This window comes from Citrobacter sp. Marseille-Q5395, assembly GCF_947057495.1.
GTDB classification, from domain to species: domain Bacteria; phylum Pseudomonadota; class Gammaproteobacteria; order Enterobacterales; family Enterobacteriaceae; genus Citrobacter; species Citrobacter murliniae.
Window position 1 is genome coordinate 57672 of the sequence record NZ_CAMSEL010000001.1, and the last position, 461373, is coordinate 519044.

Annotated in this window: 412 protein-coding genes, 10 tRNA genes, 1 other RNA gene and 4 pseudogenes (2 of these 427 running past the window's edge); 190 read left to right on the forward strand and 237 right to left on the reverse strand. The window is 50.4% G+C overall.

What is annotated here, in order from left to right:
• From OH663_RS00220 to OH663_RS00235, 4 genes are all read left to right on the forward strand, one after another.
• On the forward strand, nucleotides 1–492 hold the 3' portion of the coding sequence (locus OH663_RS00220; protein ID WP_097337717.1) for a relaxase/mobilization nuclease domain-containing protein. The gene continues 738 nt to the left of window position 1, outside the view; the window shows 492 of its 1230 coding nt (coding positions 739–1230); its start codon lies off the left edge, out of view; it ends in the stop codon at nucleotides 490–492.
• A gap of 188 nt (nucleotides 493–680) precedes the next feature.
• Complete coding sequence (locus OH663_RS00225; protein WP_000377562.1) at nucleotides 681–953, forward strand: hypothetical protein; 273 nt, start codon at nucleotides 681–683, stop codon at nucleotides 951–953.
• A gap of 49 nt (nucleotides 954–1002) precedes the next feature.
• Nucleotides 1003–1389, forward strand: a complete 387-nt coding sequence (locus tag OH663_RS00230; RefSeq protein WP_016239769.1) for a hypothetical protein — start codon at nucleotides 1003–1005, stop codon at nucleotides 1387–1389.
• Nucleotides 1390–1415: 26 nt separating this feature from the next.
• Nucleotides 1416–1736, forward strand: coding sequence for a hypothetical protein (locus tag OH663_RS00235; protein ID WP_016239768.1), 321 nt, complete (start codon nucleotides 1416–1418; stop codon nucleotides 1734–1736).
• 136 nt (nucleotides 1737–1872) lie between these two features.
• Here OH663_RS00235 and OH663_RS00240 read toward each other — a convergent pair whose 3' ends face one another.
• Nucleotides 1873–2298, reverse strand: a complete 426-nt coding sequence (locus OH663_RS00240; protein ID WP_022646896.1) for a hypothetical protein — start codon at nucleotides 2296–2298, stop codon at nucleotides 1873–1875.
• 992 nt (nucleotides 2299–3290) lie between these two features.
• On the opposite strand from OH663_RS00240, the gene OH663_RS00245 reads away from it, so the two are divergent.
• Nucleotides 3291–3854 carry a helix-turn-helix domain-containing protein gene (locus OH663_RS00245; RefSeq protein ID WP_000072653.1) on the forward strand — a complete coding sequence of 188 codons (564 nt, stop codon included), beginning with the start codon at nucleotides 3291–3293 and terminating at the stop codon, nucleotides 3852–3854.
• A gap of 69 nt (nucleotides 3855–3923) precedes the next feature.
• Complete coding sequence (locus OH663_RS00250) at nucleotides 3924–4229, forward strand: hypothetical protein (RefSeq protein ID WP_200012302.1); 306 nt, start codon at nucleotides 3924–3926, stop codon at nucleotides 4227–4229.
• Between the two features lie 173 nt (nucleotides 4230–4402).
• Here OH663_RS00250 and OH663_RS00255 read toward each other — a convergent pair whose 3' ends face one another.
• The 3 genes from OH663_RS00255 to OH663_RS00265 form a co-directional block, all read right to left on the reverse strand.
• Nucleotides 4403–4678, reverse strand: a complete 276-nt coding sequence (locus tag OH663_RS00255; RefSeq protein WP_001065761.1) for a hypothetical protein — start codon at nucleotides 4676–4678, stop codon at nucleotides 4403–4405.
• Between the two features lie 204 nt (nucleotides 4679–4882).
• A complete protein-coding gene (locus OH663_RS00260) occupies nucleotides 4883–5089 on the reverse strand; it encodes a helix-turn-helix transcriptional regulator (protein ID WP_001064738.1) in 207 nt (68 codons plus the stop codon).
• Nucleotides 5090–5211: 122 nt separating this feature from the next.
• Nucleotides 5212–6066, reverse strand: coding sequence for a DUF6387 family protein (locus tag OH663_RS00265; protein ID WP_000800614.1), 855 nt, complete (start codon nucleotides 6064–6066; stop codon nucleotides 5212–5214).
• 240 nt (nucleotides 6067–6306) lie between these two features.
• On the opposite strand from OH663_RS00265, the pseudogene OH663_RS00270 reads away from it, so the two are divergent.
• Nucleotides 6307–6435 (forward strand): annotated as a pseudogene (locus OH663_RS00270) (IS3 family transposase); the annotation flags it as partial.
• Between the two features lie 66 nt (nucleotides 6436–6501).
• On the opposite strand, the pseudogene OH663_RS00275 reads toward OH663_RS00270, so the two are convergent.
• A pseudogene (locus tag OH663_RS00275) lies at nucleotides 6502–6649 on the reverse strand (ATP-binding protein); the annotation flags it as partial.
• Between the two features lie 174 nt (nucleotides 6650–6823).
• Here OH663_RS00275 and OH663_RS00280 point away from each other — a divergent pair.
• From OH663_RS00280 to OH663_RS00300, 5 genes and pseudogenes are all read left to right on the forward strand, one after another.
• A complete protein-coding gene (locus OH663_RS00280; RefSeq protein ID WP_063849397.1) occupies nucleotides 6824–7816 on the forward strand; it encodes an ankyrin repeat domain-containing protein in 993 nt (330 codons plus the stop codon).
• 888 nt (nucleotides 7817–8704) lie between these two features.
• Nucleotides 8705–10057, forward strand: coding sequence for an SIR2 family NAD-dependent protein deacylase (locus OH663_RS00285; protein ID WP_023317204.1), 1353 nt, complete (start codon nucleotides 8705–8707; stop codon nucleotides 10055–10057).
• Between the two features lie 800 nt (nucleotides 10058–10857).
• Nucleotides 10858–10974 (forward strand): annotated as a pseudogene (locus tag OH663_RS26030) (hypothetical protein); the annotation flags it as partial.
• Nucleotides 10970–11125 (forward strand): annotated as a pseudogene (locus OH663_RS00295) (IS3 family transposase); the annotation flags it as partial. The pseudogenes OH663_RS26030 and OH663_RS00295, both read left to right, overlap by 5 nt.
• Nucleotides 11126–11268: 143 nt before the next feature.
• Entirely contained in the window at nucleotides 11269–11625 is a 357-nt protein-coding gene (locus tag OH663_RS00300) for a Rap1a/Tai family immunity protein (RefSeq protein ID WP_045446450.1), read from the forward strand.
• Nucleotides 11626–11713: 88 nt separating this feature from the next.
• Here the strand turns inward: OH663_RS00300 and OH663_RS00305 are convergent, their stop codons facing one another.
• Nucleotides 11714–12718: an acyltransferase family protein gene (locus OH663_RS00305; RefSeq protein WP_200012305.1), complete on the reverse strand. Its 1005-nt coding sequence runs from the start codon at nucleotides 12716–12718 to the stop codon at nucleotides 11714–11716.
• 410 nt (nucleotides 12719–13128) lie between these two features.
• Complete coding sequence (locus OH663_RS00310) at nucleotides 13129–14325, reverse strand: SEL1-like repeat protein (RefSeq protein WP_200012307.1); 1197 nt, start codon at nucleotides 14323–14325, stop codon at nucleotides 13129–13131.
• Nucleotides 14326–14856: 531 nt separating this feature from the next.
• Between OH663_RS00310 and melR the strand changes: the two genes are divergently transcribed.
• The 6 genes from melR (at nucleotide 14857) to galE (ending at nucleotide 21805) form a co-directional block, all read left to right on the forward strand.
• On the forward strand, nucleotides 14857–15795 hold the full coding sequence (gene melR / locus OH663_RS00315) for a transcriptional regulator MelR (RefSeq protein WP_045446456.1): 939 nt from the start codon (nucleotides 14857–14859) through the stop codon (nucleotides 15793–15795).
• Between the two features lie 194 nt (nucleotides 15796–15989).
• Nucleotides 15990–17459: a Na+/H+ antiporter NhaC gene (nhaC, locus tag OH663_RS00320; protein ID WP_200012308.1), complete on the forward strand. Its 1470-nt coding sequence runs from the start codon at nucleotides 15990–15992 to the stop codon at nucleotides 17457–17459.
• A gap of 134 nt (nucleotides 17460–17593) precedes the next feature.
• Nucleotides 17594–18766: a MalY/PatB family protein gene (locus OH663_RS00325; RefSeq protein ID WP_045446459.1), complete on the forward strand. Its 1173-nt coding sequence runs from the start codon at nucleotides 17594–17596 to the stop codon at nucleotides 18764–18766.
• A 220-nt stretch (nucleotides 18767–18986) separates the two neighbouring features.
• Nucleotides 18987–19622: a carbonic anhydrase gene (locus OH663_RS00330; protein WP_045446462.1), complete on the forward strand. Its 636-nt coding sequence runs from the start codon at nucleotides 18987–18989 to the stop codon at nucleotides 19620–19622.
• Nucleotides 19623–19782: 160 nt separating this feature from the next.
• Nucleotides 19783–20721 carry a glucosamine inositolphosphorylceramide transferase family protein gene (locus OH663_RS00335; protein ID WP_200012309.1) on the forward strand — a complete coding sequence of 313 codons (939 nt, stop codon included), beginning with the start codon at nucleotides 19783–19785 and terminating at the stop codon, nucleotides 20719–20721.
• Between the two features lie 67 nt (nucleotides 20722–20788).
• Nucleotides 20789–21805 (forward strand): UDP-glucose 4-epimerase GalE, encoded by a 1017-nt coding sequence (gene galE, locus OH663_RS00340; RefSeq protein WP_200012310.1) that lies wholly within the window; start codon nucleotides 20789–20791, stop codon nucleotides 21803–21805.
• Nucleotides 21806–21853: 48 nt separating this feature from the next.
• Here the strand turns inward: galE and OH663_RS00345 are convergent, their stop codons facing one another.
• The 13 genes from OH663_RS00345 to tctD form a co-directional block, all read right to left on the reverse strand.
• Nucleotides 21854–23245 carry a DUF4832 domain-containing protein gene (locus OH663_RS00345; protein ID WP_200012311.1) on the reverse strand — a complete coding sequence of 464 codons (1392 nt, stop codon included), beginning with the start codon at nucleotides 23243–23245 and terminating at the stop codon, nucleotides 21854–21856.
• A 30-nt stretch (nucleotides 23246–23275) separates the two neighbouring features.
• Nucleotides 23276–23683 (reverse strand): hypothetical protein, encoded by a 408-nt coding sequence (locus OH663_RS00350; protein WP_045446474.1) that lies wholly within the window; start codon nucleotides 23681–23683, stop codon nucleotides 23276–23278.
• A 2-nt stretch (nucleotides 23684–23685) separates the two neighbouring features.
• Nucleotides 23686–24798, reverse strand: coding sequence for a glycosyltransferase family 4 protein (locus OH663_RS00355; RefSeq protein ID WP_200012312.1), 1113 nt, complete (start codon nucleotides 24796–24798; stop codon nucleotides 23686–23688).
• A gap of 1 nt (nucleotide 24799) precedes the next feature.
• Nucleotides 24800–26011 (reverse strand): glycosyltransferase family 4 protein, encoded by a 1212-nt coding sequence (locus OH663_RS00360; protein WP_200012313.1) that lies wholly within the window; start codon nucleotides 26009–26011, stop codon nucleotides 24800–24802.
• A gap of 14 nt (nucleotides 26012–26025) precedes the next feature.
• Nucleotides 26026–27015 carry a glycosyltransferase family 2 protein gene (locus OH663_RS00365; protein WP_200012316.1) on the reverse strand — a complete coding sequence of 330 codons (990 nt, stop codon included), beginning with the start codon at nucleotides 27013–27015 and terminating at the stop codon, nucleotides 26026–26028.
• Nucleotides 27005–28390, reverse strand: a complete 1386-nt coding sequence (locus OH663_RS00370; RefSeq protein ID WP_045446486.1) for a hypothetical protein — start codon at nucleotides 28388–28390, stop codon at nucleotides 27005–27007. Before OH663_RS00370 ends, OH663_RS00365 begins: the two co-directional genes overlap by 11 nt.
• Complete coding sequence (locus OH663_RS00375) at nucleotides 28387–29598, reverse strand: lipopolysaccharide biosynthesis protein (protein ID WP_200012319.1); 1212 nt, start codon at nucleotides 29596–29598, stop codon at nucleotides 28387–28389. The genes OH663_RS00370 and OH663_RS00375 overlap by 4 nt, the downstream gene beginning before the upstream one ends.
• Nucleotides 29595–31724 (reverse strand): GumC family protein, encoded by a 2130-nt coding sequence (locus OH663_RS00380; RefSeq protein WP_048220717.1) that lies wholly within the window; start codon nucleotides 31722–31724, stop codon nucleotides 29595–29597. Before OH663_RS00380 ends, OH663_RS00375 begins: the two co-directional genes overlap by 4 nt.
• A gap of 2 nt (nucleotides 31725–31726) precedes the next feature.
• Nucleotides 31727–32284 carry a polysaccharide biosynthesis/export family protein gene (locus OH663_RS00385; RefSeq protein ID WP_045446495.1) on the reverse strand — a complete coding sequence of 186 codons (558 nt, stop codon included), beginning with the start codon at nucleotides 32282–32284 and terminating at the stop codon, nucleotides 31727–31729.
• Nucleotide 32285: 1 nt separating this feature from the next.
• Nucleotides 32286–33572: an outer membrane beta-barrel protein gene (locus tag OH663_RS00390; protein ID WP_045446498.1), complete on the reverse strand. Its 1287-nt coding sequence runs from the start codon at nucleotides 33570–33572 to the stop codon at nucleotides 32286–32288.
• Nucleotides 33562–34977 (reverse strand): undecaprenyl-phosphate glucose phosphotransferase, encoded by a 1416-nt coding sequence (locus OH663_RS00395; protein ID WP_045446501.1) that lies wholly within the window; start codon nucleotides 34975–34977, stop codon nucleotides 33562–33564. The genes OH663_RS00390 and OH663_RS00395 overlap by 11 nt, the downstream gene beginning before the upstream one ends.
• A gap of 528 nt (nucleotides 34978–35505) precedes the next feature.
• Complete coding sequence (locus tag OH663_RS00400; RefSeq protein WP_045446504.1) at nucleotides 35506–36918, reverse strand: sensor histidine kinase; 1413 nt, start codon at nucleotides 36916–36918, stop codon at nucleotides 35506–35508.
• Nucleotides 36905–37579, reverse strand: coding sequence for a transcriptional regulator TctD (gene tctD, locus OH663_RS00405; protein WP_045446507.1), 675 nt, complete (start codon nucleotides 37577–37579; stop codon nucleotides 36905–36907). The genes OH663_RS00400 and tctD overlap by 14 nt, the downstream gene beginning before the upstream one ends.
• Before the next feature lie 153 nt (nucleotides 37580–37732).
• Between tctD and OH663_RS00410 the strand changes: the two genes are divergently transcribed.
• The 3 genes from OH663_RS00410 to OH663_RS00420 are packed head-to-tail and all read left to right on the forward strand — an operon-like array spanning nucleotide 37733 to nucleotide 40684.
• Entirely contained in the window at nucleotides 37733–38710 is a 978-nt protein-coding gene (locus OH663_RS00410; RefSeq protein WP_200012332.1) for a Bug family tripartite tricarboxylate transporter substrate binding protein, read from the forward strand.
• Between the two features lie 14 nt (nucleotides 38711–38724).
• Nucleotides 38725–39159: a tripartite tricarboxylate transporter TctB family protein gene (locus OH663_RS00415; RefSeq protein WP_200012333.1), complete on the forward strand. Its 435-nt coding sequence runs from the start codon at nucleotides 38725–38727 to the stop codon at nucleotides 39157–39159.
• A gap of 10 nt (nucleotides 39160–39169) precedes the next feature.
• Nucleotides 39170–40684, forward strand: a complete 1515-nt coding sequence (locus OH663_RS00420) for a tripartite tricarboxylate transporter permease (RefSeq protein ID WP_045446512.1) — start codon at nucleotides 39170–39172, stop codon at nucleotides 40682–40684.
• Between the two features lie 75 nt (nucleotides 40685–40759).
• On the opposite strand, the gene OH663_RS00425 is transcribed toward OH663_RS00420, so the two are convergent.
• A complete protein-coding gene (locus OH663_RS00425; protein WP_200012334.1) occupies nucleotides 40760–41656 on the reverse strand; it encodes a LysR family transcriptional regulator in 897 nt (298 codons plus the stop codon).
• Nucleotides 41657–41754: 98 nt separating this feature from the next.
• Here OH663_RS00425 and OH663_RS00430 point away from each other — a divergent pair, with 98 nt between their 5' ends.
• The 7 genes from OH663_RS00430 to csiR all read left to right on the forward strand — a co-directional run bounded on the left by OH663_RS00430 (nucleotide 41755) and on the right by csiR (nucleotide 49976).
• Nucleotides 41755–42357: a short chain dehydrogenase gene (locus OH663_RS00430; protein ID WP_045446515.1), complete on the forward strand. Its 603-nt coding sequence runs from the start codon at nucleotides 41755–41757 to the stop codon at nucleotides 42355–42357.
• A gap of 261 nt (nucleotides 42358–42618) precedes the next feature.
• Entirely contained in the window at nucleotides 42619–43596 is a 978-nt protein-coding gene (gene glaH, locus OH663_RS00435) for a glutarate dioxygenase GlaH (protein ID WP_045446517.1), read from the forward strand.
• 19 nt (nucleotides 43597–43615) lie between these two features.
• Nucleotides 43616–44884, forward strand: a complete 1269-nt coding sequence (lhgO, locus tag OH663_RS00440) for an L-2-hydroxyglutarate oxidase (RefSeq protein ID WP_200012335.1) — start codon at nucleotides 43616–43618, stop codon at nucleotides 44882–44884.
• Nucleotides 44885–44907: 23 nt separating this feature from the next.
• Entirely contained in the window at nucleotides 44908–46356 is a 1449-nt protein-coding gene (gabD, locus tag OH663_RS00445; protein ID WP_048220711.1) for an NADP-dependent succinate-semialdehyde dehydrogenase, read from the forward strand.
• Between the two features lie 25 nt (nucleotides 46357–46381).
• Complete coding sequence (gene gabT, locus OH663_RS00450) at nucleotides 46382–47665, forward strand: 4-aminobutyrate--2-oxoglutarate transaminase (protein WP_200012336.1); 1284 nt, start codon at nucleotides 46382–46384, stop codon at nucleotides 47663–47665.
• Nucleotides 47666–47843: 178 nt separating this feature from the next.
• Entirely contained in the window at nucleotides 47844–49244 is a 1401-nt protein-coding gene (gene gabP, locus OH663_RS00455; RefSeq protein ID WP_045446526.1) for a GABA permease, read from the forward strand.
• A gap of 45 nt (nucleotides 49245–49289) precedes the next feature.
• A complete protein-coding gene (gene csiR / locus OH663_RS00460) occupies nucleotides 49290–49976 on the forward strand; it encodes a DNA-binding transcriptional regulator CsiR (protein ID WP_045446529.1) in 687 nt (228 codons plus the stop codon).
• A gap of 12 nt (nucleotides 49977–49988) precedes the next feature.
• Here the strand turns inward: csiR and lysM are convergent, their stop codons facing one another.
• Together lysM and OH663_RS00470 are read right to left on the reverse strand one after the other, a co-directional pair.
• Nucleotides 49989–50438 carry a peptidoglycan-binding protein LysM gene (gene lysM, locus OH663_RS00465; RefSeq protein ID WP_045446532.1) on the reverse strand — a complete coding sequence of 150 codons (450 nt, stop codon included), beginning with the start codon at nucleotides 50436–50438 and terminating at the stop codon, nucleotides 49989–49991.
• Between the two features lie 97 nt (nucleotides 50439–50535).
• A complete protein-coding gene (locus tag OH663_RS00470; RefSeq protein ID WP_045446535.1) occupies nucleotides 50536–50694 on the reverse strand; it encodes a YqaE/Pmp3 family membrane protein in 159 nt (52 codons plus the stop codon).
• Between the two features lie 384 nt (nucleotides 50695–51078).
• Between OH663_RS00470 and OH663_RS00475 the strand changes: the two genes are divergently transcribed.
• The 3 genes from OH663_RS00475 (at nucleotide 51079) to OH663_RS00485 (ending at nucleotide 52175) form a co-directional block, all read left to right on the forward strand.
• The gene (locus tag OH663_RS00475; RefSeq protein ID WP_048220707.1) at nucleotides 51079–51378 is read left to right on the forward strand and encodes an ArsR/SmtB family transcription factor; all 300 of its coding nucleotides are present in this window, start codon (nucleotides 51079–51081) and stop codon (nucleotides 51376–51378) included.
• Nucleotides 51379–51387: 9 nt separating this feature from the next.
• The gene (locus OH663_RS00480) at nucleotides 51388–51915 is read left to right on the forward strand and encodes a rhodanese family protein (RefSeq protein ID WP_200012337.1); all 528 of its coding nucleotides are present in this window, start codon (nucleotides 51388–51390) and stop codon (nucleotides 51913–51915) included.
• A gap of 80 nt (nucleotides 51916–51995) precedes the next feature.
• Nucleotides 51996–52175, forward strand: a complete 180-nt coding sequence (locus OH663_RS00485) for a hypothetical protein (RefSeq protein ID WP_045446544.1) — start codon at nucleotides 51996–51998, stop codon at nucleotides 52173–52175.
• Nucleotides 52176–52209: 34 nt separating this feature from the next.
• On the opposite strand, the gene stpA is transcribed toward OH663_RS00485, so the two are convergent.
• Nucleotides 52210–52611 (reverse strand): DNA-binding protein StpA, encoded by a 402-nt coding sequence (gene stpA / locus OH663_RS00490; RefSeq protein ID WP_045446547.1) that lies wholly within the window; start codon nucleotides 52609–52611, stop codon nucleotides 52210–52212.
• 554 nt (nucleotides 52612–53165) lie between these two features.
• Here stpA and alaE point away from each other — a divergent pair.
• Nucleotides 53166–53615: an L-alanine exporter AlaE gene (gene alaE, locus OH663_RS00495; protein ID WP_045446551.1), complete on the forward strand. Its 450-nt coding sequence runs from the start codon at nucleotides 53166–53168 to the stop codon at nucleotides 53613–53615.
• Between the two features lie 38 nt (nucleotides 53616–53653).
• Here alaE and OH663_RS00500 read toward each other — a convergent pair whose 3' ends face one another.
• The gene (locus tag OH663_RS00500; RefSeq protein WP_045446554.1) at nucleotides 53654–54004 is read right to left on the reverse strand and encodes a DUF2002 family protein; all 351 of its coding nucleotides are present in this window, start codon (nucleotides 54002–54004) and stop codon (nucleotides 53654–53656) included.
• A 123-nt stretch (nucleotides 54005–54127) separates the two neighbouring features.
• Entirely contained in the window at nucleotides 54128–55462 is a 1335-nt protein-coding gene (pdxR, locus tag OH663_RS00505; protein ID WP_200012339.1) for a MocR-like pyridoxine biosynthesis transcription factor PdxR, read from the reverse strand.
• Between the two features lie 90 nt (nucleotides 55463–55552).
• On the opposite strand from pdxR, the gene OH663_RS00510 reads away from it, so the two are divergent.
• From OH663_RS00510 to emrB, 14 genes are all read left to right on the forward strand, one after another.
• A complete protein-coding gene (locus OH663_RS00510) occupies nucleotides 55553–55984 on the forward strand; it encodes a carboxymuconolactone decarboxylase family protein (RefSeq protein WP_048220704.1) in 432 nt (143 codons plus the stop codon).
• Nucleotides 55985–56248: 264 nt separating this feature from the next.
• Nucleotides 56249–56494 carry a glutaredoxin-like protein NrdH gene (nrdH, locus tag OH663_RS00515; protein WP_048220703.1) on the forward strand — a complete coding sequence of 82 codons (246 nt, stop codon included), beginning with the start codon at nucleotides 56249–56251 and terminating at the stop codon, nucleotides 56492–56494.
• On the forward strand, nucleotides 56491–56901 hold the full coding sequence (gene nrdI, locus OH663_RS00520; RefSeq protein WP_045446567.1) for a class Ib ribonucleoside-diphosphate reductase assembly flavoprotein NrdI: 411 nt from the start codon (nucleotides 56491–56493) through the stop codon (nucleotides 56899–56901). Before nrdH ends, nrdI begins: the two co-directional genes overlap by 4 nt.
• On the forward strand, nucleotides 56874–59018 hold the full coding sequence (gene nrdE, locus OH663_RS00525; protein WP_200012343.1) for a class 1b ribonucleoside-diphosphate reductase subunit alpha: 2145 nt from the start codon (nucleotides 56874–56876) through the stop codon (nucleotides 59016–59018). The genes nrdI and nrdE overlap by 28 nt, the downstream gene beginning before the upstream one ends.
• Before the next feature lie 10 nt (nucleotides 59019–59028).
• Nucleotides 59029–59988: a class 1b ribonucleoside-diphosphate reductase subunit beta gene (gene nrdF, locus OH663_RS00530; RefSeq protein ID WP_045446572.1), complete on the forward strand. Its 960-nt coding sequence runs from the start codon at nucleotides 59029–59031 to the stop codon at nucleotides 59986–59988.
• A gap of 344 nt (nucleotides 59989–60332) precedes the next feature.
• Entirely contained in the window at nucleotides 60333–61535 is a 1203-nt protein-coding gene (proV, locus tag OH663_RS00535) for a glycine betaine/L-proline ABC transporter ATP-binding protein ProV (RefSeq protein WP_045446575.1), read from the forward strand.
• Nucleotides 61528–62592, forward strand: coding sequence for a glycine betaine/L-proline ABC transporter permease ProW (gene proW, locus OH663_RS00540; protein ID WP_045446578.1), 1065 nt, complete (start codon nucleotides 61528–61530; stop codon nucleotides 62590–62592). The genes proV and proW overlap by 8 nt, the downstream gene beginning before the upstream one ends.
• A 187-nt stretch (nucleotides 62593–62779) precedes the next feature.
• Nucleotides 62780–63775: a glycine betaine/L-proline ABC transporter substrate-binding protein ProX gene (proX, locus tag OH663_RS00545; RefSeq protein WP_200012345.1), complete on the forward strand. Its 996-nt coding sequence runs from the start codon at nucleotides 62780–62782 to the stop codon at nucleotides 63773–63775.
• A 164-nt stretch (nucleotides 63776–63939) separates the two neighbouring features.
• Nucleotides 63940–65124 carry an MFS transporter gene (locus OH663_RS00550; protein WP_045446584.1) on the forward strand — a complete coding sequence of 395 codons (1185 nt, stop codon included), beginning with the start codon at nucleotides 63940–63942 and terminating at the stop codon, nucleotides 65122–65124.
• Nucleotides 65125–65246: 122 nt separating this feature from the next.
• On the forward strand, nucleotides 65247–65984 hold the full coding sequence (locus OH663_RS00555; protein ID WP_200012347.1) for an AzlC family ABC transporter permease: 738 nt from the start codon (nucleotides 65247–65249) through the stop codon (nucleotides 65982–65984).
• Nucleotides 65974–66309: an L-valine transporter subunit YgaH gene (ygaH, locus tag OH663_RS00560; protein WP_045446590.1), complete on the forward strand. Its 336-nt coding sequence runs from the start codon at nucleotides 65974–65976 to the stop codon at nucleotides 66307–66309. The genes OH663_RS00555 and ygaH overlap by 11 nt, the downstream gene beginning before the upstream one ends.
• A 90-nt stretch (nucleotides 66310–66399) precedes the next feature.
• Nucleotides 66400–66930, forward strand: coding sequence for a transcriptional repressor MprA (mprA, locus tag OH663_RS00565; protein WP_045446593.1), 531 nt, complete (start codon nucleotides 66400–66402; stop codon nucleotides 66928–66930).
• A gap of 129 nt (nucleotides 66931–67059) precedes the next feature.
• Complete coding sequence (emrA, locus tag OH663_RS00570) at nucleotides 67060–68232, forward strand: multidrug efflux MFS transporter periplasmic adaptor subunit EmrA (protein ID WP_263525670.1); 1173 nt, start codon at nucleotides 67060–67062, stop codon at nucleotides 68230–68232.
• Between the two features lie 16 nt (nucleotides 68233–68248).
• Nucleotides 68249–69787, forward strand: coding sequence for a multidrug efflux MFS transporter permease subunit EmrB (emrB, locus tag OH663_RS00575; protein WP_045446599.1), 1539 nt, complete (start codon nucleotides 68249–68251; stop codon nucleotides 69785–69787).
• Between the two features lie 128 nt (nucleotides 69788–69915).
• On the opposite strand, the gene luxS is transcribed toward emrB, so the two are convergent.
• The 15 genes from luxS to mltB all read right to left on the reverse strand — a co-directional run bounded on the left by luxS (nucleotide 69916) and on the right by mltB (nucleotide 81216).
• Nucleotides 69916–70431 carry an S-ribosylhomocysteine lyase gene (luxS, locus tag OH663_RS00580; RefSeq protein ID WP_016154160.1) on the reverse strand — a complete coding sequence of 172 codons (516 nt, stop codon included), beginning with the start codon at nucleotides 70429–70431 and terminating at the stop codon, nucleotides 69916–69918.
• A 149-nt stretch (nucleotides 70432–70580) separates the two neighbouring features.
• Entirely contained in the window at nucleotides 70581–72137 is a 1557-nt protein-coding gene (gshA, locus tag OH663_RS00585) for a glutamate--cysteine ligase (RefSeq protein WP_045446602.1), read from the reverse strand.
• A 76-nt stretch (nucleotides 72138–72213) separates the two neighbouring features.
• Entirely contained in the window at nucleotides 72214–72642 is a 429-nt protein-coding gene (locus OH663_RS00590; RefSeq protein WP_045446605.1) for a YqaA family protein, read from the reverse strand.
• On the reverse strand, nucleotides 72639–73205 hold the full coding sequence (gene yqaB / locus OH663_RS00595) for a fructose-1-phosphate/6-phosphogluconate phosphatase (RefSeq protein ID WP_200012354.1): 567 nt from the start codon (nucleotides 73203–73205) through the stop codon (nucleotides 72639–72641). The genes OH663_RS00590 and yqaB overlap by 4 nt, the downstream gene beginning before the upstream one ends.
• A gap of 306 nt (nucleotides 73206–73511) precedes the next feature.
• A tRNA-Arg gene (locus OH663_RS00600) sits at nucleotides 73512–73588 on the reverse strand.
• A gap of 195 nt (nucleotides 73589–73783) precedes the next feature.
• Nucleotides 73784–73860 (reverse strand) — tRNA-Arg (locus OH663_RS00605).
• A 63-nt stretch (nucleotides 73861–73923) separates the two neighbouring features.
• Nucleotides 73924–74000, reverse strand: a tRNA-Arg gene (locus OH663_RS00610).
• A 60-nt stretch (nucleotides 74001–74060) separates the two neighbouring features.
• Nucleotides 74061–74137, reverse strand: a tRNA-Arg gene (locus OH663_RS00615).
• A gap of 3 nt (nucleotides 74138–74140) precedes the next feature.
• A tRNA-Ser gene (locus tag OH663_RS00620) sits at nucleotides 74141–74233 on the reverse strand.
• A 337-nt stretch (nucleotides 74234–74570) separates the two neighbouring features.
• Nucleotides 74571–74756, reverse strand: coding sequence for a carbon storage regulator CsrA (gene csrA, locus OH663_RS00625; RefSeq protein ID WP_000906486.1), 186 nt, complete (start codon nucleotides 74754–74756; stop codon nucleotides 74571–74573).
• A gap of 237 nt (nucleotides 74757–74993) precedes the next feature.
• Entirely contained in the window at nucleotides 74994–77621 is a 2628-nt protein-coding gene (gene alaS / locus OH663_RS00630) for an alanine--tRNA ligase (RefSeq protein WP_045446613.1), read from the reverse strand.
• A gap of 128 nt (nucleotides 77622–77749) precedes the next feature.
• Nucleotides 77750–78250, reverse strand: a complete 501-nt coding sequence (gene recX, locus OH663_RS00635) for a recombination regulator RecX (RefSeq protein WP_045446616.1) — start codon at nucleotides 78248–78250, stop codon at nucleotides 77750–77752.
• A gap of 69 nt (nucleotides 78251–78319) precedes the next feature.
• Nucleotides 78320–79384: a recombinase RecA gene (recA, locus tag OH663_RS00640; protein WP_016154166.1), complete on the reverse strand. Its 1065-nt coding sequence runs from the start codon at nucleotides 79382–79384 to the stop codon at nucleotides 78320–78322.
• Between the two features lie 92 nt (nucleotides 79385–79476).
• Entirely contained in the window at nucleotides 79477–79974 is a 498-nt protein-coding gene (pncC, locus tag OH663_RS00645; protein ID WP_045446621.1) for a nicotinamide-nucleotide amidase, read from the reverse strand.
• Between the two features lie 162 nt (nucleotides 79975–80136).
• Nucleotides 80137–81216, reverse strand: coding sequence for a lytic murein transglycosylase B (gene mltB, locus OH663_RS00650; RefSeq protein WP_200012357.1), 1080 nt, complete (start codon nucleotides 81214–81216; stop codon nucleotides 80137–80139).
• 242 nt (nucleotides 81217–81458) lie between these two features.
• On the opposite strand from mltB, the gene srlA reads away from it, so the two are divergent.
• From srlA to gutQ, 7 genes are all read left to right on the forward strand, one after another.
• A complete protein-coding gene (gene srlA / locus OH663_RS00655; RefSeq protein ID WP_045446627.1) occupies nucleotides 81459–82022 on the forward strand; it encodes a PTS glucitol/sorbitol transporter subunit IIC in 564 nt (187 codons plus the stop codon).
• On the forward strand, nucleotides 82019–82990 hold the full coding sequence (gene srlE / locus OH663_RS00660; protein ID WP_045446629.1) for a PTS glucitol/sorbitol transporter subunit IIB: 972 nt from the start codon (nucleotides 82019–82021) through the stop codon (nucleotides 82988–82990). Before srlA ends, srlE begins: the two co-directional genes overlap by 4 nt.
• 12 nt (nucleotides 82991–83002) lie before the next feature.
• A complete protein-coding gene (gene srlB, locus OH663_RS00665) occupies nucleotides 83003–83365 on the forward strand; it encodes a PTS glucitol/sorbitol transporter subunit IIA (RefSeq protein ID WP_045446632.1) in 363 nt (120 codons plus the stop codon).
• A 17-nt stretch (nucleotides 83366–83382) separates the two neighbouring features.
• Nucleotides 83383–84162, forward strand: a complete 780-nt coding sequence (srlD, locus tag OH663_RS00670; RefSeq protein WP_200012360.1) for a sorbitol-6-phosphate dehydrogenase — start codon at nucleotides 83383–83385, stop codon at nucleotides 84160–84162.
• Nucleotides 84163–84263: 101 nt separating this feature from the next.
• Nucleotides 84264–84623 carry a transcriptional regulator GutM gene (gene gutM, locus OH663_RS00675; RefSeq protein ID WP_200012363.1) on the forward strand — a complete coding sequence of 120 codons (360 nt, stop codon included), beginning with the start codon at nucleotides 84264–84266 and terminating at the stop codon, nucleotides 84621–84623.
• A gap of 66 nt (nucleotides 84624–84689) precedes the next feature.
• Complete coding sequence (gene srlR, locus OH663_RS00680; protein ID WP_045449764.1) at nucleotides 84690–85463, forward strand: glucitol operon DNA-binding transcriptional repressor SrlR; 774 nt, start codon at nucleotides 84690–84692, stop codon at nucleotides 85461–85463.
• Nucleotides 85456–86421 (forward strand): arabinose-5-phosphate isomerase GutQ, encoded by a 966-nt coding sequence (gene gutQ, locus OH663_RS00685; protein WP_045446641.1) that lies wholly within the window; start codon nucleotides 85456–85458, stop codon nucleotides 86419–86421. Before srlR ends, gutQ begins: the two co-directional genes overlap by 8 nt.
• On the opposite strand, the gene norR is transcribed toward gutQ, so the two are convergent.
• Nucleotides 86418–87935 carry a nitric oxide reductase transcriptional regulator NorR gene (gene norR, locus OH663_RS00690; protein WP_048220695.1) on the reverse strand — a complete coding sequence of 506 codons (1518 nt, stop codon included), beginning with the start codon at nucleotides 87933–87935 and terminating at the stop codon, nucleotides 86418–86420. The genes gutQ and norR overlap by 4 nt on opposite strands.
• A gap of 186 nt (nucleotides 87936–88121) precedes the next feature.
• Here norR and norV point away from each other — a divergent pair, with 186 nt between their 5' ends.
• Both norV and norW read left to right on the forward strand, forming a co-directional pair.
• Nucleotides 88122–89570 carry an anaerobic nitric oxide reductase flavorubredoxin gene (norV, locus tag OH663_RS00695; RefSeq protein WP_200012366.1) on the forward strand — a complete coding sequence of 483 codons (1449 nt, stop codon included), beginning with the start codon at nucleotides 88122–88124 and terminating at the stop codon, nucleotides 89568–89570.
• The gene (norW, locus tag OH663_RS00700; RefSeq protein ID WP_200012369.1) at nucleotides 89567–90700 is read left to right on the forward strand and encodes an NADH:flavorubredoxin reductase NorW; all 1134 of its coding nucleotides are present in this window, start codon (nucleotides 89567–89569) and stop codon (nucleotides 90698–90700) included. The genes norV and norW overlap by 4 nt, the downstream gene beginning before the upstream one ends.
• Nucleotides 90701–90811: 111 nt before the next feature.
• Here the strand turns inward: norW and hypF are convergent, their stop codons facing one another.
• The 3 genes from hypF to OH663_RS00715 form a co-directional block, all read right to left on the reverse strand.
• Nucleotides 90812–93052: a carbamoyltransferase HypF gene (gene hypF, locus OH663_RS00705; RefSeq protein WP_200012373.1), complete on the reverse strand. Its 2241-nt coding sequence runs from the start codon at nucleotides 93050–93052 to the stop codon at nucleotides 90812–90814.
• 102 nt (nucleotides 93053–93154) lie between these two features.
• Complete coding sequence (hydN, locus tag OH663_RS00710) at nucleotides 93155–93700, reverse strand: electron transport protein HydN (protein ID WP_003037366.1); 546 nt, start codon at nucleotides 93698–93700, stop codon at nucleotides 93155–93157.
• Between the two features lie 145 nt (nucleotides 93701–93845).
• Nucleotides 93846–94859 carry a LacI family DNA-binding transcriptional regulator gene (locus OH663_RS00715; RefSeq protein WP_045446651.1) on the reverse strand — a complete coding sequence of 338 codons (1014 nt, stop codon included), beginning with the start codon at nucleotides 94857–94859 and terminating at the stop codon, nucleotides 93846–93848.
• A gap of 263 nt (nucleotides 94860–95122) precedes the next feature.
• Between OH663_RS00715 and ascF the strand changes: the two genes are divergently transcribed.
• From ascF to OH663_RS00730, 3 genes are all read left to right on the forward strand, one after another.
• The gene (gene ascF / locus OH663_RS00720) at nucleotides 95123–96577 is read left to right on the forward strand and encodes a PTS cellobiose/arbutin/salicin transporter subunit IIBC (RefSeq protein WP_200012377.1); all 1455 of its coding nucleotides are present in this window, start codon (nucleotides 95123–95125) and stop codon (nucleotides 96575–96577) included.
• A 22-nt stretch (nucleotides 96578–96599) separates the two neighbouring features.
• Nucleotides 96600–98024 carry a 6-phospho-beta-glucosidase gene (locus OH663_RS00725; RefSeq protein ID WP_200012380.1) on the forward strand — a complete coding sequence of 475 codons (1425 nt, stop codon included), beginning with the start codon at nucleotides 96600–96602 and terminating at the stop codon, nucleotides 98022–98024.
• 172 nt (nucleotides 98025–98196) lie between these two features.
• Nucleotides 98197–98436 (forward strand): SymE family type I addiction module toxin, encoded by a 240-nt coding sequence (locus OH663_RS00730; protein ID WP_045446659.1) that lies wholly within the window; start codon nucleotides 98197–98199, stop codon nucleotides 98434–98436.
• Between the two features lie 59 nt (nucleotides 98437–98495).
• Here the strand turns inward: OH663_RS00730 and hycI are convergent, their stop codons facing one another.
• The 9 genes from hycI to hycA form a co-directional block, all read right to left on the reverse strand.
• On the reverse strand, nucleotides 98496–98966 hold the full coding sequence (hycI, locus tag OH663_RS00735) for a hydrogenase maturation peptidase HycI (protein ID WP_045446662.1): 471 nt from the start codon (nucleotides 98964–98966) through the stop codon (nucleotides 98496–98498).
• On the reverse strand, nucleotides 98959–99369 hold the full coding sequence (locus OH663_RS00740; RefSeq protein WP_003037385.1) for a formate hydrogenlyase maturation HycH family protein: 411 nt from the start codon (nucleotides 99367–99369) through the stop codon (nucleotides 98959–98961). The genes hycI and OH663_RS00740 overlap by 8 nt, the downstream gene beginning before the upstream one ends.
• Complete coding sequence (gene hycG / locus OH663_RS00745) at nucleotides 99366–100133, reverse strand: formate hydrogenlyase subunit HycG (protein ID WP_045446665.1); 768 nt, start codon at nucleotides 100131–100133, stop codon at nucleotides 99366–99368. The genes OH663_RS00740 and hycG overlap by 4 nt, the downstream gene beginning before the upstream one ends.
• Entirely contained in the window at nucleotides 100133–100675 is a 543-nt protein-coding gene (gene hycF / locus OH663_RS00750; RefSeq protein WP_045446668.1) for a formate hydrogenlyase subunit HycF, read from the reverse strand. Before hycF ends, hycG begins: the two co-directional genes overlap by 1 nt.
• 9 nt (nucleotides 100676–100684) lie before the next feature.
• Nucleotides 100685–102394 carry a formate hydrogenlyase subunit HycE gene (hycE, locus tag OH663_RS00755; protein ID WP_045446672.1) on the reverse strand — a complete coding sequence of 570 codons (1710 nt, stop codon included), beginning with the start codon at nucleotides 102392–102394 and terminating at the stop codon, nucleotides 100685–100687.
• A gap of 17 nt (nucleotides 102395–102411) precedes the next feature.
• Nucleotides 102412–103335, reverse strand: coding sequence for a respiratory chain complex I subunit 1 family protein (locus OH663_RS00760; protein ID WP_200012383.1), 924 nt, complete (start codon nucleotides 103333–103335; stop codon nucleotides 102412–102414).
• 2 nt (nucleotides 103336–103337) lie between these two features.
• A complete protein-coding gene (gene hycC / locus OH663_RS00765) occupies nucleotides 103338–105164 on the reverse strand; it encodes a formate hydrogenlyase subunit 3 (RefSeq protein ID WP_045446678.1) in 1827 nt (608 codons plus the stop codon).
• Nucleotides 105161–105772, reverse strand: a complete 612-nt coding sequence (gene hycB, locus OH663_RS00770; protein ID WP_045446680.1) for a formate hydrogenlyase subunit HycB — start codon at nucleotides 105770–105772, stop codon at nucleotides 105161–105163. The genes hycC and hycB overlap by 4 nt, the downstream gene beginning before the upstream one ends.
• A 145-nt stretch (nucleotides 105773–105917) precedes the next feature.
• Nucleotides 105918–106376, reverse strand: a complete 459-nt coding sequence (hycA, locus tag OH663_RS00775) for a formate hydrogenlyase regulator HycA (RefSeq protein WP_045446683.1) — start codon at nucleotides 106374–106376, stop codon at nucleotides 105918–105920.
• Between the two features lie 198 nt (nucleotides 106377–106574).
• Between hycA and hypA (OH663_RS00780) the strand changes: the two genes are divergently transcribed.
• From hypA (OH663_RS00780) to OH663_RS00810, 7 genes are all read left to right on the forward strand, one after another.
• On the forward strand, nucleotides 106575–106946 hold the full coding sequence (hypA, locus tag OH663_RS00780) for a hydrogenase maturation nickel metallochaperone HypA (RefSeq protein ID WP_045446686.1): 372 nt from the start codon (nucleotides 106575–106577) through the stop codon (nucleotides 106944–106946).
• 102 nt (nucleotides 106947–107048) lie between these two features.
• Nucleotides 107049–107921, forward strand: a complete 873-nt coding sequence (hypB, locus tag OH663_RS00785) for a hydrogenase nickel incorporation protein HypB (protein WP_045446689.1) — start codon at nucleotides 107049–107051, stop codon at nucleotides 107919–107921.
• The gene (gene hypC, locus OH663_RS00790; RefSeq protein ID WP_045446692.1) at nucleotides 107912–108184 is read left to right on the forward strand and encodes a hydrogenase 3 maturation protein HypC; all 273 of its coding nucleotides are present in this window, start codon (nucleotides 107912–107914) and stop codon (nucleotides 108182–108184) included. The genes hypB and hypC overlap by 10 nt, the downstream gene beginning before the upstream one ends.
• Nucleotides 108184–109305 (forward strand): hydrogenase formation protein HypD, encoded by a 1122-nt coding sequence (hypD, locus tag OH663_RS00795; RefSeq protein WP_045446696.1) that lies wholly within the window; start codon nucleotides 108184–108186, stop codon nucleotides 109303–109305. Before hypC ends, hypD begins: the two co-directional genes overlap by 1 nt.
• Nucleotides 109302–110312: a hydrogenase maturation carbamoyl dehydratase HypE gene (hypE, locus tag OH663_RS00800; RefSeq protein WP_045446699.1), complete on the forward strand. Its 1011-nt coding sequence runs from the start codon at nucleotides 109302–109304 to the stop codon at nucleotides 110310–110312. The genes hypD and hypE overlap by 4 nt, the downstream gene beginning before the upstream one ends.
• Nucleotides 110313–110469: 157 nt before the next feature.
• Nucleotides 110470–112548 (forward strand): formate hydrogenlyase transcriptional activator FlhA, encoded by a 2079-nt coding sequence (flhA, locus tag OH663_RS00805; protein WP_200012386.1) that lies wholly within the window; start codon nucleotides 110470–110472, stop codon nucleotides 112546–112548.
• A gap of 44 nt (nucleotides 112549–112592) precedes the next feature.
• Nucleotides 112593–113021: a TOBE domain-containing protein gene (locus OH663_RS00810; RefSeq protein ID WP_003037421.1), complete on the forward strand. Its 429-nt coding sequence runs from the start codon at nucleotides 112593–112595 to the stop codon at nucleotides 113019–113021.
• 62 nt (nucleotides 113022–113083) lie between these two features.
• Here OH663_RS00810 and OH663_RS00815 read toward each other — a convergent pair whose 3' ends face one another.
• A complete protein-coding gene (locus OH663_RS00815) occupies nucleotides 113084–113428 on the reverse strand; it encodes a nitrous oxide-stimulated promoter family protein (RefSeq protein ID WP_048220686.1) in 345 nt (114 codons plus the stop codon).
• Nucleotides 113429–113615: 187 nt separating this feature from the next.
• Here OH663_RS00815 and sitA point away from each other — a divergent pair, with 187 nt between their 5' ends.
• Genes sitA through sitD form a run of 4 tightly spaced genes read left to right on the forward strand, consistent with a single transcriptional unit; the run spans nucleotide 113616 to nucleotide 117053 of the window.
• Entirely contained in the window at nucleotides 113616–114533 is a 918-nt protein-coding gene (gene sitA, locus OH663_RS00820) for an iron/manganese ABC transporter substrate-binding protein SitA (protein ID WP_045446707.1), read from the forward strand.
• Complete coding sequence (gene sitB / locus OH663_RS00825) at nucleotides 114530–115345, forward strand: iron/manganese ABC transporter ATP-binding protein SitB (protein ID WP_045446710.1); 816 nt, start codon at nucleotides 114530–114532, stop codon at nucleotides 115343–115345. The genes sitA and sitB overlap by 4 nt, the downstream gene beginning before the upstream one ends.
• 2 nt (nucleotides 115346–115347) lie before the next feature.
• Entirely contained in the window at nucleotides 115348–116211 is an 864-nt protein-coding gene (gene sitC, locus OH663_RS00830) for an iron/manganese ABC transporter permease subunit SitC (protein ID WP_045446713.1), read from the forward strand.
• On the forward strand, nucleotides 116202–117053 hold the full coding sequence (gene sitD / locus OH663_RS00835; RefSeq protein ID WP_200012404.1) for an iron/manganese ABC transporter permease subunit SitD: 852 nt from the start codon (nucleotides 116202–116204) through the stop codon (nucleotides 117051–117053). The genes sitC and sitD overlap by 10 nt, the downstream gene beginning before the upstream one ends.
• 49 nt (nucleotides 117054–117102) lie before the next feature.
• On the opposite strand, the gene OH663_RS00840 is transcribed toward sitD, so the two are convergent.
• The 12 genes from OH663_RS00840 to OH663_RS00895 all read right to left on the reverse strand — a co-directional run bounded on the left by OH663_RS00840 (nucleotide 117103) and on the right by OH663_RS00895 (nucleotide 131388).
• Complete coding sequence (locus tag OH663_RS00840) at nucleotides 117103–118215, reverse strand: M20 family metallopeptidase (protein ID WP_200012407.1); 1113 nt, start codon at nucleotides 118213–118215, stop codon at nucleotides 117103–117105.
• Nucleotides 118216–118227: 12 nt separating this feature from the next.
• The gene (locus OH663_RS00845; protein ID WP_045446722.1) at nucleotides 118228–118692 is read right to left on the reverse strand and encodes a YjiG family protein; all 465 of its coding nucleotides are present in this window, start codon (nucleotides 118690–118692) and stop codon (nucleotides 118228–118230) included.
• A complete protein-coding gene (locus tag OH663_RS00850; protein WP_045446725.1) occupies nucleotides 118689–119408 on the reverse strand; it encodes a nucleoside recognition domain-containing protein in 720 nt (239 codons plus the stop codon). The genes OH663_RS00845 and OH663_RS00850 overlap by 4 nt, the downstream gene beginning before the upstream one ends.
• Before the next feature lie 291 nt (nucleotides 119409–119699).
• Nucleotides 119700–120059, reverse strand: a complete 360-nt coding sequence (locus OH663_RS00855) for a hypothetical protein (protein ID WP_045446728.1) — start codon at nucleotides 120057–120059, stop codon at nucleotides 119700–119702.
• Nucleotides 120043–120567: a chemotaxis protein CheW gene (locus OH663_RS00860; RefSeq protein WP_200012410.1), complete on the reverse strand. Its 525-nt coding sequence runs from the start codon at nucleotides 120565–120567 to the stop codon at nucleotides 120043–120045. Before OH663_RS00860 ends, OH663_RS00855 begins: the two co-directional genes overlap by 17 nt.
• On the reverse strand, nucleotides 120564–122255 hold the full coding sequence (locus OH663_RS00865) for a diguanylate cyclase (protein ID WP_263525671.1): 1692 nt from the start codon (nucleotides 122253–122255) through the stop codon (nucleotides 120564–120566). The genes OH663_RS00860 and OH663_RS00865 overlap by 4 nt, the downstream gene beginning before the upstream one ends.
• 14 nt (nucleotides 122256–122269) lie before the next feature.
• Nucleotides 122270–122632, reverse strand: coding sequence for a response regulator (locus OH663_RS00870; protein WP_045446737.1), 363 nt, complete (start codon nucleotides 122630–122632; stop codon nucleotides 122270–122272).
• A gap of 22 nt (nucleotides 122633–122654) precedes the next feature.
• Complete coding sequence (locus tag OH663_RS00875; RefSeq protein WP_200012412.1) at nucleotides 122655–124781, reverse strand: hybrid sensor histidine kinase/response regulator; 2127 nt, start codon at nucleotides 124779–124781, stop codon at nucleotides 122655–122657.
• An 11-nt stretch (nucleotides 124782–124792) separates the two neighbouring features.
• A complete protein-coding gene (locus OH663_RS00880) occupies nucleotides 124793–126205 on the reverse strand; it encodes a CheR family methyltransferase (RefSeq protein ID WP_200012414.1) in 1413 nt (470 codons plus the stop codon).
• The gene (locus OH663_RS00885) at nucleotides 126202–127269 is read right to left on the reverse strand and encodes a chemotaxis protein CheB (RefSeq protein ID WP_045446745.1); all 1068 of its coding nucleotides are present in this window, start codon (nucleotides 127267–127269) and stop codon (nucleotides 126202–126204) included. The genes OH663_RS00880 and OH663_RS00885 overlap by 4 nt, the downstream gene beginning before the upstream one ends.
• Complete coding sequence (locus tag OH663_RS00890; RefSeq protein WP_048220677.1) at nucleotides 127266–129356, reverse strand: methyl-accepting chemotaxis protein; 2091 nt, start codon at nucleotides 129354–129356, stop codon at nucleotides 127266–127268. Before OH663_RS00890 ends, OH663_RS00885 begins: the two co-directional genes overlap by 4 nt.
• Entirely contained in the window at nucleotides 129349–131388 is a 2040-nt protein-coding gene (locus tag OH663_RS00895) for a sensor domain-containing phosphodiesterase (protein ID WP_413814476.1), read from the reverse strand. The genes OH663_RS00890 and OH663_RS00895 overlap by 8 nt, the downstream gene beginning before the upstream one ends.
• 1026 nt (nucleotides 131389–132414) lie before the next feature.
• On the opposite strand from OH663_RS00895, the gene OH663_RS00900 reads away from it, so the two are divergent.
• Genes OH663_RS00900 through lapD form a run of 5 tightly spaced genes read left to right on the forward strand, consistent with a single transcriptional unit; the run spans nucleotide 132415 to nucleotide 139048 of the window.
• Nucleotides 132415–134607: a putative bifunctional diguanylate cyclase/phosphodiesterase gene (locus OH663_RS00900; RefSeq protein WP_200012418.1), complete on the forward strand. Its 2193-nt coding sequence runs from the start codon at nucleotides 132415–132417 to the stop codon at nucleotides 134605–134607.
• Nucleotides 134573–135532, forward strand: coding sequence for an amino acid ABC transporter substrate-binding protein (locus tag OH663_RS00905; RefSeq protein ID WP_263525685.1), 960 nt, complete (start codon nucleotides 134573–134575; stop codon nucleotides 135530–135532). The genes OH663_RS00900 and OH663_RS00905 overlap by 35 nt, the downstream gene beginning before the upstream one ends.
• 13 nt (nucleotides 135533–135545) lie before the next feature.
• Entirely contained in the window at nucleotides 135546–136409 is an 864-nt protein-coding gene (locus OH663_RS00910; RefSeq protein WP_233633553.1) for a transporter substrate-binding domain-containing protein, read from the forward strand.
• 32 nt (nucleotides 136410–136441) lie between these two features.
• Entirely contained in the window at nucleotides 136442–137104 is a 663-nt protein-coding gene (lapG, locus tag OH663_RS00915; RefSeq protein WP_417643400.1) for a cysteine protease LapG, read from the forward strand.
• Nucleotides 137105–137113: 9 nt separating this feature from the next.
• Nucleotides 137114–139048, forward strand: coding sequence for a cyclic di-GMP receptor LapD (gene lapD / locus OH663_RS00920; protein WP_048220671.1), 1935 nt, complete (start codon nucleotides 137114–137116; stop codon nucleotides 139046–139048).
• A gap of 37 nt (nucleotides 139049–139085) precedes the next feature.
• On the opposite strand, the gene OH663_RS00925 is transcribed toward lapD, so the two are convergent.
• Nucleotides 139086–139340, reverse strand: a complete 255-nt coding sequence (locus OH663_RS00925; RefSeq protein ID WP_413814475.1) for a hypothetical protein — start codon at nucleotides 139338–139340, stop codon at nucleotides 139086–139088.
• A 505-nt stretch (nucleotides 139341–139845) separates the two neighbouring features.
• Between OH663_RS00925 and OH663_RS00930 the strand changes: the two genes are divergently transcribed.
• The 3 genes from OH663_RS00930 (at nucleotide 139846) to OH663_RS00940 (ending at nucleotide 144828) form a co-directional block, all read left to right on the forward strand.
• Nucleotides 139846–141189 carry a TolC family outer membrane protein gene (locus OH663_RS00930; RefSeq protein ID WP_200009905.1) on the forward strand — a complete coding sequence of 448 codons (1344 nt, stop codon included), beginning with the start codon at nucleotides 139846–139848 and terminating at the stop codon, nucleotides 141187–141189.
• A gap of 86 nt (nucleotides 141190–141275) precedes the next feature.
• Nucleotides 141276–143468 carry a type I secretion system permease/ATPase gene (locus OH663_RS00935; RefSeq protein ID WP_223307008.1) on the forward strand — a complete coding sequence of 731 codons (2193 nt, stop codon included), beginning with the start codon at nucleotides 141276–141278 and terminating at the stop codon, nucleotides 143466–143468.
• The gene (locus tag OH663_RS00940) at nucleotides 143455–144828 is read left to right on the forward strand and encodes an HlyD family type I secretion periplasmic adaptor subunit (protein WP_045446770.1); all 1374 of its coding nucleotides are present in this window, start codon (nucleotides 143455–143457) and stop codon (nucleotides 144826–144828) included. Before OH663_RS00935 ends, OH663_RS00940 begins: the two co-directional genes overlap by 14 nt.
• Before the next feature lie 42 nt (nucleotides 144829–144870).
• Here OH663_RS00940 and OH663_RS00945 read toward each other — a convergent pair whose 3' ends face one another.
• Complete coding sequence (locus OH663_RS00945) at nucleotides 144871–145476, reverse strand: helix-turn-helix domain-containing protein (RefSeq protein ID WP_045449769.1); 606 nt, start codon at nucleotides 145474–145476, stop codon at nucleotides 144871–144873.
• Between the two features lie 502 nt (nucleotides 145477–145978).
• On the opposite strand from OH663_RS00945, the gene OH663_RS00950 reads away from it, so the two are divergent.
• From OH663_RS00950 to mutS, 3 genes are all read left to right on the forward strand, one after another.
• Nucleotides 145979–146764 carry a winged helix-turn-helix domain-containing protein gene (locus OH663_RS00950; protein WP_200009906.1) on the forward strand — a complete coding sequence of 262 codons (786 nt, stop codon included), beginning with the start codon at nucleotides 145979–145981 and terminating at the stop codon, nucleotides 146762–146764.
• A complete protein-coding gene (locus tag OH663_RS00955; protein ID WP_045446774.1) occupies nucleotides 146764–147282 on the forward strand; it encodes a hypothetical protein in 519 nt (172 codons plus the stop codon). Before OH663_RS00950 ends, OH663_RS00955 begins: the two co-directional genes overlap by 1 nt.
• A gap of 273 nt (nucleotides 147283–147555) precedes the next feature.
• Nucleotides 147556–150123: a DNA mismatch repair protein MutS gene (gene mutS / locus OH663_RS00960; RefSeq protein WP_045446776.1), complete on the forward strand. Its 2568-nt coding sequence runs from the start codon at nucleotides 147556–147558 to the stop codon at nucleotides 150121–150123.
• Nucleotides 150124–150248: 125 nt separating this feature from the next.
• On the opposite strand, the gene rpoS is transcribed toward mutS, so the two are convergent.
• The 12 genes from rpoS to cysD all read right to left on the reverse strand — a co-directional run bounded on the left by rpoS (nucleotide 150249) and on the right by cysD (nucleotide 160040).
• Nucleotides 150249–151241: an RNA polymerase sigma factor RpoS gene (gene rpoS / locus OH663_RS00965; RefSeq protein WP_000081498.1), complete on the reverse strand. Its 993-nt coding sequence runs from the start codon at nucleotides 151239–151241 to the stop codon at nucleotides 150249–150251.
• A gap of 61 nt (nucleotides 151242–151302) precedes the next feature.
• A complete protein-coding gene (nlpD, locus tag OH663_RS00970) occupies nucleotides 151303–152385 on the reverse strand; it encodes a murein hydrolase activator NlpD (RefSeq protein WP_223307009.1) in 1083 nt (360 codons plus the stop codon).
• 185 nt (nucleotides 152386–152570) lie between these two features.
• Nucleotides 152571–153197, reverse strand: coding sequence for a protein-L-isoaspartate O-methyltransferase (gene pcm / locus OH663_RS00975; RefSeq protein ID WP_045446783.1), 627 nt, complete (start codon nucleotides 153195–153197; stop codon nucleotides 152571–152573).
• Nucleotides 153191–153952 (reverse strand): 5'/3'-nucleotidase SurE, encoded by a 762-nt coding sequence (surE, locus tag OH663_RS00980; protein WP_045446786.1) that lies wholly within the window; start codon nucleotides 153950–153952, stop codon nucleotides 153191–153193. The genes pcm and surE overlap by 7 nt, the downstream gene beginning before the upstream one ends.
• Nucleotides 153933–154982, reverse strand: coding sequence for a tRNA pseudouridine(13) synthase TruD (gene truD, locus OH663_RS00985; protein WP_200009907.1), 1050 nt, complete (start codon nucleotides 154980–154982; stop codon nucleotides 153933–153935). The genes surE and truD overlap by 20 nt, the downstream gene beginning before the upstream one ends.
• A complete protein-coding gene (ispF, locus tag OH663_RS00990) occupies nucleotides 154979–155458 on the reverse strand; it encodes a 2-C-methyl-D-erythritol 2,4-cyclodiphosphate synthase (RefSeq protein WP_003034167.1) in 480 nt (159 codons plus the stop codon). Before ispF ends, truD begins: the two co-directional genes overlap by 4 nt.
• The gene (ispD, locus tag OH663_RS00995) at nucleotides 155458–156168 is read right to left on the reverse strand and encodes a 2-C-methyl-D-erythritol 4-phosphate cytidylyltransferase (protein ID WP_200009908.1); all 711 of its coding nucleotides are present in this window, start codon (nucleotides 156166–156168) and stop codon (nucleotides 155458–155460) included. The genes ispF and ispD overlap by 1 nt, the downstream gene beginning before the upstream one ends.
• An 18-nt stretch (nucleotides 156169–156186) precedes the next feature.
• Complete coding sequence (gene ftsB / locus OH663_RS01000) at nucleotides 156187–156498, reverse strand: cell division protein FtsB (protein WP_003034163.1); 312 nt, start codon at nucleotides 156496–156498, stop codon at nucleotides 156187–156189.
• A gap of 218 nt (nucleotides 156499–156716) precedes the next feature.
• Nucleotides 156717–157040 carry a DUF3561 family protein gene (locus OH663_RS01005; protein ID WP_045446796.1) on the reverse strand — a complete coding sequence of 108 codons (324 nt, stop codon included), beginning with the start codon at nucleotides 157038–157040 and terminating at the stop codon, nucleotides 156717–156719.
• A 49-nt stretch (nucleotides 157041–157089) separates the two neighbouring features.
• The gene (cysC, locus tag OH663_RS01010) at nucleotides 157090–157695 is read right to left on the reverse strand and encodes an adenylyl-sulfate kinase (RefSeq protein ID WP_045446799.1); all 606 of its coding nucleotides are present in this window, start codon (nucleotides 157693–157695) and stop codon (nucleotides 157090–157092) included.
• Nucleotides 157695–159122: a sulfate adenylyltransferase subunit CysN gene (cysN, locus tag OH663_RS01015; protein WP_263525672.1), complete on the reverse strand. Its 1428-nt coding sequence runs from the start codon at nucleotides 159120–159122 to the stop codon at nucleotides 157695–157697. The genes cysC and cysN overlap by 1 nt, the downstream gene beginning before the upstream one ends.
• Nucleotides 159123–159131: 9 nt before the next feature.
• Complete coding sequence (gene cysD, locus OH663_RS01020) at nucleotides 159132–160040, reverse strand: sulfate adenylyltransferase subunit CysD (protein WP_003034152.1); 909 nt, start codon at nucleotides 160038–160040, stop codon at nucleotides 159132–159134.
• Between the two features lie 254 nt (nucleotides 160041–160294).
• Between cysD and OH663_RS01025 the strand changes: the two genes are divergently transcribed.
• Nucleotides 160295–161332, forward strand: a complete 1038-nt coding sequence (locus OH663_RS01025) for an aminopeptidase (RefSeq protein ID WP_045446805.1) — start codon at nucleotides 160295–160297, stop codon at nucleotides 161330–161332.
• Nucleotides 161333–161385: 53 nt separating this feature from the next.
• Here the strand turns inward: OH663_RS01025 and cysH are convergent, their stop codons facing one another.
• From cysH to cysJ, 3 genes are all read right to left on the reverse strand, one after another.
• Nucleotides 161386–162120, reverse strand: a complete 735-nt coding sequence (gene cysH / locus OH663_RS01030) for a phosphoadenosine phosphosulfate reductase (RefSeq protein ID WP_048220666.1) — start codon at nucleotides 162118–162120, stop codon at nucleotides 161386–161388.
• A 99-nt stretch (nucleotides 162121–162219) separates the two neighbouring features.
• Nucleotides 162220–163932 (reverse strand): assimilatory sulfite reductase (NADPH) hemoprotein subunit, encoded by a 1713-nt coding sequence (gene cysI, locus OH663_RS01035; RefSeq protein ID WP_048220665.1) that lies wholly within the window; start codon nucleotides 163930–163932, stop codon nucleotides 162220–162222.
• Nucleotides 163932–165731, reverse strand: coding sequence for an NADPH-dependent assimilatory sulfite reductase flavoprotein subunit (gene cysJ, locus OH663_RS01040; RefSeq protein ID WP_200009910.1), 1800 nt, complete (start codon nucleotides 165729–165731; stop codon nucleotides 163932–163934). Before cysJ ends, cysI begins: the two co-directional genes overlap by 1 nt.
• Nucleotides 165732–166036: 305 nt before the next feature.
• Between cysJ and queD the strand changes: the two genes are divergently transcribed.
• On the forward strand, nucleotides 166037–166399 hold the full coding sequence (queD, locus tag OH663_RS01045) for a 6-carboxytetrahydropterin synthase QueD (protein ID WP_045446818.1): 363 nt from the start codon (nucleotides 166037–166039) through the stop codon (nucleotides 166397–166399).
• A gap of 86 nt (nucleotides 166400–166485) precedes the next feature.
• Here queD and queE read toward each other — a convergent pair whose 3' ends face one another.
• The 3 genes from queE to OH663_RS01060 all read right to left on the reverse strand — a co-directional run bounded on the left by queE (nucleotide 166486) and on the right by OH663_RS01060 (nucleotide 169474).
• On the reverse strand, nucleotides 166486–167157 hold the full coding sequence (gene queE / locus OH663_RS01050; protein ID WP_045446849.1) for a 7-carboxy-7-deazaguanine synthase QueE: 672 nt from the start codon (nucleotides 167155–167157) through the stop codon (nucleotides 166486–166488).
• A gap of 71 nt (nucleotides 167158–167228) precedes the next feature.
• Entirely contained in the window at nucleotides 167229–167918 is a 690-nt protein-coding gene (locus OH663_RS01055) for an N-acetylmannosamine-6-phosphate 2-epimerase (protein ID WP_200009911.1), read from the reverse strand.
• Nucleotides 167918–169474 carry a PTS transporter subunit EIIC gene (locus tag OH663_RS01060; RefSeq protein WP_045446856.1) on the reverse strand — a complete coding sequence of 519 codons (1557 nt, stop codon included), beginning with the start codon at nucleotides 169472–169474 and terminating at the stop codon, nucleotides 167918–167920. Before OH663_RS01060 ends, OH663_RS01055 begins: the two co-directional genes overlap by 1 nt.
• Nucleotides 169475–169639: 165 nt before the next feature.
• Between OH663_RS01060 and OH663_RS01065 the strand changes: the two genes are divergently transcribed.
• Complete coding sequence (locus tag OH663_RS01065; protein WP_045446859.1) at nucleotides 169640–170464, forward strand: MurR/RpiR family transcriptional regulator; 825 nt, start codon at nucleotides 169640–169642, stop codon at nucleotides 170462–170464.
• Between the two features lie 54 nt (nucleotides 170465–170518).
• Here the strand turns inward: OH663_RS01065 and eno are convergent, their stop codons facing one another.
• The 5 genes from eno to rlmD form a co-directional block, all read right to left on the reverse strand.
• Nucleotides 170519–171817: a phosphopyruvate hydratase gene (gene eno / locus OH663_RS01070; RefSeq protein WP_045446862.1), complete on the reverse strand. Its 1299-nt coding sequence runs from the start codon at nucleotides 171815–171817 to the stop codon at nucleotides 170519–170521.
• Between the two features lie 87 nt (nucleotides 171818–171904).
• Nucleotides 171905–173542 carry a glutamine hydrolyzing CTP synthase gene (pyrG, locus tag OH663_RS01075; RefSeq protein ID WP_045446865.1) on the reverse strand — a complete coding sequence of 546 codons (1638 nt, stop codon included), beginning with the start codon at nucleotides 173540–173542 and terminating at the stop codon, nucleotides 171905–171907.
• A gap of 224 nt (nucleotides 173543–173766) precedes the next feature.
• A complete protein-coding gene (gene mazG, locus OH663_RS01080; protein WP_200009912.1) occupies nucleotides 173767–174558 on the reverse strand; it encodes a nucleoside triphosphate pyrophosphohydrolase in 792 nt (263 codons plus the stop codon).
• A gap of 117 nt (nucleotides 174559–174675) precedes the next feature.
• The gene (gene relA, locus OH663_RS01085) at nucleotides 174676–176910 is read right to left on the reverse strand and encodes a GTP diphosphokinase (RefSeq protein ID WP_045446871.1); all 2235 of its coding nucleotides are present in this window, start codon (nucleotides 176908–176910) and stop codon (nucleotides 174676–174678) included.
• A 125-nt stretch (nucleotides 176911–177035) separates the two neighbouring features.
• Nucleotides 177036–178334 carry a 23S rRNA (uracil(1939)-C(5))-methyltransferase RlmD gene (gene rlmD, locus OH663_RS01090; RefSeq protein WP_200009913.1) on the reverse strand — a complete coding sequence of 433 codons (1299 nt, stop codon included), beginning with the start codon at nucleotides 178332–178334 and terminating at the stop codon, nucleotides 177036–177038.
• Nucleotides 178335–178391: 57 nt separating this feature from the next.
• Between rlmD and barA the strand changes: the two genes are divergently transcribed.
• A complete protein-coding gene (gene barA / locus OH663_RS01095; protein WP_045446877.1) occupies nucleotides 178392–181148 on the forward strand; it encodes a two-component sensor histidine kinase BarA in 2757 nt (918 codons plus the stop codon).
• Nucleotides 181149–181228: 80 nt separating this feature from the next.
• Here barA and OH663_RS01100 read toward each other — a convergent pair whose 3' ends face one another.
• From OH663_RS01100 to syd, 8 genes are all read right to left on the reverse strand, one after another.
• Complete coding sequence (locus OH663_RS01100) at nucleotides 181229–182371, reverse strand: glycerate kinase (protein ID WP_200009914.1); 1143 nt, start codon at nucleotides 182369–182371, stop codon at nucleotides 181229–181231.
• A 78-nt stretch (nucleotides 182372–182449) separates the two neighbouring features.
• Nucleotides 182450–183790, reverse strand: coding sequence for a glucarate dehydratase (gudD, locus tag OH663_RS01105; RefSeq protein WP_048220655.1), 1341 nt, complete (start codon nucleotides 183788–183790; stop codon nucleotides 182450–182452).
• Nucleotides 183791–183810: 20 nt separating this feature from the next.
• Entirely contained in the window at nucleotides 183811–185151 is a 1341-nt protein-coding gene (locus OH663_RS01110) for an enolase C-terminal domain-like protein (protein WP_048220654.1), read from the reverse strand.
• A 2-nt stretch (nucleotides 185152–185153) separates the two neighbouring features.
• Nucleotides 185154–186506, reverse strand: a complete 1353-nt coding sequence (gene gudP, locus OH663_RS01115; protein WP_045446889.1) for a galactarate/glucarate/glycerate transporter GudP — start codon at nucleotides 186504–186506, stop codon at nucleotides 185154–185156.
• A 480-nt stretch (nucleotides 186507–186986) separates the two neighbouring features.
• A complete protein-coding gene (locus tag OH663_RS01120) occupies nucleotides 186987–187436 on the reverse strand; it encodes a flavodoxin (RefSeq protein ID WP_200009915.1) in 450 nt (149 codons plus the stop codon).
• 18 nt (nucleotides 187437–187454) lie between these two features.
• Entirely contained in the window at nucleotides 187455–188237 is a 783-nt protein-coding gene (gene truC / locus OH663_RS01125; RefSeq protein WP_045446895.1) for a tRNA pseudouridine(65) synthase TruC, read from the reverse strand.
• Nucleotides 188237–188566, reverse strand: coding sequence for a YqcC family protein (locus OH663_RS01130; RefSeq protein WP_200009916.1), 330 nt, complete (start codon nucleotides 188564–188566; stop codon nucleotides 188237–188239). The genes truC and OH663_RS01130 overlap by 1 nt, the downstream gene beginning before the upstream one ends.
• Before the next feature lie 632 nt (nucleotides 188567–189198).
• Nucleotides 189199–189744, reverse strand: a complete 546-nt coding sequence (syd, locus tag OH663_RS01135) for a SecY-interacting protein (RefSeq protein ID WP_045446901.1) — start codon at nucleotides 189742–189744, stop codon at nucleotides 189199–189201.
• A gap of 68 nt (nucleotides 189745–189812) precedes the next feature.
• On the opposite strand from syd, the gene queF reads away from it, so the two are divergent.
• The 5 genes from queF to xni all read left to right on the forward strand — a co-directional run bounded on the left by queF (nucleotide 189813) and on the right by xni (nucleotide 196282).
• Nucleotides 189813–190661, forward strand: a complete 849-nt coding sequence (queF, locus tag OH663_RS01140; RefSeq protein ID WP_045446904.1) for an NADPH-dependent 7-cyano-7-deazaguanine reductase QueF — start codon at nucleotides 189813–189815, stop codon at nucleotides 190659–190661.
• A gap of 113 nt (nucleotides 190662–190774) precedes the next feature.
• Nucleotides 190775–192139, forward strand: a complete 1365-nt coding sequence (ppnN, locus tag OH663_RS01145; RefSeq protein WP_045446906.1) for a nucleotide 5'-monophosphate nucleosidase PpnN — start codon at nucleotides 190775–190777, stop codon at nucleotides 192137–192139.
• 562 nt (nucleotides 192140–192701) lie between these two features.
• On the forward strand, nucleotides 192702–193991 hold the full coding sequence (locus tag OH663_RS01150; protein WP_045446909.1) for an HAAAP family serine/threonine permease: 1290 nt from the start codon (nucleotides 192702–192704) through the stop codon (nucleotides 193989–193991).
• Between the two features lie 50 nt (nucleotides 193992–194041).
• Nucleotides 194042–195409: an L-serine ammonia-lyase gene (locus OH663_RS01155; RefSeq protein WP_045446912.1), complete on the forward strand. Its 1368-nt coding sequence runs from the start codon at nucleotides 194042–194044 to the stop codon at nucleotides 195407–195409.
• Between the two features lie 117 nt (nucleotides 195410–195526).
• Nucleotides 195527–196282, forward strand: coding sequence for a flap endonuclease Xni (gene xni / locus OH663_RS01160; protein ID WP_200009917.1), 756 nt, complete (start codon nucleotides 195527–195529; stop codon nucleotides 196280–196282).
• 76 nt (nucleotides 196283–196358) lie between these two features.
• On the opposite strand, the gene fucO is transcribed toward xni, so the two are convergent.
• The 7 genes from fucO to OH663_RS01195 form a co-directional block, all read right to left on the reverse strand.
• Nucleotides 196359–197507, reverse strand: a complete 1149-nt coding sequence (fucO, locus tag OH663_RS01165; RefSeq protein ID WP_200009918.1) for a lactaldehyde reductase — start codon at nucleotides 197505–197507, stop codon at nucleotides 196359–196361.
• Between the two features lie 26 nt (nucleotides 197508–197533).
• Nucleotides 197534–198181: an L-fuculose-phosphate aldolase gene (gene fucA, locus OH663_RS01170; RefSeq protein WP_045446921.1), complete on the reverse strand. Its 648-nt coding sequence runs from the start codon at nucleotides 198179–198181 to the stop codon at nucleotides 197534–197536.
• A gap of 232 nt (nucleotides 198182–198413) precedes the next feature.
• Complete coding sequence (locus OH663_RS01175) at nucleotides 198414–199412, reverse strand: LacI family DNA-binding transcriptional regulator (protein WP_045446924.1); 999 nt, start codon at nucleotides 199410–199412, stop codon at nucleotides 198414–198416.
• A 65-nt stretch (nucleotides 199413–199477) separates the two neighbouring features.
• Nucleotides 199478–201058, reverse strand: coding sequence for an FGGY-family carbohydrate kinase (locus OH663_RS01180; RefSeq protein ID WP_045446927.1), 1581 nt, complete (start codon nucleotides 201056–201058; stop codon nucleotides 199478–199480).
• 53 nt (nucleotides 201059–201111) lie between these two features.
• The gene (locus tag OH663_RS01185; RefSeq protein ID WP_045446930.1) at nucleotides 201112–202062 is read right to left on the reverse strand and encodes an ABC transporter substrate-binding protein; all 951 of its coding nucleotides are present in this window, start codon (nucleotides 202060–202062) and stop codon (nucleotides 201112–201114) included.
• A 73-nt stretch (nucleotides 202063–202135) separates the two neighbouring features.
• Nucleotides 202136–203119, reverse strand: coding sequence for an ABC transporter permease (locus OH663_RS01190; RefSeq protein ID WP_045446933.1), 984 nt, complete (start codon nucleotides 203117–203119; stop codon nucleotides 202136–202138).
• 3 nt (nucleotides 203120–203122) lie between these two features.
• Nucleotides 203123–204622, reverse strand: coding sequence for a sugar ABC transporter ATP-binding protein (locus OH663_RS01195; RefSeq protein ID WP_200009919.1), 1500 nt, complete (start codon nucleotides 204620–204622; stop codon nucleotides 203123–203125).
• A gap of 464 nt (nucleotides 204623–205086) precedes the next feature.
• Here OH663_RS01195 and fucI point away from each other — a divergent pair, with 464 nt between their 5' ends.
• From fucI to fucR, 4 genes are all read left to right on the forward strand, one after another.
• Nucleotides 205087–206862: an L-fucose isomerase gene (fucI, locus tag OH663_RS01200; protein ID WP_045446939.1), complete on the forward strand. Its 1776-nt coding sequence runs from the start codon at nucleotides 205087–205089 to the stop codon at nucleotides 206860–206862.
• 118 nt (nucleotides 206863–206980) lie between these two features.
• Entirely contained in the window at nucleotides 206981–208399 is a 1419-nt protein-coding gene (gene fucK, locus OH663_RS01205; RefSeq protein ID WP_045446941.1) for an L-fuculokinase, read from the forward strand.
• 1 nt (nucleotide 208400) lies between these two features.
• Entirely contained in the window at nucleotides 208401–208823 is a 423-nt protein-coding gene (gene fucU / locus OH663_RS01210; RefSeq protein ID WP_045446943.1) for an L-fucose mutarotase, read from the forward strand.
• Nucleotides 208824–208881: 58 nt separating this feature from the next.
• On the forward strand, nucleotides 208882–209613 hold the full coding sequence (fucR, locus tag OH663_RS01215; RefSeq protein ID WP_200010102.1) for an L-fucose operon activator: 732 nt from the start codon (nucleotides 208882–208884) through the stop codon (nucleotides 209611–209613).
• 35 nt (nucleotides 209614–209648) lie between these two features.
• On the opposite strand, the gene rlmM is transcribed toward fucR, so the two are convergent.
• The 4 genes from rlmM to OH663_RS01235 form a co-directional block, all read right to left on the reverse strand.
• Nucleotides 209649–210749 carry a 23S rRNA (cytidine(2498)-2'-O)-methyltransferase RlmM gene (gene rlmM / locus OH663_RS01220; RefSeq protein ID WP_200009920.1) on the reverse strand — a complete coding sequence of 367 codons (1101 nt, stop codon included), beginning with the start codon at nucleotides 210747–210749 and terminating at the stop codon, nucleotides 209649–209651.
• Nucleotides 210742–211137 (reverse strand): DUF423 domain-containing protein, encoded by a 396-nt coding sequence (locus OH663_RS01225; protein WP_045446951.1) that lies wholly within the window; start codon nucleotides 211135–211137, stop codon nucleotides 210742–210744. The genes rlmM and OH663_RS01225 overlap by 8 nt, the downstream gene beginning before the upstream one ends.
• 18 nt (nucleotides 211138–211155) lie before the next feature.
• On the reverse strand, nucleotides 211156–212073 hold the full coding sequence (gene gcvA, locus OH663_RS01230) for a glycine cleavage system transcriptional regulator GcvA (protein ID WP_005130970.1): 918 nt from the start codon (nucleotides 212071–212073) through the stop codon (nucleotides 211156–211158).
• 363 nt (nucleotides 212074–212436) lie between these two features.
• Nucleotides 212437–212664: a YgdI/YgdR family lipoprotein gene (locus OH663_RS01235; protein WP_045446955.1), complete on the reverse strand. Its 228-nt coding sequence runs from the start codon at nucleotides 212662–212664 to the stop codon at nucleotides 212437–212439.
• Nucleotides 212665–212855: 191 nt separating this feature from the next.
• On the opposite strand from OH663_RS01235, the gene csdA reads away from it, so the two are divergent.
• A complete protein-coding gene (gene csdA, locus OH663_RS01240; RefSeq protein WP_200009921.1) occupies nucleotides 212856–214061 on the forward strand; it encodes a cysteine desulfurase CsdA in 1206 nt (401 codons plus the stop codon).
• A complete protein-coding gene (csdE, locus tag OH663_RS01245) occupies nucleotides 214061–214507 on the forward strand; it encodes a cysteine desulfurase sulfur acceptor subunit CsdE (RefSeq protein WP_045446961.1) in 447 nt (148 codons plus the stop codon). The genes csdA and csdE overlap by 1 nt, the downstream gene beginning before the upstream one ends.
• Nucleotides 214508–214552: 45 nt before the next feature.
• Here the strand turns inward: csdE and tcdA are convergent, their stop codons facing one another.
• Both tcdA and mltA read right to left on the reverse strand, forming a co-directional pair.
• On the reverse strand, nucleotides 214553–215359 hold the full coding sequence (tcdA, locus tag OH663_RS01250; protein ID WP_200009922.1) for a tRNA cyclic N6-threonylcarbamoyladenosine(37) synthase TcdA: 807 nt from the start codon (nucleotides 215357–215359) through the stop codon (nucleotides 214553–214555).
• A 129-nt stretch (nucleotides 215360–215488) separates the two neighbouring features.
• A complete protein-coding gene (gene mltA / locus OH663_RS01255; RefSeq protein ID WP_048220641.1) occupies nucleotides 215489–216586 on the reverse strand; it encodes a murein transglycosylase A in 1098 nt (365 codons plus the stop codon).
• A gap of 205 nt (nucleotides 216587–216791) precedes the next feature.
• Here mltA and OH663_RS01260 point away from each other — a divergent pair.
• The 3 genes from OH663_RS01260 to OH663_RS01270 all read left to right on the forward strand — a co-directional run bounded on the left by OH663_RS01260 (nucleotide 216792) and on the right by OH663_RS01270 (nucleotide 217191).
• A tRNA-Met gene (locus tag OH663_RS01260) sits at nucleotides 216792–216868 on the forward strand.
• An 80-nt stretch (nucleotides 216869–216948) separates the two neighbouring features.
• A tRNA-Met gene (locus tag OH663_RS01265) sits at nucleotides 216949–217025 on the forward strand.
• An 89-nt stretch (nucleotides 217026–217114) separates the two neighbouring features.
• Nucleotides 217115–217191 (forward strand) — tRNA-Met (locus tag OH663_RS01270).
• 74 nt (nucleotides 217192–217265) lie between these two features.
• Here the strand turns inward: OH663_RS01270 and amiC are convergent.
• Nucleotides 217266–218519 (reverse strand): N-acetylmuramoyl-L-alanine amidase AmiC, encoded by a 1254-nt coding sequence (gene amiC / locus OH663_RS01275; protein ID WP_045446970.1) that lies wholly within the window; start codon nucleotides 218517–218519, stop codon nucleotides 217266–217268.
• Between the two features lie 234 nt (nucleotides 218520–218753).
• On the opposite strand from amiC, the gene argA reads away from it, so the two are divergent.
• Nucleotides 218754–220085, forward strand: coding sequence for an amino-acid N-acetyltransferase (gene argA, locus OH663_RS01280; protein WP_263525673.1), 1332 nt, complete (start codon nucleotides 218754–218756; stop codon nucleotides 220083–220085).
• 44 nt (nucleotides 220086–220129) lie between these two features.
• Here the strand turns inward: argA and recD are convergent, their stop codons facing one another.
• From recD to rppH, 12 genes are all read right to left on the reverse strand, one after another.
• Complete coding sequence (gene recD / locus OH663_RS01285; RefSeq protein WP_200009923.1) at nucleotides 220130–221962, reverse strand: exodeoxyribonuclease V subunit alpha; 1833 nt, start codon at nucleotides 221960–221962, stop codon at nucleotides 220130–220132.
• Complete coding sequence (gene recB, locus OH663_RS01290; protein ID WP_200009924.1) at nucleotides 221959–225504, reverse strand: exodeoxyribonuclease V subunit beta; 3546 nt, start codon at nucleotides 225502–225504, stop codon at nucleotides 221959–221961. Before recB ends, recD begins: the two co-directional genes overlap by 4 nt.
• The gene (gene ptrA, locus OH663_RS01295) at nucleotides 225497–228385 is read right to left on the reverse strand and encodes a pitrilysin (protein ID WP_200009925.1); all 2889 of its coding nucleotides are present in this window, start codon (nucleotides 228383–228385) and stop codon (nucleotides 225497–225499) included. Before ptrA ends, recB begins: the two co-directional genes overlap by 8 nt.
• A 176-nt stretch (nucleotides 228386–228561) precedes the next feature.
• Nucleotides 228562–231930 (reverse strand): exodeoxyribonuclease V subunit gamma, encoded by a 3369-nt coding sequence (gene recC, locus OH663_RS01300; protein WP_200009926.1) that lies wholly within the window; start codon nucleotides 231928–231930, stop codon nucleotides 228562–228564.
• A gap of 12 nt (nucleotides 231931–231942) precedes the next feature.
• The gene (locus tag OH663_RS01305; RefSeq protein WP_048220636.1) at nucleotides 231943–232266 is read right to left on the reverse strand and encodes a prepilin-type N-terminal cleavage/methylation domain-containing protein; all 324 of its coding nucleotides are present in this window, start codon (nucleotides 232264–232266) and stop codon (nucleotides 231943–231945) included.
• Nucleotides 232251–232658, reverse strand: coding sequence for a DUF2509 family protein (locus OH663_RS01310; RefSeq protein WP_045446992.1), 408 nt, complete (start codon nucleotides 232656–232658; stop codon nucleotides 232251–232253). Before OH663_RS01310 ends, OH663_RS01305 begins: the two co-directional genes overlap by 16 nt.
• Nucleotides 232655–233218 (reverse strand): prepilin peptidase-dependent protein, encoded by a 564-nt coding sequence (locus OH663_RS01315; RefSeq protein WP_200009927.1) that lies wholly within the window; start codon nucleotides 233216–233218, stop codon nucleotides 232655–232657. The genes OH663_RS01310 and OH663_RS01315 overlap by 4 nt, the downstream gene beginning before the upstream one ends.
• Entirely contained in the window at nucleotides 233209–233679 is a 471-nt protein-coding gene (locus OH663_RS01320; RefSeq protein WP_045446998.1) for a prepilin peptidase-dependent protein, read from the reverse strand. The genes OH663_RS01315 and OH663_RS01320 overlap by 10 nt, the downstream gene beginning before the upstream one ends.
• 186 nt (nucleotides 233680–233865) lie before the next feature.
• On the reverse strand, nucleotides 233866–234660 hold the full coding sequence (gene thyA, locus OH663_RS01325; protein WP_045447002.1) for a thymidylate synthase: 795 nt from the start codon (nucleotides 234658–234660) through the stop codon (nucleotides 233866–233868).
• 6 nt (nucleotides 234661–234666) lie between these two features.
• Entirely contained in the window at nucleotides 234667–235542 is an 876-nt protein-coding gene (gene lgt, locus OH663_RS01330; protein WP_045447005.1) for a prolipoprotein diacylglyceryl transferase, read from the reverse strand.
• A 298-nt stretch (nucleotides 235543–235840) separates the two neighbouring features.
• On the reverse strand, nucleotides 235841–238087 hold the full coding sequence (gene ptsP / locus OH663_RS01335; protein ID WP_045447008.1) for a phosphoenolpyruvate--protein phosphotransferase: 2247 nt from the start codon (nucleotides 238085–238087) through the stop codon (nucleotides 235841–235843).
• Between the two features lie 12 nt (nucleotides 238088–238099).
• Entirely contained in the window at nucleotides 238100–238630 is a 531-nt protein-coding gene (gene rppH / locus OH663_RS01340; protein ID WP_045447012.1) for an RNA pyrophosphohydrolase, read from the reverse strand.
• Nucleotides 238631–239314: 684 nt separating this feature from the next.
• On the opposite strand from rppH, the gene mutH reads away from it, so the two are divergent.
• The 4 genes from mutH to OH663_RS01360 all read left to right on the forward strand — a co-directional run bounded on the left by mutH (nucleotide 239315) and on the right by OH663_RS01360 (nucleotide 242311).
• On the forward strand, nucleotides 239315–240007 hold the full coding sequence (mutH, locus tag OH663_RS01345) for a DNA mismatch repair endonuclease MutH (protein WP_045447015.1): 693 nt from the start codon (nucleotides 239315–239317) through the stop codon (nucleotides 240005–240007).
• Between the two features lie 78 nt (nucleotides 240008–240085).
• Nucleotides 240086–240799 (forward strand): TerC family protein, encoded by a 714-nt coding sequence (locus OH663_RS01350; RefSeq protein ID WP_045447018.1) that lies wholly within the window; start codon nucleotides 240086–240088, stop codon nucleotides 240797–240799.
• A gap of 144 nt (nucleotides 240800–240943) precedes the next feature.
• On the forward strand, nucleotides 240944–241162 hold the full coding sequence (ygdR, locus tag OH663_RS01355) for a lipoprotein YgdR (RefSeq protein WP_000758660.1): 219 nt from the start codon (nucleotides 240944–240946) through the stop codon (nucleotides 241160–241162).
• A gap of 108 nt (nucleotides 241163–241270) precedes the next feature.
• A complete protein-coding gene (locus tag OH663_RS01360) occupies nucleotides 241271–242311 on the forward strand; it encodes an NADP(H)-dependent aldo-keto reductase (protein ID WP_045447022.1) in 1041 nt (346 codons plus the stop codon).
• Nucleotides 242312–242361: 50 nt separating this feature from the next.
• On the opposite strand, the gene lplT is transcribed toward OH663_RS01360, so the two are convergent.
• Together lplT and aas are read right to left on the reverse strand one after the other, a co-directional pair.
• The gene (lplT, locus tag OH663_RS01365; protein WP_045447032.1) at nucleotides 242362–243555 is read right to left on the reverse strand and encodes a lysophospholipid transporter LplT; all 1194 of its coding nucleotides are present in this window, start codon (nucleotides 243553–243555) and stop codon (nucleotides 242362–242364) included.
• Nucleotides 243548–245707 carry a bifunctional acyl-ACP--phospholipid O-acyltransferase/long-chain-fatty-acid--ACP ligase gene (gene aas, locus OH663_RS01370; RefSeq protein WP_045447034.1) on the reverse strand — a complete coding sequence of 720 codons (2160 nt, stop codon included), beginning with the start codon at nucleotides 245705–245707 and terminating at the stop codon, nucleotides 243548–243550. The genes lplT and aas overlap by 8 nt, the downstream gene beginning before the upstream one ends.
• A 590-nt stretch (nucleotides 245708–246297) precedes the next feature.
• Between aas and galR the strand changes: the two genes are divergently transcribed.
• Entirely contained in the window at nucleotides 246298–247326 is a 1029-nt protein-coding gene (gene galR / locus OH663_RS01375) for an HTH-type transcriptional regulator GalR (RefSeq protein WP_045447037.1), read from the forward strand.
• Nucleotides 247327–247337: 11 nt separating this feature from the next.
• Here the strand turns inward: galR and lysA are convergent, their stop codons facing one another.
• Nucleotides 247338–248591, reverse strand: a complete 1254-nt coding sequence (gene lysA / locus OH663_RS01380; RefSeq protein WP_045447040.1) for a diaminopimelate decarboxylase — start codon at nucleotides 248589–248591, stop codon at nucleotides 247338–247340.
• 118 nt (nucleotides 248592–248709) lie between these two features.
• Here lysA and OH663_RS01385 point away from each other — a divergent pair, with 118 nt between their 5' ends.
• Complete coding sequence (locus tag OH663_RS01385; protein ID WP_200009928.1) at nucleotides 248710–249645, forward strand: LysR family transcriptional regulator; 936 nt, start codon at nucleotides 248710–248712, stop codon at nucleotides 249643–249645.
• Here OH663_RS01385 and OH663_RS01390 read toward each other — a convergent pair.
• Nucleotides 249632–250324 (reverse strand): aspartate/glutamate racemase, encoded by a 693-nt coding sequence (locus tag OH663_RS01390; protein WP_263525674.1) that lies wholly within the window; start codon nucleotides 250322–250324, stop codon nucleotides 249632–249634. The genes OH663_RS01385 and OH663_RS01390 overlap by 14 nt on opposite strands.
• 142 nt (nucleotides 250325–250466) lie before the next feature.
• Here OH663_RS01390 and OH663_RS01395 point away from each other — a divergent pair, with 142 nt between their 5' ends.
• Nucleotides 250467–250793 carry a cupin domain-containing protein gene (locus tag OH663_RS01395; RefSeq protein WP_045447048.1) on the forward strand — a complete coding sequence of 109 codons (327 nt, stop codon included), beginning with the start codon at nucleotides 250467–250469 and terminating at the stop codon, nucleotides 250791–250793.
• Nucleotides 250794–250907: 114 nt separating this feature from the next.
• Here the strand turns inward: OH663_RS01395 and kduD are convergent, their stop codons facing one another.
• The 4 genes from kduD to OH663_RS01415 form a co-directional block, all read right to left on the reverse strand.
• Nucleotides 250908–251669, reverse strand: a complete 762-nt coding sequence (gene kduD / locus OH663_RS01400; RefSeq protein WP_045447052.1) for a 2-dehydro-3-deoxy-D-gluconate 5-dehydrogenase KduD — start codon at nucleotides 251667–251669, stop codon at nucleotides 250908–250910.
• 57 nt (nucleotides 251670–251726) lie between these two features.
• Complete coding sequence (gene kduI, locus OH663_RS01405) at nucleotides 251727–252563, reverse strand: 5-dehydro-4-deoxy-D-glucuronate isomerase (protein ID WP_045447055.1); 837 nt, start codon at nucleotides 252561–252563, stop codon at nucleotides 251727–251729.
• A 690-nt stretch (nucleotides 252564–253253) separates the two neighbouring features.
• Nucleotides 253254–254432: an acetyl-CoA C-acetyltransferase gene (locus OH663_RS01410; RefSeq protein WP_045447057.1), complete on the reverse strand. Its 1179-nt coding sequence runs from the start codon at nucleotides 254430–254432 to the stop codon at nucleotides 253254–253256.
• 102 nt (nucleotides 254433–254534) lie between these two features.
• Nucleotides 254535–255419 carry a LysR family transcriptional regulator gene (locus tag OH663_RS01415; RefSeq protein WP_045447059.1) on the reverse strand — a complete coding sequence of 295 codons (885 nt, stop codon included), beginning with the start codon at nucleotides 255417–255419 and terminating at the stop codon, nucleotides 254535–254537.
• Nucleotides 255420–255520: 101 nt separating this feature from the next.
• Between OH663_RS01415 and OH663_RS01420 the strand changes: the two genes are divergently transcribed.
• Together OH663_RS01420 and OH663_RS01425 are read left to right on the forward strand one after the other, a co-directional pair.
• Nucleotides 255521–255976 carry a multidrug/biocide efflux PACE transporter gene (locus OH663_RS01420; RefSeq protein ID WP_045447061.1) on the forward strand — a complete coding sequence of 152 codons (456 nt, stop codon included), beginning with the start codon at nucleotides 255521–255523 and terminating at the stop codon, nucleotides 255974–255976.
• 142 nt (nucleotides 255977–256118) lie between these two features.
• Entirely contained in the window at nucleotides 256119–257348 is a 1230-nt protein-coding gene (locus OH663_RS01425; protein WP_045447063.1) for an amino acid permease, read from the forward strand.
• 52 nt (nucleotides 257349–257400) lie between these two features.
• Here OH663_RS01425 and rcnR read toward each other — a convergent pair whose 3' ends face one another.
• A complete protein-coding gene (gene rcnR, locus OH663_RS01430) occupies nucleotides 257401–257673 on the reverse strand; it encodes a Ni(II)/Co(II)-binding transcriptional repressor RcnR (RefSeq protein WP_016154292.1) in 273 nt (90 codons plus the stop codon).
• Nucleotides 257674–257792: 119 nt separating this feature from the next.
• On the opposite strand from rcnR, the gene OH663_RS01435 reads away from it, so the two are divergent.
• Nucleotides 257793–258737, forward strand: a complete 945-nt coding sequence (locus OH663_RS01435) for a nickel/cobalt efflux protein RcnA (RefSeq protein ID WP_200009929.1) — start codon at nucleotides 257793–257795, stop codon at nucleotides 258735–258737.
• Between the two features lie 55 nt (nucleotides 258738–258792).
• Here the strand turns inward: OH663_RS01435 and OH663_RS01440 are convergent, their stop codons facing one another.
• The 7 genes from OH663_RS01440 to OH663_RS01470 form a co-directional block, all read right to left on the reverse strand.
• Nucleotides 258793–260175, reverse strand: a complete 1383-nt coding sequence (locus tag OH663_RS01440) for an amidohydrolase family protein (RefSeq protein ID WP_200009930.1) — start codon at nucleotides 260173–260175, stop codon at nucleotides 258793–258795.
• A 12-nt stretch (nucleotides 260176–260187) separates the two neighbouring features.
• Nucleotides 260188–261138, reverse strand: coding sequence for a carbamate kinase family protein (locus OH663_RS01445; protein ID WP_045447073.1), 951 nt, complete (start codon nucleotides 261136–261138; stop codon nucleotides 260188–260190).
• 26 nt (nucleotides 261139–261164) lie between these two features.
• Nucleotides 261165–262715: a hypothetical protein gene (locus OH663_RS01450; RefSeq protein ID WP_048220624.1), complete on the reverse strand. Its 1551-nt coding sequence runs from the start codon at nucleotides 262713–262715 to the stop codon at nucleotides 261165–261167.
• A gap of 120 nt (nucleotides 262716–262835) precedes the next feature.
• Nucleotides 262836–264251 (reverse strand): YlbE family protein, encoded by a 1416-nt coding sequence (locus OH663_RS01455; protein WP_200009931.1) that lies wholly within the window; start codon nucleotides 264249–264251, stop codon nucleotides 262836–262838.
• Nucleotides 264251–265798 carry an acyl-CoA synthetase FdrA gene (gene fdrA / locus OH663_RS01460; RefSeq protein WP_048220622.1) on the reverse strand — a complete coding sequence of 516 codons (1548 nt, stop codon included), beginning with the start codon at nucleotides 265796–265798 and terminating at the stop codon, nucleotides 264251–264253. Before fdrA ends, OH663_RS01455 begins: the two co-directional genes overlap by 1 nt.
• A complete protein-coding gene (locus OH663_RS01465) occupies nucleotides 265776–266651 on the reverse strand; it encodes an oxamate carbamoyltransferase subunit AllH family protein (RefSeq protein WP_200009932.1) in 876 nt (291 codons plus the stop codon). The genes fdrA and OH663_RS01465 overlap by 23 nt, the downstream gene beginning before the upstream one ends.
• A 39-nt stretch (nucleotides 266652–266690) precedes the next feature.
• On the reverse strand, nucleotides 266691–267296 hold the full coding sequence (locus OH663_RS01470; protein WP_045447086.1) for an ankyrin repeat domain-containing protein: 606 nt from the start codon (nucleotides 267294–267296) through the stop codon (nucleotides 266691–266693).
• A 385-nt stretch (nucleotides 267297–267681) separates the two neighbouring features.
• On the opposite strand from OH663_RS01470, the gene OH663_RS01475 reads away from it, so the two are divergent.
• A complete protein-coding gene (locus OH663_RS01475; protein ID WP_045447089.1) occupies nucleotides 267682–268611 on the forward strand; it encodes a LysR substrate-binding domain-containing protein in 930 nt (309 codons plus the stop codon).
• A 69-nt stretch (nucleotides 268612–268680) separates the two neighbouring features.
• On the opposite strand, the gene OH663_RS01480 is transcribed toward OH663_RS01475, so the two are convergent.
• From OH663_RS01480 to pgaA, 6 genes are all read right to left on the reverse strand, one after another.
• The gene (locus OH663_RS01480) at nucleotides 268681–268953 is read right to left on the reverse strand and encodes a GNAT family N-acetyltransferase (RefSeq protein ID WP_045447092.1); all 273 of its coding nucleotides are present in this window, start codon (nucleotides 268951–268953) and stop codon (nucleotides 268681–268683) included.
• An 11-nt stretch (nucleotides 268954–268964) separates the two neighbouring features.
• Nucleotides 268965–269195, reverse strand: a complete 231-nt coding sequence (yjdI, locus tag OH663_RS01485; RefSeq protein WP_045447095.1) for a 4Fe-4S mono-cluster protein YjdI — start codon at nucleotides 269193–269195, stop codon at nucleotides 268965–268967.
• Between the two features lie 190 nt (nucleotides 269196–269385).
• Nucleotides 269386–269892 carry a poly-beta-1,6-N-acetyl-D-glucosamine biosynthesis protein PgaD gene (gene pgaD / locus OH663_RS01490; RefSeq protein ID WP_045447097.1) on the reverse strand — a complete coding sequence of 169 codons (507 nt, stop codon included), beginning with the start codon at nucleotides 269890–269892 and terminating at the stop codon, nucleotides 269386–269388.
• Nucleotides 269889–271223, reverse strand: coding sequence for a poly-beta-1,6-N-acetyl-D-glucosamine synthase (gene pgaC, locus OH663_RS01495; RefSeq protein ID WP_045447099.1), 1335 nt, complete (start codon nucleotides 271221–271223; stop codon nucleotides 269889–269891). The genes pgaD and pgaC overlap by 4 nt, the downstream gene beginning before the upstream one ends.
• A complete protein-coding gene (gene pgaB / locus OH663_RS01500) occupies nucleotides 271220–273241 on the reverse strand; it encodes a poly-beta-1,6-N-acetyl-D-glucosamine N-deacetylase PgaB (RefSeq protein ID WP_200009933.1) in 2022 nt (673 codons plus the stop codon). The genes pgaC and pgaB overlap by 4 nt, the downstream gene beginning before the upstream one ends.
• 9 nt (nucleotides 273242–273250) lie before the next feature.
• Nucleotides 273251–275713, reverse strand: a complete 2463-nt coding sequence (gene pgaA, locus OH663_RS01505) for a poly-beta-1,6 N-acetyl-D-glucosamine export porin PgaA (RefSeq protein WP_045447104.1) — start codon at nucleotides 275711–275713, stop codon at nucleotides 273251–273253.
• A gap of 1126 nt (nucleotides 275714–276839) precedes the next feature.
• Here pgaA and OH663_RS01510 point away from each other — a divergent pair.
• From OH663_RS01510 to OH663_RS01530, 5 genes are all read left to right on the forward strand, one after another.
• A complete protein-coding gene (locus OH663_RS01510) occupies nucleotides 276840–278324 on the forward strand; it encodes an EAL domain-containing protein (protein WP_263525675.1) in 1485 nt (494 codons plus the stop codon).
• 89 nt (nucleotides 278325–278413) lie between these two features.
• Complete coding sequence (locus OH663_RS01515) at nucleotides 278414–278776, forward strand: helix-turn-helix transcriptional regulator (protein ID WP_045447111.1); 363 nt, start codon at nucleotides 278414–278416, stop codon at nucleotides 278774–278776.
• A 558-nt stretch (nucleotides 278777–279334) separates the two neighbouring features.
• Complete coding sequence (locus OH663_RS01520) at nucleotides 279335–279676, forward strand: DUF3302 domain-containing protein (RefSeq protein ID WP_200009935.1); 342 nt, start codon at nucleotides 279335–279337, stop codon at nucleotides 279674–279676.
• A gap of 2 nt (nucleotides 279677–279678) precedes the next feature.
• Nucleotides 279679–280815, forward strand: a complete 1137-nt coding sequence (locus tag OH663_RS01525; RefSeq protein WP_045447118.1) for an HlyD family secretion protein — start codon at nucleotides 279679–279681, stop codon at nucleotides 280813–280815.
• Between the two features lie 91 nt (nucleotides 280816–280906).
• On the forward strand, nucleotides 280907–281827 hold the full coding sequence (locus OH663_RS01530) for a LysR family transcriptional regulator (RefSeq protein ID WP_200009936.1): 921 nt from the start codon (nucleotides 280907–280909) through the stop codon (nucleotides 281825–281827).
• A gap of 41 nt (nucleotides 281828–281868) precedes the next feature.
• Here OH663_RS01530 and OH663_RS01535 read toward each other — a convergent pair whose 3' ends face one another.
• From OH663_RS01535 to OH663_RS01555, 6 genes are all read right to left on the reverse strand, one after another.
• Nucleotides 281869–282177, reverse strand: coding sequence for a LysR family transcriptional regulator (locus OH663_RS01535; protein WP_045447124.1), 309 nt, complete (start codon nucleotides 282175–282177; stop codon nucleotides 281869–281871).
• 455 nt (nucleotides 282178–282632) lie between these two features.
• Nucleotides 282633–283157 (reverse strand): transporter, encoded by a 525-nt coding sequence (locus OH663_RS01540; RefSeq protein WP_263525676.1) that lies wholly within the window; start codon nucleotides 283155–283157, stop codon nucleotides 282633–282635.
• Nucleotides 283158–283253: 96 nt separating this feature from the next.
• A complete protein-coding gene (gene tnaB / locus OH663_RS01545; RefSeq protein WP_200009938.1) occupies nucleotides 283254–284504 on the reverse strand; it encodes a low affinity tryptophan permease TnaB in 1251 nt (416 codons plus the stop codon).
• A 110-nt stretch (nucleotides 284505–284614) separates the two neighbouring features.
• Entirely contained in the window at nucleotides 284615–286030 is a 1416-nt protein-coding gene (gene tnaA, locus OH663_RS01550) for a tryptophanase (RefSeq protein ID WP_263525677.1), read from the reverse strand.
• A gap of 272 nt (nucleotides 286031–286302) precedes the next feature.
• A complete protein-coding gene (gene tnaC, locus OH663_RS26035; RefSeq protein WP_197086135.1) occupies nucleotides 286303–286380 on the reverse strand; it encodes a tryptophanase leader peptide in 78 nt (25 codons plus the stop codon).
• A gap of 909 nt (nucleotides 286381–287289) precedes the next feature.
• On the reverse strand, nucleotides 287290–287451 hold the full coding sequence (locus OH663_RS01555; RefSeq protein WP_164846954.1) for a hypothetical protein: 162 nt from the start codon (nucleotides 287449–287451) through the stop codon (nucleotides 287290–287292).
• A gap of 11 nt (nucleotides 287452–287462) precedes the next feature.
• On the opposite strand from OH663_RS01555, the gene OH663_RS01560 reads away from it, so the two are divergent.
• The 4 genes from OH663_RS01560 (at nucleotide 287463) to OH663_RS01575 (ending at nucleotide 289277) form a co-directional block, all read left to right on the forward strand.
• Nucleotides 287463–287816 (forward strand): hypothetical protein, encoded by a 354-nt coding sequence (locus OH663_RS01560; RefSeq protein WP_057063221.1) that lies wholly within the window; start codon nucleotides 287463–287465, stop codon nucleotides 287814–287816.
• Nucleotides 287817–287954: 138 nt separating this feature from the next.
• Nucleotides 287955–288203 (forward strand): helix-turn-helix transcriptional regulator, encoded by a 249-nt coding sequence (locus OH663_RS01565; protein WP_057063222.1) that lies wholly within the window; start codon nucleotides 287955–287957, stop codon nucleotides 288201–288203.
• Between the two features lie 230 nt (nucleotides 288204–288433).
• Nucleotides 288434–288775, forward strand: a complete 342-nt coding sequence (locus tag OH663_RS01570; RefSeq protein ID WP_176350092.1) for a hypothetical protein — start codon at nucleotides 288434–288436, stop codon at nucleotides 288773–288775.
• Nucleotides 288762–289277, forward strand: coding sequence for a type II toxin-antitoxin system YafO family toxin (locus OH663_RS01575; protein ID WP_200009941.1), 516 nt, complete (start codon nucleotides 288762–288764; stop codon nucleotides 289275–289277). The genes OH663_RS01570 and OH663_RS01575 overlap by 14 nt, the downstream gene beginning before the upstream one ends.
• A gap of 73 nt (nucleotides 289278–289350) precedes the next feature.
• On the opposite strand, the gene OH663_RS01580 is transcribed toward OH663_RS01575, so the two are convergent.
• From OH663_RS01580 to OH663_RS01605, 6 genes are all read right to left on the reverse strand, one after another.
• On the reverse strand, nucleotides 289351–289707 hold the full coding sequence (locus OH663_RS01580) for a Rap1a/Tai family immunity protein (protein WP_057063225.1): 357 nt from the start codon (nucleotides 289705–289707) through the stop codon (nucleotides 289351–289353).
• A gap of 2 nt (nucleotides 289708–289709) precedes the next feature.
• A complete protein-coding gene (locus tag OH663_RS01585; protein WP_057063226.1) occupies nucleotides 289710–292256 on the reverse strand; it encodes a hypothetical protein in 2547 nt (848 codons plus the stop codon).
• Nucleotides 292256–293962: a coiled-coil domain-containing protein gene (locus OH663_RS01590; protein WP_200009942.1), complete on the reverse strand. Its 1707-nt coding sequence runs from the start codon at nucleotides 293960–293962 to the stop codon at nucleotides 292256–292258. The genes OH663_RS01585 and OH663_RS01590 overlap by 1 nt, the downstream gene beginning before the upstream one ends.
• A gap of 1 nt (nucleotide 293963) precedes the next feature.
• A complete protein-coding gene (locus tag OH663_RS01595) occupies nucleotides 293964–296585 on the reverse strand; it encodes a transglycosylase SLT domain-containing protein (RefSeq protein WP_200009943.1) in 2622 nt (873 codons plus the stop codon).
• Between the two features lie 12 nt (nucleotides 296586–296597).
• Complete coding sequence (locus OH663_RS01600) at nucleotides 296598–296798, reverse strand: hypothetical protein (RefSeq protein WP_200009944.1); 201 nt, start codon at nucleotides 296796–296798, stop codon at nucleotides 296598–296600.
• An 88-nt stretch (nucleotides 296799–296886) separates the two neighbouring features.
• On the reverse strand, nucleotides 296887–297054 hold the full coding sequence (locus OH663_RS01605; protein ID WP_040224012.1) for a hypothetical protein: 168 nt from the start codon (nucleotides 297052–297054) through the stop codon (nucleotides 296887–296889).
• 465 nt (nucleotides 297055–297519) lie between these two features.
• Between OH663_RS01605 and OH663_RS01610 the strand changes: the two genes are divergently transcribed.
• Together OH663_RS01610 and OH663_RS01615 are read left to right on the forward strand one after the other, a co-directional pair.
• Complete coding sequence (locus tag OH663_RS01610; protein ID WP_320338367.1) at nucleotides 297520–298281, forward strand: HipA family kinase; 762 nt, start codon at nucleotides 297520–297522, stop codon at nucleotides 298279–298281.
• Complete coding sequence (locus OH663_RS01615) at nucleotides 298278–299150, forward strand: hypothetical protein (RefSeq protein WP_263525678.1); 873 nt, start codon at nucleotides 298278–298280, stop codon at nucleotides 299148–299150. The genes OH663_RS01610 and OH663_RS01615 overlap by 4 nt, the downstream gene beginning before the upstream one ends.
• Nucleotides 299151–299199: 49 nt before the next feature.
• Here OH663_RS01615 and OH663_RS01620 read toward each other — a convergent pair whose 3' ends face one another.
• The 10 genes from OH663_RS01620 to actS form a co-directional block, all read right to left on the reverse strand.
• Nucleotides 299200–299643, reverse strand: coding sequence for a single-stranded DNA-binding protein (locus OH663_RS01620; RefSeq protein ID WP_200009947.1), 444 nt, complete (start codon nucleotides 299641–299643; stop codon nucleotides 299200–299202).
• A gap of 179 nt (nucleotides 299644–299822) precedes the next feature.
• A complete protein-coding gene (locus OH663_RS01625) occupies nucleotides 299823–302579 on the reverse strand; it encodes a TOPRIM and DUF927 domain-containing protein (RefSeq protein ID WP_200010104.1) in 2757 nt (918 codons plus the stop codon).
• 2 nt (nucleotides 302580–302581) lie between these two features.
• Nucleotides 302582–302791, reverse strand: coding sequence for a hypothetical protein (locus OH663_RS01630; protein ID WP_003838297.1), 210 nt, complete (start codon nucleotides 302789–302791; stop codon nucleotides 302582–302584).
• Entirely contained in the window at nucleotides 302781–303347 is a 567-nt protein-coding gene (locus tag OH663_RS01635) for a host cell division inhibitor Icd-like protein (RefSeq protein WP_233633498.1), read from the reverse strand. Before OH663_RS01635 ends, OH663_RS01630 begins: the two co-directional genes overlap by 11 nt.
• On the reverse strand, nucleotides 303340–304059 hold the full coding sequence (locus OH663_RS01640) for a Rha family transcriptional regulator (RefSeq protein WP_200009949.1): 720 nt from the start codon (nucleotides 304057–304059) through the stop codon (nucleotides 303340–303342). Before OH663_RS01640 ends, OH663_RS01635 begins: the two co-directional genes overlap by 8 nt.
• Nucleotides 304060–304213: 154 nt before the next feature.
• Nucleotides 304214–304411, reverse strand: a complete 198-nt coding sequence (locus OH663_RS01645; protein WP_003838291.1) for a helix-turn-helix transcriptional regulator — start codon at nucleotides 304409–304411, stop codon at nucleotides 304214–304216.
• Nucleotides 304412–304587: 176 nt separating this feature from the next.
• A complete protein-coding gene (locus OH663_RS01650; protein ID WP_176350082.1) occupies nucleotides 304588–305601 on the reverse strand; it encodes a hypothetical protein in 1014 nt (337 codons plus the stop codon).
• Nucleotides 305602–305664: 63 nt separating this feature from the next.
• The gene (locus OH663_RS01655; RefSeq protein ID WP_176350081.1) at nucleotides 305665–306879 is read right to left on the reverse strand and encodes a tyrosine-type recombinase/integrase; all 1215 of its coding nucleotides are present in this window, start codon (nucleotides 306877–306879) and stop codon (nucleotides 305665–305667) included.
• 164 nt (nucleotides 306880–307043) lie between these two features.
• Nucleotides 307044–307117, reverse strand: a tRNA-Gly gene (locus OH663_RS01660).
• 79 nt (nucleotides 307118–307196) lie between these two features.
• Nucleotides 307197–307955, reverse strand: a complete 759-nt coding sequence (actS, locus tag OH663_RS01665; RefSeq protein ID WP_045447133.1) for an amidase activator ActS — start codon at nucleotides 307953–307955, stop codon at nucleotides 307197–307199.
• Nucleotides 307956–308336: 381 nt separating this feature from the next.
• Here actS and xdhA point away from each other — a divergent pair, with 381 nt between their 5' ends.
• Genes xdhA through xdhC form a run of 3 tightly spaced genes read left to right on the forward strand, consistent with a single transcriptional unit; the run spans nucleotide 308337 to nucleotide 311999 of the window.
• Nucleotides 308337–310634: a xanthine dehydrogenase molybdenum-binding subunit XdhA gene (xdhA, locus tag OH663_RS01670; RefSeq protein ID WP_200009950.1), complete on the forward strand. Its 2298-nt coding sequence runs from the start codon at nucleotides 308337–308339 to the stop codon at nucleotides 310632–310634.
• A gap of 10 nt (nucleotides 310635–310644) precedes the next feature.
• Nucleotides 310645–311520: a xanthine dehydrogenase FAD-binding subunit XdhB gene (gene xdhB, locus OH663_RS01675; RefSeq protein ID WP_045447138.1), complete on the forward strand. Its 876-nt coding sequence runs from the start codon at nucleotides 310645–310647 to the stop codon at nucleotides 311518–311520.
• On the forward strand, nucleotides 311520–311999 hold the full coding sequence (gene xdhC / locus OH663_RS01680; RefSeq protein ID WP_045447167.1) for a xanthine dehydrogenase iron sulfur-binding subunit XdhC: 480 nt from the start codon (nucleotides 311520–311522) through the stop codon (nucleotides 311997–311999). The genes xdhB and xdhC overlap by 1 nt, the downstream gene beginning before the upstream one ends.
• Before the next feature lie 39 nt (nucleotides 312000–312038).
• Here the strand turns inward: xdhC and OH663_RS01685 are convergent, their stop codons facing one another.
• A complete protein-coding gene (locus OH663_RS01685) occupies nucleotides 312039–313817 on the reverse strand; it encodes a sigma-54 interaction domain-containing protein (RefSeq protein ID WP_048220611.1) in 1779 nt (592 codons plus the stop codon).
• Nucleotides 313818–314293: 476 nt separating this feature from the next.
• Between OH663_RS01685 and ygeW the strand changes: the two genes are divergently transcribed.
• Genes ygeW through arcC form a run of 5 tightly spaced genes read left to right on the forward strand, consistent with a single transcriptional unit; the run spans nucleotide 314294 to nucleotide 320420 of the window.
• Complete coding sequence (ygeW, locus tag OH663_RS01690) at nucleotides 314294–315481, forward strand: knotted carbamoyltransferase YgeW (protein WP_045447173.1); 1188 nt, start codon at nucleotides 314294–314296, stop codon at nucleotides 315479–315481.
• Between the two features lie 56 nt (nucleotides 315482–315537).
• Nucleotides 315538–316734, forward strand: a complete 1197-nt coding sequence (gene dpaL, locus OH663_RS01695) for a diaminopropionate ammonia-lyase (RefSeq protein ID WP_045447176.1) — start codon at nucleotides 315538–315540, stop codon at nucleotides 316732–316734.
• A 56-nt stretch (nucleotides 316735–316790) separates the two neighbouring features.
• Nucleotides 316791–318002, forward strand: a complete 1212-nt coding sequence (locus OH663_RS01700) for a YgeY family selenium metabolism-linked hydrolase (RefSeq protein ID WP_048220609.1) — start codon at nucleotides 316791–316793, stop codon at nucleotides 318000–318002.
• A gap of 52 nt (nucleotides 318003–318054) precedes the next feature.
• Nucleotides 318055–319440, forward strand: a complete 1386-nt coding sequence (gene hyuA / locus OH663_RS01705; RefSeq protein ID WP_200009951.1) for a D-phenylhydantoinase — start codon at nucleotides 318055–318057, stop codon at nucleotides 319438–319440.
• 47 nt (nucleotides 319441–319487) lie between these two features.
• Entirely contained in the window at nucleotides 319488–320420 is a 933-nt protein-coding gene (gene arcC, locus OH663_RS01710) for a carbamate kinase (protein WP_200009952.1), read from the forward strand.
• Nucleotides 320421–320458: 38 nt separating this feature from the next.
• Here the strand turns inward: arcC and yqeB are convergent, their stop codons facing one another.
• Together yqeB and yqeC are read right to left on the reverse strand one after the other, a co-directional pair.
• The gene (yqeB, locus tag OH663_RS01715) at nucleotides 320459–322084 is read right to left on the reverse strand and encodes a selenium-dependent molybdenum cofactor biosynthesis protein YqeB (protein WP_200009953.1); all 1626 of its coding nucleotides are present in this window, start codon (nucleotides 322082–322084) and stop codon (nucleotides 320459–320461) included.
• Nucleotides 322085–322131: 47 nt separating this feature from the next.
• Entirely contained in the window at nucleotides 322132–322902 is a 771-nt protein-coding gene (gene yqeC, locus OH663_RS01720) for a selenium cofactor biosynthesis protein YqeC (protein WP_200009954.1), read from the reverse strand.
• Between the two features lie 103 nt (nucleotides 322903–323005).
• On the opposite strand from yqeC, the gene mocA reads away from it, so the two are divergent.
• The 8 genes from mocA to ghxQ all read left to right on the forward strand — a co-directional run bounded on the left by mocA (nucleotide 323006) and on the right by ghxQ (nucleotide 336334).
• Nucleotides 323006–323596 carry a molybdenum cofactor cytidylyltransferase gene (gene mocA, locus OH663_RS01725; protein ID WP_200009955.1) on the forward strand — a complete coding sequence of 197 codons (591 nt, stop codon included), beginning with the start codon at nucleotides 323006–323008 and terminating at the stop codon, nucleotides 323594–323596.
• 309 nt (nucleotides 323597–323905) lie between these two features.
• Complete coding sequence (ygfK, locus tag OH663_RS01730) at nucleotides 323906–327004, forward strand: putative selenate reductase subunit YgfK (RefSeq protein WP_200009956.1); 3099 nt, start codon at nucleotides 323906–323908, stop codon at nucleotides 327002–327004.
• A gap of 2 nt (nucleotides 327005–327006) precedes the next feature.
• On the forward strand, nucleotides 327007–328335 hold the full coding sequence (gene ssnA, locus OH663_RS01735; RefSeq protein ID WP_048220603.1) for a putative aminohydrolase SsnA: 1329 nt from the start codon (nucleotides 327007–327009) through the stop codon (nucleotides 328333–328335).
• A gap of 50 nt (nucleotides 328336–328385) precedes the next feature.
• Complete coding sequence (gene ygfM, locus OH663_RS01740; RefSeq protein WP_045447207.1) at nucleotides 328386–329165, forward strand: molybdopterin-dependent oxidoreductase FAD-binding subunit; 780 nt, start codon at nucleotides 328386–328388, stop codon at nucleotides 329163–329165.
• Nucleotides 329162–332032: a molybdopterin-dependent oxidoreductase Mo/Fe-S-binding subunit gene (locus OH663_RS01745; protein WP_200009957.1), complete on the forward strand. Its 2871-nt coding sequence runs from the start codon at nucleotides 329162–329164 to the stop codon at nucleotides 332030–332032. The genes ygfM and OH663_RS01745 overlap by 4 nt, the downstream gene beginning before the upstream one ends.
• Before the next feature lie 164 nt (nucleotides 332033–332196).
• Nucleotides 332197–333597: a xanthine/proton symporter XanQ gene (gene xanQ / locus OH663_RS01750; RefSeq protein WP_200009958.1), complete on the forward strand. Its 1401-nt coding sequence runs from the start codon at nucleotides 332197–332199 to the stop codon at nucleotides 333595–333597.
• A 17-nt stretch (nucleotides 333598–333614) separates the two neighbouring features.
• Nucleotides 333615–334931 carry a guanine deaminase gene (guaD, locus tag OH663_RS01755; protein WP_045447218.1) on the forward strand — a complete coding sequence of 439 codons (1317 nt, stop codon included), beginning with the start codon at nucleotides 333615–333617 and terminating at the stop codon, nucleotides 334929–334931.
• A gap of 35 nt (nucleotides 334932–334966) precedes the next feature.
• Nucleotides 334967–336334 carry a guanine/hypoxanthine transporter GhxQ gene (gene ghxQ / locus OH663_RS01760; RefSeq protein WP_045447221.1) on the forward strand — a complete coding sequence of 456 codons (1368 nt, stop codon included), beginning with the start codon at nucleotides 334967–334969 and terminating at the stop codon, nucleotides 336332–336334.
• A gap of 35 nt (nucleotides 336335–336369) precedes the next feature.
• On the opposite strand, the gene OH663_RS01765 is transcribed toward ghxQ, so the two are convergent.
• A complete protein-coding gene (locus OH663_RS01765) occupies nucleotides 336370–336858 on the reverse strand; it encodes a 4Fe-4S dicluster domain-containing protein (RefSeq protein WP_200009959.1) in 489 nt (162 codons plus the stop codon).
• Complete coding sequence (gene ygfT, locus OH663_RS01770) at nucleotides 336855–338777, reverse strand: formate-dependent uric acid utilization protein YgfT (RefSeq protein WP_200009960.1); 1923 nt, start codon at nucleotides 338775–338777, stop codon at nucleotides 336855–336857. The genes OH663_RS01765 and ygfT overlap by 4 nt, the downstream gene beginning before the upstream one ends.
• Nucleotides 338778–339211: 434 nt before the next feature.
• On the opposite strand from ygfT, the gene uacT reads away from it, so the two are divergent.
• The 3 genes from uacT to idi all read left to right on the forward strand — a co-directional run bounded on the left by uacT (nucleotide 339212) and on the right by idi (nucleotide 341458).
• Complete coding sequence (gene uacT, locus OH663_RS01775; RefSeq protein WP_045447229.1) at nucleotides 339212–340660, forward strand: urate/proton symporter UacT; 1449 nt, start codon at nucleotides 339212–339214, stop codon at nucleotides 340658–340660.
• 1 nt (nucleotide 340661) lies between these two features.
• Nucleotides 340662–340787, forward strand: a complete 126-nt coding sequence (yqfG, locus tag OH663_RS01780; protein WP_136345252.1) for a protein YqfG — start codon at nucleotides 340662–340664, stop codon at nucleotides 340785–340787.
• A 122-nt stretch (nucleotides 340788–340909) separates the two neighbouring features.
• The gene (idi, locus tag OH663_RS01785) at nucleotides 340910–341458 is read left to right on the forward strand and encodes an isopentenyl-diphosphate Delta-isomerase (protein WP_200009961.1); all 549 of its coding nucleotides are present in this window, start codon (nucleotides 340910–340912) and stop codon (nucleotides 341456–341458) included.
• Between the two features lie 43 nt (nucleotides 341459–341501).
• Here the strand turns inward: idi and lysS are convergent, their stop codons facing one another.
• From lysS to xerD, 5 genes are all read right to left on the reverse strand, one after another.
• A complete protein-coding gene (lysS, locus tag OH663_RS01790; protein ID WP_045447234.1) occupies nucleotides 341502–343019 on the reverse strand; it encodes a lysine--tRNA ligase in 1518 nt (505 codons plus the stop codon).
• A 9-nt stretch (nucleotides 343020–343028) separates the two neighbouring features.
• Nucleotides 343029–344127 (reverse strand): peptide chain release factor 2 gene (prfB, locus tag OH663_RS01795; protein WP_136345251.1). Its coding sequence is split into 2 segments (ribosomal slippage): nucleotides 343029–344051 and nucleotides 344053–344127, totalling 1098 coding nucleotides; the frame shifts between segments, so codons are not numbered across the junction.
• Nucleotides 344128–344217: 90 nt separating this feature from the next.
• The gene (recJ, locus tag OH663_RS01800; RefSeq protein ID WP_200009962.1) at nucleotides 344218–345951 is read right to left on the reverse strand and encodes a single-stranded-DNA-specific exonuclease RecJ; all 1734 of its coding nucleotides are present in this window, start codon (nucleotides 345949–345951) and stop codon (nucleotides 344218–344220) included.
• Between the two features lie 5 nt (nucleotides 345952–345956).
• The gene (gene dsbC, locus OH663_RS01805; protein ID WP_045447244.1) at nucleotides 345957–346670 is read right to left on the reverse strand and encodes a bifunctional protein-disulfide isomerase/oxidoreductase DsbC; all 714 of its coding nucleotides are present in this window, start codon (nucleotides 346668–346670) and stop codon (nucleotides 345957–345959) included.
• Between the two features lie 23 nt (nucleotides 346671–346693).
• Nucleotides 346694–347590 carry a site-specific tyrosine recombinase XerD gene (xerD, locus tag OH663_RS01810; RefSeq protein WP_045447247.1) on the reverse strand — a complete coding sequence of 299 codons (897 nt, stop codon included), beginning with the start codon at nucleotides 347588–347590 and terminating at the stop codon, nucleotides 346694–346696.
• A gap of 113 nt (nucleotides 347591–347703) precedes the next feature.
• Between xerD and fldB the strand changes: the two genes are divergently transcribed.
• Entirely contained in the window at nucleotides 347704–348225 is a 522-nt protein-coding gene (fldB, locus tag OH663_RS01815; protein ID WP_045447250.1) for a flavodoxin FldB, read from the forward strand.
• A 45-nt stretch (nucleotides 348226–348270) separates the two neighbouring features.
• On the opposite strand, the gene OH663_RS01820 is transcribed toward fldB, so the two are convergent.
• Nucleotides 348271–348678 (reverse strand): protein YgfX, encoded by a 408-nt coding sequence (locus tag OH663_RS01820; protein WP_045447253.1) that lies wholly within the window; start codon nucleotides 348676–348678, stop codon nucleotides 348271–348273.
• Entirely contained in the window at nucleotides 348659–348925 is a 267-nt protein-coding gene (sdhE, locus tag OH663_RS01825; RefSeq protein ID WP_045447256.1) for an FAD assembly factor SdhE, read from the reverse strand. The genes OH663_RS01820 and sdhE overlap by 20 nt, the downstream gene beginning before the upstream one ends.
• Before the next feature lie 256 nt (nucleotides 348926–349181).
• On the opposite strand from sdhE, the gene ygfZ reads away from it, so the two are divergent.
• A complete protein-coding gene (gene ygfZ / locus OH663_RS01830; protein ID WP_045447259.1) occupies nucleotides 349182–350162 on the forward strand; it encodes a tRNA-modifying protein YgfZ in 981 nt (326 codons plus the stop codon).
• A 78-nt stretch (nucleotides 350163–350240) separates the two neighbouring features.
• Here the strand turns inward: ygfZ and trhA are convergent, their stop codons facing one another.
• Both trhA and yqfB read right to left on the reverse strand, forming a co-directional pair.
• Entirely contained in the window at nucleotides 350241–350900 is a 660-nt protein-coding gene (gene trhA, locus OH663_RS01835; RefSeq protein ID WP_045447262.1) for a PAQR family membrane homeostasis protein TrhA, read from the reverse strand.
• A 163-nt stretch (nucleotides 350901–351063) separates the two neighbouring features.
• Nucleotides 351064–351375: a N(4)-acetylcytidine aminohydrolase gene (gene yqfB / locus OH663_RS01840; protein ID WP_045447266.1), complete on the reverse strand. Its 312-nt coding sequence runs from the start codon at nucleotides 351373–351375 to the stop codon at nucleotides 351064–351066.
• A gap of 51 nt (nucleotides 351376–351426) precedes the next feature.
• Between yqfB and OH663_RS01845 the strand changes: the two genes are divergently transcribed.
• On the forward strand, nucleotides 351427–352155 hold the full coding sequence (locus OH663_RS01845; protein ID WP_045449772.1) for a MurR/RpiR family transcriptional regulator: 729 nt from the start codon (nucleotides 351427–351429) through the stop codon (nucleotides 352153–352155).
• 120 nt (nucleotides 352156–352275) lie between these two features.
• Nucleotides 352276–353709: a 6-phospho-beta-glucosidase BglA gene (gene bglA / locus OH663_RS01850; protein WP_200009963.1), complete on the forward strand. Its 1434-nt coding sequence runs from the start codon at nucleotides 352276–352278 to the stop codon at nucleotides 353707–353709.
• A 59-nt stretch (nucleotides 353710–353768) separates the two neighbouring features.
• On the opposite strand, the gene OH663_RS01855 is transcribed toward bglA, so the two are convergent.
• From OH663_RS01855 to OH663_RS01895, 9 genes are all read right to left on the reverse strand, one after another.
• Nucleotides 353769–354671 (reverse strand): transporter, encoded by a 903-nt coding sequence (locus tag OH663_RS01855; protein WP_200010106.1) that lies wholly within the window; start codon nucleotides 354669–354671, stop codon nucleotides 353769–353771.
• A gap of 407 nt (nucleotides 354672–355078) precedes the next feature.
• Nucleotides 355079–355822: an SDR family oxidoreductase gene (locus OH663_RS01860; RefSeq protein WP_045447275.1), complete on the reverse strand. Its 744-nt coding sequence runs from the start codon at nucleotides 355820–355822 to the stop codon at nucleotides 355079–355081.
• A gap of 72 nt (nucleotides 355823–355894) precedes the next feature.
• Nucleotides 355895–358768: an aminomethyl-transferring glycine dehydrogenase gene (gene gcvP / locus OH663_RS01865; protein ID WP_200009964.1), complete on the reverse strand. Its 2874-nt coding sequence runs from the start codon at nucleotides 358766–358768 to the stop codon at nucleotides 355895–355897.
• A 117-nt stretch (nucleotides 358769–358885) separates the two neighbouring features.
• Nucleotides 358886–359275, reverse strand: a complete 390-nt coding sequence (gcvH, locus tag OH663_RS01870) for a glycine cleavage system protein GcvH (RefSeq protein ID WP_200009965.1) — start codon at nucleotides 359273–359275, stop codon at nucleotides 358886–358888.
• Nucleotides 359276–359299: 24 nt separating this feature from the next.
• Nucleotides 359300–360394: a glycine cleavage system aminomethyltransferase GcvT gene (gene gcvT / locus OH663_RS01875; RefSeq protein ID WP_048220594.1), complete on the reverse strand. Its 1095-nt coding sequence runs from the start codon at nucleotides 360392–360394 to the stop codon at nucleotides 359300–359302.
• A gap of 452 nt (nucleotides 360395–360846) precedes the next feature.
• Entirely contained in the window at nucleotides 360847–362049 is a 1203-nt protein-coding gene (gene ubiI / locus OH663_RS01880) for an FAD-dependent 2-octaprenylphenol hydroxylase (protein ID WP_045447288.1), read from the reverse strand.
• A gap of 70 nt (nucleotides 362050–362119) precedes the next feature.
• Nucleotides 362120–363298 (reverse strand): 2-octaprenyl-6-methoxyphenyl hydroxylase, encoded by a 1179-nt coding sequence (ubiH, locus tag OH663_RS01885; protein ID WP_200009966.1) that lies wholly within the window; start codon nucleotides 363296–363298, stop codon nucleotides 362120–362122.
• Nucleotides 363295–364611 carry a Xaa-Pro aminopeptidase gene (gene pepP / locus OH663_RS01890; RefSeq protein ID WP_045447294.1) on the reverse strand — a complete coding sequence of 439 codons (1317 nt, stop codon included), beginning with the start codon at nucleotides 364609–364611 and terminating at the stop codon, nucleotides 363295–363297. The genes ubiH and pepP overlap by 4 nt, the downstream gene beginning before the upstream one ends.
• Nucleotides 364612–364635: 24 nt before the next feature.
• Nucleotides 364636–365214, reverse strand: coding sequence for a YecA/YgfB family protein (locus OH663_RS01895; RefSeq protein ID WP_136345249.1), 579 nt, complete (start codon nucleotides 365212–365214; stop codon nucleotides 364636–364638).
• A gap of 166 nt (nucleotides 365215–365380) precedes the next feature.
• On the opposite strand from OH663_RS01895, the gene zapA reads away from it, so the two are divergent.
• From zapA to OH663_RS01910, 3 genes are all read left to right on the forward strand, one after another.
• On the forward strand, nucleotides 365381–365710 hold the full coding sequence (gene zapA, locus OH663_RS01900) for a cell division protein ZapA (protein ID WP_045447299.1): 330 nt from the start codon (nucleotides 365381–365383) through the stop codon (nucleotides 365708–365710).
• Nucleotides 365711–365751: 41 nt separating this feature from the next.
• Nucleotides 365752–365935: non-coding RNA, 6S RNA (gene ssrS / locus OH663_RS01905), on the forward strand.
• Between the two features lie 19 nt (nucleotides 365936–365954).
• Nucleotides 365955–366551 (forward strand): 5-formyltetrahydrofolate cyclo-ligase, encoded by a 597-nt coding sequence (locus OH663_RS01910; protein ID WP_045447302.1) that lies wholly within the window; start codon nucleotides 365955–365957, stop codon nucleotides 366549–366551.
• Between the two features lie 101 nt (nucleotides 366552–366652).
• On the opposite strand, the gene OH663_RS01915 is transcribed toward OH663_RS01910, so the two are convergent.
• The 3 genes from OH663_RS01915 to rpiA form a co-directional block, all read right to left on the reverse strand.
• Nucleotides 366653–366712, reverse strand: coding sequence for a type I toxin-antitoxin system Ibs family toxin (locus OH663_RS01915; RefSeq protein ID WP_136345268.1), 60 nt, complete (start codon nucleotides 366710–366712; stop codon nucleotides 366653–366655).
• Nucleotides 366713–367034: 322 nt separating this feature from the next.
• Nucleotides 367035–368267, reverse strand: a complete 1233-nt coding sequence (serA, locus tag OH663_RS01920; protein WP_045447305.1) for a phosphoglycerate dehydrogenase — start codon at nucleotides 368265–368267, stop codon at nucleotides 367035–367037.
• Between the two features lie 270 nt (nucleotides 368268–368537).
• Nucleotides 368538–369197 (reverse strand): ribose-5-phosphate isomerase RpiA, encoded by a 660-nt coding sequence (gene rpiA, locus OH663_RS01925; protein ID WP_136345248.1) that lies wholly within the window; start codon nucleotides 369195–369197, stop codon nucleotides 368538–368540.
• 159 nt (nucleotides 369198–369356) lie between these two features.
• On the opposite strand from rpiA, the gene argP reads away from it, so the two are divergent.
• From argP to OH663_RS01950, 5 genes are all read left to right on the forward strand, one after another.
• Nucleotides 369357–370250: a DNA-binding transcriptional regulator ArgP gene (gene argP / locus OH663_RS01930; protein ID WP_003825477.1), complete on the forward strand. Its 894-nt coding sequence runs from the start codon at nucleotides 369357–369359 to the stop codon at nucleotides 370248–370250.
• A 212-nt stretch (nucleotides 370251–370462) separates the two neighbouring features.
• Nucleotides 370463–372607: a methylmalonyl-CoA mutase gene (gene scpA / locus OH663_RS01935; RefSeq protein ID WP_048220589.1), complete on the forward strand. Its 2145-nt coding sequence runs from the start codon at nucleotides 370463–370465 to the stop codon at nucleotides 372605–372607.
• Nucleotides 372600–373595, forward strand: coding sequence for a methylmalonyl Co-A mutase-associated GTPase MeaB (gene meaB, locus OH663_RS01940; protein ID WP_200009967.1), 996 nt, complete (start codon nucleotides 372600–372602; stop codon nucleotides 373593–373595). Before scpA ends, meaB begins: the two co-directional genes overlap by 8 nt.
• A 10-nt stretch (nucleotides 373596–373605) precedes the next feature.
• Nucleotides 373606–374391, forward strand: coding sequence for a methylmalonyl-CoA decarboxylase (scpB, locus tag OH663_RS01945; RefSeq protein WP_045447321.1), 786 nt, complete (start codon nucleotides 373606–373608; stop codon nucleotides 374389–374391).
• Nucleotides 374392–374415: 24 nt separating this feature from the next.
• Nucleotides 374416–375882: an acetyl-CoA hydrolase/transferase family protein gene (locus OH663_RS01950; protein WP_200009968.1), complete on the forward strand. Its 1467-nt coding sequence runs from the start codon at nucleotides 374416–374418 to the stop codon at nucleotides 375880–375882.
• Here the strand turns inward: OH663_RS01950 and srsR are convergent.
• From srsR to epd, 7 genes are all read right to left on the reverse strand, one after another.
• Nucleotides 375879–376775 (reverse strand): LysR family transcriptional regulator SrsR, encoded by an 897-nt coding sequence (gene srsR, locus OH663_RS01955; protein ID WP_045447326.1) that lies wholly within the window; start codon nucleotides 376773–376775, stop codon nucleotides 375879–375881. The genes OH663_RS01950 and srsR overlap by 4 nt on opposite strands.
• Before the next feature lie 121 nt (nucleotides 376776–376896).
• A complete protein-coding gene (locus OH663_RS01960; protein ID WP_045447329.1) occupies nucleotides 376897–377643 on the reverse strand; it encodes an oxidative stress defense protein in 747 nt (248 codons plus the stop codon).
• 240 nt (nucleotides 377644–377883) lie between these two features.
• Nucleotides 377884–378519, reverse strand: coding sequence for an arginine exporter ArgO (gene argO, locus OH663_RS01965; protein WP_045449774.1), 636 nt, complete (start codon nucleotides 378517–378519; stop codon nucleotides 377884–377886).
• Between the two features lie 141 nt (nucleotides 378520–378660).
• A complete protein-coding gene (locus tag OH663_RS01970) occupies nucleotides 378661–379521 on the reverse strand; it encodes a small-conductance mechanosensitive channel MscS (protein WP_200009969.1) in 861 nt (286 codons plus the stop codon).
• Nucleotides 379522–379709: 188 nt separating this feature from the next.
• On the reverse strand, nucleotides 379710–380789 hold the full coding sequence (gene fbaA / locus OH663_RS01975) for a class II fructose-bisphosphate aldolase (RefSeq protein ID WP_003027029.1): 1080 nt from the start codon (nucleotides 380787–380789) through the stop codon (nucleotides 379710–379712).
• Between the two features lie 90 nt (nucleotides 380790–380879).
• Nucleotides 380880–382043 carry a phosphoglycerate kinase gene (gene pgk / locus OH663_RS01980; RefSeq protein ID WP_200009970.1) on the reverse strand — a complete coding sequence of 388 codons (1164 nt, stop codon included), beginning with the start codon at nucleotides 382041–382043 and terminating at the stop codon, nucleotides 380880–380882.
• A gap of 48 nt (nucleotides 382044–382091) precedes the next feature.
• The gene (gene epd / locus OH663_RS01985; protein WP_200009971.1) at nucleotides 382092–383111 is read right to left on the reverse strand and encodes an erythrose-4-phosphate dehydrogenase; all 1020 of its coding nucleotides are present in this window, start codon (nucleotides 383109–383111) and stop codon (nucleotides 382092–382094) included.
• 374 nt (nucleotides 383112–383485) lie between these two features.
• Between epd and OH663_RS01990 the strand changes: the two genes are divergently transcribed.
• The 5 genes from OH663_RS01990 to OH663_RS02010 are packed head-to-tail and all read left to right on the forward strand — an operon-like array spanning nucleotide 383486 to nucleotide 386540.
• Nucleotides 383486–383911: a PPC domain-containing DNA-binding protein gene (locus tag OH663_RS01990; RefSeq protein WP_045447341.1), complete on the forward strand. Its 426-nt coding sequence runs from the start codon at nucleotides 383486–383488 to the stop codon at nucleotides 383909–383911.
• Between the two features lie 24 nt (nucleotides 383912–383935).
• The gene (locus tag OH663_RS01995; protein ID WP_045447343.1) at nucleotides 383936–384514 is read left to right on the forward strand and encodes an ECF transporter S component; all 579 of its coding nucleotides are present in this window, start codon (nucleotides 383936–383938) and stop codon (nucleotides 384512–384514) included.
• Complete coding sequence (locus OH663_RS02000) at nucleotides 384515–385222, forward strand: energy-coupling factor transporter transmembrane component T (protein WP_200009972.1); 708 nt, start codon at nucleotides 384515–384517, stop codon at nucleotides 385220–385222.
• Nucleotides 385210–385887 (forward strand): ABC transporter ATP-binding protein, encoded by a 678-nt coding sequence (locus OH663_RS02005; RefSeq protein WP_200009973.1) that lies wholly within the window; start codon nucleotides 385210–385212, stop codon nucleotides 385885–385887. The genes OH663_RS02000 and OH663_RS02005 overlap by 13 nt, the downstream gene beginning before the upstream one ends.
• Nucleotides 385881–386540, forward strand: a complete 660-nt coding sequence (locus tag OH663_RS02010; RefSeq protein ID WP_200009974.1) for an ABC transporter ATP-binding protein — start codon at nucleotides 385881–385883, stop codon at nucleotides 386538–386540. The genes OH663_RS02005 and OH663_RS02010 overlap by 7 nt, the downstream gene beginning before the upstream one ends.
• Nucleotides 386541–386593: 53 nt before the next feature.
• Here OH663_RS02010 and tkt read toward each other — a convergent pair whose 3' ends face one another.
• Nucleotides 386594–388585: a transketolase gene (gene tkt / locus OH663_RS02015; protein ID WP_200009975.1), complete on the reverse strand. Its 1992-nt coding sequence runs from the start codon at nucleotides 388583–388585 to the stop codon at nucleotides 386594–386596.
• A 279-nt stretch (nucleotides 388586–388864) separates the two neighbouring features.
• Here tkt and loiP point away from each other — a divergent pair, with 279 nt between their 5' ends.
• Nucleotides 388865–389623, forward strand: a complete 759-nt coding sequence (loiP, locus tag OH663_RS02020) for a metalloprotease LoiP (RefSeq protein ID WP_045447355.1) — start codon at nucleotides 388865–388867, stop codon at nucleotides 389621–389623.
• Nucleotides 389624–389773: 150 nt separating this feature from the next.
• On the opposite strand, the gene speB is transcribed toward loiP, so the two are convergent.
• The 4 genes from speB to OH663_RS26040 form a co-directional block, all read right to left on the reverse strand.
• On the reverse strand, nucleotides 389774–390694 hold the full coding sequence (speB, locus tag OH663_RS02025; RefSeq protein ID WP_003027056.1) for an agmatinase: 921 nt from the start codon (nucleotides 390692–390694) through the stop codon (nucleotides 389774–389776).
• Nucleotides 390695–390836: 142 nt separating this feature from the next.
• On the reverse strand, nucleotides 390837–392813 hold the full coding sequence (speA, locus tag OH663_RS02030) for a biosynthetic arginine decarboxylase (protein WP_071829027.1): 1977 nt from the start codon (nucleotides 392811–392813) through the stop codon (nucleotides 390837–390839).
• An 8-nt stretch (nucleotides 392814–392821) separates the two neighbouring features.
• Complete coding sequence (gene yqgB, locus OH663_RS02035) at nucleotides 392822–392953, reverse strand: acid stress response protein YqgB (RefSeq protein ID WP_071829029.1); 132 nt, start codon at nucleotides 392951–392953, stop codon at nucleotides 392822–392824.
• A 92-nt stretch (nucleotides 392954–393045) separates the two neighbouring features.
• The gene (locus OH663_RS26040) at nucleotides 393046–393183 is read right to left on the reverse strand and encodes a hypothetical protein (RefSeq protein WP_269429419.1); all 138 of its coding nucleotides are present in this window, start codon (nucleotides 393181–393183) and stop codon (nucleotides 393046–393048) included.
• A 482-nt stretch (nucleotides 393184–393665) separates the two neighbouring features.
• Here OH663_RS26040 and metK point away from each other — a divergent pair, with 482 nt between their 5' ends.
• From metK to ruvX, 8 genes are all read left to right on the forward strand, one after another.
• Nucleotides 393666–394820: a methionine adenosyltransferase gene (gene metK, locus OH663_RS02040; RefSeq protein ID WP_048220579.1), complete on the forward strand. Its 1155-nt coding sequence runs from the start codon at nucleotides 393666–393668 to the stop codon at nucleotides 394818–394820.
• A 400-nt stretch (nucleotides 394821–395220) separates the two neighbouring features.
• Nucleotides 395221–396615: a galactose/proton symporter gene (galP, locus tag OH663_RS02045; RefSeq protein WP_200009976.1), complete on the forward strand. Its 1395-nt coding sequence runs from the start codon at nucleotides 395221–395223 to the stop codon at nucleotides 396613–396615.
• A gap of 77 nt (nucleotides 396616–396692) precedes the next feature.
• Nucleotides 396693–397190, forward strand: a complete 498-nt coding sequence (locus OH663_RS02050) for a SprT family zinc-dependent metalloprotease (protein ID WP_045447367.1) — start codon at nucleotides 396693–396695, stop codon at nucleotides 397188–397190.
• A 94-nt stretch (nucleotides 397191–397284) separates the two neighbouring features.
• Nucleotides 397285–397992 (forward strand): deoxyribonuclease I, encoded by a 708-nt coding sequence (gene endA, locus OH663_RS02055; protein WP_200009977.1) that lies wholly within the window; start codon nucleotides 397285–397287, stop codon nucleotides 397990–397992.
• A gap of 76 nt (nucleotides 397993–398068) precedes the next feature.
• Complete coding sequence (gene rsmE / locus OH663_RS02060; protein WP_045447373.1) at nucleotides 398069–398800, forward strand: 16S rRNA (uracil(1498)-N(3))-methyltransferase; 732 nt, start codon at nucleotides 398069–398071, stop codon at nucleotides 398798–398800.
• A 158-nt stretch (nucleotides 398801–398958) separates the two neighbouring features.
• Nucleotides 398959–399906 (forward strand): glutathione synthase, encoded by a 948-nt coding sequence (gshB, locus tag OH663_RS02065; protein WP_045447375.1) that lies wholly within the window; start codon nucleotides 398959–398961, stop codon nucleotides 399904–399906.
• Between the two features lie 179 nt (nucleotides 399907–400085).
• Nucleotides 400086–400649 (forward strand): YqgE/AlgH family protein, encoded by a 564-nt coding sequence (locus OH663_RS02070; protein WP_045447378.1) that lies wholly within the window; start codon nucleotides 400086–400088, stop codon nucleotides 400647–400649.
• On the forward strand, nucleotides 400649–401065 hold the full coding sequence (gene ruvX, locus OH663_RS02075) for a Holliday junction resolvase RuvX (RefSeq protein WP_045447381.1): 417 nt from the start codon (nucleotides 400649–400651) through the stop codon (nucleotides 401063–401065). The genes OH663_RS02070 and ruvX overlap by 1 nt, the downstream gene beginning before the upstream one ends.
• Nucleotides 401066–401108: 43 nt before the next feature.
• Here ruvX and OH663_RS02080 read toward each other — a convergent pair whose 3' ends face one another.
• Complete coding sequence (locus OH663_RS02080; protein ID WP_045447384.1) at nucleotides 401109–402089, reverse strand: type IV pilus twitching motility protein PilT; 981 nt, start codon at nucleotides 402087–402089, stop codon at nucleotides 401109–401111.
• Nucleotides 402090–402106: 17 nt separating this feature from the next.
• Here OH663_RS02080 and OH663_RS02085 point away from each other — a divergent pair, with 17 nt between their 5' ends.
• The 5 genes from OH663_RS02085 to hemW are packed head-to-tail and all read left to right on the forward strand — an operon-like array spanning nucleotide 402107 to nucleotide 405413.
• Complete coding sequence (locus tag OH663_RS02085; RefSeq protein WP_200009978.1) at nucleotides 402107–402811, forward strand: YggS family pyridoxal phosphate-dependent enzyme; 705 nt, start codon at nucleotides 402107–402109, stop codon at nucleotides 402809–402811.
• Nucleotides 402812–402829: 18 nt separating this feature from the next.
• Entirely contained in the window at nucleotides 402830–403396 is a 567-nt protein-coding gene (locus OH663_RS02090) for a YggT family protein (RefSeq protein ID WP_045447391.1), read from the forward strand.
• Nucleotides 403393–403683, forward strand: a complete 291-nt coding sequence (gene yggU / locus OH663_RS02095; protein ID WP_003027101.1) for a DUF167 family protein YggU — start codon at nucleotides 403393–403395, stop codon at nucleotides 403681–403683. The genes OH663_RS02090 and yggU overlap by 4 nt, the downstream gene beginning before the upstream one ends.
• A 7-nt stretch (nucleotides 403684–403690) precedes the next feature.
• Complete coding sequence (locus OH663_RS02100) at nucleotides 403691–404284, forward strand: XTP/dITP diphosphatase (protein WP_045447394.1); 594 nt, start codon at nucleotides 403691–403693, stop codon at nucleotides 404282–404284.
• Entirely contained in the window at nucleotides 404277–405413 is a 1137-nt protein-coding gene (gene hemW / locus OH663_RS02105) for a radical SAM family heme chaperone HemW (RefSeq protein WP_045447397.1), read from the forward strand. Before OH663_RS02100 ends, hemW begins: the two co-directional genes overlap by 8 nt.
• Nucleotides 405414–405495: 82 nt before the next feature.
• Here the strand turns inward: hemW and ansB are convergent, their stop codons facing one another.
• The 4 genes from ansB to trmB form a co-directional block, all read right to left on the reverse strand.
• On the reverse strand, nucleotides 405496–406542 hold the full coding sequence (gene ansB / locus OH663_RS02110) for an L-asparaginase 2 (RefSeq protein ID WP_200009979.1): 1047 nt from the start codon (nucleotides 406540–406542) through the stop codon (nucleotides 405496–405498).
• A gap of 188 nt (nucleotides 406543–406730) precedes the next feature.
• Complete coding sequence (locus tag OH663_RS02115; protein WP_045447403.1) at nucleotides 406731–407450, reverse strand: YggN family protein; 720 nt, start codon at nucleotides 407448–407450, stop codon at nucleotides 406731–406733.
• A gap of 49 nt (nucleotides 407451–407499) precedes the next feature.
• Complete coding sequence (locus OH663_RS02120; protein WP_045447406.1) at nucleotides 407500–407826, reverse strand: YggL family protein; 327 nt, start codon at nucleotides 407824–407826, stop codon at nucleotides 407500–407502.
• Nucleotides 407826–408545: a tRNA (guanosine(46)-N7)-methyltransferase TrmB gene (gene trmB / locus OH663_RS02125; protein WP_045447409.1), complete on the reverse strand. Its 720-nt coding sequence runs from the start codon at nucleotides 408543–408545 to the stop codon at nucleotides 407826–407828. The genes OH663_RS02120 and trmB overlap by 1 nt, the downstream gene beginning before the upstream one ends.
• A gap of 160 nt (nucleotides 408546–408705) precedes the next feature.
• On the opposite strand from trmB, the gene mutY reads away from it, so the two are divergent.
• From mutY to OH663_RS02145, 4 genes are all read left to right on the forward strand, one after another.
• The gene (mutY, locus tag OH663_RS02130; RefSeq protein ID WP_200009980.1) at nucleotides 408706–409758 is read left to right on the forward strand and encodes an A/G-specific adenine glycosylase; all 1053 of its coding nucleotides are present in this window, start codon (nucleotides 408706–408708) and stop codon (nucleotides 409756–409758) included.
• A 27-nt stretch (nucleotides 409759–409785) separates the two neighbouring features.
• Nucleotides 409786–410061 (forward strand): oxidative damage protection protein, encoded by a 276-nt coding sequence (locus tag OH663_RS02135; RefSeq protein WP_045447415.1) that lies wholly within the window; start codon nucleotides 409786–409788, stop codon nucleotides 410059–410061.
• 94 nt (nucleotides 410062–410155) lie between these two features.
• The gene (gene mltC / locus OH663_RS02140; protein ID WP_136345243.1) at nucleotides 410156–411241 is read left to right on the forward strand and encodes a membrane-bound lytic murein transglycosylase MltC; all 1086 of its coding nucleotides are present in this window, start codon (nucleotides 410156–410158) and stop codon (nucleotides 411239–411241) included.
• 212 nt (nucleotides 411242–411453) lie between these two features.
• Nucleotides 411454–412710: a nucleoside permease gene (locus tag OH663_RS02145; protein ID WP_045447421.1), complete on the forward strand. Its 1257-nt coding sequence runs from the start codon at nucleotides 411454–411456 to the stop codon at nucleotides 412708–412710.
• A 56-nt stretch (nucleotides 412711–412766) separates the two neighbouring features.
• Here OH663_RS02145 and OH663_RS02150 read toward each other — a convergent pair whose 3' ends face one another.
• Nucleotides 412767–414902, reverse strand: coding sequence for an ornithine decarboxylase (locus tag OH663_RS02150; protein ID WP_200009981.1), 2136 nt, complete (start codon nucleotides 414900–414902; stop codon nucleotides 412767–412769).
• A 469-nt stretch (nucleotides 414903–415371) separates the two neighbouring features.
• Between OH663_RS02150 and OH663_RS02155 the strand changes: the two genes are divergently transcribed.
• Nucleotides 415372–416079: a DUF554 domain-containing protein gene (locus OH663_RS02155; protein WP_200009982.1), complete on the forward strand. Its 708-nt coding sequence runs from the start codon at nucleotides 415372–415374 to the stop codon at nucleotides 416077–416079.
• A 105-nt stretch (nucleotides 416080–416184) separates the two neighbouring features.
• Nucleotides 416185–416260: transfer RNA gene (locus OH663_RS02160), tRNA-Phe, on the forward strand.
• Between the two features lie 276 nt (nucleotides 416261–416536).
• On the opposite strand, the gene OH663_RS02165 is transcribed toward OH663_RS02160, so the two are convergent.
• Entirely contained in the window at nucleotides 416537–417256 is a 720-nt protein-coding gene (locus OH663_RS02165; protein ID WP_200009983.1) for a hypothetical protein, read from the reverse strand.
• Between the two features lie 344 nt (nucleotides 417257–417600).
• The gene (locus OH663_RS02170; protein ID WP_263525679.1) at nucleotides 417601–424518 is read right to left on the reverse strand and encodes an autotransporter outer membrane beta-barrel domain-containing protein; all 6918 of its coding nucleotides are present in this window, start codon (nucleotides 424516–424518) and stop codon (nucleotides 417601–417603) included.
• A gap of 1271 nt (nucleotides 424519–425789) precedes the next feature.
• Between OH663_RS02170 and OH663_RS02175 the strand changes: the two genes are divergently transcribed.
• The 3 genes from OH663_RS02175 (at nucleotide 425790) to OH663_RS02185 (ending at nucleotide 427982) form a co-directional block, all read left to right on the forward strand.
• Entirely contained in the window at nucleotides 425790–426560 is a 771-nt protein-coding gene (locus tag OH663_RS02175; protein ID WP_200009985.1) for a winged helix-turn-helix domain-containing protein, read from the forward strand.
• Nucleotides 426550–427068: a hypothetical protein gene (locus OH663_RS02180; RefSeq protein ID WP_048220566.1), complete on the forward strand. Its 519-nt coding sequence runs from the start codon at nucleotides 426550–426552 to the stop codon at nucleotides 427066–427068. Before OH663_RS02175 ends, OH663_RS02180 begins: the two co-directional genes overlap by 11 nt.
• Before the next feature lie 377 nt (nucleotides 427069–427445).
• Nucleotides 427446–427982, forward strand: a complete 537-nt coding sequence (locus OH663_RS02185) for a redoxin domain-containing protein (protein ID WP_045447490.1) — start codon at nucleotides 427446–427448, stop codon at nucleotides 427980–427982.
• Nucleotides 427983–428109: 127 nt separating this feature from the next.
• Here the strand turns inward: OH663_RS02185 and gss are convergent, their stop codons facing one another.
• Both gss and OH663_RS02195 read right to left on the reverse strand, forming a co-directional pair.
• Entirely contained in the window at nucleotides 428110–429969 is a 1860-nt protein-coding gene (gene gss, locus OH663_RS02190; protein ID WP_200041821.1) for a bifunctional glutathionylspermidine amidase/synthase, read from the reverse strand.
• A gap of 151 nt (nucleotides 429970–430120) precedes the next feature.
• Complete coding sequence (locus OH663_RS02195) at nucleotides 430121–432409, reverse strand: FdhF/YdeP family oxidoreductase (RefSeq protein ID WP_200009990.1); 2289 nt, start codon at nucleotides 432407–432409, stop codon at nucleotides 430121–430123.
• Between the two features lie 218 nt (nucleotides 432410–432627).
• Between OH663_RS02195 and yghU the strand changes: the two genes are divergently transcribed.
• On the forward strand, nucleotides 432628–433494 hold the full coding sequence (gene yghU / locus OH663_RS02200; RefSeq protein ID WP_045447499.1) for a glutathione-dependent disulfide-bond oxidoreductase: 867 nt from the start codon (nucleotides 432628–432630) through the stop codon (nucleotides 433492–433494).
• A 49-nt stretch (nucleotides 433495–433543) separates the two neighbouring features.
• Here the strand turns inward: yghU and hybG are convergent, their stop codons facing one another.
• From hybG to yghX, 11 genes are all read right to left on the reverse strand, one after another.
• On the reverse strand, nucleotides 433544–433792 hold the full coding sequence (gene hybG / locus OH663_RS02205) for a hydrogenase maturation factor HybG (protein WP_003024459.1): 249 nt from the start codon (nucleotides 433790–433792) through the stop codon (nucleotides 433544–433546).
• A gap of 30 nt (nucleotides 433793–433822) precedes the next feature.
• The gene (gene hypA / locus OH663_RS02210) at nucleotides 433823–434164 is read right to left on the reverse strand and encodes a hydrogenase maturation nickel metallochaperone HypA (protein ID WP_045447504.1); all 342 of its coding nucleotides are present in this window, start codon (nucleotides 434162–434164) and stop codon (nucleotides 433823–433825) included.
• A complete protein-coding gene (gene hybE, locus OH663_RS02215) occupies nucleotides 434157–434645 on the reverse strand; it encodes a hydrogenase-2 assembly chaperone (RefSeq protein ID WP_200009991.1) in 489 nt (162 codons plus the stop codon). The genes hypA (OH663_RS02210) and hybE overlap by 8 nt, the downstream gene beginning before the upstream one ends.
• On the reverse strand, nucleotides 434638–435132 hold the full coding sequence (locus OH663_RS02220) for a HyaD/HybD family hydrogenase maturation endopeptidase (protein WP_200009999.1): 495 nt from the start codon (nucleotides 435130–435132) through the stop codon (nucleotides 434638–434640). The genes hybE and OH663_RS02220 overlap by 8 nt, the downstream gene beginning before the upstream one ends.
• Complete coding sequence (gene hybC, locus OH663_RS02225) at nucleotides 435132–436835, reverse strand: hydrogenase 2 large subunit (protein ID WP_045447513.1); 1704 nt, start codon at nucleotides 436833–436835, stop codon at nucleotides 435132–435134. The genes OH663_RS02220 and hybC overlap by 1 nt, the downstream gene beginning before the upstream one ends.
• Nucleotides 436832–438010, reverse strand: coding sequence for a Ni/Fe-hydrogenase cytochrome b subunit (hybB, locus tag OH663_RS02230; RefSeq protein ID WP_048220555.1), 1179 nt, complete (start codon nucleotides 438008–438010; stop codon nucleotides 436832–436834). Before hybB ends, hybC begins: the two co-directional genes overlap by 4 nt.
• On the reverse strand, nucleotides 438000–438986 hold the full coding sequence (gene hybA / locus OH663_RS02235; protein ID WP_045447519.1) for a hydrogenase 2 operon protein HybA: 987 nt from the start codon (nucleotides 438984–438986) through the stop codon (nucleotides 438000–438002). The genes hybB and hybA overlap by 11 nt, the downstream gene beginning before the upstream one ends.
• Nucleotides 438987–438988: 2 nt before the next feature.
• On the reverse strand, nucleotides 438989–440107 hold the full coding sequence (hybO, locus tag OH663_RS02240) for a hydrogenase 2 small subunit (protein ID WP_045447522.1): 1119 nt from the start codon (nucleotides 440105–440107) through the stop codon (nucleotides 438989–438991).
• Between the two features lie 190 nt (nucleotides 440108–440297).
• Nucleotides 440298–440585 carry a DUF2623 family protein gene (locus OH663_RS02245; protein ID WP_045447525.1) on the reverse strand — a complete coding sequence of 96 codons (288 nt, stop codon included), beginning with the start codon at nucleotides 440583–440585 and terminating at the stop codon, nucleotides 440298–440300.
• An 85-nt stretch (nucleotides 440586–440670) separates the two neighbouring features.
• Complete coding sequence (locus OH663_RS02250; RefSeq protein ID WP_048220552.1) at nucleotides 440671–442311, reverse strand: methyl-accepting chemotaxis protein; 1641 nt, start codon at nucleotides 442309–442311, stop codon at nucleotides 440671–440673.
• A 215-nt stretch (nucleotides 442312–442526) separates the two neighbouring features.
• Entirely contained in the window at nucleotides 442527–443414 is an 888-nt protein-coding gene (gene yghX / locus OH663_RS02255) for a YghX family hydrolase (protein WP_045447530.1), read from the reverse strand.
• A 154-nt stretch (nucleotides 443415–443568) separates the two neighbouring features.
• On the opposite strand from yghX, the gene OH663_RS02260 reads away from it, so the two are divergent.
• Complete coding sequence (locus OH663_RS02260; protein WP_200010002.1) at nucleotides 443569–444609, forward strand: aldo/keto reductase; 1041 nt, start codon at nucleotides 443569–443571, stop codon at nucleotides 444607–444609.
• Nucleotides 444610–444758: 149 nt separating this feature from the next.
• Here OH663_RS02260 and OH663_RS02265 read toward each other — a convergent pair whose 3' ends face one another.
• Nucleotides 444759–445262, reverse strand: coding sequence for an ESA_00282 family adhesion-associated protein (locus OH663_RS02265; protein ID WP_200010003.1), 504 nt, complete (start codon nucleotides 445260–445262; stop codon nucleotides 444759–444761).
• Nucleotides 445263–445366: 104 nt separating this feature from the next.
• Between OH663_RS02265 and OH663_RS02270 the strand changes: the two genes are divergently transcribed.
• Both OH663_RS02270 and OH663_RS02275 read left to right on the forward strand, forming a co-directional pair.
• Nucleotides 445367–445771 carry a hypothetical protein gene (locus OH663_RS02270; protein WP_200010004.1) on the forward strand — a complete coding sequence of 135 codons (405 nt, stop codon included), beginning with the start codon at nucleotides 445367–445369 and terminating at the stop codon, nucleotides 445769–445771.
• 1 nt (nucleotide 445772) lies between these two features.
• The gene (locus OH663_RS02275; protein WP_045447542.1) at nucleotides 445773–446180 is read left to right on the forward strand and encodes a hypothetical protein; all 408 of its coding nucleotides are present in this window, start codon (nucleotides 445773–445775) and stop codon (nucleotides 446178–446180) included.
• A gap of 79 nt (nucleotides 446181–446259) precedes the next feature.
• On the opposite strand, the gene exbD is transcribed toward OH663_RS02275, so the two are convergent.
• Together exbD and exbB are read right to left on the reverse strand one after the other, a co-directional pair.
• The gene (gene exbD, locus OH663_RS02280; protein ID WP_045447545.1) at nucleotides 446260–446685 is read right to left on the reverse strand and encodes a TonB system transport protein ExbD; all 426 of its coding nucleotides are present in this window, start codon (nucleotides 446683–446685) and stop codon (nucleotides 446260–446262) included.
• 6 nt (nucleotides 446686–446691) lie between these two features.
• Entirely contained in the window at nucleotides 446692–447426 is a 735-nt protein-coding gene (gene exbB, locus OH663_RS02285) for a tol-pal system-associated acyl-CoA thioesterase (RefSeq protein WP_045447548.1), read from the reverse strand.
• Nucleotides 447427–447676: 250 nt separating this feature from the next.
• On the opposite strand from exbB, the gene metC reads away from it, so the two are divergent.
• Complete coding sequence (gene metC, locus OH663_RS02290) at nucleotides 447677–448864, forward strand: cystathionine beta-lyase (RefSeq protein ID WP_048220546.1); 1188 nt, start codon at nucleotides 447677–447679, stop codon at nucleotides 448862–448864.
• Between the two features lie 131 nt (nucleotides 448865–448995).
• Nucleotides 448996–449655, forward strand: a complete 660-nt coding sequence (gene yghB / locus OH663_RS02295; protein ID WP_045447552.1) for a DedA family general envelope maintenance protein YghB — start codon at nucleotides 448996–448998, stop codon at nucleotides 449653–449655.
• A gap of 60 nt (nucleotides 449656–449715) precedes the next feature.
• Here yghB and OH663_RS02300 read toward each other — a convergent pair whose 3' ends face one another.
• Complete coding sequence (locus OH663_RS02300; protein WP_045447565.1) at nucleotides 449716–450615, reverse strand: AraC family transcriptional regulator; 900 nt, start codon at nucleotides 450613–450615, stop codon at nucleotides 449716–449718.
• 193 nt (nucleotides 450616–450808) lie between these two features.
• Here OH663_RS02300 and yqhD point away from each other — a divergent pair, with 193 nt between their 5' ends.
• The 3 genes from yqhD (at nucleotide 450809) to OH663_RS02315 (ending at nucleotide 454669) form a co-directional block, all read left to right on the forward strand.
• Nucleotides 450809–451972, forward strand: coding sequence for an alcohol dehydrogenase (gene yqhD, locus OH663_RS02305; RefSeq protein ID WP_200010005.1), 1164 nt, complete (start codon nucleotides 450809–450811; stop codon nucleotides 451970–451972).
• A 225-nt stretch (nucleotides 451973–452197) separates the two neighbouring features.
• The gene (dkgA, locus tag OH663_RS02310) at nucleotides 452198–453025 is read left to right on the forward strand and encodes a 2,5-didehydrogluconate reductase DkgA (RefSeq protein ID WP_045449780.1); all 828 of its coding nucleotides are present in this window, start codon (nucleotides 452198–452200) and stop codon (nucleotides 453023–453025) included.
• Between the two features lie 189 nt (nucleotides 453026–453214).
• Nucleotides 453215–454669, forward strand: coding sequence for a DASS family sodium-coupled anion symporter (locus OH663_RS02315; protein WP_045447571.1), 1455 nt, complete (start codon nucleotides 453215–453217; stop codon nucleotides 454667–454669).
• A gap of 48 nt (nucleotides 454670–454717) precedes the next feature.
• Here OH663_RS02315 and OH663_RS02320 read toward each other — a convergent pair whose 3' ends face one another.
• Complete coding sequence (locus OH663_RS02320; protein WP_045447574.1) at nucleotides 454718–456889, reverse strand: YgiQ family radical SAM protein; 2172 nt, start codon at nucleotides 456887–456889, stop codon at nucleotides 454718–454720.
• 199 nt (nucleotides 456890–457088) lie between these two features.
• Here OH663_RS02320 and OH663_RS02325 point away from each other — a divergent pair, with 199 nt between their 5' ends.
• Nucleotides 457089–458564, forward strand: coding sequence for a TrkH family potassium uptake protein (locus OH663_RS02325; protein ID WP_048220544.1), 1476 nt, complete (start codon nucleotides 457089–457091; stop codon nucleotides 458562–458564).
• 16 nt (nucleotides 458565–458580) lie between these two features.
• Here the strand turns inward: OH663_RS02325 and ftsP are convergent, their stop codons facing one another.
• The 3 genes from ftsP to parC all read right to left on the reverse strand — a co-directional run.
• The gene (gene ftsP, locus OH663_RS02330; RefSeq protein WP_045447580.1) at nucleotides 458581–459993 is read right to left on the reverse strand and encodes a cell division protein FtsP; all 1413 of its coding nucleotides are present in this window, start codon (nucleotides 459991–459993) and stop codon (nucleotides 458581–458583) included.
• 71 nt (nucleotides 459994–460064) lie between these two features.
• The gene (plsC, locus tag OH663_RS02335) at nucleotides 460065–460802 is read right to left on the reverse strand and encodes a 1-acylglycerol-3-phosphate O-acyltransferase (protein ID WP_045447583.1); all 738 of its coding nucleotides are present in this window, start codon (nucleotides 460800–460802) and stop codon (nucleotides 460065–460067) included.
• Nucleotides 460803–460997: 195 nt separating this feature from the next.
• Nucleotides 460998–461373 carry the end of a DNA topoisomerase IV subunit A gene (gene parC / locus OH663_RS02340; RefSeq protein ID WP_048220542.1) on the reverse strand. Its footprint extends 1883 nt past the window's final position, so 376 of the gene's 2259 nt are visible here — the last part of the coding sequence; the start codon falls outside the window, past its right edge; the stop codon is at nucleotides 460998–461000.

Below are 461373 nucleotides of genomic sequence, written 5' to 3' on the forward strand. Positions count from 1 at the left end.
TATGGCTGGTCTTCTCTGCAAACACAGATTGATTTTACACCAGAGCACCTGGCTTTACTGAAAAAAGAGCAACAGCAGACTGTGCCAGTGCCAGTGCCAGTGCCAGTGCCAGTGCCAGTGCCAGTGCCAGTGCCATCATGCGAGCCTGAAGAACAGGCTGCAAACCGGGAAACGATTCTGGAGAAAATCCTTCAGCTTGAAGAAAAAATTCGTCTGGAAAGACAACAGGAAACAGTGGGTGTCATTCAACTCAGGAGCAAACTGCACAATACAGCTCGTCAGATACCCCGCCAGCGTCGTCTGCATTCGTGGCTTGTATTGCTCGGCCATATTGTGGCACTTCTCAGGCGCAGGGGCATGTCTCTGTTACATGCCACTGCACATCCTTTCCACCAAATCCTGCACCTGCATCTTCTGACACCCTGTCATTCCATGACAACAAATCCCATTAAAGAACAATTAGTTAAATACAACCCCCATCCTGCACCATAAGTTAAACAGTCCATACTTTAGTAATAGTCAACAAAATATTGATCGTTTATATAGATCGATAAACTAGTTATGATAGTTACAACCTATCAACCAAGATCCATCGATCGGTACAAGCAATTTTACTAAAGCGGATCATTCATCGAAAATGTTCAAAAATACATCACCTTAAATCAGGCCACGGAGTCATGATGGATAGTAAAACGATTAGCTGCCCCTTCTGCTTTACACAAAGCCCGCACGGCGTGCGGATTTGCAAAGGTTGCCATGCAAAAGTGGCCTATGGTGAAAGTCCGCTCAGTGTGGCATTCCTGTTTCAATTCGTGGCATTCGGTCTCGCCTGGTTAGTATTTTCATTGACCGGTAGCACTCCTGTCTCAGTCATTACATTTTTTGCCAGCGTCATTATTCTTATCTGCATAATTAAAAAGAAATATGCAGACAGAGTTGTTTTTATACGGTGATATTAATTTCGCACCACCGCAAACATAAAAAATTAATATGGGAGAACTTATGAACAGATTCATGATTTCTGTTTTTTTTATTTCTGCATTCCTTATTTCTGGTTGTTCAATATCAGGCAACCAGCATCTAAAAAAAGAAACATCACAAAGTCTGCAGTCGAAGATTATCAAAAATAAAACAACGAAATCAGAAATCATTACCGCATTAGGTGAGCCGGAAACCAAAACTACACTTGATAGTGGCAATGAAGAATGGACTTATTCCATGGATAACAATCAGTTTGATGCCACCACATTTATTCCCGTGATTGGACTGCTGACAGGGGGGTCACAGACGCAGGCCAAAACGCTGGAAATCGAATTTAAAGGCGAAACGGTCAGCAAGTGGACGTTCTCTGAAAACAACAGCAAGATGAAAACCGGTCTTATTCAATAACGTACTCTACAGTCTGGGATTATTTTATGAAAACATATGCATTTACCACACTCATTGCGTCCATTTTTTTGCTGAGCGGCTGTACCGGTGAACCGTCTGAGCAGGATATTTACACTGCGATGAATAAGGTCGTGGAGCAGACGAATGCCATCGTTAAATCCATAGCAGGTAAAGATGTCCCGAAAGACGCACTGCGGGAATTAAAATCTGTCAAAAAGCATGACTGCGTGAAAGTATCGGATAAAAGCTATAAATGCAATGTAACAGCTGTTGTCGATAACGAAAAACGCACAGCGGCAGTCACGCTGGTCAAAACGGATGATGGCTGGCAGGTCGTTGACAAGTAAGACCACAGTAAAACAATCCCGCCAGGCAGGACACCAAACCGGTGGCTCCTGCCTTTTTAATGCCCGGTAATGTCTTGCGGGAAACGACTGCTTTTATGTCACTCTGCCATCCCCTGTCCAGTACGTATCCGCTGCCTCACAGCCTTTTCCTGACCACGGATCCTGGTGGTGTATAAGCCAGAGAACGTGCAATGCGTTTCTTTTCATACTGTGCCAGTAAATCAGCATAAATGTGCTCTGCTTCATCCAGATTGCCTGAAATATAATTCACGAGCGAATTCAGGCAATGCAGTAATGTGTCACTGTTTGCGAGTTGCCTGAGCAGAGGGGCCTTTAGGGTAGAAACGACACCCATAAACATCTGCATGATATTATCAACGTGATAACACGAATTGCGATATTGCGCCCGTGAATAAAAATACTTCAGATGGTATCCAGCGAAAAGCACATAAAGTTTTCTGTAAAAATTATTGTTATTAACACTGTCGCGATGGTGTGTTATATATTTATCAACAACAAATATAAACTTTTCTTCCTGAGATGAAACACAAATATTACTCATAACCCTCTCCTTTTTTGTTTTTATAATTAAGTACTATCAGCTTTAAAATTTAAATCAATACAAAATTGAAAATATTTTATTTTAAAATGACAACTATTTATTCTTTTAATACTGGAAACAGCTTTCGCTGTAGCAATGTTGAGTCCGATCGATTGCATTACCACTTCCTTTTTTCAAAAGCCAGGTAGTTTCCAGATTTCAGATAAAACCCCTTCAGGAATTTTTTTGAGAGAGTGCTACGCACCGGCTCACGCCCCCGACGACAGATATATGTAGATTATTTTTACCCGTCAGATGAAAACCCAACATTTAATCCCTCTTGCAGCGCCGCTGAGTGCCCACAGCACTCACTCGCTGAAGCAGAAAGGATTTTTCCGAATGGGTTCCGGCGTGGGCCGTATTAAGTTAACGGGTAAATCATGTAGTCGGGTCCACTCTATCGCTAAACTCAGCAGTCTGAATCTCTGCGCGAAGCGTATTTGTGCTGAGAGCTAAACCCAACTGTCTGAACTCCTGCGCGAAGCGTATTTCTACTGACAGTTAAACACTATAGCAATGTTCTGAAGCCCAGTGGCGCAACACACAGGTGCGCGGGCTTCACTTAAGGAATAATATTACGAAGGAAAATCAGCAATAGCAGTGTTTATCAAACTGTGTACAATGGAATTTTGTGTCAGTCTAAAGCTAAATTTCGGTTTCTTGTTTCTTTATCACTCTTTTATCTTGCAAATACAAAAAGAAAATTAATAAATTACATCAACAAGTTAAGATAGAATATTGGTTGTATCTTTCAGAACCAAAAATTATTAATAACATAACAGGTGATGGTGAAATTTAACACCCTTCGTAATAACTCTGACAACCCTTAATATTTCACTAAAAAATAATCACAGAGCAATAAATATAATATTTTTAAACTTTATTACTAATAATATTGACAAACAAATTTAATATGCCATATCTGTTATCACAATAATAAAAAAGGAGCCATTATGTCAAACACAAGTGTTATGTTAACTAAAGAACAAAAAGCAATTATTGCAGAAGCATTAGATGTTATGCCCGAAGATCTGGAAGAAATAAAAGTTAAAGCAAGTGCCTGTAAAAAGACATCCTTTCGTGACGATTTTTCGATGGTCTTTAAAGATAATACGGCCACGCTCGCCAGAATGGATCTGACACCAACGGCATTCAGAATTGTTATTTATCTCTTCTCAGTCATTGATTATGGAAATATTATCCCTGACTTTTCACAGTCACGTACCGCCAGAGAGTTAGGACTGAATAAATCGAATGTTTCACGTGCATTCAGGGAATTATTTGAGAGGAAAATACTGATCCGTAATGCTGAAGATGGTCAGGTTTACCTGAATTCTAATTTATGCGTAAAAGGTATTCCTCATCGTTTCAATGAAGATCTGATGGATAAATTCAGTAAATCCAGACTTGAGACTGAAGATTTTGCCACTTCATTCAACTTTTATCGCGCAGGGCGCAAAACAAAGCCTGTAAAAAAATCCAGAAACAGATATCCAACTGACGGCATTCCCTTTTAAAAGACATAACAGCGCGGTGATTTTACGCCCCACACCAGCGAAAAACTTAACAAAATAAAGGATATCTTTATGAAGCAAAGACTCCCTGCTTACCTTTACCAGAATAAATTATCAGATGAACAACGCAATCTGAACAATACTGCTCACAATGTGTTTTGGCTTCTCACATTAATCGCTTCATACACACCAGATAAAAACACTGTTTACCTGAACTTTCACCGTGCAACATCCATCGCACAACAGGAAGATATACATATTACGCCAGCCCGATTTTATCAGGCCATCGATAAACTGATTGATACAAATGTTATTATTTGTACTGAGTTTAAATACCAGTATCGTTTAAACCCTGTATTTTTCAGTTATCTTAAATAAAACAAAGGGCAGAGAATGAAAGTTTAGGATATTCCTATCCTGCAATGCTTACTATAGCAAAACCACATGACCGCTATCAAAAGCACATAATTTTTATATATCATTACCAGTAGGATTAAAATAAGAAGGTACAGACTTGTGCTGTCTGTACCCATGATAATTTATTACAGACTTTACACCTTTTTACCTGCGTTATTCTTTCTGATAATATTTTTTTCATTGACAAGGTGCTCAATACACATTCGTACTTCATCATTAATGGTAACATCTGTAGCACCTTCGACCAGTATAGAACACAACAAATAAAGAAGGACGTGCTCAAACTCTATCTCTTCGACTGGATCTACATAATTACGATAGGTTTCAATAGCCTCATACAAGCTATCCGGTGAAGTCACAAATGCACATACAAAATCTTTATCTTCCGGTACTCTGATTGAATTATTCATTTTAAATCTCCTGTACTTATTAATTTATAATGTCACAGTAAAAATGCCATCATAATTTCCACCAATGACTATTGTTATTACTTCTTAATACAAAAGCCTAACCTAATACTACTTATAAAATATCAGGCGGCCCTCGACTCATTGTTGAATAGCACCATTTATTTTTACACACCAAATTTAATACACTCATCATTAACCCCGTAATCAGGCTGCATTTTTACGTGAACGTTCAATTGCAGATGCGATCCATTCATCAACTTCGCTTTCGACAAATGCAATTGCACGCGAACCAATTTTTATTGGTTGTGGAAATAAACCTTCGTTGATTAGACGATAAATCCAGGCCTTGCCATAGCCGGTTCTGTTCATAACTTCTGGCAAGCGAATTAGGCGGGTATTTTGATTGTTCATTTTGTTTTCCCTTTGTCGTTGTGATGGGATCACTATACGAACAGTTGGGAAAAGAAAGGAGCGAGCTTCCTAACTGCAGGGTTACGGTCTGCCCTGCAGTAGTAGACTTCGGGAATTCGAGATCAGTTAGAATCAGAGAGTTTCATCACATCTGAAACTCTCATGTTTTTCAGGTGGGGATTTCGGTTCATGAAAAAATTGAACTGCCTAATGAAGTCTATCGTTGCAGCTTTCATCGCAAGCGGACGATCTGAGTCTTTAATGTGATACCCTAAACGGGTAGTTGTTTCTTCATCTTCATCAGTATAAAGAAGCCGGGAGAGGCGATCATCTGAGATTCTTAGTTCTTTCCTTTTTGCCCAAAGTAAGATGTCCAGCATCGCAACCAACCTGTAATTTATGATTTTTTTAATGGTTCCATAGCCGAAACGAACGATACCGGTTTCATTAACTTCCACTCCTTTTACCGATCTCCATTGTGGCAGGGCCGCTTTTATCGATTCGGCTATTTCATCGTCAGTACCACTACCAAGATCGATTTCAAGCAACACCGTTTTCTCACATAAGGGGGACAAGAGTTGTGACACATAAGCTTCGTGATGAGGCGCATTAACACAATATTCATCGTTTCCTTCCTCCCAGGTGAAAAGATTCACACTAAGAGCCATCACACTAAGTTCAGCAAGCCTGGTGATATCCGTGATAAAAATGTGTGGAGGACTGTAGAGAGTATCGTTAACTGTTGGATAATCGAGATGCTTCCCTTTGAAAAGATGGGGGTTCCCACTGAAAATTTCAGTCATGTACACCCATAGCCCTTTCTTTTCTTCGTCAGTAGGCCCAGGCTTGTACAGAAGTGCTCTTGCCCAAAGTTCGTGATACAAGGCATTTAAACTGATGTCTTCGAGCTTGCGATAGTTATCTATGTCAAGCCAAGCTTTGATTTCTTTAGTATGCTCTGGTGACCAGTTTTTCAAAATTCAAATCTCCTGCCTTCTTAAAGATTTAAGTCATACGAATAGAGTTCAGTTAGTTTGAAAAAACTACCGTATTCACTAATCGATGAAAAGCAGTTCCTGCTTGCAAGTTAACCTAGCCAGAAGGAAGTTGAACTGAGAAATTTGTTATCTTTTGATGCAACTTGCCAGGGTCTACGTCCTGTCAGGAAAGGAGAGGCAGGGACATGGACCGACTACGCCCTGCCTCTTACTTTACTCTGGGCGTATCTTGTCGTTGTTCTCGACCTGTTCGCCAGAAAACCCGGAGGGGTGGGCAATGAAATTCAATTCTCACCTGACAACAAACTTACCATCAGAGCACTGGAAATGGTTTGGGAGCGCCAGGGGTCAACAACGGGTAAAAAGTGATCCGCATACCGCCACCACCGACGGTCTAATGTTGATCCACCTTGTTTACTCAGGATTAGCTTCAGCGATAACCCCGGCTTTCCGTTTTTGCTTCAGTCGATAGCCTTCTCCTTTTATTTGTACGACGTGTGTGATGTAAAATCCGGTTCAACATTGCCGATGTAATGGTAGCATCTCCCGCGAAGGTTTGGTCCTATAGTCCGGACGGCAGGTTACAGGCGTAAATTTACTGCAGGTGTTTCTGATGTATCCACGGGTGGTTTGTGGAAATTTTTATTCCGCACATCATGAACACCTTTCCCCAGCTGTTGCATTTCACAGAATTTCTGATATCTAATGACTTAAACATTTTTTCATGGGGGTGTTTATGGAATTAGTCATGTCCTTATTACAAAAGGGATTATTAGAAAAGGCATTAGACCTTGCCATTTCTGAATCATTCTTCAATGCAAGATCACCTGATGATATAAAGAAAGCTTTAAAAATAGGCTATGACATTAATGCTGTTAACAGTAACGGCAACAATGCCATTTTTGCCTGCAGAACCCTGGAAGCCATGGATTGCCTGCTCAGTTATGGAATTAATATACACCATATCAACGGACATGGGCAAAATGCGCTCTTTCATCAAAAAAATCCAGAAATACTGAAGAAACTGATTGAACTGGGTTTAGACACCTCGCATACGGATACTAATGGCTACACATGCATTTTTGAACATTACAGGAATGCTGAAGGATTGACAGAATTAATTAATGCTGGTTGTGATATAAATCACATCGATAAAAAAGGAATGAATATTCTCTTCCTGCCCCTTTCCCCGGAAGTTTTATCCGTAGCAATAGATGCTGGATGCAATGTCAATCAAATTGATCATTCAGGGAAAGGATTTATTGAAAATGTATATGATTATGAATTACATGATATCATTCTCTCGCATATTGATAAATTTGACAGAAGAACGCTGCATGTAGATTTTTGTGATCTCGACTCAGCCTTTTTCTTGTATTACCTTTCTGAACATGGATTCAAAATAGAACTTAATAAAGACCATTTCACCATTAACAGTTACATTGGTGATTATAAAGAAATCTTATCCATACTTGATTTCATCAGTGAAATTCATGATATTCACTTCTATAAATATAAAGGCGGCCCTCTCTATAAAGATATCGACAAGCGAATTGTAAAGTGGATGATAAGAAATAATCTCTTGGTTGATTTATCAAAAATAAATAAACACAAGGATTATGAAGAAATTAATTCATACAAAATCCGTCGAGAACAGAAAGAAATCTCCAGGCATTTAAAACCTGCTAAAAGTATATCTGCAACAGTCAAAAACGGCGGAAGATTGTGAGAGCTTATATGTGTGATTCATTCTCATTGTTTCAATATACTGCCTCAACATGAACAAAGAAATTCAGCATCAACTATATTGGGAATTACTCTATGAATCGTATGGTGCTAAGGGTCTGACGCCTCTGCCTGGTGATGTGGAAGCTGCAGGCAATTTTAAAATATCTGCTCGTTGTTTAGTGAACTTGTCAATCATTACCCAAGTGATATTGATTATCAGCACTCGTGCTGGATCACGGCACTTCTGGAAATAAAACTTAATGAGGTAAATGATTGTCAGATGTATTCGAGAACTGCCCATCGCTGATAGCCAGTATCAATGTCAAATCAGGTTCTGATCTCCTAATCGTGCTCTCGCGATCAGTTTTCATAGAAACAGTATCCTTTATGCTCGGAAAGGCATATACCCCTAAAGCAGCTCAGGTTTATCTGGCTGAGGCTATGACGCGAAACCATTAGGGAATCTAAAAAAAGTAAAGACTGTGTGATTTGTGAGCTTGATTGAATGCACTGAGAGCTCACGCCGCTGGCGATATTGCTTAAACACAACCGGCAAATAGATCGATAGTCCCCACGGAGGAACGAGGGCATATGCCAGCTTACGTTGTTCGGGAACTTCTGCTTAGTGCCAGGAGCGGACATTTTGTCTCTCGATTCAGGCGGCCAAATTCAGTAAACCACTTCATACTCACTGATCAGCCGCGATGTGTGCGCTGTGTTGCCGTTATTGCAATCACATCCTAAGAAGATTTCTGAGAAACGCAATTAACTTTAATGATATTATATACAAAGGAAACGCTGGGAAACCGGGGTAAAGTTTGGGTGTCACAAAGCCCCGAACCGTTTCGCGGTGCATCACATAGCAATCACCTATCCCTGAGGTAACTATATGGACTTTACGGAATATCAAGAAGAAATAATCGAAGATGTTAAATCTTGCCTTGAAAACTTACAAGTCCAACCCATTTTATTCATGGGTGCAGGTATTTCACAACGATATATAAAAGCGCCTGACTGGGAAGGTCTATTAAAGCAACTAGCGGAAATATGCCCCTTGATCAAACGCCCTTATGGTTACTACAGCCAAACAAAGGGTGATAACAAACCTCTGATTGCTAGCGATTTTTGTGACTTCTATGCTGAATGGGCTTGGGATGATGGCAAGGATCGCTATCCAGAGACATACTTTGAAGGAACGACTCCAAAAGATATTTATATTAAGCATGAAATTGCATCCATTCTGAATGAATTATCAAACTCCGTTGATTTCTCGAACATGGAATATACAGAGGAAGTTCAGAAATTAAGGAAAGTAAAACCTCATGCAATAATCACAACAAATTATGACGACACATTAGAAAAAATATTTGACAATTATCAGGCAATAGTTGGTCATAACGTTGTTAAAGTGAATTATTCATCTTATGGCGAAATCATGAAAATTCATGGTAGCAGTCATGAAGTTGAAAGTATTGTTATTACAAATGAAGATTATGTTGATTTCTATAAACGTAAGAAATATATCAGTGCTAAGTTGCTAACATATTTTGCTGAACACCCCTTGTTTTTCTTTGGGTACAGTATCAATGATGAAAACATAAAGGCAATTCTCTCTGATATAGATGAAATCATCGCTCCCAATAATGCATTGATTCCAAATATTTATCTTGTCTCCTTCAGTAAGGACTGCGAGGCCACTGGTTCTCATCAAAAGGAATTGCTAATCGGTGTTGGTGAGAATAAAAGCGTTCGAATCAAGGTGATATACGCAAATAATTTTGGTTGGATTTTTGATGCGTTATCATCTAATACACCGGAAATTAGCGTTAATCCAAAACTTGTGCGTGCATTTCTAGCCAGAACGTACACATTCGCATCAGAATCCCTTGTTAAACAAGAACTTCCATACGATTTTGAGATGTTCCGCAATATTGCAGAGCATGATGATGCATTAGCAAAAATGTATGGTATCGCTGAACTCAATAATGGGCAGGCACTAAATGCTAGTTTCCCATATACAATGTCTGATCTGGCAAGGATTCTCGACATGGGATCGTGGCACTATGTTAATCAAGAATTCGAAAAATTAAGAAAACTAACCGACTTCAACATTAAAGCATCAGACAACAATTATCATGTTTTCATTAAATCTGGGAAAAGTGGTGTCGGAAAATACTCATCTGAGGCACTTGACTTATTGCGAAAATTAATAAACGGGGAACAGTTTGAGTTAAACCCATAATTAAAGATGATGCACACAATGACGTTATATTAAAGAGGCCGCTGCGAGAGACTTTTTTGCAGCAGCCTTTTCAACATATGGGCATTTCTAACGAACCAGTGATTAGACATTTTCACTGAATCTTGACATGTCTGCCTGAGTTAAATAGTTTTTTACAGTTGTTTTACGTCCGATCCTCGCTCATAGCAGACATGAATACTCTGCTAATTGGCCACTCCGGGCCTGAACGGACGAGATACACCATCGACTCAAGCGGACAAGTTTATGGGCCACTACAGTATTTGAGATAGAGCAGTTTTTATTGACCCTCTCAGTAATCAGACGCTAAATATCCAGCCACACTTACATTTAGTATGCCATAGAGCGTGTTATTTTGAAGTCGCTAGGCATGTTGGAACCATGCGAGGTTCTGTGGTTCTACTTTATGGTTCCTTTTTGGAACCCATAACGAAATTAATTTAAACAAAAATATTAAATATCAATACACTATAATTAAAAGCACAGGGACGCCAGCCCAAAATTCTCCATCGGTGATTACCAGAGTCATCCGATGAAGTCCTAAGAGCCCGCACGGCGCAAGCCCTGCGGGCTTTTTTGTGCCCTCAATTTGTCCCGCGAAGTCCGAAGAGAACTAATTAAATCCGAACCTTTTAGGCACCTTGTTAGGCACCTCATAAAGCTATATTGTTTTTGAGGTGCCTAAAACTACGGAAACCCGGCAATGGTCAGACAAATCACTCTCCGTAAAAGAAATCGAATCTGCCTGATTCGGGGAAACGAATCACGTTTTCTACGATGGCGATGCGCGGGGCTTTCGGGCGGAGTCCAGCACTTTTCTGGCGAAACAAATTGATCAGCAAGAACAACTCCGCTGTTCGTTAGAAGCCAAAATCAATACTTTCCAACTTGCACCTGAAATCACATAGGCTGGAAGGCTACATCAGTCGCCGTTTTAGCTGTTATGGCAACAGAGTTGCGAAAAACTTATTCTTGTTACTGAAGCGTGAACGGATACATAAAATGATCTACGGAACGCGAGAAGAGACCCGGAGCGATATTTTAAATTTCAACAACCAAAAATCCAAAATAAGATTCATTCTTTTCTGGACTCGCAATTAATCGGCATGTTACTTTAAAATGAATTGATTAATTCCTAACCGTTTCACTGCATCGTGCTGAGATGAGTGTCATTTTTTAAGAAAAGTAACCACATGAACACTGTCACCAGGCTTATTCTGGCATTCAATTTATTTATACCATTAGTGTCTCACGCTGAAATTCCTGACAAATTTAATAGCAGTTATCTTCTCGAGGGTTATCAGCTTTATAAAAAGGATCATAACACTATTTACCAACAATCCGCTCCAGCCGCATTTTCAGGATATGTAAGAGGAATAGCAACAGTTCTGACGGCTGAGAAAGAGATTTGTATTTCGGATACATTCGATATAAACCAGGTTTTCGATACCGTAGGCAACTGGCTTAAAAACAAACCAGAAGAAAGAAATAATCCCCCAGCAATGATAGTTGCTGAGGCATTGGTTGAAAAATACCCCTGTTCTTCTTAACTCATCAAAAGGCGGGTTTATACGTTGACGCCAGGTTTATAAACCAGTCGTTCGTTTTTAATGAGCGACTGCTAATCTATATCTCATATTATCTGACCCTTGACTTTAACTGCAAAAACCGCCTTTCTACTAAATACCACGACCCACTTGCCACAAAAAAAGTCAGTATCAATGACAACCCGAATGATAAATATGGATGCGTGTTATATAACCCTAAAGAATAAAGGAGCTGGATTACAGGGAAGTTATACAGATAGATACCATATGAAAAATCCCCTATTTTTTCAAAATTGAATCCCAAAGGGATATTCAAACAACAAAAAAGCACAGAGGATACAACAAGAAAATATTCACTCAAAAACCTCAACTCTTTCCCTTCCGCGAGCATATAACAAACAGCAGAAACAACTGCAATTGGTGGAATGAGTTTTATAAAATTTTTAACAATAGCAAACAGTGCGCCGCCGAAAAAATATGCCGCCATACCGACAAACTGTAACGACATCATCCTGGCATTAGGTGAATCACTGATACACCGGAAGTACAACAGCCACGGGACAGAAACCAAACAGACCAAAGTAAAAGCGAGCATCTTATTCCGCACGTATATATAAAAAAAGATCGGCACAGATAAGTACAGGATGATTTCCGTTTTAAGCGTCCACAATGAACCATTGACAGCAGTTAATGGATTATCGACAAATATACCGGGCAAAGCCGGATGCAGAAAGTTCATAAATACTGCATTTGCCAAAATATATTTTAATAAATCAAGGTTGAAAAAATGTTCTCCGACACTATACATCGCAACTACACAGGCACAAAAAACAATAAAAGAAAGACAAAAATAATATGCAGGAAGTAATCTTAGAGCACGCCTGTAGAAAAAACCACGCTGATTCCTCATGTAGCTTTTTACTATCAGATAGCCGCTTATCACAAAGAAGCACTCAACAATCACATCACCACTAAGGTAAGACAGGATCGGCTTTAACACATCTGAATTTGTAATACCTCCATTATGTACAAGTAGTACACCAACAGCCAGAACCAACCTGATTAGGGTAAAATTATCACTGCATTTAACATTCATTTCATTATAACCTCCTGATTTTTTCTCTAAAATATTTTACTTTACATTTAAATAAACTCACCTTCATATATGAAACAAAAAAACACAACAGAAATATATTTATAGGCATCATTAATCAGCCAATAAACATAATAAAAATGAATAATAAACCCAGGACACACAACTTTTCTCGTCGCATCAATACCCTGTTTATTTACGCCTATGTGAATTTGACCGATTGCCATAATACGGCCTTAATCAGTCATTACATCGGCAGTTCTGGCTTCATTGCCCGTCCCGTCGATCGCATTTCCGTTCTTGAGAAATTATCGCCACGCTATAGGAGAGTTAAGCTCTACGGTTTGTGAATCCGCGATCCAAACTCTTTATAAAAGCCCGTGCTCTACGGGCTTTTGTTAATCCAGATTGGGCTACATTTTCGGCTGATATCGATACTGCTCGAAATATTTCCTCGCCTTCGAGTCCGCTTCCTTTAGAGCTGTTGGAGTCAGGTTCTCCCGAGTAATATCAAGCCCGGTCTGCGCATCAAAGTTCCCGTTAGCTACGGCCACAGCATTCCAGATATAGGCTTGCGCATAGTCTTTATCGACGCCTTTCCCCTCGAGGTACATCCTTCCCAGCATTCCCTGCGCTTCCGCGTTGCCCTTTCTGGCTGCCTGATCAAATTGTTCAACAGCTTTCTTGTCATCCTGGGCAACACCTTTACCTTCTAAGTACATCAACCCAAGCTCCTTGTAAGAGCCAGCATCTCCCTGTGCGGCGGCCTGTTCATACCACTCGACGGCTTTCTTATCGTCCTGTGCCGTTCCCTCACCCTTTGAATACATCATGCCGAGCATACCCTGAGCCAGCACATCACCGTGGGGAGCTGCTTGATTAAATAACTCAAACGCTTTCTTGTGATCCTGCGCCACACCGACACCTTCACCAAGGTAATACATGGCCCCCAGCATGCTCTGAGCCAGAGTATCTCCGTGGCTGGCAGCCTGATTAAACAATGCGAAAGCTTTGTTGTTATCCATACCCACGCCATCACCTTCCAGGTATTTTCGACCGAGCAGGCCCTGTGCCCTGGCATCCCCTTGCTCAGCCGCTTTGCTCAATGACTGAACTGTGTTGTAGCCATCTAACAGTGACTTCTTACTTTCAAGAAAATGCTGCGCGTCAGGATTCCCTTTCTCAACAGCCCGGTGTAACCACTCTATCGCATGATAGTTTCCCCGTTCGGCAGCAATACTTAGCCACTCAACCGCCTTCTTATTTCCTTGTTCGGCCTGTTTGTTAAACCAGTCGATAACCGTTTCGTCATACCAGCGCCTCCCTTCGCCATCAAAATAGACTAAGGCAAGAAAATAGCGCGCATCGAAGTTCCCTTGCTCAGCTGCGCGGGTAAGCCACTCAACGGCTTGCTTATCATCCCGGGCAACCCCCTGACCTTCGAAATACCGTATTCCGAGACAGTACTGCGCATCTACATCCCCCTCCCCGGCGCCCTGCTGTAATACCGCTACAGGCTCCTTTTCCCACTCTTTTGCTTGTCCTTGTGATGTTCCCACGCCCCATAACAGGCCAATGAAAGTTAAGGCGAGGAGAGGCCGACTGTTCATAAAACGTAATCCTTGTTAAGAAAATGCACATAATGGAGATGACACTTGCACAATCCAACCGGTTTGACTGGCGGTTGTGATCCCTATCAGAACTATTAGACATCGGCTGGACAAAGCAGGAAAAATAACTTCCTGATAATTCAGGTGATTCTGACAATCATATTTTCAGCGACATAACAATTATTGCGCCAAATGAAAAACATATCTCATCACACATCGTGACCTTTTGTCTTCAGACTGTTATTGAATGTTAATCAAACACATCATTAATACCTGGGATAATATGGAAGCAGATTCAACATAGAGGTACAGGAGGGAGTGGCTTTCCCCGCGCAGATCATTTGCAATATTGCCAGGTTAAATTCTGCGATTCCCGATAACTCAGATCTTCGAGTAACAGACTGAGGATCTGAGTTTTTGGGAATAACTTCGCGAAAACGGAGAGAAAACGGTGTTTTTTTTCAGTTAAGCTATGTTCATGCTTTGGCGCTACTACTCGGTCAGTCTCACAATCCAGGAACGCAACCTATAATGGCAAAAAGTATCCCGCAGCTGCCACATGACCCTCACATGTGCCGCAGTTATGAAAAAAAGACTCGCAGCCCACTGGCTCTCTATTCAGAGTATCAGCGGATGGATGTCGAGTTGCGGGCACCGCTGGCGATGACCTACAGCCACTGGCATGGTCAGGTTGAGGTCAATGTGCCATTTGATGGCGATGTGGAATACCTGTTTAATGACGAAGTGGTACGCAGCAAACAGGGTTATATCACGCTATTCTGGGCCTGTACGCCTCATCAACTCACAGATGCCGGGCACTGTAAGCAAATGGCAATCTTCAATTTACCCATGCATCTGTTTTTATCCTGGCCTCTGGATCGTGAACTGATTAACCATGTGACACACGGGATGGTTATTACCTCGTTAGCCTCACAGCAACTCAGCGCTTTTGAAGTTCAGCGCTGGCAGAACGAACTCAACAGCGATAACGAGCAGATTCGCCAGTTGGCCATTGATGAAATTGCCCTAATGCTCAAGCGCTTTAGTCTTTCAGGCTGGAAGCCTGTACTGGGTCATAAAACATCACGAACCCAGAAGAACAGTATTTCGCGGCATTCACAGTTTTACGTCAGCCAGATGCTTGAATTTATCGCCGCCAACTGTGACAAACTGCTCACAGTCGATGCCATAGCCGAGCACGTTAAACTCAATCCAAACTACGCGATGGGTATATTTCATCGGGTGATGCAACTAACCATGAAACAGTATATTACCGCGATGCGCATCAACCACGTGCGAGCGTTACTCAGTGATACTGATAAGACAATACTCGATATTGCCATGCTTGCGGGTTTTCGCTCCAGCAGTCGTTTTTACAGCTCATTTCATAAATATGTCGGTATGCCGCCGCAACAGTACCGTAAACTCAGCCAACAACGGCGAAATCATCAACCCTATGTGGAGGGATAATTTATTAGCAAAACCGCCGCTTATATTACTACCGGGATATGAACAGCAGAGTCACGATCAAATTAGAGAACCCGATACAGTTAATAAAAATAGCGTTTTTCCGGAAACACTAGCCACTATGTCACTCAATAATTGAATGACCTGTAGCAGGTATTTATTTGATTCGTTCAGCCATTAACGATTGGGATGGAATTATGCAACAGAATAGCTGTACCTCACACAACAGAAAACCATTATCTTTCTTATGGTCAGTATTACCAATGGTGGTAATGCTGAGCGGAATTAGTATCGGGTATTTTATATTTGGTATTCGCGCAGAACCTATGATCCTGATGGGGACAGCGACCGCCTCATTTATTGCTATCGCTCATGGCTACACCTGGGATGACATTCTAAAATCCATTTGTAATAAAATATCGGAAGCGCTACCTGTAATATTGATTGTCGCCAGTATTGGTTTTTTAATTGGCTCATGGATGGTGTCAGGAACTATCCCCATGATGATCTATTACGGTCTGAAGTGGATTAATCCGCAATATTTCTATATTTCCGCTTTTATGCTGGGAGCACTGATCTCTGTCTGCACCGGTACGTCCTGGGGATCTATCGGTACCGTAGGGATTGCCATGATTGGCGTGGCGATCGGCCTCAATGTTTCACTCCCGGTTGCTGCCGGAGCCATTGTTTCGGGGTGCTGGTTCGGCGATAAACTCTCGCCGGTTTCTGATTCAACCAATATGGCGGCACTGGCTGCCGGTGTAAACCTGTACTCACATATCGGCCATCTGCTATGGACCACAGGACCTGGATTTATTATCTGCTGTGTCGTTTACAGTTATATGGGGATGGGTATTGATGCAACCAGCAGCGCTCCAGAAAATATCACTAATTTAATGAGCTCTATCGGCCAGATTTATCACTTTAATATTCTGTTGCTGCTACCGCCGATTATTGTTTTATACGGTTCATTATCAAAGAAACCACCTATTCCCATGTTATTTCTGTCGACCTTAGTCTCGATGATTCTGGCATTAGTCTTTCAGGCATTCACGGCATCCTCTGTCGGTGAATCCGTAGTCAGCGGCTTTAAGCTCGCTATGCTCACAGGAGATGCCCTTCCGGCACTATCATCTGATGTCTCTCGCTTGCTGGAGAGAGGTGGCGCAATTTCTATGTTTAGTAGCTTTGTGACCGTTTTCAGCGCCTTTAGTTTTGCCGGTGCCATGAGCGCAACAGGTTCTCTGCATACCGTGATTAACGCACTGACAAAAGGCGTTAAATCCACATTCCGTCTGGTTGCCACCACTATTGTTACGACATTCACCATCTGTGCCTGCACGGCAAATGGTACCTTACCGCTGCTGTTATGTGGCGATGCATTTAAAGACGAGTATAAAAAACGGGGACTTGCCGCAAAGAATCTTTCGCGAACCACCGAGGATGCCGGGACGGTCGTCGAACCTATTATTCCGTGGTCTGCTTCCGGCGTTTATTGTGCAACTATGCTCGGAGTCGCCACCCTCGATTATTTGCCGTGGGCAATCTTATGCTACAGCGGCGTCATCTTCGCACTACTGTGGGCGGCGACAGGTATCGGTATTGCTAAATACGAGCCAGACAATGTCGCGGAGAATATGGTCGAACAAAAATCACCGGCTAATTAAAAACTCAATATCAATTTTCACCAGGGTTAACTATTTGATATTTAACTGACATGCAGATTATATGCATATAAATATTCTGCATTGATATTTCATTGTTTAAATAATAATTTATAGAGACTGACCAGGAGTTAACAATGTCTTTGTTTGACGATATTGTCATAAGGGATGATAGTTGCCGTAAATACGGGCAATTACAACAGATGTTTGGCACTCATGATGTATTGCCGCTATGGATTGCAGATATGGATTTTGTCACTCCAGAGCCGATTATGAATACGCTACATGCTGTGGTTGAACAACCCGTTCAGGGATATAACCTGGATTATCCGCACTGGAAGGAAGCGGTTATCCACTGGTATGCGAAACAGTATGACACCGACATCAAACAGCACTGGGTGCATTTTGTCCCAGGGGTCATTAAAACGATTGTGTTATCTCTGATGGCGCTCACCCGTTTGGGCGATAATATATTGACCTGTACCCCAATATATGACCCTTATCCAAATCTTGTAAAGACCAGCGGCAGAAACCTGATCCAGACACGCCTGGTCGAGATGAATGGGGGCTATAAATTTGACTGGCATGATTTCCGTGAGAAGCTAAAACAGTGCAAAATGTTTCTTTTTCCTTCACCACATAATCCCGGCGGGATGATATGGAGCCGGGAAACGCTTGAGAAAATTAGCCTCTATTGCCAGGAGGCTGGCGTTATCGTTGTATCGGATGAAGTCCACGGTGATTTAACCTTACCGGGTAAGCAACATTACCCGTTTTTTACCATTGATGAAGGTCTCAACGCTAAATCAATCGTATTGACTTCGATCAGCAAGACCTTCAATACCGCGGCAATCCAGGGCGGGATAGCAATTATTAAAAATGATGAGCTGCGCAGTCAGTTTTATGGTTTTCTCGATAATTGTTATCTTGCAGAGACAAATTCATTACAGCAGGCAGCCATTTATAGCGCCTATACTCACTGCGCTAACTGGCACCAAAATTTATTAACTTATCTGTCTGATAACGTCGCGTTTGTAAAAAGCGAAATAGAGAAAAACTGTCCTTTAATATCAGTTACCTATGGTGGTGCATCCTATCTGCTTTTTCTTAATGCTGAAAAAATGGAACTCAGCGATAAGCAGCTCGCTTCATTTTTTGTTCATGAAGCCCGACTGGGTCTTTCTCCTGGCGCACAGTATGGCCCAGGCGGAGAGGGACACATGCGATTAAACGTTGGCTGCCCACGCGCCGTTCTGGTGGAAGCGATGAACAGGCTAAAAGCGGCTTACCAAAGGCGCTACGCAAGCTAATCTTGAGCTTATCAGCGTACTTTTTCGCTGTCCGCTATCGATATTATGTTGCCCTGCAGCGATGGGGCAACCATTGGCCTTACAAGGTAAATACCTGCCATTTATTACCCAAAGATATTGGTTTAACGGCTATAAAGTCTTTCTCTTCTGTCTGCTGGTGTTAAACTGGAAAGTGTGATCTTCATCATAACCTGCTTAAACAGAGAAAAGAGACACTGCTATGCAACATATCATTGAGGGCTTCCTCAACTTCCAAAAAGAGATTTTCCCTCAACGTAAGGAACTCTTCCGCAGCCTGGCATCCAGCCAGAATCCTAAAGCGCTTTTCATCTCCTGCTCAGACAGTCGCCTGGTACCAGAACTCGTCACACAGCAAGAGCCAGGGCAGCTTTTTGTTATCCGCAACGCCGGTAATATCGTGCCTTCCTTTGGCCCGGAGCCAGGTGGGGTATCTGCGACTATCGAATACGCGGTTGTCGCATTAGGCGTGACGGATATCGTTATCTGTGGCCACTCCAATTGCGGCGCGATGAAAGCCATTGCCGAAAGTCAGTGCCTGGATCCGATGCCTGCGGTCGCCCACTGGCTGCACTATGCCGATGCCGCTAAAGCGGTGGTCGATAAAAAAACCTGGGATAACGAAACCGATAAAGTTAACGCGATGGTAGAAGAGAACGTTATCGCCCAGTTGAACAATATTAAAACGCATCCTTCCGTTGCTGTTGGGCTACGTAATAATGCACTGCGTCTGCACGGCTGGGTGTACGACATTGAAAGCGGCGAAATCCGTACTCTGGATAAAAACAGCAAAGCCTTTGTTTCGCTGGCAGATAATCCGCAGGTACATTTCGAATAAATCCTCAACTGGAGCAGGGATGCTCTGGCAACGTCATACCTCCCCCCACTATCTCTGCTAGTGGACAAAAATCACTGTTGCTACTAGCTTTTACACTGGCGATGAGTGTAGCCGTATTGGAACCAGCAGCAAATTAAGCGATAAAAAGGAGCAGTTGCGAATGCGAACGAAAAATAACAGACTTATTAATATGTTATTCTTTCATGAGTCGTGGGACACTGTGATCATTAAAAATGACGGCCCTCATACATTCCCCACCAATACGCTGGACATCCTTACTAACACCAAGGGACAACAACTCAAAAAAAAATATACCTTCCAGGCCGATCCTTTCATTATTGAAAGGGACAATAAAGTATATGTTTTTTATGAAGCATTAAGTTTTCGTAATTCTAAAGGAATATTACGATGTCGCATACTTGATGCTAATTTGGTTGAGCTTGATGATGTAAAACTCAAAGGTTTTGATAACCTAAAGTGTCATTTATCATTCCCTTTTTTATTTTACAGTCATGATCAACTCTTCATGATCCCTGAGTCCTCCGAAAGAAAAGAAGTTATCTTATTCCAGTCCATAGATTTCCCCGTACGCTGGCAGCAAGTAAAAGTATTACTGTCTGACATCGCATTAACAGATAATGTTCTTTGTTCGCACAATGGGAATCTCTATCTTTTATCCACCACGATGGATGATGAGTTAACGATTCATACAGCCGCGGCGGTAAATGGGCCATGGCAGAAAATAACGCCAGCATTACACGTATGTAATCAACACCATCGGGGAGCGGGTTCGCCACACTGTATAAATAATAAAATGTACATCCTCACCCAGGAGTGTACGCCAGAGACTTATGGAAAGTCAGTCTATATCAAAGAGTTAAACACTCTTGACGCTGCCACATTTGATGAGAGTCTGGTTGTACAAATAAACGCCAACATCAACCAAAGCGAAGGGGTACATACATTAAATTTCACCGACAACTATATTGTTTATGATACCAAGATAAACCGGTTTAGCTTTTTAGCCATACTTAAAAAAATATCATATAAGTGCATGGTGAAATACAGGAATTTTTACCTTACCAGACGCCACCAATAGCGTTTTATTTATGGCATTGGCATTGGTAAATCAATGGTCGTTTGCATAAAATTTATCTGGAGACTGTATGGCAATTCTAGTCACAGGTGGCGCTGGTTATATTGGTTCACATACCGTGCTAACCCTTCTGGAGAGAGGAGATGACGTCATCGTCATCGATAATCTCTCGAATGCCTCTCAAACATCACTGAACAGAGTCGCAGAACTCACCGGAAAAGAACCCGTCGTTTACATTGCTGACATCCTGGATCGGGATACTTTGAAAACAATTTTTTCCCGTCATAACATCACCGACGTTATTCATTTTGCGGGACTAAAATCGGTTTCAGAGTCAATAAAAGAACCTCTCGCCTACTATGAAAACAATGTCACAGGAACGCTGGTTTTGCTTTCTGAGATGTTAACCGCAGGAGTTAAGAACTTTATATTCAGTTCTTCCGCAACGGTATATGGCGAACCGGAAAACGTGCCGCTAAGTGAAAAGTCACGTACAGGCGGTACAACTAATCCGTATGGCACATCCAAATTTATGGTCGAGCAAATTCTGGCGGATTTTTCGCGCGCACAACCCGAGTTTCGCATCACCTGCCTACGCTATTTTAACCCCGTTGGCGCTCATCCTTCAGGCCGGATTGGTGAAGATCCTAATGGGATACCTAACAACCTGGTACCCTACATTTCACAGGTTGCGATTGGCAAACTTGAAACCGTGTCTGTATTCGGTAATGACTATCCGACCCCTGACGGAACAGGCGTGCGTGATTACATCCATGTTATGGATCTGGCAACAGGTCATTTAGCGGCACTGGATTGCCAGGATAAAGGCGAGTCATTCAAAGTTATCAATCTGGGTACCGGAGTCGGTTATTCCGTCATTGATCTCATTGAAGCCTTCGAAAAAGCGGCGCAAACAAAAATCAATTATAAGATTGTAGCGAGAAGACCCGGTGATATCGCCGAATGTTGGTCGGACCCGTCGTTAGCACGAGCAGAGCTAGGCTGGCAGGCCATCTACGGACTTGATGAAATGATGCGTGATACGTGGAACTGGCAAAAAAACAATCCTGACGGATATCACGAGTAATATTTAACCCGCAATGCGCCTTACTATTGGGCGCATTGCGGCTGCAGGCTAACGTGCGGTAATCGACGACACTCGATACCAACCGCTGCTCTGTTTTCCTTCATTGGCAAAGCTAATTCTGGCCATGCCAGACTTGTCCACAATAGCAACCTCAAGATGGTACATCCCTTCCGGCAACGCACCTGGCATTGGCAACTGATAATTCAGCAGATGTTTTCCGGGCAACCAGCGACGAATATCTTCCGGCACATTCCCTTGTGCAATAACTTTATTGGCATCATTAATAATGCGAAATGACAGGGTGTAAGGAAGATAAATAGGCGCGATACCATCGTTATACCATGTGCTGGTCAGTGCCAGGCTTTGTCCATTTTGCCATACTGACTCGTGGCTCAGGGAGGCTAAACGAAACCGGTAGCCCAGCTTTGTCAGCGCATCATCGACAATCGGCCGATATTCACTGGGGACCGCTCTCGATTTCAGGTTGATCGTACTGGCGTGCTGCTTCACCGCCCAGTCAAAAATCCCCTGCACTTCAGCCCGCGTATAATGGTAGGTCTTCTTCCATTCCGGCATATATGAACACATTTCCAGACTCACTGGCGCTTTCTTCCAGGCATCATTAAATCCTGAAAAACTTGTCTGCGCCGCCAGCAATCGTTGTGGATAATCATCGTGCATATGATTCCAGGTATCGGAAAACACGCGCAGGTCGCCCCAGCAGTCCGCGCGCCATCCAGCCCCTCGCGCCACCGCATTCGCCAGGCTTTGACCGCCACTCATCAACATAATTTTCGGGGTAACAGGAAAAGCAGAAAAATGCATGGCGACGTAACGCTCCAACTGAGCCGTCGTGTACCTCTCCAGCAGTGGTTTCAGCGTCGGAAAGTTGCTGTTATGCCACTCTCCCCATGCCCCTACCATGCCAATATCCACAAAAGCCAGATTCTCATTACCATCGTAACGCTTACCAAAGGCATTCAGCAGTCGCTGACTGTATTCAATAAACAGGGGATCATCTAAATCAGGGGCGAAGGTTTTATGATCGGGCGTCCATGTTCCTTTCACTCCTTTTTTAATCAACCAGTCAGGTATTTGCGGACCACTTTCCGGTTCTGCAAGCGCCATAAACCGCAGCCCTACATTCATCGCAGGCCGATGTGCGGCTGCGTATTTGAAAGCATCATCAACAAGTGCAAAATTGTACTGACCTTCGACGGGCTCCAGTTCTCGCCAGTAAAAACGCTCATATTCAAATCCGGTATCAGGGTAATCAGCCAGGCCCAGCTTTTCGCCATATCCCTGATGAAAACTGGCAACCCCAATACCAGGATTCGTCAAAGGGCCGGTCAGTGCTTGGGGCGTTACGGTCGTTAATGCGGCCATTGCCGCCAGCGGAAAGAACAAACACAACAGTGCAGAAACCCATTTACACTTCATCGCAGCAACGCCCTCAGCAGTCTGTTAACGCTAGCGGTCTTTCAGGCTTAACCACCAGTCCCAAATACCAACGTGGAAATTGTGGAAAATATCGATACCCAATGCAGATTTGATCATATACAGCGTCAGCAATATACAGCTGGTGACAAACAGCACGGCAATCAGCAGCAAAAAAGTGAGCAAGATTCGCGACAACGTCGACTCCTGGCGATGCTGCTGACGTAAATCTCTGCCAAGCAAAAAAACCAGATAAAAACGTTTACCGAAAAAAGGGAAACTTCTGCGGATATCAACCTTGTGCCTTGCGCCCAGGGTAATGGCGAGGACCGCTTTCTCTACCCCCGCTTTTTGTTCCGGAGTTAACTCTTCCGATATCTGCGGATCAAGCTGAGCATAAAATCTCTCGATAGCGGGGGGACGTGTTTGAGGACTGGTCAAAATTAACCTATATCTTTATCGATTGAGTGATAGACATTGACTGTTTTTCTGGCGATTTCGTGCCAGTTATAATTTTGCAAATATACACTATAGTCAACGCTATTAGCTGCTGCCCACACAGCCATTTTCTCAGCCAGATTAGTCAGATTCCCCACCTTAAAATACGCATCTGGAGGCAATTTGACCTCGAGGTTAGCAGGAATATCGCTCACCACAGCTGGCAGGGAGAATGACATAGCTTCCAATAACGCTATCGGCAATCCTTCATGGTACGAAGGCATCACGAACAGTTTTGCCTGCGAAAACACCGCCTGCAGCTCATCACCTCTTAAAAACCCAGTCATTACTACGCCAGGGGTATCGGCAGCAAGCTGCTTGAGTCGAATGCTGTATTCGGTCGGATGATCCGCATCACCAATTAATACTAATGGCAGTTGCAAACCGCTTTGTTGATAAGCGGAAATAGCATCATGCATCCCTTTTTCTTCAACGAATCGTCCAACCACAACTAAATAGTTTTTCGCTTCGAGTCCGAAGCGGGAAAGCGTGGTGTGAAGAGTGTTATCTGATAATAACCGGGGTTCATTGACACCGTTGTAAATCAAATGTGCATCATAGCGGCCATGTTTTTTCTGGATCAGTTGGTTAATAACCTCAGAAATAACAATCACCTCGCTGGCATATTTCACCGCCCAGCGCTCACCGAGCAGCAATATTTTTTTGGCGACATATCCCCATTTCTGCCGATCGTAGTCAGGCCCATGATGGGTGAAAACTACCTTCTTACCTAACAAACGCAATAAAGGAATAACTAGTCCAGGACCAATAGCATGTACGTGCACAATATCCGAGCGGTCTATGCAGGTTCTGAACGCCGCTAAAACGGAATGGACAATCGCTTCCAGCGAGCGTTTTTTAGGTGCCCACAATGCATAAGTTTCAACTTTCTTATAGGAAGACCGTTTGTAATTCACATACGGCGAGCGGGCGATGACACAAATATCAACATCAAACTGCTGTTTAATAGCAGGATAAAGATTCTGGCAATGCGTTTCCACACCGCCCAATACATCTGGGATCCCACGAGTACCAAACACCGTTATTTTTTTGCTCATCTTATGGCCTGCTTAAAAGTTCTTTATATAACGTCTGTAGCGTCTCCATATGCTTGTCGAGAGCATATTTTTCACTTAGACGTTCACGGCCATGTAAGCCCATCACCCGAGCTTTCTCAGGATCCTCTACAAGGGTATCCATCGCCCCCGCCAGCTCCTGTGCATTGCCCGGCTCAAATAAGATCCCTTCAATACCATCGCGAATTTGTTCTGGAATGCCGCCAATGCGCGACCCAATCACCGGCTTCGCAAATGCCATCGCCTCTAACACCGCCATCGAGCAGTTTTCATAACATTCAGAAGGGAGGATTACCACCCTGGCTCGTTTAATCAGATTATCCAGCGCCTCTCCCTGCTGCACGTAACCTAAAAATTCAACATCCGGGTATTTAGCAACCAACTCGTCATACAGCGGACCGTGACCGACAATTTTCAGTGTGGCTTTGTTACGCATTTTTTGATGAGCCTGCAGCAACGTTGCCACCCCTTTCTCACGACTCAAGCGACCAAAGTACAGCACGTAACCCTCATCGTTTATCTCACCGACAGGCTGGCTGTCATCAACGCCATTGACGATCACATCAATACGGGAATTCGGCAGGGTACGCAGCAAAATACCGCGCAAGAACTTACTGGGTGACACGATCACATCCAGTGCCTGATAGTTTTGCGCAATATATTGCCAGGTAGCCTCTAAAGAGAGCAGTAAACTCTTCGAGGCAGAGCCTTCCTGGCAGCGATATCTGAAAGCATTAAAAACTGTCCCGGTGATACAGGCATCACAAACCTGACCCTCACGTAACATTGAATACGAGGGACAAACAATCTTATAGTCGTGCGCAGTCAACACCGTTTTACAGCCAAAATTGCGCGCCACTTTAATCAATGCCGGCGTCAACTGGTGGTAGATATTATGAAAGTGGACGATATCCGGGCGTTCTTTTTGTAATAACGCCAGCATTTTTTTACAGGCTTCAGCGTTATGAATAAAGCTAACTGCCGTTTTGATACCGCCCAGCAGACTACTGTCTTTATGATAATCCACATTACCGACGAAAAAATCCGCATAATCAGAAGGGAAATTCTTTTCATGCTGCATGGAAAAATCAATCACCTGCACGCCAGCTTTTTTCAGCATGCTTCGTTCCTGAAAATAAACCGTTTCCGCCCCACCCTTAATGAAGAAAAACTTGTTAACCAATAAAATTTTCATCACATCTGCCCTGTTTATTCATGAATGATTTTACTGTTGGGCGGAGTCAGCGGATCGCGTACCGGATAAATACACCCTTTGAGCAACCCCGCTGAACGAACAACCATATTTATTACGCTTTGTAACCCATCGGTTAGCGAGCGGTTTTTCACTATTTTCAACAGGGTAAATACCAGTAATGGCAGAAGTGCAACCGCCATGACTTTACCGTTAAGAGTGAGCAGTGCAGCGAACAACAAAATAAGATAGAGGGCAAATACGGCCTCATTCCTGACTATTTTTAGTGCCCCCATAAACCAGGGTTTCCCCCAGCTACAGCGCAACAGCTCGCCTGGCGCCTGGTAATACCTTGTTTTCCACCGATGCATCAGCATCTTAAACGTCGGCATGGTATGTGAAGTATGGCTAAAATACGGAATATCCAGACGACGCAGTTTGTAACCTGCGCCAGTAATGCGCAGACCCAACTCAGCCTCTTCATAAGCATGTAAATTCCGGTTTGTCAGATAGCCTATTTTTTCTATCGCAGAACGGCGATACAACCCACCGCCACCTAAATGATCGCAATCCCCAATGGGATAAATTTGATTAATTCGTTGCTTACGGGATTTAAATTCATAGTTAACGGCATCATCCATTTCTACGGTCCCGGCAACACCCGCATATTCCGGTTCAGCCTGTAAAAATGCGATGGCCCGATCGATAAATCCTTCTTCCAGCTCCATATCGCCATCCATCAGCAACAGGTAATCTCCTTCACTAAAAAGATAACCCAGTTGATGCCCCACACCGCAGCAGCGATCGCCAGGATCGGTTAATGACACCACCGTCACCCCTTTATTTACCGCCAGTTGCTGGGTGTTATCGGTCGACAGGCTGTCGGCAACAATAATTTTATGTGGGTAGCCTACGAGCTGTCGCCGGATACTATCGATCGTTTTCTCAATACCTTTTGATTCGTTGAGAGTCTTAATACTCACTGAAATAAATGGTTTATTGTCCATCCCATCCCCCTGCGCTGCGAAGAACGGTTCGACGAATCACTAAGCTTGAGCCTAGTGATAAATAAAAAAGGAACTGTAACATCGGCGTTATCATCAGTATTTGGCTGTAAGGTAAGCTGATTAAACAACTAATAGCAAAAGCGTTGAACGCAGGCGCGAAGCTCAACAACTGGAGATCCTGCTTGTCCAGTTGCTCAAGCACCAGCAATGGTTTTGGCTGGCACACTTTCAGAATATAAATAAACAGACTAATAAAAAGCAGTGTGCCGATGACACCAATTTCCCAAAGAAGCATACTCAGAGAAGTGGAATCGAGAATTAAGTTATAAACAATATTCAAAAACCCAGGGGAGACTGTACTTCCGCTGTTTGTCGCATTAAGTCCGTAGCCAAATAACGTGCCCGACAGCCCCCACAGATCGTTATTTTTTAGCCAGAACAGAAACGTCGTAAAGCGCCCCAACTCACCGGTAGACATGACGTAGTTTGGGTCAAAAATATAGCTCAGAGAATCGATGAAAATGCTCAATGAGCTTTTCGTTGGGTCGGCGCCAAAAGCCGAAGTATAGTACCAGGCAAGAATCACAACCGACAGGCAGATAAGCAATAGCATACCCGCTACGATCAAAATCAACGTCTTGAAGTTAATCTTACTGACGTCTTTAACATAGCTCGGGGAGAGCCATACCCATACCAGGAATAGAGGTGAAAGCAGGATGACAAACTTCACTTCACCAATGATGCATAACCCTAGCCCGAGCACAATATGCAGCGCCATAGATTTAAACGTCGTCAGCCCGTGCTTATACTCCGAGAGTTTTAGCAACATGATTAACAGGCAAAACAACCCCATTGCTGCTGTATTCCCGCCGCCCATTGGGTCGCCGCCAAATGTACCCACTACGGAGTCCCATTTTTCATCTTCACCACGCTGAGCAACGCGCTGAGGAACCACCAGTAACACCTGATATATCATTACCGGAATTTGTACGTAAAACACCCAATACAAATATCGCGTGGCCCGATAAATCTGCGATTCCCGGCAAAATCCCAGTAGCAAACAGATCATCACCAGCGACAACGCAATTTCGTTTTTAAACGCGACAATCGCGACGGTTACTCCCCCCTGGAGCAGAGTTGAGGCCCCGGCCAGCACCAGAAAAGAGAAATACAGTGCCAGGATTATGGTTTCCTGCGCATCCAGTTGCAGCGGGGCATCCCGTGTCTGCATGACCATTAATCCGACCATCAGCAGCGTCAGAAAAAATGGGATCCACAGCACCGACTGCATACCAGTGAAATACTGCACCAGACCACACAGTATCAACGTAATAAAGGTATAGGCCTGTAAATAATATCCGGTATTCAATGTCATAATATCACCGGCTTGTCTTTCAGGAGATTGGCACGTTTGTTCATTTTGAGATAAATGAACGCATAACGAATAAAGGTCAGTGAAGAAAATAATATTACTGACGCTGCATAGTCATGATAAAAATAAGGCGTCACAACAAAAGCAATCAACACAATGGCCAGCTGTTCAAGCTGGATCCTGAGAAAATAGCGATGGGAACCAAATATCAGCTCAATCACCGTCAAAGGGCTGATCGCCAGCGCCGGAAACAAATAGGGCAACATGTAGCGCGAAGTCTCAATAGAGTTAATCCAGTCTTCGCTAAAACCAAGCCGCATCACAATCGGATAGAAAATAAACACCCCGAGAGTGCAAACAACCCCAAGAACCAAAAGCAGCATCCTTACCTTAGTATACTCTTGATAATTAAAGGTGTTGTTCCGGAAATCCATAGACCACTTTGAGAAAATCGTATTGCGTACTGCATTACCGATGATCACGACGGGTGCCAGACAGAACCGACTGACGACTGAAAAATAGCCCGCTGTCAGCGCCGAGAACCAGAAGTTAATTAACATGATCGGCAAGTTGCTGCTTGCCATCGCCAACACCTCGGCACTCCCGACCTTAGTGATATGGTGAATATGCTGTTTAAAAAATAGCAGGTTACTGGATGGGCGCAGATGCTTAACAGTCACTGAACGAATATCAAACGAATGTAAAATGCAGCTCGTCGTCAGCAGCATCATCGCACATGCCCACGACCAGTAGAACATCTGTACATGATGAGTGAGCAGCACTGAGAGCACCACTACCACTGAGACAGAAATTCGCTGAAATATCAGAAAAGAAAAATTTGCCGTCCGCAGTGACAAATTCTCTGATATTAAAACCCACGCATTTGAAAGCGACAGCAAATAGAGAAACAGGACGTTCTGATGAAATAACCATGCTGTTAATGCGGCATACGGCAGCGCAATTACCGCACTTTGCAGCAGACAAAACACCACATTTTGCGCCAGGTCCTCATCCTGCTGTTTAGGAATCAACAGCTGTGAGGCAAAGGTACACACCTGTGCCCCAACCACCGCAATGCTGTAGTTGAGCGCATAAAGCCCAACCTCAGCCATATCATACTTGTGTGAGATCAACCAGATAGACAGCGCACCAATCAACTGCGAGATGACTGATGAACCAGCTATCGTGGAAGCACTCTTCAGTAGACTCATACACGACCTGGCGTAGTCATCAGTTGGTCAGTATTAAAGTTCAGTGAACGCAGTCCCTCTTGCGTTTCAAGATTCTTTTCCTCGACCGCATTTAATACCGCGCCAATCACAACGCCCTGATTATCTTCAATCTTATCCAGCGCGCTGGCAATTGTCTCCGCTGAACCACTCCCGGCTTTCACGATGAAAACAACGCCGTCAACCGCCCGTTTAAGCAGTTGGATATCCTGGCTCTGATTCACCGCGGCAACATCAATAATAATGCGCTGGTATTGCGACTTGAGTTCGCGCATTAAGGGTTCAACACGTTCAGACGACAGCATCAATAAAGAGGAGATCGTGGCCTTGCCGTGCGGAATAAAATCAAGATTCTCATTAATCTTAATACGCGTATTTTCCAGTACGGCTTCACCCCGCAGTAGTTCCGCCATGCCAGCCGATGCTGGGGTAGCAAGCTCAGTAGACAGACCATCATGATTAAAGAAGTCCGCATCAATAAGCAGTGTTTTCTGATCGAAGCTAAATGAACTCGCCAGCAGATTAGCTAACAGAGAGCGCCCTTCACCATGCTCCGCCGATGCCATCGCGACCGTCTGTAACGCGCGGTTATCTAACATTATCCGCGTGCGAATACCGTGAATAATATCGGCGTTCAACGGGTTCTTCAGGATCAGGTCGCGAACCTGTGCTCGCCCCGTTATACCGATGAAACGACGGATCTCACCCAAGGGTTCGATATTAAGGCGTTTTTTCATCCGGCTAAGGGTGCTAATCGAATTATCCATTGCCGCTTTAACGATGAAATACATAATGCTGAAAACGACCACCAGCATAACAATCATCACCAGCAGTAACGACTTATTCGGCTTAGCAGGCTTTAGCGGAGGAACTGCAGGATCATACAGCACCGCGTCAGCATTTACGCCGGAAAGCGACAACTCCTGAGTACGCTGGTAAAGCGTTTTATACAGATCTTCCATTTTATCCAGTGACAGTTTTTGGCTGTTGTAGATATCCCGTTTTGACGCCATTTTCTGGAATATCTCTTTCTGCTGCGCCAACTGCTGCCGGTAGTTATTTTCATCTGTCACCGCAGCCAGATATTGCTGACGTAACCCAGCTTTCAGTTCACCCAGTACCCGCTGCGTTTGATTTTGAATCGACTGAACGTCGGCTTCTGCTTTTAAGATGGTTGCGTGCTTAGGCCCATACAATTTTCTCTGTTCAGACAGCACGCGCTGTGCCTGAATCAGTGCAATACGTAAATCCTGAATCTGTGCATGGTCAGAAACAGAGGGCAGAGAAATGATATCCCCGGAAGACTTTCCGCGACCATTCACTTCGTTATAAACAGATTCCGCGGCGACACGACGTTGAGTCGCATCTGCCAGACGATTGGTTACAATACTTAATTGCTCTGTTTCAAAACCATCAATACCGCGGAACGTTAATAGCCCCGCATTTTTCAGGTAGTCATCCATCTCCGCTTTTTGTTTAGCAATTGACTTCTGCACCTCTTCCATCTTTGCAGCATTTAACTCTTTCGCTTTCTCTGCTTTCTCGCGCTTTTGCTCAACGGTGTAGTTGATAAAAGCCTGAGCCACGCCATTGGCTATCTCAGCCGAAAGCTGCGGAGAGGTAGATTCATAGGAAATGGACGCCAGATTAGTCGTGCGAATGCCGACGATCTTCAGGTCTTTCGACAACGTCTTCAGCGCCTGTTCGACCCTCAACTGCCGACTCTCACTGCTGTCAGCCCCGCCAGTACCCGATTTCTCACCATTGAAGTCCGGATTTTCATCCAACTTCAGATCGCGCACAGCCTGCTCCAGAATGATTCGTGACTGCATCAGAGCATATTGGGTTTCGTAGTAGCCACTGCGCGTTGAATCAAAACCATCAACCTGTGGAAACGGCGAAACATTATCAGCCTGGGCCTTAATCAGCACAGTCGCCGTCGAAACATACTTTGATGACATCATGCTAATTAATGGATAGGCCACCGCCCCCGCAACGATACCGGCAAGTGCGATTTTCCAGGCATTCTTTTTAAGTTCTTTGGCAAAGCGTGAGAAATCGACTGAGTTCTCTCTTTTCTTGCCGTTTTCCACTATAGATAGTTTCATCGTTAGAAGAACCCCATGCCAATAATCACGACGTCCCCAGGACGAACAGAGTGCGTTAAATCGACATTCTCAAGGAGCTGATTGCTACCAGCCAGTCGAATGTTGATATCTTTGCGGTCTGCACGGTCAGTAAATCCCCCCGCCTGGGCAATAGCTTTTTCTACGGTAAGTCCCGGCTCATAAGCGAATGCATTCGGGCTTTTCACTTCACCTGAAACGTAGAATTTACGGAATTCAGCAATGCTTACGGTCACCATAGGATTAACCATATAACCATTGCGTAAACGTTGAGATAATTCCGCACTCACCTGTTCAGGCGTTTTGTCTTTCAATGCGAGTACGCCAATATAGGGGAAATTTATTGAGCCACTCTTATCCACAATAAACTTCATCGTCATCTCCGGTTCCCCGTAAACAACGATATTGACAGTATCCCCGGCACCAAGTCGGTAATCCTCTGAGGTGACAGCAGGATCGTCCGTTAATGGTGGTCTGGACGTTGCGCATCCGACCAACAGGATACTGAATAGAAAAAACGCGCACAGTTCTATTATTTTCATTTTAGATCTGAACCTTAGCTTTAAGCATAATCATCGAATTATCATAACCTAACGTTCTTATGACTTCCTGATTGTCATTGGGACCGATAAAGAACGAGTCAGTATCCTTATTCGAATTTAATGTATCTAACTGATATTTAATCTCAAAATTAACAGACGGTGTGTAGTCATAGCTCATGGTTACACTGAAGACACCATTTTTATCATGTCGGTCCTTGTTTTGTTTCTTATAGTCTTCCATGGTGTAGGCATAGTCGAGAATGGTTGAAAAGCGTTCACCTAACCAAAAATGCTGGTAAGAAACCCCATACTCAGTCACTAAAATATACCCCCCAACTTCCGATGGGTCTTTAATGCTTTGCGCGGTACGAGCGGTAAAAACAGACTGTTTTAACGGTTTCCACTCTCCCTTAATATCCCAGTTTAGACCATTAAAATCATGCGAGTTTGGGCTGTTTTCAAATGTTTTGTACAACCAGGCGATATTCATATCGACATTGGTTTTCCCCGTCAGCTGCGATTTCAGACCGTAAAGCAAATAATATTCATTACTGTCTTTTTCTGAGTTGTTATCATAGTGACGTTGGTTAGTAATAAAACTATAGCGAAAACGCGTTCTGGATGTGTATTGATCAAAAATCTCTGCAACCAGGCTATTTTCATGCCATTCCTGATCAAGGATGTAATTGTAAAAATCCTCACTGGTATCTTGCGTATCCTGCGTGTTACCGAAAGTCAGTTTTTTATATAACAACGCCAACTCCGCTTTACCACGTCCATCTGGCGCACCGTAGCTATAGCGTAATTCACTGTTGATAAAATTTGTCGTCAGCGGAGATGTAATTCCGTACTGCCGAAACTGGCCCGGCAGAAAACCTTCGGTGATATCACGACCACGATTTTCATGCCCAAGAGAATCTTCCAGATTGAGAGTTAAACCGTGCATTTGCCCATAACGCCAGGCACCGTTAAAACGGAAAAAATGATCGTTGTAGTTATCAGCGGAATCGCTTGAATAGTTACGGTAATCGCCGGAATACATCAGTAAATACTTATCCTGACCGCGCTCTCCGATCATACTCAGCACTGGCGCTGCGCTCTGAAATGAGGAACCAATAGCATCACTGTTATGTGGCTGATAAGTCACGTTATCATCATAACCGTAGTCCACAGCAACCTTGCCCTGGAAGTCGATCCCGGCAAAGCCAATGTGTGATTTCGGTGTTAAATCAGCCCATGCGGACTGCGATATCACGATTCCGGTAATAACTATTAATTTAGTATGCATTCTTACCGACAAATCCTTTGAAAATAGTTTTAATAATAATTTTTATATCCAGCCATAACGACCAGTTTTGAATGTATTCGATATCATACTGAACGCGTTTTTCCATCTTGTAGAGCGCATCAATTTCCCCACGAAACCCGTTAATTTGCGCGAGGCCAGTGATCCCAGGCTTAACTTTATGGCGGATCATGTAATTTTCTACCTGCTTACGGTATTGCTCATTATGCGTAACCGCATGCGGTCTTGGACCCACAATCGACATGCTGCCTTGCAACACATTAATAAACTGAGGTAACTCATCAAGCGACGTTCGACGCAAAAAACTACCAAATTTCGTCACTCGGGGATCGTTCTTCGTGGCCTGAATCACCGTGTCGGAATTCTCCATTACCCGCATAGAGCGAAACTTCCAGACTTTAATTTTTTGCCCACTCAAACCATAGCGGTCTTGTTTAAAAAATACTGGCCCACGTGAAGTGAGTTTGATACCAATAGCGATCGCTAACATTAGCGAAGAGATCATCACCATAATAATGCTGCCCAGCACCAAATCCTCAGCCCGCTTAATAAACGATCCGGCCCCTTCAAACGGGGAACTAAAGATACCGATAGTTTGCAGATTATGGATAGATCTCAACTTAGACATATTGTTACTGTAAGTATAAAAATCAGGCACAATATAGGTATCAACCGTGGTATCAGACATCATGGCCAAAAAATGACGAATACGTTGTAGCGCCACCATCGGCAACGCAATATAGATTTCATCTATATTTCCCAGTTTAGCCTCTTCAACCAGGTTGATCACCGGCCCTCTAAAGGGGCTTTTAATTCTGTTAACAAAATCACCGCAGCGGGATAAGCTGCGTTCATCATAAAAGGCCAAATCTAATTGGATATTGGAATATTCATTCATCAATGCATTTTCTGCAGCGAGGCCATTATCGGTAAGACCAATAATCGCTACGCGAACATTTTTCTTGGTTGAATATTTAAAAATGAAAAAACGAATGTAATATAAAAAAGGTAAGGGAAAGAGATACCAAAAAATAATAGCTGAACAAACTGGGTTGTCCAGTTTACTTAAGTATCCTAATGTCTGAGGTTCAGCCACCGCAACGCTGACTATCTCAATAGAAATAATCGCCAGCAAGGTACAAGAAAGCAGTCGTTTTTGATTACGTAAGCCAATGGTCTTTATTTTTTGCTGATACATTTTAGTATATTCAGCAAACAGCAGAAAAAAGGTAGAAAAAAGAACACTCAAAATAGCAACTGTCTTAAATGGCGCCATATTCAACAGATGTGCGCTAACAATCAACGTTAAGTTGATAACAATAAAATCGACCAGTTTTATAAATACTGGGTATCCTTGACTGCTAATCTTTAGCGAATTTTTCAGCATATCCCAGCCTATTATCTATTGATCTTTAATTGTTTTTTGCTCTTTTCATGTTGCTAATTATATCACAAGTCAAAAAAACGCAATGGTACATTGTCAGTAAATGTAAAAAATAATGCTACACAATGTGACTCTGGCTCCATTTGGCGTATGTATTTATATGATTTTTAAGGTTATTAAAAATATCAGCACTTGATTATCATTATCAAAAAAAATGATTATTAGCAACAAAGCGACTATTGACAGATAACAATCCATAGACTATGGAATACCCACTTATGTATGATAAATATCATCTGTTTTTCCTTTTTTGCCCACCATTACTGCTAAGTTAATGCTCAACACAGAGAGAGTTATAAAAAATATTCTCCACACACCCATCCAATAAATAACAAAATGAAACCATTAAAATTCTAATTAATAATAAAGTTAATTAATTGGAATTATATACCCAATAGATTTCGAGTGCATTGAGGCAGCTTGAAAGACCAGGGGTACAGACAGACGATAAACAGCATCTGTATCTCTTTCTTAGCACGATACGCTCAAAAACCGTACCCGTACGCTCAACCCTCCTAACGTCTCACTGCGAGACAGGTGTGGACGCGTATGGTGCAAACGCGCGATGTCATTCACCAGCGCCAGACCGATACCCGCTCCGGGAACATTGCCGACATTATCCAGGCGATGAAACGGCAACAGCGCCTGATGCATCCGATCATCATCAATACCGGGACCGCTGTCTTCAACCACCAGCACCACCGCTTCCCCTTCTCGTAGTAGTCTGGCAGTGACTATTTCCTGCGCTGGCGTATATTTCAGCGCGTTATCCAGTAGATTCCCGCACAGCTCACCAAGCAGAACCTCATCTCCTTCAATCCATACCGCGTCCTGTTCACCTTCATAACCCAGATCGATGGCTTTACTGCGCGCCTGCGCCAGACGAGTAAAACAGCTGGTTTGCACGACCTCATACAGATTGACCGGTGAAAAATGTCTTTCCCCCTGCTCCTTACGCTTTACCGCGGAAAGCTGCAGTAGCCTTTCTGTCAGTTGAATGGTGCTATCCAGCGTCGAACTCATCGCTTGTAAACTCTCATACCACTGCTGCGGCTGTGGGCTGGCGAGGGCTACCGCCGCCTGGGTTTTAAGCACTGCCAGCGGAGTTTTGAGCTGATGAGATGCATCTGCGCTAAAGCGTTCCTGACGCGAAATAAGCGCGCGTAGCCGGTCGATATAGCGGTTGAATGCCACAATCAGCAGACGGGTTTCCGACCATGGCAGCAGCTCCGGCAACGGCGTCAACAGCCCCGGTTCACGGCGCACCATCAATGATGACAGCTGGCGCATGGGACGTAATACCCGACGAAGCAGCCAGCCGACCAGCACCAGCGTCAGTAACACCAGCAACCCTTGAGAAACCCATGAGGAAAAGAGCAGTTGCCCCGCCAGATAGCGCCGCGATTGCAGCGTTTCAGCGACATAAATCTCCGCCATACCAACGATTCCCCCTTCGTTCACCGGCTGGAGAAGACGCGCCACGCGGATAGCCTCCCCGCGATACTCAGTGTGATAAAACCACGCCAGCGCCGGATAAAGCCGGGTGCGCGATGTAGCTGGCGGCATCGCAGGTAAATCGTCATAGCCGGAAATCACCTTCCCCGCCGGATCAACCACTTTGTAATACAGCCTGTCATTCATGTTCAGTTCAAAGCTGTCCAGCACCACCCATGGCACATTGACTTCGAGCTGTTTATTACGAACCACAAGTCGCTCAGACACCGTTCTGGCCGATGAGAGCAGCGTCCGGTCATACGCCTGCGTCGCTGCCTGTAGAGCGCTAACGTAGCTGTTAAACGCCGATAGTCCCCACAGCAGCAACAGCGGCAAGCCAAGAAACATTAATAACTGCAGGTACAGCGACTGGGGCTTAACCCACTTCATCACAGCACTCCAGCACATAACCCAGGCCGCGCAACGTCGCGATCCTCACATCGCTCCCCTGCAGTTTTTTACGCAGGCGATGGATATACAGTTCAATGCTTTCAGGGCTGACCTCATCGCTCAGACTGAAGACCTGTTCAAACAGTTGCTGGCGCGAAACCGGGCGTAATCGCCGGTACATCAGCACCGTCAGCAGCGCCTGTTCACGCGGCGTGAGCGCCAGCGGCTGCCCCTGCAACAGAAAATAGCCTTCATCATGAAATGCCAGTTCCCCCAGTTGCTGTATACCTTGCACCTGGCCTGCGCTGCGTCGCAGCAGTGCCCGCAGCCGCGCATCAAGTTCTTCAATTTCAAACGGCTTCGCCAGATAATCATCGGCCCCGACGTTCAGCCCCTTCACTCTGTCAGCCACTGCGCTACGCGCCGTCAGCAGCAGAACCGGGAGCGTCTGCCCGCGTTTGCGCAGTCGCTGAACGACTTCCAGACCATCCAGCCCCGGCATATTGATGTCCAGAACCGCCAACGCATACGTTTCGCTATGCAAGAGATGATCGGCGGCCTGCCCATCAAAGACGCAATCGACAGCAAAACCGTTTTGTACCAGCGCTTTCTCCAGCCAGTGAGCCAATTCACGGTTATCTTCCGCTAATAAGAGACGCATATCACATCCTGTAAAGTTTCTGCCGCATTGAAAGGGAATTGAAAGGTTAATGTTTTAACAATCATGCAACCGAACTGCTACACATCGGCTCACATAATCACAAAAATCTTCTTTCGTACCCGAAACTCCGGTCGCCCGGCGCGAGGATAAATAATGAAAAAACAATTACTTCGTACCCTTACTGCAAGCATGTTACTGATGAGTACCGCTGTTCTGGCTGAACAAGCCCCCTCACGCACTGAATGTATCGCTCCGGCGAAACCCGGCGGGGGATTCGACCTCACCTGTAAGCTGATTCAGGTGAGCATGATGGAAACGGGTGCTATCGAAAAACCGATGCGCGTGACCTACATGCCCGGCGGGGTGGGCGCGGTAGCCTATAACGCCATCGTCGCGCAACGCCCTGCCGAGGCGGGAACCGTGGTGGCCTTCTCTGGCGGCTCGCTGCTGAACCTGTCGCAGGGCAAGTTTGGTCGCTATGGCGTCGATGATGTGCGCTGGCTGGCAAGCGTGGGAACTGATTACGGCATGATTGCCGTACGCAACGACTCACCGTGGAAAACGCTGAAAGATCTGCTGACGGCCATGGAGAAAGATCCCAACAGCGTGGTGATTGGTGCTGGTGCTTCTATCGGCAGTCAGGACTGGATGAAGTCAGCGCTGCTGGCACAAAAAGCCAACGTCGATCCGCACAAGATGCGTTACGTGGCGTTTGAAGGCGGCGGCGAGCCGGTGACTGCGCTGATGGGAAATCATGTGCAGGTAGTTTCTGGGGATCTCAGCGAAATGGTGCCCTATCTCAGCGGCGACAAGATCCGTGTGCTGGCAGTGTTCTCTGACGAACGTCTGCCTGGCCAACTGGCAAATGTCCCTACAGCTAAAGAGCAGGGCTATGACCTCGTGTGGCCGATCATCCGTGGCTTCTACGTCGGACCAAAAGTCAGCGATGCTGAATATCAGTGGTGGGTTGAAGCATTTAACAAGCTCCAGCAGACCGATGAGTTTAAAAAGCAGCGCGAACTGCGCGGTCTGTTCGAATTCAACATGAGCGGCAAGCAGCTCGACGATTACGTGAAGAAGCAGGTCACCGATTATCGTGAGCAGGCGAAAGCCTTCGGCCTGGCTAAATAACCGCAGGGACATTGATGATGAGCGATCGTATTTTTGCGGGTATCTGGCTGTTGCTCTGTATCGCCGGGCTGTTCATAGCCTGGCAAATCAGCAGCGAATACAGTTATGAACCGGTTGGGCCGCGTCCCTTTCCACTTGGCATTATCAGCCTGATGCTCTTGTGCGCCGTGGCGCTGCTGTTGCGTCACCCGGACACCATCAGTTGGCCTCGCCGCCACGTGCTGCAAAAACTGCTCACGATGGTGATTGTTCTGTTGATGTACGCCTGGGGGTTTGAATGGCTGGGCTTTCCGATCGCCACCGCCATTCTCACCGTGGTGATTGGCATGTTGTTCGGTGCCACCATTCCGGCTGCGGGTATTTCAGGCTCTGTCCTCGGCATTCTTCTGTGGTATGCCTTCGATCGGCTGCTTGACGTCACCTTACCACTCGGCGCCTGGCTGAGTTAACGGAGAAACGATGGATACCTGGATATATCTTTCTCAGGGCTTTGCGGTGGCGATGACGCCGGAAAACCTGGTTATCGCCTTGATCGGCTGTTTTGTTGGCACCATCGTTGGGCTGCTGCCGGGCCTCGGGCCCATCAACGGCGTGGCGATATTGTTGCCGCTGGCCTTCGCATTGCATCTGCCAGCAGAGTCTGCGCTGATCCTGCTGGCCACTGTTTATATCGGCTGTGAATACGGCGGGCGCATCTCCTCGATTCTGCTCAATGTTCCCGGCGATGCAGCCGCCATTATGACCGCGCTTGACGGCTATCCGATGGCGCAGCAAGGGCGCGGCGGCGTGGCGCTCTCTATCTCGGCGGTCAGCTCCTTTTTCGGCTCACTTATCGCTATCGGTGGCATCATTCTGTTTGCCCCGGCGTTAGCGCAATGGTCGCTGGCTTTCGGTCCGGCAGAATACTTTGCCTTAATGGTCTTCGCCATTGCCTGCCTCGGCAGCATGATGGCTCAAAACCCACTGAAATCATTTCTGGCAGCGCTAATCGGTCTCGGCCTTGCGACCGTCGGCGTAGATGCCAACACCGGGGTCTATCGCTTCACCTTTGACAGTGTCCATCTCTCCGACGGCGTGCAGTTTATCGTGGTGGTGATTGGGTTGTTCTCTGTCTCAGAAATACTGTTAATGCTGGAACATACCAGCAGTGGCCAGACGCTGGTGCGTAAAACAGGCCGCATGTTGTTTAACGCCAAAGAAGGTATGCAGTGTGTGGGCGCGACACTTCGCTCGTCGGTGATTGGCTTTTTTGTCGGTGTGCTACCAGGCGCCGGGGCGACCATCGCCAGCGCAATCACCTACATGACTGAGAAAAAACTCAGCGGTAACAGCGACAGCTTTGGTAAAGGGGATATTCGTGGCGTCGCCGCACCAGAAGCGGCGAACAACGCCTCGGCCTGCGGATCCTTTATTCCGATGTTGACGCTCGGTGTGCCTGGCTCCGGTACCACAGCGGTGATGATGGGTGCGCTGACGCTGTACAACATCACGCCAGGCCCGGCCATGTTCACCGAGCAACCAGATATCGTCTGGGGGCTGATTGCAGCGCTGCTGATTGCTAACGTGATGCTGCTGGTGATGAACATTCCGCTGATAGGTTTGTTTACCCGCATGCTAACCATTCCGCTGTGGTTCCTGGTTCCGGCCATTGCCGCAGTCTCCGCAGTAGGCGTTTATGCAGTCCACAGTACCACTTTCGATCTGGTGCTGATGGTCGCCCTCGGCGTACTGGGCTACATACTGCGAAAAATGCACTTCCCGATGTCACCGTTGATTCTCGGGTTTGTACTGGGGGAAATGCTGGAGCAGAATCTGCGTCGCGCGCTGTCTATCAGTAATGGCAACATAGATATTCTGTGGGCAAGCGGGGTGGCAAAAGTACTGCTGGTACTGGCAGTAATGGTTATCGTGATCCCACCCGTGCTGCGTCTGATCCGTAAGCGCCACAACAAGCCGCAGGTGGACATCGGTTAGTAAAATGACGCGCCTTATCCGGCCTACGATTGATCGCCACTGTAGGCCGGATAAGCGCAGCGCCATCCGACATTTTTATTTTGAGCGTAAACCCTGAGTTCCTGCCAGGACATGCTCGACAAACTGCGTCAGCTTTGGCAGCGGGCGTAAATCCTGCCGCCACAGCAGATGTATCGGGCGCGGTTCAGGTGTAAAGCCCTCCAGTACCCGAACCAACCTGCCACTTGTGAGTTCTTCGGCCAGTAAAACCTCGGGCTGCAACAGCAGACCCGCCCCTGCGACCGCCGCCATACGCAGGCCGTGGCCATCATTACAACGCAGGATCGCATCGCGTTTCCATCTGACCTCCCCCTCCACGCCCGGAAGCTTCCATTCGTTGCGGGCCGTCCACACCGTGTGGGATAAACACAAATGATCCACCAGATCTGCCGGCGTTCGGGGCGTACCGTGACGGGCCAGATACTCCGGTGAGGCGCAGATCGCCATACGGTACGGACACAGGTATTTCGCCACTACATCAGTCTGATGAATATCACCAATCCGGATCGCCAGATCCACACCCTCATCTACCAGATCAACCATCCGGTTAGTCAGATCCAGTTCAAGACGTACCTCCGGCCAGGTCTGTAAAAAAGCAGCAGCCAACGGCGATACCACACATGCGCCAAATGAGGTTGGTGCGCTGATGCGCAGCGTGCCAGCAGGTACCAGCCGCAAGCGCTCTACCGAGCTTTCAGCTATTGCCACCTGCTCCAATACTCGTCTGGCTTCTTCAAAGTAAACCCGCCCGGCATCGGTCAAACTCTGGCGACGGGTATTACGCTCCAGCAGACGCGTACCGAGCTGAACTTCAAGCTGGGCGATATATTTCCCCACCATTACCGCCGACATCTCCAGTAGCGTTGCCGCGCCGGTAAAGCTACCGCTCTCCACCACGGCGATAAATGTTTCCATGCCGCGCAACTTGTCCATATTACAAACCTCTGGTTAGTAATCATCTAACTTTTAACCAGTTTATCTGATTTCATTTTCATTAAAGAATGGTGGCTCACACTATTCAGGAGGTGGTTATGAAAATCGTCGTTATTGGTGCCAGCGGCACAGTCGGTCGCGCAGTCACAGAAGTATTGAGCCGTACACATGACGTTGTTCGCGTGGGCCGCACACAGGGTGATTACCTGGTTGATATCACTTCTCAGGAGAGCGTGCAGGCGTTGTTTGAAAAAATCGGTCGGGTAGATGCGATCGTGTCCGCCACCGGCAACCTGTTCTTTGGCCCGTTGTCGACAATGACCGACAACGAATTTAATCAGGGGTTGCAGGATAAGCTGTTAGGTCAGGTGCGGCTGGCATTAACCGGGCAACACTATCTGAATGATGGCGGTTCAATTACGCTTATCAGCGGCATCATCGCTCATGAGCCGATTGCGCAAGGGGCAAGCGCTGCAACCGTCAATGCCGGGCTGGAAGGTTTTGTTCGCGCTGCTGCCTGCGAATTAGAGCGCGGAATTCGCATTAATCTGATCAGTCCCACCGTGCTGAGCGAATCCGCCGACGCTTACGATAGTTTCTTCCCTGGTTTTGAAAGCGTGCCCGCCGCTACGGTGGCAAATGCTTTTCGCCGCAGCGTGGAAGGCATACAAACTGGTCGCGTCTATAAAGTCGGCTACTGATATTTTGCTGCCGCTGCATCCTTTATCAGCGGCAGCATTATTAACTCATTGTTTTAAAACATTCCCTTCTTGATTTTCTTCCCTGCATCACACTTACCCTCACCTTTTATATTGTTAAATAATTGTTGCTTTTGATCACAAATAATAAACAAAGCAGTCCATTTTGTGCGCACTTTTCAAAAATGTAGATATTTTTAATTTATGGCTACGAAACGAGCATCGCCATGTCTCCCTGACAATCTACTGAGAGGATCGATTCTGATGAACGCACTGACTGCCGTAAAACCGAACGCTGAAGATCCAGCCCAGCACTACAGCGGTTTCACGCTGAAACCATCAGCCCAGTCTCCACGCCTGCTGGAACTGACTTTCTCCGCCGAGACTACGGAGCAATTTCTGCAAGCTGTGGCACAGTGGCCGGTGCAGGCACTGGAATACAAATCTTTCTTGCGATTTAAAGTGAGCAAAATCCTCGACGATTTGTGCGGTAATCAGTTGCAGCCTCTGCTGCTGAAAACGCTGCTGGATCGTGCTGAAGGCGCACTACTGATCAACGCCGTGGGTGTTGATGACGTGGCGCAAGCAGAAGAGATGGTCAAGCTGGCAACGGCAGTCGCACATCTTATCGGACGCTCCAATTTTGATGCGATGAGCGGTCAGTACTATGCGCGTTTTGTGGTTAAAAACGTTGATAACTCAGACAGCTATCTGCGCCAGCCGCACCGTGTAATGGAGTTGCATAACGACGGAACCTACCTCGAAGAAATCACCGACTACGTGTTGATGATGAAGATCGACGAGCAGAACATGACCGGCGGTAACTCGCTGCTGCTGCACCTTGACGACTGGGAACATCTGGATCAGTACTTCACCCATCCGCTGGCACGCCGCGCTATGCGCTTCGCCGCACCACCAAGCAAAAACGTCAGCCAGGACGTGTTTCATCCGGTGTTTGACGTCGACCAACAGGGTCGCCCGGTGATGCGCTACATCGACCAGTTCGTCCAGCCAAAAGACTATGAAGAAGGTGTCTGGCTGAGCGATCTCTCAGACGCGCTGGAAACCAGCAAAAGCATCCTGTCTGTTCCGGTTTCAGTCGGCAAATTCCTGCTGATCAACAACCTGTTCTGGCTGCACGGTCGCGATCGTTTTACGTCGCATCCTGATCTGCGCCGTGAACTGATGCGCCAGCGTGGTTACTTTGCTTACTCCACCAACCACTACCAGACCCATCAGTAAGCGCGAAGGAAAATAGCGGATGTATGATTTTGTGATTATTGGCGGCGGCATTATCGGCATGTCGACCGCCATGCAGCTGATTGATGTCTATCCGGACGCCAGAATTGCGCTGCTGGAAAAAGAGTCCGGCCCGGCCTGTCACCAGACGGGCCACAATAGCGGCGTGATCCATGCCGGGGTTTATTACACCCCCGGCAGCCTGAAGGCACAGTTTTGCCTGGCCGGAAATCGTGCTACCAAAGCCTTTTGCGACCAAAACGACATCCGCTATGACGTCTGCGGAAAAATGCTGGTTGCCACCTCTGAACTGGAAATGGAGCGGATGCGCGCCTTATGGGATCGCACCGCCGCCAACGGATTAGAACGCGAGTGGCTGAACGCTGAAGAACTGCGTGAGCGTGAGCCGAACATAACCGGACTGGGCGGTATTTTTGTCCCGTCGAGCGGGATTGTCAGCTACCGTGAAGTGACGGCTGCAATAGCGAAAATCTTTCAGGCCAGAGGCGGTGAGATTATTTACAACGCCGAAGTCAGCGCGCTGAAAGAACACGCTACAGGTGTAATCGTGCATACCCGCCAGGGTCAGGAATATGAGGGCGCGACGCTGATTACCTGCTCCGGCCTGATGGCTGACCGACTGGTGAAAATGCTTGGCGTCGACCCCGGCTTTATCATCTGCCCGTTTCGCGGTGAATACTTCCGTCTGGCGCCAGAGCATAACCAGATAGTCAACCATCTGATCTACCCCATTCCCGACCCGGCGATGCCGTTTCTTGGCGTTCATCTCACCCGCATGATTGACGGCAGCGTAACGGTAGGTCCTAACGCAGTACTGGCGTTTAAACGTGAAGGTTATCGCAAACGCGATATTTCCCTCAGCGACACGCTGGAGATATTAGGTTCCTCCGGCATCCGCCGGGTGCTGCAAAATAACCTGCGTTCCGGCCTTAGTGAGATGAAAAACTCACTGTGCAAAAGCGGCTATCTGCGGCTGGTACAAAAGTACTGCCCGAGCCTGACGCAAAAAGATCTGCAGCCGTGGCCCGCGGGCGTACGTGCGCAGGCGGTATCGCCTGACGGTAAGTTGATCGACGACTTTCTGTTTGTCACCACGCCACGTTCAATTCATACCTGCAACGCCCCCTCTCCGGCGGCGACGTCGGCAATCCCTATCGGCGCACATATCGTCAGCAAGGTTCATGCGCTGCTGGAAAACCAGAGCAATCCCGGACGCACGCTGCGTGCGGCACGTAGCGTGGAAACATTACACGCCGCATTCACTCGTTAAACATTTTATGACAGGAAGCAATCATGCAACTTAACGATCCAACCTTGTTTCGCCAGCAGGCATTGATCAACGGCCACTGGCGTGACGCCAACAGCGGCGAGACCATCGCGGTGACCAACCCCGCAAATGGTCAGCAGTTAGGTAGCGTACCGAAAATGGGTGCGGATGAAACCCGCGAGGCCATTGAAGCCGCTAACCGTGCACTGCCCGCATGGCGGACGCTGACCGCCAAAGAGCGGGCGAATATTCTGCGCCGCTGGTTTAACCTGATGATTGAACATCAGGACGATCTCGCCCGTCTGATGACCCTCGAACAGGGGAAACCGCTGGCGGAAGCGAAAGGTGAAATCATTTATGCCGCCTCCTTTATTGAGTGGTTTGCCGAAGAGGGCAAACGTATCTACGGCGACACCATCCCAGGTCATCAGGCCGATAAGCGCCTGATCGTCATTAAGCAACCTATCGGCGTGACCGCCGCGATTACGCCGTGGAACTTCCCTTCGGCGATGATCACCCGCAAAGCCGGTCCGGCGCTGGCGGCAGGCTGCACGATGGTACTCAAACCGGCCAGCCAGACGCCTTACTCAGCGCTGGCGCTGGCGGAGCTGGCCAATCGCGCCGGGATCCCGGCGGGCGTATTCAGCGTCGTCACCGGCTCGGCTGGCGCAGTTGGCAACGAGCTGACCAGCAACCCGCTGGTACGCAAGCTGTCGTTTACCGGCTCTACCGAGATTGGTCGTCAGCTCATGCAGCAATGCGCTAAAGACATCAAAAAGGTGTCGCTGGAACTGGGCGGCAATGCGCCGTTTATCGTCTTTGACGATGCCGATCTCGATAAAGCGGTGGAAGGCGCGCTGGCATCGAAGTTTCGTAACGCCGGGCAGACCTGCGTCTGCGCCAACCGTCTGTATGTTCAGGACGGCGTGTATGAACGTTTTGCTGAGAAACTCCAGCAGGCCGTGAGCAAGCTGCACCTCGGCGACGGCCTGGAGCCCAACGTCACCACCGGGCCGCTGATTGATGAGAAAGCGGTTGCCAAAGTGCAGGAGCACATCGCAGATGCGCTGGAGAAAGGCGCTCGGGTTATCACGGGTGGCAAGGCGCATGCGCTGGGCGGCAACTTCTTCCAGCCCACCATTCTGGTGGAAGTACCTGACAACGCAAAGGTCGCCAAAGAAGAGACCTTCGGCCCGCTGGCTCCGCTATTTCGTTTTAAAGATGAGGCTGACGTCATCGCACAAGCCAACGATACCGAGTTTGGTCTGGCGGCTTACTTCTACGCCCGCGATTTAAGCCGCGTTTTCCGCGTCGGCGAAGCGCTGGAGTACGGCATCGTCGGGATTAACACCGGCATCATCTCCAACGAAGTCGCCCCATTCGGCGGAATTAAAGCTTCTGGCCTTGGTCGTGAAGGCTCTAAATACGGCATCGAAGATTACTTAGAAATCAAATATATGTGCATTGGCCTTTAATAAAACAAATACTGGAGAACACCTGATGAGCACCAATAAAGAACTTATGCAACGTCGCAGCAATGCCGTTCCTCGTGGCGTAGGACAGATCCACCCTATTTTTGCCGAACGCGCAGAAAACTGCCGGGTCTGGGACGTTGAAGGCCGCGAGTTCCTCGACTTTGCTGGCGGTATCGCGGTGCTGAATACCGGTCACCTGCATCCACAAATTGTCTCTGCGGTAGAAGCTCAGCTAAAAAAGCTGTCGCATACCTGCTTCCAGGTGCTGGCTTATGAGCCGTACCTGGAACTTTGCGAAATCATGAACAAGAAGGTGCCGGGCGATTTTGCTAAGAAAACGCTGCTGGTCACTACCGGCTCTGAAGCGGTGGAAAACGCGGTGAAAATTGCCCGAGCCGCCACCAAACGAACCGGCACCATCGCCTTTAGCGGCGCCTATCACGGTCGTACCCACTACACCCTGTCATTAACCGGGAAAGTCAATCCGTACTCTGCCGGAATGGGACTAATGCCGGGCCACGTTTATCGCGCACTGTATCCTTGCACTCTGCACGGTATCAGCGAAGACGATGCTATCGCCAGCATCCATCGAATCTTTAAAAACGACGCCGCCCCGGAAGATGTCGCCGCCATCGTGATTGAGCCGGTACAGGGCGAAGGCGGTTTTTACGCCGCTTCCCCCGCCTTTATGCAACGCCTGCGCGCAATTTGTGATGAACACGGGATCATGCTGATTGCCGATGAAGTGCAAAGCGGCGCGGGCCGTACCGGCACGCTGTTTGCCATGGAGCAGATGGGCGTCGCGCCAGATATCACCACCTTCGCTAAATCCATCGCCGGTGGCTTCCCGCTGGCAGGTGTTACCGGACGCGCCGAAGTGATGGACGCCATCCCCCCAGGCGGTCTGGGTGGCACTTATGCCGGTAACCCGATTGCCTGTGCCGCTGCGCTGGCGGTGCTGAACATTTTCGAGCAGGAAAACCTGCTGCAAAAAGCCAATGAGCTGGGCAAGACCCTGCGTGATGGGCTGCTGGCAATCGCCGAAACACATCGCGAAATCGGTGATGTTCGCGGCCTGGGAGCGATGATTGCCATCGAACTGTTCGAAGACGGCGACCACAACAAGCCAGATGCCAAACTGACTGCTGAGATCGTTGCCCGGGCCCGTGATAAAGGGCTGATCCTGCTCTCCTGTGGGCCGTACTACAACGTACTGCGTATCCTCGTGCCACTCACCATCGAAGATGCGCAAATCCGCCAGGGGCTGGACATTATCGCCCAGTGTTTTGATGAGGCGAAGCAGCACTAATTGCCGGATGGCGCAATCTGTAGGTCGGATAAGGCCTTTACGCCGCCATCCGACAAACAAGCAAAACAAAACGGATAAGGCCGTCCGGTAAAAATATCCAATAACAATTATACGCGTGCCCCGGCGCGGGAATGCCGGGGTGCTCTCCCAAGTGAAATACTTTCGAGAGGTTTAAAAGATGGGGCAAGTGTCACAATCACATGATTTAGGGGGCGGGCTGAAATCACGCCACGTCACCATGTTATCTATTGCCGGGGTTATCGGTGCAAGTCTGTTTGTAGGTTCAAGCGTAGCCATTGCAGAAGCAGGACCTGCGGTATTGCTGGCCTATCTGTTCGCCGGATTACTGGTGGTGATGATTATGCGCATGCTGGCCGAAATGGCCGTTGCCACCCCTGATACCGGTTCCTTTTCTACTTACGCCGACAAGGCTATCGGGCCGTGGGCTGGTTATACCATCGGCTGGCTGTACTGGTGGTTCTGGGTATTAGTGATCCCACTGGAAGCTAATATTGCCGCCATAATACTGCACTCATGGATCCCGGGCATTCCTGTCTGGCTGTTCTCGCTGGTTATCACGCTGGCGTTAACCGGCAGTAATTTGCTGAGCGTCAAAAATTACGGTGAGTTCGAGTTCTGGCTGGCGCTGTGCAAAGTGATTGCCATTCTGGCATTTATCGCCCTGGGCGCGGCAGCGATTAGCGGTTTCTATCCCTACGCTGAGGTCAGTGGAATTTCACGGCTGTGGGATCACGGCGGCTTTATGCCTAACGGTTTTGGCGCGGTGCTCAGCGCGATGCTGATAACCATGTTCTCCTTTATGGGCGCGGAGATTGTTACCATTGCCGCCGCGGAGTCCGACACCCCGGATAAACACATCGTGCGCGCCACGAACTCGGTTATCTGGCGAATCTCTATTTTCTATCTGTGCTCAATTTTCGTGGTGGTGGCATTGATCCCGTGGAACATGCCGGGGCTTAAAGAGGTTGGCTCTTACCGCTCGGTGCTGGAATTACTGCACATCCCGCACGCGAAACTGATCATGGACTGCGTCATTTTACTGTCGGTAACCAGTTGTTTGAACTCTGCGCTGTATACGGCATCCAGGATGCTCTACTCCCTGAGCCGTCGTGGAGATGCCCCAGCTTTTATGGGCAAAACTAACCGTAGCAAAACACCTTATGTCGCGGTGCTGCTGTCGACTGGGGCCGCTTTCCTCACCGTGATCGTCAACTATTACGCGCCAGCAAAAGTGTTTAAGTTTCTGATCGACAGCTCTGGCGCCATCGCGCTGCTGGTCTATCTGGTGATTGCTATTTCCCAGCTCCGGATGCGCAAGATCCTGCTGGCACAAGGCGGGGAAATTAAGCTGAGAATGTGGCTCTATCCGTGGCTGACCTGGCTGGTCATCGCCTTTATTATCTTTGTATTAGTGGTGATGCTCTTTCGCCCGGCGCAACAGCTGGAGGTTATCTCAACCGGGCTGCTCGCCATCGGGATTATTTGCACCGTGCCAATTATGTCACGCTGGAAAAAACTGCTATCGTGGCAAAAAGCACCCTTGCAAAATACGCATTAAATCCGTTCCCGGCACAGGCCGGGAAACCTTTTCAGGAGTATGACCATGACCGCCATTTCCCAACCGACGGCCATTGATGGGTACCGCTGGCTCAAAAACGACATCATCCGTGGTGTGTATCAGCCTGATGAAAAACTGCGAATGAGCCTGCTGACCTCGCGCTATGAACTGGGAGTCGGGCCGTTGCGCGAGGCGCTTTCGCAACTGGTAGCAGAACAGCTGGTCACGGTGGTCAATCAGAAAGGGTATCGTGTGGCATCGATGTCAGAGCAGGAGCTGCTCGATATTTTTGACGCCCGCGCTAATACGGAGGCGATGCTGGTGAGTCTGGCAATTGAGCGCGGCGACGACGCCTGGGAAGCAGAGATTCTGGCGCGGGCACATATGCTGAGCAAGCTTGAAGCTGTTGACGCCAGCGAGCAGATGCTGGATGAGTGGGATCAGCGACATCAGGCGTTTCACACGGCAATTGTTGCCGGGTGCGGTTCACACTATTTGCTGCAAATGCGCGAACGGCTGTTCGATCTCGCAGCACGCTACCGGTTTATCTGGCTGCGTAAAACGGTGCTATCCGTTGAAATGCTTGAAGATAAACACGATCAGCATCAGACGCTTACCGAAGCAATTATGGCGCGCGATGCAGAGCGCGCCAGCGAATTAATGCGCCAGCACCTGCTGACGCCAATTCCTATTATTCAGCAGGCCATGTCCGGAAAACTTCTGACGGAATAAACCTGTTCTTCTTTACTCTTCCGGAATACGTAAAACCTGCCCGGGATAGATTTTATCCGGGCTTTTCAGCATCGGTTTATTCGCCTCGAATATCTTATTGTACAGGTTAGCATTACCATAAACCTGTTTCGAAATAGCGCTCAGCGTGTCACCGGACTTCACCGTATAAAACTGACTTTCATTCGCCGGCGCAGAAGTTTTGACCTGGTCATCCACACTACCAATACCGGAGATATTACCGATCGCGATCAGAATTTTTTCTTTCGCTTCCTGGCTTAACCCATCTCCAGAAACGGTCGCCTTACCTTCGGCAATTTGGACGTTCACTTTATCTGCATCTGGAATACCGGTTTTACTCAGGTGTTCCTGCACCTTTTTCGCCAGTTCGTCACCACCATGATTTCCTGTGACCGCATCCCAGAGTTTTTCACCCGCATCTTTCACAAAATTGAAGAGACCCATATTCACCTCGGTTATTAACAATCAACACCAAGAAGTGTAGCAGAGGGGAAGGATCGATCAGGAAAGCGGCGCAGATGCGCCGCAATAGTGGAAAAGATTAGTTACGCGTCTGTACCCAGAATGCATGAATAAGACCGGGGATGTAACCCAGCAGTGTCAGTACGATATTGAGGATAAACGCCCAGCCAAATCCTTTCCCCAGCAGTACACCAAGAGGAGGCAAAATAATAGTTAAAACAATTCTCCAGAAACCCATACACACTCCATACAAGCAAAAAATTAATCATTGTGTATACCCAAAATAATTTGAGTTGCAGCCAGGCGGCAAAAGAGTGAGTCCCGATGAGCTTGCTCTTGCAAGTGATTCGGGTGAGCGACAAATCTGTCAGAAACAGATTTGAGCGCTACGGAACAACCGCCCGTAAGGCGAGACTCATGGATGAGTCGTGTAACTCGTAGCCAACGCGCATGCAACTTAAGTATGACGGGTATAAAAAGAGATTTCGTCTCTAAGCATAACCAGTGTACTCAACTCTGCCAGCCCTCCCCTGCGGTTTTACCCTCCTTTACTCTCTTTACGCTGGCGTACGATGATTGTTTATTTTAGAATGTACTTAATTTAGAACTCACTTAAATAACTATGACTGAACTTGAACAACTCCAGGCCAGCGCTGAAAAAGCGGCCGCCCTGCTCAAAGCGATGAGCAATCCGAAACGGTTGCTGATTTTGTGCATGCTCTGCGGTTCACCGGGTACGAGCGCGGGTGAATTAGCCCGCATTACCGGCTTGAGTCCTTCCGCGACCTCCCAACATCTGGCGCGAATGCGCGAGGAAGGTCTGATAGAAAGCCAGCGAGATGCTCAGCGCATCCTCTATTTCATTAAAAATGCGGCGGTGAATTCACTTATCGCCACATTAAAAACACTGTATTGCCCATAAGGAACCATCATGACCATTGGGATAATTTCCCCGCGCGAAGCACAGGCGCTCCTGGCACAAGGGGCAAAACTGATTGATATCCGTGATGCAGATGAGTATCTGTACGAGCATATCCCAGAGGCGCAACTGGCCCCGCTATCCACCCTGGAACAGAACTCACTACCCACAAATTTGCGGGCCGAGCGCATTATTTTTCACTGCCAGTCGGGCAAGCGCACACAAAACGCCGCAGCCAAATTGCATGCCACCGCCGCGCCTGCACAGGTCTGGCTGCTTGAGGGCGGAATCGACGGCTGGAAAGCTGCAGGTTTGCCGGTAACAAAAGATAACTCACAGCCGTTGCCGCTGATGCGTCAGGTGCAGATTGCGGCTGGTAGCCTTGCCTTACTCGGCGTCGTTCTCGGTTACACGGTCAACAGTGGCTTCTTCTTACTCAGCGGTTTTGTCGGCGCAGGTCTGGTTCTTGCTGGCGTTACCGGCTTTTGTGGCATGGCACGGATACTGGATAAAATGCCGTGGAACCGACGTACTCATTAAGCGGTAATAACCGAAACAGCGCTGTACCCGCCAATTGACGTGCTCTATGGTGGGCCATGTGATAAAGAAAGGAGCGCAGTATGTTTAAACCTGGCGATTTGGTGCAACCGCGTATGGGCGGACCAAAACTGAAAGTTGTCGAAGTGAATGGCGATCAGATTGTGGCCGTACAAGCCAGTAACGAAAGCGGTGAGAAATTCACACTGAAAGCTGCTGATGTTACGCGATATTCCGAAGACGGTGATTTCGGCGTTTGCTGAAATAAGCGGTGAGGATCTCCTCACCGCATTGCTATCAGATTAAAAAATCGTCGAGAGATTTACCAGCAGCCAGTGCCTGAGCAATGGGCTTCGGTGTACGTCCTTGTCCGGTCCATGTTTTCGTTTCACCATTGGTATCAGTAAAATGATATTTCGCCGGACGCGGTTGGCGTTTTTTTCCGCCCCGTGACGTGGTTGGCACCATACTCAGCAACTCTTCTGGATTAATTCCATCAGCTTGCATCAGCGCCAACAACGTATTAATTTTTTCCTGCTGCTCTGCACGCTGACGCTGTAGCTTTTCTTCTTCATCGCGTCTTTCTTTGGTAACTACCCTGAATTTTTCCAACATATCTTCAAGAACCTCGATGGGAAATTCACGGGCCATAGAACGCAGTGTGCGGATATTATTTAAGTTTTTTAACATTAAGCTCATATTAATAAAACCTCTTTAACGCAGAAATCAAAAACAGTAATACGGCAGGAAGTGTATTCGATTGTTTTTTCTATTTCCAGTATATTTTGTCGCAAAGTATTAAGCTAACAACGTTTCTTATTATTTACCTGTTGGTACGGGTGAGTCGATTTTCCGATATTTTATATAACGTGAGTATTAAAATAAATATGGCTAACGGCCTCTTAAATCATATACCCACAATACAGAAAATCACAACGTACAGTCTGGTCTGGCAGACATACCCAACATCAATTCACATTCAGAAAGGAGCTCAAAAAATTCAGAAAAACAAGTCAAAATAAGATATTGATTTAAAAGAGTTTTAACCAATACAGCAACGAAAATGCCAAAACGAACAAAAAACGAACCAACACAGAGCATTTTATCGACAAAAAGACAATAAATAAAAATTTTAAGCTAGTTGCCAGTTATTATGTAGCCATATATCCTATTAAAACGCGAAAGCAGCAAGATAAAACACTAGTTAAAAGGTATTCAAAACCTTTTCTTCCCTTTTTACAAGGAGCATTAACATGTTCTCTCCGCAGTCACGCTTGCGTCATGCTGTAGCAGACACGTTCGCGATGGTTGTTTATTGTTCTGTCGTGAACATGTTGATCGAAGTATTCCTCTCTGGAATGACCTTTGAACAATCGCTTTCTTCCAGACTGGTGGCTATCCCTGTTAACATTCTGATCGCCTGGCCCTATGGTATGTACCGTGATTTATTCATGCGCGCGGCGCGTAAAGCCACGTCAGCCGGATGGGCTAAAAATCTGGCAGATGTGCTGGCGTATGTAACGTTCCAGTCTCCGGTATATGTCGTTATTCTGTTGACGGTTGGCGCTGACTGGCACCAGATTACAGCTGCAGTAAGTTCAAACATCGTGGTATCAATGCTGATGGGGGCTGTGTATGGCTACTTCCTTGATTATTGCCGCCGCCTGTTTAAAGTCAGCAGCTATCACCAGGCTAAAGCCTAAATACATCTTCTTCGCGACTGGCATCGCCAGTCGCGCCTTTAGTTCGAACTCACGTCACCAAACAACCCATTTAAATAACGCTCAAGCGCAACACGCGAGCTAAAGCCGTGCGGAATACCATAATGTTCATGGGTTTCTCCCGCTAAATAAAGCGGAAATTGCTGATAGTGATCGCAGGTTTTAATATCTGTTGCGGGATCAGCCAGCGATGAACTGCGCTCTTTTAGCGTGGGATGGATAACTAAAGCGGTACGTCCCATGCGTGCTTCCCGGTTAACGTACACATAATTTTCACCACGTCGATAGCCATAAGCTTTCTGTGTGACTACATCGACGGTAAAGCCCACTTTTTCAAGTACGCGCGCCACCTCATCTGGTCGTAAATACATATTATTTTCCTCGTTATCTTTTACTGCGGGCTTACCTTACCTGATTCAGCATTAGCAACGCTTTCAGAAAAGTCCATAAAGAAGTGAATATGACGGGATAAATATCTACAGAACGACTGACAATCAGGCCATTGCCAGCCGAAGTTGATATGCGGCCTGCTGCGCCATTTCCACAGATCTAATATTGGTAAATGACAGCAGTATTCCGCCCTTTCCTGTCGATGTTATTCGCCAATCAGTTAAAGCCTGAACTGCCAGACCCGCGAGGTTAGCTTTACGTACTAATACTGTGTCCTCTCCGCTAACCGACATCACCAGTTGGATCCCGCCGTCCTGAGGAACTACGGTAAATCCTTGCTCTGTCAGCGCAGTTTCCATCCATTGACGTCGTTGAGCGTAATGTTGTCGCATCTTCTTCAGATGCCGCCAGAAATAACCTCCGTGGATAAAATCAGCCAGCGTTTGTTGCCATAAAACCGGAACACTACAGGCCGTTAGCGCCGCTTGCTGGCGGAACCGCGACACCTGAGTCAGGGGGACCACCAGCCATGCCGTGCGCAGTGCAGGAAACAGCGATTTACTGAACGTTCCGGCATAAATAACCCGCTGTGGCGCATCCAGGCTTTTTAGCGGTGGCAACGGTTTTCCGTGGTAGCGAAATTCACTGTCGTAGTCATCTTCAATGATCCATGCCTGCGCACGGGCGGCCCACTCCAGCAACTGATGTCGACGGGCTAACGAAAGCGATACCCCCAGCGGACTTTGGTGAGCTGGCGTGAGGAGCGCAAAGCGCGCATGTGGATAGTCACGGATCCCGACGTACACATCCAGTCCCTCTTCATCGACCGGAACAGGCATCATTTCAACCCTTTCCTGCGCCACTACTGGCCTGATTAACGGAAAACCCGGATCCTCTACCCACATTCCCTCACCAGGTTTTGCCAGAGCGCGCAGGATTAATGTCATCGATGCCGCATATCCAGAAGTAATAAACACCTGCTCCGGCAGGCACTCAATGCTGCGTGAAACGCGCAGATAATCGACAATAGCCTGGCGTAACGTCAGTTCACCGCAAACATCTCCCAGCGCAAGGTCAAAACGCGTCTGTGTGCGCAAACGCCGCCCCATTACCCGCGCCCAGGTTTCCCGGGGGAAAAGATCGAGAGCGGGCAGCCCCATCTGAAACAACTGCGGCGTTGGACTTTCTCCGGCGTATACAACAGGGGCAGCAGACGTTGTATCCAGCCGCAGTTGTCCACTCACAAACGTTCCGGCCTGGCCACGTCGCACAAGCCAGCCCTGAGCCACCAGCTCAGCGTATGCATTTTCCACCGTCGAACGTGACACGCCCAGCTCCTGAGACCATGTACGGCTGGAGGGTAATCTTGCGCCAGGCTTAAGTTCACCTTTCTCAATAGCGGTTTTTAACTGGCGGGCGATTTGCTGGTAGCGTGGCATTTATGGTCTGCTTTTTTAGTGAAAATATGGCTCTCTTTTGCAGACCATTATAGTGCTACATTGCTGGTCATCCAAACGAGGAGAAATACCATGACTATGTTACGCCAGCCCTACTATGAACTCAGCCCTGAAGTCTATAACGCCCTGGTTCAGGCCAGCAAAGCGCTGGAAAACTGCGCTCTGGACACCACGCTGACGGAACTGATTTATCTGCGCATTTCACAAATTAACGGCTGTGCATTTTGTCTGGAAATGCACAGTAAAGCGCTGCGCAAATCTGGCGTTGAACAAACCAAGCTGGACGCACTGGCGGGATGGCGTGTAAGTCATCATTTCAGTGAGCAGGAACGTGCGGCACTGGCGTGGGCCGAGTCTGTCACACACATCGTCACAACTCATGCCGAAGATGATGTTTATCTGCCGCTGCTTGACCATTTTAGCGCCAAAGAGATTAGCGACCTGACATTCGCAATTAGCCTGATGAATTGCTTTAACCGCCTGGCGGTAAGCATGCGTATGTAATTGCGGGCTGCCCGATAAACCGCCTTATCGGGCCTCTCCATGCTTGTCAGTAAGCCCGAGAAGCGTAGGCATCGGGCAATTTATACGTCACTCATCCTCTTCCCCCGCTCCGCTCGTTACTCTGAACACTTTCAATCTAAAATTCCCATATCTTGTATGGTTGAATCTTTTTAAAACTACATCTAGTATCTTCTGTATTAAGACACACACAACCCGACGCCTGTTATCGCGCCGTTCTTTTATTTTTAGATGGAAATACGAATCATGCGCATTATTATTTATACTCGCAACAACTGTGTTCAGTGCCATGCCACTAAGCGGGCAATGGAAAACCGCGGATTTGATTTTGAAATGGTGAATGTCGATCTGATGCCTGACATGGCAGACACGCTGCGTGAACAAGGTTTTCGTCAGTTACCGGTGGTAGTCGCAGGTGAAACCAGCTGGTCAGGATTCCGCCCGGATATGATTAACCGCCTGCGCCCGCAACCCCATGTGGCCAGCGCATGAATACCCTCGTCTACTTCTCCAGCAGCTCCGAAAATACCCATCGCTTTATGCAGCGTCTGGAGATGCCCGCTATTCGTATCCCACTTAATGAGCGCGAACGAATCCGGGTAGACGAACCTTACATTTTAGTCGTGCCGTCTTACGGCGGCGGCGGTACGGCTGGTGCGGTCCCACGGCAGGTGATCCGCTTTTTAAACGATACGCACAACCGGGCATTAATACGCGGCGTGATCGCCTCCGGCAATCGCAATTTCGGCGAAGCCTATGGCCGCGCGGGTGAGGTTATCTCACAAAAATGCGGCGTGCCGTGGCTCTATCGCTTTGAGCTGATGGGAACGCAAAGCGATATCGACAATGTCCGAAAAGGAGTGAGTGAATTTTGGCAACGACAACCGCAGAACGCGTAATCCCGCAAACGCTGGACTACCACGCCCTTAACGCCATGCTGAATCTGTACGATAAAGCCGGGCGGATTCAATTCGATAAAGACCATCAGGCGGTGGACGCTTTTATTGCTTCCCACGTCCGGCCCAACTCGGTGGTGTTTGCCAGCCAGGATGAGCGTCTGAATACGCTCATCCGTGACGGTTATTACGACGAAAGCGTTTTAACTCGCTACGATCGCGCTTTCGTGGTGAGGCTTTTTGACCACGCCCACGCCAGAGGATTCCGCTTCCAGACCTTCCTCGGCGCATGGAAGTACTACACCAGCTATACGCTAAAAACATTTGACGGTAAGCGCTACCTTGAAGATTTTGCGGATCGTGTGACGATGGTGGCGTTAACGCTGGCGCAGGGTGACGAAACGCTTGCCATGCAGCTTACCGATGAGATGCTCTCCGGGCGCTTTCAGCCTGCTACACCGACATTTTTGAACTGCGGTAAACAACAGCGCGGTGAACTGGTCTCCTGCTTCCTGTTGCGAATTGAAGACAACATGGAGTCAATTGGACGGGCGGTAAACTCCGCGTTGCAACTCTCCAAACGCGGCGGTGGCGTGGCGTTTTTGCTCTCTAACCTGCGGGAAGCTGGTGCACCTATTAAGCGCATTGAAAATCAGTCTTCCGGTGTGATCCCGGTAATGAAAATGCTGGAGGACGCATTTTCTTATGCTAATCAACTGGGCGCACGTCAGGGTGCGGGGGCCGTGTATTTGCATGCACATCACCCGGATATTCTGCGTTTTCTCGATACCAAACGCGAAAACGCCGATGAAAAAATTCGCATCAAAACGCTCTCTCTCGGCGTGGTGATCCCGGATGTCACCTTCCGACTGGCCAAAGAAAATGCGCAGATGGCGCTGTTTTCCCCTTATGACGTGGAGCGCATTTACGGCAAACCGTTTGGTGATATCGCCGTCAGTGAACACTATGACGAACTGGTTGCTGATGTGCGCGTGCGCAAAAGCTACATTAATGCCCGCGATTTCTTCCAGCGGCTGGCGGAAATCCAGTTTGAGTCAGGCTACCCGTACATCATGTTTGAAGACACGGTGAATCGTGCCAATCCGATTGCCGGACGCATCAATATGAGCAACCTGTGCTCCGAGATTTTGCAGGTCAATAGTGCCTCGACGTACGACGAAAATCTTGACTATGTGCAGATCGGACACGATATCTCCTGCAACCTCGGCTCGCTCAACATCGCTCACACTATGGATTCACCGGACTTTGGTCGCACGGTTGAAACAGCGGTTCGCGGCTTAACCGCGGTCTCTGATATGAGCCATATCCGCAGCGTGCCGTCTGTTGAAGCCGGAAACAACGCCTCACATGCCATTGGCCTCGGACAGATGAATCTGCATGGTTATCTGGCGCGAGAAGGCATTGCCTACGGTTCACCTGAAGGGCTGGATTTTACTAATCTCTATTTTTACACCATCACCTGGCATGCGCTGAACACATCGATGAAACTAGCCCGCGAACGCGGTAAAACCTTTGCCGGATTCAAACAATCCCGTTACGCCAGCGGCGAATACTTTACGCAATATCTGCAGGGTGACTGGCAACCGAAAACCGAGAAAGTCCGCGCGTTATTTGCCCACAGCGGCATTACATTACCGACGCGCGAAATGTGGTCACAACTGCGTGACGATGTGATGCGCTACGGCATCTATAACCAGAATTTACAGGCCGTTCCACCGACCGGCTCTATCTCCTACATCAATCATGCGACCTCAAGTATCCACCCGATTGTGTCGAAGGTGGAGATCCGTAAAGAGGGTAAAACCGGGCGCGTTTACTATCCGGCCCCGTTTATGACCAACGACAATCTGGACATGTACCAGGATGCTTACGAAATCGGTCCGCAAAAAATCATTGATACCTACGCCGAAGCGACACGGCATGTCGATCAAGGGCTCTCACTGACGCTATTTTTCCCTGATACCGCCACCACCCGCGATATCAATAAAGCGCAGATCTATGCCTGGAAAAAAGGGATCAAATCGCTGTACTACATCCGACTACGCCAGCTGGCGCTGGAAGGCACTGAAATCGAAGGCTGCGTGTCATGCGCACTGTAAGGAGAGCAGGATGAGATTAAATCGCATAAGTGCCATCAACTGGAATAAGATCCAGGATGATAAAGATCTCGAGGTATGGAACCGCCTGACCAGTAACTTCTGGCTGCCGGAAAAAGTCCCGCTGTCGAATGATATCCCTGCCTGGCAGACGCTGAATGCGGCCGAGCAGCAACTGACCATTCGCGTATTTACCGGGCTGACGCTACTCGACACCATTCAGAATATTGCGGGTGCGCCAACGTTAATGCAGGATGCACTAACCCCGCATGAAGAAGCCGTGTTGTCGAATATCAGCTTTATGGAGGCGGTACACGCCCGGTCATACAGCTCTATTTTCTCCACTTTATGCCAGACCCAGGATGTGGATGCGGCCTATGCCTGGAGTGAGGAAAATGCCCCTCTCCAGCGCAAAGCACAAATCATTCTTGAACATTACGCCAGCCATGATCCGCTGAAGAAGAAAATTGCCAGCGTATTTCTGGAATCTTTCCTGTTCTATTCCGGTTTCTGGTTACCAATGTATTTCTCCAGCCGTGGCAAGCTGACCAATACTGCTGATTTAATCCGTCTGATTATTCGTGACGAAGCGGTACATGGTTATTACATCGGTTATAAGTATCAAAAAGGTCTGGAAGCCATTACAGAATCGGCACGCGAAGAACTGAAGAATTTTGCGCTCGATCTGTTAATGGAGTTGTACGATAACGAAGCACGCTATACGGAAGAGCTCTACGCAGAAACGGATTGGGTGGAGGACGTCAAAGCATTCCTTTGTTACAACGCCAATAAAGCGTTAATGAACCTGGGTTATGAGGCGTTATTCCCGGCTGAAATGGCGGATGTAAATCCGGCGATCCTCGCCGCACTGTCACCTAATGCCGACGAAAACCACGATTTCTTCTCCGGTTCGGGGTCGTCCTATGTAATGGGAAAAGCCGTCGAAACCGAAGACGACGACTGGAACTTTTAACACACATTATTGCGGAGAATATCCGACTGTTTTCCGCAATAATATTTTAACTGCATCACACAATTATGCATATGTGATCTACACTCAATCTCAGTCACATTATTCGTCTGCATTTCAACAATTCAGACGTCTTTTCGGTGTTCCTTACAAAAAATATCATCTTGCTGTTATCAGCGCTCAGCCCTTATATCATGGGAAATCCCGCCTCCTGGCCTTCGGCAATATTCATGCCATTAACAAATTCAGGGTTGTCTCAGATTCTCAGTATGTTAGGGTAGAAAAAGGTAACTATTTCCATCAGGTAATATATCGATATAAACAAATAACAGGAATCATTCTATTGCATGGCAATTAAATTAGAAGTTAAAAACCTCTATAAGATATTTGGCGAGCATCCACAGAGAGCGTTCAAATATATTGAAAAAGGACTTTCAAAAGAGCAAATTCTGGATAAAACAGGGCTATCGCTTGGCGTTAAAGACGCCAGTCTGGCCATTGAAGAAGGCGAGATATTTGTCATCATGGGATTATCCGGCTCGGGTAAATCCACAATGGTACGCCTTCTCAATCGCCTGATTGAACCCACCCGCGGACAGGTACTGATTGATGGCGTAGATATTGCCAAAATATCAGATGCCGAGCTTCGCGAGGTGCGCAGAAAAAAGATTGCGATGGTTTTCCAGTCCTTTGCATTGATGCCGCACATGACGGTACTGGACAATACAGCATTCGGTATGGAATTAGCCGGTATTGCCGCAGATGCTCGTCGTGAAAAAGCGCTGGATGCGCTACGCCAGGTCGGATTAGAGAATTACGCTCACGGTTATCCGGATGAGCTTTCCGGTGGTATGCGCCAGCGTGTTGGCCTTGCCCGTGCATTAGCCATTAACCCTGACATCTTATTAATGGATGAAGCTTTCTCAGCGCTCGATCCGTTAATTCGAACTGAGATGCAGGATGAACTGGTAAAACTGCAGGCGAAACATCAGCGTACCGTGGTCTTTATTTCCCATGATCTTGATGAAGCTATGCGCATTGGCGACAGAATTGCCATTATGCAAAATGGCGAGGTGGTACAGGTCGGTACACCGGATGAGATCCTGAATAATCCGGCAAATGATTATGTGCGCACTTTCTTCCGTGGTGTTGATATAAGCCAGGTATTCAGCGCGAAAGATATTTCACGCCGTAGCCCTGAGGGCTTAATTCGTAAAACACCAGGCGTAGGTCCACGATCGGCCCTGCAATTATTGCAGGATAAAGATCGTGAATATGGTTACGTAATTGAACGCGGTAATAAATTCATTGGCGTCGTCTCCATCGACTCATTAAAAGCAGCCTTAAGCCAGTCACAAGGTATTGAAGCAGCTTTAATTGATGAACCGTTAGCTGTAGATGCACAAACCCCTCTGAGCGAGTTGCTTTCTCATGTTGGTCAGGCGCCATGCGCCGTACCGGTTGTCGATGAGGAACAGCAGTATGTGGGCATTATTTCAAAACGCATGCTGTTACAGGCTTTAGATCGCGAGGGGGCAAACAATGGCTGATCAAACGAATCCGTGGGATACCACACCAGCGGCCGATAGCGCCGCACAATCCGCTGATGCCTGGAGTACGCCGTCTGGTGCGCCTGCCGACGGAGGCAGCGCAGACTGGCTGACCAGCGCACCCGCACCAGCGCCTGAACATTTCAACATTATGGATCCCTTCCATAAAACGCTGATCCCGCTGGATAGCTGGGTTACCGAAGGGATTGACTGGGTAGTAACCCATTTCCGTCCTGTCTTCCAGGGCATTCGTGTTCCGGTAGATTACATCCTTAATGGCTTCCAGCAGCTGCTGCTGGGTATGCCTGCACCTGTAGCGATTGTTCTTTTTGCACTGATCGCATGGCAGATTTCCGGCGTCGGGATGGGTGTTGCCACCTTAATCTCATTGATTGCTATTGGCGCAATTGGCGCATGGTCGCAGGCGATGATAACCCTGGCACTGGTACTGACCGCGCTGCTGTTTTGCGTGGTGATCGGCCTGCCAATGGGAATATGGCTGGCGCGTAGTCCCCGAGCGGCAAAAATTGTTCGTCCCCTGCTGGATGCAATGCAAACCACGCCTGCGTTCGTCTATCTGGTGCCGATTGTTATGCTGTTCGGTATCGGCAACGTACCGGGGGTAGTCGTGACGATTATCTTCGCCCTGCCGCCAATCGTGCGTCTGACCATTCTGGGGATTAACCAGGTGCCAGCCGATCTGATTGAGGCCTCGCGCTCATTTGGCGCCAGTCCGCGTCAGATGCTGTTTAAAGTACAGCTGCCGCTGGCGATGCCGACCATCATGGCGGGGGTTAATCAGACACTGATGCTCGCCCTTTCCATGGTCGTTATCGCTTCGATGATAGCGGTCGGTGGGCTTGGTCAGATGGTCCTGCGTGGTATCGGTCGTCTGGATATGGGACTGGCTACCGTCGGTGGGGTCGGGATTGTTATCCTCGCCATTATTCTGGATCGTCTGACACAGGCTGTCGGTCGCGACTCGCGTAGCCGCGGTAACCGTCGCTGGTACACCACCGGACCTGTCGGGCTTTTCACCCGTCCTTTCATTAAGTAATTCACCCATTGCCCGGTGGCATTGCGCTCGCCGGGCCTGAAACTCATAAACTTTGCACAAAATCATTTAAGTTGCACCGCGGCAGCAAACGAATGTATCCCGGAAGCGTACAAACAGTATGTGACGAGTACATAAGTGCAGCCAACAAAGAGTCAGCTTGAAAGATGAAGTGTAATAAGGAACAACGATGCGACAGAATATAATCCTTGCCACAACGTTTGCCACCCTTGTCTCTACCAGCGCTTTCGCTGCCGACCTGCCGGGCAAAGGCATCACTGTACAACCTATCCAGAGCACCATCTCTGAAGAGTCCTTCCAGACGCAACTGGTCAGCCGCGCGCTGGAAAAACTGGGGTATACCGTCAACAAAGCGAGTGAAGTTGACTACAACGTCGGCTACACCTCCATTGCCTCTGGCGATGCGACTTTTACCGCCGTGAACTGGCAGCCGCTGCATGATGATATGTATGCCGCAGCAGGCGGAAATAAAAAGTTTTATCGCGAGGGGGTATTCGTAACAGGTGCGGCGCAGGGGTATCTGATCGACAAGAAAACCGCTGAGCAGTACAAAATCACCAATATCGCCCAACTGAAAGATCCGAAGATTGCCAAAATTTTTGATACCAATGGCGACGGTAAAGCCGACATGATGGGCTGTTCACCAGGCTGGGGCTGTGAAGCCGTTATCAACCACCAGAACAAAGCATTCGATCTGGAAAAAACGGTCGATGTCAGTCACGGTAACTACGCGGCGATGATGGCCGATACCATTACCCGCTTTAAGGAAGGCAAACCGATCCTCTACTACACCTGGACACCGTACTGGGTGAGCGACGTAATGAAGCCGGGCAAAGATGTGGTCTGGTTGCAGGTACCGTTCTCTTCCCTTCCGGGTGAGCAGAAAGATATTGATACCAAACTGCCAAACGGCGCTAACTACGGCTTCCCGGTAAACACTATGCATATCGTTGCTAACAAGGCGTGGGCCGAAAAAAACCCGGCGGCGGCAAAACTGTTCGCGCTGATGAAGCTGCCGCTGGCAGATATCAACGCGCAGAACGCGATGATGCATGACGGTAAATCTTCTGAAGCAGACGTACAGGGCCACGTTGATGGTTGGATTAAAGCCCACCAGCAGCAGTTTGACGGTTGGGTGAAAGAAGCGCTGGCCGCGCAGAAGTAATTCCCCTTTATGCCGGATGGCGGCGCGACGCCACCATCCGGCCTGGTAATCAGCGCACTTCTCTCCCTTCCCCATAACCGCACAATCTATCACCTAACAAATCTGCAACATGTAGCTGCTTCCGTTATGATTGTTTTCTGAAACCCATTATTCAGTTGAAAACAATGACTAAAACCACTCATGGACTTAGCCCCTCGCTGATCCTTTTAATGTCCATCGCAACCGGTCTGGCCGTCGCCAGTAACTACTACGCGCAACCGCTACTCGACACCATTGCGCGTAACTTTTCGTTGTCGGCCAGTACTGCGGGCTTTATCGTCACCGCCGCGCAGCTTGGTTATGCTGCAGGCCTGCTGTTTCTGGTGCCGCTTGGCGATATGTTTGAACGTCGGATGCTCATTGTCTCCATGACGCTATTAGCGGCTGGCGGCATGTTAATTACCGCCAGCAGTCAGTCATTGACAATGCTGATCCTCGGTACGGCGCTGACCGGACTCTTTTCCGTGGTGGCACAAATTCTGGTTCCGCTGGCGGCAACGCTCGCCACGCCGGACAAGCGCGGCAAAGTCGTTGGCACAATTATGAGTGGTCTGTTGCTGGGCATTCTGCTGGCGCGTACCGTCGCCGGATTACTGGCCAATCTGGGCGGCTGGCGCACTGTGTTTTGGGTGGCGTCGGTACTGATGGCGCTGATGGCTATCGCGCTGTGGCGCGGCCTGCCGAAGATGAAATCTGAAACCCATCTCAACTATCCGCAACTGTTAGGTTCCGTCTTCAGCCTGTTTATCCACGACAAGCTGCTGCGTACCCGTGCGATGTTGGGCTGCCTGACCTTTGCCAACTTCAGTATTCTCTGGACATCAATGGCCTTTTTGCTCGCCGCGCCGCCATTTAACTATTCAGAAGGCATGATCGGTCTGTTTGGTCTGGCTGGTGCTGCCGGTGCGTTAGGCGCTCGCCCTGCTGGGGGATTTGCCGATAAGGGTAAATCACATCTCACGACCACCATCGGTCTGTTATTACTGTTATTCTCCTGGCTGGCTATCTGGTTCGGGCATACATCAGTGCCAATGCTGATTATCGGAATCCTGGTGCTGGATCTCACCGTGCAGGGTGTTCATATCACCAACCAGACGGTTATTTATCGCATCCATCCGGATGCGCGTAATCGGCTGACTGCCGGATACATGACCAGCTATTTTATTGGCGGAGCGGCAGGTTCGCTGATTTCTGCTTCTGCCTGGCAGCATGCCGGCTGGGCTGGCGTTTGCCTGGCGGGTATGACCGTTGCCGTACTCAACCTGCTGGTCTGGTGGCGAGGTTTTCACCGCCAGGAAGCCGTAAATTAAGCGGATACAGCTCGTTTATCTCTGATTAAGCTCCTCAGGGTGTTAAGGAGCTCATCAGTCTGCTAAGGTTATAACTCATTGAGCCAGGTTATTTTAATTTCGGTAATGAAGCCTATAATCTTATGGAAAGCCCTGTTCCCCAGTCTGACCCCAGCCCGGCAACGTTAACGGAAGGGGTCAAAGACAGCCTGCCGATAGTCATCAGTTATATTCCGGTCGCATTTGCATTTGGTCTCAATGCAACTCGCCTGGGATTTACTCCCGTTGAAAGCCTCTTTTTCTCCTGCATTATTTACGCGGGAGCCAGTCAGTTTGTCATCACCACCATGCTCGCCGCAGGAAGCTCACTGTGGGTCGCCGCGCTTACCGTGATGGCAATGGATGTTCGCCACGTTCTGTATGGCCCTTCCCTGCGTAGCCGTATCGCCCGACGACTCAGCAAACCCAAAAGCGCGCTGTGGGCCTTTGGCCTCACCGATGAAGTGTTCGCTGCTGCAACGGCAAAGCTGGTACGGGATAACCGGCGCTGGAGTGAAAACTGGATGATCGGCATTGCGCTGTGCTCATGGATTTCCTGGGTATTCGGCACGATTATTGGCGCATTTTCTGGCAGTGGTTTACTGAAGGACTTTCCGGCGGTCGAAGCGGCTCTCGGATTTATGCTCCCGGCTCTGTTTATGAGCTTTCTGCTCGCCTCTTTCCAGCGTACACAGGCGCTATGCGTCACTGCGGCATTAGCCGGAGCGCTGACGGGGGTAATATTGTTTTCTATCCCCGTCGCGATCCTGGCAGGCATTGTCTGCGGATGCCTGACGGCGCTCATCCAGTCATTCTGGCAAGGGGGTCCTGATGAGCTATGAGGTTCTGCTGCTCGGCCTGTTGGTCGGTGGCGTCAATTACTGTTTTCGCTATTTGCCACTCCGTCTGGGGATGGGAAATGTTCGCCCGACTAAACGCGGCGCGACAGGCATACTACTCGACACTATCGGCATTGCATCAATTTGCGCCCTGCTGGTGGTGTCTACCGCACCAGAAGTGATGCACGACGCCCGTCGGTTTGTGCCTACACTGGTGGGGTTTATTGTACTGGGCGCAAGTTTCTATAAAACCCGAAGCATCATCATTCCGACATTGTTGAGTGCTCTGTGCTATGGATTAGCATGGAAAATGCTGGTTGTTTTATAGATAAAAATAATCATTTTAATTAAATAATACATTTACTTTATTTGTCACTGTCGTTACTATATCGGCTGAAATTAATGAGGTTATACCCAAATGGATAGTTCGTTTACGCCCATTGAACAAATGCTAAAATTTCGCGCCAGCCGCTACGAAGAGTTCCCTTATCAGGAAGTTCTTCTCACTCGTCTTTGCATGCATATGCAGGGCAAGCTGCTGGAAAACCGCAATAAAATGCTGAAAGCTCAAGGGATTAACGAGACATTGTTTATGGCGTTGATTACGCTGGAGTCTCAGGAAAACCACAGTATTCAGCCTTCTGAACTGAGTTGCGCGCTTGGCTCGTCGCGGACTAACGCCACCCGCATCGCGGATGAGTTAGAAAAACGTGGCTGGATCGAACGTCGCGAAAGCGATAACGATCGCCGCTGTCTGCATCTGCAATTGACCGAGAAAGGCCATGCATTTTTGCAGGAAGTATTACCGCCTCAGCATAGCTGCCTGCATCAACTCTGGTCCTCTCTCAGCGCCACCGAAAAAGATCAGCTTGAGCAAATCACTCGTAAGCTTCTGACCCGTCTTGATCAGATGGAACAAGATGGCACGGTATTAGAAGCGCTGCGCTAATGCGCTGACTCGCTCAAAAATCCAGATTTATAAATGAAAAACCGACAGGCCAGCACGTCATACTGCTGGCCTTTCTGATAAACAGGTCGGCTCAGCCGATGTGAAAAAAATAAGATCGTGGAGAACAACATGAGCGCAAATGCGGAGACTCAAACCCCGCAGCAACCGGTCAATAAGAATGGCAAACGTAAAAGTGCGCTGCTCCTTCTGAGCTTGCTCTTTATTATCATTGCCGTGGCATATGGGATTTATTGGTTTTTAGTACTGCGTCATATCGAAGAGACTGACGATGCCTACGTGGCAGGGAACCAGGTTCAAATCATGGCTCAGGTATCAGGCAGCGTGACGAAAGTCTGGGCTGATAACACTGACTATGTCAAACAAGGCGATGTGCTGGTCACACTCGACCAGACGGATGCTAAGCAGGCATTTGAAAAAGCCAAAACTGCGTTGGCCTCCAGCGTGCGCCAGACGCATCAGCTGATGATCAACAGCAAACAGCTACAGGCCAGCATTGAAGTGCAAAAAACGGCACTGGCCCAGGCCCAGAGCGACTTTAATCGCCGGGTTCCACTGGGTAATGCCAACCTGATTGGTCGCGAAGAGCTGCAACATGCCCGCGATGCCGTCGCCAGTGCTCAGGCTCAGCTTGATGTCGCAATCCAACAATATAATGCGAACCAGGCAATGATCCTCGGAAGCCGACTGGAAGATCAGCCTGCCGTACAACAGGCAGCCACCGAAGTGCGTAATGCCTGGTTGGCGCTTGAACGTACCAAAATCGTCAGCCCGATGACCGGTTATGTTTCCCGCCGTGCCGTGCAGCCTGGCGCGCAGATTAGCCCGACCACGCCGCTGATGGCGGTCGTACCAGCCACTAACCTGTGGGTTGATGCAAACTTTAAAGAAACGCAATTAGCCCATATGCGTATCGGCCAACCAGCTACGGTTATCAGTGATATTTACGGCGATGACGTTAAATACACTGGTAAAGTTGTCGGCCTGGATATGGGGACAGGCAGCGCCTTCTCCCTGTTACCTGCACAAAACGCGACCGGTAACTGGATCAAAGTGGTACAGCGCCTGCCGGTTCGCATCGAGCTGGATGCGCAGCAACTGGCGCAGCATCCACTGCGTATTGGTTTATCTACGCTGGTTACGGTAGATACCTCAAATCGTGACGGACAGATTCTGGCAAGCCAGGTCCGTACGACACCGGTAGCTGAAAGTAATGCACGTGAAATCAACCTTGATCCGGTCAATAAGATGATCGAAGAGATCGTGCGGGCCAACGCGGGTTAATTCAAAGGTGCGTGTGATGCAACAGCAAAAACCGCTGGAAGGCGCGCAGCTCGTCATCATGACGATCGCGCTTTCCCTGGCGACATTCATGCAGGTGCTGGACTCCACCATTGCGAACGTGGCGATCCCCACTATCGCCGGGAACCTGGGCTCTTCGCTGAGCCAGGGGACCTGGGTGATCACCTCTTTCGGTGTGGCGAATGCTATCTCCATCCCGATCACCGGCTGGCTGGCAAAGCGCTTTGGCGAAGTCAGACTCTTCATGTGGTCTACCATTGCCTTCGTTATTGCGTCATGGGCATGTGGGATGTCCAACAGCCTGACCATGCTGATTTTCTTCCGTGTGATTCAGGGGATTGTCGCCGGCCCGTTAATTCCACTGTCACAAAGCCTGTTACTGAATAACTATCCTCCTGCCAAGCGGTCTATCGCCCTGGCACTTTGGTCGATGACGGTGATTGTCGCGCCTATTTGTGGCCCGATTCTCGGAGGCTACATCAGCGACAACTATCACTGGGGCTGGATATTCTTCATTAACGTGCCGATCGGCGTTGTGGTGGTGTTGATGACGCTGCAAACCCTGCGTGGTCGGGAAACTCGTACCGAACAGCGGCGCATTGACGCGATTGGTCTGGCACTGCTGGTTATCGGTATCGGTAGTTTGCAGATCATGCTCGACCGCGGCAAAGAGCTGGACTGGTTTGCCTCGCAGGAGATTATCATCCTGACGGTAGTCGCCGTAGTGGCCATCAGCTTCCTGATTGTCTGGGAGCTCACCGACGATAACCCAATTGTCGACCTCTCCTTGTTTAAGTCGCGAAACTTTACCATCGGCTGTTTGTGTATCAGCCTGGCCTATATGCTCTACTTCGGTGCAATCGTCCTGTTGCCACAGCTGTTGCAGGAAGTCTACGGATATACTGCGACCTGGGCGGGTCTGGCATCCGCACCGGTTGGGGTGATTCCTGTGCTCCTGTCGCCGATTATTGGTCGCTTCGCGCACAAGCTGGATATGCGTCGACTGGTTACGTTCAGCTTTATTATGTACGCCGTCTGTTTTTACTGGCGTGCATGGACGTTCGAACCTGGTATGGATTTTGGCGCGTCAGCCTGGCCGCAGTTTATTCAAGGGTTCGCCGTGGCCTGCTTCTTTATGCCACTAACCACTATCACGCTGTCAGGTTTACCACCTGAGCGTCTGGCGGCGGCATCAAGCTTGTCTAACTTTACGCGAACACTGGCAGGTTCTATCGGAACGTCGATTACAACGACAATGTGGACTAACCGTGAATCGCTCCATCACGCGCAGTTGACGGAGTCAGTCAACCCATACAACCCCAACGCACAGGCTATGTATGACCAGTTGCAGGGGCTGGGGATGACCCAGCAGCAGGCTTCCGGCTGGCTGGCGCAGCAAATTACTAACCAGGGCCTGATTATTTCTGCTAACGAAATCTTCTGGATGTCGGCGGGGATTTTCCTGGTGCTGCTCGGGCTGGTCTGGTTTGCCAAACCGCCATTTGGCGCGGGCGGTGGTGGTGGCGGTGCGCACTAACAGAACGTAAAAAGGGCCCGTGTGGGCCCTTTTTTATTGCCCGGTAGTTCGTTGCTTACCGGGCCTGCACTCAGCACAATTCTGTAGGGCCAGATAAGGTGCGTAGGCACCATCCTCCGGCGCGATAACTAGATATGCAGTTCCTGCAGCTTCTCTTTCGGCAACGCCAGCTCTTCATTGCTGTTGACGCGCACATCATGCTCAAGAATATGGCGTGCAATATCCTGCGCCTCACTGAGGGAGTGCATCTGATACGTACCGCACTGGTACACGTTAAGTTCCGGGATCTGATTCTGATCCTGCACTTTCAGCACATCAGCCATCGCTGCTTTCCAGGCATCAGCCACGCGCTGCTCGTCAGGCGTACCAATCAGACTCATATAGAAACCGGTACGACATCCCATTGGAGAAATATCGATAATCTCGACACCATTACCGTTGAGGTGGTTACGCATAAAACCGGCAAACAGGTGTTCCAGAGTGTGGATACCTTTCTCAGGCATCACCTCTTTGTTTGGAATACAGAAACGCAGATCAAACACGGTGATTGCGTCGCCATGCGGGGTGTTCATCGTTTTTGCGACCCGGACTGCAGGAGCTTCCATCCGGGTATGATCGACAGTAAAACTATCTAACAACGGCATTTAGCCACCTCCGATAAATTTTTTAAAAATAATCTGAACTCTTTGTTCCGGGGCGAGTCTCAGTATATGAAAGACGCGCATTTGTTATCATCATCCCTGTTTTCAGAGATGAAATTTTGGCCACTCCCGAGTGGCCTTTTTCTTTTGTATCAGGCGTGCTTTTCCAGCCACACGTCAAACGACTCAGTATCGGCCGCTTCAATTTCCTGCTGACGACGCTTTGATGCCTCGGTTTCAGCAATAAACTCTTCTTCCTGCAACATTTCCAGCGGCTCTTCACGCAGCAGATTACGGTAAGCCTCTCCCAGCGCTTTGCCAGTGCCGCCAATGCCTGTATCAATCATAGACCGCAGGATCCGGGCTGAAAATGTCAGTTCAGGATTGTCAAAGCACGCGACCAGCTCATCACAGACTTTTTGATATTCCTCTCCGCCGTGGATGCTGTCCAGCGTTTGTGCTACGCGTTTCAGATCACGGAACAGATCTTTGCCCACTTTAGGCAGTGGGAACTGGGCAGTTTCGCAGCCAATGCCTAACGTCAGGCCCGGCTTACGTCCTTCCAGAATCACACGGTTCCAGTTAGTACGAGTGCATAACAGCTCATCGCTACTCATCTCCGGCGCATCAGCCAGTACGCACCAAACCATAAACAGATCGAGGAAACGCACCTGCTGCTCATCCACGCCAATGGGTGAGAATGGGTTAATATCCAGCGAACGCACTTCAATGTACTCAATGCCGCCGCGCAGAAGCGCATCAGACGGCGATTCACCACTGCGAGTAACGCGTTTCGGGCGAATAGGTGCATACAATTCGTTTTCAATCTGCAGCACGTTGCTATTGATTTGCAGCCGCTTACCGTCTTTCTCCAGACCGATCGCCGCGTACTCCTCGGAAGGGGTTTTAATCGCGCGCTTCAATCCTGCCACATACTCATGCAGATCGTTAAACGTAATTCCGAGATTGCTTTGCGACTTATTGGTATAACCCAGGTCACTCAGGCGCAGAGACGTTGCATATGGCAGGTAATACATACCACAGTCGGTTTTTTCAAACGGCAGGGTCGTTGGTTTTCCTTGCAAGAAGGAGGAACAAATTGCCGGAGAGGCACCAAACAGATACGGGATCACCCAACCAAAACGGTAGTAATTACGGATCAGACGGAAGTAGCCTGCGGAGACTTTCTCTTTGGCGTCATCATCGCTCGTTACGCCGCACTTTGCCTGCCAGAATGCCATTGGCAGAGAAAAATTGTAATGTACGCCGGAGATGGTTTGCATCAACGCGCCGTAACGGTTCTTGAGGCCTTCACGGTAGAGCGTTTTCAGACGACCAATATTTGAAGTACCGTACTGCGCCAGTTCAATATCCTGACCTTCGGCAATATAACAAGGCATGCTCAACGGCCACATACGCTCATCGCCAAGGTTTCTGGCGGTATAGCGATGCAGATCGCGCATGAATGTAAGCATTTTCTGAATGTCGTCGCCAGGAGGAGTAATAAACTCCAGCAGCGTTTCGGCAAAATCGGTGGTTATCCATTTATGCGTAAGCGCTGAGCCTAATACATCAGGATGTCCCGTCGTTGCCAATGAGCCATCAGCATTAACGCGCAGCGTTTCACGCTCCAGCCCACGTTGAATCCCCTTTAACGCCTGGGGATTTTTTTCCAGCCAGGCCAGCGCCTGTGATACGTCCGGGATCAAATTGACCTCCCGCCTGTCAAAATCGTTTTAATTAGCATAATGGTATTGGTTACCCTACAGGCTATCCACAACACAATTAGTGCCACCACATAATGCCTTGCGTCGTAACCGCTGCCACCACAACGTAGCGCAGCGCTTTGCCAAGACATAAAAAAAACATCACCGGGCCCCACGAGATACGCATCCATCCCGCTAACAGGCACAGTAAATCACCCACAACTGGCATCCAGCTTAATAATAGTGTGACAGCGCCATAGCGCTTCAACCAGCCAGTGGCTTTCTCTTGCCAGCGTGATGTTTTACGCAACGGAAAGAAACGCCCAAGGATAACGTTAGTTAACCCTCCAAGGCTATTACCCATTGTTGCTGTTAAGACTAAGACCCAGGGATGACTTACCCCAGAGACCAGCAAAGCCACTAAAACAACTTCAGAATTACCAGGTAATAGCGTGGCGCTGAGAAAACTGCTGGCAAACAGTGACAGGAGCGACAGTCCATCACTCACAATAACCGGACATCCACGGCATCCATTCCGGCAGCGTATGCCGCCTGCAGTCCAAAATCGGCATCTTCAAATACTACGCAGCGAGTTGGCTCCACCCCCATACGCTCGGCACACAGTAAGAACGTATCAGGAGCAGGCTTGTGGCGTTGCACGTGGTCTGCAGCAACGACAGTATCAAAATAATGACGCAGCCCGAGATGAGCGAGCAGAGCTTCAGCAATCGCACTTTCGCTCCCGGTACCTACCGACATTGGCCGACGACCATGCCAGGCTTTCACCACATCGACTAACGGCAAAGGCTGGACACTGTCCAGCAGCATGCTTTTAACTTTATCGGTTTTTTCGCGAGCCAGTGCATGAGGATCCAGATCGGCCTGATTCAGTTCAATAACCGATTGGGCAATACGCCATGTTGGGGAGCCGTTGAGTGCAACCATGGCCTGCTCATCAAAACGTAGTCCATAGCGCTCTAATACTTCACGCCACGCTTTACGGTGCGTCGGTTCAGTATCCAGGATGGTGCCATCCATATCAAAAATCAAACCCGCATAACGTTCGTACATCGTCTTCTCACAAGCCGAATGACCAGACGTTATTTTATCGTAATTGATTGATTTTGTCGCTGACTGAGAATTGAGGATTGTTCAGATAGAAGGAAAATGACTAAGGAGGAGAATAGAAACTTGCGATTATCTTGCAGATGATGAAACAACAGAATCGCTGTTATCTCGGAGAAGATGGTGCATCCGGGAGGATGACTCACTGACGTTCGCCCTACGGGCCGTTGCTGAAGCAACGTTATCCTCCCTGGTTCTAGCGACTATCTCGCAGACCATGAAACAACAATCCAGCTGTTATTTTGGAGAAGATGGTGCATCCGGGAGGATTCGAACCTCCGACCGCTCGGTTCGTAGCCGAGTACTCTATCCAGCTGAGCTACGGATGCATCAGGGAAACTTATTTTACTGCCGATACTGAAATCGCTATAAAAACGGTTTCAAGTAAGAGATGGTGCATCCGGGAGGATTACTCGGCTGCGCCTTGCCCTACGGGTCGTTGCTGAAGCAACGCTATCCTCCCTGGTGCTCGCGATTATTTCGCAGACCATGAAACAACAGCTTAGCTGTTATCTCGGAGAAGATGGTGCATCCGGGAGGATTCGAACCTCCGACCGCTCGGTTCGTAGCCGAGTACTCTATCCAGCTGAGCTACGGATGCATCACGGAAACTTATTTTACTGCCGATACTGAAATCGCTATAAAAACGGTTTCAAGTAAGAGATGGTGCATCCGGGAGGATTCGAACCTCCGACCGCTCGGTTCGTAGCCGAGTACTCTATCCAGCTGAGCTACGGATGCATCAGGGAAACTTACTTTACTGCAGATTTGACATCGCTGCTAAAGCAACATCAGATAATATGGTGCATCCGGGAGGATTCGAACCTCCGACCGCTCGGTTCGTAGCCGAGTACTCTATCCAGCTGAGCTACGGATGCAAATGGCGGTGAGGCGGGGATTCGAACCCCGGATGCAGCTTTTGACCGCATACTCCCTTAGCAGGGGAGCGCCTTCAGCCTCTCGGCCACCTCACCAACAACGCCTCTTGCGAGTGCTTCGAAGAACTTGTTTCTGCTCATCGTCGCTGCGTGGCGCACATATTACTTTCTGGGACTTATAAGTCAAACAATTTTTCCAGTGCTTTTATCGTTTGCACATTTCACGCGCAATTAGTCTGCAAAAACGGCAAAGAGAGTGTTTTATCAACAGATAAATTGGCATTTTATCCAGACGATGAACAAACAGAAAAATCGTAGAGAAAGGGAATAAGAGGATAGAAGTAGAGAAACAGGAGAGAAATGAACAACAGGAGAGAAAAAGAAACCAACTAAATCAGGTTGCGCCTCACCTGAAAGGTGAGACGCGAAAACCTTAGTAACTGGACTGCTGGGATTTTTCAGCCTGGATACGCTGGTAGATCTCTTCACGATGGACAGATACTTCTTTCGGGGCGTTGACGCCAATGCGCACCTGGTTGCCCTTCACCCCTAAAACTGTCACGGTGACCTCATCGCCTATCATGAGGGTCTCACCAACTCGACGAGTCAGAATCAGCATTCTTTGCTCCTTGAAAGATTAAAAGAGTCGGGTCTCTCTGTATCCCGGCATTATCCATCATATAACGCCAAAAAGTAAGCGATGACAAACACCTAAGTGTAAGCAGTCACGGCATCACATTCTGTTAAACCTAAGTTTAGCCGATATACACAACTTCAACCTGACTTTATCATTGTCGATAGCATTGATTCGCATGCCGTAACCCAAGGCTACAGCATGCGCTAATGCTTATAGTTATTACAGTTTCGCGCTGACCCAGCCTTTCACACTGGCTAACGCTGCAGGCAGAGCCGCGGCATCCGTACCACCGGCTTGCGCCATGTCCGGACGACCACCACCCTTGCCGCCTACCTGCTGAGCGACCATCCCAATCAGCTCCCCTGCTTTCACGCGGTCTGTCACATCCTTAGACACGCCCGCAATCAGAGAAACCTTACCTTCTACTACCGTTGCCAGAACGACAACCGTAGATCCCAGTTGATTTTTCAGATCATCAACCATAGTACGCAACATTTTAGGTTCAACGTCCGTCAGCTCACTAACCAGCAGCTTCACGCCGTTGATATCAATCGCTTTACTGGAGAGATTTGCACTTTCCTGCGCCGCGGCCTGTTCCTTCAATTGCTGCAATTCTTTCTCGAGTTGACGTGTACGCTCCAGTACCGAACGCACTTTGTCACCCAGATTCTGGCTATCACCTTTTAGCAGCTGTGCAATATCGCTTAAGCGATCGCTCTCAGCATGCACGGTATTGATAGCGCCTTCACCGGTTACGGCTTCGATACGACGAACGCCCGCAGCAGTGCCGGATTCAGACACAATACGGAACAGACCGATATCACCGGTACGACTGGCGTGAGTACCGCCACACAATTCGGTTGAGAAATCGCCCATGCTCAGAACGCGTACATGGTCATCATACTTCTCACCAAACAGCGCCATTGCTCCTTTGGCTTTTGCCGCCTCAAGATCCATGACATTCGTTTCAATCGGCAGGTTGCGACGAATTTGCGCATTCACCAGATCTTCAACAGCACGAATTTCCGCCGGTTTCATCGCTTCAGTGTGAGAGAAGTCGAAACGCAGAACTTTATCGTTAACCAGTGAGCCTTTCTGTGACACGTGCGTGCCCAGGATCTGGCGTAACGCCGCATGCATCAGGTGTGTTGCGGAGTGGTTCAGACGAATACGCGCACGACGCGCTTCATCCACATCAGCCTGTACCGCATCGCCCACTTTCAGTGAACCCGCTGACAGCTTGCCAATGTGACCAATTGCCTGGCCATACTTTTGCGTGTCGCCCACTGCGAACGTAAAGCCAGCGCCTTTCAGCTCGCCTTTATCGCCAACCTGGCCACCGGATTCCGCATAGAACGGCGTCTGGTCCAGAACAACGACGGCATCCTGACCTGCGTTAATCGCATCTACCGCTTTACCATCCACAAACAGGGCGGTCACTTTGCCGTTCAGTTCCAGATGATCGTAGCCTTTAAATTCAGATGCACCATCAACGCGAATCATCGCGTTGTAATCTGCACCAAAACCGCTGGCTTCACGTGCACGACGGCGCTGCTCTTCCATCGCGGCTTCAAAACCAGCTTCGTCAACTTTGATGTTGCGCTCACGGCAAACGTCCGCCGTCAGGTCAACCGGGAAGCCGTAGGTGTCATACAGGCGGAATGCGGTTTCACCATCCAGCGTATCACCAGACAGTTTAGCCAGTTCTTCATCCAGCAGTGCCAGACCACGCTCCAGCGTACGAGCAAACTGCTCTTCTTCCGTCTTCAGAACCTGCTCAACCAGCGCCTGCTGACGTTTCAGCTCTTCACCCGCAGAGCCCATCACCTCTACCAGCGGACCAACCAGCTTGTAGAAGAAGGTATCTTTCGCACCGAGCATGTTGCCATGGCGTACCGCGCGACGAATGATACGACGCAGCACATAACCACGGTTTTCATTCGACGGAACAACGCCATCGGCGATCAGGAATGCGCAGGAACGGATATGGTCGGCTATTACGCGCAGTGATTTGTTGCTCAGATCGGTTGCACCGGTCACTTTCGCCACGGACTCAATCAGCGAGCGGAACAGGTCAATCTCGTAGTTGGAGTTAACATGTTGCAGCACTGCCGCAATACGCTCCAGACCCATCCCCGTATCCACGGACGGTTTAGGCAGCGGTTCCATAGTACCGTCAGCCTGACGGTTGAACTGCATGAAGACGATGTTCCAGATCTCAATATAGCGATCGCCATCTTCTTCAGCACTTCCCGGAGGGCCACCCCAAATGTGGTCGCCGTGATCGTAGAAAATTTCGGTACACGGACCACACGGACCGGTGTCGCCCATCTGCCAGAAGTTATCGGAAGCATATGCCGCACCTTTGTTATCACCAATACGGATGATACGTTCGCGCGGAATCCCGACTTCTTTTTCCCAGATTTCATAGGCTTCATCGTCAGTTTCATAGACGGTTACCCACAGACGCTCTTTCGGCAGGGCAAACCAGTTTTCACCGGTCAGCAGTTCCCATGCATATTGAATAGCATCGTGTTTAAAGTAGTCGCCGAAGCTGAAGTTACCCAGCATTTCGAAGAAGGTATGGTGACGTGCAGTGTAACCGACGTTTTCCAGGTCATTGTGTTTACCGCCCGCGCGTACGCAACGCTGCGAGGTGGTTGCGCGGGAATAATTACGCTTATCGAGGCCAAGGAATACATCCTTGAACTGGTTCATCCCGGCGTTGGTAAACAACAAAGTAGGGTCATTGTTTGGTACCAGGGAGCTGCTGGCAACTACCTGATGTCCTTTACTATGGAAAAAATCGAGAAACGCCTGACGGATCTCAGCGGTGCTCTTGCTCATAATTATCCTGAAGAAATCAAGCTAACGAAATGTCATTACCAGCATCGGCACGCGATCTGCGCCTCTGGCAATCGAAAAGTGGGAATAAGATAAGTTTTCTTTACTGGGAAGTAAAATCCCGTATGCGCTCAATCGTCAAAATTTCGCCATATCGCCTGAATATCTTCCATCAGATAACCACGATAGAGCAAAAAACGCTGAACCTTTACCTTTTCTGAAAAAGCCACAGGCAAAGGCTCACCGTATTTTCTGATTGCCTGTTCTCGCGCAAGCTGCGCCCAGTCAATTTCACATTCACGCATTGCGCGCTCAATGGATTCACGTTGGATCCCTTTTTGCCCCAGCTCCTGGCGCACACGCGCGGGGCCATAGCCTTTGCGGCTGCGGCTGGCGATAAACTGCCGAACGAATCGGTCATCATCCAGGTAGCGGCTTTCAATACACCAGGCAATAACCTTGTCGTAATCCTCAGGCGTAGCATCAATTTCTTCCGGTCCATTTTTCCCCATGACCGGAGCAGCCAGTTTTCGTCTTAGCTCCTGCTCACTGTGATCGCGCATGGCAAGAATACGAACAGCGCGGTCAAGTAGTCGGGACCAGGCGGAACGGCGAGGAGTTGAATCTGTCATAGTGAGCCTTCAGAAATGGAAAAGGGCTGCATGATATGCAGCCCTTCTATGTGCGATAACGTCAGATTATCAGAAATCTTCGTTCGTTTCTTTTACATCTTCACCGCTGTCATCAACAGAGAAGTCTGGTTTTGAATCCGGGTTATTGAGCAGTAACTCGCGTACTTTCTTCTCAATTTCCTTCGCAGTTGCCGGGTTTTCCTTCAGCCAGTTAGTGGCATTCGCTTTACCCTGACCAATTTTCTCACCGTTGTAGCTGTACCATGCACCGGCTTTTTCAATCAGCTTCTCTTTAACGCCCAGATCAACCAGTTCGCCGTAGAAGTTGATACCTTCACCGTACAGGATCTGGAATTCAGCTTGTTTAAATGGCGCTGCAATTTTGTTTTTCACGACCTTAACGCGGGTTTCACTACCCACCACGTTATCGCCCTCTTTTACCGCGCCAATACGACGGATATCCAGACGGACAGAGGCGTAGAATTTCAGTGCGTTACCACCGGTGGTAGTTTCCGGGTTACCGAACATGACGCCAATTTTCATACGGATCTGGTTGATAAAAATCAGCAGCGTATTGGACTGTTTCAGGTTACCTGCCAGCTTACGCATTGCCTGGCTCATCATACGCGCCGCGAGGCCCATGTGAGAGTCACCGATCTCGCCTTCGATTTCAGCTTTTGGTGTCAGTGCAGCAACGGAATCGACAACGATAACATCGACTGCACCGGAACGCGCCAGCGCGTCACAGATTTCCAGCGCTTGTTCACCGGTATCCGGCTGAGAACAAAGCAGGTTGTCGATATCAACACCAAGTTTACGAGCATAGACAGGATCAAGCGCGTGCTCTGCATCGATGAACGCACAAGTTTTACCTTCACGCTGTGCGGCAGCAATAACCTGCAGTGTCAGGGTCGTTTTACCGGAGGATTCTGGCCCGTAGATTTCGACGATACGCCCCATCGGCAAACCGCCCGCACCCAATGCGATATCCAGAGAAAGCGAACCGGTGGAGATGGTTTCTACGTCCATAGAACGGTCTTCACCCAGGCGCATGATGGAGCCTTTACCGAATTGCTTTTCGATCTGGCCCAGCGCTGCCGCCAACGCTTTCTGTTTGTTTTCGTCGATAGCCATTAATTACTCCTGTCATGCCGCTTTCGGGTTAAACCGCGAAACGTGAAAGATGATGTTCTGTTGTCGCAATTATACTGTATGCTCATACAGTATCAAGTATTTTGTAGAAATTGTTGCCACAGGGTCTGTAACGCATAGGCGGTCGCCTGCCGACGTACTGCATCGCGGTTACCACTGAAGCATTCCCGACGGGTAACCCCCTCGCCGCTTGCGCTGGCAAAAGCAAACCACACGGTGCCGACGGGCTTATCTTCACTCCCGCCATCTGGCCCTGCAATACCGCTGATCGAGACAGCGAAATGCGCACGAGCAGCTTTCAGCGCACCAATCGCCATTTCGACGACTACCGGTTCACTCACCGCGCCATGCTGTACCAGCGTTTCTTCTCGCACACCGATCATCTGTGATTTAGCTTCATTACTGTAAGTCACAAACCCGCGTTCAAACCAGGCGGAGCTTCCGGCAATATCGGTAATGGCTTTCGCTACCCAACCGCCGGTACAGGATTCTGCGGTAGTCACCGTCGCACCGCGCGCTTTCAACGCCAGCCCAACCCGCTCACTTAACTGCATCAGTTCACTGTCAGTCATTTCAGCCTCTGTCAGTAAAAAAAATATGCCGGACAAGATAGCACTTTCATAACAAAGATGGGGATGAAGAGAGTAATTTACGAGGGGGATTCAGAAAATAGATAAGCTGACTTAAAAATAGAGCCGGATACGATGCCTGCACATCGTATCCGGCAAGAATGATTATTGCACCCGTGCCAGCGCCACCGCCTGACCTAGCTGCCAGACAGCCATCGCGTAATGCGTGCTGTGGTTATAGCGGGTAATGGTGTAGAAGTTCGGCAGTCCATACCAGTACTGATAACCGGTGCCGATATCCAGACGCAGCAAACTAGCCTGCTGGTGATTCCCTAACGGCTGCTGTGGCGTCAGACCTGCAGCAGCAAGCTGAGAAATGCTGTACTGGGTTTTAAAACCGTTCGCCAGCCCCGGTGCCTGGCCGTTTGCCGGGACAGCCACCATATCTCCTTTCACCCAGCCGTGGCCTTTGAAGTAATTCGCCACGCTACCGATGGCATCAACCGGATCCCACAGATTGATATGCCCATCGCCATTAAAATCGACAGCATATTCTTTGTAAGAGGACGGCATGAACTGCCCGTACCCCATTGCACCAGCGAAGGAACCTTTCAGATCCAGCGGGTCATCGCTTTCATCCCGTGCCATCAGCAGGAAAGTTTCCAGTTCACCGGAAAAGTATTCTGCCCGGCGCGGATAGTTAAATGACAGGGTCGCCAGCGCATCCAGAATACGCGTTTTACCCATCACGCGGCCCCAGCGAGTTTCCACCCCAATAATACCTACGATAATTTCCGGCGGCACGCCGTAAACCTGCCATGCACGCTTCAGAGCATCTTCATGCTGATTCCAGAATGCCACGCCGTTTTGCACGTTATCCGGGGTAATGAACTGCTTGCGATAGCGCAGCCAGGCTCCGTTAGGTCCGGCTGGCGGCTGGGTAGTCGGTGCCTGGCGGTCCATCAGACGCAGAACATAATCCAGACGCTTGGCCTGCGACAGGATCTCCTGCAACTGTTGACGGTCAAAACCGTGCTTGCTCACCATCTTCTCGATGAACTGCTGTGCGTTCGGATTATTGGCAAAGTCACCACCCGACAGCATGACATTGTGTTGCGGCTCAAGCAGGAAGCCGCCGGATGGCGTTCCCGTGGTCGTTTGAGTCTCTGAAGGTTTCGGTTTGCTGCTACAGGCAGCAAGCAACACACAAAGGGGAAGTAATGCTACATAACGACGCTTGAACATGGGACATCCATTAAACAGATTCAGCCTGGGAGAAGTATGGTAAAGCATCCCCCGCCAAACAAGGAAGCAGTCCTCACAGAATAAATACCATTCCCACTCATCTCATCAATCCCCTTCCTACAAACTTTCAAAATAAAATATTTATCTTTCATTTTGCGATCAAAATAACACTTTAAATTCTTTCATTGTGATTAAAATGAATCACCTTTTGGAAAGGTAACTAACCCCTACAGGAGAGAATAATGATCGAAACCATCACCCTGGGCGCAGAGTGGTTCATTGGGCTGTTCCAGAAAGGCGGAGAAGTATTCACCAGTATGGTGACCGGTATTCTTCCGCTCTTGATTAGTCTACTGGTCATCATGAACGCGCTGATTAACTTCATTGGCCAGCAGCGCATTGAGCGATTTGCTCAGCGCTGTGCCGGAAATCCGTTATCCCGCTATCTGCTGCTACCTTGCATCGGTACTTTTGTATTTTGTAACCCCATGACCCTGAGCCTGGGTCGTTTTATGCCTGAAAGATACAAACCCAGCTACTACGCTGCAGCTTCTTATAGCTGCCACTCAATGAACGGATTATTCCCTCATATCAACCCCGGTGAGCTGTTTGTCTATCTGGGCATTGCCAGCGGCCTGACGACGCTTGGTCTCCCCCTCGGCCCGCTCGCGGTGAGCTATTTGCTGGTCGGTCTGGTCACGAACTTTTTCCGCGGCTGGGTAACCGACCTCACCACCTCCATCTTTGAGAAAAAAATGGGCATCCAACTTGAACAGAAAGTCCGTCTGTCTGGAGCGACATCATGATGCGTATTCGTATTGAAAAAGGCACTGGCGGTTGGGGTGGCCCACTCGAACTGGAGGCGACGCCTGGGAAGAAAATTGTCTATATCACTGCCGGAACACGCCCCGCGATTGTCGACAAATTGGCACAGTTAACCGGCTGGCAGGCGGTAGATGGGTTTAAAGAAGGCGAGCCACCTGAAGAGGAAATTGGTGCTGCGATCATTGACTGCGGCGGCACACTGCGCTGCGGGATCTATCCGAAGCGGCGCATACCAACGCTGAACATTCATGCCACGGGTAAATCCGGTCCGCTGGCCCAGTACATTGTCGAAGATATCTATGTCTCTGGCGTAAAAGAAGAAAACATTACCGTTGTCGGTGAAACATCTGCCGCACCTCAGTCCACAAACACCACTGCGGGCCGCGATTACGACACCAGCAAAAAGATTACCGAGCAGAGCGATGGCCTGCTGGCGAAAGTGGGTATGGGAATGGGATCCGCCGTAGCAGTGCTGTTCCAGTCCGGACGAGACACGATTGATACCGTGTTGAAAACCATTCTGCCCTTTATGGCATTCGTCTCGGCGCTGATCGGCATCATCATGGCTTCCGGTCTGGGCGACTGGATAGCTCACGGCCTCGCACCGCTGGCCAGCCATCCGTTAGGGCTGGTAACGCTGGCGCTGATCTGTTCTTTCCCACTGTTGTCCCCTTTCCTCGGCCCTGGCGCCGTAATCGCCCAGGTTATCGGAGTACTGATAGGTGTACAGATTGGTCTGGGTAACATCCCGCCGCATCTGGCACTGCCTGCCTTATTCGCAATTAACGCCCAGGCGGCCTGCGACTTTATCCCGGTGGGTTTATCGCTGGCGGAAGCCCGTCAGGATACCGTGCGCGTTGGCGTACCATCGGTGCTGGTGAGCCGCTTCCTGACCGGCGCACCAACCGTTCTCATTGCCTGGTTTGTTTCCGGCTTTATTTACCAATAAGAGGTTCCGAAGATGACCGTGATTTATCAGACCACCATCACCCGTATTGGCCAGAGCGCGCCGGATGCACTTTGCGATCAAATGCTGATTACCTTTCGTGAAGGCGCACCTGCGGATATCGAAGAATTTTGCTTCATTCATTGCCATGGAGAGCTGAACGGCTCTCTGCAAGCCGGCGTCCAGTTCGAGCTGGGACAGCATCACTATCCGGTCACGGCCGTTGGCAGCGTTGCGGAACAAAACTTACGTGAGCTGGGGCATATCACCCTGCGTTTTGACGGACTGAGTGAAGCGGAATTCCCCGGCACTGTACACGTTGCGGGACCAGTACCAGACGGTATCGCACCGGGCTGTATTTTGAAGTTTGTTGCTTAAGATTGAAGGAGATAAAAATGAATCAAGTTGCCGTTGTCATTGGTGGAGGCCAGACTCTGGGTGCATTCCTTTGCCGTGGGCTTGCTACAGAAGGATACCGCGTTGCGGTGGTGGATATTCAAAGCGATAAAGCAGCGAATGTGGCACAGGAGATTAATGCGGAGCTTGGTGAGGGTACCGCTTACGGCTTTGGTGCCGACGCCACCAGCGAACAGAGCGTACTGGCGTTATCACGCGGAGTGGATGAAATATTCGGCCGCGCTGATCTGCTGGTTTACAGCGCGGGCATCGCCAAAGCAGCGTTCATCAGTGACTTTGAGCTTGGAGATTTTGATCGCTCTTTACAGGTGAACCTGGTCGGTTACTTCCTTTGTGCACGTGAATTCTCACGTCTGATGATCCGTGACGGCATTCAGGGCCGCATTATCCAGATCAACTCAAAATCAGGCAAAGTAGGCAGTAAACACAACTCCGGTTACAGCGCCGCTAAATTTGGCGGCGTGGGTTTAACCCAGTCGCTGGCGCTGGATCTGGCGGAATATGGTATTACCGTACATTCACTGATGCTTGGTAACTTGTTGAAATCACCGATGTTCCAGTCTTTATTACCGCAATATGCGACCAAACTCGGCCTCAAGCCGGATGAAGTGGAGCAGTATTACATTGATAAGGTTCCCCTCAAGCGCGGCTGCGATTATCAGGATGTGCTGAATATGCTGCTGTTTTATGCCAGCCCGAAAGCGTCTTACTGCACCGGGCAGTCCATTAATGTGACCGGTGGCCAGGTGATGTTTTAATGTTGAATTGCCGGATGGCGGTTCCACCTTATCCGGCCTACGCCCTCCCTGTAGGCCGGGTAAGCCCAGCGACTCCCGGCACATAAGCAAGGAGCAATAACATGGTTTCTGCACTGATAACTGTCGCCGCCATCGCCTGGTGCCTGCAGCTGGTGCTAGGGGGTTGGCAAATATCCCGCTTTAATCGCGCGTTCGATAAGCTCTGTCAGCAGGGACGAGTCGGCGTAGGTCGTTCCGGCGGGCGCTTTAAACCGCGTGTAGTTGTCGCCATTGCGCTGGATGAGCAACAACGGGTAACCGATACTTTATTTATGAAAGGACTTACCGTATTCGCTAAGCCAATAAAAATTGCCACGATAATGGGTAAACATCTTGATGAATTACAGCCTGATGTGATCTTTCCCCATGATCCGCTCTCGCAGAATGCACTATCATTGGCGCTTAAACTGAAACATGGATAATTTCGTTGTGAATGCTAATAGCTTGCGAAATTATCATTTCGCAACCTATACAGGGTGATCATGCCTATGAAACCTCGTCAGCGTCAGGCTGCAATACTGGAGCATCTGCAAAAACAGGGGAAATGCTCGGTTGAAGAACTGGCACAATACTTTGACACTACCGGCACGACCATTCGCAAAGACCTGGTCATTCTGGAAAATGCCGGAACCGTCATTCGTACCTATGGCGGTGTAGTATTAAACAAAGACGAATCCGACCCGCCTATCGATCACAAAACGCTAATCAACACGCATAAGAAAGAGCAAATTGCCGAAGCCGCCGTACGATATATTCACGATGGCGACTCTATCATTCTTGATGCAGGCAGCACCGTTTTACAGATGGTGCCAATGCTCACCCGCTTTAGCAATATCACCGTCATGACCAACAGTCTGCACATTGTTAACGCCCTTTCGGAGCTGGACAATGAGCAAACCATCCTGATGCCAGGCGGTACGTTTCGCAAAAAATCTGCGTCATTTCACGGTCAGTTGGCAGAAAACGCCTTTGAGCAGTTCAGCTTTGATAAACTCTTCATGGGTACCGATGGCATTGACCTTAATGCCGGAGTGACCACCTTTAATGAGGTCTACACCGTCAGTAAAGCGATGTGCAATGCCGCTCGCGAAGTGATTCTGATGGCGGACTCATCAAAATTCGGGCGTAAAAGCCCCAATGTTGTGTGCAGTCTGGAAAGCGTCGACAAGCTGATTACCGATGCAGGCATCGATCCTGTATTTCGTCAGGCGCTGGAAGCAAAAGGGATTGAAGTGATCATAACCGGAGAAACCAATGAGTGATGCACTACTGAACGCGGGCCGCCAGACGTTAATGCTGGAACTACAGGAAGCCAGCCGACTGCCAGAACGTCTGGGCGATGATTTTGTCCGCGCCGCCAATACCATTATCCACTGCGAAGGCAAAGTCATTGTTTCCGGTATTGGCAAGTCTGGTCATATTGGCAAAAAAATCGCGGCGACTCTCGCCAGCACCGGCACCCCGGCCTTTTTTGTGCATCCTGCGGAAGCGCTGCACGGCGACTTAGGGATGATTGAAAGTCGCGATGTGATGCTGTTCATCTCTTACTCCGGTGGTGCAAAAGAGTTGGATCTCATTATTCCGCGCCTGGAGGACAAATCCGTCGCCCTGCTGGCGATGACAGGAAAACCGACCTCACCGTTGGGCCTGGCGGCAAAAGCCGTACTGGATATTTCGGTGGAGCGCGAAGCCTGCCCGATGCGCCTGGCGCCGACATCCAGCACCGTCAACACCCTGATGATGGGCGATGCGCTGGCAATTGCCGTGATGCAGGCGCGTGGTTTTAACGAAGAAGATTTTGCCCGTTCCCATCCGGCCGGTGCGTTGGGTGCACGTTTGTTAAATAAGGTGCACCACCTGATGCGTCGCGACGATGCCGTACCACAGGTCACGCTCACCACCAGCGTCATGGATGCCATGCTGGAACTGAGCCGTACCGGTCTGGGCCTGGTGGCGGTCTGCGACGAACAAGCGTTAGTGAAAGGCGTATTTACCGACGGTGACCTGCGCCGCTGGCTGGTCGGTGGCGGCGCGCTCACTACTCAGGTTAGCGAAGCGATGACCCCCAATGGCATTACGCTGCAGGCGCAAAGCCGCGCAATTGATGCCAAAGAGATCCTGATGAAGCGCAAAATTACCGCCGCACCGGTGGTGGACGAAAACGGCAAACTCACCGGCGCTATCAACCTGCAGGATTTCTACCAGGCAGGAATTATCTAATCCTTCAGTCCCAGACGTTTCGCCAACCGGTGCAGGTTGGCGACGTCGGTTTCCAGCGCTCGCGCGCTTGCCGCCCAGCTGTGGTTATTCTGCGCCAGTGCCCGGCGGATCATCTCCCGCTGAAATGATTCTGTTGCCTCACGCAGGTTATGAGCCTGCGGCATCTCTGCGATGACTTCGGCCTGCGGCGAATGAACATCTTCCTGTAAAGCAAAATGCTGTGCTTCCAGTACCACTTCATCCCCTGCCCTTGTCGCCCTTGCCAGCACCACTGCACGATGAATAGCATGCTCGAGTTCACGGACGTTTCCGGGCCAGCCGTAGTTCAGCAGATGAGTTCGTGCCCCAGGGCTGAGCACCACACGAGAAAGCCCCAGTCTTAGCCGACACTGTTCGCAAAAATACCCTGCCAGCAACACGACATCGTCACCGCGCTCACGCAGCGGCGGTACGGAAAGCGGGAAGACGCTCAGGCGATGGAACAAATCGGCACGGAAATTTCCGGCCAGCACTTCTTCACGTAAATCACGGTTAGTGGCCGCCAGCACACGGACATCCACACGCAGACTGCGATCGTCCCCGACGCGTTGAATATCCCCATACTGCAACACGCGCAGCAGCTTGGCCTGTAGCGCCAGTGACAGCTCGCCAATCTCATCCAGAAACAGCGTGCCGTTGTCTGCCATTTCAAACTTGCCGCTACGATTGCTGATGGCTCCGGTAAATGCCCCCTTCACGTGACCAAACAGCTCGCTTTCCGCCACACTTTCCGGCAACGCGGCACAGTTCAGATACACCAGCGGATTCACCGCTCGCGGTGAGCCTTCATGGATGGCTTTCGCCACCAGCTCTTTGCCTGTCCCTGTTTCACCGCTGATAAGCACGTTGAGATCAGAGCCTGCCACAATCTCAATTTCTTTTTTCAACTGCATCATATTGGGCGACAGACCAATCATCTGCGTTTCAGTGACCTGCTCAAAGGCAGTCGACGAACCCGGCAGCATATTCTGGCTTTCCAGTTGTTCAATCAACAATGCATTGCTCAGCGCGCCCGCCGCCAGAGCGGCAATCAGGCGTAGTTCTTCATCGCTGAACACATCGAACTGGTCAGGTTCCATACCATCAAGCGTCAGCGCGCCTATCAGATTTTGTCCGGCAAACAGCGGCAACCCGATGCAGGCATGAACCTTCAGGCTTTCCTGACCCGGAATCAGCCCGTCGTATGGGTCGGGTAAATCGCTGTCGGCAGGAAAGCGCACGACATCGCCTGCACGGGCGATCGCTTCCAGGCGCGGATGGCCCTCCAGCGTAAAACGCCTGCCGAGGACATCCTGTGCCAGCCCGTCAATTGCCAGGGGAATGAACTGTCGGGACTCGTAGCGCAGCAGCGCCGAAGCATCACACTCCAACACCTGGCGCAGGGTGGTAATCAGACGTTGAAAACGATCCTGATGCCCAATACCGCTTTGTAATTCAATGGCGATGCCCGCCAGGACATCAACTGAAAAGCTCATGACTACCTCATTGTCATTTTGACAATTCATATTGTCATATTGACAATAAATTAAATAGTCATTTTGACTACCATTTTTGGGGTATGAAAATTAAAACTTTATAAATCAAATAAATAAAAAACTGGCACGCAATCTGCAATAAGCAAAACATCTTTTTTGAAAAACGCTGAATTAATTGAGGTTGCTATGTCTATTCTGGTTAAAAATAACATTCATTGGGTTGGCCAACGTGACTGGGAAGTTCGTGATTTCCACGGAACCGAATACAAAACGCTGCGCGGCAGCAGCTACAACAGCTATCTCATCCGTGAAGAAAAAAATGTCCTGATCGATACAGTAGACCACAAGTTTAGCCGTGAATTCGTGCAAAATCTGCGCAGTGAAATTGACCTGGCGGATATTGACTACATCATCATTAACCATGCAGAAGAAGATCATGCCGGTGCGCTGACCGAACTGATGTCCTGCATTCCGGATACCCCGATTTACTGTACCAATAACGCCATTGATTCCATTACCGGACATCATCATCACCCGGAATGGAACTTCAACGTGGTTAAAACCGGCGACTCACTGGATATTGGTAACGGTAAGCAGTTGATCTTCGTAGAAACCCCGATGCTGCACTGGCCTGACAGCATGATGACCTACATGACCGGCGACGCCGTCCTGTTCAGTAACGACGCCTTCGGTCAGCATTACTGTGACGAACGTCTGTTTAACGACGAAGTGGACCAGACTGAACTGTTCGAACAGTGCCAACGCTACTATGCCAACATCCTGACGCCATTCAGCCGTCTGGTGACACCGAAAATCACCGAGATCCTCGGCTTTAATTTGCCGGTCGATATGATTGCCACCTCTCACGGTGTGGTATGGCGTGACAACCCAACACAGATCGTTGAACTGTATCTGAAATGGGCGGCAGATTATCAGGAAGATCGCATCACGATTTTCTACGACACCATGTCCAACAACACTCGCATGATGGCAGATGCTATTGCGCAAGGGATCAACGAAGTTGACCCAAATGTGGCGGTCAAAATCTTTAACGTCGCCCGTAGCGATAAGAACGAAATCCTGACCAACGTCTTCCGCTCCAAAGGCGTGCTGGTCGGTACATCTACCATGAACAACGTGATGATGCCGAAAATCGCGGGTCTGGTTGAAGAGATGACAGGTCTGCGTTTTCGTAACAAACGCGCCAGCGCCTTTGGTTCACACGGCTGGAGCGGCGGCGCGGTAGACCGTCTGTCTACCCGTCTGCAGGACGCTGGTTTCGAAATGTCTCTGAGCCTGAAAGCGAAATGGCGTCCGGACCTGGATGCGCTGGAGCTGTGCCGTCAGCACGGTCGTGAAATTGCACGTCAGTGGGCGCTTGCTCCGCTGCCGGAAACCAATGTGAAAGCAACAACTAAAGAAGAAGAGTGCGCCTGTGCCGCCGCCGCTGCCGCCGATCTCGGACCTTGCATGCAGTGCAGCGTCTGCCAGTGGATCTACGATCCCGCTAAAGGCGAACCTTTACAGGATGTCGCGCCGGGTACTCCGTGGAGCGACGTGCCGGATAACTTCCTGTGCCCGGAATGTTCATTAGGTAAAGATGTCTTCGACGTACTGGCAACGGAGGCAAAATGAGCCACGGAATTGTCATCATTGGTTCGGGCTTCGCCGCCCGCCAGTTAGTCAAAAATATCCGTAAACAGGATGCTACAGTCCCGCTGACGCTGATTGCCGCTGACAGCATGGACGAGTACAACAAACCCGATCTCAGCCACGTTATCAGCCAGGCACAACGTGCCGATGACCTCACCCGCCAGTCGGCGGGGGAGTTCGCCGAACAGTTTACATTACGCTTATTCCCGCACACCTGGGTTACCGATATTGATGCCGACGCCCACGTAGTGAAAAGCCAGGACAAACAGTGGCAGTATGACAAACTGGTGCTGGCAACCGGGGCGTCAGCCTTTGTACCTCCGGTTACCGGACGTGAGTTAATGCTTACTCTTAACAGCCAACAGGAGTATCGCGCCTGTGAAACACAACTTCGTGACGCCCGGCGTGTTCTGATTGTCGGCGGTGGCTTAATTGGCAGCGAACTGGCAATGGATTTCTGTCGCGCCGGTAAAGCGGTGACGCTTATCGATAACGCCGCCAGTATTCTGGCTTCGTTAATGCCGCCGGAAGTGAGCAGCCGCTTGCAGCATCGCCTGACCGACATGGGTGTGCATTTGCTGCTGAAATCGCAATTAATGGAGCTGGAGAAAACCAGCACCGGTATTCGCGCCACGCTCGATCGTCACCGTAGCGTAGAAGTTGATGCGGTGATTGCGGCAACAGGTTTACGTCCTGAAACGGCGCTGGCGCGACGTGCTGGATTAACCATCAACCGTGGTGTTTGCGTCGACAGCTACCTGCAAACCAGTCATCCGGATATTTACGCCCTTGGCGACTGTGCGGAAATCAATGGTCAGGTGTTGCCGTTCCTGCAACCCATTCAGCTTAGCGCGATGTATCTGGCGAAAAATCTGCTCGGCGGCAACGCCCCGCTGAAACTGCCAGCCATGCTGGTAAAAATCAAAACGCCGGAGCTGCCATTACATCTGGCAGGGGAAACCCAGCGCCGGGATCTGAACTGGCACATTGCAGCGGAAGCACAAGGTATGGTCGCCAGAGGAACGAACAGCGAAGGCCAGTTATGCGCCTTCGTGGTCAGTGAGGACAGAATGAAGGAGGCTTTCGCTCTGTTGAAAACGCTGCCCGTGTAAACAATGTAGTGCCATCGCTTGATTTATTAACCTCACGCACACGGATGTGCGCTGCCACTTGTCGGTATGCCCCGACCTGTTTTTCTTGCCCCGCCAGTCCCGGGGCTTTTTTTATTTTTGTGTAAGCACCCGCGCCGCAGCAATTACGCCTTGTCCCAGCGATAATCCCCCATCTCCTGCCGGTAAACGCTGCGGAAACAGTAACGTAAAATCGGCCAGATAAAATGCCAGCCGCGACGACAGTAATCGGTTATGCATCACACCACCGCTGAATGCCAGCGTATTAATACCGCGAGATACCGCCTGCTCGCGCATCAGCGTGGCAAACCCACGCGCCAGTGCATCATGGAAGGCCCAGGCGCGTTCCGGCGCTGTCGCCTGCCAGTTCAGCCACTGCTGCCAAAAAACAGCCAAATCGAGTTGATTAGCACTTACTGGAATCTTCACCGGATGCTCAACGCCCGCGCATTGTGAGGCCAGCGCCTCCAGCGTACAGGCGGCCTCACCTTCATAACTCAGCGATTCCGGCGCGCAATGGAGCGCTGCCGCAACGGCATCAAACAACCGCCCGCATGATGACGCCAGCGGAGCATTAATTCCCCGCTCAATGGCACGTGCCAGCACGCTCCAGTTTTGTTGTTGCAGTAACGCCGTTTCCGGGTAACGTTGCCAGTCAGGAACAAAACGCAGACACTGCGCCAACAGATTACGCCACGGCTGTTTAGCCGCGAGATCGCCACCAACCAGCGCTACGGGAGGCAAACCGCCGAGGTGTTCGCACTCACGATAATTGACCCGCAGACACTCACCTCCCCACAACGCACCGTTTTCGCCCATACCGATACCATCCAGTGTCAGGGCAATAACATCCCCTCCATCCAGCGGCCAGCCGTGCTCGGCAAGACTTGCAGCGGCGTGAGCATGATGATGCAGTACCGTTTCGGTTGGCAGGTTCATCTCACTGCCCCACTGGCTGGAAACGTAGCCAGGGTGCGCATCGCAGACGATACGCTGTGGCGTGAAATCATAAATGTTCTGGATCAGGTGCAGCGCATCACGCCACTGGTTTTGAATGCCATCATCGCTGAGATCTCCCAGATGCTGGCTGATAACCGCCTGTTCGCCTCGCACCAGGCAGAAGGTATTTTTCAGATCAGCGCCTAAGCACAGTATGGGTGGCACATCGCGAAAACCTGGCGGTAGCGCCACAGCATCCGGTACGTAACCCCTGGAACGGCGCAGCATTTCCCCGCTATCACGCACGACGGAATCATCCATACGCTGGACGATTTCACGGTTATGCAGCAGAAAACCATCGGCAATCTCGCGCAAATCTTCCAGCGCTTGCGCATTGGTAATCGCAGGTGGTCTGCCGCTGAGGTTGCCGGAGGTCATCACCAGCGGGCCATTCATTTCCTGTAAAAGCAAATGCTGTAGCGGGTTGGCTGGCAGCATAACGCCGACTTCCATCAGCCCTGGCGCAATCCCCTCGCTCAGCGAAACCACATATTGCTTATTCACCAGCACTATTGGCGCTGCGGGGGTGGCCAGTAAACGACGCGCAGACTCTGGTAGTCCATCATCACCAGGCAGCATTACTGCCAGCGGTTTGGCCGGGCGGTGTTTGCGCGTCCTGAGCATCGCCACCGCCTTGTCGTTGCGCGCGTCGCAAACCAGATGGAATCCACCAATCCCTTTGACGGCCACAATGCCACCTGCTTTCAGCAGTGTCACTGCCGACTGCAACGCGTCTTCTTTTTCCGCCCGAAAGCCTGCGCTCAACCACTCAAGATGTGGACCGCACGCCGGACAGGCAACCGGCTGTGCATGGAAGCGGCGGTCATAGGGATCGCGGTATTCTTTATCGCACTGGAGACAAAGCGGAAATGACGCCATCACGGTAAATGGACGATCATATGGCATTGCACGAATAATCGTAAAACGCGGGCCGCAGTGGGTACAGTTGATAAAGGGGTAGCGATAGCGGCGTTCGCCGGGCGTATTCATTTCAACAAGACAGGCCGGACAAGTTGCGGCATCGGGCACGATTTGCGTATTCATCGTCCCGCCTGCGCTTTGACGTATCGAGAAATCAGCAGGCTGCTGCGGCCAGGCAAACGGCTCGCTCTCAACGCTGTCAATGCGAGCCAGCGGCGGGCAGTGTTGGTGCAGTTGGGCAATAAATACCGCCGGATCTTCCAGCATTCGCACCACCACACCATCACCGTCGTTACAGACGTCGCCATGCAATTCTAGCCGCTGCGCCAGTTGCCAGACAAAGGGACGAAATCCAACGCCCTGTACCTTACCGCGAATACGTAGCTGTACGCCGGAGTGGTGGTTTATTGTCATGATGAATTCCCGCGGTCATGTTTCCCTGAAATGCCCGTTTGCCGGATAAGCGAAACGCTATCCGGCAAAAATATCGCCTTATTTTACGCGGATTTTCGGGGATCAGAACAGCAAAGATGCGGTGGAATCCAGCGCCGCACGACGGCGTTTTTCTGCACTCAGTTGTTCAAGCTTATTGCGATCCACATAAATCAGGGCGTGAGTCGGGCAAACTTCCATACAGGCGGGGCCAGCTTCGCGATGGTGGCACAGGTCGCACTTGTTGGCTTCGGCTTTCTCTGCACGTACGTTCAGACCCGCGCCGCTGTTGCGAACAACGGGACGAACAACGACTTCCATTGCGCCGTAAGGACAGGCCACTACGCAAGTTTTGCAACCAATGCAGCGTTCCTGCATTACGTGGACAAAACCTTTATCGCGGCTGATTGCACCGTTCGGGCAGACGTTAGCGCACGGCGCATCTTCACACTGACGGCACAGCGTCGCAGTGGAGACGTTAACGCCTTTGATCACGTGAATACGCGGTAAAAAGGTTTCAGGGGTCAGCGATGCGCAGTCCTGGTTATCCTGATGGGATACCACGCAGGCCACTTCACAGGTACGGCAACCAATGCATTTATTGGCGTCTGCAATGATGAAACGGTTCATCAATTTCTCCAGCAATGACAGAATATCAGCCGAAGCATTCACAAATCGTGCCAGATTTTAATGCATTGTTATAAAAGGATTTTTATTTCCCAGTACGTGAAGGATATGTGTCATCGTCACTAGTGACGATGACTAACGACAGCGATCAACGCAAAACTGACGGCGCAACAGAGTCGCGAGGAATCAGCTCACCGGTGAAGGTTTTCGGTGGCGCAAAGTCCCCGCCGTCCAGCATAAAGATGAGGCGTCCAATCGTCTCCTGGATCATCTCAGTTACCGGTATTTTGACACTGGAAAGAGCCGGGATCGTGTATGGCGCAAGAGCGATATCATCAAAGCCGATAACCGACACCTGCGCAGGAACGTTAACACCCTGCTCGTGTAGTTGCTTCATGGCACCGATTGCCATGTCATCATTACTGGCCACCAGCGCGGTAAAATTCACGTTGCGTGAAAGCAAAGTATCTACCCCTGCAGCACCGCAAGCTGGAGTCCATTTTCCTTTAACAATCAGATCATTATTTAAGGAAATACCATGATGCGCCAGTGCGTCTTTGTAGCCTGAAAGACGCTCCACGCCGGTGGGAGAATCCATTGAACCAGTAATAAAACCAATTTCCTTATGCCCGGCGGCGATAAGCTGCGTTACGGCATTAAAGCTGGTTTGCTTTTGATCGCACCAGACACAGTGGCTGCTGTTTTTGCGCAGTCGTCGGTTAAGCACCATAATCGGCTGCGAGTGCGCATCAATAATATCGTCAATTTCATCGACGCTGAGAAAACGTGGGTAGATCATAATCGCATCACAACGCAGGTCGAGCAGGTACTGAATCGCCTGACGCTCTTCTTCAGCACTGTGTTTACCATCGGCAAGCAAAAGCTGGCGTCCCCTGTCCTCTGCCATCCGTGCGGTGTGAAACAACAATTCGCTAAAATAAACGCCATGATACAGGGTGTTGGTCACCACCAGCCCCAGCGTCTGAGTACTTTTCGCCGCCAGGTTTCGCGCCAGCAAATTGGGGCGATAACCGCTTTCTTCAATGGCCTGAAACACGCGATCTTTGGTCTCCTGGCTGACGTAGCCGTTCCCTGAAAGCACCCGGGAAACCGTCGCTTTCGACACGCCGGCACGCTTCGCCACCTCCAGCATCGTGGTCATATTACTCATCCCTTATCACTCAATGTGACGCAGTGTACTGCACCGTTTGGCTACTGTCCCCGCTGCTCAACCGCAGTACCCCATATCTGGTGATCGTAATCACATTTATAATAACCGATCAAAATTAAATCTTGCTCATATTACAAAAAATAAACATGCTTTTATGAAACCGGTTTCCTAACACTGTTTCACCGACACAGAAATGAGACCAGAGTAAACGGCAAGACATAACGTACCCTACTGATAAAACAGGATTAAATTCGATGTCTAAGAATTATGCAGCGCTGGCGCGCTCCGTTGTGACGGCTCTGGGCGGCGTCGGGAATATCACCGCAGTGACGCACTGCATGACCCGATTACGTTTCGTTCTCAAAGATGACTCACTGGTCGACAGCGCCACACTGAAAACACTCCCTGGCGTACTCGGTGTGGTGCGTAACGACAATCAATGTCAGGTGATCATTGGTAACACCGTTTCGCAAGCGTACCGCGAAGTCGTCAACCTGCTGCCTGGTGATATGCAACCTGCCGAGTCGGAAGTAAAACCTAAGCTGAGCCTGAAGCGTATTGGCGCAGGGATCCTCGATGCGCTGATCGGTACCATGTCGCCGCTGATCCCGGCGATTATTGGTGGATCGATGCTGAAATTGCTGGCGATGATCCTTGAGATGACCGGCATTCTGGAAAAAGGCTCCTCAACGCTGACCATCCTGACGGTGATAGGTGACGGCGCATTCTTCTTCCTGCCGCTGATGGTCGCTGCCTCGGCAGCCATTAAATTCAAAACCAATATGTCGCTGGCCATCGCCATTGCGGGCGTACTGGTGCATCCAAGCTTTATCGAGCTGATGGCTAAGGCCGCACAGGGTGAACACGTTGAGTTTGCGCTGATCCCTGTCACTGCGGTGAAATATACGTATACGGTGATCCCGGCGCTGGTCATGACCTGGTGCCTGTCGTATATCGAGCGTTGGGTGGATCGCATCACTCCGGCGGTGACGAAAAACTTCCTTAAACCGATGCTGATCGTTCTGATCGCCGCCCCACTCGCCATCGTACTCATTGGCCCGATCGGGATCTGGATCGGCAGCGCGATTTCGGCTCTGGTTTACACCATTCACGGTTATCTGGGCTGGCTCTCAGTCGCCATTATGGGTGCGCTGTGGCCGTTGCTGGTAATGACCGGCATGCATCGCGTCTTTACACCAACCATTATTCAGACCATCGCCGAGACCGGTAAAGAAGGCATGGTCATGCCATCTGAAATCGGCGCCAACCTGTCGCTTGGCGGCTCATCTTTAGCTGTGGCATGGAAAACCAAAAACCCTGAGCTGCGCCAGACGGCGCTGGCGGCGGCAGCCTCCGCGATTATGGCGGGCATTTCCGAACCCGCGCTGTACGGTGTGGCAGTACGCCTGAAACGTCCACTGATTGCGAGTCTTATCAGTGGCTTTATCTGTGGAGCCGTTGCCGGAATGGCCGGGCTGGCAAGCCACTCGATGGCAGCACCAGGGCTATTCACCAGTGTACAGTTTTTCGATCCGGCCAATCCAATGACTATCGTCTGGGTATTTGGCGTAATGGCGCTGGCAGTTGTGCTGTCCTTTGTATTAACGCTACTTCTCGGCTTTGAGGATATTCCCGTCGAAGATGCAGCCGCACAGGCCAGAAAAAACCAGGCTGCGCAACCGGGCAATATCAATGGAGCCAGCATCTGACTGGCCATAACTGAGGTTTACTATGTCTGTTTTTCCGCAAGGATTTTTATGGGGCGGCGCACTGGCCGCCAACCAGTCTGAAGGGGCATATCGGGAAGGCGGCAAAGGGCTGACTACCGTGGATATGATCCCACACGGCGCGCACCGGATGCCCGTCAAACTGGGTCAGGAAAAGCGCTTTCAGCTGCGGGATGACGAGTTTTATCCCAGCCATGATGCGATAGATTTCTATCATCGTTATCAGGAAGATATCGCCCTGATGGCGGAAATGGGATTTACGGTTTTTCGCACCTCAATTGCATGGAGCCGCCTCTATCCGAATGGGGACGAACTCACGCCGAATGAAGAAGGTATCGCTTTTTATCGCGCGGTATTCGCTGAATGCAAAAAATACGGTATTGAACCATTAGTTACCCTGTGTCACTTCGATGTACCAATGCACCTGGTAACCGAGTACGGCTCCTGGCGTAACCGCAAAATGGTGGAGTTCTTTACCCGTTACGCCCGTACCTGCTTCGAAGCCTTCGACGGTCTGGTGAAATACTGGCTGACGTTTAATGAAATCAACATCATGTTACACAGCCCTTTCTCAGGCGCGGGACTGGTGTTTGAAGACGGTGAAAATCAGGATCAGGTGAAATATCAGTCCGCGCACCACGAACTGATTGCCAGTGCACTGGCAACCAAAATTGCTCATGAAATCAACCCGCACAACCAGGTTGGTTGCATGCTGGCTGGCGGAAATTTTTATCCTTATTCATGCAAACCGGAAGATGTGTGGACCGCGCTGGAAAAAGACCGCGAAAACCTGTTTTTCATTGATGTCCAGGCGCGCGGGGCTTATCCCGCTTATTCAGCCCGGGTGTTTCGTGAAAAAGGCGTAGTGATAGAGAAAGCCCCGGAAGATGACGAGATCCTGAAAAATACCGTCGATTTTGTCTCTTTCAGCTATTACGCATCACGTTGCGCTTCGGCGGAAATGAATGCCGGCAATACCAGCGCCGCCAACGTAGTGAAATCGCTACGCAATCCCTACATTGAGGCCAGCGAATGGGGCTGGGGCATAGACCCGCTGGGTCTGCGTATCACCATGAACATGATGTATGACCGCTACCAGAAACCGCTATTTCTGGTGGAGAACGGGCTTGGGGCAAAAGATGAGATGGATGCCAGTGGCAACATCAATGATGACTATCGCATAAGCTATTTACGCGAACATATTCGCGCCATGTCTGACGCTATTGAAGATGGCGTACCGCTAATGGGTTATACCACCTGGGGGTGTATCGATCTGGTCTCCGCCTCAACCGGCGAGATGAGCAAACGCTACGGTTTTGTCTATGTGGACCGGGATGATGCAGGTAACGGGACGCTCGCACGGACACGTAAGAAGTCATTCTGGTGGTACAAAAAGGTCATAGCCAGCAATGGGGCAGACCTGGAGTAATCTACCTGCCGGAGGGTTCTGCCACCTTCCGGCATTGCTTTACATCTTCATTTCATTCATTGCATTTCAAATGTGGAATCACCCTTCCAGTTTCAGGTTTGCCCCCGCGCTTTTTTACTGTCATTTTATTCAGTAGTTTTTAATCTTAACCCTCCGCCACAAGGAATGGCTCATGTCTGATGAAAATGGCAAAACAGCAGTGGTTATCACCAAACCCGTACGTCGTTTAAAAGTAGGTTATGTCAGAAAGCGGTACGAGGATCGTCACACCGGGTTCACGCTACGTATCAGCAGGCATGCCTCATTAACGCTGAACGGTGACTGGCTTGAACAGGCAGGGTTCCCTACCGGCACAGCGGTAAATGTTTCGGTAATGCAGGGGAAATTAATTATTGAGCAGGCAACGGAGTAACAACCGGCGCAGGCGAGATAAACAGGCCGGATGCGGCAAACATCCGGCACTGATACGGTTTACTCTTCAGGTGCTTCTAACTCCGAAAATCCACCATGGCCTTCCCACCCGGCTAATCGTTGATAGACGGTTTCAACCGCCTCTTTGATCGGCTGCGTCATCGGGTAATAAAAGCCAACGATGTCCGGCTGAATACCGAGGAAAATCACCTCGCCGACATCCTCTTTCAGTTGATCAACCAGGTAGTTCAGCGGCATGTTGTGCGTGGTCATCATGAACATCTCGGCAATATCATCAGGATCGATAATGCGGATTTCACCAGGATTCAGCCCCATATCGGTAGCATCGACAATCAGCAAACGCGCCGGGCGCAGCTCGCGGATTGCCACAATATCATTCTCCGGGGCACTGCCACCGTCGATAACCACCCAGTTACCTTTAGGTTCCGCAGCACACATTTCCGCCAGCAGCGGACCCGCGCCATCATCCCCCATCATGCTATTACCGACACACAATAAAACGTCAGTCACGGTGTCTCCTCACCATCAGATAGATGGCGCTTTCCTGATGAATATCATGGAGCATACTGAGCATGAGCTTGCTCCATTCCTGCTGCTGTGGAGTTTGTACGGCGCGCGCGTCATCAAACGCACGCGCCAGCATCTGTACATGGTTAAAATCGATGACGATCTCGCCGTACTTCGGCACGCCTTCCATTTTGCGGCGGGCTTCGCTTCCTTCGGCAAGCGTCGCAATCCACGCCAGATACTCATCCCACGGACAGGTTAACGCCGCTTCCAGGCAATCGATGATGCCTAAGTGATGGCCAATCGCCAGGCTGTAATAGACAACCTGCTGCGCCTCGGCGGGCGTCGCATCGTTCTCATCAATAAACTTACGGCTCAGTTGACTGAACACCACCGTTTCACTCATCGGATACGCGCCTCTTCAACTACATGGTTAAGATGAGTAACGATCTCGGTCAGACGCGGATCGTTTTCCGCTTCCAGCCAGCGCGCCACCTGATTTTCGCCCTGCCCTAACTGCGTCATATAATCATCGGCAATCTGGCGACCATAGCGATAACCCGCCAGACGACGCGCTTCACGATCCACCTTCACACGCAGAGGCTGTATCATATCCGGGTGCAGAATTTCAGCTGGTTGTTCGTCCAGTTCACCCGGTGCACGCGCGTGAATTTTCTGCTCCAGCAGGCCCAGCGCCATCGCAAAGCCGTACAGCGTCGCCGCAGGCGTCGGCGGACAACCAGGGATGTAAACATCCACTGGTACGATTTTGTCGGTGCCGCCCCATACGCAGTATAAGTCGTGGAAGATGCCACCACTGTTACCGCAGGCTCCGTAAGAGATACAGATTTTCGGATCTGGCGCTGATTGCCAGGCACGCAGCGCCGGAGAGCGCATCGCGCGAGTTACCGCGCCGGTAAACAACAGGATATCCGCATGGCGCGGTGACGGAACAACTTTGATACCGAAACGTTCGGCATCAAACAGCGGGGACAAGGTAGCAAAAATTTCGATTTCGCAACCGTTGCAGCCACCGCAGTCAACACGATAGACGTAAGCAGAACGCTTGATGCTTTTCAGCAGCGACGCTTTCATGCTGGCGATAGATTCATCTACCGTCATCGGTACCGGAATACCGTTGGCATCACGTGGGCCTAATAAATTGCTCATCAGCTGGCCTCTTTCATATGGCGAGTCAGTTCAATACGGTCAGACGGCACCAGGCATTTCTGGCGTTTACAGTCCGGGCAGGTCTCAAAGCTTTCACGGTGATTTTCCGCACGGCTATCACCGTTATGCTTCAGCAGTGCAATGGCGTAATCAATCTCTTTTTGCACCGCAAAAGGACGGTTACATACGCGGCAATTGCACAGCGCAAAGCGAGACTGCTGCAGGAAATCTTCTTTCTTCCACACCGCCAGCTCATATTCCTGAGACAGTTTGATCGCCGCCGTCGGGCAGACTTCTTCACAACGGCCACAGAAGATGCAGCGACCGAGGTTGAATTGCCAGGCCAGTTCATTGGTGACCAGATCGGTTTCAACCGTCAGCGCGTTTGACGGGCACGCATTTACACAGGCTGCGCAGCCAATACACTGCTGCGGATTATGCTCCGGCTTACCACGGAAGTTTTTATCGACCGCGATCGGCTCCAGCGGATACGACGACGTCGGTGCACCGGTTTTGATGACTTTTTTGATAAAGGTAAACATGGCGATTCCTTATTTCAGCGGCGAGTTTTTACGCTCGATGCTGTAGCGCTCAAGTTCTTTGTACGGCACGACTTTGCTTTTCTTCTTACGCACATCAACCACGGTCATACGGTCAGTACATGAGTAGCAAGGATCGAGGCTACCGATAATCAGCGGGGCATCGGAAACAGTGTTACCACGCAGCATATAACGCAGCGTCGGCCAGTTAGCGTAGGTGGCCGCACGGCAACGCCAGCGGTACAGTTTCTGGTTGTCGCCGGTCATGCTCCAGTGGATATCATCCCCACGAGGCGCTTCCGCAAAGCCCAGCGCGAAACGGTGTGGAATATAGGTAAAGCCTTCCACCATCAGCGGACCGCCAGGCAGGTTATCCAGACCAAAGTCGATCATATTCAGCGCGGTATAGACTTCATTGATGCGGACTTTCAGACGAGAAATGACGTCACAGCCCTGCTCGCTGTGAACTTCCATCGGCAGCAGGCCGTAACCCACAAACGGGTGATCTGCGCGGGTATCACGCGCGTGACCGCTGGCGCGAACCATCGGGCCAACGTTACTGAAGTCACGGGCAATTTCCGGATCCAGACGGCCAATCCCGACGGTACGCTGTTCCATGTTCGGCGTACTCAACAGCATATCAACCAGTTCCTGCACGTCACGACGCATCTGTTGCGCCAGTTGACGAGTCTGGATCATGTCCTCTTTCAGCAGGTCGCGACGGATCCCTCCGATCAGGTTCAGACCGTAAGTTTTACGCGCACCGGTGAGGATCTCTGCCATTTTCATTGACGTTTCACGTACGCGGAAGAACTGCATAAAGCCGGAGTCGAAACCGGTGAAGTGGCACGCCAGCCCCAGGTTCAGCAGGTGAGAGTGCAGACGCTCAACTTCCAACAGAATAGCGCGGATCATCTGCGCACGCTCCGGTACTACGATACCCATCGCATTCTCAACGGAGGTGGTGTACGCGGTGCTGTGGGCAAAACCACAGATGCCGCACACGCGATCCGACAGGAAAGTCACTTCGTTATAACCCATGCGGGTTTCTGCCAGTTTTTCCATGCCACGGTGGACATAGAACAAGCGGTAGTCGGCGTCGATAATGTTTTCGCCGTCAACGAACAGACGGAAGTGACCCGGTTCATCGGAGGTCACGTGCAGCGGGCCAATAGGCACTACATTATTTTTCTTGTCGCCCAGTTCGTTGATGAACTCATAGGTTTCAGCATCGGTAGTCGGCGCCGGACGTTGACGGTAATCCATGCTGTCTTTACGCAGCGGATAGAGTTCATCCGGCCAGTCATCCGGTAGCACCAGACGACGTTCGTCCGGCAGCCCCACCGGGATCAAACCGTACATGTCACGCACTTCACGTTCGCCCCAGACGGCAGCCGGTACGCGTGGCGTGACAGACGGGAATTCCAGTTTATTGGCGTCAACTTCTACGCGAACAGTTATCCAGCATTTAGTGCCCTGCTCCATCGACAAGACATAATACACAGCGTAATGGCCGCACAGCTGGCGTTCATCGTTACCAAACAACACGGACAACCATCCGCCCTGTTTGTAATAAAGGAACTCCACCACTTCCGGCAGGTAGTTTACCTTCACGGTGATGGTCAGCTGATCTTTGGTCTGCCAGGCTTCGTCCAGTACGACGCCAGGGAAAGCCTGGTGCAGTGCAGCAAGGTATTGTTGACCTAATTTTTCTTCAGACATGCTCAAACTCTCTTAAATCACGCCACCAGCAAGGAGACGAACGCTAAAAACGCAAACCCAAAACCGGCCCAGGTCACGCGTGAAGTGGCGCAAAAACGCAGACGCGCCATGCTGTTTTCAAACAGGGCGATGACCAGCACGCCGAGGATCAGCTTGACGACGGCTATCACCAGTGCCAGCAGCAGTCCACCCGCAGTAAAGGTTTCCATCTGTCCCCACGGCAGGAACACGCCGACAAACATTTGCAAAACGACCAGTTGTTTGAGGCTGATACCCCATTTCAGCACCGCAAAACCGCTGCCGCTGTATTCAGTCAGCGGACCTTCCTGTAGCTCCTGCTCGGCTTCTGCCAGGTCGAACGGCAGTTTGCCCATTTCGATAAAGGTGGCGAAAGCACAGGCGCACAGCGCCAGAATCAGCGGGATGCTGCGCGCCGCAGGCCAGTGATAAACGGTGTCAGCGATATTGCTGATATGGGTTGAACCGGCAACCTGCGCTGCGACCCACAAGCCCAGCAGCAGAATCGGCTCAACCAGTACGCCGAGCATCGCTTCACGGCTGGCGCCGATCGCGGTGAACGGGCTACCGGTATCCAGCCCCGCAATAGAGAAGAAGAAACGGGCGATGGCGAACAAGTAAATTAACGTGATCAAATCACCCAGTTGCGGCAGCGGAGAACCTACCGTCACTACCGGCAATGCGGTAGCGATAGTCAGCATGACGCCGACCATCACAAATGGTGTCAGGCGAAAGACCCAACTGGAATCCGCAGGCGCAATGCTCTGACGCCCCAGCAGTTTGATAATGTCACGGTACTCCTGCAAAACACCCGGACCACGGCGATTGTGCAAACGTGCACGCGCCACGCGGGTAATGCCGGACAGCAGCGGCGCAACGGCAAACAGCACCAGCGCCTGAACTAACGGATATAAAACACTCATTCTCAGGCTCCTCGTGAAACCACAATCACCACCAGCACCGCCAGCTCAATCAATGCCAGGCGACGGAACAGAACCGGTGCAGCCGCATTCTGCCAGCCCGGAACCAGTGACACCGGGTTAAGCCATTTACGCAGTTTCAGTACCGGAGCAAAGGCTTCTTTAACCGGCATAGCAAAGCCATGCGCGGTGATCACCATTGACTGCTCATGATCGTAACCACATACCCAGGCGGAACCGCGCGAACGCGACGGCAGACGGTTGCCTTTGAAAATCGCCATGATAATGAACGGCAGCAGCGGACAGGCAATCAGCAACAGGGTGATCATTGGTTGGGAAACGGTCGTGTTCGCGGTTTCCAGCGGCAGTGGCACAGCTGAAGAGATAAGTGGCAGCAACCATGGTGCGGCAACGCCGCCAATCACACAGCAGACTGCCAGCGCAACCACGCTCACCCCCATCAGGATCGGTGCGCAACAGGCGTTTTCAGCTTCCTTCGTACGCGGTGCGCCAAGGAACGTTACGCCATAGACTTTCGCCATACACATCACAGCCAGCGCGCCGGTAATCGCCAGCCCGACCGCCAGCAACGGACCTAACAGACGGCCGATAAACGCTCCGCTGTTACCCAGCTTGAAGAAGGATTGATAGATAACCCATTCACCGGCAAACCCGTTCAGTGGCGGCAGCGCGGCCATCGCCATCAGACCAACCAGCATCGCCAGGGAAATCACCGGCATGCGCTTACCGATACCGCCCAGTTTTTCGATATCACGATGACCAGTACGGAACCAGATGCTGCCAGCCCCCAGGAACAGGACGCTTTTGAACAGACTGTGGTTCACCAGATGATACAAACCGCCGGTCAGACCAAGTGCAATCAGCGCCGGTTGATTAAGGGAAATGCCGGTCACGCCGGCACCCAGCCCCAGCAGAATAATGCCGATGTTTTCCAGCGTGTGGTACGCCAGCAGACGTTGAATGTTGTGCTCCATCAACGCATACAGACCGCCAACAAATGCAGTGATCATCCCCAGTACCAACAGGGTAATGCCCCACCACAGCGGTGCATTACCGCCCAGCAGCGACAGGGACAGAATGCCCAACAGGCCAACCTTCATTACCACGGTAGAGAACAGCGCCGCAGCAGGTGCGCTGGCGTTGGCATGTGCCTGTGGCACCCAACCGTGCAGCGGGATAATCCCGGCCAGCAAACCAAAACCGGCAACGCCCAGCAGCCAGATGTCAGAGCCGAGCGGCAATTCCTGGGTGCGAAGGTCGAGCAGACGCAGTTCGAGCGTGCCGTAGCGTTGCCATACCAGATAGCAAGCGACCGCCAGCAGCAGCGTACCGATTCGGCCCAGAGCAAACCACAGTTTGCCCTCTTTACTGCAACCGGTCAGGAACACCGCACACAACGCCATGATTTCAGCCATCACCACTAGCGTACCGAGGTTGCTGGCAACCACTGCACACACGGCCGCAGCCATCAGCAGATTCACCAACAAACCGTTGGCTTTAACCTGTGGATGACGATGCCAGTCGATGTTGTACAGGCTGACAAACAGGCCGCACAGACCCAGTGTGATAAGCCAGATTGCGTTCAGTGGAGTTATTTGCATGCTGTGACCGATAAACGGTATCACGCTGCTGACCGCCAGCGCATTGGTCAGCACGGTGAAACCCGCTGCCGCCGTACACAGGCTGCCGACTGCTCCACCAACGCCGGCAATCCAGCCGCTTAGCGCTTTATGAAATGAAAACAGAAATGCCAGAACCGCCGCAGCCGTAAACCAGGCCACGCCGCTGTTAATCAGTGAAATTGCGCTCATTTTGCATCCCCACTCTGAGCCTGCTGAAACAAGGTGAGATCGCCGAAATCGGTATTAAAAGTCAGCTCACGCTTACGTTTGCTGGCGCGAGCGATATCTGTATTGCTCACCAGGTGCAGGGCTTTCGTCGGGCACATACGTACACAAGCCGGACCTTGTTCATCAAAGCTACACAGGTCGCATTTCACCGCAATGGCACGAATACCTGGAACCCAGTCCAGCAGCGTGCTGACGCGAGCCGGTGCTGGTGGAGCCGGAGGGGCTTTTGAGGTATTCGCGTTCGCCGGGATGTGCAGCGGACGACTGCCGGAAAACTCAATGGCGCCAAACGGACAGGCGATCCCACACAATTTGCAGCTTACGCACAGGCTTTCATTTAGCTGTACGGCGCCGTCGACACGGTTAATCGCATTGACCGGGCAAACGGTGGCACAAGGTGCATCTTCACAATGGTGGCAAAGCTGCGGTGCAGATTCTTTTTCATTTAGCATCACTTTCAGGCGCGGCATTGACTGCAGGCCATGCTGGCGATGCGTCTCTGAGCAGGCGGCTTCACAGGTGTGGCAGCCAATACAAAGAGTGGAGTCAGCAATTACAAAACGATTCACCAGGCATTCCTCAGGTGATAGTCATTTTTGACGAAAACATGTTTATCAAATGTCATTTTCGACATTTTTCGACATGTCCATTCCCTAAAATGTCGTGATACAGCGTAAAAATCTCATCACGACTCAAGCGAGCATCACCCGAGGCTTATGCCGGGTTATGTCCTTCTACCAGTTGGCTTAAATTTACCGGCATATTGTTTTCAACCGCGGTGTACAGGCTGTCGTAGACTCTGGCGATTTTTTCGAGATAGTGCTCCAGCACCTGCTCGCGATCGCGGTTGCTAATGCGGTCATCAACTTTGCCGTCAATGGTCAACTGTGCCTGTGCAATCAGTTGCTTATCATCACCGTCTTTGGTTTCAACGTAGTACTCGATGGTATGGCTGTTAAAGCCGTCCGCCAGCGTGACGTAGATAGTGAAGTGTTCAAAAAGGACAAAGCACAGATCTTTGTCCGGCGCACAGCTCATTGCATGATGCAAACGCGCTTTCGACAGGGTGATCCCCTGTACCAGCGAGTTGCAGTAAATACGCCACTGGTCCTGTAGGCGACGGTGCCGTTCAGCGATGTAATCGGCTTTTTCGCTTATTTCCCAAATAGTCATGTCAGGTTACCCGTTTAGCAGAGACTAACTGCCTTAAGCATATTTCATGCCAACATTAAAATTCTTTATTTTCATTAAGATACAAAAACAAGCATGCATGACGACATGTCATTTCGTCATCGTCGTCATTGTCACGAGAGGAAAAATTCAACCTGGCATGTTTATTGCTTTTGAAACGACAACAACATGGGAGGCGATATGCACGAAATAACCCTCTGCCAACGGGCACTGGAATTGATTGAACAACAGGCCGCACAGCACGGTGCTCACCGGGTAACTGGGGTCTGGCTCAAAATTGGCGCATTTTCTTGCGTAGAAACCAGCGCTCTCGCCTTTTGTTTTGATCTGGTATGCCGTGGCACCCTTGCAGAAGGTTGTAAACTCCACCTCGAAGAACAAGAAGCCGAATGTTGGTGCGAGTCCTGTCAGCAATACGTCACGTTACTGACACAACGCGTTCGTCGCTGTCCACAATGCAATAGCGACATGCTGAGAATTGTGGCCGATGACGGGTTACAGATTCGACGAATAGAAATAGACCAGACTCCAGCGCCGGATGGCGACGCTTAAGCCTCTTATCCAGTCTACAGAAAGAGCACGTTTGTAGGTCGGAAAAGGCGAGATGCTGTCCGGCAACAGATTTACCGAAAGTGAAAAGATCAGGAGTGAGCGATGTGTACGACATGTGGTTGCGCGGAAGGCAACCTTTATATAGAGGGTGATGAACATAACCCCCACTCAGCGTTTCGCAGCGCGCCATTTGCTCCGGCGGCTCGTCCGGCGCTAAACATTACCGGTGTGAAGACCTCCAGTTTCACGCCGAGCCAGACCGCAGAAGGCGATTTACATTACGGTCACGGCGAAGCAGGTACCCATGCTCCAGGCATGAGCCAGCGCCGTATGCTGGAAGTGGAAATTGACGTGCTGGACAAAAACAACCGTCTGGCCGAGCGCAATCGCGCCCGCTTCGCTGCCCGCCAGCATCTGGTACTCAATCTCGTATCAAGTCCAGGTTCCGGTAAAACGACGCTGCTGACCGAAACACTGATGAAGCTGAAAGACAGCGTGCCGTGCGCGGTCATTGAAGGCGACCAGCAGACGGTCAACGATGCAGCGCGTATTCGCGCCACCGGAACACCAGCAATCCAGGTTAATACGGGTAAAGGCTGCCACCTTGATGCGCAAATGATTGCCGATGCAGCACCACGCCTGCCTTTAGCCGATAACGGTATTTTGTTTATCGAAAACGTCGGTAACCTGGTTTGCCCGGCAAGCTTCGACCTCGGCGAACGTCATAAAGTGGCGGTGCTTTCCGTCACCGAAGGCGAAGACAAGCCGCTGAAATATCCCCATATGTTTGCTGCTGCATCGCTGATGCTGCTCAACAAAGTGGATCTGCTGCCGTATCTCAATTTTGATGTTGAAAAGTGCATCGCCAGCGCCCGGGAAGTAAACCCGGAAATTGAGATAATCCTGATTTCCGCCACCAGCGGCGAAGGGATGGATCAATGGCTGTCGTGGCTGGAGAATCAGCGATGTGCATAGGTGTTCCGGGTCAAATCCGCACCATTGATGGTAACCAGGCTAAGGTCGATGTTTGCGGTATTCAGCGCGACGTCGACCTGACGCTGGTCGGTAGCTGTGATGAAAATGGTCAACCGCGTCTGGGCCAGTGGGTACTGGTCCACGTAGGTTTTGCCATGAGCATCATTAACGAAGCCGAAGCGCGCGACACACTCGAGGCGCTGCAAAATATGTTTGACGTTGAGCCGGATGTCGGCGCGTTACTGTATGGCGAGGAGAAATAATGCGTTTTGTTGACGAATATCGGGCACCGGAACAGGTGATGCAGTTGATAGACCACCTGTGTGAACGTGCCGCTCACCTCCCCTACACCGCTGAACGCCCACTGCGCATTATGGAAGTTTGTGGAGGCCACACCCACGCAATCTTCAAATTCGGCCTTGACCAGTTGCTGCCCGAAAACGTGGAGTTTATTCACGGTCCAGGCTGCCCGGTTTGCGTTCTGCCGATGGGCAGAATTGACAGTTGTGTGGAAATTGCCAGCCATCCGGAAGTGATTTTTTGTACCTTCGGCGACGCCATGCGCGTGCCAGGTAAACAGGGTTCACTGCTGCAGGCCAAAGCACGCGGCGCGGATATCCGCATTGTCTATTCTCCGATGGATGCGCTGAAGCTGGCGCAGGAAAATCCAACCCGTAAGGTCGTGTTCTTTGGTCTGGGTTTTGAAACCACCATGCCGACGACCGCCATCACTCTCCAGCAGGCAAAACAACGCGATGTGCAGAATTTTTACTTTTTCTGCCAGCACATCACGCTTATCCCAACGCTGCGTAGCCTGTTGGAACAACCGGACAACGGTATCGACGCATTTTTGGCACCAGGCCATGTCAGTATGGTTATAGGCACCGATGCCTATAATTTTATCGCCTCTGATTTTCATCGCCCGCTGGTGGTCGCTGGTTTCGAACCGCTTGATCTACTGCAAGGCGTCGTGATGCTAATCGAGCAGAAAATAGCGGCCCACAGCCAGGTGGAGAACCAGTATCGCCGCGTAGTGCCGGATGCCGGTAACACACTGGCGCAACAGGCGATTGCCGACGTGTTCTGCGTCAATGGCGACAGTGAATGGCGCGGTCTGGGCGTTATCGAATCCTCCGGCGTTCACCTGACGCCTGAGTATCAGCGTTTTGATGCAGAAGCGCATTTCAAACCAGCGCCGCAGCAGGTGTATGACGATCCGCGCGCGCGCTGCGGAGAAGTACTGACCGGCAGATGTAAGCCGCATCAGTGCCCATTGTTTGGTAAAACCTGTAACCCGGAGACCGCATTTGGCGCCTTAATGGTCTCCTCCGAAGGCGCATGTGCCGCCTGGTATCAGTATCGTCAGCAGGAGTGTGAAGCATGAACAGCGTACAACTCGCCCACGGTAGCGGCGGTCAGGCTATGCAGCAGTTGATCAACAGTCTGTTTATGGAAGCTTTTGCTAATCCGTGGCTGGCAGAACAGGAAGATCAGGCCCGACTGGACCTGGCGCAACTGGTCGCCGAAGGCGATCGTCTGGCGTTTTCGACCGACAGCTACGTTATCGATCCGCTGTTTTTCCCCGGCGGTAATATTGGCAAGCTGGCAATCTGCGGCACAGCCAACGACGTTGCGGTCAGTGGCGCTATCCCTCGCTACCTCTCCTGCGGTTTTATCCTCGAAGAGGGCCTGCCGATGGAAACGCTGAAAAGCGTCGTCAACAGCATGGCAGCAACAGCTCGCGAAGCGGGAATTGCTATCGTGACCGGCGACACCAAGGTTGTACAGCGTGGCGCAGCGGACAAACTGTTCATTAACACCGCCGGAATGGGCGCGATCCCCGCCAATATTCACTGGGGCGCACAGACTCTGGGCGTGGGCGATGTGCTGCTGGTTAGCGGTACGCTTGGCGATCACGGTGCAACCATCCTTAACCTGCGTGAGCAACTGGGACTGGACGGTGAACTGATCAGCGACTGCGCAGTGTTAACACCGCTGATCCAGACGCTACGCGACATTCCTGGCGTGAAGGCGCTGCGCGATGCCACCCGTGGCGGCGTGAATGCGGTGACGCATGAGTTCGCCGCGGCATGTGGCTATGGCATTGAGTTATCTGAAGCAGCCCTGCCTGTGAAGCCCGCAGTGCGTGGTGTCTGTGAACTTCTGGGTCTGGATGCGCTCAATTTTGCCAACGAAGGAAAACTGGTCATTGCCGTTGAACGTCAGGCCGCTGAAGCCGTACTCGCCGCACTGCGCGCACATCCGTTAGGGTGCGATGCAGCGCTGATTGGCGAAGTGGTCGAACGTAAAGGCGTTCGCCTTGCCGGACTTTACGGCGTGAAACGAACTCTTGATTTACCACACGCAGAGCCGCTGCCGCGGATATGCTGATATATTGCCCGGTACGCTACGCTTACCGGGCCTACAGTCAATGAATTACCCGTAGACCGGATAAGGTGAAACCGCCACCCGGCAATAATTTACAACTTATACCTATAATTCATTTACCGTTTTTGCACCGCGCTACGGTGCTTCCTGGAAAAGCAATATGTCGTATACACCGATGAGCGACCTCGGACAGCAAGGCCTGTTCGATATCACTCGTACATTATTACAGCAGCCCGATCTTCAGTCTCTCAGTGAGGCGCTTTCGCAGTTGGTCAAGCGTTCGGCGCTGGCCGATTGCGCGGCTATTGTGTTATGGCAGGCGCAGACGCAGCGTGCGCGTTATTTCGCGACACGTGAAAATGGTAAACCCATCGATTATGAAGACGAAACAGTGCTGGCTCACGGACCGGTGCGCCGCATTCTGTCTCGTCCCGATGCGCTGCACTGCAACTACCATGAGTTCACAGAAACCTGGCCGCAGTTAGCATCCGGTGCGCTGTACTCAGAATTTGGACATTACTGCCTGCTGCCGCTGGCGGCTGATGGACGGATCTTTGGCGGCTGTGAATTTATCCGCAACGAAGACCGTCCGTGGAGTGAAAAAGAGTACAACCGCCTGCAGACCTTCACCCAGATAGTCGGCGTCGTCGCCGAGCAAATTCAGAGCCGGGTCAGCAATAATGTCGATTACGACCTCTTGTGTCGCGAGCGTGACAACTTCCGTATCCTTGTCGCCATCACCAATGCGGTGCTCTCCCGTCTGGATATTGATGAGCTGGTCAGCGAAGTCGCCAAAGAAATCCACCATTACTTCAATATCGATGACATCAGCATCGTACTGCGCAGCGATCGCAAAAATAAGCTGAGCATATACTCCACTCACTATCTGGATGAACACCATCCGGCGCACGAACAGAGTGAAGTGGATGAAGCAGGTACGCTCTCTGAACGGGTATTCAAAAGCAAAGAGATGCTGCTGATTAACCTGAACGAACGCGATGCCCTTGCACCTTATGAACGCATGCTGTTCGAGACCTGGGGCAACCAGATACAAACCCTGTGCCTGCTACCACTAATGTCAGGCAATACGATGCTTGGCGTCCTCAAGCTGGCGCAGTGTGAAGAGAAAGTCTTCACGACCGCAAACCTCAAACTGTTACGCCAGATTGCCGAGCGCGTGGCGATTGCTGTTGATAACGCTCTCGCCTATCAGGAAATCCACCGCCTGAAAGAACGTCTGGTCGATGAGAACCTGGCACTGACCGAACAGCTCAACAATGTGGACAGCGAGTTTGGTGAAATCATTGGCCGCAGTGAAGCAATGTACAGCGTACTCAAGCAGGTCGAGATGGTGGCGCAAAGCGACAGCACTGTTCTGATTCTGGGTGAGACAGGTACGGGCAAAGAGTTGATCGCCAGAGCGATTCATAATCTGAGTGGACGCAATGCCCGCCGGATGGTGAAGATGAACTGCGCGGCAATGCCTGCCGGGTTGCTGGAAAGCGATCTGTTTGGTCATGAACGCGGTGCGTTTACCGGAGCCAGCACACAGCGCATTGGTCGCTTCGAACTGGCAGATAAAAGCTCGTTATTCCTCGACGAAGTCGGCGACATGCCGCTGGAGCTACAGCCGAAACTGCTGCGCGTCCTCCAGGAGCAAGAGTTTGAACGCCTGGGCAGTAATAAGCTGATCCAGACCGATGTCCGCCTGATCGCCGCCACCAACCGCGATCTAAAAAAAATGGTGGCCGATCGCGAGTTCCGTAACGATCTGTACTATCGACTGAATGTCTTCCCGATCCATCTTCCCCCACTGCGCGAGCGTCCGGAAGATATTCCGCTGCTGGTCAAGGCCTTCACCTTTAAAATTGCCCGTCGGATGGGGCGCAATATTGACAGTATCCCCGCTGAGGCGCTGCGCACTCTGAGCAACATGGAGTGGCCGGGCAACGTGCGTGAGCTGGAAAACGTGGTCGAACGCGCGGTTCTGCTGACCCGGGGCAATGTACTGCAACTGTCCCTGCCAGATGTCACTACGCTGCCCCTTTCCACACCGCCAGTGGCGACAGAAGTTGCGCAGGATGGAGAAGATGAATATCAGCTGATTATGCGCGTACTGAAAGAGACTAACGGCGTCGTAGCCGGTCCTAAGGGAGCTGCGCAACGGCTGGGTCTGAAACGCACCACCTTGCTCTCACGTATGAAGCGTTTAGGCATTGATAAGGATGCGTTGGTTTAGCCATTGTGGCTATACTGGGTGATAACTCAACGAAAGGAGGCAGTATGGCGGTATCAGCACGTAATCAATTAACCGGTACAGTAAGTGCAGTTGCAACTGGCGCCGTGAATGATGAAGTTGAACTGACGCTGGCAGGCGGCGCAAAGCTGGTCGCTATTGTGACTCATAGCAGCCAGCAGGCGCTGGGGCTGGCGAAAGGAAAAGAAGCAATTGCCCTGATCAAAGCCCCTTGGGTCACGCTGGCGACAGAAGACTGCGGCCTGAAATTCTCCGCCCGCAACCAGTTTGCCGGTAGCGTTTCACAGGTAACCGAAGGCGCGGTCAACGCCACGGTGCATATCAAAACTGACGCTGGTTTTGACATAGTTGCCGTCGTGACTAACGAAAGTCAGCAAGAGATGAAGCTAAGCCAGGGAAGTCGTGTCATTGCGCTGATCAAGGCCTCAGCAATTCTGATTGCCACCAAAGCGTAATTTATTGCCCGACGGAGCTTTGCCTGTCGGGCCAGTATCGCCGCCGCTATCCGGCAAAAAATCTATTTCTTCCGCTGGTATTTTTCGGGTAATTCCGGGACCGGGCGTTTATCGTCAATCAGGTGGCGCACTGTCAGGATCGGATGACGCCAGAGCATTCTTGGTCCAGCCCAGCGCATGATTTGCTTCATCTCTTCACGCTTTGCGGGTTGATAACAGTGCACCGGACACTGTTTGCAAGCCGGTTTTTCCTCACCAAAGACGCACTTATCCAGCCGCTTTTGCGCATAGGCAAACAGCGCATCGTAATGCCCCTGTTCGTTCGAAGCCTGTGGACACTGGCTCTCGTACAGCGAGATCATTTTCTGGATCGTCATTTTTTCACGTGCAATACGCTTGCCGGACATAATGCCTCCGTATTTAAGGTGCATATATAATATACCTTAACCATACACAGGACTATTACCTGAAGGTGATACATCCTTAGCATCCTACGCAAATAAGAATTATTTTCATTTATCTATGCCATGTGCTATATAACATAGCAAAGGCTATATTCGATGATAAATTAACCACTTTCTTGTGAGGGATACTATGCCGCACCTGCCCCGTCTGAAGTCGTTTCTCCTTGCCAGCGTTCTTACGGCACTTACACTTTCGCCGGCCTGGGCAAAAGAGAAGTTTAAGGTGATTACCACCTTTACAGTTATTGCCGATATGGCGAGCAACGTGGCGGGTGACGCGGCGGAGGTCAGCTCAATAACTAAACCCGGCGCAGAAATTCATGAATACCAGCCCACTCCAGGGGATATTAAACGGGCGCAGGGCGCGCAGCTTATTCTCTCCAACGGCCTTAACCTGGAACTGTGGTTTGCCCGTTTCTACCAAAACTTATCCGGCGTACCTGAAGTAATGGTCTCAGACGGAGTAAAACCGATGGGCATCAGCGAAGGCCCCTATAACGGAAAACCGAATCCACATGCCTGGATGTCGGCAGAGAACGCGCTTATCTACGTAGATAATATTCGCGATGCATTGAGCAAGTACGATCCGGACAATGCCGCCACCTACCAGAAAAACGCCGAGAGCTATAAAACGAAAATTCGTCAGACTCTCGATCCCCTGCGCGCGGCGCTGGCCAAAATCCCTGCCGATAAACGCTGGCTGGTCACCAGTGAAGGCGCCTTCTCCTATCTGGCCCGCGATAACGATCTGAAAGAGCTGTATCTGTGGCCAATCAATGCCGATCAGCAGGGCACGCCGAAACAGGTGCGCAAAGTGATCGACGCGATAAGAGAACATCAGATCCCAACAGTATTCAGTGAAAGCACGGTTTCTGACAAACCTGCGCGACAGGTGGCACGTGAGTCCGGCGCACATTACGGCGGTGTATTGTACGTCGATTCCCTGAGTGCAGCCGACGGGCCGGTACCAACCTACCTGGATCTGCTGCGCGTCACGACCGAAACCATCGTCAGCGGTATCAACGACGGTCTGAGGAGCCAAAAATGAGTCAATCTGCGATTACCGTGAATCAGGTTACGGTGACGTATCGCAACGGTCACACCGCTCTGCGGGATGCCACTTTTCAGATCCCCGGCGGCTCTATTGCCGCCTTGGTGGGGGTGAATGGTTCAGGAAAATCAACGCTCTTTAAAGCACTTATGGGTTTTGTCCGCCTGGCGCAGGGAGACATATCCATCCTGCAACAGCCAGTCAGCAAAGCGCTGAAGCAGAATCTGATTTCTTATGTTCCGCAATCGGAAGAGGTGGACTGGTCATTTCCGGTGCTGGTGGAAGATGTAGTGATGATGGGGCGCTATGGTCATATGGGCTGGCTGCGTCGGCCAAAAGCACGTGACTATGAATGCGTCGATGCGGCGCTGGCACGGGTCGACATGCTGGAATACCGCCACCGTCAGATCGGCGAACTCTCCGGTGGACAGAAAAAACGTGTCTTTCTGGCAAGGGCTATCGCGCAGGACGGACAGGTCATTTTACTGGATGAACCCTTCACAGGCGTAGACGTAAAAACCGAGGCCCGCATCATCGACCTGCTGCGCGAACTGCGCGATGAGGGGCGAACCATGCTGGTCTCCACTCATAATCTGGGTTCAGTCACCGAGTTTTGTGATTACACCGTGATGATTAAAGGCACCGTACTGGCGAGCGGTCCGACCGAAACGACATTTACCGCGGAGAATCTCGAGCTGGCCTTCAGCGGCGTCTTGCGCCATGTCGCGCTAAGCGGCGGTGAGCAGCATGTTATTACCGACGATGAGCGCCCATTTATTTCGCGACGCACGGTTAACGAGGGGGAATAATCATGAACTGGCTGACAGAACCGTTTGGCTACCAGTACATGCTCAACGCCATGTGGGTCTCCGCGATGGTCGGCGGGCTGTGTGCGTTCCTCTCATGCTATTTGATGCTCAAAGGCTGGTCGTTAATTGGTGATGCGCTGTCGCACTCCATCGTGCCGGGCGTTGCCGGTGCCTGGATGTTAGGGCTTCCTTTCGCGCTCGGCGCATTTCTTTCCGGGGGGCTGGCTGCGGGCAGTATGCTGTTTCTTAACCAGCGTTCGCGCCTGAAAGAAGATGCGATCATTGGACTGATTTTTTCTTCTTTCTTCGGTATCGGGCTGTTTATGGTGTCGCTTAACCCGATGTCAGTAAACATTCAAACCATTATTCTCGGTAACGTACTGGCGATTGCCCCGGAAGATATTCTGCAACTGGCGATTATTGGTGTGATCTCGCTGACCATTTTGCTGCTGAAGTGGAAAGATCTGATGGTGGTGTTTTTCGATGAAAATCACGCGCGCTCGATTGGTCTGAATCCGGGCCGTCTGAAGCTACTGTTCTTCACACTGCTCTCGGTTTCCACAGTTGCAGCGCTACAAACCGTTGGCGCATTTTTGGTTATTTGCCTGGTAGTAACGCCTGGCGCTACCGCGTGGTTATTAACCGATCGCTTTCCCCGCCTGCTGACCATCGCCGTAGCCATCGGCAGCCTGACCAGCTTTTTTGGCGCCTGGCTAAGTTACTGGCTGGACGGTGCGACCGGCGGGATTATTGTCGTCCTGCAAACGCTGTTGTTCCTGCTGGCATTTGTCTTCGCTCCTAAGCACGGTCTGTTAGCGAATCGCCGCCGCGCCCGTCAGGTGAACAAGGAGTCCACATGCTCTTAACCACGTTGCTGGAACCCTTTCAGTTCAGCTTTATGGTCAATGCACTGACCATCTCCACTGTTGTCGCCATACCCTGCGCGTTGCTGTCGGTGTTTTTGGTGCTTAAAGGCTGGGCGCTGATGGGCGACGCCATGAGTCATGCCGTGTTTCCGGGGATAGTACTGGCTTACATTGCGGGCATTCCTCTGGCGATTGGTGCGTTTGTCGCCGGGCTGTTCTGTGCGGTGGCTACCGGGTATCTCGATGATAACAGTCGTATCAAGCGCGACACCCTGATGGGCATTGTTTTCTCTGGGATGTTTGGCGCGGGGCTGGTGTTGTATGTTTCGATCCAGTCTGAAATCCATCTGGATCATATTTTGTTCGGTGACATGCTGGGCGTATCACCTGGCGATATCGCGCAGACGGCAGCGATTGCGCTGGGGATCGCGCTTATCATCGGGTTAAAGTGGAAAGATCTTCTGCTGCATGCGTTTGATCCGCATCAGGCAAAAGCCAGCGGGCTGAACACCACGCTATTGCACTACGGTCTGCTGTGTATGATCGCCCTGACCATTGTGGCCACGCTAAAATCGGTAGGCATTATTTTGTCGATCTCACTCTTAATTGCCCCCGGCGCTATTGCGATATTAATTACGCGAAAGTTTTCCCATGCGTTGTTACTGGCTGTCGTCATGTCACTTGTGACCTCGTTTATGGGAGTGTACCTGTCATTTTTCATCGACAGTGCACCCGCGCCAACGATTGTCGTCTTATTTTCCCTGCTATTTGTTATCACTTTTATTTATTCAACGCTACGCGATCGCCGTTTAGAACGGCGACGTCAGCAATATGATATATAAGAGATACTAAATAATATAGCCTCGCACGCGAGGCTATATTAATTGATGATTACAACATGGTAATGATGCGTTTTAATAAACGAATCCGTGGTTCGATTGAGGCAATATCCAGCCATTCATCCGAACTGTGGAAGCCTGCGCCGATCGGACCCAATCCGTCCAGCGTAGGAATACCTAACGCTGCCGTGTGGTTTGCGTCGCTTCCTCCTCCCACAGCCTGCCATGTCACCGTAATCCCCTCTTCCAGACCCGCGCGCTCGACCAGCGCCATCAGCCGTTGAGTCTCTTCGCTCGCCGCCATTGCAGGTTTATGGCTTACACGGGTGAGCGTGGTGGTCACACCATCCAGGAAACCTTGCTGGCAGAGCGACTCCAGCGCGTGATGAACACGTTCATATTCCTCGTTTTCCCAGAACCGTACATCCACTTCCGCGTGCAGCTTTGCCGCTACCACGTTCGCCGCACTTCCGCCCTGCACCACGCCGACATTAAGTGTGGTGCCCCGCGCCACGTCGGTTAACGCGTTAATCGCCAGTACGCTATTGGCAAATGCGGTAATAGCGGACCGCCCTTTTTCCGGCTCATTACCAGCATGTGCAGCAACACCGTCAAACGTCAGCTGATACCCGCCTACGCCTTTTCGCGCTTTTACCAGCGAGCCGTCAGCCCGGGCAGCCTCACATACCAGTACGTAGCGTGATTGCTTCGCCAGTTCCCCAATCCACTGGCTGGAGTGAACACTACCGGTCTCTTCATCCGGGTTCATTGCCACTGCGATAGATAAGCGATCCAGATGCTCCGCTGGCAATGTACGCATTGCCCAGACAATATTCAGTAAGCCACTTTTCATATCGGAGACACCCGGTCCGTACAGACGACTGGCATCACGGCTCATCGGGCGTTCAGCCACCGTCCCCTGTGGAAATACCGTGTCCAGATGCCCAATCAGCAGCACATCGTAATGTGTCGCTGCAGGTTTATTGGTCGCCAGCAACGCCGGACCTACCGCACTGCCTAAATCGACCTGTTCCGTGTGCCAGCCTTCCTGCTGCCAGAGTTCGCGCATCACCTCAGCCACCCTGGCAACGCCATCTAACGTCTGCGTACCGCAATCCACGTTGACCAGCGTTTGCAGTTCATCAATATACTTTTCCAAATCCATGGTAATTCCTTATCAGAGAATAACGCGCATCAGCAGCATCGCTAAAAAAGCGTTCAGAACGGAGATAACAATCATCAGGGGAATACGTTTCGCACTGGTGCCAATAACCCCTAGAATGCGGCCAAGATACTGCACTTGAGAGCCCATCAGATAAATTGCCGGAGCGAGGATAGCCAGGTGCTCTCCCGTCAGGATGCCTTTGTCGAACAGGCCAATCGCCACGCCGATACCCCCACCCATCGACATCCAGCCGCCAATGAGTACTGCGGCAGCTTCGCCAGGCAAACCAAACAGCCCCATTAGCGGGGCAAATATCATGCCCAGCCCTTTCAGCGCACCGGTAATCTCCAGCGCTTTGATGATGACAAAAGCCATGACCACGTTTGGCAGAGTGCTGGTTGTCGCAATGTTCCAGCCTTTACGGGCACCTTCTACAAAGACATCGGTAATAACTGGATTAGAGGTTGGCGCGCTCATGATGCTTCTCCCGGTACAGTTGATTCGGCTTTTTTATTGGTAAAGGTCAGAATCAGGCGCATCACGTTGGCGCCAACAATTTTCATAATGAACATCACAGCAACGCATGCACCAATGGATGCAGGCACCGCCGGTGTGCCATCAACCGCCATCAGGGTGAACAAGATTGCACCAGAGGAGAAGAAATTGGTGATCATAGCCCCAGCGGAAAACTGGAACATGGCAAAGATATCTTTCTCATTTTCAGTGATTTCGCCCTCATCAGCCAGGTTACGCGTCAGAGATGCGCCGACGTCTGTACTCTGCAAACTGCCGATGAGCGCGAGGCCGGTATTCCCCGGGATCCCCATCAGCGGACGCAGCAAAGGCGTTAACAAACGACGCGCCGCACGCAGGGCACCGTAGTGCTCCAGCACGTTAATCATTCCCAACGCAAACATAACCGCGGGAATCAACCCTAACGCGAAGAGGAAACCATCCATCGCCCCGTGACCACCGGTACCGCGAAACGCGCTGGTCGCCGTTGTCAGCGTATCGCCGTCAAGGCTCGCTTTACTGACTACTTTGCCAAAAGCACCATTCAGGGTGGTGAAATCAAATACGCCGTACCACTCTTTTCCCCCGAGTAATCCGGAGAAAAATACGGCGGCGAATGCCAGGGCAAAATAAGCCCCCGGCCCAACCTTATTATCCTGGGAAGGTAAACTCATATCCATTTCCTTGTTAACGTAGAGAGTCACCAAACCATTTTGAGTAAATAAAGAATAAATAAAGTGATTTAAATCATCCCGAAAGCGCTGACCACCCTGAAAAATTTAAAAATGTGACGCACCTGATATTACGACCGAAATAAAGTCATCATGTAGACATTTAAACTAATCATTATTTATGTAATGAACGGTAAATAAGACGCCAGGAAAGTGAGCGACTTTAAAAATAAAAAACAAAATGATTTACAGGTAAAATAAATCATGCATATGAAAACGTTCTTGCAACCATATATAAGATCAGCGCCAGCTTAACAGTGGGCTAAACGTTTCGCTGCCTACCAATGCACGAAGGGCAGGCAGGCGACAACCGCGAGCCAGAAGTGGGGGAACCGCAAATATCGTATCACTGGATAGCATTACGTTTTCCAGTTGCCCCCATAAGTACCACCCGCACTCAACACCACTATCCGGGACAAACAGATGTAAATGGCTTCCCTCTTGCGGTTCATCTGCAATACCAAGCCACTGGCTAAAACGCGGGATCTCCGGCAAAACTTGCTCTACCCGCGCACAGCGCTTTACCTGGTTTGCCGGAATGTAAAAATCCTGCACGCCCAGCGTCACGCGCACCGCATCCAGATTAATGAGAGACTTCATAGCCGCTGGTCTCCTGATAGCGGCCAAAGACCAGATCCAGATCGAGCAGGGTGAACCAGGTTTCTGCCACGTTGACCACCCCTGCCGCGATGGTTTGTAGCACCGGAGGAAGAGAATCACCTGGCTGATGAATCTGACTTTCTGCCACTTCAAGAACATCAATCAGCTTATCGATCAGGATGCCACTTTGCATTTTCTCACCGCAGCCGATCAGGATCGTACGTTTTCCCGCCGGGTTAGCTACGGGTTTATCAATGAGACTATCCAGCCTCATCACCGACTCGACCCGCCCGCGATAGTTGATCACCCCTTCCAGCATTGGCGCACAGCACGGTACCCAGGAGATAGGACGTTCCGCGAGGATCTCTTTGATCTGAGCGCCATAGAACGCAAAATTATTCTCTGCCAGTTGAAATAACACCAGCGTACGCTGCGGCTCATCAACACTTTCGCACTCAGGCTTTTCACCATGATTCAGCGCGAGAATTTGCTCCAGTTGTTGGCTCATACTCTCTCCTTTTCTTCTGCAATACAGTAGGTATTGCGACCCTTTTGCTTCGCGGCATACAGCGCCTGATCGGAACGTTCGCGGAGTACTTCAATACGATCGCCAAATTGCCACTGCGCAATACCTGCGCTAAAGGTACTGTGAAAACGGGTGTCATTGACGGAGAAAACAACCTGCTCGTAATCCTTGCGTAATCGCTCCACCACCAGCGCGGCGGTTTCGCTTTTAGTATTAGGCATAATGATGGCGAACTCCTCTCCGCCATAGCGGCCCACAATATCTGTGCTGCGCAGGCGATGGGAAAACAGTTGCGAGATCCCCACAATGACCTGATCGCCGACTACATGACCGTAGGTATCGTTAATGCTTTTAAAGCGATCCAGATCGACCATCACCAGACAGAACGGTTTACCGCTGTAGTTTGCTTCAGCGATAGCGCTTTTAAGAAAATGGGTTGTCGTCGAGTGGTTATATAAACCGCTCAGGCTGTCCTGCGACATGCGGGCGCGCAAGGCGCGCATTCTTTCCGCCCGGATAGATACCGCGTGAATGAGCTCCTGAGGATCTGCCTGCTTGAGAATAAAATCCTCCGCACCGATGCGCATTGCGCCAAGCTGCGCCGTCTTGTTGGTCTCGCTGGAGAGATAGGCAATCGGCAGACCAATATGCTGCGGTATTTGGCGGATCAGCTTAGTCAGTTCCTCACCGCTAAACTCGGGCATATGGTAGTCCATCAGGACAAGGTCGACAGGATGGGAATTCAGAACATGCAGTAAATACTGGGGTTTCTCCAGAACATGCACCTCCATTCCCGCCATACGCAGCATTTCCGCATTGTATTCCGCGACCGCTGGCTCATCATCAATCAGCAACACCTGATAGGGCTTTTTCAGCGACGGCTGGGTCAAACGATGGAGCTCCTGCACTAAGTCAGTAATGGAAGCCGGTTTGACATAATAGCCGTCACAACCTGATTTAATGGCGTTAATCCGCGCCTTAAAGTCGCTATGGCACGAGAGGAACAGTACCGGAAAAGCCGTTCCAACCTTATTCTTCAGATCTGACATGGTCAGCGGACCGCCGTAGGCGTTATCCGGAAAACTGACATCCATGATCACCACCGAAGGCGGCTGCGACAGCACGGCCTGAGAAAAATCATCTGTGTTGGCGAAAACATGGCAGGTAAAACCAAAACAGCGCAACTGAGTAGCAAGCAGTTCAACCTGGTCGACATCATCATCACACAGATAGATCGGTTTGCTGGTCCGACGGACGAATCCTTCATTTGTGCGTGATGAGGCGATCGGTAATTTGAAATCCGTATCGCTGATACGATGTTCAAGATTGAGTTGCTCTTGCGTCAGGGTATACAGCCACCTGATTATTCGACGTAGCTCGTCGGAATGCAGTTTGCTTTGCTCCAGCACCGGATCTGCAAGTAAACGCTCACCTTCAGCAGAGGCATTCGCCAGAGGGGTAAAACCAAACGAGCCAGCCGAACCATGGATACTGTGTAGTAGAATGTGCAACTGTTTCCGACAACCTTCACTGGGTTCTTCGACCAGTTGAATCAATAACCTTTCCGCTTGAGCCAGCATGTCGGGGATACGGCGCAAAAACCCCTGCCGCAGACGCGATATCTTTTCCTGTGCAGCCGCCATGGCAATGTGCTTATTATCTTGTTTCATCGTAAGGTTATGGCTTATTCAGTAACAGCAGCAGGCTGCAGTAACGCATTAACCGCAGCGCCCAGATTTTCCGCCAGGTTTTCATCTTTCTTCACCCAACGGTCATACGGTACGTCACTTCCAGTGACTTCATTTGCACTCAGCAAAATGAAGGGTTTAGGCCAATCCTGAGCGCGCAGAAGCGCCAGCAGATCCAGTCCGCTAATTTCAGGCATATGCAGATCGCTAATGACCAGATCGATATTTTTTTCTGAATCAAGACACGCTAAGGCGGAGATTGCACTTTCCACAATCACCACATCGTAGCCGTCCATTTCCAGGAAAACAGACGCCAGTTCAGCCGCAAAGAGATCATCATCAACTAATAAAATTCGCATCTTCTCTCTCGATTTTGCGCCATCAGCACAAAAGCATTTTTAATGTTTTTATCAGGCTGTCCTGCTCAAAATCGCCCTTCGCGATGTAAGCATCCGCCCCCACCTGAATTCCCCGACGACGGTCTTCTTCCTTCGCACGGGAGGTCACGATAATGATCGGTGTGTGTTGGTAGTTCTTCTCCCCACGCAACGATTTCGTGAAGGTAAAACCGTCCATAAACGGCATTTCCACATCGGTAAGCACGGCATCAAACTGGGTCAGCTTTGCTTTTTGCAACCCGGACAACCCATCCTCCGCCAGCGTGACCTGATAACCGTGAGCTTCCAGCACATTTTTCTCTATCTCTCGGGTATTCAGTGAGTCATCGACCACCAGCACATGCCATGCATTTTGTACGGCGTTAACCGGCTGAACGACCGGGCTGGTTTGTCGCGATTGTTGCGCCATCGCCATCAGAGCGGGGACTTGCAGAATGCTGACCAGTTGGTTATCCGGCGTCTGAACCATTCCGGACACCAGCGACTGCTGTTGCATATGCTTTGGTAACGGTTTGATCATCATCTTGCGTTCATCGAGCAGCTTATCTACCCGCAGCGCCATCTTGCTGTACTGGTTCTGCACGATGATTAAACGTTGCCCTGTCGATGGCAAACTCCCCTGGCGCTCCTGAATCCTCAGCAGAGCACCTGCGCAGACCACCGGAATAAACTCGTTATGCAAAATAATGGCCGGGCGTCCGGCAATATCGCTAATACTCTCGGGAGTACACTCCACCACCTCAACCACATACTGAGCCGCCAACCCGAACAGATGGCCTTGCTCTTCAAATTGCAGGATGCGCATCATCGTCAGTGAGACCGGTAAACGCAGAGTGAAGCTCGTTCCTACCCCCTGTCGGCTATAAACCTGCAGATCCCCCTGCAGATCGGTGACCACCGTTTTACGCACGACATCAAGACCTACACCGCGACCTGAAAGCTCAGAAACAATCTGGCTGGTAGAAAATCCGGGATGAAAAATAAGCTCGTTACACTCCTGTTCCGAGAGCTGTCCGGCCATGGAGGCAGGCACCAATCCTTTACTCACCGCTTTTGCGCTGATTGCCGGGTAATTCAGACCACGACCATCATCCTCCACGCGCAATAATATTCCGCTGCCATCTTGCTGCGTGGTAATGGTAATCGTGCCGCGCGTGGATTTACCGAGCGCCAGTCGCTCATCGATTTCCCCAATGCCGTGATCGACCGCATTACGCAGTAAATGCGTCAGTGACTCTGACAGTCGGTCAATTAGCTGACGGTCAATTTCCACTTCTCCCCCGACAAAGCGGCAAACCACCTGCTTGTTCAGGGTGGAGGCCAGTTCACTGACCTGGAGGGAGATCGGCTCAAATAAGGTTGAAAGCGGGAGCATACGGATCCGTGCCGCCACGTCGTACAGTTCGAACATTTGCAAATGCTGGACCTGAACGCTCTCCTTCAACTGGGCACTGAAATCGCGGATTTGCTGACGAAGCTGCTCTGCGCTCAGTCCTAACAGTCGCGGAACAAGCTGACTCAGGTTTTGTATCTGCTGTTCGAGGCGGTCATGGCCAGCGACAACTTCCCCCAGAATATCTATCAGACTGTCCAGTTTATTCAGTTTTACACGAACAAAATCAGCTTGTTTAATGCCGCCGTCCACAGCGATCGAGCCCGTCGAAGCCGCATTTTTTTCTGATTGCCCGCTTGCTTCCACCACCAACGAGACACTTTCTCCGCGGCTCGCACAGGCAAGTCGTTCACACAACCCCGAATCTGCTGGCGGCAGTTGGTTATCCCCCTCACTGACAAAGAGCTGGGTCAGTTGGTTTGAAAGATACTCCACGGACTCATGAATCAGGTTGCCAAGCCCCCTGTCAGGCGTCAGTTTTTTATCCCGCAGCTCGCTCAGAACGTCCTCAAGATGATGGGTGACATCTGCGATGCTCTGCAGTTTCAACATCCGTGCGCCCCCCTTCAGGGTATGCGCGGCCCGAAACATCTCACCGATTAAAGCATCGGTATGTTCATCAGCAGAGAGCAGAAATGCCCCCTCACTGATCGTCTGCAAATGACCTCTCCCTTCATCAATAAAACGCAGCACGAATTTTTTCAGATCGATAGCCATAATCGTTCTTGTTACCCGCTTTGATGGGCGAATTGCGCCAGTTGATGTTCGCAAAGAAAACGAAACGTATTGCCAGGAAAGACCATAGGTAAACGCAGACGACAAACCGTAGAAGGATTCTTCATTTCATCGTTGAGCAATTGCATCACCACGCGATACGTGCGCTGTGCGGGTTGCCGCAGCTCGCTTTGTCGATACATTTCGGCCAGATAATAGTGGGCGGGCCAATATCCAGGCTCCTGATAGACGACCTGTTTGAACCATGCGATTGCCTGCTGTGTCTGGTGCTGCCACATCATTGCCAGGCCGAGCAGCATTTTGGCTTCCGCTGACCACTCATCCTGCGCGAGGATCTGTTGCGCATTACCGGCGGTCTGAGAAAACTCGCACTGCTCGAGGGCAATCACCCCCTGAATAATCAGCGCATCCTGATTACATGGATCATTACGCAATACGCAGGCAATACATTCCTCAGCCTCAGAAAAGCATTTTTCATCGAGGCAGACGCGTGCCTTTTTCAGCCAGTCATCAGACTTAAGAGCCGTTGGCGCAGGTGGTTCGATAACAACGGGAGGTGCTGTAAGGGGCGTTCGTACCGCAACCCTGGGCGTGGGTACGACCCGGAGAGATTCGCTATGGTGGCAAAAATAGAAGATACCGTCTTCTTGCTCCAGCTTAAGGATGTCGAAATTGTTGGCCAGCGTTTCCGCATTACCAAAGAACAACGCTCCCCATGGCTGCAGCATCTTCAGCAAATTACCGTGCAGTTCGCGGCGTGTTGGCGTGTCGAAGTAGATAGACACATTGCGCAGCAAAATGATGTCAATCTCTGGCAGGAATTGCTCTTTTATAATGTTAGCGCGGTGAAACGTGACTTTTTCACGGATCGCATCATGCAGACGGTACTGATTGCCTGTACGGGTAAAGTAGCGCTGCTGGATAAGCGGTTCGACACCACGAAACGAGTAGCTGGAATAATTGCCATTTCTGGCTTTGGCCAGGATCGCCGGGTCAATGTCACAACCGTAGATTTCGACCCGCCCCGCCATGTCATCGTGGTATTTTTCATGCAACTTGATCGCCAGCGAGTAAGCTTCTTCCCCTGATGAACATCCTGCGCTCAGGATGCGTACCGGTCCGCTACGTTGCTGCAGGAGACGAGGCACCCATTTGTCACAGATTAAATCCAGCGTATCGCTTTCGCGAAAAAAATAGGTTTCGTTAATCGTAATCAGCGTAATGAAACTATCGAACTCATCCTGAGAAAGGCGGAGTTGCTCATAGTATTCATAATAATTACTGATAGCCCGCTCAGCCATTCGTCGACTCAGCGCCGATTTCAGCAGTGCTTCCATCGCATTATCAAAGTGCAAACCAACCCGGTCCTTTATCAACCGGGCATAATCAGGGAGATTGGGTATCATGGCAATTGGCTCTCGAAATGCCCGTGAAAAGCCATCGACAGCAGGACCTTTGCGAGACCATCCAGCGGGATCGTGCGATGTATCAGTTGCTTGTCGATAGCGTTCTTGTTCATACCAAAAACAACAGAACTTTCTTCATCCTGCGCCAGCGTTCTGCCTCCACGCTGGAAAATGAGTTCAATGCCACGACAGCCGTCGCTCCCCATCCCGGTCATAATCAACCCGACAGCTTTTTCACCGAACACTTCTGCGACCGACTCCAGTAGCAGATTACAGCTCGGGTGATAAACATCACTGTCCTGTCGCGGGATCGCTGCCAGACGTTGATCGCTTTTAACAATCAAATGTTGCTCAGGCGGTAATACATACACATACCCCGCTTCCACCCGATCATCTTCCTGCGCCAGTCGCACCTTCAGATCGGTCACGCTGTCCAGCCAGTGCACCATATTTTTCGCAAAACCATCGGCAATATGTTGGGCAATGAGTACCGGACAGGGGAACGTACCGGGTAAATCCTGCAGTAGCTTGCTTAGCGCCTGCGGCCCTCCGGTCGAGCAGGCTATCGCCAGCACAAAGGGCCAGTCTGCTGTAGTCTTTATCGCATCCATCACCGGGTGAATGACCGGGATTATCGGCTCTGTAGGATGGCGTAATCCCTTGATATGACGGATCACTTTCACCCCCACCAGCAGTTCCACTTTGCGATGTAGCGCGTTTGTCGATAAAGGCGCATCGCTGCGTTGGTGCAATACCGCCAGCGCCCCGCGGGAAATGTAATCCTCATCCCCGTTATTTTCAGCCCCAAAGCGCATGACCAGTATGGGAATAGCTCTGGTCGCCATAATGGTCTCAACGACCTCGACGTTATCGGCGGTCGAGTTTTCCAGCGTCAGGATCAGCAGGTCAGGCATCAGTTGTTGCAACAGTCGAATCGCCTGTCGACGATGGGCGGATTGCCCCACGACCTTAATATGCGGGTGATCTTCCAGTTGCTTAACCAGGTCATTGCGCGAGACGCTGCCCAGGTCGAGGATCAGTACCCGAATGTTGTCGCTGTTCATGCATCCATATCCGTCAGGGTAAATGACGTCGAGGCCTCTTTCAGCGCCTTCGACAACTGCGTCATATCCTGACTTACGATCAGAATGTCTTTGATGGACTGCGAGGTATAGTTACTGGCGACGACAATTTCGCGTAGCGCCATCACCACTTGATTACTTGCCGTTTTCTGCTGCTGTGTTGACAGTGAAATTTGTAGCGCAGCCGTAGACGTTTGTTCTGCGGTAACAACGATATCGTTCAGATGTTCAGCGCTCACTTTACAGGCTCTGGCTCCTGCTTTGATGCTCTCACCGCCTTTTTCCGCATTCAGCACCAGGCGGTTGATCGCATTTTGTATTTCGCTGATCTTATTCTCGATCTCAACTGTCGACTCGGTTACCGAATCGGCCAGGCGACGGATCTCAGCCGCCACAACAGAAAAACGTTTTCCAGCTTCTCCGGCACTGGCCGCTTCCAGCGCCGCATTGAAGGCAATCAGTTTAGTTTGATCCGCGACGCTATTAATAATCACCATTACGCGACTGATTTCCGTCGACTTGTTGCCGAGCATCATGATTTCTCGCATGTTTTGCTGATTATCGTTGTCGATATCCGTCATACGCATCAGCAATTGCGACATGGAATCTGAGCCTTTGTTGCAATCTTCCAGCGTCTGATTTGCAATATCGACGACCGCGCGCGAATGCTCGGCTATCTGGGTGGAGGAGGCTGACAGCTCCTCCATCGTAGAGGTGATTTCCGCTACCGAAGATGACGTCTCCACGCTGGTTGATGCCTGCCCATCTACAGCTTCAGTAATATGCAGCGATGCCTGATGTACCGAATTGGCGTGAGAGACCATATCCCCCACCAGCGAGTGCAGGCGCTGACGCATCATTTCTACCGCGCCAAGCAGTTCGCCAATCTCGTCGTGGTGGTCAACCTGGACATCAACTGTTAAATCACCTTCCGCGATGGTCTGGGCAATTCTCAGCACCCGATTTAAACGGCGTGAAATAAGGAAACGGCTGGCAACGGCAATAAGCAGTAAAATGACTGGCAACAGCAGAGCGGTAAACAGCAATAAACCATTGCGAACAAGGTTGCTGCTCCTGGCAACATCATCCACATAGCTGGTCGTGGCAATGATCCAATTGATCCCTTCAATATATTCATAGACAGCGACTTTGGTCTTGGGAGCAGCACCATAACCGCTCACCCAGTTGTAATAGGTGATCCCATTTTTATGTTCGAGGATATCGGCAAAGAGCTTATAACCATTGGCGTCAGTAATATTGATAGCCTGTTGGTTACTTAGCGAAGGATGCGCCAGCATAAGTCCCGGTTCGAATCCGGCATCCAGCACGTAAGCGTAACCATTTTTACCAATATGCACATCCAGCAGTTGCCTGATAATCGGTTGCAGGGTTTGTTTGACATCAAAACCCACCGCAACAGCGCCAACAACCTGACCGTATTTATCGGCAATTGGCTCATAGTGGCTAATAAACTGCTTTCCAAATAGCGTGACAACGCCAGAAAAAGGTTTGTTTTTCAGCAAGAGCGGTAATGCAGGGTTATCGTGTCCCAATGCTGTCGCCGTCGCCGTGTTACCAGAACTCGCCAGTAACGTACTGCTAACACGAACAAACTGCTCACCTTGCAAAACAAAAGTACTGGCGAATACGCTGGTTAACTCGGTGAAATGCGCGTTGGTATTTGGGTTGCTCAGAACCGCTTTTAATTCAGCTGCATCCATATAGCGCAGCGGTTTTCCTGCGACGTTTTGGTAGTTGTTAATATAAACATTGCTGTAATGCTCAGCATCTCTGGTGACCCTCTGAAACTCATTAGAAATACTGTTATGGAAAATGCGCGTATTGGTCTTAATCATTTCCAGCGCATTGACCTGCAATTCTTTGGACAGATAAGACGATAAAATAAAAGAGGCACCAATCAATAGCGTGGCGATGCACACAACCAGAATCATTCCGAGCTTCATCGCAACACCAGGATGAATATCGCGCAATGAGGATAATAAGCGTGTCCCCGGCCCACCTCGTGATACGGTAACCGAACGTTCTTTTACTTTAATAATGTCACTCATAATTTTTGTTCTCTACCTGAGAAGAAACTGCTCTTTTTTGAGTCATAATTGCGTTAGCGCTACGCTCTTCCAGCGTGAGCAGCGGCGTCGGCTTGCCGATGTGATATCCCTGTAACCACCCCACATTCATTTTTTCCAGGCATGCCTGAATATTGGCGTTTTCAACAAACTCAGCCACCACCTGCATATTCTTCATTTCGGCGACGCGGCAGAATGACTCAACGATGTAGTAGCTGATTTCACTTTCAGTGATCCGTCGAATAAATGAGCCATCTATTTTCAAAATATCTGCTTCGATATTCATCAGACGTGCATGACTGGCGAACCCGGTACCGAAATCATCAATCGCTACGCGGCATCCCAGCTTGCGAATTAAACATAGCGTTTCAACGGTTTGTTCTTTATCTGACAGCGTATCGGCTTCGGTTATCTCAAAAATAACCCGCTGGGGATCCACCGCGTAATCCTGTAAGAGTTTTGTGATCTGCGAGACAATGTTTGAACGGCATACCGTCACCGGGGCCAGATTAATAGAGAAACAACGTTTGGGGTGGCTCGACATCGCTTTCAGAGTATTTTCTATTACCCATAAGTCGATTTCTGGTGCCAATCCAGCCTCATGCGCAACCGGCAGAAAACTATTTGGTGGAATAAATTCCCCCTTATCATTCAGCATGCGGATCAATATTTCATGATACGGATCTTCACCATTGGTACTGACTATTGGCTGAGCCATCAGTACAAATGCATTGTTATCCAGTGCATTTTGTAATGCCGTGCGAATATCCGTTTTATCGACAATGTGGTTACCGAGGATCCGACTATGCTGCGCTTCAAGATTTTCAGGTCGGCCATTGGTCAGCGATAAACCCGCAGCCATGCCCAGTTTGCCAACCAATTGATAGATGTCATCGCTAATATCATTAATCAGGCAATAACCCAGGCCACTACGAAACCCCAGCCGCTGGTTGTTATGAAAGAGGCGAAAACTGTTGGCGGCCTGATACAAATCGCATAATCGCTCGTACGTACAATTTTCAAGCCTGATCAGCAGATCATAACCGGCGTGATAATAAACTTTCTCACTTTCAACTAAATATCGCTGCAGATGTTCAGCCAGAATCTTCTGGTAGCGCGCGCGAAAATGAAAACCATAGCGGCGGGAAAAGAGTTCCAGCTCAGGCAACTGAATCAGGCAGACCGTTGCGTGATCGGTAGTAAATAACTCTGTCTTCAGCGCCCGTAAATTCGCCATTCCCGTCATCGGGTCAGTCAGCCCCAACAACAAGGCCTGGCTAAACCGCTGACGGGTAAATTTAGCCAATGCTCCCATGACAACAATAGTGAGAGAAAAGATAATGATAAGCGTTGAAACCAGCGCCTGATGCAGCATAAAACTTTCGTCGCTGGCGATATAAGTGTCGGTATGCTTACCTAAAATAATTAACACGATTGTCCACACCAACATGGTAAACGAGTGGCCAATCTTTATGGCTCCCCACAGCATTAACGGGAACAGTAGAATCAGGCAATAGAACGAGAAAAAAATATTCGTAATATTCGGTGATGTTAAACATAACATCAGACAAACCAGCAGCGTCCACCATGTAATAACACCGTATGCGCTGACATCACTTTTACCCTGATAGCCAGGGGACTTCTTAAATGTAAACAGATACGACGGGCGACGCAGGATCCGAAAGACTTTGTAGAAAAAGGGAATTCCCGTCAGACAACCGCTGGTGATCCCCTGGATGCGCACCAGCATTTCCAGACTTAATACATGTAAATTAGCCACATCCGGGCGCAGGTTATGATGAAAAAATACGGCCAATATTTTACTTAAAACTAGGTACAGTAAAATATTGAAGCCACATAACCAGACTATGCGATTTAGGCTGATTTTGATGCGACCAAAGCTGGCGCGGCTACGCTTGCCCGTTATTTTGCGGTAAATTGCATAGCTCAATGTTGATGCCATCGTCAGGCATAGCGCATCCACCCATCCATCTTGTGGACCAACCAGAAACATTACCGTCAAAAACAGAATAAATCCTGGTAGTACCCGAAAACCAAAAAGTACCAACGCGGCGGAAAAAACGGCCAACTTGAGATCGTAAACTGTTAAAATATTATTATTGAAAATACAGTAACCGTTAAGATATTGTGCCAGCAGATAAAAAAGTCCAGGCAAGGCTAGTGGCAGGCACCATTCCTGAATACTTTTGACAGAATTTGTCTTTATTATTGCGTCCAAATCAATTTATCCGCTATACACCATGCTCTGGGTAATTCGAGTTGCAGGGCAAGAGTGGCTGCCGACGAGCTTACTGTAGTAAGTGATTCGGATGAATAAACGCAGCCAATGCTTATACAACTTAAAGTATGACGAGCATATACCAACAGGACTTTAATCCCGGCTTTAATGTTACAAACAAATCCATTTGGCTCAGTAGATTAACTATCGTGAAGTTTTTAACATTGAACGCGCACTGAGAAAATAAAGTAAGGTTCTGTAATGAAGAAACCATCTTATTCAGTTCGAATCAGAAAATAAACCATCAGTTATAGATAAAAATGGACATTGCACGAGAGAAGAAATGCTCTTTAGCCTCATAAAAAGGCGCCTAATTCATTGACGCGCCTCAAGTTATAAGTTTCACGCCCACTCATTCCCGGCACATCTTACCAGTGCGCGCAAATTTAATTCCCAGACAGTATTAATGTCAACTTTAATATAATGAAGGAATGATGATAGAAAATATATTTTAATGTACAGTTTTGCCTGTTGACGAAATGGACAGCGTTACCTATATTCGTAACCCGTTATTTTTTCATTACCCTATCTGATCACCTGTAAATCACTTGTGGTGACAGAGGGATTTCATACCTTTCATCTATTGTAAACGGTTGAATACGGTTAGCGCGTAACAACCGGAGCACACATGTAGCGCTGCGCAGTTTCAATATAGTAAGCGAAATAGCCTAATGAGACAGGCTCTGAGCAGTAAAAAGTCTATTCAGCATATATTAGTATTATCAGGAATTAACGAAATCCGTGGCAAAGTCTCTGTTTTCCCTTAAAGCAGTTAAGGGGTGGCAACATTCAATCACCGGCAAAATAACTCAGTTTTTGCTGGCGGGGATCATCATCGCTTTTAGCGCGGGGGCCTTTACCAGTTGGAGTTTGATAGACAACTTTTCCTATCAGCAGTGGGTGCAGAGAGCTGAGGCGAATGCCCAGATCATGACCTACATTATTCGCAGCGTATATACCAACGTTTCAGTTGAAACCAGCGACGCAGGGCAGATATCCCGTATCGTATCGGACAGGCAACTTGGTGATACTGACTCTATTCTCCAGACCGGTTATAACCCTGTAGATGTTCTGGCTCTGGCATCAGTACAAACACATAACCCTACCTGGCTGTTCCTCTATACGCCAGATAAGGGATTTGTAGGCATCAACAATAAATCAGAAGAGGGAGACGGGATAATCTCCTTCGCCGATCGTCGCCCCCATGACGTACTGGTCAATTACTATATCGGGTTCGCCCAAATTAACGGCGAAGAGTGCTTCATCAGTGCTGTGCCTATTCTGACGCCGTCAGGTGAAATCCTCGGTAGTCTGATCAGCAGCATCGGTAAGAAAAGCGATCTGTACGCTGCCTACGATGCGATGCTGAAAAAAAGCGGTGTCATTTTCGTATTAATTTTACTGGTGACGCTGGCGCTGGTAACAATGTTCATGCGTCGCTTATTCCGCCCGGTTCCGCTACTGATTAACTCCCTTACCCGCATTGCCAGGGAAGAAACCGACTGCGTAACCCCTTATCTCGATCAGGACGATGAGATTGGGCATCTGGCAGGCGCTATTGAAAAATTACGGGTTGCCATGAAAGAACGCGGCTATCTGCAGCGCATGCATGAAATGTCGCAAAAGATGGAACATATGGCCCATCATGACTCGCTGACTGGCTTACCAAACCGTGTCTCTTTTGGTCTGGCGCTGGATAAGCGTGTCAGTGAAATCCATCAGGAAGGAAAGCAGTTCAACCTGCTGTTGATTGACCTCGACAACTTCAAGCCAGTGAATGATACCTTCGGCCACAAAGCGGGCGATGAAGTGTTAGTCAACGTTGCCCAGCGTCTGCAGTTACTGCTGGGACCGGATGATATGGCGGCCCGTCTGGGCGGCGATGAATTTGCTATTTTGCAACAGGTCAGCGATAACGCCGTCAAAGAAGCTAATCGCCTGTCAAAGCGCATCATCCGTGCGCTGAGCACACCATTTAGCTCAAGCTCCCACACCTTTTCTATTAGTTGCAGCATTGGCATCACCACCGCACCTTATCAGGGCAATAACACCTCGACATTGATGATCAACGCTGACCTTGCCATGTATGCGTCTAAACATCATGGCCGCGGTTGCTTCCATTTCTTCGAAGATGGCATGGTCATGAAACAAACACACAGCCTGTTCATTAACCAGGAAATTATTGATGGAATTGATAACGAGGAGTTCGAACTGCACTATCAGCCCATCGTTAATCTGGAAGATGAAAGTATCTGCGGATATGAATCACTGATTCGCTGGAATCACCCGACCAAGGGACTGATTTATCCTGATTATTTTATCAATATTGCCGAAAGCTCTGGTCTGATTGTGCGCTTAGGCGAATGGATTATTCGCCAGTCCTGCGAAGCGGCCGCCAAATGGCCGGAACGAATCCGCATTGCTGTCAACGTATCAGCCTACCAGTTGCACAGCCCCGGGCTGGTCGACGTCATCAAAGATGCATTACGCACCAGCCATCTTTCGGCTGACCGCCTTGAAATAGAGATCACCGAATCCGAAAAACTGGATAAATCTATTGCGCTACCCGTTCTGCAAGAGATTCGCTCAATGGGGATCGACATCGCGATGGACGATCTGGGGACAGGATATGCGGCACTGGATTATTTGCTGATCTACCCTTTCACGCGGATCAAGATTGCCCGAACGCTTATCGATAAGCTCGAGCAGGATAATGCCAGTCAGTATTTGATTGTGATGCTGATCCAGTTTGCTCACAAATACAATATCTCAGTCACTGCGGAAGGCGTGGAAACACCGCTCCAGCGCGACATCCTGCGTGATATAAAGTGCAAAAATGTTCAGGGGTACTTCTTTAGCTATCCGCTTCGCGAACGCGAGGTACTGTCTGCTTTTGCCGATGTCCTTATCGAAGAAGAGCCAGCCCATGCCTGAGATATTACGTTTGACGAAGCAAATGCTGCTCGTCGTTTCTTTGTTAATCTCTCTCTCAGCGCACTGCGCAACGAGCCTTCCGCAGGGGATGAACACACTTGAGCAGATTGCCAGTAAGAATACGATCAGCCTCGGTTACCAGGATGATGCGTTTCCGTTCTCTTATCTGGAGGGGAAATCTCCCACTGGCTATTCCATTGATATTTGCAAAAATATCGTCAGCGCACTCAAAACCAAGCTCCAGCTTAAAAATCTGAGAATTGAGTGGGTAAAAGCAAATTCGGCATCACAGTTTGTGCTGATTAAAAAACACATGGCAGATATCATGTGCATTCCTGCTTTTTATTCAAAAAGTCGACACAACCTCAGTGAGTTCTCACTGCCGTTTTACTTTTCCAGTACCCGCTATATGATGCGGAAAAATGAATACAACAACGCTCTGGAAGAACTGTCCGGACACAGCGTCCTGGTAAAAAGCGGAACGGTATACGTAGACCAATTACAAAAAATCAATGCGGCAAATGCCCTGAATATTAACATTGAACTTGATACCAACAACACTATCGCCTTCCATGAGATCCAGAGCGGTGAATATTCTGCGCTTATTTCCAGCACCGTATTACTTAAGGGTATGATTGCACAAGCTGAAAATCCTGAGGACTATAAGTTATCCAATATTGCGCTCAGCGATCCTCTTCCCGCTGGGCTACTAATCCCTTTACACGATAAAGAATTTAAAGAGTTTGTTGATAGCACATTATCCTCACTGATAACCAGCAATGAGTTCACCGTCCTCTACACTAAATGGTTTCAGTCTCCGATACCACCAAAAGCCATCAATTTAAACATCCCCATGTCAGACAATCTGAAAGCATTAACGGCGGCTAAAAAGAAGATCAGTTTTGATTATGAAAAGTATAATTAATAATGAGATGACAATGGTGAAACGCGCCATGCACTGGTTGATCTTACTGGTTGGCATTATCGTGTCCCCTGTACTGATGGCACAGCAGGATGCCTCGACGCTTGAGCATATTCAGAACAACAGCGTACTGAACGTCGGTTATCGTCAGCTCCCTCCCTTCTCCTTTACCGACCACAACGGTAAAGTTACAGGTTATACTATTGCGGTATGTAACATCATTGCGGATAAATTACGCCTGTATTTGAAGCTCGATACCTTGACCATTCATTATATTCCGGTGAATTTTGCTGAGCGATTTTCAGCGTTAAAAAATCGTAAAATAGATATGGACTGTAGTGTAAATGCTAATGCGCCAGAACGTATTTCCAGTGTTTCATTTTCTGTCGATTACTATATCGCAAAAATGCGCATCATCTCTTTACGTAGAAATAATATACATACGATTGAAGATCTAAAAGGAAGAACGGTAAGTCTGCCAGGCAGCTCGAAAGATTTACTGGAATTCAATAAGACCAACAGAGAGAGACATCTCAATATTTCAACGATGACTTCCACAACGATAAACGGTGCATTTAATAAAATGGCGCAGAATGAATCCGCGGCATTCTTTATTGATGATATCCTGGCCTATCCTTTGATTAATCATAGTGAACATCCTGAAATATTCAGTATATCCGCAGAAACAATCGGCACTGATATGCACTATGCGATTATGATGAGGAAAAACGACCCACGGTTTGTGGCGTTTGTAGACAGTACCCTGAAGACTATTTTTGCCTCACAGACAGACGTACAGTTGCGCAAAAAATGGCTGATGCCCTATTCCTGCCAAAATATGAAAAATCAGCCACCAATCGGTTGTCCACAGCGCAATTGAACATTATCAGCGTCTGTTCACTCCCTCGATTATTGCGCCTCTGGAAGCTTCCCGGGGCGCTATTACTGCTATTAGCGGTCAATTCGTTACGTGCAGCATGGGATTTCGCCACGATCATGCAGAAGACCGATGCACTCTATGGACCAGCCAATGCAGTCGCTCAACAGCGTATCAACGCCTGGCAACAGCTTTTAATTCAATTACGTAATGCAGACGAAAAAACGCAATTACGCGAGGTAAACCGGTTTTTTAATATTCAATTACGCTACGCCGAAGATAGCGACATCTGGCATAGCGTGGACTATTGGGCAACACCCGTGGAGTCCCTGCGCAAAGGTGAAGCGGACTGTGAAGACTACGCCATCGCGAAGTATTTCACTCTCCGACAGTTGGGCGTTGCTGACGATAAACTGCGCATCACCTACGTTAAAGCCCTGCGCTATAACAGGGCGCACATGGTGTTGACCTGGTATGCCACGCCTGGCGCCATTCCTCTGGTACTCGATAGCCTGACAAACACCCTTTCACCTGCCACGCAGCGTATGGATTTATTACCTGTTTACTCCTTTAACGAGAGTGGTCTCTGGCTGCCTGGCAATCAGAACAATAAACGTATTGGGGACAGCAAGAGACTTTCTCGCTGGCAGCAAGTATTCACAAAAATGCGGGAAGAAGGCTTCCCAATGGATAAATAGGAATCGTCAGTGTCTCTTTTTAAACAGTTACTATTGGCAATCTCTCTCTTTATGATGATTGTGTTCAGCGGCAGCTTTATCGTGACGCTGGAGAGTTCTCGCAATCAGTACAGCAACCAGCTTCTTGCACATGCCCAGGACGCGGCAACGGCTCTGGGCGTTTCGCTCACACCAAACATCGACGATCCGGCAATGATTGAGCTGATGGTAAGCTCAATTTTTGATAGCGGCTATTACCAAAAAATCCGCATTGTTGATCTGACAAACGGAACAACGATGCTTGAACGGCACGCTGCGGCGTCAATACCGAATGTTCCCGGCTGGTTTGTTGATCTGGTGGATGTGGCACCACAAACAGGCCACGCGACAATCATGCGGGGCTGGCAACAAGGCGCACGCGTGGACGTCACCAGCGATCCTATCTTTGCGGTTCAGCGTCTGTGGAGCAGCACATTAGGTAATCTTATCTGGATGCTTTCCTGCAGCCTCGCCTGCCTGCTCGCAGGCATTCTGCTGTTGCGTAAACTGCTGCGCCCGCTCAATTATCTGGCGAAACAATCGGAAGCCATTACACGTCGCGAATTTTTGACGTTGCAAGAACTGCCTAAAACACCGGAACTACGGCGCGTCGTCGGAGCCATGAATTTGATGGCCACTAAACTCAAATCATTATTTGAAGAACAAGCCATCAACAGCGAGCGCCTGCACAATGAAGCTTATCTCGACAGCCAGACCGGTATTGCAAATCGTCGGGCGTTCGATATGCAGTTACAGGCGCGCCTGAGTGATACCGATACCGCACCAGGATATTTGATGTTGATCCGCGTTCAGGATTTAGGGGGGCTGAACCAGCGGTTTGGTGGGCCACATACCGATAAACTTTTGCTCAACATTGCCAACCTGCTGAATACGCATAAAGCAAAGTATGCTCCCCTCGACAGCACACTCGCCCGTATTCGTGGTGGCGAGTTCGCCCTGATCTGCCCAGGTGTCACACAGGGTGAAATGCTGGAACTGCGCCATTCACTCACGCAAAAGCTGACCTCATTTTATGCCACTGGAATGTCAGACCAGCAGCCGGTCGCCTACTCAAGCATGGTGCCATTCAGCGCTGGAGATAACGCGCAATCGCTGCTGATTCAGGCCGACCGCCAGTTGGTGGAAGCAGAAACGCACACCGACCATCAGGGCGTAACCGCCATCGGGGTGGCAACGGTGAACGAAGATCAGCATTTGTGGTTTGTTCGCCTGGAACAGGCGCTGGAGAACCAGCAATTTCAGTTGGTTTATCAGCCCGTTGTGGATTGTCATCAGCCGGATAAGATCCTGCATTACAAGGTACTGTCGCGCATTGTTGATGAACAGGGTAATACCATTAATGCGGGTCGATTCCTGCCGTGGATCCACCGCTTTGGCTGGAGTCATCGCCTTGACAAGGTAATGTTAAAACTGACCTTAAATCAGCTAAAAATCGCCCCCGGAATGTTAGCATTGAGTATTTCTGGCAGCTCGCTAGCCAGTGCCAGCGCTATTTCCGAGCTCTTAAATCCACTGAGATACTCCCCTAAGCTTGCCAGTCAGTTGATCCTTGAACTGGATGAAAGCCAGTTGCCAGGGCCGGGCCAGATGGCGATGTTTGTTAAAGCAGTGAGTCAGCTTCGCTGCTCGCTGGGCCTGCAACACTTCGGTAGCCGCTTCGATATGATTGGGCATCTTTCGCAATGGGGACTTGCCTGGCTGAAAATCGACAGCAGTTACATCCGCAATATCGATAAAGAAAAAGATAAGCAGTTGTTTATTGAAGTGTTGTGCAACGCCACACGCAGTATTGATTTACCGCTGATTGCTGAGCGTGTTGAAACAGAAGGTGAACTAAAAGTACTACAGGCATTGGGGGTTGACGGTGCAATGGGGCAGCTTTTGGGTGAACCCGCTCCACGTTGAAAAACAGGCAGGCTGCGTAGTAGTCTGCCTGTTGAGATTAAAAAATGCGATCATCGCCGCCAAGTAATTGCTCTAACCCGCCAAGTTCCTGACGGGCGTTCGCACGATTCATCAGTTTAACCTGCGCCTTCGGCGGGAGATCCGTAATGGCAATAACACCTTTACGGATCAACAGGTAAATCAGATCGTCCAGCACGCGTACCATTTCCAGGTCACTCTTTTGCAGCATGGCGAGGAACTGTTGGTTATCAATTTCAACGCTTTTGCTGTCGTTTTCACTCGCGGACTGCATGTTTGTATCAGGTGGTAGCGAATTCATGTTATTGCCTTGTATGTGATGTGACGCGGCTGCCCTGTCCCATAGAGAAGTAATTATTGTTTGGTGAATATGTTTTTTTGGCTATCGGTGAAAACGGCGTACCGTGAACAGCACTCGGCGTTAAGCACCTCGAGTAATTTCCTGACCATAACCTTACTCAACTCTCATCATTATTTTTATAACCCTATTAATAAACTCACAAACAAATATCACATTAAATTAATGTAAACATTAAACACTCAATATGGAAAAATACACATTTTTAAAAACGTATTTATATGAGACTTGACTGACAAATGAATATAATAAAAAATAACTAAAATTAAAACACGATATGACAGAACATGTTTCTGAATAGCCGCATGCAATATTCGATCTGGATAATTCATGTTTGTTAATTAATATCACGCATTTGTAAAAATAGATGATGGTGAAGACATATGGATGTCATAACCGTGAGATACAGGGCATTCATGTTATGAAGATATTTTTAGTTTTTCTGCTTTCGTTGTTTTCAATAAATTCAGCCTCTGCAGAAGACTTACGCAACACCGTTAAAGATGCATTAGCTAATCATCCAGAAGTTAATGCGGCGATAAATAGTCGTTACTCTTCAGAACAAGATCTTCGTGCCGCACAAGGTGGGTATTTACCGTCGCTGAATTTGAATGCGGAGGCTGGACGCAAAAATATTGATGATGCAACAACCCGCGCCGCTGGCAGCGCTAACGGTATGACCCAGTCTCCCAATGAGGCAACGCTTAGCCTGGAGCAAAATGTGTTTAATGGTTTTGCAACCACCAGCGAAGTCGCCCGGCAAAAAGCCACCGTTGACTCACGCGCTTACAGCGTTATGAACACCAGCGAAAACACTGCATTCTCTGTGATTCAGGCCTACTTTGATGTGCTGCAACGTGAAGAATTTGTCCGCCTTGCCGAGGACGATCTGGCAAACCATGAACGCATTTACGATCAAATAAAACTTCGTACCGATCAGGGCGTTGGCCGTTCAGGCGACTTTATGCAAGCTGAAGCTCGCCTGGCGCAAGCACGTAACAATTTGCTGACCGAGCAAACCAATCTTGAAGATGCGAAAACCACCTTTTTCAGCGTAACAGGTATGGATCCGGAAGGTTTAAGCCAGCCGGAAAGCATCGATACACAGCTCCCGACCTCGCTTGAAGACGCCAAAAGTAGGATGGAGAAAAACAGTCCATTACTGAAGTCTGCCAATGCGGATATTGAAGCCGCACACCAGCAGTACGAAGCGACAAAATCAACCTTCTATCCACGTGTTGACGTTGAACTGTCACGCGGGATCAGCAACAACACGGATACCACCAGTGCGCACGCGGAACAGTGGGAGGCGATGGTAAAACTGCATTACAACCTGTACCAGGGCGGCAGCGACAAAGCGACTATGGATTCTCGCGCCTACCTGCATAAGCAGGCTCAGGATGTGCGCAATAACACATTACGACAGATGAATCAGGAATTGCGTCTGGCCTGGACTGCATTACAAAACGCACGTGCCCAGCTACCATCGGCAGAAGAATATGCCGACCGTAGCGTAAAAGTACGTACCGCTTATCAGGATCAATTTAGTCTTGGCGAACGTACACTACTGGATTTACTTGATAGTGAAAATGAAGTTTTCTCATCAAAACGTCGGCTTGTTGAATTGCGATATCTGGCTGTAACCAGCGGCTATCGTATTAGCGAAAGAACGGGTGAATTATTGAATGTTCTAAAAATCACCCCGCCTCCATCAGGGCAACCAGTGGATTCTGAAGAAGAAACCAACTTACCCGAACTGCATTAATAATAAATTAAAATAAATCTCTGACTCCGCACACTTATCATTAGCTTGCTATTATTTTAAGTGTGCGTTCAGAAATGGTTGCTAAAATGAGTGCACAAGCCGAATTATTAAATGATGTCCCCGAGAATACTTATCGCAGCTCGTCTCAACAGCACGATCCCCGTAGCCATAATGATGACCCGCTATTAGATAGTTTGCTTATTCTCTGCTCTCTGCACGGTAAGCAGGCCAGCCGTTCAACATTAAGCAGCGGCCTGCCATTAGAAAACAATCAACTCACGCTGAATATTTTTCCACGTGCTGCGGCACGAGCTGGTTTAAAAGCGCGAGTGGTAACACGCTCACTCGATAAGATCCCAGCGATGTCTTTGCCTGCCATCCTGATACTGCGTTCCGGCGGAACAGGTGTGTTGCTGGCATGGAACGACGATGGCAGTGCCCGTTTTATGCCCAGTGAAAGTGAAGGCGGGGAAATATGTGTCGATTTAACAACGCTTGAACACAACTATGGCGGAAAGGCTATTTTTGCTCACCCGCGCCACGAATTCGATTTGCAGACAGAAGCTTTTCTGCCTCGTACTAAATCCTGGTTTAAAGACACGCTCAGGCTATCACGCTTTCTGTATCTGGATGCTGTGCTGGCCAGCCTGCTGATCAACCTGATCGCTCTCGGCACGCCGCTTTTTACCATGAACGTCTATGACCGCGTTGTACCGAATCAGGCTACGGTCACATTGTGGGTGCTGGCAGTGGGAATCTGTCTGGCTTTTATATTTGATCTGATTTTGAAAATGCTGCGCGGCATCTGCCTTGATATTGCCGGCAAAAAGAGCGATCTCATTATTTCATCGACCTTGTTCGAACGCATTGTCGGCATGGAAATGAAAGAGCGCCCACCCCGGGTGGGTAGCTTCGCGCAAAACATCCATGAGTTTCAGTCTCTGCGTGACTTTCTCTCGTCACTCACATTGACGACGATTATTGACCTGCCTTTTACCCTGCTATTACTGATTGTCATTGGCATCATCGGCGGCGCACTGGCGTGGATCCCCGTACTCACGCTACCCATTGCCCTGCTGTGCAGTTGGGCACTGCAAAACCCCGTCAATGCTGCGGTGGCAAAAACCATGAGCCTGGCCAGCGAACGCCAGGCGCTGCTCATTGAGACACTCAGCAGTCTGGACGCCATAAAAGTGAATAATGCGCAGAGCGAACGCCAGTTTCAATGGGAACAAACGTTGGGTAGCCTGAGCCGCCTGGAACTCCGGGTAAAAACTTTATCCAGCCTGGCGAGCAACCTGACTGGCTGGTTCCAGCAAATTTCAGGCGTCGTGATGATCGTCGTCGGCGTGTACATGATTATCGGCGGTAAACTGAGTATGGGGGGGTTGATCGCCTGTTATATGCTTAACGGCCGCGCATTAATGCCGATGGGTCAGCTTACCGGCCTCATTGCACGTTATCAGCAGGCAAAGCTGACCATCAAAAATACTGACAAGATGATGTCGCTGGCACAGGAACGTCGTGCAGATGAAAGCCCGCTCAATCGGGAACAGTTACAGGGCAGCATTGAATTTCGCGATGTAGATTTCAGTTACCCGGAACAAAAAAACCTGACACTGCACAAAATAAATCTGACCATTCAGCCAGGTGAACGTATCGGTATTATCGGGCGTAGCGGTTCAGGTAAAAGCTCTCTCAGTAAACTTCTCGTCAATCTTTATCAGCCCTGCGCCGGAAACATTCTGATAGACGGTATCGATGCCCGCCAGTTAGACGTTAACGATCTGCGTCACAGCATCGGCTACGTGCCACAGGATATCCAGTTATTCAACGGAACACTGCGGGACAACCTGCTGTGCGGAGCACGATATGTTGATGATGAAACCATGCTGCGTGCAGCGGAACTGGCAGGGGTCAACGATTTTGCGCGCCTGCATCCTGATGGCTATAACCTGCAGGTCGGCGAACGCGGCTCCCAACTGTCCGGCGGGCAGCGCCAGGCGGTCGCATTAGCCCGCGCGCTGTTACTTGCTCCCCCTATTCTACTACTTGATGAACCCACCAGCTCAATGGATAACACCAGCGAGGAGAGGCTTAAACATGCTCTTGCACCCTGTATCGCGGGTAAAACATTATTACTGGTCACCCATCGCGCCTCTATGCTGTCGCTGGTTGAGCGCCTGATTATTGTTGATAAGGGACGTATCATCGCAGATGGTCCAAAAGCGGTGGTGATGGATGCGTTAAAAAAGGGGCAGATAAATGCTTCTCACTGAGATCCTGACTCGTGCTCGCCACTATATGCAGCGCTACTTTCGCGGCCGCGATGAAAATCAAACCGACAGTATCAATGAAGTCAGTTTGGCCATTATTGATGACGCCCCCAGGGTTATTCGGCTCACGCTGTGGGTGATCCTCACGTTGGTTGTCCTGTCTTTCGTGTGGGCTGGTTTTGCAAAAATTGATGAAGTGACGCGCGGTGAAGGCAAAGCCATCCCCTCATCCAAACTACAAAAAATACAGAATCTGGAAGGCGGGATCGTGACCCGGCTTTATGTCCACGAAGGGCAAATCGTCAATGCGGGTACCCCGTTACTGCATCTTGATGACACGCGCTTTGCCTCAAACGTTGGTGAAACAGAGGCCGATAAACTCGGTTTACGGGCGAAGGTAGAACGGCTGACAGCGGAAGTGGAGAACCGGGATTTTATTATCTCGCAAGACATTGCGTCTCAAGCGCCTGACGTCGCCAGGGGGGAAACCGAGCTGTATAACAGCCGTCGGGAACAGTTTCGCAACGAAATATCCGGGCTTGAAGAACAGCTGGTACAGAAAAAACAGGAGCTACGAGACGTTGAATCGAAGCAAGATCAGTTTAAGCACAGCCTGGACTTAATCCGCCAGGAGATCAAAATGTCGGAGCCTCTGCTCGCTTCAGGCGCAATTTCTAAAGTCGAGCTGCTGCGCCTGCGCCGCACTGAAGTGGAAACCGCCGGGCAGTTAAATTCGACGAACCTAACGCTTCCCAAAGCCTCGTCAGAGATTAAAGAGATTGAGAATAAAATCGGCGAAAACCGCGGTCGTTTTCAAAGCGATGCGCTCGCACAGTTGAACGAAGCCCGCACCAATCTGAGTAAAGCCCAGGCCAGCGTAAAAGCCCTCGAAGACAGAGTTAACCGAACCATGGTCACGTCACCAGTGCGTGGTATCGTCCAGCAGGTGATGGTGAATACAATCGGCGGAGTTATTCAGCCGGGAAGCGACCTGGTTGAAATCGTCCCACTGGATGACAAGCTCCTCATCGAAGCCAAAATACAGCCTCGTGATATCGCCTTCCTTCATCCAGGACAGCATGCAATGGTGAAATTTACCGCCTACGACTACACCATCTATGGCGGTCTGAAAGGTGAAGTGGTCCAGATAAGTCCTGACACTGTTACAGATAAACAAGGCCGAAGCTTCTACGTTGTTCGCCTGCAAACGGACAAAAACTACCTGGGGACAAAAGAGCATCCAATGTTGATCATTCCAGGCATGGTCGCGACTGTCGATATTCTAACCGGCAAGAAAACGATTTTAAGCTATCTGCTGAAACCGATTCTTCGGGCGCGCGCAGAAGCGCTCAGAGAGCGTTAATCACTTACTGTGCCCCTTTCATTAAGTCAGGGGCGCGTATATTCAGGAAGGGGTATAGGAAGAGAGTTTCCCGCGATTCAGGATGATTTTTCCGTCACTCACCAGCTCCTGTAACACCTTATGGATCGCGCTTCGGGAAATATGGTTTCGCGTCAAAATGAAGGTATACACAGATGTTTTTTCGCGCACATCCGGAGCCATCGCCCAAATGAACTTTACATGTTCGATAATCAGTTCGCGGATAGTGCGGTGAGACTGCAACGTTTCGCGCTGGAAATAGCGTTGCAGATGGTGCGTTAAAATATCAAACGCCTGCTTCCACAGATTTTTAGCGGTGAACAGCAGATCGGCATTCTGCACGCTCATTGCCCACATTTCGCAATCTGTATCGCAGCGTAAATAGTGTCCAGCTACCTCCGTTCGCATTTGCGGTAGCCCCAGAATCGCTGGTGCGGAAATACTCACTGTCACTAGATCATTTTCTACACGATAAACAGAGACCGTCCCTTTCTCCAGAAACAAGATATTTCCATCGACTTTCAGATCAATACGCTGGCGTTTTTTCCGTAAGGATAACCAGGCACTGTCTGATTTTTTGATTTCTTCACCGATAAGCACTACAGACTTTTCTATTTCGTTCTGGAACATGGGGCTCTCTAACGCAGTTTTATGTTTTACAAAAAAACAGAAATAAAAATAAATGTCAGCCTGAAAATATGCTGACATTTATTTCCATTTACATTAATCGTGTTAATCCGTATACATCGCACTACAGATACTGCAACAACTTAACTATTATAGTTTAACCACCATGCTTTCCCTGGTGCAGTGGCGCGTTAACGGCGTAAGCCATATTCTCGCGTGGTGGTGCCAAACAGTATATTGCGCTGTCCATAGAGAATTAATGCTTATCACCTTTGTAGCCATTATTTCTTCTTTCTCTTCTTTACGCAATAGCCAAAAAGATACAATTCATTGATTTTAATATGTTTTATTTTCATTAAAAAATTATCGTTGTTGTTATATTATGATACTAAAATGAAACACTTCGTGGCTCTTGCTGCAAAACTGGCAGGCATTGATGCCCTTTAGCCTCGAGTGTTTTCAATACTGACCAACCATTGGATGAATCATCAAGAGTAGAGACACCATGTCCGAGACTGGTACCGTCAGTTATCTGATTGAAAGAAAAATAATCTTTACACCAGCCACACAATACCTGGCGAGAGTGGACCAACCTGAGCAACAGATAAAGCTCAAGCAAACAGCATCTTTATGTCTTTTATTACTTATTGAAAATCAAGGAAAGGTTGTCTCACAGAACGAACTGCTGGAATTTGGCTGGGGTGAAAATCATCGTCAGGCGAGCTTCAATGCCTTCTACCAGAGCATTCTCTCGCTGCGTAAAAGTTTTCTTCAGTTAGAACTGGATCCGTCCTTTATCACAACAATAAAACGCAAGGGACTGATTATTAATGAAGAGATTAGGATTGAGGAGATAGAAACTCCGCAAATTCTCGCTTCAGTAGCAGAGGAATCATGCGTACTAAACGCTGACCTGACTGAATTCTCTGATGAGACACCGCATAAGCCGCTGATAACCAAAACAGAAACGATGCTCATCGCACTCACTATTATCATCTGTGGTTTGATACTGTACCCACGAACTGCCAGCGATGATTATTTTTCAGGCTATATCACCGCACAAAATAACCCTACTGATTGTCAGTATTATTTTAACCATGATGCCAGCAATGTCACCCGGCATACCTCTTTTATCGACAGAAACCCTGGGTTATGTCAGAGCAATAAATATATTTATATAACAACCTATCCTGAATCCAAAAAGTTGTCGGTGATCCTTTGCCGCTCCCCAATGCAGAGAGAGCAGAAAAATACTTGTCAGTCTATCTATTACCCACGGTACGATAGTTAATGAATATAAATATTCGCACTCCCCGGCTCCGAATACAAACAGGTATTATCCTGCTACTTTGTGTCGTGGTTATTATTCTTACTGCGTTTTATCAGCATGGTAAAAATCATAACCATCTGCATAATCTTGCCTGCCGGGCAACTATTGAAATAGTACGCAATACCGCCTCATTTCGTGGGGTCATTGATATCAAAACCGGGGATAGTAAAGGCATTGTGAATATTGATGGCATTATCAAAGATGCAACGAATAATGATCAAACCGTGCAACGAATGGTGCTCTTTACACACTCCAGTTATGGTTCAAGTCCGGTCTGGGTATCGCAGGAAATCCATATCTCAAATCGTGAAACAGCTCCCACCAGTATTATTCAGGAGCTACTCCCCGATTTATTCCTGACCAACACAAGCATCTCCAATGTCGATCTATTCGCCATGAATAGTGAAACATATCTGATTACTAAAGAAGGGATCCCTTATCTTTACTGCCAGAATTACGCGTTGCCAGGAAATGAATAATGGCTCAGCTTTCTGACGCCAGCTCCCCGGATATCGGTTTTATCGTCCGGTTCACGATGACCGGTTGACTCATCCTCGCATTGCGCTAAATCCCACGGATGAATCTCTGGGGTGGTCGGTGATAAGATACCCCATTCAGGCTGAGCCTAAGCTCACCGTTACTGCCTTCAGGCTGCTTTCGATATAAAAATTTATGGGTTTATGTGAGTTTACAGGGGTTCACATGAAACGACCCAGGTACCCAAAAAGATTAAAAAAACGAGCTGAATCAATATGAAAGAGTCACTTGATACGGACTTCACCAATCACACCCCCATGATGCAGCAGTATCTCAAGCTGAAGGCTCAGCACCCGGAGATACTGCTGTTTTACCGCATGGGCGACTTTTACGAGCTGTTCTACGACGATGCAAAACGTGCGTCGCAACTGCTTGATATCTCGCTGACAAAACGCGGTGCGTCTGCAGGCGAGCCGATCCCGATGGCGGGTATTCCTCATCACGCGGTGGAAAACTACCTCGCCAAGCTGGTCAATCAGGGCGAGTCAGTCGCCATTTGCGAACAGATTGGTGATCCGGCCACCAGTAAAGGGCCGGTTGAACGCAAAGTTGTACGCATCGTAACGCCTGGCACTATCAGCGATGAAGCGCTGTTGCAGGAACGTCAGGACAACCTGCTGGCCGCCATCTGGCAGGACAGTAAAGGCTACGGCTACGCCACGCTGGACATTAGTTCTGGCCGTTTTCGCGTCAGTGAACCCGCCGACCGCGAGACCATGGCAGCTGAACTGCAACGAACCAACCCGGCGGAACTGCTGTATGCCGAAGATTTTGCAGAAACATCACTGATCGAAGGTCGTCGCGGACTGCGTCGCCGTCCACTGTGGGAATTTGAGATAGACACCGCCCGCCAGCAGCTTAACTTGCAGTTTGGCACGCGGGATCTGATTGGCTTTGGCGTCGAGAACGCTCCGCGCGGACTATGTGCCGCAGGCTGCCTGCTGCAATATGTAAAAGATACGCAGCGTACTTCTCTACCGCATATTCGCTCCATCACCATGGAACGCCAGCAGGACAGCATCATTATGGATGCTGCTACTCGCCGTAATCTGGAGATTACCCAGAATCTGGCGGGAGGCGTAGAAAACACTCTGGCCTCAGTGCTCGACTGCACCGTCACCCCCATGGGCAGCCGTATGCTTAAACGCTGGCTGCATATGCCGGTACGCGACACTAACGTCCTGACTGAACGCCAGCAGACTATCGGCGCGCTCCAGGATGCCACAGCAGAGCTACAGCCAGTGCTGCGTCAGGTTGGTGACCTGGAACGTATTCTGGCCCGCCTGGCACTGCGCACCGCGCGTCCACGCGATCTCGCCCGTATGCGTCACGCCTTTCAACAATTACCGGAACTGCGCGCACAACTGGAGAGCGTTGATAGCGCTCCGGTACAGATGCTGCGCGAGAAAATGGGCGAATTCACCGAGCTGCGTGAACTGCTGGAACGCGCCGTGGTTGATGCACCGCCAGTGCTGGTCCGCGATGGCGGTGTCATCGCGCCAGGCTATAACGAAGAGCTGGACGAGTGGCGCGCACTGGCTGATGGGGCAACTGACTATCTGGACAGACTGGAGATCCGCGAGCGCGAACGAACCGGCCTGGACACGCTGAAGGTTGGATTTAATGCCGTACACGGTTACTACATTCAGATTAGCCGTGGGCAGAGCCATCTGGCCCCCATAAACTACGTGCGCCGCCAGACTCTGAAAAACGCCGAACGCTACATTATTCCTGAGCTCAAAGAGTATGAAGACAAAGTACTGACCTCAAAAGGCAAAGCACTGGCGCTGGAAAAACAGTTGTACGATGAACTGTTCGACATGCTGTTACCACATCTGGCTGATTTGCAGCAGAGCGCCAGCGCGCTGGCAGAGCTGGATGTTCTGGTCAACCTGGCCGAGCGTGCATATACGCTGAACTACACCTGCCCGACTTTCACCGATAAACCCGGAATTCGTATTACCGAAGGTCGTCATCCGGTGGTGGAACAGGTGCTGACAGAGCCGTTTATTGCCAACCCGTTAAGCCTTTCGCCTCAGCGTCGGATGTTGATCATCACCGGCCCGAATATGGGGGGTAAAAGTACCTATATGCGCCAGACTGCGCTGATTGCGTTGCTGGCCTATATCGGCAGCTATGTTCCGGCACAAAAGGTGGAGATCGGCCCAATCGACCGCATCTTTACCCGCGTGGGTGCTGCAGATGACCTGGCTTCCGGCCGTTCAACCTTTATGGTCGAGATGACTGAAACTGCCAACATCCTGCATAACGCCACCGAGAACAGCCTGGTTCTGATGGACGAGATTGGACGCGGTACGTCAACTTACGACGGCCTGTCACTGGCATGGGCATGTGCAGAAAATCTCGCTAATAAAATCAAAGCATTAACGTTATTCGCAACACACTACTTCGAGCTGACACAGTTACCGGAGAAAATGGAAGGCGTTGCCAACGTGCATCTGGACGCGTTAGAACACGGTGATACCATCGCCTTTATGCATAGCGTACAGGATGGTGCAGCAAGTAAGAGCTACGGCCTGGCAGTGGCTGCACTGGCAGGTGTACCGAAAGACGTTATCAAACGTGCGCGACAAAAACTTCGCGAGCTGGAAAGTATTACACCAAATGCAGCCGCTACTCAGGTAGATGGTACGCAAATGTCGCTGCTTTCCGCTCCTGAAGAAACCTCTCCAGCCATCGAAGCTCTGGAAAATCTCGACCCGGATTCCCTGACGCCACGCCAGGCGCTGGAGTGGATCTATCGGTTGAAAAGCCTGGTTTAACAGGACGATGCCCTTATCAACCGGATGAGGCATTTACTCCTCCATCCGGTAATTGAGACTTCATACCTGCGCAGGTAAAAGAAAAAGGCCAGTCTCTCGACTGGCCTTTCTTGATAGAACTTTGCTTACTCGCGGAACAGCGCTTCGATATTCAGCCCCTGAGTCTGCAGGATTTCACGCAGACGACGCAGACCTTCAACCTGAATCTGGCGAACACGTTCACGGGTGAGACCAATTTCACGGCCCACATCTTCCAGTGTCGCAGCTTCATATCCCAGCAAACCGAAACGACGTGCCAGCACTTCACGCTGTTTGGCGTTCAGTTCGAACAGCCATTTGACGATGCTCTGTTTCATATCATCGTCTTGCGTGGTGTCTTCCGGACCGTTTTCCTTTTCATCGGCCAGAATATCCAGCAACGCTTTTTCGGAATCGCCACCCAGCGGGGTGTCTACCGAGGTAATGCGCTCGTTGAGTCGGAGCATACGGCTAACGTCATCAACCGGTTTATCCAGTTGTTCTGCAATCTCTTCTGCGCTCGGTTCGTGGTCCAGTTTATGCGACAACTCACGCGCGGTACGCAGATAGACGTTCAGCTCTTTTACAATGTGGATCGGCAGTCGGATAGTACGGGTTTGGTTCATAATCGCCCGTTCTATCGTCTGGCGGATCCACCAGGTTGCGTATGTTGAGAAGCGGAACCCGCGTTCCGGGTCAAACTTCTCGACGGCACGGATAAGCCCCAGATTGCCCTCTTCAATCAGATCCAGCAATGCCAGACCACGATTGCCATAACGACGGGCAATTTTAACCACCAGACGCAGGTTACTTTCAATCATGCGACGGCGAGAGGCAACATCTCCACGCAGTGCGCGACGCGCAAAATAAACTTCTTCTTCGGCTGTTAACAGTGGTGAATACCCAATCTCACCAAGGTAAAGCTGAGTCGCGTCCAACACACGCTGTGTGGCCCCTTGCGATAACAGCTCCTCTTCAGCCAGGTCGTTATCACTGGGTTCCTCTTCACTCAAGGCTTTTTCATCAAAAGCCTCTACTCCGTTCTCATCAAATTCCGCATCTTCATTTAAATCATGAACTTTCAGCGTATTCTGACTCATAAGGTGGCTCCTACCCGTGATCCCTAACGGAACTAGCAAGTGAAAGCCTGGTTCCGCCGAATTATCGCTGCGGTAAATAACGCAGCGGGTTTACGGATTTCCCCTTGTAACGAATTTCAAAATGCAATCGTGTTGAACTGGTTCCGGTACTACCCATGGTAGCTATTTTCTGCCCCGCCTTGATTTCTTGTTGTTCCCGGACCAGCATCGTATCGTTATGGGCGTAGGCGCTCAGGTAATCATCGTTATGTTTGATGATAATAAGATTACCGTAACCACGCAGTGCGTTACCGGCATATACGACGCGCCCATCTGCGGTCGCGACAATAGCCTGTCCCTTACTGCCTGCAATGTCGATCCCTTTATTGCCACCCTCGGTAGCCGCGAAGTTTTCGATCACTTTGCCGTCAGTCGGCCAGCGCCAGGTAGAGATTGGCGCGCTGGTAGATGTTGAGCTTGCAGTCGATTCGGTTGTGCTAACTGCTGGAGCCGTTACTGGCGCTGTGACAACTGTCCCAGCAGGCTTGTTGTTCGGCAACATTTTGTTAGCACTTTGTTCACCTGAATCCTCAGAATACGTAATTGTTGGTTTCGAAGCAACAGCAACGGTGGAATTTTGTGCAGGGTTGGTCACAACTCCTTGCTGTGCTGCATCCGCCTGAGTGATTGCATTACCACCGGTAATCGGTGCACCCGACGCGTTGCCCACTTGCAGAGTCTGCCCCACATTCAGGCCATACGGGGCCGGAACGTTATTTCGTTGTGCGAGGTCACGGAAATCGTTCCCGGTAATCCAGGCAATATAGAAAAGCGTGTCACCTTTCTTAACCGTATAAGTACTGCCGCCGGTATAACTACCTTTCGGAATGTTCCCATACTTACGATTGTACACAATACGACCGTTTTCCATCTGAACCGGTTGTTCCGCAACGGGTTGGATCTGTCCGGACTGAGTGACCGGACGCTGCACCGGTTGGATCTGTGGCGTTTGCTGTGCTGTCGCCGTTGTGCCCATTTTTGGTGGAGGCGTAATTAGCATGCCGGAGCTGGTGTTCGTTGAGCCGCCACCGCCAACAGAACTGACCGGCGCTGGTGGATTCGAGGTGTTAGAACAACCTGCCAGCCATAACGAAACCAGTGACAATGCCGCAATGCGGCGAACGGTAAATTTGTGGCTTCCCGCGCTCATTTATCCCCCAGGAAAATTTGGTTAAAACCCGTGACGTAATCACCGTGCAAAGCATCGGGCTGGACACTGGAAAACGTGACCACGATACGCTTACTAATTCCAGAATATCCAGGAAAACTCCAGGTATTCAGAACCTGTATCTACGCTAATTCCCCTTTCACTAAGGGAACAAAACGTACGGCCTCCACGGTGTCGATAATAAATTCGCCCCCCCGACGACGCACCCTTTTCAAAAACTGGTGCTCATCACCCACGGGTAGGACGAGAATGCCGCCTTCATCCAACTGCGTCATTAATGCTGTTGGGATCTCCGGCGGAGCTGCCGTCACAATAATAGCGTCAAATGGGGCTCGCGCTTGCCAGCCTTGCCATCCATCACCATGACGAGTCGAAACATTGTGTAAATCGAGCTGCTTCAGTCGACGTCGCGCCTGCCATTGCAAACCTTTGATCCGCTCAACGGAACAGACATGCTGCACCAGATGCGCCAGAATTGCCGTCTGGTAACCAGAACCAGTACCAATTTCCAGCACCCGCGATTGTGGCGTTAACTCGAGAAGCTCGGTCATGCGGGCAACCATATAGGGCTGCGAAATCGTCTGCCCCTGGCCAATCGGCAGGGCGATGTTTTCCCAGGCCTTATGCTCAAACGCCTCATCAATGAATTTTTCACGCGGCACGGCAGCGAGCGCATCAAGGACATGCTCGTCTCTGATGCCCTGCGCACGTAATTGTTCAAGAAGAGTGTGTACGCGTCTGCTTACCATTGCGTGTTAACTCCCACGCTGTCTAACCAGTCAGAAACGACCTCATGGGCACCGTAAGCGGTTAAATCGACATGCAGCGGAGTGACCGAGACATAGCCTTCATCTACAGCAGCAAAGTCCGTATCCGGCCCGGCATCGCATTTTTCTCCCGGCGGTCCAATCCAGTACAGCGTGTTACCACGCGGATCCTGCTGTGGAATCACTTGATCCGCCGGATGACGACTACCACAGCGAGTGACGCGAATGCCTTTAATCTGATCCAGCGGCAAATCCGGTACATTAATATTCAGAATGCGCCCGGTTCGCAGCGGTTCACGGCTCAGCGCCCGCAAAATACGACAAGTTACCGCCGCGGCAGTATCGTAATGTTTATGACCGTCAAGGGAGACGGCCAGCGCAGGGAATCCCAGGTGTCGCCCTTCCATTGCCGCAGCGACAGTCCCTGAATAGATAACATCATCGCCCAGATTAGGGCCTGCGTTAATCCCGGAAACCACGATATCCGGGCGCGGACGCATTAACGCGTTTACGCCCAGATATACGCAGTCAGTAGGTGTTCCCATTTGCACAGCGATATCGCCGTTATCAAAGGTAAAGGTGCGAAGCGAGGATTCCAGCGTCAGCGAGTTAGACGCGCCACTGCGGTTACGATCCGGGGCAACTACCTGTACATCAGCAAACTCACGCAGCGCTTTCGCCAGCGTTTGTATACCGGGTGCATGAACCCCATCATCGTTACTCAGCAATATACGCATAATCACCCATTGTGTTAATAAGTTCCCTTACAACACTGGTGGCGAAGCTACCTGCCGGTAGCCAGAAGCGCAACTCAACGGTTACATCATCCCACCAGTTCCAGCTTAATTGTTGCGGATACAGCAGCATAGCGCGACGCGATGCTTCAACTTTTTCACGTAATAACAAAGACTGCAGCGTAGTTTCATCAGCAATAGCAGCCTCTTCAAACGCCAGCGCATCGCGCTGAGTTCCCCACTCACCGCTGCCCGGTAATGCTGCTGTAATCATTAATTCTTTTTCATCGACACGACGCTGTAATTCAACCTGTTCTTCCGCTGTCGCGACAAACCAACTTCCTCGTCCCGACAATTGTAGCGCATCGCCGTCAACAACTTGATTAAAGTCTGTTTTTTTCAACCGTTCGTTGACTATCTGATTAAACAACGCGCTGCGGGCTGCCGACAACCAAAAACTGCGTTTATTGCGATCGCGCACCGGAGCATCACTTTGTGCCCAGCGTAGCGCCCCTTGCAGGTTACTGCCGCCAATGCCAAAACGCTGCGCGCCAAAATAGTTCGGCACGCCGCGCTCGCTAATTGCCTGCAAACGCGCTTCAACGTCATCACGTGCGCTGACTTCGCGCAGAACCAACGTAAATGCGTTACCTTTCAAAGCGCCTAAACGCAGCTTACGCTTGTGGCGGGAGTACTCCAGCACTTTACAGCCTTCAAGCTCAAATTTGCTTAAATCAGGCATCGTATTGCCCGGCACGCGCGCGCACAGCCACTGTTCCGTGACTGCATGCTTATCTTTCTGCCCGGCAAAGCTCACTTCACGGGCATGGATTTTCAGGAATTTAGCCAGCGCGTCAGCCACAAAACGCGTGTTACAACCATTTTTCAGGATGCGAACCAGAACGTGCTCCCCTTCACCGTCCGGTTCGAAGCCTAAATCTTCGACGACCACAAAGTCTTCCGGATTTGCTTTCAGCACGCCACTGCCTTGTGGTTTACCGTGGAGATACGTCAGAGCGTCAAATTCAGTCATTTCGTTGCCTTTATGAGTAAGGCCACCGCTTCACAGGCAATCCCTTCCCCACGTCCGGTAAATCCGAGTTTTTCCGTGGTGGTCGCTTTCACGTTAACATCATCCATATGGCAGCCGAGATCTTCGGCAATAAATACACGCATTTGCGGAATGTGCGGCAGCATCTTCGGCGCCTGAGCAATAATAGTCACATCCACATTACCAAGGGTATATCCTTTGGCCTGAATACGGCGCCAGGCTTCACGCAATAATTCGCGGCTATCCGCCCCTTTAAAGGCCGGATCGGTATCCGGAAAGAGTTTACCAATATCACCTAACGCCGCTGCCCCTAAAAGGGCATCGGTCAGTGCATGGAGTGCAACATCCCCATCAGAATGCGCCAGCAATCCCTTTTCATACGGGATGCGCACACCACCAATGATAATTGGGCCTACGCCTCCAAAGGCGTGTACGTCAAAACCGTGTCCAATTCGCATTATGCATTCTCCAGATGGGTTGTTCGGGTCAGATAAAATTCGGCAAGCGCCAGATCTTCCGGGCGGGTGACTTTAATATTGTCAGCGCGCCCTTCGACCAGTTGCGGATGAAAACCACAATATTCCAGCGCCGAGGCCTCATCTGTAATGGTCGCGCCTTCATTTAGCGCCCGGATAAGGCAGTCGTGTAACAGCTCACGAGGAAAAAACTGCGGCGTCAACGCATGCCATAAATCAGTGCGATCTACCGTATGGGCGATGTCTGTTTTGCCCGGCTCCGCACGTTTCATCGTATCTCGCACCGGTGCGGCAAGGATACCGCCAGTACGGCTGGTTTCACTTATCGCCAGCAAACGGGATAAATCGTCCTGATGCAGACACGGCCTGGCAGCATCATGCACCAGTACCCATCGGGCTTCCCCGGCGGCTTGCAAACCGGCAAGAACCGAATCGGCGCGTTCATTACCGCCATCGACAACGGTGATTTGAGGATGTTGGGCCAGAGGAAGTTGGGCAAAGCGGCTGTCGCCAGGGCTGATGGCAATGACGACTCGCGTCACCCGGGGATGCGCGAGTAGCGCATGGACCGAGTGCTCAAGAATGGTTTTATTACCAATTGAAAGGTACTGCTTAGGACACTCTGTTTGCATTCGGCGGCCAAACCCGGCAGCCGGCACCACGGCGCAAACGTCCAATAAAGTGGCTGCCATGTTAGATCCCTGGATGGTTTATCGATTGTTTTGTCCTGCAGTCTGCGCGCGTTTAGACGCGTCAGGCACCAGACGATAAAACGTTTCGCCCGGCTTAGTCATACTGAGTTCGTTGCGTGCGCGCTCTTCAATCGCTTCCTGACCGCCATTGAGATCGTCAATTTCGGCAAAGAGCTGATCGTTACGCGCCTTAAGTTTCGCGTTTGTAGCTTGTTGCGCAGCCACATCATCGTTGACGCGGCTATAGTCATGTATGCCGTTCTTACCGAACCACAGCGAATACTGCAGCCAGACTAATAAAGCCAGCAACAGCAGCGTTAGTTTACCCATCCTGCCCCCTGAAAAACGGCATCAACATCCCATAATATCCGCAGACGACTTTACGTCCGCAGGTGGGAACGCCGCGACAACGCGGGCAAATGTACCACATTTGCCCGTTGTTACGTATACCCCGTGTAAGGAGAACATAATCTCATTGTTGGTTACGGTTTGAATTATGACCAGTCCGGCATATAGCCCCGGACGTCATTAAAAAGAAGGGAACCAGCCTAACCCAGTAGCCACATGAACAGCGCTCCGAACATCAGCCCAACCGCCAGCAGCGTAAAAGTGATGCTCAGCAGCAGTTTGCCCTTCACTAAAGAGTGTAGGGCAATACCCGCCACAATCGCGACGGGCAGTAGCGCCAGGAAAAAAGGCCAGGTATAAATAAAGAAAAACAGCGTGTTAGGACCATAAATTAGACAAGGGATCCCCAGAGCCATCATCCATGCCACAAAACCAACCACGGCCCCCGGTAATGACCAGGTGGTCTCGTCGTCGGTTTTGAAGGTATCTGACTCTGTAAAAGTAATGTTATGGCTATTACGCATATCTAATCCTGTGACCTTGACTGCCCGGGCATACAAGTCCGGTGGTGTCTCAGGATCTGATAATATCTTGCTGCTTCAGCAGGTCTAATAATTGAGAGACCAAATTTGTTACCAATTGTTCACCATCCAGATGAATTTCAGGCGATTCAGGCGCTTCGTACACCGAGTCAATTCCGGTGAAATTGTGTAACTCCCCTGCACGCGCTTTTTTATACAGTCCTTTTGGATCGCGTAATTCACATATTTCCAGTGGCGTATCGACGAATACTTCAATAAAACGCCCATCGCCCACACGTTCACGCACCATGTGTCGCTCAGCACGGTGCGGGGAAATAAATGCGGTCAGCACCACCAGACCGGCGTCCACCATCAGATTAGCCACTTCCCCAACCCGGCGAATGTTTTCCTTACGATCGGCATCGCTAAAACCGAGATCGCTGCACAGACCGTGACGTACGTTATCGCCATCCAACAAATACGTGCTGACGCCTTGTTTATGCAAAGCCTCTTCCAGCGCCCCCGCCACCGTCGATTTACCGGAACCAGAGAGTCCGGTAAACCACAGCACAACACCACGATGTCCGTGGCGTTGCTCCCGCTGTTGCGGCGTAACAGGATGGGCATGCCAGACGACGTTTTCGTCATGCAGCGCCATTAATTGCCTCCCAGCAAATCGCGCGCACCCCAGTGTGGGAAGTGACGGCGTACCAGTGCATTAAGTTCCAGTTCAAAGGCGCTAAACTGGGATGCAGTGACATGCTCCTGTTCGACAGGCTCACGTACCAGCCCGGCCCCAACGGTGACGCTGGTCAGACGGTCAATGATAATCAGGCCACCCGTAACCGGATTCTGCTGATAGGTATCCAGCACCAGCGGTTCATCAAAGGTCAGATCAACCAGACCAATGCCGTTGAGCGGTAACGCATCAACTTCACGTTGAGTCAGATTGTTGATGTCGACCTGATACTGCACGTTATCAACACGCGCACGCGTCTTTTTGCCCGCAACTTTGATGTCATAGCTCTGCCCAGGCGACAGCGGTTGTTCCGCCATCCACACGACATCCACAGCCGCACTTTGCACTGCCGGCAATGTTTCGCTGGCATCAAGCAGCAGATCGCCACGACTGATGTCGATCTCATCTTTCAGCACCAGAGTGATCGCTTCACCCGCATGAGCTTCCTGTAAGTCTCCATCGAACGTGACTATCCGCGCCACACTCGACTCAACGCCAGACGGCAGCACTTTAATCCGTTGTCCAACTTTTACGCTACCAGAGGCCAGCGTTCCGGCGTAGCCACGAAAATCGAGATTCGGTCGATTCACATACTGCACCGGGAAGCGCATCGGCTGGGTATCGACCACACGCTGGATTTCAACCGTTTCCAGAACTTCCAGCAACGTTGGGCCGCTGTACCATGGCATGCTGGCACTTTGCGAAGCCACGTTATCGCCTTCAAGCGCGGAAAGCGGCACGAAGCGGATATCCAGATTGCCCGGTAGCTGTTCAGCAAAAGTCAGATAGTCTTCGCGAATCCGGTTAAATGTCTCTTCGCGAAAGCCCACCAGATCCATTTTGTTGATTGCCACGACCAGATGCTTAATGCCAAGCAGCGTGGAGATAAAGCTGTGACGGCGAGTCTGATCCAGCACGCCTTTGCGCGCATCAATCAGCAAGATCGCCAGATCACAGGTAGACGCACCGGTCGCCATGTTGCGGGTGTACTGTTCGTGACCAGGGGTATCGGCAATGATAAATTTGCGCTTCTCGGTAGAAAAATAGCGGTAGGCCACATCGATAGTGATCCCCTGCTCACGCTCGGCTTGCAGGCCATCGACCAGCAGCGCCAGATCGAGCTTCTCGCCCTGAGTGCCATGACGTTTGCTGTCATTATGCAGCGACGAAAGCTGATCTTCGTAAATCTGACGCGTGTCATGTAGCAGACGCCCGATCAACGTACTTTTCCCATCATCCACGCTACCGCAGGTTAAAAAACGCAACAGACTTTTGTGTTGTTGGGCGACCATCCAGGCTTCAACGCCGCCTTCATTGGCAATTTGTTGTGCAAGTGTAGTGTTCATGGCGGCTCCTTAGAAATACCCCTGACGTTTCTTCAGCTCCATGGAGCCCGCCTGGTCGCGATCTATTACGCGCCCCTGACGTTCACTGGTGGTTGAGACCAGCATCTCTTCAATAATTTCCGGCAGCGTTTGCGCATTCGACTCCACGGCACCGGTTAGCGGCCAGCAGCCGAGCGTGCGAAAACGCACCATACGTTTTTTGATAACTTCGCCCGGCTGCAAATCGATCCTGTCGTCGTCAATCATCATCAGCATACCGTCACGTTCAAGGACCGGACGCTCCGCTGCCAGGTACAGCGGAACAATGTCGATATTCTCCAGCCAGATGTACTGCCAGATATCCTGCTCGGTCCAGTTAGAGAGCGGAAACACGCGAATACTCTCGCCTTTGTTTATCTGCCCGTTGTAGTTGTGCCACAGTTCCGGACGCTGGTTTTTTGGGTCCCAGCGATGAAAACGGTCACGAAAGGAGTAAATACGCTCTTTAGCGCGCGATTTCTCTTCATCACGACGAGCACCACCGAACGCGGCATCAAAACCGTATTTATTCAGAGCTTGCTTCAGCCCTTCGGTTTTCATGATGTCAGTATGCTTGGCGCTACCATGGACAAACGGGTTGATCCCCATTGCCACCCCTTCCGGGTTTTTATGCACCAGCAGTTCGCAACCATAAGCTTTCGCCGTACGGTCACGAAATTCATACATCTCGCTAAATTTCCAGCCGGTATCAACGTGAAGCAAAGGGAATGGCAGCGTGCCTGGATAAAACGCTTTGCGCGCCAGATGCAGCATTACGCTGGAGTCTTTGCCGATGGAATACATCATCACCGGATTAGAAAACTCGGCGGCCACCTCACGAATGATATGGATGCTTTCCGCTTCCAGTTGCCGCAGGTGGGTAAGTCGTTTTTGATCCATAACCGTTCCTATGTAATGCCGCTATTTTGCTAACGATACTCAGATAACTCGACTATAGGGAGCGCAGGGGAGCTAATGAAATTACGAATTGGAATGAGTAGTTCCTCAAAGGAATAACGATCTGGAAAAGCAAATATCAAAAAGTGCTTAAGCTACCGAATTTCGGGCATTTAGGAGCAAATGAAATTGTTTTACCGCGATCACGGTTTCATACTAGCGGTTAAAAATTTATGCTTGGTATTTAAGGACTCATTATGTTTTCCGCATTGCGCCACCTTCCTGCTGCCCTGGCGCTCGGCGTATGCTTTATCCTTCCCGCACAGGCAACATCCGAGAAACCCGGAGTTATCGCTAATACTCAGGCTCGATATATAGCAACGTTCTTTCCTGGGCGCATGACTGGTTCTCCCGCCGAAATGTTGTCCGCTGATTATTTGCGTCAGCAATTTGAACAGATGGGATACCGCAGTGATATTCGGACATTTAATAGCCGCTATGTTTATACCGCCAAAAATAATCGTAAAAACTGGCATAACATAACGGGAAGCACCGTAATAGCAGCGCATGAAGGCAAAGCGCCACAGCAGATTATTATTATGGCGCACCTCGATACCTATGCCCCACAAAGCGATGCCGATTCCGATGCCAATCTGGGTGGTTTAACCTTGCAGGGAATCGACGACAACGCCGCAGGTCTGGGCGTCATGCTGGAGCTGGCAGAAAAACTAAAAAATGTACCGACGCAATACGGCATTCGCTTTATCGCCACCAGCGGTGAGGAAGAAGGCAAGCTCGGTGCGGAGAACGTGCTCAAACGCATGAGCGCAGCAGAAAAGAAAAATACGCTGTTGGTCATTAACCTCGATAACCTTATCGTCGGCGATAAGCTCTATTTCAACAGTGGACAAAAAACCCCCGAAGCGGTACGAAAACTCACACGCGATCGGGCGCTGGCTATCGCCCACAGCCGGGGCATTACCGCCAGCACCAATCCGGGTATGAACAAGGACTATCCGAAGGGAACAGGATGTTGTAACGATGCGGAGGTTTTCGACAAAGCGGGAATTTCTGTGCTCTCCGTTGAAGCAACAAACTGGAATCTGGGCAAAAAAGACGGCTATCAGCAGCGGGCCAAAAGCGCCTCATTCCCCGCCGGCAACAGCTGGCATGATATACGGCTGGATAACCAACAGCATATCGATAAAGTGCTACCTGGCCGTATTGAACACCGTAGCCGCGACGTAGTACGCATTATGTTGCCGTTGGTGAAAGAACTGGCGAAAGCGGGTTAATACACAAAATTAATGCCCGGTAGCGGATAGAGCTTACCGGGCCTTTTACCACTTCAACCTTCGTGCAGGCCACACTCGCGTTTAAGCCCGAAGAAGCGCGTCTCTTCTTCTGCCATGCCCGGTTCCCATTTACGGGTAGTATGGGTATCGCCCACCGAGAGGTAGCCCTGATCCCACAACGGATGATATTTTAGCCCGTGTTGCTGCAGGTACTGGTACACCGTCCGGTTGTCCCAGTCGATAATCGGTAGCAGTTTAAATACTCCGCGCTGAATGGCCAGCACCGGTAAATGCGCGCGGCTCCCGGACTGTTCACGACGCAGACCTGCAAACCAGGTTTGCGCATTCAGCTCTTTCAGCGCACGGTTCATCGGTTCAACTTTGTTGATGTCATTGTATTTCTCAATGCCCTCAACGCCCTGCTCCCACAGTTTGCCGTAGCGCGCCTCCTGCCAGGCAGCGCTCTCCTTAGCCCGATAGACCTGCAAATTAAGCTTGAGCTTGTCTGTTAACTCGTCAATGAATTGATAGGTTTCCGGGAACAGATAACCGGTATCGGTGAGGATCACCGGAATATCCGGACGGATCTGATTCACCAGATGCAAGCTGACCGCCGCCTGAATACCAAAGCTTGATGAAAGCACATACTCGCCAGGCAGGTTTTCGAGCGCCCACGCCACTCGCTCTTGCGCGCTTAGTTTTTCCAGTTGGCTGTTAGTTTCCGCCAACGCCATGACACGCTCAACTTTTGGTAGCGCGTTCAATGCGTTTAGATCGAGTTCAGACATCGTTACCTCACTTATTGCCTGATGGTGCTGCGCATCTCAGGCCTACAATCGTGCAGTAGGCCGGATAAGACATTCATGCCGCCATCCGGCAATTTCACATTATTCCCAGAGATCCCGAGCGGGATCGAGCACCGGGCGAATAATGCCCGCACGCACTGTAAAGTCTCCGAAGCCTTCACCTGCTTCGCGTTCTTTCACCCAGCGCCCAATCAGTTCATCCATCAATGCCAGAATTTCCGGCTCGGTGATATTCTCTTTGAACATGCGTGGAATGCGCGTACCGATACGGTTTCCGCCCAGATGCAGGTTGTAACGCCCTGGCGCTTTCCCCACCAGCCCAACTTCCGCCAGCATCGCGCGTCCGCAACCGTTCGGGCAGCCTGTTACACGCATTACAATATGTTCATCACTCACGCCATGCTTCGCCATCAGCGTGTCGATGTTATCAATAAACGTCGGCAGGAAGCGTTCAGCTTCAGCCATCGCCAGCGGGCAGGTCGGGAACGACACGCAAGCCATCGAGTTTTCACGTTGCGGGGTAACAGCATTCATCAGGCCGCTGTCACGCGCTATCTTTTCAATCTTCGCTTTCTGATTGTCCGGCACACCGGCAATGATCAGGTTCTGGTTCGCCGTAATACGGAACTCACCTTTGTGGATCTTCGAGATTTCCAGTAGTCCCGTTTTCAGCGGACGTCCAGGATAATCCAGAATACGACCATTCTCGATAAACAGCGTCAGGTGCCATTTATTATCGATACCCTTCACCCATCCAATACGATCGCCGCGCCCCGTAAATTCATACGGGCGAATCGGTTCGAATTTGATACCTGCACGACGCTCGACTTCCGCTTTGAAGGTCTCCACGCCCACGCGTTCCAGCGTGTATTTCGTTTTGGCATTTTTACGGTCGGTACGGTTGCCCCAGTCGCGCTGAGTCGTGACCACCGCTTCCGCCACCGCTAAAGTATGTTCCAGCGGCAGATAGCCAAATTCACTGGCTGTACGCGCATAGGTTTTCTTGTTGCCGTGCTCAATAGAAAGCCCGCCACCGACCAGAAGGTTAAAGCCCACCAGTTTGCCGTTTTCTGCGACCGCCACAAAGTTCATATCGTTAGCATGCAGATCGATATCGTTTTGCGGTGGGATCACCACCGTGGTTTTGAACTTACGCGGCAGATAGGTTTGCCCCAAAATCGGCTCTTCATCGGTCGTTGCGACTTTTTCCTGATCGAGCCAGATCTCCGCATAAGCGCGAGTGCGCGGTAGCAAATGTTCAGAGATCTTTTTCGCCCACTCGTAAGCTTCCGCGTGTAGCTCAGACTCATACGGGTTGGAGGTGCACAACACGTTACGGTTCATGTCGTTGGCGGTCGCCAGTGCGTCCAGCCCGACCGAATGCAGCATCTGATGCACCGGTTTGACGTTCTTTTTCAGAATACCGTGGAACTGGAAGGTCTGGCGGTTAGTCAGACGAATGCTGCCGTAAATGGTGTTGTCGTGGGCAAACTTATCGATCGCCTGCCACTGTTTGGTGGTGATAACACCGCCCGGCAGGCGGCAGCGCAGCAGCATCGCGTGACGCGGCTCCAGCTTCTGCTCGGCGCGTTCGGCGCGAATATCGCGGTCATCCTGCTGGTACATCCCGTGAAAACGGATCAGCAGAAAGTTATCACCTTTGAAACCACCGGTGAGACCGTCATTTAAATCTTCGGCAATGGTGCCACGCAGATAGTTGCTTTCCAGCTTCATACGTTCAGCGTCGGACAGCTTACCTTCGACCACCAGTGGCCCTGGATGTTTTTCACTCATTAGTAGACATCTCGCTGATAACGGCGCTCAACGCGCAGCTCACTTAAAAATTCATCCGCCGCTTCGGTATCCATACCACCGAATTCGGCAATCACTTCCAGCAAAGCCTGCTCAACATCTTTCGCCATGCGATTGGCGTCGCCGCAGACATAAATGTGCGCACCGTCATTAATCCAGCGCCACAGTTCCGCACCTTGTTGGCGCAGTTTATCTTGTACGTAGACTTTTTCTTTTTGGTCACGAGACCAGGCGAGATCGATACGGCTCAGCACACCCTCTTTGACGTAGCGCTGCCATTCCACCTGATACAGGAAATCTTCAGTAAAGTGCGGGTTGCCAAAGAACAACCAGTTTTTGCCCGACGCTTCATCAGCAGCGCGTTGCTGCATAAAAGCGCGGAACGGCGCAATGCCAGTGCCAGGACCAATCATAATCACCGGCGTTTCAGGGTTAGCTGGCAGACGGAAGTTGTCGTTATGTTCAATGAACACACGCACTTCACCTTCTTCTTCAACGCGATCGGCGAGGAAGCTGGAAGCACCACCAGCACGCGCGCGGCCTTCAACTTCAAAACGCACAGCACCAACGGTGACATGCACTTCGCTTTCCACCTCTGCCTGTGAGGACGCAATGGAGTACAACCGAGGTGTCAGCGGACGCAACAGACCCGTTAACGCGTTAGCGTCCAGTTGTGCCGGAGAGAAGCGCAGCATATCGACAATCGGAGTCGTCGCCGCGTAATGTTGTAATTGCGCTTTATCGCCTACCAGCGGCAGTAATGTTTCACTGCGCGTTAAGCTGGCGTAATTCTCCACGATATTGGCTGTGTTAACCGTCAGTTCGAAATGCCACTGTAAGGCTTCAGTGAGCGGTATTAATTTCCCATCAACCGTGACAGGTTCATCACCTTTCAGCCATAACAGTTCTACGATCTCTTTCACTAAGGCTGGATCGTTTTGATACCAGACTCCTAAGGCATCGCCCGGCTGATAACGCAGACCCGAATCGCCAAGATCGATTTCAATATGGCGTACATCTTTTTCAGAGTCACGTCCGGTAATTTTCTGGTTCACAGAAAGGGAAGCACTGAGCGGCGCCTCTTTGGTATACGGACTGGTATGCACCTCGTTCACAGCACCACTTGCTGCGGTCTGGACAGAAGATGCAGCGGGGGCACGAGCCTTCAGCACATCAACCAGACGAGCACGCCATTCTGCCGCCGCGGTCTGGTATTCAACATCCGCATCCACACGATCGAGCAAACGTTCACCGCCAAGCTCCGCCAGTTTGCTATCGAAGTCTTTTCCAGACTGGCAGAAAAACTCGTAAGAGGTATCTCCGAGACCAAAAACAGCAAAGGCGGTGTTTTCAAGCTTCGGCGCTTTTTTAGAGAACAGGAACTTATGCAGCGCCACCGCTTCTTCCGCTGGTTCACCTTCCCCCTGAGTCGATGCCACCACAACCAGCAATTTTTCGTTAGCGATTTGTTTGAACTTATAGTCGCCGGCATTGATCAGGGTGACATTGAGTTTCGCGGCGAGCAGATCGTCGCGCAGAGCTTCCGCCACACGGCGGGCATTGCCGGTCTGTGAAGCGGAAATAAGCGTGATCCCCGGAACGTCAGCGACAGGCGCAGGTGAAGCAACATTTGCGCCCGGCTGCTGATTCAGCACGCCCCAGAAATAGCCAGAAACCCACGCAAGCTGCGAGGGCGAGAGATCGTTCGTGGCCGCCTGAAGGCGTGCCAGTTGCTCCGGGTTTAGCGGAAGCAAAGCGGAAGGTGGGGCCTGTGTCGTCATGCGTTGTCATGTTCCAGTAAGCAAAGCGGATTTCAGCAATAAAACCCAAACTGAAGATAAGGTTAACGGCGGTGATAGTCACAACTAAAGAAGTGATGGAAATAACAAATAACCAAATGGACTAACTTGTTTTAGCTATAGTTATTAACAGCAAAAACGATTATCTAATCGCATGAAATTAAAGAAAATAAAAAAGTTAACATCGATAAATAGCGCAATCAGGTGCTGAACGCCGTTTTAGTTAATGATAAAAAACGTACTTTCCGGTACCCTACGGCGGTTTTTCGTATCATTGAGAGCTAATCATGACCACCACCCTGTTTAAAGATTTCACCTTCGAAGCCGCCCACCGCCTGCCGCATGTACCGGAAGGACATAAATGTGGCCGCCTGCATGGTCACTCATTTATGGTGCGTCTTGAAATTACCGGTGAAGTCGATCCGCATACCGGTTGGATCATGGATTTTTCTGAGCTGAAAGCAGCGTTTAAGCCGACATACGATCGTCTGGATCACTACTACCTGAACGATATTCCGGGTCTGTCCAATCCTACCAGCGAAGTGCTGGCAAAATGGATTTGGGATGAGGTAAAACCTGTCGTCCCTCTGCTGAGCGCAGTGATGGTGAAAGAGACCTGCACGGCGGGTTGCGTCTATCGCGGCGAGTGATTCAAGACACTTGCCGGAAGGCGACGCATATTGTCTTACCCGGCCTACGAATGCGCACTATGTAGTGCCGGATAAAGACAATATATCTAGGCAATATTCAAATACTTGTGCGTTTGCATCGACAAACGCCAGTTGCGTGCAATACAGGTATCAATACACAGGCGCGTGGCATCTTCCTTCTGACTGATTGGCTGTAAGGCAATGATTCGCGGTTTATCATCAGTCAACGTTGCCAACAGTTCATCCAACGCTTCAATATCGCGAACACGGCCAACCGGGTGCTTGATTTCATTGGCACGTTCCAGCGCCTGTGACAGCACGTCGTAGCCACCGCGCATATTCACCTTCGGCGATACTGTCACCCAGGTATTCGGCGTGCAGCGCACTTCATGTGTGCCACTGGTCTCAATCTGGCAACTGAAACCGTTCTTTTCCAGCAAATCAGTAAGTGGCATCAGGTCATGGATACAAGGTTCACCGCCGGTAATCACCACATGACGGGCGGTATAGCCCTGACGCTGAATCACCGTCAGCAGATCTTCGCTGCTTGCCGCCCCCCACTTATCACTTTCTTTAGTTTTCGCAAGGATGCTGTATAAGGAGACTTCCCGATCCTCAAGCTTATCCCAGGTGTGTTTGGTATCGCACCAGGCACAGCCAACCGGGCATCCCTGTAAACGAATGAAAATGGCGGGGACGCCGGTAAAGTAACCCTCACCTTGCAGGGTCTGGAACATCTCGTTAATCGGGTACTGCATAGTCTTCTCAATATGGGGATAAACGATAATTATCGCAGATCCCCACCAAAGTATCATGCCCGATCGTTGCTTTACGACGCGATTGCCGTGACAAAGCGTGCCGTTATTTGCTGTGGACGGGTGATAGCGCCCCCCACCACCACGGTGTATGCGCCCAATGCCAGGCATTGTGCGGCCCGTTCAGGGGTATCGACATTCCCCTCCGCCACCACCGGCAGAGTAACCGCAGCCAGCACCTCACGTAAAAAACCACAGTCATTATCCGCAAGCACATGCCCGACAGTCTCTGCCGTATAGCCATAAAGAGTTGTACCCACGCAGTCAAAACCCAGTCGTTCGGCAGTGACGGCTTCGTCGACGTTGGAGATATCCGCCATCAACAACACGGATGGGTAGCGTGCGCGGATCTGCACAACCAGCTCTTCCAGCGTTTGCCCACCGGGACGTGGGCGCGCAGTTGCATCAAGGGCGATAATCTCTGGCTCAACGACCATCAACTCATCCACCTCCTGCATGGTAGCGGTGATAAACACTTCGCTCCCCTGGTAATCGCGTTTGATGATCCCAATGATCGGCAGTGCGATGCTCTCTTTAATGGCGCGTATGTCCGCTACACTGTTTGCACGAATACCAGCCGCCCCACCCTGCGCTGCCGCCAGCGCCATACGTGACATGATAAACGGGCTGTGCAGAGGTTCATTTTCCAGCGCCTGGCAGGAGACAATTAACTTACCTTTCAGCGAATCTAATACAGTTTTCATTACGATAAGATCTCTTCAACTTCATTTTTGATAATGGTGACGTGCGGGCCATAGATCACCTGAACACCATTGCCACGAATAATCACACCACGCGCCCCGGTTGCTTTCAGCGCCGCTTCATTAACTTTGCTGCCATCTTTCACCGTCACGCGTAAACGCGTAGCACAACAATCCACCTCTTCCAGATTCTCTTTGCCCCCAAGTCCGGCGACCACGGCTGCTGCTCGTTCACTTTGAGGCAGTGTGTTTTCTACGGATGTTGCGTTCTCGCGGCCCGGCGTCAGCCAGCCAAAGCGATTTATCAAATAGCGGAAGGTGAAGTAATACAGGAAGAACCACGGCACACCCACCATAGGCACGTACATCCAGTTGGTTTTCGCTTCGCCCTGCAACACACCAAAGAGGATGAAATCGATAAGTCCACCCGAGAAGGTTTGACCGATGGTGATATGTAAAATATGAGCAATCATAAACGCCAGTCCATCGAAGAAGGCGTGAATGACATATAAGACAGGAGCCACAAACAGGAAGGAGAACTCAATCGGCTCAGTGATGCCGGTCAGGAAAGAGGTCAAGGCGGCTGACAGCAGCAGACCGGCGACAACTTTTTTGTTCTCTGACTTAGCGGTGTGATACATCGCCAGACATGCTCCGAGCAGGCCGAACATCATGGTGATGAAGCGCCCGGACATAAAGCGTGAGGTACCCACATAGAACTGCTGGGTGTTCGGATCGGCAAGCTGAGCAAAGAAAATACGCTGCGTGCCTTCGACCAGTTGGCCGTTAACGATTTCACTGCCACCAAGCGCCGTCGTCCAGAACGGCAGATAAAAGATATGATGTAAGCCCAATGGGCCAAGCATACGCAGAATAAAGCCGTACAGCAGCGTCCCCAGGTAACCTGTTGCATCCACAAGGCCACCCAGTCCAAAAATAAGTTTCTGGAAATGAGGCCAGACGACCGTCATAGCGGCACCCACGGCAATCGCCGCGAGCGAGCTAATAATCGGCACAAAGCGTGAGCCGCTAAAGAAACCCAGAAACTGTGGTAGCGAGACTTTATTAAAGCGACTGTGCAGCGCACAAGTGACCAGACCAATCACCACACCACCAAATACTCCCGTTTCCAGCGTCTGGATACCAAGCGTCATCCCCTGACCAACAGCCCCCGGGTTTTCATGCGCCAGCGTCCCGTTCAGGATCAGCAAGGCGTTGATGGTGGCATTCATCACCAGAAACGCCAACAGCGCTGCAAGCCCCGCCGTGCCTTTATCCGTTTTCGCCAGGCCTACCGCCACCCCAACGGCAAAGAGCACCGACAGGTTGGCAAACACAATGGAACCCGCGCTGGTCATGATAGTGAAGATAGCCTGCAACCAGTCGACATCTAAAAACGGATAGGCCGTCAGCGTATTAGGGTTCGATAATGCACCACCAATGCCCAACAGCAGTCCCGCAGCGGGCAAGATCGCAATCGGCAGCATGAACGATTTACCGAACCGCTGCGCCTTTTCAAACCACGCCCCAGAGGAAGCGCCGCTAAACATTTTCATCATTTTTCATTTCTCCTGATTGTTGATGAAAATTTTTACCATAATTAATTTAATAAATGAAAATTACCATCAAAAACCAGGAAGTCGATCATACTTTTTTAAAATGTCTGGCATCTCTCCCCAGCTTTCCGCCACACTATCGACAGAGAAACGTATTAAGGATTTTGCATGTCAGAAAATGAAAACCTGCTGCTGAGATTGCGCCAGGGTGTAGACGGATATAGCCGGACACAACAGAAGCTGGGTGAGTTTGTGCTGAGCGATCCGGCGAAAGTTGTCTATCTGACGATTACCGAGCTGGCTCGCGAAAGCGACACCAGCGAGGCAAGCGTCACGCGCCTGTGCCGCACGCTGGGATGTAAGGGATATAACGAATTTAAGATGGCGCTGGCACTTGATCTCCAGCACGGACAGCCCGTAGAACACAGCGGCGATGAGATTGACAACGTGGTCAATGAATCCGTTCAGGCGTTGCAGGACACAGCAAAATTACTCGACAGAACATTACTGGAAGCAGCAGCCCTCGCACTGCACCAGGCGCAGTCGGTACAGATTTATGGCGTGGCGGCCAGTGCGATTCTGGGGGAATATCTACATTATAAACTTTTGCGCCTTGGCAAGCCCGCACAACTGTTCAGCGACATGCATCGTGCCGCCATGAATGCCACAACGCTTTCCAAAAACTCGCTGGTGGTGGCAATTTCCAGTTCAGGTTCCACTCGCGATCTGCTGCATGTGGTTAAACTTGCGCGTACACACGGCGTCCCTGTACTGTCGCTGAGCAATACGCCGCGCAGTCCGCTGGCTTCTCTGAGTGATATCCAACTGGTTGCAGCCAAACCCGAAGGACCGCTGAGCGCCGGGGCGCTGAATGCAAAAGTGGGCGTAATGCTATTAATTGAATTGCTCACCACATCACTTATTGCGTTGGATGAACAGTACAGCGATGTCAGTCAGCAAACCGCCAGTGCGACTCTGCCACTGCTACTTTAAAGACATAAAAAAACCCGCCGAAGCGGGTTTTACGTTAAGAGCTAAAGAACAGGATTAAGCCTGGCCTTTGATCTCTTTACGACCGTTGTACGGCGCTTGCTCACCCAGAGCTTCTTCGATACGAATCAGCTGGTTGTATTTAGCAACGCGGTCAGAACGGCTCATAGAACCAGTTTTGATCTGGCCTGCAGCGGTACCAACAGCCAGGTCAGCGATGGTAGCGTCTTCAGTTTCGCCAGAACGGTGAGAGATGACAGCAGTGTAGCCAGCGTCTTTCGCCATTTTGATCGCAGCCAGAGTTTCGGTCAGAGAACCGATCTGGTTGAATTTGATCAGGATGGAGTTAACGATGCCTTTTTCGATGCCTTCTTTCAGGATCTTGGTGTTAGTTACGAACAGATCGTCACCAACCAGCTGGATTTTGTCGCCCAGAACTTTGGTCTGGTATGCGAAACCGTCCCAGTCAGACTCGTCCAGACCATCTTCGATGGACACGATCGGGTACTGTTTGGTCAGTTCTTCCAGGAAGTGAGTGAATTCTTCGGAGGTGAATGCTTTGTTGCCTTCACCAGCCAGAACGTATTTACCGTCTTTGTAGAATTCAGATGCTGCGCAGTCCATCGCCAGGGTGATGTCTTTACCCAGCTCGTAACCAGCGGCTTTAACAGCTTCAGCGATTACAGCCAGAGCTTCAGCGTTGGAACCCAGGTTCGGCGCGTAGCCGCCTTCGTCGCCAACTGCAGTGTTCATGCCTTTCGCTTTCAGAACTTTAGCCAGGTTGTGGAACACTTCAGAACCCATACGTACGGCTTCTTTCAGAGTTTTTGCGCCAACCGGCTGAATCATGAATTCCTGGATGTCGACGTTGTTGTCAGCGTGCTCACCACCGTTGATGATGTTCATCATCGGAACCGGCATGGAGTATTTGCCCGGAGTACCGTTCAGTTCAGCGATATGTGCATACAGCGGCAGGCCTTTAGCAGCAGCTGCTGCTTTGGCGTTAGCCAGGGACACAGCCAGGATGGCGTTTGCACCGAAGTTAGATTTGTTTTCAGTACCGTCCAGATCGATCATGATCTTGTCGATGCCAGCCTGATCTTTAGCATCTTTACCCAGCAGAGCCTGAGCAATCGGGCCGTTAACCGCTGCAACAGCTTTGGTTACGCCTTTACCCATGAAACGGGATTTGTCGCCATCGCGCAGTTCCAGTGCTTCGCGGGAACCAGTAGAAGCACCTGACGGAGCTGCTGCCATACCAACGAAACCACCTTCCAGGTGTACTTCGGCTTCAACAGTCGGGTTACCACGGGAGTCGATGATTTCACGACCGATGATTTTAACGATTTTGGACATTAGATTTTCCTCAGTACAAGTTAAACTAAAACTCCAGACAAACAATGCACCCGTGTGGGTGCATTGCCGTTCTAACTTTTCTACTTCTTACTTCGCCTGACGCTTCTGATGTTCACTAGCGGCTTTCACAAAGCCTGCGAACAGCGGGTGTCCATCACGCGGCGTGGAAGTAAATTCCGGGTGGAACTGACAGGCCACGAACCACGGATGATTCGGTACCTCAATGATCTCGACCAACTGATCATCACCGGAACGGCCTGCAACACGCAGACCCGCAGCTTCAATTTGTTTCAACAGCATATTGTTGACTTCGTAGCGGTGACGATGGCGTTCAACAATTGTCGGCGTGCCGTACAGTTGACGTACCAGACTCTCGTCGTCCAACTGACACTGCTGCGCGCCAAGGCGCATAGTGCCACCCAGATCGCTCTTCTCGGAACGGACCTCGACGTTGCCGTCTTCATCACGCCATTCGGTAATCAGAGCCACCACCGGGTACTTACAGTCTGGCACAAATTCCGTAGAGTTGGCGTTGTCCATCCCCGCTACGTTACGTGCAAACTCAATCAACGCAACCTGCATACCCAGGCAAATGCCCAGATAAGGAATATTGTTCTCACGCGCAAAGCGCGCTGTCGCGATTTTACCTTCAACACCACGGTAGCCGAAGCCGCCAGGGATCAGGATTGCATCGAGACCTTTCAGGATCTCAACACCACGTGTTTCGACATCCTGCGAATCAATCAGCTTGATGTTAACGGTGACACGATTCTTCAAACCACCGTGCTTCAGCGCTTCGATCACTGACTTATAGGCATCCGGCAGTTCAATATACTTGCCAACCATACCGATAGTCACTTCACCTGCCGGATTAGCTTCTTCGTAGATAACCTGTTCCCATTCTGACAGATTTGCTTCCGGACAGTTCAAGCTGAATCGTTTACAAATATAATCGTCCAGCCCCTGAGATTTCAACAGGCCTGGAATTTTATAAATAGAATCGACATCTTTCATTGAAATAACGGCTTTTTCTGGCACATTACAGAACAATGCAATTTTTGCACGTTCGTTGGCCGGAACCGCACGATCTGAACGACAGATCAGAATATCTGGCTGAATACCGATGGAAAGCAGTTCTTTTACGGAGTGCTGAGTCGGTTTAGTTTTGACTTCACCTGCCGCCGCCAAATAAGGAACTAGGGTCAGGTGCATGAACAGCGCGTGCTCACGACCAATATCCACCGCCAACTGACGAATCGCTTCCAGGAACGGCAGAGATTCGATATCACCGACCGTACCACCGATTTCAACCAGCACCACATCATGACCTTCGCCACCGGCAAGGACGCGCTCTTTAATCGCGTTAGTGATGTGTGGAATAACCTGTACGGTTGCGCCCAGATAGTCGCCACGGCGCTCTTTGCGCAGGACATCGGAGTAGATACGCCCGGTAGTGAAGTTATTGCGGCGAGTCATTTTGGTACGAATGAAACGCTCGTAGTGACCCAGGTCCAGGTCGGTTTCAGCGCCGTCTTCAGTAACGAACACTTCCCCGTGTTGGATTGGACTCATAGTACCTGGATCAACGTTGATATACGGATCCAGTTTCATCATGGTCACGTTGAGGCCACGTGCCTCAAGAATAGCTGCCAGGGAGGCTGCGGCAATGCCTTTACCCAGAGAGGATACGACCCCGCCGGTCACAAAAATATAGTTCGTTGTCATGCTGGACCTGAGAAGTTAGGGTGAAACGATGGAATAACCAAGACGGGAAAGTAGTATACCCGAACATGACGAGCGCCACAAACTTTCATTATTCCTCCTCTTCACCAGGCTCACATTAACATCGGGAGTGAGAAAATAGCCCCTTTGGGGTAAATGTTTTTGACGTAAATCAATCGCTTGTTATTTAAAAAATCACACAAATCGCCCTTGACCGACGAAATCCTTTAGAGATCAATTTCCTGGCGTTTTACCTGTTGCCAGACTTCTTCCATAGTTTCCAGATCAACTCCAGTCATTTCCAGACCTCGTTCAGCAACAATTCGTTCAACTTCACGAAAACGTCGTTCAAATTTCTCGTTGGCTTTTTGTAATGCAGTCTCTGCTTTAGTGCCTAAATGACGCGCCATATTGACCGTCGCAAACAGCAAATCCCCCATTTCCTCCTCCAGTTTAGCCTGGTCGACAACGGCCTGCTTCGCTTCGAACATCACTTCGTCGATCTCTTCGTAAACCTTATCGACAACCGGTCCTAGCGTCTTCCAGTCGAAACCAACATTTGAGCAACGTTTCTGGATTTTTTGCGCGCGCATTAATGCTGGTAAGCTGCGAGGAATATCATCAAGCGCGGAATGCTGCGCTTTCTCTGCACGCTCTTCGCTTTTTATTTGCTCCCAGCGGGTTAGTACCTCTGTACTGTTGCTGGCAGAAACATCGGCAAATACATGCGGATGACGACGCTCGAGCTTATCGCTGATAGCAGCACAGATATCATCAAAATTGAAACGTCCTTCTTCCTGCGCCATTTGGGCGTAAAACACCACCTGAAACAGCAGATCGCCCAGTTCTCCGCGCAGATCGTCGAAGTCTTCACGCGCAATGGCATCGAGAACTTCATAAGTTTCTTCGAGAGTGTAAGGGGCAATAGTGGCGAAAGTCTGCTCTTTATCCCACGGACAGCCGTTTTCCGGGTCGCGCAGGCACTGCATAATACCGAGCAGTCGGTCGATTTGATTCATGTGAAGATCCTGAAAACGATTCAATAGACAGGCCGGATAAGACTTACGTCGCCATCCGGCGCTTTCATGATGCCTGATAGTGACGCCATTGCGTCTTATCAGGCCTACGAAGAAAAATTATCCACCGTGTAAACGACGCGCGTCGATCACATCGGGTACCTGATTGAGCTTGCCGAGTACGCGCCCGAGCACCTGCAGGTTATAAATTTCGATGGTCATATCGATAGTAGCAAGCTGCTGTTTAGTATCACTACGGCTGGCAACACCCAGCACGTTCACCTTCTCGTTAGCCAGAATGGTAGTGATATCGCGCAATAAGCCGCTACGATCGTTGGCCTGAACACGGACAACCAGCGAATACCCGGCAGAATAACTCTCACCCCAAACTGCATCGACAATACGCTCCGGCGCATGTGAGCGCAGCTCCACCAGTTGTTCGCAATCGGCCCGGTGTACGGAAATACCACGCCCCTGGGTGATAAATCCAACGATCTCATCGCCAGGGATCGGCTGGCAGCAGCGAGCGATGTGATGCATCAGGTTTCCAACCCCTTCAACCACGACGCGACCATCATCTTTACGACGGCTTTGCGGCGCATGCGTTTTCTGCTGAAGCTGTTTCAGCGCCGCCGCATCTTGTTCGGCTGCACTCGGCTTATTAAACTGCGATTGCAGGAAGTTCACCATCTGGTTGAGGCGGATATCTCCCCCACCAATCGCGGCCAGCAGTTCCTCAAGTTCGTTGAAGTTGTAACGCGGAAGCAGGTGTTTTTCAGCCTCTTTCAGACTAATGCCCAAATGCGCCAGTTCGTCATCGAGGATCTGTCTTCCGGCCAGAATATTCTTGTCCCTGTCTTGTTTACGGAACCAGGCATGAATTTTCGAGCGGCCACGACTGGTAGTCACATAACCCAGGTTAGGGTTCAGCCAGTCACGACTTGGGTTTGGCTGCTTCTGGGTGATAATTTCAATTTGATCACCCATTTGTAGCTGGTAGGTAAACGGCACGATGCGTCCACCAATTTTGGCACCAATACAACGGTGTCCCACATCACTGTGAATGTGATAGGCAAAATCAAGCGGCGTGGAGCCAGCGGGTAAGTCCACGACATCGCCTTTTGGCGTAAAGACATAAACCCGATCGTCAAAGACCTGGCTGCGCACTTCGTCCAGCATTTCGCCGGAATCCGCCATCTCTTCCTGCCAGGCGATCAGCTTACGTAGCCACGCAATCCGATCTTCATGACCGGAGCGAGCCGCACCTGACGCGGTGCCCTCTTTGTACTTCCAGTGCGCTGCGACGCCCAGTTCCGCATCTTCGTGCATCTGTTTAGTACGGATCTGGATTTCAATGGTTTTACCGCCTGGCCCCAGCACAACCGTATGGATTGACTGGTAACCGTTAGGTTTCGGATTCGCGACGTAGTCATCAAACTCATCAGGCAGATGGCGATAGTGGGTATGAACAATCCCGAGCGCGGCATAGCAGTCCTGCAGACGTTCCGCCACGATACGCACGGCGCGCACATCGAACAATTCATCAAAGGCCAACTGCTTTTTCTGCATTTTGCGCCAGATGCTGTAAATATGTTTCGGGCGACCGTACACTTCCGCTTTAACGCCTTCAATTTTCATTTCAGAGCGCAAATGTCCGACGAACTCATCAATGTAGTGTTCGCGATCGATGCGGCGCTCATGCAGCAATTTGGCAATGCGCTTGTATTCTTCCGGATGCAGATAGCGGAAGCAGTAATCTTCCAGCTCCCATTTTAACTGCCCGATCCCTAAACGGTTGGCCAGCGGAGCATAGATATTGGTGCACTCTTTTGCCGCCAGTACACGTTCATCTTCCGGTGCGTCTTTCACTTCACGCAGGTGCGCAATACGTTCTGCCAGTTTGATGACCACACAGCGGAAGTCGTCCACCATTGCCAACAACATGCGACGGACGTTATCGACCTGTTCTGATGAGACTGAGTCGGTATGCGTTGCTTTAAGCTGGCGGATCGCCGCCATATCGCGTACACCGTGGATAAGATTGACGATAGACGTGCCTACGCTTTCACGCAGAGTATCTTCGCTAACCACGCTGGCATCCGCCAGAGGAAACAGCATTGCAGCCCGCAGTGTGTCGATATCCATACTCAACATAGAGAGTATTTCCACCATTTCCACACCACGCCACAGCAACAGATCCGCATCCGGATGCCCCTGTGTTTGCTGCAGGCAGTACGCCCAGGTTTCGGCTAAGCGTTCACACGACTGCTGGCTGGAGATCCCGAGACTCGCGATCCATTTCTTTGGATCAAACTCACCAGCTTTATTTATATGTGCACTTCTTACCGCAACCATCGTCCTCTCCTTAAGGGGCCAGGCCTGTCGAAGTCGACAAGCCATACCCACTGTCTTTCAGGCTGCATTTTTGTTGGCTTCTGACAGACTCAATGCAACCCGAAATTCATCGGGTAAAATATTTATTACAAACGCTCAAACAGGACCATTGATTCCAGATGTCCAGTGTGCGGGAACATATCGAGCATCGCCAGTCGTTGAATGGCATATCCCGCGTTAAGTAACGCTTCGCTGTCACGAGCCAGCGTAGCAGGATTACAGGATACATAAACAACGCGACCAGGTTTTAATTTTATAATATGTTGCATCACGCCTGCAGCCCCCGCACGCGCAGGATCGAGAAGGACTTTATCGAACCCATTTTTCGCCCACGGCTGCCTGGTGACATCTTCCTCAAGGTTTTCATGAAAGAATGTCACATTGTGTAATCCATTATTCAGTGCATTTTCCCGGCCTTTTTCCACCAGCGCAGGCACACCTTCAACCCCCACCACACTTGCAGCTCGTGCAGCCAGCGGCAGCGTAAAATTCCCCATACCGCAGAACAGATCGAGCACGCGATCCTCAGGCTGCACATCCAGCCATTCCAGTGCCCGGGCCACCATTTGTTGGTTCACCCCTTCATTGACCTGGATAAAATCACGCGGGCTGAAGGTTAAACGTAGTCCATTTGAGTCGTACCAGGGCGATTCCCCTGAGATTGATTCAAGTATCTCGCTTTGTGGAGCCAGAAACAAAGACAGTCCCTGGGAATGCGAAAAGCATTCCAGTTTTTCTTTATCGGCTGCACTTAGTGGTGCCGTATGCCGCAAAATCATCAGGGTGCCGTTACCCGCCTGCACCAGTTCAACATGACCAAGATGCCGAAGCCCTTGCAAACTCTCCAGGCACGCCCTGATGTCGGGCAGCAGCGCCTCAAGTTGGGGCACCAAAACAGGGCATTGCTTCACATCGATAATGTCGCTGGAGCCGGATTGACGAAATCCCATCTGCAACTGCTGTTCTTTGGGTCGATAGTTCAGACTTAAACGCGCCCGACGACGATAACCCCACGGAGTGCCAGAAATGACTTCTGAAACCTCACATTTCATCAAACGTGACAGCGCCGCACTTTTACTTCGCTGCTGCAGATGAATGCTTGCATGCTGCTGCTGGCAGCCGCCACACACACCGAAATGTGGGCAACGTGGCACTTCACGATCCGAACTGTCGTTTAAGCGACGTTTGACTTGCGCTCGGGCAAACTGTTTTTTATCTTCGGTTATTACGACCTCGGCGCTTTCCTGGGGCAATAATTCCGGTATAAACAGGGCCTTCCCGTTATGGCGAGCTACGCCCTGACCAAAAGGATCGAGGTCATTGACAGTAACGGTTATGATCTGACGCGTCGTCACGCGTCGCTTTGCAGAGTAGAATTGCGCCATCGACGAGATATTTCTCTATTTAACAGTGTGACCCTAATTGTCCCATAACGGAACTCCATGACCAACTACAGCCTGCGCGCTCGCATGATGATTCTGATCCTGGCCCCGACCGTCCTGATTGGTTTGCTGCTAAGTATCTTTTTTGTTGTGCACCGCTATAACGACTTGCAGCGTCAACTGGAAGACGCGGGTGCCAGCATCATTGAGCCACTTGCTGTCTCCAGCGAATATGGCATGAACTTGCAAAATCGGGAATCCATCGGCCAGCTTATCAGCGTGCTGCACCGCCGCCATTCCGATATCGTGCGGGCAATTTCTGTCTATGACGAAAATAACCGATTGTTCGTCACATCAAACTTTCATCTCGATCCATCGGAAATGCAGCTTGCTACCGGCGAGCCGTTTCCCCGCAAGCTGAGCGTTACCCGGCTCGGGGATATCATGATCCTGCGTACCCCTATTATATCGGAAAGCTATTCTCCGGATGAATCTGCCATTAGCGATGCGAAAAATACGAAAAACATGCTGGGATACGTGGCACTTGAGTTAGACCTCAAATCAGTGCGGCTACAACAGTACAAAGAGATCTTCATCTCCAGCGTTATGATGCTGTTTTGTATTGGTATTGCGTTAATTTTCGGCTGGCGTCTGATGCGTGACGTCACCGGGCCTATCCGCAACATGGTGAATACCGTCGACCGTATACGAAGAGGGCAACTCGACAGCCGGGTAGAAGGATTCATGTTGGGTGAGCTGGATATGCTGAAGAATGGCATCAACTCAATGGCGATGTCTCTCGCCGCCTATCATGAAGAGATGCAGCACAACATTGATCAGGCCACCTCCGACCTACGTGAAACACTGGAGCAGATGGAGATTCAGAACGTCGAACTGGATCTGGCGAAGAAGCGCGCCCAGGAAGCTGCGCGCATTAAATCTGAGTTTCTGGCAAACATGTCGCATGAACTGCGTACGCCGCTTAATGGCGTCATTGGTTTTACACGCCTGACGTTAAAAACTGAGTTAAACACCACGCAACGGGATCACCTGAATACGATTGAGCGCTCTGCCAACAATCTGTTGGCTATCATCAATGACGTTCTCGACTTCTCCAAACTGGAAGCAGGTAAGCTGATTCTGGAAAGTATCCCCTTTCCTCTGCGCAGTACGCTGGATGATGTCGTAACACTTCTGGCACACTCATCCCATGATAAAGGGCTTGAGCTGACGCTTAATATTAAGAATGATGTGCCAGACAATGTAATCGGCGATCCGCTGCGCTTACAGCAGGTCATTACCAATCTGGTCGGGAATGCCATCAAATTTACCGAGAGCGGTAATATCGACATTCTGGTCGAGAAACGCTCCCTCAGTAATACCAAGGTACAAATCGAAGTACAAATCCGCGATACCGGCATTGGTATTCCGGAACGAGATCAGTCCCGTCTGTTCCAGGCCTTCCGCCAGGCGGATGCCAGTATTTCACGACGCCACGGTGGCACCGGGCTGGGGCTGGTGATTACACAAAAACTGGTTAACGAAATGGGTGGGGATATTTCGTTCCATAGCCAGCCGAATCGCGGCTCCACTTTCTGGTTTCATATCAGTCTCGATCTCAATCCTAACGTTCTCAGTGAACGCTCACCAACCCGTTGCCTGGTCGGTAAACGGCTGGCCTACGTTGAACCCAATGCCACTGCAGCACAATGCACATTGGATATATTAAGTGAAACACCGCTGGAGGTGATTTACAGCCCGTCATTCTCCGCGCTGCCAGCGGATCATTACGATATTTTGCTACTCGGCGTACCCGTTACTTTCCGTGAACCGCTCACAATGCAGCATGAGCGACTGGCAAGCGCTGCAGCGATGTCAGATTTCCTGTTACTGGCGCTTCCTTGCCATGCGCAAATTAACGCGGAGAAATTAAAACAAGGCGGCGCTGCGGCGTGTCTTTTAAAACCACTTACCTCAACCCGCTTGCTGCCTGCACTCACGGAGTATTGTCATCTGAATCAAAGCGCAGAGCTGCTGCTGATGGATGAGAGTAAAATTGCCATGACCGTCATGGCTGTGGATGACAATCCGGCGAACCTCAAACTGATCGGCGCATTGCTGGAAGATAAGGTGCAGCACGTCGAACTGTGTGACAGCGGACATCAGGCAGTAGATCGCGCCAAGCAGATGCAGTTTGATCTGATTCTGATGGATATTCAGATGCCGGATATGGACGGTATACGCGCTTGTGAACTGATCCATCAACTTCCTCATCAGCAACAGACGCCAGTTATTGCCGTAACGGCACACGCCATGGCCGGTCAAAAAGAGAAGCTACTCAGTGCCGGAATGAACGATTATCTGGCGAAGCCAATCGAAGAAGATAAGCTGCATAATCTGCTGTTACGCTACAAGCCCGGAGCAGTTGCGTTGACCCGGGCGATTGCCGTTGAACCCCTTGAGCCAGTCGTCAACCCGAACACCACGCTCGACTGGCAACTGGCATTAAGACAAGCCGCAGGGAAAAACGATCTGGCGCGCGATATGCTGCAAATGTTGATCGATTTCCTGCCTGAGGTTCGTAACAAAATTGAAGAACAACTGGTAGGTGAAAATCCCGAAGGCCTGGTGGATTTGATTCACAAACTGCACGGCAGCTGCGGCTATAGCGGCGTTCCCCGTATGAAGAATCTGTGCCAGCTCATTGAGCAGCAGTTGCGCAGTGGCACCAAAGAAGAAGATCTGGAACCTGAATTTTTAGAGCTTCTTGATGAAATGGATAACGTCGCGCGAGAAGCGAAGAAGATGTTGGGATAACGGTTTAACTACCCGGCGAGCTTAGTGCCGCCGGGTAAATCGCCGGATAGCGGCGTAAACACCTTATCCGGCCCAATAATTCAACGTAATTGTTGCCCTACTTTAAGCGTTGCAGCCACATTTCGCGCCGTCATCCGTACATTTTCGCTCGCATTATCCAGCGCCTCGTCCAGCGTACAAATGGTAAAAATCACGCTAAAAACAGCATCGATACCATGCTCATGCACCACACCAACATCCGGTGTCAGACTACCCGCAATACCAATGACGGGCTTATTGTAACGCTTTGCAACGTTTGCCACACCGACCGGCACTTTGCCATGAATCGTCTGGCTGTCGATACGCCCTTCGCCGGTCACCACTAAATCCGCATCTGCGACGCAGTCATCAAGGTGTAACGCATCGGTTACGATCTCTATGCCACAACGTAACTGAGCGCCACAAAACGCATACAGCGCAGCCCCCATGCCACCGGCAGCACCGCCGCCAGCCAGCTCCAGCACCTCAACATTCAGATCGCGGTCAATCAAATGCGCATAGTGCGTTAGCGCCTGATCCAAACGCGCAATCACTTCGGGTGTAGCCCCTTTTTGCGGACCAAATACCGCAGAGGCCCCCTCTTTACCAGTAAGCGGGTTGGTCACATCACATGCCACTTCGATGCGACACTCGGCAAGACGTGCGTCTAACTGAGAGATATCAATCCTGGCGAGCGCTTCCAGGCCCATACCGCCCTGTGCAATATCGTTATTCTGCTCATCCAGTAATCTTGCCCCCAGTGCCTGCACCATACCGGCACCACCATCGTTTGTTGCACTACCACCAATCCCGATGATGATATGCTCAACCCCCGCATCCAGCGCATGACGTATCAGCTCTCCGGTACCCCAGGAGGTCGTTTTTAGCGGGTTACGTGAACCCGGTGGCACCAGCTCCAGTCCACTGGCTGCTGCCATCTCAATAAACGCGGAACGTGCATCCCCCGATAAGCCATAAAATGCCTGAACATTGCTTCCCAGAGGACCAGTAACATCAACATGAACAAGGCGACCTGCCGTTGCAGCAACCATTGCTTCAACCGTTCCCTCGCCACCATCAGCAAGCGGGATTTTTACGTAATCAGCATCAGGCCAAATTTCACGAAACCCCTGCTCAATGGCAGTTGCCACCTCAAGCGCACTCAAACTTTCCTTATAGGAGTCCGGTGCGATCACTATTTTCATAAAGCATCCTTACGCATGTTGACGGTGTTAAGCATACAACAGGAGAAGTGCCGGTTCCTGTCAGAACCGGCATAACGCTTAGCGCACCATGCATGGGCGTTTATTATCAAAGGTCCAGTTCGGGATCAGATACTGCATTCCCATCGCATCGTCACGCGCCCCCAGTCCATGTTTCTGGTACAGTTCGTGCGCTTTCATTACTTGATCCATATCGAGTTCCACGCCCAGCCCCGGTTTCGCAGGTACCTGCACCATGCCACCTTTAATTTCAAACGGCTCTTTGGTCAGACGCTGGTTGCCTTCCTGCCAGATCCAGTGAGTGTCGATAGCCGTAATTTTACCCGGTGCCGCCGCTGCTACATGGGTAAACATCGCCAGCGAAATATCAAAGTGGTTATTGGAGTGAGAGCCCCATGTCAGGCCAAACTCATGGCACATCTGCGCCACGCGTACGGAACCCTGCATAGTCCAAAAATGCGGATCCGCCAGCGGAATATCAACGGATTGCAGAGACAGCGTATGCCCCATTTGACGCCAGTCGGTCGCGATCATATTGGTCGCCGTCGGCAGTCCGGTAGCGCGACGGAATTCTGCCATCACTTCACGCCCGGAGAAGCCTTGCTCTGCCCCACACGGATCTTCGGCATAGGCCAGCGAGCCTTTCAGGTATTTACCGATTTTGATCGCTTCATTGAGCGACCAGGCACCGTTTGGATCCAGCGTCACGCGCGCCTGTGGGAAGCGTTTCGCCAACGCAACAATAGATTCAGCCTCTTCTTCCCCTGCCAGCACACCGCCTTTCAGTTTGAAGTCATTGAAGCCATATTTTTCATACGCCGCTTCTGCCAGTCTTACCACTGCATCCGGAGTCATCGCCTCTTCATGACGCAGACGATACCAGTCACATTGCTCATCCGGCTGGCTCTGATACGGCAACGGCGTCGCTTTACGGTTGCCAACAAAGAACAGATAACCAAGCATTTCGACTTCGCTACGCTGCTGACCATCGCCCAGCAAAGAGGCCACGTTTACCCCCAGATGCTGACCCAGCAGATCCAGCATTGCTGCTTCGATCCCGGTAACAACGTGAATAGTGGTACGCAGATCGAAGGTCTGCAAACCACGCCCACCGGCATCGCGATCGGCAAATGTATTGCGTACGGCATTCAGCACATTTTTATATTCGCCAAGCGCTTTGCCGACTACCAGCGGGATCGCATCTTCCAGGGTTTTGCGAATTTTCTCGCCGCCGGGAATTTCACCGACGCCAGTATGGCCGGAGTTATCTTTGATAATCACAATATTACGCGTGAAGAATGGGGCATGCGCGCCGCTCAGATTCATCAGCATGCTGTCGTGACCCGCAACCGGAATAACCTGCATAGCGGTAACGACTGGGGTAGTAAATTGTGTACTCATCATTGTGTCCTTATTCAAAATCAGTGACGGCCGAAAACGGGACGTTTACGGTCAAAAGTCCATCCGGGGATCAAATACTGCATCGGGCCTGCGTCATTACGCGCGCCACCGGGCAACGCCTTATACGCTTCATGTGCTTTTTGTACCTGATCCCAGTCCAGTTCCACACCCAGTCCGGGAGCGTCCGGAACAGCAATTTTTCCGTTCTTAATTTCCAGTGGATTTTTCGTCAGGCGGCAATCACCCTCCTGCCAGATCCAGTGCGTGTCGATAGCCGTCGGATTGCCCGGTGCAGCAGCACCAACATGGGTAAACATCGCCAGCGATATATCGAAGTGGTTATTCGAGTGGCAACCCCAGGTCAGGCCCCAGTCATCGCACAACTGTGCCACGCGCACCGCGCCAGAAAGCGTCCAGAAGTGCGGATCGGCCAGCGGAATATCCACAGAGTTGAGCATCACTGCATGACCCATTTCACGCCAGTTGGTAGCGATCATATTAGTCGCGACAGGCAGTCCCGTCGCACGACGGAACTCCGCCATCACTTCGCGACCAGAGAACCCTTGTTCCGCACCACATGGGTCTTCCGCGTAGGTCAGAACATCATTCAACCCTTTACACAGCGAGATAGCTTCATCCAGTAGCCAAGCACCGTTGGGATCGACCGTAATACGTGCGTCTGGGAAGCGTTTTTTCAGCGCACGTGCGGTTTCAATTTCCTGCTCACCTGGCAGCACACCGCCTTTGAGTTTGAAATCTTTAAAACCGTAGCGATCCTGCGACGCTTCTGCCAGACGTACTACCGCATCGCTGTTCATCGCTTGCTGGTGGCGCAGGTGATACCATTCATGATTACCCGGAGTACTTTCCAGATACGGTAAATCGGTCTTTGTGCGATCACCGACATAGAACAAATAGCCAAGTACGGTCACCGCGTCGCGCTGTTTACCCGGCCCTAACAGTTCGCAGACCGGTACATTGAGCGCTTTGCCCAGCAGATCCAACAGCGCAGCTTCCAGCGCCGCCACCGCGTTGACTCGCAGCTCAAAGGTCCAGGCGCCTTTACCAAAGGTGTCAAAGTCAGCCGCCTGATTTCCTTTATGTACCTGCTGGACTACTTTATTCAGCCGGGCGACCTCCTTGCCCAATACCATCGGGATGGCGTCTACCAGCGTCTGATAAATCACTTCCCCGCCCGGCGCTTCACCGACGCCGGTATTCCCAGCGTTGTCGGTGAGAACGACGATGTTGCGGGTAAAATATGCGTTGTGCGCGCCGCCAATATTAAGCAGCATGCTGTCATGCCCGGCCACCGGGATGACCTTCATGTCGGTAATTACGGGACTCGATTGTGTTGTCATGATCATTGCCCTGCTACAGGTTTCAGTTCGATACGCTTAATATCGCCCACCAGCACCAGATAGCTCAGTACGGCAATCAGCGCGTGAACACCCACGTAAATCAATGCGCCGTTGAACGAGCCAGTGGTGCCAACGATGTAGCCGATGGCAATCGGCGTCACGATGCCGGAGATGTTACCGAACATATTGAACAGGCCACCGCTCAGGCCGCTGATCTCTTTTGGTGCGGTATCAGCCATCACCGCCCAACCCAGCGCCCCAATACCTTTGCCAAAGAAGGCCAGTGCCATAAAGCCGATGATCATCCATTCAACGTTGACGTAGTTACAGAACACCATCACCATCGATAACAGCATCCCCATAACAATTGGCGTTTTACGGGCTATATTCAGCGAACCAGTACGGCGCATCAGCCAGTCGGAAATAATGCCGCCGAGCACGCCACCAGCGAAGCCGCAAATCGCCGGCACCGAGGCGACAAACCCCGCTTTCAGAATCGACATGCCGCGTGCCTGCACCAAATAAACCGGGAACCAGGTAATGAAAAAGTAGGTCAGGGCGTTAATACAGTACTGACCGATATAGATACCTACCATCATACGAGAGCCAATCAGTTGCTTAATTTGCCCCCACTTCACGCTGAACGGAACCTTGGCTTTGGCTGCGGCCTGATCCATGTTGATCAGCGCGCCACCTGCGGCAATATACTCAAGCTCTTTTTGGTTCACACCAGGATGCTGGTTCGGTTCGTGGATAACCTTCAACCAGATAAAGCTAATCACGATCCCGAGGCCCCCCATAAAGAAGAACACGTGTGACCAACCCACTTCATGAGTCAGCCAGCCCATAATCGGAGCGAAGATAACGGTGGCAAAGTACTGTGCAGAGTTGAAGATAGCGACCGCCGTTCCCCTTTCCTGTGCCGGGAACCAGGCCGCGACGATTCGACTGTTACCGGGGAATGAAGGCGCTTCAGCGAGACCAACCAGGAATCGCAGAGTGAACAGCGCAACGATGATGCCGAAGCCGCTAAAGATGTCGACGAAGCCCTGCAACAGGGTAAACATGGACCAGATAAAGATGGACCAGAAATAGACACGTTTTGAACCGAAGCGGTCGAGCAGCCAGCCGCCTGGGATCTGGCCGATAACATAAGCCCATGAGAAGGCAGAGAAAACATATCCCATGCCAACCGCATCCAGGCCAATGTCTTTGGCCATTTCTGAACCAGCAATCGATAAGGTAGCGCGATCGCCGTAGTTGAAGGATGTGACGATAAACAGCATCACCACTATCCAGTAGCGAGCATTTGTGCGTTTTTCCGCACTGCTCGCTGCCTGACTTAATGAACTCATTGTTGCACTCCTGAATTTTCGTGTTAGCCACGCTCACTCTGAACTGCACAACCGGTAGGGAATCAGAGGTGACGTTTCATATATATGCAGCTTTTTATGAGGTCGTTCGCCTTGCATGCTGCGTTTTTATTTACTGGCATAAGCAGTATAAAAAGCGTCCCGCGCGCTCTCACCGTGCAACAACACAACATTTTGGCAGCGTATCACGTATGTTTGTGGCAAAAGCCCAGGGTACTGGAAGCAACTTCACGGAAATGAAATCCGATGGGTTGAAAAGGAGAATGTCAGGCGTGAAAAGAGAGGAGTGTGAAACAGGTCGCTTGACCCTATGAAAACGCCAGTAAAACCCCTTTCAAATGAAAGGCTTTTACTGGCATTTGCCCGAAGCTAACACGATTCAGTTTTATTAGGATAGAAACGGGTCGTTCTTTTGCTTGCTGGCACAGGCAAGGCACCCTCCCGGTAGGGGGAGGGTGAACCTTAAGACAGGAGGGTTCCCCAGTTTTCTACCCAGGGATTGGATTCACTTTCCGGCTCAGGGTGCTCACTGGCATCAATCAGCAGCATCTCACCCACGCGCTGGGCGCTCTGCTCCTGTAGCAAAGCGTCAAACTGTTTTCCGCCATTGCAGAAATTAACGTAGCTACTGTCACCCAGTGCAATCACGCCGTAACGCAGATTTGGCTGGAAACCAAGATTATCTTTAATCCCCTGAAACAGCGGCACAATGCTGTCGGGAAGATCCCCTTGTCCGGTTGTTGAGGTTACTACCAGCACATATTTTTCCTGATACTCCTGCCAGTCAGTCAGCTCAGGATCTTCAAACACCGTGGCTTTATGACCCTGTGCAGTAAGGATCGCTTCGGCCTCTTCGGCTACCAGCAGCGCGTTTCCGTACATCGTGCCGACAAAAATACCAATTTCCGCCATACCCTTTGTCTCCCTGAATTAAGAATCTATCTGCTCATCCTGACCCGACGGCTCGCTTAACTCAACCCTTTCATTCTCAGGGAGAAGTCCACGCCAGCCAAACTGTGATAACGCCTGCATCCAGACCTCGTCAAGTCCGGCGCGAATAACCAGCGGCTCCCCGGTAAACGGATGAATAAGTTCAAGCTGACTGGCATGCAGCATTAATCGCTGACAACCGAAATGCTCTGCAGCACTGCGATTTTGCCGCAAATCTCCATGCTTACTGTCGCCAATTATAGGATGGCGCAAGTGAGCAAGATGGCGTCTGAGTTGATGTTTACGCCCTGTTTGAGGATCAAGCTCCACCAGCCCGTATCGGGTTGTCGGATAGCGCCCGGTTGCCACCGGCATTTCAACCGTCGCCAGACCTCGATAATGTGTGACCGCTGGCTGCGGCTCTTTGTCCACGCGGGCAAATTTATCGGCGATTTTATCCAACTCCTCCACCAGTGGATAATCCAGCACCGCATCATCCATCAGCCAGCCGCGCACAATCGCATGGTAACGTTTCTGGATTTGATGCTGTTCAAACTGCTGCGACAACAGACGCCCGGCTTCACTGGATAACCCCATCAGCAGCACACCAGATGTCGGTCTGTCGAGGCGATGAACGGTAAAAACATGCTGACCAATCTGGTCGCGCACCGTTTGCATCACCACCACTTTCTCGTCACGGTCGAGCCAACTACGGTGGACCAGCCAGCCAGAAGGTTTATTTACAGCAACCAGCCATTCATCCTGATAGAGTATTTCCAGCATCAGATCTTATCGCTTGTAAACAGCGCATCCAGATCCTGCAATGCCATCAGAATAACCTCACGCTGCGGATGATCGGCTGCCAGCGCCATTTCGTAATACGGCGAGATGGCAAATGCCTCCGGAAGCGGCTGAGCATTATCCAGCAGGGCATGCATGCGGGGAATCAACACCCATTGCAGCCATTCAACTGGTTCCATGGTATCCATACAAAAAGGCTGCGTGCTGGTAAACAGATGCTCCTCTGGCTCATCCATCCGCCAGTGATTATGTTCACGCAGCAACGCTTCTAGCGCATGTAACTGCTCGCGCACACGGTCATGAGTCGTCATGAAATTAACCTCAATGATGAAAAATCTGGCGCGAAGAATAGCACTAGTGAGAAGGAAATAAAAAAAGGGAGCACTGTAAAAACAGTGCTCCCGGTTCGTTTCGCAGCATTCCAGCTACTTTTAGTGCTCCCTGCTCATCCGTGACAACTTTTCCTGTGGTCTTTCGACCTGTTCGTCCTGAACGTTTGCATCCTGCTCACACCACCCCGATGTGAAAACTTCATCCTGAAGTGTCCCTGGCCATCCTGACCCACCGGCTATCCTGACCGGCTCTCGTTCTCCTTCCTGGAGGTGTCCTTTAACGCATCCAGCGTTTTCCTCTTTGCTTCATCCTGAAGCCTGTCCTTGCAACACCATCCTGGTGTGTCCTGCAGAAGTGTCATCATCCTGATGTTCACTTCGTTGTGCGACTCCTTGTCGACAGAGATAGAATCGCCTGTTTCGCCTTATCTTACAAGACACTTACAGACAACCCCTTAAGCTTTTTTTCATATAAAAGCGGGTAGTAAGATAGTAATACGTTGATTTACATAAAATTAGTGTTAAATGGAACAACTAAACCTTTACTTATTACCTGGCAATCTCCTACAGGGTTTGTAAGAGATCTCTCACACGGTTCAGGGCAAACTGGACTACAGAACAGGCTTAAGTTGAGTGAGAAATTCCGCAAGCGAAGCCGCCAGTACCGTTCTGTTACGGGTACCCAGCGTTTCTTTGCACACTTCTCCTGACAGGTTGCACACGGAAATGACATCAAGTTCATTTTCTTGTGTGGCAATAAAAAGCGTAGGCGATAACTTGAGTCGCTTTTGCGTAACCAGATGGCCGATCAGGTTTTCCTGAACACGCCTGAAGTCATCTTCACTCCAGGTTTGCAGCAATGTCAGCTTTTCATCTGCAAACTGCGCGTGCATATCCCCGGCAAACTGGGTGGTATAAAAAGCATGAATAGCGGGTTGTATCACAATATCAAAGGCGCGTTCAACCGCATTTACGTTGGCGTCTCCCACAAAGGGTTGGGGTTGCCAGTACACCGCATCATTGGTGGAAGAAATAATGCACGGAGAAGGTACGCCGTACAGCTCTTCGCTCAACGGCCAACTGTTATTTTGTTCATGCCATGCGTCGCAATAACGTGTCGTAAAGGCTGTCAACGCCTGCGCAGTCAATTCGTCCACTGATTTCTCTCTTCACAAAAGCCAGGATACACTTGTCGCATAGTGTATCTGGTTTATGACGGTGAAACATGTCTTCTTATGAAAACCATCAGGCGCTTGATGGCCTGACTCTCGGAAAATCAACAGATTACCGGGATAATTACGATGCCAGTCTGTTGCAGGGCGTTCCGCGCAGCCTGAACCGCGACCCGCTGGATTTAAAGGCCGATAACCTGCCTTTTCACGGTGCCGATATCTGGACGCTGTATGAACTGTCCTGGCTGAATGCTAACGGCTTGCCGCAGGTTGCCGTCGGTCATGTTGAACTGGATTACACCAGCGTTAATCTGATTGAATCGAAAAGCTTTAAGCTCTATCTGAACAGCTACAACCAAACCCGGTTTGACTCCTGGGATGCGGTTCGCCAGACGCTGGAAAACGATCTGCGCGCCTGCGCTCAGGGTGATGTCAGCGTGGCACTCTATCGTATTGACGAACTGGAAGGGCAACCTATTGCCCATTTCAACGGTACCTGCATCGATGACCAGGACATCGTTATCGACAACTACGAATTCAGTACAGAGTATCTGGAAAATGCCGTTAGCGGTGAGAAAGCGGTGGAAGAAACCCTGGTCAGCCACTTGCTGAAATCCAACTGTCTGATCACTCATCAGCCGGACTGGGGCTCCATACAAATTCAGTACCGTGGACGGAAAATCGATCGCGAGAAGCTGTTGCGTTATCTGGTCTCTTTCCGCCATCACAATGAATTCCACGAGCAGTGCGTGGAACGCATTTTCAATGACATTCTGCGCTTCTGCCAGCCGGAAAAACTGAGCGTCTACGCGCGCTACACTCGACGTGGCGGCCTGGACATTAATCCGTGGCGAACTAACACCAATTTTGTCCCCGCCATCGGCAGACTGGTACGTCAGTAATCTTTTTTCTCAATTTTGCGTGTCGGATTCCGCACGCAAGGTTGTGAAAGATCATAAGCCAGGGCTATTGTAATCAATAGAGGATGATGTCTCTCGTCCCGTAAGGAGTTTACTTGATTACACATATTAGCCCCCTTGGCTCAATGGACATGTTGTCGCAGCTGGAAGTCGATATGCTTAAACGCACGGCCAGCAGCGACCTGTATCAACTGTTTCGTAACTGTTCTCTTGCCGTCCTGAACTCCGGCAGTTTGACTGACAACAGCAAAGAGCTGCTGTCACGTTTTGAAAGTTTCGACATTAACGTGCTACGCCGCGAACGTGGCGTGAAGCTGGAACTGATTAACCCACCTGAAGATGCGTTTGTTGATGGACGTATTATTCGCGCGCTACAGGCCAACCTGTTTGCCGTGCTGCGCGATATTCTTTTTGTCAACGGACAGATCAGTAACGCCGGTCGCTTTCAACATCTGGATCTTGAAAGCTCAGTGCACATCACTAACCTGGTCTTCTCAATCCTGCGTAACGCCCGAGCGCTGCACGTCGGTGAAGCGCCGAATATGGTCGTCTGCTGGGGCGGTCACTCGATTAACGAAAATGAGTACCTTTATGCCCGTCGCGTCGGCACTCAACTGGGTCTGCGTGAACTGAACATCTGTACCGGTTGTGGTCCAGGAGCGATGGAAGCCCCAATGAAAGGTGCTGCGGTCGGCCACGCCCAACAGCGCTACAGAGACAGCCGCTTTATCGGTATGACTGAGCCATCAATCATTGCCGCTGAGCCGCCTAACCCGCTGGTTAACGAACTCATTATCATGCCGGACATTGAAAAACGTCTGGAAGCGTTTGTACGTATTGCGCACGGTATTATCATTTTCCCTGGTGGCGTAGGAACAGCGGAAGAGCTGCTGTATCTGTTGGGGATCCTGATGAATCCGGCCAACAAAGATCAGGTTCTGCCACTGATCCTGACCGGTCCTAAAGAGAGTGCGGATTACTTCCGGGTCCTGGATGAGTTTATCGTGCACACGCTGGGAGAAAATGCTCGTCGTCACTACCGCATCATCATTGATGATGCTTCGGAAGTAGCGCGCTTGATGAAAAAAGCGATGCCGCTGGTGAAAGAGAATCGCCGCGACACCGGAGATGCCTACAGTTTCAACTGGTCGATTCGTATCGCACCTGACTTGCAGATGCCGTTCGAGCCGTCCCATGAAAACATGGCCAATCTGAAACTGTATCCTGACCAGCCCGTTGAAGTGCTGGCGGCTGACCTGCGTCGTGCGTTCTCCGGTATTGTTGCGGGTAACGTGAAAGAAGTTGGCATCCGTGCCATTGAAGAGTTTGGCCCGTACAAAATCCACGGTGACCGCGAGATGATGCGGCGCATGGACGATCTCCTGCAGGGCTTTGTTGCGCAACATCGTATGAAGCTACCTGGTACTGCGTATATCCCTTGCTACGAGATCTGCGCTTAACCTCCAACGACAGATTGACGCTGCTATCGCGGTGACAGATTTGTCCATATACAAGCCGGGATTGGCACCTCTGCCTCCCGGCTTTTTTAGTGATACCAGTCACATAGCACAACTCCAACACATAAATACCAATAATATCTCCTCAAAAAAGCCTCAACACGCAAACGTTTACCTTTCGAAGCCGACCGTGATTTATCGCCGCAAATTATTATTAGTCGCCAGAATTCACTAAAAATGACAGTTTTTACAGCGCAACACTCGTATCTTCTCGCCTTACCTTTCATGGCATATGTCGTTAATGGTAGCCTTCGCGCCCGTAAATTCGCTTTGACTATTTTTTAACAGATTAATGGTCCAAATTTATCCACATAAAAGGTGGATTATTGCATTTGAGATCGCGATCACTGATACATTCATAACTAAAATGTATCTTTCCGCCCGAAAATTATTACGGCGAAAAATTATATAAAAAATCGCTAAACGAATTTCGTTTTACAGTCGGGTCTTTTTTCATTGGATTGAACCCAAACCTGACTTTTTAAGCTTCCTCCAGGAGAAATAGATGGAAAACACGCAAACCAGCACTATCGTTACGGGCCAGACCCGCAGCGCATGGCGCAAGACAGACACCATGTGGATGTTGGGCCTTTACGGCACGGCGATTGGCGCGGGTGTATTATTCCTGCCAATTAACGCAGGCGTTGGCGGTATGATCCCGCTGATTATCATGGCCATTCTTGCCTTCCCGATGACCTTCTTTGCTCACCGTGGCCTGACTCGCTTCGTGTTATCCGGTAAAAATCCGGGTGAAGACATTACCGAAGTTGTAGAAGAACACTTTGGCATTGGCGCGGGTAAGCTGATCACTCTGCTCTACTTCTTCGCTATTTACCCAATTCTGTTGGTGTACAGCGTTGCTATCACTAACACAGTAGAAAGCTTCCTGACCCATCAGCTAGCAATTACCCCACCGCCGCGCGCGATCCTTTCTCTGATCCTGATTGTCGGCATGATGACCATTGTTCGCTTCGGTGAGCAGATGATCGTGAAAGCGATGAGCATCCTGGTGTTCCCGTTCGTTGCTGCATTGATGCTGCTGGCTCTGTACCTGATCCCTCAGTGGAGCGGTGCGGTTCTGGAAACTCTGTCTTTTGACTCTGCGGCAACCACCGGCAATGGCCTGTTGTTGACCCTGTGGCTGGCAATCCCGGTAATGGTGTTCTCCTTCAACCACTCCCCGATCATCTCCTCCTTCGCCGTAGCGAAGCGTGAAGAGTACGGTGATGAAGCTGAGAAGAAATGTTCTAAGATCCTGGCATTCGCTCACATCATGATGGTATTGACCGTTATGTTCTTCGTCTTCAGCTGCGTATTTAGCCTGACCCCGGCGGATCTGGCTGCGGCGAAAGAGCAGAACATCTCCATCCTGTCTTACCTGGCGAACCACTTTAACGCGCCGATCATTGCCTGGATGGCACCGATCATCGCGATTATTGCTATCACCAAATCCTTCCTCGGCCACTACCTGGGCGCACGTGAAGGTTTCAACGGTATGGTAATTAAGTCTCTGCGTAGCAAAGGCAAATCCATCGAAATCAACAAACTGAACAAAATCACTGCGCTGTTCATGCTGGTAACCACCTGGATTGTGGCAACGCTGAACCCGAGCATCCTCGGTATGATTGAGACCCTGGGTGGCCCAATCATCGCGATGATTCTGTTCCTCATGCCGATGTATGCGATTCAGAAAGTACCGGCAATGCGTAAGTACAGCGGTCATATCAGCAACGTCTTCGTTGTGATTATGGGCCTGATTGCAATCTCCGCTATTTTCTACTCGCTGTTTAGTTAATCCCCTGCGCCGCCCTCGGGCGGCGCACCTCGTTACACAATGGACGCCTAATGATTAGCGTATTCGATATCTTCAAAATCGGCATTGGCCCTTCCAGTTCCCATACTGTAGGCCCAATGAAAGCAGGCAAACAATTCACGGACGACCTGATTGCACGCGGAATACTCACTGACGTAACCCGCGTAGTGGTTGATGTTTATGGTTCTCTGTCTCTGACGGGGAAAGGCCACCACACCGACATCGCGATTATTATGGGCCTGGCGGGTAATCTGCCGGATACCGTAGACATCGACTCCATCCCGGGATTCATCCAGGATGTTAATACTCATGGACGTTTACTACTGGCAGACGGTCAGCATGAAGTTGAGTTCCCGGTCGATAAGTGCATGAATTTCCACACAGATAATCTGTCTCTGCACGAAAACGGGATGCGAATTACTGCGCTGGCGGGTGAAAAGGCCATATACAGCCAGACCTACTATTCCATTGGCGGTGGATTTATCGTTGATGAAGAACACTTTGGTTTACCGAATAACTCGCCGGTAAACGTACCATACCCGTATAAATCCGCAGCCGATCTGCAAAGACATTGCCAGGAAACGGGTCTGTCGCTTTCCGGTCTGATGATGCAAAACGAACTGGCGTTACACAGCAAAGAAGAGCTGGAACAGCACTTTGCCAACGTCTGGGAAGTCATGCGTAGCGGAATTGAACGTGGCATCACCACAGAAGGCGTGTTGCCGGGCAAACTGCGCGTTCCACGTCGAGCGGCAGCGCTGCGTCGTATGCTGGTAAGCAGCGATAAAACCACCACCGATCCGATGGCGGTTGTTGACTGGATCAACATGTTCGCGCTGGCGGTTAATGAAGAAAATGCTGCCGGTGGACGCGTGGTCACTGCACCGACTAACGGTGCGTGCGGGATTGTTCCGGCTGTGCTGGCGTATTACGACAAGTTCATCCGCGAAGTGAACGCTAACTCACTGGCACGCTATATGCTGGTCGCAAGCGCCATTGGTTCACTATACAAGATGAATGCCTCTATCTCAGGTGCTGAAGTCGGTTGCCAGGGTGAAGTCGGCGTAGCATGTTCAATGGCGGCGGCGGGTCTGGCTGAACTGCTGGGCGGTAGCCCAACGCAGGTATGTATCGCCGCGGAAATCGGTATGGAACACAACCTCGGTTTAACCTGCGATCCGGTTGCCGGTCAGGTTCAGGTACCGTGCATTGAACGTAACGCCATTGCCTCCGTGAAAGCGGTTAATGCTGCACGTATGGCGCTGCGCCGTACCAGCGAGCCGCGCGTGTGCCTCGATAAAGTTATCGAGACCATGTACGAAACGGGTAAAGACATGAACGCCAAGTACCGCGAAACTTCTCGCGGCGGCCTGGCAATGAAGATTGTTACCTGCGATTAATTCTCTTCAGATTGCCGGACTGGCGTTAACCGCCATCCGGCAAAATGTTGATTTCTGATATTAGCCTCGCTTCGCCGTGAATGTTACCCTACACCCTGATTTGTAAGGGAGAACATTGTGGCCGTCCATCTGCTTATCGTTGATGCACTGAATCTCATCCGCCGCATTCATGCGGTTCAGGGTTCACCTTGTGTGGAGACATGCCAGCACGCGCTCGATCAATTAATTGTGCACAGCCAGCCCACGCATGCTGTTGCAGTATTTGATGATGAAGCACGTAACAGCGGCTGGCGTCACCAACGACTGCCCGACTACAAAGCGGGCCGTCCACCGATGCCCGACGAATTACACAATGAAATGTCCGCCTTACGCACCGCTTTTGAGCTGCGTGGGGTCTGCTGCTGGGTCTCAAGTGGTAATGAGGCTGACGATTTGGCCGCAACCCTGGCAGTAAAAGTCACCCAGGCCGGGCATCAGGCTACCATTGTCTCGACCGATAAAGGCTACTGTCAGTTGCTCTCCCCGACGCTGCGTATACGCGATTATTTTCAAAAGCGCTGGCTGGATGCACCGTTCATTGAGAAAGAGTTTGGCGTACTGCCTCAGCAGTTACCGGATTACTGGGGACTGGCGGGGATAAGCAGTTCAAAAGTACCTGGCGTCGCAGGCATTGGTCCTAAAAGCGCAACCCAGTTGTTAGTTCAGTTTCAACATCTGGAAGGGATTTACGCCCATCTCGATAATGTGCCTGAAAAATGGCGTAAGAAACTGGAGGCGCACAAAGAGATGGCATTTCTTTGCCGCGATATCGCCCGGTTGCAAACGAACTTACATATCGACGGGAATTTGCAGCAACTTCGGCTGATACGATGATAAATGAATTGCCGTGTGGCTGCGCTCATCCGGCTTACAGAACCAACAAACTGTAAGCCGGATACGTACATAAGAACTACCAGGCCATATGGTACAACTCGACAATATCGGCAAGGCTCGCTTCACGCGGATTTCCACCGGTACAAACATCATCGAATGCCGCCTGCGCCAGCGCCGGTATATCGTCTTTACGCACGCCAACGTCACGTAAGTGCAGCGGGATCCCCACGTCACGGTTAAGCGCAAACACCGCATCAACGGCGGCTTTGCGTGCCTCTTCCAGAGTCAGATTTTCCACCTTCACACCCATCGCACGGGCGATATCACGGAATTTCTCTCCAGTAAATTCAGCGTTGTACTGCATTACATGCGGCAACAAAATAGCATTGGCGACGCCGTGCGGTGTGTTATAAAACGCCCCCAACGGGTGCGCCATACCATGCACCAGCCCCAGACCGACGTTTGAGAACCCCATTCCCGCAACGTACTGGCCCAGCGCCATCGCTTCACCCGCCTGAAGGTCTCCGGCAACTGAACCGCGTAACGCACTGGCAATAATCTCAATAGCTTTAATGTGCAGCGCATCCGTTAACGCCCATGCTGCACGCGTGATGTAGCCTTCAATGGCGTGGGTCAGCGCATCAACGCCGGTCGCAGCCTTTAATGCGGCAGGCATGCCATCCATCATATCCGCATCAATAAACGCCACCTGCGGGATATCATGCGGATCGACACAAACAAACTTACGCCTGTTCTCCTCATCCGTGATCACGTAGTTAATGGTCACTTCTGCTGCCGTCCCCGCCGTAGTGGGGATTGCCATAACCGGTACGCTCGGGAAGCGCGTTGGCGATAACCCTTCCAGACTGCGTACATCGGCAAACTCAGGGTTATTATGGATAATGCCAATAGCTTTACAGGTATCCTGCGGCGAACCGCCACCAATGGCTATCAGATAGTCTGCACCACTTTTCTGGAAGACACTCAGCCCTTCTTGTACCACCGCAATGGTTGGATTGGGCATTACGCCGGAAAAAATGTCCCATTCCAGACCAGCTGCGTCCATCCGCGATGTTACCTTATCGACAACACCACACTGCACCAGATTAGCATCTGTCACAATCAGCGCTTTACGGTAACCACGGCGGATGACCTCATCGGTTAACGCCCCAACAGCTCCCCGGCCAAACCATGCCGTTTCGTTCAGAATCATTCTGTTCGCCATCGTTTTTCTCCTTTCGCTATGCGAAATTACTCTTCAATACGTAATCCATAGGATTTGAATTTCTCCAGCACAATAGCGATTTCTTCATCATCCAGTACCGGAACGGGATCGACAATCGCCAGCGTGCTCAGATAAAGACGGGCCAGAACTTCCACTTCTTGTGCCAGCCACAAGGCTTTTTCCAGATTCGCCTCGCAGGCAATCAGCCCATGATGCTGCAACAGTGTGGCTTTTCGGTTTTGCAGGGCAACAACCACATGCTCTGACAGTTCGCGAGTACCAAATGTCGCATACGGCGCACATGGAATGGAGTTACCTCCGGCAGCCGCAATCATGTAGTGAATGGCAGGGATTGGACGGTTCAGAATCGACACCGCAGTGCAATGAATCGCATGATTATGCACGACCGCATTAGCATCTGGCCGTGTCTGGTATGCAGCCAGATGAAAACGCCATTCGCTGGAAGGTAATTGTCCTTTATCATAATTACCGTCGTTATCGACATACACGATCATATTTTCTGTGAGTCTTTCATAAGGAATACCGCTGGGCGTGATCAACATTCCGTTCTCATAACGTGCACTCACATTTCCCGCCGTTCCCTGATTCAGTCCAAGGCTGGTCATTTCAAGGCAGGTTTCAATAATTTCTCGAGATAAACGCATTCTTTCCATAATGAATCTCCGGGTACAGTTTCCCCTCGTCTTTATTGCGAAATAATGCACCCGCAGAATAAGACGCGGTCAGGTTTCAGATATGAGCAGCCACTGAATATTATTATTCAGATTCAGTAGGCTGAATTATTTTTGGTACATACACAAAATCATTCAAATTGCGTCAAGACGGCAAGTGAGCGAACGCAGCCAACGCGGAGGCAGCTTGAAGGATGACGTGTAGAGCTACGTGTTATTTCTGTCTGACACGCTTAATAAGTTTCATCTCAACTTTTACCGTTTCTTTAATTGGCTGATCGTCAATTGCACTCATCATCATATCGAATGCTTTTTCTGCCCAGACATTTTCGTCCTGCTGCATTGACCAGACATTATTGGCCAGGAATCCCAACATCGGATGTTCATCGAATGTCCCAATATTGATATCAGGTGGAATAACACCAAAACGGTTGCGAATCGCGATAACTGCACCTTCCAGCACGGGTAACGACGAGGCGATAAACGCCTGAGGGCAGCCCTGCTCGTTGATCAGTTTGTCCATGAGTCGATAGCCACCATCCGGGGTATTGTCCGGGCCTTCACGCACCCAATCCTGATGAGAAATACCATTTTTACTCAACGCATTTAGGTAACCTTTCAAACGATCGCCGATACTGGGCAGACCGGTATCCCCCACTAAAAACCAGATTGGCGATTTCCCCGCGTCAAACAAACTTTGCGTCAGCTTTTCACCACCCAAAATATTATGACTTTCAACCAGCGCGTTATCGGTGTACTTAAAATCACGGTCAAGTAACACCATTGGTTTTCTGACCTGGCGTAAATGGTGTTGCTGATTTTCTAATGTCGAAGGAACAATAAAGAGACCATCAACATTGCGTGCAATTAACGCTTTGGTTAATTTGTTTTCGTAATCCACATCATCGTAGGTACAGCTAATCGTTAGCTGATATCCAGAGCGACGACAGCGTTGCTCGAGTTTTTCTGCGAGCGTGGCAAAAAAGACGTTGGAAATATTGGGCACAATCAGACCCAGCGTATCCGTTTTATTGAGTTTCAGGCTACGGGCCGAATGGTTTATCACGTAACCATATCGCTCAACGTATTCATTAATGCGAGTCTGGGTTTTGACGCTGATCCGATATTGCTCAGCTTTCCCATTCAGCACCAGTCGCACGGTCGTAACCGATAAATTCAGATCGCTGGCTATCTGTTCTACTGTTTTAGCCATCTATATGCCCCAGTCCACATCCAAAACGTCCATTCACAATCATAAAAGTATTTTAAACTTTTGTCTTACTGCATCAGTTGGTTAAGCGCCTGCTGTTGATCCCACATTGTAAGATAAGCCTGATATTTGCGGGTATAAAAGTCCTGCCGCTGTGGATTTGCCTTAATCACTTCACCTGGCGTAACCATCGCCTGGCACGCTGCTGGAAAATTCGACCACGCGCCGCTTGCGACCGCGCCGGTAATCGCCGCGCCTAATGTCACGGCATCTTCTTCCTGCATCAGATGGATATCGCATCCGGTAGCATCGGCATACTCTCGCAGCCACAAAGGATTATGCGTAGCGCCGCCACACAGCGTCAGTCGAGAAATGGTATGGCCGTTTTCGCGCATCACTTCCATAATATGCCGCGTACCGCAGGCGATCGCCTGTAATGTCGCCAGATACAAGCGGGCAAGCTGTCCCTCTCCTCGCTCAAGAGTCAAACCGCAGACGCTGCCCCTGGCATCGGGTCTTGCTCGCGGTGAACGGTTTCCGTGGTGATCGGCCAATACATGCAGATAGCGCCCCGGCTCCGATTCATTTTCTTCCAGCGCAGCAACCCATTCATTCACTAAAACGATCGGATGACAGCCCCGCGCTTCGGCTTTACGAAACAGCTCGGCGCTGGCTCCTGACTCCTGAAGTGTCCAGTCAACTAACGCACCGGCAGCACTCTGCCCACCTTCCGTCAGCCAGTAGCCTGGCAACATGGCGGACCAATACGGCCCCCATACACCCGGCGTATGAATTTCCTGTGCGCTGCATAACATATGGCAATTTGACGTTCCGCTAATCAGCGCCAGCGTTCCCGCAGGCTGAGCACCAGCAAGTGCAACTCCGCCAGCATGGGCATCAATCATTCCACTAGCGACCACTACTGCTGTCGTCAGCCCCAACGCCTGTGCAGCTTCTGGGCTAAGCGTACCAACAGCAGCTCCCGGCGGCAGGATCCGAGACGGAATTTTGCCCAGTAGATCGGTTAATTCAACAGCGTCGAGCAGGGAATGGCTAAAGCGTTGCTCATGTGCCAGATAGTTCCATTTGCAGGTCAGGGTACACAGTCCCGCCACATCATTATCGGTGGCTTTCCAGACCAGAAAATCCGCCAGATCGTAGAGGCGATGCGCACTCTGCCAGGTAGCGGGAAAATGATTCTTCAGCCAGAGTGCTTTAGGAAGCTCCATTTCTACACTGACTTCACCACCTACGTAGCGCAGAGCCGGATCCTTTGTCGCATTGATACACTGGGTCTCTTGCGCTGCACGGTGATCCATCCACATGATGATGTTATGGTCCGGCGATTCCCCAGGTGAAACCGCCAGCCCCTGCCCTTGCTTATCCAGCGCGACCAGAGAACAGGTGGCATCAAAACCCAGTGAACGGATCTCCTCTGCAGGAACGCCGGCTGACGACACAGCCCCTTTCACCGCACTGCAAACCTGCAGCCAGATTTCAGCAGAAGATTGCTCCACTCGCTCCGGGCCTGGTCGAAACTGCGAGATAGGGAAAGTCGCAAAGGCCAGGCGCTTGCCGCTGGCATCAAATACACCGGCCCTGACGCTTGCGGAACCGACATCCACACCGAGGAAATATCCACTGCTCATAGTAACTCCCTGACGCTGGCTAAAAATGGGGCGAGAGTTTCGCCCCAACGGGCTTATTTCTTACCGAATGGGTGCAATAACTTCTCGATTTCCGGCGTGTTAATGTTCTTCGCGTTAACAAATTTCACGGGAATATCGATCTCTTTCGGTACGGACTGACCCGACACTGCGGCATTCAGCGTTTTGATACCCTGATAGCCAATCTGATAGGCATCCTGTACCACAAAGCCCTGGATAACTCCGGACTTCAGGAAGGCAATAATCGCCTCGGTACTGTCAAAGCCAATCACCTTCACTTTGCCTTTCAGGTTTTGACTATCAATAGCGTTAGCAACCCCCAAAGTTGAACCTTCATTGGTACCATAGATCCCTGCGATGTCAGGGTTCGCCTGAATCATATCGATGGTCTTATCCATCGCTTTTTGCGGATCGCCATCGCTGTACTGGACAGGGAGAACCTGGATATCCGGATACTTTTCCTTCATGCGGGCAATAAATCCTTCCGAGCGTTCAATCGCTGAAGAGGTGCCTGCCACATGCGCAATAATGCCGACTTTTCCTTTGTTACCCACCTCAGCAGCAAGCGCATCTGCCGCTTCTGCCCCCGCTTTACGGTTATTGGTTGCCACAAAGCTGGCAGGAATATCGGAATTCACGCCAGAGTCAAACGTCACGACCTTAATGCCACGTGAGTTGGCCGTTTCCACCAGCGGTGCGAGTGCATTGGCATCTAACGCCGCCAGCAACAGTCCATTAGGTTTTTGCGCCATTGCGTTTTCAACTAACTGAATCTGCTCAGCAATTTGGGTTTCATCCGCCGGTCCGACATAGCTGGTTTTATCACCCAGCTCTTTCGCTGCCGCTTCTGTACCCATTTTCACGGTTTGCCAGAATTCATGCTGGAAACCTTTACTGACCACCGGAAGATTCATATCTTTAGCCAATGCGCTGGAGGTCATGCAGGCCAGCAGAGATAACGCATAGACAAAATGCCTGGTTTTCATTGTTGTACTCCGTTCTGAGTGAGTCACCCTAAACGTCAGGGTTATGATGCCCCGTGACTACCGGGAGCGTTAATCAACGAATTTTCTTGCGTAATGTATCGAGGTAAACCGCAGCGATAACCACGACACCCATTGCTACCATTTGCCAGAACTGAGAGACACCCATCAGGTTCAGACCATTTTTCAGTACACTCATAATGAATGCGCCGATGATAGTGCCACCGATAGTCCCAATCCCGCCCATCAGGCTGGTACCGCCAATCACAACCGCAGCTATCGCTTCCAGCTCATAACCCACACCGACCGTAGGTTGTCCTGAGTTCAGACGAGAAGCCAGAATGACCCCGGCAATCCCGGTGAGCAGACCGCAAAAGGCGTAGACGAAAATTTTGACGCGCTGGACTTTGATCCCGGAAAGATGTGCTGCAACTTCGTTACTGCCCACAGCGTAAACATAACGACCAATGACCGTTTTCTTCAGGATATAAGCGGCAATCAGCGCGACAACAACAAGGTAAAAAACAGGATAAGGCAGCACATCGAACAGGCGTCCCTGCGCCAGCATTTTGAACGTAGGGTAATCAGCAAAGTAAATCGCGCGACCGTCAGTCATCACCATGTTGATACCCCTGACAGACATCATCAGTCCCAGCGTGGCGATAAATGGCGGTATCGTCATTTTGGTTACCAGTATCCCGTTGATATAACCGCATAATCCTCCGGCCAGAACACCTGCCAGGATACACACTGGCAACGGCAGGCCCAGCGTTGCGCATATCCCTACCGCTACCCCGGAAAAGGCGACGACAGACCCGAGAGAAAGATCGATCCCTGAGGTGATAATGACGAAGGTAACGCCAATTGCCATGATGCCAATCACCGAGGTTTGCAGGGCAATTGTCATAATGTTTTCAGTATTAAAGAAAAAAGGTGAGCCAAAGCTAAAAAATATCACCAGAATAATCAGGCTAAAAAGCGGCGCAAGGCGCATTAAAAGTTCTTTGTTAATTTTTATTTTCTTATTATTGCTGTCTGAAGAGGTTACAGAGATAGTCATAAATTAGTCCTCTAACGTCGCGTATTGCATGATTTTTTCTTGTGTGGCGTCATCAGAAGCTAACTCACCGGTAATACGGCCATTGCGCATAACTAAAATGCGATCGCACATACCCAGCACTTCCGGTAATTCAGAAGAAATCATGATAATTGATTTTCCTTTTGCCACCAGGCGATTCATTAATTCATAAATTTCAAGTTTAGCCCCTACATCAATACCACGCGTGGGCTCATCAAAGATGAGAATATCAGTATCCTTACATACCCATCTGGCAATAATAATTTTCTGCTGATTACCGCCACTTAAATTCAACGCAGCCTGCTCAAGATGCGGCGTTTTAATTCGCAGAGTTTTTACCTGTTCCTGACTTATTTTCTGACAGCGTTTACTATCAACATTGCCATAGCGATCGGAATACTCCGGGTAATTGCCGAGCATAATATTACGCTCAACAGACAAGCCTAATGCCAGTCCTTCTTTTTTTCTGTCCTCGGTTAAATAGCTGATACCTTGCCTGATGGCGTCAGGGATATCTTTTACCACCGTCTCTTTGCCGCGCAGCTTAATCGTTCCACTATCTATTGGGTCAGCGCCGAAAATCGCACGCGCCAGTTCAGTACGACCTGCGCCCATCAGACCGGCAAAGCCTAAAATCTCCCCCTGGTGAAGGGTAAAGTTGATGTCGTTCAGTACACCTTTTCGTGTCAGGCCGCTCACCTCCAGCACTGGTTTGCGCTGGGATTGTGGTTCGCGACGAGGATAGATATTGCCGAGATCACGGCCAACCATCATAGCGATCAGATCGCTGATTTTTACCGCATCATAATCAACGGTGGCGATAAACTGACCATCCCGCATGACGGTGGCACGATCGGCAATCAGCGCCAGTTCCTCAAGCCGGTGAGAGATATAAACGATGCCAGTACCCTGCTCTTTAAGTAAACGGGTAACCTGAAATAAACTGTCGATCTCCGTTTCGGTTAGTGCAGCGGTCGGTTCATCCATAATTAGAACTTTGGCATTCACCGATATCGCTTTTGCAATCTCAACCATTTGTTGTTGCGCGACAGTGAGGTCGGCAACCAGAGTCTCTGGCGAGATATTCAGGTTTAATTTTTGCAAAATATCGATAGCAGCCTGGCGCTGTTGTTTTTCATCAAGGCGCCAACGGTTATTTTTGCAAAACTCCCTGCCAATAAATATATTCTCTTCAACCGTGAGTTCAGGAAAAAGATTAAATTCCTGGTGAATAATCGTGATCCCGGCTTTCTGGGCGCTCAATGGGTTCGCGAATGCAACGGGTTGGTCCTCGAAAACAATATCTCCCTCATCAGGTTGATAAACACCGGATAAAATTTTCATCAGGGTAGACTTTCCCGCGCCATTTTCCCCCAGCAGCGCATGAACCTCACCTTTGCGTAAAGCAAAATCCACATTACTCAACGCTAATACTCCGGGAAAACGTTTCGTAATATGACTCATCTGTAAAAATGTTTCGGACATTGCTGCTTTCCTCAATATACAGAAACTGCAGTCAGTGAATCAGGCGAAAACAGCGTTGTCAGGGAGCCATCGTCACCGTTGATGCGAATACTTCCTAAAGATCATATACGTTTTATCAAAAATGCTAACTCGAGTTAGCGATTTGCCTTTTAAAGCTATTTTAGCTGCCAAAAATAACCAAATCATTTGGTTTAAAATTGTGATGCCGGGCAGACAATTTATTCTATACCTCTGATTACAAATAAAATTATCTTAAATCAGTGATTTTGTTTATTTGACGCAGATCGAATTTTAACCACTTCTCGTGAAGCTTCTCACAGTTCCACAACAAAAAAGTTGTGCAAAAAACTCTCTAATACCTAAGCTAACTCGAGTTAGCAAAAATGAAAAATTCAGCCAACTGCGGCAGTGGTATCCAATATCCACTTCAGCTGCACGGCATAAAGTGAGATGAGGAACCTCGAATGAACAAAATCAGTTTACCGAAAATCGGTATTCGTCCGGTGATTGATGGGCGTCGCATGGGTGTACGTGAATCGCTCGAAGAACAAACCATGAACATGGCAAAAGCCACTGCCGCGCTTATCACAGAGAAACTTCGTCACGCCTGTGGCGCACAGATTGAATGTGTGATCGCAGACACCTGCATTGCCGGGATGGCTGAATCCGCCGCCTGTGAAGAAAAATTCAGCGGTCTGAACGTTGGTGTGACGATTACCGTTACCCCATGCTGGTGCTACGGTAGCGAAACTATCGACATGGATCCTATGCGTCCGAAAGCCATCTGGGGCTTCAACGGAACAGAACGTCCTGGCGCCGTTTACCTGGCGGCAGCTCTGGCTGCGCATAACCAAAAAGGTCTCCCCGCCTTCTCTATTTACGGCCATGATGTGCAGGATGCTGGTGACACCACTATCCCCACCGATGTAGAAGAAAAACTGCTGCGTTTCACGCGGGCGGGCTTAGCCGTTGCCAGCATGAAGGGCAAAAGTTATCTGTCCGTAGGGGGTGTTTCGATGGGGATCGCAGGATCTATCGTCGATCATAACTTCTTCGAATCCTGGCTGGGAATGAAGGTTCAGCCTGTTGATATGACCGAATTACGTCGTCGCATTGACAAAAAAATCTATGACGAAGCTGAACTGGAAATCGCACTGACGTGGGCGGACAAAAACTTCCGCTACGGCGAAGATCAGAATGCGCAGCAATACAAGCGTAACGAGGAACAAAGCCGTGCGGTACTGAAAGAGAGTCTGCTGATGGCAATGTGCATCCGAGACATGATGCAAGGGAATAAGAAACTGGCAGAAAAAGGCCTTGTAGAAGAATCTCTGGGCTACAACGCTATTGCTGCTGGTTTCCAGGGGCAGCGCCACTGGACGGATCAATATCCAAACGGCGACACCGCCGAAGCGTTGCTGAATAGCTCATTCGACTGGAATGGTTTACGCCAGCCGTATGTTGTCGCCACCGAAAACGACAGCCTGAACGGTGTGGCGATGCTGTTTGGTCACCAACTCACCGGAACGGCGCAAGTCTTTGCCGATGTGCGCACCTACTGGTCACCCGAGGCGGTAGAGCGCGTAACTGGTAAACCGCTGACCGGTCTTGCTGAACACGGCATCATCCATCTGATTAACTCTGGATCTGCGGCACTGGACGGCTCCTGCAAACAGCGCGACAGCGAAGGCAAGCCAACCATGAAACCGCACTGGGAGATCTCGCAGCAAGAAGCAGATGATTGTCTGGCGGCTACCGAATGGTGTCCGGCAATCCACGAATACTTCCGTGGCGGCGGCTACTCTTCGCGCTTCCTGACCGAAGGCGGCGTGCCGTTCACCATGACTCGCATCAATATCATCAAAGGTCTGGGTCCGGTACTGCAAATCGCTGAAGGCTGGAGCGTGGAGTTGCCGAAGGATGTGCACGCGCAGCTTGATGAGCGCACCAACTCCACATGGCCGACAACCTGGTTTGCACCGCGCTTAACCGGAAAAGGCCCATTCACCGATGTCTATTCAGTGATGGCTAACTGGGGCGCTAACCATGGCGTACTGACGATTGGGCATGTTGGCGCAGACTTTATTACGCTTGCCGCCATGCTGCGTATCCCGGTTTGTATGCACAACGTGGAAGAAGAGAAAATTTACCGTCCTTCAGCCTGGGCAGCCCACGGTATGGATAGCGAAGGCCAGGACTATCGTGCCTGCCAAAACTACGGGCCGCTGTATAAGCGTTAAGAGTTCCATCCCCATAACGACAGGGTTCTCATACCCTAAGTCATTCAAGCGCAGGACAAAAACGCATTAGCATTTTTGTCCTGCAGTTTGAGGTATGACGGGTATGCCAGGAGCGATTATGAAACAAGACGTTATTTTGGTCCTCGACTGTGGTGCGACAAACGTGCGAGCCATTGCCGTTGACCGTCAGGGACAAATTATCGCCCGCGCCTCCACCCCCAATGCCAGTGATATTGCCGCTGAAAACAGTGTCTGGCATCAGTGGTCCCTTGATGCCATTCTGCAGCGCTTTGCCGACTGTTGCCAGCGACTCGCAACTGAACTCGCCTCCTGCCAGATCCGCGGGATTACGGTCACTACGTTTGGTGTTGACGGCGCGCTGGTTGATGAGCATGGTGAGTTGCTTTATCCGGTGATCAGCTGGAAATGTCCGCGTACCGCCGCCGTCATGGCCAGTATCGATCGCCTGATATCACCACAGCAGTTGCAGGACATCTCCGGTGTCGGCGCTTTCAGCTTCAACACGCTGTACAAACTGGTGTGGCTCAAAGAGAACCACCCACGATTGCTGGAGCAGGCGCACGCCTGGCTTTTTATTTCATCGCTTATCAACCACCGCTTAACCGGCGAATTCACCACAGATATCACGATGGCGGGAACCAGCCAGATGCTGGAGATCCATCAGCGAGATTTCAGCCATGACATTCTGCAGGCAACTGGTATACCCCGCCGGCTTTTCCCACGCTTAGTCGAGGCAGGGGAACAGATCGGAACGCTGCAAAACGAAGCCGCAAAGCAGCTTGGGCTTCCGCCAGGTATTCCGGTTATTTCCGCCGGGCACGACACGCAGTTTGCGCTGTTTGGCGCAGGCGCGCAGCCGGATGAACCGGTGCTCTCTTCCGGCACATGGGAAATTCTGATGGTGCGCAGCGCACAAGTGAATACTCCCCTGCTCAGCCATTATTCAGGTTCCACCTGCGAGCTGGACAGTCAGAACGGACTGTACAACCCCGGTATGCAATGGTTGGCTTCCGGCGTGCTCGAGTGGGTGCGTAAACTGCTGTGGACGGCAGAAACGCCCTGGCAAACGCTGATAAGTGAGGCGCAAGCTATTCCAACAGGTGCTGAAGGCGTAAAGATGCAGTGCGATTTGCTCACCAACGCTAACGCAGGCTGGCAGGGTGTCACATTGAACAGCACTCGCGGACATTTTTACCGTGCAGCACTGGAGGGATTAACGGTACAGCTCCAGCAAAATCTACACACGCTGGAAACTATCAGCCACTTCAAGGCGACGGAGCTGCTGTTAGTTGGCGGAGGAAGTCGCAACGCGCTGTGGAATCAGATAAAAGCCAACGTACTCGGGATCCCCGTCAAGGTACTGGATGACGCCGAAACTACCGTCGCCGGAGCTGCAATGTTTGGCTGGTCAGGTATTGGTGAGTTTGCTACCCCGGAACAGGCCCGCGCACAGGTGCGCTACCGATATCGCTACTTCTATCCCCAAACCGAATCCGAACTCACAGGAGTCGAGTGAAATGCTTAAAACGATTTCCCCCTTAATTTCCCCTGACCTGCTGAAAGTGCTGGCGGAAATGGGACATGGCGATGAGATAATTTTCTCCGATGCCCACTTTCCGGCACACAGCATGGGACCACAGGTTATCCGTGCCGATGGTTTGCAGGTCAGCGATCTGTTGCAGGCCATTATTCCGTTGTTTGAGCTGGACAGCTACGCCCCACCGTTGGTGATGATGGCCGCCGTAGAAGGAGATTCTCTCGATCCGAACGTTGAAAGGCGTTACCGCGATGCGCTCTCTTTAACGACTTCCGGACCGGATATTACCCGTATCGATCGCTATGCATTCTATGAACGGGCGCAAAAAGCGTTTGCGATCGTCATTACCGGAGAGCAGGCAAAATACGGAAATATTCTTTTGAAAAAAGGGGTAACGCCGTAATCTCTGGTCAGAATGCCCGTCAGATACGGGCATTCATCAAATGATGAGGATCAGAACAGTGAAAGCGGCACGCCAGCAAGCAATAACAAACCTGCTAATTACCCATAAAAACCTGACAACCGAAGCCTTATCTTTACAACTTAACGTCAGCAAAGAGACTATTCGCCGCGATCTCAATGAACTACAAATGCAAGGGAAAGTGCTGCGCAACCACGGACGTGCCAGGATAATTCATCAGGAAAATCAGGACAGCGGCGAACCGTTTCATATTCGACGTAAAAGCCATTATGCGCATAAAGCGGATGTTGCCAGGGCCGCATTGGCATGGATAGAGGAAGGAATGGTAATCGCTTTAGATGCCAGTTCCACCTGCTGGTATCTGGCCCGCCAGTTACCGGACATCAACATACATGTGTTTACTAATAGCCAGCCAATTTGTCAGGAACTGGGCAAACGTGAACATATTCAGCTCATCTGCTCAGGTGGACGACTCGAGCGCAAAGATGGCTGCTACATTAATCCGTCGCTCATCTCGCAGTTGAAACCTCTCGACATCGATCTGTTTATTTTTTCCTGCGCGGGGATCGACAGTAACGGCACTCTCTGGGACTCGACGGCTACTAACGCTGAATTCAAATCCATTCTGCTCAAACGGGCATCACAGTCATTGTTGTTGATCGATAAAAGTAAGTTGCATCGTTCTGGCGAGGCCCGGATCGGGCATCTGGAGGAGGTGACGCATGTGATTTCGGATGAACAGCAAACTGACGGTGTTCTGCCACAGGCCTGATAAGCGCATGCGCCATCAGGCCTGCAGGGAGGTCTTTATCGCTCGTCGCGACGACCGCCGACAGCGGCCCACAGACGACGCACGTGCACGGTCACTTCTTCGCGGTCATGATACAGCTGACGTGCCTGAATCTGCGCATTGATGTTATGTTCATCCAACTGCGCCTGGATATAGGCCAGGTTTTGCGACACTTCTTCGTAGCGCTTTTTCATCGGCAACTTGAGATTGAAAATCGTCTCACGGCACCAGCCATTAACCAACCATTGCGCCATCAACGCGGCAACTTTCGCAGGCTTCTCCACCATATCGCAGACCATCCACGAGATGTTGTTGCGATTCGGACGGTATTTAAATCCGTCTTCACGCAACCAGGTCACCTGTCCGGTATCCATCAGGCTTTGCGCCATCGGACCGTTATCCACGGAGTAAACCCACATATTGCGTTTGACCAGCTGATAGGTCCAACCGCCAGGGCAAGCCCCTAAATCCACCGCATACATTCCATTTGCCAGACGCTCATCCCACTCATCGGCAGGAATAAAAACATGTAGCGCTTCTTCGAGCTTCAGTGTTGAACGGCTCGGGGCATCGGCCGGGAACTTCAAACGCGGGATGCCCATGTAAAACGGTGAATTATTGTCAGGCCAGGAATAACCGGTGTAACAACAACCTGGTGCGATAAAGAAAACATGGACTACCGGACGTTTTGGCGTTTCATATTTTGCCAGTACACCTGCTTCACGCAGCGCCGCACGCAGCGGCACGGTAAATTTGCGGCAAAACTTAACCAGCTCTTTGCTTTCATTAGTGTCTGCGACTTCGACGCGCAGATCACCACCTTTCTCTACAACGCCCTGCAACATACCGACAATCGGCGTAATGCGATCTTCCGGCGGCAAATATTGCAGCAATTCACCGACGACAAACATTTGACGGGCAAAAATCAGCGAACTGAACGGCAGCTCTTTGACCAAATTTTCAGCATCACCCTGCTGATAGCACTCATAAATGACGTAACCCGCATTGTCTTTCACGCGAGCAAAGCCAAACACTTCCCGACGAGTTGCTTTATCCGTAATTTCTGCGGCGCACTCTTTTTCAAAACCTGGGCGACACAACAATACAACCTTATTCATGGCTAACGCCCTTACGTTTCAATCGAATAGCACCAACTAACATCAGAACCCAACCTGCCAGGAAGCTGAAGCCACCAACAGGGGTAACAAACGCCCACAGGCGTAGATGAGACAGCGCGAGGCAATACAGGCTGCCGCTGAACAGCACCGTGCCTAATGCCATAAACACGCTACTCCAGTAAAACCAAATGCTAATACGTCGCTGCATAGCGACCGCGAGGCCAAAGATGGCCAGCGTATGGAACGCCTGATACTCAAGGCCCGTCTGGATCCACCCCATTTCAACGACGCCGAGGGTTTTACTCAGAACATGTGCCCCAAAGGCGCCCAGTGCCACAAAAATAAAGCCACTTACGGCGGCAAAAATCAGCATAAAACGGCTGGTCATGTTAATACCCTAAGTAAATTATTGTTCATAACGAAAGCGGAATTTTTCTTGTTCAGTGGCCGCTTTTGCCAGTATCCACTGACGGAAGGCGGCTATTTTACCCAGTTCTGCCTGACTGTCATGACAAACCAGATAAAATGCGTTCTTGCTGACCAGAACATCATTAAAGGGACAGACCAAACGCCCGGCTTCAATTTCAGACTGCGCCATAACGTTATTGGCCAGCGCCACTCCCTGTCCATGAATAGCAGCCTGAAGCACCATGGCACTATGGCTGAAGATAGGTCCCTGCTGTACGTTGATATGATTCAGGCCAAGCTGGCGCGTATAGGCTTGCCAGTCACGCCGCGAAGCATCGTGCAATAAAGTGTGTTTTGCCAAATCCTCTGGCGTCTTCAACGGTTTATCGCCAGTGAGCAACAGAGGCGAACAGACTGGCAATAAATATTCTGCGTACAATTTTTCCACACGCAGGCCAGGCCAGTTACCGCGCCCATAAAAAATAGCGACATCAACATCGTCAGCCAGTTTGTCTTCCTGGCGGTCTACCGCCTGGATCCTGACATCGATTCCCGGATAAGCTGAGTTAAAGCTAGAGAGTCTTGGCACCAGCCATTGAATTGCAAAACTGGGCAATAAACTCACGGTGAGCGCGCCTTTTGCACTGCGTGCCTGAAGTTTACGCGTCGCATCGGTTAATTGCGAAAAAATCTCTTTGATGTCGAGGAAATAGCTTTGACCTTCTTCCGTCAACAAGAGAGATCGATTGCGTCGACGAAACAGCTTAAGTCCCAAGAAATCCTCAAGTGACTTGATTTGATGACTTACTGCGGCCTGCGTCACAAAAAGCTCTTCGGCTGCGCGAGTAAAACTCAAATGACGCGCCGCAGCATCAAAAACACGTAACGCATTTAAGGGTGGTAATCGTTTTGACATGACTTTTTAGGCTTTGATGTTAAAAGAATTTAACAGTTACATAACAGCCTGTAACCTATTAGTTTTTTTAATCTGAGCCATTATAAATTGTCCGTTGAGGTTCTACCAGCAAATACCTATAGTGGCGGCACTTCCTGAAGCCGGAACGAAAAGTTTTATCGGAATGCGTGTTCTGGTGGGCTTTTGGCTTACGGTTGTGATGTTGTGTTGTTGTGTTTGCAATTGGTCTGCGATTCAGACCATGGTAGCAAAGCTACCCTTTTTCACTTCCTGTACATTTACCCTGTCTGTCCATAGTGATTAATGTAGCACCGCCAAATTGCGGTGCTTTTTTTTGTCCGAGTTTCTGTCGATGACGCCCGGCTATTTCTCCAGTTCCACCATCTCTTTCACATCGGTACGGTTAATCTGCTGTTTGTTGCCATTAGCGTCCTTGTAGGAAATCATTCCCGTCTCATTATCGGTCTTTGGCTTACCGTCAGACACGATCGACCGACCATCATTGGTGTGCATCACGTAATTCGAACCAGAACAGGCGCTCAGGGCAAAAGTCAGCATACATGCAGAGATAATTGCGGCAGTCTTTTTCATATTGTTCTCCTTAAAGCGATTTATGCTAAATAAAACGAATTCCATAACAGGCAAAAATACTCACCTAACACTATTTAGCATAAGCCACTGTTCTGACTTTACCAGGATATCCAGAGGATTCTGATAGTTAGCCTCCCCTTGTGTCTGCGCTCTTTTTGCGCCACGATCGGTTTATTGAACTGAGGAATACCATGAACGCTTTTAACCCCGCGCAGTTTCGCGCACAGTTTCCCGCGCTCAGCGATGCTGGCGTCTATCTCGATAGCGCCGCAACAGCGTTGAAACCACAGGCTGTGATTGATGCCACTCACCAGTTTTATAGCCTGAGCGCCGGTAATGTCCATCGCAGCCAATTTGCCGAAGCCCAACGGCTGACCGCCCGCTATGAAGCCGCACGGGAGAAGGCCGCCCGCCTGATCAATGCACCGGATGATAAATCCATCGTCTGGACCCGCGGTACGACAGAGGCTATCAACATGGTAGCCCAAAGCTACGCACGCCCGCGCTTACAAAGAGGCGATGAGATTATCGTCAGCGTGGCGGAACACCATGCCAACCTCGTTCCCTGGCTGATGGTGGCGGAACAAACGGGGGCAAAAGTCATCAGACTCCCTCTCAACGCCCATTTACTGCCGGACGTGGAACACTTACCAGAACTCATCACACCACGCAGCCGCATACTGGCGCTGGGGCAGATGTCAAACGTAACTGGCGGCTGTCCGGACCTGGTTCGCGCCATTTCGCTCGCCCACGCTGCGGGTATGGTGGTGATGGTTGATGGCGCCCAGGGCGTTGTACATTTCCCCGCAGACGTGCAGCAGTTGGATATTGATTTCTATGCTTTTTCTGGTCACAAGCTGTACGGGCCGACCGGGATCGGCGTTTTGTATGGTAAGCCAGAGTTGCTGGATGCCATGTCTCCCTGGCTCGGCGGCGGCAAGATGATTAATGAAGTCAGTTTTGCGGGGTTTACCACCCAGGCGGTTCCCTGGAAACTGGAGGCAGGTACGCCTAACGTTGCGGGTGTTATTGGCCTGAGCGCTGCGCTGGAATGGCTGGCGGATGTCGATATCGTGCAAGCGGAAAGCTGGAGCCGTGGTCTGGCTACACTGGCAGAAGAGGCACTGGCGAAGCGCCCGGGATTCCGTTCTTTCCGCTGCCAGGACTCCAGCCTGTTGGCCTTCGATTTTGCCGGTGTTCACCACAGCGACATGGTGACACTGCTGGCCGAATATGGCATCGCGCTTCGCGCAGGACAACACTGTGCGCAACCGCTGCTGGCAGAACTTGGTGTATCAGGGACGCTGCGCGCCTCATTTGCACCTTATAATAGCCAAAGTGATGTGGATGCGTTGGTGACGGCGATTGACCGCGCGCTGGAAATATTGGTGGATTAATGACAAACCCTCTGTTCGCCGAACATCCGTTTGGCACAACCGTGACCGAAGAGACTTTACGAGCTATCTTTGTCCCACTTACTCAGTGGGAAGATAAATATCGCCAGCTTATCCTGCTGGGGAAGCAACTACCGCCACTCCCGGAGCCATTAAAGGCCCAGGCAAAAGAGATCGCGGGATGCGAAAACCGCGTCTGGCTGGGGTATGCCGTACATGAGAATGGCACTATGCACTTTTTCGGCGACAGCGAAGGCCGTATCGTGCGCGGTTTGCTGGCAGTGCTGCTCACCGCGGTAGAAGGTAAAACCGCCGCCGAATTACTGACACGTTCGCCAATGGATTTTTTTGATGAATTAGGTTTACGCGCCCAGCTCAGCGCTTCGCGTAGCCAGGGACTGAATGCCCTTAACGCGGCGATTCTTGCAGCAGCGCAGCTGGTTGTATAGCTGTTTTGCCGGATAAGCGCTGGTGCCCCATCCGGCAAACAATCATTAAGCCTGACGCGCCGCCTTCGCCATCATCTTCTTCAACGCGTGTGACACCGCGACAAAGCCAAATGTCGCTGTCACCATCGTCGCAGCGCCAAAACCAGATGCACAATCCATACGCTTCGGCCCTTCTGCCGTCGCCTTCATCGCACACACTGAACCATCAGCCTGCGGATAGACCAGCGCCTCGGTCGAGAACACACAGTCCACACCCAGCTTGCCTTTGCTGTTTTTAACCACGCCAAAGTCACTTTTTAGCCGCTCACGTAGCTTCGCCGCCAACGGATCCTGAATAGTTTTGGCTAAATCAACGACCTGAATCTGCGTAGGGTCAATCTGCCCTCCGGCACCACCGGTGGTGACCAGCGGAATTTTATTGCGACGGCAGTACGCGATCAGCGCTGCCTTCGGGCGTACACTGTCGATAGCATCAATGACATACGAAAAGCCCGCGTTCATATACTCTGCAACGTTATCCGGCGTGACAAAGTCATCGACCACACTGACCCGACACTCGGGATTAATCTGCCGTATACGTTCGGCCATCACCTCAGCCTTCGCCTGGCCCACGTTATCACGCAGAGCATGGATCTGCCTGTTAGTATTGGTAACGCACACATCATCCATATCGATGAGCGTAATTGCGCCAATTCCGGTACGCGCCAGCGCTTCCGCCGCCCACGATCCCACGCCGCCAATCCCGACCACACACACGTGCGATCCGGCGAACAGGTGCAGCGCATTTTCGCCATACAGACGCGCTGTGCCGCCAAAACGCTGACGCCAGGCATCACTTATCACAACAGACATACGACCTCAGAACAGAAAATTCAAAGAGCGGTGATCGCCACTCACTATAGTGGCGACAACACCGTTCTTGCGCCGAATGGCGCTTCGCTTATCCAGCCTGCTCGAAAAATGGCAGGTCTGATAAGGCTATTAACCGCTAAATACGTTACCCGCTCCGGCGCCACTTTTCAGCACCCAGACACGACCGTAGTGATTATACCAGCCCGCACGATGCCCTGCGTCTGCACCAATACCCTGATAGATATCGAAGTGCTGGCCTTTGATCGCTCCACCGACATCTAATGCCACCATCAGACGCAGTTCATACTGACCGGTAAATTTCCCGTTATTGTCCAGCAGCGGCACTTCTGCCAGTAACGTCGTGCCCGCAGGAATAATACTACGGTCAGAAGCAACGGAGGCCCTGCCAATCAGCGGCACTGCGCTGGCCCCTTTTACCGGGGCAAAAGATTGTGGTTTAAAGAAGACGAACGACGGATTCTGTTCCAGCAGTTCACGCACTTCAGCTTCGCTGTGCGTTTCACCCCAGTGACGGATCGCCTGCATCGACATATCTTCTTTCTTCACTTCGCCACGATCGATCAGCACTTTACCAATACTGCGATAAGCATGGCCGTTTTTGCCGGCATAGCTAAAGAAGTTAAGCGGGCTGCCATCACCGAAGTCGATGTAGCCACTGCCCTGAACATCCATAATGAAGTTATCCATCAGGGAGTTGCTGTATGCCAGGATATAGTTGTCACTCAACGCACCTGCGTAGATTTCAGCGCGGGAAGGTAAACGCCCACGTTTTGGCGGCATACGATAGATAGGGTATTGAAATTCCCCCTGACGCGTGTGCCGCGCCTGGATTACCGGCGTGTAATAACCAGTGAACTGAACGTTGCCATAGTTATCAGCCCCTTCCATCTGCCAAGCATCAATACCAAACTGGCGCATATTGCGCGTATCGCCACCTGCACGTAGCCACTCCTGGATAGCGTTGTAGACATTGCTTTGGTTGCCATACAAACGCGGAGAGGCGTTGCGGATCTGATTTACCTGCTCGGCGAAATCACCGGCATTGATTGGCGCGCCAACCGCATCAGGTTGGTTCACCAGTGAGAAAGGCTGGGTAAATTTCCCGTCTTTATACTGCTGTCCACGATCGGTGGGTTTAGAGGAACACGCAGCGAGCATCGCGACTACGGCCCCCGCCAGAAGATATTTTGCCCAACGTCCTTTCATTATTCTCGTCTTAAGTTGCCTGAATGCGAGATGAAGATAACAAACCCCCGAACCTAATGAAATGCGAATGCATACCCCATCGCAAATTTTGCGCAAAAAATAAACCGAAATGCTTTGTTTTTGTTCATTTTCATCCTTAAACCGTGATCAAGGTGAAAAAAGGGTTGCATGAAAACGTTAGCAGAGTATAGTGCGCATCCACGGACGCGGGGTGGAGCAGCCTGGTAGCTCGTCGGGCTCATAACCCGAAGGTCGTCAGTTCAAATCTGGCCCCCGCAACCAATTAAAATCAGAAGCAGTAATATTTCTGTTAAGCAGTTCGAATCACACATGTGATTTGAAATACGCAGCAGAAAGACGGACGCGGGGTGGAGCAGCCTGGTAGCTCGTCGGGCTCATAACCCGAAGGTCGTCGGTTCAAATCCGGCCCCCGCAACCAATTAAAATCTGATGTGATATTTTTGCAAGGTAGTTCGAATCACAGCAAAGCCAACGCAGATGTGGTTTGAATACGAAGCAAAAGACGGACGCGGGGTGGAGCAGCCTGGTAGCTCGTCGGGCTCATAACCCGAAGGTCGTCGGTTCAAATCCGGCCCCCGCAACCAATACATTGAACACCCTGACGGGTGTTTTTTTGTTTCTGCGGTCCGTAAAAAAAGCGCTTCTCAGCGCTTTTTTATTATCCCCTTCTCGCCAGCGTTGCCCCATCGGCAAAATACGCTTTGATCCCAGCCAGAATCGACTCAGCAACTTCCTGCTGGAAGGTCGCGGTTTTGAGCTTTCGCTCCTCTTCAACGTTACTGATAAACGCCGTTTCCACGAGGATCGAGGGAATATCCGGCGCTTTCAACACCGCAAATCCTGCCTGCTCAACCTGATTCTTATGCAGATTATTAATCTTACCGAGCTTATTCAGTACCGCTTTACCAAACTTCAGACTGTCAGCAATCGTCAGCGATTGCACCATGTCGAACATGGTGTGGTCGACGTAGCGGTCACCACTCTTACTGACACCACCAATTAAATCCGAGGCGTTCTGGGTTTGCGCCAGATATTTTGCTGCGGTACTGGTCGCACCTTTAGTGGAAAGTGCAAACACCGACGAACCACTGGGCTGTCGACTGGTAAAAGCATCCGCATGAATGGAGACAAACAGGTCAGCGCGCTGCTTCTGGGCTTTCGCCACGCGGACTTTCAACGGAATGAAGATATCCTCATTACGCGTCATATAGACCTTCATATTGCCTTCTTTTTCGATCAGCGCGCGCAGGCGACGGGCTATCTGCAACACCACATCTTTTTCGCGCGTCTTGTATTTCCCCACGGCACCGGAATCTTCGCCACCATGGCCGGGATCGAGCATAATGACAATTGGACGGTCACGCCCCGCTTTACCGGGCTGCGGGCCACTTTGTGCAGGTGGCACCTGTTTATCGAGATCGCCCTTGTTGTAGTCTTCAAGTAACGCCAGCAGAGGATCCTGCACATCCTGGGCATTCGCGGGATAAAGATCCATCACCAGACGTTCTTTAAATCCTGCAACGGGTGCCAGGGCGAACAGCTGCGGCTTCACATCTTGTTTCAGCTCAAACACCATGCGCACGGTCTGTGGGTCAAACTGGCCTACTCTTGCTGACTTAATGTACGGATCGTCAGGGCGGATCTGCGTCCCGATTCCCTTGAGCACCGAGTTCAAATTAACGCCTTCAATATCCACAACCACACGCTCAGGATTACTCAGGGCAAACTGTTTGTATTTCAGCAGACGGTTGGATTCCACCGTGACGCGGGTATAACTGGAGGCAGGCCAGATGCGCACTGCAACGACCTGACTAACGGCGGCCAGACCGACCTGGCTGACGCTCAAAAGCCACATAGCACCCGCACCTTTCAGTAAACGGCGGCGACTGATTGCTGAATTGGATCCCGACATGCTTCTCCCGAGCAAAAGAAATCTTTATTTAGGTAATAGGTAAAACGTCCTAATTGACCGGAAACTTTAGCGAATGACGCATAATCTGTCATCTACAAAAGGGTAAACATTCTTTTTATATTCACGGCATTACTGAGAAAAATCTTCAGGAAGGGTAAAAATTACGCTTGCGCATGGAGCAAAAACAGAATAAAAATACACAAATTACGAATAATCATGCAATGAGGGTGTGCCGTGGTGAAGGAGCGTAGAACCGAACTGGTACAGGGATTCCGCCATTCTGTTCCCTATATCAATACCCATCGGGGAAAAACGTTTGTCATTATGCTGGGCGGCGAAGCCATCGAGCATGAAAACTTTTCCAGTATCGTCAATGACATTGGCCTCCTGCATAGCCTGGGCATCCGCCTCGTTGTGGTGTATGGCGCCCGGCCACAGATTGATGCCAATCTTGCTGCTCATCATCATGAGCCGGTGTACCACAAAAATACGCGCGTGACTGATGCCAAAACGCTGGAGCTGGTGAAGCAGGCTGCAGGGCTACTCCAGCTTGATATCACCGCCCGCCTGTCGATGAGCCTGAACAATACGCCATTGCAGGGCACGCACATCAATGTGGTCAGCGGTAACTTTATTATCTCCCAACCTCTTGGCGTCGATGACGGCGTAGATTACTGCCATAGCGGACGCATCCGTCGTATTGATGAAGAGGCGATTCACCGCCAGTTGGACAGTGGCGCCATTGTATTGATGGGCCCGGTAGCCGTTTCCGTCACCGGAGAGAGCTTTAATCTGACTTCAGAAGAGGTCGCCACCCAGTTGGCTATCAAGCTGAAAGCAGAAAAGATGATCGGTTTTTGCTCCTCCCAGGGAGTTATTAACGATGATGGCGATATTGTTTCCGAACTTTTCCCCAACGAAGCCCAGGCTCGCGTTGAGTCACAGGAAGAGAAAGGCGACTACAGCTCCGGCACCGTGCGCTTCCTGCGTGGTGCCGTAAAAGCCTGTCGCAGTGGCGTACGCCGCTGCCACCTGATTAGCTATCAGGAAGATGGCGCATTGTTACAGGAGCTGTTCTCACGCGATGGGATCGGGACGCAAATCGTGATGGAGAGCGCCGAACAGATCCGTCGCGCCACCATTAACGATATCGGCGGTATTCTGGAACTGATTCGCCCACTCGAGCAGCAAGGTATTCTGGTCCGTCGCTCACGTGAACAATTGGAAATGGAGATCGACAAATTCACTATTATTCAGCGTGATAACCTGACCATCGCCTGTGCCGCCCTGTACCCTTTCCCGGAAGAACGAATTGGCGAAATGGCGTGTGTAGCAGTACATCCGGACTATCGAAGTTCTTCACGCGGAGAAGTTTTGCTGGAAAGGATCGCCGTGCAGGCCAGACAAATGGGGCTTAGCAAACTGTTCGTGCTGACAACACGCAGTATTCACTGGTTTCAGGAGCGCGGCTTCACGCCCGTGGATATTGACCTGCTGCCAGAGAGTAAGAAACAGATGTACAACTATCAGCGGCGTTCAAAAGTGCTAATGGCAGATCTGGGGTAACCACAGTTGCCGGATAGCGTTAACGCTTATCCGGCCAACAAATCCTACTGTGCAATACCATCATTAAACAACGCCGACAGCCCACTGCGACGTTCAGTGCGAGTGGCAATGGCCCCACTCAATATCCGCTCATCGGCATACAGCGACAAGCGACGGCGCGCGCGGGTCACCGCCGTATAAACCAGCTCGCGGGTAACAACGGGCGAATGCTGGCTGGGTAAAATCAACGCCGCATGATCAAACTCGGATCCTTGTGATTTATGCACCGTCATCGCCCAGGTTGTTTCATGTTCCGGTAAACGGCTGGGCTGTACCGACTTGATATTGCCATCCGGCAACGCAAACCACACCCTTAAGCCCTGACCACGATCGAGCGCGATCCCGATATCACCGTTAAACAGACCCAGCGAACTGTCATTTCGCGCAATCATCACCGGTCGCCCCTCGTACCAACGGGTATGTGCGAGACGGGAAATCTTACGTTTTTGCACCATCACCTGTTCGATGCGCTCATTCAACCCACTCACGCCGAACGGACCTTCACGCAGTGCGCACAATAGCTGATATTCATTAAATGACTGAATAATAGCATCCGGCTCTGCACGCTCATGGAGCAACTCAAGGTAGTGCCCATAGCCCGCTAGCGCTTCATCAAGCATAGCTGCGTAATCTTCACTACTTTGCAGCGTGCGTTTTTCAATATCACTAAAACCTTGCTGGAAGACCGTTTTGATCGCGGCTTTATCACCCCGATTTATCGCAGAAGCCAGTTGGCCGATACCGGAATTACTGCCAAAACGGTAACTCTTTTGCAGCAGGCATAAGCTGTCACGTAATGATGCCGCCTGAGTTCCTGAACCCGCAGGAATGGTGCTACCGGTCAGGCGGCTCAGTTGTTTTGCGCGTTCCGCAGTAAATCCGGCATTCACAAAAGCACAGATATCCCCCAGCACAGCCCCCGCCTCAACGGAAGCAAGCTGGTCACGATCGCCAAGAAAAATCACCCGACCATGGGGAGGTAATGCATCAATAAGGCGCGACATCATAGGCAAATCAATCATCGAGGCTTCATCAACCACCAACACATCAAGATGGAGAGGATTGCCTGCATGATGGCGCAGTCGCTGGCTACCCGGCTGTGCGCCTAATAATCGGTGCAGCGTACTGGCGTCATCAGGAATACGTTTCTTTTGTTCATCGGTCAACGGCAACTCACGTAATGCAGCGCCCAGCGACGCAGTCAGTCGCGCCGCCGCTTTTCCCGTTGGAGCGGCCAGCCGGATACGACAGCGTTCACCATCCGCCATCTGAATCAACGCCGCCAACAGCCTGGCGACCGTTGTCGTTTTTCCCGTTCCCGGCCCACCAGAGATCACTGATATACGACGCGTCAGCGCTACAGCCGCTGCAACTTTCTGCCAGTTAATTCCTTCCGTATGCGGAAAAAGCGTCCCCAGCGTGTGGGTCAACCGCGATTCATCCACCTCGATTGCCTGGTTAACCTCACTAAAGAAGCGAGCCACCGTGCGTTCGTTATTCCACATTCGGTTCAGATACAGGCGATCGCCATACAGCACCAGCGGCGTCGGGCGCTCGCCGCGACTTACCGCATCAGAGGCAAGCAGACATTCAGCCCAGTCTTCAGGCTCCCCTTTTTCACTCATCCAGGAGGTAAGCAAAGGGTGGGCGTCTTCGCTTAAAGATAAACGCGAAAGCGGTAAACAGACGTGGCCTTCTCCCGCTTCGCGGCTAAGCAATGCCGCAGCCAGCGTGACGACCGGGTTGTCGTTTCCGGCAACCGCCAGCGCAAACTGGGCATCTAACGGCCGTAGCTGTTTCTGCTCCACAGCCTCCAGTAATCGCTTCTGGATTGTCATTGCATTTCCTCCAGTGCTGCGCCCGCAAACATCTCGTCCATCATCGCAATCAGCTCTCCGTCTGGTCGGGTCGCATAAATTCCCTGCTGAGGTTCCTCGCTATCAACACCGCGCAAAAAGAGATAGATAACGCCGCCAAAATGGCGTTCATAATCGTAGTCTGTAATGCGGTGACGTAAATAGCGGTGCAGCGCCAGAGTATAAAGTTGATATTGCAGGTCATAACGGTGTGCCTGCATTGCTGAGGCCATCGCCTGCTGGGTATAAGCGCTGCTGTCTTCTCCCAGCCAGTTAGATTTGTAGTCAAGCAGGTAATAACGCCCCTGGTGGCGGAACACGAGGTCAATAAAACCTTTCAGCATGCCGCGAACCTGCATGAAATCCAGCGGTGGACAGCCCGCCGAGAGAGGATCGTACTTGCGGATCAGCGCGTCCAGTTGGCTGGCTATCAGCGGCTGCGAAATGGGCAGATAAAACTCCATCTCCACCTGTTTTTCCCGTGCAGACAGAACGCTCAGACTCACGCCCGATTCGTTAAGCGGCGCACGCAAAATGGTCTCCAGCCAGTGGGTCAAAACCGGCGCCCAGTGTGCCTCATACCCACCCAACGCCAGTTTTTCCTGTACCCATTGCGTTTCAACCGGTTGGGTAAAATCCAGGTCCTCAAACAAGCTATGTAAAAATGTTCCCGGCGATGCACCTCGTGGAAACTGATGCGGTGTTAGCCCTGATTCCACAACCGCCTCACCCACGCCTGATGCATCAATGTCCAGCCGGGGGATCAGATCCTGCGCGATGCCATGTCCACGTTGTTGCAGGCCGGAATAGCTGGTCACACGCCAGCTGTCACCGGGAGCACGTTGCAGCGTTCTTGCACTCAATACCGAACTGGCGGGTTGCGAAACCAGCCAACGCTCACCGTCTGGCTCATTCGGCGTCAGGCAGGCAATATCTTCACTGCAAAGCGCTTCAATAGCAGCACGAAGCCCTGCGGCATCCTTCGGCTCGCCTTTTTGCAACAAGCGTCCCAGAGCACTCTGATGCACATCGGTATCACCTTTCTTATCACCCCGACGGCGCACCAGCGGCGCAACGCCGAGACTGCAATGCCATACCGAACGCGTCAGCGCAACATAAAGCAATCGCAGGTCTTCCGCCAGACGTTCAGCTTCTGCCAGCTCAATACTCTCATCCGCTTCGCTGAGATCCAGCACAGCTTCAAAAGAGCTACGATCATGGTAGAACGCCTGATCCTGAACGCGAAAATTAGTGATAAAAGGCAGCCAGACCAGTGGATATTCCAGCCCTTTCGATTTGTGGATGGTGACGATTTTAACCAGATGCTTATCGCTCTCCAGCCTCAACTGCTGACTGGAAGCATTGCTGTCAGGTTCCAGAATATGCTGGGAAAGCCAGCGCACCAGCGCATGCTCACTTTCCAGTTGCGATCCCGCTTCCTGCAACAGTTCACTGATATGCAAAATGTCGGTCAGACGGCGTTCGCCACCCGCCGTTGCCAGCAGGTTTTCTGCAATTTGACGCGCTGACATCAGCGCGCGCAGCATCGGCATGACGCCACGCTTATGCCAGAGCTGGCGATAACCGTCGAATTCCTCTACTACGGCATCCCAGGCATTCTCGTCATTGTTCAGCGCTTCAATATCCTGCGCATTAAGTCCCATCATGGACGTCGCCAGCGCGCTACGCAGTGTGTTTTCACGTTCCGGCGTCATCACCGCCTGCAGGATCCATAGCAGTTCCTGCGCCTCCAGCGTTTCAAATACACTGTCACGGTTGGAGAGATAGACCGACGGGATAGCCAGTTGCGTTAGCGCGTCGCGTACCAGCGCCGCCTCCTGGCGACTGCGGACCAACACGCTGATATCCGATGCGCGTACCGGGTTGGACGCTTTACCGCTGACCAGCAACGCCTCACCAGACTGCCCGGCTTGAAGCCAGTCACGAATTTGCGTTGCGCACACCTGGGCCATATAGTTCTGGTAATCGCCCACGCCACAGCTTTCTCCTTCCATTAGCCACATGCTCATCGCAGGTTGCTTTTCACCGTGAAGTACAAACCGCAGCGATTGATTCTTCTCTGCGGATTTCACCGGGCTAAAGGGGATTTCGCGGAACATGAAGGCGTCGTTCATCTGGCTGAAGAGCGTATTGACGCCATTGACCATCCCAGGCGCAGAACGCCAGTTGGTATCGAGCGTGTAATGTGCGCTAACTTCACTACGCGCTTTCATATAGGTGAAGATATCCGCACCGCGAAACGCATAAATAGCCTGTTTGGGATCGCCAATCAACAGCAGCGCGGTTTCCGGCTGATGCTGCCAGATACGACGGAAAATACGGTACTGCTGCGGGTCGGTGTCCTGGAATTCATCGATCATCGCCACCGGAAAACGGGTTCGAATGGCAGTAGCCAGCGCATCGCCGCTTTCACTACCCAGTGCCGCGTCCAGCCGACTGAGCATATCGTCAAAGCCTAACTCTCCGCGTCGACGTTTCTCCTGCGCAACCGCTTCGCGGATTTCCGCCAGCGCCCGGGTAATCACCAGATCGCGGATCGTCAGCGGTTCGCTAATCAGTTCATCAATGGCGACAAATAGCGGATGCCGGGGCGTTACGCCGCCCGCTTTGGTGCGATCTTCTAAAAAGCGTTGAGAGAATTTCTCCAGCGCATCAGGGAGCTGGTAGCTTTGTGTCTCTTCCTGCGCCCAGGCACTGATCTTTTCGATCCACTTACCCTGATTACCACGATTAAATTTACGCCTGTCGATTCCGGAATCTTCAAGCAGACCTTCCAGCTCATCGACCGAATCGCGCCATTGCTGCTTAATCTGGTTGATACGCGCCAGAATTTTTTCGTGTCGGGATGCCAGCGTTTCATCCGTTGGCGGCGGCGCTTTAATGACCGGGGCTTCACCCTGTAGGTAGCGGTCGATATCTCGTAGCAGCGCTTGTGGGCCTTTCCACGTTTCGAAGATCACCTGCGCAATATCGCGAGAGAGCGGGTAACAATGTCGACGCCAGAAGTCCGCGCAGGCCTGGTAACGCAGCAGCGATTCATCTTCTATCAGTTGCTGTTCAAACAGCATGCCTGACTCAAAGGCGTTCAGACTAAGCATACGCTGGCAGAAACCGTGAATGGTAAACACCGCCGCTTCATCCATCTGTCTTTCAGCCAATAACAGCCAATGCGCGGCCTGTTTTTTATCGGCAATTTCATCTAACAAGCGGGCATAGAGCGGATTGTCGGTAGTTTCACGCAGGCAGGCAATTCGCAGCTCATGAATGTTGCTACGAATACGACCGCGCAGCTCTTCAGTGGCGGCCTCGGTAAAGGTAACCACTAACAGCTCTTCGACGGTCAGAGGGCGAGGAAAGGCGGCGGAGCCGCCCAGTCCAAGCAGTAAACGTAAATAAAGGGCGGCGATGGTAAAGGTTTTACCGGTGCCCGCAGAGGCTTCAATCAGTCGCTCGCCCGTCAGGGGCAAGCGCAGTGGATCAAGGGACTCAGCGGCATCATTCATTCTTTTCACTCATCAGGGGTAAGGTTTGCTGCAACGCGCTGACGGTCGGCCACACTTTCCAGCCTTCCGGGTGCACATACTCTGCTTTCCCGTTCTGACTGCCGAAAACCTGTGACAGTATCGCCATGCCTTGCGGCTCAACCACCGCCTGATGGAAGAAATCGGCAAGCTTTTGCGGCGTCAGCAGTTTAATCTGAGCCACGATTTTATCACGTGAATCGAAGCGCATATTACCTCGATCGAAATCTTTGCTTAACTGCGAAGCTTCTGCCCCCAACGTTTGGGGCGCCTGCAGCATTTGCGCAATGATGGCCTGCTGAATTTGTACGAATTCATCAGCTTTCATTGCCCGCAGTTTCGCTTCCGCCGTCGGGAAAAACGCTTTATACCGTTCCCACAGGTAAGACGGTTGCTTATCGCTGCTTTGCAGCAGGAAGCCCATTCCCCACTGACGGCCAACGCTCATTGGGAAAGCAAATACGGCGTAGCCTAATTGCTCTTCAGTACGCAGTTGATTGTAGAACCACGGCTGAACAATTTGCCCTAACATCGCGCTGTAGGCCGAACTGGTGTACTCGTCATAACCGGTAGGCACAAATACCGCTGCCAGCGCGGAGTCCGTGCTGCTGCCCGCTTTTTCAAAAATGACGGACTGCTTTTTATCGACTACAACATCTTTGTTCCGGCACCATTCCGACCCGTTCGCACCAAGCTGTTTCTGAATATCACGTGCCATGGTTTTCGCCTGAGCTTCGCTCATGTTACCAATCACCAGAAATTCAGGACGCGCACCGGCTTTTAAGGTGTCACGGTAAGTCATCACTTCTTGCAAAGTAATGGATGGCAACAGTTTACGGCGTTCATCGCGTGAGAAGTACGGCACCTGAGAAAGCATCTGTACCGGCATAATTGCCTGATCATAGGCTTTGCCTTTCTCTGCAGAGTCCATCATCTGGGCGTACCAGGATTTCGCCTGCTCCAGCTGTTCGTCCGTAGCGGTGTAGCTGAAATAGCCTGTCAGCAGCGCCTGAAAAAGCTGCGGTAAACGTTGGGTATAGCCGTTTGCGTTAAGCATCAGACCATTGTTAGCATTCGTTGAGAAACCAATCCCCCCCACCGCAGCCTGATTGCTTAACTGGTCGAGCGCAATACCGGCCAGATAATCGTTCAGTGCGAATAACACCTGATTTTTGGCGCTATCCATCGCTTTCGGGTTGCGCAGAATCACGCTGACATCGGCCTTTGGCTCACTGGCAAAATACTGACTCGGCGCATATACCACGCGTAAATCAGGCTCATCAACGATCAAATCCGGATGGGCGTATTTTTTATCCGTCTTAATCAGCGTGAAATCACCAGGGATATAGGGGTTCAACTCCGGCAGAGAGAGCGCAATGCCCTGGGCTTTTTGCTGCCAGTCGGCGAAGGTTTTTTCGCTGATTTTATCCACCTGATAAGGGGCATCGACAAAATAAGCGGTTTTATTATGTGGCTCTTTCGGACTGATATACCAGATACGCGCATTTTGCGGTGTCATCATCGCCAGACGTTCCTGAACCGCCTTAGCATCATATTGATCGGCAATATTCACCGCATCCAGCGTATGTTCGACGGGAACGCGGATCATGGTATCAGCCAGCCATTCCACGTAGTCCATATCACGCGTGATAGAGGGATAACGGAAGTCGAGATCCAGTACGTGTGCCAGTTCGTCAAAATAGCGTTTATCAACGCCTTTTTCACGCAACAGATTGAGATAGCTAAAGATAGCAGCAACAACTTCATCGCGATTCGCCAACCCTTTGTCGGTTAACGTCGCCGAAATAGCCAGCACACCGCTGTTACCATTGACAACCGGATCGGAGTCAGCACGAATGCCTTCAACCAGCCCCTGCTTTTGCAGCCAGTCGGACAACGTCCCCGGACTGCGGTTACCAATCAAATAGGTAACGAGTTCGTCGGTTTTGCTACGAAACTGTGCGCTGTTGTTATCGATACGAAACTCTACGCGCAGCACTTTACGCGGCATTGCAGGGACATAGTGGATGACGACGCCCTTTTGCGCGTCAGTCACGACCGGTACGGTAATTTCCGGTTTTTCGACATTTTTATTCGGTACTCGCCCGAAGGTATCAGCCGCGATCCGCGCCAGCTCTGGCAGGGGTTTATTACTGTAAATCACCGCTTTCATCAGGTTCGCGGAGTAGTACTTTTCATGGAATGTCTGCAAGGCTTGCAGTACCGGGTTACCCGGTTTGTCGCTTAATGTCTGCAGATTTCCGCCGGAGAAGCGCGAACCAGGGTGTGCCGGGTTTATTGTTTCTGCGCTCACCTGTGCCATACGCATACCGTCCCGGGTACGCGCCAGCGTCAGCTCAGAATTAACGGCATTTCGCTCGCGATCGGCATATTTTTTATCGAGCAGCGGCGAGGCAATAGCGTCAGCCAGACGATCGACGGCACCCGCCAGCGCATCGTTTTCAACTTCGAGATAGAAAGCCGTGCGATAGGGCGCAGTGCTGGCGTTGTGGCTGCCACCGTGCATTTTGAGGAATTCAGCTAAGCTGTCCGGCTGTGGGTATTTTTTAGATCCCATCAGGCACATATGTTCAAGGTAATGCGCCAACCCCTGGTGATCGTCGGGATCTTCCAGAGACCCCACCGGGACCACCAGTGCAGAGAGAGACTTAACGGCCTGAGGGTCGGATACCAGCAACACGACCATGCCGTTATCAAGGCGCACGGCCTGATACTGGCGAGTGTCTTTATCGCTTTTACGGATGGTTTCAGCTAAAGGCTGCCAACCAGTATCTGCCTGACTTACGGGTACCCAAAGGGCAACGAACAACAGTAATGCGCTGAACCAGGTGCTGCGGGGCATTCACAAACCTCATCATTAACGTATTCACCTGTTCACTACAAACCACGCATTAAGCGTGGTCTGAACAGGGCAAGACTCTGTGCTGAACGAGTCAGCATCTTATGTGTAAGAATCAGTCCGTGACAGAAAGCGCATCATAGTAGAAGTCATCAATCTGTGCAATTTTTATACAATCATCATGACTGATTAAAGCGAAATAACGGTAACAAATAGCGCTGAGACTGCGACACAATGGTCTCCAGAGTTTCAGGAGCCAGCTGACGCCACAGGCGTTGATACCAGATATCATCGCCTTCACCACGCACCATCATGTTGCCTTCATAAGCCTGCAAAAACTTATTTCGTGCTTTTTGCAGCGTATCATCGTCATCTAACATGGCATCATTTACGGCGTCATAACAGGTTTTTATCCACGCCCCACCACTTTCCGGTAGCACCAGCAAAGGCGATGACATGCCTTCCCGATACCCCTCAATAAGTTGTGACAGATACAGTAACGCCTGCTCTGCTTCCAGTGGAGGGAAACGCCATTCCCCGTCTTTACGCAGGAACAAACGGCTCTCTCCCGCTCCGCCACTGGCACAATAGACAAGATGTTCCAGCCAAAGTTGCACCCCCTGGGACACACTTATTAAAGATGGGCGCCAGCGCAACAAACCATCTTCCTGGACCTGTGGTAACCAACCCGTGATTTGCACACCGTTGCAGCTCAGATCAATTTCCATGCTCTGGCAAGGCTGGCGAGAGGCAATAATGCGATCGGCAAGCGACTGCATCTCCTGACGTTGGGTATCCCAAAGAATCTCACCAAATGCCCCATAAGGAAGCGAGCCAGCCGCACGGAAGCGACGGAACAAACGCTCGGCGTCGTTCTCTTCCACCAGCGTGTTAAGCAACTGCTGGTTAAGCTGATAGCGGGTTAACCTCTCAAGGGTAAAAGGCTCCGTTTCCGGGATCTCACTCTCTTCAGAACGGAAATTCACTCGTAGCCGCATCTGGAAGAAGGCCCGAACCGGATGAGCCCAAAATCGTTGTAGCGTTTCCAGCGTCAGGGTTTCAGGCATCGTAAAGTGGAGTGGCTGAACAAAATCAGCGTGTGCCTTACCTGACATGTTCGCCGCTGGCAGCCATTCACGCGCATAACTTTGCTGTTCGCCTGGCTGAAAGTTTTGTACATCAAAAGGCATACGGGTGTGCAAACGGGTAATGTGGGCTTTTACTTTGGTTTCGCTTTCATCGCTGGTGAGCAATTCATCACCCGGTAAGTAGTGGCTTTGCCCAATATAGTCCATTAACTCCTGCACCAGTACCGACGGAAAGCGTTCACTGTTGTCCTGAATTGAACGCCCAATGTAGCTGATATAGAGCGTTTGCTGCGCCGAGATCAGTGCTTCCAGAAACAGATAGCGATCATCATCACGACGACTTCGGTCACCCCGCATCGGCTTTTGACTCATCAGGTCAAAACCCAACGGCGCAAGCTGGCGCGGATAAACACCGTCGTTCATGCCTAACAAACACACCACTTTGAAAGGAATGGAACGCATTGGCATCAGCGTACAAATATTCACCGGACCAGCAAGGAAACGCTGACTGATACGTTCCTGGTCTAGCCGCAAGGCTAGCTCATCGCGTAACAGTGAAAGTGGAATAGCACCGCGATACTCAGCCCCCAAACCTTCGGCAATAATAGCCTGCCACTGTTGTTCAATGAGCGTCATCGCCGCTTCGGTTTCTGCATCCGGCAGGAAGAAATCATTGAGCATGTCACGACAGACGGGTAGCCATTCCTCCAGCGGACGCTCCTGGGCCAACCCCCGGCGCCAGAGATTTAGCTGCATCAATAGCGAAGCCAGATGCCCCACCAGCTCGGCAATCAAACCGCTGGATTCATCATACGGCAATACCGATTGCCACTCGCCCTGCGTGCTTTCCATCGCATAGCCCAGCAGCATACGCGTCAGACCAAATTGCCAGGTGTGCTGGCCTGTCGGTGGTAGTTCCAGTTCGCGAACGTTGTCGTCGTCAATTCCCCAACGAATACCTGACTCATTAACCCACAGGCGAAGATAGCGTAATCCCTCTTCGTTGATGTTGAAGCGCGCCGCCAGTACTGGGACGTCCAGTAATGCCAACACATCTTCTGAGACAAAACGGCTGTCCGGCAACGACAGCAGGCTGATAAAGGCCTGTAAAACGGGATGGGACTGACGTGCACGGCGGTCAGAAATGGCAAACGGTAAATATCTATCAGCTGGCGCGCTGCCAAAAACGGCCTGAATGAATGGGCTGTAGCTGTCGATATCCGCTACCATCACAATGATGTCACGCGGCGTCAGCGTAGGGTCCGCTTCCAGCATCGCCAGCAAACGGTCATGGAGGATTTCCACCTCACGCTGTGGGCTATGGCAGACATGGAAACTCACACTGGTGTCATTCGGCTCAAGCAACCGTTTATTGTCGCTACGCGAATACTCCTCCAGATTGACGCCTGCCACAGCCCGGCTTTCCAGCTCAAGGATGTCCGACTGAATGTTACGCAAAAGATTGTCGGGCGTGATATCGACAAACGCATCCAGTTCCTGGCTGTTTTCCAGCTCAGACAGCAGGTAAATATAGTCACGCCCCAGTTTTCCCCACGAGGCCAGCAGCGGATTGCTGACATCCTGCTCGCCATCACTGTTAAACAACCCCTCGGCATTTTGGCTATCACGAAACAACGGCAGCTCTCTTTCTTCAAAGCTGTGCCGACGCTGGCGCGCCAGCAGCTTAGCCAGATACGCAGGATCTTTAATGTCACCCCAGTAGTAACGACACGGATTAGTGAATAACAGGTGAATTTCGATATGCTTACCCAACGCCTGCAACGCCTGAAGATAAACAGGCGGCAACGCCGAAATACCGCAAATAAAAACGCGCGAAGGTAGCCCTTCCGGGCAGCTTGTTGCACTTTCCAGGGTCTGAATAAACCGTTGATATAAATTAGCGCGATGCCAGCGTGGTTGTCCCAGTTCAGCGGTATATTCCACCAGCGCTTTCCACAGTGGTGCCTGCCAGGCCTGAGACTCTCCTAAACCTTCAACCAGCCTTCCCTCCTCCCACTGCGTTAACCAGTCCGGACGGTAGACTAAATATTGGTCAAAAAGGTCGGCTGCGCGTGAAGAAAGCTGAAACAGCTTACGCTTGTCGGTATCGTCAGTCAGATAGTGACGCAGCAGCGTGAAGTCATCTTTTTCCAGTAATTGCGGCAGCAACGTCATCAGCTTCCAGCTCATACTCTGTTTACTGAACGCACTCTCTTTCGGGATCTCCGGCAATACGCGCACAAACATATCCCAGATAAAACTCGCAGGTAGCGGAAAATCAATGTTGGCGGCAATACCAAACTTCTGTGCCAGGGTCATTTGTAACCATTGCGCCATACCGGTACTTTGAACCAGGATCATCTCCGGTTCAAAAGGGTCGTCCAGTCGCTCCCGCTCGACGATATATTCCATTAACGCTTCCAGCACATCCAGGCGATTGGAGTGGTAGACCCTTAACATAGCGACTCCTGACTACTGACGATTTGAGCAGTGCAGACGTGTCATTTGACCCTGCCTGCCCATAGGGGACGTAATTTTAACATTGATGCTGACACATCCCGCCTGCGTTGTCTGCATTCGGTTTACCTGCCAGTTCAAAGGCGGCGAAAACACATGCAGTTGGCTTTGCTGCCACGCGTAACGCCAAAGCTGCTGGTACTGATTTCTGCCCAAGAAACTGTTCATCAATGCTCGTTGATACCCCGACAGTGTGGTCACAATCATGATCATCAACACCATTGCCAACATGACTTCCGGCAGGCTAAATCCACGTTGCCGGTTCAGGGGATCTGGCATAATGCCAGCGTCTTTAACGGGCAGAAATCGCTCCAGCCATGTGCAGAAAACTTGATATTGCCGTCTACAACCTCGCCCTGACGCCATAGAGATATCCCTTCGTATTGAGCAATAAGCAACACGTTATTATTAGCAAGCAGTCGCAGACAAACGTCTGCATTCTGCATTGCATAGGACCGACACTGAACATCGGGTTGCAAAAGCCAGCGTTGCATACGCCCCCATTCCATCGCAGATTGCGCCACGGCCTGGCGTTGCAAAGACTGGCTTTCCATTGCAACGCGAGAGGCAAAACTGGCTTCCTGTCTGCTAACGCCCTGCAACAACAGACTACCGAGCACCAGAAGTAAAAGTACCAGCGCAAGGGACGATACACCTCGTTCCCGGTTCACAGATTAAATCCTGTCACGCTGTACAGCGCTTCGATCACTCTTTGTGGTTCGACTTTACTGGAGCCACGCAGACGCAGAATGAGGACGGGCGCAAACCCGCTAACATTCTGGCGTTCCACCTGAAATGACTCAATCTGAATGGTTACAGGATCGGTCATGCTATCCCAGCCCTTTCCTGCGCACGACGTCGCACCGCGCAATGTCTCCAGCGCCTTGTTTTGTAGGCGAAATCCAATCTGCTCGGCTTCTTTCGCCGGATTCGTCTCCCAGATACCGTTACTGTTTGCATCCCACTGCACAATAACGCAATCGCGCTGACCCGATATTTTCAGCCCTTCACCGTGACAGCGTCCGCGGCAGTAGCCCGCCCGCTGGAGATGCTTCGCTACGGTATAAACACGTTGCCAGATCTCATCTTCAAGCACTAACTGGTGTGTATTGTGCAAAATACCGCGCTGCAGGGCAGGTAAAAATCGCGCTGAACCCAGAAGTAAAACACTGCTTATCGCCATCGCAATCAGCACCTCCAGCAGTGAAAAACCGCGTTCGTTTAGCGACATAGATTTGCCTCATCACGCTCGCAAAGTCTGATTCTCCCCCAACCTGATACCACCAGATTTAATTCACCAGCCGCATTTTTCAGGCGAATATGCCCGGCCCATGCCGTGTTCCGTAGGCCAAAAAAAGCCAGCGAAGGCGTTATCTCCACCATCTCAATATCGTCCCAGAGCGGCATAAACAGCCACGGCGAGGAAGGCTTACATGACTCATGAGCATCGGCAGAGCTAACAAAACACCATGACGCTCCCTCTCTGATAACGCTGATAACGTGGTCGCGGTTATGCCAGTTGGCATCTTCACGAAGTTGCAGCAAATAATCCCGTACCTGACAGGCGGTTTGCCACAACCGTTGTTGCTGCTGCCAGCGTTGCCAGCCATAAAGTCCTGTGGCACTTAGGGCGACAATAATGAGCATCGCAACCAGAGTTTCAATTAGCGTATAGCCTTGTTGTTTTTTCATGTCGCCAGTATGGCGTGAGGGAATGAAATAACGAGCAGTGAATTCGGGTTATTCGGCGGGCTGCGAGGAATATTTTCCATGTTGCAGCGTATTACAACTTTTGCAGGAATCAGCATCGAAAAACTGACGCGAAGGCAAAAAAAAACCGACGCGCTATGGCGTCGGTCGTGGCAGCATGACGTTCGATCAGATGGCGACCGGCGCTTTGATGCCTGGGTGCGGATCGTAGCCTTCAATTTCGAAATCGTCGAAACGATAGTCGAAGATAGACTCAGGTTTACGCTTGATAACCAGCTTCGGCAGCGCGCGGGGTTCACGGCTAAGCTGCAGGTGAGTTTGTTCCATATGGTTGCTGTACAGGTGCGTGTCGCCGCCAGTCCAGACAAAGTCACCGACTTCAAGATCGCACTGCTGCGCCATCATGTGGACCAGCAAAGCGTAGCTGGCAATGTTAAACGGCAGGCCGAGGAACACATCGCACGAACGCTGGTACAGTTGGCAGGAGAGCTTGCCGTCAGCCACGTAAAACTGGAAGAATGCGTGGCACGGCGCCAGCGCCATCTTATCCAACTCACCCACGTTCCACGCGGAAACGATGATACGGCGAGAGTCCGGGTCGTTTTTCAGCTGGTTTAAAACAGTCGTAATCTGGTCAATATGGCGGCCATCCGGCGTTGGCCACGCGCGCCACTGTTTGCCATAAACCGGGCCTAAATTGCCATTTTCATCGGCCCATTCATCCCAGATTGAGACATTATTTTCATGCAGATAAGCAACGTTGGTGTCGCCCTGCAAAAACCACAGTAGTTCATGAATAATGGAGCGCAAGTGGCAGCGTTTAGTTGTAACCAGCGGGAACCCTTCCTGCAGGTTAAAACGCATCTGATGGCCAAAAATGGAAAGCGTTCCGGTTCCGGTACGATCGTTTTTCTGTGTGCCTTCATCCAGCACTTTTTGCATCAGTTCTAAATACTGTTTCATGGTTCCTCAGGAAACGTGTTGCTGTGGGCTGCGACGATACGCCCAAACCATCATGATAATACCGGCGACAATCATCGGGATAGACAGGATCTGCCCCATGCTGATGTATTGTACCCATGCGCCGGTAAACTGCTGATCCGGTTGGCGGAAAAATTCAACGATGATACGAAACGCACCATAGCCAATCAGGAACAACCCGGAGACCGACCCCATCGGGCGCGGTTTACGAATAAACAGATTAAGTATGATAAACAGCACAACCCCTTCCAGCGCCATCTCATAGAGCTGGGAAGCGTGGCGTGGCAGTGAGCCGTAAGTATCGAAAATAGACTGCCATTGCGGATTAGTTTGCAGCAGTAAGATATCTTCTGTACGCGAACCAGGGAACAACATGGCATAGGAGAAGTTCGGGTCGACACGTCCCCACAACTCGCCATTAATAAAGTTGCCCAGACGACCGGCACCCAGGCCAAACGGAATCAACGGTGCGATGAAATCAGAAACCTGGAAGAACGAGCGCTTGGTACGTTTGGCGAAGATAATCATCACCAGAATCACACCTATAAGACCGCCGTGGAAGGACATACCGCCATCCCAGACGCGGAACAGATACAGCGGATTATCAAGGAAGAGAGGGAAGTTGTAGAACAGTACGTAGCCGATACGCCCACCGAGGAAAACCCCGAGGAAGCCTGCATAGAGTAAGTTTTCTACTTCGTTTTTGGTCCAGCCACTCCCTGGGCGATTAGCACGGCGAGTCGCCAGCCACATCGCAAAAATAAACCCCACCAAATACATCATGCCGTACCAGTGAAGTGCGACGGGTCCAATTGAGAAAATGACCGGATCGAAATCCGGAAAATGCAGATAGCTACTGGTCATCTGTCACCACAAGTTCTTGTTATTTCGCTGAAGTCAGACAGCAATTGATAAGCGCGCCTGCATAATGCAGGCGCTCCGAAGTTGCGAATGATAGCACAAGGGGATCACAGCGGATGCCGATTACAGTTAAAAGATATGTATACGCCCTCGTCTTTCAAGCTGCATCTTTGTTGGTTGCGTTCACTCACCGGAGGCAGCCTCCGGCTGTTCAAATTCGTTCCTGACGAATTTGTCACGGACTTACCTGTTCAATACACTCAAAATACATTGGGTGTAGCTACTGTTTCCCGCCCTGGTTTCATAATCCCCCGCGAATTAAACCGCCCATGCCACGACGCTCCATAAATGCCGCCACCTGATGGCGTACTTCTGTCGCTAGCTGCGCTTCCAGGCTGCGCTGAGCCAGCGTTTGCGCTTCATCAAAATCGATATGTCGCAGCAGATATTTTACTCGCGCCACGGAACGACCGTTCATCGACAAATGACGGAAGCCCAAACCGATTAGAATAGTTACACACATCGGATCGCCCGCCATTTCACCACACAGGCGCAAATCGATACCACTTCGCTCAGCTTCCTGCGCAATCATCGCCAGGGCACGTAACATTCCCGGATGCAGGCTGTCATAAATGCTGGCGACACGTGTGTTGTTGCGATCGACCGCCAGAATATATTGAGTAAGATCGTTAGTCCCGACCGATATAAAATCGATCCTGTTCGCCAGATGCGGCAACATAAATACCATCGACGGGACCTCCAGCATAATGCCGATGCGTGGTTTCGGGATCGCATAGCCGATCATCTCTTCCACTTCGCGTCCGGCACGTTCAATCAAACGTCGTGCTTCGTCCACCTCATCAATACTGGTTACCATCGGCAGCAAAATACTTAGATTGCCGGTTGCTGCATTTGCCCGCAGCATCGCTCGTACCTGGATCAGAAAGATCTCCGGCTGATCGAGTGTAATGCGGATCCCACGCCACCCGAGGCACGGATTCTCTTCACTGATTGGCATGTAAGGCAGCTGCTTATCCGCCCCGACATCCAGCGTGCGCAGCGTCACAGGCTTGTCGTTAAACATTTGCAGCATCCCTTGATACTGCGCAACCTGCTCTTCTTCCGATGGAAAGCCACTTTGCAGCATGAACGGGATTTCGGTGCGATACAGACCAATACCGTCGATCCGACTACCCAGCTTCTGCTCATGTTCGGGACTAAGTCCGGCATTGAGCATCACCTTAACGCGCTCGCCGCTTTTCAATTGTGCAGGTTGATTAACATCATCTTCTGCCAGGCGACTCAGCTCATTCTCTTCACTGATGAGGCGCTGATATTCCTGTATCAATACAGGTTCCGGATCGACCAACACCTCGCCGCGATAACCATCCACCACCAGCGTGCGACGATGCAATACCGATGGCTGGATATCAGCCCCCATCACGGTGGGGATACCCAACGCACGAACCATTATCGCCGCATGGGAGTTGGCGGCACCGTCCCTGACCACAACCCCCACAAGCCGATCCTGTGGAAGTTCCGCCAGAGTGGTAGCTGAGAGTTCATCGGCTACCAGCACAAAACGCTCAGGCCAGGCATTCGGCCCCTGGATGGAGTCATCAAGATGGAACAGCAAGCGCTGACCGAGCGCACGTAAATCCCCGGATCGCTCTTTAAGATAGCTATCACTCAGGGCAGCAAACTGTTCGGCAAACTTCTCGATGATCGTTTTAACGGCCCACTCTGCCACTGAACCGTTATCCACTTCAGCAAACAGCTCACGGCGTAAACGGGTATCAGAAAGCAGGTGCGAGTAGAGATCAAAGATCGCCGCCGTTTCTTTCTGCGCCCCGGCAGCAAAACGCTTACTGTAGCGGCGGAATTCGTTAGCAGCTTCTTCAAGCGCTCCGGTCAGTCGTTCTCGTTCCAGCGCAGGATCCAACGTTGACGCCTGATACACCTGCTCCATCAACGGCAGCGTGGCATCCTGCCAGCCTTCAGCAATTGCCACACCGGGCGCTGCGGGCAGCGCACGAATGCGCGTTTGGCGGTATTGACCGAACAGCGCGGTAAGCTGCGACTGAGAAAGAATGGCTGCCATTTGCGTGGCAAGCGTGACCAGGAAGGACTCTTCACTTTCATCGTACTGGCGCAACTCGCGCTGCTGTACGACCAGCACACCTAATAGCTGGCGGCGCTGGATGATCGGGACGCCTAAGAACGCACGAAAACGCTCTTCTTTCACCGAAGGAATATATTTGAAGCTCGGATGTTTTTGCGCATCGGCAAGGTTGATAGGTTCCGCCAGCCTGCCAACCAGGCCAACGATCCCTTCATCAAACGCGAGTGCAACAGTGCGACCGCGTGGTTTTTTGAGTCCCCGGGTCGCCATGAGGTAATAACAACGTCGGTCGTGGTCGGCCAGATAGACCGAGCAGACCTCTGTATCCATCGCAAGACAGATGTCAGTAACCAGAATATTCAGCGCCTCATTAAGGCGTGGAGCACTGGCTACCTTTTCGACTATTTCGCGCAGGCGGGTGAGCATAATTTGCGTAGCTTAACCTCTTTTACGTCTGTACGCAGGCGGGCTTTGCGGCTTAGGAGTACTTTCCTGAAGCGCCATCACAACACTTGCGAATTCTTTCATCACCCTGCGATAAACATCGCGTTTAAATGACACCACCTGTCGAACCGGATACCAGTAACTCACCCAGCGCCAGCCATCAAACTCAGGTGTACTACTGGTTTGCATATTGATTTCAGCATCGCTACTGATCAATTGCAGAAGAAACCATTTTTGTTTCTGGCCGATACAAACCGGCTTCGTGTCCCAACGCACCAAACGTTTCGGTAACTTGTAACGCAACCAGTTACGAGTAGAAGCGAGGATCCGTACATCTTTACGGCTGAGCCCCACTTCTTCAAAGAGTTCCCGGTACATCGCCTGCTCTGCTGTCTCTCCTGCGTTTATCCCACCTTGTGGAAATTGCCAGGAGTGCTGACCAAATCGCCGGGCCCACATGACCTGCCCCTGGCGGTTACAAATTACTATCCCTACATTCGGGCGGTAGCCATCGTCATCAATCACCGGACTACCTCAACATAAACCTTATATACAAACGATTGTTTCACACTCCTGGGAGGCGGTAAACCACTCTGTTAAGGACACGATACTCTAATAACAATTGAATAACTCACAGCAAAGGCCCGAGTTATAAACAGAGGGAGCACTGCCAGGACGATTTTATTCACCTTTTCTGTGGATATAGTTGTGAAGAAGTACGGAATTACTATGGGAAAACCCGGAACAGTCTGAATAAGACCTTCGTCACACATAAAAAATAGTCTTATATATTCATTAAGTTAAACTCGGGATCAGGAGATAATCACACAGAAACGTGACGATCATCACGCATACGATCTTCGAGCTGATGAAAGATCAACCAGCGTTGGTTTTATCCACAGATTATGCCAATAAGTTAGGCACAATTTGTGTAAAAATTCGATTTTCGTCGCACGTCAAGGCTGTAAATTGAAACAGTAGTAGGGATTTTTCACAGTTATCCCATCTTTCTGTGGATAACATGGTGTAAGATCCTGTTCATTGTCAGTGACCAGAATTGGAAAACCTGAATTGCTGTTGCGCAACTCCGCGAATTGAAATCTAAAAACCAATATAAATCATATAATTGAATATAGCATGTGGAAAAAGATAAACTCTGTCCACACGGTATAAAATCATTGCTCATTTTTTCGCCTAAGGTATAACCCAATGCCAGAACTCCATCCGTTACTTTTACCTCCTGAATCTGAGACTCAGTTGCTTACCCAGGCACGACAACTCTCAGGCTACGCTTTGGGAGAGTTGGCGACGATGGCGGGTCTTGTTACGCCAAAGGATTTAAAGCGGGACAAAGGCTGGATTGGCGTGCTGCTGGAGATATGGCTTGGCGCCAGTGCGGGCAGTAAGCCAGAACAGGATTTTGCCGCGCTCGGCGTGGAGCTGAAAACAATCCCTGTGGACAGTCTTGGCAGACCGCTGGAAACCACCTTTGTTTGCGTAGCGCCACTGACCGGCAATACAGGCGTAACGTGGGAAACCAGCCATGTCCGGCACAAACTCAAACGCGTACTGTGGATCCCCGTTGAAGGTGAACGCAATATACCGCTGGCTGAACGGCGCGTCGGCTCTCCGCTACTGTGGAGCCCAAATGAAGAAGAGGACCGACAATTGCGTCTGGACTGGGAAGAGTTAATGGACATGATTGTGTTGGGTCACGTCGAGCGCATTACCGCTCGCCATGGGGAAGTCCTACAACTACGCCCAAAAGCCGCCAATGCCAGAGCGCTTACCGAGGCTATTGGTGCCAATGGCGAACCAATCCTGACCTTGCCACGCGGGTTTTACCTTAAAAAGAACTTCACTCGTGCCTTATTGGAGCGACATTTTTTATTCCAGCCCTAATAGGCACTGCCCGGCCTTTCACCCGCCGCGTTACGGGCCTATAATTAGCGCTTCTTTTTTTTGGCAGGACTTTGTTCGATGTTATTTGCATGGATAACCGATCCTAACGCCTGGCTTGCGCTCGGTACGCTGACGCTGCTGGAGATCGTTCTCGGGATCGACAATATTATTTTCCTCTCTCTGGTAGTTGCCAAACTTCCGACCGCGCAACGCAGTCACGCCCGACGTATTGGGCTGGCGGCAGCGATGCTCATGCGTCTGGCTTTGCTGGCCTCTATCGCCTGGGTAACTCGTTTGACAAACCCGTTATTCGAGGTGTTTGGCGAGGCGATATCCGCACGAGATCTCATACTTCTGCTCGGTGGATTATTCCTGATCTGGAAAGCCAGCAAAGAGATCCACGAGTCGATTGAAGGTGAAGAGGAGGGGCTGAAAACTCGCGTATCCTCTTTCCTGGGTGCGATTGTGCAGATCATGTTGTTAGACATTATTTTCAGTCTGGACTCCGTCATCACCGCGGTAGGCTTGTCCGATCATCTGTTTATCATGATGGCGGCGGTGGTCATCGCCGTGGGTGTGATGATGTTTGCAGCACGCCCAATAGGCGAGTTTGTGGATCGTCACCCTTCGGTAAAAATGCTGGCACTCTCTTTCCTGATTCTGGTTGGTTTCACGCTGATTCTGGAAAGTTTCGATGTCCATGTACCGAAAGGATACATTTATTTCGCCATGTTCTTCTCTATCGCGGTAGAGACCCTGAACCTGTTGCGCAATAAAAAAAATCCGCTCTGATAAAATCTGTCGCTCCCCGCAAGGGGAGCGAATAGCCTCATCATCTTCCCCTTCTCACAGATTAAGATTTTCCCTCTTTCGTCCTGCATAACTTCGCGTTATTACTAAACTATTGTCAGACGCAGGCCATGTGAGGATAAACAGATGAAAAAATGGGCAGTTTTAATTTCCGCCGTAGGATTGGCTTTTGCAGTTTCCGGATGCAGCAGTGATTATGTGATGGCGACAAAAGACGGTCGTATGATCCTGACCGACGGTAAACCGGAAATTGATGACGATACCGGTCTGGTGAGCTATCACGATCAGCAAGGCAACGCGATGCAAATTAACCGTGACGATGTGTCTCAAATTATTGAACGTTGATGGTTGAGGTCAGCAATGCTGCTGGCCTTAACAATTTTTGCTTCCCTTTTTCCCTTCCCTCAGCCATTTTTATAATCCTTATGTCGTGATTATAAAAAGGAAACGGCTATGCAATATCACCGTATACCCCACAGCTCGCTGGAAGTCAGTACACTGGGGCTGGGCACAATGACGTTTGGTGAACAAAATAGCGAAGCCGACGCACATGCACAGCTCGACTATGCCGTTGCACAAGGCATAAATTTAATCGACGTTGCCGAGATGTATCCGGTACCGCCTCGCCCTGAAACTCAGGGGCTCACAGAAACTTACGTCGGCAACTGGCTCGCCAAACATGGTAGCCGTGAAAAACTGATCGTGGCCTCGAAGGTCAGCGGTCCGTCACGTAACAATGACAGCGGTATTCGCCCCGATCAGGCGCTGGATCGTAAAAACATTCGCCAGGCGCTGAATGACAGCCTTAAACGCCTGCAAACCGATTATCTGGATCTGTATCAGGTACACTGGCCTCAGCGCCCTACCAATTGTTTTGGCAAACTTGGCTACAACTGGACGGATTCCACACCGGTAATTACTCTGCTGGAAACACTGGAAGCTCTGACTGAATTTCAGCGTGCGGGGAAAATTCGCTATATCGGCGTTTCCAACGAAACCGCATTCGGCGTGATGCGCTATCTGCACCTTGCTGACAAACACGACCTGCCACGCATCGTCACCATCCAGAACCCATACAGCCTGCTGAACCGCAGCTTCGAGGTTGGGCTCGCGGAAGTCAGCCAATATGAAGGGGTTGAACTGCTGGCCTACTCTTGCCTGGGTTTTGGTACCTTAAGCGGTAAATATCTGAACGGCGCTAAACCTGCCGGAGCACGTAATACACTGTTTAGCCGTTTCACGCGCTACAGCGGTGAACAGACGCAAAAGGCTGTCGCCGCTTATGTAGATATCGCGAAACGTCATAATCTGGATCCAGCCCAGATGGCGCTGGCGTTTGTTCGTCGCCAGCCGTTTGTCGCCAGCACTCTGCTGGGAGCCACGACGATGGAACAGTTAAAAACCAATGTCGAAAGCCTGCATCTGGAATTAAGCGAAGAGGTACTGGCGGAGATTGAAGCGGTGCATCAGGTTTATACCTACCCGGCACCGTGATCATGCGCATTGTGTGCCGGGTAAAGCCAAACCGCTACCCGACACACAAATTAATGACGGCGTTGCCAGACCCACAGCGCCGTAATCGCCAGCGCAAATAAGCCGCCAAACCCGATGCCAATCGCGACCGCCGGAAGCCCCACCAGAACCGCTAACGAGTAGATGCCGAGCATTAGCAGCATAGCGCTGTTTTCGCCCAGGTTTTGCACCGCAATAGCATTACCCGCACCAACGCTTTTTTTGCCCCGCTCCTGCAGCAACGCATTCAGAGGCACAACAAAAAAGCCGCCCAGTACACCGATAAGCATCAGCAACGCATAGGATGGAAGCAGCGCATGTTGCAGAGACAAAAACAGCACCCCCACGCCAATCAGGATCCCCGCCGGCATGCAGCGAGACACCGTTTCCAGCGTTACCAGCTTAGCTGCCGCTCCGGCACCAACTACAATCCCGATAGCCACCATAGCATTGAGATAGGTTGGCGTGGCGTTATCAGTGATGCCCAGAGCCACCGGTACCCATAACACCAGCAGAAAACGCAACGTCACACCTGCGCCCCAAAAAAGGCTAGTACCTACTAACGAAAAACGTGTTTCACCGTCACGCCATAACGAAGACGCTGCGCAGAAAAAACTACGTGTCATTTTCCCCAGATGCCACGATTGCCCGGGACGAGCAGCGGCCAGTTTTGGAATATACAGGTTAGCCAGGACGGCTCCGGCGTATGCCAGCGCGCAAACAGAGAGTGCGGCAATGACATGCCAGTCGGCCAGAACGCCGCCAGCGACAGATCCCAACAAAATAGCTGCGATGGTTGAAGCTTCCATCAGTCCGTTGGCTTTCACCAGTTTGTCGCCAGTGGTCAGCTCGCCGAGAATGCCATATTTGGCCGGTGAATAAGCCGCAGCGCCAATACCCACCAGCGTATACCCCAGAAAAGGGTTAAAACCGAAGCAAATACTCGCCGCACCCAATAGCTTGAGGCCGTTGGCGAACATCATCACTCTGCCCTTGGCAAAGCTATCCGCCACCTGTCCGACAAAAGGCGCAAAAAGAATGTAAGCGCCCACAAACACCATTTGCAGGATCGGTTGGCTCCAGTCCGGGTAGAATTGCGCCTTCAGCAACGCCAGCGTGGCGAACAGCAACGCATTATCGCCAAACGCCGACAGAAACTGCGCGGCGATAACGGACAACATCCCTTTAGACCAGATTGAAGTGTTAGTGTGTACTGACTCAGGCATGTTGTTCTTCCGGTTCATCAACCCAGCTTTTTAGCGTGACAAAATCAGGCTTACCGCTGCCAAGTAGAGGGAGTTGTTTCAGGTGGCGGATATCACGTGGCACGGCAAGTTCCGGAACGCCATGGGCGCGCGCATACTGCAGCAATTTATCTCGTGTCAGCTCTCCATCCGTGGTGAACAGCACCAGCGCCTCGCCTTTACTGGCATCACTCTTGATAGCCGTAGCATGCATTTTGTCGGCGGATACCGCCAACGCCAGTTGCTCAACCATTTCAAGTGAGACCATCTCGCCGGCAATTTTGGCAAAACGTTTAGCACGCCCCTGAATTTGCACGAAGCCGTTCTCATCAAAGCGTACGATATCACCGGTGTCATACCAGCCGCGTTCAAGCTCGCCTTGCGCATTCTCTGCTGTCGGCACTTCCAGTACACCGGGTTTTTCGACGCGCAAATAGCCGTTCATAATATTAGGGCCTTTCAGCTGTAAACGCCCACCCTCCTCAATCCCGGGAACCGCCAGCAGTCGGGCATCCATCCCCGGTAGAATACGCCCTACCGTGCCCGATTTTGCCGCCATCGGCACGTTAATCGAGACGACTGGCGCACATTCCGTCACCCCATAGCCTTCGAGGACACGCAGGCCAAACTTCTCCTGCCACAACTGCCTGGTACTGTCTTGCAGCTTTTCTGCTCCCGCCACAACATAGCGCAGGCGGTGGAAATCATAAGGATGTGCGAAGCGTGCGTAGTTACCGAGGAACGTTGAGGTACCAAACAACACAGTGCAGTTCCGGTCGTATACCAGTTCTGGCACGATACGATAATGCAGAGGACTGGGATAAAGAAACACTTCAGCACCAGTCAGTAACGGTGTGAAAAGTCCCACAGTCAGACCAAAAGAGTGAAACAACGGTAGCGCTGACATAAAGCGATCGTCAGCGGTAAAATCGGCAATAGTTTTAATTTGCTCGACGTTAGCCAGGATACTTTTGTGGCTGTGCACTACGCCTTTCGGGTGACCCTCAGAGCCAGAGGTAAAGAGGATCACTGCAGCCTCTTCAGGTTGCTGCTTGACCTGCGCCAGATGCGGCATCAGCAGATGAGAAAAAATCCACAGCTTGTCACCCAGGGTAACATCGGCTTTTAAATCTTCCAGATAAACCCAGCGTACCTGAGTAATCTGCTCCGGCAGATGCCAGAGTTTGCCTTTATCGAGAAACTGTCGGGAGGTAAAAATGGTTTTGATTTCAGAAGCGGTAATTGCACTGGTTAACCCTTTTACGCCCGCCGTGTAGTTCATCATTGCCGGGATGCGTCGGCGAGCCATAGCGCCAAAGATAACGGCTGCGCTGATACCCGCGTTTGGCAGCATCAGGCCGATTTTCTCGCCTTCCGCGCTGTACTTTTCCAGAATTCGGGCAACAAACAGCGTTTTAGTCAGCAGTTTGCGATAGCTATCCGGAGTAAAGTTAACGTCTTCAATGCAGTTTTTACCTGCGCCAAAGCGGTATTTCGCCGCCAGAAGGGATTCATACAACGTTTCGCGAGGGCGCACCGCCATGCGCGCTTCCATCATAATCTGATGCAACATTTCACCGGCAATCTTGCGACGATCGCGGGCGCGCGGCGCTTCAGGCATTGGCAGTGCCGTTGGCGGCAAAATGTGTAGCCGGATACGTGGGAAGAATCGCTGCTTAACCAGACCCTTCAGCCGGCTGAAGTGACTAAGTTCTGCCCCTTCAATGCGCACAGGTACCACCGTCGCCCCTGATTTTGCCGCGACAAAACCGGCACCGTCATAGATTTTCATCAATGATCCGGTCGTTGAAATACGGCCTTCCGGGAAGATAACCACCGGGCGTCCCTGCTCAACCAGGCGAACCAGATGTTTAATCGACATCGGTTTAGTTGGGTCCAACGGAACGAAATCAATCAATGGGGTTAACCAGCGCATATACCATTGCTGGCTGATAGAAGTATAAACGGCAAAGACGGGGCGAATGGGCAGGAACAGCGCCAGAAGAATACCATCTATAAATGAGACATGATTGGGAGTGATTAGGATGCGTTCTCCCTGTAGCGCACTAACATCGCCCATGACGCGAACACGAAAAAGTACGCGAAACAGAATACGAAATAACCCAAATAGCATCTCAACTCCCTGTACCATCAATTATCTAAAGATGAATGGTGGCAGATTATACGAGTTGGGGATTGCGTGCGACAGGTAAATAGAAGACGAAAAAAAACCTGCGCATCCGCGCAGGTTGGTGCAAGAGACAGGTACGAAGTGCGTACCGAATAATCTCACCAATCAATACCTCTGGGATCTTGATTGTGGTCGTCACCCGACTGATTCGCCAGTACGAAAACGCAAAGGAATGAACGTAAATGCAACCAGTTGTGTAAATTATCGGTTACTGTTACAGATACGCCTGAGATAAAAAAAAACCTGCGCATCTGCGCAGGTTGGTGTAAATCTTGTGATCAACCCGAAAGTTGATTTCACCTATCAATACCTCTGGGATCTCAACTTTAGCAATGTGGCCAGTTCCCTCACCAGCGAACAATCGCAACAGCCCATCGCAAAGTGTAAGCAAAGGTTTTCATTTCCCCCTTTCTGTCTTACTTCGCTCGTGCGCGCTCACATTTGCGACGTTCTGGCGGGCAATCTGCTTGAACAGCCAGCCATTTTCCGTAACACTGGCGGAATGTAAGCGTTTACCCACAACAGGTACTATCATGGCGACCATAAAGGACGTAGCCCGACTAGCTGGTGTATCAGTCGCCACCGTTTCTCGAGTGATCAATGATTCCCCTAAAGCCAGTGAAGCCTCGCGCCTGGCTGTAATGAGTGCCATGGAATCACTCAGCTACCACCCCAACGCCAATGCGCGTGCACTGGCACAACAATCCACTGAAACCATCGGACTGGTGGTAGGTGATGTGTCAGATCCTTTCTTTGGGGCAATGGTAAAAGCTGTCGAGCAGGTGGCCTATAATACCGGAAACTTTTTACTGATTGGCAACGGCTATCATAACGAACATAAGGAGCGTCAGGCGATTGAGCAGCTTATTCGTCACCGTTGCGCCGCTCTCGTTGTACACGCGAAAATCATTCCGGATGCTGAACTTGCGTCGTTAATGCAGCAGATCCCCGGCATGGTGCTCATCAACCGAATCCTGCCCGGCTTCGAGCAACGCTGCGTTGCCCTGGATGACCGTTACGGGGCATGGCTTGCCACCCGGCACCTTATCCAGCAAGGCCATACACGCATCGGTTATCTGTGCTCCAATCACACCATTTCGGATGCAGAAGATCGTCTGAAAGGCTATTACGATGCATTGGCAGAAAGCAATATACCGGTGAACGAACGGCTGGTGACCTTTGGTGAACCGGATGAAAGCGGCGGGGAACAGGCCATGACCGAGCTGCTTGGTCGTGGAAAAAGCTTCACTGCGGTAGCCTGTTATAACGACTCAATGGCAGCCGGTGCCATGGGCGTATTAAATGATAATGGTATTGATGTACCGGGCGAAATATCACTGATTGGCTTTGATGATGTGCTGGTTTCACGCTACGTGCGCCCACGGCTGACAACGGTGCGTTATCCTATCGTGACGATGGCAACGCAGGCCGCTGAACTGGCGCTGGCGCTGGCGGAAAAACGCCCGGTGCCCGAAATTACCAATGTATTTAACCCAACTCTGGTACGCCGACATTCCGTTTCAACGCTGACAGAGCCAGGGAATTCATCGTCAAACGATTAAACAGGATTGCGTCATAGTTCCAGCGCTAAGAGTTCGTTAATGGTCTGGCGACGGCGAATCAGCCGCGCCACTCCGTTATCAAACAGGACTTCCGGCAGTAGCGGGCGGCTATTATAGTTCGACGACATCGACGCACCGTACGCCCCGGTATCATGCAGTACCAGATAATCACCCGGTGCCACCGCAGGCAGCAGACGGGTCTCAACTTTACCGCCCTCCTGCTGGGTAAACACGTCGCCGGACTCGCACAACGGACCCGCAACAACGGTTTCTCGTTGAGGCTCCAGCTCCAGCGAACGGCCATCCCCCGCCAGCGCGGAGATATGATGATAACTGCCATACATCGCCGGGCGCATCAGATCGTTAAAACCTGCATCGATCAACACGAAGTGGCGGCTCCCCATCTCTTTTACGCTGCGCACCTGCGCTACCAGTACGCCCGCTTCCGCGACCAGGAAACGTCCCGGCTCAATCTCAAGCTTCACCGGATGCCCAAGATGTCTGGCGATCTGCTCACGCGCGGCGTTCCACAAACCGAAATAGTGATCGGTATTGATCGCCTCTTCTCCTTCGCGGTACGGGATCGACAAACCACCGCCTGCAGAGATCGCCTCGAGATCCTGGCCAAACTCCATCACCTGGCGCACCATCGCGCCACATACCTGCTCCAGGTGTCCGTAGTCCACGCCAGAGCCGATATGCATATGAATACCGACCAGATTCAGTTTATAACGCTGAATGACGTCCAGCGCTGCTGGCAGATCGCTGTACCAGATTCCGTGCTTGCTGTTTTCTCCACCAGTATTGGTTTTCTGACTGTGCCCGTGACCAAATCCAGGATTGACGCGCAGCCATACGCGGTGACCCGGCGATACCTGACCAAGCTGTTCCAGCATATCCACTGACCCGGCATTAACCGGAATTTGTAACTCATGCACCCGTGCCAGCGTCGCTTCATCAATCATATCGGCAGTAAAAACGATCTCATCTTTACCCGCGACATAGCCTGCAGCCAGCGCACGTTCAATCTCACCTAACGATACCGAGTCCACCTTCACGCCCTGCTCGCGCATCAGACGCAGAATATGAATGTTCGAACATGCCTTCTGGGCAAAGCGCACCACGTCGAACTGATTCAGTTTAGCGATCTGCGCACGGATAATCTGCGCATCGTAGACCCATACCGGGCAGCCAAATTCGGCAGGCAGACGCAGCAGGTTGTCGGCGGTCAGGTCAGTATCGGTGTTATTAAGCGAGCGTGGCATAGCGGACTCCGGTATTCATTTTTTTATGATTACGCCACAAGCTAAAGAGAATAAAAAATATCGTTTTATCGCGAGTCTATGCAAAAATGATATGTACTACCTGATTCGAGGAACGCCCATGCCTGCCGTTAACCTGCGACACATTGAAATCTTTCACGCCATCATGACAGCGGGCAACCTGACGGAAGCTGCACGGATGCTACACACTTCGCAACCCACAGTCAGTCGGGAACTGGCGCGATTTGAGAAAGTATTGGGGTTAACGCTGTTTGAACGTACTCGTGGTCGACTGCAGCCAACGGTACAGGGCCTACGGTTATTTGAGGAGGTACAACGCTCCTGGTATGGTCTGGATCGCATTGTTAATGCCGCAGAAAGCCTGCGAGAATTCCGCCAGGGCGAGCTGTCAATTGTTTGCCTGCCGGTGTTTTCACAATCGTTTTTACCTACCCTACTGCAACCGTTTCTGGCTCGCTATCCGGACGTGAGTCTGAACATCGTTCCGCAAGAGTCACCGCTGCTTGAGGAGTGGCTTTCAGCCCAGCGCCACGATCTGGGATTGACGGAGACCTTGCACACGCCCGCAGGCACTGAACGTACTGCACTGCTGACGCTTAACGAAGTATGTGTCCTGCCTTCAGGACATCCGCTAAGTGCGAAAGCCATACTAACGCCAGAAGACTTTCAGGGTGAAAATTACATCAGCCTGTCACGCACAGACAGTTACCGTCAGTTGCTGGATGCTCTGTTTAATGACCATCAGGTTAAACGTCGAATGGTCCTGGAAACGCACAGCGCCGCGTCCGTTTGCGCGATGGTTCGTGCCGGCGCAGGGATCTCGGTCGTAAACCCACTCACTGCGCTGGATTATGCCGCCAGCGGCGTTGTCGTTCGACGTTTCAGTATCGACGTACCGTTTACCGTTAGCCTGATTCGCCCGTTACACCGACCGGCATCCGCACTGGTCGATGCATTTACGGCACATTTGCAAGCTCATCTTCCCACCCTAATCGATCCGCTGGATGCTATTTTGGATCCGCTTACGACAGCATAAACTCCACCGCATCAGCCGCGTGAATCGCAGCCGTATCAAACACCGGCAGCGGACTCATCTGCGCCGGAACCAGTAGGCCAATCTCGGTACAGCCAAAAATGACGCCTTGCGCGCCCTGACGAGCCAGGCCATCAATCACATTAAGGTAATAATCTCGCGAAGTGTCACTGAATTCACCCAGGCACAGCTCTTCGAAGATTATCTGGTTAATCTTCTGCCGGTCATCCTGTTCGGGGATCAACGTGTTAATACCAAACTCTTGCTGTAGGCGTCCACGATAAAACTCCTGCTCCATGGTGTAGCGCGTACCGAGTAGCGCCACGTTAGACATTTTCTGCTGGCTGATGGCCCTGCCCGTTGCATCAGCAATATGCAGGAACGGCACCTCGCAGGCCGTTTCAATCGCCCCGGCGACCTTATGCATCGTGTTGGTACACAGAACGATCCCTTGAGCCCCCGCCTGCTGAAGCCCCATGGCGACCTGCGCCAGAATCTCACCAGCCTGCTGCCAGTCGCCACTTGACTGGCAAGCTTCAATCTCGTGGAAATCTACGCTATGCAGCAGGATCTGCGCCGAATGCAGGCCTCCCAGACGTTTCTTCACACCTTCATTAATGAGTCGATAATAAGGAATAGTGGATTCCCAGCTCATACCGCCTAACAGACCGATGGTTTTCATCTTTTTTTCCTTGTTCGTTGGTGTCGCTCCAGTGAACCAAAGATGTGATCAACTTTCCACATCTGTGAGCCTGCGTTTCCTTTTAATTATTTATGATATAAATTTAATGAAACATTGTTTCAACATAATACAGGACCGCCGGATGTTTATTTTTCATAAAGAAACCACCCTCGAAGATCTGGGCAACGGCGTTACCCGCCGCATCCTGGCTCACGACGGCAAAATGATGGCTGTTGAAGTGAATTTCGAGCAAGGCGCAATTGGTCCGATGCACAACCACCCGCACGAACAGCTCACTTATGTGTTATCCGGCGAGTTTGAATTTACCATTGGCGAAGAAAAGCATGTTGTCCGCGCAGGCGACACGCTGTACAAGCGACCCAATATTATGCATGGCTGCGTTTGTTTAAAACCAGGCACATTACTGGATACTTTCACCCCCGTACGCGAAGATTTCCTGAAAGCATAATTCCACCGTTCTCAGGTCACCCTTTTAGCTTCTTATCTGAAATGTAAGGGATAAAAGATAAAAAACCCTGCTGTTTGGCAGGGTTTTTGTTTGTCGATACAGGAAGAAGACCCGTTAACGTGCCAGCCAGCCGCCATCTACTGCAACGGTATAGCCGTTGATGTAGTCAGATGCACTGGACGCCAGGAATACAATTGGCCCTTTCAGATCGTCTGGTAATCCCCAACGTCCCGCCGGGATGCGATCGAGAATTTCTGCACTACGTTGCTCATCAGCACGCAGCTGTTGCGTGTTGTTGGTTGCCATATAGCCCGGAGCAATCGCATTAACGTTGATGTTGTGTTTTGCCCACTCGTTCGCCATCAGACGAGTTACGCCCATTACACCACTTTTTGATGCGGTATAAGACGGAACGCGGATGCCGCCCTGGAAAGAAAGCATAGAGGCGATGTTAATAATTTTGCCGCCCTTGCCCTGCGCGATGAAGTGCTTAGCCGCAGCCTGAGACATAAAGAACACGCTCTTAATGTTCAGATTCATCACGTCGTCCCAGTCTTTTTCGCTGAAATCGATCGCGTCGTCACGACGAATAAGACCTGCGTTATTGACCAGAATGTCGATATGACCGAATTCTGCAACTGCACGCTCCAGCAGCGCCGGGATACCGTCGATTTGACGCAGGTCTGCAGTCAGACTTAAAAAGCGGCGGCCCAGTGCGGTAACACGTTCGATAGTTTCAGTCGGCTCAACAATATTGATACCCACGATATCGCAACCCGCTTCAGCCAGGCCCAGCGCCATACCCTGCCCCAGACCAGTGTCACAACCTGTCACAACGGCGACTTTACCTTCAAGAGAGAATGCATTCAAAATCATTATTAATCCTTACTTTTTATAATGCCTGTCACAGACAGGCAGGGTTGCCGCCCGCAACTAGCGCAGATCTTTTACTGCAACGTGGTCCATATCATCGAAGACCTGGTTTTCACCGACCATGCCCCAAATGAACGTATAAGCTTTTGTACCGACGCCAGAGTGAATAGACCAGCTTGGAGAAATTACTGCCTGCTCGTTATGCATCACAATGTGACGCGTTTCCTGAGGCTGCCCCATCATATGGAAAACGCAGGTGTCTTCTTCCATGTTGAAGTAGAAATAAACTTCCATGCGGCGTTCATGGGTATGGCACGGCATGGTATTCCACAGATTACCAGGTGCCAGTTCCGTCAGACCCATGCTCAACTGGCAGGTTTCCAGTACGTCTGGTACAAAATATTTATTGATGGTACGACGGTTACTGGTGAGATCATCACCCAGAGTCACTGGAGCAACATCGGCTGGGGTCACTTTTTTGGTTGGATAGGCTGTATGTGCCGGTGCGCAGTTATAGTAGAACTTGGCTGGTTTTGTCGCATCGATGCTTGCAAACACAACTTCTTTCGCCCCTTTTCCCACATACAACGCATCGCGGTGACCGATTTCATAGCACTGGCCGTCAACGGTAATTGTGCCCGGACCACCGATGTTGATCACACCGAGTTCGCGACGTTCCAGGAAGTAGGTTACGCCCAACTGTTTGCCCACTTCGCCACCCACGGATACGGTTTTTGCCACTGGCATAATGCCGCCAACAATAATGCGGTCGATGTGGCTGTAAACCATGGTGTATTCGTCAGCGACAAACACTTCTTCTACCAAAAACTCATTGCGCAGCGCCTGAGTGTCCAGGGTTTTAGCATGCGCACTATGGATGCTTTGTCTTACGTCCACATTTACCTCCAGTGATAAATTGACCGTGAATTCTTGAACGGATAACAAAACACCGTTCCGTTTTTAACTAATGGGTTAATGATATCCCTCCCGGAACACGTTTTCAATTACAAATAAAACGATGTTTCACTTTTTCTGCATCTTATTATCAAAAGTGTAGTTGCGATCACGTTAGGGTCTCAAAAATAGCGGAAAAAATGATAGCAAAGGCATATAAAAACCATATAAAACAATAAAATAGATTATTAATTAAATAGTGATTCAGCAGTGGTTGAGATAATGCACTGAAAATACAGAGTTAACCAGGACGGCTACCGAAGAAGGAGATATTGCAGGTTAGAAAGACGACGGTAGCGTACGCGCCAAGTCAAAGCCCATGCGGAAGGTAAAACTATACCCAAAATAATTCGGGTGGCCTGTAGGTGGCAACAGAGCGAAGCCCCGGGAGCTTACACAAGTAAGTGACTAGGGCCAGGAGCCGTTTTGAACACTGCGGAGCGGCGGTCCGTAAGGGCGAGACTCATGGTAAGCCAAGTAACGCACAGCTAACATCCAGGCAACTTGAAGTATGACGGTATTCAGGCATGAATTCTTGTGTGCTTGTATTAAAGATATCACTCACCGACGCTGTCACATTTGCATGGGACAGCGCAGCAGAAGAGCGTGTTTGAAAGGGGAGTATAAAGCGCTTCAGTCTCGTTCAATGGCGAGCGCGACGCCCTGGCCGCCACCGATACACAGCGTAGCCAGGCCTTTTCGCGCCTGACGTTTGACCATCTCATGTACCAACGACACCAGAATACGACAGCCGGATGCGCCAATAGGATGGCCAAGCGCGATGGCTCCACCATTGACATTGACCCGCCTCTCATCCCATTCCAGCACTTTTCCCACCGATAACGCCTGGGCAGCAAATGCTTCGTTAGCTTCGATAAGATCAACATCAGCCAGCTGCCAGCCGACTCGTTCAAGACAGCGACGGGTAGCATACACTGGCGCAATCCCCATTAGCGCAGGATCGACCCCGACGCTGGCAAAAGCTCGAATACGCGCCAGTATGGGCAAATTCAGCTCCTGCGCCTTGGCTTCGCTCATCATCATCACGGCTGCGGCGCCATCATTTATCGACGACGCATTGCCCGCCGTGACAGAGCCTGAACGATCAAATGTGGGATCCAGTCGCGCCAGCCCTTCAGCACTGGCATCCGTTCTCGGCTGTTCATCGGTATCAACAACGATCGATTGTCCGTTACGTTGGGTCACGACCGGCACAATCTCATCTTTAAAACGCCCGGCGTCGATCGCCATACGCGCTTTATGCTGAGAGCGAAGCGCGTAGTCATCCTGCAATTCGCGGCTAATTCCGTATTCCCGCGCCAGGTTTTCGGCGGTGACGCCCATATGGTAATCGTTGAAAGCGTCCCACAAACCGTCATGAACCAGGCTGTCCACCAGTTGGCTATTGCCCAGTTGCGCGCCGGTGCGGCTATCGGTGAGAACATGGGGTGCGCGGCTCATATTCTCTTGTCCACCAGCAATCACAATATCGGCTTCACCACACTGGATAGCCTGCGTTGCCAGATGCAGCGCTTTGAGGCCCGAACCACAAACATCGTTAATAGTGATAGCAGAAACGGTATTGGGTAATCCCCCATTGATAGCAGACTGGCGCGCGGGATTCTGCCCGGCTCCTGCGGTGAGCACCTGCCCGAGGATCACTTCGTCAACAGCATGGACATCCACGCCTGTGCGTTCCAGTAACGCCCTGACCACCATGCTGCCTAGCTCAACGGCAGAGTGACGCGCCAGCGTCCCCTGGAAGCAGCCAATGGGTGTCCTTAACGCCCCCACTATCACAACCTCTTTCATCACCACCTCAGCGCAAAATAACATCGCAATAGTAGATGATTGTTAAAGATAGTTATCACAGTTGTTTAAAAATGGTGATTTTTATCACAAAGGAATTTCGTATCATTTATTGGTCATCTGAACGCCACTCTGCTGTAAATGGTCGCGTAACCAGCTTCCCGCCACGCCAGGAGGCGATTTCTTATTCCACAGCAGGTCGATAGAGATAGCCTTTGGCCAGCCGGGCATCTTCAACTGTACCAGCGGTTTTTGTGCCGCAAATTCTTCCACCAGCGCGCAAGGTAGCGCGCACCAGCCAAACCCCTGAACCGCCATACTCAGCAATAACAGATAGTTAGGAGCAGACCATACGGGACCACGCGCCACGTTAGTGCCGCTTTCCAGATAGGTATTCAACCGCAGTTCGCGCCAGGTGTGGAGCTGCTCCCATTGCAGGTTGTTTTGCGTAGCCAGCGGATGCGAGGCCGCCACATATAACCCCATCCAGGTTTGCATTGGCAGACGAGTGACGCCCATATCCGTTGGATAGTCCTCGCGCGCCTCAATAAGCCCAACCTGAGCTCGTCCCTTTTGCAGCAGATCGATCACATCTTCATCTTCGCCAATCAGACATTCAAACTCGGTATGGGGAAACAGGCGGTCAAACTGCACCATCAATTCTTCCAGCACATCCGGATGCAGCGTGTCAGAAAGCACAAACGTCAAACGCGCTTCCGTTGCGCCTGAAAGTGAAATAGCAGCTTCATCCAGACGATCGCTCGCTGACAAAATCGCCTGAACGTAGCCAAGTACCCGTTTACCTTGTTCAGTGAGCGTCGGCTGGCGCGAGGAACGATCAAATAGCGCAAAACCGAGATCGGCTTCCAGATGCGCAATCGCCGTACTGATAGTGGACTGACTTTTACGCAGCCGCCGCGCTGCCGCAGAAAATGAACCGCAGGAAACGGTCTCAACAAATGCTGTTAATGCTTCGGGAGAGTAACGCATAACCTATCTACTTTATCGATGGATTCTATCTTTTAGATATCACATAAAACGATAAAATTTCCACCATTCCGTTATCCGGGCATCAAAGAAGGTTTTACGTTATGCAACACGATACAGTCCAACGCCGTTCGTTACTGGAACGTATTTTTCACGCCGTCTGTTTTGAGGGCATTGCCACCGCTATTCTCGCACCAACCACCGCATGGTTGATGCAACGTTCGGTGCTGGAAATGGGCGGATTGACCGTACTCCTGGCTACCACAGCGATGATCTGGAATATCATTTATAACGCCCTGTTTGATCGCTTGTGGCCGTCACACCTGGTGAAACGTACGGCGAAAGTACGGGCATTTCACGCCTTAGGTTTCGAAAGTGGTTTTATCGTTATCGGGGTAACCATCGTGTCGTATGTGCTGAGCGTCAGTCTGCTGCAGGCATTCACGCTAGAAATAGGTTTCTTCCTGTTCTTCCTGCCGTACACCATGTTTTATAACTGGGCATACGACACGGTGCGTGAACGCGTGATGAAGCGCCGTCAACAGCGCGTTACTGCCTGATAATTCAACGAATAGTCGGAATTATCCCGATTCCGGCTATTCATCCATTCACCAGCCCACTTGTTCACACCTCCCCCAGCACCTCTCATTTGTGGTAAATTGCGCTTCTTTTTGTTTATTTTATAGTTGATACGTTCAAATAATGTCGAAAATTTGGTCAAAAGAAGAGACTCTCTGGAGCTTCGCGTTATATGGGACTGCCGTCGGCGCAGGAACCCTATTTCTCCCCATACAGCTGGGTTCTGCTGGGGCGGTCGTATTGTTTATCACCGCACTTGTTGCCTGGCCTTTAACTTACTGGCCACACAAGGCTCTGTGCCAGTTTATCCTGTCATCGAAAACATCAGCTGGTGAAGGGATCACCGGTGCGGTAACGCACTACTACGGCAAAAAGATTGGTAGCTTAATCACCACTCTCTATTTTGTTGCCTTCTTTGTGGTCGTGCTGATCTACGCCGTGGCAATCACCAACTCCCTCACAGAACAGCTGGCAAAACATATCACCGTGGATCTACGCATCCGCATGCTCGTCAGCCTTGGCGTGGTGCTGGTACTGAATCTCATTTTTCTGATGGGGCGACAAGCCACTATTCGGGTGATGGGATTTCTGGTGTTCCCTCTCATCGCTTACTTTTTGTTCCTTTCGCTCTATCTGACCGGAAGCTGGCAGCCTACGTTACTCACCGGCCAGATGTCTTTCGATCAACACACGCTTCATCAGGTATGGATATCAATCCCCGTGATGGTTTTTGCTTTTAGCCATACGCCAATCATCTCCACGTTTGCCATCGACAGACGCGAGAAATACGGCGAGCAGGCCATGGGTAAATGCAAAAAAATCATGAAAGTAGCCTACGTCATCATCTGTCTGAGCGTGCTGTTTTTCGTCTTCAGCTGCTTACTTTCTATTCCAGTAAATTATATTGAAGACGCAAGAAATGAAGGCGTGACGATTTTGTCAGCGCTCTCAATGATGCCGAACGCCCCTGCATGGCTGTCGATTTCAGGGATTATCGTAGCCATTGTGGCGATGTCAAAATCGTTTCTGGGTACGTACTTTGGCGTGATTGAAGGAGCAACCGAAGTCGTAAAAACGTCGTTGCATCAGGTGGGAGTGAAGAAAAGCCGGGCCTTTAACCGCGCCCTGTCGATCATGCTGGTCTCGACGATCACGTTTATCATTTGCTGCATTAACCCGAATGCCATCTCAATGATTTACGCAATCAGCGGGCCGCTCATCGCCATGATTCTTTTCATCATGCCGACGCTGTCGACCTATTTGATCCCGGCTCTGAAGCCGTACCGTTCAGTGGGCAATTTGATTACCCTGATTGTGGGTCTGCTGTGTGTTTCGGTGATGTTTTTCGGCTAAAAATGTTATGCAACGGCTCATTCATCAGTGGGTGAATGAGCCGCATATCGCCTTACTTGATGTAGGAATCCAGTACCTTCAGCACCACATCCAAATCTTCTTCGCGTTTTATTTCATCGCCCTGATGCACAATATGCTCAGTCAGGTGACCTTTAATCACTTCTCGCATTAACCCGTTTACCGCCCCGCGGATCGCCGCAATCTGTTGTAACACCGCCGCGCATTCATGCGGTTCATCAAGCATGGTTTTCAGCGCCGCCACCTGCCCCTGAATCTTACTGGCACGGGCCTTGAGCTTTTGTTTGTCGCGGATCGTATGTGACATCGTCCTGTCCCCGTTGCATAAATCACGGCTCACTATACCGCGCCGATCTACTGGGGGGTAGTATTCTGTACTGGGGGGGAGTAGAATCTGGCGAAACAAAACAACTAAGAATCATTCTCATGGGTGAGTTTTCTACGCTTCTTCAGCAAGGTAATGCCTGGTTCTTTATTCCCAGCGCGATTTTATTGGGCGTGTTACACGGTCTGGAACCGGGACATTCCAAGACGATGATGGCGGCATTTATTATCGCCATTAAAGGAACCATCAAACAGGCGGTGATGCTGGGGCTGGCGGCTACGCTGTCACATACCGCTGTGGTGTGGTTGATTGCGCTCGGCGGGATGTATATCAGCAAAGCGTTTACCGCCCAGGCCGTCGAACCCTGGCTGCAGTTTGTCTCTGCCATCATCATTCTGGGCACAGCATTGTGGATGTTCTGGCGGACATGGCAAGGCGAACAGAACTGGCTGACCCAGACGCATCACGAGCACGACCATGATCACGAACATCACCACCATGAGCATCATGAGCACCATGAGCACCATGAGCATCATGAGCACCATGAGCACCATGAGCACCATGAGCACCATAAGCACCATAACCATGATGACGATCACCACCATCATCACGACCACGATCATGACCATGCCGCGCTGGCAGGACTCACCGAAGGTTCGAAAGAGTATCAGGACGCTCACGAACGGGCACATGCCACCGACATCCAGCGTCGCTTTCAGGGTAAAGACGTCACTAACGGGCAAATTTTACTTTTTGGCCTGACCGGGGGGCTGATCCCGTGCCCAGCAGCGATTACGGTCTTGCTGATCTGCATCCAGCTCAAAGCCTTCACGCTGGGAGCAACAATGGTGCTGTGCTTTAGCCTCGGGCTGGCGCTGACGCTGGTGACGGTAGGTGTCGGTGCGGCAATCAGCGTGCAGCAGGCGGCAAAACGCTGGAGCGGATTTAACACACTGGCACGTAAAGCCCCCTATTTTTCCAGCGCACTCATCGGCATGGTCGGATTGTATATGGGGATCCACGGCTATATGGGCATCATGGGTTAGGAACGAAAAAGAGAGGAAACGCGCAGCAACCTGTGCCACTGCGCGTGGAATGACGCTAGCTGGCGACATTTCCCCACACCAGTTGCCCTTTATGGAAGGTCGCTGTACGTGGAGAGATCCTTGCAACCGCTTCTGCTGAGCAGGAGGCATCAACCAGTACAAAACTGGCCTCATCCTGCGCTTTTGGCCAGACGCGCTCACCTTTATCATTCAACGGCAGCACATCGCCGGTGGCGAGGAACAGCGCCCGTGACAGATTCAGCTCATTAGGACGAATATAGAGCTGCGCGTATAAATTCGCCTTCTCCAGCATGTCCCCCAGCCCATACGGTGACCAGTGGTCGATCACGCTGTCGGTACCGGTAATCACCACCACACCTTTGTCACGCAGTTGTTTCAACGGCATGTGCATCGTGCCAATCGGCACCGTCGAGGCAATAGTAATTTGCTGAGCCACCATGCGAGTCGCCAGTTCATCCACCTGCTGCTCATTAAGCGTAGACAATGCAAAAGCGTGGCTGATGGTCAGTTTACCCTTCAGCTGTGGCGTTTTCTCCACGGTCTCCACCATGTAATTCAGCGCCGCAACGCCAGCCGGACTGGTTTCATGCAGATGGATATCCACGCCTTTATCGTAATCCAGCGCAATCTGGAACATGGTATCGAGGGATTTCTCCATCGCCCCATCCACGCTGGTCGGATCCAGCCCGCCAACGTAGTGTGCTCCCGCCTGCATCGCTTCACGCATCAGCGGTTCAGACTTTGATAACAGCAGACCATGCTGGGGAAACGCCACGATCTCACAGGCAAAACCGGGCTGACGACGCGCCAGCACCGCCTGTAAGTTTTCCAGATTTTTCAGTCCGGAAACCGGCTCAATATTGCAGTGGCTGCGCGCAATCGATGTACCTTTTGACTGCAGCAGGTCAATAAGCTTTTCCGCGCGCTCCTGGGTGTACGGTTGTAGCTCGGGCAGCAGCTTTTGCTCCAGGCGGATCATATCCTGAATGGTAGTGCCCGCAGGACGATTAAGTGAGCGCCACGGGCCACCATAAAAAGTTTTATCCAGATGGATGTGCATATCTCGCATGGCAGGAAGCATCAGCTTTCCGCCTGCATCGTAGTGTGGCAACGTCGCATCCGGATGCTGCTTATTCTCACGCAGCGCAACAATCTTTCCGTCCTGAATTTCGACAGTTTGTAGCGCAGTACGGGTATGTACCACCACGGCGTTTTCGTAATCAAACCCCGCTTCCAGCAGAACGTTATCCAGATAATAGTGTTTATCGTTAATCGTCATTGTGCTTTTCGCGCCACTGGTTGTCCCGACAGGATTAGCAGCATACGCGACCGGGGCCACCGCGCCAAACAACGCGGCAGCGGTCACCATTTTTCCGCTCTGGCTTAAAAACTCACGGCGGCTGTTACTTTCCTTCATTCGCATCTCCTCTCAGGAATGGACAATATGGGTACCCGTTTCACCACGCAGCGCGGCAGGAAGACATTCTGGCGTGGTGATAATCACCCGCTTACCGCCACGCGCCAGGAATGTCAGGCTGGCAACAATTTTGGGTAACATGCTGCCCGGCGGGAAATGCCCTTCCTGCATGTAACGGGTCATCGTCGCGATATCGACCGTGTCCAGCGCCTGCTGGTTAGGTTTGCCGAAGTGAATACACACTTTCTCTACACCGGTGGTGATCACCAGGATGTCAGCGCGGATCTCCTGCGCCAACAGCGCGGTAGAGAGATCTTTATCAATCACCGCGTCCACGCTGTGATAATCCCCCTGCTCGCTACGCACTACCGGGATCCCACCGCCCCCCGCGCCAATCACCACAAAGCCCTGCTGGGTCAGAGTTTTAATCGCCTCCGCTTCGACAATGCGCTTTGGCTCCGGAGACGCAACAACACGACGGTAACCGCGCCCGGAATCCTCCACAAAACGCCAGCCCGGATTGACCCGCTGTAGCTCATCACGCTGCGCTTCGCTAAAGAACGCCCCGATAGGCTTGGTCGGATTAGCAAAACCGGGATCGTTCTTGTCGACCTCCACCTGCGTCACCACGGTCACCGCTTTCTGCTCCCCGCGACGCGCCAGACGGTTATTTAACGCCTGCTGGATCAGGTAGCCTATGCCCCCCTGGGTATCGGCTACGCAGTTGGCCAGCGGGGTGAGTGGTAAACCTTCACGCTCATGCGCGATTTCCGCACGCCGCAGATCGAGTCCAACCTGTGGCCCGTTACCGTGCGTCAGCACAATGTTGTAGTCCGATGCCAACATCTCCAGCACCGTATCTGCGACCGCTTTCACCGCTTCAGCCTGGTGCTCAATCGACTGGCTGGCGTTATCTTTGATAATGCTGTTGCCGCCAATGGCAACGACCACAAGTTCTTTCATAGTGTCATCTTCCGCTTGCAGGCGATTCAGGTAGTTTTCGTTGGTTCCTGCTCAGGCGCAGTTACCGCTTCACGGCTGTCGAGAACATGTTTGATGACAAACATGCCGCTCATCATCAGGTAGGCCAGAACAAACATCATCGAACTGCCTTCCGCAAAGCCAACCGCCGGGGAGTGGATCACACCAAACAGCGACAGCAGTGCGCCGAAGGCTGCGGCAACCGCACCGCGCAGTGGCTTGTTCATAATGGCGAAGATAGCGACACAGCCCCACAACATACTGGCCAACGGCGCGCCGCTTCCCAGATGAACCAGCCCGTCGTAATACACGCCTTTGCTGTGCAACAGATCGCTACCCAGTTTCGCCGCTGACGTTCCGGCCGCGCCCATCACGCTGTTGACGATGGTCAGCGCCCAGTTGGCAATCCATGGGAACAGACAGATGAAGATGACGGGGACCTCGACTTTGGGCGTTTCTCGTACCACCTGATTGGCAGTCACTACACCGATAAACACCAGGATCGGCACTATCGCGGTCATCGGAATAATGGCGAGCATAAACGCCCCCAGACCAAACAAAGGCACCAGGAACATGGTGATACCCGATGCGAGGGTATAACCAATACTGGCTCCCATCGCTTTCCAGCCCGCATGTCCAACGTAGACGGTGACCGGGAACGGGTTCCCCAACATACAGCCAAGCATGGATGCAAAACCGTTCGCCATCATGACTTTACGGGTGTTGTACTCATCTCCCGCCGCGTGCGCACTTTCAATATTCTCAAGGTCAAAAATATAGTTCGCCAGACCCAGAGGAACCGCAGAAGCCAGGTACGGCAGCGCGTGCGGCAGGCCTTGCAGGAAGCTGTCGACATGGACTTCCGGCGGGTTAAAGCCAAAAGAGGACATTGAGGCTTTGATCGCTTCAGGGCTTTGCAAGCCGGAGATCCACGCCAATGCCGTACCGGCAATCAGCAGCAGCAAACCGGTAGGAATGCGGGCAAAAATCGGTTTCTTACCAAACCAGTTAATGAAGATCAGCAGCAGGACGATGAAAGAGACAGTTGGCGCTTCAAATGCCTGCAACATCGGGTTCATTGCCAACAGCAACAGACCCAGGCCAGATAAACAGGAAAGCAGCACTGTGCGCGGTATCATTTTGCGGATGGTCTCACCGAGGAATGAACCACCGACCAGGATCAACGCTTCAACAAAGCACCATACCAGCGCTATCTGAATAGCGAAGTTGGCGTCTTTCGTTTGCTGATACACCGGCATTAGTACCAGGAAGGTCACAGTAAAGATCGACGGTGCGCTTGGCCCGGACGGCAGCGCCGTCACGTCGTTACGCCCGGTATGTTTCGCCATCTGCAAGCCAAACCAGGCATAACAGATGCTGGCCACCAGCACCGCCAGACCAAAGGCGGGTGCAATTCGGCCGTAGACAATTTCAGTAGGGATCCCGACAACAAAAATGAGTAGCCCCATCATTGTCAACAGGTTAGTCAGGTTGTTGGTCATCAGCCCGAAGTAAGCCGCCCAGTCACCACGTTTCCATTCTAGTTTTATGTTGTTCATGGAATATCCTTTACAGGTTAAGCATCGTTTGCGATCACGGAGATCGCCCAGCCCTGCAGGTAAGCAACGTTTTTCTCTTCGCTACCGTGGGGCTAACGGTGTTAGCCCCTGTGGTTGTTATTAGCAGTAGCGGTCACGCCAGTTGAGGATCACCTTTTCAAAGCAGGCAAACGGCGGGTGTACTATTCCGGCGCCGATCATGCCGATCCCCGCATCTTTGTGCGCAATGGCGGTGTTGATCACCGGCAGAATACCGGTGCTGCCCACACGCGTAATGTCGATCGCGGTTGGCACGCCCATAAAACCGAGCAGCGGAATGGTGACGTTTGGGTTTTCACCGAGGGTGATTTCACGCATCTGGCGGGAGAAGTCGACGGCTTCTTCAACCGTACCACCCACCAGCGCCACGATGGCTGGTGCGGTGGCCATCGCGAAGCCGCCAATACCGTAGGTTTCGGTAATGGCGCTGTCGCCGATATCACGCCCGGAGTCTTCCGGCTTATAGCCCGCGAACATCGGGCCAATCACCTGCTGTGCCGGACCGGTAAACCACTGGCCCGGTAAGCCGCTGATACGCAGGCCGAACTCAACGCCATTACGCGCCATCGTCGTCACCACCGTGCTGTATTCAATGCCGTGCGCAGCATCCATGGCGGCTTTACACATCGCCATCCACGTTGGACCGGAGAAATAGTCGCTGCTGAGCACAAACTCGAACACTTCACGTTGTTGCTCAACCGGATAGCCGGTCTGGATAATCCACGGAGTCAGCGCCTGAATTAACAGTGCCGTACCGGCGTTGTTGCGGTTATGGCACTCATCGCCCATGTGCAGCGCCTGTGCCAGCATCAGGCGTAAATCGATTTCACCCGCCAGTTTCATCGCATCACGCAGCATCGGTCCCATCACATCACGCATCCAGTTAAGGCGATCGATAACGCTTTGATCGTTCGCTCCCATGCGCAGGATCTTTGCCATCTGCTCGCTCATATTGGTATATGCGCGGTTGCCGTAAGTTTTGTTCTCCACGATGTGCATGAACATCGACGCGGACGTTACGCCCGCCATCGATCCCACGCAGTCATGTTCGTGGCACGGCGAGAAGTTAATTTCGCCCGAAGCGGCAAGCTCGGCGGCTTCATCCAGATCTTTCGCCAACCCTTCAAATACCAGCGCGCCGGTGACTGCACCTTTCATCGCACCGCACATTTTTTCCCAGCGGATCGGCGGCCCGGCATGCAGAATCGTGTTACGGGTCATTCCAGGTACCACATTGATGGCCTGGTCATAGCCAATCAGCACCGGATGCGACTTAATAATACGTTCCAGCGCCTGCTGGTTAGCGGCGGCAATCTTGTCTGCCAGCGGTGAATCAGCAATCTGATCCAGTGCCGCAACCACCTGCATATTGCCCTGGCCTGGCGGTGTCCAGTCGAGTTGAGTAACGGGCACGTTCTGCTTTTTCAGGTCATCGCTGAACATCGCGATACCGACGTTAATCACATTCAGCGGCTGGTTAAACAGTGTCTGGCTCATCAGGCTTCCTCCCCTTTACAGATAAATTCACGCGCCAGCAATCCGGTGTTGGTGCTACTGCTCGCCCAGATAACGCCGGCATCAGTCAGCATCTGGCACTGTTTTTCCAGCGATGGCGTATCCAGGTCGGTCCCCAGAACATAGCCGAGAATTTCCAGAGGACGACCGTCAGCGGCAGCGATGGCTTTCGCTTCATTGATCGCGTCGATCATCACGCCAACCGGATCTTCATGCGATCCAAATCCAAGGACGAAATCCATCACGATCACGCCGACTTCAGGATCTCTCGCTTCCTGCAACAAACGACTGATGCGGTTGGTCGGATCGATCATTGGATGGGGCTTGCCGTTGGTGAAATCATCATCACCAAAATCAAGGAAGGTATGCGCCACACTACGGTTGAGATCCTGCAGGCGGAACGCCGGGTCCGGATGAATGTTGCTGTACACCTCGGCATGTTTTTCCATGGCGGCAAACATCGCTTCATCACACAGCGTGCCGCCACAGAACAGTCCGCGAATATACTTTTGCTGCGGCGTCAGACGGGCGCGAACTTCTTCAATCAGCGGCCAGTTGAGCGGATGCAGATCAAGACTCTCTTTTTTCACGCCACTCAGCAGAACTGCTTTCAATGCCGCTTCTTTAGTGCCGCGAGCGAACTGCAGACCCTCTTCGTCCGCAGGCGCAGCTTCACGTCCGAGGAAACAGACCACCACCGGTTTAAAGCAGGCGCGCGCACGTTCCAGCACCTTACGGGCTACCGCAGGTGCTGGCGGTTTAGAGATCAGCGCAATGATCTCAGTTTGTGGATCGGCCTCCAGCATACCTATCGCATCGAGCATCATCAGGCCGCCAATCTTCTCGCTCAGATCGCGTCCACCGGTGCCGATCAACTGGGAAATGCCACCGCCAAATTCGTGAATGCGTACACTGAGCTCCTGACTACCGGTGCCAGATGCCCCAATAATGCCGATATTGCCGCGACGCACCGCGTTCCCAAAACAGAGCGCCGCGCCGTTAATAATGGCGGTACCGCAATCAGGCCCCATCATCAACAACCCTTTTTCATGCGCCAGCTGTTTAAGAGCCAGTTCGTCATCAAGGGAAACGTTGTCAGAAAACAACATTACGTTGAGGTTGTTTTGCAGCGCCTGACGCGCCTCGCGGGCCGCGAACAGACCATTTACCGATATCACCGCGAGGTTGCTGTCGGGGACATGTTTTTTAGCACTGGCGAGCGTGGCATAACGTGCTTCGTGCTGTCCACCTTGTTCCTTATGCGTGAACAGTTCCTCTATCGCCACCAACGTTTGCTCGTTCGCGGCCTCACTCGCACCTTTAATGACAATCATTAGATCGCCACTCTTTGCCTCTTCCAGCTCAGGCGTAAGCAGACCGAGATTCTTCAGCACGCCCTTGTTCATTTCCGTTGCCATCGCCACGAACGCCTGCTCCACACCATCAAGCTTATTAGCGCGCGTAGAGATAGACATCAGTGAGACAGAATCAAAATACGTGTTCTTTTTAACAACTATCCTGATCGACATAATTCCCTCCGGACCGTTGGCTCAGGGCGCAGGCATCCGCCATGCCGTACAGCATGTCGCAGCCAGAACTTGAGCCGATATTTTTAATGTCAGCAATAAATTTCGTAGCAACGTGTGGTTGCTCAGTAATAATATGGGTCACCAACCGCGTGACACTTTCCCGATAACGTTGATGAAACGCCTCTTCCAGCGTTATTTTGCTGAGTAAGGTTGTGTTATTTCCGGCAATCTGTAATGCCGTTAAAAAATCTTGTCGATACTTATTCAGCGGATGCCCACTAATAAATAAAATCGTACTCAGGCCTACTAAATAATCATCAGACGATGGCGTCAGCCCTATTCCAAGACCAATTAAATCGCTGACCGCAACACAGATATTTTCTCCCGTACTCAGCGCCGTTATTAAACTTTGGCGGCGCAGTTGTAATTCACGATTAATTTCCTGGTAAAACGGATTATCCCCCTGGTACAGAAATAATGTGTCGTCGCGATTAAGCTGTTGGCGGATAACCTCTGCCCAGTGGCGCCAGGATATTGTGGCGAAGCGCTCTGCATCTGGCGACCCACGAGGCATTTGCCACATCAGGCAACCAGAGGTCTCTATCCATTTATCATAACCAACAGCGATCCCTGACTGCGTAAAACTCACCGGCTCACCGGGTTGAAACAGATCTTCGCAATGCGTCAGCGCCAGCCGACAGCTGTTAGGCGCGTTATCGCAGCACTCACTCAATAACGTAAACAATCGCTGCTGTTCCGGTATGAACAGGTTCACCGCGCGGGAAAAAACCTGTTCAACTCGCCCCGTTCCCCGATACGCAAGAAACGCGCCGTCTGCAGTTAGCGCCCTCACGCATCGCCGTGATGGCGTGGCGATAGTGGCGCTCCTCTGTCAGGCTCCGGCGGCAATCAGCAGCTCGGCGATTTCATGGAACCCTTTCTCCCGCGCCAGTTCCAGCGGGGTTTTACCGTATTTATCCGTCATGTGCGGGTTAGCGCCATTGTCGAGCAGCAGCTTGACGATTTCCTGCTGCTTCGCGCCGCCATCATTAAGTACGATGGCTTCCAGCAACGGCGTCCAGCCGACAAAGTTGGTATGGTTTACATTGATATCGGTACGCTGCAGTAATTCACGTACGATCTCAACGTGACCTTTTTCGCTGGCTGGCGTAATACCAACGCCGCCAAAACGGCTCAGTCGTTCGAGATCGGGATTGGCAGGTAATACCGTACGCAGCAGCGTTAAATCATTAGTCAGGCAGCTAATCAGGAAGGGGTTAAAACAAGTTTGATCTTGTTTATTAATATCGGCACCGGCGTCAATCAATAAAGAAACGCAGTCATAATGCTTATTCAGGCTGGCAATAATTATGGCGGTACGGCCCTGGCGGTTAGTAGCATTAATATCCACATTATTTGCCAGACAGGATTTTAATCCTTCGGCATTGCCCTGTTCTGCCGCCAGCAGAAATTCAGTAATGAGTTCTTTCTCTGACATAATCGCTCTCCTGCAGTTTTTTAGACTTTTTAAATATCCGATAACCTGAGAATAGCAACAGAGTACGGAGAATAACATCCGCTTAAATTTCATTCATCGTAAGTGAGTCGATTGTTGAAACAAATTTAATAATGAGAACAAAATGTGCTGTAGTGCAATCTTTCTCTTATGACTAACGGTCTTTCAGCCATTAATCAGTCATAGGGGAAATAAAGCGGTATGCTGCACGGATAGCGGCCTGCAACTAAAACACAGAAGTGTGATTGCCTTCAAATCAAATGTAACCCTAGTGTTAAATTCTGTTCAAAACTGATTGCTCTCCATAAGGATTACAAATACATTCAACAATCATCGTATCGCGGGTTGTGGACTCAGGGGAGAAGGAATGAATTCAATATTTACCGAGGAAAACCTGCTGGCGTTTACGATGGCTGCCCGCTACAGCAGCTTCAGCAAGGCCGCCGAGGAGCTGGGTTTAACCACCTCCGCCATCAGTTATACCATCAAGCGCATGGAAATGGGGCTGGATGTGGTGCTGTTTACCCGCAGTACCCGCAGCATTGAGCTGACCGAGTCCGGGCGCTATTTCTTTCGTAAAGCGACAGACCTGCTCAACGACTTTCACGCCATCAAGCGCAGCATTGATACGATCTCCCAGGGCATTGAGGCTCGGGTGCGCATTTGTATTAATCAACTGCTGTATACCCCGAAGCATACCGCGCGACTGTTACAGGTACTTAAGAAACAGTTTCCAACCTGCCAGATAACCGTGACCACGGAGGTCTATAACGGCGTCTGGGATTCCATCATCAATAACCAGGCCAATATCGCCATTGGCGCGCCAGACACGCTACTGGACGGTGGCGGGATCGATTACACCGAGATTGGCGCGATCCGCTGGTCGTTCGCCATCGCACCTGATCACCCGCTGGCCTTTATGCCTGAGCCGATTTCAGAGAGTCAGCTGCGTTTGTATCCGAACATCATGGTAGAAGATACCGCGCACACTATTAACAAGAAGGTCGGCTGGCTGCTGCACGGGCAGGAATCAATCCTGGTGCCCGATTTTAATACCAAGTGCCAGTGTCAGATCCTCGGCGAAGGCATCGGTTTTCTACCCGACTATATGGTGCGCGAAGCAATGGAAAAATCGCTGCTGGTGACGCGACAGATCCATAACCCACGCCAGGATTCGCGCATGCTACTGGCGACCCAGCACTCGGCAACCGGGCGGGTGACACAGTGGATTAAAAAGGAGTTTGGCCCACAAGGGGTACTGACGGGGATTTATCAGGATCTGCTGCATCGGGAGTAATATGCCCGATGAGGGGAACTATTGTGGACGCACCGGATGCGCGTTGCGTCATCCGGTGAAAAGTAAAACTCAGGCACGAATGTCGTCGTACTCGCGAGTTTTATCAAACTCATGTTTGGCAAACGGACAGAGCGGGATCACTTTACGGTTTTCGCGGCGCATTTTTTCCACCACTTTCTCCACCAGCAGCTTGCCGACTCCCTGACCTTTCAGGCTGGGGTCAACATCAGTATGTTCAATGATGCTCAGATGTTCACCCGTCGGCACGAAGACAATCTCAGCAACCTGATTGCCCTCGGCATCGTTAACATAAAACTTGTTGTGCCCTTCAAGAATATCCATGGTCTTCTCACTCATTTCTGGCGATATTTAAGCGCACCGCTCGGACAGGTATCGATAACCTTAATGACCGTCGCGACATCAACTTCATCCGGGATGATCCACGGTTTACGTTTCAGGTTAAAAAGCGTCGCGCTTCCCCGCACACAATTACCCGAATGCTGGCATATCGCCGTATTGAAATAGACATCAACCTTCTCGCCGGTATAGGCCCGGTAACCTGCTTCCAGTAACTCTTTATCCACGACATTACCTCAGTTATTTTTATTGTCCTGGGAGTAATCATAGACCCAGGCGAGTCTGAAGGCTGCTGCTGGCGGCAGAAATTGTCGCAGATTAGCTCCGGCACACGGTTACGTTCACCTCATGCTCTTCACTTCTGTGGAACGATACAACCCGTGAACGTAATCCAGTCCAAGGGTCAAAGGTTCTCTGTCACCGGTTCATTTCTTCGTGCAACCGTTCCCTGGCTGACGGTAGCATCTCAAGCATTGCAGGTGTTGGCGGCGGCAAGCGGTTATCGGCAATATGCCTGTCCACTTCCACATAGTCGATTTCACCATTCTCATGGTGATGAACCGTAAGCACCCTCGCCTTATTCAGCTCGGTAACCAGTTCTCGGGTAATTCGCAAACTTTCTGCCAGCTCATGATCTTCAAGCCCAGGCCTGCGACTGCGTCGTTCCACACGGAAGCGATACTGGTTGTACTTCGCCCAGCCAATGAGCACCAGACCGTTTATCAATGCGATCAGGATGTAAAAAGTGACCGTATCCAGAGTTGTGAAAAACGGCCTCACGCCCATAAAGGGTGAATGAGCCAGTGCCGTAATCAGCCCTTTATAGATCAGGTACAGAAATCCAACCCAGGCAAAAAACGTTAACAGAACGTCTATTACACGTGGCAGAAGTCGCTGTTCGGTAAAGATGAGTGGCTGGCTCATGATTCTATCCTCCCAATTCCACGGTCAGGGCTTACCCAACGCGCTCTGCCGCGTTTGCGTTTAAGCATCACTTTGGGGAAAGCAACCAGCGTGGTGAACAGACTCAGCATCCAGTACACCACCGGGAACCAGATGATCCAGAACAACGAAGCGCCGATACCTTTTTCATAGCGCCGTTCAATCATCAGACTCACCGCAAACTGCAGCAAGCAAACCACGCCGAGTATTAGCCCGGTAAATGCTGGCGGGAACAGGTTTTGCACGTATAGCGAGTCTGGCATTGGGAAAAATAACCCGCAAAGGAACAGCACAATGCTGACCGCATAGGCAAATGACCAGGCGGTAGAAAAACAGAACTCAAGGAACAGCGGCCACATGCGGCGAAATTCCCAAGACCACAGGCGACGCATGTTAACAATAAATACTTCCGCACCACCTTGAGCCCAGCGCAGACGCTGTTTCCACAATCCTCTTAACGTTTCAGGCATCAGGATCCAGCACAGTGCTCGTGGTTCAAAGAATACTGACCAGTGGCGCAATTGCAGCTTCCAACTGATATCGATATCTTCAGTGATCATGTCCGGGCTCCAGTACCCCACCTCAGCCAGAGCACGACGACGAAATGCCGCAATGACGCCAGAAACGGTAAAGATCTGCCCATAGACTCGCTGAGTGCGCTTAATCAAGCCGATAATCGAGGAGAATTCACCGACCTGTACACGACCAATTAACGTGGAACGGGTACGAATGCGCGGGTTTCCGGTCACCGCCCCGACACGCGGGAACTGTATCAACGGGGCGACAATATAGGCGACGGCATCGCGATCCAGTAAAGCATCACCATCAATGCAGACAAGATAATCACTGCGGGCCGCCGCTGCGCCGGTCCTGAGCGCCAGGGCTTTCCCCTGGTTCTCGGCTAAATGAATCACCCGCAGGCTCGGGTATTCCGTTGCCAGTTGTTCAAGCACGTCGTGCGTGTCATCTGTCGAACCGTCGTTAATGGCAATAACTTCAATATTTGTATAACGCTGCGCCAGCGCTGCACCGATCGTTTCACGCGCATTGATCCCTTCGTTATAACAAGGGATCAAGATCGAAATCAGCGGATTTCCTTCAAGCGTCGGCGGCGGTGTTTCCTCTCCCCATTTCCAGTGGCGTTCACGGTAAAACCAGAAGTAAACCCCACCGCTTATCCACAAAGCCGACATGAACAAGGGCCAGAAGAAGACGAAGTTCAGCATCACTTCACCTGTAAAAACGACAGCCACGCCAAACGGCAGACTGAACATCAGGCAAAGAATCAGGAAAGCAATAATGCGATCGGTCATTTTTGCGGGTACCAGTATGATGAGAACGTCGAGCGAATCTCTGACATCTCGGGTTTGTCGCTGATGAAATCATCCGGGTAATAACCATAGTTACCCGCACCGCTTAACTTAAGCTGGCGCATCCACTCGGCTATTTGTTTACCGCTGATTTCGGCCTGTTCCCCGGACTTACGCCAGTCTCGTGCTTGCAGTTCAAACACGGTCTTATCCAGCGCTCCGGGCGTTTGTGCAACGGCATTCACCAGTCTGTCCAGCCAGGCGTTGGCATCATTGGCCGGAATATTCTCCATCAATGGCATTGCCATAGGTGCTGTCCAGTCATAGGTATTGAGGAAATCATTCAGGTTCTGCGCGAACCAGGCTTCACTTTCTGGTTCCAGCACCGGCATGGCGTAAATATTGCGTGCGGTTTGTACCTGTGGGCCGCGAATATTACGTACCGCGCGGGTCAGTTCCTTTGTAAAGTCGGTCAGCATCTTACTTTTCAGGCGAGTCCAACGTTCGAATGCCTGAGGATCGTTACGAATTTGCTCAATACTGCCCGGAAGGCCTGCGGCACGGTATGCGGCTAAAGCCTCCGGCGACGCATCTTCAAAATCCGTCAGGAAAGCATCATCATGGAACAGAATCCCTTTGAAACTGGCATGCTTCGCCAGATCTTCATAAATCTCGGTGATACGCTTACGCGCTTCGCTATCCCAGGGAGAAAGACGAACATACTGCTCACGATTAATCGCGCTACGTCCGGTTTTCGGATCCCATGCCGTCACGCGTGGAATAGCGTCGTCGAGACCAAAAGCCAGCACCGGCATCCAGGCATAAACGGTAACCCCTGCCCGCGTTTGTAATTGCCAGGAGATATAGTTAAAGAGATCGGCACGCATCGGCAGCCAGCGGTTAGGGAAATAAAGCTCGTGAATATTTCCGTCACCTTGTGGATCGGCATACGCCTGCAGGAAAACATGAGAAATACGCATGTCATAGACACGCTGGATCAGCTTGTCGATATTTCTACGTTGTTGGGCAGGATCTTTGTCATACACATAATCCAGATCGATATGCATAACGCGCATCGTCTGAGGTTCACGCACCTGGCCGACCTGGCTGGCAAAGCGCTTAAGGGATGGGTTATCAGATATCAGAACACGGGGGATATCATCCAGAAACGCGGCATTTGCCAGCCCTTCGTTGAGCGTAAACGCCATCTTGTAACCGTGCTCTTTGGCCAGACTTAATGTCGTGCCATTGGCTGCGCCATAAGGCCAGACCCATGCGCGTGGCGATTTCCCGGTTACAGATTTTATTTTGTTTGTGATTAAAGAGATATCAGTGTTAATACGGCGATTGTACTGTTCGTCCGTTTCGTAAGTGCCGGTCTTTTTATCGTACAGACGGTTTGCCACAGCAGGTTCTTTACTTCCCTGCGGGTTCGCTTCACCACCGAAATGCGATGCCCATGTATGCGCACCAATTTCAACCAGCGGCGACTTCCCCATTTCCTCGACCATTTTCCAGGTGGCAAATTTGTCTCGCGCCGTCATCAGCCCACCAAAATCAACTTTTTTATTGGCGGGAGAATCAACCCAGCTGCCCACCGGTGCCCACAGTGCTGGCCAGTTATAGGCTTTCAGCAGCGGCCACACGCGGGTATAAAAACTGCTATAACCATCATCAAAGGTGAGTAATACCGCTTTTTCCGGCAGCACGATTTTCCCGTCATGCGCATCCAGAATTTGCTGCACACTGATCGGGTTATAACCGTTGTCACGTAGCCATCCCATCTGATCGCTCAGCGCACTGGTACGCACAGAGAGGTATCGCTGATCTGCCGCGCCGTCCTCTACATCGTGATAGCCCAGCACCAGGAAGCTATTTTTCGGCCATGGATGATCAGCAGCAAGCGGAGATCGCTCCGCCGGAGGAACGTAGCGCGGGGTCGTATTGTGCGCGCTACTGCACGCAGTGATCATCAACCAGCCAGCGATTAATGCGCTAACCCATAGGCATCTTTTAAACATGTACAGTCCTTAAAACCTGACATTCAAATCGAAAGCGAGGGAGATATTCCGCTCACGTTTACCGTCGTAGGGGCGTTTATCCCACACCAACATCACCCCGCCATCCACGACGTTGTTCCATTTAAGCCGCTGTCCGTATCCCACCTGAACGATGGCGCCCACGTCTTCACCTTGCTGCCAGTAGCCACCTACGCCAGCCACGCCTTGCTGCGTCCACACAGTGTCATAGTGGCGGTAAAGAACCTGCTCTGCGGCAAGCCCTGGTACAACGGAAAAATCACTCTTAGGGTTGTAATACGGCACATTCTCTTTGGTGTTGGTACTTCCGCCGATGCCCGGTGTGAAGTCCAGCGTGAAGCGCGGCGTCGTCCACATGCGCTCTTTTCCGCTCAGCCCGTACTCGATACGATCGTTACCATCCGAGAAATGTGAAGCGGCAAACGACAACTGATACTCTCGTCGTTCATTTTGATACCAGCGGACAAACATATCCCCGCCGTTTGCATACACTCCGCTACGCAGCGCGCGCAGCGGGGTATTACGAGAAAGACGCTCCGCCGAACCGCCGACGCGCCAGTTATCATTAAAATCATGCCAGGCTGAAAGACGCCCACCAATTTTCTGACCATCGCCATAGTTACGGCCCGAAACTTCCATTTCCGCCCAATAATCGCGTGAGGTCCATTCCGCACCGGCAGCCAGGTCACGGTTGATACCCTTTCCTTCTTCAAATTCACCAGTGGCAAAGTTGAATCCGGTAAACAGTCGCCAGTTGTCATTAATCGGCGGACTGTAAATGGCGGTATTGATGTTGAAGTCATTCTTACCACTGACCGGGCTATCGGAGGAAATCCCCTGCGTGCCGCTGATCCGCAGCTCTGACATTTTGTGAACATCACGTATGCGGGCCAGGCGCAGCGTTGCTTCATCATCCGGGCTACGGGCAATGACGTCATCGGTAAGTTCATCGGCCTGCCGCCATTCCTGAAGATCCAGCGCTACATAGGCCTGCTGGCGTTCCAGCTCCAGGTTGCTTGGCTCAATAACTTCGGCCAGTTTAAGCTCTTTCTCTGCAGCTCGAGGCAGACCACGGGCTTCAAGCACTGAAGAATAGGTTATACGCAGCCCCTGGTTACCAGATCCCGTGCGCGCCAGATGTTCCGCGAGTTTTTCTGCCTCAGGCAATTCATTGGCAGCAATGTGATATTGCGTGAGCAACGTCTGACCAAGCAGCCAGTTATCGTTAGGCTGTGGCGTAGGTGAACCATAAATCCGTCGCAGATACGGACTCTCTTTGATTAAATTGTCGACCTGCTTTTTGGCTGCAGCAAAGTTTTCATTATCAATATGCGCATAAAAAAGATCCTGCTGATCTTCAGGACTGAGAGGAGTGACTGGAAGCGGTCCATGCGGATAGTAGATGCTCATCAGCATCGCTTCGGTTTTTTCCGGCTGACGTTCGCTTAGCCACGCCGAAGCGACCCAACGTTTCGCATAGTTAGGCACCTCCCCGCTCGCTTCAAGTGACTCATATTCTTGAATCACTTCGGCAGTACGCTTGCGCACCAGCAAAGCGCCCATACGGTCAATCCTTGCCCGGCGAACATCATCCTGAGCGGACGGTTCATCTTTCCAGGCCGCGAGCAGTTGGGCATATCGGGCAAGCGCTTTATCTGCCACGATAAAACGTTCTTCTTCATTACGCGCGGAAGTATATGAGGAGCGAACGATTTCTGCTGCCGCATCAAGTTCAAGACGACGTTTAACAGGATCTGACGTCGGAACCACCTCCGTTAGCCCTAACGCAGGCCCGGATACACGGTTAGCTGACAGGGCAGATAACAACGTAGATTTTGCATTTTTGTTGCTCGGATCGATATCATTGGCCTGGCTGGCGACTAACAATGCATCCCAGTTTTTCCCCTGCGAATGGTATACATAGGCCACCAATGCATCGGAGTCAGCTCCCGGGTGCGCCTGCGCCCATTTATTCGCTTCGGTGAGCGCCTGCTGATTGTAGCGAGCATCTGCAAGCGTCATTATCCAGCCGGTACGTACATCCACGTTATCAGGATCTTCCTGCAAAACGTTTTCCCAGATGGCTAACGAATCATTCCATTTTTTCTGATTGCGAAAAGCCCGTGCAGCGGCGATTTGCCCACGCGCAGGCACAGCCATCTGCCCACGATATCGCAGCCAAATATCAATCGTTTCTTTATCGCTGTTATTGGCCCAACTGGAGACTTGCAACCAGTCAGCGACCTGATTTGGCGTTAGTGAGGATTTCTTTTCCTGTTCCTGAAGGTAGCGCATGAGCGGCGCACTATTACCTTCACGAGCTTCAATAATCAAACCGTCATAATCAGATGCTGCCGCAGAAGTTTGAACAGGAAAAAGAACGCAGGCCGTAAATAAACAGGTTACAGACTTAAAGCTTTTAATGAAGTTGGTATGTCGACGCATACTGAACATATCTGCCCTTATGTCTTACATCAGAGTAAAAATAAGCGTTTTCAATAAGTTAACTTAATTTCTTAACGATTGTCGACCATCTTATATGCACTACCGCTTATTTCGTAATAGGGTTGCAAACCATTTTAATTCTTTCGTCTTATTGACTACCTGCGCCTCATCCTCTAGTTACCGGAATGGGGCAAAAACTCATAAATTTTAACACTCAGCGTACACTGTGGCTACATGATAAGAAAACCCTTAGGCAAAAAAAGTATTTTAGACCAGAATATCCTAATACTCTTGGGATCGAATTCTGAACTCGCTTTAAGACCAGGCGGAAAAGTTATGTAACTCAGTTTACTATTACTTTAAAATATAAAAACACAACGTAATTGTATGCCTGTTAACTATTAAAAGAGTTTATCCCTTTCAGGGGGCCCGGCGCCTTCATCTATACCATTATCCAGCAGTGTACCCATCATGACAGCGCTCATGACGTTACATGGAGTGGTAACCAGTATGAGTCAGCGAGGAAACATCCATAATAATGAAATAACGAAAAGTATTTTCTCGCCATTGAGACGAAAGTGAATAATAAATGCCTACAAAATGCAAAAACAGGCCCTTAGAATATCAGTATTAATATTATCAACAGCTGTTCAGGAAGCATCCTGGCTATCAATACCGATTAATAATTGCAAACCACAAAAATCAATAATGATTTATATTATTTAAACTTTAATGTTATTTAAAACAATTATAATAATGAGATATTTTTTAGCATGTAAAATTCATCTCATTGATAAATATGGGTATTTTACAAACAAATTTATATATAAAAAAGAATGCGCCAGTGCGTATAATACTGATGCTTTTACCTGCTTAAAAATTATAGTAGCGTATTAAGCCCGAAATAAAATATTCTACAGGAAATTGAATATAATATTCTTCGCTGACCGTTCTTATAACCGCAGCTAAGCCAGTATCACTGAATAGCAAGGGTCGTCATGTACTTTTAAACGACACTAAAATCTGGCACCACCTTCTGGTGACGTAACAGTAAAGCTAAAGCGCAGTTCATGTAGGGTATAGAGGTAATGTCATGCCATTTGGTCTGTTAAAGAAGCGTCAACTCAGGTACCGAATGGTTCGCACCATACTTGTGAGCTTGCTTTGCATCCTGTTGGGACTCATCAGCACCTTCTGGCAGGCGGCAGCAAACCTCAAACGAACCACTAATATCCGGATGACAAATGCCCGGCAACTGGTGGAAGGAACGCTGGACAGTGCCAGGCATGCTGCTTACGCCGTAAAAGACAATCTTGGTCGGCCCTGCCTTGAGTCTGTCGCGATGAAGCTCAGGACGCAGGTGGCGTACTCGCAGAATGTGCGCAGCGTAAACCTGGTACATGGGAATAAAATCTATTGTTCATCTCTGTACGGTAGCAATGAAGAAAATATTAACTTTGATAGTTATACCAACGGGATGCTCTACCTGATGAGCGACATGCTGGTCAGGAAAGGACAGCCACTGATTATCTACCGAATGGTTGTCGGTAATAACAGTATTGTGGTCCGACTCTATGGCGAGAGGATCCTTTCCGAACTGAGTGTCATGAGCATCAATTTACCCCTGGGCCTGGTTGTTGGACAACAGCAATGGCAGACTCCAGAGATTCCTTCGTTCTCCCCCGGTACGTCTGGTTATCTGGAACAAGCCTCGACCAGATATCCATTCCGGATAGTTACGGTGATTTCCGCTGCCGATTATGCCCATTACTTCTGGATCTTCTCACGATTCTCTCTTGTTTCCTGGGCCTTGCTGGCCGCTATTCTTGGTTTCAGCGCATTTCGCTGGACAGGGCGACAGATAACTGCAGAACATGAATTACATGAGGCTCTGGAATTGCAGGAATTTATTCCTTACTTCCAGCCAGTGGTATCCGCAGAGCATACTCACTGGGTCGGTTGCGAGGTTCTAATGCGCTGGTCACATCCAACGCTCGGTATCATCCCTCCAGACAATTTCATTCCTCTGGCAGAAAGCTGTAACCTTATTATGCCGATGACTCAGGCGTTGATGGTTCAGGTACGTCAACAGTTTTTACCATTAATACATTTACTGCCGAAGGATTTTCATTTCGCTTTCAATATCAGCGCCAGTCACTTAAGAAATTTCAATCTGGTGGAAGACTGCCGGGTATTCATCCAGGCATTCAGGGCTAATCCTGTTAAGCTGGTTCTGGAGTTAACTGAGCGGGAATTACTTGTTACAGATGGTGTGACAGAAAGGTTGGTGGCAGAACTGCACAAACTGGGTGTGCTTATCGCTATCGATGATTTCGGCACCGGCAATTCCAGCCTTAAATACCTGCAAAACTTCGAGGTCGATATTCTTAAAATCGACAAAAGCTTTGTCAGCAATATAGGTATTGATTCGCATTCTGTTCATATCATCGACAATATTATTGACCTCGCCCGCCGATTACACCTGCAAACGGTGGCGGAAGGAGTAGAAAATGAAATTCAGGCAGCTTATTTGAAAGCACACAACGTTACTTTTCTGCAAGGATATTTATACGGTAAGCCCATCCCCATGGAGGATTTCACCAGACAATTTTATTCCTGATGTTGAATAGTAACATCAAAACGTAGTCATCATACCGTGCAGAGGCACTCGCCAGTATATAAACATCTCGATGATAGAGGTAAAAACATATGGAATGTTCAAAAAATAATTTATTTACCAAAGAAGTATCTAACCAACTGATTATATTTATTAATGAAAGACGGAAAGACAAGTTACAGATTGACGATCTGGCTGCTATTTCTGGCTTTTCAAAATTTTATCTGCAATCTTTTTTTAAAGCTCATACCGGGATACCACTTGGCCGTTTCATCAAGGATACCTACCTTAATCATGCAGCTCATGAACTCATCAACTCCCAGAGCACTATTCTGACTATTGCTTTAAATGCCGGATATGGTTCTCAGCAGTCATTTTGCCGGGCGTTTCGTAAAAAATACAAAATAACGCCCAATGAGTTAAGGAAATCAGGTGCGACACATAAGATTTTATAATATGAAGAGTAAATATATCACTGATTATTTACAGCGTATGACGCTGGTATCTTTAATAATTTCAAAACAATACATAAAAAAAGACCGCACGGGTGGCGGTCAAAATGACACTTCAAAAATATAATTTTATTTCTTAGACACATTCATGCTTGTTTCATAAATATCATCAATGTAATTTTTCTCCTCACTTGAGATACCTTATAAAACATTTTCAATATAAAACCAAAAAGTTCACCATGCAATTTATTTATAAAAATTAAGTTCCATTTAATGGAATCATTCCATAAATCTAAACGATTAATGCTAGCGAGACTAAGTGAATAAGGTATCCTACATTCATTAATGTATGTACAAGGCATTTTTAAACAACCCAAAATCACTAAAACAGCCACTAAAACAACACAAAATAAAAACGACGCATCAGGTTCATTGCCTTAAAAAGCACAAGCACGCTGTCCTCAGCGTACTATTCCCTGGAGACACCACGAAGGGGTAATACGTCAATAACCAGAGAGGCGAGCTTAGTTTTACCCAACCGACGAAGGGAGGAGGAATAGTATGTTCCTTAATTACTTTGCACTTGGATTGCTAATCCTGGTATTCCTGGTAATTTTTTACGGTGTCATCATCATCCATGATATTCCTTACGAGATCGCCAAAAAGCGAAATCACCCGCATGCCGATGCCATACATGTCGCTGGATGGGTAAGCCTGTTCACTTTACATGTCCTGTGGCCATTCCTATGGATATGGGCCACGTTGTATCGCCCCGATCGTGGATGGGGAATGCAGAACGCACAGCAACCACAGTATGAAAATTTGCAATTACGTATTGCTGAACTTGAACGGCAATTCAAAAAACAACAACACGCTGACTCAGATAACACTCAAGGTAATTAATTGTGGATTTATTAATTATTCTGACTTACGTAGCCCTGGCATGGCTGGTCTTTAAAATATTCAAAATACCGGTCAATAAATGGAGTATCCCAACAGCCGCTCTGGGCGGGATCTTTCTGGTTGGGGCACTGATTTTGTTAATGAACTATAACCACCCATATACCTTTAAGGCACAAAAAGCGGTGGTCTCCATTCCTGTTACGCCACAAGTGACAGGTATTGTTCGTACCATCACGAATAAGTCAAACCAGCTAATTAAAAAAGGTGAAGTCCTTTTTGAACTGGATCCAACGCGTTATCAGGCTCGTGTTGCGCGACTTGAGGCCGATCTTGTCACCGCGATCCATAGTGCCGACTCGCTGCAATCACAACTGGATGAAGCCATCGCCAATACGTTAACAGCAACTGCACAACGTGACCGGTTATACAAAGATTACCAACGATATTTACAGGGCAGTAAAGCAAAGGTGAATCCGTTCTCAGAAAGTGATATTGATCATGCCCGGCAAAACTACCTCGCTCAGGATGCAGCAGTAAAATCATCGGTTGCCGAACAAGCACAAATCAAAAGCCAGCTTGATAGCATCCTCAACGGCGAACAATCACAAGTTGCCAGCCTGCGCGCTCAACTGGCAGAAGCAAAATACGATTTGGAGCAAACCGTTGTCCGTGCGCCCAGCGACGGCTACGCCACTCAGGTATTGATCCGTCCCGGTACTTTTGCGGCAGCGCTGCCGCTGCGCCCGGTTATGGTATTTATTCCCAAACAAAAGCGACAGATTGTGGCGCAATTCCGTCAGAATTCATTGTTGCGCCTGAAAGCTGGTGATGAAGCAGAAATCGTTTTTAATTCGTTGCCCGGCCAGGTCTTTACAGGAAAACTGGCTGGAGTCCTTCCCGTGATCCCTGGCGGTTCTTATCAGGCCCAGGGGACGCTTCAATCCTTGACTGCTACCCCAGGGAGCGAGGGGGTTCTCGCTCTTATCGATCTGAATCCAGATGAGAATATTGATGCATTACCAGATGGCATATACGCGCAAGTTGCGGTCTATTCGGATCATTTTTCTCATGTGGCCATTATGCGTAAAGTTTTACTACGCATGACCAGTTGGATGCACTACCTCTATCTGGACCATTAAGCCGTTCATTGTGCCTCGTTGATGTCGGGTAATTATATCAGGACGTAGATCATCTACACTGAAAGCAAGGCACTATCCTCACAGAACAGCCATGATGAAACAATTAAAAATCAGAGATTTAAAAATACTCCTGGACCTTGTTGAAACGAAAAGTTTCAGTCTGTCTGCTAAAAATGTCGGCCTGACCCAAGCCAGCATCAGTAAAAGTATTGCGGCAGTAGAAGAAACGTTAGGAATCAAAATAATTGATCGAGAGAGTCGTCCGGTCAGGCTGACTGCATTCGGGGAAACTCTTCTGCCTAACATTAGAAAGTACATTATTGAAAATGATGAACTCTTTGAACTAGTCGACCATTATAAGAAAGCGCCATCTGGTGAAGTTAATATTTTTTCTCCTTCCGGTATGCAGGCTTATCTTGCAGAGAATATTCTGCCGCCATTGTTTCAACGATTCCCCGATTTGAACGTGACAATAACAACATCCAATCACTATAACGCGGACTACTTTAAGGGCGTGAGCTTTAATAACTCCTGTGACATGCTCATATCCTATTCCCCACCACATAATCAGAATCTGATTGCCCGAAAAGTAAAGCGGATACGGATGGATGTTTTTGCTACCCCAGCGTTTTTTGAACATCACCCTTTCACGACCCCAGAAGAGTTATCTCGCCATCCTTTCATTTTATTAAGTTCGATGGCCAATAACAGCTATGAAAATGCGCTGGAGTTCACCCATGAAAAAACGGCTGAAGTGAAATCAGTCAACGTCACGGGTAAACTAAAATTTGACAATATCTATACAGCCATCAACTGCTGTAGAAATGGAATGGGATATATGGTGACATCCCATCTACTTCTCAAAGACACAAGCGGAATAATGTCTGTACTTCCTCCAGAATGGGGAGTTTTTATTGATTGCTACGTTATTTACAGAAACCGGAAAAATCTTCCGCTACGAGTACAACTATCGTTGGATTATATAATTGAACTAATGACAAAAGAAAAATGAGATGCCTGTAGATTTACTCTGAGTGATAATTAAGACAATGCTCATTTAAAAATCGTAACTTTTCGAGGATCATTGCTCATAGCCACAGAAAATTTCAAAAATGTTTCTCCGATCATTTTATCCAGTTCTACCGCATATTTCGTCGGGCTCAGGCAACGACCTTCTCTCTCAAACAATGGAACGGGAAAGTAAGAACAAAAGCGTTTGAGCATGATGCTAACTGTTGGCGCAGAACAGTTTAATACCACACTAGCATTAAAAATTGTCTTATAACTCATCACCGCAGAAAAGTAGAGTGCTGAATTTAAATCAATGTTCTTTATACATTCAAAATCATGTTTTTCAAGCATACTTATACTCTCAACGCTATCAATATTCACTTGATCAGTGTCTCATATAACAATACAAAAAATAAGTATTTTAAATTATTAATCAAATAATCACTAACACTATAAGTGTTAGTGATTAGAGCCATATAGTTCTGGAAAAAGTTAAGTGATCAGGTGACTTATTTCAGATAAATCAGTGATTTTAAACAATAACTCCAACACATCAGATTAATTAAACTATTTGATAGACTACAATAGTTTTCATATTGCTATCTTTATTTAGAAAAAGGCCGAATCCAAGAACAGTTCACAAAGATTACCAAAACCACAAAAAAGATAAACAATTAAAAGATACAAAACAGTGAATACTATTATTCCAAAATTAGTATGGCTCTGGGCTTGCTAGCATGCAGGCTCTTTTTCAACGAACCGAAGAACGACTCAGACACCACGTACTATTTTTGAGAATATGGTTTTCAGAACGGAATAGTCGCTTTTAGATATAGCTGGGAGCCGACTGGCCGATTGCGAACATTCGTTTCCTTCTGCCATTTCAATATAGGTAACCAGTTCTTATCGTTGGCGTCACGGACAGAAGGACCAACTGAAAATGCCCGCACCTTTGCCTGCGCTGCATTAGGCCCGTCATCATCCGTTGTTTGAATGAAGTTATAGCCACCAAGACCAATCACCCAACCATTGCCAAAAGCCCATTCCAGGGCATAATCGGCATGAAACGCCTGACCTGAACGCGTACGGATCTTACCATTGCGGAAATTAAAGTCGTACATCATTTTGATATCAGCATTGACGCCTTTTTGAGGGATATAGCTGATCGCCCATACCGGTTGTACCACCCAGTAATTTCGCCCCAGGCTGGAAAGATCAAACTGGTTATAGTCGCCTGTTGGCACATACATATCAAAGCTCAAAACATAGTGAAGATCCCGGGTGGGATGAAAGCCCAATGCAGTACCCAGCGTGATATCCCCTAACCCCATTGATTCTATTTATCTGTAGGAAATTTGAAGCAATGATTGTGTGTAATAGTAAAATCAGGACAGGTTTCATAAAAACCTGTCCGTCACGAACTCAAATTACACCAGTTTTGGTAAAATATTCAGTACGTTACCAAACCAGCAAAAGATAACGACAATGCCAAAGATAATCACTACGGCTGGAATAATGCGCCCACCCCATACTGTAAACATCTGATTGGGAAATTTTTTACGTGACTTCAATGCGAGTACCGCAGGAATAATAACAGCCCATATCGTTGCACATAACCCTGCGCCACCTATCCCATAGATAAAACCGTTAGGAAATAGCAGATAAAGCAGTGTTGGTGGCAGGAAGGTAAGAAGGATTGTTTTAAAACGACCAGTATGTGAGTTGTCAAATTTGAATAAATCAGCAAGAAAATCGAATAATCCCAGCGTCACACCAAAGAAAGAACTCGCCACTGCTAAATTAGAGAAAACGAGTAAACAGAACTCAATCATGCCACTCTGATTTGTCCCAAGAAATGATCCTACCAGAGCATCAACATTTCCACCGGAAGCAATGATACCTTTGAAACTCTCGCGCGGAATATTCCCCATTGTGCAATACAGCCAAAACAAATAGATAACCAGCGCCAGAAAAGACCCCAATACAACACTTTTTATTAATTTATCTTTTCTCTTCCCATAACAAATGATAAGACTGGGGATATTACCATGAAAACCAAAGGATGCCAGACATACTGGAACCGCCATAAATATATAGAGGAAGTAGGAATGACTAGTTTCATTTACGCCACTGATACCACTTAAAATTGAGTAATCGACCTGAAAGAAAAGTGAACCAAAAACAATAATGAAGGCAATGATTTTTATACCGAGAAAAAGCGAAGTAATCCGACTCGCAGCTAGCGAACTAAACCATAACACCCCGGCCACGAACAGAGCGGTACAAACACCTATAATTCTGGGGTTAACATGTTCTCCTGAATGCATAGATATCGTTTCACTAATAATAGCTCCGTTTGCTGAAATATATGCATACGTTAATATGTATAAAACAAAGGCAACCGTAGCGCCACTAATGATATTCCATTTGTTACCAATTAGATCTTTAGTAATAGTATTAAAACTGGAACCCACTGGATAGTTTAAGTTTGCTTCCAGTAGTAACAATCCTGAGTGTAACATTGAAAACCAGGAGATTATTAATATAAACGCGCCCCAAAAAAACCAGGCACCTGCAAGATCAACGGGTAAAGCAAACATCCCTCCACCAATTACGGTTCCGGCAATAACCATAACTCCCCAAAAGGATGAATGCTTTGAACTGGAATTTTCTTCCATGCGAGCCTCTTATCTTGAGTTATATATCTTCATTGTCATGTCATTTTTATAGAGCGAGATAGAACATGAATGGCCATTAAATATGGCCATTCATATTCGGTTGCTAATTATCAGATTTCTTTCAGTCGGGCAGTAAAGTGACGCAGAACTTTAGGTTCATAGGTGAATGTTAATCCTTTAATATTATTGGCATTTTCTTTCACATGACCAAACGCCTCAATAATAAAGTCCATATGTGATTGCGTATATGTAGCGCGTGGAATGGTTAAACGGAGCAATTCTGCCGGACAAGGTAATTGAATCCCTGTTTTAGGATCTCTTCCCAATAAGAACGATCCAATTTCAACAGCCCGAATCCCAGCAACTTTGTAAAGCTCACACGCCAGGGCCTGTGCAGGAAACTGTTCGGCAGGGATATGAGGTAACAACTTTCCTGCATCCACGAAAGCGGCATGTCCGCCTGCCTGCTGACAGATGACACCAATGGCTTCAAGGCCATCAACCAGGTACTGGATCTGTGCGATGCGATATGCCAGCCAGTCCTGATTCATACCATCATAAAGACCAACGGCCAGACGCTCCATTGCCCCGCCTTCCAGACCACCATAGGTTGGAAAACCCTCCTGGACCACGCAAAGTGTTCTGCATTCGGTGTAGACATCAAAATAACTGTCATCTTTAATGCATAACAATCCGCCCATTGGCACCATTGCATCTTTCTTCGCCGACATAGCTAACATATCAGCATATTTATATGTTTCGCGGGTTATGTCTTCAATGCTCCAGTCTTTATAAGCGGCTTCTCTTTGTTGGATAAAATATGCGTTTTCAGCGAATCGCGCCGAGTCCATTACTACCGGAATGTCGTACTTTTTCGCTAACTGGTACGTTGTTTTCAAATTTGCCAAAGATACCGGCTGACCGCCTGCGGAGTTGCATGTAATAGTGGCAACAATATAGGGGACATTATTTGGACCTACTTCCTGGATTCCTTTCTCCAGTTTATCAAGGTCAAAGTCTCCTTTAAAATCACAACGAACTGAAGTATCAAATGCTTCTTTGATATAAACATTACGAACAGTACAGCCATTTATTTGACTATGCCCTTGGGTGGTATCGAAGAAATAGTTTGAAAAAACAACCATTTTGCTTCTGTCGAGTCCTTTTTCCTGCTCACGTTTACGAATTAATACAGGAATATAAATCTGCTCGGCCCCCCTTCCCTGGTGCGTTGGAATAGTATAATGATATCCAAAAATATTCTTCACTGCCTCAGCAAGTGCATAGTAACTTCGACTTCCGCTGTATGCCTCGTCTCCCCGTAGCATTGCGGCTTGCATATTTTGGGTAACTGCGCCTGTACCACTATCTGTCAGCAAATCGATAAATACATCTTCACTGTCAAGCAGGAACGGGTTCATCCCTGATTTGAAAATGGCATTTTCACGATGATCCCGTGTTGTACGTTTTACGGGTTCAATAACACGAATACGGAATGGCTCTGGCAAATGTTTGAAGTTATTCATGGAATAGTCCTATATTAGATAAAAGACATGTCAGCCTGCAGCAACTCATTAAACATGAATTACCGATATAATTTATTTAAAACCCGCAAAATTAGTCCATGGAGATATTATTAGCACACCAAGCATTCCCTTATCGCAGGCCTTTTTCAGGCATACAAACAGAGAAACGTGATTGTGCAGACAATAATTTATGGATTATTCAGGGCATGCAAAACAGACAGATTTTTTAATCTGCTTCTGTCCTTCATTGCATTTATAAAGAGGAAGGGAACTTATGGGCGATGATTGACAATGATGGTATCAATGTTGAACCATTTGGAGGTCGTGTATGTATTAATTAAGCTAATCATTATATGTCAACCCTTATTAAACATGCTGACATCATTATAGTGTGGAGAAAATTTGTCTATTAGCAGATAAACTTAATGTGATAAAAGTCACTATAAATTTATTATACACAATAAGGAATTAATTAACAGATACAGGTTTACAGCTGATTGACATTACCTCAGTAAGACCTGGTCAACATACAGGAATTTGTACATTCGACCCGAAAATTGTCCAGGTTTTAGTTTTGCGTTAACGAGCATTTCACCCAACGAATGCTATTGCAACACTTGTACTGTTATTGCTGAGTTAAGCAACGGGTGAAAGCCACAGTCACCGACCAGTTAGCAGGAAGAAAAATAGAGCTCAACTGACGAACAGAATGCAATAACTGCTTATTTATCAAGGGTAAATTGAGTTCGGTAGATTTCAGGAGAAATGAATTTGGAGCGGCGAAGGGCTTATAACAAACCTCGATAACCCCAGATATATAGGCAGTCTACGAGTTTGGAAAATTAGTTCTATACACATTCCTATACGCATTCACCCTTCGCTTGACTCTGATTCGGTTGCCGATAACCCCTTCCCATACATAGAAAGTTCTTTGTTGCTGAATGTCTCATCTGGAGACCCGAACTTGGATCAGATGAATGCCCGGTACATATCATCGGAAATCTTCCATATGTACTTAAAAAGCGTTAGTTCAGTCGGTTCAGTTGGTTCAATTTGTAAAGACAATTGTTTTTAAAAGCATTATTCCCAAAAAGTGAACCAACACACCCCATTTTTGAACCAACATAAAGAGGCCGTGAACCAACACGCCGCTTAAAAACTGCTATTCAGGGGGGAAGTTAGGGCGGAATCCACCAGCACAAGGCTTGTCTGTTGCGGGCTAGAGCCTGTTACATAGCACTCCGCGGCGACGGCTTGTTTCATCGGTAAACAGGGCCGGTCATCATTTCGCGATATCGCCTGAATAAGGCCGTCCCCTCTGCCAACTGGCGCTTCAACTCCCGCAGCTCCAGCGGTTCGAGCTGGTGGCCGTCATGTTCAAGCTTAGCAATGTTCAGTAACTCGATTTCGCGTGGCGTCATGGCATCTCTCAATGCTGGTGGTGATCAGCATTGTTCTGCCCGCCAGGAGATACTTCACTGGCTGGTGCCGTTATGCGTTAAGCCTATGCGTTAACTCCGGCGGCTATGCGTTAAGTTGCCGCTCTGAAATGCCGCTTTCGCTGACAACCCGTCTGGCAACCTCACGTTTAGCAACCGCTTATTCCGGCAACCGGACCGGTGACCAACTTCTGGTATCCATCCTCGTACCTGCTGTTCTGGTGAAGCCAAGAGTGGAGACCTCGCATTTGGATGCCACATTTTCGCTGCTGACTGGCTGCTCACCCATTAACAAAAACACATTTTTCAGTAAGGCGTTTTTGCCCGGTAGTTATACATATATCTAGTGCCACTTTTTCAGTAAAAGTGACCCTATGCGTTCTGTTCCATAGTGCCACTTTTTTAAAAAGTGACCCTATGTTGCTTCTACATAGGGTCACTTATGGATGAAAAGTGACCCTATGTAATAACCACCTGGAGGGATTATGAAACGAGCAATCGGAAAAAAAGAGTTAATGAACATGGTTCCACTGTCTATGAGTACGATCGACAGACTGGAACACAAAGGACAATTTCCAAGACGCTGGTACATAACAGATAAGCGCTGCGCATGGAATGCGGATGAGGTTGAGTGCTGGCTCGACGAACGCCAAGCAATCAGCTCGTCAAATTTTGCAGGAAACACTCCGCCTGTTAAGCTCCGGGTTTACCGGCCAGTAATCACCGTCCCATAGCTGCACTCTGGCGCCTGGGATACCTCTTCGCAGCATGGCTAAGCAGTATCCCCGGCATCACGCAATGACTGAGCAAAATCCGTAATGCACGCGGTAAAGTTCTCAGGCTGCTAGCGCAGGGACGCGCCTCTTTAAAATAATTCTAGACAGATTGCAGGGTTGCTCATTTTTGAGTAATATTACCCCAAAGGTAATTCAACCTTTTGTTGAGTTGATACGCGGAGATGTCCATGTCAAAAATAGTTGCTCTGATCGCGGATGAAGAACAAGGCCAAAAGCCTTCTATTCGCCAGCGCCGGCTGCTGACTAGGGCTGGATTGCGCAAGGCTAAACGTATGACCCATCTCGATACCTTGGCTAAAAAACTTGGATATCAACTTGTACGTAATACAAGCGTTGTTGTTCGTCATACAGTTACCGTTGATAGCATAAGAAAGCTGACTTCTGCTGAGGTTAGTTTTGCTCCGCGCGTAAAAAAAATGACATATACCGAAGCATGTAAGATTTCTCGTGATCTGTCAGACTCGCGTGAAGAACGCTTGATGAGTGCTAGCTTCGATGGTCCAGAGTGAATATTCTGGCGGTGTATATTCTGAGTCTAAATTTAAAACCGATGCAGTATTAAAAGGTTTCAAGGACTCGTTTATTTATCACTGGAGATATGGGCATCATGCCGATTTCGGTAAAGATAATCTGTTTCATAAACCCCCTTGCGTCTACCCTATCCATTTAAGAAAAGTTCATGTGAATATTGGATTATATACCAATTCCCATGGATTTAGCGGAACTGAAGAATGCTGGGATAAGTGGTCAACTGGTCGTTATGGCCCTGGCGGTTATGAAAACCAGATTCCTACATCAGATGCTTATCTCATCTATGCGGTATGTGAAAATAGAAATGTCGGGGTCTTAGATTTCTGGTTCCCACCAGCTCATAAAGAAGCAGAGTTCGAATCATCAGTTCAGTTTGTCGTTGAACTGGCAGATAAGTTTTATGAGTCTATTTCTGCAAAACCTATGAGCAGAGAACAGAATCCATGGCACATGGATTACCTCGTCAAGAAGCCCGCATAGCGGGCTTTTTTGTTGTGGTATGAGTCAGCGTTTGTGACATGTCACACTAATTGCTGCCCAGCGCATTTGATGGCTACTTGCACCGAAACGAATCCTGCATGGCGGCAATCACCAAACTTTCAGCTGAGTTAAGTCTTTTATCAGGATTAGCATTTAGGTATTTATAAATTACATCAGCATAAGTTTGAATTTTCCCGTTTGGCTGGCAAAAGACTCGGGCCCCCTCAGTACCATAAGCATCGATCATTGATGCGGCATACCCTATGAAAACACCAGCCTGAAGTTGATTGTCTGGCGTTCTGCTGGAGGTCAGTTCGGCTTTTTTATATTCCTGGGCATATTGGTATAACTGCTGGCCATCGTAGAATTTCGCTTCTGCTGGAATTAAAAACGAGCCGAAAAGAAAACAAGCAATATATTTAACATTCACTATTATTTCCCTAACATAAACTGTGACGGAGGGATCAGGAAGTCGTTACCTTGCTCACGCTCAACCCGATGCTGATATCGCTCCAAAGAGCCTGGGTCAAGCGCATCCTGTATACGGTTTAATATCAGACCGTTCATTGCTGTGCGCAGCCAGAATACGTTCAGGAATGGTGTATTGTCCAGAGAGGTGCGATACCAGTCACCCAAATCTGCATCGCCTCTTGTGGTCTGCTGGAGCAGCGTGATAATGCTGTCAGCGTTCGATGCTGCCGGCCCCATTAGCGACGTAACCGGCCCAGCCCCCATCCGGTTAACTTCACCAAACATGAAATCACCAAGAATCCCGAGTCCACCACCTTGCGCCGCTGCCGCAAGGAATGTTTTAGCATCTGCCGGTCGCGGGGTCTGTCCCTTCAGCATCAACTTGGCCTGCATTGAGACGTATCCGAACAACGTGGACCATACAAACAGGTTTGCAGCGCCAAGGAAAGCGCCATTCCCGTTACGTAGCAACGCATTCGTCAGCGATCCTGTTTTTGATTCACCTAGTCCAGCGGGAGTATAACCGCGCCCGAATACCTCACGTCCAAGCACGTTCTGCATGAAACTCGCAGTGAACGATTTGTACTGACCAGCGAAACGTATTGCCTCACCAGCTACTGTTCCTGGTACAGTGCCCATCTTCATAAACGCCTGCGTACGGTCTCCAGGCTCTGACATAGCGATGTTTAGTCGGTCAAGAATATACCCACGAAGTTGGCTTTCCAGCGTGTCTCTCGCATCGGCAATAGATCGCTCGGTGACCTTCATGCCTTTTCCTTCAACATATGAGGCTATCACCTCATCCGGAACGCCACGAATTCCGCTGGTCGTCATGAATTTGCGGCCTTCACTGTCTGCCATGTCCATGCTGCGGTAGATATTCCATTCAGCGTCACCTATGCCGTGCAGGTCCAGAACGCGGCGCAGGTCCTCCGGCAGTGCAGAAAACTGCTGATCGGCGTTCTTCGCCAGCCAGTTTGTTATCATCATGGCGTTGCTGTTACGCCCGGATTCTGTCCAGAAGTTCATGAGGTTGTATTTGAAGAATAGCTGCTGCGCACGGCCCATCTTGCCGCTCATGCTGTCGTCGCCGGACATACGGCGGATGATTTCCTGCGTCATCGTGTCGGAGTAAACGCCGATAGATGAAAGGATCTCCTTCTGCTCATCACTGGTGTAGCGGGAAAAGCGCCCCTTCATCGCTCCGGTCAGCGCCTGCATGAAGTTCTGTCCCTGATACCGCATTTCTGTCGCCGAGATAGGAACATCGTTAAAAGACGAAATAACCGCGCCACCGAGTTGACTCATGCGTAGCCAGCCGCGCACGTTAGCGGAAGCATTTGCCCATCCAACACTACCAGGTATGTTTAGCGAACCATCAACCTGTGGCATTACAGTACGGTTAATACGTTTTATTTTGGTATTGAAGTCAGCCAATGCAGCGGGATTTCCTGACTTTTTGATATCTTTTTCAATGGTGCTAGCCAGATAATTGAACATATTTTGCGGGTTAGTTCCGAGTACACGCATCATTCCAGTAGTGCGCGCCGCGCTGTTCAGTCCGCCGAATACTGCCTCACGCAGGCTGCCAGTTCCGAATTGCTCGTTGTATTCGTGCCAGTTAACACCGTCTTTGAAGTGCAACACCCGCTCCTGGCTGGCTCGTTTGGCCGCATTCGCCGATCCCTTAAAGCCATTCATCCAATCAGGCTTCTCAGATGTCAGGTGCACACCTGATGCCAGCCCGTCATAAACGTCGCTCAAAAAACTTTCTCGGTCTGTTATCCCGTCAAAGGTGACATCATCCAGACGTGGAAGAATAGAATTGCGCCAGGCCTCATAACCAGCGGCGCGTATTTTCAGTATGTCATGCGACTGCCGGACGATGTAGCCAGGCATCTTACCAATCCAGGCACCAGCACGGTTTTCATCCACGCGCGCAGTTTCCTGCCACTTCATGATGATCTTAGCGGCACTGACTGATTGCGGCGTCATACCGTCCGTTTTCTGTCCGCGGCCAATGCGCCACATGGCGTCGGCGATCTCGCGGTCATTGCTGCCACTGGCAATAAATTTAACCAGTCCTGCCTGGTCGAAATCATAGTTGATACCAGCGTGATACTTACCGCGCAGTTGGGCCACCTCAGAGGATACCGAGCGGCGGGAACCAGTGCGCGCGTCATTACGGCCGACAAGAATAGCCTCCAGACCGATGTCCGGACGGTCTTTCCAAGTCCGGCGAAGCTCGCCAAGGCGCTGAGCTGCAATACGGGTATTAATGGCCTTATTCCGTGCCTCAATGACTTTAGCCAATTGCTCGCGATTACCAAGCTCCTGCGCGGCGCGCATCGCTGCTTCCTCCAGCGTCAGTGCTTCATTACCAGCCAGTATCCGGTTTGTGGTGTCGTTCATGTCACGCACCAAAGATTCCATTTCGTCATCAGAAAGCTTGCGCCCTGCTGCCGTATTGACGGTAATTTCACATTGCGTCAGAAATTCGTTAGCCATTACAGTCCCCGGTTAATCATACAGGCGGCGAAAGCGCGATACGCTTTGCCGATAGAGTCGTCGCTGGCCTCCGCACGGATCGCAGCAATGTTCTCACGCATTGACGCAGCCAGATCAGGATTGTCTGTGGCAATGTCGTTCAGCAGCGCATCACTGATATTAAATTCATTTTCCAGATCGGCGGTAGCCGCTGTCATTTCATGGTCAGCCTTCTGCGTATCCTGCCACACACGATCCGCGCTTTCACTGACGGCGCGGGAACCTTCATCAGCCTGCCGCACCGGATTTTGTATGCGCTGGATGGCACGCTCGCGTAGAGCTGGTTTGTGCAGATCATAGAATGGCTCAATATCAGGCGAGCGCCCTTCCATCATGTGCGCTAGTGCGCCTCGGTACGCCTGCTGGTTAACGCTCCAGTCAGCCTCACGCACCGCTGCCGACGCAGTGCGCACTGCACCAGCCACAGGCGACATCTGCATGCTTTCGCGAATCTGTTGCGCACGCTGGGCTATTAACGGAGCCAAGTCGTCAGGTATCTCTTTGCGGGACAGTTGCGCCTCTCTGCCTTTTGCCTGCTCTGCTGCAGCATTACGTTCAATCTGTTGCGTAATTTCCTGGTTACGCGCGGTGATGGCGTCTTTCTCAACCTCAATATCTCGCTGAGCCCTGGCTCGCGCCGCTTTGAAGTTCATACGTTGCGCCTGGTACTCTGTCGTGCGCTGCTCCATGGTAGCGTCAAGCGCTTCACTTTGCCGGATGTTGGCCGCCAGCTCAGTGCGCAGATCGGCAACATTGTCAATGCTCCCTGTCTGTAGCTCCTGCTGCCTTGCCATATATTCCGGCACAACATCATCATAGGCGCGGCTGTAGGCATACGCTTCCGCATCCCGCGCGATTGCCGCTGACAGATCGGTGTTGGTGCCGGACTCAGGAATATTTACGCCTGCCGGTATATTTTCAGGCGTAAACACCGGTGTTGGCTGCGCATCAGCGACAGGCTGAACGTCTTGCGAGGCAGCAGGATTTTCAACAGTACCAGCCCTGCGGGAGCGTACCACATCCGATATCAGCCCGCCGCCAGCGTGCATCAACCCGCCAGCGATGGTGTTAAAGAAGGTGCTCTCCAGCGCATTGCCATATGTGAAGTCATCTCCTTCTGCCGCTGCTGCCTGTGCCGTCAGAGGTACGGTGGCAATGGCCTGAGCAGCGCCAAGCCGAGCACCAGTGGAAAGACGCTCACCGAAGCGCCCGAGCATAGTTGCCGCCTTTGCTTCTCCACCGAACGGGACCAGAGCCAAAGCCACGTTACCGGGATCAGCCATTGATCCTGCAAGGTTTGCGGCAAAGTTAAGCGGAGTGGCAACCCATCCAGACGGGGCAGACATGGCGATCTGCTGCTTCGCTAGAGTTTCTCTGCGCTCGCTGATCACATGGTCGAGGAATGTTTGTGTAACACCGCTGTCAGGCACATTGATACTTTTAACGCCGTACTCTTTAAGGCGTGTTTCCGCGTCAGATTTACTGACGATGGTCGAATTTGGGTCATTTGCCAGTTGGTCGGCTTGAGAAAACCGATAACCTGACACAACAGGACCCTCTTTGAACCCCTCTTTCAGGGAGGAAAGCAGCGATTCACCAAGCCCTGATGGGGCATTCGACAGCGGCTGGTTTATTCCCTGCCCTGGGTCATCTGTATAAATCGGCATATTATCGTCCCGTCTGCTGGCCGTTCTGGATAATGTTGATCAGATTTTCACGCTGACTTTCTACCGTGTAATTCTTCGACTGGCCCGGAGTGTACTTAACCGGCGTCTGCACGAATTTGGTCAGGCTGTTCCAAGTTGTACGGTTGCCAGCGCCAAGTTTCGCGAGGTCAGCAAACGAAACTGTAATCGGCTGCCCCTGCGCATTGTTGATCAACAGACCATTCATCATCAGCGTAAGTCCTGTTTCGTCGCTGTTGGTTACCCACTGTGCGTTATCACGAATGCGGGAAATACTTTGCTCTCGGTTAACCTCATCCGGCAGACGGGCGTCACCGATTAGCGGCATGATCTGATCTGCTGACAGATTCTTCAGGTACACGTTAGCGCCGTCATTAACGTCACGAATATCATGCCCGGCGTTGTTAGGCATACGCCAAGTGCCATTGGTCTGATACTGCTCACCGAGAACGTCCTGATATGCCTGTTTTGCTGCATCGCTAGGCGATATGCCGCGCTGCATATAGGTGTAGGTCAGGCGTTTACCCTGCTCGTTGAAGTTGTTCCACACGGCAGACCCGCCAGGCTGTACAACCATCGTCCCGGCAAAATCTTTTGCCTGGTCATTCCAAGATGAATCAGCGCTGTCGGCATCTGTCTTCTCAAAGCTGCCGCGCAGGTCAGAAGTTTTAACACTGCGGTTTTGCCAGAGCGCGTTGGCGGCCCGAGGATTATTGGTCGCCATGATGACTTGAAGCGCTGGATATGCGCTTTTCTGCACCTGCTGCATAACCTGATCGGAGTATTTTCCGAACGACTGCGCCACCGACTGAATGGCGGTCACGCTTGATTCTTTATTGTTATCGATCTGAGAAATGAGGTTGTTAACCATGGTGTCAGGAAGTACCTTCTTACTATTGATACCAAGGCGGTCTTTCTCTGCTTGCAGACGGGAAACCAGATATTCACCTGATGCCTGGTTGTTCTGATATTGCTCAAAGGAGTTTTTCACCACCGGCGAGTTGGCTTGTAGCCACGTCCCCGGGTCGGACTCGCGCGCTTTAATTACCTGATTCAGTTTGGCCTGCGCAGTTGCGTACAGGCTCTGCTTAAATTTAAAGTCAGGGTCATCTTCCTGCGGCACCATAGACTGCACCGCTGCGATACCCTGCTGCGCAGAACCCTGAACAATGGATTGATATACCGGTTGCAGCGTCATCGCCTGCTGGTACTGCTCGAATGACTGCTGTAGTTGGATACGCTCTGATGGGCTGGCCTGAAGTGGCATAACCGCCAGCCATTCACGCTCTGAGATAGGATTGACCGGCTGACCGGCTTCCAACTTCGCCATGTCATCCTGCATACGGCTCTGAAGTGACACCCTCCCTGCGGCGGCCTGCATATCATAGAGGCCAGCCTGCTTACTCAGCATCACTGATTTTTTCTGCGGGCTCATCGCGTTCCAGAAGGGCTGGTTTACGAGATTCTCAATAGTGGCATTGCCCGGTATGGATCCTGCGCTACCTGTAACTTTAGCAACATAGTTGCGCGTTTCCTCATATGGGATCGCCGCAGCGAACTGCGCATTCGACACAGTGCCATCTCTCGGGTCGCCAAATTGTTTAATCCATTCATCGACTGCGCCAGGCCCGGCGTTGTATGCTGCTACCGCCAGCACCGGATTGTTGTCGTATTTTTTCAGCTGCGCGCCGAAATATGCCTTGCCAAGCTGCACGTTATATCGCGGGTCGTTCAGCCATTTGTCGCGATCCCAAGGAAGACCAGCGAGGCTAGCAGCCTCCGGACCGGTACTTTCCATCACCTGCGCTGCCCCAACAGCACCTTTCGGTGATACCAGCGGTGCACCATCTTTACCAAACTGATTGCCGCCACTCTCCTGCCAGATAATTGACGAAAAGAGCTGCGCTTCTTGTGGAGTGTCGGTGACCTCAATTTTCCCTTCAGGACCCATCATCTGTTGATACATTGGGTTGTACCATGCCTCACTTGCGCGATTCGCAGCCTGCTCGCGCCACTGCACCCAGTTTGCCTCGATCTCTTCGGGGCTTTGTCCATGAGCTTGTCCATAAGCCATAATTGAGGCTCTGGCATTGAGAGACGCTTGGTTGAATAGAGCAGGATTGGATATGGCTTGCTGGGCCTGTAATGACAGGTATCCATTTTGCTGCCCAGTTTCATATTGTCTACGCTGACCTAACTCGTGCCGTTCAGCCTGGGTAGCAAATTGTATTCGCTGTTGTTGAGCATGCTTTAAAAAAACATTTCGTGCGGACTCAGGCAGCGTGCCAGCAATAGTTTGCATCTCGTTATCAAATTTCTGGATATACCCAGGAGCCTGACCAATAGCATTTTTTCCCTGGAGAGTCATCAGACCTTCCTTAGGATCATCCATCAATCCGCTTCCAACAGCATAAAGCCTTTGAGTCGCATCTTGAGTCAGTGCAAGGTCCGCTTGCTGCTTTGCCTGTCCAAACACACCAATCGCCTGGTTACCGACGTTAACAAGGGCATCGGTGATATTTGGTTGATTGAACGTCTGAAAACCTCCGGTCTGAACTCCGCGGCTTTCAACCTGACGGCCTTGTACCGTTGGCACTATTGGCATAACAAGACCTCCTTATGGTTTGCTTTTTTGGATAAAACATAACGTATCCAAAACACCGCATGGATAATCCGGAATAAATGATTGAGCAACACTGTAGACGGTGCTGTAACGCTGAAGTAACTCTAAAATGGGCAGTCGTTCTTCAGGTGGTAATTTATCAGCCAGTGTTTGAACTTCCTGCAGCAACTCTTCGTCAGTGATATTCGTTTTCATAGTTACCTTTATTAACCCCAAAATACTTAACATCTGCATGAATAATAAGCAGTTGGTTATTTTGCTTTGTATCAACAAGTCAGAGCCTTTACCCCAAATGCTGTTGCAAGGCTTTGTCCACCAGACCCCTTGCGATTTCATGAATAGTTGGCGCAACGCCGATGCCTGATTGCTGGCGCTGCTTTTCCTGAATTTTTCGGATTGCCTGAATCTGTGCCTCGCTGAGCAAGACAGGTTTGACGGACTGTTTTGACATGCTCACCCCCTGATATTTATACAGTTACTTTAATTTCATTTAATGAAATGATCATTGTTTATATTGCAATTAATGAAAGAATAAATTCGATCGTTACCAGAAAGAGAATTGATTGATTAGTGAACAAAGTGAAGGGGGGGTAAAGCTTATAGGCAGAAACGGTGTGTTCTGCCTATAAATAAGATATAGGCATTTTCATGGGGCGGTAAGATTTTACATGTCACATTCAAACTGCCAGGCAGTAACGGGTACCAAGAGAAAATGGTAATCAAGATCACGACGAGCATCCGACACTTCACATACAGTGCCGCCCAAGGTGGTTAGCTGTGGTTGTTTACGGGCTAAATACTTATGCATTCATGCGGCACTTTCTAGCTGATTGTTGGTACTGATCATTTGTCAGGATATGTCTAGAAGAGAATTCTGTATATTCTCGGGGGTATTGTAATAAATCTTGGCTTGGATATGGACAATATAGAGATAGCAACTCTCTTACCCGGAGCTACGCTGTTTAGCGATAGTAACATAAACCAAACATGGAAAGCCCATGTCATAACAGCAACAAATACGGTCGTAGTGTTTGCAAAGATAATTGATCCCCGGGAGATTTGCGTGGAAGCATTCTGCGCCATTCTTGGTAGAGAACTTGGAATCCCAATCCCTAAGCCCTTCCTTGTTCTTGCAGATGACACTACATTGGATGTTATCCCACCGGGGCAGCATGCACTGATGTTTGGTTCTGAAGATGCAGCCTATCCTAGCTTTCGTAGGTATGCAGATTGCAGCCAAGCATACGAAAAACTACAAAATTTTAAAGCATCTCTGGATGTTGGTGTATTCGATGAATGGATTGCCAATCATGACAGAAATGTTGGTAACATCCTTTATGATGGGGGCGATGATTTTTTATTCATTGACCATGGACTCGCACTTCCAGAAGGGCTACCAGCTAACCAACCGGCCATTGACAACAATATTTTGAGGGCTCTTTTCTCATTCAAAACCGAATTAGAAAAATTCCGTGATTTACGAACCACCTCACAGATGATAGCCCCCATGTATCGAGCTTTAAATTTGGAAGACGTAATGTCTAGCGCTCAGGCAACAATGTATGTTCCGGGCTCGGTGATTGCTCAAATTTTAGCTTTTCTAACCGAGAGATTGTTATCAATCGAGACTCTGATAAGATCTAGGCTATGCATCTCTCAATCGGACATGTTTCAATGACATTTGACATATCACTCTTTCCAGCTAAACCAACCTACGCGGGCAAGTGGTGGTCAGTGTCCTTTGAGCCCATCATCGGTTCAGGCGAACGGATTAATGCAATCATTGTTGCTCGGGGAATTGATGGTAGGCATGAAATAATACAGTCCATCAGAGATGAGGTTCTCGATTCAATCTATGGTACGAAGTCAGAATCAATCAAGGCAATGGTTTCTTGGGTAAAAAGCTCTCTCCATACTCATCTGAAATCCAACATTAACCTGGAACATTGGGCACCACCGATTTCTGGTTTCACAATTTCAAAAAATGCAGACGCACTCGACGATAGCTTATCTGGGATTTTAAGGCAGGCTGTCAGACTGACGGCAAGCCTAGGCACTCTAACTCTTGAGGCTGACCGCTCAGAAGATGATGACAGATCCAGTCAGAAGCAGTCTGAGCAATGGTCAACCAGAATATCTGACGAAGCCAGAAAGTTAAATCCGAAGCTTTCAGATTATTTTGGTACACGTGTCCAGCTATCAAGTGCGCAGTTGCACACGCGCTTTGGATTCTATAATGATATTTATGCATCTAATTTTGGGTTAATGGTACCTAGTCGTTTATCAGCATCGATTAATTCCATTAAAGCAAAAGTATATGATTTAGAATCACTTTCTCGTTCCAGTATGGTTTTAAAGCCAAATACACTTGATGTTATCGTTGGTATTCCTTCATTTGACGATCCAACGATCCCACCTAAAACCGTTGCCAGCATGCGTGGCTATGTTGATGAACTGACTGAGTTAGCTTTAAAGGAAGATATTAATTTCATTCCTGTAAACAATGCATTCGAAGCCGCTCAAAGGATTATTAAAATAGCAGCTTGAATCATTAAATACCGACTTTTATCAGCAAAAACAAAACCACACATCCCAATCAAAAATCATCGTCATATGGCGGTGTCTGGTCGTATCCTTCATACCCGCTCGCGGGCGGTTGTTGCTCATGAGCCCGACGTAGGGCATCAGTGGCCTGTCCTTGTTGACCTGCTTTACCGCCTGGGCGTACCGTTCTGGCACTGAGTACACTGTCCGCAATAACCTGATAGCCTTGCTGTGTACCGCCATCCTGACCAGTCCACTGATTGAGTTGCATATTGCCCGCCACGCTGACAAGGTCGCCTTTACGGTGTTTGGCCAACGCATCGGCCTGTTTACCAAAAGCAATCACGCCCAACCAGAAAGTAGCTTCTCCGTTATCTGCCGCATTACAGGGCAGAGCTACCGCCAGGCGGGCCATAGCCATGTTCGTACCTTTTCCCGTTGTTCTGGTCTGCGGGTCGGCCACCAGCCGCCCGTATGCTGAAATTTGTGCTGTCATCGTCTTTTACCTGCCTGTAATGCTGAAATACGGGGTTTGTGTTGGTTCAAAAAGGTCATTTGTTGGTTCAGTGTTGGTTCAACTTTTGAGAGTGAAATCTTAAATAACAGCCACATAAAAACACTGAACCAACTGAACCAACTGAACCAACACCTAAACTACGCACATGAGAAAGTTACTTACTCTGGCTGGCTCCCCTCCGGTTGATACTGGATCACGTAAACATTGATCTGTCGGCCATCAATTCGCGGAGACTTACGCTGGTACCCCCGACCGGTATTTGGCGGCGTCAGCATCCCGGCGTTTTTCAGCACCTCAGCAAACATCTTCGCGTTGAACCCCTGCGCTATCTCTTTTTCGAAAGCGGCGGGGAAGGTGTAAAACACCACAGGATCAGCTTCATGCCCTCCCTTCTGGCGGTACCCTGCCAGGTTGGCAATTGGCAGGCTGCCCGGGTCATACGGGAATGGCGCAAACCGGCTGAGGCCGTGAGCATTGAGGAATGCTTCGGTCTGTTCGATGATTTGCTGATGCTCTTTGTTCCCGGTACCGAATTCCCGAATCCAGGCATTGAAGCTGTACTGGATAGCATCACGGCATGTTTGCTCATCCCAGCCGGTGATCACCCGCCCGGCCATAAGTGCAGCCTCAAGAATGGCGAAACGCGCCCCGACACGATGTACCTGCTCCCCATAGTCGGCCGGAATAATCCCGCGCCAGCGCGCCTCCGCCTCCCGCACCGCTTTAACTGCTTCCTGCTGATGGTCAGCCAGCCACTGAACCCATGCGCGGCCAGCAGCACCGTGGTGGTTCTGATACGCATCCTTCAGCGCATCGGCATGGTGCTTACCGCTTTCATGGCCGTGGAAGCGAACAGCTTTACAGAGTGGGATATTAAGCAGGCGCACTAGCTGCCCGGCCTTTGCCTTGCGCCCAGCACCGGCAATGAATGTCTCCAGATCCACCTCTCCAGTGCTAATGGCTACAGTGCGCCAGCGTTTTAGCTCGCGGTTCCCACCCTCTTTAGCTCCCTGCAGTTTCCCGGTACCGTTGAACAGCGCATAAGCAGATTTATATACCTCAACGGGGTCCGCGCCCTGGCCGATTTCATCCAGAGGCATAAGCGCGTCATTGTGTGCGGCAGCTTCGTTCGCCAGCCCCAGCGCAGTGCCGTACCACGTCAGACGCAGCACATCAGGATTACCGTACAGACTGGCCGCCACGTTAGCCGTGGTGGTCTTACCGGCGCTCGACTGCTCATAGAAATGGATCCCGAACCCGTCGGCTCCGGCGAGGCCAATCAGCGGGGCCGCTAGTGCTGCAGCAACACCCGTCATCATGGAATAATTGCCTCCGGCCAGATGCGCCACACTGTCACGCCAGCCCTCAGTTGTGCCGCTGGTGGTATAGCCTGATGCGGTAGAACTGCGGCCGTTAAAAAGAACCGGTATCTCTGGTGTGCCGATAATGTCGCCGTCAGGCATTAAATATGCGCCACACTGCCAACCTGTAGCCTGAGCAATACGCCAGATCTCCCCTTTGTGGGCCTGACTCTGAAGCCAGTCAGCCAGCGTCGCACGCAAGCCGCTTTTGGTGGTGACGTACAGGCCGCCAGCTTTGAGTGTTCGCCATCCCTCTCTTTCGCCAATGTCAGCCAGGGGGATCGCTTGCGTCATTTCTTCCTTCGCACCCAGCGCCCGCCAGCGCAGCACCAGATATCGCGTTCTGTTGTCATCAATGCCCACACCAACCACTTCCAGCGCGGAACAAAGCAGGCTCTCTACTTCGGTGATCTCCCCACCTTTTTCTTTAGGCTCAACCCAGTAAAGGCCATTGCGGCGACTGTCCACATAGGGCTTCTGTGTGTTGCGTTTCTGGCTGGCGCTATCTGCCACAGTCACTTCAGGTAACACAAATACATCCTCTACCTGTGGTTGATACAGTGATTTACTGAACGCGGCACGAGTATCGGCAATACCGTTGCGCTGGCGCAGATCGTCCCAGTCGGCTTTAAACTCGCCTTCAGGCAACGCCACCCACCCGTCAACGGCCTGGGCGGCTTTCTCTGCGCTGATGCGCCCGGTGTTTACCTTCAGTTTGCCCCGGTCATCCGTCTCACCCTCTGCATGCCAGTCGTTATCCGCCGCAATGATGATCTGCGCCTCCGGGTACTGGCTTCGCATCGCCAGCGCCACTGGCTTCAGGTTTCCGGCATTAATCGCAGCCATCGTCAGCGCGTCCGAGCGGATCTGGTGGGCAGTAAGAGCCGTCGCCAGCCCCTCGGCAATAATCACTACCTGCGGATCCAACACCGCATTCACGGCATGCCAGGAGCCGGTAAGGGCAGAGCCTGAAATAAGGCGCTTGCCGCCGTCTGGTGCGATAATTTGCACAGCAGTGGTGGTACCGGCGTTGCCCGTCAGAGACATCATTAGGGAGCCATCAGGCAGGACGGGGAAAACAAAGCCAACCAAACCGCGCGCAGTCAGGTAAGCAGGCTCTCCCGGCAACACCTGGGCGGTTAGTTTGTCCAGGCTAGCAGCGAACCTCGCCGCCATACCCTGACGTTCTACGGCCTGCCGCTGCTCACGTTCGGCCCGGCGCTGCGCCAACAGTGATACTTCCTTTCCGGTTGGTCTATGCAGGGTCTGTACATCCAACCCCAGCGCATCGGCCACCAACTGAGCGGCCTGAGTGGCACCACAACTGTTAACCTTCTTCACCAGCTCCAATCCGTCTCCAGCACCACAGGCATTGCAGAAGTGCGCACCACGGCCGTCGTCATCGAAGCGAAAGCGATCTTTGCCACCACATGCCGGACAGGCGACCTGTGCGCGGGGCGAGGTAGGAACCTCGATCCCCATCAGCGAAAGTACGTCCGGCCAGCGACCACGGGCCGCCTCGGATACTTGGCGGATCATGTCGATGTTACGCATCATCATTCCCCATCCTCAATACGCTCATTATGCTGAAGCTTATTCAACAATCTCGTGCCAATAAGCTCTGCAGCATCAATCAAATAGCTCTTGGTATGAGGATCGTTAACCTGATTAACGGTCCGAAGAATTGCCAAAACACATTCAGTTTCATGTGTCATTTCATCGAAAAGAAAGGGTTTGTCAGAATCGAAAGAATTGTCAGTTTGCATAGACCACCTCCGATAAACGAACGCGGCCAACAAAAAAGGTGACGTGTTCTCGTGCTAGGGTGCGACGAGCGTCACGCTCAGTCTCAGCAGCAACATGGTGAAGAACTGGCTTGATTGTCAGACAATCTCGGCGAACAGCGGCGATAATCCAAATGAATTGCGAATTTTGGGTAGGGGTAGTAGCCATGGTGGCAGCCTCCGATAACTGATGTTTATAACCACCACCGGAAACGCCAATTTCGCTGGTGGTGAACTGAGTAGGGTTGGCGTAACCGGCGTTATCGGAAACCGGCGCTTCTGAAGAAGCCCCCACCCAGCCCACCATAATTTTGGGAGCGGCACGGATTATACCCGCAGCGCTAAAAAAATGATGCACTGAATTAACAACATAAAAAAAGACGCTAGGCGCGTCATATGTCGCCGATAACATTACCAGGACGCCAATCCTGACACCAGATTTTGCTGGTGTCCTATAAACATAGACGAGGTAAGGGACAAACGGCAAGCCATTTTTCGGCATAGGGTGCAAAATGTGATTTATGGCATTTTTACGCATGACCTACCCCCAGAATGGCGTTTCCGCTCATAAGGCTGGCGAATGCCTCCATGCGCTTAGCTACCTCCCTTACCGCATCTGTCGGGGTCATGCCGCTATTAATGGCTTCATGAAATGCAGCCTGCTCAATTTTCTGCATAACGATCAGTACACCTAGCTGCTGCGCATCAGCGGAGCCACGTTTACCATCTGACAGGCCAGCAACGCGGTTTTCAGCACGCGCCAGATTGATGTAGTGATGTCGCTGCGCCCCCAGTGCTTTTAAGCCATCACGGCTTTCATGATAACCGGGCAGATATTCCCGACGTACAGGCTGGGTGGCACGACGATCGGTGAATGCCTTAGTGACATCCAGCTTGAACTGGTTAACACGCTCAGGATCACGCCCACGGATGATACGCAGCAAATAGTCGAGTTGAGGCTCATTCAGCAGATAGCTGATCTCAGGACGCCCACGCTTACGACCGGCTTTTCCCGATTTCAAATCGGGTAATTCCTGGAGGGACTGACGGGGCAGCGATCCCAGCTCACGGAATCTATCCTGGTGCGATTTAATCGTCGCGCCCAGGCTTTGATGCTGTATTCCGGCGCGATCCGAAATGATGCGGGAATCAATGCGCGGCTCAGATTTATGATTTATTAAAATGTCATTCTGGCTGGCTTCAGGTTGAGCGAGGCCCTGACCGGATAAGGTCATATTATTCAGTTTCATTTTCAGGCTCCGTTATTCGGTAGTATTACGACGCTTTTTCAGGATGAGATGTACACTGACAGGCTGAAACTATAATCAGCAGCAAAATTCATCTGCACAACAGCCTGATTCACTACGTTATGGCGCTTGGTCGCATGGGGATTTTTCATTTCCATTACGCCACCTCACCACGCGATTCAGCGATGCGCTGATTAATCCATTCATCAATTTCACTCTCGATGAATGCGATAGATCGGGAGCCGATTTTCACGGAGGCTGGAAACTTTTTTTGACTCATGAGACGGTAAAGCCATGCTTTGCTATAGCCTGTGCGCCGTTGTACTTCGGAAAGACGGATAAACTTTAAAGACATATGCACCTCAATATACGACTATGGACAGAGGTAGAATGAGGTATATATATTTTTTTTGAAATACCAAAAAACCTGCTAAAAAAGCTTAGTTTGACATGACAAGTAAGAGGCTTTTTTTGGCAACTATGTCATGTCAAAGATAAACGTTCGAGGTGGAACTTTGTCTCAAAACCAATCTACTTCTTGGCTTCTTGAACATATGCAGCTCTTGCCGAATCTCTTACTTCCACTGCTTTGCATAAGGACTCCCAGCATCGCTGGATAGTTTTTCTTTCAATGTCGTTCTCTATGAATGCTGAACGGGTAAATCTATAAACAGCAGATACGCAATTTCCTTCACCATACTCCATAAAAATCTTAAGGAGTTCCGTAACAAGAGCGCGTTCAGAAAGTGTTTCATCATTTCTGTTTGTCACTATAAAATCAGATACGTTATCAGCAATCATTAAATCCCATTCCAGATCGGTGATTAGTTTCCTGCTCCCATCAAATACATACTTAAAAACAAATTCACTCTCTATTTCAGCCAACTGCTTCAACAATATTTTATATTTACTAATGGAATCAGCACCATTGGCATATGCAATACGAAGCTCTCCAGAAATGTAACCATACATGATTGCAATCAACCGCTCATGAAAACGAAGATAAGCATGATTAAAAACATTAATTTCTTCTTTACTAAAGTCATAAAGTTCTTTCCAATAACCATACGACCGATTATCTTCTGATTTTTTAAGACGCCCAGCTAAAACTCTATACTTGGCGTATCTGACTGGATCAATTGTGCTTTCAAATGGAATATTAGATTTAGTTAAAGATTGTTTAATATATTTATCAGAGCGAATAGCATTCCATACATCATTACAGGAAACTAAACTTTCTTTGGGTAGGTATTCAGTAATACCTTTATCAATGATAGACAAATACTCATGAAAATCATCATGTGTTTTAATCAGGCCATGTACTGCGCCAGGGTGTATAGGCGCTCTTCCATTATAAAAGCTTAATTGGGTACATAAGTGTCTTCTTGGCACCCATAATAATTCCTTGCGACGTATAGTCGATATAGCCTTATGGCAATTTTTTAACGAATCTGTATTCAACATCACGCCACCTCGCGCCCTCTGATTTTGGCGGCTATGCCAGCCCGCAGAGGTGTACGGGTTTTCGGGGATCAGCCTAGACATAGCCTATTCTTTATTCGTCTACTGAAGTCTACTACCGTCAATTAATACTGTCTATTCATACAGTCAGGCACTTTTCCCAAACGAGCCGTGCACCACATTTTCACCATTCTCCAGTGCCTCCATATAGTCGGCATACCACTGAAGCATTTCCCGGCGGCCGTCCAGATACTGGGCATGGTTGTACGTCCCACGAATTGAGTTTTTATCAACGTGGGCAAGCTGCGTTTCAATCCATGCGGTGTTATAGCCCTGCTCGTGGAGAATCGTGCTCATGGTGTGGCGGAAGCCATGACCGGTCACCCTTCCGGCGTACCCAATGCGACGGATCAGGACGTTCATTGCCATCTCGCTCATTGGTTTGCTGTGCTGAATCCTGCCGGGGAAAATAAACCGATAATTGCCGGTGATTAGGTGCAGTTGTTCCAGGATGGCGATCGCCTGGTCGGATAATGGCACACAGTGAGGGCGCCGCTTTTTCATGCGTGCTGGTGGCACCTCCCACAGACGTTTATCGAAATCTATTTCAGTCCACTCGCCCTGGCGTAATTCGCCCGGGCGTAACCCGGTAAGAACCTGCAGGCGCATCGCCAGCTTCACAACAGAACTGCCGCTATACGTGTTCAGCGTGCGGAAGAACTCGGGGAGTTCGTCAGTGGTGAGAAAAGCGTAATGCTCTTTCTTATGAGGAGCAAAGGCACTGACCAGATCCGGCGCCGGGTTATAATCAGCCCGGCCAGTAACAATGGCGTACCGCCACACCTCGCCGCAACGTTGTCTCACCTTCCTGAGTTTCTCTGTTGCGCCCCGCTCATCCAACTTCGAGAGAACGGCCATGAGCTCCATAGGTTTGATATCGGCGATCGGTCGTCGGCCGATAAGTGGGAAAACGTCAGCCTCAAAGGTTTTCATCATCTCTTCGCCGTAGGACTCAGACCAGCGGTCAATGCGCTTGCCGTACCACTCACGGGCGATCGCCTCAAAGGTGTTTTCGTTGCGGCCCTGCTTCGCCAGCTTATCTTCTTTGCGGACATCGCTGGGATTAATGCCACCAGCTACCTGCTTGCGGGCATCATCGCGTTTGAGCCTGGCATCATTCAGGGTTACATCGGGATAAGTGCCCAGCGAAATCATTTTGGGCTTACCGTCGAAACGGTAGCGGAAACGCCAACCTCTTGAGCCGTTCGGTTCGATGAGCAGAGAGAGGCCATTGCCATCATTGAGTGTATAGGACTTCTCACGCGGCTTAGAGCGCCGAATTTCAAGGTCTGTGAGGGACATTGTGTATAGTTCCAAAGTGTAGAGCGCGGGCTATACGCATTACTATACACATGAATGTGTAGATTTGAGTAGACGTTAGTTCACGTCAAAACACGGAGATTTTGGCGGAAGCCTTGTGATTGCTGGGTTTAATTGACTTGAGTAGACGTTAAAAGAATTGTGTTTGGAGCGGGCGAAGGGAATCGAACCCTCGTATAGAGCTTGGGAAGCTCTCGTTCTACCATTGAACTACGCCCGCATTGAAGTGCGTAAGGGATTATAAACCTTACACTCTTCTTGGCAAGGTGCTAACCGACTGACTGGCGATTAATTCACCGTCAACATTTAGGTTTACTCCCCTGTGGCGGTAAATAACGCAGCGGATCGATAGCGGTTGCACGATAGCGGATCTGAAAATGCAAACGCACAGACGCCGCATCTGAGCTGCCCATGGTGGCAATTTTCTGCCCGGCCTTCACGCTTTGTCCGTTGTTCACCAGCAACGTGTCGTTATGGGCATAGGCGGTGATGTAATCCTCACTGTGCTTAATCATGATGAGGTTACCATAGCCCCGTAGCTGATTACCGACGTAGACCACCTTCCCTGCTCCGGCCGCATAAATCGGTGTACCACGCGCAGCAGAGATATCAATCCCTTTGTTGCCGCCGTCCGCTGTTGAATAAGGCAATATCACCTTACCACTGGCTGGCCACTGCCAGCAGCGTTGCCCTACCGGCGGCCAGGATGACTGAGGCACGGATGAAGACGGTCTGACCGCTGCGGTTTTCGTGGAGGATTTGTTTTTTGTTTTACCAGACGTCGTAGTGGATTTCGCGCCACCGCTGACCTTCAACCTTTGCCCCACTTCAATGGTATAAGGAGGAGAAATGTTGTTCAGGCGGGCAATTTCTTTTACGCTTGTTCCGGTAGCGCGCGAAATACGATATAGCGTATCTCCCCGTTTCACGGTGTAAACGGAGCCGGAATACGTTCCTGTTTCTGATGATTTGCTACCTGAACAGCCCGCCAAAAGCAGCCCTATCGATAACAACATCACGATACCCAGAGTGTGTTTATTCGGGCGTCCTGCGCTCAAAATCTTTCCTCGCTCAAAAAACAAGACGCTATATCATAGCAGTCCCCCGCCGGATCCCCAATCCATTGCTCTGGAAAACGCCTGTACAATACAAGTTTTGTTAATGAATCTCTTTCCGATTAACCTCCGACCAACAAAAACGATAAATACAATTTTCAGATAATCCCAAAGGCTTATTTATCACAATGATTTTTTATCACACTCATATTGATACACTGCCCCTCTTTCATTACTGATAAAATCGCATCACCTCTGTCATTTTTTAAACGACATCACACTTCCCTCCCCCCCTCACGCTTATAGTCGTTTCTGGCGTAATTCTTGCCTGCATTGACTTAACCATTGCCATAAGAACTAAATGTTCAAATCAAGGGGATTTAAATGGAAGCGCGGGAAGCAACTGCTACAGGTGAATCATGCATGCGCGTAGATGCCATTGCCAAGGTCACCGGGCGGGCACGATATACTGATGATTATGTTATGGCAGGCATGTGCTACGCGAAATATGTACGTAGCCCAATTGCACATGGTTATGCCGTGAGTATTAATGATGAAGAAGCCCGAAGCTTGCCTGGCGTGCTGGCCATTTTCACCTGGGAAGATGTGCCCGACATTCCCTTTGCTACAGCTGGACATGCCTGGACACTGGATGAGAATAAACGTGATACCGCCGATCGCGGTCTGTTAACACGCCACGTTCGCCATCACGGTGATGCGGTTGCCATCGTTGTTGCCCGGGATGAACTTACGGCAGAAAACGCGGCGCAGCTAGTCAATATTGAATGGCAAGAATTACCGGTTATCACCTCACCGGAAGCGGCACTGGCAGAAGACGCTACACAAATTCATAACGGCGGCAATTTGCTTAAACAAAGCGCTATGTCGACAGGCAATGTCCAGCAAGCGATCGATGCGGCGGATTACCAAATCCAGGGACACTACCAGACACCAGTCATCCAACATTGCCATATGGAAAGCGTGACATCGCTGGCGTGGATGGAAGATGACACCCGGATTACGATCGTCTCCAGCACCCAGATCCCGCATATTGTCCGCCGGGTTGTCGGTCAGGCGCTGGATATTCCCTGGTCATGCGTGCGGGTAATTAAACCCTTCGTCGGCGGCGGTTTTGGTAACAAACAAGATGTGCTGGAAGAACCTATGGCGGCATTCCTGACCAGCAAACTTGGCGGTATCCCGGTGAAAGTTTCCCTAAGTCGTGAGGAGTGTTTCCTGGCGACACGTACCCGCCACGCCTTCACCATTGACGGACAAATGGGTATAAACCGTGACGGTACGTTGAAAGGCTATAGCCTGGATGTTCTTTCCAACACCGGTGCTTATGCCTCTCACGGCCATTCCATTGCTTCTGCGGGCGGTAACAAAGTCGCTTATCTTTATCCTCGCAGCGCCTACGCTTACAGTTCAAAAACCTGCTATACCAATTTCCCCTCGGCTGGCGCGATGCGTGGCTATGGTGCGCCGCAAGTGGTTTTCGCCGTAGAATCACTGCTTGATGACGCAGCCGAAGCATTAGGTATTGATCCGGTAGAAATTCGTTTACGCAATGCTGCCCGTGAAGGTGATGCAAATCCGCTCACTGGCAAACGTATCTACAGCGCAGGATTACCTGAGTGCCTGGAAAAAGGGCGTGAAATCTTTGAATGGGATAAACGTCGCGCGGAGTGCCAGAACCAGCAAGGTAATTTGCGGCACGGCATCGGCGTTGCCTGCTTTAGTTACACCTCAAACACATGGCCCGTCGGTGTTGAAATTGCTGGCGCGCGCCTGTTGATGAACCAGGATGGAACGATCAACGTACAAAGCGGCGCAACGGAAATCGGCCAGGGTGCCGACACCGTATTCTCGCAAATGGTAGCTGAAACAGTGGGGGTTCCGGTTAGTGATGTACGCGTAATTTCGACACAAGATACCGATGTTACTCCTTTCGATCCCGGTGCATTTGCCTCACGTCAAAGCTACGTTGCCGCGCCGGCGCTGCGCAGTGCGGCACTGCTATTAAAAGAGAAAATCATTGCTCACGCAGCGGTGATGTTGCATCAGTCAGCGATGAATCTGACTCTGATGAAAAGCAATATCGTGCTGGTTGAAAGACCAGAAGAACCGTTGCTGTCGTTAAAAGATCTGGCGATGGATGCTTTTTACCATCCCGAGCGCGGCGGGCAGCTTTCTGCCGAAAGCTCGATCAAAACCACCACCAACCCGCCCGCATTTGGCTGTACTTTTGTTGATCTGACCGTCGATATCGCGCTGTGTAAGGTCACCATTAATCGAATCCTCAACGTCCACGACTCGGGTCACATCCTTAATCCACTGCTGGCAGAAGGCCAGGTTCACGGCGGAATGGGAATGGGTATCGGCTGGGCATTATTTGAAGAGATGATCATCGATGCAAAAAGCGGCGTGGTACGTAACCCAAATCTACTGGATTACAAAATGCCGACCATGCCAGATTTACCACAACTGGAAAGCGCGTTTGTCGAAATCAATGAGCCGCAATCCGCATATGGACATAAGTCACTGGGTGAGCCGCCAATTATTCCTGTTGCCGCAGCAATTCGTAATGCGGTGAAAATGGCCACCGGTGTTGCAATCAATACTCTGCCGCTAACACCAAAACGGTTGTACGAAGAGTTCCATCTGGCAGGATTGATTTGAGGAAAACATCATGTTTGATTTTGCTTCTTACCATCGCGCGACCACGATTGCCGATGCTATCAACCTGCTGACCAACAATCCGCAGACAAAACTGCTCGCGGGTGGTACAGATGTGCTTATTCAGCTCCACCACCACAATAGCCGTTATCGCCATATTGTTGATATCCACAATATGGAAGAACTGCGGGGAATTACGCTGACAGAAGATGGCGGACTGCGAATTGGCTCTGCGACAACATTCACACAGTTAATTGAAGATCCGTTAACCCAACGCCATCTCCCTGCCCTGTGTGCCGCAGCTTCATCCATCGCTGGTCCGCAAATCCGTAATGTCGCCACCTATGGCGGTAATATTTGCAACGGCGCAACCAGCGCAGACTCTGCCACACCGACGCTCATTTATGATGCCAAACTGGAGATCCATTCATCGCGCGGGGTACGTTTCGTCCCCATAAATGGCTTTCATACCGGGCCAGGTAAGGTTTCCCTTGAGCATGATGAAATCCTGGTCGCTTTTCATTTTCCTCCACAGCCGAGAGCATATGCTGGTAGCGCGCATTTTAAGTATGCCATGCGTGATGCGATGGATATTTCAACGATCGGTTGTGCCGCCCATTGTCGGCTGGATAACGGCAACTTCAGTGAGTTGCGTCTGGCGTTTGGGGTTGCAGCCCCTACGCCGATCCGCTGCCAGCATGCCGAACAGACTGCGCAAAATGCGCCATTAAACCCGCAAACGCTTGAAGCTATCAGCGAATCCGTCCTGCAAGATGTTGCCCCACGTTCTTCCTGGCGTGCGAGTAAAGAGTTTCGTCTACATCTCATTCAGACGATGACCAAAAAAGTGATTAGCGAAGCCGTCGCCGCGGCGGGGGGAAAATTGTAATGAATTACAGCGAAACGATTACCATTGAATGCATTATTAACGGCATGCCTTTTCAGCTTCACGCAGCGCCGGGCATGCCGCTTTCTGAACTGCTCCGCGAACAAGGGCTGCTTAGTGTCAAACAAGGGTGCTGCGTTGGTGAATGCGGTGCTTGTACAGTAATAGTTGACGGAACGGCAGTCGACAGTTGTTTATTTCTGGCCGCATGGGCTGAAGGTAAAGAGATCCGCACGCTGGAAGGCGAAGCAAAAGGCGGCAAACTTTCGCGAGTTCAACAAGCTTATGCGAAATCAGGCGCGGTGCAATGCGGGTTTTGTACGCCGGGGCTTATTATGGCCACTACAGCAATGCTGGCTAAACCACGCGAAAAACCGTTAACCATTACGGAAATTCGTCGCGGTCTGGCGGGTAACCTCTGTCGCTGTACCGGATATCAGATGATTGTAAATACAGTACTGGATTGCGAGGAAACGAAATAAAACAATCTCCGGCCTGAATTCAGGTCGGATTTTTTACAATTACGTATCCAACAACTCATATTTTTTAATTTTGCGATAGAGCGTGGCAATTCCAATACCCAGCTCATCAGCGACTTGCTTCTTGCTGTTATGACGAGAGAGCGCATCGCGGATCATCTGTTTTTCCATCTCCTCCAGCGCCGTACCGCCAGCATCATCCAGAGCCAGATGCCCCTCGCTGGCTTCAGTCACTACACTTTGTTCCATCGTGGCATTATTTAGCAGATTTGGCGGCAGAAGCGTGTTGTCGATAACTTCACCAGAAGGAACAACGTTAACCAGATACTCCATCAAATTGCTTAACTCACGTAGATTTCCCGGCCAACGATGCTTACGCAATAATTCAACAACATCAGGAGCAATGCCAGGATAAACCGATCCCAGGCGACGCGTATGCAGATGTAAAAAGTAATGGACCAGCAGTTCAATATCTTCCTGACGTTCGCGCAGCGGCGGTAAAGTTAACGGAATGACATTCAAGCGATAGAACAGGTCTTCGCGGAATTTACCTTCGGTAATAAACTGGGCCAAATTCTGGTTAGTTGCAGAAATGATACGAATATCGACTTGTATTGGACTACTGGCACCAATAGGTAGGATCTCGCGTGCCTCAATAGCCCGCAGCAATTTTGCTTGCAGCATTAACGGCATATCACCAATTTCATCAAGAAATAGCGTGCCCGTGTTTGCCGCCTGAATCAACCCTGTTTTGCCATTGGCTGAAGCGCCAGTAAATGCGCCTTTGACATAACCAAATAATTCACTTTCCAGCAATTGCTCCGGAATCGCCGCACAGTTAATCGCGATAAACGGTTTGTTACGCCGTCCACTCAATTTATGGATAGCACGAGCCACCACTTCTTTCCCGGTCCCACTTTCACCAACGACCATAATGCTGGATGGGCTGGGTGCGATGCGGCTAATGAGTCGTTTTAATTGCCGCATAACCCGACACTCACCCACCAGTTGCTCAATATGCGGCTCGTCTGTGGTGTTTGCTACGGAAAAACTGGTATGGGACTGGTGAAATGCCATTAAAAATAGCTGTCGCCCCTGAATGTTATGTAACTGACCAATAATCAATTCACTTTTATCATCCCACGAGACAATATGTTGCATATGACCATGGGTAAAATTGCTCTCATATGTTAATGGCCTAAAACGAATAGATTTCCCTATTATATTATTTTGAACAACACCGAGAGTTTTTAACACCGTCTGGTTAGCAAACTGAACATGGTTTTCTTCATCTATAACTAATACACCCTGATCCATATTATCAATCATGGTAGCGAATATTTTACTGATGCTATCTCCCGGCCCTTGATCCTCCAGAAGTTTCGAGACAAAAATAGTCGATATATGGCGAACATAATCGGAAAACTCGCGTAAATTATCACTGATATGTTCTTGTTGCTCATGGGTCACAGCAATCAAACTTATCACACCGACACAACGATCTTGCAGAATGACGGGCGTGCCGAGAAATGCTTTTTCGCGACAACTTTCTTTGCTGTCACAGCCTTCACACAGAGGATCGAAACGGGACTGTGTCACGACCTTTTCAGTTTTGGTTTCGAGGACATAACGGAGCAACCGGGAGTTGCTGCTCAACTGGCGGCCAAGAAATTTCCCATACGCGCCAGTTCCCGCGACGCGACACAAGTTTTCATCAACGATCTCAACCTCAAGTTGCAAAACGCTGGCAAGCATTCTGGCAAAACGCTGAATTGTTGGTTGAATTTGCATCAATACTGACTGCGTAGTAGCAAGCTCCATAACCTTACCTTCCAGAATCGCTTATAGGTTGATCGTTGAAGACGTTGATGATTCACGGATCATGATGATATTAACTCAGGCAAATTTTGCTTTGATAAGAACATAAGATTTTTATCACTTTCTAATGAAATTATGGAAGAGATATCACATTTCTATATCAATATGAGAATTACATGGGTGAATTTATCAAACTGACGAGGGATAAACTGTTCCGTTATCTTATTCCTGATAATTAGCAGTAAATAAATAACGCCACAAAAAAGCCAAACGTTTTCGTATATTCTGAACATTCAGCAACAGTCCCCAATTCGTGATCCAATCCACATATTACCCGTCAAATTAGCATTTCACTCCCTGTTAGATAATTCTGGCATGTTTATTGTTAGTCCCAGGTATAGCTGTGAAAACACCAACCATTTGGCACGTCACAGTGAAATAAACCACTTTGCCTGTCATTCCACTACCGGGATTTTATGATGAAAACTGTTATTGAGCTGATAAAGGATATCAATTCGCTGACCTCTCACCTGCACGAGAAAGATTTTTTGTTGACGTGGGAACAGACACCCGACGAATTGAAACAAGTACTGGACGTTGCTGCAGCGTTAAAAGCATTACGTGCTGAAAACATCTCGACCAAAGTCTTTAATAGTGGATTAGGTATTTCCGTATTCCGCGACAACTCCACCCGTACTCGCTTCTCTTATGCTTCCGCGCTTAACCTGCTCGGCCTTGCGCAGCAAGATCTCGACGAAGGTAAATCACAAATTGCCCACGGCGAAACCGTTCGCGAAACCGCCAATATGATCTCTTTCTGCGCCGATGCTATCGGTATTCGTGACGATATGTATCTGGGTGCGGGTAACGCCTATATGCGTGAAGTTGGCGCTGCACTCGACGATGGCTATAAGCAAGGCGTACTGCCGCAACGTCCGGCATTAGTTAACCTGCAATGTGATATCGACCACCCAACCCAGTCTATGGCTGACCTGGCATGGTTGCGTGAACACTTTGGTTCACTGGAAAACCTGAAAGGTAAAAAAATCGCCATGACCTGGGCGTATTCCCCAAGCTACGGCAAACCACTCTCTGTACCACAGGGCATCATAGGTCTGATGACCCGTTTCGGTATGGATGTCACCCTGGCACATCCAGAAGGTTACGACCTGATCCCAGATGTGGTTGAAGTGGCTAAAAACAATGCTAAAGCGTCTGGCGGTAGCTTCCGTCAGGTAACCAGCATGGAAGAGGCATTCAAAGACGCGGATATCGTATATCCGAAGTCATGGGCGCCTTACAAAGTGATGGAACAGCGAACTGAACTGCTGCGCGCTAACGATCATGAAGGTCTGAAAGCCCTGGAAAAACAGTGTCTGGCACAGAACGCACACCACAAAGACTGGCATTGTACCGAAGAGATGATGGAACTCACTCGCGACGGTGAAGCCCTGTATATGCACTGTCTGCCGGCTGATATCAGCGGCGTATCCTGCAAAGAAGGTGAAGTGACTGAAGGCGTATTCGAAAAATACCGTATCGCGACCTACAAAGAAGCCAGTTGGAAGCCTTATATCATCGCCGCGATGATCCTTTCACGTAAATATTCAAAACCTGGCGCACTGCTCGAACAACTGCTGAAAGAAGCGCAAGAACGCGTGAAATAACCCCTCGAGCCGATCGACAGGTCGGCACTCTATTTCCAGAGGCCAAAGGATAGGATATGTCCGTTTTCTCATTGAAGATTGATATCGCCGATAACAACTTTTTCAACGGCGAAACATCATCGCTCTTTTCGCAAAGCCAGGCAAAACTGGCGCGCCAGTTCCACCAAAAAATCGCTGGCTATCGCCCAACACCACTTTGTGCACTGGACGATCTGGCAAACCTTTTTGGCGTGAAGAAAATTCTCGTTAAGGATGAATCAAAACGATTCGGTCTGAATGCATTCAAAATGCTCGGCGGCGCCTATGCCATCGCTCAGTTACTGTGCGAAAAATATCATCTTGATATCGAAACACTGTCATTTGAGCATCTGAAAAATGCCATTGGCGAAAAAATGACATTCGCTACGACTACCGACGGCAACCACGGGCGCGGTGTGGCATGGGCTGCCCAGCAACTCGGCCAACATGCGGTGATTTATATGCCGAAAGGTTCTGCTCAGGAGCGTGTGGATGCCATTCTGAACCTCGGCGCCGAATGCATCGTCACCGACATGAACTATGACGACACCGTTCGGCTGACCATGCAGCACGCTCAGCAACGTGGCTGGGAAGTGGTACAGGATACCGCCTGGGAAGGCTACACAAAAATCCCAACCTGGATCATGCAGGGCTACGCCACGCTGGCGGATGAAGCCGTTGAGCAAATGCGCGACATGGGCGTAACACCGACGCACGTTCTGTTGCAAGCTGGCGTTGGCGCGATGGCTGGCGGCGTGCTGGGTTATCTGGTGGATGTCTATAGCCCACAAAATCTGCACAGCATCATTGTTGAGCCTGATAAAGCTGACTGTATTTATCGCTCTGGCGTCAAAGGCAACATCGTCAACGTTGGCGGCGATATGGCCACTATCATGGCTGGCCTGGCCTGCGGCGAACCTAACCCACTGGGTTGGGAAATCTTACGTAATTGCGCGACCCAATTCATCTCCTGCCAGGACAGCGTTGCCGCATTAGGTATGCGCGTGCTGGGTAACCCATACGGCAACGATCCGCGCATCATCTCCGGTGAATCTGGTGCTGTCGGTTTGGGTGTTCTCGCGGCTGTTCATTATCACCCGCAACGTCAAAGCCTGATGGAAAAACTGGCGCTAAACAAAGATGCCATCGTGCTGGTGATCAGCACTGAAGGCGACACCGACGTGAAGCACTACCGCGAAGTTGTCTGGGAAGGCAAACACGCTGTAGCACCTTGATCCCCCTATTGGAACAACTCCCTGCCAAACAGGGAGTAAAAAATCTGGAGAAAATAATGGCTAAGAATATTCCATTCAAACTGATTCTTGAAAAAGCAAAAGATTATCAGGCAGACATGACTCGCTTCCTGCGCGATATGGTTGCGATTCCCAGCGAAAGCTGCGACGAAAAACGCGTTGTGCATCGTATTAAAGAAGAGATGGAAAAAGTCGGTTTCGATAAGGTTGAAATCGACCCGATGGGTAATATTCTCGGTTATATCGGCCATGGTCCGCGCCTGGTTGCTATGGATGCTCATATCGATACCGTGGGTATTGGTAATATCAAAAACTGGGAATTCGACCCATACAAAGGCATGGAAACCGATGAACTGATTGGCGGTCGTGGTACTTCCGACCAGGAAGGCGGCATGGCATCAATGGTTTATGCCGGTAAGATCATCAAAGACCTGGGTCTGGAAGATGAATACACTCTGCTGGTAACCGGTACTGTACAGGAAGAAGACTGCGACGGGCTGTGCTGGCAGTACATTATTGAACAATCCGGCATTCGCCCGGAATTTGTGGTCAGTACTGAACCGACCGATTGCCAGGTATACCGTGGTCAGCGCGGTCGTATGGAAATTCGCATTGATGTACAGGGTGTTAGCTGCCATGGTTCTGCGCCAGAACGCGGTGATAACGCCATCTTCAAAATGGGTCCGATTCTTAGCGAATTACAAGATCTGTCTCAACGTCTGGGCTATGACGAATTCCTCGGCAAAGGCACCTTGACCGTTTCTGAAATTTTCTTCACCTCCCCAAGCCGTTGCGCTGTTGCAGACAGCTGTGCCGTTTCCATTGACCGTCGCCTGACCTGGGGAGAAACCTGGGAAGGCGCACTGGACGAAATCCGCGCCCTGCCAGCTGTACAGAAAGCGAATGCTGTCGTTTCTATGTACAACTACGACCGTCCGTCCTGGACTGGCCTGGTTTACCCAACTGAATGCTACTTCCCGACCTGGAAAGTGGAAGAAGATCACTTCACCGTTAAAACGCTGGTTAATGCCTACGAAGGCCTGTTTGGTAAAGCGCCGGTCGTTGATAAGTGGACCTTCTCTACTAACGGCGTATCCATCATGGGTCGCCACGGCATTCCGGTCATCGGCTTTGGCCCGGGTAAAGAACCTGAAGCCCATGCGCCAAACGAAAAAACCTGGAAAGCTCACCTGGTGACCTGCGCCGCCATGTACGCCGCAATCCCATTAAGCTGGCTGGCAACAGAATAATTACTCTTCACCTAATTCCCTCCGGTTCGCCGGAGGGTTTCTGGAGTTTGCTATGCGCGTATTGATTAAAAACGGCACTGTCGTTAACGCAGATGGACAAGCAAAACAGGATTTGCTGATTGAAAACGGTATTGTTCGCCAGTTGGGTCGCGATATTTCGCCGCAGCTCCCATGTGAAGTAATTGATGCCACTGGATGTTACATCCTCCCTGGCGGCGTGGATGTTCACACGCATTTCAATATTGATGTCGGCATCGCGCGCAGTTGTGATGATTTTTTTACCGGTACCCGCGCAGCCGCGTGTGGCGGTACAACAACCATTATTGACCATATGGGATTTGGCCCGAGTGGCTGCCGGTTACGTCATCAACTGGAAGTGTATCGCGGTTATGCCGCCCATAAAGCAGTCATCGACTACAGCTTTCATGGTGTTATCCAGCATATCAATCATGCCATCCTCGACGAAATCCCGATGATGGTTGAGGAAGGGCTCAGTAGTTTTAAACTCTATCTAACCTATCAATACAAACTCAACGATGATGAAGTTTTGCAAGCGTTACGCCGTCTGCATCAGTCTGGCGCACTGACTACTGTACACCCAGAAAATGACGCCGCTATTGCCAGTAAGCGTGCCGAGTTTATCGCCGCTGGGTTAACTGCGCCGCGCTATCACGCGATGAGTCGCCCTCTGGAATGCGAAGCGGAGGCCATAGCCCGTATGATTAACCTGGCGCAGCTTGCCGGTAACGCCCCGTTATATATCGTCCACTTGTCTAACGGCTTAGGCCTGGATTATTTACGTCTTGCCCGCGCAAATCACCAGCCAGTCTGGGTGGAAACCTGCCCGCAATATCTTCTGCTGGACGAGCGCAGTTATGATGCAGAAGACGGCATGAAATTTATTCTTAGTCCGCCGCTGCGCAACGTTCGTGAGCAGGACAAACTGTGGTGTGGCATCAACGATGGCGCGATTGACGTGGTCGCTACCGATCACTGCACCTTCTCAATGGCTCAGCGCCAGCAGATTTCAAAAGGCGATTTCAGCCGTTGCCCAAATGGCTTACCCGGCGTGGAAAATCGCATGCAGTTACTGTTCTCCAGCGGCGTAATGAGCGGGCGTATTTCACCGGAGCGTTTTGTCGAATTAACCAGCGCGATGCCTTCACGACTGTTTGGTCTGTGGCCACAAAAAGGGTTACTGGCACCCGGTTCAGATGGCGACGTGGTGATTATCGACCCCAATAAACGCCAGCAAATTCACCATCGTCATCTTCATGACAACGCCGACTACTCTCCCTGGGAAGGATTTACCTGCCAGGGCGCAATTATCAGAACCCTATCCCGTGGTGAAACGATTTTCTGTGACGGCACCTTTACAGGCAAAGCCGGACGGGGACGTTTCCTGCGACGCAAACCGTTTGTCCCTCCCGTGTTCTAACCACTGCCAGGGATCTATACACAATCAAGAATGATGAGTGAGGAAAAATGAGTAAGAAAATTGTTCTCGCCCTGGGCGGGAATGCGCTGGGCGACGATCTGGCCGGGCAAATGAAAGCGGTCAAAATTACGTCTCAGGCAATTGTTGATTTAATTGCCCAGGGGCATGAAGTTATAGTCACTCATGGTAACGGGCCGCAGGTGGGCATGATTAACCAGGCCTTCGAAGCCGCAGCTAAAACTGAAGTGCATTCACCAATGCTGCCGATGTCTGTCTGTGTCGCCTTAAGTCAGGGATATATTGGTTACGACCTGCAAAACGCCCTGCGCGAAGAACTGCTCTCCCGAGGCATTCATAAACCCGTTGCGACTCTGGTCACGCAGGTCGAAGTCGACGCCAACGATCCGGCTTTTCTTAACCCGACTAAACCGATCGGTTCGTTCTTTACCGAGCGGGAAGCAGAACGACTGACAAAACAAGGCTACACTCTGAAAGAAGACGCAGGTCGCGGCTATCGTCGTGTAGTTGCCTCACCTAAACCGATTGATATTATTGAAAAAGAGACGGTGAAAGCACTGGTAGACGCCGGCCAGGTAGTGATTACCGTTGGTGGTGGCGGTATTCCTGTCATTCGTGAAGGTAACCATCTGCGCGGCGCCAGCGCCGTTATCGACAAAGACTGGGCAAGTGCACGTCTGGCAGAAATGATTGATGCAGATATGTTGATAATCCTTACCGCAGTCGAAAAAGTGGCGATTAACTTTGGTAAAGAAAATGAACGGTGGCTGGACCGTCTGTCATTGAGCGATGCTGAACGCTTTATTGAAGAAGGACATTTCGCGAAAGGTTCCATGCTACCTAAAGTGGAGGCCGCCGCGTCATTTGCTCGCTCACGTGCGGGTCGCGAAGCACTGATTACCGTGTTGAGTAAAGCGAAAGAAGGAATTGAAGGTAAAACCGGAACGGTGATTTGTCAGTAATTCAAAGGCCGGATGCGATGTCATCCGGCCAACTTGATTTAAGCAACTTCAAGCACTTCTTTCGTCGCTTTTACGCCCTGATGCATCAGCATCATCAACGCTTCCAACACTCCACCACCAATTGCTCTGGCTTTATCAGAAACACTGGTGAAATCAGCCGTTTTGCCACGAGGGTCGATATCACCGATTTTAAAACCACCGACCACAGCCAGTCCATCGTTCAGCAAGCCACGCACCATGCCCGTCAACGGCGCTTTAACTTCATGCTCGCCAATCCAGGCTATGACATCCCCCTCCTCCACCAAATCGCCTAATTTAACGTTCGAACGCATCATGCCCGCACCCGGAGCGCGAATAACCCGCCGGGTGGTATGTCCCATAATATTGCCAGGAACGCCGGTATTCTCCTGCGCACAACCAGAATAAATGACTTGCCCGAGCCAGTGTCCGCGATTTGTTTCAATCACCGCATGACAATCTACTCCTGCGGTAAAACCAGGCCCAAGTGCAATTGTCACTGGTGCCATATCAGCACGCATACCCAAATTCTGTTTCGCCAGAATGGCGTCCACCACGCAGAGCGGTTTAAGTTCATCGAGCTGCGCACAGGTGGGATCGACCATCACCGGAATAAACCCACGCTCAGTCAGCTTCGTTGCCTCCACAGAGCTGGAGACCAGCCGAGCAGTGACACCTTCAACCGTCATTTCGCCATCAAATACGGCCTGGGCAAACGCCACGCTGCAGCGAATCACCGTCGGTTTTTCCACTTCCAGCATGATCACTTTGAAACCCGCATGATACAGCCGCAGCGCCACCCCAGTGGCGATGTCTCCCGCCCCGCGAATCACCACTAATTGATGTCCGGAAGGATGTGAAGGTTTCATCATCAGCCCACCAGGCGCGTTATTTTTAACTTGTAAGATCTCTGCCAGCACGCTGATGGCGATCTCCTGCGGTGTTTCGGCACCGATGTTGTAGCCCACCGGCGCATGCAAACGGGCAATATGGTCTTCTGACACGCCTTTCTCACGCAACTGGCGCAGGAATAGTTGAACCTTACGGCGGCTTGCCAGTAATCCCAGCCATGCGACTGGCTGTTCAATGAATTTATCGAGAACTTCACGATCCTGATTATTGGTGGCAATAAGAACAAAATTATCAGGTCGAATTTCCAGCGCCTCCACCGCTGCGCCAAACGAATCTGCATGCAGTAATGTTGTTGATGGCGGGAAAAGTTCAGGATTCAGACTTTCACGATAAATATCGGCAACGGCGATATCAAACCCCAACAGAGCCGCACTCTGGGCAATGGCCCGGTTGACATGCCCCGCGCCGATTAATACCAGCCGTGGACGCATACCATGTACGCTAATAAATACTGACATTGCACCTCCGCAATCTGACCCGACAGCATCCGCTCCGTTACGGGCCATGCGTCCATGGAATAAACGCGGCTTACGTTCCTGCAATGCCTCCAGCGACTCTTCAATCACCTTACGCTCAACCATTCCTCCACCAATCGTACCGACGATGGAACCGTCTGCACGCACTAACATTTGTGCAGAATGGCGAGGTGTAGAGCCTCGGCTATCAACAATTTGCGCTATCACAAACGGACAATTTTGCTCTTCTAGTTTTGCAGCCTCTGTGAAAATATTCATACCAACCTCAATGGATATCCTTTCAGTTACCCGGAATGCCCGGGCTGCTATTTCACAAATCTGCGCGCGATTGCAGGATTTTCTTGTATATCGCCCAGCCAGATTGCCTCTACGTCATGTTGTTGCAGTGGCTTGAGTAGCTCACTTTGTACGATCACATTCTCACATTGAGAAAAACGGCTAATAAACCAGACTCTCCGACAACCTGAAGGCACGTTTTTAAACGCACCTTGCGGATGGCGAACCAGCGAAACGAGATCGCTAAATTGCAAGGTCGACCCCGGCGTCAGCCCGGTGATGTTGGCAAACTGCGGCCAGCGATGGATATTTTCTGCGTCAATTATCGTGCCCAGTAAATGCCCACTCATCACAGCAATCACGCAACAACTGCTTTGTGGTATGCAAGGTTCGTGCTCATCCGGCGCTTTTAACGGCAATCCACGCGAGCCATCTGCCTCAACGAGAATCACATCACATTCCGGACGTTGCGCCAGCGCATCAATGACGTCTGGTGCAAACCCCTGGGCTTTCCCTGACTGCGCTTTCCAGCGGTTAAAACAAAATGAAACAGGCGACGTGAGAGACACATGAGGAAGCATTACGGGCTCGCGGCAGAAAATCACAGGCCAGCAGGAATCGGGCAAAAACATATGTGTGGTCGTAGTGATTAAAACGCGCCTGCCGCTGGACTGAAATAACTGCGCCAGCCAAAAAATCAGGCTGGTTTTTCCCCCTGCACCAACAACAGAAATGACTGCGGGGTGTTTCTTTGCGCCTAAATCAAGGAATAACATTGCCGGGTCAATTATACTTTTCACGAGCCTTCTGGGACCTCTCTGAGGTAAATTAGCCCCATCACTTTATTTGTAGGAAAGTGACACAATTTTCAGGTATGACTTGCCAATAAATAATGGAAACTCTATGTCAGCCATCGACTGTATAATTACCGCTGCCGGATTATCATCAAGAATGGGGCAATGGAAAATGATGTTACCCTGGCAACAAGGAACAATTCTTGATGCAAGTATCAAAAATGCGTTGCAGTTTTGTAGTCGAATTATTTTAGTAACCGGTTATCGTGCTGATAAACTGCATAATCGCTACGTAAACAATGCCAATATCACTATTATTTATAACCCTGATTATGCGCTGGGCTTGCTGACCTCGGTGAAAGCCGCAGCCCCCTCGGTTGAAACAGCGCATTGTTTTATCACCCATGGCGACATGCCCAATCTGAACACCGATATTTTCCGAAAAATCTGGGCATTACGTAACAATGGCGCAATACTCCCTCAGCACAACGGCATACCTGGACATCCGATTTTAATGTCGAAATCGTGCCTGATGCAGGCGGTCCAGCGACCTAATGTTAGCAATATGCGTCAAGCATTGCTGATGGGTGAACACTATTTCGTCGAAATGGAAAATGAAGAAATAATTTTAGATATTGATACTCCCGAAGATTTTATTAATGCACAAAAAAGCATGCTTAAATTTAGAAAACCCAGTTAAACGATTGCGTTCAAATATTTAACCCACTCACTATGCCTTTATCATAATGATAAGGAATCACTGTTTTTGAGAAACGAGAAAAGGTGATAAAAACCCTGGTAATAATAAACCTCAGGAGTGATTTTAATTCTCATTTGGCTACTGTGAGATAATTCACAAAAAGCGTTTAACTTTCGAATCGCCTCACATTTTTTTATATTACCAGGCAAAGTTGGCAAGAGTGGTGCGATTGTTGCTCTATCCCTCTAAACCACCGGATTTCTCAATACCGGTCACTCAATGATATCTGTGTAAGCTAAGGAGAGGGTTATGGGGGATATTATGCGTCCCATTCCGTTTGAGGAACTTTTGACGCGCATATTTGATGAATACCAACAACAACGCTCTATCTTTGGTATTCCTGAGCAGCAGTTTTACTCACCCGTAGAAGGTAAATCTGTCAACGTATTCGGTGAAACCTGTGCTACCCCCGTCGGCCCTGCCGCTGGCCCGCACACGCAACTCGCACAAAATATCGTCACCTCATGGCTGACCGGCGGACGATTCATCGAACTAAAAACGGTACAAATTCTTGACCGTCTGGAGCTAGAAAAACCCTGTATCGACGCAGAAGACGAGTGTTTTAACACCGAATGGTCTACCGAATTCACTCTGCTTAAAGCATGGGATGAATACCTTAAAGCCTGGTTTGCCTTGCATCTGCTTGAAGCCATGTTCCAACCTTCCAACTCCGGTAAATCGTTCATCTTTAATATGAGCGTCGGTTACAACCTCGACGGTATTAAACAACCACCAATGCAGCAATTCATCGACAATATGATGGACGCATCTGCACATCCGAAATTCACCCAATACCGCGATACGCTTAATAAACTGCTCCTGGATGACGCGTTTTTAGCCCGCCACGGTTTGCAGGGTAAACGCGCGCAGTTACAGGCACTACCGGCACGTATCCCTACCAGCATGGTGCAAGGCGTAACCCTCTCCACTATGCACGGCTGCCCTCCACATGAAATCGAAGCCATTTGCCGCTACATGTTGGAAGAAAAAGAGCTGAACACTTTCGTGAAACTTAACCCGACTTTGTTGGGCTACACACGGGTACGTGAAATTCTTGATGGCTGCGGGTTCGATTACATCGGCTTAAAAGAAGAGTCTTTTGATCATGATCTGAAGCTGACACAGGCGCTGGAGATGCTGCAACGCCTGATGGCGCTGGCTAAAGAGAAATCGCTCAGCTTTGGCGTCAAACTGACTAACACTCTCGGCACTATCAACAACAAAGGCGCCCTGCCTGGTGAAGAGATGTATATGTCCGGGCGTGCGCTGTTCCCGCTCTCTATCAATGTTGCAGCAGTTCTGTCCCGCGCCTTTGATGGCAGACTGCCTATCTCTTATTCCGGCGGCGCCAGCCAACTGACTATCCGCGATATTTTCGATACTGGTATTCGCCCGATCACCATGGCAACTGACCTGTTGAAACCCGGCGGCTATCTGCGTTTAAGCGCCTGCATGCGTGAACTGGAAGCGTCAGATGCCTGGGGTCTCGACCACGTTGATGTTGAACGGCTGAACAAGCTGGCGGCAGACGCGTTAACCATGGAGTACACCCAGAAACACTGGAAGCCCGAAGAGCGTATTGAAGTGTCGGAAGATCTGCCGCTGACCGACTGCTACGTTGCACCATGTGTCACCGCTTGCGCCATCCAACAGGATATCCCTGAATATATTCGCCTGCTGGGCGAGCACCGCTATGCCGACGCGCTGGAACTTATCTATCAGCGCAACGCCCTGCCCGCCATTACCGGTCACATTTGCGATCATCAATGCCAGTACAATTGTACCCGCCTGGACTACGACAGTGCGCTGAATATCCGCGAACTGAAAAAAGTCGCGCTGGAAAAAGGCTGGGATGAGTATAAACAGCGCTGGCACAAACCAGCGGGTTCCGGTTCACGCCACCCAGTCGCCGTGATTGGCGCGGGCCCGGCGGGTCTGGCGGCAGGTTACTTCCTTGCCAGAGCCGGTCATCCGGTCACGCTATTTGAACGCGAAGCCAATGCGGGCGGCGTGGTGAAAAATATCATTCCCCAGTTCCGTATTCCGGCGGAGTTAATTCAGCACGATATCGATTTTGTCGCTGACCATGGGGTGAAATTTGAGTATGGCTGTTCATCGACTTTAACCGTCGAACAATTAAAAAATCAGGGCTTCCATTACATTCTGATCGCTACCGGCACCGATAAAAACAGCGGTGTAAAACTGGCGGGCGACAATCAACATGTCTGGAAATCTCTCCCCTTCCTGCGCGAATACAACAAAGGTGCAGCGCTCCACCTGGGCAAGCATGTGGTGATTGTCGGAGCCGGTAACACCGCGATGGACTGCGCGCGCGCCGCATTACGCGTACCTGGCGTCGAAAAAGCGACCGTCATTTACCGTCGTTCACTGCAAGAGATGCCAGCGTGGCGTGAAGAGTATGAAGAAGCACTGCACGATGGTGTAGAGTTCCGTTTCCTGAACAACCCGGAACGTTTTGATGCCGACGGTACCTTAACACTGCGCGTCATGTCGCTTGGTGAACCTGATGAGAAAGGTCGTCGCCGTCCGGTTGAAACCAGCGAAACAGTGACGCTGCATGTAGACAGCCTGATTACCGCCATTGGCGAACAGCAGGACACTGAAACCTTGAATGCTATGGGCGTACCACTGGACAAAAACGGCTGGCCAGATGTCGATCACAACGGTGAAACTCGCCTCGCTGACGTCTTTATGATTGGTGACGTTCAACGCGGGCCGTCCTCTATTGTCGCAGCGGTTGGAACCGCACGTCGGGCAACGGATGCCATCCTTAGCCGGGAAAACATCCGTTCACACCAGAGCGATAAATACTGGAACAACGCCAACCCTGCGGAAATCTATCTACGCAAAGGCGATATCTCTATCTCCATGGTAAATAGCGACGACCGTGACGCATTTGTCGCTCAGGAAGCCGCACGCTGCCTTGAATGTAACTATGTTTGCAGCAAGTGCGTCGATGTCTGCCCGAACCGCGCCAACGTCTCTATTCCGGTTCCAGGATTCCAGAACCGTTTCCAGACGCTCCACCTCGATGCCTACTGCAACGAATGTGGTAACTGTGCCCAATTCTGCCCATGGAATGGCAGACCATACAAAGACAAAATCACCGTCTTTAGCCTGTCGCAGGATTTTGATAACAGCAGCAACCCTGGCTTCCTGGTGGAAAATGACCGGGTGCGCGTACGTCTGAATAACCAAAGCTGGAATCTGAACATCGACAGCGAAGGGCTGTTTAACAACGTGCCACCGGAGCTAAACAATATGTGCCGCATTATCAGCCATATCCACCAGCATCATCATTATCTGCTGGGCCACGTGGAGGTGTAATCATGTTGATTCTGAAGAATGTCACCGCAGTTCAGCTACACCCGGCAAAAGTACAGGAAGGCGTCGATATCGCCATCGAAAATGATGTCATCATCGCTATCGGCGACACCCTGACGCAACGCTATCCTGACGCCCGCTACAAAGAGATGCATGGTCGAATTGTGATGCCAGGCATTGTCTGCTCGCATAACCATTTTTACTCGGGTTTGTCCCGAGGAATTATGGCGAATATCGCCCCCTGTCCGGATTTCATCTCGACGCTGAAAAATCTCTGGTGGCGGCTCGATCGCGCTCTTGATGAAGAGTCGCTCTATTACAGCGGGCTAATTTGTTCACTGGAGGCTATCAAGAGCGGATGTACCACGGTTATCGATCATCATGCTTCCCCTGCCTATATCGGAGGGTCGCTCTCTACACTGCGCAACGCATTTTTAAAAGTTGGTTTGCGTGCGATGACCTGTTTTGAAACCACCGATCGTAACAACGGCATCAAAGAGTTACAGGAAGGGGTAGAAGAAAACATCCGTTTCGCCCATCAGATTGACGACGCGAAGAAATCCGCAATGGAGCCGTATCTGGTGGAAGCACATATCGGCGCTCACGCACCATTTACTGTTCCAGATGCAGGTCTGGAAATGCTTCGCGAGGCGGTAAAAGCAACGGGACGTGGTTTACACATTCACGCAGCGGAAGATTTGTATGACGTCTCTCACAGCCACCACTGGCACGGCAAAGACCTGCTGGTACGCCTGGCGGACTACGATCTCATCAACAGTAAAACGCTGGTCGCTCATGGGTTGTATCTGTCGAAAGAGGATATCGATCGGCTTAATCAGCACGATGCGTTCCTGGTGCATAACGCCCGTTCTAACATGAACAACCATGTCGGCTATAACCATCACCTTAGCGATATCCGCAATCTTGCGTTGGGAACTGACGGCATCGGTTCAGACATGTTTGAAGAGATGAAATTCGCCTTCTTTAAACATCGTGACGCTGGTGGTTCGCTGTGGCCTGACAGTTTTGCCAAAGCCCTGGCTAACGGCAACGAACTGATTAGCCGCAACTTCAGCGCAAAATTTGGCCTTCTGGAGGTCGGTTATAAAGCCGATTTAACCATTTGCGATTACAACTCACCGACACCACTGCTGGCAGACAATATCGCCGGACATATCGCCTTCGGTATGGGTTCAGGCAGCGTTCACAGTGTGATGGTCAACGGCGTGATGGTTTATGAAGATCATCAGTTTAACTTCGACTGCGATTCCATTTATGCGCAAGCCAGAAAAGCTGCCGCCAGTATGTGGCGTCGGATGGATGCGCTGGCATAAATGACAGATCCCCTCTTCTTTCAGAGAAGAAGGGAAATTAAGGAAAGAAGATGATTGAACAATTTTTCAGACCCGACTCGGTAGAACAGGCGCTGGAACTAAAGCGCCGCTACCAGGATGAAGCTGTCTGGTTTGCCGGGGGCAGCAAACTTAACGCTACACCAACCCGGACGGATAAAAAAATTGCCATTTCTTTGCAGGATCTGGAACTGGGCTGGGTTGACTGGGATAACGGGGCACTGCGCATTGGCGCAATGTCGCGCTTACAGCCTCTGCGCGATGCACGCTACATTCCAGCGGCGCTGCGGGAAGCGCTCGGTTTTGTCTACTCCCGCCATGTCCGTAACCAGTCCACTATCGGTGGCGAAATCGCCGCCAGGCAGGAAGAGTCCGTGTTACTTCCGGTACTACTGGCGCTGGATGCTGAGTTGGTTTTTGGCAACGGCGAAACACTGTCGATTGAAAACTATCTTGCCGATCCACGCGACCGACTGCTGACTGAAATTATCATAAAAGATCCGTATCGCACTTGTGCTACTCGCAAAATTAGCCGTTCCCAGGCGGGGTTAACCGTGGTTACCGCAGCAGTTGCATTAACAGATCACGACGGTCTGCGGATCGCGCTGGATGGTGTCGCCAGTAAAACATTGCGCCTGCACGACGTAGAAAAACAAAATCTGGAAGGTCGCGCACTGGAGCAAGCCGTCGCCAGGGCGATTTTCCCCGTGGGGGATATTCGGGGTAGCGTCGCGTATAAACGCTATATCACGGGAGTTGTGGTAGCCGACCTGTATACCGACTGCCAACAGGCTGGGGAGGAAGCCGTATGATCATCCACTTGACTTTAAATGGCGCTTCCAGGGAACTAAAGGTTAATCCTGCTGAAAACGTACAAAAGCTGTTGTTTAACATGGGCATGCACTCTGTACGCAACAGTGATGATGGTTTCGGTTTCGCCGGTTCTGATGCGATTATTTATAACGGCAACATCGTCAACGCCTCCCTGCTTATCGCTGCTCAGTTAGATCAGGCAGAAATCCGCACCGCTGAATCCTTAGGCAAATGGAACGAATTAAGTCTGGTTCAGCAGGCAATGGTTGATGTCGGCGTAGTCCAGTCCGGTTATAACGATCCGGCAGCGTCTCTGATTATCAGCGATCTACTCGATCGTGTTGCAGCACCAACCCGCGAAGAGATCGACGACGCGCTTTCTGGCCTGTTCAGCCGCGACGCTGGCTGGCAGCAATATTATCAGGTCATTGAACTGGCGGTTGCGCGAAAAAATAATCCACAGGCGACGATTGATATCGCTCCGACTTTCCGCGACGACCTTGAGGTCATTGGTAAGCACTATCCGAAAACCGATGCCGCTAAAATGGTGCAGGCAAAACCCTGCTATGTTGAAGACCGCGTGACAGCTGACGCCTGCATCATCAAAATGTTACGCAGCCCTCACGCCCACGCGCTGATTACACATCTGGATGTCAGCAAAGCCGAAGCTATGCCAGGCGTCGTTCACGTTATTACTCACCTGAATTGCCCGGACATCTACTACACCCCGGGCGGTCAAAGCGCACCAGAACCTTCACCGCTCGACCGTCGCATGTTCGGCAAAAAAATGCGTCACGTTGGCGATCGCGTTGCCGCAGTTGTAGCCGAAAGCGAAGAGATTGCGCTGGCAGCACTGAAACTCATCGACGTTGAATATGACGTTCTCAAGCCGGTGATATCAATTGACGATGCGATGGCGGAAGATGCCCCAGTAGTACACGACGAACCGGTAATTTATGTCGCTGGCGCGCCAGATACGCTGGAAGAAGACAATAGCCATGCAGCCCAGCGTGGCGAGCATATGCTCATTAACTTCCCAATCGGTTCACGCCCACGCAAAAATATCGCGGCCAGCATTCATGGCCATATCGGCGATATGGACAAAGGTTTCGCCGATGCCGATGTGATCATTGAGCGAACCTATAACTCAACTCAGGCTCAGCAGTGCCCTACTGAAACTCATATCTGCTTTACCCGTATGGATGGCGATCGTCTGGTGATCCACGCCTCTACTCAGGTACCGTGGCACTTGCGCCGTCAGGTAGCGCGCCTCGTCGGTATGAAACAGCATAAGGTTCATGTCATTAAAGAGCGCGTTGGCGGCGGCTTTGGTTCCAAACAGGACATTCTGCTGGAAGAAGTATGCGCATGGGCAACTTGCGTGACCGGACGTCCGGTTCTGTTCCGCTACACCCGCGAAGAAGAGTTTATTGCCAACACCTCACGCCACGTAGCGAAAGTCACCGTTAAACTGGGGGCGAAAAAAGATGGTCGCCTGACGGCAGTGAAAATGGATTTCCGCGCCAATACAGGACCTTACGGAAACCATTCACTCACCGTACCGTGTAACGGACCGGCTCTGTCGTTGCCGTTATATCCGTGCGATAACGTCGATTTCCAGGTCACCACCTACTACAGCAACATTTGCCCAAACGGTGCTTATCAAGGTTACGGCGCGCCAAAAGGTAACTTCGCCATCACCATGGCGTTAGCAGAACTGGCGGAACAGTTGCAGATTGACCAACTGGAAATTATTGAGCGTAACCGGGTACACGAAGGGCAAGAACTGAAGATCCTCGGCGCTATCGGCGAAGGCAAAGCGCCAACCTCCGTCCCTTCTGCCGCCAGTTGCGCGTTGGAAGAGATCCTGCGACAGGGACGTGAGATGATCCAATGGTCTTCGCCGAAAGCGCAGGAAGGTGACTGGCGTGTGGGGCGAGGCGTCGCCATTATCATGCAGAAATCGGGGATACCAGATATCGATCAGGCTAACTGCATGATCAAACTGGAATCTGATGGCACGATTATTGTCCATTCAGGCGGTGCAGATATTGGCACCGGCCTGGATACCGTGGTGACAAAACTGGCGGCAGAAGTGCTACATTGCGCGCCACAGGACGTACATGTTATTTCTGGCGACACCGACCATGCGTTATTTGACAAAGGCGCATATGCCTCGTCCGGCACCTGTTTCTCCGGGAATGCAGCACGTATGGCGGCGGAAAATCTGCGCGAGAAAATCCTCCTCCACGGAGCCAACATGCTGGGTGAACCACTGGAAGATGTCCAACTGACCACTCCGGGCATCGTCCGCGGGAAGAAAGGAGAAGTCAGTTTCGGAGAAATCGCTCATCAAGGAGAAACCGGTACTGGTTTTGGTTCACTGGTGGGAACCGCCTGCTATATCACACCTGATTTTGCCTTTCCGTATGGGGCAAACTTTGCCGAAGTTGCCGTAAACACCCGTACGGGTGAAATCCGTCTGGATAAATTCTACGCTTTGCTGGACTGTGGCACACCGGTCAACCCAGAGTTAGCGCTGGGTCAGATCTACGGCGCCACCATGCGTGCTATCGGTCATAGCTTGAGTGAAGAAATCATTTACGACGCCGAGGGTCACCCATTGACACGCGATTTGCGAAGTTATGGTGCGCCAAAAATTGGCGACATTCCGCGTGATTTCCGCGCCGTTCTGGTACCAAGTGACGATAAAGTCGGCCCATTCGGTGCTAAATCGATCTCAGAAATTGGCGTAAATGGCGCAGCTCCGGCGATTGCAACTGCTATTCACGATGCCTGCGGCGTCTGGTTGCGCGAATGGCATTTCACTCCGGAGAAAATACTCACCGCACTGGAAAAAATATAAACCATAAATGGCCGCTCCGGCGGCCAGTTTCCCTGTTTTATAGATAACTAAATAGTGACTGCGAAAATGAGATAAGCCGTTCTCAAGGCGTCCTGCGCCCCAAATTCGTGGGAATATATTTTACTGATTCAGATGATCAAATTTACTTTAAAAGGAGTGAAGGGATGTCTGATATAAACCGTGCAGGCTCCGACCTTATATTTGAACTGGAGGACCGCCCTCCCTTTCATCAGGCAATCATTGGCGCAATTACTCATCTACTGGCAATTTTCGTTCCGATGGTGACACCCGCGCTAATTGTGGGTGCGGCATTACAGCTTTCCGTAGAAACCACTGCCTATCTGGTTTCCATGGCGATGATCGCTTCCGGCATTGGCACCTGGTTACAGGTAAACCGTTATGGCATCGTGGGTTCCGGTTTACTCTCCATTCAGTCAGTCAATTTTTCATTTGTTACGGTCATGATTGCTCTGGGCAGCAGCATGAAAAGCGACGGTTTCCACGAAGAATTAATCATGTCGTCGCTACTTGGCGTCTCCTTCGTGGGCGCATTTCTCGTGGTCGGTGCTTCATTTATTCTCCCTTATTTACGCAGAGTGATTACTCCCACCGTCAGCGGTGTCGTCGTGTTGATGATTGGCTTAAGTCTGATTAAAGTCGGCATCATTGATTTTGGTGGCGGCTTTGCCGCCAAAAGTAGCGGCACGTTCGGCAGTTACGAACATCTTGGCGTCGGATTGCTGGTTCTGATTGTGGTTATCGGTTTTAACTGCTGCCGCAGCCCGCTTCTGCGCATGGGCGGTATCGCCATTGGTTTATGCGTTGGCTATATCGTTTCGTTATGCCTGGGCATGGTTGATTTCAGCAGCATGCGCAATCTGCCGCTCATCACCATCCCACATCCATTCAAATACGGATTTAGTTTCAGCTTTCATCAGTTCCTGGTTGTCGGCACGATTTATCTACTTAGTGTGCTGGAAGCGGTAGGCGATATCACCGCCACAGCGATGGTTTCCCGCCGCCCGATTCAAGGGGAGGAATATCAGTCGCGTCTGAAAGGAGGCGTGCTGGCGGATGGACTAGTCTCTGTTATTGCCTCCGCAGTCGGTTCATTGCCATTAACCACCTTTGCACAGAACAACGGCGTGATTCAGATGACTGGCGTCGCCTCACGTTATATTGGACGGAGCATCGCGGTAATGTTGGTGATCCTCGGGTTATTTCCAATGATCGGCGGCTTCTTCACCACCATTCCCTCAGCGGTTCTGGGTGGCGCAATGACGCTGATGTTTTCCATGATTGCAATTGCCGGTATCCGCATCATTATCACCAACGGATTAAAACGACGTGAAACATTGATCGTCGCTACCTCTTTGGGTTTGGGTCTTGGCGTTTCATATGACCCCGAGATTTTTAAAATCTTACCCGCCTCTATTTATGTATTAGTTGAAAATCCTATTTGTGCCGGAGGGTTAACCGCAATTGTTTTAAATATCATTCTCCCAGGAGGCTACCGACAAGAAAACGTTTTGCCAGGTATTCCCTCAGCGGAAGAGATGGATTAACAGTAAAGGAGTTAATGATGTCAGGCGAACACACGTTAAAAGCAGTTCGAGGCAGTTTTATTGATGTCACCCGTACGGTTGATAACCCGGAAGAGATTTCCTCTGCGTTGCGATTTATCGAAGATGGATTGTTACTGATTCGCCAGGGGAAAGTGGCATGGTTTGGCGAGTGGGAAGAGGGAAAATATCAAATCCCTGACTCCATTCGTGTCCGCGACTATCGCGGCAAGCTGGTAGTCCCGGGCTTTGTCGACACGCATATCCATTATCCGCAGAGTGAAATGATCGGCGCCTATGGCGAGCAGTTGCTGGAATGGCTGAACAAACACACCTTCCCCACCGAGCGTCGTTATGAAGATTTAGAATACGCACGCGAAATGTCGGCGTTCTTCATCAAGCAGTTATTACGTAACGGCACTACCACGGCGCTGGTGTTTGGTACTGTTCATTCGCAGTCGGTGGATGCATTGTTTGAAACCGCGAGTCATATCAATATGCGAATGATTGCCGGCAAGGTAATGATGGATCGCAACGCGCCAGATTATCTACTCGACACGGCAGAAAGCAGCTATCAGCAAAGTAAGGAGCTAATCGAACGCTGGCACAAAAATGGCCGCCTGCTGTATGCCATTACGCCACGTTTCGCCCCCACCTCAACGCCCGAACAGATGGCGATGGCACAACGCCTGAAAGAAGAGTATCCCGATACGTGGGTACATACTCATCTGTGTGAAAACAAAGATGAAATTGCCTGGGTGAAATCACTTTATCCTGAACACGATGGCTACCTGGATGTTTATCATCAGTACGGTCTGACAGGTAAAAACTGCGTCTTTGCTCACTGCGTCCATCTGGAAGAAAAAGAGTGGGACCGCCTGAGCGAAACCAAATCCAGTATCGCTTTCTGTCCGACCTCCAACCTTTATCTTGGCAGCGGCTTATTCAATTTACAAAAAGCATGGCAGAAAAAAGTGAAAGTCGGCATGGGAACTGATATTGGCGCAGGAACCACCTTCAACATGCTGCAGACGCTGAACGAAGCGTACAAAGTGTTGCAGTTACAGGGGTATCGCCTCTCAGCTTATGAAGCGTTTTATCTTGCCACCCTGGGCGGTGCGAAATCATTGGGGCTCGACAACCTGATCGGCAACTTTATGCCAGGTAAAGAAGCCGATTTCGTGGTGATGGAACCGACAGCAACGCCGCTTCAGCAACTGCGCTATGACAACTCTGTTTCTTTAGTCGACAAATTGTTCGTGATGATGACGTTGGGCGATGACCGTTCTATCTACCGCACCTACGTTGATGGTCGTCTGGTGTACGAACGCAACTAATAATAAAACCTTAACATCCTCGTGAGGACATCATTATGTCTGGAGACATCCTACAAACACCGGACGCACCAAAGCCCCAAGGCGCGTTGGATAATTATTTTAAAATTACAGCTCGTGGCAGTACCGTTCGTCAGGAAGTGCTGGCGGGTTTGACCACCTTTCTGGCCATGGTTTATTCCGTTATCGTGGTTCCCGGCATGCTAGGAAAAGCGGGGTTTCCTCCTGCGGCAGTTTTTGTCGCCACCTGTCTGGTCGCAGGTTTCGGCTCCCTGTTGATGGGGTTATGGGCTAATTTGCCGATGGCGATTGGCTGCGCCATTTCACTTACCGCATTTACCGCATTTAGCCTGGTGCTCGGGCAACAAATTAGCGTGCCTGTCGCGCTGGGCGCGGTCTTTCTGATGGGCCTCATCTTCACCGCCATCTCCGTAACGGGTATTCGTACCTGGATATTGCGTAATTTACCAATGGGTATTGCACACGGTACAGGTATCGGTATTGGTCTGTTCCTGCTGCTGATTGCCGCCAACGGCGTCGGTATGGTCATCAAAAATCCGATTGAAGGCTTACCTGTGGCGCTTGGTACGTTTACCTCTTTTCCGGTGCTGATGAGTTTGCTGGGATTAGCGGTTATCTTCGGTCTGGAAAAGCGCCGCGTTCCAGGCGGGATCTTGCTGGTCATTATCACCATCTCGATCATTGGCTTAATTTTCGATCCAACGGTGAAATACCATGGTCTGGTAGCCATGCCCAGCCTGACTGGCGAAGATGGAAAATCCCTTATATTCAGCCTTGATATTATCGGTGCGCTTCAGCCAACCGTGCTCCCGAGTGTACTGGCACTGGTGATGACCGCAGTGTTCGATGCCACTGGCACCATCCGTGCGGTCGCTGGTCAGGCGAATCTTCTGGATAAAGACAATCAGATTATTAACGGAGGTAAAGCACTAACCAGCGATTCAGTAAGCTCGATATTTTCAGGCCTGGTAGGCGCAGCCCCTGCAGCTGTCTATATCGAATCTGCGGCTGGGACTGCTGCCGGCGGCAAGACAGGTCTGACTGCGACTGTTGTAGGCTTTCTATTCCTGTTGATTCTGTTCTTATCACCGTTGTCGTTTCTGATCCCCGGTTATGCCACAGCCCCCGCACTGATGTACGTTGGTCTGCTGATGTTAAGTAACGTCTCGAAACTGGACTTCAATGACTTTATTGATGCTATGGCAGGACTGGTTTGCGCGGTATTCATCGTCCTGACCTGCAATATCGTTACCGGTATTATGCTGGGCTTTGTAACGCTGGTGGTGGGCCGCGTATTTGCGCGCGAATGGCACAAACTGAATATCGGTACTGTTATCATTACCGTCGCCCTGGTCGTGTTTTACGCAGGTGGTTGGGCAATCTAAGAGAAGCTCCGCGCCATACAAGCGCGGGGGTTTTATCAGAGAAGATTCTCGCCGCTGGCAGCAATACGCTGCTGGCGGATCCGCTTAAGTTCTCCCTCCGTCATCAACTGTAACGCCTGCGTCGGGCAGGACTCGACACAGGCAGGCCCTTCAACCCGATGTTCGCAAAGATCGCATTTCACGATCAGTGGACGTGCATTTCCCGGCAACATCTGAATGGTGATCATGCCAAACGGGCATGCACAGGCACAACTCTGACAACCAATACAACGGTCGGCGTTTGCCTCCACTAGCTGCTCCCCCATGGTTAGCGCCTGTACCGGGCAAGCCCCTACACACGGTGCATTTTCACACTGGTGACACATCACCGGTGCGCTTACGCTATCCAGACGCTGTACCTTTAAGCGCGGTAGAAAAAAACTGGCATTCAACTCCAGTTCTAACGGATGAGCAACCACGCAAGCCACTTCGCAAGTACGGCAACCAATGCAGTCATTTTGATTGACAATAATTAACGATTTCATTGCGATGCCTTCGTATCAAACATAGCTAACATATCGCGCGCCGCCTGCCTTCCTGCCGCCATTGCGGTGACCACCAGGTCTGCGCCATGAACGGCATCACCCCCCGCAAAGACTTTTTTCAGATGCGTTTGGGTAGATAAATGTCCCGCGTCGCCGGCTTTAATCAGGCCATATTTATCGAGTTTAATACCGCTACCTTGCAACCACGGCATCGCATGCGCCTGAAAACCAAATGCCATAATCAGGACATCGGCGGGCAGCTCAAATTCAGAACCAGCCACCGGGCAAGGACGACGTCGACCATCTGGCCCCGGTTCACCCATTGCGGTGCGGATCAAACCAACCGCAGTTAAGTGCCCGTCATCATCACAGGCGATATATTGCGGCTGAACATTAAACTGGAATTCAACCCCTTCTTCGCGTGCATTGACTACCTCTTTGCGGGAACCTGGCATACTGACTTCATCACGACGATAAGCACAAATCACGCTGGCGGCATTCAGACGAATGGAGGTACGCAGGCAATCCATTGTCGTATCTCCGCCACCCAGCACCACAACCCGTTTACCTGCAACATCCGTCTGCGGATACTCTTCAGATTCAGGCAGCCCCATCAACTGGCGGGTATGCGCAGTAAGGAACGGCAATGCCTGAATCACACCGGGTGCATCTTCATTCGGCAACTCCGCACGCATCATGCCGTAAGTACCAACACCAAGGAAAACGGCATCATATTCCGCCGTTAAATCGCTAAAGGAAATGTCGCGGCCAATTTCACAGTTGAGATGAAAGTCGATCCCCATCGCCGTGAAAATCTCCCGCCGTTGGCTTAATACCGTTTTGTCCAGCTTGAAGGACGGAATACCAAAAGTCAGCATACCGCCGATTTCGGGATGCCGATCAAACACATCCGCATGCACGCCAGCCCGCGCAAGAATATCGGCACAGCCCAGCCCTGCGGGCCCTGCGCCAATCACCGCCACTCTTTCCATGCGGGGTATAACCTGGCTGACATCGGGGCGCCAGCCCATCGCCAGCGCGGTATCAGTGATGTAACGTTCCAGATTACCGATAGAGACTGCGCCGGTGTGATCTTTCAACGTACATGCCCCTTCACAAAGCCGGTCCTGTGGGCATACCCTGCCACAGATTTCTGGCAAGGAGCTGGTCTGGTGGCAACGTTCTGCCGCTTCGATAATCCGTCCTTCTTGCACCAGTCGAATGTAGTCTGGAATGGCGTTATGCAGCGGACAATGCCAGTTACAGTTAGCTTTTTCGGCGCACCAGACACAGCGGTCACTTTCATAAGCAGCTTGTTGTTGATCCAGCCCACAATAAATTTCTCCAAAGTGCGTTTTCCGCTCGCTCGCTGAAATTTTATCTGCACCTTTGCGCGGATTAACAGGGAGTAACGCCGCGCGGCGGGATGATGGTAGTTCCTCTGCTGCTTTTCCCTCTGCGGTTCTACGCTGACGCCTCATTTTTATCTGCTGTAACCCTTTGCCATCCATCAGCCGTAACGCCTGCGTTGGGCAAACTTCAACACAAGCTTGCGCGCCAGAATCTCGCTGAAAACAAAGGTCGCATTTCAATGCGACCACGTTATTCATCTCAATGACACCAAAGGGGCAAGCGATTGCGCATCTTTTACAACCAATACACTTTTGTTCATCCAGCTGTACGCTATCTGGTTGAAAAGTTAGAGCATTAACGGGACAAGCCGTAACGCAAGGGGCATTATTGCAATGATGGCAAGCAACGGGATTTGCGGCCAGTCCTTTCCCAACAACATGGAGACGAGGTCGAAAATCACTCTGACTCTGTGGCCAGTTTTCATGATTATGCGCCACCGCACAGGCAATTTCGCAGGCATGACAGCCTATACATTCCGCAGCATCAGCAGCGATAAACTTATTCATTCGTATCCCTTTCACTTGATGAGTTTTTGTCTTCTCAAATGTTGCGATGCAATAAACGGGCATATATTAGGTAGCGTATCTGTATTAATTGCAATTTTGGAACTTAGATCAAATTATTGCGCCGCAATCTATGCCGCTTTCATTAATTGATCATCGTAACCAAAAATAGGGACTTCAGGATTAAAAGTAATAAATGCGAGAGCTCGGTATGCCAGAATGATTAAAGAAATATCAATATGAGAAAATTAGAGATAATTTCACTACCCATTTATTTTCTCATCTATTCTGTTTAACTACGATTATGTGATTACCTCCGCATTTCCACCTTATAACCTCGCCTCCTCGCTAAAACTGGCATCCCACGAGCATGTCTTTATTCAGTTTTATGAAGGTAAACGGTTGCTTTTTAATTTGGCGAGCTTAAGGAGAGACGCATGAGCGCCATAGATTCTCAACCTCCCTCATCTTCAGGGCTAGAGCGCCCCACTGATGAAGTTGACCGCATATTATCACCAGGAAAGCTGATCATACTCGGTCTGCAACACGTGCTTGTTATGTATGCAGGTGCGGTCGCTGTACCGCTGATGATTGGCGACAGGCTTGGCCTCTCCAAAGAGGCTATCGCAATGCTCATAAGCTCCGATCTCTTTTGCTGCGGTATCGTCACGTTGTTGCAATGTATCGGCATCGGTCGTTTTATGGGCATTCGCCTGCCCGTCATTATGTCGGTGACCTTCGCTGCCGTGACACCGATGATTGCCATCGGGATGAACCCAGATATTGGTCTGCTGGGGATTTTTGGCGCGACCATCGCAGCGGGTTTTATCACCACATTATTAGCACCGCTCATCGGCCGCTTAATGCCATTGTTCCCACCGCTGGTTACTGGTGTGGTAATTACCTCTATCGGTCTTAGTATCATTCAGGTTGGCATTGACTGGGCCGCAGGCGGTAAAGGTAATCCGCAATATGGTAATCCCGTCTATTTGGGGATCTCCTTCGCCGTTTTAATTTTCATCTTGCTCATCACTCGCTATGCGAAAGGATTTATGTCCAACGTCGCCGTATTACTGGGGATTGTATTTGGTTTTTTCCTGTCGTGGATGATGAACGAAGTTAATCTGTCCGGATTATATGATGCGTCGTGGTTCGCGATTGTCACGCCAATGTCGTTTGGCATACCGGTGTTCGATCCCGTCTCTATTCTGACCATGACCGCTGTGTTAATCATCGTGTTTATTGAGTCTATGGGGATGTTCCTGGCCCTGGGGGAAATCGTCGGTCGAAAACTCTCTTCACAAGATATTATTCGCGGGCTGCGCGTAGATGGCGTCGGGACAATGATTGGAGGTACGTTTAACAGCTTTCCGCATACTTCATTTTCGCAAAACGTCGGTTTGGTCAGCGTAACGCGCGTTCATAGCCGCTGGGTGTGCATTGCTTCTGGCATCATTTTGATGTTATTCGGCATGGTGCCAAAAATGGCGGTGCTGGTGGCTTCTATTCCGCAATTCGTTCTTGGCGGCGCGGGGCTGGTGATGTTCGGCATGGTGCTTGCAACCGGGATTCGTATTCTGTCGCGTTGTAACTACACCACCAACCGTTACAACTTGTATATCGTCGCAATCAGTCTTGGCGTGGGTATGACCCCGACACTTTCTCATGACTTCTTTTCTAAGCTGCCGGCCGTACTGCAGCCCTTACTACATAGCGGCATTATGTTGGCAACCTTTAGCGCCGTTGTACTGAACGTCTTCTTTAATGGCTACCAGCATCATGCCGATCTGGTTAAGGAATCTGTTACTGATAAAAATTTGAAAGTCAGAACAGTCCGTATGTGGCTTCTGATGCGCAAGCTAAAGAAAAATGAGCATGGAGAATGATATGAATCTTTTAATACGCGCAATATTCAGTCTGCTGTTGCTCTTTCTGATTTCTATTCCTGTCATTTCTGACTGCGTTGCAATGGCCATTGAAAGCCGTTTCAAATATATGATGCTGCTTTTTTAATTACCTTTCCTTGTCGGCATCCGCATTGCTACCGTCGGATGCCGATAAACACTCACATGGTTAATCATTTCACTCTTCTGTTATCTATAATGACGAGTGACTAGAATTAAATGTGAGAAATCATGCAAACGGAACATGTCATTTTGCTGAATGTAAAGGGAATTCCCTCGGGTACGCTGGAAAAATATACCGCGCACACGGCTGATACCCCATTACATCTGGCATTTTCATGCTGGCTTTTTAACCGTGAAGGCCAACTATTAGTAACCCGCCGCGCATTGAGTAAAAAAGCGTGGCCCGGCGTGTGGACCAACTCGGTTTGCGGTCACCCACAGCAGGGAGAAAGTAATGAGGAGGCGGTGATCCGTCGTTGTCGCTTTGAGCTGGGTGTGGAAATAACGCCTCCCGTGTCGATCTATCCTGATTTCCATTACCGCGCCACCGACCCGAATGGCATCGTCGAAAACGAAGTGTGCCCGGTTTTTGCCGCACGAATTACCAGTGAATTGCTGCCAAACAGTGATGAAGTGATGGATTATCAATGGCGCAATTTATCGTGTGTTTTGCGTGGAATTGATGCTACGCCATGGGCGTTCAGTCCGTGGATGGTAATGCAGGCGACGAATAGCGAAGCGAGAAATATGTTGTCTTCTTTCGCGCAGCAAAAGTAAAAAACCCCGACAAATGCCGGGGTTGCGTGCTTTCGCGTAATGCTTATTTTACCGGACGCATAGCCGGGAACAGGATCACGTCGCGAATGGTGTGACTGTTAGTAAACAGCATAACCATACGGTCAATACCAATGCCCAGGCCAGCTGTCGGCGGCAGACCGTGTTCCAGAGCGGTTACGTAGTCTTCATCGTAGAACATCGCTTCGTCATCACCAGCATCTTTGGCGTTAACCTGATCCTGGAAACGCTGCGCCTGATCTTCTGCATCATTCAGCTCGCTGAAGCCGTTACCGATTTCACGTCCACCAATGAAGAATTCGAAGCGGTCAGTGATTTCCGGGTTTTCGTCGTTACGACGCGCCAGCGGAGACACTTCTGCCGGATACTCAGTAATGAAGGTCGGTTGAATCAGATGCGCTTCCGCAACTTCTTCAAAGATCTCCGTTACGATACGACCCAGACCCCAGCTCTTCTCAACCTTGATACCGATAGATTCAGCAATAGCTTTAGCTGAGTCGAAGTTGTCCAGATCCGCCATATTGGTTTCTGGGCGGTATTTCTGAATCGCTTCGCGCATGGTCAGTTTTTCGAATGGTTTACCAAAGTCGAAAACTTCATCGCCGTAAGGCACTTCAGTCGTACCCAGAACGTCCTGTGCCAGCGTACGGAACAGAGATTCGGTCAGTTCGATCAGATCTTTATAGTCCGCATAAGCCATGTAGAGTTCCATCATGGTGAACTCTGGGTTATGGCGAACGGAGATCCCTTCGTTACGGAAGTTACGGTTAATTTCGAACACACGCTCAAAGCCGCCAACCACCAGACGCTTGAGGTACAGTTCCGGCGCAATACGCAGGTACATGTCCAGATCAAGCGCATTATGATGGGTGATGAACGGACGCGCTGCGGCACCGCCTGGGATCACCTGCATCATCGGAGTTTCAACTTCCATAAAGCCGCGACCAACCATGAACTGACGAATGCCCGCCATGATCTGTGAACGCACTTTAAAAGTATTGCGGGATTCATCGTTGGAGATGAGATCCAGGTAACGCTGACGATAACGCGCTTCCTGATCCTGCAAGCCGTGGAATTTATCCGGCAGCGGACGCAGAGCTTTGGTCAGCAAACGCAGTTCGGTGCAATGAATAGACAGTTCACCAGTTTTAGTCTTGAACAACTTACCTTTAGCACCGAGGATGTCGCCCAGATCCCACTTTTTGAACTGCTCATTGTAGACGCCTTCCGGAAGATCGTCGCGTGCAACGTACAGCTGAATACGCCCACCAACGTCCTGCAGCGTAACAAAGGATGCTTTACCCATAATGCGGCGGGTCATCATACGACCAGCAACAGATACCTCGATGTTCAGCGCTTCCAGCTCTTCGTTTTCTTTCGCGTCGAAGTCAGCGTGCAGTTGGTCTGAGGTATGATCGCGACGGAAATCGTTCGGGAACGGGATCCCCTGCTCGCGCAGGTTGGCCAGCTTCTCACGGCGCGTTTTCAGTTCATTGTTAAGGTCGGCTACCGCGTCAGCGCCCTGTGCGTGTTGTTCAGACATTTTGGTTCCTCATAACCCTGCTTTCAAACTTGCTTCGATAAATTGATCCAGGCTGCCATCCAGCACCGCCTGCGTGTTACGGGTTTCAACCCCGGTACGCAGGTCTTTGATGCGGGAGTCATCAAGGACATAAGAACGAATCTGGCTACCCCAGCCGATATCGGACTTGGTGTCTTCCATCGCCTGTTTCTCGGCATTCTTCTTCTGCATTTCCAGTTCATAAAGCTTTGCTTTCATTTGCTTCATGGCCTGGTCTTTGTTCTTGTGCTGGGAACGGTCGTTCTGGCACTGCGTCACTATCCCGGTAGGGATATGGGTGATTCGCACCGCAGATTCCGTACGGTTAACGTGCTGGCCGCCCGCACCGGAGGCACGATACACGTCAATACGCAGATCCGCCGGATTGATGTCGATATCGATATCATCGTCGACTTCCGGATATACAAATGCAGAGCTGAACGACGTATGGCGGCGACCGCCGGAATCGAACGGACTTTTACGTACCAGACGATGCACACCGGTTTCAGTACGCAGCCAGCCGTAAGCGTAATCGCCAGCAATTCTGATGGTCACGGATTTAATACCCGCTACTTCACCTTCAGATTCTTCAATAATTTCTGTTTTAAAGCCGCGTGCTTCAGCCCAACGCAGATACATACGCATCAGCATGCTTGCCCAGTCCTGGGCTTCAGTACCTCCAGAGCCAGCCTGAATATCGAGATAGCAGTCGGCACTGTCGTATTCGCCGGAGAACATGCGGCGGAATTCCAGCTGCGCCAGTTTATCTTCCAGCGTATCGAGTTCAGCAACGGCTTCGTTAAAGGTTTCTTCGTCGTCGGCTTCTACAGCCAGCTCCAGCAGGCCGGAAACATCTTCCAGGCCCTGGCTCATCTGGTCGAGCGTGTCGACAATGGCCTCAAGGGAGGAACGTTCTTTGCCCAGCGCCTGAGCGCGATCTGGTTCATTCCAGACATCTGGCTGTTCCAGCTCGGCGTTTACTTCTTCCAGACGCTCTTTCTTGGCATCATAGTCAAAGATACCCCCTAAGAACGTCAGAGCGCTCCGTGAGGTCCTGAATGCGGTTATTTACCGGATTAATTTCAAACATGGTCTGATTTCTTTTATTGGACTAGTCAAAATGCGGTGATAAGAGCGGGATTGTACCCAATCCACGCTCTTTTTTATAGAGAAGATGACGCTAAATTGGCCAGATATTATCGATGATGATTTGCAGGCTTCGGTTACCGCGAAACTCGTTGATATCCAGCTTATAGGCAAGCGTAACTTCACGAACGCCGTTGTCCGGCCAGCAACTGGTATCAACATTAAACGCAATACCGTCGAGCAGTGGCCCTCCGTCAACGGGTTCCACCATCACCTTCAAATGACGCTCGCCGACCAGGCGTTGCTGAAGCAAGCGAAAACGCCCGTCAAACAGCGGCTCCGGGAACATTTGTCCCCACGGTCCGGCATCACGCAACATTTGCGCGACCTCCATGGTCATTTCCGCTGCACTCAACGGGCCATCCGACACGACTTCCCCCTGCAGTAAAGCTGGGTCGAGCCATTCAGTCACCAGCTCACCAAAGCGCTGCTGGAAACGTTCAAACTGTGCTTCCTCCAGCGATAAACCAGCCGCCATAGCGTGGCCGCCAAACTTAAGGATCATGCCCGGATAGAGAGTATCCAGCCGCTCCAGCGCATCACGCATGTGCAGTCCCTGAATTGACCGACCAGAACCTTTAAGCGTGCCGTCACCGGCAGGAGCAAAGGCGATTACCGGACGATGAAAACGCTCTTTTATGCGCGATGCCAGAATCCCTACCACACCCTGATGCCACTCAGGATGATACATTGCCAATCCACCGGGCAACGCCTCACGACTACGCTCAAGCTTCTCGCACAACGTCAGCGCTTCCGTCTGCATACCCTGCTCAATTTCTTTTCGCGTCTGGTTGAGTGCATCCAGTTCATTGGCAAGCACTCGCGCCTCGCCAATGTTATCGCACAGCAATAGTGCAACACCGACGGACATATCATCCAACCGACCAGCCGCATTCAGGCGTGGACCCAGCGCAAAACCTAAATCGCTGGCGGCCAGCTTTTGCGGATCGCGGTTCGAAATCTCAAGCAGCGCCTTAATACCAGGACGACATTTTCCTGCGCGAATACGGCTTAACCCTTGCCACGTCAGGATGCGGTTATTCGCGTCCAACGGCACAACGTCGGCAACCGTGCCTAATGCCACCAGATCAAGCAAATCCGCCAGGTTTGGTGGTGCGATACCGCGTTCATCAAACCAACCTTTATCACGCAGGAAGGTGCGCAGTGCCAGCATCAGGTAAAAGGCAACTCCAACACCCGCCAGCGATTTCGACGGGAATTCACAGTCGTGCAGGTTAGGGTTGATGATGGCTTCTGCATCCGGCAGGGTATCCCCAGGCAGGTGGTGATCGGTCACCACCACCGGTATCTTCAACGTTCTGGCATGTTCAACACCAGCGTGGGAGGAGATGCCATTGTCGACAGTCACAATCAGTTGGGCGCCCCGGGCATGAGCCTGATCCACCACTTCCGGGCTTAAACCATAACCGTCTTCAAAGCGGTTGGGCACCAGGTAGTCAATGTTGCTACAGCCTAATGCACGCATAGCCAGGATGCTCAGCGCCGTACTGGTCGCGCCATCAGCGTCGAAATCCCCCACTACAATAATGCGAGTTCCCTCGCGAAATGCGTTATAGAGGATCTCAACCGCTTTTTCGACGCCGTTCAAATGCTGCCACGGCAACATCCCTTTCACGCTACGCTCAAGCTCCTGGGCACTGCGTACACCACGACTGGCGTACAAACGACGTAGCAAAGGCGGTAATTCTGCAGGCAGTTCGGCTGTCTCGTCGGCTTCACGTCGACGAAGTTGTATCTGTTGTTTCACGCGAATTATTTACCGCTGGTCTGTTTTTGGTGCGCATCCAGGAACGCTTTCATCTCTTTTGGTCCCTGGTAGCCTGGAACAACATAGCCGTTGCTCAGGACAATCGCCGGAGTTCCACTCACGCCAAACTGCACGCCCAGCGCGTAATGGTTAGCAATATCCACATCGCAGGTCGCCGGTTTCACACTCTTGCCTGCCATAGCATCATCAAAGGCTTTGTTTTTGTCTTGCGCGCACCAGATAGACTTCATGTCCTGCTCGGCCTGGCTTTCCAGTCCCTGACGCGGGAAGGCCAGATAGCGCACGGTGATCCCCAGCGCATTGTAGTCTTTCATCTCTTCATGCAGCTTGTGGCAGTAGCCGCAGGTGATGTCGGTGAAAATGGTGATAACGTGTTTTTCCTGCGGCGCTTTATAGACGATCATCTCTTTTTCCAGCGCGTTCAGATGTTTCATCAGCAGCTGATTGGTGACGTTCACCGGACTTGCGCCACTTACGTCGTACATCGGTCCCTGAATAATATGCTTACCGTCTTCAGTGACGTACAGCACACCACTGTTGGTCAGTACGGTTTTCATTCCCGCAACTGGGGCGGGCTGAATTTCGGTGCTTTGTACGCCCAGCTTAGTTAATGACTGGCGAATCGCCGCATCGTCTGCATGCACCATGCCTGAAAACGCCGTAGCCAGCAGGGTGAGCATCATAAAACGTTTTTTCATAACCTATCCTTTCCTGTCAGCACTCACGCTCGCGGGTGATGCTGTTGATGTAATTGACGCAAGCGCTCCGTTGCGACATGAGTATAAATCTGTGTGGTTGAGAGATCGCTATGCCCAAGCAGCATCTGCACCACGCGCAAGTCAGCGCCATGGTTGAGCAAATGCGTAGCAAAAGCATGCCGCAACACATGTGGTGACAGCTTTTCGCTGTCTATCCCCGCTAACACAGCATAGTGTTTAATACGATGCCAAAAGGTCTGACGGGTCATTTGTTGTGCACGCTGGCTGGGAAATAACACGTCAATCGAGACGCCATTCAGCAACCACGGACGACCATGTTCCAGATAAGTTTCCAGCCAGTACACAGCCTCTTCACCCAGTGGTACGAGCCGCTCTTTGTTACCTTTACCGATCACGCGCACCACACCCTGACGTAAGCTAACATCACTCATTGTCAGCCCCACCAGTTCTGAAACGCGCAAACCCGTCGCATACAATACTTCCAGCATGGCTTTATCACGTAGCTCCAGCGGCTGTTCAATCAGCGGAGCCTGCAACAACCGTTCTACCTGTGCTTCACTGAGATCTTTCGGCAGACGCTGCGGCAGTTTAGGTGAGGCGAGCGAGGCGCTGGGATCATCGTCGCGAAATTTTTCGCGGTACAAATGCTGAAAAAAACGCCGCATTGCACTCAATAATCGCGCGGAACTGGTGGCTTTATACCCGCCATCCATCCGCTCGGCCAGCAGTGCCTGCAGGTCATCACTTTGCGCTGTCGCCAACGATACACCACGATGGTGTAGCCATTCGACAAGCATGGTCAGATCGCGACGATACGCACTTAACGTATTCTCCGCCAGATTTCGTTCCAGCCACAGGGCATCAAGAAATTGCTCGATGCGCGCCAGATCCTGTTCCACTCGCGCCCCTTATATCATTCTCACTTTTGATGCATTATGCCTCATTGTGCCGCGATTGCGGCGATTCTGATACACTACCCGCAACGCTACAGCAGAATTGAGATGTTTACGTAATGAACATGGGTCTTTTTTACGGTTCCAGCACGTGCTACACCGAAATGGCAGCAGAAAAAATCCGCGATATCCTTGGTCCCGAGCTGGTGACATTACACAACCTCAAGGATGATTCCCCGACCTTAATGGAGCAGTACGACGTGCTCATTTTGGGTATCCCAACCTGGGATTTCGGTGAAATTCAGGAGGACTGGGAAGCGGTCTGGGATCAGTTGGATAACCTCAACCTGGAAGGCAAAATTGTCGCGCTTTACGGCATGGGAGATCAACTGGGGTACGGCGAATGGTTCCTGGATGCGCTGGGTATGCTGCATGATAAACTCGTCACCAAAGGCGTAAAGTTTGTCGGCTATTGGCCAACAGAGGGCTATGAATTCACCAGCGATAAACCCGTCATTGCCGATGGGCAGTTGTTTGTTGGTTTAGCGTTGGATGAAACCAACCAGTACGATCTCAGCGATGAACGTATCCAGGCCTGGTGTGAACAAATTCTCGGAGAAATGGCCGAGCACTGGTCCTGAGTTGCTTCTGACTGACGGTTAAGGTCTGTAGCCTTACCGTCAGTGTTATTTCTGCGGCGCCTGTTGCAACATTAACCGCCGTAAATCCCGCCACTCAGCGTCATCCATACTGTCCGCCGCCAGCCACAGATGCTGACGTTTTCCGGCCTCTGAACGCAATCGCAACATCATGCCTGTTTTAATCATCCAGGGTGCGCTGACGATAGTCCACTCTTGCCCTTGCCAGCGTAGACGACCATCCATCAAGAGTCTGATCTCTCCCTGACAGGCGTTAATACGACGCTGGCTGCGCACGCTGTCGAACACTACAAGAGAGAGCAACACCAGCCATAATGGGGTGTAGCTCAATGGCCAGGGCATCAATAAAATAAGCACCGCGACCAGCCCGTGAATAAGTAACGAAAGCCACTGTGCGCGCCATGAAACGCGTAAATCAGATTGCCACTGGACCACGTTCCCGATTCCGTGTCTGGATGAGCCGTACCATCTGCTCCAGCTGTGGATCAGCCGGTTTCCCATGATTCATCAACCAATTAAATAAATCCGGGTCATCACATTCCAGCAGACGGATAAAGATCCGTTTTTCGTCGTCACTCAAGTTGTCATACTCGTGTTCGAAAAACGGCATAATTGAAATGTCCAACTCACGCATGCCGCGACGGCATGCCCAATGAATACGTGCTTTGTTGTTAATATCCATGTTCTTCTCTCTGTCTCACGAAAACGAAGTACTCGGCTATTGTAACGTGTTTTTCACGCTCTTTTGCGGGAATATCAGTAATCGGAAGCACGAACGCAAAATAAAACCACATTAAGTTAAAGGGTTCACCATTTTTGGATGTCTCTTCGCAAAGCTTAATATATGGCACAAATAGGGTGTTTAAACCGCTTGCAATGGGCTATAGCTCTTTTACCATTAGTCATTATTACTGCGTTAAGCAAATCAGGACATTATTATGGCTTTTACATCTTTTCCTCCTCGCCAGCCTTGTGCGTCAACTCGTTTGCCTCTGACGCTGATGACGCTTGATGACTGGGCTCTCGCCACCATTACGGGTGCCGACAGTGAGAAGTATATTCAGGGTCAAGTCACTGCGGATGTCAGTCAGTTGACCGAGCACCAGCATGTGCTGGCAGCTCATTGTGATGCCAAAGGCAAAATGTGGAGCAACCTACGTTTGTTCCGTCACGGTGACGGATTTGCGTGGCTTGAACGCCGCAGTCTGCGCGACACTCAGCTTACTGAGCTGAAAAAATACGCCGTTTTCTCCAAAGTGGTGATTGCCCCTGACGACGAGCGCGTTCTGCTGGGCGTCGCTGGGTTCCAGGCACGTGCAGCGCTGACTGGCCTCTTTAATGAACTACCGGGCAGCGATAAACAGGTAATTACCGAAGGCACATCCACGGTATTATGGTTCGAACATCCAGCCGAACGTTTCCTGCTGATCGTCGATGTCGCAACGGCAGAAATGCTCGTCGAGAAACTTCGCGGCGAAGCAGAGTTAAATAACAGTCAACAGTGGCTGGCGCTGGATATCGAAGCAGGAATTGCGGTGATTGATTCCGTCAACAGCGGGCAGTTTATTCCGCAGGCTACTAATCTACAGGCTCTGGGTGGGATCAGCTTTAAAAAAGGCTGTTATACCGGCCAGGAGATGGTCGCCCGTGCTAAATTCCGCGGCGCCAACAAACGTGCGCTTTGGTCGCTGGCAGGCGCCGCCAGTCGGGTGCCGGAAGCCGGTGAAGACCTGGAACTAAAAATGGGTGAAAACTGGCGCCGTACGGGTACCGTTCTCGCTGCGGTGCAACTGGCAGATGGTCAGTTGTTGGTACAGGTTGTGATGAATAACGACATGGAAGCCGACAGCGTGTTCCGCGTTCGTGACGACGCCAAAACATTGCATATTGTACCGCTGCCGTATTCGCTGGAAGAATAAAAGAATAATGCCTGCTGGCACGCAGACTTATGGCCTACTATCCCGTAGGCCAGATGTGGCGTTAGCGGCCATCCGGCATTAAGCCTGCCCCACGTACAAGTAAATTGCCAGGAAGTGGCAAACGCTGCCCCCCAGCACAAACCCGTGCCAGATAGCATGGTTGTATGGGATACGTTTGCAGACGTAGAAAATGACGCCCAACGAATAAATCACACCGCCTACCGCCAACAACGTCACGCCGCCTACCGCCAGTTTTATCGCCAGTTGATATACCACAATCAGTGATAGCCAGCCCATTGTCAGGTAGGTCACCAGCGACAGGATCTTAAACCGGTGGGCGATGGTCAGTTTGAACAAAATACCGAGCAGAGCAAGGCTCCAGATAACAACCATCAGCCCTCGCGCCAGCGGTGAATCCAGGCCCACCAGCAGAAATGGCGTATAGGTCCCGGCGATCAGCAGATAAATAGCGCAGTGGTCGAATTTTTTCAGCCAGACCTTCGCTCTCTGATGCGGAACCGCGTGATACAAGGTTGAGGCGAGGAACAGCAGGATCATACTGCCGCCATACAGGCTATAGCTGGTAATGGCCATAGCGCTGGCATTGGTATCCACCGCCTGAACCAGCAACAGCACCAGTCCAACGATCCCAAACACCAGCCCGATACCGTGACTGATGCTGTTGGCTATTTCCTCAGCCAGCGAATATCCCTGCGCGATTAATGGTTTCTGAACCATAAGTTACTCCGGAGAAACGAACACTTTCGTGATTGCGCCTCTAGCGTAACTGAGAATGGTTCCAGTGAACACCTGTTAGCTAAAATATTTGCCAGAAAATAAATAATTAATATAAATCATATAATTAGTTTTTATTTTTCAGCTAACAACCGTACCAAAATACTCAAAGGCATTTAAAATCAATCACATAAAATTGCGTTTGATGCGGATAGATCTCTGCAATCACGCGCTTAAGCTCATCAAGCGTCATATTTTCCTGCCGGGCATGTTTTTCCGTCAGCGTATCAAGTGTGATAGTCGATGTACCGACAACTTCGATAGTGCAGAAATAGCCGTCATCTTCGAAGCGCCCAACTCGCAGGATGTCGCCCGTTTTGAAATGTGATTCGGACTCATCGCGTATAGTGATTGTTTTGCGTCCGGCCAGAATGTCATCCTGGAAACGCTGAAAAAAAGTGATGTCATTTGGCTGCATGTTATTATCCCTGTAAATGAAGTCTGATGAGTGAGTTTTGCCATTGTGAGTATGTTCTCCCACGCCGCCATCGCCAGTCTCAACAATCTTGAGATGCTGGTCTACAACTATGTCATCAAGAACCGTGACAAAGTCATGTACATGACCATCCGCGAACTGGCCGACGCTGCTGGAGTCTCCACCACCACCGTACTGCGCTTTTGTCGCAAACTGAAGTGTGAAGGTTACTCGGAGTTCCGCGTACGCTTTAAATTATATTTAGAACAGAATGAACCACAACAGAGTAATTTTGGTGCCAGCGAAATTATCAGCTTCTTTAAAGGCGTGAATAACGACGAGTTTGATAATCTACTCAATCAAGCTGTCGATATTATATTATCTTCCGAACGTATTATATTTGTTGGCGCAGGTACCTCAGGAGCCTTAGCAAAATATGGCGCTCGTTTTTTCTCTAATGTAGGAAAATTCAGCAACCATATTGATGATCCTTATTTCCCGGTTACCAATGATATGGCCCGAAACGCACTGGCAATCGTCCTTTCCGTTTCCGGTGAAACAGAAGAGATCCTGCGTTTCGCCAGCCAGTTCAGCCTGCACAACTGTAAAGTGCTCTCTGTCACCAGCCATGAACACTCACGACTGGCGAAGCTGGCTGACTTTAATCTCTCCTGGCACGTCCCACAGACCCGAATTGCGGGCGTATATGATATTACTACGCAAATCCCCGTCATTTATATTCTGGAATCACTCGGACGAAAACTGGCAAAAAAATTAGTGTAAAAAAACAATCTGTTTTTTTGATGTAACAAATCACATTGGCGCTATTTTGTTATATCGTGACATTTATCTTTCCTTTGTTAGACTCAAAATCAGATTGTATTAATTTGAGACTGAGCGCAGATGAAAAAACTTACCTTACCGAAAGATTTTTTATGGGGCGGCGCGGTTGCGGCGCATCAGGTTGAAGGCGGCTGGAACAAAGGCGGCAAAGGGCCCAGCATTTGTGACGTACTCACCGGCGGTGCCCACGGCGTTCCGCGCGAAATCACCCGGGACGTTGTACCAAGCAAATACTATCCGAATCATGATGCGGTCGATTTTTACGGTCACTACAAAGAAGACATTAAGCTGTTTGCCGAAATGGGCTTCAAATGCTTTCGTACATCCATCGCCTGGACCCGTATATTCCCGAAAGGCGACGAAACCCAACCGAACGAAGAAGGACTGAAGTTCTACGACGACATGTTCGATGAACTGCTTAAGTACAAGATCGAGCCAGTCATTACCCTCTCCCACTTCGAAATGCCGCTACATCTGGTACAGCAATACGGTAGCTGGACCAACCGCAAAGTTGTCGATTTCTTTGTTCGGTTTGCTGAAGTCGTCTTTGAACGCTATAAGCATAAGGTCAAATACTGGATGACCTTCAATGAGATAAACAACCAGCGTAACTGGCGCGCTCCATTGTTCGGCTATTGCTGTTCAGGCGTGGTGTACACCGAGCATGAAAATCCGGAAGAAACCATGTACCAGGTACTGCATCACCAGTTTATTGCCAGTGCACTGGCGGTGAAAGCAGCGCGTCGCATCAATCCACAAATGAAAGTCGGTTGTATGCTGGCGATGGTCCCTCTGTATCCTTTCTCCTGTAAGCCGGAAGATGTGATGTTCGCGCAGGAATCAATGCGTGAACGTTATGTCTTTACCGATGTTCAACTTCGCGGCTATTACCCGTCTTATGTGCTTAACGAATGGGAACGTCGTGAATTCACCATCAGAATGGAAGATGGAGATGAGCAGATCCTGCGTGAAGGCACCTGCGATTATCTTGGCTTCAGCTACTACATGACCAACGCCGTGAAAGCGGAAGGCGGCAGCGGAGATGCGATTTCCGGTTTCGAAGGCAGCGTGCCTAACCCACACGTCAAAGCCTCCGACTGGGGCTGGCAGATTGATCCGGTAGGTCTGCGCTATGCTTTATGCGAATTATATGAGCGCTATCAAAAACCCCTGTTTATCGTAGAAAATGGCTTTGGCGCATACGACAAAGTAGAAGAAGACGGCAGCATTAACGACGATTACCGTATCGACTACCTACGAGCCCACGTTGAAGAGATGATGAAAGCCGTTACGTATGATGGCGTGGATCTGATGGGATACACGCCGTGGGGCTGCATCGACTGCGTCTCTTTCACTACCGGCCAATACAGCAAACGCTATGGCTTTATCTACGTGAACAAGCACGATGACGGTACCGGCGACATGTCGCGTTCGCGCAAGAAGAGTTTTAACTGGTACAAAGAAGTAATTGCCAGCAACGGTGAGAAGCTTTAACCACACAGGATAAAACGTACTTACCTGCGTGATGCCAGGTAAGTACGTAAACAAAGAGATCACCAGGTTTTACCGATTTTAAATTCCCAACGTACATTTTCCATTTTGGTCGCCGATTTGGCTTCTTGCATTACAGGGAAGAATGAACCAAAACCAAGCCATACATTTATTGAATCAATAGCAACATTAAAAGAGGGGCCGATAGCCCACTCGGTGGTACCTGAATGATTATTTATCACATGGCCCGTTGAGAGTTCCCGGGTACCTGAATCATTATGGCTATATGTACTCTCCACTCCAATATCCCACGGCATTTCGCTACACATATAGCGGAGTTGGGTATTCCATTGAAACTCATTTCCACGTTTAACCTCCTGATTTCCCCGTTCAAACGGACCCTGGAATATAAAATCCATATCACCTTTAATATTCGGGGTAAAAAACGTCGTTAAAGAAACTGATGCCCGAGCACCCCACGCCCCATTACCGGGTAAATGGTTATCTCCATCCTGTCCTGTGGGTAGCAACACCGCGCCACCAACTGTTAGCCAAAATGGCGCCCCCGCCCGCTGGCTCAATAATGCATAACTCAGACCAACTGACTGATCGCCTAACCCTTCTATGTGTTCGGGAGACATATTGTCGCGTCGATTGTTAATATAAGACCCAACAGTCACACCTTCGAGCCTGTCAGTAAAACCGTAACGAATTTTAAGTAGCCATATTTGTGAGTAGATATCAGGGCTTCCACTGCCTTTTATTTGATCATCCTTATCACGGAATGAACTGTTTACTGCTGTCAGTAACATTCCCTGCGGGAGTAACGCTCCTCCTGAAATTGCTGTATTAACAGGAGCACCTAACAACTTACTGGGGGGTGATGGCTTATCCATTATTTCCGCCCCCATTGAATTCATAGATACAAAACATATTATTAATGATAATAAATTTAATCTCTTCATCATTCCTTCCTGAAATGAAAAATAAAAACACCGAAATAACTTCACAATAAATACATTTGAATCACTTATGGAATTTAATACGCTATAAATCAAAAAGGATTTAAAACCAAGCGAATTTAATGTACTGGAAATTATGCGGAAAAATTGAGATACAAATTCCGATTTAAGAGTTTATATGTTTCGCTGAAAGAGAATTTATTTACTTCCGTATCTCTGTCGCCAGATTCGGTATTTTCTCAGAGGGCTAATACTGGATGGCGTCCTTGTAAATGCAAATTATCAGGAAAACCAATTCATGGCACTGCCGGTTCAACACCTGTGGAGAACGGCAGTCCGTTGCATAAATCTACGGAACGGGTTGCGAACCTGTGGTCCGATTAGCGCAACGCCGTCCGGCAATGAACACATTACTTCCCTCCTGCCAGCTCCAGAAAACTCCCCGTAACATAAGATGCTTTCTCACTTAACAGCCAGGCGATCGCCTGAGCGACCTCTTCCGGTTGCCCGCCACGCTGCATCGGTAACATAGACTTCACACGATCAACTCTGCCTGGCTCACCGCCAGAGGCATGCATTTCGGTGTAGATAAGGCCAGGACGCACGCAATTCACACGTATCCCCTGTGCCGCCACCTCAAGTGCCAGACCGGTGGTGAGCGTATCTACCGCCCCTTTCGACGCAGCATAATCGACGTACTCAAAAGGGGCGCCAAGCCGCGATGCTGCCGAGGAGACATTAACAATTGCCCCACCCTGACCACCATGTTTTAAAGACATCCGCTTTACGGCCTCCCGACAACAGAGGAAATATCCAGTGACATTAGTAGCCAGTACACGATTAATACGCTCGGCGGATAAGTTTTCCACAGTACTCTGTTCAAACAAAATCCCGGCATTATTCACCAGTGCAGTTAGTGGTTCTCCTTCGCGGTCGATGGCTTCAAACATCGCCATAACCTGATTTTCATTACTGATATCTGCCCGCAGGGTAAACGCCTTACCACCCGATGCGATAATGCTATTCACGACTTCTGTTGCGGCAAGAATATTGTGGTGAAAGTTAACCGCGACCGTGTAGCCCTCTTCTGCAAGTTGCCGCGCAGTGGCGCGCCCAATACCGCGACTGCCGCCTGTCACTAATGCGATTGCCATTTCGTATTCTCCAGAAATAAAAAAGCCGGGTGGCGCATGCGCTTACCCGGCCTGTCGTTCATACCTCAGGTATTACTGATATTCGCTCATCGGCACGCAGGAGCAGAACAGATTACGGTCACCGTAAACGTCATCAAGACGCTTCACTGTCGGCCAGTATTTATTCGCAACACCTGTCGGGAACACCGCTATTTCGCGGCTATAACCGTGATTCCACTCAGCAACCAGTTCGTTCTGCGTGTGCGGAGAGTTAACCAGCGGGTTATCTTCCAGTGACCACTCGCCTGCTTTCACGCGATCGATCTCTGCGCGGATTGCAAGCATCGCATTAATAAAGCGATCCAGTTCCACTTTACCTTCAGACTCCGTTGGTTCCACCATCAGCGTACCCGCCACCGGGAAAGACATAGTCGGCGCATGGAAGCCGTAGTCGATCAGGCGCTTAGCAATATCCAGTTCACTGATGCCGGTTTCTTCTTTCAGTGGGCGAATGTCGAGAATACACTCGTGCGCCACACAGCCATCGCGGCCGGTATACAGTACCGGATAGGCATCTTTCAGACGGCTGGCAATGTAGTTGGCATTCAGAATCGCCACCTGGCTCGCCTGTTTCAGACCTTCTGCCCCCATCATGCGGATATACATCCAACTGATTGGCAGAATAGATGCGCTGCCGAACGGTGCAGCAGAAACTGCGCCCTGACGGGTGAGCATACCTTCAATCTGTACAACACTGTGCCCCGGTACAAACGGTGCGAGGTGCGATTTAACACCAATTGGTCCCATACCCGGACCACCACCGCCGTGTGGAATGCAGAAGGTTTTATGCAGGTTAAGGTGCGATACATCCGCGCCGATAAAGCCCGGCGAGGTGATACCGACCTGGGCGTTCATGTTCGCGCCATCCAGGTAAACCTGACCGCCATACTGATGCACAATCTCACACACTTCACGGATGGTTTCTTCATAGACGCCGTGAGTGGACGGATAGGTCACCATAATGCAGGAGAGGTTTTCGCCCGCCTGCTCAGCTTTGGCACGCAGATCAGCCAGATCGATGTTGCCGTTTTTATCACAAGCCACTACTACCACCTGCATACCCGCCATCTGCGCGGAAGCAGGGTTAGTACCGTGAGCAGAGGCCGGGATTAGACAGATATCACGATGCCCTTCGTTACGACTTTCGTGATAATGACGAATAGCCAGCAGGCCCGCATATTCGCCCTGTGCACCGGAGTTCGGCTGCATACAAACGGCATCATAACCGGTCAGTTTTACCAGCCAGTCGGACAGCTGACCAATCATTTGCTGGTAGCCTTCCGCCTGTTCCGGGGGGCAGAACGGATGCAGTTCAGCGAATTCTGGCCAGGTAATTGGGATCATCTCGGCGGCAGCGTTCAATTTCATGGTACAGGAACCCAGCGGGATCATCGCCTGGTTCAGCGCCAGATCTTTACGCTCCAGCGAATGCATATAGCGCATCATCTCGGTTTCGCTATGGTAGCGATTAAATACCGGATGGCTCAGGATCGCATCATCGCGCAGCATGCTGTCCTGAATAGAACGGCTGTCGAGGGCCACGTCTTTATCCAGAGCATCAATGTTCAGACCGTGGCTGTCGCCCAGCAGGACACTGAACAACTGCACGACATTTTCACGGGTGGTGGTTTCGTCGAGCGTAATACCTACCGCGTTATGAATATCACTGCGCAGGTTGATTTCTGCCGCTTCAGCGCGCGCCAGTACGGCAGCTTTGTCGGTTACTTCTACGCACAGGGTGTCGAAGTAGTGTGCGTGACGCAACTTCAGCCCTTTCTGTTGCAGACCTGCCGCCAGAATATCGGTCAGGCGATGGATACGATTCGCAATGCGTTTCAGTCCAACCGGGCCATGATAAACGGCATACAGGCTGGCGATGTTTGCCAGCAGAACCTGCGAGGTACAAATGTTGGAGTTCGCTTTCTCACGGCGGATATGTTGTTCGCGAGTCTGCATCGCCATACGCAGAGCAGTGTTACCCGCTGCATCTTTCGATACGCCGATAATACGGCCTGGCATGGAGCGTTTGTATTCGTCTTTTGCCGCAAAGAATGCCGCATGCGGGCCGCCATAGCCCATCGGTACGCCAAAGCGCTGTGCAGAGCCAAACACAATGTCGGCGCCCTGTTTGCCCGGAGCAGTCAGCAGCACTAACGCCATAAAATCAGCCGCAACGCTGACCACGACTTTACGGGATTTCAGTTCAGCAATCAGTTTGCTGTAGTCGTGAACTTCACCGGTGGTACCAACCTGTTGTAACAGAACGCCAAACACATCCTGATGATCCAGCGCTTTTGCCGCATCATCAACAATGACATCAAAGCCAAAGGTTTCCGCACGGGTGCGAACCACATCCAGCGTTTGCGGATGAACATCAGAAGCGACAAAGAAACGGTTGGCATTTTTTAGTTTGCTGACGCGTTTTGCCATCGCCATAGCTTCCGCTGCGGCAGTGGCTTCATCCAGCAGAGAAGCGGAAGCCATATCCAGACCGGTCAGATCCAGCGTGACCTGCTGGAAGTTCAGCAGCGCTTCCAGACGACCCTGGGAAACTTCTGGTTGGTACGGCGTATAGGCGGTGTACCAGCCTGGGTTTTCCAGCATGTTGCGCAGAATAACCGGCGGCAATTGCACGGCGGTATAGCCCATGCCAATGTATGACGTGAAGCGCTTGTTACGTCCGGCAATGGCTTTTAATTCAGCCAGCGCAGCGTATTCGGTCGCCGCCTCGCCCACCTGCGGCGGGGTTGCAAGCTGAATGTCTTTCGGCACAATCTGGCCGATCAGCGCGTTTAAGGACTCGGCGCCAACCGCATTCAGCATCTCTTGCTGCTGCGCGGCGTCCGGTCCGATGTGGCGTTCAATGAAAGCGCCGCTGTTTTCAAGCTGGCTTAACGTCTGTGTCATGGGCGATGGTTCCTGAAACGTGCAGTGAATCGTAGGTGTATCTACTTACCTGAATACACGAAATAATTCACATTGCAGGACACAACGGCTTCCTGCAACGTGAAGAATGAAGCGTATTTACTCGTCTTCTAACAGTGCTTCATATGCAGTCGCATCCAGCAGCGACTCAATTTCGCTTTCATCGCTGGCCTTGATCTTAAAGATCCAGCCACCGGTATATGGCTCGCTGTTCACCAGTTCCGGGGAATCACTGAGCGCGTCGTTAACCGCAACAATTTCACCGCCCACCGGCGCATAAATGTCGGAAGCCGCTTTTACGGATTCTGCAACAGCGCAGTCATCGCCTGCGCTGACAGTCGCGCCAATTTCTGGCAGATCAACAAAAACCATATCGCCCAACAGCTCCTGAGCGTGTTCGGTGATACCAACGGTGTAAGAGCCATCAGCTTCTTTGCGCAGCCATTCGTGTTCTTTACTGTATTTCAGTTCTGCTGGTACGTTGCTCATCAATCAATCTCCAAAAAGGATGAATCACGCGACGGCTTTGCCGTTACGCACAAAAATAGGTTTAGTCACTTTTACCGGCATTTCACGGTTGCGGATCTGCACTATCGCTGTCTCGCCGATACCTGCTGGAACGCGCGCCAGCGCGATGCTGTAGCCCAGCGTTGGAGAGAATGTACCGCTGGTGATAACTCCTTCCTGCAGGTTGCCCTGAGCATCAGTGAAACGCACTGGCAGTTCATTACGCAGTACACCTTTCTCCGTCATCACCAGGCCAACCAACTGTTCATGGCCTTTTTCACGTTGCATTTCCAGCGCTTCGCGGCCAATAAAGTCACGGTCAGCAGGCTCCCACGCAATAGTCCAGCCCATGTTGGCCGCCAGCGGAGAAACACTCTCATCCATTTCCTGGCTGTACAGGTTCATACCTGCTTCCAGGCGCAGCGTATCACGTGCCCCCAGCCCGCAAGGCTTAACACCGGCTTCCACCAGCGCGCGCCAGAAATCCGCCGCTTTTTCATTCGGCATGGCAATTTCATATCCCGCTTCGCCGGTATAACCAGTGGTCGCGATAAACAAGTCACCAGTCTGCACACCGAAGAAAGGCTTCATGCCCTCTACCGCATGACGTTGTTCTTCATTAAACAGCGTGGCTGCTTTTGCCTGCGCATTTGGCCCTTGCACCGCAATCATCGACAGGTCGTCACGAACGGTAATGTCGATGGCATAAGGTTCAGCGTGTTGGGTAATCCAGGAGAGGTCTTTTTCGCGGGTGGCGGAGTTTACAACGAGGCGGAAGAAGTCTTCAGTGAAGTAGTAGACGATCAGGTCATCTATCACGCCACCCGAAGCGTTAAGCATACCGGAATAAAGGGCTTTGCCGGTTTTCGTCAATTTCGCGACGTCGTTTGCCAGTAGATAGCGCAAGAACTCCCGGGTGCGGCTTCCGCGCAGATCGACGATGGTCATATGCGAAACATCAAACATACCAGCATCGGTGCGGACAGCATGGTGCTCATCGAGCTGAGAACCATAATGCAGGGGCATCATCCAGCCATGGAAATCAACCATGCGCGCGCCACATAGCGTGTGTTGTTCGTACAAAGGAGTCTGTTGAGCCATCTTTTCCTCGTTGAATAAGCGGGGCTACCAACTCTTTCGTGGTGAAATCTTCGCCACGAAACCCAGCACCGCAGCCGCTCCGGGGGCTGCGACGCAAACGTTCTCTTTGCCTTGAACTTACCACCGAAATAGACGCTAAACCATAAGTCAAAATTAACCATCACATTAGCTTATGACTAAAAATGACAGGATCTGCATCAGAATAAAAAACCACATAAAGGCCATTAAATCAGCGCAATTGATATGAACATGTTGAAATAATCAGCATCAATCCATATTAAATATGGAAAAAATGTTAAAAATGGCGTTATGAGAAAATAGTAATATTAAAAAAACTAATGCGAAAAAAGGTGTGGAATTAGATTATTTCAAATGAGATAAGTGTCCCGGCGCGCAGGCCGGGAGAGGAAAGTGTGACGGGTCTCAAACTCTTAAAATTGTCCTTTCGGACGTTAACGTAGCCACTCAGGAAGGTCGTTTAATCCCATTGCCTGACGGAGGAGTTGTGGTTTTACGCCAGGGAGGGTATCAGCCAGTTTCAGACCAATATCACGCAGCAGTTTCTTCGCCGGGTTTTCTCCGGCAAACAGTTCGCGGAAACCTTGCATACCAGCAAGCATCAGCGCCGCGCTGTGCTTACGGCTACGCTCATAACGACGCAGGTAGAGATGCTGGCCAATGTCTTTCCCCTGGCGTTGCAGGCGCTTAAGCTCATCAATCAGCTCTGCGGCATCCATAAAGCCAAGATTAACCCCCTGACCCGCCAGCGGATGGATGGTATGCGCCGCATCGCCAACCAGTGCCAGACGATGGGCGGCAAACTGGCGAGCATAGCGCCCCGTCAACGGGAACGTCTGACGTTCGCTTTCGAGTTGGCATAACCCCAGACGATTATCAAAGGCAATGTTCAGCGCCTGGTTAAACTCTTCAACGCTTGCCTGCTGCATACGCTCAGCTTCCTGCGGCGAGAGTGACCAGACAATAGAGCACAGATGCGGGTCACTGAGCGGTAAAAATGCCAGAATGCCCTCACCATGGAATGCCTGGCGAGCAACAGCACCATGTGCTTCCTGCGTACGAATAGTCGCGACCAGCGCATGATGCCGGTAATCCCAGAAGGTCAGCGGGATATCTGCTTTATTACGCAGCCAGGAGTGAGCGCCGTCTGCACCAATCACCAGGCGTGCGGTCAGCATCGATCCGTCCTTCAGGGTCAGAAAAGCATCGTTCTCACCCCATGCCACCTGCTGCAGTTCTGCCGGGGCCATAAGCGTAATATCCGCCGACTGCTGTGCCTTTTGCCACAATGCGTAATGGACCACCGCATTTTCTACAATGTGTCCCAAATGGCTGTACCCCATGCTTTGGTCATCAAATTCGATGCGCCCAAAACTATCTCGATCCCACACTTCCATACCGTGATAACAACAGGCACGGCGGGCGACGATGTCTGACCATACGCCAAGGCGGGTAAGCAGTTTTTCGCTGGCAGCATTAATTGCCGACACACGAAGCTGAGGAGGAGCATCCGTCGCCAGAGGGTGTGGAACATGTTGTTCTAACACTGCAACGCGTAACCCGCTGCCCTGCAAACCGCAGGCAACCGCCAGTCCTACCATGCCGCCACCAACAATTGCTACATCAACACTTTGCACTGTTTGCTCCTGAAAACGGGACGATCAAATACCGTAGGCCAGATAAGGCCTACTGGTCTACAGGCCATCATTAACGCGCAACCCACCCCAGGGTCCGCTCTGCCAGCGCATCTCGCGCGGGGGTAAATAATTCCATCGCCATTAATCCGGCATTACGCCCAACGATCAACGGAGCCCAGCGATTGGCAAACAGATACACCAGGCTATTCGTCACGCCAATCGTCGCTTCACGGTCAGTCTGACGACGTCGCTGATAACGTGACAACACCGCATAATCGCCTACATCTTCGGCGGTGCTATGTGCCTGAGTCAGCGTTTCAGCAAGACTCATGACATCACGCATTCCAAGGTTAAAACCTTGTCCGGCAATCGGATGAAGCGTTTGTGCAGCATTGCCGACCAGAACAGTACGATGGGTCACTGCCTTCACTGCTGTGGTTAATGAAAGCGGATAGGCACTGCGTTTACCCGCTTGCGTAATATGACCCAGCCGCCAGCCAAATGCTGTTTGCAGTTCACGGCAAAACCGTTCGTCGGACCAGGCCAAGATCTCATCACGCCGCTCAAGCGGATGACACCACACCAGCGAGCATCGGCCATCTGACATCGGCAACATTGCCAGCGGGCCATGTTGCGTAAAGCGCTCAAACGCCCGTCCGTTATGCGGAACGGAGGTTGTGACGTTGGCAATCACGGCCAACTGTTCGTAAGGTTGCAGTTGCCAGTCAACACCACACGCGGTAGCCAGCGCAGAGCGAGTACCGTCAGCCGCTACCAGCACGCGACCGGTAATCACTTCACCATTCTCCAGTGTGACCTCAACGCATTCCTGGGTGCGCGACACGCTGGCAACCCGATCAGGACAATGCAGCGTAACACCACGCGCTTTGCGCAACAGTGCGAACAAACGCAGCCCAACATCATGCAGTTCCACCACCTGACCCAGTGCCGGTATACGGTATTCGTGCGCATCAAGCGTAACAAACCCGGCATGTCCACGATCGCTGACGTGTACTGTTTTGATCGCCGTTGCGCAATCGGCTATTGCCTGCCAGACGCCAATTCGCGCCAGCTGTTGACAGGTACCTGCCGCTAGCGCAATCGCCCTGGCGTCAAACCCCGGATGACAATCGCCCTCTGGATCGCTCGCTTCAATCAGATGAACCGGTAGCGTCCCATGGGTAAGCTGAGAAATGGCCAGCGCCAGCGTCGCGCCGACCATACCACCACCAACGATAATTACGCTCATTGCAGTCGCGCCGCAGCCATTAAGGCTTCAATCTCATCCGCCCTCTTAACCACACCAGAAGTAAGGTTTTCATTACCGTCTTCGGTAATGAGGATGTCATCTTCAATACGAATACCGATACCGCGATAAGCGGGCGGTACGTCGGCGTCAGGTGCGATGTACAGCCCTGGCTCTACGGTAAGCACCATCCCCGGTTCAAGAATACGTGAGCGATCCTGACCATAAACACCAACGTCGTGTACATCCAGCCCCAACCAATGGCTAAGACCATGCATAAAGAAAGGACGGTGTGCGTTATCGGCTATCAGTTGGTCAATTTCACCATGCAGAATACCGAGCTTCACCAGACCGGTAATCATGATACGTACCACTTCACCTGTGACCTCCTGGATGGAAGTACCGGGGCGATACAGACGCAAGCTGGTTTCCAGCGATTCCAGCACAATGTCATAGATTTCGCGCTGCGCAGGGGTGAATTTGCCGTTTACCGGGAAGGTACGCGTAATGTCGCCTGCGTAGCCTTTGTATTCACACCCGGCGTCAATCAACACCAGATCGCCATCGCGCATTTCACTTTCGTTTTCGGTGTAATGCAGGATACAGCCGTTTTCGCCACTGCCGACAATGGTGTTGTAGGACGGGTAACGCGCACCATGACGGGTGAATTCGTGGTGAATTTCCCCTTCAAGTTGGTATTCAAACATCCCTGGACGACATTTTTCCATCGCACGGGTGTGCGCAAGAGCAGTGATTTCTCCGGCGCGACGCATCACTGCGATCTCTTCTGGCGATTTAAACAGGCGCATCTCATGCACCATTGGGCGCCAGTCAATAATAGCCACCGGCGCTTTCAGATTTTGTCTGGAACCTTTACGCAATTTTTCCAGTGCAGTGAAGACTATCTCATCTGCATACGCATATTCGCCTTGTGCGTGGTAAACCACGTCCAGACCATTAAGCAGTTGGTGCAGTTGCTGGTTGATTTCACTGAAGGCTAACGCCCGGTCAACGCCCAGTTTCTCCGGCGCAGCATCCTGCCCCAGACGACGGCCAAACCAGATCTCTGCGGTAAGGTCACGTACCCGATTGAACAAAACGCTATGGCTATGAGTGTCATCACTTTTAATCAGCACCAGCACAGCTTCAGGTTCGTTAAAACCAGTGAAATACCAGAAATCGCTGCTCTGGCGATATGGATATTCACTGTCCGCACTGCGCGTCGCTTCAGGGGCGGCGAAAATCAGTGCGGCGCTGCCGGGTTGCATTTGCGCCAGTAAAGCCCGGCGGCGGCGGAGATACTCTTGCTGCGTCATAACACTCTCCTTGGCGTTTCGTTCTTAGTGCAAAGTCGGTTTACGTACTTCTGGTGCAGTCGGCTGCTGACGTGTAAATGTGTCATGACATAGCAGAGCCGCGACACGCACATACTCAATGATCTCTTCGAGCGACATTTCCAGCTCTTCCTGATCTTCGTCTTCGTCGTATCCCAACTGAGCAATATTACGCAGATCGTCGATAGCTTCGCCGGTTTCGCCGGTCACTTTATCGAGCTTAGGTTGGGTGACACCGAGACCAAGCAAAAAGTGGTTTACCCAACCTGCCAGCGCATCGGCACGTTCGAAGACGCTGACATCGTCTCCCTCAGGCAGATAAAGCTGAAAAAGAAAACCGTCGTCTTCCAGGGCATCACTGGTGGCTGAGTGCATTTTAACCAGAGCCTGGGCCAGCTCATGACCAAAGGCCAAGCCTTCATTAGTCAGGTCGTGCAACAGCGGCTGCCATGAGCTGTCGTTGTTACCGCCGCAAATCATCCCACTGATCAAACCGTGCATTTCGGCAGGGGTCAATCCAGCCCCTTGTTGGTTCAAAAACTGGCTAACTTCGTTGTAACCAGGCATTTCGTTCTGTATAGACATAAGCATTCGTCATCAAAGGGAGGATATTCATGATATGCTACCACTTTGGACCCTGGTGGACCAGAAAAGGGCTTGTATCTTGATACCAGGGTAGCTATAGTGTCGCCCCTTCGCGGACCCAAGGTCTGGAGACGAAGGCAGCGCAGTCAATCAGCAGGAAGGTGGCATGTCTGCACAACCCGTCGATATCCAAATATTTGGCCGTTCACTGCGAGTGAATTGCCCGCCTGAACAAAGGGATGCGTTGAATCAGGCTGCGGACGATCTGAATCAGCGATTGCAAGATCTGAAAGTTCGCACTAGAGTCACAAATACTGAGCAGTTGGTTTTCATCGCCGCGTTGAACATCAGCTATGAGTTAACTCAGGAAAAAGCGAAGACGCGTGACTACGCGGCGAGCATGGAACAGCGTATTCGGATGCTGCAACAAACCATTGAACAGGCGTTGCTTGATCAGGGTCGCATTACCGAAAAAACGCCCCAAAACTTTGAATAACACTTTTCGGTTTACTGTGGTAGAGTGACCGTGAAGACAAAATTTCTCTGAGATGTTTGCAAGCGGGCCAGTCCCCTGAGCCGATATTTCATACCACAAGAATGTGGCGCTCCATGGTTGGTGAGCATGCTCGGCCCGTCCGAGAAGCCTTAAAACTGTGACGACGCATTCACCTTGAACCAAGGGTTCAAGGGTTACAGCCTGCGGCGGCATCTCGGAGATTCCCTTCTACCTGGCTACAGCCATGACACTACTTCCTGAACTTCCATTATCCCGGCAAGAAATTCGTCAACTGATCCGTCAGCGTCGCCGTTCGCTTACTTCTGAACAACAAATCCAGTTCGGTCAGCAGGCTGCGACCAGAATGCTGAGCTATCCCCCTGTTGTACTGGCACACACCGTAGCGGTTTTTCTCTCCTTTGATGGTGAACTTGATACCCAACCTCTGATCGAACAGCTCTGGCGGGCTGGCAAGCGTGTCTACCTTCCGGTTCTGCATCCGTTCAGCCCCGGTAACTTACTGTTTCTGCACTATCATCCGCACAGCGACCTGGTGACAAACCGGTTAAAAATCCAGGAACCTAAACTGGATGTACGCGACGTATTGCCGCTGTCGAAACTGGATGTACTTATCACACCGCTAGTCGCATTTGATGAAGACGGACAGCGTCTGGGAATGGGCGGAGGTTTTTACGACCGCACATTACAAAACTGGCAGCAATATAAGATCCAGCCCGTGGGCTATGCACATGATTGCCAGTTAGTCGAAAAACTACCGGTCGAAGAGTGGGATATCCCACTGCCTGCGGTGGTGACGCCGTCAAAAGTGTGGGAATGGTAAGGGTGACAAAAACCAAATTACCTGGATTGACTTTGCTGATTCTTTAACCTAGTTTAGTGAGTAAGGGTAAGGGAGGATTACTCCTCCCCTGTGACTGACTGTTAATAAGCTGCGAAACTTACGAGTAACAGTACAATCAGTATGATGACTGACTTCATCATAACCCTTCTCCTTTAAGCCCTCCCTTCGGTGAGGGCTTTTACCGTTTCAGCCCCATGCTGCCCCTCTATCGTAAATTGTCACTGTATTGACACAATGCGCTATACAGCCTTTACTCTCCTTCTGCGGCAAGCTTCGCAAACGCTCTTGTGAATGATGTAAGCGGTAGAAAAGTTAACAGTATTGAGAAAAGGGGTTGTCAGGGAAGAGACGATGGGAGAAGTGATGTCAAAGCTAAAATGCAGCGATTGCCCCTTTTTGACCAAGCAGCGGCAACGCTGTATTAACAACAAGCAGGCCGCAGCCTGCTTGTCAAAAGCATAATTAGTACAGCATGCGCGCGCGAATTGTTCCTGGAATGGCTTTCATCGCCAGCAGCGCTTTCTCCGCCACATCTTCATCCGCCTCGATATCAATAACCACATACCCCACCTGCGCGGAGGTTTGCAGATACTGCGCGGCAATGTTAACGCCCTGCTCAGCGAAGATTTGGTTCAGCGCGGTCAATACGCCCGGACGATTTTCGTGAATGTGCATCAGGCGACGACCACCATGCAGCGGCAGCGAAACTTCCGGGAAGTTGACAGCAGACAGCGTAGAGCCATTGTCGGAATACTTCGTAAGCTTACCTGCCACTTCCAGACCGATGTTTTCCTGCGCTTCCAGCGTTGACCCACCAATGTGCGGCGTCAGGATCACGTTATCAAAATCGCACAGCGGAGAGGTGAATGGATCGCTGTTGGTCGCCGGCTCTGTTGGGAATACGTCGATTGCTGCCCCTGCCAGATGTTTAGTTGCTAACGCATCGCATAGCGCTGGAATATCGACCACCGTTCCGCGAGCAGCGTTGATCAACAGCGCCCCCGGTTTCATCAGTGCAATCTCTTTTGCGCCCATCAAATTTTTCGTTGATGCATTTTCCGGTACGTGAAGACTCACCACATCGCTCATATTCAGCAGATCGGAAAGATGCTGTACCTGTGTAGCGTTACCAAGAGGTAGTTTATTTTCGATATCATAGAAATAGACATGCATCCCCAGCGACTCCGCCAGAATGCCCAACTGGGTACCAATGTGGCCGTAACCGATAATGCCCAGTTTTTTACCACGCGCCTCAAAAGAGCCGGTAGCCAGTTTATTCCAGACGCCGCGGTGCGCTTTAGCATTGGCCTCCGGAACGCCGCGAAGCAGCAGCAACAGCTCGCCAATAACCAGTTCGGCAACAGAACGCGTGTTAGAGAATGGTGCGTTAAACACAGGGATCCCGCGTTTTGCCGCTGCGCTCAGGTCAACCTGATTGGTACCGATACAGAAGCAGCCAATCGCAACCAGTTTCTCTGCGGCTTCAATAACATCTTCAGTCAGATGGGTACGGGATCGCAGGCCAATGAAGTGGGCATCACGGATGGACTCTTTCAGTTGTTCTGTGTCCAACGCGCCTTTATGAAACTCGATGTTGGTGTAACCTGCCGCACGAAGGCTTTCCAGTGCTTTTTGATGCACGCCTTCAACCAGCAGAAATTTAATCTTGTCTTTCTCCAGCGATACCTTTCCCATTTACCCGACCCTGTCTTTTTTGTTCAAACTGATGTGTTGTGTGTGGGATTTTCATCCTCCTCTTCAACATATCAAAAAATAATATTGCGGCAATATGAACGTTTGCGTCGTCGTTCTGAAGAAGTGTCATTCAGTGGGAAATGTCAGAGTAAAATACTGGTGATAACTTTTTCTTTGGAGGGATCGGCAGGACAAGATTGAAAACGTGACAGATGTCACCAAATTTGCCCTGCCAAAATTTTTTTAACGGTAGAAGACTCTCCCGTCAGATCATTTTACGATAGTTTTCACGCCATCAGCCGTGCCAATCAGCGCTACATCGGCGCCACGATTGGCAAACAAACCTACGGTCACAACGCCTGGAATCGCATTAATAGCGTTTTCCATAGCAACGGCGTCGAGGATCTCCAGGCCGTGCACGTCGAGGATCACGTTGCCATTGTCCGTCACCACGCCCTGGCGGTATTCAGGACGCCCACCCAGTTTCACTAACTGGCGAGCAACCGCGCTACGCGCCATCGGGATAACTTCTACCGGCAGCGGAAAGTTACCGAGAATATCGACTTCTTTAGACGCATCAGCGATGCAGATAAATTTTTTCGCCACTGAAGCAATAATTTTTTCACGGGTTAACGCCGCACCGCCACCTTTAATCATCTGCATGTGGCCGTTAATTTCATCAGCACCATCAACATATACGCCGAGGCTATCCACTTCGTTAAGATCGAACACGTGGATGCCGAGGCTTTTGAGTTTTTCAGTCGATGCGTCCGAACTGGACACCGCGCCTTCAATCTGGCCTTTCATTGTGCCCAGCGCATCAATAAAGTGTGCGGCTGTTGAACCTGTACCTACGCCCACAATGGTGCCGGGCTGTACATACTGAAGTGCCGCCCATCCTACTGCTTTTTTCAGTTCATCCTGCGTCATGATCGTTTCGCCTGTGGTGTGAAAATTCACGCGCATTATAGAACATTGCGCAGAAAAATGTCCCCACACCCGCTCGCAGGCGGCGGATTTCGTCTTTACCCAACCCAAAATTGTGTCATAGTGCAGAACACGCAAAAATTTCAGGAGTACGTCAGAGCAATGAAACGTCCGGACTACAGAACACTACAAGCACTGGATGCGGTTATTCGTGAACGAGGATTTGAGCGCGCTGCGCAAAAGCTGTGCATCACGCAATCCGCGGTTTCACAACGCATAAAACAGCTTGAGAATATGTTCGGACAACCGTTGCTGGTGCGCACCGTACCGCCTCGTCCTACTGAACAGGGACAAAAGCTGCTGGCGCTTCTGCGCCAGGTTGAGCTGCTGGAAGACGAGTGGCTCGGCGATGAACAAACCGGCTCTACCCCGCTGTTGCTCTCTCTGGCGGTGAACGCCGACAGCCTGGCGACATGGTTACTCCCGGCGCTGGCACCAGTGCTGGCAAACTCACCGATTCGCCTGAATTTACAGGTTGAAGATGAAACGCGCACCCAGGAACGCCTGCGTCGCGGTGAAGTGGTCGGTGCGGTGAGTATTCAACATCAGGCGCTGCCAAGCTGTCTGGTGGATAAGCTAGGCGCGCTTGACTACCTGTTTGTGGGATCAAAGCCTTTCGCCGAGCGTTATTTTCCTAATGGCGTCACCCGCTCAGCCCTGCTGAAGGCGCCGGCGGTGGCGTTTGACCACCTTGACGATATGCACCAGGCCTTCCTGCAACAAAACTTCGATCTTCCGCCTGGCAGCGTTCCATGCCATATCGTTAACTCGTCCGAAGCCTTCGTACAATTAGCGCGCCAGGGCACCACCTGCTGCATGATCCCGCACTTACAGATAGAAAAAGAACTGGAAAGCGGTGAGCTTATCGACTTAACGCCGGGCTTATTCCAGCGCAGGATGCTGTACTGGCATCGCTTTGCACCGGAAAGCCGCATGATGCGCAACGTCACTGACGCACTGCTGGCATACGGGCACAACGTGCTGCGCCAGGATTAACCCTTTCATTTCATTGCCGGATGACGCTTCGTTTATCCGGCTTAACACCTTTCATATTATCTCCGTCATTTCTTTGAAATTCATCACAAAATAAAACACACCACGCGGCAAAAAACGACGCCCTGTTGGCTATTTTTTGCTGGCGACAAGCCCAATGAAAAAGCTCACCGTATTCGCAAAGATTCAACTAATTGCGTAATACGGAGCAAAAAATGGCAAACGTACAGGAGTGGCAAACACTCGCCAACAAAGAACTCAGCCGACGGGATAAAACCGTCGAATCGCTGGAACGACAAACGGCGGAAGGGATTGCCATCAAGCCGCTGTACACTGAGGCTGACCTCGATAATCTGGAAGTAACTGGCACTCTCCCCGGCCTGCCGCCTTACGTACGTGGCCCGCGAGCAACCATGTATACCGCGCAACCGTGGACCATTCGCCAGTACGCCGGTTTCTCCACCGCTAAAGAGTCCAACGCTTTTTACCGCCGTAACCTCGCCGCGGGTCAAAAAGGGCTTTCCGTCGCCTTTGACCTTGCCACCCACCGGGGCTATGACTCAGACAATCCACGTGTAGCAGGCGACGTTGGGAAGGCAGGCGTAGCTATCGATACAGTAGAAGACATGAAAGTCCTGTTCGACCAGATCCCGCTCGATAAGATGTCAGTGTCGATGACCATGAACGGCGCGGTGCTGCCAGTGCTGGCGTTTTATATTGTGGCCGCAGAGGAGCAAGGTGTATCACCGGAGCTACTCACCGGTACCATCCAGAATGACATTCTGAAAGAGTACCTGTGCCGTAACACCTATATTTACCCACCGAAACCTTCAATGCGCATTATCGCCGACATCATCGCCTGGTGCTCAGGCAACATGCCGCGTTTTAATACCATCAGCATCAGTGGTTACCACATGGGCGAAGCCGGAGCCAACTGCGTTCAGCAGGTGGCGTTTACGCTGGCTGATGGCATTGAATACATCAAAGCCGCACTCTCTGCCGGGCTAAAAATCGACGATTTCGCCCCACGTTTGTCATTCTTCTTCGGCATCGGCATGGATCTGTTTATGAACGTCGCCATGCTACGCGCCGCGCGCTATCTGTGGAGCGAGGCGGTCAGCGGTTTTGGCGCGACAAACCCGAAATCATTAGCCCTGCGCACCCACTGCCAGACTTCCGGCTGGAGCCTGACCGAACAGGATCCTTATAACAACGTAGTCCGCACCACTATTGAAGCGCTCGGCGCCACACTTGGCGGCACGCAGTCTTTACACACCAACGCCTTTGATGAAGCGCTCGGTCTGCCTACTGATTTCTCCGCACGTATTGCACGTAATACGCAGATCATTATTCAGGAGGAGTCGGAAATCTGCCGTACCGTTGATCCGCTGGCCGGATCGTATTACGTCGAGTCGTTAACCGATCAAATCGTCAAACAGGCGCGCGCGATCATTCAACAGATTGATAAGGCGGGCGGGATGGCGAAAGCGATCGAAGCCGGATTGCCGAAACGCATGATCGAAGAAGCCTCTGCCCGTGAGCAGTCGCTGATCGACCAGGGCAAGCGCGTCATTGTTGGGGTTAACAAGTACAAACTGGATAAAGAGGATGAAACGTCGGTACTGGAAATTGACAACGTCAAAGTGCGCAACGAACAGATCGCGTCTCTGGAGCACATCCGTGCCACCCGCGATGATGCCGCAGTCAAAGCGGCGCTAAACGCGCTCACCCACGCCGCGCAGCATAATGAAAACTTGCTTGCCGCTGCAGTCTGCGCTGCCCGCGTTCGCGCCACGCTCGGGGAAATCTCCGACGCACTGGAAGCCGCCTTTGACCGTTATCTGGTGCCAAGCCAGTGCGTCACTGGCGTGATTGCGCAAAGTTACCACCAGTCCGATAAATCCGCCTGCGAATTTGATGCCATCCTTGCGCAAACCGAACAGTTCCTGGCAGACAATGGTCGTCGCCCACGCATTCTGATCGCCAAAATGGGGCAGGACGGCCACGATCGCGGCGCGAAAGTGATCGCCAGCGCCTATTCCGATCTCGGTTTCGATGTCGATCTCAGTCCAATGTTCTCCACCCCGGAAGAAATAGCCCGTCTGGCGATCGAAAATGATGTGCATGTGATCGGCGCATCTTCACTGGCGGCGGGTCATAAAACCTTGATCCCGGAACTGGTCACCGCACTCAAAGGCTGGGGACGAGAAGATATCTGCGTGGTGGCTGGAGGTGTTATCCCGCCGCAGGATTACGCTTTCCTGCAAGAGCGCGGCGTGGCGGCCATATATGGCCCCGGCACACCAATGCTCGACAGCGTCCGCGATGTATTAACCCGTATCAGTCAACATCATGATTAACACCACCACGCTTGAAGACACCATCCAGCGCTTGCGTATGGGCGATCGCACCACACTCGCTCAGGCCATGACGCTGGTGGAGAGCCACCATCCGCGACACCAGGCGCTAAGCACGCAATTGCTGGACGCCATTATGCCATTCACTGGTAACGCCCTGCGTCTGGGAATTACCGGCACTCCTGGCGCGGGCAAAAGTACCTTTCTGGAAGCGTTCGGCATGTTGCTGATCCGCCAGGGACTGCGGGTGGCGGTGATTGCCGTCGATCCCAGCAGTCCGGTCAGCGGCGGCAGCATTCTTGGCGATAAGACCCGGATGACGGAACTGGCACGCGCAGAGGCAGCGTTTATTCGCCCGGTCCCCTCCAGTGGCCATCTGGGGGGGACCAGCCAACGCGCACGTGAGTTAATGCTGTTGTGCGAAGCGGCGGGCTTCAACGTGATAATTGTTGAAACCGTTGGCGTTGGGCAGTCCGAAACTGAAGTGGCCCGCATGGTCGATTGCTTTATCTCGCTACAAATCGCCGGTGGCGGGGACGATCTGCAGGGGATCAAAAAAGGCATCATGGAGATGGCAGACCTGATTGTCATCAACAAGGACGACGGTGAAAACCGGGCCAACGTCGCCATCGCCCGCCATATGTATGAATCTGCCCTGCATATTCTGCGCCGTAAGTACGACGAGTGGCAACCGCAGGCTCTGGCCTGTAGCGCACTGGAAAAACGAGGCATTGAGGAAATCTGGCAGGCGATAACCGACTTCAAAACATCTCTTACCGCCAGCGGCCGACTGGAAAAAGTTCGCCAACAGCAGTCTGTGGACTGGTTACAAAAACAGGCCGAAGAAGAGGCGCTTCACCTGCTGTTTGCGCGCGCTGATTTCGACCGTTACTTCCAGCAAACGCTACAGTCGGTCAAAAACCATGATCTTTCGCCGCGCACCGGCCTGCGGCATATCAGCGAATTTATCCAGCATCATTACTTTGAATAAAGAGAACATTATGTCTTATCAATACGTCAACGTTGTCATCATCCAGAAAGTCGCGGTCATCGAATTCAATTATGCCCGCAAGCTCAATGCTCTGAGTAAAGTGTTTATCGATGATCTGATGCAGGCGCTGAGCGACCTCAACCGCCCGGAAATTCGCTGTATTATCCTGCGCGCGCCGAGCGGGGCAAAAGTGTTCTCTGCCGGGCATGACATTCATGAACTCCCCGCCGGACGTCGCGATCCGCTCTCTTATGACGATCCACTGCGCCAGATCACCCGCATGATCCAAAAATACCCAAAACCCGTGATCTCCATGGTCGAGGGCAGCGTCTGGGGCGGTGCGTTTGAGATGATCATGAGTTCCGATCTGATCATCGCCGCCGAAACCTCCACCTTCTCGATGACGCCGGTCAACCTCGGTGTACCGTATAACCTGGTGGGTATTCACAACCTGACCCGCGATGCGGGATTCCATATCGTCAAAGAGCTGATTTTTACCGCCTCCCCTATTACGGCGCAACGCGCAATGGCGGTCGGGATCCTTAACCATGTGGTCCCTACTGATGAACTGGAAGATTTCACTCTACAAATGGCACACCACATCTCGGAAAAGGCGCCACTGGCAATAGCCGTTATCAAAGAAGAGCTACGCGTGCTGGGCGAGGCGCACACCATGAATTCAGATGAATTTGAGCGGATCCAGGGCATGCGCCGCGCAGTTTATGACAGCGAGGACTATCAGGAAGGGATGAATGCGTTTATGGAAAAACGCAAACCTAACTTTGTAGGTCATTAATCACACGGGGGAAAGGAGATCGCCATGAAACGGATGAGTGCCGAAAAAGCGGCAGAGATTATCCAGCACGATGATATGGTCGCGTTCAGCGGCTTTACGCCAGCAGGTTCACCAAAAGCGTTACCTGCTTCGATTGCCCGACGTGCCAGCGAGCTGCATCAGGACGGACAGTCCTTTCAGATCCGCCTGCTGACCGGGGCGTCCATTAGCGCGGCCGCTGACGATGCGCTATCAGAGGCTGATGCTGTTTCCTGGCGCGCCCCTTATCAAACCTCTTCCGGCCTGCGTCAGAAAATTAATCAGGGTCAGGTGAGATTTGTCGATCTCCATCTGAGTGAAGTCGCTCAGATGGTAAATTACGGTTTTTTTGGCGATATCGATGTTGCCGTCATTGAAGCCTCCGCTATCGCACCGGATGGTCGGATTTGGCTTTCCAGCGGAATTGGCAATGCGCCAACCTGGCTGCTGCGAGCAAAAAAAGTGATTATTGAGTTGAATCACTATCATAATCCACGCGTGTCAGAGTTGGCCGACATTGTTATTCCGGGCGCTCCGCCGCGCCGTAACAGCGTTCCCATCTTTCATACTATGGATCGCGTAGGCAGCCAGTGCGTTCAGATTGACCCGAAGAAGGTTGTCGCCGTGGTAGATACTGAGCTTCCCGATGCCGGAAATGCATCGGATAAAACCAACCCAGTCTGCCAGCAAATTGCTGATAATGTAGTGGCCTTTCTGCTGACAGAAATGGCGCACAAACGTATCCCGCCTGAGTTCCTGCCGTTACAAAGCGGCGTCGGCAATATTAACAACGCGGTGATGGCACGACTTGGCGAGAACCCGGATATCCCGCCTTTTATGATGTACTCAGAGGTGTTGCAGGAGTCCGTTGTACATCTGCTGGAAACGGAAAAAATCACTGGCGCCAGTGCCTCAAGCCTGACGGTTTCCGCAAATTCACTGGAGAAGATCTACGACAACATGGATTTCTTCAGCAACCGGATTGTGCTTCGTCCGCAGGAGATCTCCAATAACCCTGAGATCATCCGTAGACTTGGGGTAATCGCGCTAAACGTCGGGCTGGAGTTTGATATCTACGGTCATGCCAACTCCACGCACGTCGCAGGAGTGAACCTGATGAACGGCATTGGCGGCAGCGGTGATTTCGAACGCAATGCCTATCTGTCTATCTTCATGGCTCCGTCCATTGCCAAAGGCGGAAAAATTTCAACAATCGTCCCCATGTGCAGTCACGTTGATCACAGTGAACATAGCGTAAAAGTGATCGTTACCGAGCAAGGAATCGCCGATCTGCGCGGGTTATCACCGTTGCAACGGGCGCACACAATTATCGAAAACTGCGCGCATCCCCTTTATCGTGACTACCTGCACCAGTATCTGGAGAAAGCGCCTGGTGGGCATATCCATCACGATCTCAGTCATGCGTTTGATCTGCACCGCAACTTAATAGAGAGTGGCTCAATGCTGGGTTAATTTGCCATGCCGTCACGATCTTCAACAATGTGCTGTAGCATTGTGGCGGTATAGCGATGATTTTTCAGCGAATAGAGAAATTCCTGCATGTACATTGGACTACCGGGCGCATCGAAATATTTCAGCGTCGCCGGATTCACCAGTCGCCAGGCAAAATGGGGAATCACTGTCAGAAACTGCCCGCGCTCGACTGCGCTTATCTTGGCCATAAAGCTGTATGGACGGTAGATGATTGTCGGATGGATCCCACACGGGCGCATATATGCATCGATCATCGCCTCAAAGTTAGCCCGATTCTGAAAGCGCATTTGCAGCCAGGGTAACTCGCGCAGCAGATCCTGCGGCTGTTTTTCTTCATAACGTCGGGAAACCAGAAACCCCAGGCGCAGCGGTGGCAACTCGCTGACCGTCATATTTTCCAGTCCTTGCACACGAGGTGAAACGTGCTGAGGTGAAATAATAAAGTCCAGTTGCCTGTCGAACAGATTATCAATTACCCCATTCTCACTGAACTCAACAGCCTGAGCGGTCACGCCATCGTACTTGTCGCCAAGGCTAATCAGTTGGTCAAAAATAATGGTGGGATAGGTATTGTCGATGCCGATGACGACATCTCGCGAGCGACGAGAGGAATTATTAATTTCATTATCAATAGCAGATAGACGTTGATAGACGGGAAACAGTTTCTGATACAGCTCCTGCCCCGCTTTGTTCAGACTGATGTTGTTATCTTTCCGGGTAAACAACGTATAGCCGATTTGCTCTTCCAGTGCGGCAATGCTTTTACCAAAGGGCGATGCGGTCATGTGTATTTTTTCTGCTGCTCTGGCGATGTTATTGGTTTGCGCCAACAGAATAAAATTCCGCATCTTTTTCGAGATAAAAATATCCATAGTCACCTCATAAAATCACTATGGCATATCCTCATGCAGACAAATAAAAGACTCGCGACGCGGTCTCACTTTTACAGTTGTTCACAGAAAAAGCCCGGCTGATTAGCCGGGCCTGAAATGATTATTGCGTCTTTGTTGGTGTTGCCGTTGGCTGGCTCGCTGCAGGCTCTATCTGAAAGACCACATCCACCTGATCGTCAAACTGAATGACCGGTTGTTCGTAGGTTTCCTGAGCTGATGGCGCAGGTGCCGCGTCAGCTTTCATCATCCGTACCATTGGGCTCGGTTGATAGTTAGAGACATGGTAACGCACGCTATAAACCGGACCCAGCTTGCTGTTGAAGCCGGCAGCCAGCTCCTGCGCCTGATGGACAGCATCATCAATAGCCGCTTTACGCGCTTTGTCTTTGTAGGCATCCGGTTGGGCAACGCCCAGCGATACCGAACGGATCTCATTCAGACCTGCTTTCAACGCGCCATCCAGCAGTGCGTTAAGTTTATCCAACTGACGCAGTGTGACTTCAACGGTACGCACCGCGCGATAGCCTTTGAGTACGCTTTTACCGTTCTGGTAATCGTAGTCTGGTTGTGTACGCAGGTTTGCTGAGCTGATGTCCTTCTTCGCTATCTGATTCTGCTCAAGGAAGGAAAGATATTGCGCCACACGATCGTCGGCCTGTTTCTTTGCTGATGCAGCGTCCTTCGCTGCCACGTTGACTTCGATCGCCAGAGTTGCGATATCAGGCGTTGCATCTACGCTTGCCGTTCCTGAAGTCACGATGTGCGGTCCGTTCGGCAATTCATTTGCCTGTACCGATAGTGCACTGAATCCGACTAATGCCGCCAGGGCCATCACTTTGAACTTCACTCTCGTTCCTCCATGTTACATTAATTACCCCGAAACTCAGGGCACATGCAGGCAAGCTTAGCGGATCTCAGCCTGTTGTCCATCAGACAACACTTAGAGTCTGGCCCATCAGGTGTCCTTGTTACAGCCAGTCTGGGCACAGACAACGCGCAAAAACAGGAGCTTATACATAGTAAGTGAGGATGTTGATCACTGCCCATGGTCAAAATGGCAAATAGAATAACCTAATGGGCCAGACTTTTAGTTGAACAGGGCGTGAACATGCCCAACACCCTCTTTCGCCAGTTGAAAAGCGATAAACCACATCACTAATCCCACCAGCGTATTAATGATACGCTGAGCTTTAGCCGTGCGCAGTCGCGGCGCCAGCCAGGCTGCCAGCAGCGCCAGTCCGAAGAACCACAGGAACGATGCGCTAACGGTTCCCAGCGCAAACCAACGCTTAGGCTCAACGTCCAGTTGACCGCCCAGACTTCCCAACACCACAAAGGTGTCCAGATAGACGTGAGGGTTGAGCCAGGTTACTGCCAGCATGGTGGCGATAATCTTCCAGCGCCCTTGCTTCATTACCTCAGCACTGGCCAGTTCCAGATTGCTGCTCATTGCTGTTTTTAACGCCCCGAAACCGTACCAGAGTAAGAACGCCACGCCCCCCCAGGTCACCAGAGCCATCAGCCATGGCGACTGCATCAGCAATGCGCTACCGCCAAAAATTCCTGCGCAGATCAACACTAAATCGCTGATGGCGCAGAGTAAGGCAATCATGATGTGATACTGGCGGCGAATACCCTGATTCATTACGAATGCGTTTTGTGGGCCAAGCGGAAGTATCATGGCTGCGCCAAGCACAAGCCCTTGAAAATAATACGATAACACGTTAATCATCCCGAAATATTTCTCTTAGAAGCAGACTATAGCGCGGGAATATCATTAGCGGAAATTGATAATTTTAATTGGTGATAAGAGCAGCTAATAACGATAATTTAAAGAAAGGCCGGCAAACCGGCCTTGTACTGATTACTCTGCTGCGTTCTCTTTAACACGCTTGAAATTCACGTCCATCTGCGGATACGGGAAACTGATACCATTGGCATCAAATTCGCGCTTGATGCGCTCCAGCACATCCCAGTAGACGCTTTGCAGATCGCTGCTATTGCTCCAGACACGCACCACAAAGTTAATGGAGGACGCACCCAGTTCATTCAGGCGCACCGTCATTTCGCGATCTTTCAGGATACGATCGTCAGACTGGATGATATCGGTAAGGATTTTTTTCACCTGATCAATATCAGAGTCATACGCCACGCCAATGATAAATTCGTTACGGCGAACCGGTTCACGTGAGAAGTTAATGATATTCCCGGCGATAATCTTACCGTTCGGGATAACAACAATCTTGCCGTCTAAGGTACGCATGGTGGTTGAGAAAATCTGCACGTTGAGCACGGTTCCGGCGACACCGCCGAGATCAACATACTCACCAGCGCGAAAAGGACGGAACATCACCAACAACACACCAGCGGCAAGGTTAGACAGTGAACCTTGCAAGGCCAGACCTACAGCTAAACCCGCGGCACCGAGAACAGCAATCACCGAGGCCGTTTGCACCCCAACGCGCCCCAGAGCGGCGATCAGCGTGAATGCAATAATACCGTAGCGCACCAGTGCAGAGAGGAAGTCAGCAACGGTCGCATCAATTTGACGCGCAACCATCACACGGTTAATGGTGTTAGAGACAACACGCGCCGCAATCATCCCGATGATGATAATAGCGATAGCCGCAACGATGTTAACGGCATAACTCAGCAGCAGAGCCTGGTTACGTACCAGCCAGGTGCCCGCACCATTTATGCTGTCGACAACATTCAAATCTTCCATTCAATATTCCTTTTATGCTTACCCAATTGGGAGAACTAAAGCCGCCCCACAGGAGCTGGCAATCAGACAAGGTTAAACAAAAAACGTCATTGTTGCCAAATTGATCACAAAATTTTTGTCGTCAGCATATTGTAATCATAAAAAAGGCCCGCGTTTGCGGGCCTCATGTCACGTTGAGCAGGGGTCAATTACAGAACGTCAACCGCGTTCAGTTCTTTGAAAGCCTGTTCCAGACGGGTGATCATCGTTGCCTGACCAGCACGCAGCCATACGCGTGGATCGTAGTATTTTTTGTTCGGCTGATCTTCGCCTTTCGGGTTGCCCAGCTGGCCCTGCAGGTAAGCTTCGTTCGCTTTGTAGTAGTTCAGAACACCTTCCCAGGTAGCCCATTGGGTATCGGTATCGATGTTCATTTTCACTACGCCGTAGCTTACGGAGTCTTTGATTTCCTGAGCAGTCGAACCGGAACCACCGTGGAATACGAAGTTCAGGCTGTTGTGCGGCAGGTTATGTTTCTTAGAAACATAGTCCTGAGAGTCGCGCAGGATAGTCGGGGTCAGAACCACGTTACCCGGCTTGTACACGCCATGTACGTTACCGAAAGAAGCCGCGATGGTGAAACGCGGGCTGATTTTGCTCAGCTCGGTGTACGCGTAATCAACGTCTTCCGGCTGGGTATACAGTGCAGAAGCGTCCATGTGGCTGTTGTCCACGCCGTCTTCTTCACCACCGGTGCAACCCAGTTCGATTTCCAGGGTCATGCCCATTTTGGACATACGCGCCAGGTATTTGGAGCAGATTTCGATGTTCTCTTCCAGAGACTCTTCAGACAGGTCGATCATGTGAGAAGAGAACAGTGGTTTACCGGTTGCAGCAAAGTGTTTTTCACCCGCGTCCAGCAGACCGTCGATCCACGGCAGCAGTTTCTTCGCGCAGTGGTCAGTGTGCAGGATAACCGGAACACCGTAGTGTTCAGCCATCTGGTGAACGTGATGCGCGCCAGAGATAGCACCCAGGATTGCAGCACCCTGAGGAACGTCAGACTTCACACCTTTACCGGCGATGAAAGAAGCACCACCGTTGGAGAACTGTACGATTACCGGCGCTTTAACTTTTGCAGCGGTTTCCAGAACGGCGTTGATGGAGTCGGTACCTACGCAGTTAACGGCTGGCAGAGCAAAGTTGTTTTCTTTTGCTACCTGGAAAACTTTCTGTACGTCATCACCAGTGATTACGCCCGGTTTTACGAAATCAAAAATTTTAGACATGTTGCGAGTCCTGTATCTTCGGCCTTGGAAAGGGGGCGCGCTCTAAAAGCGCGCTAAAAATTGGGCAGGTTATCCCTGCCCATTAGTGTCTTACTTTTTAGCACGCTCTTCGAGCATTGCTACTGCTGGCAGTACTTTACCTTCCACGAATTCGAGGAATGCGCCGCCACCAGTGGAGATGTAGGAGATTTTGTCAGCGATGCCGAACAGGTCGATAGCTGCCAGAGTATCGCCGCCGCCTGCGATAGAGAACGCTTCGCTGTCTGCGATGGCGTTAGCCACAATTTCAGTCCCTTTGCGGAAATTCGGGAATTCGAACACACCTACCGGACCGTTCCACAGAATGGTTTTTGCATTCCTCAGGATTTCAGCCAGTTGCTGTGCAGATGCGTCACCGATATCCAGGATCTGCTCGTCTTCTTTCACGTCGTTAACGGATTTCAGCGTAGCAGGTGCGGTTTCAGAAAACTCGGTCGCAACACGAACGTCAGCCGGAACCGGAATATCACAGATAGTCAGCAGGCGTTTAGCTTCATCAACCAGGTCTGCTTCGTACAGGGATTTACCCACGCTGTGACCCTGCGCGGCAACGAAGGTGTTGGCGATACCACCACCCACGATCAGCTGGTCAGCGATTTTAGACAGGGAATCCAGAACGGTCAGTTTGGTAGAAACTTTAGAACCACCGACGATGGCAACCATCGGACGAGCAGGTTCTTTCAGAGCTTTACCCAGCGCATCAAGCTCAGCAGCCAGCAGCGGGCCAGCACATGCTACGTCAGCGAATTTCGCGATACCATGAGTAGAAGCCTGAGCACGGTGAGCAGTACCGAAAGCATCCATTACGAATACGTCACACAGTGCAGCGTATTTTTTGGACAGTGCTTCGTCATCTTTCTTCTCGCCTTTGTTAAAGCGAACGTTTTCCAGAACCACCAGCTCACCGGCAGCAACATCAACGCCGTCCAGGTAATCTTTCACCAGGCGAACCGGGTTAGACAGTTTGTCTTTCAGGTAGTTAACAACCGGCAGAAGAGAGAATTCTTCGTTGTACTCGCCTTCGGTAGGACGACCCAGGTGGGAAGTTACCATCACTTTTGCACCCTGCTTCAGGGCCAGTTCGATGGTCGGCAGGGAAGCACGGATACGCGCGTCGCTGGTTACTTTCCCTTCTTTAACTGGTACGTTCAGATCCGCACGGATAAAAACACGTTTACCAGCAAGATCCAGATCGGTCATCTTAATTACAGACATGGTGAATCCTCTCGTTGATTCTTAAAGTTTTGCAAGCGCTCACGCGCCTTACCTGAAACCAATAGCAGCCATAGCTAACGTTGTGTCGAGCATACGATTAGCAAAGCCCCATTCATTATCGCACCAGACCAATGTTTTGATCAGGTGAGCGCCACTTACGCGCGTTTGAGTACCATCAACGATGGCGCTGTGCGGGTCGTGGTTAAAATCTACAGAGACCAACGGTAATTCCGTATAGTCAACTATACCATGAAATGCACCTTGTGCTGCTTTTTGCAGCAACTGGTTGACTTCACTGGCTTTTACAGGTTTTTTCACTGTCACACTTAAGTCGATCGCCGTCACATTTATGGTCGGTACACGTACCGCAATCGCCTCAAAACGATCGTTAAATTGCGGGAAAATTCGCGTGATACCTGCTGCCAGTTTGGTATCGACCGGAATAATCGACTGGCTGGCTGCTCTCGTGCGGCGCAGGTCAGGATGGTAGGCATCGATAACCTGTTGATCGTGCATCGCAGAGTGGATCGTCGTGACAGTACCAGACTCAATGCCGTAAGCATCATCCAGCAATTTAATGACGGGAATTATGCAATTCGTGGTGCAGGAGGCGTTGGAAACGATCCGGTGTTCAGCGCGCAGCTGTTCCTGATTAACGCCAAACACAACGGTTGCATCGATGTCGTGACTACCTGGATGTGAAAAGAGCACTTTTTTGGCGCCAGCGGCGATATGCGCCTCGCCGTGTTCGCGGCTACCGAAGACCCCCGTACAGTCCAGCACAACGTCAACACCCAGTTCGCGCCATGGAAGCGCAACGAGTGTTCGCTCATGCAGGATGCGAATCGCGTCGTCGCCAACAATGAGCTGGTCACGCTCCTGGCGAACATCCCAGGCAAAACGTCCATGGCTGGTGTCATATTTCAACAAATGCGCCATGCCAGCGGCATCCGCCAGTTCGTTGATTGCCACCACGGTGATTTCCGCCCGACGCCCGGATTCGTACAAAGCACGAACCACGTTACGTCCGATGCGACCGAAACCATTAATCGCTACGCGTACGGTCATAGGTCTCCTGCAAGGATTTCTCAGAAACGATGTGGCTGACAGAGTAATGCAGCAAACCGCTCAGGAAAACCTTACCTGTCGCAAACTGCGACTGATTGATTAATTGTCGAACATTTAATCGACTGAAACGCTTCAGCTAGAATAAGCGAAACAAGGAATAAAAGGAATGATTGTCCAGCAACAGAACACAGTTATCTGACTTACGTCACATTTTAAAGCCCTTCATCGCTAAATTTATTCCATATCCCAGAATTGTGAATAAGCGTAGCAAGATAATTTCGTTGCCGTATCACAAATCCTGATTTATATCAGAAAGCTCCCTTACCTGCGTCTATATTATCAGCGCTACGTCCGAGTCTCGGAGTCCCCAATCTATGGCCACATTTTACCCCCACTCATCTGAAGCTCGCTTCCACGCGTTGCGTTTATTACCCGGTCAGGAAGTTTTTGCCCAACTGCACGCTTTTGTACAACAGCATCAGCTCCAGGCTGCCTGGATAGCCGGTTGTACCGGGAGTCTGACCAACATAGCCTTACGCTATGCAGGGCGCGAAGAAACTACATTAGTGACCGGAACATGGGAAGTCATCTCCCTGAACGGTACGCTTGAGCTCACCGGAGAGCACCTTCATCTCTCGGTATCCGACCCACAAGGCGCGATGCTGGGAGGCCATATGATGGCTGGCTGCACCGTGCGTACCACGTTGGAACTGGTTATTGGCGAGCTGACAAGTCTGGCGTTTAGCCGTCAGCCCTGCGCAGTTTCCGGCTATGACGAACTGGTTATCTCATCCCGCTAACGCTTCACTTCAAAGAGGTCTTTTATGGCGCGTCGCCAATTTTCCAGCCAGTCACTGGTACTGATTGTCATTGCTATAGCGATCAATATGGTCGGAGGACAGCTAATCAGTATGTTGAAACTGCCTATTTTTCTCGACTCCATTGGCACCTTAATCAGCGCGGTGCTGTTAGGCCCGATTGTAGGGATGCTGACAGGATTACTTACCAATCTGCTCTGGGGTTTATTGACCGATCCTATCGCCGCAGCCTTTGCTCCCGTGGCAATGGTTATCGGACTGGTTGCCGGATGGCTGGCGCGGGCAGGATGGTTCCGTACCTTACCGAAAGTGGTGGTCAGTGGCGTGATTATTACCCTGGCCGTCACAATCGTCGCCGTACCTATCCGCACCACTCTTTTTGGTGGAGTCACAGGCAGCGGTGCCGATTTATTTGTCGCCTGGATGCATTCCGTCGGTCAGAACCTGGTGGAGTCCGTTGCCATCACCGTCATCGGTGCGAATCTGGTCGATAAAATTCTGACGGCGGTGATCGTCTGGATACTGTTGCGTCAGCTTCCGTTGCGCACAACGCGTCATTTTCCAACGATGTCTGCAGTGCGTTAAATGCATCCGTTTACCTCGTTGACCTTATGGGCGTTTGCCGCCTGCTCGACGTTACTGCTACCGGCAGGAATACCGCTTACCGTTTACAGCCTGGCGATGTTTCTCTGTTTGCTGAGCATAAAAGCAACGCGCCCCCGGGCGAAATATGTGGTCTGGCTGATGCTCCCCTTAGGGTTTGGGCTGTGGCTGGTACACGGAGGATGGTTGACGGAGTGGATCAGCGGTCAACCACGCACGCCAGAACGCTGGGCCGGAGCCGTCACGCTGTGGCTACGGATCCTGGTGATTGTATCAACGTCACAGATGTGGATGCAGTACGTACCGGTATCGCGGTTTATTCGCGCCCTGTTCGCCTCCCGCCTGCCCCCCGGCGTCGCCTATCTGTTCGCAGGTCCGCTACTGGTCGTCGAGCAGCTCAAACGGCAGTTGGCGATCATTCATGAGGCTCAACGTGCTCGCGGCGTACCGCTGGATGAGCGCTGGTATCAGCGCTTGCGTGCCATACCTGCACTTATTGTGCCGTTAACACATAATGCGCTAAACGATCTGGTTGTACGCGGCGCAGCGCTGGACATGCGGGCATTTCGCCTGCACCGCAGACGAACCACGCTTTGGGCACCAGAAGACAGTACATTACAGTGCATCGCCCGGTACACCATGGTGTTCGCCATGCTGACAGAAGCAGGAGTGTGGATATGGTTACGCTAGAGCAGTTTCGCTATATCCCAACACACGCCACGCGTCCGCCAGCCTGCTTTGACTTTCACTACTCAGCGCCTGGCATGATCGCGATTTTTGGGGATAACGGCAGCGGTAAAAGTACGCTGGCACAGCTGATGGCGGGCTGGTACCCGGATTTTCTTCCCGGAGAAATTGAGGGCAAAGGTACACTGCTGGGTAATCCCGTCGGGGAGCTGTCGCTCGTGGAGCAATCCTGCACCATCCAGCTTGTGCAGCAATTGCCTTATTTACAGCTTTCCGGGTGTACTTTCAGCGTAGAGGAGGAGGTGGCATTCGGCCCGGAAAACCTCAGCCTGGACGAAGCGGAGATAATGCGCCGAATTGACAAGGCACTTACGCTGACTGAATGTCAATCACTGCGTCATCGCCATCCAGCTACGCTTTCAGGCGGCGAAACTCAACGGGTTGTCATTGCCAGCGCCCTCGCGATGCAACCTAAGATATTAATACTGGATGAGGCTTTCAGTCGTCTGACGTCACAGGCCACCGACATGCTGTTGGAGCGCTTGCAACAATGGGCACAGATACAACATTCATTGGTCGTACTTTTCGAGCGTAATCACTCCCCTTTTCTGAGCCAGTGCCAGCGGGCCTGGCAATTGCGCAACGGAGCTTTATTCCCCTTATGTTAACGCTGAATCAGGTCACCTATCGCTGGCCAAACGCTAATGAAGACTGTTTGCGCGATGTTTCGTTAGTGCTTAGAGAAGGTGAATGGCTGGCGCTAACTGGCGATAATGGCGCAGGCAAATCCACGCTGCTGCGTGTAATGGCAGGGCTTTTGCCTCCCTCATCGGGTGAGATTACCCTGCAGAACATGCCCATTGCGCAACTAAAAAACCGTGAACGAGCCAAAATTCTCGGGGTACTGTTTCAGGAAGCAGAAAATCAAATTTTTCACAGCAAGGTAGCTGAAGAAGTGGCCTTTGGCTTACGGTTACAGAAGCGCCCTGCAACGGAGATTGCGCAACGCACCACAGCAACACTGCAATTATGCGGGTTAGAGGACGTCGCCGACGCACATCCACTGGATTTGCACACGGCGCAGCGACGTATGGTCGCCGTCGCCAGCCTGGAAGCCCTCGCCCCCGCAATTTTGCTGCTTGATGAACCCAGCCGGGATTTTGATACGCACTGGCTGAGCATATTTGAAAACTGGCTTTCAGTATGCCGCAAGAGGGGAACCAGCGTTGTCGCAATCAGTCATGACGCAGCTTTCACACAGCGCCATTTTGCCAGCGTAGTGCGTCTTGAATCCGGTCAATTAATCACGGAACAGTCCTGATGAGCAAAAAAAAACGGGCCGCCTGAGCGACCCGTTTACCGTTGTAATCAGAATTACAGCAGCGCTTTCGCTTTCGCGACCACGTTGTCTACGGTGAAGCCGAACTCTTCAAACAGCAACTCTGCCGGAGCAGACTCACCAAAGGTGGTCATACCGACGATAGCACCGTTCAGGCCCACGTATTTGAACCAGTAGTCCGCAATACCCGCTTCGATAGCAACGCGAGCAGAAACGGCTTTCGGCAGTACAGATTCACGGTAAGCCGCGTCCTGTTTGTCGAATGCGTCAGTGGACGGCATGGAAACCACACGCGCCTTCACGCCTTCTGCGGTCAGTTTGTCCCACGCAGCAACAGCCAGCTCAACTTCAGAACCGGTAGCAATGAAGATCAGCTCCGGCTGACCTGCACAATCTTTCAGTACATAACCACCGCGAGCGATGTTCGCCAGTTGCTCTTCGGTACGTTCCTGCTGCGCCAGGTGCTGACGGGAGAGGATCAGCGCGGTCGGGCCATCCTGACGCTCAACGCCGTATTTCCACGCTACTGCGGATTCAACCTGGTCACATGGGCGCCATGTGCTCATGTTCGGGGTAACACGCAGGGAAGCAACCTGCTCTACCGGCTGGTGAGTCGGGCCATCTTCACCCAGGCCGATGGAGTCGTGGGTATAGACCATTACCTGACGTTGTTTCATCAGCGCAGCCATACGTACCGCGTTACGGGCATATTCCACGAACATCAGGAAGGTAGAGGTGTACGGCAGGAAACCACCGTGCAGAGAGATACCGTTCGCGATAGCGGTCATACCGAATTCACGTACACCGTAATGGATGTAGTTACCGGCGGCATCTTCGTTAATCGCTTTAGAACCAGACCACAGCGTCAGGTTGGATGGCGCAAGGTCAGCAGAACCACCGAGGAATTCCGGCAGCAAAGGACCAAACGCTTCGATTGCATTCTGCGATGCTTTGCGGCTGGCGATTTTCGCCGGGTTAGCCTGCAGTTTAGCAATGAACTCTTTCGCTTTCGCATCGAAGTCAGACGGCATTTCACCGTTCATACGACGGGTGAATTCAGCCGCTTCCTGAGGGAAGGCTTTCGCATAAGCAGCAAACTTCTCGTTCCATGCGGCTTCCTTTGCCTGGCCTGCTTCTTTCGCATCCCACTGAGCATAGATTTCGGACGGGATTTCGAACGGCGCGTATTTCCAGCCCAGTTGTTCACGGGTCAGTGCGATTTCAGCGTCGCCCAACGGTGCGCCGTGAGAATCGTGCGTACCTGCTTTGTTTGGAGAACCGAAGCCGATGATGGTTTTGCACATCAGCAGAGACGGTTTGTCAGTCACTGCACGGGCTTCTTCTACTGCGCGTTTAATCGCATCAGCATCGTGACCATCTACGCCACGAACTACGTGCCAACCGTAAGCTTCGAAACGCTTCGCGGTATCATCAGTGAACCAGCCTTCAACGTGACCGTCGATGGAGATGCCGTTGTCGTCGTAGAACGCAATCAGTTTACCCAGTTTCAGCGTACCGGCCAGGGAGCATACCTCGTGAGAGATACCTTCCATCATGCAGCCATCGCCCATGAAAGCGTAGGTGAAGTGATCAACGATGTCGTGGCCTGGACGGTTAAACTGCGCCGCCAGTGTTTTTTCAGCGATAGCCATACCAACCGCGTTAGCGATACCCTGACCCAGCGGACCGGTAGTGGTTTCCACACCCGCGGTATAACCCACTTCCGGGTGACCCGGAGTTTTTGAATGCAGCTGACGGAAGTTCTGCAGTTCAGACATCGGCAGATCGTAGCCGGTGAGGTGCAGCAGGCTATAGATCAGCATAGAGCCGTGGCCGTTGGACAGCACGAAGCGGTCACGGTCAGCCCAGGATGGGTTATTCGGGTTGTGGTTCAGGAAATCACGCCACAGGACTTCGGCAATGTCAGCCATCCCCATCGGGGCGCCCGGGTGACCGGATTTGGCTTTCTGTACTGCGTCCATGCTCAGCGCACGAATAGCATTGGCAAGCTCTTTACGTGAGGACATTTTGACTCCAGATCGGATAATGAAGGCCATACCCTTAACGACTTGACGACAGCGCGTTTTGGGCTACGCCGGAAAAAAGTGCCAACAATGTAACCCAAGCCGCGTGTCATGTACATGGAGCATCCTTTTACCGCTTCAGAAATCTCCGGATCATGCTCGTAAGTTGCGCAATCTTCTCGCACGCTTATTGTTCTTTTCTTTATACTTAGGCCGAGCGTCGGTTTATCTGCAAACCACGCATTTTTTAGAATAATCCTGACTTTGTGCGGAAGAGAAAAAATGAAAATTCGCGCTTTACTGCTTGCTATGAGCATGGCTACGGCATTGACCGGTTGCCAGAATATGGACTCCAACGGACTGCTTTCTTCAGGTGCGGAGGCTTTTCAGGCCTACAGCCTGAGCGATGCCCAGGTTAAAGCGCTGAGCGATCAGGCCTGTAAGGATATGGACAGCAAAGCGACCATCGCCCCGGCGGGCAGCGAATATGCGACGCGTTTAAGTAAAATTTCCGCTGCGCTTGGCGATAACATCAACGGCCAGCCGGTAAACTACAAAGTCTACATGGCGAAAGATGTGAACGCCTTTGCCATGGCAAACGGCTGTATCCGCGTCTATAGCGGTCTGATGGATATGATGACCGATAATGAAGTTGAGGCGGTCATTGGTCACGAAATGGGTCACGTCGCGCTGGGTCACGTGAAAAAAGGTATGCAGGTTGCGCTGGGAACCAACGCCGTACGTGCCGCGGCGGCCTCTGCGGGCGGGATTGTCGGCAGCCTGTCACAATCACAATTGGGCGATCTGGGTGAAAAACTGGTGAACTCACAGTTCTCCCAGCGTCAGGAGTCCGAAGCGGATGATTACTCGTATGATTTGTTGCGCAAACGTGGCATCAGCCCGGCAGGGTTAGCAACCAGTTTTGAGAAGCTGGCGAAACTGGAGGAAGGACGCCAAAGCACGATGTTTGACGATCATCCGGCATCAGCAGAACGAGCTCAACATATTCGCGATCGCATGAGCGCGGATGGGATTAAGTAGTTTTAGCCCTATTCTGCGATGATATCGGACGTTATTGGCGAAGCCAGTTTGGACACGGACAGCGCACAGCCACCGGAGCGTACACGCAGTACGTGAGGATGGCGAGCACTGCCCGGGTTCAAAATGGCGAGCAAAATAGTCCGATACCGGTTACTCGCCCTTTTTCGCTGCCTGGATGTAAAGCATTTCCAGAGCCAGCGTAGCCGCCGCCAGCGCGGTGATCTCGGACTGGTCATAGGCCGGAGCGACTTCTACGACGTCCATCCCAACGATGTTCAGATCCTTCAGACCGCGCACCAGCTTGATTGCACGATCGGAGGTCAAACCGCCGATCACCGGCGTACCGGTTCCCGGAGCAAACGCCGGATCAAGACAGTCGATATCAAAAGTCAAGTATACCGGCATATCGCCCACAATCTGCTTAACCTGCGCAATGATGTCATCAACGCTACGATCGTTCACCTGGCAGGCATCCAGTACGGTAAAACCGTTGTCTTTGTCGAACTCAGTGCGGATCCCGATCTGTACCGAATGGTTCGGATCGATCAGACCTTCGTTCGGTGCGGTATAGAACATGGTGCCATGATCGAATTCGCAGCCGTTGGCGTAGGTATCGGTGTGAGCATCAAAATGTACCAGCGCCATTTTACCGAAGTGCTTAGCGTGGGCGCGCAGCAGCGGCAGAGTGACGAAGTGGTCACCGCCGAAGGAGAGCATACGTTTACCCGCGGAAAGCAGTTTCTCTGCATGCGCCTGCAGCTTTTCACTCATTTCACGAGCATCACCGAACGCATAAACCAGATCGCCGCAGTCCACTACGTTCAGGCGCTCACGCATATCGAAGTTCCACGGGAAGCGGTTATGTTCCCAGGCGAGGTTGGTGGAAACCTGACGGATCGCTGCCGGGCCATGGCGGCCACCCGCACGACCGGACGTTGCCATATCAAAAGGTACGCCGGTAATCACCCAATCGGCGTCGCTGTCGTATGGCATGAAATTCATTGGCAGACGCAAAAAACCAAAGGCGTTAGAAACCAGGGAGTTGTCGTATTGATGACCTAAGGTGCTCATGTACTGACCTCTTTTAAAATCGGTGAAAAAAAATCCCCTCCGCGTCGTTAAGCCCGACGAGGAAGGGATTGATTTACGTGGCTACTTATATGGGCGAATTATCGCCGTTAATTTGTCCCGGTTCAAGCGAACCGGGACAGCCTTACTCGTCTTCCAGGTATGTGTATCCGTAAAGACCTGCCTCGAACTCTTCGAGGAACTGCTGTTGCAGAGCATCATCCAGATCGGTCTGTTTGACCTGGTCACGGAAGTGCGTCAGCAAAGTATTTGGATCCAGCTGTACGTACTGCAGCATGTCCGCCACGGTATCCCCTTCGTCAGACAGCTCAACTTCCACGCTGCCGTCCGGGAAGACAAACACGTCAACCGCTTCGGTATCACCGAACAGGTTGTGCATGTTGCCGAGGATTTCCTGATACGCACCCACCATAAAGAAGCCCAGCATCGGCGGGTTCTCTGGATCGTACTCCGGCATCGGCATGGTGGTGGCAATACCATCCCCATCGATGTAGTGGTCGATAGCGCCGTCAGAGTCACAGGTGATATCCAGCAATACCGCACGACGCTCAGGCACTTGATCCAGCCCTTCCAGCGGCAAAACCGGGAACAGTTGATCGATGCCCCACGCATCCGGCATTGACTGGAACAGTGAGAAGTTGACGTACACTTTGTCCGCCATACGCTCTTGCAGTTCATCAATGATTGGACGGTGCGCACGGTTTTGCGGATCTAACTGTTTTTGCACCTCGTGGCACATGCTTAAATACAGTTGCTCCGCCCAGGCGCGCTCCTGCAGGCTGAACGTACCGGATGAATAGCCAACATGAATGTCGTGCAGATCCATCTGGCTGTCGTGCAGCCATTCACGCAGCGAACGACGGGTACCTGGTTCGTGCATTTCCTGCCAGGTTTCCCACATACTCTGCAACGCACGTGGAGCATCTTCAACCGGTGCGGTCGGCTCGGTATATTCGTTACGCTCCACACCAATAATGTTAGACACCAGTACGGTATGATGCGCGGTTACCGCACGGCCAGACTCGGTGATCACCGTCGGGTGCGGCAATCCGTTTTCTTCACAGGCGTCGCCAATCGCCCAGATGATATTGTTGGCGTACTCGTTCAACCCATAGTTGACCGAGCAGTCAGACTGCGAGCGCGTACCTTCATAATCCACGCCCAGACCGCCGCCCACATCGAAGCACTGAATATCAACACCCAGTTTGTGCAGTTCAACGTAGAAACGTGCAGATTCACGTACGCCGGTCGCGATATCGCGAATGTTCGCCATCTGCGAACCGAGGTGGAAGTGCAGTAACTGCAGGCTATCCAGACGCCCTGCTTCACGCAGCGTTTCAACCAGTTGCAGAACCTGCGTTGCCGCCAGACCGAACTTGGATTTTTCGCCGCCGGAGGACTGCCATTTGCCAGAACCTTGTGATGCCAGACGCGCACGCACGCCCAGACGCGGGATCACATTCAGGCGCTCAGCTTCATCCAGCACGATAGCGATTTCAGACATCTTCTCGATGACCAGATAGACCTTGTGGCCCATCTTCTCGCCAATCAGTGCCAGACGGATGTATTCACGGTCTTTGTAGCCGTTACAGACGATAACGCTACGGGTCATACCCGCATGGGCCAGAACAGCCATCAGTTCGGCTTTCGAACCCGCTTCCAGCCCCAGTGGCTCACCGGAATGGATCAGCGATTCAATCACGCGGCGGTGTTGGTTGACCTTGATCGGGTAAACAAGGAAGTAGTCGCCTTTATAGCCGTAAGATTCCCGCGCGCGTTTAAACGCGGCGTTAATTGAACGCAGACGATGTTGCAGGATCTGCGGGAAGCAGAACAATGCAGGCAGGCGCTGGCCTTGCGCTTCACGGGCTTTCACCAGTTTAGCGAGATCGACGCGCGCTTCCGGTACGTCAGGGTCCGGGCACACGCTAATGTGTCCTAACTCATTGACGTCATAGTAGTTATTACCCCACCAGGCAATATTGTAAGTACGCAGCATCTTGCTGGCTTCCTGGGAACTCATTGCAACCTCCTGCATGGAGCGTAGTACACCCTGTCCGCCTGCTGACGAAGGCGAACCCATAGAAATGTCGTCAGACATAGCGAACCTCAGATTTTATTAACAAGTGTAAAACAGTTGACTACTATCGCAATCCGAAGACGCGATAACAACCCATAAACAGGCAGATTTTCCAGCAGATAGTGCTGACGCTCCGACTGTGCGACCGGTTTCTTTTTCATTTCATTGTAAACACGTAACCGAACTTAAAGATGACGGTTCGGCGAAACCACGAGAAAACTCTTGTTTTAACAAGAGCGCCCTTGTTCAGTCCTTAGTTGCCGTTACCGGCTCTGGAGTCCTGAGAAGCGCCGAGATGGGTATAACATCGGCAGGTATGCAAGATGCAGATTGCGGGGGACATATGTACACCAGAACGGTGTGACAGATTCAGCAGAATACAACGGTTCATTATCTCGTATCACCTCCATGGTCGCTCCATAAAGAACGAACCCACAAGCCAAAGCTAAAGTTTTAACCCGGCTGGAAGTGGCAACACGATGAAAACGTCGTGTGCTTTTTGTCTACCCTAAATAATTCGAGTTGCAGGAAGCCAATGCATATGCAACTTGAACTATGACGGATATTTGAGCCGCGCGCCGCGTTTTATACCGACAACAGTGCGAAAAAGCAAAAGATAAATGCACGCATTGCCAGCACCGTCAGGAAAAATTTCCAGTTACATTTTCAGTGCAATACGACTTTACTCAAAAAAAGCTGGAAATCGTGCGGAGAAGTAACCTAAAATAGACGTCCAGAAGTTAATCCATCTATACCGATTAACACTCAGACTGCCAGTGTCAGTAATATGCAGACTCATGGTAGAATCTTCTACACATGACTATTCCACGCAACAGTTTGAGCTAACCAAATTCTCCTTAGGTGAAATTAAATATGGCAAAACACCTTTTTACGTCCGAGTCCGTATCAGAAGGGCATCCTGACAAAATCGCTGACCAAATTTCTGATGCTGTTCTGGATGCAATCCTCGAACAGGATCCGAAAGCACGCGTTGCCTGCGAAACCTACGTCAAAACCGGCATGGTTTTAGTTGGCGGTGAGATCACTACCAGCGCATGGGTAGATATCGAAGAGATCACCCGTAACACCGTTCGCGAAATTGGCTACGTGCATTCCGACATGGGCTTTGATGCTAACTCTTGCGCTGTCCTGAGTGCTATCGGTAAACAGTCCCCGGATATCAATCAGGGTGTTGATCGTGCCGATCCACTGGAGCAAGGCGCGGGTGACCAGGGTCTGATGTTTGGTTATGCAACCAATGAAACCGACGTGCTGATGCCAGCTCCCATCACCTATGCTCACCGTCTGGTTCAGCGTCAGGCTGAAGTACGTAAAAACGGCACGTTATCCTGGCTGCGCCCGGATGCAAAAAGCCAGGTCACTTTCCAGTATGACGATGGCAAAATTGTCGGTATTGATGCAGTAGTTCTGTCTACTCAGCACTCAGAAGACATCGATCAAAAATCACTGCAAGAAGCGGTGATGGAAGAGATCATCAAGCCAGTACTGCCGACCGAGTGGCTGACTGCTTCGACCAAATTCTTCATCAACCCAACTGGTCGTTTTGTTATCGGCGGCCCGATGGGCGACTGCGGTCTGACAGGTCGTAAAATCATCGTTGATACCTACGGCGGCATGGCTCGTCACGGCGGCGGTGCATTCTCTGGTAAAGATCCTTCTAAAGTTGACCGTTCCGCAGCCTACGCTGCCCGCTATGTAGCGAAAAACATCGTTGCCGCAGGTCTGGCTGACCGTTGTGAGATTCAGGTTTCCTACGCTATCGGCGTAGCTGAACCGACCTCTATCATGGTGGAAACTTTCGGTACTGAAAAAGTATCTTCTGAACAGTTGACCCTGCTGGTTCGTGAGTTCTTCGACCTGCGTCCGTACGGCCTGATTCAGATGCTGGATCTGCTGCACCCGATCTACAAAGAAACCGCCGCTTACGGTCACTTTGGTCGCGAACATTTCCCATGGGAAAAAACTGACAAAGCGCAACTGCTGCGTGATGCTGCCGGTCTGAAGTAATTCACCGGCAACAGACAGCAAATTAGGACCAGCCTGAAGGCTGGTCTTTTTTTTTGCCTTCGCCTCGCCCACAACTCAGCCCACTGGCAATGCGTTTTACACGTGACTTTCACTACAAATGAAAGCGATTACATTCAGTTGATATCAACCCACACTGAATTCACATTGCCTTATTTCTATAGTTTCAATACTGTTACATATTTTTTCAGCATCGTCTTAATTCCAGGCAATCACTCACCAAACACCATTATTAAAAATCTTTATTTTCAATAAGATAATACATAATCAATATGAATGTTAGTGTAAGCGATTACACTAATGTGATGAAAATCGCATTTTTTTACTCCGTACTCACCTACCCTTAACATCAACAAAACTAGCTACCCAACCGGAGGGCATCATGCCTGACAATAAAAAACAGGGGCGTTCCAACAAAGCCATGACATTTTTTGTCTGCTTTCTTGCAGCCCTGGCAGGATTACTTTTTGGCCTGGATATCGGTGTTATTGCCGGTGCTTTACCTTTCATTACCGACGAGTTTCAAATTTCCGCACACACTCAGGAATGGGTGGTGAGTTCCATGATGTTTGGTGCAGCCGTAGGGGCTGTCGGCAGTGGCTGGCTCTCCTTCAAGCTGAGGCGTAAAAAAAGCCTGATGATCGGCGCCATCCTGTTTGTCGCAGGGTCGCTGTTCTCCGCAGCCGCACCGAATGTTGAAGTGCTGCTCCTCTCCCGCGTACTGCTGGGCCTGGCGGTTGGCGTCGCGTCCTACACCGCACCGTTGTACCTGTCCGAAATTGCGCCGGAAAAGATCCGTGGCAGCATGATCTCCATGTATCAGTTGATGATCACCATCGGGATCCTCGGTGCCTATCTGTCCGATACCGCATTTAGCTATAGCGGCGCATGGCGCTGGATGCTGGGCGTAATTATAATCCCTGCTCTGCTGCTACTGGTTGGCGTGTTCTTCCTGCCGGACAGTCCACGCTGGTTCGCCGCCAAACGTCGCTTTGTTGATGCCGAACGGGTGCTGTTGCGCCTGCGAGATACCAGCGCAGAAGCCAAGCGCGAGCTGGATGAAATTCGTGAAAGCCTGCAGGTGAAACAGAGTGGCTGGGCGCTGTTTAAAGAGAACAGCAACTTCCGTCGCGCGGTATTCCTCGGCGTGCTGTTACAGGTGATGCAGCAATTCACCGGGATGAACGTCATCATGTACTACGCGCCAAAAATCTTTGAACTGGCGGGTTACACCAACACCACTGAGCAGATGTGGGGCACCGTTATCGTTGGCCTGACCAACGTACTGGCTACCTTTATTGCCATTGGCCTGGTTGATCGCTGGGGCCGTAAACCAACGTTGATCCTCGGCTTTATCGTCATGGCCGTTGGTATGGGCGTGCTGGGTACCATGATGCATGTGGGTATTCATTCTGCTGCTGCCCAGTACTTCGCAGTGTTGATGTTGCTAATGTTTATCGTTGGCTTCGCAATGAGTGCCGGTCCGCTGATTTGGGTACTGTGTTCTGAAATTCAGCCGCTGAAAGGCCGCGATTTCGGGATTACCTGTTCTACTGCAACCAACTGGATTGCCAACATGATTGTCGGCGCAACCTTCCTGACGATGCTGAACTCGCTGGGAAGCGCCAATACCTTCTGGGTCTACGGTGGTCTGAACGTCCTGTTCATCTTCCTGACCTTGTGGCTGATTCCGGAAACCAAAAACGTTTCTCTGGAACACATTGAACGTAACCTGATGAAAGGCCGTAAACTGCGCGAAATCGGCGCACACGACTAATCATCTGAGGCTTCCTCCCCCACCGGGGGAAGCCTCCCTCTTGCAGTCCTTTTCCTGTCCCATTATCCTCTGGCGTTATGAAAACCTCCCGTCTACCCATCGCGATCCAGCAAGCCGTAATGCGCAGCCTGCGGGAAAAACTCGCCCAGGCAAACCAAAAGCTGGAACGTAATTACCCGGAACCAAAGCTGGTTTATCAACAACGTGGCACCGCAGCGGGTACGGCGTGGCTGCAAAACTATGAAATCCGCCTCAACCCGGTACTGTTGATGGAAAACGTCGAGGCGTTCGTTGAAGAGGTCGTTCCTCATGAACTGGCGCATTTGCTGGTCTGGAAATACTTTGGCCGCGTACCGCCACACGGTAAAGAGTGGAAATGGATGATGGAGAATGTGCTGGGCGTACCGGCCAGACGCACGCATCAGTTCGAACTTCAGTCAGTACGACGCAATACTTATACCTACCACTGTAAGTGCCAGGAGCACCAGCTCACTGTCCGTCGCCACAATCGCGTTGTTCGTGGTGAAGCGACTTATCGCTGCGTCCACTGCGGTGAACCGTTGGTTGCCGAATAATCCTGCGAATTATCAGGAACTTTTCTGATCCTGCTGATTGCATACAGGAACAACTTTCGCTACGTTGCGCGCTCGATTTGACACGGAGTTCGTGATGTACCGTAATCTCTCTTTTGCCGTGGCGTTGCTGGCCACAGCGCTATCTGGTCCGGTTTTAGCCGAAGGCATTAACAGTTTTTCACAAGCGAAAACGGCAGGAGTAAAAGTTAACGCCGATGCGCCTGGCGATTTCTACTGCGGATGTAAAATTAACTGGCAGGGAAAAAAAGGGGTCGTTGACCTGGCCTCCTGCGGCTATAAAGTGCGAAAAAATGAAAATCGTGCCAGCCGTATTGAATGGGAACATGTCGTGCCAGCCTGGCAATTTGGTCATCAACGCCAGTGCTGGCAAGACGGCGGACGTAAAAACTGTGCCAAAGATCCGGTCTATCGCAAAATGGAAAGCGATATGCATAACCTGCAACCGGCGGTGGGTGAAGTGAATGGCGATCGAGCTAACTTCATGTACAGCCAGTGGAACGGCGGTGAAGGTCAGTACGGACAGTGCGCCATGAAGGTCGACTTTAAAGAAAAAGTGGCCGAGCCGCCTGCACGCGCTCGTGGTGCCATTGCTCGTACCTATTTTTATATGCGCGACCAGTACAATCTGACGCTTTCCCGCCAGCAAACCCAGCTTTTTAATGCCTGGAATAAGCAATATCCGGTGACGGACTGGGAGTGTGAACGCGACGAACGCATCGCTAAGATACAGGGTAACCATAACCCATACGTGCAACGCGCTTGCCAGGCGCAAAAGAGCTAACCTACACTAGCGTCAATATTTTTAACCCATGCCCTGACCTTTAAGTTGCTCAGGGCCATGACGCGGATGGTTAACTATGCGCATTCCTCGCATTTATCACCCTGAACCACTCTCTTCCGGCAGCCAAATTTCATTGTGTGAAGATGCCGCCAACCATATCGGCCGCGTGCTGCGTATGGGCGCGGGCCAGGCGCTACAACTGTTTGACGGTAGCAATCAAGTATTTGACGCCGAAATCACCCATGCCAGCAAGAAAAGTGTGGATGTGAAAGTACTTAGCGCTGAGCACGACGATCGTGAATCACCGCTGCATATCCATCTTGGACAAGTTATGTCTCGCGGCGAAAAGATGGAATTTACTATCCAGAAATCGATTGAACTGGGTGTAAGCCTCATTACGCCACTTTTTTCTGAGCGCTGCGGCGTTAAACTGGATAGTGAACGCCTGAACAAGAAGCTCCAGCAGTGGCAGAAAATAGCTATTGCTGCCTGTGAACAGTGCGGTCGTAACCGGGTACCTGAAATTCGCCCGGCGATGGATTTGGAAGCCTGGTGCGCCGAACAGGATGAGGGATTGAAGCTAAACCTTCATCCTCGCGCCAGCGCGAGCATCAACACTCTGCCGCTACCCGTAGAGCGCATCCGGTTGCTGATTGGCCCGGAAGGTGGGTTGTCGGCAGATGAAATTGCCATGACCGCACGTTATCAGTTTACTGATATCCTGTTAGGACCTCGCGTTCTGCGTACTGAGACAACTGCGCTCACCGCCATTACCGCGCTACAGGTGCGTTTTGGTGATCTGGGCTAAGACCGCCCTATTAGGCGTAATTGTCGCAGCTAGTTTGAACATGGACAGCGCACAGCAACCGGAGCGTACACGCAGTACGTGAGGATTGCGAGCACTGCCCAGGTTTAAACTGGCAAGAAAAATAGCCTAAGAGGTTGGGCTTTTAACGGAGAAGAACAATGATCAAGCTCGGCATCGTGATGGATCCCATCGCAAGCATCAACATCAAGAAAGATTCCAGCTTCGCTATGCTGCTGGAAGCACAACGCCGTGGTTACGAACTTCACTATATGGAGATGGCCGATCTTTATCTGATTAACGGTGAAGCCCGCGCCCGTACGCGTACCCTGAGCGTAGAGCAGAACTACGACAAATGGTATGAGTTCAACAGCGAGCAGGATCTGCCGCTGGCAGACCTGGACGTCATTCTGATGCGCAAGGATCCGCCGTTTGATACCGAGTTTATCTACGCGACCTATATTCTGGAACGCGCTGAAGAGAAAGGGACACTGATCGTTAACAAACCGCAGAGTCTGCGCGATTGTAATGAAAAGCTGTTCACCGCCTGGTTTGCCGACCTGACCCCGGAAACGTTGGTCACACGCAACAAAGCACAACTGAAAGCCTTCTGGCAGAAACACAGCGATATCATTCTTAAACCGCTGGACGGCATGGGCGGAGCGTCTATCTTCCGCGTGAAGGAAGGCGATCCGAACCTGGGCGTAATTGCTGAAACGCTGACCGAGCACGGCACCCGCTACTGTATGGCACAGAACTACCTGCCGGCGATTAAAGACGGTGACAAACGCGTGCTGGTGGTTGATGGCGAACCCGTTCCGTATTGCCTCGCACGTATTCCACAAGGTGGAGAAACCCGAGGCAATCTGGCCGCCGGTGGTCGTGGCGAACCTCGTCCGTTAACCGACAGCGACTGGGAAATTGCGCGTCGCATTGGTCCCACCCTGAAAGCCAAAGGCTTGATTTTTGTGGGTCTGGATATCATTGGCGATCGCCTGACGGAAATTAACGTCACCAGCCCGACCTGTATTCGTGAGATTGAAGCAGAATTCCCGGTTTCCATTACCGGTATGTTGATGGATGCTATCGAGGCACGTCTGCAGAAATAAAGCGTTTAATGCCGGATGACGACGCTAAAGCGTCTTATCCGGCCTACGTTTTTCGCCTCCTACAAACCGGAAAAGCGCTACTTTCCGGCAAAAGACGCCTTACATGAGTGACAATTAAGGGCTTTCCCCACATACTGCACACTGTTGCTTTTTTGAACCAGGAAACAGAACCTCTGACAATGAATTTACAGCATCACTTTCTTATTGCCATGCCTGCCCTCCAGGATCCGATTTTCCGCCGTTCCGTGGTGTACATTTGTGAGCATAATGAAAACGGCGCGATGGGGATTATTATCAATAAACCCCTGGAAAATTTACAGATTGAAGGGATACTGGAAAAACTGAAAATTACACCAGAGGCGCGTGACCCGGCTATTCGTCTGGATAAAGCCGTGATGCTTGGCGGCCCACTGGCAGAAGATCGTGGGTTTATTCTGCATACCCCGCCTTCGCGCTTCGCATCCAGTATTCTTATTTCAGATAACACCATCATCACGACTTCCCGCGATGTATTAGAAACCTTAGGTACACAGGAACAACCCTCCGAAGTACTGGTCGCGCTAGGTTATTCGTCCTGGGAAAAAGGTCAGCTGGAGCAAGAATTGCTGGATAACGCCTGGCTCACAGCCCCCGCCGATCTCAACATTTTATTTAAAACACCGATTGCTGATCGCTGGCGCGATGCAGCGAAACTTATCGGGATAGATATTCTGACCATGCCTGGCGTGGCAGGGCATGCATAATGAGCGAAACATTACTCTCCTTTGATTTTGGTACCAAAAGTATTGGCGTGGCTATTGGTCAGCGCATTACCGGTACAGCCAGACCGCTGCCCGCCATCAAAGCACAGGATGGCACGCCGGACTGGAGTTTGATTGAGCGCCTGCTTAAAGAGTGGCAGCCGGATGAGGTCATTGTCGGCCTGCCGCTGAATATGGATGGCACTGAGCAACCCCTTACCGCACGCGCACGCAAGTTCGCCAACCGAATTCACGGTCGTTTTGGCGTAACTGTGACACTTCACGATGAACGCCTCAGCACAGTGGAGGCGCGCTCCGGTCTGTTTGAGCAGGGTGGATACCGTGCGTTGAATAAAGGCAAAGTGGACTCCGCCTCTGCCGTCGTTATTCTCGAAAGTTATTTCGAGCAGGGTTACTAAAAGGTCATCGTTTCATTTTGCTCCAGCATAAACCCTCAGCCCATTACAGCCTGCCCTGCGCCTGACGCTGCTGCAGGCTCTGAGCGAAAGTCTGCATACCTGCCAGTTGCCCGGTTTGTATAACACCGGGGAGCTGGTGGTTTTTCCCCTCGCGGATCAGATTGCCGACAGCCGGAGTATTTACCAGCAACTCAAATAACGCCACTCGCCCTCCCTGCTTATCTTCTTCCAGCTTTTGCGAGAGCACCGCCCGTAAGCTACCCGCCAGTTGATTACGAACCGGATCTTTCTCCTGCGCGGGAAAAGTATCCACCAGCCGCTCCACCGCCTGCGCCGCACCACGCGTATGTAGCGTTGCCAGCACCAGATGCCCGGTTTCTGCGGCGGTTAACGCCAGGCGGATGGTTTCGCTGTCGCGTAGTTCTCCCAATAAAATAACGTCGGGATCTTCACGCAACGCAGCTCTTAATCCTGCGGCAAAAGAGCTGCAATGCGCCCCCATCTCGCGCTGTTGGATCAAACAGCGCTTGCTGGTATAGCGATATTCAATAGGATCCTCCAGCGTCAGAATATGTCCTTCAACGTTCAGATTAAGGTACTCCACCATCGCCGCCAGTGTTGTAGACTTCCCGCTCCCCGTGGCTCCCGTCACCAAAATCAGCCCATTTTCACTATGTAGCAGTTCAGATATAAGGTCAGGTGTCTGCAATGCCTCCAGGTTCGGACAGGCGGCCGGCAGCAACCTCAGAGCCAGCGAAGTCCCTTGTTGGTGGGCAAATGCACTGGCGCGCAGACGACGAGAGTCCGCCAGCGCAATGGCAAAATCAATCTGTCCACTTTCCCGCCACTGTACCTGTTGTTGATCGCTGAGCCAGCCCATCAGCAGTTGTTCCACATCTGGCGCAGTAAACGGCGCAATTTCTATCCTCCCCCGTATGCGCCAGCGCGCAGGCCATGCATTGCACAGGTGTAGATCCGACACGTTATGCTTTACACTAAGGGCCACTATTTCTTCCATATTCATATGAACATCCTCGGAAAATGAACGATATCGCGCATAACCTGGCACATGTCCGGGACAAAATCTTAGCCGCCGCGACGCGTTGCGGGCGGTCTTCAGAAGAAGTTACGTTGCTTGCAGTAAGTAAAACCAAACCTGCGAGCGCCATCGAAGAAGCCATTGCCGCAGGGCAGCGTGCCTTTGGCGAAAACTATGTTCAGGAAGGTGTGGACAAGATCCGCTACTTCAAAGAAAGCGGCGTAGAGGGTCTGCAATGGCACTTTATCGGCCCGTTGCAGTCCAACAAAAGTCGTCTGGTGGCTGAGCATTTTGACTGGTGCCATACGATAGATCGTCTGCGTATCGCTACCCGTCTAAGTGAACAGCGCCCGACAGACTTAGCACCGCTGAATGTTCTGATTCAGATTAATATCAGCGATGAGAACAGTAAGTCAGGCATTCAACTAGCTGAACTTGATACCCTGGCCGCGGAGATCGCCGCACTGCCACGCATTACCCTGCGTGGTCTGATGGCGATCCCGGCGCCAGAGTCAGATTATGTAAGGCAGTTTGAAGTTGCACAGCAAATGGCTGTAGCATTTGCCGGGCTGAAAACGCGCTACCCAAATATCGACACGCTCTCACTGGGAATGTCTGATGATATGGATGCTGCCATCGCGGCGGGTAGCACGATGGTACGCATTGGCACTGCTATTTTTGGTGCTCGTGATTACACAAAAAATTAAGGAAAACTAAGGAACACCATGAATACGTTGACCTTCCTGCTCTCAACGGTAATTGAGCTGTATACCATGGCGCTGCTATTGCGCGTGTGGATGCAGTGGTCCCGCTGTGATTTTTACAACCCGTTCTCGCAGTTCATTGTGAAAATCACGCAGCCCATTATTGGGCCGTTACGCCGTATTATCCCTCCGATGGGACCAATCGACAGCGCCTCGTTAGTAATCGCGTTAATTCTCAGTTTTATCAAGGCAATAGTGCTATTCAAAGTGGTCACATTCCAGCCGATTATCTGGATCGCCGCCGTACTTATTGTTCTGAAAACCATTGGGCTGCTGATTTTCTGGGTGCTGTTGGTCATGGCCATCATGAGCTGGGTCAGCCAGGGTCGTAGCCCCGTGGAGTACGTGCTGATTCAACTGGCGGACCCACTGTTGCGTCCTATCCGTCGCATACTGCCAGGCATGGGCGGAATCGACTTTTCCCCGATGATCCTGGTACTGCTGCTCTATGTCATCAACATGGGGATTGCAGAGGTATTACAGGCGACAGGTAATATGCTGCTGCCGGGGCTGTGGATGGCGTTATGAGTGCCGTAACACCCTGCGATGACGGTCTGGTTTTACGGCTCTATATTCAGCCTAAAGCCAGCCGGGACAGTATTGTGGGTTTACATGGCGACGAAGTAAAAGTCGCCATTACCGCCCCGCCGGTCGATGGCCAGGCAAACAGTCATCTGGTTAAATTTCTCGGTAAACAATTCCGCGTGGCGAAAAGCCAGGTTGTTATTGAGAAGGGCGAGCTTGGCCGTCACAAACAGGTTAAAATCATTCATCCGCAACAAATCCCGCCAGAAATTGCGGCACTAACTGATTAGGTATCCCATGCAAAAAGTTGTCCTCGCAACCGGCAATGCCGGTAAAGTGCGTGAGCTCGCCTCTCTCCTGAGCGATTTCGGGCTTGATGTTGTCGCCCAAACAGATCTGGGCGTTGACTCCGCTGAAGAGACCGGCCTGACTTTTATTGAAAACGCCATTCTGAAGGCGCGTCATGCTGCGCAAATCACCGGACTGCCGGCAATTGCCGATGACTCGGGTCTGGCTGTCAACGCCCTGGGCGGCGCACCAGGCATCTATTCCGCTCGCTATTCAGGAGAAGATGCTACCGACCAACAGAATCTGGAAAAGCTGCTGCACACCCTGCGGGATATCCCTGAAGAGAAACGTCAGGCACAGTTCCATTGCGTGCTGGTGTATATGCGCCATGCGGACGATCCAACGCCAATTGTTTGTCACGGAACCTGGCCGGGCGTGATTACCCGCGAGCCTGTCGGAAACGGCGGTTTTGGCTACGACCCGATCTTCTTTGTACCGTCTGAAGGTAAAACCGCGGCAGAACTGACTCGTGAAGAGAAAAGCGCCATCTCCCACCGCGGACAAGCGCTGAAGCTGCTGCTGGATGCCCTGCGTAATGGTTAAGCTTCCACCACTGAGTCTTTATATTCACATCCCGTGGTGTGTGCAGAAATGCCCCTACTGCGATTTCAATTCGCATGCGCTGAAGGGTGAAGTTCCCCATGATGACTATGTTCAGCATCTGCTGAGCGATCTGGATGCCGACGTTGCGTACGCACAAGGTCGTGAAGTAAAGACGATTTTTATTGGTGGTGGCACGCCAAGCCTGCTCTCAGGGCCGGCAATGCAAACGCTGCTGGATGGTGTGCGCGCACGCCTGAATCTGGCGGCTGATGCAGAAATCACGATGGAGGCGAATCCCGGTACAGTAGAAGCCGATCGCTTTGTCGATTATCAACACGCTGGGGTGAACCGTATCTCCATAGGTGTGCAGAGTTTCAGCGCAACTAAACTTGAGCGCCTGGGACGTATACACGGGCCGGAAGAAGCCAAACGCGCCGCCAATCTGGCGAACGGTCTGGGGCTTCGCAGCTTTAATCTTGATCTGATGCACGGCTTGCCGGATCAGACCCTGGAAGAGGCCCTGGGCGATTTGCAGCAGGCGATCGCGCTCAACCCGCCTCATCTATCATGGTATCAGCTCACCATTGAACCCAATACTCTCTTTGGCTCACGCCCTCCGGTATTACCGGACGATGACGCGCTGTGGGATATTTTTGAGCAGGGCCATCGGTTGCTGACCGCCGCCGGGTATCAGCAGTATGAGACATCAGCCTATGCTAAGCCGGGTTATCAGTGTCAGCACAATCTGAACTACTGGCGTTTTGGCGACTATCTTGGTATTGGCTGCGGAGCTCACGGCAAAGTCACTTTTCCAGATGGACGCATCCTGCGCACCACCAAAACGCGACACCCGCGCGGATATATGCAGGGGCGCTACCAGGAAAGCCAGCGTGATGTGGCGCAGACCGACAAACCATTCGAGTTCTTTATGAACCGTTTTCGTTTACTTGAAGCCGCGCCGCGTGCTGAATTTACCCAATATACCGGGCTTACCGAAGACGTTATTCGTAAAGAGATTGATGAGGCTATCACGCAGGGGTATCTGACAGAGAACGAAGAGTTCTGGCAGATTACCCGACACGGTAAGCTGTTTTTAAACTCTCTGCTGGAATTGTTTTTAGCGGAATAACACTGAAAATAGCCAGGCCTGATGGCGCTGCGCTTATCAGGCCTGGGGGCTCAGAGACGATAAGCGCAGCTATCTTTATAGATTAATACTGATTAAACATCGTCTGGATCTGTTGCGGATCTTTGGTTTGCGTCAACGCCAGTTGCAACAGCACACGTGCTTTTTGCGGGTTCAGCGAACCTGAAGCGACAAATCCGTATTTCGCATCATCGATTTCAGCATCCTGCGTGGTGGCACCTGTTGGTACACGGGAAGAACGCACAACCACGGTACCTTTATGCGCGGCAGTCGCCAGGGTATCGAAAATCGTTTTATACAGGTTACCGTTACCTACACCCGCACTGACGATCCCTGCATAACCTGCGTCTACCAGCGCTTTTGCCGGCAGATCAGAAGCATTAGCGTAGTTGTAGATAATCCCCACTTTCGGCAGTTCTCTCAGCTTAGACACATCGAACGGCGTAGAAGTAGTGTGCTTACGGGCAGGCGTACGCTGGTAGTCAATTTTGCCGTTATGGATGTATCCCAGCGGGCCGTAGTTAACGGATTTGAAGGTAGCAACATCAGTGGTATTGGTTTTGGTCACATCACGACCATCCAGTACGGTGTCGTTCATCACCACCAGCACGCCACGGTTTGCAGAGGCTTTATCTGCCGCCGTTACCACCGCGTTATACAGGTTAAACGGACCATCGGCGCTCATTGAAGTAGATGGACGCATTGCACCTACCAGTACCACCGGTTTGTTGCATTTGACTGTCAGGTCGAGGAAATATGCGGTTTCTTCCATGGTGTCCGTACCATGCGTGACTACGAAACCGTCGGTTTTATCACATTCAGCATTGATCTTCTTCGCCAGCGTTAACCAGACTTCATCGTTCATATCCTGGGAGCCGATATTCACAACCTGCTCGCCTTTGACCACAGCGATATCTTTCAGTTGCGGCACCGCATCTACCAGATTTTCTACACCGACTTTGCCTGCCGTGTAGTTGGATTTTGTTGCGGAATCACCACCGCCAGCAATCGTTCCGCCAGTGGCTAAAATGGTGATGTTAGGTAATGCCAGCGCCGCGCCGCTGAATCCCATAACCAGTGCAGCAAGTGCCGTTTTCCTGAAAAACTCCATGTTATTTCTCCAGTTACTTGAATTTGCCGCATTATGTCTATCTCACAGATGAATAATGTGACATTGTCCAATTAACCAGATTTATATTTCCATGAAATTGTCGTTCTTAGAGGTGGATATCAAAATAACAGGAAAATACAAAATAAAACGGCACAGAATGTTTCTGTACCGTTAAAGAGAAGTGAATGTTATTTCAGACCGTTAACTAATGCCTTACGGTCATCTTCCAGCGTTACGACGCGCGCGCAAACATCTTTGCCAAACTGCTGGAAATCTTGTTCCTGATTCTTCCATTCGTTCTGAATTGACGTTTGCAAGCCACCGAGGCTACCGAGCACGCCCTGCAACGGGTTACCGCCGCCTTTGAGCACGGCTTTCGCTCCCATTTCGTTAATGCTGTCTTGCAAAATGCCGCCCATCGCCTGGTTCACCAGCTGTTGCCCGTCAGCGCGGACCTGATCTATCGCCTTATAATGGAAGGTCAGACCGTCGGAGCGATGCTCGATTATCCGGTTCATCTGCTCTTTCAACTGAGCATCAAGCTTGGTTAAACGACCGCGCATATTACTGCTTTCGCCCACTTCTTTGGCGATGATTTTATCCAGTGCCACGCGACCTTTCTCAACGCGCGCTCTGGCACCTTCGTCAATCCACGGCAGACTGCTACGCAACGCCGCCTGATAATCTTTCGCCTGCTCACGCTGTGCAGCGCTCAGGGTGTATTGTTTACCGTTGAAGGTGACATTGCCGGTCGGCGTAATAACCAGATCGCCGTTTTCACCTTTCACCTGCACCGTTTGCGGACTTAAAATCACATCGTCTCGTGGAGTGACGCTGCACTTGTAATCAGCATGTGCGGCCATCGCCGTGAACGTTAGGAGTGCCGCCAGCAGCGTTTTGCGCATCATATCTATCCCTCAATACAAATCGGGCCGGCATTTGCCGACCCTTTGCTACTTAGTCCCACCAAACATCGAAAAGTTCGCTGGTACGCACGTCTTCAAGTTTATGCTCTTCCAGCCACTTACGGACAATCGCCTGATGTTCTTCAGTACATTTGCCAATTTCCTGCAGGCAGATCAGACCTTCCCAGGCCAGATAGCCGCTGCCGTCAAAGGCCAGTTTGTTCGGCTCGATAACTTCATTGATAAGGTCATCAACGATTTTATCAACCTGCTCTTCAGATGTGCCTTCCGGGAAACGCCATGCAACCGAAAATCCTAATTCCTGGAATTCGTCGATATGCATTTTTTTACGCAGACGACGGCTACGGTTCTTTGCCATTATTTCACCCTCTCGAACATTAAGTCCCATACGCCATGGCCAAGTCGATGACCACGTTGTTCAAATTTGGTTACCGGGCGCGATTCCGGGCGCGGTACATAATCGTTACTCTCTGACTGGTTTTTATATCCGTCAATGGAGGACATCACTTCAAGCATGTGTTCCGCATAGGCTTCCCAGTCGGTAGCCATGTGGAAAACGCCGCCCAGTTTCAGCTTGCTTTTAACAAGCTCAGCAAATGGTACCTGAACGATACGGCGTTTATTATGACGTGCTTTATGCCACGGGTCAGGGAAAAAGAGCTGAACCATTGATAAAGAATTGTCAGGAATCATTTTGTGCAGTACTTCAACGGCATCATGGCACATCACGCGCAGGTTCTCGACACCCTCTTCATGAGCTGAGGCCAGACACGCGCCGACGCCTGGAGAGTGCACTTCAATGCCGAGGAAATTCTGTTCCGGACGAGCTTTAGCCATGGCCACCAGCGAAGCGCCCATACCAAAACCAATCTCAAGTGTCACTGGCGCTTCACGGCCAAACAGCGCGGCAAAATCCACAGGCTCTTCGCTAAACTCAACGCCCATCACCGGCCAGTAGTTTTCCAGCGCGTGTTCCTGCCCTTTGGTCAGTCGCCCCTGGCGACGAACAAAACTACGAATCCGGCGCAGAGGGCGGCCGTTTTCATCAAATTCCGGTGAAATGACGTCGTTCTTCATAAAAGTTTAGTCTGCTGTGTTTGAGTTCTGAAAACGGGCATTATCCAAAGTTAGTTGCCGGATGCAAGTAAAGGAAGAAAGTGAGCAGCGGAAAGTTCCGGTTTACACCCCGTTGCCGCTGTGCTGCAATCTTGCCCCCAGTCATTATGAAACGGTAACCATGCAAGCGTCTCAATTTTCAGCTCAGGTATTGGGCTGGTACGACAAATACGGACGGAAAACGCTGCCCTGGCAAATTGACAAGACGCCTTACAAAGTATGGCTCTCTGAGGTCATGCTGCAACAAACGCAGGTTGCGACAGTTATTCCTTATTTTGATCGCTTTATGGCGCGCTTCCCGACGGTTACTGACTTAGCACAGGCACCGCTGGATGAGGTCCTTCATTTATGGACCGGTCTGGGTTATTACGCCCGTGCTCGTAATCTCCATAAAGCCGCTCAGCAGGTAGTGACGCTACACGGCGGAACGTTTCCGCAAACCTTTGATGAAGTAGCAGCCCTGCCAGGCGTCGGGCGTTCTACCGCTGGCGCGATCCTTTCGCTTTCTCTGGGTCAGCATTTTCCGATTCTCGACGGCAACGTTAAACGCGTGCTGGCTCGCTGTTATGCTGTCAGCGGTTGGCCAGGTAAAAAAGAGGTCGAGAAAAAGCTCTGGGATTTGAGCGAACAGGTTACGCCAGCTAAAGGCGTTGAGCGGTTTAATCAGGCAATGATGGATTTAGGAGCGATGGTCTGTACGCGTTCGAAGCCCAAATGTTCCCTGTGCCCGCTAGAAAATGGCTGTGTGGCTAGTGCCAACACAAGCTGGTCACTTTACCCCGGTAAAAAACCCAGACAGACATTACCAGAACGTACAGGCTATTTTTTACTGGTGCAGCATGATGATCAGGTATTGCTTGCGCAGCGCCCACCAAGCGGTTTATGGGGCGGATTGTACTGTTTTCCGCAGTTTGAAGATGAAGATGGGCTACGTCAGTGGCTGGCGCAACGGCAAATTAACGCAGATAATCTGACCCAACTTAATGCGTTTCGCCACACCTTTAGCCATTTCCATTTAGATATTGTGCCTATGTGGCTTCCCGTGTCTTCATTCACCTCATGCATGGATGAAGGCAATGCGCTCTGGTATAACTTAGCGCAACCGCCGTCGGTAGGACTGGCGGCTCCCGTGGAGCGTTTGTTGCAGCAATTACGTACCGGTACGCATGTTTAACGTGTCGGTTAATAGAGAGGATTTTTTATGAGCAGAACGATTTTTTGTACTTTCCTGCAACGCGATGCAGAAGGTCAGGATTTTCAGCTGTACCCAGGCGAACTGGGAAAACGCATTTACAACGAGATTTCGAAAGAAGCGTGGGCACAGTGGCAGCATAAGCAAACCATGCTGATTAACGAAAAGAAACTGAATATGATGAACGTCGAACACCGTAAACTGCTGGAACAGGAAATGATTAACTTCCTGTTTGAAGGTAAGGACGTGCATATTGAAGGCTATACGCCGGAAGATAAAAAATAAGCATCTCTTGCTGACAATTTCGTAGGCCGGATAAGGTGCTCACACCACCCTCCGGCAAAACGATACAACAACAAACACAACACGCACTCCCGGAATGATGAAAAAATTTCTCGCGCTTGCCGTTATTGCGCCGTTGCTCATCTCCTGTTCCAGTTCGACCAAAAAAGGCGATACCTATAACGAAGCCTGGGTCAAGGATACCAACGGTTTTGATATTCTGATGGGGCAATTTGCTCATAACATTGAGAATTTGTGGGGATTCAAGGAAGTACTGATTGCGGGTCCGAAAGACTACGTAAAGTATACCGATCAGTATCAAACCCGCAGCCACATCAACTTTGATGACGGTACGATAACCGTTGAGACCATCGCCGGGACAGATCCCGCCGGACACCTGCGTCGGGCGATCATCAAGACATTGCTAATGGGCGATGATCCCGGATCTATCGATCTCTATTCCGATGTCGATGATATCAAGATTTCCAAAGAGCCGTTCCTGTATGGGCAGGTGGTTGATAATACCGGTCAGCCCATTCGCTGGGAGGGGCGTGCAACAAACTTCGCGAATTACCTGCTACAAACGCGACTTAAGAGCCGCAGCAACGGCCTGCGCATCATCTATAGCGTGACGATCAATCTGGTGCCAAACCACCTTGATAAGCGAGCACATAAATATATCGGCATGGTACGGCAGGCATCGCGGAAGTACGGTGTCGACGAATCGCTGATTCTGGCAATCATGCAGACCGAATCGTCCTTTAACCCGTATGCTGTCAGTCATGCCGATGCGTTGGGGTTAATGCAGGTAGTACAACACAGCGCCGGGAAAGATGTATTCCGCTCTCAGGGGCGTTCGGGTACGCCAAGCCGCAGCTTCCTGTTTGATCCGGCCAGTAACATCGACACGGGTACAGCCTACCTGGCGATGCTCAACAATGTCTATTTGGGCGGTATTGATAATCCGACCTCGCGCCGCTATGCGGTGATCACCGCCTATAACGGCGGGGCGGGTAGCGTGCTGCGCGTTTTCTCCAGCGATAAGATTCAGGCCGCAAATATTATCAACAGCATGTCCCCGGGGGATGTTTATCAAACCCTGACTACGCGACATCCATCAGCAGAATCACGTCGTTATCTTTACAAGGTTAATTCCGCACAGAAAACCTATCGTCGACGTTAACATCGTCCTCTCCTGACACCTCCGCTAACGGATGTCAGGAGAGCAAAAGTGTTAACTCCGTCACTCTTTTACCTTGCAATTAGAAATTGTTTGCAAATATTTGTCACAGCTAACAAAAAAAGAGTGTCTCTCATTGATAGAATCACATCATATTGCAACGGCAAATGTGCCTTTTAAAACATTCATCCGCATTACGGTGTGAGGAAATTAACATGAATCTTAAGCTGCAGCTGAAAGTCCTCTCCTTTCTGCAGTTCTGCCTGTGGGGTAGTTGGCTCACGACCCTCGGCTCTTATATGTTTGTCACCCTTAAATTCGATGGTGCATCCATTGGCGCAGTGTATAGCTCCCTGGGGATTGCCGCCGTATTTATGCCAACGCTGTTAGGGATCGTGGCTGACAAATGGATCAGTGCAAAATGGGTTTATGCACTTTGCCACCTGGTCGGCGCAGGAACACTGTTCGCCGCCGCCGAGGTCACCACGCCAGGGGCCATGTTCTTTGTGATCTTGCTTAACTCACTGGCCTATATGCCAACGTTAGGGCTAATCAACACTATCTCTTACTATCGCCTGCAATCTGCCGGGATGGATATTGTCACCGACTTCCCGCCAATTCGTATCTGGGGCACCATCGGCTTTATTCTGGCCATGTGGGCGGTAAGCTTCTCTGGCTTTGAACTGAGTCATATGCAGCTTTACATCGGCGCGACATTATCCGTGGTACTGGTACTGTTTACCCTGACGCTGCCGCATATTCCGGTTGCCAATCAGCAAAAAAACCAGAGCTGGACGTCAATGCTCGGCCTGGATGCATTCGCGCTGTTTAAAAACAAGCGTATGGCTATTTTCTTCATCTTCTCAATGATGCTGGGCGCAGAGTTGCAAATTACCAATATGTTCGGCAATACCTTCCTGCACAGCTTCGATAACAACCCACTGTTCTCCGGTAGCTTTATCGTTGAACACGCCTCGGTGATGATGTCGATTTCGCAGATTTCTGAAACCCTGTTTATCCTGACCATCCCGTTCTTCTTAAGCCGTTACGGTATCAAGAACGTCATGCTTATCAGTATCGTGGCGTGGATGCTGCGCTTCGGTCTGTTTGCTTACGGCGATCCGACTCCGTTCGGTACCGTGCTGCTGGTTCTGTCGATGATTGTTTACGGTTGTGCTTTCGACTTCTTCAACATCTCGGGTTCCGTATTTGTGGAAAAAGAAGTGCGACCTGAAATTCGCGCCAGCGCACAGGGTATGTTCCTGATGATGACCAACGGCTTCGGCTGTATTCTGGGCGGTCTGGTGAGCGGTAAAGTGGTTGAGTACTATACACTGAATGGTATTACTGACTGGCAGACCGTGTGGCTGATCTTCGCAGGTTATTCACTGGTTCTGGCGTTCGCTTTCGTGGCACTGTTTAAATACAAACACGTTCGCGTACCGGCTGGCTCCCAACCCGTCGCGCATTAATCTTCATTTATTGGAAAAGGTCACCTGTCGGTGACCTTTTTTTTGCCGGATGGCGCTTACTTCAAGACGTAGCCAAACAGACGCTTAATTCCGTCAGCATCGGTCTCGCTGTAGACCCCTTGCAGCTCCGGCGAGAATCCTGGGAGCAGGTTAACGCCCTCTTCCAGAGCCAGAAAATAACGCTGAACCGCCCCACCCCATACTTCTCCCGGTACCACGCACAGTACACCAGGAGGATAAGGCAGCGCGCCTTCTGCCGCAATGCGACCCGCGGCATCACAAATACGCACCAGCTCAACGTCACCACGGATAAAGGCACTGTGGGCGTCCTGCGGATTCATCGCCACGACCGGCAAACTCTCCTGACGGAACATCGCCTTTTGTAGATCCTTCACATCAAAGCTGACGTACAGATCGTGCATCTCCTGGCACAGCTCACGCAGCGTGTAATCCCGATAGCGTACCGGGTATTTGTTGGTGATGGTAGGCAGCACATCAGCCAACGCCGTGTCGTCCTCAATATGCTGTTCAAACTGCGCCAGCATAGCTACCAGTTGCGCCATTTTCTCTGCGCTTTCTGCAGGCGTCAGCAGGAACAGAATTGAGTTGAGGTCGCATTTCTCCGGCACGATGCCATTTTCACGCAGGTAATGCGCCAGAATCGTCGCCGGGATGCCGAACTCGGTATATTGCCCGGTCTGTGCATCAATGCCAGGAGTGGTCAGCAACAGTTTGCAGGGATCGACAAAATACTGGTCGCACGCGTAACCGGAAAAACCATGCCATTTCGCGCCCGGTTCAAAGCTAAAGAAGCGACGCTCGCTGGTGATGGTTTTCGTCGGATAGGTTTCCCACGGTTTGCCATCGATCACGGGGGGAATAAAGGGCTGGAGCAGCTTACAGTGGGCAATGATAGCTTTACGTGCCTCAATCCCCATCTCCACGCATTCTGCCCACAAACGACGCCCGCTCTCTCCTTCATGGATTTTAGCGTTAACATCCAGCGCGGCAAATAACGGATAAAACGGGCTTGTAGAGGCATGCAGCATAAACGCGTTGTTCAGACGTTTGTGCGGGCAGAAACGCGCCTGACCACGAATATGGTTATCTTTTTTGTGGATCTGCGAGGTTTGCGAGAACCCGACCTGCTGCTTATGCACCGACTGGGTAACAAAAATCCCCGGATCGTTAGCATTAAGCTCCAGCAACAACGGCGATCCATCGGCCATCATCGGAATAAACTGCTCGTATCCGACCCAGGCAGAATCAAACAGGATGTAATCACACAGACTGCCAATCTTGTCGATCACCTGCCGGGCGTTGTAGATCGTCCCGTCATACGTGCCAAGCTGAATAATTGCCAGACGGAACGGGCGCGGCTGTTCGGCCTTTTGCGGTGCAACCTCCCGGATCTGCTGGCGCAAATATTCCTCATTAAAACAGTGCTCATCAATGCCACCAATAAAGCCAAACGGATTGCGTGCCGCCTCCAGATAAACCGGCGTGGCTCCAGCCTGAATCAGAGCACCATGATGGTTCGACTTGTGGTTATTACGGTCAAATAGCACCAGATCGCCACGCGTCAGTAACGCATTAGTCACCACTTTATTTGCAGCCGATGTGCCATTCAGAACAAAGTAGGTTTTATCCGCATGGAAAACTTTAGCGGCAAATTTTTGCGCATGTTTGGCCGACCCTTCATGGATGAGCAGATCGCCCAGTTTGACGTCAGCATTGCACATATCCGCACGAAACAGATTTTCGCCAAAAAACTCGTAGAAATGACGACCCGCTGGATGCTTCTTGAAAAACTCGCCATGCTGATGTCCCGGGCAGGCAAAGGTGCTGTTCCCCATTTCAACATACTGAGTCAACGTGTCATAAAACGGCGGCAACAGCTCTTCCTCATAACGACAGGCTGCGGACTCAAGCTCCAGCCAGTCCTGTGCATTACCGCGAATAATTGCCTCAACGCCTGCAGGTACATCCACATCAGTCTCTGAAAAAATAAACACGGGCAAATGAAAACCAGTGCGTTTAAGCAACGAAAGGATCCCACTGCGGCTGTCCGCAACAGTAATGACGACTGCCGCAACATCAGTAAAATCGGTACTGTCCAGCGACACCACCTGACGATGGGTAGACAGGCGAGAGACCAGTTCACCACTGGCGGCAATATTCATTGATTTCATAAGCGCAAAAACCTGTTTCGGGAAAGTCAAAAGCCCCGGGCAAAGCTGCATTGCTTCGCCCTACGAAATGACAGGTCAAACTGGTAACCAGCCCCGACCGCCAGACATCAGTAAAAGCAGATAGCCTCTGATTTTACTGTTATCCTGCAGTGAGCGTGCGTTGCCGTCACCGCATAGTGGGAGAGTGAAAAAATATCGCAGGAAGGGGCAATCTTCGCGCATAAAGGCGATGTTGAAGGCGATGTAGGGGGAATATATTCATCCCAGGCAGCCCCGTCAGACAGGAGAAAATTCGCGCAATTTTGGCACCTTTAACTATCAGGCGCAAGACAAAATCCTATGCATATATCTTGCAGATAAACACCCATTTTTCCGATCGATAGCGTCATAATAATGCAATCTGAAAACATAAACACACCCGGGCCATTGCCTTTAACATCAAGACGATAACGGGTAATCAGGAGCGAATGTGGTAATCGGACCTTTTATTAATGCCAGCGCCATTTTATTTGGCGGTGTTCTCGGCACACTACTCAGCCAGCATTTACCAGAACGTATTCGAGTCTCAATGACCTCTATTTTCGGGCTGGCCTCTCTGGGTATTGGGATTTTACTGGTAATTAAGTGCGCCAATCTGCCAGTCATGGTTCTGGCAACGCTGGTCGGCGCGTTAATCGGCGAGATTTGTTATCTGGAAAAAGGGATTAACGCTGCTGTAGCTAAAGCACAACAGGTTTTCACCAGATCAGATGTAAATGCAACGCATGAGTCTTTTATCCAAAGCTATGTAGCAATCATTGTGCTTTTTTGCGCCAGCGGTACCGGGATCTTTGGGGCGATGCATGAAGGGATGACTGGCGACCCTAATATTTTAATCGCTAAGTCTTTTCTCGATTTCTTCACCGCCGCCATCTTCGCCTGCTCGCTGGGTATTGCGGTATCAGCCATTTGCGTGCCGGTGCTGGCAATCCAGTTAACTCTGGTCACCTGTGCTGCGTTGATTTTGCCGCTGACAACGCCTGCAATGATGGCCGATTTTAGCGCTGTAGGCGGATTATTGCTGCTGGCAACCGGCTTACGCATTTGTGGAATCAAAATGTTCGCGGTCGTTAATATGCTTCCCGCTCTGCTACTGGCAATGCCGCTTTCCGCTGCATGGACCGCATTTTTTGCCTGAGAATGCGTGCAATACCAGCAATCTGGTGATAGATTGTGCAGTCTGCATTGAATTGAAGAAATTTCGTTGACGAAACGAAGCGAATCGGTTTTAATGCGCCTCGTTGCCCGGATAGCTCAGTCGGTAGAGCAGGGGATTGAAAATCCCCGTGTCCTTGGTTCGATTCCGAGTCCGGGCACCAAAATTTAGAAAAACCAGCCTTAGGGCTGGTTTTTTGCTTTCTGAAGGATGCAGTAGATTTGTGGTCGTTCTGACTGCAAATGTCACCAACCTCTCGCTGAGCGGCGCTCGTTTTTTTGATACAAGGTGTGGCAACGTTTTGCTCAGCAGTAGGTGCTTCCGAACGAAATACCGGCTTGTGACTGAAGCCCCGGAACTATTAAAAAGTACGCATAATTAAAATGAGTATGCTCACATATCCACTGATATCTGCATATAAATAGTTCATAACGCGTGTTCAACGAACAAGCGTCTCACTATCATTCAAAACCTCAATTTTTTTTAGCATTTCCAGATACACTTTATGAACCCCTATTGCTTGCCCAATAGCACATGGAGGAATAGCATTTTCTGATCTGGAAGAACTCTCCCGACGAGGAATACTATATGCATACCAACTGAAATAACCATTGACCTGAAGGTCATTGATAGCATCCAGCATATCCACGCTCATTGAGGAACCATAGCGATCTACCAGTCTATCGAGACGATTAATACCAGATGTTATATGAGTACGAAATATATCATTCCATGTGCCGCCATCAGGCACAGAGAAGAAAGTCTTTGGTCGCAATTCCAGGCATGTGTTCTGAGCCTTTTCCAGCATCGGCTTCTTAAGCATTAAATCAAAAGAGATGTTGTTATCACTGATGTATTTACCACCATTATTTTCAATGTAAAGACTTCGAAAAGGTGATGCTATAGAATTCAAACTTTTTGATATTTCTAAGTTTATAATTTTGCCAAGCTTTTGTTTTTCTAATTTAATATGTTGTTCATTTTCACGCTGTTGATACGTAGAAACAAATGAGTAAATGAGTGCAAAAACTACTAAAGCGAGTGTGAAGCGTCCTGGAATCGTAAGTTTTTTTAGGCCGGACTCATTCTTGTCCCATGTATTACCGATAATTGCTATCAGAGCAGAACCGAAAGCCAGAAAAATTGGAATGTATTCCATATATAACTCCTTAAAAACTGTTCTAAATAATATTAGAACACAAAAAAATCAAGTTCGCTATAAACCGCAGTAAATGCAACAAAACATAAATATAACGTATTAAATATTTACCTTAGGAAGCCATTAATATCGACAGTCTCTAACATGCGATAGATTATTTATCTAAAACTTAGCATAAAATACTCTATCCAGACACGAGTATTTAAGTTCCCCGAATCCGATTCCAGACACCACTATTTAGAAAAACCAGCCTTAGGGCTGGTTTTTTGCTTTCTGGCACCAAAAAAGTAACTCGAACTCAGTCAATTGCCAGGACTGACTGAATTCGATCTAGTTAGTTTGAGTTACTTAAAGTTATATTTAATACCAATCATCGCTGAAGTATCGTTATAACCTTTATCTCCAATCTGCGCGCCAATATTACCCCAGATATTGAGCTGCGGATTAATTTGCCCCTCAACACCCGTTTTAATTTCACCCAGATCACGTGCGCCTTCTTGTCGGATACTGACCCCATCCATTGTTGTGCCAAAGTTACGGGTATTGTGGATCCAGTTCACTTCCACAAACGGCTGGAACTCTCGTGCGTTGCCATCATCAATTGCACTGTGGCCTTTCAGGAAAGTACGGACTCCCAGCCGAGTCTGGATATTGCCATCTCCTTTGCCGCTGACGTGAGAACCATTCGATTCACGATGATCGTCTGCTTCAACCCCCATCCAGATAGCTTGTCCCTGCGGCTGGATAAACCATTCGTTTTCAGAACCTTTACTTCCGGTGAATTCACCGAGCTTGTGCGTATAACCCAGCTCCAGCGATCCGGTAATCCCTTTCGATTTGTATGATTCACCCTGAATACCCTGGCCTTTGACACTATTATTAAACCAGTTGTACTGCGCCCATGTATCCAGATAAGCCCCCTGATGCGTTTCATCATTGGCATACCATGTTGCATAGACCCCAGCACTGTAACCATTCACGGAACCATCAGAACGATAACCTGTAGATGAGGAGCGCGTATTGCTGTTGTTATGTCCATACCCGGCCATCACGCCAAGATGCCAGCGATCCAGTCCATCGCCACTCCAGCGGGCAATATCGCTACCAATCTGCATTACATAGCGATTACTCTGGGTTTTCAGCTGGCCGCTACCGTCACGCCAGTTGTTATGTCCACCGACATGACGCATCCACATACTTGTCACTTTCTGCTCGCCTGTCAGCGCGTCGATGTACTGGGTTTCACCCAGACGATCGTGCAGACGGGTAACAAACATATTATTTGCTGCCGCCAGGTTTGCCGTGTAGCTCCCACCCTCCGGGCGCAGATCTTTATCAGTATCAGGATCTGGTTTCGGATCCGGGTCTGGATCTGTTTTACCACTGGTCAAATACCAGTTGCCACTGTTCTCATCCTGGCCACGCCCAAGAGTATAATCATAAGCGCCCGCCACAATACGACCTGCTTGCGTAAATTCACCATCCGACTGCCCGTCTACGTGGATCACTTCAATACCGTCGATCGTGGCAGCCCCTTTCCCACCAGCATTAGTGACGCTAACTGAAGTTGTGCCGCTGGTATCACCCTTCACAACCAGCTTATCCGTTACGGAATCATCATTCCCCAAAGCAGTGTTTAATGAAAGATGGCCGTCATTACCCGCATAATTGCCATTAACTACCAGTTGGTTGCCCGCCAGTTGGCCATTCACGCCGGTCTTAATAGTACCGCTATTAGTGAGATTGCCTCCCACCGTAAACAGAAGATTATCGCCAGTCCCGGTACCAACCTGCACTCTCCCTGCGTTATTCACATTGCCAGCAACACCACCGACACCAGAGAGCATGCCAAATGTCGCAACATTCACCTGTGAACTGGCAAGGATAACCGGCGACGTTGCGTTGCCCAGCACTAAGCCGCCCTGCTCAATATCCGTTTGCCCGGTCCAGGCTGCGTTATCACCTACGGTAACGGAGCCTGCGCCCAGTTTGGTCACTCGACCACTACCATATACATCATTATTGAGTTGCCAGTCAGTGTCGCTGTTCAATACCAGAGAGCCCGTATTACTCACATCCGCACTGCCCAGGTTTTCTGCAATAGAAGCGGTAAGTTGGGAATCCGCATCGATAGAGAACTGACCGGTGAAAGCGCTGTTATTGTCTACCAGCACAACATCACTGCCGTTGAGTTCAACCAGCCCGGCATCACTGATATTATTGTATAGATTGCCTGCGGCTTTACCGATCGATAGCGTTCCTGCCGCTACAATATCACCCGAACCAAGGCCCAGAGTCGTGTTCATTAACACGCGGGCACCTTCCGCGATGGTGGTTGTCGCCGTCAGCGTACTGTTTTCACCAGTAATGGTCAGCGTATCGGCATTCACGTTCAGCTCACCACTTCCCGTTAACACACCGTCTGCTGAGCCGCCGTGCTCAAGTGTCAGGCTACCACCGTTAATATTCAGCAAAGAGCCTGCTGCCGCAGCTAGCTTACCGATAGTCTGGCGATGACCATTCATATCAAACCCGGACTCTGTCGCCAGACGCAGTTCGCTGGTCTGCCCAAGAACATTATCATTTTGCATCAGAAGGTTGCCGCTGCGTACATCGGTAACGCCGGTATAATCATTATCCTGATTGGACAGTGATACCGTCTGGCCTTTCTGGCTGTCAAACGCCAAATCTCCGCTCCCGGTTACACGGGCGCTGAGATCCGCCGCATTGCCGGTCTTGCCGTTTGCATCCAGTACCAGCGCATTATCTCCAGATGCCAGCAATTCTACCTGCGTCAGGCCATAGTTAATGTACAGGCCGTCATCACTCGCACCGCCGGTGAGACGATAGTCATAAGTCCCTTTCGCCACGACCTCGCCGTTTTGACTGATATCGACTTCCACGCCATCACTAATGATATTGCCATTGCTATCAGTCAGCGTCAGGTTACCCGCACCGCCTGAAACAGGGGTATCTGAGGTAGCCAGTTGGATCAGCGACTGCGCATCGTCCTGTTCAAGCAGTGACTGCGTGGTATCAGCCAGCGGACGATCGTTGCTGATCGTGCCAGTATCAACCTGCACGGTACCGCGCCCGGAAAGATCCATCTTCCCTGAATGAATAGTCCCTTCAGCGTTACTCTGCCCAGGGGTCACACCGTCAAAACTGACCGTACCGCCGTTAAAGGCGAGTCCTCCAATCTTCTGCTCGCCAACAGCCACATGCGTCACGCTACCCGTACCCGCACTTAATGTCGCCTGGCTCAGCGCCAGAGTATTCAACCCCGCCAGTTCAAAGGTGCTGTTGCTCAGCGCCAGCGTGCCATTGAATCCGTCTGCTGCATTGTTGCTGGTAAAATCGAACGCATTACCGCTGGCATCCACCTCTACCGTACCGGTACCCGCCAGATGACTGTTAAAGACATACGTGCTATTGGATTTCAGCGACAGCGTGCTGGTCTCGTCGACGCTATAACCAGTATCAGCAGCATCGTTTTGATTATCACCCAGCGCAAATGTGACATTATCAACGGTAAATACGGAGCCAGCAGTGAGATCAATATGCTCCATACCACTGATAGCATCAGTACGATTCAGGATGTACTGCGCGTTTTTCAGTTGAAGTGTATCTCCACCCGCACCACCATTAAGGCTGGTAAACAGCGATGTCTCCGTCTCTTTAATATCATTGAGCACATACAAATCGTTACCGCTTCCGGTCGTGACGTCCGTGGCCGTACTACCAGAATCCAGCGTAACCGTGTTATCGCCGCTCATCAGATTAACCTGTCCGACAATGCTCGCGCCTGCGGCGTTTGTAAACGCAACCCCGGCCCCCGTCAGCATTTCCACTGCTTTTTGCGAGGCATCCAGCGCTTTAATCACACCTTTATTAATGAAACTTTCCAGTGCACCATTATCAGCGTTGACCACCGCATGGCTTGTTGACTTCGAGGTTAGCTCACCAGATTGTTCAACATTTTTGGTTGTCCCCCCAATAATCAGCGCTTCACCGCCGTCACTGTCGAGCACGTTAACGCTGATACCTGTTTTCAGATCGGTTGACGCATTGGTGACAATCCCTTTGCCTGCAGCCTGTTCGACGTTGATCACCAGATTGCGTGAGTCGGACATATCCAGCGTTTGATCGGTTTCGCTACCGTCAATATTTTCAAACAAAATCCCCGTGCCACTACCCGTTACGGTAACAGTACCGGAGTTGGTTTGCGCCAGCGATGCGCCGGTATGAATACCAATACCGTTACCTACGCTTACAGTAGTATCTTTTAACTGGATGCCCGCAATTTTAGCGACGTTTTCAATAGCACTCCCTTTGCCAGCGCTGTCCATCGTAATGGTAGCGCCATCAACAGTCAGGCCTTTCGCGCCGTTAGCCAGCAGGATGCCATGCGCGTCTCCTGCTGCTTTGGTTTCCCCCGAACCGGTCAAGCTCAGCGAGGCATCATTGCCAACAAGATAGGCTGCTGTGCCATCCGTCGCGGTTACCGTCGCATCGTTTTTAACAACCGAATCAGCACCTTCAATACTGACCGCGACACCATTAACGTTAATATCACCAGCGTTATTCAGCGTGCCGCCAGAAACCAGGACGCCAGTGCTGCCCGCCTGGGCGAAATCAATAGTACCCTGGTGGTTAAGCGTACCACCGTTGCGAGCGATGTAGCCGAAGGCACCATCCGCTGTGTTGCTGGTATTCAATGTGGCATAGCTGGTAAGTACAGAGTCGCCCTTCAGACTCGCATCAACTTTCCCGGACAGATCGTAATAATTACCATCAACAATCCCGGCAGTGGTCCCTTTACCGGAAAGCTTAACAATCACCGCATCTTTAGTGATAACACCATCAGCACCGCCTTCCACACGCACGCCAGTGGCACCGTCGCCCGTGATGCTCAATGATTGCGAACCGGAATCAAAATGGCTTCCCGTCCCCGTCACTTGCAGAATAGTGGAGTCTTTGCCTGATGCCGTCATTGTCGTACCTGATGACCCACTACCATCAAAGGTTGCACCGCCTTCAATACGGTATAGCGTTGACCCTTCAGTCGATACGTCCTGCAGGGTCGAAGAGGATGCGTTGATTTTAGAACCGCTACCGTAAACAAAATAACCGATTTGGTTCTTACCACTGTCAAAAGACACTTTACCCGTATCGGTAATATCGATCGTACCGCCGTCACGAACATGCAGACCAATCGCGTTATCTGCAGCAAGACTGACACTCCCGCTCATGGTCAGTCGTGAACCCGATCCTTCAACCCAGGCACCAATGTTTTTCTGCGTACTGTCGGTTGTACTGCCATTGGTGATGTTGATGCTGCCGGAGTGAAGCGCCTCGCTCCCTCCCTGTAGCTCAATCCCGCTGGCACTGTACCCATTCAGATTGATCTTGCCGCTGTTTTCCAGACCTTTCGCGCCGTTAATACCCATCAGCCCGGTATTTTGCGCTGACCCGGTACCATTGATATCGATAACACCATTTTGCTTAACGCTGATGCCATCTGGCGACTCGCTACCATCCGCCTTGATAGCAACAGCATTTTCTACTTTTTCCCCGATAGTAATGTTGCCGGGGTTATTGATAGTCCCACCTTTCACATACATACCAATGGCGGGGAGCGTCACCACAACCTCACTGGTCGTTTCATCTTTTACCGCCTGGGCGGTACGTCCGATATAGAGAGTCCCGTTGTTTGTCGCAACGACATTATGCTGAGCAAATACACCGTAGGTGTATACACTATCGATGGATTGCACTGGTTCACCGCCAGTCGCAATATTCATTACGCCATTATTTATAAACGTTGCCGTGTCGTTCATCAGCAAAGCGTAAGCGTTATAAATATCCTGGTGAGAAGCGAGGTTGATAATGCCGTCATTCTGCACTTTCGTGGTACCTGTCGACAGAATCGCGGTATGCGCACCGACCCATGCGTTTTTCACATCAAGACTGGTACCCCCGTCAATAACACCGTTGTTATTCACGATGCTGTCCCGTGCCGAAATGACATAATCGCCCCCCGATGCACCAGCAGCGGTCCCTAACGTACCGTTGTTGTTCAGCGTGGCGCCTTTGGTCAATGTCACCACGGAGGTATCACTGAACACAGCCTGAATATTTGCATCAGCAGAAATATTAACGACAGAGTGCGCTCCGGTAGCTTTTATGAAACTATTCACATCCCGGTTTGCAAGCTGCAATACAGCATCGCCGGCCGGGATCTTGGTATCGAAGTGGATGCTTTTTTGTTCCGTGGAATAGGCTTTGTTTAACTCAGCCTGATAGTCTGCAGGTGAGAGTTGGCCCGCCTCAACAGCCTTCACCAGGGCATCATTATAGGTTTTTAAATCATCAATATTGTTAACGGTATACTGGCCTAACGCACTGGAGAAGGTGCCATTGTAAGTTGCGGTATTAAAGCTAAACGTTTTTCCAGAAGTATCCGCGACATTACCGATGCTACCGCTTTGCACGATAGTTTTAGAGTTGTAGTTCAGTACGGCATCTTTTGTATCGCTGGCGCTGGTCTCAACGTTATAAATCCCGGAAACCTTAGTGACAGCGTTAAACTTGTTCTCTGTGTGTTCTGCCCAATCGTTTCCCTTTGAACCGATATTGACATCAAGCTCACCACCCGACTTTACGGTTGCCTGCTTCATATTGACATACTGTCCGTTGCCAACTGCAACCCCCAGATATGTCGTCAGATCGCCGATATTATTAGTGGAGAAATTATTACTGTCGTAAACCTGTATTGTGCGTGAGGCTCCAGTGACAGGATCGACATATTGAATACTGTGCGTACGACCACCTAATGTCGTTTGTTTCAGGTTTATATTTTCACTACCAGATGAAATATACCCGCTATCCATTGCCTGCTGAATTGTCATCGTCTGGAAACCAGATGCCCCGGAAGCAATACTGCCATATCCTTTAGCGCCAGTGACGATATTCATCGTTTCACCATCGCCAACAACAAGCTGACCAACACCATTACTATTGGTATATGGTGTGTATTCTGGCAGTACATAATCGGCGGCCAGAGCATTTACCGACTGCGTCGCGAATACTGCACCAATTATACTTAACGCCAACGTTGATAAATTAAAGCGATAGTTATTAACTCGAATACCTACGTCGCTATTAGTTTCTACTGAAGCACCAGATCGATTAGCCAATTCAGAAACAACAACTGCACACGAGCGCGACACACTCCATACCACTTTATAAATCTTATTCATAATTACCTTTCCGAAGGACTCCACGATGCCTTTATTTACTGGCAAATTTTCGTGGTCACATAGCAGTAGATGAACTCATGAATATACAGCGGACGGACACGACTTCTTCGCTGGAAGTTTTCCGCTGAAACATTGAGCAACTTGTACTCGACGGATGGTATTACTCAAGCATAACAATATCTATTTATATCGAAAATTATACATTATATAGATAATATGACTATAAATTTAAGCCGGTAAAGATTTTTATGTTAGCGAAGTACAAAAAACAACCAAATGGTTGATAATCATATGTATAAATTTTGTAATTTACACAACACACTCACATCACAACAAATAAACAATTCCAGCTTATTAAAAGACTGTAAAAATTCAAATGATAATAAGTCTCCATTCATTTAAAATGAGAATTTGAATATAGACAAAGATATCTATAAGACTAATCTCATACTATAATCTTTATAATAAAAAATTCAATCCACTTGATTTGCAAAAAATTACATTCATGGACGATGACTACGACTGCAGTTGGAAAAACTTCACTTCACAATTCGCCAATTTTGCAGGTTCAAAGACTTTGCTTGTCGTATATAATAAGCGAAAAGCATCACACGCTACTGGCCAATGTTTTAAGTCTCTTGATGCTTTGCAATTTTTCTATTATTTTATTAGTGTGATTTTTTAGCCCTTTCATGAAGGGTGAAACACCATCTTCTAAAAACATCGGTCATTTACAAATCAATCAATGACCTAATGACTCTGGAGAACCTTAATCGTTATGAGATAAATATTACCTCGCCACACGTTGATATTAACGCGCCTGATCCCTTATCAACTTGAGCAAATGAATAGCGATGCAGAAACACAAAATCTTGTCCGTATCAGCGCTTTTCAGTAACGTATCAATAGAATAATGAAGGTAAGAATCATGAGTAAGAACGAAGTAATTCCTGTTTAGCAGAACTGATAGCTACTGTTGTGCGCCTTAACATTCCGGATATCCGAGGGAATAACGACATATTGGAACTGTATGTTTCAGGGAGTTTTTATCAAAAAAAAACGAGTCTAGAATAAAACCCCTCAAATAAACCAGGTATTTGTATCAAAAAAATACGCATCTATAGATATTTAAACTGATAGTTTAAATTTTTATGTCAAAAGACAAAAATAAAACACTACATTTTAGGCAATCAGGCAGTTCATCATTCTGCAACAAGAAAGAAGAATTGTGATGGTTTATAATTAAGTGATACTCTGTTAATGAATAAAAAATGAAATATATTATTAACAATGAAGTTACATTCAGAAGTGATGACGGTGTTTTGACAAGCCTGAGTATACCTGACAATTCAGTAATGCTATCTATTACAGCAAACCGAATCCTGACTTATCTGCTGCAGCAGGAAGGGAAAGTCGTCGCCAGAGAAGAGATGTTCATCAATGTCTGGGACAAAAATGGTCTGCAGGCATCAAATAACTCACTGAGCCAGTATATTTCCCTGATTCGCAAAGGATTGCTGGAGCTTGGTTGTGAGCAAGAAATCATTCAGACTGTGCCACGCGTAGGCTTTTTTATTGCTGAGGGTTTAATATCTGTGGCAGAAGAGCATCCTCGTGTCTCCTTCTCCCCCCCTCACATCGCTAAAATCATCCCTCCGATTTCGAAGCGAGTAAAAATAGCGCTGCTCACTACCATCTGCCTCTCGCTGTTTATGCTTTCTTACCCGGTAATGTCTTTATTTAGTGGCAAAGAAAACAGCATTCCTGTCCTGCCATTGCACAAACTCGGCAACATTGACCAATGTCCGGTTTATACCCTTTATAAAAGTTCGCAAGAAGTGGCTCCAGTCAAGCTTGAGCAGGCCAGAAAGATGGCTGATTTACACCTGAAATGTCAGCCCGGTGCATCATTTATTTTTCAGCCTGACGACCTGTATGTTTACGGCGAAAAGGGGCGTGTTTTTCTGTCCCGCTGTACTTTCAAAAATGCAGAAAAAACGAAATTTGCCGGATGCAAGGATGTATATATACATGAATATTAAAAATAAAATATTGCTTTCTTCCTCAGCCATGTTGCTGGTATGCAGCGCCCTGTTAAGTCTTAATGGTGTGACAGTCATTCCTGCTCATCACGGGATAAGTGTGCGCTGCATTTCCATACTTTCGCTTCCTGAACTACCTGGAGGCGGGAAATACAATGGCAGCCTGATGGTTCAACTCCAGAAAGATAACACTGGCATTTTGGATTTTGCTGGCGTCATATCAACGCAAGCAGAATCAGGCAACCGTCCCGAAAAACAACTCATCTTGCAACGTTCTGTCAGCTTCGATTATCGAATTGAAGAAAACGGTACTGTGTTTATGAACGAGATGAAAATGAACAAACATAATATCGATGACGTTCCTGATAAGTTGTTTACCCGTAATATATTTGACCTGTCTATGCCTGAAAAACGCGTACAGATTTATGAAATTAACAACGCTTATCTGTTAGGGAATACCTTTTCTCCGACAAACGTTTGTGTCAGCAAAGCAGAGTACCAAAGCTAACGGCTTATCCTGACCTGTCCCTTTTCAAGGTCACCTCAACCCGTTCCTGTTTACCAGTAAACATATCCGATAAGCACACCTTCCAGCCTGGGTGTGGAGTTTTCCTTGCATATAGTATCGAATCAAAACCACATTGACAGGCGATTCTGCCTGCGCATACAATCGAATGATACCGAGTCGATACTATTATCCCACAGGGAGAGTCGCCATTTTCTTTCACGCGGGTTGGCCGGTATGACGGGCTAATGCATCCGTTCACGCGCCGCTGCTTTGCGTCGAGGATGTATTTAAAGTTACCTTCGTAAACCAATGCTGCCGGGTAAAGTAAACCAGTAACTGATACTAACCCGCAGATCCATGCGGATTCTGGAGAGAACATGAATAAGATTCGTCATCCGCGCGCACCAGCCCTGACTGTTGAACGCTGGTTTAATACACCACAGCCGATAACCCTGGAGTCACTGCGCGGCAAGGTCGTGGTGATGGAATCATTCCAGATGCTGTGTCCAGGCTGTGTATCTCACGGGTTACCGCAGGTTTCTCGCGTTTACGCCACTTTTCCGCAGGATAAGGTGGCAGTGATCGGGCTACACACTGTTTTCGAACATCATGATGTGATGACCGCACAAGCGCTGAAAACCTTTCTTTCAGAATACCGTATCCCCTTTCCCGTCGGAGTGGACATGCCGTCTGCGGAAAGCGACATTCCTCAAACCATGCAGGCCTACACTATGCGCGGTACACCGACACTGACGTTAATTGATCAGCAGGGATACTTACGCCAGCAATATTTTGGTCAGGTAGACGACCTGGCACTGGGGGCAGAAATCGGCGCGTTGTTGAGCGAATCTCTGTCTGTTTCCTCAGAAGAACCTGTAACATCAGGGTGCAGCGATGGCCAGTGTGCACTGTAAGTCCAGACCCAACACCACTATTCAAAAAAAACCGCCCTGATGGCGTTTTTTACTTTTTGGATTTTCAATTACGGCTCGCTCGTTAAAACCCCGCGATGGCAAATCAGCCAGCACGGGGATAGCAAGGCTACGCCTTCACCACAATCAACGGTTCGATATCGCTCTCTTTTTTAATCACCAGCGACTCATCACCGCGCAGGCAGGTGCCACCGTAGTTACCGCCTACGGTGAACGTACAGACCTGAATATATTTACCAGCAACCTTTGGCAGACACCAAAGCTGTTGGTAAATGTTCTTCTGCTCTGCGAACTTACCGCTGGTCTTATCCAGTAACTCTTCCTCATGACTCACCAGATCGATGTTGCTGCCACAACGTCCTGCAATAGGTTTCACCGCATAACCGGTTTGTGCCAGTTCGTCGTTGACAGTGAAATCCGTATCAAGCAGATAGCGATGATGTGGGAACAGTTGCCACAGGATCGGCAAAATCGCCTTATTACCGGGAATAACCGTCCACAGTGGCTCAAAGACCAGCACTTCCGGGCGCAGCAGCACGTCGATCAAGCGCACTTCCTGGTGGGTGTGTCCGGTACGAATCGGAACAGCGGCGTACTCGGTTTCGCTCACCTCGCGCACCTGCTCAATCGCGGTTTCCCATGCCCAGGTTTTCCAGACACAGTTCACCAGACGACCGTCGCCATCAATCAGTTGTCCCGCTTCATCCCAACGCAACTCGTCCAGACCACGCAGGATTTTGCTCTCGAAACCAGCCTGATGTAGCGCCTGCTGCATAAACTGCGCGTGGTAGTTCTCCTCAATGTCCTTATCCTGCATGATATGTACGAAAGGACGCGCACGACTGTGCTTCCAGGCGCCCGCCAGTTCGTTAATCAACCCTTCTGCAGGATTGTGCCCCTGCCCCGTGTAACCCCGTTCAGCCCATCTTTCAAGGATCAGGCCGGCTTCAGTATGGCACGATGCAGAATCGGCGTTGTATTCGTATACCTTCAGCCCACGCTCATCCATACAAAAATCCATACGACCGGTGATCATATGATGGCGACGACGCTGCCAGGAAAGGCGCAGTCGTGGCCAGAGGATTTTCGGGATATCAAACAGAGCCAGCAGATTATCGTCTTTCAGCACTTTATCAGTGGCGTGGAGATACATCAGATGCAGCTCGTTGGTCGCTTTTATCAGCTCCTGCTCTGCACTCTCGGTAATGGTGAAGTACTGGTGTGGGTCCTGATTAATCACGTGTCCGTTCGCCAGCACGTAGGCTTTTTGTAGCGGATCCCGCTCATCCAGCCATTTGCCATCAAATTGCCCTTTATCTTCCAGGCGTGCACCGTCAATTTTCAATGACTCGTTGGCGATTTCCGGCTGCGGCAGGCTGTATCGGGTGTCGTCAGTCTGGATCATCCAGCCAAGGATCGTGGTGTCATCAAAGGTATCACGCAGCGTGTAGCAGCCATTTTCGACCACCATCTCCAGTTCGCGAGTCCATTGCTGTCCAGGAGGCAGCGGCGTGTGGATCACATTCTGTTCAGCAATGCGGATTTTTTTTTCCAGTAGTTGAGTGATAATTGCCACATGGCCGGTATCTTTGAACTCGCCACCTTTTTGCCAAATAAGCAGCGCACCTGCTACCGGTGCCCGGGGTGAGCCGTTGGGGAATGCCTGAAGCGGCAGGATATTATCATTCACTACTTCACGCAGAAAGCGCAAGGAGAAGATCTCCCACGCCATGCCCACATCCGTGAACACCACACCATAGTTGAGGAAAAGAAAGCGGCGCGCAAACTCAACGCACTGCCATTTGTGGCCCATATATTCATCGTCGATATAGCTGCGAAAGGCGGCATCATCGTCATAGTCCCGCGGGTCGAGGGAGCTGTAATCTGAAGAGTAGATTGCTACGCCGCCTGGGGCGTAGCCCAATAATGTCCCGAATGGGGCATCCTGACTGGTCGTTCCTTTGCTCATGCACCTTACCTCAAAACAATACAGCCTGAGCAGTCTGGCGTGAATTTTCGCTCTGATTGCCTGCTCTGCGACACTAACCGGACAGAGGTCGACCTATCATACACCTCAACGCAGCGACTGGCGCTCAGAGGAGAAAAATTCACATCAGGAACTACGCTTTCATCAGGATAACCGGAACGCTTTTATATGCCGGGGTCAAACTTTCCGTGTCGACCGCATCGAGTGACAGCAGCACGTTCGCTTCCGGCAAATACGCACCAATGGAACCCGCCGCCATGTCGTAAATCACCACCGTTAGCCCGTACATCATGCGTTCAACACAAGGCTGCCCGCTATCGTCCAGTGCCTGAACGTTCACAACATCACCTTGAATCAGACCACGAGCAGTCGCTTCATCTTCACTTAAAAAAACCACATCGCGCCGACCGGTAATGCCACGGTAACGGTCGTTCATCCCATAAATAGTGGTGTTGTACTGGTCGTGGCTACGCAACGTTGCCAGCACCAGCGCATCAGCAGGTTGGTTTTCACGTTCGATTGCGCGCTGACGGCTGACGACAAAGTTGGCTTTACCATTCGCAGTTCGCCACTCGCGACGTGATGCTGGCGTATCCATGCGAAACCCACCCGGCTCAGCGATACGTGCATTGTAATCATGAAACTCCGGGATAACGGCTTCGATAGCCTCGCGGATCAGCGCGTAATTACCTGCTAAGTCTTCCCAGTTTACCGGCGAATGAAGAAGTGTGGCGCGTGCCATTCCAGCCACAATGGCGGGTTCGGATTTTAACCATCTGGAGGCCGGCTTCAGCCCACCGCAGGAGGCATGCACCATCGACATCGAATCCTCGACGGTTACAGACTGAACACCGGTAGCCTGTATATCGCGTTCCGTTCTGCCCAGCGCAGGCAACAGGTAATTGTGTTTTGCCAGCAGCAAATGCGATCGGTTCAGCTTGGTCGCGATATGGACCTGCATATCCAGCTTTTTTATCGCCGCGAAGGTACGTTGCGGTTCTGGCATCGCCACCGCCAGGTTGCCTCCCATGCAAATGAGGGCTTTCGCCTCGCCCCGTTCGATTGCCCGAATACTTTCCACGCTGGATCGACCATGTTTACGCGCAACGGTGATAGAAAAATGTGCTTCGAGCCGCTGCAGGAAATCTTCTGATGCCGCCTCATTGATCCCCACAGAACGGTCACCCTGTACATTCGAATGACCACGCAGAGGGCAAATCCCCGCCCCCGTCTTACCGATGTTGCCTTTAAGCAACAGCAGGTTCACCAGTTGCTGAACATTTTCCGTACCGTTTTTATGCTGGGTGATACCCAGTCCGTAACAAATGATGGTGGCGCGGGACTTATTGTAGTTGTGTGCCAGATCTTCCATCTGGCTACGCGTCAGACCGGAATCCAGTTCCAGTTCCGCCCAACTACGCTGGCGTAAATCCTCATACAGCGCAGAATATCCGGCGGTATGTTCATCAATAAACGCATGATCGAGCGTCGGCGGTTGATCGAGCAAGATCCGCGCCTCATCCATTTCGATCAACGCCTTCATAATACCCTTGAGCAATGAGGCATCGCCGCCCATTTTGACCTGGTAGTAGTCGCTGCTGAGTTCCGTCGCCTGGCCGGTGAACATCTCTTTCGGACTCTGCGGGAAGCTAAAGCGCTCAAGCCCTCTTTCGGTCAGCGGATTGATGGAGATAATTTTGGCCCCACGGTTGGCGACATCGCGTAACGTGGTGAGCATGCGCGGATGATTAGTACCAGGATTATGTCCAATGCAAATCACCAGATCACAATGGTTAAAATCGTCAAGTTCTACGGTTCCTTTCCCCAAACCGATTGCCCGCGTCAGCCCGGCACTGGTTGGGCCGTGGCACATGTTTGAACAATCGGGAAAGTTGCTGCTGCCGTATTCGCGGGCAAACAACTGGTAAAGGAACGCTGCCTCGTTTGAGGTTCTGCCGGATGTGTAAAATTCTACTTGCTGTGCTGAATCATAGCTGCGCAGGCGCTCGCCAATTTCCTGAAACGCAATGTCCCACTCGACAGCCTGCCAGGTGTCAGTTCCGGCATCGTATTTCATCGGATGCGTCAAACGGCCTGTATTTTCCAGTTTATAATCGCTGTATTGCCACAAGGTTGAAACCGGATGGCGGCTAAAAAACGCCGGTGACGCTTTCTTCGTGGTGGTTTCCCAGGAAACTGCCTTTACGCCGTTTTCGCAAAGCTCCATCGGCGCACGATGACCCGGATCTGGCCATGCGCAACCCGGGCAGTCGAACCCCTTCACCTGGTTCATTTTAAACATCGCGATAATGTCGCGCACGACTGCCTTTTGCGAAAACACTGAAGCAGTGACGGCTTTTACCGCGCCCCACCCACCCGCCGGTCCCTGATAACCGCTTACTCCTGGAACACCCTTTTTCATTATTACTGCTTATTGACCGCCAATGATTGATGGTGAGTACGGTAGCAATTTCCGTCTTACATTGATTTCCTCTTGATGGAGTACGGTCTGAGTACAATGAACGGGTTATATTTATCTTCCCCTTTCAGCACAAAGCGACATAAAGTCCCAATCTGTTAAATTGAGTTCTACCTAACTGCTACACTGCTTCAACACAACCACTCAGAAGGCAGGTCAACATGTCAGACAATACTTATCAGCCCGCGAAAGTCTGGACGTGGGATAAATCAAACGGCGGCGCATTCGCCAATATCAACCGCCCTGTTTCCGGTGCCACACACGAGAAAACGCTGCCAGTCGGCAAGCATCCATTGCAGCTTTACTCGCTGGGTACGCCAAACGGTCAGAAAGTCACGATTATGCTGGAAGAACTGCTGGCGCAAGGGGTGAAGGGCGCGGAATACGATGCCTGGATTATCCGCATTGGCGATGGAGATCAGTTTTCCAGCGGCTTTGTGGAAGTGAATCCCAACTCCAAGATCCCGGCTTTGCGCGATCATTCGCAAAACCCGCCAGTTCGCGTGTTTGAGTCTGGCGCCATCCTGCTTTATCTGGCGGAAAAGTATGGTTATTTCCTGCCGCAGGATCTGGCGAAACGTACCGAAACGCTGAACTGGTTGTTCTGGCTACAAGGAGCGGCGCCCTTCCTCGGCGGTGGCTTCGGACACTTCTATAACTATGCACCGGTTAAAATTGAGTACGCGATCAATCGCTTTACGATGGAAGCCAAGCGTTTACTCGACGTGCTGGATAAGCAGCTGGCGCATCATCAGTTTGTGGCAGGGGATGAGTACACTATTGCCGATATGGCAGTATGGCCATGGTTTGGCAATGTCGTTTTGGGGAACGTCTATGACGCGGCAGAATTCCTTGATGCGGGAAGTTATAAAAATGTTCAGCGCTGGGCAAAAGAGATTGCAAAACGCCCGGCGGTTAAGCGTGGTCGCATTGTAAACCGCACTAACGGTCCGCTTAACGAGCAGTTGCATGAACGCCATGACGCCAGCGACTTCGACACGAATACCGAAGATAAACGTCAGGGTTAAAATAAGATGCCGGATTAGCCTGTTCGCTATCCGGCATTTTCAGAAGTGGTCACGCGCTGGTGACGTCATACTCCATACGGCGAAGTGCATCTAACGTGGCTTTAGCTTCATCTTCATCAATGATGCTCATGGCGAACCCTACGTGCACCAGCACCCATTGCCCAACCAGCTCGGCAGTATCACCTTCACAAATCAGGGCAATATTGACATCGCGTTTGATGCCGCACACTTCAACCTGCGCAAGCTGGTGAATATCCTCACCAACGGCCAGAACCTGACCCGGGACTCCAATACACATATCTGACTCCGCCCCATAGCAACCTATGGGCTATTCGACTTCTATACTTTTAACTTTCAGTGAATCGCCGGCATCAACCCGCAAACGATCGCCCTGACAGAGTGGACACTGCGCATCATGCTGGGTGATCTCCACGACCTGACTGCAATCCCAGCACCAGGCCTGGGCAGGTTTGTAATCAATGTGTAATTCACATCCCTGCGCCAGCGTGCCCTGGCAGACGATGTCAAAACTGAAACGTACGGCGCTCTCTTCAACACACGAGAGCGCCCCAATTTCCAGCCAAACGCCGGTAACACGTTTTACATCGTGCTGCTCTGCCTGCTGTTGAATAATTTCAACCGCGCTCTGGCAAAGAGACAGCTCATGCATTTTCGCTACTCCGGCGGCCCAACAACAGTGCCCGACGTCCCATTTGCGGCGCATTCGGGTCGCTAACAGGTAACGATAACAACATTCGTGCACAATCGTCAGTCAGACGGATACCCTCTTGTGCCGACATGCTGTGCGAAAGCGGTGACATCAACGAACAGGAAAAGTACTGCGATACGCCATCAAGTTCGCCAACGGTAAATGTCATCTCGCCATACGGCAGACGCAGCCCGATTTTCTCACTGACCTTACGTACGGGCCAGACCTGGTCTGGCCCCGGGAAAATCAGTGCGCTGAGCATCCAGGGCGTGATAACACACCCCGTCCACTGCCCTTCAAACAGCGAAAAATCAGAAACATACACCGGCATATTCGGATGCAAGAAAGAAAGATCGTGCATCGAACGTCGGGCTACTTCTTCAAACGCAGCCTGAATCTGCTCCTTCGGGGCCGCCTGAAAGCCCAAAAACTCTTCAGACATGGGCCGTCTCCCGAGGGATCGCTTCCACACCCGATTCGCGCAGCGCAACAAGAACCTGCTCAAGAGCAGGTTCAATCATGGCTTCAACCGTCGGGGTGAGACCGATATGCGGCTCCAGCGATTCCGGAATAACACCAACCAGAGTCAGTTTTTTCGGGAACTCGCCGGTAAAGCGCAGGGCCGACAAAACATCGGCCAGGCCAAGCTGGTGCGGTGAGATTTTGTTGGTAAACAGCGCCGGAATCTCTTCATCCCGCAGGACCATCATGGTTCCCGGCGTGTTTTTTCTCGACACAATGGCGTCAGCAATGATCAGATGATCTCTGTTCGCCATGTCGCCGAGAAGTTCCATCCCAGCCGTACCGCCATCCAGAACGTCAACATAGTCTGGCAGGATGTATCGTTGTTCTAATGCCTCAACGATACGTACCCCGATGGCTTCGTCGGTCAGCAAAATATTGCCGACCCCTAAGACTAATATCCGCATTACAGAACCTTAACTGAGACCACTTCGTTCCCGTCAACGTCCACCACATGCACCGCACATGACATACAAGGGTCGAAGGAGTGAATGGTACGAACCACTTCCAGCGGTTTGTTTGGATCAGCGATTGGCGTGCCTACCAGCGAACGCTCGTACGGCCCTACTTCGTCATTGAAGTTACGTGGGCCAGAGTTCCAGGTTGACGGAACAACCGCCTGGTAATTACTGATAATGCCGTCTTTAATCACCATCCAGTGAGAAAGCATACCGCGCGGCGCTTCAAGGAAACCGACACCTTTGAATTCGCCTGTTGCCGGAATATCCGGTTTCACGAAGGTTGTGTGGTCGCCTTTACCGATGTTCACGATCAGCGCATTGTACTGATCCTGCAGAACGTTCTGCAGTTCACAGCAGTGAACGGTACGGCCAATAATACGGCCCAGCGTGGAATGCAGTTGCGCTACTTCGATCGTTTTACCGGTCAGCTTCGTATAGATTGCAACGATTTCATTCAGCTTGGCATGGGTAGATTCGCGTTTCGCTGCCAGCTTACACAGCATGTTGGCCAGCGGACCCACTTCAACCGTTTTACCGTAGAAGGTCGGTGCTTTAACCCAGGAGTATTTGCCATCATCTGACCAGCCAGTGTAATCAGGAACCGTTGTGCCTTCCCACGGTGCCTGCGGCGCTTCGTCTTTGTACCACGCGTGTTTCGCACTCTCCTGGATCCCTTTAATCAGGTATTCATCAGAGTGAGAGGTGATCGGACGATAGGTCGACAGATCGGCATCGGTGATGTAACCGCCCGGGAACAGGAAGCTGCCGTTTTTACCGTCAGTCGGGAATTCCGGCGCGCTCAGATAGTTAACCGCACCCTGACCGCGTTCCAACCACTCCGGATAGAACGCCGCAATGACAGCGGTATCCACCTTGTAAACCTGCTCAACAAAGTCGCTCAGCTTATCGATGAAGGACTTGATGTACATCAGGCGTTCAAGGTTCAACACGCCGAGACCGTCGAGGTTAATTGGGTTCGCAACCCCGCCTACCGCCAGGTTCTGAATGTGCGGTGTCTTACCGCCCAGCAGCGCCACGACGCGGTTTGCATCACGCTGGCATTCCAGCGCCTGCAGGTAGTGTGCGACCGCAATCAGGTTCACTTCCGGCGGTAACTGCATCGCCGGGTGGCCCCAGCAACCATTAGCAAAAATACCTAACTGGCCGCTGGCAACAAGGTCTTTAATCTTGTTCTGAACCTTGGTGAACTCTTCCGCACTGTTCAGGTGCCAGGTCGACACACCGTTCAGCATCGCCGAGGCCTTCGCTGGATCGGCTTTCAGCGCAGAGGTGATGTCCACCCAGTCCAGCGCAGACAGCTGGTAGAAGTGCACGATATGGTCATGCGTGGTGTGCGCTGCCAGAATGATGTTACGGATGTACTGTGCATTCACGGGAACATCAATGTTCAGTGCGCTTTCTGCTGCACGCACAGAAGAGATAGCGTGAGTCGTGGTGCAAACACCACAAATACGCTGCACAATCATCCATGCATCGCGCGGATCGCGATTCTTCACGATCTCTTCCATGCCGCGCCACATGGTACCGGACGCCCATGCTTTAGATACCACGCCATTTTCGATTTCGCAGTCGATGCGTAAATGGCCTTCAATACGGGTTACCGGATCAATAGTAATTCTCTGGCTCATGCTTTGCTCGCCTCATGACGATTTTGATCGTTTTGTTTTAAAGGAGGAAGTATCGGCAGTAGACGAATGAGTACGATGTATGCACAAATCTCAATAGCCACAAAACCAATAGAAATCAACAGTTCTTCCCATGTCGGGAAGTAGTGGTAGCCACCACCAGGATTAAATGCCACCAGCGAATAGGACAGACGCCATGTCGCACAGCCCAGCAATGCACTCAGCGCAGACATATACAGCATACGCGAGTCATTACGCAGCTTAGCGATGCGCAGGACTACCAGCGGGAAGACCATCAGCACGACTTCAATCCAGAACATCACGGAGTAAAGATCGCCTGCAAACGCATACGACAATTTGTCGCGATAGATCAACTCGCCAAAGCGCAGGACGACGAATATCGCCAGCAGGACGCTAATCGTATTTGTCAGCTTGATGAACAAACTTTTCTCGTCCGGACCGTTACCTTTCAGGCCGGCTTGTACCAACGAGCCTTCAAAAATGACGATCGAGAAGCCCATAATGAAGGCGGTTAATACAGAGAAAAGCGGCAACATTTCATAAGCTTGCCATAGCGGATGGACCTTATAGCCTGCAGAAATCATCAATGAACCCATTGAAGACTGGTGCATAGTCGGCAGCAGCGCACCGAGGGCGATAATAAAGAACATCACTTTGTTCAAACGCTTGAGGGAGACTTTCCACCCCAGACGCTCAAACAAGGCCGGAGCAAATTCCAGCGCCATAATGCCGATATAGATGGTCATACAGACCGCCGTTTCGAACAGTACCGAGTTCACGTTAAAGTGGCCCGGAATGTAGAAATACGGCAGGTTCCAGTAGCGACCTACGTCAATGGTGATCGACAGGCCACCCAGCGAGTAACCAAACAGGCTCGCCAGTAGCGCCGGGCGAACCAGCGGATGATATTGCCCTCTGTTGAAAACATATACTGCCCACGCCAGCGCCCAACCGCCGCACGCGAAGCCAGTACCGATCAACAGGTCAAACGCGATCCACACACCCCATGGGAAACCGCCGTTCAGATCGGAGACAGACCCCAATCCGAAGACCAGACGTTTCACGATCAGGAGCATACACAGGACGATTAACGGCCCAAAAATAATGACCGGTTTGCTGACTATTTTTCCGCCCAGCGGTTTAGGATCATGACTCATGATCGTCTCCTCCATCGTGATGGTCGTTTTTCGTGTTACGACGAACCAGCACGGTTAAGCCCGCCAGCGCAGCCAGGGGTAAAATCATGCCCTTATACAGGGAATGTTGAACATGTTCGGAACGCGCACCGGTTGAAAGATCATCCAGTTTTGGCAGATCCAAATCTTCGTAAGGAACACCGGTCAGCACCATAACCTGCGTACCGCCGCCTTCCTTTTCACCGTACAGGTGCGGGTAGTACTTCGGTACCGTATGCAGATAGGTATCACCGGCTTTCACTGTCTGACGCGGATAGTGGTATTCGCTGCCAGGCTTCAGCGCGAGACGTTTTTTCGCCTCAGCCATCAGCTCTTCACGCGTACCAAAAATCACGGCACCAGCAGGACACACTTCAACACACCCCGGTAAACCACCTTTATCCAGCCGTTCAACACCTTTCTGGTTACAAAGCTCACACTTGTGCAGCGCACCAAACGGGTTGTTGTAGTCGTATTTAGGGACATTGTACGGGCAAGCAACCATGCAGTAGCGACACCCGGTACAAACATCTTTGTCATAGTGGACAATGCCGGTTTTCGGATCTTTTTTCAGCGCGGAGACCGGGCAAACAGAGACACAGTTAGGATCGACACAGTGCATACACTGTTTCTTAATGTATGCGTAACCGTTCTCTTCCTGATCTTTGTTAACACCTGTTCCGCTACGCCACACCTGAATGATGTTGTTGGTATACGGTGACAATTTGTCGTTGTTCGACCAGGTTTGCTCGCCTTCCGGGTTACGCGCCGGGAAGTTGATATCCTGACACTTGGTGACACAAGCCTGGCAGCCTACGCACAGCGTCGAGTCATAGAGCATCCCAAGAGAACCCGGGATCGGCGGACGGTTTTCTGCAGCCGCATGGCTGACGGACGGCGCAGCGCCCAACAGCAACGCTCCGCTGGAGGCTGCTTTAATAAAGTTACGTCTGTTCACGGTTATTCTCCCCGTGAGTCAGCGTTATCTTTCTTTTGCTGACGCCCCAGTTCACGTACCGCCATCACGCTGACGCCGGCAACCAGTCCTACTACGCCACCAAGCAGCCCAACAGCCCCGGCTGAAATGTTGCCGCCTTCTTTTATGTTGACATCAGGCTTCTCAGAACGCGGAGTCTGGTTTTCCACATGGGCGAGCTGGTGAATGCCTTTATGGAAACCAATGCCCTCTTCGTTACAGCCGTAGCACGGGTGACCAATTGCCACCGGCCACACGCCACCAACATCACAGAACTGCAATGTTGAGCAGTTGCCATACGTTTCTGGTCCTTTACAGCCCAGATGGTAGAGGCACCAACCTTCACGGTGACCTTCATCGCCAAACTCTTTGGCAAAGCGACCAGCATCGAAGTGCGGACGACGTTCACAATGCTCGTGAATCAGACGACCATAGGCAAATGTCGGACGGTTTTTCGCATCCAGCTTCGGTGGTTTGCCATAGGTGATGATATGCGCGACAGTCGCGAGGAAGTTATGCGGGTTCGGCGGACAGCCGGGGATATTGATGATGGTTTTGCCTGGCAGAACTTCTTGCAAACCGACGGCACCCGTTGGGTTAACGCCAGCGGCAGCAACACCACCCCATGCGGCACAAGAGCCGATAGCAATGATAGCTGCTGCACCTTCTGCCGCTCTACGGATGTGATCCACAATTGGCTCACCGGCAACCATGCAGTAAATACCATTATCTTTTAGTGGGATAGAACCATCTACCACCAAAACATATTGCCCTTTGTACTTCTCCAGAGCGTTATGTTTATTCTCTTCAACCTGATGGCCGAAGGCGGCGGAGAGCACCTCATGGTATTCCAGAGAGATTGTCTCAAGGACGAGGTTTTCCACTGTAGGGTGTGTCGCACGAAGCAGAGATTCAGTACAACCCGTACATTCCTGAGCACCGATCCAGATAACTGGCGGGCGCTGAGGACGGGAAACTGATTCTGCCATTTCTGCGGCGGCTTTGCTACTGAGCCCCATGGTAGCGGCCAGTGCTGCACAAAGCTTCATGAAATCACGGCGATTGATGCCGTTCGAATTGATGAGAGAATTATCTCCAGTCATTTTATTGTTATTCCGTTGCGAAGACCTGGCTTTTTATTTTGCACCATTCGCATGTTGCATATTGCGATCGGCGCGCCATTTACCACACTTTTTATATGGTTATGTGCATTATAATACTTCGGCGGAGCAACAAAACGAAGGCGTAGGTCAATAGTGTAATTAATTAAAGCAAGATAATACCCCTTTTGGATCAAGCTTCGAGCCGATAGCCGGCCATGAAAAACCGAATTGTTGTACTCGACTGGTTCTCTTTAAAGAAATCCATCACCATCTCTTTATCCAGTCCATAACGACGCGTCAGGATCCCCGCCTCCCACGCGCTAAGCTGTCGATCACCCGTTTTTTCAAACATACGATGCGAAAAACCGAGCACAAATCCGCGCTTATAGTCAGCACAAAAACCAGCCACTTTACGTGCACTGTCCGCACTTGAGGCGTTTAACCCGGCCATCAGGCCCTTACCAAAATGGTTGTCCATGCATATTCTCCAATCGCTATATAACAAATTATATAGCGATTTTTTAAGCAAAGACCAGAGGTATCACGCACTTTTTTGTGCCAGATTAAAAGGCCACCCATTCGTCCGTTTTAGGTGTCGCAGGTGTTCTGCTTTCTTCTGCAGAGGAAGCGGTGTTAGTTGAAGCGTATTGCACATCATTTGCAGAAAGCCGGAACTGCTGTACAGAGCGCTGTAGTTCTTCAGTCTGCCGCTCCAGTGCAACCGCCGCAGCAGAAACCTGTTCCACCAGCGCGGCGTTCTGCTGGGTCACGCTGTCCATTTGCGTAATCGCCACGCTGACCTGCGAAATACCTTTATTCTGTTCCTCAGAAGCAGAAGCGATTTGTTTCATAATGACGGTCACTTCGGTCGCACCGCGCAGAATTGCTTCCATCGTCGAGCCAGTCTCTTTAACCAGACGAGCCCCCTGATCGACACGGCGCGCCGATTCGCCAATTAATGTCTCTATCTCTTTCGCCGCCCCGGCACTACGACTGGCGAGATTGCGAACCTCACCGGCGACCACCGCAAAACCACGTCCCTGCTCGCCAGCTCTGGCAGCTTCGACTGCAGCATTGAGCGCCAGAATGTTCGTCTGGAAGGCGATACTATTAATAACTGAGGTAATTTCAGCGATCTGTTTCGAGCTGGCCGCAATACCATCCATTGTGTCGACCACTTGCGAAACTAACGTGCTACCTTTACCCGCCGTTTCTGTCGCAGTGTCGGCAAGCTGGCTGGCTTCGCGCGCGTTTTCAGCGTTCAGTTTTACCGTTGCGGTCAGCTGTTCCATGCTGGCTGCGGTCTCTTCCAGCGCAGCTGCCTGTTCTTCAGTACGTGAAGAGAGATCATTATTGCCGCTGGATATTTCTGTTGCCCCACGCCAGATGTTGTCGCTTCCCGAACGAATCGTGCTCACAGCTTCACGTAAGCTGTCCTGCATCGCGGACAGTAAAGGCACCAGTTGGCCCACGCAGTTACGCCCTAATTCTTCAATTGGATGACTGAGATCGCCCTGCGCAATCTGACGGAACTGTTGGCGAATACGCGCCAGCGGCTTCACCATCATTGAAACGAGGTAACGGTCGGTAAAGATAAGGATTGCAATCCCCAGGATGACGGCAGTGATAATTAACGTCCGGATGATAGACGTCTTGCTGTCAACCATAACACGTGTCGTATCCAGCCTCTCACCCGCAGTGGTATTAAAACGCTCGGCGCTGGCGCCAAATTCACGGCTCAGTGCAGGTGTGACGGTACTGGCATGTTCTGACCATGCCGTGAGGGTTCCCTGCTGCGCCAACTGCATTTGTGGGGTCACGCCTTTGTCCAGCAGTGCTTGCCACTTCGCCAGTACTGCGGCAGCAATTTCCGGATCCATCGGCCCTGGAGACAGTTTCTTCATCTCCTCAAGCTTTTTACTCATGTTATTCAGCGATTGTTGGGCAGGAGCAAAATCAGGTGTTCCCCCGCTAATTTTGACATCCATTGCCCGACTTAAACGCGTCACAAAACGGAAATACTGATCGTTTCCCTGGCTGAGAATCGTCATCTGCTGTACCAGATGGCGATCAATATCATTCCCTTCTGAGATTTTTGATAAAGAATGGAGACTGAATAAACCCACGCCCGACCAGAGCAGGCAAAAAAGTCCAAGTATTGCCAACATAACAATACGAATAGTGAAGTTTTTCAGCAAACGCATAATAATTTCCTTGCCGTTGATGAGGGGATTCGCCATCAGGCGAGACTTACCCTTGTTATCGGCAGAGAGCAGAGAAGATATAATGCGTTTGTTATTTTTTTACTTTTTTAAGTACATCTTAGTCTTTTCCGGCCATATCAATATGAATGCTAATGAAACCAGGTAGCATTCTTATTCAGATAACTAACCAGGTTAACTAAATAATGCCTTGTTTTTTATTGTAAATATTTTTTAAACCATGAGATAGTCCGCTCCCAGGCTAAATCGGCAGCGGCTTTATCATAACGCGGCGTTGAATCATTGTGAAAACCATGATTAACCCCAGGATAGATAAATGCTTCATAGACTTTCTTATTGGCCTTCAGCGCTTCTTCATAAGCTGGCCAGCCTTCATTAATACGCTCATCTAATGCTGCATAGTGTAATAACAAAGGTGCATTGATTTTAGGGACATCTGACGCAGGCACCTGCCGCCCATAAAAGGGAACGGCACAGGCCAGTTCAGGAAAGGTGACAGCCGCTGCATTTGATACGCCACCTCCGTAGCAAAATCCGGTTATGCCGACCTTCCCCGTCGCTGTCGGATAACGCTGCATAAATTCAACTGCGGCAAAAAAATCGTTCATCAACTTAACAGGATCAACCTGTTGCTGTAATTCCCGGCCTTTATCATCATTCCCCGGATAGCCCCCTACTGAACTTAATCCATCCGGTGCGAGTGCCATATAGCCAGCTTTAGCCACCCGCCGGGCGACATCCTCAATATACGGATTCAACCCACGATTCTCATGTACAACAATGACCGCAGGTATTTTCCCCGACACTTTCACAGGCTTAACCAGATAAGCCCGCACATCGCCGTGCCCTTCAGGTGACGGGTAGGTAATGTACTCTGCCAGAATATCGGGATCGGTAAATTCCACCTGCACCGCCTGGGCATAATTCGGTTTCAACAAATTAAATAATGCCAGCGCCGTCATGCCGCCAACTGCATATTTCGCCGCTATATTGAGGAACTCTCGTTTAGATATTTTACCGTGAGCATAATAGTCATAGTAATTGAGTAGCTCCTGTGGAAAGTCTTTGGCTGTCAAACGCGGCATAGTTCCACTCCTGCATGATGTTTTTTTAAGCAAAGCACAGCGGCCTGTTTTTGCCCAGTTTTTCATCCCAATGTGACTTGTGAACGGGATATTCATCGCTAACCCGCTAGAATAGAAACGTTGTTTCGAAATTCACCTGCACTAAGGAGATCTCATGGCCTGGTTTGCCAATACTGAACGTTATGAGCAGATGCTCTATCGCTACTGTGGCCGTAGCGGTTTGCGCTTACCCGCGTTGTCGCTGGGTTTATGGCATAGTTTTGGACACGTTCAAGCACTGGATTCACAGCGTGCCCTGCTGCGCAAAGCATTTGATCTGGGGATCACCCATTTTGATTTAGCCAATAACTACGGGCCGCCTTCGGGTAGCGCGGAAGAGAATTTTGGCCGATTACTGCGCGAAGATTTTGCTCAGTATCGTGATGAATTGATCATCTCCACCAAAGCAGGCTATGACATGTGGCCGGGACCATACGGTTCGGGCGGATCGCGCAAGTACCTGCTTGCCAGCCTTGACCAAAGCCTGAAACGGATGGGACTTGATTACGTTGATATATTCTATTCTCACCGCGTGGATGAAAACACGCCAATGGAAGAGACCGCTGCTGCGCTGGCCCATGCCGTGCAAAGTGGCAAAGCGCTGTATGTCGGTATTTCATCCTATTCGCCCGAACGAACTCAAAAAATGGCAGAGCTGCTGCGGGAATGGAAAATTCCGCTGCTGATCCACCAACCCTCCTACAACCTGCTTAACCGCTGGGTAGACAGCAGTGGTTTGCTCGATACGCTGGAATCCAACGGCATGGGCTGCATAGCTTTTACGCCACTGGCCCAGGGATTACTGACGGGGAAATATCTCAACGGCATTCCGGAAGGTTCGCGCATGCAGCGTGAAGGGAAAAAGGTCCGTGGACTGACGGAAAATATGCTGTCGGAGGCGAATATTAATAGCCTGCGCTTGCTGAACGAAATGGCGCAACAACGCGGACAGTCAATGGCGCAGATGGCGTTGAGCTGGTTACTGAAAGATAACCGGGTGACGTCAGTCTTAATCGGTGCCAGCCGACCTGAACAACTGGAAGAAAACGTTCAGGCATTAAGCAATCTGACATTCAGTGTAGAAGAGCTGGCGCAGATTGATAAACACGTCGCCGATGGTCAGCTTAATCTGTGGCAGGCGTCATCAGACAAATAATCGTCTGTAATACTGTGCCGGGTGGCGGCGTTGCCGGCCCCGGCCAGAATGTTTCAGTACTTATGTCGTATCAGCTGGTCATCACAACTACCGAGAGCACAAAGTTCAGAGGCATGATGATGTAGTACAGTACTGAAATAACAGACGCCTCAAATCTCTTCCGCTTTGATCTGCGGACGCTGGTACTCCGGCCATACCAGCGCGACGAGTGTGGGGTAGGCTTCCAGACTGAACTCCCTGAAGCATTGTCGCAAATTGAGCACGTCCAGATCGGCATGTGGTACTTTCTCCCCACTCAGACAGCGCTTTTTGATGTTGTCGTAATATTTATACACCGCAGAGTTGAGATCGCTACAGCGTCGCTGTGAGTCAAATAGCCCAGGAGTTTCATTCAATTCCACCATTGTCATCCGTTTTATCGTCGAGTGAATAAAATCAATATATTCGTGGTTAACCCGCCAGTACCATACTGGGGTGATCGAATTCATCAGTACCGCAAAATGATCTTCACCCTCTTCTTTGCTTAGTATTTCTGGTTGGTTTGCTGATGTAAAATCCTCTGCATATAGGTTTTTATTTGTACTACGCATCAGAAAAAGTACACCGCAGGTAAGTAATAGCAGGGTAATAACAGAATAAAATATACTGTTCATATGCAGGCTCCGTTTTTTTTGATTTTAAATTTACCCCATGTTATTGTCAACGCGGCCTATCTTATTAAAAACATCCTATCATTGGCAGCAAAGGATATATCAACATGCTTCCCGAGCATCTTGTTCCCTCTCACTTTCATTTATCCACTTCCCCGAGCAATACCAGCACCACAGAAAATAGTGAAAATTTGACTCAGGGAAAGATTACGTTAAGCGATTATGAAAAAGATATTTTGATCAGTTCCGCAGCGACCGGACAGTCACGAAATATGCTGTTTGAAGAGCGCGATCGTCATTTAAAAGAACGCCTTTTTCACGTAGCAAAAATTGAATCGTTCACGCGCTTGCTAAATGCCTTACAGGCAGAGGGTGACATTAACTCTCAAGAATTAAGTGAAATTCTGACTCAAAAAACGAACATGATAAATGAACATGGCAATAAAATTTGGCTTAATTTAATTACTCGTGAAACCGACGCCCCCATTTTTTATTCTCTGGTAGAAAAATAAGATGAAAGATGTTGAGGATAATAATGTTTATTTAGCTTTAGATAACCATAAAAGTGATGAGTTTGTCTTAAAGCAAAATCTGGCGGTGTTAATTGCCAATAAGAACGCGACGCTGGAAAGCGTAGCTCAGGATATGGTCTCAATACCCGCAGCGCTGGTACGTATGAAATGGCAAAATCGCCGTGAAATCTATGCCCTGCAGGCTAAAGAAGAGATCTACGGGGCCGCTATTGAAGCCATCATTGCCCGGCAACCAGAGTTGCGCGACAAAATCATGGCACGCCTGGAAAGCACATATCAACATATACTCGCTCGCGAAACAGCCACATTACGCCTGACACGCAAGCTGTCAGAGGGGAACTACGAAGCAACCAGAATCACTACAGTCGCGTTGGACGAAGACAGATAGTCTAAGGTGATAACGGGGGAAGAAAACGCGGAAGTGGAAGGCCGGGTAAGGCTAACTGCATCACCCGGCAACAAAGAGGTTATTTTGCTTTCACAACCTCTTCACCAACCAAACCAATCTTCAGGAACCCTGCCTGGTGCAGCGTATCCATTACTTTCATCATGGTTTCATAGTCGACGGTCTTATCAGCACGGAAGAAGATAGTGGTATCTTTCTTCCCTTCCGTCAGCGCGTTCAGCTCGCTAATCATGGTTTCATCCGTCACCTGCTCGTTACCGATGAACATGGTGTTATCGGCTTTCACTGACAGGTAAACCGGTTTCTCCGGACGCGGTTGCGGCGTACTGGTGGATGCAGGGAGATTCACCTTCACATCCACAGTTGCCAATGGCGCTGCCACCATAAAAATGATCAACAAAACCAACATCACGTCGATAAACGGCGTCACGTTTATTTCGTGCATTTCACCGTTATCGTCCAGGTTTTCATTAAAGCTCATTGCCATGGAACATTATCCTACACGTAATTTCTGCGCAGCACGTACCGGATGAGCAGCAGCGCTTGCGCTCAGGTCCAGATCGCGACTTTGCAGCAACAACACCTGTGCCGCGACATCACCCAGCATAGCTTTGTAGCTGCCTATCTGACGTGCGAAGATGTTGTAGATAACAACCGCAGGAATTGCCGCTACCAGACCAATTGCAGTCGCTAGCAGAGCTTCTGCAATACCCGGTGCAACAACGGCCAGGTTAGTCGTTTGAGTTTGAGCAATACCGATGAAGCTATTCATGATGCCCCATACCGTACCGAATAGCCCCACAAACGGAGAAATGGCCCCGATGGTCGCCAGGTATCCATTACCTCGGCCCATCTGACGGCCGACTGCGGCGACACGACGCTCAAGGCGGAATCCGGTACGCTCTTTGATCCCTTCGTTGTCATCACTGCCTTCTGACAGTTCCAGCTCGTTCTGTGCTTCGTTAATTAGCAGTGAGCCCAGGCTTTTGGTATCAAATCCAGCGGCAATCTCACTTGCCTGATCTAAAGAGCGGGCTTCAGCCAGCATTTGCTGTTCACGCTTAAGGCGGCGCTTCTGTGTAAAGAACTCAAGGCTCTTGCTAAAGAAGATAGCCCAGGTGACCACTGATGCCAAAATCAGCCCAATCATCACGCACTTAACCACGATATCGGCGTGCTGATACATACCCCAGACGGAAAGGTCCGTCTGCATCAAATTATTACCCACTCTGTATCTCCAGGACGCAAATCACAAAATCTGAGCGTAATCATATCAAAACGACGTCGAATTGATAGTCGTTCTCATTACTATTTACATAGTGCCGCACCTTTGGTTTCTTTTCCTTGCGCTTACGCAGTAAAAAAGTCACCAGAATCATTTTGAGATTATTTTCTACTTTATGACCGCCGTGCAGGGTGCATGATGCTGGATCCATGCTAGTTTAGACATCCAGACGTATAAAAACAGGTATTAAAACATGGCAGACAAGCATCTTGAGACCAAACTTGTTCAGGCAGGGCGCAGTAAAAAGTACACGCTGGGCTCCGTTAATAGCGTGATCCAGCGCGCTTCTTCGCTGGTGTTTGAGTCCGTTGAGGCAAAAAAACAGGCTACGCACAACCGTGCTAACGGCGCTCTTTTCTATGGTCGTCGCGGAACGCTGACACATTTTTCACTACAGGAAGCAATGTGTGAACTGGAAGGCGGTGCGGGATGTGCCCTTTTCCCATGCGGTGCAGCAGCCGTCGCCAACACAATTCTGGCCTTTGTTGAACAAGGCGACCATGTGCTGATGACGAACACGGCCTATGAACCAAGCCAGGATTTCTGCACCAAAATTCTCGGCAAGCTCGGCGTCACAACCGGCTGGTTCGATCCGCTGGTGGGCGCCGATATTGTGAAACACATCCGGCCGAACACCAAAGTCGTATTTCTGGAGTCACCCGGCTCAGTCACGATGGAGGTGCATGATGTTCCGGCCATCGTTGCCGCGGTCAGAAGCGCTGCACCTGACGCAATCATTATGATCGATAACACCTGGGCTGCCGGAGTACTGTTCAAAGCATTGGATTTTGGTATCGATATCTCGATTCAGGCTGGCACCAAATACCTGATTGGCCATTCCGATGCGATGGTCGGTACGGCGGTGGCAAATTCCCGTTGCTGGGATCAACTGCGCGAGAACGCTTATCTGATGGGACAAATGCTGGATGCAGATACCGCCTATATGACCAGCCGTGGATTACGTACCCTGGGCGTTCGCCTGCGCCAACATCATGAAAGCAGTTTAAAAGTTGCCGAGTGGCTGGCAAGCCATCCGCAGGTTGCCCGCGTAAATCACCCTGCGCTACCGGGCAGCAAAGGCCACGAATTCTGGAAACGTGATTTCACGGGCAGCAGTGGACTGTTCTCATTCGTGTTGAATAAAAAACTGAATAATGAAGAGCTGGCGGCATATCTTGACCACTTTAGCCTGTTCAGCATGGCTTACTCCTGGGGGGGGTTTGAATCACTGATTCTGGCGAATCAACCTGAACACATTGCGGCAATCCGTCCGGAAGGAGAAGTGGACTTCAGCGGGACACTCATTCGTTTACACATCGGTTTAGAGAATGTTGATGATCTGATTGTGGATTTAGCCGCAGGATTTGCCCGAATCGAGTAACATTGCCGCAGATGGACATATATGCAGACACTTCTGGTGGAAAAGTCTGCAATTGTTGCGTCCGGGATCAAGGCATCCCGGACAATTCAGGAGTACAATCCACTCATAAACGCTGTTCCACAGGAAAGTTCATGGTCGTCATTCAAGATATTATCTCCGCGCTCTGGCAACACGATTTTGCCGCGCTGGCAGATCCGCACGTTGTGAGCGTTGTGTACTTTGTAATGTTTGCCACACTGTTTTTAGAAAACGGCCTGCTGCCTGCCTCCTTTTTACCCGGAGACAGCCTGCTGTTGCTGGCAGGGGCACTGATTGCACAGGACGTGATGAGCTTTTTACCCACCATCGCTATTCTGACAGCTGCAGCCAGTCTGGGCTGCTGGTTGAGCTACATTCAGGGACGCTGGCTGGGCAACACGCGCACGGTAAAAGGCTGGCTGGCACAATTACCCGAAAAATATCACCAACGTGCCACCTGTATGTTTGACCAACATGGACTAATGGCGCTGCTCGCCGGGCGTTTCCTGGCGTTTGTTCGCACTTTGCTGCCTACGATGGCGGGAATTTCAGGCCTTCCTAACCGTCGATTCCAGTTTTTTAACTGGCTGAGCGGTCTGCTGTGGGTCAGCGTCGTCACCAGCTTTGGCTATGCGCTCAGCATGATCCCGTTCGTTAAACGCCATGAAGACCAGGTCATGACCTTTTTGATGATCCTGCCGATTGCACTGCTAACAGCAGGTCTGCTGGGAACCTTATTTGTGGTGATTAAAAAAAAATACTGTAGTGCCTGAGTAACAGCCATCGCCATCCGGTACACATTACCGGATGGCGCTTCTGCGACATCCTCAAAATCAACTCCCCTGCATCGTTCGTATTCTTGCCGCATCCTCACCCGGCGTCACACCAAAGTAGCGTTTGAACTCGCGGCTAAACTGCGATGCACTCTCATAGCCTACCCGCATCGCCGCCGCACTGGCTTTCATGCCGTCATGAATTATCATCATCCGCGCTTTATGCAGGCGATAACTCTTCAGATATTGCAGCGGGGAAGTGCTGGTTACCGATTTAAAATTATGATGAAACGCCGATACGCTCATATTGGCCTCTGCCGCCAGTTGCTCGACGTTGAGGTTCTCGGTGTATTTGTTCTCAATCCGCTTCAACACACGGCTTATCAAACTGAAATGCGTCTGGCGGCTGACCAGTGCGAGTAATGCGCCACCACGTGGCCCGGTCAGCACATGGTAAAGGATCTCGCGAATAATCTGTTTCCCCAGGATGCGCGCGTCCAGCGGTCGCTCCATTACATCCAGTAAACGCTCAGCTGCGCAGAGAATCTCGTCCGAAAGCGTGGCAGAGTTGATTCCGCTTGCCGCCATTGAGGGTTGAAACAACTCGTCCTCACCAATATCCATCAGCAACTCCTGCAATTGCAGAATATCAACATTCAGGCGGATACCGGCCAGCGGAACCTCCGGTGTCGCATAAGTTTCACATTCGAAGGGTAAAGGCACTGTCAGTAACAGGTATTCGTTGGCGTCATAACGAAATACACGTTCGTTTATGTAACCGATTTTATGCCCCGAGAAGAGAAATATGATGCCAGGCTGATACATCACTGGCGTACGCTGTCCCGGCTCAGTGCCATACAGTAAGCGAACATCAGGCAGTAGTTCGTTTAATCTATTTTCATTGTTTTTCAGTTTGTTAACTTTATCTGTCAACAGAAGACAGATCTCATCGCGGTTCATAGAGCACCATTTCATTATCGGTTTTCGACCTTGATATAGTGCGCATATTTATCCGTTTTCTCCAGCAGTCTGTAGAAATGGGCAAGACATTGGCAGAAATGAGCATTGAGAGGAGCGCTTCTGGCGACCACAATGTTCACCATCAGGCAGACACTCGCCTGCCCTCTTTTTTACCCACATAAGGGAACGAGCAATGAACAACTTTAATCTACATACCCCTACTCGCATTTTGTTCGGTAAAGGCGCTATCGCAGAGCTGCGCGATCAAATCCCTCAGGACGCTCGCGTGTTAATTACCTACGGCGGCGGCAGCGTTAAAAAAACCGGCGTTCTGGCGCAGGTACAAGATGCCCTGAAAGGACTGGACGTACTTGAGTTTGGCGGAATTGAACCAAACCCGTCTTATGAAACCCTGATGAACGCAGTAAAAATTGTGCGTGATGAGAAAGTGACGTTCCTGTTGGCTGTAGGCGGCGGTTCTGTACTGGATGGCACAAAATTCATCGCAGCTGCAGCGCATTACGCTGATGGTATCGACCCATGGCGCATTCTGGAAACCCGCGGTAACGACGTGAAAAGCGCAGTACCAATGGGCTCTGTACTGACGCTACCAGCAACCGGTTCAGAGTCTAACTCCGGGGCCGTGATTTCCCGCAAAACCACCGGCGATAAACTGGCTTTTATGACTTCGTTTGTACAGCCTGTATTTGCCGTACTGGATCCGGTTTACACCTACACCCTGCCGCCACGTCAGGTCGCTAACGGTGTGGTAGATGCGTTTGTCCACACCGTGGAACAGTACGTGACGTACCCGGTAGACGGGAAAATTCAGGATCGCTTTGCCGAAGGTATTTTGCTTACGCTGGTAGAAGATGGTCCGAAAGCGTTGCAGGAACCAGAAAACTACAACGTACGTGCTAACGTCATGTGGGCGGCAACGCAGGCACTGAATGGTCTGATTGGCGCAGGTGTACCGCAGGACTGGGCAACCCATATGCTGGGTCACGAGTTGACTGCGATGCACGGTCTCGACCACGCTCAAACGCTGGCGATCGTCCTGCCTGCACTGTGGAATGAAAAACGCGATACCAAGCGAGCCAAATTACTGCAGTACGCAGAGCGCATCTGGAATATCACCGAAGGTTCCGATGACCAGCGTATTGATGCTGCCATCGCTGCCACCCGTCGTTTCTTCGAGCAAATGGGTGTACCAACGCGTCTGTCTGACTACGGTCTGGATGGTAGCTCCATCCCGGCGCTGCTGGAAAAACTGGAGGCACACGGTGGTACTAAACTGGGCGAACATCAGGACATTACACTTGACGTCAGTCGCCGGGTTTACGAAGCAGCACGCTAAGCTTTTTTCACCTCTGACTTTCGTTTTTGGTCATTTAGTCCAGACTTAAGTCACACAAACCTCACCGGAGCCTGCTCCGGTGAACTCAATTTACACCTAATCATTCATGATGCATCGAGGCGGCAATTGAGAGAATCCCCAGGAGCGTACATAAGTACGTGACTGGGGTAAACGAAAGCAGCCAACAAAGAGGCAGCTTGAAGGATTAAGTGTATGGGGGGAATTATGACTAATCCAACTGTTATCAAGCTACAGGATGGTAACGTAATGCCACAGCTGGGCCTGGGCGTCTGGAAGGCAAGTAATGAGGAAGTAATCTCCGCTATTCATAAAGCGCTGGAAGTGGGTTATCGCTCTATCGATACTGCCGCCGCGTATAAAAATGAAGAAGGTGTTGGGAAAGCGTTACGTAATTCGGGCGTACCCCGGGAAGAGTTGTTCATCACCACCAAACTGTGGAATGACGATCAGAAACGTCCCCGTGAAGCTTTGCTCGAAAGTATGGAGAAACTCCAGCTTGATTACCTTGACCTTTACCTGATGCACTGGCCCGTCCCGGCTATCGACCATTACGTTGAAGCGTGGGAAAACATGATTGACCTGCAAAAACAGGGTCTGATTAAAAGCATCGGCGTGTGCAACTTTCAGATCAACCACCTCCAGCGTCTGATGGATGAAACGGGCGTTTCGCCGGTGATCAACCAGATCGAGCTTCATCCACTGCTGCAACAACGTCAGTTACATTCATGGAATGCGACGCATAAAATCCAGACCGAGTCCTGGAGTCCACTGGCACAAGGTGGGAAAGATGTGTTCGATCAAAAGATTATTCGCGACCTTGCTGAGAAATACGGCAAATCTCCGGCACAAATAGTTATCCGCTGGCATCTGGATAACGGTCTGGTGGTTATCCCGAAATCGGTAACCCCTTCCCGTATCGCAGAGAACTTTGATGTTTGGGACTTCCGCCTGGACAAAGATGAATTAGGCGAAATAGCTAAACTCGATCAGAGTAAACGCCTGGGTCCTGATCCAGACCAATTCGGCGGTTAATTCCCCTCTCCCGCCCGGCATTCTGCTGGGCCTTTTCATTTCATGAAATATCAGGAAACAATAAAACACCTGTTTATATGTGTATTTCCTGCGTTCACAAGCGCAGCATTACCACCAAATAACCACCTAATTATTAATGGTTATTATACTTAAAGAATACACATATCAATTTTTTATAGGTGTCAAACCGTGGCGGAAAACAAATCCCAGGGAGTTAAATGGCTCCCATTGATTCTTATAATATTAATCTCTTCTGGTCTCTGGCAACTCACCCCACCAACAGGGTTAAGTGCCCCAGCCTGGCATTCGGCGATTATATTTGTCGCCACTATCGCCTCTATCGTGGCAAAAGTTCTGCCGATTGGCGCTGTCGGCATTATTGGCATTACCGTTTTTGCACTCGCCTATGCCGCGGGGGATAAAACGGCCAGTGGTGCTATAACTACAGCACTAAGCGAGCTGAACAGTTCGCTTATCTGGCTTATCGTCGTCGCTTTTATGATTGCCCGTGGATTTATCAAAACCGGTCTGGGTCGGCGTATTGCGTTACAGATGATCCGACTGCTCGGTAAACGCACGCTGGGGCTCGCCTACGGTCTGGCTTTTGCCGATCTGATCCTCTCTCCCGCCATGCCAAGTAATACGGCGCGCTGCGGCGGCGTTATCTATCCGATTGCCGATTCTCTGGCACGCAGTTTTAACTCAAACCCGGAAGATGAATCTCGCAGCAAAATCGGTACCTTTCTCATCACTTGTATCGGCAATGTCAACGACGTCACCGCCGCGCTCTTTATGACTGGGTATACCGGTAACCTGCTGGCGGTGAAACTGGCGGCAAACGCAGGAATCACGTTGACATGGGGAAGCTGGTTTATGGCGGCGCTGCTGCCTTGCCTGGTGTCACTGCTGCTGGTTCCGCTGCTGGTGTACTGGCTGGTGCGCCCGGAAATTAAACATACGCCTGATGCCCCTAATCTGGCCCGTAAAGAGCTGGCAGAAATGGGCCACATGTCACGCGGCGAGTGGTTGATGCTGGCGACCGTCGGCGTTCTGCTGGTGTTGTGGATCTTCGGTGATACGTTAGGTGTCGATGCCACTACGGCCTCGTTTGTTGGCCTGTCGATTTTATTACTTAGCGGCGTTCTGAGCTGGGAAGATGTGAAAAGCGAAAAAGGCGCATGGGATACGCTGATTTGGTTCGCCGCGTTGCTGATGATGGCAAACCAGTTGAAAAAACTCGGCTTTACCACCTGGTTTGGTAACCTGATTGGCGATAGCCTTAGCAGCACCATGCACGGTACCAGTTGGGTGATCGTTCTGCTGCTGCTTAACGCCGCCTACTTCTACACCCACTACTTTTTTGCCAGCGGAAACGCGCAGATTGCCGCACTGTATGCCGTATTCCTTGGCGTCGGCCTGCATCTGAATATTCCGGCTGCTCCTACAGCATTAATGTTGGCCTTCACCAGCAGCCTGTACTGTTCTCTCACTCAGTATACTCACGCCCGTGGTCCGATCCTGTTTGGCGCGGGATATGTACCAACGGGAGTCTGGTGGCGAACAGGATTTGTCATCAGCCTGTTTAACCAGGCGGTCTTCTTGACCGTGGGTTTGATGTGGTGGAAGGTGTTGGGTCTGTACTAAGCTGAAGTGAAACTGGCCCGGTAAGCGTTGCGCCACCGGGCTACACATTTAGCGCCCTGCCACTTTCCCGCGTTTTTTATTCGCCGCAGGTGTCTGGCGTTGATGTGCCACTGGCGTATGCTTGGTCAGCGCCGGACGTGTATGTCGGTTCTGGCGACGCGCTTCACGCATCTCTTCCAGCGTAGGAGACGGAACCAAACATTCGCGACGACCACCAATCAGATGCTTTTTACCCATATCTTCCAGCGCCTGACGAATTAACGGCCAGTTGGCTGGATCGTGATAACGCAGCAACGCTTTATGCAGACGACGTTGTTTGTCGCCCTTCGGCACCACCACATCTTCACTCTTATAACCAATTTTACCCAGAGGATTTTTCCCGGTGTAATACATGGTTGTCGAGTTCGCCAGCGGCGATGGGTAGAAGTTCTGCACCTGATCCAGACGGAAACGACGCTGTTTCAGCCACAGCGCCAGATTCACCATATCCTCGTCACGCGTACCCGGGTGCGCGGAGATAAAGTATGGGATCAGGTACTGCTCTTTACCGGCCTGTTTAGAGTAGGTATCGAATAGTTCTTTAAAGCGATCGTAGCTGCCCATGCCCGGCTTCATCATCTTCGACAATGGGCCTTCTTCGGTGTGTTCCGGCGCAATCTTCAAATAGCCCCCCACGTGGTGGGTCGCCAGCTCTTTGATATAGCGCGGATCTTCAACCGCGATGTCATAACGCACACCAGAGGCGATAAGGATCTTTTTAATACCTTTTAAATCACGCGCACGACGATAGAGATTAATGGTCGGCTCGTGGTTGGTATCCATATGCGGGCAGATATCCGGGTAGACGCAAGACAAGCGACGACAGGTCTGTTCCGCGCGCGGCGACTTACAGCGCAGCATATACATGTTGGCCGTTGGGCCGCCAAGATCGGAAATCACACCGGTAAAGCCCGGAACGGTGTCACGAATCGCTTCGATCTCGTTGATGATCGAATCTTCCGAGCGGCTCTGGATGATGCGTCCTTCGTGCTCGGTGATCGAACAGAAAGAACATCCGCCAAAACACCCACGCATAATGTTGATCGAGAAACGGATCATTTCATAAGCCGGGATGCGGCTGTTACCGTACGCCGGATGAGGAACACGTTGATACGGCAGCGCGAAGACGCTATCCATCTCTTCAGTCGACAGCGGGATCGCTGGCGGGTTGATCCAGATGTAGCGATCGCCGTGTTTTTGCATCAGGGCGCGCGCGCAGCCAGGGTTTGTTTCGTGGTGCAGGATTCGTGATGCATGTGCATACAACACTTTATCGCCCTTCACCTTCTCAAAAGACGGCAGCAGCACGTAGGTTTTCTCCCACGGCTTCGGACGTGGCGGCTGAACGGTGACCGCTTTTGCTTCCTGCTTTTTAGGTGCAACAGGCTTGTTATCCGCGCAAGGCAGATCTTCACCATACGGATGTGGGATAGGATCAATTTTCCCCGGCGTATCCAGACGCGTGGAATCCACACCGCTCCAGCCTGGCAGCGCTTCTTTGACCATGATCGCGGTGTTACGCACGTCGCGGATCTGATCAATTGTCTCGCCCATCGCCAGACGGTGCGCCACTTCTACCAGCGGACGTTCGCCGTTGCCAAACATCAGCATATCCGCTTTGGAATCCACCAGCACAGAGCGACGCACGGTATCAGACCAGTAATCATAATGCGCAGTACGGCGCAGGCTGGCTTCAATACCACCGAGGATCACCGGAACATCTTTCCAGGCTTCTTTACAGCGCTGGGTATAAACCAGCGTAGCGCGGTCCGGGCGTTTGCCTGCAACGTTGTCCGGCGTATAGGCATCGTCATGGCGCAGTCGGCGATCGGCAGTATAACGGTTGATCATCGAGTCCATATTGCCGGCGGTCACGCCGAAGAACAGGTTCGGTTTACCCAGACGCATAAAATCGTCTTTGTTGTTCCACTCCGGCTGCGCGATAATCCCGACACGAAATCCCTGGGATTCCAGCATACGACCACAAATGGCCATACCAAAGCTTGGGTGATCGACGTAGGCATCACCGGTAACCAGAATAATGTCGCAGCTATCCCAGCCAAGTTGGTCCATCTCTTCTCGCGACATCGGCAGAAACGGCGCGGGACCAAAACAGGCGGCCCAGTACTGCGGCCAGGAGAAAAGGTCTCTGTCCGGTTGGATCAGGGATATTGCGCTCATAGTGCTTCCAAAAATGGTAAAAAAATAATCAAAGGCCGGGGATTATACGCTGTATGTCCGCAAGAAATGAAGTGGAGTCTGAGCCAGACGGGTAGAAAGCTTTATAAATTGTTAAATTTTACTACACCCATTTTTTTCAATCATAATTAACACCATGCCGACCTGTTGAGATATCTCTTTTTCGGCGGGGGATTTTTCATTGCGACTCAACGATTCACTGCATATTTCCCAGTTACGGGTTGTTGTTCATCTGTGCGGATTTTTGGTTCTTCTGTACAGCTTCTCTATGCTGCCACCGATGGCCATCGCTCTGTTGCATAAAGAGCGGAGCTTTTTCGCTTTTTTCAGTACATTTATGACTTTCTTTACCCTCGGCGGCGGTGCATGGCTGGTAACAAAACATGCCGGTATTCAGCTACGAACCCGGGATGGTTTCGTCATCATCGTTCTCTTCTGGCTGCTTTTTTCATTTATCAGCGCGATGCCGATGTGGATGGACGATGGCTTAAATCTCTCCTTTTCCGATGCCCTGTTTGAAGGGGTCTCCGGCATTACCACTACCGGAGCAACGGTGATTGGCGACGTCAGCGCCTTGCCAAAGTCCTATCTGTACTATCGGGCTCAGCTCAATTTTATTGGCGGCCTGGGGGTTATTGTCCTCGCCGTAGCGGTATTGCCGCTGCTGGGTATCGGGGGTATGAAACTCTATCAGTCTGAAATGCCCGGCCCCTTTAAAGAAGAACGCCTCACGCCAAGACTTGCTGACACTGCACGCACGCTGTGGCTAACCTATTTCATTCTGGGACTTATCTGCACTCTGGCTTACTGGATTGCCGGTATGTCGTTTTTCGACGCTGTATGCCACGGGCTTTCGACGGTCTCCCTTGGCGGATTTTCCACCCGCAGCGAGAGCATCGGCTTTTATAACAGCCATGCTATTGAGCTTGTCGCCGGGCTGTTTTCGCTGTTATCTGCATTTAACTTCACCCTCTGGTACGTCGCTATCGTAAAACGTACCTTCAAGCCATTTCGCCGTAATGCCGAACTGCAATTCTTCTTGATTATTGCGCTGGTTATCACCCTGATCAGCACCTGGCAGGTCTGGCGAGCGGGCATGTACGGTATATCAGACAGTCTGGTGCACGCCTTTTTTCTGGCCAGCTCCATGTTGACAGATAATGGCCTGTCGACGGCGGATTACGCACAGTGGCCCTCACACACAATTTTCATGCTACTCAGCGCCAGTTTCTTTGGCGGTTGTGTGGGCTCGACCTGCGGGGGAATTAAGGTGCTGCGCTTTCTAATTATGTTCAAGCAGTGTCGTCAGGAGTTACACCAACTCGCGCACCCTCGCGCATTGCTGAATATCAAAGTTGGCAACAACGTGGTTACCGACCGTGTGGTTCGCTCGGTATGGAGCTTCTTTTTTCTTTATGTTTTGTTTACCAGCTTTTTCATCTGGGCGCTCAATTTGATGGGCTACGATCTCTTCTCATCTTTCGCCACCGTCGCCGCCTGCATCAATAATATGGGACTGGGATTTGGCGTAACCGCTACAACGTTTGGCACTTTACACGACGAGGCAAAGCTTCTGATGTGCGCAGCTATGATCATGGGGCGCCTGGAGATTTACCCCATTTTGATCCTTTTCTCGCGCATGTTCTGGCGGGCCTAACAGGCCCACCTGCGCATTACGGTGCCGGATTCACCAGCATCTGTCCGATGGAGCCACGATCCGCCATTTCCAGCGTCTGGCTGTTGAAGTAGAACGGGAAATGGGCCCAGGAAGGCTGTCCGTAATAGACCAGCAACTCCACCTGACCATCCACCCAGACGGTATCTTTCCAGCCCCTGTCTTCCGGGAACGGCATTGCGCCATTAACATTACGGACCAGGAAAGAGACGCCTTCAATATGGAACGCCTGCGGCATATCCGCGCGTACTGTCCAGCGCTCCCAGGTTCCCTGCTGAGCGGTGATATCCATGCGGTTTACATCCCACAGTTGACCATTGATACCAGGGTCGTCATCGAGGCTGATATCGCGGCTACGAATCGGCGTTCCACTCAAAATTTCTGTTGGCAAAAGACGCATCGGCAGACTGTCAGTCACCAGCGGTAGCAGGCCTGTGGGTCGCAGCGTTAATACCAGTGTGGAGACCAGAATACTGGAAGGTTCAAAGAATCCTCGGATCCGGTCAACAATACTGGCTGCCTCACCACAGGTGATCGACACTTCGTCACCGTTAGTCATATCCACCAGAATCTCACGCCGCTCGCCAGGCGCCAGCGATAGCTGTTTCACCGACACCGGAGCCGGTAAAAAACCTTGATCGCCGGAAATAACATGCAGTGCGCGCCCGTCGCTCATTTGCAGTTGGTAACGACGAGAGTTAGAAGCGTTCAGCAGACGCAAACGTACCCAGCCACGAGACACTTCCACATAAGGACTCTGTGCCCCGTTGACCAATAACGTATCACCGACAAAACCACCACTGCCCGGTTCGCTGTATTCCGGCGTACCAAAGTTATCCAGACGCTTATCCTGAATAATGATCGGAAAATCATCCACGCCATAATGGTTGGGAATAGGCAGTGATTTACTCACTTCATCTTCGACCAGCCACATCCCGGCAAGACCGTTATAGACCTGCTGTGCGGTACGGTTTGGCGTATTGGCGTGATACCACAACGTCGCGGCGCTCTGGCGAATCGGCAGGACCGGCGCCCAGTCCGCATTCGGCGACATCATGCGTGCCGGCCCCCCCATCAGTGGGCCAGGTACCTGCAATCCGGCGATGGTCATCGAGACATTTTCAGTCAGACGGTTGCTGTAGATAAGCTTAACGTCATCCCCTTTCCAGACGCGGATTGTCGGCCCCAGGTAGCGCCCGTTAATTCCCCAGACAGGCGCGCGCGTACCTTGTGTAAAGGACCAGTGAGCGCGTTGCAGGGTCATAAATAACGGCTGTCCCCGGCGGGACTCCAGCAGTGGCGGAACAGGTAGAGGTTGTTGCTGACCGGCAGCATTAGCCTTCAGCGGAACAGCACCTGCACACAGTGCGATTCCCGATGCCTGAATGAACTGACGCCGACTGAGTGACATATAAGCTCCATGTAAAACTGGCTATTAACACGCAGGAAATCACTTCCTGTAAAAAACTCGAATTGCGCGAATCAAACCTTACCGGCAGCTTCCCGCTCGGCAACTTCTTTGTCGAGTTCGGCGATTTTTTGTTCCATCAGCGTACGGCAATGCGCTGCCAGTTCACGAACCTGATCCTTACCAAAATGACTGATATCCACTGGCGGTAACATCTCTACGATCGCCAGACCATTATTCAGCCGGTTAAGTTTAATCTTATTCGAGGTCGTTGAAACACATACCGGGATAACAGGGACGCCAGCAGCAATTGCCGCATGAAACGCGCCAGTTTTAAATGGCAACAGGCCACGGCCACGGCTACGCGTTCCTTCCGGGAACATCCAGATGGAAATACGGCGTTTTTTGAAATGGTTCACCACCGCTGCAATCGTACTGTGCGCTTTCGCACGATTATTTCTGTCAATCAACAGATTACCGGTGAGCCAGTACAGCAGACCGAAGAAAGGGATCCACAGCAGGCTTTTTTTACCAACCGTTACTGTCGGTGGCTGAACAATATTCGCGGCAGTAACCATGTCGTAGTTATTCTGGTGGTTACAAATATAGATGGCATTACCATAGTCCTTCGCGTCCGCTGGCATACGGCACTCAACCTTCAGGCCGTAAAGAGGAGCCAGCCGACCAAACATATGGCCGAACGTCGCGACGTGTTTTGGATTTCGCGGGCTGAAAAGACAGTATATACAACCGAAAATACAGACCAGAATGCAGTAAATAACAGTAATGAATAAACGAAAAATATATAGCATAACAACCTCTAAGGCCTAAGAGCCTGGCATTTTACGTCACCTGATCCAGAACACAGTATCAGGTTAGGGCTTTGTTAAGAGCGGCTCTCTGGAAAAGCGTATTGTTAATCGCAACGCACGAATAAACAACGGTTTCACGGGAATTTTTAACGTTTGCTCTCCCTCCGTAAAAGAAGGGAGAGCCAAACGACAGCGTTATTCTTCGCTGTCGCCGTTGCTGGCACGTCGAGGCGAGTCAATCTCAATACGATCAATGCGCTGCAGACCGCGCATTAGCGTACCGCGACGACCACGCTCGCCGGTTACCTTCTGCAACTCTTCTGGACGCAGTTTAATTTTGCGTTTACCGACGTGAATTGTCAGCGTGCTTTGCGGCGGTAATACATAGAGCAGTGCCAGACCATCTTCACCTTTTGCCGCTTCCGCAGAAGGAATGTTGATTATCTTATTCCCTTTGCCTTTCGACAATTGCGGCAGATCGCTCACCGGGAACATCAACATACGTCCGGCCTGGGTGATCGCCAGCAACATATCGGTTTCATCTTCGATCACTACCGGTGGCATGACATGC

What these genes read in the sequence shown, in the direction of transcription:
- OH663_RS00225 (WP_000377562.1), top strand. Translation starts at nt 681, where the DNA reads ATGGATAGTAAAACGATTAGCTGCCCCTTCTGCTTTACACAAAGCCCG.
- OH663_RS00230 (WP_016239769.1), top strand. Translation starts at nt 1,003, where the DNA reads ATGAACAGATTCATGATTTCTGTTTTTTTTATTTCTGCATTCCTTATT.
- OH663_RS00235 (WP_016239768.1), top strand. Translation starts at nt 1,416, where the DNA reads ATGAAAACATATGCATTTACCACACTCATTGCGTCCATTTTTTTGCTG.
- OH663_RS00240 (WP_022646896.1), bottom strand. Translation starts at nt 2,298, where the DNA reads ATGAGTAATATTTGTGTTTCATCTCAGGAAGAAAAGTTTATATTTGTT.
- OH663_RS00245 (WP_000072653.1), top strand. Translation starts at nt 3,291, where the DNA reads ATGTCAAACACAAGTGTTATGTTAACTAAAGAACAAAAAGCAATTATT.
- OH663_RS00250 (WP_200012302.1), top strand. Translation starts at nt 3,924, where the DNA reads ATGAAGCAAAGACTCCCTGCTTACCTTTACCAGAATAAATTATCAGAT.
- OH663_RS00255 (WP_001065761.1), bottom strand. Translation starts at nt 4,678, where the DNA reads ATGAATAATTCAATCAGAGTACCGGAAGATAAAGATTTTGTATGTGCA.
- OH663_RS00260 (WP_001064738.1), bottom strand. Translation starts at nt 5,089, where the DNA reads ATGAACAATCAAAATACCCGCCTAATTCGCTTGCCAGAAGTTATGAAC.
- OH663_RS00280 (WP_063849397.1), top strand. Translation starts at nt 6,824, where the DNA reads ATGGAATTAGTCATGTCCTTATTACAAAAGGGATTATTAGAAAAGGCA.
- OH663_RS00285 (WP_023317204.1), top strand. Translation starts at nt 8,705, where the DNA reads ATGGACTTTACGGAATATCAAGAAGAAATAATCGAAGATGTTAAATCT.
- OH663_RS00300 (WP_045446450.1), top strand. Translation starts at nt 11,269, where the DNA reads ATGAACACTGTCACCAGGCTTATTCTGGCATTCAATTTATTTATACCA.
- OH663_RS00305 (WP_200012305.1), bottom strand. Translation starts at nt 12,718, where the DNA reads ATGAATGTTAAATGCAGTGATAATTTTACCCTAATCAGGTTGGTTCTG.
- OH663_RS00310 (WP_200012307.1), bottom strand. Translation starts at nt 14,325, where the DNA reads ATGAACAGTCGGCCTCTCCTCGCCTTAACTTTCATTGGCCTGTTATGG.
- melR (WP_045446456.1), top strand. Translation starts at nt 14,857, where the DNA reads ATGGCAAAAAGTATCCCGCAGCTGCCACATGACCCTCACATGTGCCGC.
- nhaC (WP_200012308.1), top strand. Translation starts at nt 15,990, where the DNA reads ATGCAACAGAATAGCTGTACCTCACACAACAGAAAACCATTATCTTTC.
- OH663_RS00325 (WP_045446459.1), top strand. Translation starts at nt 17,594, where the DNA reads ATGTCTTTGTTTGACGATATTGTCATAAGGGATGATAGTTGCCGTAAA.
- OH663_RS00330 (WP_045446462.1), top strand. Translation starts at nt 18,987, where the DNA reads ATGCAACATATCATTGAGGGCTTCCTCAACTTCCAAAAAGAGATTTTC.
- OH663_RS00335 (WP_200012309.1), top strand. Translation starts at nt 19,783, where the DNA reads ATGCGAACGAAAAATAACAGACTTATTAATATGTTATTCTTTCATGAG.
- galE (WP_200012310.1), top strand. Translation starts at nt 20,789, where the DNA reads ATGGCAATTCTAGTCACAGGTGGCGCTGGTTATATTGGTTCACATACC.
- OH663_RS00345 (WP_200012311.1), bottom strand. Translation starts at nt 23,245, where the DNA reads ATGAAGTGTAAATGGGTTTCTGCACTGTTGTGTTTGTTCTTTCCGCTG.
- OH663_RS00355 (WP_200012312.1), bottom strand. Translation starts at nt 24,798, where the DNA reads ATGAGCAAAAAAATAACGGTGTTTGGTACTCGTGGGATCCCAGATGTA.
- OH663_RS00360 (WP_200012313.1), bottom strand. Translation starts at nt 26,011, where the DNA reads ATGAAAATTTTATTGGTTAACAAGTTTTTCTTCATTAAGGGTGGGGCG.
- OH663_RS00365 (WP_200012316.1), bottom strand. Translation starts at nt 27,015, where the DNA reads ATGGACAATAAACCATTTATTTCAGTGAGTATTAAGACTCTCAACGAA.
- OH663_RS00370 (WP_045446486.1), bottom strand. Translation starts at nt 28,390, where the DNA reads ATGACATTGAATACCGGATATTATTTACAGGCCTATACCTTTATTACG.
- OH663_RS00375 (WP_200012319.1), bottom strand. Translation starts at nt 29,598, where the DNA reads ATGAGTCTACTGAAGAGTGCTTCCACGATAGCTGGTTCATCAGTCATC.
- OH663_RS00380 (WP_048220717.1), bottom strand. Translation starts at nt 31,724, where the DNA reads ATGAAACTATCTATAGTGGAAAACGGCAAGAAAAGAGAGAACTCAGTC.
- OH663_RS00385 (WP_045446495.1), bottom strand. Translation starts at nt 32,284, where the DNA reads ATGAAAATAATAGAACTGTGCGCGTTTTTTCTATTCAGTATCCTGTTG.
- OH663_RS00390 (WP_045446498.1), bottom strand. Translation starts at nt 33,572, where the DNA reads ATGCATACTAAATTAATAGTTATTACCGGAATCGTGATATCGCAGTCC.
- OH663_RS00395 (WP_045446501.1), bottom strand. Translation starts at nt 34,977, where the DNA reads ATGCTGAAAAATTCGCTAAAGATTAGCAGTCAAGGATACCCAGTATTT.
- OH663_RS00400 (WP_045446504.1), bottom strand. Translation starts at nt 36,918, where the DNA reads ATGAAGTGGGTTAAGCCCCAGTCGCTGTACCTGCAGTTATTAATGTTT.
- tctD (WP_045446507.1), bottom strand. Translation starts at nt 37,579, where the DNA reads ATGCGTCTCTTATTAGCGGAAGATAACCGTGAATTGGCTCACTGGCTG.
- OH663_RS00410 (WP_200012332.1), top strand. Translation starts at nt 37,733, where the DNA reads ATGAAAAAACAATTACTTCGTACCCTTACTGCAAGCATGTTACTGATG.
- OH663_RS00415 (WP_200012333.1), top strand. Translation starts at nt 38,725, where the DNA reads ATGATGAGCGATCGTATTTTTGCGGGTATCTGGCTGTTGCTCTGTATC.
- OH663_RS00420 (WP_045446512.1), top strand. Translation starts at nt 39,170, where the DNA reads ATGGATACCTGGATATATCTTTCTCAGGGCTTTGCGGTGGCGATGACG.
- OH663_RS00425 (WP_200012334.1), bottom strand. Translation starts at nt 41,656, where the DNA reads ATGGACAAGTTGCGCGGCATGGAAACATTTATCGCCGTGGTGGAGAGC.
- OH663_RS00430 (WP_045446515.1), top strand. Translation starts at nt 41,755, where the DNA reads ATGAAAATCGTCGTTATTGGTGCCAGCGGCACAGTCGGTCGCGCAGTC.
- glaH (WP_045446517.1), top strand. Translation starts at nt 42,619, where the DNA reads ATGAACGCACTGACTGCCGTAAAACCGAACGCTGAAGATCCAGCCCAG.
- lhgO (WP_200012335.1), top strand. Translation starts at nt 43,616, where the DNA reads ATGTATGATTTTGTGATTATTGGCGGCGGCATTATCGGCATGTCGACC.
- gabD (WP_048220711.1), top strand. Translation starts at nt 44,908, where the DNA reads ATGCAACTTAACGATCCAACCTTGTTTCGCCAGCAGGCATTGATCAAC.
- gabT (WP_200012336.1), top strand. Translation starts at nt 46,382, where the DNA reads ATGAGCACCAATAAAGAACTTATGCAACGTCGCAGCAATGCCGTTCCT.
- gabP (WP_045446526.1), top strand. Translation starts at nt 47,844, where the DNA reads ATGGGGCAAGTGTCACAATCACATGATTTAGGGGGCGGGCTGAAATCA.
- csiR (WP_045446529.1), top strand. Translation starts at nt 49,290, where the DNA reads ATGACCGCCATTTCCCAACCGACGGCCATTGATGGGTACCGCTGGCTC.
- lysM (WP_045446532.1), bottom strand. Translation starts at nt 50,438, where the DNA reads ATGGGTCTCTTCAATTTTGTGAAAGATGCGGGTGAAAAACTCTGGGAT.
- OH663_RS00470 (WP_045446535.1), bottom strand. Translation starts at nt 50,694, where the DNA reads ATGGGTTTCTGGAGAATTGTTTTAACTATTATTTTGCCTCCTCTTGGT.
- OH663_RS00475 (WP_048220707.1), top strand. Translation starts at nt 51,079, where the DNA reads ATGACTGAACTTGAACAACTCCAGGCCAGCGCTGAAAAAGCGGCCGCC.
- OH663_RS00480 (WP_200012337.1), top strand. Translation starts at nt 51,388, where the DNA reads ATGACCATTGGGATAATTTCCCCGCGCGAAGCACAGGCGCTCCTGGCA.
- OH663_RS00485 (WP_045446544.1), top strand. Translation starts at nt 51,996, where the DNA reads ATGTTTAAACCTGGCGATTTGGTGCAACCGCGTATGGGCGGACCAAAA.
- stpA (WP_045446547.1), bottom strand. Translation starts at nt 52,611, where the DNA reads ATGAGCTTAATGTTAAAAAACTTAAATAATATCCGCACACTGCGTTCT.
- alaE (WP_045446551.1), top strand. Translation starts at nt 53,166, where the DNA reads ATGTTCTCTCCGCAGTCACGCTTGCGTCATGCTGTAGCAGACACGTTC.
- OH663_RS00500 (WP_045446554.1), bottom strand. Translation starts at nt 54,004, where the DNA reads ATGTATTTACGACCAGATGAGGTGGCGCGCGTACTTGAAAAAGTGGGC.
- pdxR (WP_200012339.1), bottom strand. Translation starts at nt 55,462, where the DNA reads ATGCCACGCTACCAGCAAATCGCCCGCCAGTTAAAAACCGCTATTGAG.
- OH663_RS00510 (WP_048220704.1), top strand. Translation starts at nt 55,553, where the DNA reads ATGACTATGTTACGCCAGCCCTACTATGAACTCAGCCCTGAAGTCTAT.
- nrdH (WP_048220703.1), top strand. Translation starts at nt 56,249, where the DNA reads ATGCGCATTATTATTTATACTCGCAACAACTGTGTTCAGTGCCATGCC.
- nrdI (WP_045446567.1), top strand. Translation starts at nt 56,491, where the DNA reads ATGAATACCCTCGTCTACTTCTCCAGCAGCTCCGAAAATACCCATCGC.
- nrdF (WP_045446572.1), top strand. Translation starts at nt 59,029, where the DNA reads ATGAGATTAAATCGCATAAGTGCCATCAACTGGAATAAGATCCAGGAT.
- proV (WP_045446575.1), top strand. Translation starts at nt 60,333, where the DNA reads ATGGCAATTAAATTAGAAGTTAAAAACCTCTATAAGATATTTGGCGAG.
- proW (WP_045446578.1), top strand. Translation starts at nt 61,528, where the DNA reads ATGGCTGATCAAACGAATCCGTGGGATACCACACCAGCGGCCGATAGC.
- proX (WP_200012345.1), top strand. Translation starts at nt 62,780, where the DNA reads ATGCGACAGAATATAATCCTTGCCACAACGTTTGCCACCCTTGTCTCT.
- OH663_RS00550 (WP_045446584.1), top strand. Translation starts at nt 63,940, where the DNA reads ATGACTAAAACCACTCATGGACTTAGCCCCTCGCTGATCCTTTTAATG.
- OH663_RS00555 (WP_200012347.1), top strand. Translation starts at nt 65,247, where the DNA reads ATGGAAAGCCCTGTTCCCCAGTCTGACCCCAGCCCGGCAACGTTAACG.
- ygaH (WP_045446590.1), top strand. Translation starts at nt 65,974, where the DNA reads ATGAGCTATGAGGTTCTGCTGCTCGGCCTGTTGGTCGGTGGCGTCAAT.
- mprA (WP_045446593.1), top strand. Translation starts at nt 66,400, where the DNA reads ATGGATAGTTCGTTTACGCCCATTGAACAAATGCTAAAATTTCGCGCC.
- emrA (WP_263525670.1), top strand. Translation starts at nt 67,060, where the DNA reads ATGAGCGCAAATGCGGAGACTCAAACCCCGCAGCAACCGGTCAATAAG.
- emrB (WP_045446599.1), top strand. Translation starts at nt 68,249, where the DNA reads ATGCAACAGCAAAAACCGCTGGAAGGCGCGCAGCTCGTCATCATGACG.
- luxS (WP_016154160.1), bottom strand. Translation starts at nt 70,431, where the DNA reads ATGCCGTTGTTAGATAGTTTTACTGTCGATCATACCCGGATGGAAGCT.
- yqaB (WP_200012354.1), bottom strand. Translation starts at nt 73,205, where the DNA reads ATGTACGAACGTTATGCGGGTTTGATTTTTGATATGGATGGCACCATC.
- csrA (WP_000906486.1), bottom strand. Translation starts at nt 74,756, where the DNA reads ATGCTGATTCTGACTCGTCGAGTTGGTGAGACCCTCATGATAGGCGAT.
- alaS (WP_045446613.1), bottom strand. Translation starts at nt 77,621, where the DNA reads ATGAGCAAGAGCACCGCTGAGATCCGTCAGGCGTTTCTCGATTTTTTC.
- recX (WP_045446616.1), bottom strand. Translation starts at nt 78,250, where the DNA reads ATGACAGATTCAACTCCTCGCCGTTCCGCCTGGTCCCGACTACTTGAC.
- recA (WP_016154166.1), bottom strand. Translation starts at nt 79,384, where the DNA reads ATGGCTATCGACGAAAACAAACAGAAAGCGTTGGCGGCAGCGCTGGGC.
- pncC (WP_045446621.1), bottom strand. Translation starts at nt 79,974, where the DNA reads ATGACTGACAGTGAACTGATGCAGTTAAGTGAGCGGGTTGGGCTGGCG.
- mltB (WP_200012357.1), bottom strand. Translation starts at nt 81,216, where the DNA reads ATGTTCAAGCGTCGTTATGTAGCATTACTTCCCCTTTGTGTGTTGCTT.
- srlA (WP_045446627.1), top strand. Translation starts at nt 81,459, where the DNA reads ATGATCGAAACCATCACCCTGGGCGCAGAGTGGTTCATTGGGCTGTTC.
- srlE (WP_045446629.1), top strand. Translation starts at nt 82,019, where the DNA reads ATGATGCGTATTCGTATTGAAAAAGGCACTGGCGGTTGGGGTGGCCCA.
- srlB (WP_045446632.1), top strand. Translation starts at nt 83,003, where the DNA reads ATGACCGTGATTTATCAGACCACCATCACCCGTATTGGCCAGAGCGCG.
- srlD (WP_200012360.1), top strand. Translation starts at nt 83,383, where the DNA reads ATGAATCAAGTTGCCGTTGTCATTGGTGGAGGCCAGACTCTGGGTGCA.
- gutM (WP_200012363.1), top strand. Translation starts at nt 84,264, where the DNA reads ATGGTTTCTGCACTGATAACTGTCGCCGCCATCGCCTGGTGCCTGCAG.
- srlR (WP_045449764.1), top strand. Translation starts at nt 84,690, where the DNA reads ATGAAACCTCGTCAGCGTCAGGCTGCAATACTGGAGCATCTGCAAAAA.
- gutQ (WP_045446641.1), top strand. Translation starts at nt 85,456, where the DNA reads ATGAGTGATGCACTACTGAACGCGGGCCGCCAGACGTTAATGCTGGAA.
- norR (WP_048220695.1), bottom strand. Translation starts at nt 87,935, where the DNA reads ATGAGCTTTTCAGTTGATGTCCTGGCGGGCATCGCCATTGAATTACAA.
- norV (WP_200012366.1), top strand. Translation starts at nt 88,122, where the DNA reads ATGTCTATTCTGGTTAAAAATAACATTCATTGGGTTGGCCAACGTGAC.
- norW (WP_200012369.1), top strand. Translation starts at nt 89,567, where the DNA reads ATGAGCCACGGAATTGTCATCATTGGTTCGGGCTTCGCCGCCCGCCAG.
- hypF (WP_200012373.1), bottom strand. Translation starts at nt 93,052, where the DNA reads ATGACAATAAACCACCACTCCGGCGTACAGCTACGTATTCGCGGTAAG.
- hydN (WP_003037366.1), bottom strand. Translation starts at nt 93,700, where the DNA reads ATGAACCGTTTCATCATTGCAGACGCCAATAAATGCATTGGTTGCCGT.
- OH663_RS00715 (WP_045446651.1), bottom strand. Translation starts at nt 94,859, where the DNA reads ATGACCACGATGCTGGAGGTGGCGAAGCGTGCCGGCGTGTCGAAAGCG.
- ascF (WP_200012377.1), top strand. Translation starts at nt 95,123, where the DNA reads ATGTCTAAGAATTATGCAGCGCTGGCGCGCTCCGTTGTGACGGCTCTG.
- OH663_RS00725 (WP_200012380.1), top strand. Translation starts at nt 96,600, where the DNA reads ATGTCTGTTTTTCCGCAAGGATTTTTATGGGGCGGCGCACTGGCCGCC.
- OH663_RS00730 (WP_045446659.1), top strand. Translation starts at nt 98,197, where the DNA reads ATGTCTGATGAAAATGGCAAAACAGCAGTGGTTATCACCAAACCCGTA.
- OH663_RS00740 (WP_003037385.1), bottom strand. Translation starts at nt 99,369, where the DNA reads ATGAGTGAAACGGTGGTGTTCAGTCAACTGAGCCGTAAGTTTATTGAT.
- hycG (WP_045446665.1), bottom strand. Translation starts at nt 100,133, where the DNA reads ATGAGCAATTTATTAGGCCCACGTGATGCCAACGGTATTCCGGTACCG.
- hycF (WP_045446668.1), bottom strand. Translation starts at nt 100,675, where the DNA reads ATGTTTACCTTTATCAAAAAAGTCATCAAAACCGGTGCACCGACGTCG.
- hycE (WP_045446672.1), bottom strand. Translation starts at nt 102,394, where the DNA reads ATGTCTGAAGAAAAATTAGGTCAACAATACCTTGCTGCACTGCACCAG.
- OH663_RS00760 (WP_200012383.1), bottom strand. Translation starts at nt 103,335, where the DNA reads ATGAGTGTTTTATATCCGTTAGTTCAGGCGCTGGTGCTGTTTGCCGTT.
- hycC (WP_045446678.1), bottom strand. Translation starts at nt 105,164, where the DNA reads ATGAGCGCAATTTCACTGATTAACAGCGGCGTGGCCTGGTTTACGGCT.
- hycA (WP_045446683.1), bottom strand. Translation starts at nt 106,376, where the DNA reads ATGACTATTTGGGAAATAAGCGAAAAAGCCGATTACATCGCTGAACGG.
- hypA (WP_045446686.1), top strand. Translation starts at nt 106,575, where the DNA reads ATGCACGAAATAACCCTCTGCCAACGGGCACTGGAATTGATTGAACAA.
- hypB (WP_045446689.1), top strand. Translation starts at nt 107,049, where the DNA reads ATGTGTACGACATGTGGTTGCGCGGAAGGCAACCTTTATATAGAGGGT.
- hypC (WP_045446692.1), top strand. Translation starts at nt 107,912, where the DNA reads ATGTGCATAGGTGTTCCGGGTCAAATCCGCACCATTGATGGTAACCAG.
- hypD (WP_045446696.1), top strand. Translation starts at nt 108,184, where the DNA reads ATGCGTTTTGTTGACGAATATCGGGCACCGGAACAGGTGATGCAGTTG.
- hypE (WP_045446699.1), top strand. Translation starts at nt 109,302, where the DNA reads ATGAACAGCGTACAACTCGCCCACGGTAGCGGCGGTCAGGCTATGCAG.
- flhA (WP_200012386.1), top strand. Translation starts at nt 110,470, where the DNA reads ATGTCGTATACACCGATGAGCGACCTCGGACAGCAAGGCCTGTTCGAT.
- OH663_RS00810 (WP_003037421.1), top strand. Translation starts at nt 112,593, where the DNA reads ATGGCGGTATCAGCACGTAATCAATTAACCGGTACAGTAAGTGCAGTT.
- OH663_RS00815 (WP_048220686.1), bottom strand. Translation starts at nt 113,428, where the DNA reads ATGTCCGGCAAGCGTATTGCACGTGAAAAAATGACGATCCAGAAAATG.
- sitA (WP_045446707.1), top strand. Translation starts at nt 113,616, where the DNA reads ATGCCGCACCTGCCCCGTCTGAAGTCGTTTCTCCTTGCCAGCGTTCTT.
- sitB (WP_045446710.1), top strand. Translation starts at nt 114,530, where the DNA reads ATGAGTCAATCTGCGATTACCGTGAATCAGGTTACGGTGACGTATCGC.
- sitC (WP_045446713.1), top strand. Translation starts at nt 115,348, where the DNA reads ATGAACTGGCTGACAGAACCGTTTGGCTACCAGTACATGCTCAACGCC.
- sitD (WP_200012404.1), top strand. Translation starts at nt 116,202, where the DNA reads ATGCTCTTAACCACGTTGCTGGAACCCTTTCAGTTCAGCTTTATGGTC.
- OH663_RS00840 (WP_200012407.1), bottom strand. Translation starts at nt 118,215, where the DNA reads ATGGATTTGGAAAAGTATATTGATGAACTGCAAACGCTGGTCAACGTG.
- OH663_RS00845 (WP_045446722.1), bottom strand. Translation starts at nt 118,692, where the DNA reads ATGAGCGCGCCAACCTCTAATCCAGTTATTACCGATGTCTTTGTAGAA.
- OH663_RS00850 (WP_045446725.1), bottom strand. Translation starts at nt 119,408, where the DNA reads ATGGATATGAGTTTACCTTCCCAGGATAATAAGGTTGGGCCGGGGGCT.
- OH663_RS00855 (WP_045446728.1), bottom strand. Translation starts at nt 120,059, where the DNA reads ATGAAGTCTCTCATTAATCTGGATGCGGTGCGCGTGACGCTGGGCGTG.
- OH663_RS00860 (WP_200012410.1), bottom strand. Translation starts at nt 120,567, where the DNA reads ATGAGCCAACAACTGGAGCAAATTCTCGCGCTGAATCATGGTGAAAAG.
- OH663_RS00865 (WP_263525671.1), bottom strand. Translation starts at nt 122,255, where the DNA reads ATGAAACAAGATAATAAGCACATTGCCATGGCGGCTGCACAGGAAAAG.
- OH663_RS00870 (WP_045446737.1), bottom strand. Translation starts at nt 122,632, where the DNA reads ATGCGAATTTTATTAGTTGATGATGATCTCTTTGCGGCTGAACTGGCG.
- OH663_RS00875 (WP_200012412.1), bottom strand. Translation starts at nt 124,781, where the DNA reads ATGGCTATCGATCTGAAAAAATTCGTGCTGCGTTTTATTGATGAAGGG.
- OH663_RS00880 (WP_200012414.1), bottom strand. Translation starts at nt 126,205, where the DNA reads ATGATACCCAATCTCCCTGATTATGCCCGGTTGATAAAGGACCGGGTT.
- OH663_RS00885 (WP_045446745.1), bottom strand. Translation starts at nt 127,269, where the DNA reads ATGAACAGCGACAACATTCGGGTACTGATCCTCGACCTGGGCAGCGTC.
- OH663_RS00890 (WP_048220677.1), bottom strand. Translation starts at nt 129,356, where the DNA reads ATGAGTGACATTATTAAAGTAAAAGAACGTTCGGTTACCGTATCACGA.
- OH663_RS00895 (WP_413814476.1), bottom strand. Translation starts at nt 131,388, where the DNA reads ATGTTTCTGGTTGGTCCACAAGATGGATGGGTGGATGCGCTATGCCTG.
- OH663_RS00905 (WP_263525685.1), top strand. Translation starts at nt 134,573, where the DNA reads ATGTCCTTATCGAAGAAGAGCCAGCCCATGCCTGAGATATTACGTTTG.
- OH663_RS00910 (WP_233633553.1), top strand. Translation starts at nt 135,546, where the DNA reads ATGGTGAAACGCGCCATGCACTGGTTGATCTTACTGGTTGGCATTATC.
- OH663_RS00925 (WP_413814475.1), bottom strand. Translation starts at nt 139,340, where the DNA reads ATGCAGTCCGCGAGTGAAAACGACAGCAAAAGCGTTGAAATTGATAAC.
- OH663_RS00930 (WP_200009905.1), top strand. Translation starts at nt 139,846, where the DNA reads ATGAAGATATTTTTAGTTTTTCTGCTTTCGTTGTTTTCAATAAATTCA.
- OH663_RS00935 (WP_223307008.1), top strand. Translation starts at nt 141,276, where the DNA reads ATGAGTGCACAAGCCGAATTATTAAATGATGTCCCCGAGAATACTTAT.
- OH663_RS00940 (WP_045446770.1), top strand. Translation starts at nt 143,455, where the DNA reads ATGCTTCTCACTGAGATCCTGACTCGTGCTCGCCACTATATGCAGCGC.
- OH663_RS00945 (WP_045449769.1), bottom strand. Translation starts at nt 145,476, where the DNA reads ATGTTCCAGAACGAAATAGAAAAGTCTGTAGTGCTTATCGGTGAAGAA.
- OH663_RS00950 (WP_200009906.1), top strand. Translation starts at nt 145,979, where the DNA reads ATGTCCGAGACTGGTACCGTCAGTTATCTGATTGAAAGAAAAATAATC.
- OH663_RS00955 (WP_045446774.1), top strand. Translation starts at nt 146,764, where the DNA reads ATGAATATAAATATTCGCACTCCCCGGCTCCGAATACAAACAGGTATT.
- mutS (WP_045446776.1), top strand. Translation starts at nt 147,556, where the DNA reads ATGAAAGAGTCACTTGATACGGACTTCACCAATCACACCCCCATGATG.
- rpoS (WP_000081498.1), bottom strand. Translation starts at nt 151,241, where the DNA reads ATGAGTCAGAATACGCTGAAAGTTCATGATTTAAATGAAGATGCGGAA.
- pcm (WP_045446783.1), bottom strand. Translation starts at nt 153,197, where the DNA reads ATGGTAAGCAGACGCGTACACACTCTTCTTGAACAATTACGTGCGCAG.
- surE (WP_045446786.1), bottom strand. Translation starts at nt 153,952, where the DNA reads ATGCGTATATTGCTGAGTAACGATGATGGGGTTCATGCACCCGGTATA.
- truD (WP_200009907.1), bottom strand. Translation starts at nt 154,982, where the DNA reads ATGACTGAATTTGACGCTCTGACGTATCTCCACGGTAAACCACAAGGC.
- ispF (WP_003034167.1), bottom strand. Translation starts at nt 155,458, where the DNA reads ATGCGAATTGGACACGGTTTTGACGTACACGCCTTTGGAGGCGTAGGC.
- ispD (WP_200009908.1), bottom strand. Translation starts at nt 156,168, where the DNA reads ATGGCAGCCACTTTATTGGACGTTTGCGCCGTGGTGCCGGCTGCCGGG.
- ftsB (WP_003034163.1), bottom strand. Translation starts at nt 156,498, where the DNA reads ATGGGTAAACTAACGCTGCTGTTGCTGGCTTTATTAGTCTGGCTGCAG.
- OH663_RS01005 (WP_045446796.1), bottom strand. Translation starts at nt 157,040, where the DNA reads ATGCGTAATAGCCATAACATTACTTTTACAGAGTCAGATACCTTCAAA.
- cysC (WP_045446799.1), bottom strand. Translation starts at nt 157,695, where the DNA reads ATGGCGCTGCATGACGAAAACGTCGTCTGGCATGCCCATCCTGTTACG.
- cysN (WP_263525672.1), bottom strand. Translation starts at nt 159,122, where the DNA reads ATGAACACTACACTTGCACAACAAATTGCCAATGAAGGCGGCGTTGAA.
- cysD (WP_003034152.1), bottom strand. Translation starts at nt 160,040, where the DNA reads ATGGATCAAAAACGACTTACCCACCTGCGGCAACTGGAAGCGGAAAGC.
- OH663_RS01025 (WP_045446805.1), top strand. Translation starts at nt 160,295, where the DNA reads ATGTTTTCCGCATTGCGCCACCTTCCTGCTGCCCTGGCGCTCGGCGTA.
- cysH (WP_048220666.1), bottom strand. Translation starts at nt 162,120, where the DNA reads ATGTCTGAACTCGATCTAAACGCATTGAACGCGCTACCAAAAGTTGAG.
- cysI (WP_048220665.1), bottom strand. Translation starts at nt 163,932, where the DNA reads ATGAGTGAAAAACATCCAGGGCCACTGGTGGTCGAAGGTAAGCTGTCC.
- cysJ (WP_200009910.1), bottom strand. Translation starts at nt 165,731, where the DNA reads ATGACGACACAGGCCCCACCTTCCGCTTTGCTTCCGCTAAACCCGGAG.
- queD (WP_045446818.1), top strand. Translation starts at nt 166,037, where the DNA reads ATGACCACCACCCTGTTTAAAGATTTCACCTTCGAAGCCGCCCACCGC.
- queE (WP_045446849.1), bottom strand. Translation starts at nt 167,157, where the DNA reads ATGCAGTACCCGATTAACGAGATGTTCCAGACCCTGCAAGGTGAGGGT.
- OH663_RS01055 (WP_200009911.1), bottom strand. Translation starts at nt 167,918, where the DNA reads ATGAAAACTGTATTAGATTCGCTGAAAGGTAAGTTAATTGTCTCCTGC.
- OH663_RS01060 (WP_045446856.1), bottom strand. Translation starts at nt 169,474, where the DNA reads ATGATGAAAATGTTTAGCGGCGCTTCCTCTGGGGCGTGGTTTGAAAAG.
- OH663_RS01065 (WP_045446859.1), top strand. Translation starts at nt 169,640, where the DNA reads ATGTCAGAAAATGAAAACCTGCTGCTGAGATTGCGCCAGGGTGTAGAC.
- eno (WP_045446862.1), bottom strand. Translation starts at nt 171,817, where the DNA reads ATGTCCAAAATCGTTAAAATCATCGGTCGTGAAATCATCGACTCCCGT.
- pyrG (WP_045446865.1), bottom strand. Translation starts at nt 173,542, where the DNA reads ATGACAACGAACTATATTTTTGTGACCGGCGGGGTCGTATCCTCTCTG.
- mazG (WP_200009912.1), bottom strand. Translation starts at nt 174,558, where the DNA reads ATGAATCAAATCGACCGACTGCTCGGTATTATGCAGTGCCTGCGCGAC.
- relA (WP_045446871.1), bottom strand. Translation starts at nt 176,910, where the DNA reads ATGGTTGCGGTAAGAAGTGCACATATAAATAAAGCTGGTGAGTTTGAT.
- rlmD (WP_200009913.1), bottom strand. Translation starts at nt 178,334, where the DNA reads ATGGCGCAATTCTACTCTGCAAAGCGACGCGTGACGACGCGTCAGATC.
- barA (WP_045446877.1), top strand. Translation starts at nt 178,392, where the DNA reads ATGACCAACTACAGCCTGCGCGCTCGCATGATGATTCTGATCCTGGCC.
- OH663_RS01100 (WP_200009914.1), bottom strand. Translation starts at nt 182,371, where the DNA reads ATGAAAATAGTGATCGCACCGGACTCCTATAAGGAAAGTTTGAGTGCG.
- gudD (WP_048220655.1), bottom strand. Translation starts at nt 183,790, where the DNA reads ATGAGTACACAATTTACTACCCCAGTCGTTACCGCTATGCAGGTTATT.
- OH663_RS01110 (WP_048220654.1), bottom strand. Translation starts at nt 185,151, where the DNA reads ATGACAACACAATCGAGTCCCGTAATTACCGACATGAAGGTCATCCCG.
- gudP (WP_045446889.1), bottom strand. Translation starts at nt 186,506, where the DNA reads ATGAGTTCATTAAGTCAGGCAGCGAGCAGTGCGGAAAAACGCACAAAT.
- OH663_RS01120 (WP_200009915.1), bottom strand. Translation starts at nt 187,436, where the DNA reads ATGGCGGAAATTGGTATTTTTGTCGGCACGATGTACGGAAACGCGCTG.
- truC (WP_045446895.1), bottom strand. Translation starts at nt 188,237, where the DNA reads ATGCTGGAAATACTCTATCAGGATGAATGGCTGGTTGCTGTAAATAAA.
- OH663_RS01130 (WP_200009916.1), bottom strand. Translation starts at nt 188,566, where the DNA reads ATGACGACTCATGACCGTGTGCGCGAGCAGTTACATGCGCTAGAAGCG.
- queF (WP_045446904.1), top strand. Translation starts at nt 189,813, where the DNA reads ATGTCTTCTTATGAAAACCATCAGGCGCTTGATGGCCTGACTCTCGGA.
- OH663_RS01150 (WP_045446909.1), top strand. Translation starts at nt 192,702, where the DNA reads ATGGAAAACACGCAAACCAGCACTATCGTTACGGGCCAGACCCGCAGC.
- OH663_RS01155 (WP_045446912.1), top strand. Translation starts at nt 194,042, where the DNA reads ATGATTAGCGTATTCGATATCTTCAAAATCGGCATTGGCCCTTCCAGT.
- fucO (WP_200009918.1), bottom strand. Translation starts at nt 197,507, where the DNA reads ATGGCGAACAGAATGATTCTGAACGAAACGGCATGGTTTGGCCGGGGA.
- fucA (WP_045446921.1), bottom strand. Translation starts at nt 198,181, where the DNA reads ATGGAAAGAATGCGTTTATCTCGAGAAATTATTGAAACCTGCCTTGAA.
- OH663_RS01175 (WP_045446924.1), bottom strand. Translation starts at nt 199,412, where the DNA reads ATGGCTAAAACAGTAGAACAGATAGCCAGCGATCTGAATTTATCGGTT.
- OH663_RS01180 (WP_045446927.1), bottom strand. Translation starts at nt 201,058, where the DNA reads ATGAGCAGTGGATATTTCCTCGGTGTGGATGTCGGTTCCGCAAGCGTC.
- OH663_RS01185 (WP_045446930.1), bottom strand. Translation starts at nt 202,062, where the DNA reads ATGAAAACCAGGCATTTTGTCTATGCGTTATCTCTGCTGGCCTGCATG.
- OH663_RS01190 (WP_045446933.1), bottom strand. Translation starts at nt 203,119, where the DNA reads ATGACTATCTCTGTAACCTCTTCAGACAGCAATAATAAGAAAATAAAA.
- OH663_RS01195 (WP_200009919.1), bottom strand. Translation starts at nt 204,622, where the DNA reads ATGTCCGAAACATTTTTACAGATGAGTCATATTACGAAACGTTTTCCC.
- fucI (WP_045446939.1), top strand. Translation starts at nt 205,087, where the DNA reads ATGAACAAAATCAGTTTACCGAAAATCGGTATTCGTCCGGTGATTGAT.
- fucK (WP_045446941.1), top strand. Translation starts at nt 206,981, where the DNA reads ATGAAACAAGACGTTATTTTGGTCCTCGACTGTGGTGCGACAAACGTG.
- fucU (WP_045446943.1), top strand. Translation starts at nt 208,401, where the DNA reads ATGCTTAAAACGATTTCCCCCTTAATTTCCCCTGACCTGCTGAAAGTG.
- rlmM (WP_200009920.1), bottom strand. Translation starts at nt 210,749, where the DNA reads ATGAATAAGGTTGTATTGTTGTGTCGCCCAGGTTTTGAAAAAGAGTGC.
- OH663_RS01225 (WP_045446951.1), bottom strand. Translation starts at nt 211,137, where the DNA reads ATGACCAGCCGTTTTATGCTGATTTTTGCCGCCGTAAGTGGCTTTATT.
- gcvA (WP_005130970.1), bottom strand. Translation starts at nt 212,073, where the DNA reads ATGTCAAAACGATTACCACCCTTAAATGCGTTACGTGTTTTTGATGCT.
- OH663_RS01235 (WP_045446955.1), bottom strand. Translation starts at nt 212,664, where the DNA reads ATGAAAAAGACTGCCGCAATTATCTCTGCATGTATGCTGACTTTTGCC.
- csdA (WP_200009921.1), top strand. Translation starts at nt 212,856, where the DNA reads ATGAACGCTTTTAACCCCGCGCAGTTTCGCGCACAGTTTCCCGCGCTC.
- csdE (WP_045446961.1), top strand. Translation starts at nt 214,061, where the DNA reads ATGACAAACCCTCTGTTCGCCGAACATCCGTTTGGCACAACCGTGACC.
- tcdA (WP_200009922.1), bottom strand. Translation starts at nt 215,359, where the DNA reads ATGTCTGTTGTGATAAGTGATGCCTGGCGTCAGCGTTTTGGCGGCACA.
- mltA (WP_048220641.1), bottom strand. Translation starts at nt 216,586, where the DNA reads ATGAAAGGACGTTGGGCAAAATATCTTCTGGCGGGGGCCGTAGTCGCG.
- amiC (WP_045446970.1), bottom strand. Translation starts at nt 218,519, where the DNA reads ATGTCGGGATCCAATTCAGCAATCAGTCGCCGCCGTTTACTGAAAGGT.
- recD (WP_200009923.1), bottom strand. Translation starts at nt 221,962, where the DNA reads ATGACAATCCAGAAGCGATTACTGGAGGCTGTGGAGCAGAAACAGCTA.
- recB (WP_200009924.1), bottom strand. Translation starts at nt 225,504, where the DNA reads ATGAATGATGCCGCTGAGTCCCTTGATCCACTGCGCTTGCCCCTGACG.
- ptrA (WP_200009925.1), bottom strand. Translation starts at nt 228,385, where the DNA reads ATGCCCCGCAGCACCTGGTTCAGCGCATTACTGTTGTTCGTTGCCCTT.
- recC (WP_200009926.1), bottom strand. Translation starts at nt 231,930, where the DNA reads ATGTTAAGGGTCTACCACTCCAATCGCCTGGATGTGCTGGAAGCGTTA.
- OH663_RS01305 (WP_048220636.1), bottom strand. Translation starts at nt 232,266, where the DNA reads ATGCCAGATCCCCTGAACCGGCAACGTGGATTTAGCCTGCCGGAAGTC.
- OH663_RS01315 (WP_200009927.1), bottom strand. Translation starts at nt 233,218, where the DNA reads ATGTCGCTAAACGAACGCGGTTTTTCACTGCTGGAGGTGCTGATTGCG.
- OH663_RS01320 (WP_045446998.1), bottom strand. Translation starts at nt 233,679, where the DNA reads ATGAAAAAACAACAAGGCTATACGCTAATTGAAACTCTGGTTGCGATG.
- thyA (WP_045447002.1), bottom strand. Translation starts at nt 234,660, where the DNA reads ATGAAACAGTATTTAGAACTGATGCAAAAAGTGCTGGATGAAGGCACA.
- lgt (WP_045447005.1), bottom strand. Translation starts at nt 235,542, where the DNA reads ATGACCAGTAGCTATCTGCATTTTCCGGATTTCGATCCGGTCATTTTC.
- ptsP (WP_045447008.1), bottom strand. Translation starts at nt 238,087, where the DNA reads ATGCTCACCCGCCTGCGCGAAATAGTCGAAAAGGTAGCCAGTGCTCCA.
- mutH (WP_045447015.1), top strand. Translation starts at nt 239,315, where the DNA reads ATGCCAGAACTCCATCCGTTACTTTTACCTCCTGAATCTGAGACTCAG.
- OH663_RS01350 (WP_045447018.1), top strand. Translation starts at nt 240,086, where the DNA reads ATGTTATTTGCATGGATAACCGATCCTAACGCCTGGCTTGCGCTCGGT.
- ygdR (WP_000758660.1), top strand. Translation starts at nt 240,944, where the DNA reads ATGAAAAAATGGGCAGTTTTAATTTCCGCCGTAGGATTGGCTTTTGCA.
- OH663_RS01360 (WP_045447022.1), top strand. Translation starts at nt 241,271, where the DNA reads ATGCAATATCACCGTATACCCCACAGCTCGCTGGAAGTCAGTACACTG.
- lplT (WP_045447032.1), bottom strand. Translation starts at nt 243,555, where the DNA reads ATGCCTGAGTCAGTACACACTAACACTTCAATCTGGTCTAAAGGGATG.
- aas (WP_045447034.1), bottom strand. Translation starts at nt 245,707, where the DNA reads ATGCTATTTGGGTTATTTCGTATTCTGTTTCGCGTACTTTTTCGTGTT.
- galR (WP_045447037.1), top strand. Translation starts at nt 246,298, where the DNA reads ATGGCGACCATAAAGGACGTAGCCCGACTAGCTGGTGTATCAGTCGCC.
- lysA (WP_045447040.1), bottom strand. Translation starts at nt 248,591, where the DNA reads ATGCCACGCTCGCTTAATAACACCGATACTGACCTGACCGCCGACAAC.
- OH663_RS01385 (WP_200009928.1), top strand. Translation starts at nt 248,710, where the DNA reads ATGCCTGCCGTTAACCTGCGACACATTGAAATCTTTCACGCCATCATG.
- OH663_RS01390 (WP_263525674.1), bottom strand. Translation starts at nt 250,324, where the DNA reads ATGAAAACCATCGGTCTGTTAGGCGGTATGAGCTGGGAATCCACTATT.
- OH663_RS01395 (WP_045447048.1), top strand. Translation starts at nt 250,467, where the DNA reads ATGTTTATTTTTCATAAAGAAACCACCCTCGAAGATCTGGGCAACGGC.
- kduD (WP_045447052.1), bottom strand. Translation starts at nt 251,669, where the DNA reads ATGATTTTGAATGCATTCTCTCTTGAAGGTAAAGTCGCCGTTGTGACA.
- OH663_RS01410 (WP_045447057.1), bottom strand. Translation starts at nt 254,432, where the DNA reads ATGAAAGAGGTTGTGATAGTGGGGGCGTTAAGGACACCCATTGGCTGC.
- OH663_RS01415 (WP_045447059.1), bottom strand. Translation starts at nt 255,419, where the DNA reads ATGCGTTACTCTCCCGAAGCATTAACAGCATTTGTTGAGACCGTTTCC.
- OH663_RS01420 (WP_045447061.1), top strand. Translation starts at nt 255,521, where the DNA reads ATGCAACACGATACAGTCCAACGCCGTTCGTTACTGGAACGTATTTTT.
- OH663_RS01425 (WP_045447063.1), top strand. Translation starts at nt 256,119, where the DNA reads ATGTCGAAAATTTGGTCAAAAGAAGAGACTCTCTGGAGCTTCGCGTTA.
- rcnR (WP_016154292.1), bottom strand. Translation starts at nt 257,673, where the DNA reads ATGTCACATACGATCCGCGACAAACAAAAGCTCAAGGCCCGTGCCAGT.
- OH663_RS01435 (WP_200009929.1), top strand. Translation starts at nt 257,793, where the DNA reads ATGGGTGAGTTTTCTACGCTTCTTCAGCAAGGTAATGCCTGGTTCTTT.
- OH663_RS01440 (WP_200009930.1), bottom strand. Translation starts at nt 260,175, where the DNA reads ATGAAGGAAAGTAACAGCCGCCGTGAGTTTTTAAGCCAGAGCGGAAAA.
- OH663_RS01445 (WP_045447073.1), bottom strand. Translation starts at nt 261,138, where the DNA reads ATGAAAGAACTTGTGGTCGTTGCCATTGGCGGCAACAGCATTATCAAA.
- OH663_RS01450 (WP_048220624.1), bottom strand. Translation starts at nt 262,715, where the DNA reads ATGAACAACATAAAACTAGAATGGAAACGTGGTGACTGGGCGGCTTAC.
- OH663_RS01455 (WP_200009931.1), bottom strand. Translation starts at nt 264,251, where the DNA reads ATGAGCCAGACACTGTTTAACCAGCCGCTGAATGTGATTAACGTCGGT.
- fdrA (WP_048220622.1), bottom strand. Translation starts at nt 265,798, where the DNA reads ATGTCGATCAGGATAGTTGTTAAAAAGAACACGTATTTTGATTCTGTC.
- OH663_RS01470 (WP_045447086.1), bottom strand. Translation starts at nt 267,296, where the DNA reads ATGTCAGAGAAAGAACTCATTACTGAATTTCTGCTGGCGGCAGAACAG.
- OH663_RS01475 (WP_045447089.1), top strand. Translation starts at nt 267,682, where the DNA reads ATGAATTCAATATTTACCGAGGAAAACCTGCTGGCGTTTACGATGGCT.
- OH663_RS01480 (WP_045447092.1), bottom strand. Translation starts at nt 268,953, where the DNA reads ATGGATATTCTTGAAGGGCACAACAAGTTTTATGTTAACGATGCCGAG.
- pgaD (WP_045447097.1), bottom strand. Translation starts at nt 269,892, where the DNA reads ATGAGCCAGCCACTCATCTTTACCGAACAGCGACTTCTGCCACGTGTA.
- pgaC (WP_045447099.1), bottom strand. Translation starts at nt 271,223, where the DNA reads ATGACCGATCGCATTATTGCTTTCCTGATTCTTTGCCTGATGTTCAGT.
- pgaB (WP_200009933.1), bottom strand. Translation starts at nt 273,241, where the DNA reads ATGTTTAAAAGATGCCTATGGGTTAGCGCATTAATCGCTGGCTGGTTG.
- pgaA (WP_045447104.1), bottom strand. Translation starts at nt 275,713, where the DNA reads ATGTTCAGTATGCGTCGACATACCAACTTCATTAAAAGCTTTAAGTCT.
- OH663_RS01510 (WP_263525675.1), top strand. Translation starts at nt 276,840, where the DNA reads ATGGTTCGCACCATACTTGTGAGCTTGCTTTGCATCCTGTTGGGACTC.
- OH663_RS01515 (WP_045447111.1), top strand. Translation starts at nt 278,414, where the DNA reads ATGGAATGTTCAAAAAATAATTTATTTACCAAAGAAGTATCTAACCAA.
- OH663_RS01520 (WP_200009935.1), top strand. Translation starts at nt 279,335, where the DNA reads ATGTTCCTTAATTACTTTGCACTTGGATTGCTAATCCTGGTATTCCTG.
- OH663_RS01530 (WP_200009936.1), top strand. Translation starts at nt 280,907, where the DNA reads ATGATGAAACAATTAAAAATCAGAGATTTAAAAATACTCCTGGACCTT.
- OH663_RS01535 (WP_045447124.1), bottom strand. Translation starts at nt 282,177, where the DNA reads ATGCTTGAAAAACATGATTTTGAATGTATAAAGAACATTGATTTAAAT.
- OH663_RS01540 (WP_263525676.1), bottom strand. Translation starts at nt 283,157, where the DNA reads ATGGGGTTAGGGGATATCACGCTGGGTACTGCATTGGGCTTTCATCCC.
- tnaB (WP_200009938.1), bottom strand. Translation starts at nt 284,504, where the DNA reads ATGGAAGAAAATTCCAGTTCAAAGCATTCATCCTTTTGGGGAGTTATG.
- tnaA (WP_263525677.1), bottom strand. Translation starts at nt 286,030, where the DNA reads ATGAATAACTTCAAACATTTGCCAGAGCCATTCCGTATTCGTGTTATT.
- tnaC (WP_197086135.1), bottom strand. Translation starts at nt 286,380, where the DNA reads ATGATTAGCTTAATTAATACATACACGACCTCCAAATGGTTCAACATT.
- OH663_RS01555 (WP_164846954.1), bottom strand. Translation starts at nt 287,451, where the DNA reads ATGACGCCACGCGAAATCGAGTTACTGAACATTGCTAAGCTTGAACAT.
- OH663_RS01560 (WP_057063221.1), top strand. Translation starts at nt 287,463, where the DNA reads ATGCTGGTGGTGATCAGCATTGTTCTGCCCGCCAGGAGATACTTCACT.
- OH663_RS01565 (WP_057063222.1), top strand. Translation starts at nt 287,955, where the DNA reads ATGAAACGAGCAATCGGAAAAAAAGAGTTAATGAACATGGTTCCACTG.
- OH663_RS01570 (WP_176350092.1), top strand. Translation starts at nt 288,434, where the DNA reads ATGTCAAAAATAGTTGCTCTGATCGCGGATGAAGAACAAGGCCAAAAG.
- OH663_RS01575 (WP_200009941.1), top strand. Translation starts at nt 288,762, where the DNA reads ATGGTCCAGAGTGAATATTCTGGCGGTGTATATTCTGAGTCTAAATTT.
- OH663_RS01585 (WP_057063226.1), bottom strand. Translation starts at nt 292,256, where the DNA reads ATGGCTAACGAATTTCTGACGCAATGTGAAATTACCGTCAATACGGCA.
- OH663_RS01590 (WP_200009942.1), bottom strand. Translation starts at nt 293,962, where the DNA reads ATGCCGATTTATACAGATGACCCAGGGCAGGGAATAAACCAGCCGCTG.
- OH663_RS01595 (WP_200009943.1), bottom strand. Translation starts at nt 296,585, where the DNA reads ATGCCAATAGTGCCAACGGTACAAGGCCGTCAGGTTGAAAGCCGCGGA.
- OH663_RS01600 (WP_200009944.1), bottom strand. Translation starts at nt 296,798, where the DNA reads ATGAAAACGAATATCACTGACGAAGAGTTGCTGCAGGAAGTTCAAACA.
- OH663_RS01605 (WP_040224012.1), bottom strand. Translation starts at nt 297,054, where the DNA reads ATGTCAAAACAGTCCGTCAAACCTGTCTTGCTCAGCGAGGCACAGATT.
- OH663_RS01610 (WP_320338367.1), top strand. Translation starts at nt 297,520, where the DNA reads ATGGACAATATAGAGATAGCAACTCTCTTACCCGGAGCTACGCTGTTT.
- OH663_RS01615 (WP_263525678.1), top strand. Translation starts at nt 298,278, where the DNA reads ATGACATTTGACATATCACTCTTTCCAGCTAAACCAACCTACGCGGGC.
- OH663_RS01620 (WP_200009947.1), bottom strand. Translation starts at nt 299,643, where the DNA reads ATGACAGCACAAATTTCAGCATACGGGCGGCTGGTGGCCGACCCGCAG.
- OH663_RS01625 (WP_200010104.1), bottom strand. Translation starts at nt 302,579, where the DNA reads ATGCGTAACATCGACATGATCCGCCAAGTATCCGAGGCGGCCCGTGGT.
- OH663_RS01630 (WP_003838297.1), bottom strand. Translation starts at nt 302,791, where the DNA reads ATGCAAACTGACAATTCTTTCGATTCTGACAAACCCTTTCTTTTCGAT.
- OH663_RS01635 (WP_233633498.1), bottom strand. Translation starts at nt 303,347, where the DNA reads ATGCGTAAAAATGCCATAAATCACATTTTGCACCCTATGCCGAAAAAT.
- OH663_RS01640 (WP_200009949.1), bottom strand. Translation starts at nt 304,059, where the DNA reads ATGAAACTGAATAATATGACCTTATCCGGTCAGGGCCTCGCTCAACCT.
- OH663_RS01645 (WP_003838291.1), bottom strand. Translation starts at nt 304,411, where the DNA reads ATGTCTTTAAAGTTTATCCGTCTTTCCGAAGTACAACGGCGCACAGGC.
- OH663_RS01650 (WP_176350082.1), bottom strand. Translation starts at nt 305,601, where the DNA reads ATGTCTAGGCTGATCCCCGAAAACCCGTACACCTCTGCGGGCTGGCAT.
- OH663_RS01655 (WP_176350081.1), bottom strand. Translation starts at nt 306,879, where the DNA reads ATGTCCCTCACAGACCTTGAAATTCGGCGCTCTAAGCCGCGTGAGAAG.
- xdhA (WP_200009950.1), top strand. Translation starts at nt 308,337, where the DNA reads ATGGAAGCGCGGGAAGCAACTGCTACAGGTGAATCATGCATGCGCGTA.
- xdhB (WP_045447138.1), top strand. Translation starts at nt 310,645, where the DNA reads ATGTTTGATTTTGCTTCTTACCATCGCGCGACCACGATTGCCGATGCT.
- xdhC (WP_045447167.1), top strand. Translation starts at nt 311,520, where the DNA reads ATGAATTACAGCGAAACGATTACCATTGAATGCATTATTAACGGCATG.
- OH663_RS01685 (WP_048220611.1), bottom strand. Translation starts at nt 313,817, where the DNA reads ATGGAGCTTGCTACTACGCAGTCAGTATTGATGCAAATTCAACCAACA.
- ygeW (WP_045447173.1), top strand. Translation starts at nt 314,294, where the DNA reads ATGAAAACTGTTATTGAGCTGATAAAGGATATCAATTCGCTGACCTCT.
- dpaL (WP_045447176.1), top strand. Translation starts at nt 315,538, where the DNA reads ATGTCCGTTTTCTCATTGAAGATTGATATCGCCGATAACAACTTTTTC.
- OH663_RS01700 (WP_048220609.1), top strand. Translation starts at nt 316,791, where the DNA reads ATGGCTAAGAATATTCCATTCAAACTGATTCTTGAAAAAGCAAAAGAT.
- hyuA (WP_200009951.1), top strand. Translation starts at nt 318,055, where the DNA reads ATGCGCGTATTGATTAAAAACGGCACTGTCGTTAACGCAGATGGACAA.
- arcC (WP_200009952.1), top strand. Translation starts at nt 319,488, where the DNA reads ATGAGTAAGAAAATTGTTCTCGCCCTGGGCGGGAATGCGCTGGGCGAC.
- yqeB (WP_200009953.1), bottom strand. Translation starts at nt 322,084, where the DNA reads ATGAATATTTTCACAGAGGCTGCAAAACTAGAAGAGCAAAATTGTCCG.
- mocA (WP_200009955.1), top strand. Translation starts at nt 323,006, where the DNA reads ATGTCAGCCATCGACTGTATAATTACCGCTGCCGGATTATCATCAAGA.
- ygfK (WP_200009956.1), top strand. Translation starts at nt 323,906, where the DNA reads ATGGGGGATATTATGCGTCCCATTCCGTTTGAGGAACTTTTGACGCGC.
- ssnA (WP_048220603.1), top strand. Translation starts at nt 327,007, where the DNA reads ATGTTGATTCTGAAGAATGTCACCGCAGTTCAGCTACACCCGGCAAAA.
- ygfM (WP_045447207.1), top strand. Translation starts at nt 328,386, where the DNA reads ATGATTGAACAATTTTTCAGACCCGACTCGGTAGAACAGGCGCTGGAA.
- OH663_RS01745 (WP_200009957.1), top strand. Translation starts at nt 329,162, where the DNA reads ATGATCATCCACTTGACTTTAAATGGCGCTTCCAGGGAACTAAAGGTT.
- xanQ (WP_200009958.1), top strand. Translation starts at nt 332,197, where the DNA reads ATGTCTGATATAAACCGTGCAGGCTCCGACCTTATATTTGAACTGGAG.
- guaD (WP_045447218.1), top strand. Translation starts at nt 333,615, where the DNA reads ATGTCAGGCGAACACACGTTAAAAGCAGTTCGAGGCAGTTTTATTGAT.
- ghxQ (WP_045447221.1), top strand. Translation starts at nt 334,967, where the DNA reads ATGTCTGGAGACATCCTACAAACACCGGACGCACCAAAGCCCCAAGGC.
- OH663_RS01765 (WP_200009959.1), bottom strand. Translation starts at nt 336,858, where the DNA reads ATGAAATCGTTAATTATTGTCAATCAAAATGACTGCATTGGTTGCCGT.
- ygfT (WP_200009960.1), bottom strand. Translation starts at nt 338,777, where the DNA reads ATGAATAAGTTTATCGCTGCTGATGCTGCGGAATGTATAGGCTGTCAT.
- uacT (WP_045447229.1), top strand. Translation starts at nt 339,212, where the DNA reads ATGAGCGCCATAGATTCTCAACCTCCCTCATCTTCAGGGCTAGAGCGC.
- yqfG (WP_136345252.1), top strand. Translation starts at nt 340,662, where the DNA reads ATGAATCTTTTAATACGCGCAATATTCAGTCTGCTGTTGCTCTTTCTG.
- idi (WP_200009961.1), top strand. Translation starts at nt 340,910, where the DNA reads ATGCAAACGGAACATGTCATTTTGCTGAATGTAAAGGGAATTCCCTCG.
- lysS (WP_045447234.1), bottom strand. Translation starts at nt 343,019, where the DNA reads ATGTCTGAACAACACGCACAGGGCGCTGACGCGGTAGCCGACCTTAAC.
- dsbC (WP_045447244.1), bottom strand. Translation starts at nt 346,670, where the DNA reads ATGAAAAAACGTTTTATGATGCTCACCCTGCTGGCTACGGCGTTTTCA.
- fldB (WP_045447250.1), top strand. Translation starts at nt 347,704, where the DNA reads ATGAACATGGGTCTTTTTTACGGTTCCAGCACGTGCTACACCGAAATG.
- sdhE (WP_045447256.1), bottom strand. Translation starts at nt 348,925, where the DNA reads ATGGATATTAACAACAAAGCACGTATTCATTGGGCATGCCGTCGCGGC.
- ygfZ (WP_045447259.1), top strand. Translation starts at nt 349,182, where the DNA reads ATGGCTTTTACATCTTTTCCTCCTCGCCAGCCTTGTGCGTCAACTCGT.
- trhA (WP_045447262.1), bottom strand. Translation starts at nt 350,900, where the DNA reads ATGGTTCAGAAACCATTAATCGCGCAGGGATATTCGCTGGCTGAGGAA.
- yqfB (WP_045447266.1), bottom strand. Translation starts at nt 351,375, where the DNA reads ATGCAGCCAAATGACATCACTTTTTTTCAGCGTTTCCAGGATGACATT.
- OH663_RS01845 (WP_045449772.1), top strand. Translation starts at nt 351,427, where the DNA reads ATGTTCTCCCACGCCGCCATCGCCAGTCTCAACAATCTTGAGATGCTG.
- bglA (WP_200009963.1), top strand. Translation starts at nt 352,276, where the DNA reads ATGAAAAAACTTACCTTACCGAAAGATTTTTTATGGGGCGGCGCGGTT.
- OH663_RS01855 (WP_200010106.1), bottom strand. Translation starts at nt 354,671, where the DNA reads ATGAAGAGATTAAATTTATTATCATTAATAATATGTTTTGTATCTATG.
- OH663_RS01860 (WP_045447275.1), bottom strand. Translation starts at nt 355,822, where the DNA reads ATGGCAATCGCATTAGTGACAGGCGGCAGTCGCGGTATTGGGCGCGCC.
- gcvP (WP_200009964.1), bottom strand. Translation starts at nt 358,768, where the DNA reads ATGACACAGACGTTAAGCCAGCTTGAAAACAGCGGCGCTTTCATTGAA.
- gcvH (WP_200009965.1), bottom strand. Translation starts at nt 359,275, where the DNA reads ATGAGCAACGTACCAGCAGAACTGAAATACAGTAAAGAACACGAATGG.
- gcvT (WP_048220594.1), bottom strand. Translation starts at nt 360,394, where the DNA reads ATGGCTCAACAGACTCCTTTGTACGAACAACACACGCTATGTGGCGCG.
- ubiH (WP_200009966.1), bottom strand. Translation starts at nt 363,298, where the DNA reads ATGAGCGTAATTATCGTTGGTGGTGGTATGGTCGGCGCGACGCTGGCG.
- pepP (WP_045447294.1), bottom strand. Translation starts at nt 364,611, where the DNA reads ATGACGCAGCAAGAGTATCTCCGCCGCCGCCGGGCTTTACTGGCGCAA.
- OH663_RS01895 (WP_136345249.1), bottom strand. Translation starts at nt 365,214, where the DNA reads ATGTCTATACAGAACGAAATGCCTGGTTACAACGAAGTTAGCCAGTTT.
- zapA (WP_045447299.1), top strand. Translation starts at nt 365,381, where the DNA reads ATGTCTGCACAACCCGTCGATATCCAAATATTTGGCCGTTCACTGCGA.
- OH663_RS01910 (WP_045447302.1), top strand. Translation starts at nt 365,955, where the DNA reads ATGACACTACTTCCTGAACTTCCATTATCCCGGCAAGAAATTCGTCAA.
- serA (WP_045447305.1), bottom strand. Translation starts at nt 368,267, where the DNA reads ATGGGAAAGGTATCGCTGGAGAAAGACAAGATTAAATTTCTGCTGGTT.
- rpiA (WP_136345248.1), bottom strand. Translation starts at nt 369,197, where the DNA reads ATGACGCAGGATGAACTGAAAAAAGCAGTAGGATGGGCGGCACTTCAG.
- argP (WP_003825477.1), top strand. Translation starts at nt 369,357, where the DNA reads ATGAAACGTCCGGACTACAGAACACTACAAGCACTGGATGCGGTTATT.
- scpA (WP_048220589.1), top strand. Translation starts at nt 370,463, where the DNA reads ATGGCAAACGTACAGGAGTGGCAAACACTCGCCAACAAAGAACTCAGC.
- meaB (WP_200009967.1), top strand. Translation starts at nt 372,600, where the DNA reads ATGATTAACACCACCACGCTTGAAGACACCATCCAGCGCTTGCGTATG.
- scpB (WP_045447321.1), top strand. Translation starts at nt 373,606, where the DNA reads ATGTCTTATCAATACGTCAACGTTGTCATCATCCAGAAAGTCGCGGTC.
- OH663_RS01950 (WP_200009968.1), top strand. Translation starts at nt 374,416, where the DNA reads ATGAAACGGATGAGTGCCGAAAAAGCGGCAGAGATTATCCAGCACGAT.
- srsR (WP_045447326.1), bottom strand. Translation starts at nt 376,775, where the DNA reads ATGGATATTTTTATCTCGAAAAAGATGCGGAATTTTATTCTGTTGGCG.
- OH663_RS01970 (WP_200009969.1), bottom strand. Translation starts at nt 379,521, where the DNA reads ATGGAAGATTTGAATGTTGTCGACAGCATAAATGGTGCGGGCACCTGG.
- fbaA (WP_003027029.1), bottom strand. Translation starts at nt 380,789, where the DNA reads ATGTCTAAAATTTTTGATTTCGTAAAACCGGGCGTAATCACTGGTGAT.
- pgk (WP_200009970.1), bottom strand. Translation starts at nt 382,043, where the DNA reads ATGTCTGTAATTAAGATGACCGATCTGGATCTTGCTGGTAAACGTGTT.
- epd (WP_200009971.1), bottom strand. Translation starts at nt 383,111, where the DNA reads ATGACCGTACGCGTAGCGATTAATGGTTTCGGTCGCATCGGACGTAAC.
- OH663_RS01990 (WP_045447341.1), top strand. Translation starts at nt 383,486, where the DNA reads ATGGCCACATTTTACCCCCACTCATCTGAAGCTCGCTTCCACGCGTTG.
- OH663_RS01995 (WP_045447343.1), top strand. Translation starts at nt 383,936, where the DNA reads ATGGCGCGTCGCCAATTTTCCAGCCAGTCACTGGTACTGATTGTCATT.
- OH663_RS02000 (WP_200009972.1), top strand. Translation starts at nt 384,515, where the DNA reads ATGCATCCGTTTACCTCGTTGACCTTATGGGCGTTTGCCGCCTGCTCG.
- OH663_RS02005 (WP_200009973.1), top strand. Translation starts at nt 385,210, where the DNA reads ATGGTTACGCTAGAGCAGTTTCGCTATATCCCAACACACGCCACGCGT.
- OH663_RS02010 (WP_200009974.1), top strand. Translation starts at nt 385,881, where the DNA reads ATGTTAACGCTGAATCAGGTCACCTATCGCTGGCCAAACGCTAATGAA.
- tkt (WP_200009975.1), bottom strand. Translation starts at nt 388,585, where the DNA reads ATGTCCTCACGTAAAGAGCTTGCCAATGCTATTCGTGCGCTGAGCATG.
- loiP (WP_045447355.1), top strand. Translation starts at nt 388,865, where the DNA reads ATGAAAATTCGCGCTTTACTGCTTGCTATGAGCATGGCTACGGCATTG.
- speB (WP_003027056.1), bottom strand. Translation starts at nt 390,694, where the DNA reads ATGAGCACCTTAGGTCATCAATACGACAACTCCCTGGTTTCTAACGCC.
- speA (WP_071829027.1), bottom strand. Translation starts at nt 392,813, where the DNA reads ATGTCTGACGACATTTCTATGGGTTCGCCTTCGTCAGCAGGCGGACAG.
- yqgB (WP_071829029.1), bottom strand. Translation starts at nt 392,953, where the DNA reads ATGAAAAAGAAACCGGTCGCACAGTCGGAGCGTCAGCACTATCTGCTG.
- OH663_RS26040 (WP_269429419.1), bottom strand. Translation starts at nt 393,183, where the DNA reads ATGAACCGTTGTATTCTGCTGAATCTGTCACACCGTTCTGGTGTACAT.
- metK (WP_048220579.1), top strand. Translation starts at nt 393,666, where the DNA reads ATGGCAAAACACCTTTTTACGTCCGAGTCCGTATCAGAAGGGCATCCT.
- galP (WP_200009976.1), top strand. Translation starts at nt 395,221, where the DNA reads ATGCCTGACAATAAAAAACAGGGGCGTTCCAACAAAGCCATGACATTT.
- OH663_RS02050 (WP_045447367.1), top strand. Translation starts at nt 396,693, where the DNA reads ATGAAAACCTCCCGTCTACCCATCGCGATCCAGCAAGCCGTAATGCGC.
- endA (WP_200009977.1), top strand. Translation starts at nt 397,285, where the DNA reads ATGTACCGTAATCTCTCTTTTGCCGTGGCGTTGCTGGCCACAGCGCTA.
- rsmE (WP_045447373.1), top strand. Translation starts at nt 398,069, where the DNA reads ATGCGCATTCCTCGCATTTATCACCCTGAACCACTCTCTTCCGGCAGC.
- gshB (WP_045447375.1), top strand. Translation starts at nt 398,959, where the DNA reads ATGATCAAGCTCGGCATCGTGATGGATCCCATCGCAAGCATCAACATC.
- OH663_RS02070 (WP_045447378.1), top strand. Translation starts at nt 400,086, where the DNA reads ATGAATTTACAGCATCACTTTCTTATTGCCATGCCTGCCCTCCAGGAT.
- ruvX (WP_045447381.1), top strand. Translation starts at nt 400,649, where the DNA reads ATGAGCGAAACATTACTCTCCTTTGATTTTGGTACCAAAAGTATTGGC.
- OH663_RS02080 (WP_045447384.1), bottom strand. Translation starts at nt 402,089, where the DNA reads ATGAATATGGAAGAAATAGTGGCCCTTAGTGTAAAGCATAACGTGTCG.
- OH663_RS02085 (WP_200009978.1), top strand. Translation starts at nt 402,107, where the DNA reads ATGAACGATATCGCGCATAACCTGGCACATGTCCGGGACAAAATCTTA.
- OH663_RS02090 (WP_045447391.1), top strand. Translation starts at nt 402,830, where the DNA reads ATGAATACGTTGACCTTCCTGCTCTCAACGGTAATTGAGCTGTATACC.
- yggU (WP_003027101.1), top strand. Translation starts at nt 403,393, where the DNA reads ATGAGTGCCGTAACACCCTGCGATGACGGTCTGGTTTTACGGCTCTAT.
- OH663_RS02100 (WP_045447394.1), top strand. Translation starts at nt 403,691, where the DNA reads ATGCAAAAAGTTGTCCTCGCAACCGGCAATGCCGGTAAAGTGCGTGAG.
- hemW (WP_045447397.1), top strand. Translation starts at nt 404,277, where the DNA reads ATGGTTAAGCTTCCACCACTGAGTCTTTATATTCACATCCCGTGGTGT.
- ansB (WP_200009979.1), bottom strand. Translation starts at nt 406,542, where the DNA reads ATGGAGTTTTTCAGGAAAACGGCACTTGCTGCACTGGTTATGGGATTC.
- OH663_RS02115 (WP_045447403.1), bottom strand. Translation starts at nt 407,450, where the DNA reads ATGATGCGCAAAACGCTGCTGGCGGCACTCCTAACGTTCACGGCGATG.
- OH663_RS02120 (WP_045447406.1), bottom strand. Translation starts at nt 407,826, where the DNA reads ATGGCAAAGAACCGTAGCCGTCGTCTGCGTAAAAAAATGCATATCGAC.
- trmB (WP_045447409.1), bottom strand. Translation starts at nt 408,545, where the DNA reads ATGAAGAACGACGTCATTTCACCGGAATTTGATGAAAACGGCCGCCCT.
- mutY (WP_200009980.1), top strand. Translation starts at nt 408,706, where the DNA reads ATGCAAGCGTCTCAATTTTCAGCTCAGGTATTGGGCTGGTACGACAAA.
- OH663_RS02135 (WP_045447415.1), top strand. Translation starts at nt 409,786, where the DNA reads ATGAGCAGAACGATTTTTTGTACTTTCCTGCAACGCGATGCAGAAGGT.
- mltC (WP_136345243.1), top strand. Translation starts at nt 410,156, where the DNA reads ATGATGAAAAAATTTCTCGCGCTTGCCGTTATTGCGCCGTTGCTCATC.
- OH663_RS02145 (WP_045447421.1), top strand. Translation starts at nt 411,454, where the DNA reads ATGAATCTTAAGCTGCAGCTGAAAGTCCTCTCCTTTCTGCAGTTCTGC.
- OH663_RS02150 (WP_200009981.1), bottom strand. Translation starts at nt 414,902, where the DNA reads ATGAAATCAATGAATATTGCCGCCAGTGGTGAACTGGTCTCTCGCCTG.
- OH663_RS02165 (WP_200009983.1), bottom strand. Translation starts at nt 417,256, where the DNA reads ATGGAATACATTCCAATTTTTCTGGCTTTCGGTTCTGCTCTGATAGCA.
- OH663_RS02170 (WP_263525679.1), bottom strand. Translation starts at nt 424,518, where the DNA reads ATGAATAAGATTTATAAAGTGGTATGGAGTGTGTCGCGCTCGTGTGCA.
- OH663_RS02175 (WP_200009985.1), top strand. Translation starts at nt 425,790, where the DNA reads ATGAAATATATTATTAACAATGAAGTTACATTCAGAAGTGATGACGGT.
- OH663_RS02180 (WP_048220566.1), top strand. Translation starts at nt 426,550, where the DNA reads ATGAATATTAAAAATAAAATATTGCTTTCTTCCTCAGCCATGTTGCTG.
- OH663_RS02185 (WP_045447490.1), top strand. Translation starts at nt 427,446, where the DNA reads ATGAATAAGATTCGTCATCCGCGCGCACCAGCCCTGACTGTTGAACGC.
- gss (WP_200041821.1), bottom strand. Translation starts at nt 429,969, where the DNA reads ATGAGCAAAGGAACGACCAGTCAGGATGCCCCATTCGGGACATTATTG.
- OH663_RS02195 (WP_200009990.1), bottom strand. Translation starts at nt 432,409, where the DNA reads ATGAAAAAGGGTGTTCCAGGAGTAAGCGGTTATCAGGGACCGGCGGGT.
- yghU (WP_045447499.1), top strand. Translation starts at nt 432,628, where the DNA reads ATGTCAGACAATACTTATCAGCCCGCGAAAGTCTGGACGTGGGATAAA.
- hybG (WP_003024459.1), bottom strand. Translation starts at nt 433,792, where the DNA reads ATGTGTATTGGAGTCCCGGGTCAGGTTCTGGCCGTTGGTGAGGATATT.
- hypA (WP_045447504.1), bottom strand. Translation starts at nt 434,164, where the DNA reads ATGCATGAGCTGTCTCTTTGCCAGAGCGCGGTTGAAATTATTCAACAG.
- hybE (WP_200009991.1), bottom strand. Translation starts at nt 434,645, where the DNA reads ATGTCTGAAGAGTTTTTGGGCTTTCAGGCGGCCCCGAAGGAGCAGATT.
- OH663_RS02220 (WP_200009999.1), bottom strand. Translation starts at nt 435,132, where the DNA reads ATGCGGATATTAGTCTTAGGGGTCGGCAATATTTTGCTGACCGACGAA.
- hybC (WP_045447513.1), bottom strand. Translation starts at nt 436,835, where the DNA reads ATGAGCCAGAGAATTACTATTGATCCGGTAACCCGTATTGAAGGCCAT.
- hybB (WP_048220555.1), bottom strand. Translation starts at nt 438,010, where the DNA reads ATGAGTCATGATCCTAAACCGCTGGGCGGAAAAATAGTCAGCAAACCG.
- hybO (WP_045447522.1), bottom strand. Translation starts at nt 440,107, where the DNA reads ATGACTGGAGATAATTCTCTCATCAATTCGAACGGCATCAATCGCCGT.
- OH663_RS02245 (WP_045447525.1), bottom strand. Translation starts at nt 440,585, where the DNA reads ATGGACAACCATTTTGGTAAGGGCCTGATGGCCGGGTTAAACGCCTCA.
- OH663_RS02250 (WP_048220552.1), bottom strand. Translation starts at nt 442,311, where the DNA reads ATGCGTTTGCTGAAAAACTTCACTATTCGTATTGTTATGTTGGCAATA.
- yghX (WP_045447530.1), bottom strand. Translation starts at nt 443,414, where the DNA reads ATGCCGCGTTTGACAGCCAAAGACTTTCCACAGGAGCTACTCAATTAC.
- OH663_RS02260 (WP_200010002.1), top strand. Translation starts at nt 443,569, where the DNA reads ATGGCCTGGTTTGCCAATACTGAACGTTATGAGCAGATGCTCTATCGC.
- OH663_RS02265 (WP_200010003.1), bottom strand. Translation starts at nt 445,262, where the DNA reads ATGAACAGTATATTTTATTCTGTTATTACCCTGCTATTACTTACCTGC.
- OH663_RS02270 (WP_200010004.1), top strand. Translation starts at nt 445,367, where the DNA reads ATGCTTCCCGAGCATCTTGTTCCCTCTCACTTTCATTTATCCACTTCC.
- OH663_RS02275 (WP_045447542.1), top strand. Translation starts at nt 445,773, where the DNA reads ATGAAAGATGTTGAGGATAATAATGTTTATTTAGCTTTAGATAACCAT.
- exbD (WP_045447545.1), bottom strand. Translation starts at nt 446,685, where the DNA reads ATGGCAATGAGCTTTAATGAAAACCTGGACGATAACGGTGAAATGCAC.
- metC (WP_048220546.1), top strand. Translation starts at nt 447,677, where the DNA reads ATGGCAGACAAGCATCTTGAGACCAAACTTGTTCAGGCAGGGCGCAGT.
- yghB (WP_045447552.1), top strand. Translation starts at nt 448,996, where the DNA reads ATGGTCGTCATTCAAGATATTATCTCCGCGCTCTGGCAACACGATTTT.
- OH663_RS02300 (WP_045447565.1), bottom strand. Translation starts at nt 450,615, where the DNA reads ATGAACCGCGATGAGATCTGTCTTCTGTTGACAGATAAAGTTAACAAA.
- yqhD (WP_200010005.1), top strand. Translation starts at nt 450,809, where the DNA reads ATGAACAACTTTAATCTACATACCCCTACTCGCATTTTGTTCGGTAAA.
- dkgA (WP_045449780.1), top strand. Translation starts at nt 452,198, where the DNA reads ATGACTAATCCAACTGTTATCAAGCTACAGGATGGTAACGTAATGCCA.
- OH663_RS02320 (WP_045447574.1), bottom strand. Translation starts at nt 456,889, where the DNA reads ATGAGCGCAATATCCCTGATCCAACCGGACAGAGACCTTTTCTCCTGG.
- ftsP (WP_045447580.1), bottom strand. Translation starts at nt 459,993, where the DNA reads ATGTCACTCAGTCGGCGTCAGTTCATTCAGGCATCGGGAATCGCACTG.
- plsC (WP_045447583.1), bottom strand. Translation starts at nt 460,802, where the DNA reads ATGCTATATATTTTTCGTTTATTCATTACTGTTATTTACTGCATTCTG.